This window comes from Acidovorax sp. LjRoot118 (assembly GCF_964253575.1).
Lineage (GTDB): Bacteria > Pseudomonadota > Gammaproteobacteria > Burkholderiales > Burkholderiaceae_C > Acidovorax.
Genome location: NZ_CAXURB020000001.1, coordinates 498290 through 946379, shown reverse-complemented (window position 1 = coordinate 946379; position 448090 = coordinate 498290). Strand labels below are relative to the sequence as shown.

421 protein-coding genes, 2 tRNA genes and 2 pseudogenes (2 of these 425 cut by a window edge) are annotated in these 448090 nt (G+C 66.7%); 192 read left to right on the top strand and 233 right to left on the bottom strand.

The window, feature by feature from the left end; translation table 11 throughout:
• From parC to ACSQ9E_RS04490, 6 genes are all read right to left on the bottom strand, one after another.
• Nucleotides 1-1595 carry the 5' portion of a DNA topoisomerase IV subunit A gene (gene parC, locus ACSQ9E_RS04515; protein WP_436179315.1) on the bottom strand. It extends 760 nt beyond the left edge of the window, so the window shows 1595 of its 2355 coding nt (coding positions 1-1595); it begins with the start codon at nucleotides 1593-1595; the stop codon falls past the left edge of the window.
• A complete protein-coding gene (locus tag ACSQ9E_RS04510) occupies nucleotides 1592-2386 on the bottom strand; it encodes a lytic transglycosylase domain-containing protein (RefSeq protein WP_436217006.1) in 795 nt (264 codons plus the stop codon). The genes parC and ACSQ9E_RS04510 overlap by 4 nt, the downstream gene beginning before the upstream one ends.
• A 77-nt stretch (nucleotides 2387-2463) precedes the next feature.
• Nucleotides 2464-3240 carry a hypothetical protein gene (locus ACSQ9E_RS04505; protein ID WP_157412469.1) on the bottom strand — a complete coding sequence of 259 codons (777 nt, stop codon included), beginning with the start codon at nucleotides 3238-3240 and terminating at the stop codon, nucleotides 2464-2466.
• Nucleotides 3237-4190: a hypothetical protein gene (locus tag ACSQ9E_RS04500; RefSeq protein WP_057202282.1), complete on the bottom strand. Its 954-nt coding sequence runs from the start codon at nucleotides 4188-4190 to the stop codon at nucleotides 3237-3239. The genes ACSQ9E_RS04505 and ACSQ9E_RS04500 overlap by 4 nt, the downstream gene beginning before the upstream one ends.
• A gap of 49 nt (nucleotides 4191-4239) precedes the next feature.
• On the bottom strand, nucleotides 4240-5223 hold the full coding sequence (locus ACSQ9E_RS04495) for a hypothetical protein (RefSeq protein ID WP_436217005.1): 984 nt from the start codon (nucleotides 5221-5223) through the stop codon (nucleotides 4240-4242).
• The gene (locus tag ACSQ9E_RS04490) at nucleotides 5223-7205 is read right to left on the bottom strand and encodes a DNA topoisomerase IV subunit B (RefSeq protein ID WP_436217004.1); all 1983 of its coding nucleotides are present in this window, start codon (nucleotides 7203-7205) and stop codon (nucleotides 5223-5225) included. The genes ACSQ9E_RS04495 and ACSQ9E_RS04490 overlap by 1 nt, the downstream gene beginning before the upstream one ends.
• A gap of 117 nt (nucleotides 7206-7322) precedes the next feature.
• On the opposite strand from ACSQ9E_RS04490, the gene ACSQ9E_RS04485 reads away from it, so the two are divergent.
• The 6 genes from ACSQ9E_RS04485 (at nucleotide 7323) to ACSQ9E_RS04460 (ending at nucleotide 12281) form a co-directional block, all read left to right on the top strand.
• Complete coding sequence (locus ACSQ9E_RS04485; protein ID WP_436217003.1) at nucleotides 7323-8540, top strand: MFS transporter; 1218 nt, start codon at nucleotides 7323-7325, stop codon at nucleotides 8538-8540.
• Between the two features lie 30 nt (nucleotides 8541-8570).
• On the top strand, nucleotides 8571-8738 hold the full coding sequence (locus tag ACSQ9E_RS04480; RefSeq protein ID WP_157412468.1) for a hypothetical protein: 168 nt from the start codon (nucleotides 8571-8573) through the stop codon (nucleotides 8736-8738).
• 6 nt (nucleotides 8739-8744) lie between these two features.
• Nucleotides 8745-9299: a class I SAM-dependent methyltransferase gene (locus tag ACSQ9E_RS04475; RefSeq protein WP_057202273.1), complete on the top strand. Its 555-nt coding sequence runs from the start codon at nucleotides 8745-8747 to the stop codon at nucleotides 9297-9299.
• A 32-nt stretch (nucleotides 9300-9331) separates the two neighbouring features.
• Entirely contained in the window at nucleotides 9332-10228 is an 897-nt protein-coding gene (dapA, locus tag ACSQ9E_RS04470) for a 4-hydroxy-tetrahydrodipicolinate synthase (protein ID WP_057202271.1), read from the top strand.
• Between the two features lie 42 nt (nucleotides 10229-10270).
• Nucleotides 10271-11368, top strand: coding sequence for an outer membrane protein assembly factor BamC (bamC, locus tag ACSQ9E_RS04465; protein ID WP_057202269.1), 1098 nt, complete (start codon nucleotides 10271-10273; stop codon nucleotides 11366-11368).
• A 76-nt stretch (nucleotides 11369-11444) separates the two neighbouring features.
• The gene (locus ACSQ9E_RS04460) at nucleotides 11445-12281 is read left to right on the top strand and encodes an MBL fold metallo-hydrolase (RefSeq protein WP_057268163.1); all 837 of its coding nucleotides are present in this window, start codon (nucleotides 11445-11447) and stop codon (nucleotides 12279-12281) included.
• 93 nt (nucleotides 12282-12374) lie between these two features.
• Here the strand turns inward: ACSQ9E_RS04460 and ACSQ9E_RS04455 are convergent, their stop codons facing one another.
• From ACSQ9E_RS04455 to ACSQ9E_RS04445, 3 genes are all read right to left on the bottom strand, one after another.
• The gene (locus tag ACSQ9E_RS04455) at nucleotides 12375-12614 is read right to left on the bottom strand and encodes a hypothetical protein (protein WP_082604143.1); all 240 of its coding nucleotides are present in this window, start codon (nucleotides 12612-12614) and stop codon (nucleotides 12375-12377) included.
• A gap of 217 nt (nucleotides 12615-12831) precedes the next feature.
• Nucleotides 12832-13359: a hypothetical protein gene (locus tag ACSQ9E_RS04450; protein WP_436217002.1), complete on the bottom strand. Its 528-nt coding sequence runs from the start codon at nucleotides 13357-13359 to the stop codon at nucleotides 12832-12834.
• A gap of 2 nt (nucleotides 13360-13361) precedes the next feature.
• Complete coding sequence (locus tag ACSQ9E_RS04445; RefSeq protein ID WP_436217001.1) at nucleotides 13362-14501, bottom strand: JmjC domain-containing protein; 1140 nt, start codon at nucleotides 14499-14501, stop codon at nucleotides 13362-13364.
• 53 nt (nucleotides 14502-14554) lie between these two features.
• Between ACSQ9E_RS04445 and ACSQ9E_RS04440 the strand changes: the two genes are divergently transcribed.
• Nucleotides 14555-15079 carry an FKBP-type peptidyl-prolyl cis-trans isomerase gene (locus ACSQ9E_RS04440; protein WP_436179320.1) on the top strand — a complete coding sequence of 175 codons (525 nt, stop codon included), beginning with the start codon at nucleotides 14555-14557 and terminating at the stop codon, nucleotides 15077-15079.
• Between the two features lie 62 nt (nucleotides 15080-15141).
• Here the strand turns inward: ACSQ9E_RS04440 and ACSQ9E_RS04435 are convergent, their stop codons facing one another.
• The 4 genes from ACSQ9E_RS04435 to coaBC all read right to left on the bottom strand — a co-directional run bounded on the left by ACSQ9E_RS04435 (nucleotide 15142) and on the right by coaBC (nucleotide 18063).
• Entirely contained in the window at nucleotides 15142-15639 is a 498-nt protein-coding gene (locus tag ACSQ9E_RS04435) for a glycine zipper 2TM domain-containing protein (RefSeq protein ID WP_057202259.1), read from the bottom strand.
• 210 nt (nucleotides 15640-15849) lie between these two features.
• Entirely contained in the window at nucleotides 15850-16296 is a 447-nt protein-coding gene (dut, locus tag ACSQ9E_RS04430; RefSeq protein ID WP_436217000.1) for a dUTP diphosphatase, read from the bottom strand.
• On the bottom strand, nucleotides 16293-16799 hold the full coding sequence (locus ACSQ9E_RS04425) for a hypothetical protein (protein WP_436216999.1): 507 nt from the start codon (nucleotides 16797-16799) through the stop codon (nucleotides 16293-16295). Before ACSQ9E_RS04425 ends, dut begins: the two co-directional genes overlap by 4 nt.
• Before the next feature lie 40 nt (nucleotides 16800-16839).
• The gene (gene coaBC, locus ACSQ9E_RS04420; RefSeq protein ID WP_436216998.1) at nucleotides 16840-18063 is read right to left on the bottom strand and encodes a bifunctional phosphopantothenoylcysteine decarboxylase/phosphopantothenate--cysteine ligase CoaBC; all 1224 of its coding nucleotides are present in this window, start codon (nucleotides 18061-18063) and stop codon (nucleotides 16840-16842) included.
• A 112-nt stretch (nucleotides 18064-18175) separates the two neighbouring features.
• Here coaBC and ACSQ9E_RS04415 point away from each other — a divergent pair, with 112 nt between their 5' ends.
• The 6 genes from ACSQ9E_RS04415 (at nucleotide 18176) to ACSQ9E_RS04390 (ending at nucleotide 23527) form a co-directional block, all read left to right on the top strand.
• Nucleotides 18176-19846, top strand: coding sequence for a CTP synthase (locus ACSQ9E_RS04415; protein WP_057202251.1), 1671 nt, complete (start codon nucleotides 18176-18178; stop codon nucleotides 19844-19846).
• A gap of 36 nt (nucleotides 19847-19882) precedes the next feature.
• Nucleotides 19883-20740, top strand: coding sequence for a 3-deoxy-8-phosphooctulonate synthase (kdsA, locus tag ACSQ9E_RS04410; protein ID WP_305745762.1), 858 nt, complete (start codon nucleotides 19883-19885; stop codon nucleotides 20738-20740).
• A 3-nt stretch (nucleotides 20741-20743) separates the two neighbouring features.
• On the top strand, nucleotides 20744-21034 hold the full coding sequence (locus ACSQ9E_RS04405) for a DUF1330 domain-containing protein (RefSeq protein ID WP_007859228.1): 291 nt from the start codon (nucleotides 20744-20746) through the stop codon (nucleotides 21032-21034).
• Between the two features lie 313 nt (nucleotides 21035-21347).
• Nucleotides 21348-22634, top strand: coding sequence for a phosphopyruvate hydratase (gene eno, locus ACSQ9E_RS04400; RefSeq protein ID WP_057268171.1), 1287 nt, complete (start codon nucleotides 21348-21350; stop codon nucleotides 22632-22634).
• Between the two features lie 103 nt (nucleotides 22635-22737).
• Nucleotides 22738-23016 (top strand): septum formation initiator family protein, encoded by a 279-nt coding sequence (locus ACSQ9E_RS04395; protein WP_057202245.1) that lies wholly within the window; start codon nucleotides 22738-22740, stop codon nucleotides 23014-23016.
• 34 nt (nucleotides 23017-23050) lie between these two features.
• The gene (locus tag ACSQ9E_RS04390) at nucleotides 23051-23527 is read left to right on the top strand and encodes a hypothetical protein (RefSeq protein WP_436216997.1); all 477 of its coding nucleotides are present in this window, start codon (nucleotides 23051-23053) and stop codon (nucleotides 23525-23527) included.
• On the opposite strand, the gene ACSQ9E_RS04385 is transcribed toward ACSQ9E_RS04390, so the two are convergent.
• The 3 genes from ACSQ9E_RS04385 to ACSQ9E_RS04375 form a co-directional block, all read right to left on the bottom strand.
• Nucleotides 23487-23978 (bottom strand): CZB domain-containing protein, encoded by a 492-nt coding sequence (locus tag ACSQ9E_RS04385; protein ID WP_427999755.1) that lies wholly within the window; start codon nucleotides 23976-23978, stop codon nucleotides 23487-23489. The two genes, ACSQ9E_RS04390 and ACSQ9E_RS04385, sit on opposite strands and share 41 nt — an antisense overlap.
• 107 nt (nucleotides 23979-24085) lie before the next feature.
• Nucleotides 24086-25078: an Hsp33 family molecular chaperone HslO gene (locus ACSQ9E_RS04380; RefSeq protein ID WP_436216996.1), complete on the bottom strand. Its 993-nt coding sequence runs from the start codon at nucleotides 25076-25078 to the stop codon at nucleotides 24086-24088.
• 43 nt (nucleotides 25079-25121) lie between these two features.
• Nucleotides 25122-25646, bottom strand: coding sequence for a gamma carbonic anhydrase family protein (locus ACSQ9E_RS04375; protein WP_057202237.1), 525 nt, complete (start codon nucleotides 25644-25646; stop codon nucleotides 25122-25124).
• 103 nt (nucleotides 25647-25749) lie between these two features.
• Between ACSQ9E_RS04375 and ACSQ9E_RS04370 the strand changes: the two genes are divergently transcribed.
• From ACSQ9E_RS04370 to ACSQ9E_RS04360, 3 genes are all read left to right on the top strand, one after another.
• Nucleotides 25750-26553: a ferritin-like domain-containing protein gene (locus ACSQ9E_RS04370; protein ID WP_057268176.1), complete on the top strand. Its 804-nt coding sequence runs from the start codon at nucleotides 25750-25752 to the stop codon at nucleotides 26551-26553.
• 82 nt (nucleotides 26554-26635) lie between these two features.
• The gene (locus tag ACSQ9E_RS04365; protein ID WP_057268177.1) at nucleotides 26636-27907 is read left to right on the top strand and encodes an EAL and HDOD domain-containing protein; all 1272 of its coding nucleotides are present in this window, start codon (nucleotides 26636-26638) and stop codon (nucleotides 27905-27907) included.
• Between the two features lie 113 nt (nucleotides 27908-28020).
• The gene (locus ACSQ9E_RS04360) at nucleotides 28021-29301 is read left to right on the top strand and encodes an EAL and HDOD domain-containing protein (protein ID WP_427999753.1); all 1281 of its coding nucleotides are present in this window, start codon (nucleotides 28021-28023) and stop codon (nucleotides 29299-29301) included.
• Nucleotides 29302-29367: 66 nt separating this feature from the next.
• On the opposite strand, the gene ACSQ9E_RS04355 is transcribed toward ACSQ9E_RS04360, so the two are convergent.
• From ACSQ9E_RS04355 to ACSQ9E_RS04345, 3 genes are all read right to left on the bottom strand, one after another.
• Nucleotides 29368-30375 (bottom strand): Bug family tripartite tricarboxylate transporter substrate binding protein, encoded by a 1008-nt coding sequence (locus ACSQ9E_RS04355; protein WP_436216995.1) that lies wholly within the window; start codon nucleotides 30373-30375, stop codon nucleotides 29368-29370.
• A 47-nt stretch (nucleotides 30376-30422) separates the two neighbouring features.
• Complete coding sequence (gene xerD, locus ACSQ9E_RS04350) at nucleotides 30423-31322, bottom strand: site-specific tyrosine recombinase XerD (protein WP_057202230.1); 900 nt, start codon at nucleotides 31320-31322, stop codon at nucleotides 30423-30425.
• A 66-nt stretch (nucleotides 31323-31388) separates the two neighbouring features.
• The gene (locus ACSQ9E_RS04345; RefSeq protein ID WP_057202228.1) at nucleotides 31389-32351 is read right to left on the bottom strand and encodes a tripartite tricarboxylate transporter substrate binding protein BugE; all 963 of its coding nucleotides are present in this window, start codon (nucleotides 32349-32351) and stop codon (nucleotides 31389-31391) included.
• Nucleotides 32352-32478: 127 nt separating this feature from the next.
• On the opposite strand from ACSQ9E_RS04345, the gene ACSQ9E_RS04340 reads away from it, so the two are divergent.
• Together ACSQ9E_RS04340 and ACSQ9E_RS04335 are read left to right on the top strand one after the other, a co-directional pair.
• Nucleotides 32479-33384 carry an AEC family transporter gene (locus ACSQ9E_RS04340; RefSeq protein ID WP_436216994.1) on the top strand — a complete coding sequence of 302 codons (906 nt, stop codon included), beginning with the start codon at nucleotides 32479-32481 and terminating at the stop codon, nucleotides 33382-33384.
• The gene (locus ACSQ9E_RS04335; RefSeq protein ID WP_436216993.1) at nucleotides 33381-34040 is read left to right on the top strand and encodes a GDSL-type esterase/lipase family protein; all 660 of its coding nucleotides are present in this window, start codon (nucleotides 33381-33383) and stop codon (nucleotides 34038-34040) included. The genes ACSQ9E_RS04340 and ACSQ9E_RS04335 overlap by 4 nt, the downstream gene beginning before the upstream one ends.
• A gap of 9 nt (nucleotides 34041-34049) precedes the next feature.
• Here ACSQ9E_RS04335 and ACSQ9E_RS04330 read toward each other — a convergent pair whose 3' ends face one another.
• From ACSQ9E_RS04330 to ACSQ9E_RS04295, 8 genes are all read right to left on the bottom strand, one after another.
• Entirely contained in the window at nucleotides 34050-34787 is a 738-nt protein-coding gene (locus tag ACSQ9E_RS04330; protein ID WP_057202223.1) for a class II aldolase/adducin family protein, read from the bottom strand.
• Between the two features lie 26 nt (nucleotides 34788-34813).
• Nucleotides 34814-35449 (bottom strand): FMN-binding negative transcriptional regulator, encoded by a 636-nt coding sequence (locus ACSQ9E_RS04325; protein WP_057202221.1) that lies wholly within the window; start codon nucleotides 35447-35449, stop codon nucleotides 34814-34816.
• Between the two features lie 11 nt (nucleotides 35450-35460).
• Nucleotides 35461-36447, bottom strand: a complete 987-nt coding sequence (locus ACSQ9E_RS04320; protein WP_436216992.1) for an alpha/beta hydrolase — start codon at nucleotides 36445-36447, stop codon at nucleotides 35461-35463.
• 52 nt (nucleotides 36448-36499) lie between these two features.
• Nucleotides 36500-37426, bottom strand: a complete 927-nt coding sequence (locus ACSQ9E_RS04315; RefSeq protein WP_436216991.1) for a 2-hydroxyacid dehydrogenase — start codon at nucleotides 37424-37426, stop codon at nucleotides 36500-36502.
• A 73-nt stretch (nucleotides 37427-37499) separates the two neighbouring features.
• A complete protein-coding gene (locus ACSQ9E_RS04310) occupies nucleotides 37500-39152 on the bottom strand; it encodes an ABC transporter ATP-binding protein (protein WP_436216990.1) in 1653 nt (550 codons plus the stop codon).
• Entirely contained in the window at nucleotides 39149-39979 is an 831-nt protein-coding gene (locus ACSQ9E_RS04305) for an ABC transporter permease (RefSeq protein ID WP_057202217.1), read from the bottom strand. The genes ACSQ9E_RS04310 and ACSQ9E_RS04305 overlap by 4 nt, the downstream gene beginning before the upstream one ends.
• Nucleotides 39980-39997: 18 nt before the next feature.
• Entirely contained in the window at nucleotides 39998-40987 is a 990-nt protein-coding gene (locus tag ACSQ9E_RS04300; protein WP_057202216.1) for an ABC transporter permease, read from the bottom strand.
• A gap of 49 nt (nucleotides 40988-41036) precedes the next feature.
• A complete protein-coding gene (locus ACSQ9E_RS04295; RefSeq protein ID WP_436179327.1) occupies nucleotides 41037-42626 on the bottom strand; it encodes an ABC transporter substrate-binding protein in 1590 nt (529 codons plus the stop codon).
• Nucleotides 42627-42842: 216 nt separating this feature from the next.
• On the opposite strand from ACSQ9E_RS04295, the gene ACSQ9E_RS04290 reads away from it, so the two are divergent.
• Nucleotides 42843-43658 carry an AraC family transcriptional regulator gene (locus ACSQ9E_RS04290; RefSeq protein ID WP_427999744.1) on the top strand — a complete coding sequence of 272 codons (816 nt, stop codon included), beginning with the start codon at nucleotides 42843-42845 and terminating at the stop codon, nucleotides 43656-43658.
• Between the two features lie 104 nt (nucleotides 43659-43762).
• On the opposite strand, the gene ACSQ9E_RS04285 is transcribed toward ACSQ9E_RS04290, so the two are convergent.
• Nucleotides 43763-45076, bottom strand: coding sequence for an ArgE/DapE family deacylase (locus ACSQ9E_RS04285; RefSeq protein ID WP_057202213.1), 1314 nt, complete (start codon nucleotides 45074-45076; stop codon nucleotides 43763-43765).
• 83 nt (nucleotides 45077-45159) lie between these two features.
• A complete protein-coding gene (gene queG / locus ACSQ9E_RS04280) occupies nucleotides 45160-46206 on the bottom strand; it encodes a tRNA epoxyqueuosine(34) reductase QueG (RefSeq protein WP_200961109.1) in 1047 nt (348 codons plus the stop codon).
• Nucleotides 46207-46218: 12 nt separating this feature from the next.
• On the opposite strand from queG, the gene tsaE reads away from it, so the two are divergent.
• The 3 genes from tsaE to ACSQ9E_RS04265 all read left to right on the top strand — a co-directional run bounded on the left by tsaE (nucleotide 46219) and on the right by ACSQ9E_RS04265 (nucleotide 48659).
• Nucleotides 46219-46773, top strand: a complete 555-nt coding sequence (gene tsaE / locus ACSQ9E_RS04275) for a tRNA (adenosine(37)-N6)-threonylcarbamoyltransferase complex ATPase subunit type 1 TsaE (protein WP_436216989.1) — start codon at nucleotides 46219-46221, stop codon at nucleotides 46771-46773.
• 4 nt (nucleotides 46774-46777) lie between these two features.
• Complete coding sequence (locus ACSQ9E_RS04270; protein ID WP_436216988.1) at nucleotides 46778-48229, top strand: N-acetylmuramoyl-L-alanine amidase; 1452 nt, start codon at nucleotides 46778-46780, stop codon at nucleotides 48227-48229.
• 97 nt (nucleotides 48230-48326) lie between these two features.
• Nucleotides 48327-48659 carry a cupin domain-containing protein gene (locus ACSQ9E_RS04265; protein WP_057268183.1) on the top strand — a complete coding sequence of 111 codons (333 nt, stop codon included), beginning with the start codon at nucleotides 48327-48329 and terminating at the stop codon, nucleotides 48657-48659.
• Nucleotides 48660-48661: 2 nt separating this feature from the next.
• Here the strand turns inward: ACSQ9E_RS04265 and ACSQ9E_RS04260 are convergent, their stop codons facing one another.
• A complete protein-coding gene (locus tag ACSQ9E_RS04260; protein ID WP_436216987.1) occupies nucleotides 48662-50245 on the bottom strand; it encodes a methyl-accepting chemotaxis protein in 1584 nt (527 codons plus the stop codon).
• A gap of 283 nt (nucleotides 50246-50528) precedes the next feature.
• Between ACSQ9E_RS04260 and ACSQ9E_RS04255 the strand changes: the two genes are divergently transcribed.
• The gene (locus ACSQ9E_RS04255; RefSeq protein ID WP_057202209.1) at nucleotides 50529-50774 is read left to right on the top strand and encodes a glycine zipper 2TM domain-containing protein; all 246 of its coding nucleotides are present in this window, start codon (nucleotides 50529-50531) and stop codon (nucleotides 50772-50774) included.
• Nucleotides 50775-50860: 86 nt separating this feature from the next.
• Here the strand turns inward: ACSQ9E_RS04255 and ACSQ9E_RS04250 are convergent, their stop codons facing one another.
• Complete coding sequence (locus ACSQ9E_RS04250; protein WP_436216986.1) at nucleotides 50861-51511, bottom strand: DedA family protein; 651 nt, start codon at nucleotides 51509-51511, stop codon at nucleotides 50861-50863.
• A gap of 96 nt (nucleotides 51512-51607) precedes the next feature.
• On the opposite strand from ACSQ9E_RS04250, the gene mutL reads away from it, so the two are divergent.
• A complete protein-coding gene (mutL, locus tag ACSQ9E_RS04245) occupies nucleotides 51608-53611 on the top strand; it encodes a DNA mismatch repair endonuclease MutL (protein ID WP_436216985.1) in 2004 nt (667 codons plus the stop codon).
• 64 nt (nucleotides 53612-53675) lie between these two features.
• Entirely contained in the window at nucleotides 53676-54356 is a 681-nt protein-coding gene (locus ACSQ9E_RS04240) for a hypothetical protein (RefSeq protein ID WP_436216984.1), read from the top strand.
• Between the two features lie 60 nt (nucleotides 54357-54416).
• Here ACSQ9E_RS04240 and ACSQ9E_RS04235 read toward each other — a convergent pair whose 3' ends face one another.
• Nucleotides 54417-55586, bottom strand: a complete 1170-nt coding sequence (locus ACSQ9E_RS04235; protein ID WP_057202205.1) for a glycerophosphodiester phosphodiesterase — start codon at nucleotides 55584-55586, stop codon at nucleotides 54417-54419.
• Nucleotides 55587-55839: 253 nt separating this feature from the next.
• On the opposite strand from ACSQ9E_RS04235, the gene gdhA reads away from it, so the two are divergent.
• From gdhA to ACSQ9E_RS04220, 3 genes are all read left to right on the top strand, one after another.
• Complete coding sequence (gdhA, locus tag ACSQ9E_RS04230; protein WP_436216983.1) at nucleotides 55840-57183, top strand: NADP-specific glutamate dehydrogenase; 1344 nt, start codon at nucleotides 55840-55842, stop codon at nucleotides 57181-57183.
• 167 nt (nucleotides 57184-57350) lie between these two features.
• On the top strand, nucleotides 57351-58679 hold the full coding sequence (locus ACSQ9E_RS04225; protein ID WP_436216982.1) for an IS4 family transposase: 1329 nt from the start codon (nucleotides 57351-57353) through the stop codon (nucleotides 58677-58679).
• A 98-nt stretch (nucleotides 58680-58777) separates the two neighbouring features.
• Entirely contained in the window at nucleotides 58778-59689 is a 912-nt protein-coding gene (locus ACSQ9E_RS04220; protein WP_057267910.1) for an alpha/beta hydrolase, read from the top strand.
• On the opposite strand, the pseudogene ACSQ9E_RS04215 reads toward ACSQ9E_RS04220, so the two are convergent.
• Together ACSQ9E_RS04215 and ACSQ9E_RS04210 are read right to left on the bottom strand one after the other, a co-directional pair.
• Nucleotides 59649-60308: pseudogene (locus ACSQ9E_RS04215) on the bottom strand (serine hydrolase domain-containing protein); the annotation flags it as partial. The gene ACSQ9E_RS04220 and the pseudogene ACSQ9E_RS04215 overlap by 41 nt on opposite strands.
• A 270-nt stretch (nucleotides 60309-60578) precedes the next feature.
• Nucleotides 60579-61307, bottom strand: a pseudogene (locus ACSQ9E_RS04210) (serine hydrolase domain-containing protein); the annotation flags it as partial.
• Nucleotides 61308-61455: 148 nt separating this feature from the next.
• On the opposite strand from ACSQ9E_RS04210, the gene ACSQ9E_RS04205 reads away from it, so the two are divergent.
• From ACSQ9E_RS04205 to ACSQ9E_RS04180, 6 genes are read left to right on the top strand one after another with little or no spacing between them, the layout of a single operon-like run.
• Entirely contained in the window at nucleotides 61456-62697 is a 1242-nt protein-coding gene (locus ACSQ9E_RS04205; protein ID WP_436216981.1) for a multidrug effflux MFS transporter, read from the top strand.
• On the top strand, nucleotides 62684-63655 hold the full coding sequence (miaA, locus tag ACSQ9E_RS04200) for a tRNA (adenosine(37)-N6)-dimethylallyltransferase MiaA (RefSeq protein ID WP_436216980.1): 972 nt from the start codon (nucleotides 62684-62686) through the stop codon (nucleotides 63653-63655). The genes ACSQ9E_RS04205 and miaA overlap by 14 nt, the downstream gene beginning before the upstream one ends.
• Nucleotides 63652-64308: an ABC transporter ATP-binding protein gene (locus tag ACSQ9E_RS04195; RefSeq protein WP_436216979.1), complete on the top strand. Its 657-nt coding sequence runs from the start codon at nucleotides 63652-63654 to the stop codon at nucleotides 64306-64308. Before miaA ends, ACSQ9E_RS04195 begins: the two co-directional genes overlap by 4 nt.
• A 20-nt stretch (nucleotides 64309-64328) precedes the next feature.
• Nucleotides 64329-66920, top strand: a complete 2592-nt coding sequence (locus ACSQ9E_RS04190; RefSeq protein ID WP_436216978.1) for an FtsX-like permease family protein — start codon at nucleotides 64329-64331, stop codon at nucleotides 66918-66920.
• A gap of 40 nt (nucleotides 66921-66960) precedes the next feature.
• Nucleotides 66961-68040, top strand: a complete 1080-nt coding sequence (locus tag ACSQ9E_RS04185) for a PLP-dependent cysteine synthase family protein (RefSeq protein WP_436216977.1) — start codon at nucleotides 66961-66963, stop codon at nucleotides 68038-68040.
• A gap of 10 nt (nucleotides 68041-68050) precedes the next feature.
• Nucleotides 68051-69175, top strand: coding sequence for a lipocalin-like domain-containing protein (locus tag ACSQ9E_RS04180; protein ID WP_436216976.1), 1125 nt, complete (start codon nucleotides 68051-68053; stop codon nucleotides 69173-69175).
• 775 nt (nucleotides 69176-69950) lie between these two features.
• On the opposite strand, the gene ACSQ9E_RS04175 is transcribed toward ACSQ9E_RS04180, so the two are convergent.
• The 5 genes from ACSQ9E_RS04175 to ACSQ9E_RS04155 form a co-directional block, all read right to left on the bottom strand.
• A complete protein-coding gene (locus ACSQ9E_RS04175; protein WP_436216975.1) occupies nucleotides 69951-70949 on the bottom strand; it encodes a branched-chain amino acid ABC transporter permease in 999 nt (332 codons plus the stop codon).
• Between the two features lie 15 nt (nucleotides 70950-70964).
• Entirely contained in the window at nucleotides 70965-71849 is an 885-nt protein-coding gene (locus ACSQ9E_RS04170; protein WP_057202195.1) for a branched-chain amino acid ABC transporter permease, read from the bottom strand.
• 50 nt (nucleotides 71850-71899) lie between these two features.
• Nucleotides 71900-73096 carry an ABC transporter substrate-binding protein gene (locus tag ACSQ9E_RS04165; RefSeq protein WP_057202194.1) on the bottom strand — a complete coding sequence of 399 codons (1197 nt, stop codon included), beginning with the start codon at nucleotides 73094-73096 and terminating at the stop codon, nucleotides 71900-71902.
• A gap of 63 nt (nucleotides 73097-73159) precedes the next feature.
• Entirely contained in the window at nucleotides 73160-73873 is a 714-nt protein-coding gene (locus ACSQ9E_RS04160; protein ID WP_179681525.1) for an ABC transporter ATP-binding protein, read from the bottom strand.
• Entirely contained in the window at nucleotides 73873-74643 is a 771-nt protein-coding gene (locus tag ACSQ9E_RS04155) for an ABC transporter ATP-binding protein (RefSeq protein ID WP_057202192.1), read from the bottom strand. Before ACSQ9E_RS04155 ends, ACSQ9E_RS04160 begins: the two co-directional genes overlap by 1 nt.
• A gap of 384 nt (nucleotides 74644-75027) precedes the next feature.
• Between ACSQ9E_RS04155 and ACSQ9E_RS04150 the strand changes: the two genes are divergently transcribed.
• Entirely contained in the window at nucleotides 75028-76842 is a 1815-nt protein-coding gene (locus ACSQ9E_RS04150; protein WP_436216974.1) for an ABC transporter transmembrane domain-containing protein, read from the top strand.
• 28 nt (nucleotides 76843-76870) lie between these two features.
• Here the strand turns inward: ACSQ9E_RS04150 and ACSQ9E_RS04145 are convergent, their stop codons facing one another.
• The 22 genes from ACSQ9E_RS04145 to rpsO all read right to left on the bottom strand — a co-directional run bounded on the left by ACSQ9E_RS04145 (nucleotide 76871) and on the right by rpsO (nucleotide 97486).
• The gene (locus ACSQ9E_RS04145) at nucleotides 76871-77335 is read right to left on the bottom strand and encodes a DUF1178 family protein (protein WP_179681527.1); all 465 of its coding nucleotides are present in this window, start codon (nucleotides 77333-77335) and stop codon (nucleotides 76871-76873) included.
• Between the two features lie 43 nt (nucleotides 77336-77378).
• Nucleotides 77379-77684, bottom strand: coding sequence for a DUF2818 family protein (locus tag ACSQ9E_RS04140; RefSeq protein ID WP_436216973.1), 306 nt, complete (start codon nucleotides 77682-77684; stop codon nucleotides 77379-77381).
• 21 nt (nucleotides 77685-77705) lie between these two features.
• Entirely contained in the window at nucleotides 77706-79199 is a 1494-nt protein-coding gene (gene nuoN, locus ACSQ9E_RS04135; protein ID WP_057202188.1) for an NADH-quinone oxidoreductase subunit NuoN, read from the bottom strand.
• Nucleotides 79200-79223: 24 nt separating this feature from the next.
• Complete coding sequence (locus tag ACSQ9E_RS04130) at nucleotides 79224-80699, bottom strand: NADH-quinone oxidoreductase subunit M (RefSeq protein ID WP_436216972.1); 1476 nt, start codon at nucleotides 80697-80699, stop codon at nucleotides 79224-79226.
• 13 nt (nucleotides 80700-80712) lie between these two features.
• Nucleotides 80713-82764 (bottom strand): NADH-quinone oxidoreductase subunit L, encoded by a 2052-nt coding sequence (nuoL, locus tag ACSQ9E_RS04125; RefSeq protein WP_436179345.1) that lies wholly within the window; start codon nucleotides 82762-82764, stop codon nucleotides 80713-80715.
• A 31-nt stretch (nucleotides 82765-82795) separates the two neighbouring features.
• Nucleotides 82796-83104: an NADH-quinone oxidoreductase subunit NuoK gene (gene nuoK, locus ACSQ9E_RS04120; RefSeq protein WP_005793248.1), complete on the bottom strand. Its 309-nt coding sequence runs from the start codon at nucleotides 83102-83104 to the stop codon at nucleotides 82796-82798.
• Complete coding sequence (locus ACSQ9E_RS04115; RefSeq protein WP_057267900.1) at nucleotides 83101-83769, bottom strand: NADH-quinone oxidoreductase subunit J; 669 nt, start codon at nucleotides 83767-83769, stop codon at nucleotides 83101-83103. Before ACSQ9E_RS04115 ends, nuoK begins: the two co-directional genes overlap by 4 nt.
• A gap of 53 nt (nucleotides 83770-83822) precedes the next feature.
• Complete coding sequence (gene nuoI / locus ACSQ9E_RS04110) at nucleotides 83823-84335, bottom strand: NADH-quinone oxidoreductase subunit NuoI (protein ID WP_057202184.1); 513 nt, start codon at nucleotides 84333-84335, stop codon at nucleotides 83823-83825.
• A gap of 12 nt (nucleotides 84336-84347) precedes the next feature.
• Nucleotides 84348-85430 carry an NADH-quinone oxidoreductase subunit NuoH gene (gene nuoH, locus ACSQ9E_RS04105; RefSeq protein WP_436216971.1) on the bottom strand — a complete coding sequence of 361 codons (1083 nt, stop codon included), beginning with the start codon at nucleotides 85428-85430 and terminating at the stop codon, nucleotides 84348-84350.
• On the bottom strand, nucleotides 85427-87559 hold the full coding sequence (gene nuoG / locus ACSQ9E_RS04100; protein WP_436216970.1) for an NADH-quinone oxidoreductase subunit NuoG: 2133 nt from the start codon (nucleotides 87557-87559) through the stop codon (nucleotides 85427-85429). Before nuoG ends, nuoH begins: the two co-directional genes overlap by 4 nt.
• A gap of 15 nt (nucleotides 87560-87574) precedes the next feature.
• Nucleotides 87575-88933 carry an NADH-quinone oxidoreductase subunit NuoF gene (nuoF, locus tag ACSQ9E_RS04095; RefSeq protein WP_427999722.1) on the bottom strand — a complete coding sequence of 453 codons (1359 nt, stop codon included), beginning with the start codon at nucleotides 88931-88933 and terminating at the stop codon, nucleotides 87575-87577.
• A complete protein-coding gene (gene nuoE / locus ACSQ9E_RS04090; protein ID WP_057202180.1) occupies nucleotides 88930-89463 on the bottom strand; it encodes an NADH-quinone oxidoreductase subunit NuoE in 534 nt (177 codons plus the stop codon). Before nuoE ends, nuoF begins: the two co-directional genes overlap by 4 nt.
• Entirely contained in the window at nucleotides 89460-90713 is a 1254-nt protein-coding gene (locus tag ACSQ9E_RS04085) for an NADH-quinone oxidoreductase subunit D (RefSeq protein ID WP_057202179.1), read from the bottom strand. Before ACSQ9E_RS04085 ends, nuoE begins: the two co-directional genes overlap by 4 nt.
• Nucleotides 90714-90739: 26 nt before the next feature.
• Entirely contained in the window at nucleotides 90740-91348 is a 609-nt protein-coding gene (locus ACSQ9E_RS04080) for an NADH-quinone oxidoreductase subunit C (protein ID WP_057202178.1), read from the bottom strand.
• Between the two features lie 9 nt (nucleotides 91349-91357).
• A complete protein-coding gene (locus tag ACSQ9E_RS04075; RefSeq protein WP_007849129.1) occupies nucleotides 91358-91837 on the bottom strand; it encodes a NuoB/complex I 20 kDa subunit family protein in 480 nt (159 codons plus the stop codon).
• Nucleotides 91838-91864: 27 nt separating this feature from the next.
• Nucleotides 91865-92224 carry an NADH-quinone oxidoreductase subunit A gene (locus tag ACSQ9E_RS04070; protein ID WP_179681534.1) on the bottom strand — a complete coding sequence of 120 codons (360 nt, stop codon included), beginning with the start codon at nucleotides 92222-92224 and terminating at the stop codon, nucleotides 91865-91867.
• 74 nt (nucleotides 92225-92298) lie between these two features.
• A tRNA-Leu gene (locus ACSQ9E_RS04065) sits at nucleotides 92299-92383 on the bottom strand.
• 115 nt (nucleotides 92384-92498) lie between these two features.
• Entirely contained in the window at nucleotides 92499-92879 is a 381-nt protein-coding gene (gene secG, locus ACSQ9E_RS04060; protein ID WP_057202176.1) for a preprotein translocase subunit SecG, read from the bottom strand.
• Between the two features lie 28 nt (nucleotides 92880-92907).
• On the bottom strand, nucleotides 92908-93669 hold the full coding sequence (gene tpiA, locus ACSQ9E_RS04055; protein ID WP_436216969.1) for a triose-phosphate isomerase: 762 nt from the start codon (nucleotides 93667-93669) through the stop codon (nucleotides 92908-92910).
• A gap of 2 nt (nucleotides 93670-93671) precedes the next feature.
• Nucleotides 93672-94658, bottom strand: a complete 987-nt coding sequence (locus tag ACSQ9E_RS04050; RefSeq protein ID WP_436220182.1) for an NAD(P)H-quinone oxidoreductase — start codon at nucleotides 94656-94658, stop codon at nucleotides 93672-93674.
• A gap of 103 nt (nucleotides 94659-94761) precedes the next feature.
• Complete coding sequence (gene pnp, locus ACSQ9E_RS04045; RefSeq protein ID WP_436216968.1) at nucleotides 94762-97011, bottom strand: polyribonucleotide nucleotidyltransferase; 2250 nt, start codon at nucleotides 97009-97011, stop codon at nucleotides 94762-94764.
• 208 nt (nucleotides 97012-97219) lie between these two features.
• Entirely contained in the window at nucleotides 97220-97486 is a 267-nt protein-coding gene (rpsO, locus tag ACSQ9E_RS04040) for a 30S ribosomal protein S15 (protein ID WP_005793232.1), read from the bottom strand.
• A gap of 413 nt (nucleotides 97487-97899) precedes the next feature.
• On the opposite strand from rpsO, the gene ACSQ9E_RS04035 reads away from it, so the two are divergent.
• The 9 genes from ACSQ9E_RS04035 to ACSQ9E_RS03995 all read left to right on the top strand — a co-directional run bounded on the left by ACSQ9E_RS04035 (nucleotide 97900) and on the right by ACSQ9E_RS03995 (nucleotide 109620).
• Complete coding sequence (locus ACSQ9E_RS04035) at nucleotides 97900-98508, top strand: GspH/FimT family pseudopilin (RefSeq protein ID WP_436216967.1); 609 nt, start codon at nucleotides 97900-97902, stop codon at nucleotides 98506-98508.
• Nucleotides 98509-98558: 50 nt separating this feature from the next.
• Nucleotides 98559-99227 carry a type IV pilus modification protein PilV gene (pilV, locus tag ACSQ9E_RS04030; RefSeq protein ID WP_436216966.1) on the top strand — a complete coding sequence of 223 codons (669 nt, stop codon included), beginning with the start codon at nucleotides 98559-98561 and terminating at the stop codon, nucleotides 99225-99227.
• Nucleotides 99228-99345: 118 nt separating this feature from the next.
• On the top strand, nucleotides 99346-100155 hold the full coding sequence (locus ACSQ9E_RS04025) for a PilW family protein (RefSeq protein WP_436220181.1): 810 nt from the start codon (nucleotides 99346-99348) through the stop codon (nucleotides 100153-100155).
• Between the two features lie 21 nt (nucleotides 100156-100176).
• Nucleotides 100177-100974 carry a pilus assembly PilX family protein gene (locus ACSQ9E_RS04020; protein WP_436216965.1) on the top strand — a complete coding sequence of 266 codons (798 nt, stop codon included), beginning with the start codon at nucleotides 100177-100179 and terminating at the stop codon, nucleotides 100972-100974.
• Nucleotides 100975-101064: 90 nt separating this feature from the next.
• Nucleotides 101065-104634 (top strand): pilus assembly protein, encoded by a 3570-nt coding sequence (locus tag ACSQ9E_RS04015; protein WP_436216964.1) that lies wholly within the window; start codon nucleotides 101065-101067, stop codon nucleotides 104632-104634.
• Nucleotides 104635-104656: 22 nt separating this feature from the next.
• On the top strand, nucleotides 104657-105130 hold the full coding sequence (locus ACSQ9E_RS04010) for a type IV pilin protein (RefSeq protein ID WP_436216963.1): 474 nt from the start codon (nucleotides 104657-104659) through the stop codon (nucleotides 105128-105130).
• A 39-nt stretch (nucleotides 105131-105169) separates the two neighbouring features.
• On the top strand, nucleotides 105170-106297 hold the full coding sequence (gene ribD, locus ACSQ9E_RS04005; RefSeq protein WP_436216962.1) for a bifunctional diaminohydroxyphosphoribosylaminopyrimidine deaminase/5-amino-6-(5-phosphoribosylamino)uracil reductase RibD: 1128 nt from the start codon (nucleotides 105170-105172) through the stop codon (nucleotides 106295-106297).
• Between the two features lie 164 nt (nucleotides 106298-106461).
• Nucleotides 106462-107664: an ammonium transporter gene (locus tag ACSQ9E_RS04000; RefSeq protein ID WP_436216961.1), complete on the top strand. Its 1203-nt coding sequence runs from the start codon at nucleotides 106462-106464 to the stop codon at nucleotides 107662-107664.
• 114 nt (nucleotides 107665-107778) lie between these two features.
• Nucleotides 107779-109620 carry a phospholipase D family protein gene (locus ACSQ9E_RS03995; protein ID WP_427999710.1) on the top strand — a complete coding sequence of 614 codons (1842 nt, stop codon included), beginning with the start codon at nucleotides 107779-107781 and terminating at the stop codon, nucleotides 109618-109620.
• A 1-nt stretch (nucleotide 109621) separates the two neighbouring features.
• On the opposite strand, the gene ACSQ9E_RS03990 is transcribed toward ACSQ9E_RS03995, so the two are convergent.
• The gene (locus ACSQ9E_RS03990) at nucleotides 109622-110587 is read right to left on the bottom strand and encodes a tRNA dihydrouridine synthase (RefSeq protein ID WP_436216960.1); all 966 of its coding nucleotides are present in this window, start codon (nucleotides 110585-110587) and stop codon (nucleotides 109622-109624) included.
• A 130-nt stretch (nucleotides 110588-110717) separates the two neighbouring features.
• Between ACSQ9E_RS03990 and ACSQ9E_RS03985 the strand changes: the two genes are divergently transcribed.
• The gene (locus ACSQ9E_RS03985) at nucleotides 110718-111263 is read left to right on the top strand and encodes a hypothetical protein (RefSeq protein ID WP_436216959.1); all 546 of its coding nucleotides are present in this window, start codon (nucleotides 110718-110720) and stop codon (nucleotides 111261-111263) included.
• A gap of 25 nt (nucleotides 111264-111288) precedes the next feature.
• On the opposite strand, the gene ACSQ9E_RS03980 is transcribed toward ACSQ9E_RS03985, so the two are convergent.
• The 3 genes from ACSQ9E_RS03980 to ACSQ9E_RS03970 all read right to left on the bottom strand — a co-directional run bounded on the left by ACSQ9E_RS03980 (nucleotide 111289) and on the right by ACSQ9E_RS03970 (nucleotide 113657).
• Complete coding sequence (locus ACSQ9E_RS03980) at nucleotides 111289-112440, bottom strand: methyltransferase (RefSeq protein ID WP_436216958.1); 1152 nt, start codon at nucleotides 112438-112440, stop codon at nucleotides 111289-111291.
• Nucleotides 112441-112447: 7 nt separating this feature from the next.
• Nucleotides 112448-112969 carry a GNAT family N-acetyltransferase gene (locus ACSQ9E_RS03975; protein WP_057267911.1) on the bottom strand — a complete coding sequence of 174 codons (522 nt, stop codon included), beginning with the start codon at nucleotides 112967-112969 and terminating at the stop codon, nucleotides 112448-112450.
• A 133-nt stretch (nucleotides 112970-113102) separates the two neighbouring features.
• Nucleotides 113103-113657 (bottom strand): hypothetical protein, encoded by a 555-nt coding sequence (locus ACSQ9E_RS03970; RefSeq protein WP_057202165.1) that lies wholly within the window; start codon nucleotides 113655-113657, stop codon nucleotides 113103-113105.
• A gap of 184 nt (nucleotides 113658-113841) precedes the next feature.
• Here ACSQ9E_RS03970 and ACSQ9E_RS03965 point away from each other — a divergent pair, with 184 nt between their 5' ends.
• On the top strand, nucleotides 113842-114477 hold the full coding sequence (locus ACSQ9E_RS03965; RefSeq protein ID WP_057202164.1) for a response regulator: 636 nt from the start codon (nucleotides 113842-113844) through the stop codon (nucleotides 114475-114477).
• The gene (locus tag ACSQ9E_RS03960; RefSeq protein ID WP_057202163.1) at nucleotides 114464-116308 is read left to right on the top strand and encodes an ATP-binding response regulator; all 1845 of its coding nucleotides are present in this window, start codon (nucleotides 114464-114466) and stop codon (nucleotides 116306-116308) included. Before ACSQ9E_RS03965 ends, ACSQ9E_RS03960 begins: the two co-directional genes overlap by 14 nt.
• Here the strand turns inward: ACSQ9E_RS03960 and ACSQ9E_RS03955 are convergent.
• The 5 genes from ACSQ9E_RS03955 to ACSQ9E_RS03935 form a co-directional block, all read right to left on the bottom strand.
• Nucleotides 116280-117719, bottom strand: a complete 1440-nt coding sequence (locus ACSQ9E_RS03955) for a coniferyl aldehyde dehydrogenase (protein WP_436216957.1) — start codon at nucleotides 117717-117719, stop codon at nucleotides 116280-116282. The genes ACSQ9E_RS03960 and ACSQ9E_RS03955 overlap by 29 nt on opposite strands.
• A 107-nt stretch (nucleotides 117720-117826) precedes the next feature.
• Nucleotides 117827-118168: a hypothetical protein gene (locus ACSQ9E_RS03950; RefSeq protein ID WP_436216956.1), complete on the bottom strand. Its 342-nt coding sequence runs from the start codon at nucleotides 118166-118168 to the stop codon at nucleotides 117827-117829.
• Between the two features lie 52 nt (nucleotides 118169-118220).
• On the bottom strand, nucleotides 118221-120830 hold the full coding sequence (gene clpB / locus ACSQ9E_RS03945; RefSeq protein WP_436216955.1) for an ATP-dependent chaperone ClpB: 2610 nt from the start codon (nucleotides 120828-120830) through the stop codon (nucleotides 118221-118223).
• A gap of 146 nt (nucleotides 120831-120976) precedes the next feature.
• Nucleotides 120977-121468, bottom strand: coding sequence for a molybdenum cofactor biosynthesis protein MoaE (locus ACSQ9E_RS03940; protein ID WP_057202159.1), 492 nt, complete (start codon nucleotides 121466-121468; stop codon nucleotides 120977-120979).
• Nucleotides 121465-121695 carry a hypothetical protein gene (locus ACSQ9E_RS03935; RefSeq protein ID WP_007849068.1) on the bottom strand — a complete coding sequence of 77 codons (231 nt, stop codon included), beginning with the start codon at nucleotides 121693-121695 and terminating at the stop codon, nucleotides 121465-121467. Before ACSQ9E_RS03935 ends, ACSQ9E_RS03940 begins: the two co-directional genes overlap by 4 nt.
• Before the next feature lie 65 nt (nucleotides 121696-121760).
• Here ACSQ9E_RS03935 and ACSQ9E_RS03930 point away from each other — a divergent pair, with 65 nt between their 5' ends.
• The 4 genes from ACSQ9E_RS03930 (at nucleotide 121761) to dapA (ACSQ9E_RS03915) (ending at nucleotide 124771) form a co-directional block, all read left to right on the top strand.
• Nucleotides 121761-122015 carry a hypothetical protein gene (locus ACSQ9E_RS03930; RefSeq protein ID WP_057202158.1) on the top strand — a complete coding sequence of 85 codons (255 nt, stop codon included), beginning with the start codon at nucleotides 121761-121763 and terminating at the stop codon, nucleotides 122013-122015.
• A gap of 87 nt (nucleotides 122016-122102) precedes the next feature.
• A complete protein-coding gene (locus tag ACSQ9E_RS03925) occupies nucleotides 122103-123230 on the top strand; it encodes an acyltransferase family protein (RefSeq protein WP_427999704.1) in 1128 nt (375 codons plus the stop codon).
• A gap of 32 nt (nucleotides 123231-123262) precedes the next feature.
• The gene (locus ACSQ9E_RS03920; protein ID WP_057202156.1) at nucleotides 123263-123604 is read left to right on the top strand and encodes a hypothetical protein; all 342 of its coding nucleotides are present in this window, start codon (nucleotides 123263-123265) and stop codon (nucleotides 123602-123604) included.
• 261 nt (nucleotides 123605-123865) lie between these two features.
• A complete protein-coding gene (dapA, locus tag ACSQ9E_RS03915) occupies nucleotides 123866-124771 on the top strand; it encodes a 4-hydroxy-tetrahydrodipicolinate synthase (protein ID WP_427999703.1) in 906 nt (301 codons plus the stop codon).
• A gap of 21 nt (nucleotides 124772-124792) precedes the next feature.
• Here dapA (ACSQ9E_RS03915) and ACSQ9E_RS03910 read toward each other — a convergent pair whose 3' ends face one another.
• The 7 genes from ACSQ9E_RS03910 to ACSQ9E_RS03880 all read right to left on the bottom strand — a co-directional run bounded on the left by ACSQ9E_RS03910 (nucleotide 124793) and on the right by ACSQ9E_RS03880 (nucleotide 132086).
• Complete coding sequence (locus ACSQ9E_RS03910) at nucleotides 124793-125044, bottom strand: MoaD/ThiS family protein (protein WP_057202154.1); 252 nt, start codon at nucleotides 125042-125044, stop codon at nucleotides 124793-124795.
• Nucleotides 125041-126276, bottom strand: coding sequence for a molybdopterin molybdotransferase MoeA (locus ACSQ9E_RS03905; RefSeq protein ID WP_436216954.1), 1236 nt, complete (start codon nucleotides 126274-126276; stop codon nucleotides 125041-125043). Before ACSQ9E_RS03905 ends, ACSQ9E_RS03910 begins: the two co-directional genes overlap by 4 nt.
• Nucleotides 126273-126818 (bottom strand): molybdopterin-guanine dinucleotide biosynthesis protein B, encoded by a 546-nt coding sequence (gene mobB / locus ACSQ9E_RS03900; protein ID WP_057268476.1) that lies wholly within the window; start codon nucleotides 126816-126818, stop codon nucleotides 126273-126275. The genes ACSQ9E_RS03905 and mobB overlap by 4 nt, the downstream gene beginning before the upstream one ends.
• 139 nt (nucleotides 126819-126957) lie before the next feature.
• Entirely contained in the window at nucleotides 126958-128388 is a 1431-nt protein-coding gene (thrC, locus tag ACSQ9E_RS03895) for a threonine synthase (protein ID WP_436216953.1), read from the bottom strand.
• A gap of 42 nt (nucleotides 128389-128430) precedes the next feature.
• Nucleotides 128431-129765, bottom strand: a complete 1335-nt coding sequence (locus tag ACSQ9E_RS03890) for a homoserine dehydrogenase (RefSeq protein ID WP_057202562.1) — start codon at nucleotides 129763-129765, stop codon at nucleotides 128431-128433.
• A gap of 11 nt (nucleotides 129766-129776) precedes the next feature.
• Nucleotides 129777-130820, bottom strand: coding sequence for a DUF1176 domain-containing protein (locus tag ACSQ9E_RS03885; protein ID WP_436216952.1), 1044 nt, complete (start codon nucleotides 130818-130820; stop codon nucleotides 129777-129779).
• Nucleotides 130821-130853: 33 nt separating this feature from the next.
• On the bottom strand, nucleotides 130854-132086 hold the full coding sequence (locus ACSQ9E_RS03880) for a pyridoxal phosphate-dependent aminotransferase (RefSeq protein ID WP_436216951.1): 1233 nt from the start codon (nucleotides 132084-132086) through the stop codon (nucleotides 130854-130856).
• 143 nt (nucleotides 132087-132229) lie between these two features.
• On the opposite strand from ACSQ9E_RS03880, the gene ACSQ9E_RS03875 reads away from it, so the two are divergent.
• From ACSQ9E_RS03875 to ACSQ9E_RS03865, 3 genes are all read left to right on the top strand, one after another.
• Nucleotides 132230-132607 carry an Mth938-like domain-containing protein gene (locus tag ACSQ9E_RS03875; RefSeq protein WP_427999701.1) on the top strand — a complete coding sequence of 126 codons (378 nt, stop codon included), beginning with the start codon at nucleotides 132230-132232 and terminating at the stop codon, nucleotides 132605-132607.
• Nucleotides 132608-132805: 198 nt separating this feature from the next.
• Nucleotides 132806-133291: a peroxiredoxin gene (locus ACSQ9E_RS03870; RefSeq protein WP_057202147.1), complete on the top strand. Its 486-nt coding sequence runs from the start codon at nucleotides 132806-132808 to the stop codon at nucleotides 133289-133291.
• Between the two features lie 171 nt (nucleotides 133292-133462).
• A complete protein-coding gene (locus ACSQ9E_RS03865) occupies nucleotides 133463-135238 on the top strand; it encodes a PhoH family protein (RefSeq protein WP_057268473.1) in 1776 nt (591 codons plus the stop codon).
• A 245-nt stretch (nucleotides 135239-135483) separates the two neighbouring features.
• Here ACSQ9E_RS03865 and dnaB read toward each other — a convergent pair whose 3' ends face one another.
• The 5 genes from dnaB to rpsF all read right to left on the bottom strand — a co-directional run bounded on the left by dnaB (nucleotide 135484) and on the right by rpsF (nucleotide 138561).
• Nucleotides 135484-136914 (bottom strand): replicative DNA helicase, encoded by a 1431-nt coding sequence (dnaB, locus tag ACSQ9E_RS03860; RefSeq protein WP_057202145.1) that lies wholly within the window; start codon nucleotides 136912-136914, stop codon nucleotides 135484-135486.
• Nucleotides 136915-137106: 192 nt separating this feature from the next.
• Nucleotides 137107-137559, bottom strand: a complete 453-nt coding sequence (gene rplI / locus ACSQ9E_RS03855; protein WP_057202144.1) for a 50S ribosomal protein L9 — start codon at nucleotides 137557-137559, stop codon at nucleotides 137107-137109.
• Nucleotides 137560-137571: 12 nt separating this feature from the next.
• Nucleotides 137572-137853 carry a 30S ribosomal protein S18 gene (gene rpsR, locus ACSQ9E_RS03850; protein WP_005795932.1) on the bottom strand — a complete coding sequence of 94 codons (282 nt, stop codon included), beginning with the start codon at nucleotides 137851-137853 and terminating at the stop codon, nucleotides 137572-137574.
• A gap of 18 nt (nucleotides 137854-137871) precedes the next feature.
• Nucleotides 137872-138162 (bottom strand): primosomal replication protein N, encoded by a 291-nt coding sequence (priB, locus tag ACSQ9E_RS03845; protein ID WP_057202143.1) that lies wholly within the window; start codon nucleotides 138160-138162, stop codon nucleotides 137872-137874.
• Nucleotides 138163-138183: 21 nt separating this feature from the next.
• Nucleotides 138184-138561: a 30S ribosomal protein S6 gene (rpsF, locus tag ACSQ9E_RS03840; protein WP_057202142.1), complete on the bottom strand. Its 378-nt coding sequence runs from the start codon at nucleotides 138559-138561 to the stop codon at nucleotides 138184-138186.
• Between the two features lie 238 nt (nucleotides 138562-138799).
• On the opposite strand from rpsF, the gene grpE reads away from it, so the two are divergent.
• The 15 genes from grpE (at nucleotide 138800) to accD (ending at nucleotide 156294) form a co-directional block, all read left to right on the top strand.
• Nucleotides 138800-139348 (top strand): nucleotide exchange factor GrpE, encoded by a 549-nt coding sequence (grpE, locus tag ACSQ9E_RS03835; protein WP_057268499.1) that lies wholly within the window; start codon nucleotides 138800-138802, stop codon nucleotides 139346-139348.
• An 85-nt stretch (nucleotides 139349-139433) separates the two neighbouring features.
• Nucleotides 139434-141386 (top strand): molecular chaperone DnaK, encoded by a 1953-nt coding sequence (gene dnaK / locus ACSQ9E_RS03830; protein ID WP_057202140.1) that lies wholly within the window; start codon nucleotides 139434-139436, stop codon nucleotides 141384-141386.
• 89 nt (nucleotides 141387-141475) lie between these two features.
• Nucleotides 141476-142624: a molecular chaperone DnaJ gene (gene dnaJ / locus ACSQ9E_RS03825; protein WP_427999698.1), complete on the top strand. Its 1149-nt coding sequence runs from the start codon at nucleotides 141476-141478 to the stop codon at nucleotides 142622-142624.
• A 191-nt stretch (nucleotides 142625-142815) separates the two neighbouring features.
• Nucleotides 142816-143808, top strand: a complete 993-nt coding sequence (locus ACSQ9E_RS03820; protein ID WP_057268471.1) for a LysR family transcriptional regulator — start codon at nucleotides 142816-142818, stop codon at nucleotides 143806-143808.
• A gap of 31 nt (nucleotides 143809-143839) precedes the next feature.
• Nucleotides 143840-145261 carry a 3-isopropylmalate dehydratase large subunit gene (leuC, locus tag ACSQ9E_RS03815; RefSeq protein WP_305742279.1) on the top strand — a complete coding sequence of 474 codons (1422 nt, stop codon included), beginning with the start codon at nucleotides 143840-143842 and terminating at the stop codon, nucleotides 145259-145261.
• A 63-nt stretch (nucleotides 145262-145324) separates the two neighbouring features.
• Nucleotides 145325-145453: an entericidin A/B family lipoprotein gene (locus ACSQ9E_RS03810; protein WP_057202136.1), complete on the top strand. Its 129-nt coding sequence runs from the start codon at nucleotides 145325-145327 to the stop codon at nucleotides 145451-145453.
• Nucleotides 145454-145467: 14 nt separating this feature from the next.
• On the top strand, nucleotides 145468-146118 hold the full coding sequence (leuD, locus tag ACSQ9E_RS03805) for a 3-isopropylmalate dehydratase small subunit (RefSeq protein ID WP_057202135.1): 651 nt from the start codon (nucleotides 145468-145470) through the stop codon (nucleotides 146116-146118).
• Nucleotides 146119-146202: 84 nt separating this feature from the next.
• Entirely contained in the window at nucleotides 146203-147273 is a 1071-nt protein-coding gene (gene leuB, locus ACSQ9E_RS03800) for a 3-isopropylmalate dehydrogenase (protein ID WP_057202134.1), read from the top strand.
• A 307-nt stretch (nucleotides 147274-147580) separates the two neighbouring features.
• Entirely contained in the window at nucleotides 147581-148711 is a 1131-nt protein-coding gene (gene asd, locus ACSQ9E_RS03795) for an aspartate-semialdehyde dehydrogenase (protein WP_436216950.1), read from the top strand.
• A 294-nt stretch (nucleotides 148712-149005) separates the two neighbouring features.
• Nucleotides 149006-151600: a FimV/HubP family polar landmark protein gene (locus ACSQ9E_RS03790; protein WP_436216949.1), complete on the top strand. Its 2595-nt coding sequence runs from the start codon at nucleotides 149006-149008 to the stop codon at nucleotides 151598-151600.
• Between the two features lie 52 nt (nucleotides 151601-151652).
• Nucleotides 151653-152471 carry a tRNA pseudouridine(38-40) synthase TruA gene (truA, locus tag ACSQ9E_RS03785; protein ID WP_436216948.1) on the top strand — a complete coding sequence of 273 codons (819 nt, stop codon included), beginning with the start codon at nucleotides 151653-151655 and terminating at the stop codon, nucleotides 152469-152471.
• Nucleotides 152468-153229 carry a phosphoribosylanthranilate isomerase gene (locus ACSQ9E_RS03780; RefSeq protein ID WP_436216947.1) on the top strand — a complete coding sequence of 254 codons (762 nt, stop codon included), beginning with the start codon at nucleotides 152468-152470 and terminating at the stop codon, nucleotides 153227-153229. The genes truA and ACSQ9E_RS03780 overlap by 4 nt, the downstream gene beginning before the upstream one ends.
• The gene (trpB, locus tag ACSQ9E_RS03775) at nucleotides 153207-154478 is read left to right on the top strand and encodes a tryptophan synthase subunit beta (RefSeq protein ID WP_436216946.1); all 1272 of its coding nucleotides are present in this window, start codon (nucleotides 153207-153209) and stop codon (nucleotides 154476-154478) included. The genes ACSQ9E_RS03780 and trpB overlap by 23 nt, the downstream gene beginning before the upstream one ends.
• Entirely contained in the window at nucleotides 154475-155284 is an 810-nt protein-coding gene (gene trpA / locus ACSQ9E_RS03770; RefSeq protein ID WP_057202128.1) for a tryptophan synthase subunit alpha, read from the top strand. Before trpB ends, trpA begins: the two co-directional genes overlap by 4 nt.
• Nucleotides 155285-155421: 137 nt before the next feature.
• A complete protein-coding gene (gene accD / locus ACSQ9E_RS03765; RefSeq protein ID WP_057268463.1) occupies nucleotides 155422-156294 on the top strand; it encodes an acetyl-CoA carboxylase, carboxyltransferase subunit beta in 873 nt (290 codons plus the stop codon).
• 92 nt (nucleotides 156295-156386) lie between these two features.
• Here accD and ACSQ9E_RS03760 read toward each other — a convergent pair whose 3' ends face one another.
• Nucleotides 156387-156935, bottom strand: coding sequence for a YggT family protein (locus tag ACSQ9E_RS03760; RefSeq protein ID WP_057202561.1), 549 nt, complete (start codon nucleotides 156933-156935; stop codon nucleotides 156387-156389).
• 77 nt (nucleotides 156936-157012) lie between these two features.
• Between ACSQ9E_RS03760 and ACSQ9E_RS03755 the strand changes: the two genes are divergently transcribed.
• The 13 genes from ACSQ9E_RS03755 (at nucleotide 157013) to ACSQ9E_RS03695 (ending at nucleotide 171059) form a co-directional block, all read left to right on the top strand.
• The gene (locus ACSQ9E_RS03755; protein WP_436216945.1) at nucleotides 157013-157648 is read left to right on the top strand and encodes an LON peptidase substrate-binding domain-containing protein; all 636 of its coding nucleotides are present in this window, start codon (nucleotides 157013-157015) and stop codon (nucleotides 157646-157648) included.
• Between the two features lie 28 nt (nucleotides 157649-157676).
• Nucleotides 157677-159566: an SDR family NAD(P)-dependent oxidoreductase gene (locus ACSQ9E_RS03750; protein ID WP_427999693.1), complete on the top strand. Its 1890-nt coding sequence runs from the start codon at nucleotides 157677-157679 to the stop codon at nucleotides 159564-159566.
• A gap of 195 nt (nucleotides 159567-159761) precedes the next feature.
• Nucleotides 159762-160994: a lipopolysaccharide biosynthesis protein gene (locus ACSQ9E_RS03745; RefSeq protein ID WP_436179380.1), complete on the top strand. Its 1233-nt coding sequence runs from the start codon at nucleotides 159762-159764 to the stop codon at nucleotides 160992-160994.
• Nucleotides 160978-161589 (top strand): acyltransferase, encoded by a 612-nt coding sequence (locus tag ACSQ9E_RS03740; protein WP_436179381.1) that lies wholly within the window; start codon nucleotides 160978-160980, stop codon nucleotides 161587-161589. The genes ACSQ9E_RS03745 and ACSQ9E_RS03740 overlap by 17 nt, the downstream gene beginning before the upstream one ends.
• Nucleotides 161582-162646: a glycosyltransferase gene (locus ACSQ9E_RS03735; protein WP_436216944.1), complete on the top strand. Its 1065-nt coding sequence runs from the start codon at nucleotides 161582-161584 to the stop codon at nucleotides 162644-162646. Before ACSQ9E_RS03740 ends, ACSQ9E_RS03735 begins: the two co-directional genes overlap by 8 nt.
• Entirely contained in the window at nucleotides 162643-163674 is a 1032-nt protein-coding gene (locus tag ACSQ9E_RS03730; protein WP_436216943.1) for a glycosyltransferase family 2 protein, read from the top strand. Before ACSQ9E_RS03735 ends, ACSQ9E_RS03730 begins: the two co-directional genes overlap by 4 nt.
• Nucleotides 163671-164372 carry a methyltransferase domain-containing protein gene (locus tag ACSQ9E_RS03725; protein ID WP_057202120.1) on the top strand — a complete coding sequence of 234 codons (702 nt, stop codon included), beginning with the start codon at nucleotides 163671-163673 and terminating at the stop codon, nucleotides 164370-164372. The genes ACSQ9E_RS03730 and ACSQ9E_RS03725 overlap by 4 nt, the downstream gene beginning before the upstream one ends.
• Before the next feature lie 36 nt (nucleotides 164373-164408).
• Nucleotides 164409-165773 carry a UDP-glucose dehydrogenase family protein gene (locus tag ACSQ9E_RS03720; protein ID WP_057202119.1) on the top strand — a complete coding sequence of 455 codons (1365 nt, stop codon included), beginning with the start codon at nucleotides 164409-164411 and terminating at the stop codon, nucleotides 165771-165773.
• On the top strand, nucleotides 165760-166932 hold the full coding sequence (locus tag ACSQ9E_RS03715) for a DegT/DnrJ/EryC1/StrS family aminotransferase (protein WP_436216942.1): 1173 nt from the start codon (nucleotides 165760-165762) through the stop codon (nucleotides 166930-166932). The genes ACSQ9E_RS03720 and ACSQ9E_RS03715 overlap by 14 nt, the downstream gene beginning before the upstream one ends.
• Nucleotides 166933-166934: 2 nt before the next feature.
• The gene (locus ACSQ9E_RS03710) at nucleotides 166935-167561 is read left to right on the top strand and encodes a sugar transferase (RefSeq protein ID WP_057202117.1); all 627 of its coding nucleotides are present in this window, start codon (nucleotides 166935-166937) and stop codon (nucleotides 167559-167561) included.
• Between the two features lie 171 nt (nucleotides 167562-167732).
• On the top strand, nucleotides 167733-169277 hold the full coding sequence (gene lysS / locus ACSQ9E_RS03705) for a lysine--tRNA ligase (RefSeq protein ID WP_057202116.1): 1545 nt from the start codon (nucleotides 167733-167735) through the stop codon (nucleotides 169275-169277).
• Nucleotides 169278-169318: 41 nt separating this feature from the next.
• Nucleotides 169319-170356 carry a GGDEF domain-containing response regulator gene (locus ACSQ9E_RS03700; RefSeq protein ID WP_057202115.1) on the top strand — a complete coding sequence of 346 codons (1038 nt, stop codon included), beginning with the start codon at nucleotides 169319-169321 and terminating at the stop codon, nucleotides 170354-170356.
• 46 nt (nucleotides 170357-170402) lie between these two features.
• Nucleotides 170403-171059: a mechanosensitive ion channel family protein gene (locus ACSQ9E_RS03695; protein WP_057202114.1), complete on the top strand. Its 657-nt coding sequence runs from the start codon at nucleotides 170403-170405 to the stop codon at nucleotides 171057-171059.
• Between the two features lie 26 nt (nucleotides 171060-171085).
• Here the strand turns inward: ACSQ9E_RS03695 and nagZ are convergent, their stop codons facing one another.
• The 9 genes from nagZ to lepA form a co-directional block, all read right to left on the bottom strand.
• Nucleotides 171086-172195, bottom strand: coding sequence for a beta-N-acetylhexosaminidase (gene nagZ, locus ACSQ9E_RS03690; RefSeq protein WP_057202113.1), 1110 nt, complete (start codon nucleotides 172193-172195; stop codon nucleotides 171086-171088).
• Nucleotides 172196-172258: 63 nt separating this feature from the next.
• Nucleotides 172259-172654, bottom strand: a complete 396-nt coding sequence (gene acpS, locus ACSQ9E_RS03685) for a holo-ACP synthase (protein WP_057202112.1) — start codon at nucleotides 172652-172654, stop codon at nucleotides 172259-172261.
• A 10-nt stretch (nucleotides 172655-172664) separates the two neighbouring features.
• On the bottom strand, nucleotides 172665-173423 hold the full coding sequence (locus tag ACSQ9E_RS03680; RefSeq protein WP_057202111.1) for a pyridoxine 5'-phosphate synthase: 759 nt from the start codon (nucleotides 173421-173423) through the stop codon (nucleotides 172665-172667).
• Nucleotides 173424-173437: 14 nt separating this feature from the next.
• Nucleotides 173438-174205: a DNA repair protein RecO gene (gene recO / locus ACSQ9E_RS03675; protein WP_057202110.1), complete on the bottom strand. Its 768-nt coding sequence runs from the start codon at nucleotides 174203-174205 to the stop codon at nucleotides 173438-173440.
• A gap of 65 nt (nucleotides 174206-174270) precedes the next feature.
• On the bottom strand, nucleotides 174271-175287 hold the full coding sequence (era, locus tag ACSQ9E_RS03670; protein ID WP_057202109.1) for a GTPase Era: 1017 nt from the start codon (nucleotides 175285-175287) through the stop codon (nucleotides 174271-174273).
• Nucleotides 175284-175967 carry a ribonuclease III gene (gene rnc / locus ACSQ9E_RS03665; RefSeq protein ID WP_057202108.1) on the bottom strand — a complete coding sequence of 228 codons (684 nt, stop codon included), beginning with the start codon at nucleotides 175965-175967 and terminating at the stop codon, nucleotides 175284-175286. The genes era and rnc overlap by 4 nt, the downstream gene beginning before the upstream one ends.
• On the bottom strand, nucleotides 175967-176332 hold the full coding sequence (locus ACSQ9E_RS03660) for a DUF4845 domain-containing protein (protein WP_057202107.1): 366 nt from the start codon (nucleotides 176330-176332) through the stop codon (nucleotides 175967-175969). The genes rnc and ACSQ9E_RS03660 overlap by 1 nt, the downstream gene beginning before the upstream one ends.
• Before the next feature lie 42 nt (nucleotides 176333-176374).
• Entirely contained in the window at nucleotides 176375-177343 is a 969-nt protein-coding gene (lepB, locus tag ACSQ9E_RS03655; protein WP_057268443.1) for a signal peptidase I, read from the bottom strand.
• Entirely contained in the window at nucleotides 177343-179151 is a 1809-nt protein-coding gene (gene lepA, locus ACSQ9E_RS03650) for a translation elongation factor 4 (RefSeq protein WP_057202105.1), read from the bottom strand. The genes lepB and lepA overlap by 1 nt, the downstream gene beginning before the upstream one ends.
• Here lepA and ACSQ9E_RS03645 point away from each other — a divergent pair.
• On the top strand, nucleotides 179141-179530 hold the full coding sequence (locus ACSQ9E_RS03645; RefSeq protein WP_436216941.1) for a hypothetical protein: 390 nt from the start codon (nucleotides 179141-179143) through the stop codon (nucleotides 179528-179530). The genes lepA and ACSQ9E_RS03645 overlap by 11 nt on opposite strands.
• Nucleotides 179531-179671: 141 nt before the next feature.
• Here the strand turns inward: ACSQ9E_RS03645 and ACSQ9E_RS03640 are convergent, their stop codons facing one another.
• The 13 genes from ACSQ9E_RS03640 to ACSQ9E_RS03580 form a co-directional block, all read right to left on the bottom strand.
• Complete coding sequence (locus ACSQ9E_RS03640; RefSeq protein ID WP_436216940.1) at nucleotides 179672-181141, bottom strand: Do family serine endopeptidase; 1470 nt, start codon at nucleotides 181139-181141, stop codon at nucleotides 179672-179674.
• Nucleotides 181142-181256: 115 nt separating this feature from the next.
• The gene (locus ACSQ9E_RS03635; RefSeq protein WP_235514442.1) at nucleotides 181257-182180 is read right to left on the bottom strand and encodes a MucB/RseB C-terminal domain-containing protein; all 924 of its coding nucleotides are present in this window, start codon (nucleotides 182178-182180) and stop codon (nucleotides 181257-181259) included.
• Nucleotides 182181-182372: 192 nt separating this feature from the next.
• The gene (locus tag ACSQ9E_RS03630) at nucleotides 182373-183029 is read right to left on the bottom strand and encodes a sigma-E factor negative regulatory protein (RefSeq protein ID WP_436216939.1); all 657 of its coding nucleotides are present in this window, start codon (nucleotides 183027-183029) and stop codon (nucleotides 182373-182375) included.
• Nucleotides 183030-183087: 58 nt separating this feature from the next.
• Nucleotides 183088-183717, bottom strand: a complete 630-nt coding sequence (rpoE, locus tag ACSQ9E_RS03625; protein WP_057202102.1) for an RNA polymerase sigma factor RpoE — start codon at nucleotides 183715-183717, stop codon at nucleotides 183088-183090.
• A 13-nt stretch (nucleotides 183718-183730) separates the two neighbouring features.
• Entirely contained in the window at nucleotides 183731-184234 is a 504-nt protein-coding gene (locus ACSQ9E_RS03620) for a hypothetical protein (protein ID WP_436216938.1), read from the bottom strand.
• An 89-nt stretch (nucleotides 184235-184323) separates the two neighbouring features.
• Entirely contained in the window at nucleotides 184324-185568 is a 1245-nt protein-coding gene (fabF, locus tag ACSQ9E_RS03615; protein WP_436216937.1) for a beta-ketoacyl-ACP synthase II, read from the bottom strand.
• A gap of 48 nt (nucleotides 185569-185616) precedes the next feature.
• The gene (acpP, locus tag ACSQ9E_RS03610; protein ID WP_003058049.1) at nucleotides 185617-185856 is read right to left on the bottom strand and encodes an acyl carrier protein; all 240 of its coding nucleotides are present in this window, start codon (nucleotides 185854-185856) and stop codon (nucleotides 185617-185619) included.
• A gap of 103 nt (nucleotides 185857-185959) precedes the next feature.
• Nucleotides 185960-186706, bottom strand: coding sequence for a 3-oxoacyl-ACP reductase FabG (fabG, locus tag ACSQ9E_RS03605; RefSeq protein ID WP_057202099.1), 747 nt, complete (start codon nucleotides 186704-186706; stop codon nucleotides 185960-185962).
• Nucleotides 186703-187653: an ACP S-malonyltransferase gene (fabD, locus tag ACSQ9E_RS03600; RefSeq protein WP_436216936.1), complete on the bottom strand. Its 951-nt coding sequence runs from the start codon at nucleotides 187651-187653 to the stop codon at nucleotides 186703-186705. The genes fabG and fabD overlap by 4 nt, the downstream gene beginning before the upstream one ends.
• Nucleotides 187654-187710: 57 nt before the next feature.
• Nucleotides 187711-188688: a beta-ketoacyl-ACP synthase III gene (locus tag ACSQ9E_RS03595; protein ID WP_057202097.1), complete on the bottom strand. Its 978-nt coding sequence runs from the start codon at nucleotides 188686-188688 to the stop codon at nucleotides 187711-187713.
• The gene (plsX, locus tag ACSQ9E_RS03590; protein ID WP_057202096.1) at nucleotides 188688-189743 is read right to left on the bottom strand and encodes a phosphate acyltransferase PlsX; all 1056 of its coding nucleotides are present in this window, start codon (nucleotides 189741-189743) and stop codon (nucleotides 188688-188690) included. The genes ACSQ9E_RS03595 and plsX overlap by 1 nt, the downstream gene beginning before the upstream one ends.
• Before the next feature lie 108 nt (nucleotides 189744-189851).
• On the bottom strand, nucleotides 189852-190034 hold the full coding sequence (gene rpmF / locus ACSQ9E_RS03585; protein WP_005794249.1) for a 50S ribosomal protein L32: 183 nt from the start codon (nucleotides 190032-190034) through the stop codon (nucleotides 189852-189854).
• A 97-nt stretch (nucleotides 190035-190131) separates the two neighbouring features.
• Nucleotides 190132-190683, bottom strand: a complete 552-nt coding sequence (locus ACSQ9E_RS03580; protein WP_057268438.1) for a YceD family protein — start codon at nucleotides 190681-190683, stop codon at nucleotides 190132-190134.
• Nucleotides 190684-190708: 25 nt separating this feature from the next.
• Here ACSQ9E_RS03580 and ACSQ9E_RS03575 point away from each other — a divergent pair, with 25 nt between their 5' ends.
• Genes ACSQ9E_RS03575 through ACSQ9E_RS03565 form a run of 3 tightly spaced genes read left to right on the top strand, consistent with a single transcriptional unit; the run spans nucleotide 190709 to nucleotide 193319 of the window.
• Entirely contained in the window at nucleotides 190709-191308 is a 600-nt protein-coding gene (locus ACSQ9E_RS03575) for a Maf family nucleotide pyrophosphatase (protein WP_057202094.1), read from the top strand.
• The gene (locus tag ACSQ9E_RS03570) at nucleotides 191305-192120 is read left to right on the top strand and encodes an SAM-dependent methyltransferase (protein WP_436216935.1); all 816 of its coding nucleotides are present in this window, start codon (nucleotides 191305-191307) and stop codon (nucleotides 192118-192120) included. The genes ACSQ9E_RS03575 and ACSQ9E_RS03570 overlap by 4 nt, the downstream gene beginning before the upstream one ends.
• Before the next feature lie 14 nt (nucleotides 192121-192134).
• A complete protein-coding gene (locus ACSQ9E_RS03565) occupies nucleotides 192135-193319 on the top strand; it encodes a toxin-antitoxin system YwqK family antitoxin (protein ID WP_436216934.1) in 1185 nt (394 codons plus the stop codon).
• Here ACSQ9E_RS03565 and ACSQ9E_RS03560 read toward each other — a convergent pair whose 3' ends face one another.
• From ACSQ9E_RS03560 to ACSQ9E_RS03545, 4 genes are all read right to left on the bottom strand, one after another.
• A complete protein-coding gene (locus ACSQ9E_RS03560) occupies nucleotides 193320-194360 on the bottom strand; it encodes a S49 family peptidase (RefSeq protein WP_057202092.1) in 1041 nt (346 codons plus the stop codon).
• An 88-nt stretch (nucleotides 194361-194448) separates the two neighbouring features.
• On the bottom strand, nucleotides 194449-194826 hold the full coding sequence (locus ACSQ9E_RS03555) for a Rieske (2Fe-2S) protein (RefSeq protein ID WP_057202091.1): 378 nt from the start codon (nucleotides 194824-194826) through the stop codon (nucleotides 194449-194451).
• A gap of 47 nt (nucleotides 194827-194873) precedes the next feature.
• Nucleotides 194874-195545, bottom strand: a complete 672-nt coding sequence (locus tag ACSQ9E_RS03550) for an HAD family hydrolase (RefSeq protein ID WP_057202090.1) — start codon at nucleotides 195543-195545, stop codon at nucleotides 194874-194876.
• 12 nt (nucleotides 195546-195557) lie between these two features.
• The gene (locus ACSQ9E_RS03545; protein ID WP_057202089.1) at nucleotides 195558-196568 is read right to left on the bottom strand and encodes an RluA family pseudouridine synthase; all 1011 of its coding nucleotides are present in this window, start codon (nucleotides 196566-196568) and stop codon (nucleotides 195558-195560) included.
• 585 nt (nucleotides 196569-197153) lie between these two features.
• Between ACSQ9E_RS03545 and ACSQ9E_RS03540 the strand changes: the two genes are divergently transcribed.
• From ACSQ9E_RS03540 to queF, 4 genes are all read left to right on the top strand, one after another.
• Nucleotides 197154-200357 (top strand): Rne/Rng family ribonuclease, encoded by a 3204-nt coding sequence (locus ACSQ9E_RS03540; RefSeq protein ID WP_057202088.1) that lies wholly within the window; start codon nucleotides 197154-197156, stop codon nucleotides 200355-200357.
• 153 nt (nucleotides 200358-200510) lie between these two features.
• Nucleotides 200511-201290, top strand: a complete 780-nt coding sequence (yaaA, locus tag ACSQ9E_RS03535) for a peroxide stress protein YaaA (protein WP_057202087.1) — start codon at nucleotides 200511-200513, stop codon at nucleotides 201288-201290.
• An 8-nt stretch (nucleotides 201291-201298) separates the two neighbouring features.
• A complete protein-coding gene (locus tag ACSQ9E_RS03530) occupies nucleotides 201299-202198 on the top strand; it encodes a 2OG-Fe(II) oxygenase (protein WP_057202086.1) in 900 nt (299 codons plus the stop codon).
• A 60-nt stretch (nucleotides 202199-202258) separates the two neighbouring features.
• A complete protein-coding gene (gene queF, locus ACSQ9E_RS03525) occupies nucleotides 202259-203110 on the top strand; it encodes an NADPH-dependent 7-cyano-7-deazaguanine reductase QueF (RefSeq protein WP_436216933.1) in 852 nt (283 codons plus the stop codon).
• 208 nt (nucleotides 203111-203318) lie between these two features.
• Here queF and ACSQ9E_RS03520 read toward each other — a convergent pair whose 3' ends face one another.
• The 7 genes from ACSQ9E_RS03520 to amaB all read right to left on the bottom strand — a co-directional run bounded on the left by ACSQ9E_RS03520 (nucleotide 203319) and on the right by amaB (nucleotide 211685).
• Nucleotides 203319-203582, bottom strand: a complete 264-nt coding sequence (locus ACSQ9E_RS03520; RefSeq protein ID WP_436216932.1) for a hypothetical protein — start codon at nucleotides 203580-203582, stop codon at nucleotides 203319-203321.
• A gap of 74 nt (nucleotides 203583-203656) precedes the next feature.
• Nucleotides 203657-204925: a Y-family DNA polymerase gene (locus tag ACSQ9E_RS03515; RefSeq protein WP_436216931.1), complete on the bottom strand. Its 1269-nt coding sequence runs from the start codon at nucleotides 204923-204925 to the stop codon at nucleotides 203657-203659.
• Between the two features lie 66 nt (nucleotides 204926-204991).
• Nucleotides 204992-206689, bottom strand: coding sequence for a thiamine pyrophosphate-binding protein (locus tag ACSQ9E_RS03510; protein WP_436216930.1), 1698 nt, complete (start codon nucleotides 206687-206689; stop codon nucleotides 204992-204994).
• Nucleotides 206690-206739: 50 nt separating this feature from the next.
• The gene (locus ACSQ9E_RS03505) at nucleotides 206740-207966 is read right to left on the bottom strand and encodes a pyridoxal phosphate-dependent aminotransferase (RefSeq protein WP_057202082.1); all 1227 of its coding nucleotides are present in this window, start codon (nucleotides 207964-207966) and stop codon (nucleotides 206740-206742) included.
• Nucleotides 207963-208862, bottom strand: coding sequence for an amino acid ABC transporter substrate-binding protein (locus ACSQ9E_RS03500; RefSeq protein ID WP_436216929.1), 900 nt, complete (start codon nucleotides 208860-208862; stop codon nucleotides 207963-207965). The genes ACSQ9E_RS03505 and ACSQ9E_RS03500 overlap by 4 nt, the downstream gene beginning before the upstream one ends.
• A gap of 79 nt (nucleotides 208863-208941) precedes the next feature.
• Entirely contained in the window at nucleotides 208942-210117 is a 1176-nt protein-coding gene (locus ACSQ9E_RS03495; RefSeq protein ID WP_436216928.1) for an NAD(P)/FAD-dependent oxidoreductase, read from the bottom strand.
• A gap of 32 nt (nucleotides 210118-210149) precedes the next feature.
• Nucleotides 210150-211685, bottom strand: a complete 1536-nt coding sequence (gene amaB, locus ACSQ9E_RS03490) for an L-piperidine-6-carboxylate dehydrogenase (protein WP_436216927.1) — start codon at nucleotides 211683-211685, stop codon at nucleotides 210150-210152.
• 197 nt (nucleotides 211686-211882) lie between these two features.
• Here amaB and ACSQ9E_RS03485 point away from each other — a divergent pair, with 197 nt between their 5' ends.
• Complete coding sequence (locus tag ACSQ9E_RS03485) at nucleotides 211883-212803, top strand: LysR family transcriptional regulator (protein WP_436216926.1); 921 nt, start codon at nucleotides 211883-211885, stop codon at nucleotides 212801-212803.
• On the opposite strand, the gene ACSQ9E_RS03480 is transcribed toward ACSQ9E_RS03485, so the two are convergent.
• From ACSQ9E_RS03480 to ACSQ9E_RS03470, 3 genes are all read right to left on the bottom strand, one after another.
• On the bottom strand, nucleotides 212798-213184 hold the full coding sequence (locus tag ACSQ9E_RS03480; protein ID WP_436216925.1) for a TipAS antibiotic-recognition domain-containing protein: 387 nt from the start codon (nucleotides 213182-213184) through the stop codon (nucleotides 212798-212800). The two genes, ACSQ9E_RS03485 and ACSQ9E_RS03480, sit on opposite strands and share 6 nt — an antisense overlap.
• Nucleotides 213185-213319: 135 nt before the next feature.
• Nucleotides 213320-213715, bottom strand: a complete 396-nt coding sequence (locus tag ACSQ9E_RS03475) for an MAPEG family protein (RefSeq protein ID WP_436216924.1) — start codon at nucleotides 213713-213715, stop codon at nucleotides 213320-213322.
• Nucleotides 213716-213806: 91 nt separating this feature from the next.
• Nucleotides 213807-214667, bottom strand: coding sequence for an IclR family transcriptional regulator (locus ACSQ9E_RS03470; protein ID WP_057202076.1), 861 nt, complete (start codon nucleotides 214665-214667; stop codon nucleotides 213807-213809).
• Between the two features lie 249 nt (nucleotides 214668-214916).
• Between ACSQ9E_RS03470 and ACSQ9E_RS03465 the strand changes: the two genes are divergently transcribed.
• The 8 genes from ACSQ9E_RS03465 to ACSQ9E_RS03430 all read left to right on the top strand — a co-directional run bounded on the left by ACSQ9E_RS03465 (nucleotide 214917) and on the right by ACSQ9E_RS03430 (nucleotide 222800).
• Nucleotides 214917-216011, top strand: coding sequence for an ABC transporter ATP-binding protein (locus ACSQ9E_RS03465; protein WP_436216923.1), 1095 nt, complete (start codon nucleotides 214917-214919; stop codon nucleotides 216009-216011).
• Entirely contained in the window at nucleotides 216008-216868 is an 861-nt protein-coding gene (locus ACSQ9E_RS03460) for an ABC transporter permease (RefSeq protein WP_057202074.1), read from the top strand. The genes ACSQ9E_RS03465 and ACSQ9E_RS03460 overlap by 4 nt, the downstream gene beginning before the upstream one ends.
• A 28-nt stretch (nucleotides 216869-216896) precedes the next feature.
• Nucleotides 216897-217691: an ABC transporter permease gene (locus ACSQ9E_RS03455; RefSeq protein ID WP_057202073.1), complete on the top strand. Its 795-nt coding sequence runs from the start codon at nucleotides 216897-216899 to the stop codon at nucleotides 217689-217691.
• Between the two features lie 4 nt (nucleotides 217692-217695).
• Nucleotides 217696-218007 (top strand): (2Fe-2S)-binding protein, encoded by a 312-nt coding sequence (locus tag ACSQ9E_RS03450; RefSeq protein WP_057202072.1) that lies wholly within the window; start codon nucleotides 217696-217698, stop codon nucleotides 218005-218007.
• Nucleotides 218004-219401: an FAD-dependent oxidoreductase gene (locus tag ACSQ9E_RS03445; protein WP_436216922.1), complete on the top strand. Its 1398-nt coding sequence runs from the start codon at nucleotides 218004-218006 to the stop codon at nucleotides 219399-219401. The genes ACSQ9E_RS03450 and ACSQ9E_RS03445 overlap by 4 nt, the downstream gene beginning before the upstream one ends.
• Nucleotides 219398-220570 (top strand): NAD(P)/FAD-dependent oxidoreductase, encoded by a 1173-nt coding sequence (locus ACSQ9E_RS03440; protein ID WP_436216921.1) that lies wholly within the window; start codon nucleotides 219398-219400, stop codon nucleotides 220568-220570. The genes ACSQ9E_RS03445 and ACSQ9E_RS03440 overlap by 4 nt, the downstream gene beginning before the upstream one ends.
• A 51-nt stretch (nucleotides 220571-220621) precedes the next feature.
• Nucleotides 220622-221689: an ABC transporter substrate-binding protein gene (locus ACSQ9E_RS03435; RefSeq protein ID WP_427999661.1), complete on the top strand. Its 1068-nt coding sequence runs from the start codon at nucleotides 220622-220624 to the stop codon at nucleotides 221687-221689.
• 184 nt (nucleotides 221690-221873) lie between these two features.
• A complete protein-coding gene (locus ACSQ9E_RS03430) occupies nucleotides 221874-222800 on the top strand; it encodes a c-type cytochrome (RefSeq protein WP_436179405.1) in 927 nt (308 codons plus the stop codon).
• A 10-nt stretch (nucleotides 222801-222810) separates the two neighbouring features.
• Here ACSQ9E_RS03430 and ACSQ9E_RS03425 read toward each other — a convergent pair whose 3' ends face one another.
• The 5 genes from ACSQ9E_RS03425 to ACSQ9E_RS03405 form a co-directional block, all read right to left on the bottom strand.
• Nucleotides 222811-223545: a cupredoxin domain-containing protein gene (locus tag ACSQ9E_RS03425; RefSeq protein WP_235514439.1), complete on the bottom strand. Its 735-nt coding sequence runs from the start codon at nucleotides 223543-223545 to the stop codon at nucleotides 222811-222813.
• Between the two features lie 11 nt (nucleotides 223546-223556).
• Complete coding sequence (locus ACSQ9E_RS03420; protein ID WP_057202067.1) at nucleotides 223557-223994, bottom strand: group I truncated hemoglobin; 438 nt, start codon at nucleotides 223992-223994, stop codon at nucleotides 223557-223559.
• Between the two features lie 193 nt (nucleotides 223995-224187).
• Complete coding sequence (locus tag ACSQ9E_RS03415; RefSeq protein ID WP_436220180.1) at nucleotides 224188-225120, bottom strand: DUF3034 family protein; 933 nt, start codon at nucleotides 225118-225120, stop codon at nucleotides 224188-224190.
• Between the two features lie 192 nt (nucleotides 225121-225312).
• Complete coding sequence (locus ACSQ9E_RS03410) at nucleotides 225313-226122, bottom strand: anti-sigma factor (protein ID WP_436179406.1); 810 nt, start codon at nucleotides 226120-226122, stop codon at nucleotides 225313-225315.
• Nucleotides 226123-226131: 9 nt separating this feature from the next.
• A complete protein-coding gene (locus ACSQ9E_RS03405; RefSeq protein WP_057202064.1) occupies nucleotides 226132-226707 on the bottom strand; it encodes an RNA polymerase sigma factor in 576 nt (191 codons plus the stop codon).
• Nucleotides 226708-227042: 335 nt separating this feature from the next.
• On the opposite strand from ACSQ9E_RS03405, the gene ACSQ9E_RS03400 reads away from it, so the two are divergent.
• Complete coding sequence (locus ACSQ9E_RS03400) at nucleotides 227043-227420, top strand: c-type cytochrome (RefSeq protein ID WP_436179407.1); 378 nt, start codon at nucleotides 227043-227045, stop codon at nucleotides 227418-227420.
• Between the two features lie 12 nt (nucleotides 227421-227432).
• Here the strand turns inward: ACSQ9E_RS03400 and ACSQ9E_RS03395 are convergent, their stop codons facing one another.
• From ACSQ9E_RS03395 to ACSQ9E_RS03365, 7 genes are all read right to left on the bottom strand, one after another.
• Nucleotides 227433-228362, bottom strand: a complete 930-nt coding sequence (locus ACSQ9E_RS03395; RefSeq protein ID WP_436216920.1) for an EamA/RhaT family transporter — start codon at nucleotides 228360-228362, stop codon at nucleotides 227433-227435.
• A 94-nt stretch (nucleotides 228363-228456) separates the two neighbouring features.
• Nucleotides 228457-229620, bottom strand: coding sequence for an alpha-hydroxy acid oxidase (locus ACSQ9E_RS03390; RefSeq protein ID WP_436216919.1), 1164 nt, complete (start codon nucleotides 229618-229620; stop codon nucleotides 228457-228459).
• Nucleotides 229621-229717: 97 nt separating this feature from the next.
• Nucleotides 229718-230578, bottom strand: coding sequence for a DMT family transporter (locus tag ACSQ9E_RS03385; protein WP_057202060.1), 861 nt, complete (start codon nucleotides 230576-230578; stop codon nucleotides 229718-229720).
• A gap of 88 nt (nucleotides 230579-230666) precedes the next feature.
• The gene (locus ACSQ9E_RS03380; RefSeq protein WP_436216918.1) at nucleotides 230667-232946 is read right to left on the bottom strand and encodes a diguanylate cyclase domain-containing protein; all 2280 of its coding nucleotides are present in this window, start codon (nucleotides 232944-232946) and stop codon (nucleotides 230667-230669) included.
• A gap of 113 nt (nucleotides 232947-233059) precedes the next feature.
• Complete coding sequence (pbpC, locus tag ACSQ9E_RS03375; RefSeq protein WP_436216917.1) at nucleotides 233060-235357, bottom strand: penicillin-binding protein 1C; 2298 nt, start codon at nucleotides 235355-235357, stop codon at nucleotides 233060-233062.
• A complete protein-coding gene (locus ACSQ9E_RS03370; RefSeq protein ID WP_057268415.1) occupies nucleotides 235350-235718 on the bottom strand; it encodes a hypothetical protein in 369 nt (122 codons plus the stop codon). Before ACSQ9E_RS03370 ends, pbpC begins: the two co-directional genes overlap by 8 nt.
• A gap of 37 nt (nucleotides 235719-235755) precedes the next feature.
• Nucleotides 235756-241725 carry an MG2 domain-containing protein gene (locus tag ACSQ9E_RS03365; protein WP_436220179.1) on the bottom strand — a complete coding sequence of 1990 codons (5970 nt, stop codon included), beginning with the start codon at nucleotides 241723-241725 and terminating at the stop codon, nucleotides 235756-235758.
• Nucleotides 241726-241958: 233 nt separating this feature from the next.
• Between ACSQ9E_RS03365 and ACSQ9E_RS03360 the strand changes: the two genes are divergently transcribed.
• Both ACSQ9E_RS03360 and opgC read left to right on the top strand, forming a co-directional pair.
• Entirely contained in the window at nucleotides 241959-244082 is a 2124-nt protein-coding gene (locus ACSQ9E_RS03360; protein WP_057202056.1) for a catalase, read from the top strand.
• A gap of 9 nt (nucleotides 244083-244091) precedes the next feature.
• A complete protein-coding gene (opgC, locus tag ACSQ9E_RS03355; RefSeq protein ID WP_057202055.1) occupies nucleotides 244092-245351 on the top strand; it encodes an OpgC domain-containing protein in 1260 nt (419 codons plus the stop codon).
• 16 nt (nucleotides 245352-245367) lie between these two features.
• Here the strand turns inward: opgC and ACSQ9E_RS03350 are convergent, their stop codons facing one another.
• From ACSQ9E_RS03350 to argH, 4 genes are all read right to left on the bottom strand, one after another.
• Nucleotides 245368-246222: an SGNH/GDSL hydrolase family protein gene (locus ACSQ9E_RS03350; protein ID WP_057202054.1), complete on the bottom strand. Its 855-nt coding sequence runs from the start codon at nucleotides 246220-246222 to the stop codon at nucleotides 245368-245370.
• Nucleotides 246223-246368: 146 nt separating this feature from the next.
• Complete coding sequence (locus ACSQ9E_RS03345) at nucleotides 246369-247832, bottom strand: diguanylate cyclase domain-containing protein (protein WP_057202053.1); 1464 nt, start codon at nucleotides 247830-247832, stop codon at nucleotides 246369-246371.
• A 33-nt stretch (nucleotides 247833-247865) separates the two neighbouring features.
• The gene (locus ACSQ9E_RS03340) at nucleotides 247866-248852 is read right to left on the bottom strand and encodes a Bug family tripartite tricarboxylate transporter substrate binding protein (protein WP_057202052.1); all 987 of its coding nucleotides are present in this window, start codon (nucleotides 248850-248852) and stop codon (nucleotides 247866-247868) included.
• Between the two features lie 125 nt (nucleotides 248853-248977).
• Entirely contained in the window at nucleotides 248978-250447 is a 1470-nt protein-coding gene (gene argH, locus ACSQ9E_RS03335; protein ID WP_057202051.1) for an argininosuccinate lyase, read from the bottom strand.
• Between the two features lie 51 nt (nucleotides 250448-250498).
• Between argH and ACSQ9E_RS03330 the strand changes: the two genes are divergently transcribed.
• Both ACSQ9E_RS03330 and ACSQ9E_RS03325 read left to right on the top strand, forming a co-directional pair.
• Complete coding sequence (locus ACSQ9E_RS03330) at nucleotides 250499-251683, top strand: sensor histidine kinase (protein WP_057268411.1); 1185 nt, start codon at nucleotides 250499-250501, stop codon at nucleotides 251681-251683.
• The gene (locus ACSQ9E_RS03325; RefSeq protein WP_427999651.1) at nucleotides 251680-252429 is read left to right on the top strand and encodes a LytR/AlgR family response regulator transcription factor; all 750 of its coding nucleotides are present in this window, start codon (nucleotides 251680-251682) and stop codon (nucleotides 252427-252429) included. The genes ACSQ9E_RS03330 and ACSQ9E_RS03325 overlap by 4 nt, the downstream gene beginning before the upstream one ends.
• A gap of 7 nt (nucleotides 252430-252436) precedes the next feature.
• Here ACSQ9E_RS03325 and arsC read toward each other — a convergent pair whose 3' ends face one another.
• The 6 genes from arsC to ACSQ9E_RS03295 form a co-directional block, all read right to left on the bottom strand.
• Nucleotides 252437-252808, bottom strand: a complete 372-nt coding sequence (arsC, locus tag ACSQ9E_RS03320) for an arsenate reductase (glutaredoxin) (RefSeq protein WP_057268410.1) — start codon at nucleotides 252806-252808, stop codon at nucleotides 252437-252439.
• Nucleotides 252798-253628 carry a ZIP family metal transporter gene (locus ACSQ9E_RS03315; RefSeq protein ID WP_057202047.1) on the bottom strand — a complete coding sequence of 277 codons (831 nt, stop codon included), beginning with the start codon at nucleotides 253626-253628 and terminating at the stop codon, nucleotides 252798-252800. The genes arsC and ACSQ9E_RS03315 overlap by 11 nt, the downstream gene beginning before the upstream one ends.
• Before the next feature lie 169 nt (nucleotides 253629-253797).
• The gene (locus tag ACSQ9E_RS03310) at nucleotides 253798-254694 is read right to left on the bottom strand and encodes a dienelactone hydrolase family protein (RefSeq protein WP_057268409.1); all 897 of its coding nucleotides are present in this window, start codon (nucleotides 254692-254694) and stop codon (nucleotides 253798-253800) included.
• A 105-nt stretch (nucleotides 254695-254799) separates the two neighbouring features.
• A complete protein-coding gene (locus tag ACSQ9E_RS03305; protein ID WP_436216916.1) occupies nucleotides 254800-255753 on the bottom strand; it encodes an amino acid ABC transporter substrate-binding protein in 954 nt (317 codons plus the stop codon).
• Nucleotides 255754-255846: 93 nt separating this feature from the next.
• On the bottom strand, nucleotides 255847-256620 hold the full coding sequence (locus tag ACSQ9E_RS03300) for an aspartate/glutamate racemase family protein (protein WP_436216915.1): 774 nt from the start codon (nucleotides 256618-256620) through the stop codon (nucleotides 255847-255849).
• A gap of 14 nt (nucleotides 256621-256634) precedes the next feature.
• A complete protein-coding gene (locus ACSQ9E_RS03295) occupies nucleotides 256635-257525 on the bottom strand; it encodes an amino acid ABC transporter substrate-binding protein (RefSeq protein WP_436216914.1) in 891 nt (296 codons plus the stop codon).
• Between the two features lie 239 nt (nucleotides 257526-257764).
• On the opposite strand from ACSQ9E_RS03295, the gene ACSQ9E_RS03290 reads away from it, so the two are divergent.
• Nucleotides 257765-258976, top strand: a complete 1212-nt coding sequence (locus ACSQ9E_RS03290; protein WP_436216913.1) for a D-amino acid dehydrogenase — start codon at nucleotides 257765-257767, stop codon at nucleotides 258974-258976.
• Nucleotides 258977-258982: 6 nt separating this feature from the next.
• Here the strand turns inward: ACSQ9E_RS03290 and ACSQ9E_RS03285 are convergent, their stop codons facing one another.
• On the bottom strand, nucleotides 258983-259909 hold the full coding sequence (locus ACSQ9E_RS03285) for a LysR substrate-binding domain-containing protein (protein ID WP_179681659.1): 927 nt from the start codon (nucleotides 259907-259909) through the stop codon (nucleotides 258983-258985).
• A 41-nt stretch (nucleotides 259910-259950) separates the two neighbouring features.
• Nucleotides 259951-262773, bottom strand: a complete 2823-nt coding sequence (polA, locus tag ACSQ9E_RS03280; RefSeq protein WP_436216912.1) for a DNA polymerase I — start codon at nucleotides 262771-262773, stop codon at nucleotides 259951-259953.
• A gap of 65 nt (nucleotides 262774-262838) precedes the next feature.
• Between polA and ACSQ9E_RS03275 the strand changes: the two genes are divergently transcribed.
• The 4 genes from ACSQ9E_RS03275 to ACSQ9E_RS03260 all read left to right on the top strand — a co-directional run bounded on the left by ACSQ9E_RS03275 (nucleotide 262839) and on the right by ACSQ9E_RS03260 (nucleotide 266034).
• Complete coding sequence (locus ACSQ9E_RS03275; protein ID WP_057202039.1) at nucleotides 262839-263198, top strand: hypothetical protein; 360 nt, start codon at nucleotides 262839-262841, stop codon at nucleotides 263196-263198.
• A 75-nt stretch (nucleotides 263199-263273) separates the two neighbouring features.
• Nucleotides 263274-264227, top strand: coding sequence for a homoserine kinase (locus ACSQ9E_RS03270; RefSeq protein WP_436216911.1), 954 nt, complete (start codon nucleotides 263274-263276; stop codon nucleotides 264225-264227).
• 183 nt (nucleotides 264228-264410) lie between these two features.
• Entirely contained in the window at nucleotides 264411-265250 is an 840-nt protein-coding gene (locus ACSQ9E_RS03265) for a BPSS1780 family membrane protein (protein ID WP_057202037.1), read from the top strand.
• The gene (locus ACSQ9E_RS03260) at nucleotides 265207-266034 is read left to right on the top strand and encodes an iron dicitrate transport regulator FecR (RefSeq protein WP_436216910.1); all 828 of its coding nucleotides are present in this window, start codon (nucleotides 265207-265209) and stop codon (nucleotides 266032-266034) included. Before ACSQ9E_RS03265 ends, ACSQ9E_RS03260 begins: the two co-directional genes overlap by 44 nt.
• A gap of 118 nt (nucleotides 266035-266152) precedes the next feature.
• Here the strand turns inward: ACSQ9E_RS03260 and ACSQ9E_RS03255 are convergent, their stop codons facing one another.
• A complete protein-coding gene (locus ACSQ9E_RS03255) occupies nucleotides 266153-268183 on the bottom strand; it encodes a PhoX family protein (RefSeq protein WP_057202035.1) in 2031 nt (676 codons plus the stop codon).
• Between the two features lie 269 nt (nucleotides 268184-268452).
• Here ACSQ9E_RS03255 and ACSQ9E_RS03250 point away from each other — a divergent pair, with 269 nt between their 5' ends.
• The 5 genes from ACSQ9E_RS03250 (at nucleotide 268453) to ACSQ9E_RS03230 (ending at nucleotide 275635) form a co-directional block, all read left to right on the top strand.
• The gene (locus ACSQ9E_RS03250) at nucleotides 268453-270399 is read left to right on the top strand and encodes a PhoX family protein (protein ID WP_057202034.1); all 1947 of its coding nucleotides are present in this window, start codon (nucleotides 268453-268455) and stop codon (nucleotides 270397-270399) included.
• A 319-nt stretch (nucleotides 270400-270718) separates the two neighbouring features.
• Nucleotides 270719-271921 carry an imelysin family protein gene (locus tag ACSQ9E_RS03245; protein WP_057202033.1) on the top strand — a complete coding sequence of 401 codons (1203 nt, stop codon included), beginning with the start codon at nucleotides 270719-270721 and terminating at the stop codon, nucleotides 271919-271921.
• A 30-nt stretch (nucleotides 271922-271951) separates the two neighbouring features.
• Nucleotides 271952-273418, top strand: coding sequence for a di-heme oxidoredictase family protein (locus ACSQ9E_RS03240; protein WP_436216909.1), 1467 nt, complete (start codon nucleotides 271952-271954; stop codon nucleotides 273416-273418).
• A complete protein-coding gene (locus ACSQ9E_RS03235; protein WP_436216908.1) occupies nucleotides 273415-274512 on the top strand; it encodes an imelysin family protein in 1098 nt (365 codons plus the stop codon). Before ACSQ9E_RS03240 ends, ACSQ9E_RS03235 begins: the two co-directional genes overlap by 4 nt.
• A gap of 1 nt (nucleotide 274513) precedes the next feature.
• A complete protein-coding gene (locus ACSQ9E_RS03230) occupies nucleotides 274514-275635 on the top strand; it encodes a DUF1513 domain-containing protein (protein WP_436216907.1) in 1122 nt (373 codons plus the stop codon).
• A 21-nt stretch (nucleotides 275636-275656) separates the two neighbouring features.
• Here the strand turns inward: ACSQ9E_RS03230 and ACSQ9E_RS03225 are convergent, their stop codons facing one another.
• Nucleotides 275657-276577 (bottom strand): LysR substrate-binding domain-containing protein, encoded by a 921-nt coding sequence (locus ACSQ9E_RS03225; protein WP_436216906.1) that lies wholly within the window; start codon nucleotides 276575-276577, stop codon nucleotides 275657-275659.
• Nucleotides 276578-276727: 150 nt separating this feature from the next.
• On the opposite strand from ACSQ9E_RS03225, the gene ACSQ9E_RS03220 reads away from it, so the two are divergent.
• The 5 genes from ACSQ9E_RS03220 to ACSQ9E_RS03200 all read left to right on the top strand — a co-directional run bounded on the left by ACSQ9E_RS03220 (nucleotide 276728) and on the right by ACSQ9E_RS03200 (nucleotide 281772).
• A complete protein-coding gene (locus ACSQ9E_RS03220; RefSeq protein WP_436216905.1) occupies nucleotides 276728-277879 on the top strand; it encodes a CaiB/BaiF CoA transferase family protein in 1152 nt (383 codons plus the stop codon).
• A 42-nt stretch (nucleotides 277880-277921) separates the two neighbouring features.
• Nucleotides 277922-278815, top strand: coding sequence for a dioxygenase (locus tag ACSQ9E_RS03215; RefSeq protein WP_436216904.1), 894 nt, complete (start codon nucleotides 277922-277924; stop codon nucleotides 278813-278815).
• A gap of 10 nt (nucleotides 278816-278825) precedes the next feature.
• The gene (locus ACSQ9E_RS03210; RefSeq protein WP_436216903.1) at nucleotides 278826-279632 is read left to right on the top strand and encodes a citryl-CoA lyase; all 807 of its coding nucleotides are present in this window, start codon (nucleotides 278826-278828) and stop codon (nucleotides 279630-279632) included.
• Nucleotides 279629-280585, top strand: coding sequence for a Bug family tripartite tricarboxylate transporter substrate binding protein (locus tag ACSQ9E_RS03205; protein ID WP_436216902.1), 957 nt, complete (start codon nucleotides 279629-279631; stop codon nucleotides 280583-280585). The genes ACSQ9E_RS03210 and ACSQ9E_RS03205 overlap by 4 nt, the downstream gene beginning before the upstream one ends.
• A 230-nt stretch (nucleotides 280586-280815) precedes the next feature.
• The gene (locus ACSQ9E_RS03200; RefSeq protein WP_436216901.1) at nucleotides 280816-281772 is read left to right on the top strand and encodes a Bug family tripartite tricarboxylate transporter substrate binding protein; all 957 of its coding nucleotides are present in this window, start codon (nucleotides 280816-280818) and stop codon (nucleotides 281770-281772) included.
• Nucleotides 281773-281805: 33 nt separating this feature from the next.
• Here the strand turns inward: ACSQ9E_RS03200 and ACSQ9E_RS03195 are convergent, their stop codons facing one another.
• Nucleotides 281806-281952: a hypothetical protein gene (locus ACSQ9E_RS03195; RefSeq protein ID WP_436216900.1), complete on the bottom strand. Its 147-nt coding sequence runs from the start codon at nucleotides 281950-281952 to the stop codon at nucleotides 281806-281808.
• A 145-nt stretch (nucleotides 281953-282097) separates the two neighbouring features.
• Complete coding sequence (locus tag ACSQ9E_RS03190; protein WP_057202548.1) at nucleotides 282098-284551, bottom strand: UvrD-helicase domain-containing protein; 2454 nt, start codon at nucleotides 284549-284551, stop codon at nucleotides 282098-282100.
• A 31-nt stretch (nucleotides 284552-284582) separates the two neighbouring features.
• On the opposite strand from ACSQ9E_RS03190, the gene ACSQ9E_RS03185 reads away from it, so the two are divergent.
• Nucleotides 284583-285299 (top strand): hypothetical protein, encoded by a 717-nt coding sequence (locus tag ACSQ9E_RS03185; protein ID WP_436216899.1) that lies wholly within the window; start codon nucleotides 284583-284585, stop codon nucleotides 285297-285299.
• 228 nt (nucleotides 285300-285527) lie between these two features.
• Nucleotides 285528-286505, top strand: coding sequence for a GMP reductase (locus tag ACSQ9E_RS03180; protein WP_057202022.1), 978 nt, complete (start codon nucleotides 285528-285530; stop codon nucleotides 286503-286505).
• An 18-nt stretch (nucleotides 286506-286523) separates the two neighbouring features.
• Here the strand turns inward: ACSQ9E_RS03180 and ACSQ9E_RS03175 are convergent, their stop codons facing one another.
• The gene (locus tag ACSQ9E_RS03175; protein WP_057202546.1) at nucleotides 286524-287420 is read right to left on the bottom strand and encodes an alpha/beta hydrolase; all 897 of its coding nucleotides are present in this window, start codon (nucleotides 287418-287420) and stop codon (nucleotides 286524-286526) included.
• Between the two features lie 130 nt (nucleotides 287421-287550).
• Between ACSQ9E_RS03175 and ACSQ9E_RS03170 the strand changes: the two genes are divergently transcribed.
• The 4 genes from ACSQ9E_RS03170 (at nucleotide 287551) to ACSQ9E_RS03155 (ending at nucleotide 289301) form a co-directional block, all read left to right on the top strand.
• Nucleotides 287551-288441 (top strand): NAD(P)-dependent oxidoreductase, encoded by an 891-nt coding sequence (locus ACSQ9E_RS03170; RefSeq protein ID WP_057202021.1) that lies wholly within the window; start codon nucleotides 287551-287553, stop codon nucleotides 288439-288441.
• Nucleotides 288442-288526: 85 nt separating this feature from the next.
• Nucleotides 288527-288602, top strand: a tRNA-Lys gene (locus ACSQ9E_RS03165).
• Between the two features lie 133 nt (nucleotides 288603-288735).
• On the top strand, nucleotides 288736-289017 hold the full coding sequence (locus tag ACSQ9E_RS03160; protein ID WP_436216898.1) for a hypothetical protein: 282 nt from the start codon (nucleotides 288736-288738) through the stop codon (nucleotides 289015-289017).
• Nucleotides 289014-289301: a phage protein NinX family protein gene (locus tag ACSQ9E_RS03155; RefSeq protein ID WP_436216897.1), complete on the top strand. Its 288-nt coding sequence runs from the start codon at nucleotides 289014-289016 to the stop codon at nucleotides 289299-289301. Before ACSQ9E_RS03160 ends, ACSQ9E_RS03155 begins: the two co-directional genes overlap by 4 nt.
• Nucleotides 289302-289315: 14 nt before the next feature.
• Here ACSQ9E_RS03155 and ACSQ9E_RS03150 read toward each other — a convergent pair whose 3' ends face one another.
• The 4 genes from ACSQ9E_RS03150 to ACSQ9E_RS03135 form a co-directional block, all read right to left on the bottom strand.
• A complete protein-coding gene (locus ACSQ9E_RS03150) occupies nucleotides 289316-289585 on the bottom strand; it encodes a hypothetical protein (RefSeq protein ID WP_436216896.1) in 270 nt (89 codons plus the stop codon).
• A 4-nt stretch (nucleotides 289586-289589) separates the two neighbouring features.
• On the bottom strand, nucleotides 289590-289835 hold the full coding sequence (locus ACSQ9E_RS03145) for a hypothetical protein (RefSeq protein WP_436216895.1): 246 nt from the start codon (nucleotides 289833-289835) through the stop codon (nucleotides 289590-289592).
• 5 nt (nucleotides 289836-289840) lie between these two features.
• Entirely contained in the window at nucleotides 289841-290050 is a 210-nt protein-coding gene (locus ACSQ9E_RS03140) for a hypothetical protein (RefSeq protein WP_436216894.1), read from the bottom strand.
• A 225-nt stretch (nucleotides 290051-290275) separates the two neighbouring features.
• Complete coding sequence (locus tag ACSQ9E_RS03135; RefSeq protein ID WP_057264446.1) at nucleotides 290276-290632, bottom strand: hypothetical protein; 357 nt, start codon at nucleotides 290630-290632, stop codon at nucleotides 290276-290278.
• An 831-nt stretch (nucleotides 290633-291463) separates the two neighbouring features.
• Here ACSQ9E_RS03135 and ACSQ9E_RS03130 point away from each other — a divergent pair.
• Complete coding sequence (locus ACSQ9E_RS03130; protein ID WP_436216893.1) at nucleotides 291464-292468, top strand: ComEC/Rec2 family competence protein; 1005 nt, start codon at nucleotides 291464-291466, stop codon at nucleotides 292466-292468.
• 30 nt (nucleotides 292469-292498) lie between these two features.
• On the opposite strand, the gene ACSQ9E_RS03125 is transcribed toward ACSQ9E_RS03130, so the two are convergent.
• The 26 genes from ACSQ9E_RS03125 to ACSQ9E_RS03000 all read right to left on the bottom strand — a co-directional run bounded on the left by ACSQ9E_RS03125 (nucleotide 292499) and on the right by ACSQ9E_RS03000 (nucleotide 313585).
• The gene (locus ACSQ9E_RS03125) at nucleotides 292499-293047 is read right to left on the bottom strand and encodes a hypothetical protein (protein WP_436216892.1); all 549 of its coding nucleotides are present in this window, start codon (nucleotides 293045-293047) and stop codon (nucleotides 292499-292501) included.
• On the bottom strand, nucleotides 293044-293502 hold the full coding sequence (locus tag ACSQ9E_RS03120) for a D-Ala-D-Ala carboxypeptidase family metallohydrolase (RefSeq protein WP_436216891.1): 459 nt from the start codon (nucleotides 293500-293502) through the stop codon (nucleotides 293044-293046). Before ACSQ9E_RS03120 ends, ACSQ9E_RS03125 begins: the two co-directional genes overlap by 4 nt.
• On the bottom strand, nucleotides 293503-293832 hold the full coding sequence (locus tag ACSQ9E_RS03115) for a hypothetical protein (RefSeq protein WP_436216890.1): 330 nt from the start codon (nucleotides 293830-293832) through the stop codon (nucleotides 293503-293505).
• Nucleotides 293829-294260, bottom strand: a complete 432-nt coding sequence (locus tag ACSQ9E_RS03110) for a hypothetical protein (RefSeq protein WP_436216889.1) — start codon at nucleotides 294258-294260, stop codon at nucleotides 293829-293831. The genes ACSQ9E_RS03115 and ACSQ9E_RS03110 overlap by 4 nt, the downstream gene beginning before the upstream one ends.
• Nucleotides 294253-294753, bottom strand: coding sequence for a hypothetical protein (locus ACSQ9E_RS03105; RefSeq protein ID WP_436216888.1), 501 nt, complete (start codon nucleotides 294751-294753; stop codon nucleotides 294253-294255). The genes ACSQ9E_RS03110 and ACSQ9E_RS03105 overlap by 8 nt, the downstream gene beginning before the upstream one ends.
• Nucleotides 294753-295280 (bottom strand): hypothetical protein, encoded by a 528-nt coding sequence (locus ACSQ9E_RS03100; protein ID WP_436216887.1) that lies wholly within the window; start codon nucleotides 295278-295280, stop codon nucleotides 294753-294755. The genes ACSQ9E_RS03105 and ACSQ9E_RS03100 overlap by 1 nt, the downstream gene beginning before the upstream one ends.
• 14 nt (nucleotides 295281-295294) lie before the next feature.
• A complete protein-coding gene (locus tag ACSQ9E_RS03095; protein WP_436216886.1) occupies nucleotides 295295-296875 on the bottom strand; it encodes a hypothetical protein in 1581 nt (526 codons plus the stop codon).
• Nucleotides 296876-296884: 9 nt separating this feature from the next.
• Entirely contained in the window at nucleotides 296885-297193 is a 309-nt protein-coding gene (locus tag ACSQ9E_RS03090; protein WP_436216885.1) for a hypothetical protein, read from the bottom strand.
• A 3-nt stretch (nucleotides 297194-297196) separates the two neighbouring features.
• Complete coding sequence (locus ACSQ9E_RS03085; protein ID WP_436216884.1) at nucleotides 297197-297766, bottom strand: hypothetical protein; 570 nt, start codon at nucleotides 297764-297766, stop codon at nucleotides 297197-297199.
• Nucleotides 297767-297800: 34 nt separating this feature from the next.
• On the bottom strand, nucleotides 297801-298763 hold the full coding sequence (locus tag ACSQ9E_RS03080; RefSeq protein WP_436216883.1) for a hypothetical protein: 963 nt from the start codon (nucleotides 298761-298763) through the stop codon (nucleotides 297801-297803).
• A gap of 7 nt (nucleotides 298764-298770) precedes the next feature.
• A complete protein-coding gene (locus ACSQ9E_RS03075; protein ID WP_436216882.1) occupies nucleotides 298771-303714 on the bottom strand; it encodes a hypothetical protein in 4944 nt (1647 codons plus the stop codon).
• 2 nt (nucleotides 303715-303716) lie between these two features.
• On the bottom strand, nucleotides 303717-304049 hold the full coding sequence (locus ACSQ9E_RS03070) for a DUF1799 domain-containing protein (RefSeq protein WP_436216881.1): 333 nt from the start codon (nucleotides 304047-304049) through the stop codon (nucleotides 303717-303719).
• Nucleotides 304050-304129: 80 nt separating this feature from the next.
• On the bottom strand, nucleotides 304130-304450 hold the full coding sequence (locus ACSQ9E_RS03065; protein WP_436216880.1) for a hypothetical protein: 321 nt from the start codon (nucleotides 304448-304450) through the stop codon (nucleotides 304130-304132).
• 94 nt (nucleotides 304451-304544) lie between these two features.
• Nucleotides 304545-305477 (bottom strand): phage tail tube protein, encoded by a 933-nt coding sequence (locus ACSQ9E_RS03060; protein ID WP_436216879.1) that lies wholly within the window; start codon nucleotides 305475-305477, stop codon nucleotides 304545-304547.
• Between the two features lie 41 nt (nucleotides 305478-305518).
• The gene (locus tag ACSQ9E_RS03055; protein ID WP_436216878.1) at nucleotides 305519-305773 is read right to left on the bottom strand and encodes a hypothetical protein; all 255 of its coding nucleotides are present in this window, start codon (nucleotides 305771-305773) and stop codon (nucleotides 305519-305521) included.
• A 22-nt stretch (nucleotides 305774-305795) separates the two neighbouring features.
• Complete coding sequence (locus ACSQ9E_RS03050) at nucleotides 305796-306158, bottom strand: hypothetical protein (protein ID WP_436216877.1); 363 nt, start codon at nucleotides 306156-306158, stop codon at nucleotides 305796-305798.
• Nucleotides 306155-306637 (bottom strand): HK97-gp10 family putative phage morphogenesis protein, encoded by a 483-nt coding sequence (locus ACSQ9E_RS03045; RefSeq protein WP_436216876.1) that lies wholly within the window; start codon nucleotides 306635-306637, stop codon nucleotides 306155-306157. The genes ACSQ9E_RS03050 and ACSQ9E_RS03045 overlap by 4 nt, the downstream gene beginning before the upstream one ends.
• Complete coding sequence (locus ACSQ9E_RS03040; RefSeq protein WP_436216875.1) at nucleotides 306630-306962, bottom strand: phage head closure protein; 333 nt, start codon at nucleotides 306960-306962, stop codon at nucleotides 306630-306632. The genes ACSQ9E_RS03045 and ACSQ9E_RS03040 overlap by 8 nt, the downstream gene beginning before the upstream one ends.
• 1 nt (nucleotide 306963) lies before the next feature.
• Nucleotides 306964-307278 (bottom strand): hypothetical protein, encoded by a 315-nt coding sequence (locus ACSQ9E_RS03035; protein WP_436216874.1) that lies wholly within the window; start codon nucleotides 307276-307278, stop codon nucleotides 306964-306966.
• A gap of 63 nt (nucleotides 307279-307341) precedes the next feature.
• Nucleotides 307342-307641: a hypothetical protein gene (locus ACSQ9E_RS03030; protein WP_436216873.1), complete on the bottom strand. Its 300-nt coding sequence runs from the start codon at nucleotides 307639-307641 to the stop codon at nucleotides 307342-307344.
• 61 nt (nucleotides 307642-307702) lie between these two features.
• On the bottom strand, nucleotides 307703-309106 hold the full coding sequence (locus ACSQ9E_RS03025; protein WP_436216872.1) for a phage major capsid protein: 1404 nt from the start codon (nucleotides 309104-309106) through the stop codon (nucleotides 307703-307705).
• A gap of 3 nt (nucleotides 309107-309109) precedes the next feature.
• Nucleotides 309110-309745, bottom strand: a complete 636-nt coding sequence (locus ACSQ9E_RS03020) for an HK97 family phage prohead protease (RefSeq protein ID WP_436216871.1) — start codon at nucleotides 309743-309745, stop codon at nucleotides 309110-309112.
• Nucleotides 309745-310992, bottom strand: coding sequence for a phage portal protein (locus tag ACSQ9E_RS03015; protein WP_436216870.1), 1248 nt, complete (start codon nucleotides 310990-310992; stop codon nucleotides 309745-309747). Before ACSQ9E_RS03015 ends, ACSQ9E_RS03020 begins: the two co-directional genes overlap by 1 nt.
• Nucleotides 310989-312686 carry a terminase large subunit gene (locus tag ACSQ9E_RS03010; RefSeq protein ID WP_436216869.1) on the bottom strand — a complete coding sequence of 566 codons (1698 nt, stop codon included), beginning with the start codon at nucleotides 312684-312686 and terminating at the stop codon, nucleotides 310989-310991. The genes ACSQ9E_RS03015 and ACSQ9E_RS03010 overlap by 4 nt, the downstream gene beginning before the upstream one ends.
• Before the next feature lie 2 nt (nucleotides 312687-312688).
• Complete coding sequence (locus tag ACSQ9E_RS03005) at nucleotides 312689-313210, bottom strand: phage terminase small subunit P27 family (protein ID WP_436216868.1); 522 nt, start codon at nucleotides 313208-313210, stop codon at nucleotides 312689-312691.
• Nucleotides 313211-313303: 93 nt separating this feature from the next.
• Entirely contained in the window at nucleotides 313304-313585 is a 282-nt protein-coding gene (locus ACSQ9E_RS03000) for an HNH endonuclease (protein ID WP_436216867.1), read from the bottom strand.
• 142 nt (nucleotides 313586-313727) lie between these two features.
• On the opposite strand from ACSQ9E_RS03000, the gene ACSQ9E_RS02995 reads away from it, so the two are divergent.
• The gene (locus ACSQ9E_RS02995) at nucleotides 313728-314423 is read left to right on the top strand and encodes a hypothetical protein (RefSeq protein WP_436216866.1); all 696 of its coding nucleotides are present in this window, start codon (nucleotides 313728-313730) and stop codon (nucleotides 314421-314423) included.
• Between the two features lie 73 nt (nucleotides 314424-314496).
• Here the strand turns inward: ACSQ9E_RS02995 and ACSQ9E_RS02990 are convergent, their stop codons facing one another.
• From ACSQ9E_RS02990 to ACSQ9E_RS02970, 5 genes are all read right to left on the bottom strand, one after another.
• Nucleotides 314497-314922 (bottom strand): hypothetical protein, encoded by a 426-nt coding sequence (locus ACSQ9E_RS02990; protein ID WP_436216865.1) that lies wholly within the window; start codon nucleotides 314920-314922, stop codon nucleotides 314497-314499.
• Entirely contained in the window at nucleotides 314909-315271 is a 363-nt protein-coding gene (locus ACSQ9E_RS02985) for a hypothetical protein (RefSeq protein ID WP_436216864.1), read from the bottom strand. Before ACSQ9E_RS02985 ends, ACSQ9E_RS02990 begins: the two co-directional genes overlap by 14 nt.
• 363 nt (nucleotides 315272-315634) lie before the next feature.
• A complete protein-coding gene (locus ACSQ9E_RS02980; protein WP_436216863.1) occupies nucleotides 315635-318355 on the bottom strand; it encodes a VapE domain-containing protein in 2721 nt (906 codons plus the stop codon).
• Nucleotides 318352-318663 carry a hypothetical protein gene (locus ACSQ9E_RS02975; protein WP_436216862.1) on the bottom strand — a complete coding sequence of 104 codons (312 nt, stop codon included), beginning with the start codon at nucleotides 318661-318663 and terminating at the stop codon, nucleotides 318352-318354. Before ACSQ9E_RS02975 ends, ACSQ9E_RS02980 begins: the two co-directional genes overlap by 4 nt.
• The gene (locus tag ACSQ9E_RS02970; RefSeq protein WP_436216861.1) at nucleotides 318660-319145 is read right to left on the bottom strand and encodes a hypothetical protein; all 486 of its coding nucleotides are present in this window, start codon (nucleotides 319143-319145) and stop codon (nucleotides 318660-318662) included. Before ACSQ9E_RS02970 ends, ACSQ9E_RS02975 begins: the two co-directional genes overlap by 4 nt.
• Before the next feature lie 368 nt (nucleotides 319146-319513).
• On the opposite strand from ACSQ9E_RS02970, the gene ACSQ9E_RS02965 reads away from it, so the two are divergent.
• The gene (locus ACSQ9E_RS02965; RefSeq protein ID WP_436216860.1) at nucleotides 319514-319765 is read left to right on the top strand and encodes a hypothetical protein; all 252 of its coding nucleotides are present in this window, start codon (nucleotides 319514-319516) and stop codon (nucleotides 319763-319765) included.
• Here the strand turns inward: ACSQ9E_RS02965 and ACSQ9E_RS02960 are convergent.
• Both ACSQ9E_RS02960 and ACSQ9E_RS02955 read right to left on the bottom strand, forming a co-directional pair.
• On the bottom strand, nucleotides 319746-320012 hold the full coding sequence (locus ACSQ9E_RS02960) for a hypothetical protein (protein ID WP_436216859.1): 267 nt from the start codon (nucleotides 320010-320012) through the stop codon (nucleotides 319746-319748). The two genes, ACSQ9E_RS02965 and ACSQ9E_RS02960, sit on opposite strands and share 20 nt — an antisense overlap.
• Entirely contained in the window at nucleotides 320005-320250 is a 246-nt protein-coding gene (locus ACSQ9E_RS02955) for a transcriptional regulator (RefSeq protein ID WP_436216858.1), read from the bottom strand. Before ACSQ9E_RS02955 ends, ACSQ9E_RS02960 begins: the two co-directional genes overlap by 8 nt.
• Here ACSQ9E_RS02955 and ACSQ9E_RS02950 point away from each other — a divergent pair.
• A complete protein-coding gene (locus ACSQ9E_RS02950) occupies nucleotides 320249-320980 on the top strand; it encodes a S24 family peptidase (protein ID WP_436216857.1) in 732 nt (243 codons plus the stop codon). The two genes, ACSQ9E_RS02955 and ACSQ9E_RS02950, sit on opposite strands and share 2 nt — an antisense overlap.
• A gap of 3 nt (nucleotides 320981-320983) precedes the next feature.
• Here ACSQ9E_RS02950 and ACSQ9E_RS02945 read toward each other — a convergent pair whose 3' ends face one another.
• Nucleotides 320984-321577, bottom strand: a complete 594-nt coding sequence (locus ACSQ9E_RS02945) for a hypothetical protein (protein WP_436216856.1) — start codon at nucleotides 321575-321577, stop codon at nucleotides 320984-320986.
• Nucleotides 321577-321870: a hypothetical protein gene (locus ACSQ9E_RS02940; RefSeq protein WP_436216855.1), complete on the bottom strand. Its 294-nt coding sequence runs from the start codon at nucleotides 321868-321870 to the stop codon at nucleotides 321577-321579. The genes ACSQ9E_RS02945 and ACSQ9E_RS02940 overlap by 1 nt, the downstream gene beginning before the upstream one ends.
• Nucleotides 321871-322200: 330 nt before the next feature.
• On the opposite strand from ACSQ9E_RS02940, the gene ACSQ9E_RS02935 reads away from it, so the two are divergent.
• The 24 genes from ACSQ9E_RS02935 (at nucleotide 322201) to ACSQ9E_RS02820 (ending at nucleotide 354498) form a co-directional block, all read left to right on the top strand.
• Entirely contained in the window at nucleotides 322201-322401 is a 201-nt protein-coding gene (locus ACSQ9E_RS02935) for a hypothetical protein (protein WP_436216854.1), read from the top strand.
• Entirely contained in the window at nucleotides 322398-322844 is a 447-nt protein-coding gene (locus ACSQ9E_RS02930; protein WP_436216853.1) for a hypothetical protein, read from the top strand. Before ACSQ9E_RS02935 ends, ACSQ9E_RS02930 begins: the two co-directional genes overlap by 4 nt.
• A complete protein-coding gene (locus ACSQ9E_RS02925) occupies nucleotides 322841-323458 on the top strand; it encodes a hypothetical protein (RefSeq protein ID WP_436216852.1) in 618 nt (205 codons plus the stop codon). Before ACSQ9E_RS02930 ends, ACSQ9E_RS02925 begins: the two co-directional genes overlap by 4 nt.
• On the top strand, nucleotides 323455-323589 hold the full coding sequence (locus ACSQ9E_RS02920) for a hypothetical protein (RefSeq protein WP_436216851.1): 135 nt from the start codon (nucleotides 323455-323457) through the stop codon (nucleotides 323587-323589). Before ACSQ9E_RS02925 ends, ACSQ9E_RS02920 begins: the two co-directional genes overlap by 4 nt.
• On the top strand, nucleotides 323583-323744 hold the full coding sequence (locus tag ACSQ9E_RS02915; RefSeq protein ID WP_436216850.1) for a hypothetical protein: 162 nt from the start codon (nucleotides 323583-323585) through the stop codon (nucleotides 323742-323744). The genes ACSQ9E_RS02920 and ACSQ9E_RS02915 overlap by 7 nt, the downstream gene beginning before the upstream one ends.
• 12 nt (nucleotides 323745-323756) lie before the next feature.
• The gene (locus ACSQ9E_RS02910) at nucleotides 323757-324113 is read left to right on the top strand and encodes a hypothetical protein (protein WP_436216849.1); all 357 of its coding nucleotides are present in this window, start codon (nucleotides 323757-323759) and stop codon (nucleotides 324111-324113) included.
• Nucleotides 324114-324117: 4 nt separating this feature from the next.
• Nucleotides 324118-324450 carry a hypothetical protein gene (locus ACSQ9E_RS02905; protein ID WP_436216848.1) on the top strand — a complete coding sequence of 111 codons (333 nt, stop codon included), beginning with the start codon at nucleotides 324118-324120 and terminating at the stop codon, nucleotides 324448-324450.
• Nucleotides 324447-324632, top strand: coding sequence for a glyoxalase superfamily protein (locus tag ACSQ9E_RS02900; protein ID WP_436216847.1), 186 nt, complete (start codon nucleotides 324447-324449; stop codon nucleotides 324630-324632). Before ACSQ9E_RS02905 ends, ACSQ9E_RS02900 begins: the two co-directional genes overlap by 4 nt.
• Entirely contained in the window at nucleotides 324629-324847 is a 219-nt protein-coding gene (locus ACSQ9E_RS02895; RefSeq protein WP_436216846.1) for a hypothetical protein, read from the top strand. Before ACSQ9E_RS02900 ends, ACSQ9E_RS02895 begins: the two co-directional genes overlap by 4 nt.
• Nucleotides 324844-327171: a ParB/RepB/Spo0J family partition protein gene (locus ACSQ9E_RS02890; protein ID WP_436216845.1), complete on the top strand. Its 2328-nt coding sequence runs from the start codon at nucleotides 324844-324846 to the stop codon at nucleotides 327169-327171. Before ACSQ9E_RS02895 ends, ACSQ9E_RS02890 begins: the two co-directional genes overlap by 4 nt.
• Nucleotides 327168-327707, top strand: coding sequence for a hypothetical protein (locus tag ACSQ9E_RS02885; RefSeq protein WP_436216844.1), 540 nt, complete (start codon nucleotides 327168-327170; stop codon nucleotides 327705-327707). The genes ACSQ9E_RS02890 and ACSQ9E_RS02885 overlap by 4 nt, the downstream gene beginning before the upstream one ends.
• Nucleotides 327694-327978 carry a DUF4224 domain-containing protein gene (locus ACSQ9E_RS02880; protein WP_436216843.1) on the top strand — a complete coding sequence of 95 codons (285 nt, stop codon included), beginning with the start codon at nucleotides 327694-327696 and terminating at the stop codon, nucleotides 327976-327978. Before ACSQ9E_RS02885 ends, ACSQ9E_RS02880 begins: the two co-directional genes overlap by 14 nt.
• The gene (locus tag ACSQ9E_RS02875) at nucleotides 327962-329044 is read left to right on the top strand and encodes a tyrosine-type recombinase/integrase (protein ID WP_436216842.1); all 1083 of its coding nucleotides are present in this window, start codon (nucleotides 327962-327964) and stop codon (nucleotides 329042-329044) included. The genes ACSQ9E_RS02880 and ACSQ9E_RS02875 overlap by 17 nt, the downstream gene beginning before the upstream one ends.
• A gap of 537 nt (nucleotides 329045-329581) precedes the next feature.
• On the top strand, nucleotides 329582-329716 hold the full coding sequence (locus tag ACSQ9E_RS02870; protein WP_255357675.1) for a hypothetical protein: 135 nt from the start codon (nucleotides 329582-329584) through the stop codon (nucleotides 329714-329716).
• Nucleotides 329717-330036: 320 nt separating this feature from the next.
• Nucleotides 330037-338490: a GH36-type glycosyl hydrolase domain-containing protein gene (locus ACSQ9E_RS02865; RefSeq protein WP_436220178.1), complete on the top strand. Its 8454-nt coding sequence runs from the start codon at nucleotides 330037-330039 to the stop codon at nucleotides 338488-338490.
• Nucleotides 338491-338760: 270 nt separating this feature from the next.
• On the top strand, nucleotides 338761-341136 hold the full coding sequence (gene bcsB, locus ACSQ9E_RS02860) for a cellulose biosynthesis cyclic di-GMP-binding regulatory protein BcsB (protein WP_436216841.1): 2376 nt from the start codon (nucleotides 338761-338763) through the stop codon (nucleotides 341134-341136).
• On the top strand, nucleotides 341129-342280 hold the full coding sequence (bcsZ, locus tag ACSQ9E_RS02855) for a cellulose synthase complex periplasmic endoglucanase BcsZ (protein WP_057202018.1): 1152 nt from the start codon (nucleotides 341129-341131) through the stop codon (nucleotides 342278-342280). Before bcsB ends, bcsZ begins: the two co-directional genes overlap by 8 nt.
• On the top strand, nucleotides 342277-346185 hold the full coding sequence (locus ACSQ9E_RS02850) for a cellulose synthase subunit BcsC-related outer membrane protein (RefSeq protein WP_436216840.1): 3909 nt from the start codon (nucleotides 342277-342279) through the stop codon (nucleotides 346183-346185). Before bcsZ ends, ACSQ9E_RS02850 begins: the two co-directional genes overlap by 4 nt.
• A 1-nt stretch (nucleotide 346186) precedes the next feature.
• Nucleotides 346187-348013 (top strand): cellulose biosynthesis protein BcsE, encoded by a 1827-nt coding sequence (gene bcsE / locus ACSQ9E_RS02845; RefSeq protein WP_436216839.1) that lies wholly within the window; start codon nucleotides 346187-346189, stop codon nucleotides 348011-348013.
• The gene (locus tag ACSQ9E_RS02840; protein ID WP_157412458.1) at nucleotides 348010-348183 is read left to right on the top strand and encodes a hypothetical protein; all 174 of its coding nucleotides are present in this window, start codon (nucleotides 348010-348012) and stop codon (nucleotides 348181-348183) included. The genes bcsE and ACSQ9E_RS02840 overlap by 4 nt, the downstream gene beginning before the upstream one ends.
• A gap of 25 nt (nucleotides 348184-348208) precedes the next feature.
• Entirely contained in the window at nucleotides 348209-348997 is a 789-nt protein-coding gene (gene bcsQ / locus ACSQ9E_RS02835) for a cellulose biosynthesis protein BcsQ (RefSeq protein WP_436216838.1), read from the top strand.
• Complete coding sequence (gene bcsA / locus ACSQ9E_RS02830; protein WP_436216837.1) at nucleotides 348994-351504, top strand: UDP-forming cellulose synthase catalytic subunit; 2511 nt, start codon at nucleotides 348994-348996, stop codon at nucleotides 351502-351504. The genes bcsQ and bcsA overlap by 4 nt, the downstream gene beginning before the upstream one ends.
• Complete coding sequence (bcsG, locus tag ACSQ9E_RS02825) at nucleotides 351501-353075, top strand: cellulose biosynthesis protein BcsG (protein ID WP_436216836.1); 1575 nt, start codon at nucleotides 351501-351503, stop codon at nucleotides 353073-353075. Before bcsA ends, bcsG begins: the two co-directional genes overlap by 4 nt.
• 190 nt (nucleotides 353076-353265) lie before the next feature.
• A complete protein-coding gene (locus ACSQ9E_RS02820; protein ID WP_436179452.1) occupies nucleotides 353266-354498 on the top strand; it encodes a multidrug effflux MFS transporter in 1233 nt (410 codons plus the stop codon).
• Between the two features lie 24 nt (nucleotides 354499-354522).
• Here the strand turns inward: ACSQ9E_RS02820 and ACSQ9E_RS02815 are convergent, their stop codons facing one another.
• The 3 genes from ACSQ9E_RS02815 to orn form a co-directional block, all read right to left on the bottom strand.
• Complete coding sequence (locus ACSQ9E_RS02815; RefSeq protein ID WP_436216835.1) at nucleotides 354523-355992, bottom strand: sensor domain-containing diguanylate cyclase; 1470 nt, start codon at nucleotides 355990-355992, stop codon at nucleotides 354523-354525.
• A 135-nt stretch (nucleotides 355993-356127) separates the two neighbouring features.
• Nucleotides 356128-358053 carry a DEAD/DEAH box helicase gene (locus tag ACSQ9E_RS02810; protein ID WP_436216834.1) on the bottom strand — a complete coding sequence of 642 codons (1926 nt, stop codon included), beginning with the start codon at nucleotides 358051-358053 and terminating at the stop codon, nucleotides 356128-356130.
• Between the two features lie 324 nt (nucleotides 358054-358377).
• On the bottom strand, nucleotides 358378-358965 hold the full coding sequence (gene orn / locus ACSQ9E_RS02805; protein ID WP_427999627.1) for an oligoribonuclease: 588 nt from the start codon (nucleotides 358963-358965) through the stop codon (nucleotides 358378-358380).
• A gap of 38 nt (nucleotides 358966-359003) precedes the next feature.
• Between orn and ACSQ9E_RS02800 the strand changes: the two genes are divergently transcribed.
• The 3 genes from ACSQ9E_RS02800 to rsgA are packed head-to-tail and all read left to right on the top strand — an operon-like array spanning nucleotide 359004 to nucleotide 361618.
• The gene (locus ACSQ9E_RS02800; RefSeq protein WP_057268379.1) at nucleotides 359004-360314 is read left to right on the top strand and encodes a M48 family metallopeptidase; all 1311 of its coding nucleotides are present in this window, start codon (nucleotides 359004-359006) and stop codon (nucleotides 360312-360314) included.
• Entirely contained in the window at nucleotides 360311-360661 is a 351-nt protein-coding gene (locus ACSQ9E_RS02795; RefSeq protein WP_057202008.1) for a 4a-hydroxytetrahydrobiopterin dehydratase, read from the top strand. Before ACSQ9E_RS02800 ends, ACSQ9E_RS02795 begins: the two co-directional genes overlap by 4 nt.
• Nucleotides 360662-360673: 12 nt before the next feature.
• Nucleotides 360674-361618, top strand: coding sequence for a ribosome small subunit-dependent GTPase A (gene rsgA / locus ACSQ9E_RS02790; protein WP_436216833.1), 945 nt, complete (start codon nucleotides 360674-360676; stop codon nucleotides 361616-361618).
• A gap of 823 nt (nucleotides 361619-362441) precedes the next feature.
• On the opposite strand, the gene ACSQ9E_RS02785 is transcribed toward rsgA, so the two are convergent.
• The 6 genes from ACSQ9E_RS02785 to rpsP form a co-directional block, all read right to left on the bottom strand.
• On the bottom strand, nucleotides 362442-363428 hold the full coding sequence (locus ACSQ9E_RS02785) for a CobD/CbiB family protein (protein ID WP_436179454.1): 987 nt from the start codon (nucleotides 363426-363428) through the stop codon (nucleotides 362442-362444).
• A gap of 46 nt (nucleotides 363429-363474) precedes the next feature.
• On the bottom strand, nucleotides 363475-364170 hold the full coding sequence (locus tag ACSQ9E_RS02780; RefSeq protein ID WP_427999624.1) for a CoA pyrophosphatase: 696 nt from the start codon (nucleotides 364168-364170) through the stop codon (nucleotides 363475-363477).
• A 122-nt stretch (nucleotides 364171-364292) separates the two neighbouring features.
• On the bottom strand, nucleotides 364293-364700 hold the full coding sequence (rplS, locus tag ACSQ9E_RS02775; RefSeq protein WP_057202005.1) for a 50S ribosomal protein L19: 408 nt from the start codon (nucleotides 364698-364700) through the stop codon (nucleotides 364293-364295).
• A 152-nt stretch (nucleotides 364701-364852) separates the two neighbouring features.
• A complete protein-coding gene (gene trmD, locus ACSQ9E_RS02770; RefSeq protein WP_436179455.1) occupies nucleotides 364853-365611 on the bottom strand; it encodes a tRNA (guanosine(37)-N1)-methyltransferase TrmD in 759 nt (252 codons plus the stop codon).
• Between the two features lie 27 nt (nucleotides 365612-365638).
• The gene (gene rimM / locus ACSQ9E_RS02765) at nucleotides 365639-366208 is read right to left on the bottom strand and encodes a ribosome maturation factor RimM (RefSeq protein ID WP_057202003.1); all 570 of its coding nucleotides are present in this window, start codon (nucleotides 366206-366208) and stop codon (nucleotides 365639-365641) included.
• Nucleotides 366209-366283: 75 nt separating this feature from the next.
• A complete protein-coding gene (gene rpsP, locus ACSQ9E_RS02760; protein WP_007859791.1) occupies nucleotides 366284-366535 on the bottom strand; it encodes a 30S ribosomal protein S16 in 252 nt (83 codons plus the stop codon).
• A gap of 149 nt (nucleotides 366536-366684) precedes the next feature.
• Between rpsP and ACSQ9E_RS02755 the strand changes: the two genes are divergently transcribed.
• Nucleotides 366685-367206, top strand: coding sequence for a GNAT family N-acetyltransferase (locus ACSQ9E_RS02755; protein WP_057202002.1), 522 nt, complete (start codon nucleotides 366685-366687; stop codon nucleotides 367204-367206).
• 7 nt (nucleotides 367207-367213) lie between these two features.
• Entirely contained in the window at nucleotides 367214-367660 is a 447-nt protein-coding gene (locus ACSQ9E_RS02750) for a TM2 domain-containing protein (protein ID WP_057202001.1), read from the top strand.
• 73 nt (nucleotides 367661-367733) lie between these two features.
• Here the strand turns inward: ACSQ9E_RS02750 and ACSQ9E_RS02745 are convergent, their stop codons facing one another.
• Both ACSQ9E_RS02745 and ACSQ9E_RS02740 read right to left on the bottom strand, forming a co-directional pair.
• Complete coding sequence (locus ACSQ9E_RS02745) at nucleotides 367734-368744, bottom strand: inorganic phosphate transporter (protein ID WP_057202000.1); 1011 nt, start codon at nucleotides 368742-368744, stop codon at nucleotides 367734-367736.
• An 18-nt stretch (nucleotides 368745-368762) separates the two neighbouring features.
• Nucleotides 368763-369410, bottom strand: coding sequence for a DUF47 domain-containing protein (locus ACSQ9E_RS02740; protein ID WP_057201999.1), 648 nt, complete (start codon nucleotides 369408-369410; stop codon nucleotides 368763-368765).
• A gap of 282 nt (nucleotides 369411-369692) precedes the next feature.
• Between ACSQ9E_RS02740 and ACSQ9E_RS02735 the strand changes: the two genes are divergently transcribed.
• Nucleotides 369693-370301: an outer membrane beta-barrel protein gene (locus tag ACSQ9E_RS02735; RefSeq protein ID WP_057201998.1), complete on the top strand. Its 609-nt coding sequence runs from the start codon at nucleotides 369693-369695 to the stop codon at nucleotides 370299-370301.
• A 79-nt stretch (nucleotides 370302-370380) separates the two neighbouring features.
• On the opposite strand, the gene ACSQ9E_RS02730 is transcribed toward ACSQ9E_RS02735, so the two are convergent.
• The 5 genes from ACSQ9E_RS02730 to ACSQ9E_RS02710 form a co-directional block, all read right to left on the bottom strand.
• Nucleotides 370381-371109 (bottom strand): ABC transporter ATP-binding protein, encoded by a 729-nt coding sequence (locus tag ACSQ9E_RS02730; protein ID WP_057201997.1) that lies wholly within the window; start codon nucleotides 371107-371109, stop codon nucleotides 370381-370383.
• 2 nt (nucleotides 371110-371111) lie between these two features.
• Nucleotides 371112-371894, bottom strand: coding sequence for an ABC transporter ATP-binding protein (locus ACSQ9E_RS02725; RefSeq protein ID WP_057201996.1), 783 nt, complete (start codon nucleotides 371892-371894; stop codon nucleotides 371112-371114).
• 20 nt (nucleotides 371895-371914) lie between these two features.
• A complete protein-coding gene (locus tag ACSQ9E_RS02720; RefSeq protein ID WP_436216832.1) occupies nucleotides 371915-372994 on the bottom strand; it encodes an ABC transporter permease subunit in 1080 nt (359 codons plus the stop codon).
• Between the two features lie 9 nt (nucleotides 372995-373003).
• A complete protein-coding gene (locus ACSQ9E_RS02715; RefSeq protein WP_057201994.1) occupies nucleotides 373004-373933 on the bottom strand; it encodes a branched-chain amino acid ABC transporter permease in 930 nt (309 codons plus the stop codon).
• 316 nt (nucleotides 373934-374249) lie between these two features.
• Entirely contained in the window at nucleotides 374250-375587 is a 1338-nt protein-coding gene (locus ACSQ9E_RS02710) for a replication-associated recombination protein A (protein WP_057201993.1), read from the bottom strand.
• A 204-nt stretch (nucleotides 375588-375791) separates the two neighbouring features.
• On the opposite strand from ACSQ9E_RS02710, the gene ACSQ9E_RS02705 reads away from it, so the two are divergent.
• Entirely contained in the window at nucleotides 375792-376148 is a 357-nt protein-coding gene (locus ACSQ9E_RS02705; RefSeq protein ID WP_436216831.1) for a hypothetical protein, read from the top strand.
• Nucleotides 376149-376169: 21 nt separating this feature from the next.
• Here the strand turns inward: ACSQ9E_RS02705 and lolA are convergent, their stop codons facing one another.
• The 3 genes from lolA to ACSQ9E_RS02690 all read right to left on the bottom strand — a co-directional run bounded on the left by lolA (nucleotide 376170) and on the right by ACSQ9E_RS02690 (nucleotide 379931).
• On the bottom strand, nucleotides 376170-376802 hold the full coding sequence (lolA, locus tag ACSQ9E_RS02700; protein ID WP_436216830.1) for an outer membrane lipoprotein chaperone LolA: 633 nt from the start codon (nucleotides 376800-376802) through the stop codon (nucleotides 376170-376172).
• Nucleotides 376803-376865: 63 nt separating this feature from the next.
• Nucleotides 376866-379202: a DNA translocase FtsK gene (locus tag ACSQ9E_RS02695; RefSeq protein WP_057201990.1), complete on the bottom strand. Its 2337-nt coding sequence runs from the start codon at nucleotides 379200-379202 to the stop codon at nucleotides 376866-376868.
• A 51-nt stretch (nucleotides 379203-379253) separates the two neighbouring features.
• On the bottom strand, nucleotides 379254-379931 hold the full coding sequence (locus ACSQ9E_RS02690) for a Crp/Fnr family transcriptional regulator (RefSeq protein ID WP_057201989.1): 678 nt from the start codon (nucleotides 379929-379931) through the stop codon (nucleotides 379254-379256).
• A gap of 214 nt (nucleotides 379932-380145) precedes the next feature.
• Here ACSQ9E_RS02690 and trxB point away from each other — a divergent pair, with 214 nt between their 5' ends.
• The 3 genes from trxB to rpmG all read left to right on the top strand — a co-directional run bounded on the left by trxB (nucleotide 380146) and on the right by rpmG (nucleotide 381763).
• Nucleotides 380146-381099, top strand: coding sequence for a thioredoxin-disulfide reductase (gene trxB, locus ACSQ9E_RS02685; RefSeq protein ID WP_057201988.1), 954 nt, complete (start codon nucleotides 380146-380148; stop codon nucleotides 381097-381099).
• Between the two features lie 248 nt (nucleotides 381100-381347).
• Nucleotides 381348-381581 (top strand): 50S ribosomal protein L28, encoded by a 234-nt coding sequence (gene rpmB, locus ACSQ9E_RS02680; RefSeq protein ID WP_007859763.1) that lies wholly within the window; start codon nucleotides 381348-381350, stop codon nucleotides 381579-381581.
• A gap of 11 nt (nucleotides 381582-381592) precedes the next feature.
• Nucleotides 381593-381763 carry a 50S ribosomal protein L33 gene (rpmG, locus tag ACSQ9E_RS02675; protein ID WP_007859760.1) on the top strand — a complete coding sequence of 57 codons (171 nt, stop codon included), beginning with the start codon at nucleotides 381593-381595 and terminating at the stop codon, nucleotides 381761-381763.
• Nucleotides 381764-381832: 69 nt separating this feature from the next.
• Here the strand turns inward: rpmG and ACSQ9E_RS02670 are convergent, their stop codons facing one another.
• On the bottom strand, nucleotides 381833-383317 hold the full coding sequence (locus tag ACSQ9E_RS02670) for a PLP-dependent aminotransferase family protein (protein ID WP_436216829.1): 1485 nt from the start codon (nucleotides 383315-383317) through the stop codon (nucleotides 381833-381835).
• A 153-nt stretch (nucleotides 383318-383470) separates the two neighbouring features.
• On the opposite strand from ACSQ9E_RS02670, the gene ACSQ9E_RS02665 reads away from it, so the two are divergent.
• Nucleotides 383471-383896, top strand: a complete 426-nt coding sequence (locus ACSQ9E_RS02665; RefSeq protein ID WP_057201986.1) for a hypothetical protein — start codon at nucleotides 383471-383473, stop codon at nucleotides 383894-383896.
• Here the strand turns inward: ACSQ9E_RS02665 and ACSQ9E_RS02660 are convergent.
• The 3 genes from ACSQ9E_RS02660 to ACSQ9E_RS02650 all read right to left on the bottom strand — a co-directional run bounded on the left by ACSQ9E_RS02660 (nucleotide 383871) and on the right by ACSQ9E_RS02650 (nucleotide 388581).
• Nucleotides 383871-385085, bottom strand: coding sequence for a DesA family fatty acid desaturase (locus ACSQ9E_RS02660; RefSeq protein WP_057201985.1), 1215 nt, complete (start codon nucleotides 385083-385085; stop codon nucleotides 383871-383873). The genes ACSQ9E_RS02665 and ACSQ9E_RS02660 overlap by 26 nt on opposite strands.
• Before the next feature lie 310 nt (nucleotides 385086-385395).
• Nucleotides 385396-386667, bottom strand: a complete 1272-nt coding sequence (locus ACSQ9E_RS02655) for an RsmB/NOP family class I SAM-dependent RNA methyltransferase (protein ID WP_057268368.1) — start codon at nucleotides 386665-386667, stop codon at nucleotides 385396-385398.
• 57 nt (nucleotides 386668-386724) lie between these two features.
• Nucleotides 386725-388581, bottom strand: coding sequence for a M48 family metallopeptidase (locus ACSQ9E_RS02650; RefSeq protein ID WP_436216828.1), 1857 nt, complete (start codon nucleotides 388579-388581; stop codon nucleotides 386725-386727).
• A 50-nt stretch (nucleotides 388582-388631) separates the two neighbouring features.
• On the opposite strand from ACSQ9E_RS02650, the gene ACSQ9E_RS02645 reads away from it, so the two are divergent.
• The 3 genes from ACSQ9E_RS02645 (at nucleotide 388632) to ACSQ9E_RS02635 (ending at nucleotide 390865) form a co-directional block, all read left to right on the top strand.
• Nucleotides 388632-388901 (top strand): DUF1653 domain-containing protein, encoded by a 270-nt coding sequence (locus tag ACSQ9E_RS02645; RefSeq protein ID WP_436216827.1) that lies wholly within the window; start codon nucleotides 388632-388634, stop codon nucleotides 388899-388901.
• 217 nt (nucleotides 388902-389118) lie between these two features.
• Nucleotides 389119-390099: a XopAW family type III secretion system calcium-binding effector gene (gene xopAW, locus ACSQ9E_RS02640; RefSeq protein ID WP_436216826.1), complete on the top strand. Its 981-nt coding sequence runs from the start codon at nucleotides 389119-389121 to the stop codon at nucleotides 390097-390099.
• 211 nt (nucleotides 390100-390310) lie between these two features.
• A complete protein-coding gene (locus ACSQ9E_RS02635) occupies nucleotides 390311-390865 on the top strand; it encodes a hypothetical protein (protein WP_436216825.1) in 555 nt (184 codons plus the stop codon).
• Between the two features lie 7 nt (nucleotides 390866-390872).
• On the opposite strand, the gene purN is transcribed toward ACSQ9E_RS02635, so the two are convergent.
• The gene (gene purN, locus ACSQ9E_RS02630; RefSeq protein WP_436220177.1) at nucleotides 390873-391457 is read right to left on the bottom strand and encodes a phosphoribosylglycinamide formyltransferase; all 585 of its coding nucleotides are present in this window, start codon (nucleotides 391455-391457) and stop codon (nucleotides 390873-390875) included.
• A gap of 39 nt (nucleotides 391458-391496) precedes the next feature.
• Here purN and ACSQ9E_RS02625 point away from each other — a divergent pair, with 39 nt between their 5' ends.
• From ACSQ9E_RS02625 to ACSQ9E_RS02610, 4 genes are all read left to right on the top strand, one after another.
• Nucleotides 391497-392192, top strand: a complete 696-nt coding sequence (locus ACSQ9E_RS02625; protein WP_436179467.1) for a YceH family protein — start codon at nucleotides 391497-391499, stop codon at nucleotides 392190-392192.
• Between the two features lie 46 nt (nucleotides 392193-392238).
• Nucleotides 392239-393420, top strand: a complete 1182-nt coding sequence (locus ACSQ9E_RS02620; protein ID WP_436216824.1) for an acyl-CoA dehydrogenase family protein — start codon at nucleotides 392239-392241, stop codon at nucleotides 393418-393420.
• 12 nt (nucleotides 393421-393432) lie between these two features.
• Nucleotides 393433-394548, top strand: a complete 1116-nt coding sequence (locus tag ACSQ9E_RS02615) for an acyl-CoA dehydrogenase family protein (protein ID WP_436216823.1) — start codon at nucleotides 393433-393435, stop codon at nucleotides 394546-394548.
• Between the two features lie 96 nt (nucleotides 394549-394644).
• Nucleotides 394645-396030 carry an alpha/beta fold hydrolase gene (locus ACSQ9E_RS02610; RefSeq protein ID WP_436220176.1) on the top strand — a complete coding sequence of 462 codons (1386 nt, stop codon included), beginning with the start codon at nucleotides 394645-394647 and terminating at the stop codon, nucleotides 396028-396030.
• Nucleotides 396031-396185: 155 nt separating this feature from the next.
• On the opposite strand, the gene ACSQ9E_RS02605 is transcribed toward ACSQ9E_RS02610, so the two are convergent.
• Nucleotides 396186-396743: an HNH endonuclease gene (locus ACSQ9E_RS02605; protein WP_057201975.1), complete on the bottom strand. Its 558-nt coding sequence runs from the start codon at nucleotides 396741-396743 to the stop codon at nucleotides 396186-396188.
• Nucleotides 396744-396912: 169 nt separating this feature from the next.
• Here ACSQ9E_RS02605 and ACSQ9E_RS02600 point away from each other — a divergent pair, with 169 nt between their 5' ends.
• From ACSQ9E_RS02600 to ACSQ9E_RS02555, 10 genes are all read left to right on the top strand, one after another.
• Entirely contained in the window at nucleotides 396913-397965 is a 1053-nt protein-coding gene (locus tag ACSQ9E_RS02600) for a bifunctional riboflavin kinase/FAD synthetase (protein WP_436216822.1), read from the top strand.
• Nucleotides 397966-398075: 110 nt separating this feature from the next.
• Nucleotides 398076-400928: an isoleucine--tRNA ligase gene (gene ileS / locus ACSQ9E_RS02595; RefSeq protein ID WP_436216821.1), complete on the top strand. Its 2853-nt coding sequence runs from the start codon at nucleotides 398076-398078 to the stop codon at nucleotides 400926-400928.
• A complete protein-coding gene (gene lspA / locus ACSQ9E_RS02590; protein ID WP_057201972.1) occupies nucleotides 400928-401437 on the top strand; it encodes a signal peptidase II in 510 nt (169 codons plus the stop codon). The genes ileS and lspA overlap by 1 nt, the downstream gene beginning before the upstream one ends.
• A 118-nt stretch (nucleotides 401438-401555) precedes the next feature.
• Nucleotides 401556-402548: a LacI family DNA-binding transcriptional regulator gene (locus ACSQ9E_RS02585; RefSeq protein ID WP_436216820.1), complete on the top strand. Its 993-nt coding sequence runs from the start codon at nucleotides 401556-401558 to the stop codon at nucleotides 402546-402548.
• 47 nt (nucleotides 402549-402595) lie between these two features.
• Nucleotides 402596-403612 carry an ABC transporter substrate-binding protein gene (locus ACSQ9E_RS02580; RefSeq protein WP_427999605.1) on the top strand — a complete coding sequence of 339 codons (1017 nt, stop codon included), beginning with the start codon at nucleotides 402596-402598 and terminating at the stop codon, nucleotides 403610-403612.
• 5 nt (nucleotides 403613-403617) lie between these two features.
• The gene (locus tag ACSQ9E_RS02575; protein WP_436216819.1) at nucleotides 403618-404433 is read left to right on the top strand and encodes an ABC transporter permease; all 816 of its coding nucleotides are present in this window, start codon (nucleotides 403618-403620) and stop codon (nucleotides 404431-404433) included.
• 10 nt (nucleotides 404434-404443) lie between these two features.
• Nucleotides 404444-405241 (top strand): ABC transporter permease, encoded by a 798-nt coding sequence (locus ACSQ9E_RS02570; RefSeq protein WP_436179475.1) that lies wholly within the window; start codon nucleotides 404444-404446, stop codon nucleotides 405239-405241.
• A complete protein-coding gene (locus ACSQ9E_RS02565) occupies nucleotides 405231-406298 on the top strand; it encodes an ABC transporter ATP-binding protein (protein WP_057268353.1) in 1068 nt (355 codons plus the stop codon). Before ACSQ9E_RS02570 ends, ACSQ9E_RS02565 begins: the two co-directional genes overlap by 11 nt.
• An 18-nt stretch (nucleotides 406299-406316) precedes the next feature.
• Nucleotides 406317-407144 (top strand): phosphodiesterase, encoded by an 828-nt coding sequence (locus ACSQ9E_RS02560; protein WP_057268352.1) that lies wholly within the window; start codon nucleotides 406317-406319, stop codon nucleotides 407142-407144.
• Nucleotides 407145-407462: 318 nt separating this feature from the next.
• Nucleotides 407463-409121, top strand: a complete 1659-nt coding sequence (locus ACSQ9E_RS02555; RefSeq protein ID WP_057201966.1) for a Na/Pi cotransporter family protein — start codon at nucleotides 407463-407465, stop codon at nucleotides 409119-409121.
• A gap of 19 nt (nucleotides 409122-409140) precedes the next feature.
• Here ACSQ9E_RS02555 and ACSQ9E_RS02550 read toward each other — a convergent pair whose 3' ends face one another.
• On the bottom strand, nucleotides 409141-409956 hold the full coding sequence (locus ACSQ9E_RS02550; RefSeq protein WP_436216818.1) for an NUDIX hydrolase: 816 nt from the start codon (nucleotides 409954-409956) through the stop codon (nucleotides 409141-409143).
• Nucleotides 409953-410936, bottom strand: coding sequence for a quinone oxidoreductase family protein (locus tag ACSQ9E_RS02545; protein ID WP_436216817.1), 984 nt, complete (start codon nucleotides 410934-410936; stop codon nucleotides 409953-409955). Before ACSQ9E_RS02545 ends, ACSQ9E_RS02550 begins: the two co-directional genes overlap by 4 nt.
• 92 nt (nucleotides 410937-411028) lie before the next feature.
• Here ACSQ9E_RS02545 and ACSQ9E_RS02540 point away from each other — a divergent pair, with 92 nt between their 5' ends.
• Nucleotides 411029-411928, top strand: coding sequence for a DMT family transporter (locus tag ACSQ9E_RS02540; RefSeq protein ID WP_436179479.1), 900 nt, complete (start codon nucleotides 411029-411031; stop codon nucleotides 411926-411928).
• A 22-nt stretch (nucleotides 411929-411950) separates the two neighbouring features.
• On the opposite strand, the gene ACSQ9E_RS02535 is transcribed toward ACSQ9E_RS02540, so the two are convergent.
• The 11 genes from ACSQ9E_RS02535 to ACSQ9E_RS02485 form a co-directional block, all read right to left on the bottom strand.
• Nucleotides 411951-414614: a bifunctional diguanylate cyclase/phosphodiesterase gene (locus tag ACSQ9E_RS02535; protein ID WP_436216816.1), complete on the bottom strand. Its 2664-nt coding sequence runs from the start codon at nucleotides 414612-414614 to the stop codon at nucleotides 411951-411953.
• Nucleotides 414611-415720, bottom strand: coding sequence for a TRAP transporter substrate-binding protein (locus tag ACSQ9E_RS02530; RefSeq protein ID WP_436216815.1), 1110 nt, complete (start codon nucleotides 415718-415720; stop codon nucleotides 414611-414613). Before ACSQ9E_RS02530 ends, ACSQ9E_RS02535 begins: the two co-directional genes overlap by 4 nt.
• A 271-nt stretch (nucleotides 415721-415991) precedes the next feature.
• Complete coding sequence (locus ACSQ9E_RS02525) at nucleotides 415992-416795, bottom strand: SDR family oxidoreductase (RefSeq protein ID WP_427999600.1); 804 nt, start codon at nucleotides 416793-416795, stop codon at nucleotides 415992-415994.
• A 103-nt stretch (nucleotides 416796-416898) separates the two neighbouring features.
• Nucleotides 416899-417849, bottom strand: a complete 951-nt coding sequence (locus ACSQ9E_RS02520) for a DMT family transporter (protein ID WP_436216814.1) — start codon at nucleotides 417847-417849, stop codon at nucleotides 416899-416901.
• Between the two features lie 153 nt (nucleotides 417850-418002).
• Nucleotides 418003-419304 carry a DUF3422 family protein gene (locus ACSQ9E_RS02515; protein WP_057201958.1) on the bottom strand — a complete coding sequence of 434 codons (1302 nt, stop codon included), beginning with the start codon at nucleotides 419302-419304 and terminating at the stop codon, nucleotides 418003-418005.
• 125 nt (nucleotides 419305-419429) lie between these two features.
• On the bottom strand, nucleotides 419430-420941 hold the full coding sequence (locus ACSQ9E_RS02510; protein ID WP_057201957.1) for a tripartite tricarboxylate transporter permease: 1512 nt from the start codon (nucleotides 420939-420941) through the stop codon (nucleotides 419430-419432).
• Nucleotides 420942-420959: 18 nt separating this feature from the next.
• Nucleotides 420960-421448, bottom strand: a complete 489-nt coding sequence (locus ACSQ9E_RS02505; protein ID WP_057201956.1) for a tripartite tricarboxylate transporter TctB family protein — start codon at nucleotides 421446-421448, stop codon at nucleotides 420960-420962.
• A gap of 130 nt (nucleotides 421449-421578) precedes the next feature.
• On the bottom strand, nucleotides 421579-423387 hold the full coding sequence (locus ACSQ9E_RS02500; protein WP_057201955.1) for a GspE/PulE family protein: 1809 nt from the start codon (nucleotides 423385-423387) through the stop codon (nucleotides 421579-421581).
• Between the two features lie 60 nt (nucleotides 423388-423447).
• Nucleotides 423448-424209 carry a hypothetical protein gene (locus ACSQ9E_RS02495; protein ID WP_057201954.1) on the bottom strand — a complete coding sequence of 254 codons (762 nt, stop codon included), beginning with the start codon at nucleotides 424207-424209 and terminating at the stop codon, nucleotides 423448-423450.
• Nucleotides 424210-424767 (bottom strand): DNA-deoxyinosine glycosylase, encoded by a 558-nt coding sequence (locus tag ACSQ9E_RS02490; RefSeq protein WP_436216813.1) that lies wholly within the window; start codon nucleotides 424765-424767, stop codon nucleotides 424210-424212.
• 71 nt (nucleotides 424768-424838) lie between these two features.
• Complete coding sequence (locus tag ACSQ9E_RS02485; RefSeq protein WP_057268487.1) at nucleotides 424839-425699, bottom strand: TatD family hydrolase; 861 nt, start codon at nucleotides 425697-425699, stop codon at nucleotides 424839-424841.
• Between the two features lie 104 nt (nucleotides 425700-425803).
• Here ACSQ9E_RS02485 and ACSQ9E_RS02480 point away from each other — a divergent pair, with 104 nt between their 5' ends.
• Genes ACSQ9E_RS02480 through ACSQ9E_RS02465 form a run of 4 tightly spaced genes read left to right on the top strand, consistent with a single transcriptional unit; the run spans nucleotide 425804 to nucleotide 429843 of the window.
• Nucleotides 425804-426739 (top strand): S1C family serine protease, encoded by a 936-nt coding sequence (locus ACSQ9E_RS02480; protein WP_057268344.1) that lies wholly within the window; start codon nucleotides 425804-425806, stop codon nucleotides 426737-426739.
• A gap of 39 nt (nucleotides 426740-426778) precedes the next feature.
• Nucleotides 426779-427795 carry an AAA family ATPase gene (locus ACSQ9E_RS02475; protein WP_057201951.1) on the top strand — a complete coding sequence of 339 codons (1017 nt, stop codon included), beginning with the start codon at nucleotides 426779-426781 and terminating at the stop codon, nucleotides 427793-427795.
• A complete protein-coding gene (locus tag ACSQ9E_RS02470; RefSeq protein WP_436216812.1) occupies nucleotides 427776-428780 on the top strand; it encodes a DUF58 domain-containing protein in 1005 nt (334 codons plus the stop codon). The genes ACSQ9E_RS02475 and ACSQ9E_RS02470 overlap by 20 nt, the downstream gene beginning before the upstream one ends.
• Before the next feature lie 19 nt (nucleotides 428781-428799).
• The gene (locus ACSQ9E_RS02465; protein WP_057268485.1) at nucleotides 428800-429843 is read left to right on the top strand and encodes a VWA domain-containing protein; all 1044 of its coding nucleotides are present in this window, start codon (nucleotides 428800-428802) and stop codon (nucleotides 429841-429843) included.
• A gap of 15 nt (nucleotides 429844-429858) precedes the next feature.
• On the opposite strand, the gene ACSQ9E_RS02460 is transcribed toward ACSQ9E_RS02465, so the two are convergent.
• The 4 genes from ACSQ9E_RS02460 to ACSQ9E_RS02445 all read right to left on the bottom strand — a co-directional run bounded on the left by ACSQ9E_RS02460 (nucleotide 429859) and on the right by ACSQ9E_RS02445 (nucleotide 436146).
• Nucleotides 429859-432762: a PAS domain S-box protein gene (locus ACSQ9E_RS02460; protein ID WP_436216811.1), complete on the bottom strand. Its 2904-nt coding sequence runs from the start codon at nucleotides 432760-432762 to the stop codon at nucleotides 429859-429861.
• A 127-nt stretch (nucleotides 432763-432889) separates the two neighbouring features.
• Nucleotides 432890-433618 carry a lipoprotein-releasing ABC transporter ATP-binding protein LolD gene (gene lolD / locus ACSQ9E_RS02455; RefSeq protein WP_436216810.1) on the bottom strand — a complete coding sequence of 243 codons (729 nt, stop codon included), beginning with the start codon at nucleotides 433616-433618 and terminating at the stop codon, nucleotides 432890-432892.
• Nucleotides 433611-434864 carry a lipoprotein-releasing ABC transporter permease subunit gene (locus tag ACSQ9E_RS02450; RefSeq protein WP_436216809.1) on the bottom strand — a complete coding sequence of 418 codons (1254 nt, stop codon included), beginning with the start codon at nucleotides 434862-434864 and terminating at the stop codon, nucleotides 433611-433613. Before ACSQ9E_RS02450 ends, lolD begins: the two co-directional genes overlap by 8 nt.
• Before the next feature lie 25 nt (nucleotides 434865-434889).
• A complete protein-coding gene (locus tag ACSQ9E_RS02445) occupies nucleotides 434890-436146 on the bottom strand; it encodes a lipoprotein-releasing ABC transporter permease subunit (protein ID WP_436216808.1) in 1257 nt (418 codons plus the stop codon).
• Nucleotides 436147-436226: 80 nt separating this feature from the next.
• On the opposite strand from ACSQ9E_RS02445, the gene ACSQ9E_RS02440 reads away from it, so the two are divergent.
• Together ACSQ9E_RS02440 and recJ are read left to right on the top strand one after the other, a co-directional pair.
• Nucleotides 436227-437177 (top strand): phosphoglycerate mutase, encoded by a 951-nt coding sequence (locus ACSQ9E_RS02440; RefSeq protein ID WP_436216807.1) that lies wholly within the window; start codon nucleotides 436227-436229, stop codon nucleotides 437175-437177.
• The gene (recJ, locus tag ACSQ9E_RS02435; RefSeq protein ID WP_436216806.1) at nucleotides 437174-438889 is read left to right on the top strand and encodes a single-stranded-DNA-specific exonuclease RecJ; all 1716 of its coding nucleotides are present in this window, start codon (nucleotides 437174-437176) and stop codon (nucleotides 438887-438889) included. Before ACSQ9E_RS02440 ends, recJ begins: the two co-directional genes overlap by 4 nt.
• Before the next feature lie 13 nt (nucleotides 438890-438902).
• Here the strand turns inward: recJ and ACSQ9E_RS02430 are convergent, their stop codons facing one another.
• The 3 genes from ACSQ9E_RS02430 to ACSQ9E_RS02420 all read right to left on the bottom strand — a co-directional run bounded on the left by ACSQ9E_RS02430 (nucleotide 438903) and on the right by ACSQ9E_RS02420 (nucleotide 443087).
• Nucleotides 438903-439127 (bottom strand): tautomerase family protein, encoded by a 225-nt coding sequence (locus ACSQ9E_RS02430; RefSeq protein ID WP_057268337.1) that lies wholly within the window; start codon nucleotides 439125-439127, stop codon nucleotides 438903-438905.
• Nucleotides 439128-439237: 110 nt separating this feature from the next.
• Entirely contained in the window at nucleotides 439238-441052 is a 1815-nt protein-coding gene (locus ACSQ9E_RS02425; protein ID WP_436216805.1) for a methyl-accepting chemotaxis protein, read from the bottom strand.
• Between the two features lie 241 nt (nucleotides 441053-441293).
• Nucleotides 441294-443087: a methyl-accepting chemotaxis protein gene (locus ACSQ9E_RS02420; protein ID WP_436216804.1), complete on the bottom strand. Its 1794-nt coding sequence runs from the start codon at nucleotides 443085-443087 to the stop codon at nucleotides 441294-441296.
• Nucleotides 443088-443276: 189 nt separating this feature from the next.
• On the opposite strand from ACSQ9E_RS02420, the gene ACSQ9E_RS02415 reads away from it, so the two are divergent.
• Nucleotides 443277-444149, top strand: coding sequence for a 3',5'-nucleoside bisphosphate phosphatase (locus ACSQ9E_RS02415; RefSeq protein WP_436216803.1), 873 nt, complete (start codon nucleotides 443277-443279; stop codon nucleotides 444147-444149).
• A gap of 18 nt (nucleotides 444150-444167) precedes the next feature.
• A complete protein-coding gene (locus ACSQ9E_RS02410; RefSeq protein WP_436216802.1) occupies nucleotides 444168-444803 on the top strand; it encodes an L-threonylcarbamoyladenylate synthase in 636 nt (211 codons plus the stop codon).
• Between the two features lie 3 nt (nucleotides 444804-444806).
• Here ACSQ9E_RS02410 and ACSQ9E_RS02405 read toward each other — a convergent pair whose 3' ends face one another.
• Nucleotides 444807-446006 carry a methyl-accepting chemotaxis protein gene (locus tag ACSQ9E_RS02405; RefSeq protein ID WP_436216801.1) on the bottom strand — a complete coding sequence of 400 codons (1200 nt, stop codon included), beginning with the start codon at nucleotides 446004-446006 and terminating at the stop codon, nucleotides 444807-444809.
• 187 nt (nucleotides 446007-446193) lie between these two features.
• On the opposite strand from ACSQ9E_RS02405, the gene ACSQ9E_RS02400 reads away from it, so the two are divergent.
• Nucleotides 446194-446862 carry a site-2 protease family protein gene (locus ACSQ9E_RS02400; RefSeq protein WP_436216800.1) on the top strand — a complete coding sequence of 223 codons (669 nt, stop codon included), beginning with the start codon at nucleotides 446194-446196 and terminating at the stop codon, nucleotides 446860-446862.
• A gap of 43 nt (nucleotides 446863-446905) precedes the next feature.
• On the top strand, nucleotides 446906-448090 hold the 5' portion of the coding sequence (locus ACSQ9E_RS02395) for a tryptophan--tRNA ligase (protein ID WP_436179497.1). Its footprint extends 120 nt past the window's final position; 1185 of the gene's 1305 nt are visible here — the first part of the coding sequence; its start codon is at nucleotides 446906-446908; the stop codon falls past the right edge of the window.

Genomic DNA, 448090 nt, shown 5'->3' with positions numbered 1-448090 from the left:
ACCTTGACCTCGGCCACGGCCTTTTTCTCGGCCTGGATCAGCGTGCGGCGGTCATCGGCAAAGGTCTTGGCATCGGCCTCGATTTCCTTGACCATCAGGCGGCGCAGCGAGCCGGGGTTGTTCAGGATGTCTTCGAGCTTGCCCTGGCTTTCGCGCAGCTCCTTGAGCTCCTGCTCGATCTTGATGGCTTCGAGCCGCGCCAGTTGGCGCAGGCGGATTTCCAGGATGTCCTCGGCCTGCCGGTCCGACAGCGAAAAACGCTCGATCAGCGCGGCCTTGGGGTCCTCCGCCTGGCGGATGATGGCGATCACCTCGTCGATGTTGAGCAGCACGATCTGCCGCCCTTCGAGGATGTGGATGCGGTCCAGCACCTTGCCCAGGCGGTGCTGCGTGCGGCGGGTGATGGTGCTCTGGCGAAAGGAGATCCACTCCTCCAGCATCAGGCGCAGCGACTTCTGTACCGGCCGGCCATCCAGGCCGATCATGGTCAGGTTGATCGGCGACGAAGTCTCCAGGCTGGTGTGGGCCAGGAGCGCAGTGATCAGCTCCTGCTGCGGGGTCTTGCCGGTCTTGGGCTCGAACACCAGGCGCACCGGCGCGTCCTTGCTCGACTCGTCGCGCACCACGTCCAGCACGGCCAGCATGCTGGCCTTGAGCTGCGTCTGCTCCAGGCTCAGCGCCTTTTTGCCGGCCTTGACCTTGGGATTGGTGATCTCCTCGATCTCTTCGAGCACTTTCTGCGAGCTCACGCCCGGCGGCAGCTCGTTGACCACCAGTTGCCACTGGCCGCGCGCCATGTCCTCGATCTTCCAGCGCGCGCGCACCTTCAGGCTGCCGCGGCCCGTGCGGTAGGCGTCGGCGATGTCGGAGGCAGCGCTGATGATCTGCCCGCCACCGGGGTAGTCGGGGCCGGGCACCAGGGCCAGCAGGTCCTCTGCCGAGAGCGAAGGCGTCTTGATCAGCGCCACGCAGGCGTCGGCGATCTCGCGCAGGTTGTGGCTCGGGATCTCGGTGGCCAGGCCCACGGCAATGCCGCTGGCACCGTTGAGCAGCGCGAACGGCAGGCGCGCGGGCAACTGGCGCGGCTCCTCGGTGCTGCCGTCGTAGTTGGGCATGAAATCGACCGTGCCCTCGTCGATCTCGTCGAGCAGCAGGCTGGTGATGCGCGACAGGCGCGCCTCGGTGTAGCGCATGGCCGCAGCGCCGTCGCCATCGCGGCTGCCGAAGTTGCCCTGGCCATCGATCAGCGGGTAGCGCTGGGCAAAATCCTGCGCCATGCGCACCAGCGCATCGTAGGCCGACTGGTCGCCATGCGGATGGAAGCGGCCCAGCACGTCGCCCACCACGCGGGCGCTCTTGACCGGCTTGGCCGCCGTGTTGCGCGTCGGGCCGCTGTACCCCAGGCCCATGCGGTCCATGGAGTACAGGATGCGCCGCTGCACGGGTTTGAGGCCATCGCACACGTCCGGCAGGGCACGGCCCTTGACGACCGAGAGCGCGTATTCGAGGTAGGCCCGCTGGGCGTAGCTGGCCAGGCCCAGGGAATCGCCGCCGTCGTCGGAGGCCGGAAAATCGAGAGTGGGTTGGTCGCTCATTCGTTCTTGCTGGATTCAGGTTCAGTCATTGCGGGCGTCTGTGCCACGCGGGCGGGCGGCAGGTTGCCCCGGTTCAGGGCGCCGCCCGAGAGTTCCATGCGCACGCGCCCGGGCACGGCACGCTGGGCCAGCACGGGTGCCGGCGGCTTGAGCTGGGTGTACAGGCCCATCACGGTGCGCACGTAGTTCTGCGTTTCCTTGTAGGCCGGGATCTGGTTGCCCGCGCGCTGCACCGCCCCTTCGCCCGCGTTGTAAGCGGCCAGCGCCAGGTCCAGGCGGTTGGGAAACAGGTCCAGCAGGTGGCGCAGGTAGCGGGTGCCGGTGGGCACGTTCACCGCCGGGTCGGCGAGTTTCTTCTCGACCGAGCGCTTGGCATCGGCGCTCACGCCAAAGCGGGTCGCCGTGGCCGGCATCACCTGCATGAGGCCCACCGCCCCCTTGGGCGACACGGCATCGGCATCGAAGCCCGATTCGGTCGCGATCAGCGCCTGCAGCAACTCGTAGTCCACGGCGTGCTTGGCCGCAGCGGCACGCAGGTGGTGCTTCACACGCTTGTAGTCCGGCGCAATGTCGAAAAAGGCCAGCAGCCGCGCCCCCGCAGGCGGCAGGGCATAGGGCATGGCCGGCGCATCGCCGGGCGCGTCGCGCGTGGAGTCGAATTCGTTGCCCTTGAAGAACAGCTGGTAGTTGGCATCCACCTGCTCAGGCGCGAAATGCGTCACGCCGCGCGCATCGACGAAGGCCCAGAGGTCGGCATGGGCGGGGCCTGAAAAAAGGCCAAGGCCCGTCACCAGGCACAAGGCTGCGCCCGTTCCAGCACGGCGCCAAGCCACGCCACAGCCTTGCAGAAGTGAAAAATACCAAGCCATCATGGACCCATTGCTCTTTCGGGCGCACTCGTTTTCTCCAGGGAATCCAGGCCCGCTTGAAGAATTTCTTCCTGCTTTGCAGCAGGCATTTTCCTGATGCGTTCCAGATGGATCGAATCGAGAACCTTCAAATCGTGCTGGATCGCTTCCAGACTGCGCTCCAGGCGGGCGAAACCATTGCGATCCCAAAATTCCCCCGTGGCGTAGCGTTTGCAAAGAGCGTACACGGCCTCTTCCAGAAAATTCGGACTCACATCGAGCAGACGCAGCGGCACCTGGATGAGCCGGCCATGTGCCGCAACCACAGGACGCCCCCATTGCCAAGGCCACTCGCCCTCCCTGCCCTTCAGAGAAACTGCCGCCGAAGGATCAACCACCAATTGCAGTTGCAGAAAGTTGCTGTGCCTCACTGCCGCATCATGAAACTTCGACCAAGGAACAAAACACTCACCGACCACATGGAATCCACGCTGATCTACACGCAGCAGATAACCGCACCGGACAGCGCGTGTGGCCTGCAATACATGCGTCCAGAGCGGGATTGCGAGCAGCAGTACAGTGGTCACCAGCGCAATGCCGAACACAGGGTCTCTGCGCGCATGCGCTGTTCCGAACAGCACCACCAGTACGCCCATACCTGCGAGGAAAGCCACCGTCAGCAGCCATCGAGGCCACCGCATTCCAACCAGCAATGGCGCTTGCGAGAATTCCTTGCCAGCCACTTCACTCTCGCCCACGCCCTGCGTTGAAAGCGGTACTACGTGCTCAGGACTCATGACGAAACCCGCTCGTTTTGGGATAGGCGCCGTGCGTCCAAGCCGTTAAAGCTCTCCTGCAAAACTCGTCCCTCCTCCGCAACCGGCGGTTTCGCAGCATCCCGCGCGAGAATTTCACAGGTCATCTGGTCAAAGCGGTGCATCCTGTCTTCCAGTTGCGCCATTTCAGCCGTTTGAGCAGGTGACAGGAACTGCTTCCAGAAATCCATGTAGCCCGCGCCGTATTGCCGGCCAAACCGGCGCACAGCGCCATCCAGGAATTGCGGATCCACTGCCAGCATGAAAAGCGGCACGGACACGACAGAGCCACCGGCAGAGAGCCTGCTACGCCCCCACTGCCATGGCCAGGCACCACCTTTGACCACAATGGCGGGCACAGGCTCCACCGCCAGGCACAGGATATAGCGCTTGTTACCCTTGGCTTCGTGCACCCTCAAATCCGAGCCACGCAATTGCGGCCCGGGGATGAAACAGTCCCCTGCGATTTCAAGGCCTCGCTCGTCCATGCGCAGCAGATGACCACGCCGTACTGCATGCCAGGCAACCGAAAAATAAGACCACAACATGCCCGCCAGCAGGAATACGCCCGCTGCGGCCATGGCAGCCCACAACAAGGAGCCGTGGCGCCAGAGTTCAAGGCAGACGACGACCAGAACTGCCTCTACCACTGCAACCATGGCCACCCAAAGGGACCACCGAAACCAGCGCACGCCAATCTCAAGATGCGCTTGTGCAAGATGCTCCCCTTGCTCGCGCGCCCGATCCTGCTCGCGCTTGTCCGCGGCAGCGAGCGACTGGGTGCAGAAAACACTCAACAGCAGACCCGCCACCATGCAGCCAAAGGCCAGCAGCATGTGCGCAGGCTTTTCCGCGATGGGCTTCACCAGCGAAACCAAGCCCACTGCGCTGACAGTAACACCGAGCACACGCCCAAGATGCATCAAGGACATTAGATGCCCCCGCGTGAAAGCCGAAAGAAAAGTCCAGGCATTTTGGGCTTCACTTTGTCTTGAGAAAACCGAGCTCTTTCAAGCCATCCATGGCGGCCTGGATCTTCTGCCTGCGCTCTGCCGCAGGCAGCTTCGCGATGTCTTCGTAGCGTACCGAATTGGCGACGACGAACACCTGCTCCTGCCGCTTATTCTCCCCATCTGCGCGTTCCAGATCCGCGATCTGATCGGGGCGCGCATGGGCACTTCTCCACTGGTCGAGAAAGCGCTCGCCATACCGCTTGCACAGCACTCGCACAGCACCTTCGATGACATACGGGCTGGCTGCGTACAAATACAGCGGCAGGTCCAAAATGCGTCCTTCTGCGATGAGACGAGGCCGATTCCACCGCCATGGCCAGTATCCTGCCCCGACACCGGCGGCCTGTGCGGATGGTGCATCGACCGCCAGTTGCAGATGGTAAGGGCGGTTGATGGATTCTCCGGCATGGCGAAATCCTGCAGATCCATACTGCATGTCCAGTCCCCGTACCACCGGCCAAGCGACAGTGCTTTCACCAGCCACCGAAAAACCTGCGGCACCGACGCAAAGCAGATGGCCGGAGCGCATCACCTGCAACGCCAGCACAAGCAATGCCACCAAGGCAACCAGGAACACAACAGCGACCCCGGCCCCCAACGCTCCAATCAACAGGGAGTCCGCTTTCCACGCCTCCCACGCAAAGAGCGAGAACAGCAATGCAAAGCCTCCGAAGACAGCGACCTGAAGAAGCCATCGAAACCAGCGTAACCCCACCAGCAACTGCGCTCCGTTGAAGTCCTGTCCCTGCTTCTGCTCGCGCCGCAGCTTGAGGTCGAGGGCTGCATCCAGGGCGCGGTCACACACCACGGCGACCGTCAGGCCCAGCAGCATCAAGGCGCCAGCCACCAGCATCCGGGCGGGACGGCCATCGGCGAAAGAAGTCACCACAGGAAGCAAAGCCCCCATCAGCGCCACCATGCCGAGCACACGCCCCAGATGCAGCCAGGCCATCAGATGTCGATTTCTACTGCATCACCATGCAGTTCCATCAGCTCGCGACGCGAGGCCGCTTCGCCCTTGCCCATGAGCTTGGTGATCAGGCCCTCGGTCGCGGCAAAGTCCGTGCTGCCCAGCTGCACGGGCAGCAGGCGCCGGGTGTCGGGGTTGAGGGTGGTCTCCCACAGCTGCGAGGCGTTCATCTCACCGAGGCCCTTGAAGCGGCTGATCTGGCACTTCTCGCGGGCCACGCCGTCCTTGGCGCACTTGTCGAGAATGGCGGTGAGCTCGCCGTCGTCCAGCGCATACATCTTGGCTGCGGGCTTCTTGCCACGGGCCGGTACGTCCACCCGGAACAGCGGGGGGCGTGCCACGTAGATGTGGCCGGTCTCGATGAGCTTGGGGAAATGGCGAAAGAACAGCGTGAGCAGCAGCACCTGGATGTGCGAGCCGTCCACGTCGGCATCCGCCAGGATGCAGATCTTGCCGTAGCGCAGGCCCGTAAGGTCGGGCGTGTCGTTGGGGCCGTGCGGGTCCACGCCGATGGCCACCGAGATGTCGTGGATTTCGTTGTTGGCAAACAGGCGGTCGCGCTCCACCTCCCAGGTGTTGAGCACCTTGCCGCGCAGCGGCAGCACGGCCTGGCTTTCCTTGTCGCGGCCCATCTTGGCGCTGCCGCCGGCCGAGTCGCCCTCGACCAGGAAGACCTCGTTGTGGGCCAGGTCGCGGCTTTCGCAGTCGGTGAGCTTGCCGGGCAGCACGGCCACGCCCGAGCCCTTGCGCTTTTCGACCTTCTGGCCAGCCTTCTGGCGCGTTTGCGCGGCCTTGATGGCCAGCTCGGCCAGCTTCTTGCCGTAGTCCACATGCTGGTTGAGCCACAGCTCGAGCGCCGGGCGCACGAAACCCGAGACCAGGCGCACGGCATCGCGCGAGTTCAGGCGCTCCTTGATCTGGCCCTGGAACTGCGGGTCCAGCACCTTGGCACTGAGCACGTAGCTGGCGCGGGCAAACACGTCTTCGGGCAGCAGTTTCACACCCTTGGGCAGCAGGCTGTGCAGCTCGATGAAGCTCTTGACGGCATTGAACAGGCCATCGCGCAGACCGCTTTCGTGCGTGCCGCCGGCGCTGGTGGGGATCAGGTTGACGTAGCTTTCGCGCACCGGCTGGCCATCTTCGGTGAAGGCCACGCACCAGGATGCGCCCTCGCCTTCGGCAAAGCTCTCGTTGTTGCGGTCGGCAAAGCCTTCGCCCTCGAACAGCGGGATCACCGGTTCGCCGTTGAGCGTCTGCATCAGGTAGTCGCGCAGGCCGCCCTTGTACTGCCAGGTCTGGGTATCGCGCGTCTTCTCGTTGACCAGGGTCACGGACACGCCGGGCATCAGCACCGCCTTGCTGCGCAAGAGGTGCGTGAGCTCGCCCATGGGCAGCGCGCTCGATTCGAAATACTTGGCATCGGGCCAGGCGCGCACGGTGGTGCCCTGCTTGCGCTCTCCGGCTTCCAGCGCGCGGGTCACCAGGGGCTCGACCACGTCGCCGGCCGAAAACACCAGCCGCGCGACCTTGCCTTCGCGGTGGCTGCTCACTTCCAGGCGGGTGGCCAGCGCGTTGGTCACGCTCACGCCCACACCGTGCAGGCCGCCCGAGAAGCTGTAGGCGCCGCCCTTGCCCTTGTCGAACTTGCCGCCCGCATGCAGGCGGGTGAACACCAGTTCGATCACCGGGGCGTTCTCTTCGGGGTGCATGCCGAAGGGGATGCCGCGCCCATCGTCCTCAATGCTGACCGAACCGTCGGTGTGCAGCGTGACCTTGATCTTCTTGCCATGCCCGGCCAGCGCTTCGTCGGCGGCGTTGTCCAGCACCTCCTGGATGATGTGCAGGGGGTTGTCGGTGCGGGTGTACATGCCCGGGCGCTGCTTGACGGGCTCCAGGCCCTTGAGCACACGGATCGACCCTTCGGAATATTCGCTGGCGGAGACGGAAGACGGTTTGGCAGACATGCGGCGGATTGTAGTGCGGCGCAGCAAAGACTGGATAAAAATACAGCCTCACCACCCCCAACTGTACTGTTCGGCAGTGTGCGGGCAGATTGTGGCCAATCTGGCTACATTCTGCGCATGTCTATGCATCCTCCGAAACTGTCCATGTTCCAGGTGCTCGCGTGCGGCGCGGCCATCGTGACCCTGTCCATGGGCATCCGCCACGGCTTTGGCCTGTGGCTGCTGCCCATCACCCAGGACATGGGCTGGACGCGCCAGTCCTTTGCCCTGGCCATCGCCATCCAGAACCTCTCGTGGGGCCTGATCGGCATCTTCGCCGGCATGGCAGCCGACCGCTTCGGCGCCTTCCGCGTGCTGCTGGCCGGCGCTGCCCTGTATGCGGCCGGCCTGGCGGGCATGGCCCTGTCGCCCACGCCCACGCTGTTCGCGCTGACGGCCGGGGTACTGATCGGTGCAGCCCAGGCAGGCACCACCTATGCCGTGATCTATGGCGTGCTGGGCCGCCAGATCGCGCCCGAAAAACGCTCCTGGGCGATGGGGGTGGCGGCAGCGGCCGGCTCCTTCGGCCAGTTCCTCATGGTGCCCATGGAGGGCTGGCTCATCGCCAGCTTTGGCTGGCAGCAGGCGCTGCTGGCGCTGTCGCTGGCGGTGCTGCTCATCATGCCCCTGGCCTTCGGCCTGCGCGAACCGGGTTTCAAGGGCGCGGCCCCGCCCAAGCGCGACCAGACCATCACCCAGGCGCTGTTAGAGGCCTTCCGCTACCCGAGCTTTTCACTCCTGATGGCAGGCTATTTCGTCTGCGGCTTCCAGGTGGTGTTCATCGGCGTGCACATGCCCAGCTACCTCAAGGACCATGGCCTCTCGCCCCAGGTGGCCAGCTATGCGCTGGCGCTGATCGGCCTGTTCAACGTGTTCGGCACCTACATCGCCGGCACCCTGGGCCAGCGCCTGCAAAAACGTTACATCCTGGCCTTCATCTACTTTGCGCGGGCGATTGCCATCGCGGTGTTCCTGGCGGTGCCGCTGTCGCCGGCCTCGGTGTACATCTTCTCGGCCGTCATGGGGACGCTGTGGCTGTCCACCATTCCGCCCACTAATGCCACCATTGCCCAGATCTTCGGCGTGCAGCACCTGTCCATGCTCGGCGGCTTCGTGTTCTTCAGCCACCAGATCGGCAGCTTCCTGGGCGTCTGGCTGGGCGGCTACCTGTACGACGCCACGGGCAGCTACGACATCGTCTGGTACATCGCCATCGCCCTGGGGGTGTTCGCCGCCCTGGTGAACCTGCCGGTCAAGGAAAGCCCTATCCAGCGCGCAGCCCCCGTGCCGGCATGATGGCGGACTGAACCTTTGCACCCCATCACCATGCCAGCCGCCCCCGAGCACGCCCCCCACCGCACCCCGGCCCTGCCGCTGGCGTGGCGGGTGCTGGCCTGGGCCGTGGCCATCCTGGCGTGCCTGGCCGTGTTTGCCATGTACACCGTGCCCGAGTTCATGGTGATGCTGGCCGACCAGGTGTGGAACTGCTTCTGATTGCCCATGCATGGATCTGACAAGCCCTCGGACTGGGTGCGCCGCTGGTCGACCCTGATAGCACCCCGCAGCACCGTGCTGGACGTGGCCTGCGGCGCGGGGCGCCACCTGCGCTGGCTGCACGGCCTGGGCCATGCGGTGGTGGGCGTGGACCGATCGCCCGAAGCCGTTGCCGCAGGAGCCCTGCTCGGAGAGATGGTCTGCGCCGACATCGAAAACGGCCCCTGGCCCTTTGCCGGGCGCCAGTTCGGTGCCGTGGTGGTCACCAATTACCTGTGGCGCCCGCTGTTTCCCACGCTGGTGGCCAGTTTGGCGCCGGGCGGCGTACTGGTCTACGAGACCTTTGCACACGGTAACGAAACGGTGGGCCGCCCGGCGCGGCCCGAATTTCTGCTGCAGCCGGGCGAATTGCTGGCCGCCTGCAGCGGATTGCGCACCGTGGCCTACGAGGACGGCTTCCTCGAAGAACCCGCGCGTTTCGTGCAGCGCATCACGGCCATCAGGGAACTTGCGGACGCCGGGGCACCCTCAAGACATCTGCTGGCCAGTGCGGCTAGTTAGAATGCTCTTTTATCCCGTTCACCACTGCGGACATGACATCTTCCTTAGTGCCACTCACTGGCAGCATCGTCGCCCTCGTCACCCCCTTGCATGAGGACGGTAGCGTCGACTACCCCGCGCTGCGCAAACTGATCGACTGGCACATCGCCGAAGGCACCGATTGCATCGGCGTCGTGGGCACCACGGGCGAATCGCCCACGGTGAACGTTGAAGAGCACTGCGAGATCATCCGCGTGTCGGTGGAGCAGGCCGCCAAGCGCGTGCCCATCATGGCCGGCTGCGGCGCCAACTCCACGGCCGAGGCCATCGAGCTGGCCCGCTTTGCCAAGAAGGTGGGCGCCGACACGCAGCTGCAGGTCGTTCCCTACTACAACAAGCCCACGCAAGAGGGCCAGTACCAGCATTTCAAGGCCATCGCCGAAGCCGTGGGCGACCTGCCCACCATTCTGTACAACGTGCCTGGCCGCTCCGTGGCCGACATGCAGCACGACACCGTGCTGCGCCTGGCCCAGGTGCCCGGCATCATCGGCATCAAGGAGGCCACGGGCAACATCGAGCGCGCGCAGTGGCTGATCCGCGAAGCCCCCAAGGGTTTCGGCATCTACTCGGGCGATGACCCGACCGCCGTGGCGCTGATGCTGTGCGGCGGCCATGGCAATGTGAGCGTGACGGCCAACGTGGCCCCGCGCCTGATGCACGAGCTGTGCGTGGCGGCGATTGCCGGCAACGTGCAGCGCGCCATGGAAATCCAGTTCCAGCTGATGCCCGTGCACAAGCAGCTCTTCGTCGAAGCCAACCCCATTCCCGTGAAGTGGGCCGTGGCCCGCATGGGCCTGTGCGGTGGCACACTGCGCCTGCCCATGACACCGCTGAGCCAGGGCAATGAAGCCGTGGTCGAGGCGGCACTGCGCTCCGCCAGCCTGATTTAACCCTGGCTGCGCCTGTACCAAGAACACTCCGAGGATATTCGCGTGAACGCTGTTACTACCCGAGTGGGCCTGCTGGCCCTCGCCCTGGCCCTGTCTGCCTGCTCCGCCCTCGAAGGCGACAAGATCGACTACAAGAGCGCCGCCAAGGGCTCCACGCTGGAGGTGCCCCCGGACCTGACCCAGCTCTCGCGCGACTCCCGCTACAACGTGCCGGGCGGCGCCGTCTCGGCTGCTGCCATGCAGGCCAGCCAGGCCGCCCAACCCTCGGGCACGGCCAATGCGGCCGCCACGCAGCTGGGCGACGTGCGCATCCAGCGCGACGGCAACAAGCGCTGGCTGGTGATCGACCGCCCCGCCGACAAGCTGTGGGAGCCCGTGCGCGACTTCTGGCTGGAGAACGGCTTCACGCTGGACCTGGACCAGGCCAACCTGGGCATCATGGAAACCGACTGGGCCGAAAACCGCGCCAAGCTGCCCCAGGACCTGATCCGCTCCACGCTAGGCAAGGTCATCGATTCGCTGTACTCCACGGGTGAGCGCGACCGCTTCCGCACCCGCCTGGAGCGCAATGCCTCTGGCGGCACCGAGGTCTACATCACGCACCGCGGCATGATCGAGGTCTACAGCAACACCACCAAGGACCAGACCGTCTGGCAGCCCCGCGCGGCCGACCCCGAGCTGGAAACCGAGTTCCTGCGCCGCCTGATGGTCAGGCTGGGTGTGAGCCAGGAGCAATCCAAGGCCGTCGTGGCCGCCGCAGCCGCGCCCGTGGCGCAATCGGCCACCGTGGCCACGGTGAACAACGTGCCCGTGGTGCAGATGAAGGAAGGCTTCGACCGCGCCTGGCGCCGTGTCGGCGTGGCGCTGGACCGCACCGGTTTCACCGTGGAAGACCGCAACCGCAACGATGGCGTGTACTTCGTGCGCTATGTGGCGCCCAATGCGGACAAGAAGGAGTCCGGCTTCTTCGGCAAGCTGTTCACCCGCTCGCCGGACGCCGTGCCGCCGCTCAAGTACCGCATCGTCGTGCGCAGCCAGGGTGAAGCGACCACGGTGTCCGTGCTCAACGAAGGCGGCACGCCCGAAGCCTCGGCCAACGCCGAGCGCATCGTGCGCGTGATCGCAGACGAGCTGAAGTAAGCCACACCGACACCCCTGACTGCATGCGCCTGGACGCCACCCTGCGGGGTGGGGCCCAGGCGCAATTCATTTCCACATGCTGCGTTTGAAGAACCTGGCCAGCGGCAGTGCCGGCAATGCGACCATCGTGGAGGCCAGCGATGGCCTGCACACGCGCCGCCTGCTGGTCGATTGCGGGCTGGGCATACGCCAGCTGCAGACCCGCCTGGCTGCGGCTGGCCTGCAGCTGGGGCAGATCGACGGCGTGTTCATCACCCACGAGCATTCGGACCATATCGGCTGCGCGCACCTGCTGGCCCTGCGCCACCGCATCCCGGTGTGGATGAGCCAGGGCACGCACATGGCCATCGGCGCGCCGGATTTCGACGGGCTGCTGCAGCTGGCCTGCGACATGCAGGCCATCGAACTGGGCCCGCTGTCCATCCAACCCTTCACCGTGCCGCACGATGCACGCGAGCCCCTGCAGCTGCGCTGCAGCGATGGCGCCATGCACTTGGCCCTGCTGACCGACCTGGGCCACGCCACACCCCATGTGCTGCAGCAGGTGCAGGGCTGCCACGCCCTGTTCATCGAAGCCAACCACGACCCCGACCTGCTGGCGGCCTCGGCCTACCCGGCCTTCCTCAAGCGCCGCGTGGGCGGCGCCTATGGCCACCTGGCCAACCACGCCAGCGCCGCCATCGTGCAGGCCGTGCGGCACGATGGCCTGCAGTGGGTGGTGGCCGCCCACCTGAGCGCGCGCAACAACACGCCCGACCTGGCCCGGCTGGCGCTTGCGGGCGCGCTGCAATGGGCACCGGAGCTCATCGTGGTGGCCGACCAGGCCCAGGGGACGGGCTGGCTGACCGTGGGAGAGCAGCCCGTGCCCTGCGGCCACCTGTCGCCGCCACCCCCGGCCACCTCGCTGTTCTGAGCAACGCAGGCGAAAAAAAACCCTGCTCTCTTACGAGGGCAGGGCTTCCGAACCAAGGGCCGGCGCCGTGGCGCGGCCAGGGTTCAGGCGTGCTTAGTTCGAAGCAGCGCTGGCAGCAGCGGTAGCGGCCGTGGCAGCTGCGTTGGCAGCGGCAGCGGCGTCCGAAGCGGCAGAAGCTGCTTCGGAAGCGGCAGCTGCAGGTGCTGGATCAGCAGCAGGAGCTGGAACCACCACGGGTGCGGGTGCTGGTGCTGGAGCGGGTTCTTCCTTCTTGCCACAAGCGGCGAGGGCAGCAGCAGCGATCAGGGCGGCCAGAACGAGAGAGTTCTTCATTGCGATTTTTCCTAGTTGGGACAGACAGAATCTTGAAAAGCCACAGCGCCCGGCTCCAAAAAAGCCTTTGCGCATTGGCACAGTGCACTTGAGTAGCACCATTTCGGCGCAGCCGCCGATTATATTGGCATTTAGTCAATACTGACTAACACGGATGCAAGGTTTACCGTGCCTTCACATGGTGCAAGGCCTGGAAACACCAAGTCGGGCGTTTGTCCTACAGGCCCAGCGTCGATGCAGGAAAGCCCGGTGCACTTTTTCCGTGCAGCCATTCATTGAGTGTTTCACGCACCAGCACGCGGCGCTCGGGCTCGCGGCCCGTCACGCCCACGCAGCGCTCCGGGTCCAGCCGGTGCATGACCCATTGCGGCGACCATAGCACACTGGGAATGTCCAGCGGGTCGGCCGAGGCGCTGCGCCGGCAGGTGATGATGTGGTCCCAGGTGCCGCGCCAGCGCACGAAGCGCGCATGGCGGCGGATCACCTCGTCGTACGAGCGCGCCAGCATGGTGAAGCGCCGGCCCGTACGCGCCCAGGCCTGCAGCGACTCCACCACCGCACGCTCGCCCAGGGGCCAGTCATGGAAATGGGCATCGCTGACCACGATCTCCTCCCAGCCGTCACGCGCCGCCGTGGCCAGCGCATCGCGCACCAGTTGGATAAAGGTCTCGCGGCTGGCGAAGCGGCCCGAAGGCAGCTCGCCCGGCACGGCGGCAGACGGTGGGTTGCTGGGATCGTGCGTCACGGTCAGTCCTCCTCGGTGTCCTCGGTATCGGAATGGGCCCATCCTGCATCGCACCAGGACGAAATCAGCTCCAGCGCGTCGTCGCTGGCGCGCGCCAGCTCGCGCTCGGACAGGCGCCGGTGGTCGGCCAGGCGCCGCATCAGCGTGGCGTCGCGGCCGGCGGCGCGGTAGCTCTCGCCGTTGATGAACACATGCTGCGCGTCGTACATCATGCGGGTGCGGCGGTCCAGCACCACCCCCTCGATCATGGCGCCCGATGCATCAGGGTCGAACCAGACGTTGGGCTTGGGCTCGGTCAGGTACTCGCCCAGGGCGCGCTCCAGTGCCAGCGGCTCGGCCAGGGCACGGGCCAGCGCCTCGCGCGCGAAGTCCTGCAGGCTGGCAGGGATAGCCGCGGGCTGCTCCACAGCCTCCTGGCGCGGGTCGCGGTAGAGCACGCGGGCATCACCCTCCTCGGCCTCTTCGGTCAGGCGCACCAGCAGCTCGTTGGCGAGCTCGGCCCGTGCCGGCGCGCGAAAGCCGATGGAATAGGTCATGCACTCGCCCTCGGCTATGCCGTCGTGGGCATAGCGCGGCGGCAGATAGAGCATGTCGCCGGGCTCGAGCACGAACTCATCCTCGGGCTCGAACTGCGCCAACACCTTGAGCGGTATGCCCTCCTTGAGCGTAAGGTCCTTCTGGCGACCGATGCGCCAGCGCCGCCGGCCATGGGCCTGCAGCAGGAACACGTCGTAGCTGTCGAAGTGCGGGCCCACGCCGCCGCCATCGCTGGCGTAGCTGATCATGAGGTCGTCCAGCCGCGCCTCGGGCACGAAGCGGAACTGCTGCATCAGCGCATGCACGCCCTGGTCGTGCAAGTCCACGCCCTGCACCAGCAGCGTCCAGTCGGGCTGCTTGAGCGAGGGCAGCGCGCGGCGTGTGAACGGCCCCTGGCGAAGCTTCCAGACGCCCTTGACCTGCTGCACCAGGCGCGACTCCACCCCCTCCTGGCCTGCCAGGTCGAACAGTGCACGGGGCTGCACCGGTGCCGCGAAGCCCGGGATCGCCTGGCGCACCAGGAGCGGCTTTTTCTGCCAATGGCGGCGCATGAACTGGGCAGGGGTGAGTCCGCCCAGAAGGGTCAGGGGTTGGTGGGCGTCCATGGGTACTGTGTGGCCCTTTGCAGGGCGGTTGGTCAAACTGCGACAATTCTCCTATGGAAATTACCGAACAATGTGTGGTCGCCCTGACCTGGATCCTCAAGGACACCCTTGGCGAGGAACTCGACGTGCTCGACGAGCCGGTGGAGTTCCTGGTGGGGGGCGATGATCTGCTGCCCCGTATCGAAGAGGCCCTGCAGGGCCACAGCGCAGGCGCCTCGGTGGCGCTGCACCTGGAGCCCGAGGACGCTTTTGGCGACTTCAACGACCAATTGCTGTTCCTGGAGCCGCGCTCGCTGTTCCCGCAGGAAATCGAGGAAGGCATGACCTTCGATGGCACCGCCCTGCCCGAGGGCTGCAATCCCGACGCACCGCGCGACGTGCTGTACACGGTGGCCGAGATCTACCCCGAGCATGTGGTGCTGGACGGCAACCACCCGCTGGCGGGCATCGCGCTGCGCCTGCAGCTCACGGTGCAGTCGGTGCGCGAAGCCACCGAAGACGAAATCGGCCAGGGCAGTGCCGGCACGGGTTTCTTCCGCGTCCAGCCCCAGGCGCCCGGGAACGACCTGCTGCACTGAACGACCACGGGCCCTCATGAGGGCCCGTTCGTTGCTCGCAGCGCGAGCGGTCGCCGGATGGATCAGATGCGCGAGATCTGGCCGTCGAACAGGCGCACGCGATCGCCTACGCGCAGGTCGCCGGGCGATGGCACGTCATAGGCGCGGTAGCCACCGTGGTCCAGCTGGATGGAGACCCGGTACGCCTGGGTGTACCCGCTGTTGTTGCGCCCCTCGACGGCATTGCCCGCCACTGCACCGCCCAGCACGCCCACGGCCGTGGCTGCGGCGCGGCCCGAACCGCCGCCGATCGAGTTGCCGATCACCCCGCCGACCACGGCGCCGATGATGGCACCGGCGCCCGAGGTGCGCCCCTGGCCCTGGGACTGCATCACCTCGATATTCGCCACCCGGCCAAACTCGGTGGGCACAGGGTTGGAAGACGAGTACACCGGCGCCTGGGTCTGGTAGCCGCCGCCGGCGTAGTATTCCTGCGAGCGCGGGGGAGCACCGCAGGCAGCCAAGCTCCCGATGAGGATGAGGGAGCCAGTCAGCGTGGCGATACGGGTCGTCTTGTTCATTGCAATCTCCTGGAAATGGATCTCGACGGGCGACCGACTGCACCAACGCAGCGGTCCTTGCCCGACCGTGTTGAGATTGAAGCACCGGCCAAGGGTTCCCAGCGCCATCCGGTAGCGGGAGGCCGCGTCAGCCGTCACCTACAGCATAGGAAAGCCTGACGGGCCGCCTGTAAGCGTTTGTTCAGAAGATGACAAATGGCAGGCGTGGACTCAGGCCTTGCCGGTGGAGCCGTAGCCGCCTTCGCCGCGCTCCGTCGCGGTGAACTCGGTGACCACATTGAACTGCGCCTGCACCACGGGCACGATGACCAATTGCGCCAGGCGCTCCATGGGTGCGAGCGTGAAGGCCGTGCTGCTGCGGTTCCAGGCGCTCACCATGAGCTGGCCCTGGTAGTCGCTGTCGATCAGGCCCACCAGGTTGCCCAGCACGATGCCGTGCTTGTGACCGAGGCCCGAGCGCGGCAGGATCAGCGCGGCATACCCAGGGTCCTTGAGGTAGATGGATATGCCCGTGGGCACCAGTTGCCAGGCATTGGGCTCCAGGGTCAGCGGCGCATCCAGGCAGGCCCGCAGGTCGAGCCCCGCGCTGCCGGGTGTGGCGTAGGTGGGCAACTGGTCCGCCATGCGCGGATCGAGAATCTTGACGTCAATCTTCACTTCTTGTTTCCTGTCTTGCGCTGCTGGGCCCCTTGCCGCTGGCGCTCCTTCACGGCCGCTGGCGGCACCACTGCGGTGCCTGCCGATGCGGCAGCATTGATCACGATGCCCATGAACCACCACAGGCCGGCCATCACCGCCAACCCAAACCACGAGCCCTGGCCCACCATCACGAGCGTGAGCGCATGCACCGCCGCGACCACGGCCAGCAGCGTGCGGGCGATGCGCACCATGCCGAGGAAGGGCGACACCACTTTCAGCAGATCGGGGGGCAAGGCCACCGCCAGCGGTACCGGGCTGGCGCCGCCCTGGCGTGCCGCCGCCTGCGCGGAGCCGGGGGCCACGCCGCCGGGCAACTGGTGCTGCTGCGTGACCTGCGCGGAATGGGCCGCCTGCGCCCGCCCCGACTGCAGCGCCTGGGAGGCGCTCAGCCGCTCCACATAGCTGGCGAAGTCGCCATTGGGCGGAGTGTCCCATTCGGGCTTGATCGAGTGCATCGTCATAGGGCCTCCCCGCAGGGCTCAAGAAATGGGCGAAAAACCATCAGCCGCGCCGCGCGGGCAGTCGTGCAGCCACCTCGCCCACCAGGCGCTGCGCCAGGGAGCGCTTGGACGCCAGGGGCAGTTCGCGGTGGCCATGCTCATCCACCAGCAGCAGGGCATTGTCGTCCTGGCCGAAGGTGGCAGGGCCGATATTGCCCACCAGCAGCGGAATTTTCTTGCGCAGGCGCTTGGCTGTGGCATGGGCCAGCAGGTCGTGGCTCTCTGCTGCAAAACCCACGCAGTAGAGTTCGCCGGACAGCGCCTCTGGCAACCGGGCCACGGTGGCCAGGATGTCGGGGTTCTCGACGAAGGCCAGCGTCGGGGCCTGGCCCGAGCCGTCCTTCTTGATCTTTTCATCGGCCTGCGTGGCCGGGCGCCAGTCGGCCACGGCCGCCGTGGCGATGAACACCGAGGACGTGGGCGCCAGCGCCATCACCGCAGCCAGCATCTGCTGGGCCGACTGCACGTTGACCCGCTGCACGCCACGCGGCGTGGGCAGGTGCACGGGCCCAGCCACCAGGGTCACCTCTGCACCCGCTTCGCGCGCGGCACGGGCGATGGAAAAGCCCATCTTGCCGCTCGACAGGTTGGTGATGCCGCGCACCGGGTCGATGGCCTCGAAGGTCGGGCCCGCCGTGATCAGCACCTTGCGCCCGGCCAGGGGCTTGGGCGTGAAGAAGGCGATCAATTCGTCGAGCAGCTCCAGCGGCTCCAGCATGCGGCCGTCGCCGGTTTCGCCACAGGCCTGGTCGCCATTGCCCACGCCGAGCACCCGGGCGCCGTCTTTCGCGACCTGGGCCAGGTTGCGCTGGGTCGCGGGGTGGGCCCACATCTCGCGGTTCATGGCGGGCGCCAGCAGCAGGGGCACACGGTCCATGGGGCGCGCCAGGCACAGCAGGCTGAGCAGCTCGTCGGAGCGGCCCTCGACGAGCCGGGCGATGAAATCGGCGCTGCAGGGCGCGATCAGGATGGCGTCGGCCTCGCGGCTCAGGTTGATGTGGGGCATGTTGTTGGGCTCGCGCGCGTCCCACTGCGAGCCGTACACGGGGCGCCCCGACAGGGCCTGCATGGTCACCGGCGTGATGAACTGCCCGGCCGCCTCGGTCATCACCACCTGCACGGTGGCGCCCTCCTTGATCAGTTGGCGGCATAGATCGGCCGACTTGTAGCAAGCCACGCCTCCGCTCAGTCCCAGAACAATGTGTTTGCCAGCAAGCTCATTCATGGGCGCGAATTTAGCAGACGGCCAGCCTGCCGGTGCATGGTTGCGAAAGACCTTGGCAGGCCCGGTGCCGGGCGGCCATCTATAATCCCAATTTCCCACCACCAAAAAAGACATGACCAAATTTGTCTTCGTCACCGGCGGTGTGGTGTCTTCCCTGGGCAAGGGAATCGCCTCAGCCTCCCTTGCCGCGATCCTCGAATCGCGGGGCCTCAAAGTCACCCTCATCAAGCTCGACCCGTACATCAACGTGGATCCGGGCACCATGTCACCGTTCCAGCATGGCGAAGTGTTCGTCACGGACGATGGCGCCGAAACCGATCTCGACCTGGGTCACTATGAGCGTTTCATCGAAACGCGCATGAAAAAGACCAACAACTTCACGACCGGCCGCATCTACCAGAGCGTGCTGGAAAAGGAGCGCAGGGGCGACTACCTGGGCAAGACCGTGCAGGTGATTCCGCACGTCACCAATGAAATCCAGGAGTACATCAAGCGCGGCGCCGGCGTCGGCACCGATGACGCCGTGGACGTGGCCATCGTGGAAGTCGGCGGCACCGTGGGCGACATCGAGTCGCTGCCGTTCCTCGAAGCCGTGCGCCAGCTGAGCCTGAAGCTCGGCCCCAACAACGCCGCCTTCGTGCACCTGACCTATGTGCCGTGGATCGCCGCGGCCGGCGAGCTCAAGACCAAGCCGACCCAGCACACCGTGCAGGAGCTGCGCAAGATCGGTATCCAGCCCGACGCGCTGCTGTGCCGCGCCGACCGCCGCATGCCCGAGGACGAGCGTGCCAAGATCTCGCTGTTCACCAACGTGCCCGAGTGGGGCGTGATCAGCATGTGGGACGTGGACACCATCTACAAGGTGCCGCGCATGCTGCACGAGCAGGGACTTGATGGCCTGATCTGCGACAAGCTGCGCCTGAACACGCCGCCCACCAGCCTCAAGCGCTGGGACCAGCTGGTGTACGAAACCGAGCACCCGCAGGGCGAGGTCACCATCGCCATGGTCGGCAAGTACGTGGACCTGTCGGACAGCTACAAGTCGGTGAACGAGGCGCTGCGCCACGCCGGCATGAAGAACCACGTGCGCGTGAAGATCGAGCACGTGGACTCCGAGACCATCAACGCCGCCGACGCGGCCGAGAAGCTCGCCAAGTACGACGCCATCCTGGTGCCCGGCGGCTTTGGCGCACGCGGGGTGGAAGGCAAGATCAGCACCGCCCGCTTTGCCCGCGAGCAGCAGGTGCCCTACCTGGGCATTTGCCTCGGCATGCAGGTGGCCACCATCGAGTATGCGCGCCATGTGGCCGGCCTCAAGGACGCCAACAGCACCGAATTCGAGCCTGCCACGCCGCACCCCGTGATCGCCCTGATCACCGAGTGGAAGGACGCCGACGGCACCATCAAGCAGCGCGACGAGAACTCCGACCTGGGCGGCACCATGCGCCTGGGCGCGCAGAGCTCGGACGTTTCGGCCGGCACGCTGGCGCACGAGATCTACGGCAACATCGTGACCGAGCGCCACCGCCACCGCTACGAAGCCAACGTGAACTACCTGGACCAGTTGCGCAAGGCGGGCCTGGTGATCTCGGCACTGACGCAGCGCGAGCAGCTCACCGAGATCGTCGAGTTGCCCAAGAGCGTGCACCCCTGGTTCATCGGCGTGCAGTTCCACCCCGAGTTCAAGTCCACCCCCTGGAATGGCCACCCGCTGTTCAACGCTTTCATCAAGGCGGCGGTGGAGCACCAAAAGAGCCTGCAGCAGCCCGCCGTGGCGGCCTGATCGGCACAACCCATCCAGAAAAGAAGAGACCCTGCCATGAAACTCTGCGGCTTTGACGTCGGCCTGGAACACCGCTTCTTCCTCATCGCGGGCCCCTGCGTGATCGAGTCCGAGCAACTGCAGATGGACGTGGCCGGGCAGCTCAAGGAGATCACGGGCGCGCTGGGCATTCCGTTCATCTTCAAGAGCAGCTTCGACAAGGCCAACCGGTCTTCGGGCACCAGCTTTCGCGGCCCGGGCCGCGACAAGGGCCTGGAAATCCTGGCCAAGATCCGCAAGGACCTGGGCGTGCCGGTGCTCACCGACGTGCACACCGAGGACGACATCACCGAGGCCGCCAAGGTGGTCGACGTGCTGCAGACGCCGGCCTTCCTGTGCCGCCAGACCGACTTCATCCGCGCCGTGGCGCAGTCGGGCAAGCCGGTGAACATCAAGAAGGGCCAGTTCCTCGCGCCGCACGACATGAAGAACGTGATCGACAAGGCCCGCGCTGCCGCGAAGGACGCCGGCCTGCCCGAGGACAGCTTCATGGCCTGCGAGCGTGGCGCGAGCTTTGGCTACAACAACCTGGTGTCGGACATGCGCAGCCTGTCCATCATGCGCGAGACCAACGCCCCGGTGGTGTTCGACGCCACGCATTCGGTGCAGCTGCCCGGCGGCAACGGCACCAGCAGTGGCGGCCAGCGCGAGATGGTGCCGGTGCTGGCACGCGCGGCCGTGGCCGTGGGCGTGGCCGGCCTGTTCATGGAAACCCACCCGGACCCGGCCAACGCCCTGTCCGACGGCCCCAATGCCGTGCCCCTCAAGCACATGAAGGCGCTGCTGGAGACGCTGGTGGCGCTGGACGGCATCACCAAGAAGAACGGTTTTCTCGAAAACAACTTTGGAGCCTGAGACATGAGCAGTGGTTACGTCATCGCATCCGTCACCGTCACCAACCCCACGCAGTACGAGGAGTACCGCAAGTGGAGCACCATCGCCATGCAGGCGCATGGCGCCGAAGTCTGCGTGCGCGGCGGCAAGGTCGAGGTGCTGGAAGGCGACTGGAACCCCGGCCGCACCGTGATCCTCAAGTTCCCGAGCTTCGAAGCGGCCCGCGCGTTCTACGACACGCCCGAGTACCAGAAGGCCAAGGCCGCGCGCGAAGGCGCTGCCATCATGCGCATGGTCTGCGTAGAAGGCGTCTAAGAAGGTGCGAACGAACCCGCCATGCCCGCTCATCCCGCCAAAACACGCGCGCTCGTCGTTGCAAATGCTCGCCATAGCCCGAGCTATGGCTGTGCTTTGCGCCTAGATCGCACGGGTTTTGGCGGCCTGCTCTGGCACGCCGGATTCATTCACACCTTCTGATTCCGTACCCCGTTCGTACCTGGGCCCCTCAAACACTATCAAATCGGTAGCATAGAATCGCGACCGACGCGCGGCGGCGCCAGGCACCGCAGGTGGTTTGCCCCTCCTCCCTGCCCGTCCGGATGAATTTCAAAAACCCTCAAGGAAGATCATGAGTGCCATTGTTGACATCGTAGGCCGCGAAGTGCTGGACAGCCGCGGCAACCCCACCGTCGAATGCGACGTGCTGCTGGAGTCGGGCGTGATGGGCCGTGCGGCCGTGCCTTCGGGCGCCTCCACCGGCAGCCGCGAAGCCATCGAGCTGCGCGACGGCGACAAGAGTCGCTACCTGGGCAAGGGCGTGCTCAAGGCGGTGGAGCACATCAACACCGAGATCTCCGAAGCCGTGCTGGGCCTGGATGCCTCCGAGCAGGCCTTCCTGGACAAGACGCTGATCGACCTGGATGGCACCGACAACAAGGGCCGCCTGGGCGCCAACGCCATGCTGGCGGTTTCGATGGCCGTGGCACGCGCTGCCGCCGAAGAGTCTGGCCTGCCGCTGTACCGCTACCTGGGCGGCATGGGCAGCATGCAGCTGCCCGTGCCCATGATGAACGTGATCAATGGCGGCGCACACGCCAACAACAGCCTGGACCTGCAGGAGTTCATGATCATCCCCGTGGGCGCCCCCACCTTCCGCGAAGCCCTGCGCTGGGGCGCCGAAGTGTTCCATGCCTTGAAGAAGATCCTGCACGACAAGGGCATCAGCACCGCCGTGGGCGACGAAGGCGGCTTTGCCCCCAGCGTCGAGAACCATGAAGCGGCCATCGTGCTGATCCTGCAGGCCATCGAAGCCGCTGGCTACACGGCCGGCGAGCAGATCGCCCTGGGCCTCGATTGCGCGGCCAGCGAGTTCTACAAGGACGGCCACTACGTGCTCGAAGGCGAAGGCGGCCTGAAGCTCACCGCCACACAATGGACCGACATGCTGGCATCGTGGTGCGACAAGTACCCGATCATCAGCATCGAAGACGGCATGCACGAAGGCGACTGGGACGGCTGGAAGATCCTGACCGATCGCCTGGGCAAGAACGTGCAGCTGGTGGGCGACGACCTGTTCGTCACCAACACCAAGATCCTCAAGGAAGGCATCGACAAGAAGATCGCCAACTCGATCCTGATCAAGATCAACCAGATCGGCACGCTGACCGAGACCTTCGCCGCCATCGAGATGGCCAAGCGCGCTGGCTACACCGCCGTGATCTCGCACCGCTCGGGCGAAACCGAAGACAGCACCATCGCCGACATCGCCGTGGGTACCAATGCCGGCCAGATCAAGACCGGCTCGCTGTCGCGCTCGGACCGCATCGCCAAGTACAACCAGCTGCTGCGCATCGAGGAAGACCTGGGCGACATCGCCCACTACCCCGGCCGCGCTGCGTTCTACAACCTGCGCTGACCCCTGCCCGCATGCCGGCCCGGCCGCCTGCCCTGTTGCGCGCCGCCCGCCCCCCACGGGGCGGCGCGGTGGCCATGGTGCGTGGCTGGTAAGCTAAAGCGCCATGGTCAACCGCCTTGTTCCCGTTGTGCTGCTGGCCCTGCTGGCAGCCGTGCACGCCCAGCTGTGGCTGGGGCGCGGCAGCCTGCCGCGCGTGAACGAGATGCAGCGCCAGATCGACGTGCAAAAGGCCGCCAACGCACAGGCGCAGCAGGCCAACGAGCGCCTGACCTCCGAGGTGCATGACCTCAAGGAGGGCCTGGACATGGTCGAGGAAAAGGCGCGCAGCGAGCTGGGCATGGTGCGGCCCAACGAAATCTACGTGCAGTTCACGCCGCGCTGAGCGGCGTAGGCTCTCCCTTTCACAGACCGATTCCGTGCCTTTGAAGATCGTGCTGCTGGGCGCGCCCGGCACCGGCGCACAGGATCTGGCCGACGCCCTGGCGGCGCACCTGGCCGCCACGCCCTCCTCCACACCCGTGACGCTGGTCGTGCTGGCGGACTTCTCCGCCCTGGACCAGACCGCCTCCATGGCACTGCTGATGGGCCTGGACCTGCCCTGCCCGCCAGACCAGCAGCCCGCCCAGCAGGCGGCCGACGCGCAGCTGCGCGCGGCGCTCAATGCGGCGGGCGTTGCCTACCGGGTGGTGTATGGAACAGGGCCGGCCCGTCTGGCCAGCGCCTTGCGCGCACTAGGCGCCGTGCTGGGCATGCCTGAAAGCGATGCCGTGCAGGCCAACGAATCCCGCGCGGCCCGTCTGCGCGCCTATGGGTGCGAAAAATGCAGCGATCCGGTGTGTGAGCACCGGCTGTTCACTGCGCTGACCCGGCCTCCTGCGCCAGGCTGCGCTTGAGCTCCTTGAGCAGCAACACCACCTGGCTGGAGCCGTGGCGGTAGCCGCCATTGAGCACCTGCACCACGCGCGGCCATTCGCCCTGCTGCGCCAGCTCGACAATGGTGGCGGCCTGTTCGTGGAAATACTCGTGGCGCGCCACCAGCAGGGTGAAGGCCGGGCGGTCGCCCAGCAGTTCGGCACCCACACCGTGCAGCCAGCGGCCCAGGGCGTCCTGGTCGGTGCGGCGCACCATGGCCGGGTCCAGCCCCTTGGAGGAGCGGCCTTCGAGGTAGTCCATCAGCCGCTCTTTCCAGCGCTCGTGGGCGTTGATGGCGGCGTCCAGGTCGAGCACGGCCAGCACCGTGTCGGCACGCCGGGAGTCCTGCGCGAGCGAGCTTTCGTAAAGCGCCAGTGGCGGCACTCCCCTGTGGCGGGCACCCATGCCCATGACGCGACTCAGAAACCCCATGACAGCCCTTTGTAACAGGCCTTGATGGTAGACCCGCCGCGCTGCACGTGCCGGCCGCGATTGTCAACGATGGTCAGATGGCCAGCCCGGTGCGGCGGCCACCGCCCCTATTGCATGCCCGTGGGCGCTGGCGGCTGGATGATGGCCGGCTCCACGAAGATCTGCGCCGCATCCACCGCATCGAAGCGGTACTGCTGGCCGCAGAACTCGCAGCCCACCTCGATCTCGCCGCGCTCGGCCAGGATGCTCTCGGCCTCCTCTGCGCCCAGGTTGCGCAGCATGGTGCTCACGCGTTCGCGGCTGCAGGTGCACGCAAAGCGCGGGCCCGTCTCGCCCTGCTGGGGCGTAAAGCGCACCAGCTTCTCCTCCCAGAACAGGCGGCGCAGAATGGTGTCCACGTCCAGGCTCAGCAGTTCCTCGCGGGTCAGGCTGGCGGCCAGGTGGGCGATGCGGTTGTAGTCTTCGTTGTGGCCGATCTGGTCTTCGTTCTCGCGGTGCGACAGACCGGAGGCCAGATTGCCCTCGCCCTTGATGGGCATGCGCTGGATCAAGAGACCCGCCGCCACCTTGTCGTTGGCGCCCAGCACCAGCACGGTGTCGAGCTGCTCGGACTGCAGCATGTAGTGCTGCAGCACGTCCGACAGGCGGTCGAGCTTTTCGTGGTGGTCGCCGTGCAGCGGCACCACGCCCTGGTAGGGCTGCTGGCCGGGGTGGCGGTTCTTGGGGTCGAGCGTGATGGCGCAGCGCCCGCCGCCGCCCACGTTCACCATCTGGCTCAGGCGGGCGTCGGCCGGCACCTCGCCGGTGACGGTGGCGGTGGCGCGCAGCGAGAGGTCGGACTGCACCTCGGCCACGGCCAGCTTCACCGGCCCGTCGCCAAACACCTGCAGGACCAGCGCGCCATTGAACTTGATGTTCGACTGCATCAGCACGCCTGCCGCCGCCATCTCGCCGAGCAGCTCGGTAACGGGGGCGGCGTAGGCGCCCGTGGCCGAGTTGCCGGCACGCCGGGCCAGGATGTCGGTCCAGGCGTCAGTCAGGCGCACGAGCATGCCGCGCACAGGCAGGCCATCGAAGAGGAATTTGTGAAGTTCAGACACTAAGCAGGGTTCCGTTGAAAAGTCGGGATTGGCTGGCCGTTGCTCAGCCGATCCGGTGCAGGCCGCTCTGGAAGCGGCGCGCATTGTCGATGTAATGCTGCGCGCTCTGGCGCAGGCCCTCGATCTGCTCGGGGCTCAGTTCGCGGACCGCCTTCGCGGGGCTGCCGATGATCATGGAGCCATCGGGAAACTCCTTGCCTTCGGTCACCAGCGCGCCGGCGCCCACCAGGCAGTGCTTGCCGATCTTGGCGCCGTTGAGCACGATGGCCCCGATGCCGATCAGCGATTCATCGCCGATGGTGCAGCCGTGCAGCATGACCTGGTGGCCCACCGTCACGCGCTCGCCCACCACCAGCGGCTTGCCGATGTCGGCGTGCAGCACGCTGGCATCCTGGATGTTGGAGCCGGCGCCGATGGTGATGCTTTCCGTGTCGCCACGCACCACGGTGCCGAACCAGACGCTCGCGTCCTCGCCCAGCACCACGTTGCCCATGACCTGGGCGCTGTCGGCCACCCAGGCCGAAGCGGCCACCTGGGGAATCGCACCATCGAGTTCGTAAATCGCCATACCGCAGACTCCAGACAGAAAGAAAATATTGCCCGCATCGGGGCCTGCCAATGGTTACAAAGCGTTTGCGGCGTTGCAGATGGCAGGGCCTAGAATTGTAAGGATGGAGCTACGCCAACGTGCACTGCAGGTCTTGTGCCTTACAGACCCCGAACAAAAAGCGGCGCAGTCGCTGAGCCTGCACGCGCAGGCCGCTCAGCTTTCAATAGCAGACAAAGCCCCTGAAGGCCCTGCGGACCCTGGCGCACTGCCCGGTCGCCCGGAGCGCCCGGTGTTGCTGCGGCACACCGAGTTGGCCCGCCGCTCCCCCGCCACGCCCGAAGGCCGGGCCATTTTGCTGCACGCCATCGCCCACATCGAGTTCAACGCCATCAACCTGGCGCTCGACGCCGTCTGGCGCTTCGATGGCATGCCAGGCGCCTACTACCTGGACTGGCTGCGCGTGGCGGCCGAGGAGGCCACCCACTTCAACCTGCTGCGCGAACACCTGCGCACGCACGGCCATGACTATGGCGACTTCCCGGCCCACCAGGGCCAGTGGACCATGTGCGAGAAGACGCAGGACGATGTCCTGGCGCGCATGGCTCTGGTACCGCGCACGATGGAGGCGCGCGGCCTGGATGCCACCCCGCAGATCCAGCGCAAGCTGCGCCAGGTTGGCTCGCCCGATGCGCTGGCCGCCGTGGACATCCTCGAGATCATCCTGCGCGACGAGGTGGGCCATGTCGCCATCGGCAACCACTGGTACCGCTGGCTGTGCACGCGCCAGGGGCTGGAGCCCGAGGCGCACTACGGCGTGCTGGCGCGCCAATATGAAGCGCCGCGCCTGAAGCCGCCGTTCAACGATGCCGCCCGCCGTGCCGCCGGGTTCACCGACACCGAGCTCCTGTGGCTCCAGCAGGGCTGAGCAGGCTGCTCGGACACCCGAACTTCCCTACAATGCCTCGCGTCCCCCCTCCCTTCATGCACAGCCAACGCATCCACGATCCATGTCCACCCACCCTGCCCATGGAACCACCTACCCTGCCCGGCCTGCCCCGGGCCAGTCTTCCGTGGCAATGATCGCGCGCCAGGCCATCGTCAATGGCCAGCAGATCGTGGTCGGCTACGAGCTGTTCAACCGCTCGCGCACCGAAGCGGCCCACACGGCGGCCAGCGATGTGATCCTGATCTTCAATGCCCTCTCGCATGCGGGCACCGAAGAGCTCGTGGGCAAGAAGCTGATCTTCGTGAACTGCACGCACGAAAGCCTCTCGGGCGGCCACCTGGAGCTGCTGGACCCGGACAAGGTGGTGCTGGAGATACCTCCCCTGGGCCACGCCGCAACCGATGAGGTGGCTGCGCGCCTGCCCATCCTCAGCGGCCTGCGCGAACGCGGCTTTCACCTGGCGTTCAACCATACGGTGCTGCAATCGACCTATGCCCCCTGGCTGCCGCTGGCCGACTACATCAAGCTCGACCTGTCGGTGCTGGCGGTCGACCAGCTGGCGGTGCTGATCAGCTATGCCGGGCGCCACTCCCAGGCCGAACTGATCGCCGAGAAGGTGGAAACCGCCCAGCAGTACGACACGGTCTCCACCCAGGGCGTGCAGCTGTTCCAGGGCTACTGGTTCGCCCGCCCAGCACTGGTCGAGGCGAAACTGCTCACGCCGGCCCAAAGCAGCATCATCCAGCTGATCAACCTGGTGCGCCAACAGGCCAGCACCGACGAGATCGAAGAGGTGCTCAAGAAGGATGCGGGCCTGGCCTTCAACCTCATGCGCCTGATCAATTCGGCCGGGTTCGGCATGAACCGCGAGATCACCTCCTTCCGCCAGGCGGTGATGCTGATGGGCCTGAAAAAGCTCTTCCGCTGGGCAGCCCTGCTGCTCACGGCCTCGCGCACCAGCGGCGCGCCCTCGTCCGTGGGCCAGACCGCCGTGGTGCGCGGGCGCCTGATGGAACTGCTGGCGCTGGAGACCCTGCCCCCCGACGAGGCCGACCAGGCCTTCGTCGTGGGCATCTTCTCCCTGCTGGACGTGATGCTCTCCATCCCCATGGAATCGGCCATCGGCCTGCTCAACGTGCCCGAGGCATCCGCTGCGGCCCTGCTGCGCCGCGAGGGCTTCCTCGGTGACCTGCTGAACCTGGCCGAGGCCTGCGAATCCAGCGACGACGCCGTTTTCGACCGCGCCGCCGGCACCTTGCACCTGTCCAGCCAGCAGATCAACCTGGCCCACCTGCAGGCCCTGGCCTGGGCCGACCAATTGACCGAGGACTGACCGAGGATTGACCCTGCGGTCGAGAGACGTGCAAGATGCATACAGAAGGATTACTGCAGCGGGTCTAGAATCCGATCCAGTAGCCCTCTCTGTCTATCCCTATCCAAGCGCCCATGTCGACCACCCCTGAACAAGCCGCCTCCGAAGTCGATCCGACCCAGGAGAACGTCGAAGACAGCAATCTGGCCATCATTGCGCGCCAGCCCATCGTGGACCAGCACCGCGCCGTGTATGGCTACGAGCTGTTCGACCGCTCCACCGCCACCGCCTCGCACACCGCCGCCAGCGATGCCGCCCTGCTGTTCAACGCCCTGTCGTACGCAGGCACCGAGGCCCTGGTGGGCAAGAAGACCGTCTTCATCAACTGCACGCACGACAGCCTGGCGGGCGGCCACCTGGAGCTGATCCACCCCGAAAAGGTGGTGCTCGAAGTGCCCCCGCTGCCCGACAGTGCCACCCAGGAAGAGATCGACGGCCGCGTTCCCGTGCTCGAGTCGCTGCGCGCCCGTGGCTTTCGCCTGGCGTTCAACCAGCATGCCCTGCGCCGGGCCTATGCCAGCTGGATGCCGCTGGCGGCTTACATCAAGCTGGACATGCAGGCCTTCAAGCCCGAGCTGGCAGGCCCGCTGGTCAAGTTTGCCGGCAACTACGCCAAGGCCACGCTGGTGGCTGAAAAGGTGGAGACGCCCGAGCAGTTCAAGATGATGCTCGACCTGGGCGTGAAGCTGTTCCAGGGTTTCTGGTTCGCCAAGCCCTCGCTGGTCAAGGCCACCACCATCCGGCCTTCGCAGGCCACCATCATCCAGCTGATCAACCTGGTGCGCAAACAGGCCAGCACCTCCGAGATCGAGGACCTGCTCAAGAAGGACCCCACGCTGTCCTTCAACCTGCTGCGCTTCATCAACTCCTCGGGCTTCGGCCTGTCGTGCGAGATCACCTCGTTCCGGCACGCGGTGATGATCCTCGGCCTGAAAAAGCTGTTCCGCTGGGCGGCGCTGCTCATGACTACCTCGCGCGCCGACGGCTCGCCGCCGGCCGTGGGCCAGACCGCCGTGGTGCGCGGCCGCCTGATGGAGCTGCTGGCCACCGAACTGCTGCCGCCCGAAGAGTGCGACAACGCCTTCGTGGTGGGCGTGTTCTCGCTGCTGGACACCATGCTCAACGTGCCGATTGAGAAGGCCCTGGAATCCGTGGCACTGCCCCAGACCGTGACCGACGCACTGCTGCACAACACCGGTGTGTTCGCCCCATTCCTGGAGCTGACCAAGGCCTGCGAAAGCGGCGACGAAGTGGTGTTTGCCCGCACGGCCGAAGCCCTGCACCTGTCGAACCGCCAGGTCAACTGGGCCCACCTGCAGGCGCTGACCTGGGCCGAAAGCCTCAACGCAGACTGACCGCGCACCGGCCGCGCCATGCGACAAAGGGGAGCCAGTGGCTCCCCTTTTGCATTCTTCGGGCGCTTACTGCCCCTTGATGCCCGCCGCGCGGATGATGCGCAGGTTGGCCTCGGACTCCGCGGCAATGCGCTTGCCGAAGTCGGCCGCCGTGCCGCCCAGGGGCACGTTGTCGGAAGCGTCGAGCTTGCTGCGCACATCGGGCAGGGCCAGCACCTTGTTGATCTCGGCATTGAGCCGGGCCACCACGGCGGCAGGCATGCCCGCCGGTGCGAACACCCCGAACAGCGAGGACAGGTTGGCCGCGCCCTGACCCAGCTCGGCCAGGGTGGGCACGTCGGGCAGGGTGTCGAGCCGGTCGGGAGCACCCACTGCCAGGGCCTTGAGCTTGCCGGCCTTGATGTGCTGCAGCACGGCCGGCCCGGCGTTGGTGGACAGGATCTCGAACTGCCCGCTGAGCGCGTCGTTCATCTGCTGGCCGCCGCCCTTGTAGGGGATGTGCGTCATCTGCACGCCGCTGGTGTGCATGACCTGCTCCAGCATGATGTGGCCCAGCGACGCCTGGCCCGAGGTGGCCCAGCGGATGGCGCCCGGTTTGGCCTTGGCCTGCGCCAGCAGGTCGCGAAAATCGCGCGCGCTGCTGGCCGGCGTGCCCAGCAGCAGCACGGGCGAGTACATCACGGTGGCCACCGGCACGATGTCCTTGGCCGGATCGAAGGGCGATGCGCCCAGGTGTGGATTCAGCGCCAGAGGGCTGATGGCCGCAAAGCCCAGGGTGTGCCCGTCCGTCGCCTTGGCCACGGCATCCAGGCCGATGCTGCCGCTGGCCCCGGCCTTGTTCTCGATCACCACCGGCTGGCCCAGCGGGCCCGCGAGCTTGTCGGCCAGCAGCCGCGCCACCACATCGCTCACGCCCCCGGCCGGGTAGGCCACCACGATGCGCACCGGCCGCGTGGGCCAGGTCGGCGCCTGGGCGTGCGCCAAGGCAGGCGCCAGCAGCAGCGCGGCACTGCTGGCCAACCCTCCCAGCGCAGCGCGCCGGCTGGAGTTCACGCTATGGTTGTCGGATTCCATGTTCAGTCCTTTTTTTGGATTCAATATCTCGGGGGATTGTGGCCCGATCAGCCACGCGGATGGTGCTGCGCATGCAGCGCCTTGAGCCGCTCGCGCGCCACATGGGTGTAGATGGTGGTGGTGGAAATATCGGCATGCCCGAGCAGCAACTGCACCACGCGCAGGTCGGCACCGTGGTTGAGCAGGTGGGTGGCAAAGGCATGGCGCAGCGTGTGCGGCGACAGCGGCGTGGTGATGCCGGCCACGGCCGCCCATTTCTTCACGATGATCCAGAACATCACGCGCGTCATGCCGGCACCGCGATGGGTCACGAACAGGTCGTCCGTCTGCTGGCCCGCGAGGATGGCGCCGCGCGCCTCGGCCAGGTAGCGGTCGAGCCACTGGCGCGCCTCTTCGCCAAAAGGCACCAGGCGCTCCTTGCTGCCCTTGCCCATGACGCGCAGCACGCCTTCATTGAGCCCGAGCTGGAAGGTCTTGAGCGTGACCAGCTCGGTCACGCGCAGGCCGCTGGCGTACATCAGCTCCAGCATGGTGCGGTCGCGCAGGCCCAGGGGGTTGCCCAGATCGGGCGCGGTGAGCAGGGCCTCCACCTGCGCCTGCGACAGGGTCTTGGGCACGCGCAGAGGCTGGCGCGCCGCCTGCAAGCGCACGGTGGGGTCGGCGCTGATGCGCCGCTCGCGCAGCGCCCAGTGGAAGTAGCGCCTGAGCACTGTCAGGCGCCGGTTGGCCGAGGTGGCGCGGGTCTCTTCATGCCGTGCCGCGAAGTAGCCCTGCAGGTGCTGCTCGGCCGTGCCGTCCAGGGCCAGCCCGGGATGGTGCTCGGCCAGCCACTGCGCATACAGCGTGAGGTCGCGCCGGTAGGCGGCCAGGGTGTTGCGCGAGAGGCCGTCCTCCAGCCACAGGGCGTCCACAAAGGTATCGATCGCGTTCAGGCTGGCGGTGAGCATGCCAAAACCATAGCACGTAAAAAAGCCGCCCGTGGGCGGCTTGGGTACAGCGTGGGCGCGCCTGGTTTATTCCAGCGTCAGCTTCTGCTTGACCACCACGTCCTTGTAGACCGCGAATTCGGCCTTGATCTGCTCGGCAAACTGCTCGGGCGTGTTGCCGATCACGATGGAGCCGGTCTCCTCGATGCGCTTCTTCACGGCCGGATCTTCCAGCGCCTTGCGCACGGCGGCGTTGACCTTGTCGACCACTTCCTTGGGCAGGCCCTTGGGACCGACGATGCCGTAGTAGGCCATGCGGTTCACGGGCTCCAGCCCCAGTTCCTTGAACGTGGGCACGTTTGGCAGGGCGGCGACACGCTGGGGCGCCGCGACGACGATGGGCACCAGGCGGTTGTCCTTGATGAAGGGCAAGGCCGAGGGCAGGTTGTCGAAGATCATCGGGACCTGGCCGGCCACCGTGTCATTCAGCGCCGGGCCCGCACCCCGGTAGGGGATGTGCGTCACGAAGGTGTTCGACAGGCTCTTGTACAGCTCCATCTGCAGGTGGCCGATGCCGCCCGTGCCCGACGACGAGTACGAGTACTTGCCCGGCGACTTCTTGAGCTCGGCCACGAAGGCCTTGTAGTCCTTGGCCGGAAAGCTCGGGTTCACCGCAATGATGTTGGGCGTGGCCGCGATATTGGTGATGGGCGTGAAGTCCGTGATCGGGTTGTACGGCGTCTTGGGGTTGATGGCCGGGTTGGCCGCCGTGGTGGACACAGTGGCGATGCCCAGGGTGTAGCCATCAGGCGCCGAGCGGGCGGTTTCGCTGGCACCCACGATGCCGCCGCCACCGGCCTTGTTCTCCACGATCACGCTCTGGCCCAGGGCACGGCCCAGCGGGTCGGCGATCACGCGCGCAATGATGTCGGTGGTGCCACCGGGGGCAAAGGGCACCTGCAGCTTGATGACCTTGTTGGGGTATCCCTGGGCGGCGGCAGATCCTGCGGCAGCCACCAGCGTCAGCGCGAGCCATTGACGACGATGCATTGATTTCTCCTTCATGAGGGGGTAACAGACAGCGATGATGGTATGCGCAATGGCAACCACCGCGCCTTATGGATTTCACATAGGTGCTTACCCGTGGACGGTGCGGCGTCTCGGGTATTCTCGGAGTGTGAATTACGCCCAGCTCCTGCTCCCCGATTTCTCCTTGATCCTGTGCGGTTATCTGGTGTGCCGCTTCACCGCATTGAACCGCGCCGTTTGGCAGCCGGTTGAGAGCCTGGTGTACTACCTGCTGTTCCCGGTGCTGCTCTTCCAGTCCATCGTCAAGAGCCCGGTGGACATCGGCGCCGCATCCGGACTGATCGCCGCCGGCATGCTCACCGGCATCGCCGGCATTGCGCTGGCCTACAGCATGCCGCACTGGCCCTGGCTGGGCAAGCGCCTGGACCTGCGCGACCACGCGGCCAGTGCGCAGATCGCGTTCCGCTTCAACTCCTTCATCGGCCTGGCGATTGCCGAGCGGCTGGCCGGCGCACAGGGCCTGCTCATGATCGCCGTGCTGATCGGCGTGTGCGTGCCGCTGTTCAACGTGGCCGCCGTGTGGCCCATGGCACGGCAGGGCAAGCACGGCTTCGTGCGCGAGCTGGCGCGCAACCCGCTGATCGTGGCCACGCTCTCGGGCCTGGTGGCCAACCTGCTCGGGTTCCAGATCCCCGCCTGGATCGAGCCCACCGTCACGCGCATCAGCGCCGCCTCGCTGGCCCTGGGCCTGATGGCGGCGGGTGCGGGCATGCAGTTCGGGCTGCTCACGCGCGGCAAGGCGCTGAGCATCTCGGTGCTGGCCATCCGCCACCTGGTGCTGCCCGTGATCGCCTTCGGCCTGGCGCACCTGTTCGCGCTCAACCCGGTACAGACCACCGTGCTGCTGGCCTTCTCGGCCCTGCCCACGGCCAGCACCTGCTACGTGCTGGCCGCGCGCATGGGCTACAACGGCCCTTACGTGGCCGGGCTGGTGACGCTGTCCACGCTGCTGGGCGTGGTGAGCCTGCCGTTTGCGCTGGGTGTCCTGCGGTGAATGCCCTCCACGCCCTGGCACGCAGACGCGTGCTGGCCGCCGGCCTGCTGGCGGCCAGCATCGCACCGCTGGCCGCTTGTGGACGCAAACCAAGCCGTGGGCAGGCCGTCCCGTCCGGGGCCACCGTGCTCGCGCTGGGTGACTCGCTGACCTCTGGTGTGGGCGCTTCTGCCGACACGGCCTACCCCGCCGTGCTGCAGCGCCTGACGGGGTGGAAGGTCATCAACGGCGGCATCTCGGGCGACACCTCGGCCCAGGCCTTGAAGAGGTTGCCGGAGCTGCTGCAAAAGCACCAGCCCGCGCTGGTGATTGTCAGCATCGGGGGCAACGACTTCCTGCGCCGCCAGAGCGCCAGCGCCACGCGCGCCAACGTGTACAAGATCTGCGAGCAGGCCCGCGCCGCCGGTGCGCAGGTATTGCTGGTGGCGATACCCGAGCTGACGATCCTGGCCACCCTGGGCCAGTTGAGTGACCATGCGATGTACGAAGACATCGCCAAGGAGCTGGGGATTCCCCTGCACCGCAAGGGCTGGTCGGGCGTGCTGGCCGACGCCAGGCTGCGTTCGGACAACATACACGCCAACGCCGCCGGGTACGAACTGTTCACCCAGGGGCTTGTGGACACCCTGAAGGACACCGGGCTGCTCGCCCGGTAGGGTGCGAGATCAGGCGATCAGGCGCAGCGCCGACTCCCAGGCCATCTGCGCGTGGGAAAGCCCCTCTTCCCGGTTGAACTGCGCCGCCGTGCGCTCGCACACCGCCACCGGCGGGTAGGTGATGGTGCGGCCGCCCGCGAGGGCCTTGGTCTGCGCCTGGCAGGCACGCTCCAGGAAGTAGATGTTCAGGAAGGCCTCGGCAATGGTGCGGCCCGCGGCCAGCAGGCCGTGGTTGCGCAGGATCATCACACGGTGCGCGCCCAGGCTGGCCACCAGGCGCTCGCGCTCCTCCAGGTCCAGGGCGATGCCCTCGTAGGCGTGGTAGCCGATATGGCCATAGAACTTGAGCGCATGCTGGGTGATGGGCAAGAGCCCCTCCTCCTGGCACGACACGGCAATGCCGTCGGCCGTGTGCGTGTGGATCACACAGGCCAGGTCATGGCGTGCCATGTGCACGGCAGAGTGGATGGTGAAGCCCGCCGCGTTCACGCGCTCGGCCGCATCGCCGACCTCCACCGCCGCGCCGCTGGGGTCGATCTTCACCAGGTCCTCGGGCCGCATCTCGTGGAACAGCACGCCGTAGCGGTTGATGAGGAAGTGGTCCGGCGTGCCCGGAATGCGCGCGCTGATGTGCGTGTCGATCAGGTCGGTCATGCGAAAGTGCGCAATGAGCCGGTACAGTGCCGCGAGGTCGCGCCGGGTCTGGGTTTCGGCATCCACGGATGCCGCAGTGTGGTGGGTGGTCATGGTGGTGTGCTGGTTTGCAGTTGTCGTCAGGCCAGTGCCAGGTCCGGCTGCTGGCGGATCATGGCCGCCACGGCAAGGCTCTGCGCGTCGCCCTGGGCCTCCAGCGCGGCGATCACGCCCAGTCGGTCGGCTACGGACTTGTCCTGGTTGAGCTTCATCTTGCCCTCGATGCGGGCGATGGGAATGCGCACGGCTGCAATGGCGCGCAGGCGCGATGCGGTATGGTCAGTGGGCACGCCTTCAAAGGTCCATTCGCCGCCCAGCGGCGTGTCGTAGGTGGCCACGGTGCGCGTGAGTACCGCGTGGATCGCTGCCACGTCTTCCACCACTTCGGGCGTGCCCCGCACGTGGATGGCGGTGTAGTTCCAAGTCGGGAAGGTCAGCCGATTGGCATACCAGCTCGGCGAGATGAAGGCGTGAGGGCCCTGGAAAATGACCAGTGCCGGAGCACCGGCCTTGAGGTCATGGTATTGCGCATTGCCACGCGCCAGGTGCGTGGTCAGCAGGCCGTGCGGCCCGCCCTCCTCGTCCACCAGGAAGGGCAGGTGCGTGGCGTTGAGCCCCTGCGCGCCTTGGGTCACCAGGGTGGCGAAACTCCACGCGCGCATGCGCTCGCGCAGCAGCGGCTCGTCCTTTTCCGCATAGGCGGGGGGCGTGTACATGGCGCGGCTCCTTACGCGTGCTGGTGGAACCAGCGCACCGTGTCATCGAAGGCCACGCCCGCCACGTCGGCCACCGAGACGGCTTCGAGAAAACTGTGCACCGTTCCCTTGTAGACCTTGGACTGCACGTCCACGCCCTCTGCCTTCATCTTGGCCACCATGTCGATGTTGCCGTCGTACAGCGGATCGCACTCGGTGATGACCAGGAAGGCGGGTGGGATGCCGCGCAGGTCGGCATCGAGCAGGTTCATGCGCGGGTCGGTGTAGTCCTCCTTGCGGCCCAGGTAGTTGCGGTAGAACCAGACCATCATGTGCAGCGACAGCCCGTAGTCGCCCGCGCCGTAGCGCACCACCGAGTCCTGGTACAGGTCGGTGCTGAAGCCCGTGTAGTTGAGCACCATGCCGCGGATGGGGCTTGGACCCAGGTCGCGGAAATGCAGCGCCGTGCACAGCGAGAGGTTGCCGCCGGCCGAGTCGCCGCCGATGAAGAACTGGTCCTTGTCGAAGCCGATCTCGCCGGCATGGGCGATGAGCCAGTCCACGGTGTCGATGCACTCCTCGATCGGCTGGGGGAACTTCGCATCGGGTGCACGCGTGTAGTTGATGCCGATGACCACGATGCCGGCCCGCTCGGCGTACTCGCGCATCAGGCGGTCGTGCGTGTCCACGCTGAACAGCACGAAGCCACCGCCGTGGATGTAGAGGAAGGCGCCGGGCATGCGCTGCTCCTTGGGGTAGTAGGTGCGAATCATCACCTCGCCGTGGCGCGTGGGCACCTGGCGCTCGGTGGTGCGTGCCATCACCGGCCCGCCCGCAGTCCAGGGTGCGCGCACCTTCTCGGCGATGTCTCGGCCTTCGGCTATGGACACCGTGTCGCGGCGCGGGAACTTCGACGCATCCGCCGCCATGCGCTGCACGAACAGCTGGACTTGCGGATCGAGGGGCGCAGGCTTTGCGCCCTGGGTGGGTGCAGCGAAGGCGGGGTCGGGCTGGTTCATGTTGGGGTGTGTTTGCAGTGGATGGATCGAAAGGCCCGTGCGGGCGGCGGTGCTAGTACCCGCGCGCGGTGTCTACCTGGTTGAAGAGCGCGCCACCGGAGCGCATCTGGGCGATGTTGCGGGCCACCTGGCCGGCGACCACGTCGTAGGTGGCCATGGTGGCCATGTGGGGCGTGACGACCACGCCCGGCGTGGTCCACAGCGGGTGGTCCTGCGGCAGGGGCTCCTGCTCGAAGACGTCGACCACGGCGCCGCGCAGCTGGCCGCTGCCCAGCGCGGCGATCAGGTCGCCCTCGACCAAGTGCTCGCCCCGGCCGCAATGGATCAGCGCCGCACCTTTGGGCAGTGCATCGAAGGTGCGGCGGCCCAGGATGCCGCGCGTCTGCTCGGTCAGCGGCAGCAGGCACACCAGCACATCGGTCTGCGCCAGGAAGGCGTCGTACTGCTCTTCCCCGGCAAAGACCTGGATGCCGGGTACCTCGCGCGCCGTACGCGCCCAGCCGCTCACGGTGTAGCCCAGCGCGGGCAGGCGCGCGGCGATCAGGCCGCCCAGCTCGCCCAGGCCCATGAGGCCGATGCGGCAGGTGGCGGCCGGTGTCTGCAGCGGGCGCTTCCATTCGCGCACACGCTGGCTGGCCAGCGCGGCATCGAGCTTGCGGTGAAAGTACAGCACGCCCCACAGCACGAACTGCAGCATGCCCTCGGCCAGCATGGGATCGACCACGCGGCACACCGGCAGGCCGCGCAGGTCCTGCCCGGCCACGACATTGTCCACACCAGCTGCGATGCTGTGCACGAGCTTGAGGTGGGGCATCTGCGCATACAGGTCGGGCGGCGTCTGCCAGCAGACGGCCACCTCGGCCTGCAGCGCACGCGGGTCGGGCCAGGTGCACACGTCCAGGGTGGGGTCGGCCGCCTGCAGCAGGGGGCGAAGGAAATCGAGGTTGGCTGTACGGCTCAGAAGGGCAACGGTGGTCATGACGAGGATGCGATGAGGTGCTGTGCCAGCGCGAGGTAGGCCGACATCGGGGTGGAAGGGACTTGCATGGTAGTCAAGCCGCCAGCCTGTGCTCGAAGAAATCCAGCCCCGGCATGGCCGCCAGCAGCGTGCGCGTATAGGCGTGCTGCGGGTTGCTGAAGAGCTGGCCCGGCGCGCCGCGCTCGACGATCTGGCCGCGCTGCATGACCACCACCGAGTTCGATATCTCGGCCGCCACGCGCAGGTCGTGGGTGATGAACATCATGGTCAGGTTGAGCTCGGCCTTGAGCTCGGCCAGCAGGGCCAGCACCTGCGCCTGGATGGACACGTCGAGCGCCGACACGGCCTCGTCCGCGATCAACAGGCGCGGCTTGAGCGCCAGCGCCCGGGCAATCGAGATGCGCTGGCGCTGCCCGCCCGAGAATTCGTGCGGAAAGCGGTCGATGGCCGAGGCCCCCAGGCCCACCCGGTCGAGCAGCGCGGCAGCGGCCTTGAGCGCTTCGGCGCGTGGTGTGCCGTAGATCATGGGGCCGCGCGCAATCGCATCGCCCACCTTCTGGCGCGGGTTGAGCGAGGCGAACGGGTCCTGGAAGATGATCTGCACCTGGCGCCGGTACGCGCGCAGCGCCGCGGCATCCTGCCCCAGCACCGGCTTGCCCGCAAAGGTGATGCCGCCGCTGTCGGGCTCGATCAGGCGCATCACCATGCGGCCCAGCGTGGACTTGCCCGAACCGGACTCGCCCACCACCGACACCGTCTCGCCCTCCTCGATGGCCAGGTCGATGCCGTCGGCCGCCACCACCGTGCGCGGGGGCGCGAACAGGCCCGCCTTGGAGACGAAGGTCTTCTTCAGCTGCTCGATCTTGAGCAGCGGTTCGGCCTGCACCGCAGGCCGCGCCGTGCTACGCGCCTGGCGGCCGGGCACGGCGGCGATCAGCGCGCGGGTGTATTCGTGCTGCGGGTTGCGCAGGATGGCGTCGCGCGTGCCCTCCTCCACCACGCGGCCGTGGCGCATCACCACCACGCGGTCGGCAATGTCGGCCACCACGCCGAAGTCGTGGGTGATGAACAGCACACCCATCCTGCGCTCGGCCTGCACCTTCTGGATCAGGTCCAGGATCTGGCGCTGCGTGGTCACGTCCAGCGCCGTGGTCGGCTCGTCGGCCAGCAGCAGGCGCGGATTGTTCAAGAGCGCCATGGCGATCATCACGCGCTGGCGCTGCCCACCCGAAAGCTGAAAGGGGTAGCTGCGCACGATCTGCCGGGGCGATGGCAGGCCCACTGCGTCGATGATGGCGATGCAGCGCTCCTCGATGGCGGTGGCGCCGAGGTGCTCGGCGTTGTGCAGTTGCAGCGCCTCGGCCACCTGCGCGCCGATGCGCTGCAGCGGGTTCAGGGCGCTCATGGGCTCCTGGAAGACCATGGAGATGCGCTCGCCGCGCAGCTTGCGCATCTGCGGCGGGGTCAGCCCGGTGAGGTCGGTGCCGTCGAGCAGGATGCGGCTGTTCTTGTCGATGCCCACGCGCGGCGGCAAGAGGCCCAGGATGGCGTGCGCCGTCATGGACTTGCCCGAGCCCGATTCGCCCACCAGGCAGACGATCTCGTTCTCGGCGATGTCCAGCGACAGGCGGTCCACCGCATAGTTGCGGTCGCCCGAGCTGGGCAGCACGATGGACAGGCCCTGGATCGACAGCAGGGGCACGGCGGGGTTGGTGGCGGTCGTCATTGGCGGGAGATCCTCGGGTTCAGCACGTCGTTCAGGCCTTCGCCCACGAGGTTGATGGCCAGCACGGTGAGCAGGATGGCGATGCCGGGGAAGAAGCTCATCCACCACGCCTGGCGCAGCATGGTGCGCGCTGCGCCGATCATGAAACCCCAGCTCATGAGGTTGGGGTCGCCCAGGCCCATGAAGCTCAGCGCGCTCTCGATCAGGATGGCGCTGGCGATGCTCAGCGAGCCCGCCACGATGATGGGCGACAGCGCATTGGGCAGGATGTAGCGCACGATGAGCGACAGCGGCGACTCGCCCTGGCAGCGCGCTGCCAGCACGAACTCGCGCTCCTTGAGCGCCAGGAACTCGCCGCGCGTCAGGCGCGCCACCTGCGGCCAGCTGACCAGCGCGATGGCCACCACCACGGTGCGGATCGAGGGCTCCAGGATGGCCACCAGCAAGATGCACAGCATGAATGCCGGAATGGTCTGGAACAGCTCGGTGAAGCGCATCAGCCACTCGCCCACGCGCCCGCCCACGTAGCCCGAGAGGGAGCCCACCACCACGCCAATGATGAGCGCGACCAGGGTGGAAGTGACGCCGATCATCAGCGACACCCGCGTGCCGTGCGCAATGCCGGCAGCGATGTCGCGGCCCAGGCTGTCGCTGCCCAGCAGCATGCCCTCGGTCTGCGGTGGCGTGAACGGCGCGGCCACCGTGTCCCAGGGGTCGCCCGGAAAGAAAAAGGGGGCGCTGGCCGCGAGCACGATCACCGCCAGCAGGATCACCAGGCCGAGCATGCCGCTCGGATGGCGCAGGAAGGATTTCAGGGTCTGTTTCATCGGGGTTTTCCGCGCCGCTCAGGCAGCCTGGATGCGGGGGTCGATCACGCGGTACAGCAGGTCGGTCACCCAGTTGAAGAAGATCACGAGCACCGACAGCACGAGGAACACGCCCAGCATCACCTGGTAGTCGCGCTGCAGCACGGCGTCGTAGGTCAGGCGGCCCAGGCCCGGCCAGGCGAACACGGTCTCGATCACCACCGAGCCGCCGATCAGCGTGCCGGCCTGCACGCCGGCCATGGTCACCACCGGCAGCAGCGCGTTGCGCAGCATGTGGCGCCACAGGATGCGGCCTTCGGACGCGCCCTTGGCGCGCGCGGTCTTCACGTAGTCCTGGTGGCTCACCTCGATGATCGACGAACGCATCAGCCGCGCATAGATCGCCAGATACAGCATGCCCAGCGTGAAAGCCGGCAGCGCCAGGTGCCTGAGCTTGTCCACCACGGCGGCCCAGCCGCTGATGCTGGTGCCAATGGTCTGGTAGCCGAAAGCCGGCAGCCAGCCCAGTTGCACGGAGAACAGCAGCACCAGCATCAGGCCCAGCCAGAACACCGGCGTGGCGTAGATCACCAGAGCGAGCAGGCTGATCAGCGTGTCCGACAGCTTGCCGGCGCGCACGCCGGCCAGCGCACCGAGCACCACCCCGCCCACCAGCGAGATGGCAAAGGCCGAGAGCGTGAGCAGCAGCGTGGCCGGCAGGCGCTCGGCAATGGCGCTGGCCACGGTGCGCTGCTGGCGGTGCGAGTAGCCCAGGTCCAGGGTGACGATCTTGCCCAGGTAGGTGACCAGCTGCGTCGCCATGGGTTTGTCCAGGCCGTAGTCGGCGCGCACGCGTTCGAGGAAGGCCGCGTCGGTGGCGCCGGACTGCCCGGCCATCACCAGGGCCGGGTCACCGGGCGCGGCGCGCACCAGCATGAAATTGAAGATGGCGATCAGCAGGATCACCGCCACCATCTTTGCAAGCCGCACGCCGAGCGCGCCGAGGCCCTTGAGCCATTGAAGATTCATAAGTCATGCCCGGGCGCCGGGCGCGGCACACTGCCACGCCCGTGTCCCATCAGCCCTTGAAATAGACCGTGTCGAAGCTCTCGTGGATGCCGATGGCACTCGTCACCAGGTTCTGCAGGCGCTTGTCGTGGATGGTGGGGAAGTCCATCTCCACCAGCCAGGCGATGGGCACCTCGTCGACGATGATCTTCTGCATCTCGCTGTAGAGCGCGCCGCGCTTGGCCTCGTCCACCTCCACTGCGGCCTGGTCGGCCAGCTTGTCGACCTGGGCGTTGGAGTAGCCCACCGTGTTGGTGAACAGGATCTTGCGGATGTTGGAGGTCACGTAGTTGCGCGTGACGCCCAAGGCCGGGTCCCCGAACTGGTACAGCCACGAGAGGTTGAGCTCGTAGTCCCAGTTGCTGATGCGCTGCGTGTAGCTGCCCGGATCGGTGGATTCCAGCGTGACGGCGATGCCCACCTTGGCCAGCGACTGGCGGATGTACTCGCAGGTGCGCTGCACCATCTCGCCGTAGGGCGAGACCGGCAGGCGCACGGTGGTGCGCACGCCCTTGGCGTCGGGCTTGAGGCCCATCTCGTCGAGCAGGGCCTTGGCCTTGTCGATGGAGAAATCGTACTTCTTGACGTTGGGTTCGTAGTACTTGGTCTTGGAGTTCACCGGGCCGGTGGCGACCTTGCCGAAGCCGTAGAGGATCTTGTCCTTGATGAAATTGCGGTCGATGGCGTGCATCACCGCCTGGCGAAAGCGCTTGTCGTTCAGCGGTGCCGTGCGGTTGTTGATCTCCAGCCACATGATGGGCGCGAAGTACTCATAGCCCTTGGTGGTGACGGCCAGGTTGTCCTTCTTGGCCAGGCGGTTGGCGTCGAACAGCTCCAGGTCGGTCCACTGCGTGAGCTGCACGGTGCCGTTTTCGAGCGCCAGGGCGCGCGATGCACCATCGGGCACCACGCGGTAGATGATGGCGTCCAGGTAGGGCAGGCCGGGCTTGAAGTAATTTTCGTTGCGCACCAGGTGGATGTGCGAGCCGCGCACCCATTCCTTGAGCTTGAACGGGCCCGAGCCGATGGGGTTGAGGTTGGCCGGGTTCTTGACGATGTCGGTGCCGGCATAGATGTGCTTGGGCATGACCGGCAGGTTGGAGATGTCGAAGGCGCCGATGAAGGGGCCGAAGGGCTCCGTCAGCTTGAAGACCACGGTCTGCGCATCGGGCGCGGTGATGGACTCGCAGCGGCCGAAGATGGCCTTGGCGCGCGGGTGCGTGATGGGCAGGAACTCCTTGACGGTGTAGAGCACGTCCTCGGACGTGAGGGGCTTGCCGTCGTGCCACTTGGCATTGGGTTCGAGCTTGAAGGTGTAGGTCTTGCCGTCGCTCGAGATGGTCCAGCTCCTGGCCAGGCTGGGCATGGGCTTGAGGTTGACGTCGTAGGTCAGCAGGCTCAGGAAGATCTTGCCCGAGACCATCTGCGTGGGCGTGAGCTGGCTCACCGCGAGGTTCAGGATCGGCGGCTCGGGCTGCACGATGGAGTTGAGCGTGCCGCCGCGCGTCTGGCCGTGCGCTGCGGTGATACCCAGCGGAAACTCTGCCAGGCCCAGGGCGCCGGTCGCAAGCAGGTACTTGTGGAACTCACGTTTGTTCATGCTGATCCTCAGGGGGTTGGACGTGGACTGCCGCACGGGTTGCGCGGTGTGTTGATCGCGAATTCAGTGTAGGCAGCCGGCCCCGCCAAGGCGGCGCGTTTCGAGCCGAGTTCTGTTTCGCTTGGGCCATCCTTGCGATGGCTTGACGGCGGGACTTGCGCGCGTCACAGTCCGCTGCATTGCTTTGGCGCGCTTCTTGCGTGCCGAGAGGGAGTGATGAACAACAGCTTGACCACCGCCCGCAGCGTCGTTTTCCAGGACTACCAGGACATCCCGAGGCCGGTCTCCATGATCATCGTGGAGCACGACCCCGAGCCGTCGATGATCGTTCCCCGGCATTCGCACCCGCGCGCGCAACTGGCCTATTCGGTCAAGGGCACGTTCACCCTGCACACCGAAGAAGGCGCCTGGCTCGTGCCGCCCAACCGCGCCGTGTGGGTGCCCGGCGGGGTGGAGCACGAGATGCATGCGCGCGGCCAGGCGGTATCCAACCGCTCGCTTTACATCCAGCCCGACGCCTCTCCCGACCTGCCCACCGAGTGCTGCGTGATCGAAGTGTCGCCGCTGATGCGCCACCTCATCATCGAGGCCATCGACATCCCCCTGCTTTACGACGAGGCGGGCCGCGACGGCCGCGTGATGCGCCTGATCCTCGACGAGATCTGCGGCGCCCCCAAGATCCCGCTGCACGTGCCCATGCCGCGCGATGCGCGCCTGCTGCGCATCTGCCGGGCGTTGCTGGCCGACCCCAGCCACGACGGCGACATCGAGTACTGGGCGCACCATGGCGCCCTGGGCCGGCGCACGCTCACGCGGCTGTTCCGCGACCAGACCGGCATCACCTTCACGCTGTGGCGTCAGCAGGTGCGCCTGATGGAGGCGCTGCGCCGCCTGTCATCGGGCACGCCCGTCACCACGGTGGCCTTCGACCTGGGCTACGAGAGCCCCAGTGCCTTCTCGGCCATGTTCCGCCGCGTGATGGGAAAGACGCCGCGCCACTACCTGGGGCGCAGCGACATGGACCTGGATTGACACCCTGAAGTGGTGCAGTCCGTTCAGTGGATGCACCATGAAAGTCAAAAATCCCCGCATGGCCAGCACCATTCGGGGATTTTTTTCTGCCCAGCCAGCCAACTTCAGCCCAGGCGGTTGACCCCGCACCAGCGCGCCATGAAGACCGCGAGCACCGCGACCGTCTGCACCATGCTGTCGATGGAAACCCACTCGTCGATGCCGTGGATGTTGGCACCGCCCGAGGGGCCGTAGCAGATGGCCGGGGTGTCGCCGTAGAGGTTGAAGAACTTGGCGTCGGTGGTGCCGGTGAAAGCCGTGGGCACCAGTTCCGTGCCCACGATGTCCTTGTGGCATTGCGAGATGGCCACGACGATGGGCGCATCGGGCGGCACGTCGCAGCCGTCGGCCTGGAAGCCGCCATAGACCACCTGGTAGCTCAGCGCAGCGTGCGCCGGGTGGGCAGCATAGGCGGCGGCCAGCACGGCCTCGATCTCTGCCTTGGCCTTGCCGACCTTCATGTCGGGATAGAAGCCGATGCGCACGTCGGCCCGGCAGGCCGAGGGCACGGACGACGCCCATTCGCCGCCGCTGATCTTGCCCAGGTTGAAGTTCACCGGGTGCTGGTGGTGCGCATAGCTGCGGTAGCGCGCGCTGGGCGCGTTCCAGCGCGCTTCGAGCTTCTTGAGTTCACCGAACAGGTACATGGTGAAGTCGATGGCGCCCACGCCGGTCTGTGCCACAGAGGCGTGCACGGGCTTGCCCAGCACCTCGATGGCCAGCCACAGCACACCCATCTGGCAGGTCATGACGCCGTTGTCCGCCACCGGCTCGGTGATCACCGCGGCGTCCGCTCGGTAGCCCTCCACCAGGCAGGCCAGCGCACCGTTGCCGGTGCATTCCTCTTCGATCACCGACTGGAAGTACACCGGCGAGGCAGGTTCCAGGCCCATGGACCTGAGCGCCTTGTAGGCCATGGTGTAGGCCACGATGCCGGCCTTCATGTCCGACGCGCCGCGCCCGTAGAGGCGGTCCCCCTCGACCCGGCCGGAGAACGGTGAGCCGGTCCACAGCACTTCGGCGCCCGTGGGCACCACGTCGATGTGGCCGTTGAAGATCAGCGAGTTGCCCTTGAACGGGCCGCTGGGGCGGTGGATGCCCACCACGTTGGTGCGCCCCTCGTACGAGACCAGGGAGGGCGAGTAGCCGGGGTGGGCCTTGAGTTTCTCCTCGTCGATCTGGAACTCGTCCACCTGCAGACCCAGGCCGGCGAAAGCCCTGGCCATGAAGCTCTGCGCACTCTGCTCCTGGCCCAGCAGCGAGGGGTGGGTGACCAGTTCGCTGAGCATGGCGACGGCTTCGCCGCGCAGCGCGTGGGCGGCGGCAACGATGGCGGTTTCGCTCGCCACGAATTCAGGGGTGGTGGTGGTTTCTTGCATGGAAACCATTCTTTCACCGGGCCAGCGGGCGCGTTGTTCAGAACGGGCCGCGCACTGTCGCAATCGCGCCGATCTGAAAAGCGTCAATGCGCTTGCGCCAGCGCCCACGCCACATGCTCACGCACCAGCGCGCTCTCATGCCCGGCGCGCGACTGCAGCGCGCTGCGCAGGCCCTCGTCGTCGGGCTGCGCACGCAGGGCATTGCCCAGCGACACGGCCACGTTGCGCAGCCAGCGCTCATGGCCGATGCGGCGGATGGGCCCGCCCTCGGTCATGCGCAGAAAAGTGGCCTCGTCCCAGCCGAACAGATGCACCAGCTGCTGGCCCGACAGGCCGCTGCGCTCGTCGAAATCGGGCAGGCGGCTCACCTGCGCGAACTTGTTCCAGGGGCAGGCTAGCTGGCAATCGTCGCAGCCGTAGATGCGGTTGCCCATGGCCGCGCGGAACTCCACGGGGATGGGGCCGCCGTGCTCGATGGTCAGGTAGGAGATGCAGCGGCGCGCGTCGATGCGGTGCGGGGCGATGATGGCCTGCGTGGGGCAGATGGCTATGCAGGCGCTGCAGCTGCCGCAGTGCGCGGTGACGGGTGCGCTCTCGGGCAACTGCATGTCCACGTAGATTTCGCCCAGGAAGAACATCGAGCCCGCCTCGCGGTTGAGCACCAGCGTGTGCTTGCCGCGCCAGCCCTGGCCGCTGCGCGCAGCGAGCTCGGCCTCGAGCACGGGTGCCGAGTCGGTGAACACACGGTGGCCGAACGGGCCCACGGCCTCGGCGATACGGTCGCTGAGCTTTTGCAGCCGCGCGCGCAGCACCTTGTGGTAGTCGCGGCCCCGGGCATAGACCGAGACAATGCCCTCACCCGGGCGCGCCAGGCGCGACAGCTCCATCGCCTGCCAGTCGTCCATGGACTTGCCGCGCGGCAGATAATCCATGCGTGCCGTGATCACGCTCACGGTGCCGGGCACCAGCTCCGCCGGGCGGGCGCGGCGGGTGCCGTGGGAGGCCATGTAATGCATCTCGCCATGGAACCCTTGGGCCAGCCACTGCACCAACCCTGCTTCGGCGGCAGACAAATCCACCCCCGCCACGCCGATTTGGGAAAATCCCAGCTCGCGGGCCCACTCCTGCATTTGAGGAACGAGTTGACTGTTGCACCACATACCGGCCCGATTGTAGAAAGCCCCGCGCTCCCGGCCGCGCAGGAAAGCCCTCGCACGCAAAGCCCTCGCATCTGGCACTGGCACGGCGAGGACGACACCGCCGCCTTCGCGCAGGCGCTGGCCGCCCAGCAACCCTTGCTGGCCAACGCCTTCCTCACCCTGCACGGCGACCTGGGCGCGGGCAAGACCACGTTGGTGCGCCACCTGCTGCGTGCTTTGGGGGTGCAAGGCCGCATCAAGAGCCCCACCTACGCCGTGGTGGAGCCGCACGAGGCCCCGGGCCTGGCCCCGCACGCCACCACGGTCTGGCACTTCGACTTCTACCGCTTCGACGACCCGCGCGAGTGGGAGGACGCCGGATTCAGGGACATTTTTGCCAACCCGGGCCTCAAGGTGGCAGAATGGCCGGAAAAGGCTGTAGCGCTGACCCCGCCTGCCGACCTTGCTATACACATTGAAGCAATTGACGACACCGAAAGGCAAGTCACCGTGCATGCACACACCGCCGCCGGCCACCGGCTGCTGCAAGGACTCTGAACGAATGAAGCTGCCCGCCCGCCCGGCGCCCCGCCAGCCGTCTCGCCGCACCCTGCTGCAGACGGGCAGCCTGGTACTTTTGCTGGGCACACAGCAGATCGCGCGCGGCGCCACCATCCTGGCAGTGCGCGTCTGGCCCGCCCCCGAGTACACGCGCGTGACCATCGAATCCGATGGCAAGCTGGTGGCCAAACAGTTCTTCGTGACCACGCCGCCGCGCCTGGCTGTGGACATCGAGGGGATCGACCTGAGCCCCGAACTGCGCGAGCTGGTGGCCAAGGTCAAGCCCGACGACCCGAACATCGCCGGCATCCGCGTGGGGCAGAACGCGCCCAACGTGGTGCGCCTGGTGGTGGACCTGAAACAGCCTGCCATGCCCCAGGTGTTCACCCTGCCCCCGGTGGCCGCCTACCAGCACCGCCTGGTGTTCGACCTGTACCCTGCCGAGCCCGTGGACCCGCTGGAGGCCCTGATCGCCGAGCGCCTGCGCGATACCACGGGTGGCCGTGCAGCGCCCCCCGTGGCCGCCGCTGCCGTGCGCCCCCCTGCCGCCGCACCTACGACGGCCCCGGCCCCGCAGGCCGACCCCCTGGGAGACCTGATCGCCCAGCACGCCAACCGCCCCGGCCCGGCCCCTGCCCCGCCGCCAGCTGCGGCGGAGCCGCCTGCGCCTGTGGTGGCAGCCGCCCCGCCGGCCAAAGGAGGCGGCAACCGCGCCACGTCCACGCAGACCGACCGCATCATCATCGTGGCACTGGACCCTGGGCACGGCGGCGAGGACCCTGGCGCCATCGGGCCCGGTGGCACGCGCGAGAAGGACGTGGTGCTGCGCGTGGCCCACCTGCTGCGCGACCGCATCAACGCCACCACCGTGGGTGGCAACCCCATGCGCGCCTTCCTCACGCGCGACGGCGACTTCTTCGTGCCCTTGGGCACACGCGTGGAAAAGGCCCGCCGCGTGCAGGCCGACCTGTTCGTGAGCATCCACGCCGACGCCTTCACCACGCCGGCGGCCCGCGGTGCCAGCGTGTTCGCGCTGAGCCAGAGCGGCGCATCGAGCACGGCCGCACGCTGGCTGGCCAACAAGGAGAACCAGGCCGACCTGGTGGGCGGCCTGAACGTGCAGAGCCAGGACCGCCATGTGCAGCGCATGCTGCTGGACATGAGCACCACGGCGCAGATCAACGACAGCCTGAAACTCGGCAGCGTGCTGCTGGGCGAGATCGGCAGCATGGCCAAGCTGCACAAGCCGCGCGTGGAGCAGGCCGGCTTTGCCGTGCTCAAGGCGCCCGACATCCCCAGCGTGCTGGTGGAGACCGCCTTTATCAGCAACCCCGAGGAAGAGGCCAAGCTGCGCAGCAGCGCCTACCAAGTGCAGCTGGCCGACGCGCTGATGCGCGGCATCACGCGCTACTTCGCCAAGAACCCGCCGCTGGCGCGCAGCCGGTCGGTGTAGTCGATTGCCCTCTTCAGCAGTGCGTGGCTTGCCTCATGCAGCCTTCGCAGGCACAGTGGGAGCCACGGCCCCACGACAACGGTGAAGGAGAAGAACCATGGCACTGCCCCACGCACAATCCGGAGAAGTGGCCAGCGTGCGCCCCCTGGGCGCACAACTGGCCAGCGCCACCACCTCGGCCATCCTCAAGGCCGGCCAGCTGGAGGTGATGCGCGTGGTGCTGCCCGCAGGCAAGGCCATGCGCGAGCACCAGACCCAGGGCGAGGCCACCGTGCAGTGCCTGGAAGGCGCCGTGGAGTTCCACGCCGGCGATTCGGTGCAGCTGCTGCAGCCTGGCGACTTCGTGCACCTGGCACCGCGCTCGCCACATGCACTCAAGGCGGTCAAGGACTCGTCGGTGCTGCTGACGATCTGCCTGCTGCCGGGCTGAGTTCAGGAAAGCCGGAAGACACTCACGATCTCGGCCAGGCGCGCCGCCTGGTGCTTGAGGCTGTCGGCTGCGGCAGCGCTCTGCTCGACCAGCGCGGCGTTCTGCTGCGTGACCTGGTCGAGCTGGGTCACGGCCTCGCCGACCTGGCCGATGCCGATGGTCTGCTCGCCCGTGGCGCTGGAGATCTCGGCGATCAGGTCGCTCACGCGCTGCACTTGGGCCACGATGTCTTGCATGCTGGCTCCGGCATCGGCCACCAGGCGGGTGCCGTTGTCCACGCGTTCGGCGCTGGCACCGATCAGGCCCTTGATCTCCTTGGCGGCCTCGGCGCTGCGGCCGGCCAGGCTGCGCACTTCGCTGGCCACCACGGCAAAGCCCCGGCCCTGCTCACCGGCACGGGCCGCTTCCACCGCTGCATTGAGCGCCAGGATGTTGGTCTGGAAGGCGATGCCGTCGATGACGCTGATGATATCGGTGATCTTCTTCGATGCCACCGAAATGTCCTGCATGGTGGCCACCACCTGGCCCACCACTTCGCCGCCCTTGACCGCCGCCTGCGATGCCGTGCCCGCCAGCGTGGCGGCCTTGCGCGCCGTATCGGCATTGTTCTTCACGGTGCTGGTGATCTCCTCCATCGAGGCCGCCGTTTCTTCCAGGTTGCTGGCCTGTTCCTCGGTGCGCTGGCTCAGGTCGGCGTTGCCCATGGCGATCTCGCTGGAGCCGGTGGCAATGGAGTCGCTGCTCTGGCGCACGGCACCCACGATGCGCACCAGCGACGTCTGCATGTGCTGCATGGCCTGCATCATCTCGGCCACCTCGCCACGGCCCTGCACGGCGATGTGCTGCGACAGATCGCCCTCGCCGATGTTGCGCGCCACTGCGGCCACCCCGTTCAACGAAGCGCGGATGCGCCGCACCACCACCCAGGACAGCAGCATCAGCAGCGCGAGACCCACCACGCCAGCCACCAGCACCGTGGTGCGGTAGGAGCGGATCAGGCCGGAAGCCTCGGCGGCCTGGTCGGCCGAACGCTGGACCTGGTAGGCAACCATCTTGTCGGCCACCGCGTTGTACTGGTTGACCACCGGGACAAAGGTGGACAGGGCAAACGACTTGGCAGCCGCCATGTCGCCCCCCTTCTTGATCGCCAGGGCCTTGTCACGCGTTTCCAGGTAAGGCTTGCGCACCGTGGCCAGTTCTTCCTGAATGCGCAGGCCCTCGGGGCTGGACTCCAGTTCGGTGTAGCGCTTTTGCACCTGCGAGGTGTCGGCCGTGGTGGCTGCGATCAGGTCCTTGAAGAAGTTCTGCAGATCGTCGCCATCGGATTGCACGACCGAGAACACCCGCGTGGAATTGACTGCAATGTTGCTGCGCCAGCGCAGCGCCAGTTGCAGGCGCTCCACCTGCTCACTGGCCAAGTGGTCCACCGTGGCACCCAGGTGCTGCACACGCACCAGGCTGAGCGCCAGCACAACGATGAGCACGGCCGCCGCCAGGGCCACGACCAGGCTGATCTGCTGGGCCACCGTGAGTTGCCCTCCCCAGGTGCTGTTGCTGCGGGGTGATGGAAGTGCGGGGTTGCCCATGGTGTGTCTCCTTGCTTGTTATGGCCGCGTTGGCGGCAGCAGTCTTCTGCTGGAATGAGCGCAGCATAACCCTCCCCCGGCACCACCTGGCCATCGACAAGTGCCTCGCGTGCACAATTTTTGGGGACACGGCGCCCGGACAGGGTCCTACAGCCGCTGCCCCCGGGTACCTACACCGCAAAAACGCCTGGCGCGTGACAGTAGAGGCACAGGTCGAACACCGAAAGCCCACGGGTTTTTGAACTTCAAGGCCTGACTCCACCCACCGCAAAGGAATCCCGCCATGACCAATACCCTTCGAACCCTTCTCGTCGCCGCTTCCGCCACCGCCGCCCTGGCCATGGGCGGTTGCGCCTCCAACCCCACCAACGCACAGGTCGGCACCGGGGTTGGTGCCGTGGTCGGCGGTGCAGCCGGCAACGCCATCTTCGGTGGCCCCGTGGGCACCATCGGCGGTGCCGCCGCCGGCGCCTTGGTGGGCCACGAAATCGGTGAAGACCGCGACCAACGCCACTACTATCGCCGTTGATCTGGAGGGCTGAACCACAGCCCCCGACCATGCAAAAAGCGCCGCCATCTCGCGATGGGCGGCGCTTTGTGCATGGGGGCAATGGATCAGGCCATGGCCTTGGCCTTGCGCCCGGCCCGCCAGGCACCAAAGATCGCGATCAGCCCGGGAATGAAGATCATGGCCCAGATGATCTTGTCCAGGTTCTCCTTGACCCAGGCGAAATTGCCAAAGAAGTAGCCCGCCGTGGCGATGCCCAGCACCCACAGCAGGGCGCCGCCCACATTGAACGCCGTGAACTTGCTGCGCGACATTTCGGCCACGCCGGCCACGAAGGGCGCGAAGGTGCGGATGAAGGGCATGAAGCGCGCGATCACGATGGTGATGCCGCCGTAGCGCTCATAGAACTCATGGGCCTGGTTGAACGCCCGGCGGTTGAACCAGCGCGAATCCTCCCACTGGAAGACCTTGGGCCCGAAATAGCGGCCTATGGAGTAGTTGCACTGGTCCCCGAGGATGGCGGCCACGATCAGCACCGCACAGGCCAGCGGAAAGTTCATGAGCCCCGCACCGCACAGCGCGCCCACGATGAACAGCAGCGAGTCGCCGGGCAGGAAGGGCATGACCACGACTCCCGTCTCGACGAAGACGATGATGAACAGCAGCGCATAGACCCAGGGCCCGTAGTTCTGCACGAACATCTCGAGGTACTTGTCCACGTGCAGGATGAAGTCGATCAGGAAGGTGATGAGTTCCATGGGGTCCGGGGCTGTTGAGGGCAGCGCGCATTATCCCCACCGGCATCCAGCCCCTGCCGGCAAGTCCCCACGGCAACCGGACCTAAAATCCGCAGGGTGACCTCCAACGCCCTTCCCTCCCCCGCAGCAGAACCCTCCGCCCGCCGTCCCATCCGCGACCTGCCCGACGAGCTGATCAGCCAGATCGCGGCCGGCGAGGTGGTCGAGCGCCCCGCTTCCGTCGTGCGCGAGCTGGTGGACAACGCGCTGGACGCGGGTGCCACGCAGGTCACCGTACGGCTGTCGGCCGGTGGCGTGCGCCTGATCACGGTGGAGGACGATGGCGGCGGCATTCCACAGGACGAGCTGCCGGTGGCCCTGCGCCGCCACGCCACGAGCAAGATCACCAACCTCACGGACCTGGAGACCGTGGCCACCATGGGCTTTCGCGGCGAGGCCCTGGCTGCCGTGGCCTCGGTGTCCGAGATGTCGCTGCTGTCGCGCCCGGCCAGCCAGGCCACGGCCTTTCTGCTCGATGCGCGCAGCGGCGAGCTGCGCCCTGCGGCACGCGCCACCGGCACCACGGTGGAGGTCAAGGAATTGTTCTTTTCCACCCCCGCGCGGCGCAAGTTCCTCAAGACCGATTCCACGGAGCTTGCGCACTGCATTGAATCCGTGCGCCGCCATGCACTGGCCCGGCCCGACGTGGGCTTTGCCATCTGGCACGAGGGCAAGCTGGTCGAGCAGTGGCGCGCCACCTTCGTGCCGGGCCAGGGCAGCGATGCGCAGAATGCGCTGGCAAGGCGCCTGTCCGACGTGCTGGGCGAGGACTTCGTGACCCAATCGGTGGCTGTGCAGCACCGCTCGGGCGCGGTTACCGTGACCGGCCGCGCCGGCCTGCCCGACGCGGCACGCTCGCGCGCAGACCACCAGTATTGCTATGTGAACGGCCGCTTCGTGCGCGACAAGGTGCTTACGCACGCGGCGCGCAGTGCGTATGAAGACGTGCTGCACGGCCACAAGCAGCCGGTGTATGCGCTGTATGTGGAGATCGACCCGGCGCGTGTGGACGTGAACGTGCACCCCACCAAGATCGAGGTGCGCTTTCGCGACAGCCGCGAGGTGCACCAGGCCGTTCGCCACGCGGTGGAGAATGCACTGGCCGCGCCCCGTGCCGCAGCCCTGGCCGCTGCCGCCCTGGCCGCAGAAGCGGCCCCTGCGGCCACAGAACCAGCCCCCTTCACCCTGGCCAAGTCGCCGCTGCCCGACTGGCGCGCCCAGTCGGCCATGCGCTTCGAGGAGCCCGTGGGCCACCGCGTGACAGACCTGCAGGCGTTGTGGGGCACGCCGGCAACCGCCACCCCGGTCCCGTCCACCGGCTTCGCCAGTGCAGCACTGCAGGCCGATGCGCCGGTCGCCGAGCGCACGGCATTCCCTGCCAGCAGCCTTGCAGCGGCAGCACCTGCGACACCGCTGCCCCAGCGCTCGGCGGGCGATGCCCCCCTGCCCGTGGGCCGCGATGGCCAGGAATCCGCCTGGCCCCTGGGCCGGGCCGTGGCGCAGTTGCATGGTGTCTACATCCTGGCAGAGAACGCGCAGGGCATGGTCATCGTGGACATGCATGCCGCGCACGAGCGCATCGTCTATGAGCGCCTGAAATCCCAGGTGGACAGCGGCGCGCGCATTGCCAGCCAGCCCCTCTTGATCCCCGCCACCTTCGCGGCCACGCCCGAAGAGGTGGCCACGGCCGAGGCCAGCGTGGACGTGCTGGCCATGCTGGGGCTGGAGGTCGTGCCCTTCTCGCCCAAGACGCTGGCCGTGCGAGCCGTGCCCACCACGCTGGCCCAGGGCGACGCCGTGGAGCTGGCGCGCAGCGTGCTGGCCGAGCTGGCCGCGCACGACGCGACCACGGTGGTGCAGCGCGCGCGCAATGAGATCCTGGGCACCATGGCCTGCCATGGCGCGGTGCGCGCCAACCGCCGGCTCACCATCGACGAGATGAACGCCCTGCTGCGCCAGATGGAAACCACCGACCGTTCGGACCAGTGCAACCATGGCCGCCCCACCTGGCGCCAGCTGTCCATGCGTGAGCTGGACGCGCTGTTCCTGCGCGGGCGCTAGCCGCCGACTGCATAGCCAAGGAGCATGCCGCAAGAGCGCGCTCCTCAGCCAACCTACGACCACCATGCGTAACCACCTGACACCCGGGGGCCTTGCCCGCCTTCCCAGCCGAGCCCGCCAATGGGGCACTGCGGCTGCCCTGGCCATCGTGCTGCCGGCAGAGGCCGGACGCCCTCTGAGCGTGGACGATGCGGGCGTTGCAGAACAGGCAGGAGGCCAGTTGGAAGCGTGGTGGGAAGGAGGCCGCGGCACAAAGGGCAGCGCCTACCTCGCCCCAGCCTATTCGCCCTGGCAGGGCGTGGAGCTGGGCGCCGTGCTGGCGCGCGACTTCGAGGGCCACGCCACAGTGCAGGGACTGCAGGTCAAATGGTTGTGGAATGCGTCGCAGGAGCAGGGATGCAACGCCGCCAGCACGGGCGGCCTGCTGCACACCCGCCACGCACCCGGCAACACCCTGGCCCTGGGCCTGGTAGGCACCTGCAATACGGCCTGGGGCGCCCTGCATGCCAACCTGGGTGCCCTGCGGCTACCAGCGCGGCACTGGATTCCCGCCTGGGGCTTTGCGGTGGAGCGCGCCTTGGGCCCCATCACCGTGCACACCGAAGCCTTTGGCCAGCGCGGCAGCGCCCCCACCTTCCAGACAGGGGCCCGGTGGGAGTGGGCACCGCAGTGGCAAATCGACGGCAGCCTAGGCCGACAGCAGGGCCGCACGCTGCTGAGCATGGGTATCCAGCGCGGTTTCTGAGGGTTCGCCCGCGCAGAAAAAAGCCCGCACGCGGCGGGCTCAGGGCAAAAGCAACACAGCTCAATTGTCGCGAGCGGCCTTGGCCTGGTCGGGGAAGTCGCTGAACAGGCCATCCACACCCAGGTTGAAGAACAGCTTGTACTCGGCCTTGGGGTCGCCCTTGAAGTCCGAGGCGAGCTGCTTGGGTTCGCTGCGGAAGGTGTAGGGGTGCACGAACAGGCCTTCGGCGTGGGCGTTCTTCACCACGTCGGTCGGGGGCAGCATCACGCGGTCGCGGTTGTCGATGATGCCGTCGCCGTTCAGGTCGTCGGCCTTGCCGTCGTTGTTGGCATCCACCTGCTTCGAAGGAATCAGGTACGGCTTCCAGGGGCCGATGCCGTCGGCGTAGGTCTTCACTTCCTTCAGACCGGCCGGGGTCAGCAGGCTGGCGAAGGTGCGGGCATCGCCGGCCACGGCGAAGTCGTAAGGCTTGTCGTAGGGGGCCACCAGCGACATGCTTCCGTCGGCCTTCACGTCGTCCGCGTCGACCAGTTGCACAAGGCGCACCTGGGTCTTGCTGCGCAGGTACTTGAGGTTCGCGACCTCGAACGACTGGATGATCACCGGCGAGTTCTTGGCCGTGTAGCCGTTCTTGGCCAGGATGGACAGCAGGCGGTCTTCGAGCGCCAGGTTCAGGCCCACGTGGTAGGTAGGGTGCTTGGTCTCGGTGTACACGCCCACCGTGCGGTTGGCCTTGGCGCCTTCGGTCTTGGCCAGTTCCAGGATTTCCTCGTAGGTGGGGATCAGGAACTTGCCGTTGTTGGACTGGTCGCGGTCGGCCATGGGCTGCACGGCACGCAGGGTCTTGATCTCGGCCAGGGTGAAGTCGCTGGCGAACCAGCCTTCTTCCTTCACACCGTCCACGGTCTTCTGGGTCTTGCGGCTGGCGAACTCGGGGCGCTGCGAGACGTCGGTGGTGGCCGTGATGTTGGGCTCATGGCGCGCGATCAGCACACCGTCCTTGGTGGCCACGAGGTCGGGCTCGATGAAGTCGGCGCCCAGTTCGATGCCGCGGCGGTAGCTTTCCAGCGTGTGCTCGGGCAGGTAGCCGCTGGCACCGCGGTGGCCAATGACCAGGGGCGTGGCGCCATTGAGCGTGGGGTATTTGGAATCGTTGTCGCCACCGCAGGCCGTGAGTGCCACGGCGGCCAAAAGGGCCAGTGAACCGGCTTTCGCACCAGTAATGTGCATCGTCTTCTCCTCGTGTTGTGGATTGGAATCGCCGAACTGTGGGGCCGGCTTGTGACAAGACCGTGACGCCCCATTACAGGGCATTTCAGCCATCAAAGCCAGGGCTTGCGCACCACATTGAAGCAATACAGCCGTCATAATCCCCACAATTGTGCATTTGCACACATGAGTTCATGACTTTTTGACATAACCCGCGGGTCTGGCTATTTCCGCCGGGCCTTTTCCTCCTCCCTGAAGAAAGCCTTTCTCTGATATGAAGTACGAGTCCGCTGGCAGTTTCCTTGCGCAAGTGGCGCAGCGCAACCCCCATCAACCCGAGTTTTTGCAGGCTGTCACAGAAGTCATGGAGAGCCTGTGGCCCTTCATCGCCCAGCACCCGCGCTATGCCGAGCATGGCCTGCTGGAGCGCCTGGTGGAGCCCGAGCGCGTGGTGATGTTCCGCGTCTCCTGGGTGGACGACCATGGCACGGTGCAGGTCAACCGCGGTTACCGTATCCAGCACAGCATGGCGATCGGCCCCTACAAGGGCGGTTTGCGCTTCCACCCCTCGGTGAACCTGTCGGTGCTCAAATTCCTGGCGTTCGAGCAAACCTTCAAGAACGCGCTGACCACCCTGCCCATGGGCGGCGGCAAGGGGGGCTCGGATTTCGACCCCAAGGGCAAGAGCCCCGGGGAGGTGATGCGTTTTTGCCAGGCCTTCGTCTCGGAGCTGTTCCGCCATGTGGGTGCGGACACCGACGTTCCGGCCGGCGACATCGGCGTGGGCGGGCGCGAGGTGGGCTTCATGGCCGGCATGATGAAGAAGCTCAGCAACCGGGCCGACTGCGTGTTCACGGGCAAGGGCCTGTCGTTCGGTGGCTCGCTGGTGCGCCCCGAGGCCACGGGCTACGGCACGGTGTACTTCGCGGCAGAGATGCTCAAGCAGAAGGGCCGCAGCTTCGACGGCCTGCGCGTGTCGGTCTCCGGCTCGGGCAATGTGGCGCAGTACGCGGTGGAAAAAGCCCTGGAGCTGGGCGCCAAGGTGGTCACGGTGTCCGACTCCAGCGGCACCATCGTCGATGAGGAAGGCTTCACCACCGAGAAGCTGGCCATTCTGATGGACGTGAAAAACCACCACTACGGGCGCGTGGCCGACTATGCGGCCCGCACCGGCGCGAAGTTCGAGGCCGGCGTGCGCCCCTGGCATGTGCCGGTGGACGTGGCCCTGCCCTGCGCCACGCAGAACGAACTCGATGCCGACGACGCGGCCGTGCTGATCAGGAACGGCGTCATCTGCGTGGCCGAAGGCGCCAACATGCCATCGACCATCGAGGCAGCCAAGGCCTTCGAGGCGGCGGGCGTGCTCTACGCACCCGGCAAGGCCAGTAACGCGGGTGGCGTGGCCACTTCGGGACTGGAGATGAGCCAGAACGCGGCCCGCCTGTCCTGGCCACGCGAAGAGGTGGACGCGCGCCTGCTGCAGATCATGCAGGGCATCCATGCCGCCTGCCTGCGCTACGGCAAGCGCGCCGACGGCAGCGTGAGCTATGTGGACGGGGCCAACGTGGCAGGCTTCGTGAAGGTGGCCGACGCGATGCTGGCGCAAGGCGTGGTGTAGCCATCAACGGCATCCAAAATCCCGCCAAAAGCGGGAAATAGGTAACAAAAGGGAGGCAAGGCCTCCAATGCCAGTAAGTTAAGCAAAGCCCCTTCGGGGTCTTTGTTGTTTGTACAGTGCAGACTTCAATCAATCGAGCTTTGGCCATAGCGGTCAAGCGATAGCCAATGCTGCTGCAAGAGTACCTGAGCGATACCCACGACTTCGCAACCCCCGAGCAATGGGGCGTAGTTCAAAGCAGCGTACCCCAACAGTGGATTGAACAGGCCCTGCAGATGAGTGGCGTGGCAACACTGCGCAAGCGGCGATTGCCCATGGAGCAGGCACTTTGGCTGGTATTGGGTGTGGCCTTGCTCAGAGACCGTTCCATAGTGAACGTGGCCGAGGTACTGGAGTTGGCACTGCCTGGGCAGCACGATGAGCCCATCAGCTCCAGCGCGCTGAGCCAAGCGCGCCAACGGCTGGGCAGTGAGCCCCTGCAATGGCTGTTTCGACACACCGCTGCACATTGGGCGCACCAGGAGGCCGGTCGCCACCGCTGGCAAGGCTTGGCGCTGTACGCGCTTGATGGCGTGGTCTGGCGTACCCCCGACACGCAAGACAACCGCCAGCACTTTGGCTGCCAGCGCAACCACCCAGACCACCAAAGTCCCTTCCCCCTGGTGCGCATGGCCTGCCTGCTCGATGCCAGAGCACGTTTGTTGGTAGATGCCAGCCTGGATGCCTACGACACAAGTGAGTACACCTTGGCTGAACGCCTGTGGCCGCAGTTGCCGCCGAACTCGCTGGTGATGGTGGACAAAGGCTTTTACTCGGCTGGCCTGCTGTGGCCGCTGCAGCACCGCCAGGGGCGCCACTGGCTGATCCCTGCACGTGCGGGACTCAGGGGTGAGGTGGTGCAAACGCATGGCCCTGGCGATGTGAGCTTGCGCATGAAGGTCTCGCCCCAAGCTCGCAAGAAAGACCCCGGCTTGCCGCTCACGTGGGAGGTACGGGCCATCACACGCGAGCTTGATGGCAAATCCAGGACCGTGTTCACCTCCCTGGCAGACGCTGCGCGTTACAAGGCCGATGAAGTATTCGCGCTGTACCACGAGCGCTGGGAGATCGAGCTGGCTTACGGGGAGATGAAGACGGACATGCTGGGCCAGGCGATGACGTTGCGCAGCCAGCAGCCCGATGGGGTCAAGCAAGAGTTGTGGGCGACTTTGCTGATGTACAACCTGATCCGCTTGGAGATCACACGCATCGCAGACGAGGCCAAAGTCGAGCCCTGCCGAGTCAGCTTCGTCACGGCGCTGCGCTACATCGTGGATGAGTGGCTGTGGAGTTCAGGCTCGCGCACTCCTGGGGCCATCCCGGCCAAGCTCGCAGCCATGAGAAAGAACATCCGCCGCTTCGTGCTGCCGCCTCGCAGGTCCCACAGGCGGTATCCGCGTGAGGTTCGAATGTCCAAGACCCAGTATCCCGTCAAGAAAAATACCGCTCAGGGTTAACTGAGCGGCATTGGGCAAGGCCTCCCTTTTTCGTAACAGGCACGATGCATGCAATGGAAATCAGAACTTTCCTACATGCACGCGAGTCAGTTCCTGCAATGAAACGCACCGCCCTCCTGCTCTCACTGGTCCTGGCCCTGGCGGTCAGTGCTGGTTGCTCGACCCTCGATGCCAAGCAGCGCGAGTGGATCTTCCAGCCCAGCAACCGCAGCTGGGGCGGCACGGGGGTGACCGAAGGCATGCAGGACGTGTGGATCGACTTCGCATCGCGAGCGACGGACAAGGCGGAGCGCCTGCACGGGCTGTGGATGCCCTCGGACCGTGCAGACGCACCGGTGCTGCTGTACCTGCATGGTGCACGCTGGAACGTGGCAGGCTCATCGCCGCGCATCCGGCGCATGCACGCACTGGGCTTTTCGGTGCTGGCCATCGACTACCGGGGGTTTGGCCAGAGCAGCGCCGGCCTGCCTTCGGAGGCCATGGCCGCCGAGGACGCGCACGCTGCCTGGGACTGGCTGGGCCAGCGCCACCCCCAGGCGGCGCGTTACATCTTCGGTCACTCGCTGGGCGGGGCCATCGCCATCGACCTGGCCCGCGAGGTCAAGGACGAAAAAGGCGTCATGGTCGAGGGGACCTTCACCAGCATCCCCGAGGTGCTCAGCACCTTCAAATGGGGCTGGTTGCCGGTGTCGGCCCTGATCACGCAGCGCTTCGAATCGGTGCGCAAGGTCTCGGAGATCGGCTCCCCACTGCTGGTGGTGCACGGCAGCCAGGACAGCCTGATCGCCCCGGCGCTCGGGCGCAAGCTGTACGACGCCGCCCAGGAGCCCAAGCGCTTCGTGCTGGTGGAGGGGGGATCGCACCACAACACCAACGACGTGGGCATGGAGATGTACCGCGAGGCCTTGGTCTCGCTGTTCCATCTCACGCCGCCCGGCTACGAGGGCGATCCCGCGCCCATCGTGGGCCTCAACGCCGAACGGCCTGCGCCAGCGCCGACCACGCCTTGAGCGTGAGCGCCTGCGTGGCCGCAGCGCTGGCCACCGGGTGCGAGGAGAGCTTGACGACCACCATCTCGGCCGCCGGGTTCACGTGGACCATCTGGCCGTGGATGCCTGAGGCCTCGTAGGCGCCGTCGGCGTTGTGCAGCACCCACCACTGGTTGCGGTAGCTGTAGCCGGGCCGCGCGGTCTGGATGCCCCGGAACTGGAACTTGGTGCGGTCGCCGCCCTTGGCCGTGTCGTCGATCACGGCCTTGTCGAAGATCTTCTGGCCGTTGAAGCTGCCGCCCAGGCGCAGCATTTCGCCAAAGCGCGCCAGATCGCGCGCCGTGGCGTTCAGGCCCGCGCCCTGCAGCGGCGTGCCCACGCTGTCCACCATCACATGGGCGTCCTCCTCCATGCCCAGCTTTTGCCAGATGTTCTCGCCCATCAGTTCCGCCCAGTGCCGGCCCGTGGCGCGCGAGACGATCCAGCCCAGCACCTCGGAATGCACGGTGCGGTAGACGAAACCTTCGCCATGCTCGCCCTCCTTCCTCAAGGTCTTGAGGAAGTCGTAGATGTTGGTTGCACCCTGGTAGCCCGGTGGGCGCGGCAGCATGCCGGCGGACCAGCTGTAGCCGAAGATTTCAGAACCTGTTCACGATCTCGCAGGGGATCGCGTTGGAGCGCAATCGGGATGAGTGGATGCTTCGGGTGCGCCGCATGGGCTCGTGCCCATGCAAGCAGCCGGGGCGTCCAATCGCCCGATTTCGCTCTAACCCGAAGGGCAGTGGCCTTGGCGGGCGGTCTGCGGCGTTGCGGCGCTTGTTGATAGCCGGGCTATCAACTGCGCACCGCGCCTTGCACACCACCCGCCAAGGCCGCTGCGCGACCCCTGGGAGATCGTGAACAGGTTCTAAGTCGTCGGGTCGGTGTACACCTCGCGAAAGCGCACGGCCCCGGTCATGTCCATGACCTCGCGCACTTTCATGTCGCCCCAGGCCGAATCGGCCAGCTCAGGCACGTATTTCGTGACCAGCGCTTCGGGGTCGATCTTGCCCTCGTGCGCCAGTTGGGCCGCCATCAGCCCCGTGAAAGACTTGGTGACCGAGAACAGCAGGTGCGGCGTCCAGGGCTTCATCTGGTTGTCGTAACGCTCGAACACCACCTTGCCCTTGTGCAGCACGACGATGGCGTCGGTGTAGGTGCGGGTGAGCCACTGGTCCACGGTGATGGGCTGGCCCTTGTCGTCGTCGAACGAGAACGCGCCCAGCGGGCGCGGGTCGGCCGGCAGGGCCGATGCAGGGGCCGCGCCCCGGCGGATATTGCGCGTGGGCTGCAGCTCGCGCAGGTGCTGCAGGGCCCAGCGCATCTGCGGGTACTTGTAGGAGTTGCTCAGGTCCACGCGCTGCGCGCCCTCGGGCGGGAAAGTGCCCATGTAGCCCAGCTTGTCGAGCGAGACCGATTCGGGTGCCGGCAGGGCCGGTGCAGCGGGAGCGGCCGCAGGCGAAGCCGGCGCCGCAGCGGGCGCCTGTGCGTGGGCGGCTGCCAAGGCCGCACCCAGCACCGCAACCAGCGCTGCACGGGCCAGGGTGCTCAGGGGGTTGCGAAATGGGGAGGGGGTCAAGGGGTGATTGCTGCGGTGCATGTGCTTGTCTTTTGTTGTTGTGGTGAGGGCCTGGCGTCCAGTGCCGCGATGCACTGTAGGGCGCGCATGGGCCCGGCAATGTCGTGCAAGCGACGCGAAAGCCCCGTGCGCGGGTTTGTCCCGACCCATCTGGTACGCTCAGACAGATATGTCTGCCCCCTTCGCCACCGCCGGCCATCCGGCCGCGCCCGCTGCCATTTCCCCGGCCCTGGCCATCCTGATCCTGGCACTGCTGCTGAGCATCCAGCCCGTCACCACCGACCTGTACCTGCCGGCGCTGCCAGCCCTCACGCGCAGCCTGGGTGCGCCCGTGTCCGCCGCCCAGCTCACCCTCAGCGGCCTGCTGCTGGCCTTCGGCTCTTCGCAACTGGTCTGGGGCCCGCTGTCGGACCGCTTCGGCCGCCGGCCCATCCTGCTGGTGGGGCTGTCCATCTACACCGTGGCCTCCATCGGCAGCGCGCTGGCGCCCAGCATGTCGCTGCTGATCCTGTGGCGCATCGCCCAGGGGGCGGCCATGGGCTCGGTGGTGATGTGCGCGCGTGCCATCGTTCGCGACCTGTACACCCCGCTGGAGGGTGCACGCGCCATGTCCAAGGCGCTCACCGGCCTGGGCTTCGTGGCCTGCATCTGCGCGCCGCTGGGCGGCCTGCTGGCCGAGTGGCTGGGCTGGCGTGCCTCGCTCTCGGCCCTCACGGTGTATGCCGTGGCCACGCTGGCCCTGGTGGCCCTGCGCCTGCCCGAGACCCTGGTGCACCGCAACCCGCGCGCCCTGCAGCCCCGCACCCTGCTGGCCACCTGGCTGCAGGTGCTGCGCCACCCGACCTTCTGGGCCTTTTCGCTGCAGACCACGGCCACCTATGGCGGGCTGTTCACCTTTCTCGCGTCATCGTCCTTCGTGTTCATCGATGTGCTGGGCCTGTCGCGCACGCAGTACGGCGGGGCCATGGCATCGGCCTGCGTGGCCTACTTTGCCGGCACCTTCCTGTGCCGCAGGCTGCTGGTGCGCTTCGGCCTCAAGCGCTCCGTGGCCATTGCGGGCGGCCTGAGCCTGGCGGGGGGCTCGCTGATGGGGCTGGTTGCCTTCATGGGCTGGCACCAGCCCTGGGCCCTGCTGCTGCCGTTCTACCTCTTCATGCTGGCCCATGGCATCCACCAGCCCTGCGGGCAGAGCGGCGCCGTGGGGCCGTTCCCCCAGGCGGCCGGCGTGGCTTCGGCGCTCAATGGTTTCATGATGATGCTGGCAGCCTTCGCCATCGGCGGCTGGCTGGGCCTGCGCCTGGATGGCACGGTGTGGCCGCTGGTCAACGGCATCTGGTTCTGGTCGGTGGTGCTGGCCGTGATCTCGTGGACGCTGGTGCAGAAATTCGGAGATCCCGGTGAGCGCGCCTGAACACCTTGCGGCCATCGCGCTGGCCGGCCCCACGGCCTCGGGCAAGACCGCTGGTGCCCTGGCGCTGGCAGCCGTGCTGGCGCCGCGCATGCCGGTGGAGATCATCAGCGTGGACTCGGCCCTGGTCTACCGCGGCATGGACATCGGCACCGCCAAGCCCACGGCGGACGAGCTGGCCGCCGTACCGCACCACCTGATCGACATCCGCGACCCGCTGCAGGCTTACAGCGCGGCCGAGTTCGTGCAGGACGCCACTCGGCTCATCGCCGAGATCCGCTCACGTGGCGCGCTACCACTGCTGGTGGGCGGCACCATGCTGTACTTCAAGGCGCTGTTCGACGGCATCGACGACATGCCCGCTGCCGACCCCGCCGTGCGAGAGCGCATCGAAGCCCAGGCCGCAGCGCAGGGCTGGCCCGCGCTGCATGCCGAGCTTGCGCGCGTGGACCCGGTCACCGCCGCGCGCCTGGCCCCGGCCGACAGCCAGCGTATCCAGCGCGCGCTGGAGGTATGGCATGTCTCGGGCCGGCCGCTGTCGAGCTTTCACTCGGCCAAGGACCGCGCCCCCAGCCAGGTGGCGGCCGACACCGCCCTGTTCAGCCTGGAACCCGATGACCGCGCCTGGCTGCATGCGCGCATCGCCCTGCGCTTCGATGCCATGCTGGTGGCCGGCTTTCTGGACGAGGTGAAGGCCCTGCACGCACGCGGCGACCTGCACCCGGACCTGCCCTCCATGCGCTGCGTAGGCTACCGCCAGGCCTGGGAAAGCCTGTACGGCCCCTTCCCCATGGACAGCCTGCGCGAGCGCGGCATTGCCGCCACGCGCCAGTTGGCCAAGCGCCAGATCACCTGGCTGCGCAGCATGCCCGCGCGCCAAGCCATCGCCTGTGATCAGCCCGATGCTACCGCTGCCCTGGTGCGGGCCGTGCTGGCACGGCTGGATGCCGCCGCGCCATGACGGCCACACTGACCGTCAACGGATTGGGCAAGCACTATGGCGAGGCCACGGTATTCGCCGGTGTCGACTTTGCCGTGCAGCCCGGCGAGTTCGTGGCCATCGTGGGCGACTCGGGCGTGGGCAAGTCCACCCTGCTCAACTGCCTGGCGGGCCTGGATACCTGGGACACCGGGCGCATCACGCACGGCAGCACCGACCTGGGCACGCTCGACGACACGGCGCGCGCCCTGTGGCGGCGCGCACACGTGGGCTTCGTGTTCCAGGCCTTCCACGTGCTGCCGCACCTGGACGTGGCGCAGAACGTGGCCTTGCCTTTGATGCTGCTGGGCCAGAACGATGCCGCGCGCGTGCAGCACATGCTGGCGGCCGTGGGCCTGGCCGAGCTGGGCGCGCGCCTGCCGCAGCAGCTCAGCGGCGGACAGCTGCAGCGCGTGGCCATTGCCCGTGCCCTGGTGCACCGCCCGGCCCTGCTGCTGGCCGACGAGCCCACCGGCAACCTCGACCCGACCACCGCCGCGCGGGTGATGGACCTGCTGCTCGCGCAGACGCGCGAACACGGCGCATCGCTGGTGCTGGTCACACATTCGGATGCGGCCGCCGCGAGGGCCGACCGGGTGCTGCGGCTGCGCAGCGACGGCATCGGCGCAGGCTGACTGCGCCAGGCCCGCCCGCCATGCTCGCCCTGCTGCGCACCTTCTCCTGGCAGGACCTGCGCCACCACCCCTGGCGCAGCCTGGCGGCCGTGATCGCGGTGATGCTGGGCGTGGCGCTGGCCTTTGCGGTGCATGTGATCAATGCCTCGGCACTCGATGAGTTCTCGCAGGCGGTGCGCGCCGTCAACGGCCAGCCCGATCTGGAGTTGCGCGCCATGCAGGGCAGCCTGGACGAGGCCCTGTACGGGCGCCTGGCCACGCACCCGCAGGTGGCCCGGGCAAGCCCGGTTCTGGAGCTGTCGGCCGTGGCAGCACCCAACGGGGCTTCGGGTGCGCAAGCCGCGCGCGTGCCGCTGCGCGTGCTGGGCGCCGATGCCCTGCTGCTGCCCGCCGTGGCACCGGCGCTGATGCCGCGTCCCTGGGCCCAGGCAGACCGCTTCGCACTGTTCTCGCCCGCCACGGTGTTCCTCAATGCCTCGGCGCTGCAGGCACTGGGGCTGTCCACCGCACCGACCGACGCGGGAGCGCCGCTGCCGCAGATCACCCTGCACACGGGCCTGCAGCGCCTGGCGGTGCGTGTGGCAGGCACGGTGGGTGCAGGTGGCGCACCGATGGCAGTGATGGACATAGGTGCCGCACAAGACCTGTTTGGCCGTGCCGGGCAATTGACGCGCATCGACCTGCAACTGCAGGCGGGCACCGACCGCCAGGCCTTCATGCAGAGCCTGCGCGCCCTGCCCGGCTGGCCCGCGCAGGCCGTACTGGCCGAGCCGGGCGATGCGGCGCAGCGCATCAGCAACCTCTCGCGTGCCTACCGCGTCAATCTCACGGTGCTGGCGCTGGTGGCGTTGTTCACCGGGGCCTTCCTGGTGTTCTCGGTGCTGGCGCTCAGCGTGGCACAGCGCGGGCCGCAGTTCGCGCTGCTGGCCGTGCTGGGTGCCACGCCGCGCCAGCGCCTGGCCCTGGTGCTGGCCGAATCGGCGGTGCTGGGCGTGGTGGGCAGCGTGGCCGGCATCGCGCTGGGCACGGGCCTGGCCGCAGCGGCGCTGCGCCTGCTGGGCGGGGACCTGGGCGGCGGCTATTTCGCGGGCGTGCAGCCGGCGCTGCAGTGGAGCGCACCGGCTGCGGCCATCTATGGCGCGCTGGGCCTTGCCGCCGCACTGGCCGGTGGCTGGTGGCCCGCGCGCGCGGCGCAGACCCTGCCCCCCGCGCAGACCCTCAAGGGCCTGGGCAGTGCCACCACCAGGGCCGACCGGGGCACCGTGGGCCTGGCCCTGGTGGCTGGGGGCGTGGCGCTGTCGTTCGCGCCGCCCCTGGGCGGCATTCCGCTGGCAGCCTATGGCGCCATTGCGCTGCTGCTGGTGGGCGGCATCGCCTTGCTGCCGCGCGGCATGGCGGCGCTGCTGGCACGCCTGCAGCCGCTGGCCGCGCAACACGCCCTGCCCTTGCTGGCACTGGAGCGCGCGCGCCGCATGCGTGGCAGCGCCGCCATTGCCGTGGGCGGCGTGGTGGCCAGCCTGAGCCTGGCCGTGGCGCTCACGGTGATGGTGTCGAGCTTTCGCGGCTCGGTCGCGCAGTGGCTCGATGGGGTGCTGCCCTCGCCGCTGTACGTGCGCTCGGCCCTGGGCGGTGCGGGCAGCGAGGCCGCCCTGCTGCCCGCCGGCCTTGCCGAGGCCGTGGCGCAGCTACGGGATATCGAGCGCGTGCAGCCGCTGCGTGCCAGCCCGCTGCAGCTCGACCCCTCGCGCCCTGCGCTCATGCTCATCAGCCGGCCGCTGGGCGCCGACCCGGCGCGCCAGCTGCCGCTGGTGGGCACGGCCCTGCCGGTGCCCGCCGGCAGCATCGGCATCTACATCAGCGAAGCCGTGGTGGACCTTTATGGACTGGCGCCCGGCATGCAGTGGGATGGCCTGTCGCGCGCCTTCAGCACCCGGGTGGATGCACCGCGCTTCTTCATCGCCGGGGTCTGGCGCGACTATGCACGCCAGTCGGGCGCGGTGGCGCTGGACCGGGCCGACTACCTGCTTCTCACGGGAGACGCACGCACCAGCGACCTGGCCCTGTGGCCGCGCGAGGGCGCCGACCTGGCGGCGCTGCAGCAGGCCATCCGCGACCTGGCGGCGGCCCGTGGCGCGGGCGATCTGCCCCTGGAGTTCATGTCCGCCAGCGCGATCCGCGAGCGCTCGCTGCACATCTTCGACCGCAGCTTTGCCGTCACCTACTGGCTGCAGGCGGTGGCCATCGGCATCGGCCTGTTCGGCGTGGCCGCGAGCTTCAGCGCCCAGGTGCTGGCGCGGCGCAAGGAGTTCGGGCTGCTGGCGCACCTGGGCCTCACGCGCCGCCAGATCCTGGCCGTAGTGGCCGCCGAGGGCGCAGCCTGGACGGGCGTGGGCGCCGTGGCCGGGGTGCTGCTGGGCCTGGCCGTGTCGGTGGTGCTGGTACACGTGGTCAACCCGCAGAGCTTTCACTGGACCATGGACCTGCGCATCCCGGGTTGGCGCCTGGCGGGGCTGTGCGCGGCCGTGGTGGTCTCGGGCACAGTGACGGCCTGGCTGGCCGGGCGCGCTGCCGCAGGGCGCGATTCGGTGATGGCCGTCAAGGAAGACTGGTAGGTCCATGGGCCGGTGGTGGGCACTGCGAGACAATCCCCCCATGACCGCTGCCAAGACCCTCCTGCCCGCGCATGCCAGCACCTGGCTGCACAACGCCATTGCCCGCATCGAAGCCGACTACCAGCGCAGTGCCGACACGCACCTGATCCCGCTGCGCCTGCCCTCGTATGGCGCGCATGGCATCGACCTGTACCTCAAGGACGAATCCACCCACCCCACGGGCAGCTTGAAACACCGGTTGGCGCGCTCGCTGTTCCTGTATGCGCTGTGCAATGGGTGGATCAGCGAGGGCTCGACCGTGGTCGAGTCGTCGAGCGGCTCCACCGCAGTGAGCGAGGCCTATTTCGCGCGCCTGCTGGGCCTGCCCTTCGTGGCCGTGATGCCGCGCACCACTTCGCCCGAGAAGATCGCGCAGATCGAGTTCCACGGTGGCCGCTGCCACCTGGTGGAGAGCCCCGGCCAGGTCTACGAAGAAGCCCGCGCCATCGCCGAGCAGGCGGGCGGCCACTACATGGACCAGTTCACGTACGCCGAGCGCGCCACCGACTGGCGCGGCAACAACAACATCGCCGAGAGCATGTTCACGCAGATGGCGCGCGAGACCCACCCGGTGCCGCGCTGGATCGTGGTGGGTGCGGGCACGGGCGGCACCAGCGCCACCATCGGCCGCTACCTGCGCTACCAGCAGCACGCCACCGAGGTCTGCGTGGCCGACCCTGCGGGCTCGGTGTTCAGCGCCTACCACCGCACGGGCGACGCCACGCTGACCGCGCCCGGTTCGCGCATCGAGGGCATCGGCCGCCCGCGTGTGGAGCCAAGCTTCATCCGCACCCTGGTGGACCGCATGCAGGAGGTGCCTGACGTGGAATCGGTGGCCGCCATGCAGGCCCTCTCGCAATTGCTCGGGCGGCGCGTGGGGCCTTCCACCGGCACCAACTTCGTGGCCATGCTCACCCTGGCGCGCGAGATGCGCGAGCGCGGCGAGCAGGGTTCCATTCTTTCGCTGCTGTGTGATGCGGGCGAGCGCTACCTGCCCACGTACTTCAACCCCGAGTGGGTGGCCCGGAGTTTCGGCGACTGCACCGAGGCACAGCGCAAAGTACAGGCGCTGATGGACTGAGGCAGGCCGCATGCCGCCGTACCCAATGCTCTTTGGCATACCTCCCGTACCCTCACGCCGCAAGGCACTCGTGTTGGGCCTGGCCGGTGCCCTGGGTAGCGCGTGGAGCGGCCACGCCCAGGCATTGCCTGCCCGCACCCTGGCCTTCCCCCGCGACCACGGCAGCCACCCCGAGCAGCGTACCGAATGGTGGTACATCACCGGCCATGCGCAGGCGGGCGGCCGCGAATGGGGCTTCCAGGTCACGTTCTTCCGCTCGCGCGTGGACGTGGCGCAGGGCATCCGGTCGGCCTTTGCCGCAAAGCACCTGTTGTTCGCACATGCCGCCCTTACCGATCTGAAGGGCCAGCGCCTGCACCACGACCAGCGCATCGCCCGCGCAGGCTTCGACGTGGCCCAGGCGAATGAATCCGACACTGCCATCCGACTGCAGGACTGGAGCCTGGTGCGCAGCGACCTGCCGGGGGGCGGGGGCGGCCGCTATGCCGCGCGCATAGAGGGCGAGCACTTCGGCCTGCAGTTGCAATTCGACGCCACCCAGCCCGTGCTGCTGCAGGGCCGCGAGGGCCTCTCGCGCAAGGGCCCCGAGAGCACCCAGGCCAGCTACTACTACAGCCAGCCGCAGCTGGCGGTGGGCGGCGCCATCGTGCTCGATGGCAAGCGCATGGCCATAGCCCCAGGCAGTGGCCGCGCCTGGATGGACCATGAGTGGAGCGAGGCGCTGCTGCACCCCGAGGCGCAGGGGTGGGACTGGATCGGGATGAACCTGCTCGACGGCAGTGCGCTCACGGCGTTCCGGTTGCGGCGTGCGGATGGGTCTGCGCTGTGGGCCGGTGGGTCGTTCCGCGCCCCTGGGCAGGCGGCCCGCGTGTTCGATGCGGCCGAGGTGGTGTTCACGCCCGAGCGGTGGTGGACGAGTCCTGTGAGCGGGGCGCGCTATCCGGTGCAGTGGCGGGTGCAGACGCCTGTGGGGGTGTTTCTGGTGAGGAGTCTGCTGGACGACCAGGAGCTCGATAGCAGTGCGTCTACGGGGGCTATCTACTGGGAGGGGTTGTCGGAGTTGGTGCGGGAGGGGGCTGTGGTGGGGAAGGGGTATCTGGAGATGACGGGGTATGCGAGGGCTTTGAAGTTGTAGTTGGTGGTTGGTGGTTGCAGCATGCCTGTGCTGAGGACGGGAGCCGGGATGTGCGCCCGGCGGCGCACCCACCTTCTTTTGCGTCGCCAAAAGAAGGTGGGCCAAGAAAAGGCGACCCCCAGTCTGCGTCCCTGCGCTTCGCTACGGGCAACCTGCGATGCTCGGTCCTGGGGTGGTGCCGCAGAACTCGCTGCGTTCTTCGAACTCCGCTCAAACAGCTGCGGCAAGCCAGATCACGAAGTGCGTGTGTCCTACGGCACACGCACCCACCCCAGCCCCTGCGCTTCTCGGCGCAGCCAGCAGGGGTGGGGAGCGGGTACCACACGGCTGCTGCTGCGCAGCTGCGCCTGGGGTCGGTTACGCGCTGCGCGCTGCCGACGGGCGGCGCAGCCGCCCTGGCGAGCCGAGCGCAGCGAAGGACCACAGGCCGAGCGAAGCAATGGCCCGTATGGAGCCCGCTCCCACCCCCTTCTGACCGTGCCGAGAAGCGCAGGGCCTGGGGTGAGCGCGTGCCGAAGGACACGCGCATCGTTGTCTGACTCACCGCGGTTGTTTGAGCGGAGTTCACCCGCAGGGGGAACGCAGCGAGTTCCGCGGTGCACCCCAGGCCCGAGCATCGCAGGCTGCCCCCTCGCCCCCGGGCGAGGGGGACGCGGGCAGCGGGGTCGCCTTTCTTTTGGGTACTTTTCTTTGGCGAAGCAAAGAACAAGTACCTCGGCCGCCGGGCCGAGACCCGGCCTCCGCCCTCAACAAAGGCATGGGGACAATAAGAACCTCAGTGCCGCGAACCTGATGCCCGACGGCTGGCCAGCCACGCAATGATCTCCCCCATAATCCCGCGCCGGAACAACAACACACAGATCACGAAGATTAACCCCGTGACCATGGTGACCGACTCCCCCAACGTCTTGAACCATTCAACGCTGGTCAGCGCAGCCAGCAGGTTCCCGAACTCGCCAATCTTGTTCTCCAGCATCACGACAACAGCCGACCCGATCAGTGGCCCGGAGAGGGTTCCGAGCCCGCCAACAAGGGTCATCAGAATCACCTGCCCCGAAGCCGTCCAGTGCACATCCGACAGCGTGGCAAAGCCCAGCACCAAGGTCTTGAGCGAGCCCGCCAGCCCGGCCAGGGCGGCCGAGAGAACAAAGGCCAGCAGCTTGAAGCGGTGCGTGTCGTAGCCCAGGGAGATGGCGCGCGGCTCGTTCTCCTTGATGCCCTTGAGCACCTGCCCGAACGGCGAGTGGATGGTGCGCACAATGACCAGGAAGGCCAGCGTCACGATGACCAGCGCCACGTAGTACATCACCAGGTCGCTCTGCAGGCTGATGACGCCGAACAGCTTGCCGCGCGGCACGCCCTGCAGGCCGTCCTCGCCACCGGTGAACGGGGCCTGCAGGCAGGCGAAGAACAGCATCTGCGCCAGGGCCAGGGTGATCATCGAGAAGTAGATGCCCTGGCGGCGGATGGCCAGCCAGCCGAACAGCAGGCCCAGCAGCGCGCCGCCGGCGGTGCCCAGCAGCAGGCCCACTTCGGGCGTGAGGCCCCAAACCTTGATGGCGTGGCCGGCCACGTAGGCGGCGCCACCCAGGAAGGCGGCGTGGCCGAAGGACAGCAGGCCCGTGAAGCCCAGCAGCAGGTTGAAGGCCGAAGCGAACAGTGCAAAGCACATGAGCTTCATCACGAAAACGGGGTAGGCCCCCAGGAAGGGCGCGGCGATCAAGGCGAGCAGCAGCAGGCCGTAGCCGATGGGGGCAAGGTTCTTGAGATTCATGCGAGCGGCCCCTGCTTATTTTTCTTTGCCGAACAGGCCGGCGGGGCGGATGAGGAGAACGATGACCATGATGACGAACACCACGGTGGAAGAAGCCTCGGGGTAGAACACCTTGGTGAAGCCTTCGATGACGCCCAAGCCCAGGCCGGTGAGGATGGAGCCCATGATGGAGCCCATGCCACCGATCACCACCACGGCGAAGACCACGATGATGAGGTTCTGCCCCATCAGCGGAGTGACCTGGTAGACCGGCGCGGCGAGCACGCCGGCGAAAGCGGCGAGGGCTGCGCCGAAGGCATAGGTCAGGGTCACCATCACCGGCACGTTGATGCCGAAGGCCTCCACCAGGCGCGGGTTCTCGGTGCCGGCGCGCAGGTAGGCGCCCAGTTTGGTCTTCTCGATCACGTACCAAGTGGCCAGGCACACCACCACCGAGGCCACCACCACCCAGGCCCGGTAGTTGGGCAGGATCATGAAGCCGAGGTTGGTCGCGCCTTCGAGCAGCTCGGGCGTGTCATAGCCCAGGCCCGACACGCCGTAGATGGAGCGGAACACGCCCTCGATCAGCAGCGTGAGGCCCAGTGTGAGCAGCAGCCCGTACAGGTGGTCGAGCTTGTAGATCCAGCGCAGCAAGAGCCGCTCGATCACCACCCCGAACACCCCCACCACCAGTGGCGCCAGCAACAGCATCCACCAGTAGCCGAGGCCCAGGTAGTTCATGGCCATCCAGGTGATCAGTGCCCCGGTCATGAACAGCGCTCCATGCGCAAAGTTGATGACGTTGAGCAGGCCGAAGATCACGGCCAGCCCCAGGCTGAGGATTGCATAAAAGGATCCGTTGACCAGCCCCAGAAGGAGCTGGCTCAACAGGCCTGGCAATGAGACACCAAAGATTTCCATGGGCAAAGGCGGCAGGAGGTGCGAAGTGGATCAGGTCAGTGGGCGGTGGCTTATTTCCAGAGCGGGCACTTGCTCTCGGCCTTGGTGGTGAACACCGTGTCGCCAGGCAGCTTCTTCACGAGCTTGTAGTAGTCCCATGGCTTGGTGGATTCCGAAGGCTTCTTGACTTCCATCAGGTACATGTCGTGGACGTAGCGGCCATCGGCACGCAGCTGTCCCGAGCCGAAGAAGTCGTTCATCTTCATGCCGCGCCAGGTGGTCATGACCTTGTCGGCATCGATGCTCTTGGCGGCTTCCACGGCCTTGAGGTAGTTCATCGTGGCCGAGTAGTCGGCGGCCTGGATTTCGGTCGGCATGCGCTTGGTCTTCTCGAAGAAGCGGGCCGAGAACTTGCGCGTCTCGTCGTTCAGGTCCCAGTACCAGCTGGTGGTGAACTGCAGGCCTTCGGTGTTGCGCAGGCCCAGGCTGTGCACGTCGCTGATGAAGATCAGCAGGCCGGCCAGCTTCATGGTCTTGCCGATGCCGAACTCCTTGGCGGCCTTGATGGCGTTGATGGTGTCGCCACCTGCGTTGGCCAGGCCCAGGATCTGGGCCTTGGAGTTCTGCGCCTGAAGCAGGAAGGATGAGAAATCCGACGCGTTGAGCGGGTGGCGCACGGCGCCCACCACGTTGCCGCCCTTGGCCTTGACCACGGTGGTGGTGTCGGCTTCGAGCGCGTGGCCGAAGGCATAGTCGGCGGTCAGAAAGTACCAGCTCTTGCCGCCGGTATCGACGATGGCCGAGCCCGTGCCCTTGGCCAGCGCCACGGTGTCATAGGCATAGTGCACGGTGTAGGGCGAGCACTGCTCGTTGGTCAGTGCCGAACTGGCCGCGCCGTTGTTGATATACACGCGCTTCTTCTCGGACGCCACCTTGGCCGTGGCCAGGGCGGTGCCGGAGTTGGTGCCGCCGAAGATCATCGTCAGGCCCTGGGTGTCGATCCACTCGCGCGCCTTGGAGGCGGCGATGTCGGCCTTGTTCTGGTGGTCAGCGCTCATCAGCTCGATGGGCATGCCCAGCACCTTGCCGCCGAAGTCGTCGATGGCCATCTGGATGGCCAGCGCGCCGTTCTTGCCTTCCACGTCCGCGTACAGGCTGGACATGTCGGTGATGAAACCGATCTTGACCTTGTCCTGCGCGTGTGCGGCCGACGTTGCAAGACCTGCTGCGCCGAGCATCAAGGCCAGCACTTTGAGTTGGTTCTTCATGGTTTTGTCTCCTGTGGGTGGGTGGTGGTGAAGAGGATCGGAGCGGGTGCTGCTGCTGTCGGGTCAAACGCCCAGCAGCTCGGTGAGCACCGGCATCTTGGCTTCGAGTTCGGCAGCACCGAATTTCTCGACGATGCGGCCATGCTCCATGACGTAGAAACGGTCGGCCAGCGGCGCGGCAAAGCGGAAGTTCTGCTCCACCATGACCACCGTGTAGCCCTTCTCGCGCAGCATGGTGATCATGCGGGCCAGGGCCTGCACGATCACAGGCGCCAGGCCTTCGGAAATCTCGTCGAGCAGCAGCAGCTTGGCGCCGGTGCGCAGGATGCGGGCCACGGCCAGCATCTGCTGCTCACCGCCGGACAGGCGCGTGCCCTGGCTGTTCTTGCGTTCTGCCAGGTTGGGGAACATGGCGTAGATCTCCTGCACCGACATGCCGGGCGTGCCGGTCTTGAGCTGCGGGGGCAAGAGCAGGTTCTCCTCGCACGAGAGGCTGGAGAAGATGCCTCGCTCTTCGGGGCAGTAGCCCACGCCCAGGTGGGCAATGCGGTGCGTGGCCATGTTCACGGTTTCCACCCCGTGGATCTTGACGGAGCCCTTGCGCGCGCCGGTCAGGCCCATGATGGCCCGCATGGTGGTGGTACGGCCCGCGCCGTTGCGGCCCAGCAGGGTGACGACTTCGCCGGGCTGCACGACGATGTCCACGCCATGCAGCACATGCGATTCGCCGTACCAGGCTTCGAGGCCCTTGATTTCGAGTGCGGGGGTGCCGGCCATCAGTGGGCTCCCTGCAGTTGGCCGTCGGTGGTGCCCATGTAGGCTTCCATCACCTGGGGGTTGCTGGAGACTTCGGCGTACGGCCCTTCGGCCAGCACGGCGCCGCGCTGCAGCACCGTGATGCGGTCGGCGATGGTGGAGACGACTTTCATGTTGTGCTCCACCATGAGGATGGTGCGGCCGGCCGAGACCTTCTTGATGAGCTGGGTGACGCGGTCCACGTCTTCGTGGCCCATGCCCTGGGTGGGCTCGTCCAGCAGCATCAGTTCGGGCTCCATGGCCAGCGTGGTGGCGATCTCCAGCGCGCGCTTTCGGCCATAGGGCAGGTTCACGGTGACTTCGTCGGCGATGTCGGCCAGGCCGACCTCGGTCAGCAGTTGCATGGCCCGGTCGTCGAGCTGGTGCAGGCTGCGCTCGCTGCGCCAGAAGTGGAACGAGGTGCCAAGCTTGCGCTGCAGGCCCAGGCGCACGTTCTCCATCAGCGTGAGGTGCGGGAACACGGCCGAGATCTGGAACGAGCGGATGACGCCGCGCCGCGCGATCTGCGCGGGCTGCTCGCGCGTGATGTCATGGCCGTTGAAGCGGATGACGCCCGACGTGGGTTCCAGGAACTTGGTCAGCAGGTTGAAGCACGTGGTCTTGCCTGCGCCATTGGGGCCGATCAGCGCATGGATGGAACCCCGGCGCACGGCCAGGTTCACATCGCTGACTGCGGTGAAGCCCTTGAACTCTTTGGTCAGGCTGGTGGTTTCGAGGATGACGTCGCTCATTGCGCCTTGGCTGCTCCGTTGTGTGCAGGGTGGAAGAGCCTTGCAACAAGGTCTCCATGCATGCTTATTTGTTGCAACGCATCGTATGCGGGTGAGCCCCTGCGCAGATACTGGGACTAATGCCTATGTATAAACGCCTAGGTGACAGTGCGAGGCGGCGCGCGGTGCGCCCAGGGCATGCGCGTATACCCGAATGCCGCCTCTGGAACATGGCTCGCCAATACGGTTTCCGCGCCGCTGGCCGCCACTGCGGCATGGCCGCTGGAGTGCTGACTTTTTACTGACTGGTGGGGGTCGTGGGCCCGTCGGGACCTGTATCCACCCGTACAGGTTGGCAACGGCCCCATCAGCGCACGCAATCGCCCGGCCCCCTACACTGCGCGCATGGCATCTTCCCCCACCTCCCCTGCCCGCGGTGCACCGCGCTCCCTGAGCGGCCTGCTGCCGTTCCTGCGTCCGTACAGCGGGCGCATCGCCCTCTCGGGCGTCTTTCTGGTGCTGGCGGCACTGGCCACGCTGGCGTTTCCTATCGCGCTGCGCACGCTGGTCGATGGCGGCCTGGTCAACGCCGACAAGGGCGAACAGACCATGGCGCTGCGCAACCACTTCGAAGCCCTGTTCGCCGTGGCGATTGCGCTCGGCGTCTTCTCGGCCGGGCGCTTCTACATGGTCAGTTGGCTGGGCGAGCGTGTGACAGCCGACCTGCGCAATGCGGTGTACGGGCATGTGCTGCAGCAAAGCCCGCAGTTCTTCGAGACCACGCAGACCGGCGAGGTGCTGTCGCGACTGACGGCGGACACCACGCTGGTGCAGACGGTGGTGGGCTCTTCCCTGTCGATGGGGCTGCGCAACGCGGTGATGGGCATCGGCGCGCTGGCCATGCTGGTGTGGACCAACCCGTACGTGATGTCGTGGGTGCTGCTGGCCATCGTGCTGGTGGTGGTGCCCACCATGTGGATCGGGCGGCGCGTGCGGCGCCTCTCGCGCGACAGCCAGGACCGCGTGGCCGATTCGAGCGCCATCGCAGCCGAAGTACTCAACGCCATCCCCGTGGTGCAGAGCTACACGGCCGAGCCACGCGAGGCGCAGCGCTTCACGCAGGCCAACGAAAACGCCTTCCATGTGGCCGTGCGGCGCACGCTGGCGCGCGCGGTGCTGGTGGCCTTCATCATCATCGCCAACGCCGCCCTGCTGCTGTGGGGTCTGTACCAGGGCACACAGGCGGTGCTGGCCGGCCAGATGACGGCCGGGCACCTGGGGCAAACCGTCGTTTACGTGGTCCTGCTGGCGGGCTCCGTGGCCGTGCTGGGCGAAGTCTATGGCGACCTGCTGCGCGCAGCGGGCGCCACCGAGCGGCTGATGGAGCTGCTGGGCAGCCGCTCCCCCGTGGCCGAGCCTGCCGCGCCCGTGGCCCTGCCCGGTACCGGCAGAGGCCTGGCGGTGGACTTCGACCAGGTGGACTTTCATTACCCCTCGCGCCCGGACCAGCCGGCGCTGCACGACTTCAATCTGCAGTTGGCTGCGGGCGAGACGGTGGCCCTGGTGGGCGCCAGCGGTGCGGGCAAGACCACGGTGTTCCAGTTGCTGCAGCGCTTTTATGACGTGGATGCGGCGGATGGCCGCGAGCCACGGGGCGCCATACGGCTGAACGGTACAGACATCCGCTCCATGTCGCTGACCGAGCTGCGATCGCATGTGGGCGTGGTGCCGCAGGATGCGGTGATCTTCTCGTCATCGGCGATGGAGAACATCCGCTACGGGCGCCCGGATGCCACCGACGAGGAAGTGATGGCCGCAGCGCGCTCGGCCTTTGCACACGACTTCCTGATGGCGCTGCCCGAGGGCTACGGCACCTTCCTGGGGGAACGCGGTGTGCGCCTGTCGGGCGGGCAGCGCCAGCGCATCGCCATCGCCCGCGCCATGCTCAAGAACCCGCCGCTGCTGCTGCTCGACGAGGCCACCAGCGCGCTGGACGCAGAAAGCGAGCGCATGGTGCAGGCCGCCCTGGACACCGCCATGCAGCGCCACACCGGCCAGCGCACCACGCTCGTGATCGCCCACCGCCTGGCCACCGTGCAGAACGCAGACCGCATCGTGGTGCTGGAGCATGGCCGCATCGTGGAGCAAGGCACGCATGCCGGCCTGCTGGCCGTCAATGGCATCTACGCGCGGCTGGCGGCGCTGCAGTTCACGGCCTGAGCGCGGGGCAGGCCCTAGCCCATCCTTATCAGTGCAGGGTTTCCTTGGCTGCCGCTGGCAAGGGCAGCGGCAGCACGGCAATGCCTTCATCGATCAATTGCGCGGCCTCGTCGGGCGTGGCCTGGCCGCGGATGGCGCGCTCTTCTGTCTCGCCGTGGTGCATGCGGCGGGCCTCGTCGGCGAAGCGGTTGCCCACATCCTCGGTGTTGGCGGCGATCTTGCGCGCCAGCTCCAGCCAGGCGGCCTGCAGGGCTGGGGGCAAGGCCACGGACTCCTGGCCGCCAGGGGCCGCAGCCGGCTTGGCCGGTGCCACGGCCGGCGGCTTGGCGCCCAGGTTCAGGCGCGGCGCACTCAGGCGCTTGGAAATGCTCGAATCACCGCACCAGGGGCATTGCACGAGGCCGCGCTGGTTCTGGCTCTGGAAATCGTCCTCCGACGCAAACCAGCCTTCGAAGACATGGCCCTCGTGGCAGTGCAGGTCGAGCACTTTCATGGTCGAGGAGGCGCGTGAGGGAAAAAAGGACTACGACCCCTGCCTAGCCGTGGCGGCGCAGCAGGTAGCGGTAGACGAAGCCGGGGAAGGCCAGCGTGAGGAACATGGTGCCGGTGATGGCATAGAACTCCCAGCCCTGCGGGGCGATCTGCCCGGCCCGGCGCTCCAGCAGCAGCGCCAGGCCACCCACCAGAAAATACGCCAGTACGAGTTCTGCGAGGCGCACGGGCAGGCCCTTCTTGGGCTGCGCCACCGGCCCCACCACCAGCCAGCGCTGGTTGGCAAAGGGCAGGTTGGCGGCGATGAGGGCCGCCACGATCACCAGCCAGACGGAACCGGTCAGGGACACAGGTTCGCTCCGGCCGGCCGGTCAGGTGGCCAGGGCACGCACGACGGCCTCGGCGCACAGCGCCATCAGGCCACCGGGCAGCAGGCCGAGCCCCAGCACCAGGGCACCGTTGATGGTGAGCACCACGCGCACGTCCAGGGGAGCGGAAACGCTGGTGGCGGTCAGCGGGGCATCGAAGTACATGACCTTGACGACGCGCAGGTAGTAGAAGGCGCCGATCAGCGACATGACGACCGCGAACACTGCCATGGCGATGTAGGCGGCCTGGCCCGAGGCGACCAGCGCCTGCAGCACCGAGAGCTTGGCGTAGAAGCCGACCATGGGCGGAATGCCGGCCATGGAGAACAGGCACACGGCCATCACGGCGGCGTACAAGGGGCTGCGCTGGTTCAGGCCGGCGAAGTCGGCAATCTCTTCGCTCTCGAAGCCTTCGCGGGCCAGCAGCAGGATCACGCCGAAGGCGGCCAGCGTGGTCAGCACGTAGCTAACCACATAGAACATCGAGGCGCTGTAGGCGTTCTCGACGGCGGCAGCTTCCACGTTGCCGTTGACCACACCCGACATCAGGCCCAGCAGCACGAAGCCCATCTGCGAGATGGTCGAGTAGGCCAGCATGCGCTTGAGGTTGGTCTGCGCGATGGCCGCGAGGTTGCCCACCAGCAGCGAGCCGATGGCCAGCACCGCGAGCATCTGCTGCCAGTCGATGGCCAGCGGCAGCAGCCCGTCCACCAGCAGGCGGATGGTGATGGCAAAGGCAGCCAGCTTGGGGGCGCCGCCGATCATCAGCGTGACGGCCGTGGGCGCACCCTGGTACACGTCAGGGATCCACATGTGGAAGGGCACCACGCCGAGCTTGAAGGCCAGGCCGGCGACCACGAACACCAGGCCGAACACCAGCACCTGGTGGCGGATCTGGCCGGAGTTGACGGCCTTGAACACCTGGCCGATGTCGAGCGAACCGGTCGCACCGTAGACCATGGACAGGCCGTAGAGCAGGAAGCCGCTGGCCATCGCGCCAAGCACGAAATACTTCATCGCCGCTTCGGTCGCAGTGGCGTTGTCGCGGCGCAGGGCCACCAGGGCGTAGCTCGACAGGGTCAAGAGCTCCAGGCCCAGGTAGATCATCAGGAAGTTGTTGCCCGAGATCATGATGAACATGCCCAGCAGGGCGAACATCGACAGCGTGAACAGCTCGCCGCCGCGCATCATGTCGCGGTCTGCCGCGTAGGGGCGGCCATAGACCAGGGTGACCATCACCGCCACGGTGGCGAAGCACTTGAGCCAGTTGCCCATGGAGTCGCTGACCACCATGTTGCCAAAGCCGTAGAAGGTGCTGCCGGTGCTGGCGTACATGGCCTGCAGGCCGGCCACCAGGGCCAGCGTGAGCATGGTCAGCACGTAGGTGGCCGTGCGGCGGGGGCTGTGCACACCCAGGTCGACCAGCGCAATGACGCAGCCCATGACCAGGAGAACAATCTCAGGGTAAATCGCAAGCCAGCTGATGTTGTCAATCATCTCGAATCTCTCAGTTCAGTCTGGTCAGTTCAGCTTCGACAGTGCGACATGCTTGAGCAGTTCCGCGACCGAAGTGTCCATCACGTCCGTGAAGGGACGCGGGTACAGGCCCATGGCCAGCACGGCAATCGCCAGCAGCGCCATCACGAGGAATTCGCGGCTGTTGATGTCGGTGAGTTCCTTGACGTGGTCATTGGCCACCGGGCCCAGGTACACGCGCTTGAACATCCACAGGGTGTAGGCCGCACCGAAGATCAGCGCCGTGGCCGAGGCCAGGCCGATCCAGAAGTTGGCCTTGACCGCACCCAGGATCACCATCCATTCGCCCACGAAACCGGCAGTGCCCGGCAGGCCGCAATTGGCCATGGCGAAAAGCAGCGCGAAGGCCGTGAAGTTGGGCATGGTGTTGACCACGCCGCCGTAGGCCGCGATCTCGCGGGAGTGCACGCGGTCGTACAGCACGCCGATGGACAGGAACATGGCGCCCGAGACGAAGCCGTGGGCAATCATCTGCACCAGGCCGCCGGAAACACCCAGGTCGTTGAAGATGAAGAAGCCCAAGGTCACGAAGCCCATGTGCGCCACGGACGAGTAGGCCACCAGCTTCTTCATGTCCTTCTGGACCATGGCCACCAAGCCGACGTAGATCACGGCGATCAGCGACAAGGTGATCATCAGCCAGGCCCACTCGCGTGCGGCATCGGGGGCGATGGGCATCGAGAAGCGCAGGAAGCCGTAGGCACCGAGCTTGAGCATGATGGCGGCCAGCACGGCGGAGCCGCCGGTAGGCGCTTCCACGTGCACGTCGGGCAGCCAGGTGTGGAACGGGAACATCGGCACCTTCACCGCGAAGGCGGCGAAGAAGGCGAAGAACAGCAGGGTCTGGGCCGTGGAGCTCAGGGGCAGCTGGTGCCAGGTGGCGATGTCGAAGCTGCCGCCGGACTGGTTGTACAGGAAGATCAGCGCGATCAGCATCAAGAGCGAACCGAGCAGCGTGTACAGGAAGAACTTGAACGCCGCGTAGATCTTGTTCGGGCCACCCCAGATACCGATGATCAAGTACATCGGGATCAGCGTGGCTTCGAAGAACACGTAGAACAGGATGCCGTCGAGCGCACTGAACACGCCGATCATCAGGCCCGAGAGGATCAGGAACGCGCCCATGTACTGGTTCACGCGCTCGGTGATGGCCTCCCACGAGGCGATCACCACGATCACCGTGATGAAGGCCGTGAGCGGCACGAACCAGAAGGAGATGCCGTCCACGCCCAGGTGGTAGTGCACGTTGAAGCGCTCGATCCACTCGGCTTTTTCGACGAACTGCATGGCCGCCGTACCGAGCTTGAAGCCCTGGTACAGAGGAATGGTGACCACGAAACCGATCACCGACCCGAGCAGGGCCAACCAGCGCACGGCGGGGGCATGCTCATCGCGGCCAACCGCGAGCAGCAGCGCGCCGAAGGCAATCGGCACCCAGATTGCAAGACTCAACAGACCCATTTTGTTCTTTTCCTTATTTCTTGATGAGCTGCATGAAGAAATCGCCCCAGACGAACCACGTCATCAGGGCAAACACGCCCAGGATCATCACCAGGGCATAGTGGAAGATGAAGCCCGTCTGCACCCAGCGCACCATGCCGGAGACGCCGCGCACCAGCTTCCACGAGCCATTGACCAGCGCACCGTCGATGATGGCCTGGTCGCCGCCCTTCCACAGGCCGGTACCCAGGGCACGCGCACCGCGCGCCAGGACGTTCTCGTTGAACCAGTCGAGGTAGTACTTGTTCTCGAACAGCGTGTAGATCGGCATGCACATGCGCTTGATGGCCGCCGGCAGCGCCGGGTTCACCATGTACATGTAATACGACAGGGCCACACCGGCAACGGCCAGCCAGAACGGCGCCGTCTGCAGGCCGTGCAGGGCCATGGCCACGGGGCCGTGGAAGATCTCGGCCAGCTCGGCCATGGCGGGGTGCTTGGCCGCATCGACAAAGATCACGTCCTTGAAGAAATCGCCGAACAGCATGGGCTGGATGAACAGGAAGCCCACCACCACCGAAGGAATTGCCAGCAGCACCAGCGGCACCGTCACCACCCAGGGGGACTCGTGCGGATCGTGGTGCTCGCCATGGCCGTGACCATGGTCGTCGTGGTGCGCATCGTGGTGTGCGTCGGGGTTCTGATCGAAACGCTCCTTGCCATGGAAGACCAGGAAGTACATGCGGAACGAATAGAACGCCGTGACGAACACGCCGGCCAGCACCGCGAAGTGGGCGAAGTGAGCCGCCGGCAGGTTGCTGGCGTGCACGGCCTCGATGATGCTGTCCTTGGAGTAGAAACCCGAGAACAGGGGGGTTCCGATCAGCGCCAGCGAACCCAGCAGCGAGGTGATCCAGGTGATGGGCATGTACTTGCGCACGCCGCCCATCCAGCGGATGTCCTGGTTGTGGTGCATGCCCATGATGACCGAACCGGCACCGAGGAACAGCAGCGCCTTGAAGAAGGCGTGCGTCATCAGGTGGAACACGGCGACCGAGTAGGCCGATGCGCCCAGGGCCACGGTCATGTAACCGAGCTGCGACAGCGTGGAGTAGGCCACCACGCGCTTGATGTCGTTCTGGATGATGCCCAGGAAACCCATGAACAGCGCCGTGATGGAGCCGATGACCAGGATGAAGTTGAGTGCGGTGTCCGACAGCTCGAACAGCGGCGACATGCGCGACACCATGAAGATGCCGGCGGTCACCATGGTGGCCGCGTGGATCAGTGCCGAGATGGGCGTCGGGCCTTCCATCGAGTCGGGCAGCCAGACGTGCAGCGGGAACTGGGCCGACTTGCCCATGGCGCCGATGAACAGGCAGATGCAGATCACGGTGATCAGCAGCCAGTCGGTGCCGGGGAAGGCCAGGCCGCCGAGCTCACCCGACTTGGCGAAGATCTCGCTGTAGTTGAGCGTGCCGGTGTAGGCGGCGATCAGGCCGATGCCCAGGATGAAGCCGAAGTCGCCCACGCGGTTGACCAGGAAGGCCTTCATGTTGGCGAAGATGGCCGTGGGCTTGTTGAACCAGAAGCCGATCAGCAGGTAGGACACCAGGCCCACCGCTTCCCAGCCGAAGAACAGCTGCAGCAGGTTGTTGCTCATGACCAGCATGAGCATGGAGAACGTGAACAGCGAGATGTACGAGAAGAAGCGGTTGTAGCCCTCGTCCTCTTCCATGTAGCCGATGGTGTAGATGTGCACCATCAGCGACACGAAGGTCACCACCACCATCATCATGGCCGTGAGGCTGTCGATCAGGAAGCCCACTTCCATCTTCAGGCCGCCCACCACCATCCAGGTGTAGAGCGTCTCGTTGAAGCGCGCGCCATCGACCGCCACGCTCTTGAGCGTCATGGCCGACAGCACGAAGGCCACGAGCACGCCCAGGATGGTCAGGGTGTGGCTCAGCCGGCGGCCGATCCAGTTGCCGCCAAAGGTCGTGCCGAAGATGCCGGCCAGCAGTGCGCCCGCCAGCGGTGCCAGGGGCACGGCCAGGAGCGTCGAAGCAGAGAGGGTTTGACTCATTCTTGAGAACCTTGGGAATACGGGTGGCTCATCAGCCCTTGAGGGTGTTGAGGTCTTCCGCGTTGATGCTGGACTTGTTGCGGAACAGCAGCACCAGAATGGCCAGGCCGATGGCCGACTCGGCCGCGGCCACCGTCAGGATGAAGAACACGAACACCTGTCCGTGCATGTCACCCAGGTAGTGCGAGAACGCCACGAAGTTCATGTTGACCGCCAGCAGCATCAGCTCGATGGCCATCAGCAGCACGATCAGGTTCTTGCGGTTCAGGAAGATGCCGATCACCGCCAGGGCGAACAGCATGGCGCCCAGCGAAAGAAAATGTCCCAGCGTCAATGTCATGGCTTCTTCTCCTCGGCGGCGGGCTCGGCCGGCACTTCGGGTGCGGGTTTTTGCGTGGCGGTGACCTTCACCACTTCCAGGCGGTCCTTGGCGCGCACGCGGATCTGCTGGGACGGGTTGATGGCCTTGCTGTCCTTGCGCTGGCGCAGGGTCAGGGCGATGGCGGCAATCATGGCCACCAACAGGATCACGGCCGCGATTTCCACGGGGTACAGGTACTGGGTGTACAGCAGCTTGCCCAGTTCCTTGGTGTTGGAGTACTGCACCACCTTGCCGGCGGCATCGAGCACCACCGCAGCGGCCTTGGGCTCTTCCATGCCGCGGAAGCCCCCCATCAGCACAGCGGCCATTTCCAGCGCGATCAAGGCGCCCACAAAGGCAGCGAGCGGGAAATGCTTCCAGAAGCCCTTGCGCACGGTGTCGATGTGGATGTCCAGCATCATCACCACGAACAGGAACAGCACCATCACCGCGCCCAGGTACACCAGCACCAGGGCGATGGCCAGGAACTCGGCCTTGAGCAGCAGCCACACGGCCGCCGCCTGCGAGAAAGCCAGGATGAGGTACAGCACCGCGTGCACGGGGTTGCGCGCGGTGATCACCCGGAAGGCTGCAAACAGCAGCACGACCGAGAAAAGGTAGAAGAAACCAGTCTTGGCGTCCATGAATCAGGTCTTTATAGAAAGTCTGGCGACGGGATGGATGGGATCGCGACCGCTCAGCGGTACTTGGCGTCCGCAGCCTTGGCTGCAGCAATCTCACCCTCGTACCGGTCACCAACGGCCAGGAGCATGTCCTTGGTGAAGTACAGGTCGCCACGCTTTTCGCCGTGGTATTCGAAGATGTGCGTCTCGACGATCGAGTCCACCGGGCAGCTTTCTTCGCAGAAGCCGCAGAAGATGCACTTGGTCAAGTCGATGTCGTAGCGCGTGGTGCGGCGCGAACCGTCATCCCGCACTTCGGACTCGATAGTGATGGCCATGGCGGGGCACACGGCCTCGCACAGCTTGCAGGCGATGCAGCGCTCTTCGCCGTTGTCGTAACGGCGCAGGGCATGCAGGCCGCGAAAGCGCGGCGACAAGGGTGTCTTCTCTTCGGGGAACTGCACGGTCACCTTGCGGCGAAACGCATAGCGGCCCGTCAGGGCCATGCCCTTGAGCAGCTCCACGAGCATGAAGCTCTTGAAGAAATCCTTGAACGAGAAAGGTGCAGCAGCAGCAACAGCAGTCATGTGTGTCCCCGCTTATTTCCAGATGTTCCACGGCGAGAGCAACCACCCGCCGACGATGAGCAGCCACACCAGGGTGACCGGAATGAAGATCTTCCAGCCCAGGCGCATGATCTGGTCATAGCGAAAGCGCGGGAAGGTGGCGCGGATCCAGATGAACATGGACACCACGACGAAGGTCTTGATGCCAAGCCAGATCCAGCCCGGAATCCAGTTGAACAGCACGCTGTCGATGGGCGACAGCCAGCCGCCCAGGAACATCAGCGCCGCCAGGATGGACACCAGCCACATGCTGGCGTATTCGGCCAGGAAGAAGACCGCGAAGCCCATGCCCGAGTACTCGACCATGTGACCGGCCACGATTTCGGCTTCGCCTTCGACCACGTCGAAGGGGTGGCGGTTGGTTTCGGCCACACCGGAGATCAAGTACACCAGGAAGATCGGCAGCAGCGGCAGCCAGTTCCAGGACAGGAAACTCAGCCCCATGTTGGCGGCCATGCCGCGGGACTGGGACATCACGATCTCGGTCAGGTTCATGCTGCCCGACACCATGATCACCACCAGGAAGCAAAAGCCCATGGCGATTTCATAGCTCACCATCTGTGCCGAGGCGCGCAGCGCGCCCAGGAAGGCGTACTTGGAGTTCGATGCCCAGCCGGCGATGATCACGCCATAGACTTCGATGGAGGTAATCGCCATCACCAGCAGCAGGCCGGCATTGACGTTGGCCAGCGCCACATCGGGACCGAAGGGGATGGCCACCCATGCAGCCAGGGCCGGCATGATGGCCATGAGCGGGCCCAGCACGAACAGGCCCTTGCTGGCGGCCGCAGGCTGGATGATTTCCTTGGTCATCAGCTTCAGGCCATCGGCCAGCGGCTGCAGCAGGCCCATGGGGCCTACGCGGTTGGGGCCATGGCGCACCTGCATGAAGCCCAGCAGCTTGCGCTCCCACAGCGTGAGGTAGGCCACCGCGCCCATCAGGGGCGCGACGATCACGACGATCTTGAGCAGGATCCAGAGCACGGGCCAGGCCGCGCCCATCCACCAGGCGAAGGGCAGGAGGTTCAGCCCGCCGTTGTACAGCGCGTCGATCATGCCGCCACTCCTTCACCGGCCGCCATGCGGGCATCGGCTGTCAATTGCAGCGACGTGGCGCGGCGCACCAGGCCATCGAGTTGGTAGATGGAGGCCACTACCGGTTCACCCACGGACGCAACCGCTTGCACCTGGGCCACGGCATTGGACAGTTGCTCGGCCGGCAGCATGGCCAGCTTGCCTGCAGGGGCGTTGGTGGCACGGGCCAGCACGTCCTGCGAGGTCTCGAAGTCGAAGCCCGGCACGCCGAGCACGTTGGCCAGCACGCGCAGCACCTTCCAGGCGGGGCGCGTGTCGCCCAACGGGCGCACCACGGCGTGGAAGCTCTGCAGGCGCCCTTCGGCGTTGACGAAGCTGCCCGAGGTTTCGGTGAACGGCGCGATGGGCAGCAGCACATCGCTGATGTCCATGTTGGCCTTGAAAGGACTCAGCGTCACGACCATCTGCGCCTGGCCGATGGCTGCGGCGGCTTGTGCGCCGTTGGCCGCGTCGAAAGCCGGTTCGGTGTTGAGCAGCAGCACGGCCTTGAGGCCGCCCGCCAGCATCTGGCCGGCGTTGAGGCCGCTGCCCACGGGATGGGCGCCAGCGAACTGGGCACCCACGGTGTTGGCGGCTTCGGTGAGGTAGCCGACGGTGGCGCCGGTCTGCTCGCCGATCCAGTTGGCCAGGGCCAGCAGCGCTGCGGCCTGGCCATGGTGCGCGGCGGCATTGCCCAGCAGCACGGCCTTGCGCTCACCACCCAGCAGCGAGCGGGCGATGGCCAGGCTGGCCTCGGTGGCCTGGGCTGCGCCAGCCGGCGCCGCCACGTTCTTTTCCTGGGCGACGGCCGAGGCGATGGAGCCGAGGGCCTGCACCCACTGGCTGGCGTTCTGCAGAAGTTGGTGCTTGATGGGCATGGCCCAGTCGCCGACGGAGGAGTCGACCACGCTCAGTTGGGCGCCGTGGCGCACGGCATGGCGCACGCGCAGGGCGAACAGCGGATGGTCCTTGCGCAGGTTGGAGCCCACCACCAGTACGCGTTGCAGCGTGGACAGCGAGGCGATGGAGGTGCCGAGCCAGCGGATGCCTTCGGGCGCCGCGAATTCGGCGTTGCGCAGGCGGTAGTCGATGCTGTCGCTGCCCAGGCCGCGCACCAGGGCGGAGGCCAGGTACAGCTCTTCGAGCGTGCTGTGCGGGCTGACCAGGGCGCCGATGCTGTTGGCACCGTGGTCGGCCTTGATGTTCTTCAGGCCATTGGCCACGTACTCGAGCGCGGTCTGCCAGTCGACCGTCTTCCAGACACCGCCCTGCTTGAGCATGGGCTCTGTCAGGCGTTCGTCGCTGTTGAGCGATTCGTACGAGAAGCGGTCGCGGTCGGCGATCCAGCATTCGTTGACGGCTTCGTTCTCGAACGGCACCACGCGCATGACCTTGTGGTTCTTGACCTGAACGATGAGGTTGGCACCGGTGGAGTCGTGCGGACTGACGGAGCGGCGGCGCGACAGTTCCCAGGTGCGGGCGCTGTAGCGGAACGGCTTGCTGGTCAGCGCGCCCACGGGGCAGATGTCGATCATGTTGCCCGACAGCTCGGAGTCGATCGTATCGCCCACCACGGTGGTGATCTCGGAGTGCTCACCGCGGTGGATCATCCCGAGCTCCATCACGCCGGCCACTTCCTGGCCGAAGCGCACGCAGCGGGTGCAGTGGATGCAGCGGCTCATCTCCTGCATGGAGATCAGCGGGCCCACGTCCTTCTGGAAGACCACGCGCTTTTCTTCCTCGTAGCGCGAGGAGGAACCGCCATAGCCCACGGCCAGATCCTGCAGCTGGCACTCACCGCCCTGGTCGCAGATGGGGCAGTCCAGCGGGTGGTTGATGAGCAGGAATTCCATGACCGACTGCTGGGCCTTGATGGCCTTGTCGCTCTTGGTGCGCACGATCATGCCCTGCGTCACCGGCGTGGCGCAGGCGGGCATGGGCTTGGGCGCCTTTTCCACGTCCACCAGGCACATGCGGCAGTTGGCGGCAATGGACAGCTTCTTGTGGTAACAGAAATGGGGAATGTAGGTGCCGGCCTTTTCGGCTGCATGCATCACCATGCAGCCTTCGGCGACTTCTACCTTCTGCCCGTCGAGTTCGATTTCAACCATATGCGTTTCTCGGGATCAGGCGGAGGCGGAAGCCTGGGGGGTCTTCTCTTGGCGGATCAGCGCTTCGAATTCCGGACGGAAGTGCTTGATCATGGCGCGCACCGGCATGGCCGCTGCGTCACCCAGTGCGCAGATGGTGCGCCCCTGGATGTTGTCTGCCACCGAATTGAGCAGGTTCAGGTCGCCATCGCGCCCCTGGCCATGCTGGATACGGTCGATCACGCGCCACATCCAGCCCGTGCCTTCGCGGCACGGCGTGCACTGGCCACAGGATTCGTGCGAGTAGAAATAGGACAGGCGCAGCAGGCTCTCGACCATGCTGCGGGAGTCGTCCATCACGATGACGGCGCCCGAACCCAGCATGGAGCCGGCCTTGGCGATGGAGTCGTAGTCCATCGTGCATTCCATGATGACGGACGCCGGCAGCACCGGCGAGGAAGAGCCACCGGGAATCACCGCCTTGAGCTGGCGGCCCTTGCGCACGCCACCAGCGAGTTCGAGCAGCTTGGCGAACGGCGTGCCCATGGGCACTTCGTAGTTGCCGGGCTTTTCCACGTCGCCCGAGACCGAGAAGATCTTGGTGCCGCCGTTGTTGGGCTTGCCGCACTCAAGGTAGGCCTGGCCACCATTGCGGATGATCCACGGCACGGCCGCGAAGGTCTCGGTGTTGTTGATGGTGGTGGGCTTGCCGTACAGGCCGAAGCTGGCAGGAAACGGCGGCTTGAAGCGCGGCTGGCCCTTCTTGCCTTCGAGCGATTCGAGCAGCGCGGTTTCTTCGCCGCAGATGTAGGCACCGAAGCCGTGCGCCGCATGCAGCTGGAAGCTGAAATTGCTGCCCAGGATCCTGTCGCCCAGGTAGCCTGCGGCGCGCGCCTCTTCGAGCGCTTCTTCGAAGCGGTCGTAGGTCTGGAAGATTTCGCCGTGGATGTAGTTGTAACCCACGGAGATGCCCATCGCGTAGGCAGCGATGATCATGCCTTCGATGACGATGTGGGGGTTGAACTGCAGGATGTCGCGGTCCTTGCAGGTGCCTGGCTCGCCTTCGTCGGAGTTGCACACCAGATACTTCTGGCCGGGGAACGAGCGGGGCATGAAGCTCCACTTGAGGCCGGTGGGGAAGCCCGCACCGCCGCGGCCGCGCAGGCCCGATTCCTTGACGGTGGCGATCACCTGGTCCTGGGTGAGGCCTGCGCCTTCGCCCTGTGCCAGGATCTTGCGCAACGCTTCGTAGCCGCCGCGCGCTTCGTAGTCCTTGATGCCCCAGTTCGTGCCGTCGAGCCCCGCAACGATCTGTGGGTTGATGTGGCGGTCGTGGAAGCAGGTCTGCACGCCCGTGGCCTGGAACTGCGAGAGGATCTGTGCGGCGGTGGTCATGCTTGTCCTTCCGCAGCCTTGAGGCCGTCGACCAGCTGGTCGAGCTTGTCGCTGTCCATGAAGCTGCACATGGTGCGGTCGTTGACCAGCATCACGGGCGCATCGGCGCAGGCGCCCAGGCACTCGCACTGCTGCAGCGTGAACAGGCCGTCCGGCGTGGTCTCGCCCATGGTCACGCCGAGCTTCTTCTCGAGGTGGTGCAGCGCCTTCTGGCCGTCGCGCAGCTGGCAAGGCAGGTTGGTGCAGACGTTGAGCTTGTACTTGCCCGTCGGCTGCTGGTTGTACATGTTGTAGAACGTGGTCACTTCGTGCACCGCGATCTGGGCCATGCCCAGGTAGTCGGCGATCACGGCCTCACTCTGCACGCTGACCCAGCCCTGCTCCTGCTGCACGATGGCCAGGCAGGCCATCACGGCAGACTGCTTCTGCTCGGGCGGGTACTTGGCGACTTCGCGCGCAAAACGGGCAAGGGTTGCCTCGGTGATGGCGGCGGTGCCAGCGGTCAGGTTCTTCGATTCGGTCGTACTCATCGGTCAATCTCCCCGAACACGATATCCATGGTGCCGATGATGGCCACGGCGTCGGCGATCATGTGGCCGCGGGCCATCTCGTCGAGCGTGGCCAGGTGCGCGAAGCCGGGCGCACGGATCTTCAGGCGGTAGGGCTTGTTGGCGCCATCGCTGACCAGATAGATGCCGAACTCACCCTTGGGATGCTCCACGGCGGCATAGGCTTCGCCTTCGGGCACGTGAAAGCCTTCGGTGAACAACTTGAAATGGTGGATCAGCTCTTCCATGTTGGACTTCATGGATTCGCGGTCGGGCGCAGCCACCTTGTGGTTGTCGGTGATGACCGGGCCGGGGTTGGCGCGCAGCCAGTCCACGCACTGCTTGATGATGCGGTTGGACTCGCGCATTTCGTGCACGCGCACGAGGTAGCGGTCATAGCAGTCGCCCGTCTTGCCCACGGGCACGTCGAAGTCCATGCGGTCGTAGACGTCGTAGGGCTGGGTCTTGCGCAGGTCCCATGCAATGCCGGAGCCGCGGATCATCGGGCCGGTCATGCCCAGGTTCAGCGCGCGCTCGGGCGGCACCACGCCGATGCCCACGGTGCGCTGCTTCCAGATGCGGTTGTCGGTGAGCAGGGTCTCGTACTCGTCCACGCAGCCCGGGAAGCGCTGGGTGAAGTCGTCGATGAAGTCGAGCAGCGAACCCTTGCGGTTCTGGTTCATGGCCTCCAGGGCCTTGGCGTTCTTGATCTTGCTGACCTTGTACTGCGGCATGGAGTCCGGCAGGTCGCGGTACACGCCGCCCGGACGGAAGTACGCCGCGTGCATGCGCGCGCCGGAGACGGCTTCGTACATGTCGAACAGGTCTTCGCGCTCGCGGAAGGTGTAGATCAGGATGGTGGAGCTGCCGCAATCGTTGCCGTGCGAGCCGAGCCACATCAGGTGGTTCAGCAAGCGCGTGATTTCGGAGAACATCACGCGGATGTACTGGGCGCGCTCGGGCACTTCCAGGCCCATCAGCTTTTCGATGGCCAGGCAGTAGGCGTGCTCGTTGCACATCATCGACACGTAGTCCAGGCGGTCCATGTAGGGCAGCGACTGGATGTAGGTCTTGTGCTCGGCCAGCTTTTCGGTGGCGCGGTGCAAGAGGCCGATGTGCGGGTCGGCGCGCTGGACGACTTCGCCGTCGAGCTCGAGCACCAAGCGCAGCACGCCGTGCGCTGCAGGATGCTGCGGTCCGAAGTTCAGGGAATAGTTCTTGATTTCAGCCATGGTGGGTCACGTGGGGCGCGGGCGCCTTAGTGCAGGCCTCCGTACTTGTCTTCGCGGATGATGCGCGGCGTGATTTCGCGCGGCTCGATCGACACGGGCTCGTAGACCACCCGGCGCTGCTCTGCGTCATAGCGCATCTCGACATGGCCGGACAGCGGGAAGTCCTTGCGGAAGGGGTGGCCGATGAAGCCGTAGTCGGTCAGGATGCGGCGCAGGTCGTTGTGGCCGTCGAACACGATGCCGAACAGGTCGAACGCTTCGCGCTCGTACCAGTTGGCCGAGTTCCACAGGTCGGCCACCGAGGCCACCACCGGGAAATCGTCGTCGGCGCAGAACACCTTGACGCGCAGGCGCTGGTTCAGACTGACCGACAGCAGGTGCGACACCACGCAGTAGCGCGCGCCTTCGTTGACTTCGTCGGCGTAGGCCGAGTAGTCGACGCCGCACAGGTCGATCAGCTGCTCGAACTGGCAGCCGGGCGCATCGCGCAGCTGCTGCATGGCAGCAAGGTAATCGGCGGCGGAGACTTCGACGGTGACCTCACCGAGGGCCACGTGGATCTTGCGGACCTTGTCGCCCAGCACGGCGGCAACGGTGTCCTTGATTTTTTCAGGGCGAATGGCAACAGATGTCATCGTCAACCCTCAGACGCGCGCAATGGTGTTGGTGCGGCGGATCTTCTGCTGCAGCTGGATGATGCCGTAGATCAGCGCCTCGGCCGTGGGGGGACAGCCGGGCACGTAGACATCCACGGGCACGATGCGGTCGCAACCGCGCACCACAGAGTAGCTGTAATGGTAGTACCCACCGCCATTGGCGCACGAACCCATCGACAGCACCCAGCGGGGCTCCGACATCTGGTCGTACACCTTGCGCAGGGCAGGCGCCATCTTGTTGCACAGCGTGCCGGCCACGATCATCAGATCGGACTGGCGGGGACTGGCACGGAACACTTCGGCACCGAAGCGGCCGATGTCGTAGCGGGCAGCCGCTGCGTGCATCATTTCAACCGCGCAGCAGGCCAGACCAAAGGTCATGGGCCACAGCGAACCGGTTTTGGCCCAATTCACCACGGAGTCATAGCTCGTGGTGATGAAGCCTTCCTTCATCACGCCTTCAATCATTGCATCAGTCCTTGTTGAAGCCCGCTGTCATTCCCAATCGAGGGCGCCTTTTTTCCACTCGTAGACAAAGCCCACGACGAGGATCGTCAGGAAAATCACCACAGCCACGAAACCGGCGGCACCCACCTCGTGCAGCGTGACCGCCCACGGGAAGAGGAACGCGATTTCGAGGTCGAACAGAATGAAGAGAATGGCGACGAGGTAATAGCGCACGTCAAACTTCATGCGCGCATCCTCGAAGGCTTCAAAGCCACACTCGTAGGGGGAATTCTTGGCGTCGTCCGGGCGATTGGGGCCCAGGACATATCCGATGACAAGGGGAACAACGCCTACGGCGATGCCGACCAAGATGAACAAAAGGACGGGGAGGTACTGATCGAGGTTCATCTTGAGGATGTGCTCACCGCTGTAGCCTGGCCCGACATGGCCCTTGCTGGGTCATGTCGGGGAGGCCTTTGTTTTGGTGCCGTCGGCGAGACTCGAACTCGCACAGCTTTCGCCACTACCCCCTCAAGATAGCGTGTCTACCAATTTCACCACGACGGCTGGATGTATGTGCCTGGATGGCATGAGGAACCTTGCGGTTTTGGCTTTCCAGACAATCCAGAATTCTACCCCGTAAAAACCCTGCTCTGCGGTTCAGGGCCCAAATTAGTGCAGATTATTTAGTCGGGATCTGCGCCGCGCCAGAGGCCGGCACCACAGGCACAGGAATCGCCACAGGAGCGGCACCCGACGCAGCCGAGGCTGGCGCCGAAGAGGCTGCTGCAGGCGCTTCGAGCACGCTGCCGGAGCTGGCGGGCCGCGCGTTGCCGAAGTATGCCAGAGCCAGCGTGGCAGCGAAGAACACCGCTGCCAACACCGCCGTGGTGCGCGACAGGAAGTTGGCGCTGCCGCTGGCGCCGAACAGGCTGCCCGAGCTGCCGCTGCCGAAGGCAGCACCCATGTCGGCACCCTTGCCGTGCTGGATCAGGATCAACCCGATCATTACCAGGGCGGTGATCATCTGCACCGCCAGAACCACATTCACGATCACGTTCATTCTCTGTTTACTCCTGATTTGAATAGCTTCAGGCACGGCCCGGACGGGCAGCACCAATGATCTGCAAGAAATCGCCCGCCTTGAGCGAAGCACCGCCCACCAGGCCACCATCGATGTCCGGCTGCGCCAGCAGTTCGGCCGCATTCGCAGCATTCATGCTGCCGCCATACAGCAGGTGGATGCGGTCGGCATGCTCGCTGGCCAGGGCCAACTGCGCACGCAGCACGGCATGCATTGCCTGCGCCTGCTCGGGCGATGCCGTGCGGCCCGTGCCGATGGCCCAGACCGGCTCATACGCCACCACGATTTCGCTGATGCAGTGGCCATTGAGGTGGATCACCGCAGCCAGTTGGCGCTTGACGACGGCTTCGGTCTCACCCGCGTCGCGCTCTGCCAGGGTCTCGCCCACGCAGACGATGGGCGTGATGCCCAGCGCCAGCGCGCGCTGCGCCTTGATGGCCACGACGGCATCGGTTTCGCCGTGGTACTGGCGGCGCTCCGAATGCCCCACCAGCACATAGCGCGCACCGAACTCCTTGAGCATGGCGGCCGACGCTTCACCCGTGTAGGCACCTTGTTCGTGTGCCGACACATCCTGCGCCGCCAAGGCCACACCCGAGCCAGCGACCAGAGCCTGCACCTGGGCCAGGTAAGGCGCAGGCACCGCCACGGCCACATCGCACTGCGGCGCGGCCGAGGCCATGCCATCCCGCAATGCCTTGAGCAGCGTTTCGTTGGCGGCCAGGCCGCCGTTCATCTTCCAGTTGCCTGCGATGAGCTTCTTTTTCATGTTCACCACGTCAAAACAATCTTGCCAATGTGCTGGTTGGATTCCATCAGGGCATGCGCCTGGGCCGCATCGGCCGCCGCAAAGGTGCTATGGATGACCGGGCGCACCGTACCGGCGGCCAGCAAGGGCCACACCTGCTCGCGCAGTGCGCGTGCGATGGCGCCCTTGAAGGCCACCGAGCGCGGGCGGAGGGTGGAACCGGTGATGGTGAGCCTGCGGCGCAGCACCAGGCCGGCATTGATCTCGCCCTTGACCCCGCCCTGCACGGCGATGATGACGATGCGGCCATCCTCGGCCAGGCACTCGACCTCGCGCGCGACATAGCTGCCCGCGACCATGTCCAGCACCACGTCGACACCCTTGCCGTCGGTGATGCGCTTGGCCTCCACCACAAAGTCCTGCGACTTGTAGTTGATGGCATGGTGCGCGCCCAGGTCCAGGCAGGCCTGGCACTTGTCGTCGCTGCCCGCCGTGGCGATCACCGTGGCACCGAAGGCGCGCGCCAACTGAATGGCGGTGACGCCGATGCCGCTGGTACCGCCCTGCACCAGCAGGGTTTCACCGGCCTGCAGGCGGCCACGGTCGAAGACGTTGCTCCACACCGTGAAGAAGGTCTCGGGCAGCGAGGCAGCCTCGATATCGCCGAACCCGGCAGGCACCGGCAGGCACTGCTCGGCCGGCGCCACGCACCATTGCGCGTAGCCACCACCGGCCACGAGCGCGCAGACACGGTCGCCAATGGCCAGGCCCGAACGGGCCAGCGCATCGGCGTCACCCGCCTCCACCACACCCGCCACCTCGAGACCGGGAAGGTCGGAGGTGCCAGGCGGGGGCGCGTAGTGGCCCATGCGCTGCAGCACATCAGGGCGGTTGATGCCGCTGGCACCCACGCGGATCAGCAGCTCGCCCGCACCCGGCACGGGTACGGGGCGCTCACCGAGGCGCAAGACCTCAGGCGCGCCGAACGAGGAAATCTCCACCGCTTGCATAGGAAGGTCCGAGGTTGAAGGCATGGAAATCACCAGTCCCGACCACCGCCCGCAGGAGGCCGCTGCAAGCGGCACACCCGATGGCGGCAGCCAAGGCGATGGATCAGCCGTTCACCTGGCCGGAAGCGCCATCCGATGGCAGCGACTGCTGTTGTTGCTGCTGCTGGTCGGCTGGCTGGCGATCACGGACCTGGTCGCGGCGGGGTTCGCGGTCGCCACGCTCCTGGGGAGCTGGGCGATCGCTGAAACCACCACCCGCAGGGCGGTCGGCCAAAGCCTTCATGGACAGCTTGACGCGGCCCTTTTCGTCGGTTTCCATGACCTTGACCTTGACGATCTGGCCTTCGGTCAGGTAGTCGCCAACGCGCTCGACGCGCTCGTGCGCGATCTGGCTGATGTGCAGCAGGCCGTCCTTGCCGGGCAGCAGGTTGATCAGGGCGCCGAAGTCCAGGATCTTGGTCACAGGGCCTTCGTAGATCTTGCCGATTTCGACTTCGGCCGTGATCTGCTCGATGCGGCGCTTGGCTTCGTCGGCCTTGGCGTTGTCAGTGGCGGCGATGGTGATGGTGCCGTCTTCCTCGATGTTGATCTGGCAGCCGGTCTCTTCGGTCAGCGCACGGATCACGGAGCCGCCCTTGCCGATCACGTCGCGGATCTTCTCGGGGTTGATCTTCATCGTGTAGAGCTTGGGCGCGAAGTTGGACACTTCGGTCTTGGCTTCGCCCATGGCTTCCTGCATCTTGCCCAGGATGTGGATGCGCGCTTCCTTGGCCTGGGCCAGGGCGACCTGCATGATTTCCTTGGTGATGCCCTGGATCTTGATGTCCATCTGCAGCGCGGTGATGCCGGCGGTGGTACCGGCGACCTTGAAGTCCATGTCGCCCAGGTGATCTTCATCGCCCAGGATGTCGGTCAGCACGGCAAAGCGGTTGGCGTCCTTGATCAGGCCCATGGCGATACCGGCCACGTGCGCCTTCATGGGCACGCCGGCGTCCATCATCGACAGGCAGCCGCCGCAGACCGAAGCCATGGACGAGGAGCCGTTGGATTCGGTGATTTCCGACACCACGCGCATGGTGTAGGGGAATTCTTCCTTGGTGGGCAGCACGGCCATCAGGGCACGCTTGGCCAGGCGGCCGTGGCCAATTTCGCGGCGCTTGGTCGAGCCCATGCGGCCCACTTCGCCGGTGGCGAAGGGAGGCATGTTGTAGTGCATCATGAAGCGGTCTTCGTACTCGCCAGCCAGGGCGTCGATGCGCTGGGCATCGCGCTCGGTACCCAGCGTGGTCACGACCAGCGCCTGGGTTTCGCCACGCGTGAACAGGGCCGAGCCATGAGCACGGGGCAGCACGCTGTTGCGGATCTCGATGGGGCGCACGGTGCGCGTGTCGCGGCCGTCGATGCGGGGCTCGCCGGCCAGGATCTGGCTGCGCACCAGGCGCGCTTCGATGTCGAACAGCATGCCTTCGACCTTGACGGCGTCGAATTCCACGCCTTCGGCCTTGAGGCCAGCCATCACGGCAGCGTAGGCTTCGCGGCAGGCTTGCGTGCGGCTTTGCTTGTTGCGGATCTGGTAGGCGGCCGCAAGCTTCTCGTCGGCCAGGGCACCGACCTTGGCGATCAGGGCTTCGTCCTTGGCGGGGGCTTGCCACGTCCATGCGGGCTTGCCAGCATCACGCACCAGGTCATGGATGGCGTTGATGGCGACATTGCCCTGCTGGTGGCCGAACACCACGGCGCCGAGCATTATTTCTTCAGACAGTTGCTGGGCTTCGGATTCCACCATGAGCACAGCGGCTTCGGTGCCGGCGACCACGAGGTCCATCTGCGAGCCCTTGCGCGCGGTCTGGCCGGGGTTCAGCACGTATTCGCCATTGATGTAGCCCACGCGCGCGGCGCCGATGGGGCCGGTGAACGGGATGCCGGAGATGGCCAGTGCGGCGCTGGTGGCGATCAAGGCGGCGATGTCGGCGTCGACTTCGGGGTTGAGCGACACGGTGTGGATCACTACGTGCACTTCGTTGAAGAAGCCTTCGGGGAACAGCGGGCGGATCGGGCGGTCGATCAGGCGGCTGGTCAGCGTTTCGTGCTCGCTGGGCTTGGCTTCGCGCTTGAAGAAGCTGCCAGGGATCTTGCCGGCGGCGTAGGTCTTCTCGATGTAGTCCACCGTCAGGGGAAAGAAGTCCTGGCCGGGCTTGGCCGACTTGGAGGCCACCACGGTGGCCAGCACCACGGTGTCGTCGATGTTCACCAGCACGGCGCCGGAGGCCTGGCGGGCGATTTCGCCCGTTTCCATGATGACGGTCTTGTCACCCCATTGGAAGGTCTTGGTGACTTTGTTGAAAATGCTCATGTTCAGCTCCTTTTGTTGTAGCTGGCAGCACAGTGCCAGCCTGGCGTGGAGGGCAATTCAGAACACGATGCCATTCCAGCGGACCTGCCCCTGCGCACGGCGGCGGCAGGCCCGTTGGAATGACACAGCTTCGCTCTGTTTTGCGGCTCCGAAGTAAAAAACGCCTGAGCTAGCGGACTAACCCAGGCGTTTTGGCATGCAATCGGGATTACTTGCGCAGACCCAACTTGGCGATCAGGGCGGTGTAGCGGTCAGCGTCCTTGGCCTTGAGGTAGTCCAGCAGCTTGCGACGACGGCTCACCATGCGCAGCAGGCCGCGGCGACCGTGGTGGTCCTTGGCATGCGTCTTGAAGTGAGGGGTCAGTTCGTTGATGCGGGCCGTCAGCAGGGCCACTTGCACTTCTGGGCTACCAGTATCGTTGGCAGCACGGGCGTTGGCCTTGACGACTTCGGCCTTGATGGAGGATGCGATCATTACTTTTTCCTTGGATTGAGGCCCAGGCAGACAGCCGAAGACCCCGGTTTTTACTTGCGCCACCCGCTGGAAAGGCCGGTAGCGTGCGTCTTGCACCATGCAAAACCCTCGGATTATAGCCTGCGCCTCGGCAAATCGGTCTTTTTGGGCTTGCCGAACCCCCATGGGTGCATCCAGAATGGACTCCATCACAGGTAGTACCACCCATACCACCCCCACGGATCGCACAAAAGCAAGCGACAAAACACCCGCAAGTGCAACAGAAAGCGGGGAACACTAGGTGCAGCCGCTGGGCCGATCGACAATCACGAACACAGCGCCTGTGCCTTTCAGGACACAGCCTCCGCCCGCTCGTCCCGGCTTCCATGCCACTGGTCAGTGCGCAATGGTCACGTCACATCCGGTCACCTAATATGAAAATCATGAAAGCACCGCCCTCCTTCCATTCGCCTGGACTTCGCGCCCTTCGGGGGGCTGCGCGCATTAGCGCGGGGTTCACAGCCATTGAACTCATGGTGGTGGTGGCCATCTTGGCCGTCTTGACTGCGCTGGCGGGGCCCAGCTTCAGGCCGCTTATTGAGCGCTGGCGCGTACGCGACGCAGCCGAGAGCGTCACATCAACATTTTATTTTGCGCGCTCCGAGGCAATCAAACGGGGAGGGCAGGTCATCATCAAACCGAATGTCGGTCTGGATTGGGGGACAGGCTGGCATGTCTTCTTTGACGTAAATGGCAATGGATCCCAGATCTGCGACGCCGCCAAGACTCCGAACGAATGTGATCTGCAGCGCGTGCCAGCGCCCACCAAAGTGAGCATCGGTCTGGCGGGCACGACCACCGGCGCGATAACGATTGATCGCTGGGGGATGGCCTCGCACACAGGCGGCGCATCTACCGCACCAACTAATATGTTTTTCGAATTCATGCCTGCAGGCAAAGACATGACCGATAGCAGCGCAACCCGCGTGTGCGCAGGCATGGGAGGCCGTATCGTGCGCAAGAAAGGCTCCGAAACATGCTGAAAATTTACCCCCGTCGTGAGTCCACAAGCCCCGGTCACAAAGGATTTCCCATGCGCTCTGCAACCGTCCAACGCAGCGATTCCCAGCGCGGTATCAGCCTGATCGAGTCACTGGTCGCCATTGTCGTCATGTCTTTGGGAATTCTCGGAATCGTGGGCATACAGATGCGCACCCTCACCGACACCTCCACCACGCTGCGCAGGGCGCAGGCCATCCGCCTGATAGAAGACCTGGGCGAGCGCATGAAGATCAACCCGAATGCCTTCGCAAACATGGGTGCGTATGCAACAACATTTGCGGCAGCCCCCACCGTCGGCAGTTGCGCCACCGGCTGCACCGGTGCGCAATTGGCAACCTATGACTTGGCAGTCTGGAAAAAGGCGGTGCGGGACAATCTCCCCCTAGGCCAGGCCAGCATCTTTGTACCGCCGGCGGAAAGTGGAGTCGCGGCAGGACAGAGACGACAGCTGGGCGTGATGATCGCCTGGCGCGAGAACGAACGCGAGATAGCCGACGCCACTGACAAGAAGAAGTACAAGGAAAACATTGATGCCAGCCAGTTGAAGCTTGCCGACGGCACTTTTGAAGCAGGGGCAGGGGCAGCAGCAGCTTGCCCTGCCAACTTCACCTGCCACCTGCAATACCTTCCCGTCGCCGCCCGTTGCGCACCTTATGCCCCCGGTGGCGCCGTGGCTCAATACTACTGCCCAGGGGCGTGACATGTTTACAACCAATACATTGACCGCTGCCGGCCAGACCAAGCGCCCACGCTCTAAGCACCAAAAATTTCTACCCACGCCCTGGCAAAACCAAAAGGGATTCACGCTGATCGAGTTGATGGTCGGCATCACCATCGGCTTGCTTACCATTGCGGTGGCCATGGGGGCGCTGATGGTTTCGCGCAGCGTGTCGGGCACCGTGAGCGACACCAGCGGCATCCAGCAGCAGGCGGCCTACGCCATGCGTGTCATTGGTCTGCAGTTGCGCCAAGCAGGTTCCCTGCGCTTGAATCTGAACCCCGGCTCAGTCGTCGCACAGGATCTCTACATTGCACCCGTAGGGTTTGAGGCCACCGCCCCAGCCTCGGGCAGCGGCAAGGGCTTCGACCCAACCACCGATACCATCAGCGGCACCAACACCCCTGCCACCCTCACACTGGGCTACCGACGCTACACAGAGCCCGTGTTTACCAACGCGGCCGAGCAGACCTTGGCTCGCAATTGCGTGGGAGGCCCTGATGGCGCCAATATAGACCAGCGCCTGGAAAGCGTTTTTCAGCTCAATGGCAGCGACTTGCAGTGCGTTGGCAACAGCGCAACAGCGCAGTCCATTGTGCAAAACGTGGCCAGCTTCCAGGTGCGCTACCAGCTGCAGGACACCATGAGCACGCCAGGCAGTCCCACCATGACAACGGTCGACGCAACCGGAGTGGGCACCAACTGGGGCCGGGTGCAGGCGGTGGAGGTTTGCATGGTGCTTTATGGCGTTGAGGCCATCGACCTGCCCACCGGCAGCAACTACACCGATTGCAGCGGCACCGTTGTGGACATGAGCACCCTGACCGGGGCGCGCGCGCGCCGTATGCACTCTGTGTTTCGCAACGTGTTCCAGATGCGCAGCCAGGGGCTGACCGCCTCCATGATGTAACCCCTGACGAGAACAGTCACCATGCCAAGGTCCCCCCTCCCCAACCATCCGCCACTGCGCCCACAGCAGCGAGGCGTGGCGTTGTTTGTCGTCATCGTGTTCGTCATGCTGTCCATGCTGCTGGCACTGTGGGCATCACGCACCTCACTGTTCAACGAAATGGTGGTGGGCAATGATGCTGATTACCAGCGTGCCTTTGAAGCTGCCCAGGCTTTGCTGCAGGATGCCGAGCTCGACATCCGCGGCGAGTACGCAGATGGCACTCCGTGCGTTGCCAACTGCCGCAATCAGCTCCCAATAACTGTCCCCGAGAAAATACCTCTCGACACCCAGGAAGTCACCCCACTTTTGGCCTACCTCGACCAGAAGACCACGAAATGCTCCAAAGGCCTGTGCACCAAACGCACTGGGAGGCAGGATTTCTGGAACTACACGAGTGCTACCGACCCCGCACCCACCGATTTGAAGCCCGGTGAAGTGAAGCTCGAGGACATGACGAAGACCGATGTCGGTGTGCGCTATGGCGAGTACACCGCCGCGACCAAAGGCGATGAAACTGCAGCGAAACGCGCAAACCCCCTACTTCAATGGACTGCCGCCACACCCAATAACCAAGGTGGATGGTATTGGATTGAATTACTGCCCTACGACGAAAGCAGCAAAAACTCCGGCTTGATTGTGGGCGGAAGCAACAACCTGCTGCGCCTTAATTTGAAACCCAATATTGCTTACCGCATTACGGCGGTTGCCTATGGCCTGAAACCCAACACGATGGCAGTGCTGCAACAGACCTATGTACGACAAATCCGCAAGGATTGACGCAGCCCCTACAAACCCCATCGGCTGAAACGCTTCATAGACAAGCATCCAGCCATCGCACATCAACCCAACCTGTTTCAGGAGCGCGCCATGCCCCGCACCGCTGCCCCCCGTTTTCGCAAACACCTCATTGCCTTGGCTGCCAGCGCTGCATTAGCGCCGCACGGCGCATGGGCGCTGGACCTGGCACAGTCGCCACCTGGCACGGTAGAGCCTTACGTCACCCCCAACGTCATCATCTCGATCGACGATTCGGGGAGTATGGAGTACCGCCTCGACAAAGAGGCCAGCACCAGCAACGACCAGAAGAAGCCCAATCCAGACGGCACCTGGCCTAGCGACGCCAAACGCATCAACGTACTCAAGTACACGATGGTTGGCAGTGACGGAACGGGTGGCATCTTCCGCGACACCACCCTGTTGCCCGACAAGAAGATCCGGCTGTCGTGGCAGGCCATGTGGAACAACGGTGGCTCGGCCGACGCGCTCAGCGTCAACAGCACCACCATGAAGACCAACTCCATGCGCCGGCTGAACACCACCCACCGCAACAACTTCATCAGCTTCATCAGCGCCCTGAAGGCGACCAACGGTACGCCCTCGCACACGATGTTCAAGCAGGCGGACGAGTACCTGCGCCAGCCCCTGGGCAACAGCAGCGCATGGGCGTCTGACCCCGGCACGACAGGGGCCCCCTATCTGGCATGCCGCCGCTCTTACCACATCATGATGACGGACGGCCGGTGGAATGGCACGGCCTATGACGTTCCGGACACCAACAAACGCGACAACGCAACCAACCTGACGCTGCCCGACAGCAATGTGTATGGTGGCAGCAATGCCACGGAACGCGCCAAGACGGCGCTCTACCGCGATACGGTCAACAACACCCTGGCCGACTGGGCCTTCTACAGCTGGGCCACACCCATGCAGACCACAGGTATGACCGGTACCTTGCAGCCTGCTGCAGACTACCGCAAGGCACCCGCCACCGAGAACTTCGGCAAGGACACGGCAAACAAGGATGCCATCCTGGAGCGCTATTGGAACCCGCGTTACAACCCGGCCACCTGGGCGCACATGGTGACTTACACCATTGGCTTCAGCACTGTATCCACCACTTGGCCGGGTGCGCCCACCATTGCAGCACCCACAGAAATGACCCCGTTTGGGTATGACGGTAGCTTTCGCGATCTGGTGACGGGCACCAAGACCTGGCCCACCATGGACAACGAAAACAAGCGCTCGCTGGACCTGTGGCATGCCGCACTGAACGGCCGCGGCCGCTTCTACGCCGTGACCAAGGGCGAAGACCTGGAGAAGGCATTCCGCGAAATCTTCGGCCAGATCAATACCGCGACCGACCCCGACGTGAACTCCAGCGCCACCAGTGGCTCCAACGTCTCGCGCAGCGACGTTGGCAAATACACGGCAAACTACTTTCCCAACGATGCGTGGAGAGGCAACCTGACCGCGGACAAAGTTAAAACAGACGGCACAACTGTCAGCGATCCTGGATGGGGCGGCGAGGACACCGGCAAAAAGCTGGATGCCCTGGCCACTGTCAGCAACCGCCTGATCCTGAGCTGGAGCGACAAGTGGGACGCCAGCAAGTACCGTGGCGGCGTTCCCTTCAAATGGGCGTCGGACGAAACCAATCTCAGCACGGCGCAGAAGCTCTGGCTGCAAAAGAATGTCAGCGGTACCGACGAGGGGGCGACCAAAGGCCAGGAACGGCTTGAATACATTCGCGGCGAGCGTAGCAAGGAAGGCTCGGAAACCACGGGATACACCGGGACCAAACCCTATCGCGAGCGCAAGAGCCGCCAGGGCGACATCATCAACTCCGATGTCTGGTACACGGGGGCGCCCGCTGCGAGCTCGCTGCTCAAGGGCTACGCAAGCTATGTACGCAGCGAAAAAACGCGCGCGGCCATGCTCTACGTGGGCGGCAACGATGGCATGCTGCACGGATTTTCTGCTGCAGACGGACAAGAGAAAATTGCCTATGTGCCTCGGGGTGTGATTCCCAACCTGACCCTGCTGACCGACCCGCAATACAACAACAAGCACCGTTATTTTGTCGATGGGTCGCCCATGACCGGGGATATCGATGCCAACGGAGGCATACAGGACCCCACAGACCCCAACTATGCAGCCTTTGTTCCTGATTGGCGCACTTACCTGGTAGGCACGTTGGGCCAGGGCGGCAAAGGTTACTTTGTGCTGGATGTGACCAACCCCGCAGCCACCGCTTCGCCGGCCGGAGTACCGGGCTTTGCCGAAAGTAATGCCCAGAAGCTAGTCAAACTTGATCGCACGCGCGGCTCCACTGAAGCCGCCCCCATTTGCGGCGCCATGACAGGGGCTGAAAAAACGATGTGTGACCAAGTGGTGGAAGAAGACAAGGACATCGGCCACATCACCTTCAAACCTGTTCGTGACGACAACGACTCCATGCGCAGCGCGCAAATCACGCGCATGAACAACAACCGCTGGGCGGTGATCCTGGGCAATGGCTATAACAGTACCAACCAGCGCCCGGTGCTGCTGGTTCAGTACCTGGATGGCGCGCGTGAACTGGTGCGCCTGCCGACCACCACCCAGGCAGCGGGTACCGGCAACGCCAAGGACAATGGCTTGGGCGCTCCGCGTGTGGTGGACCTCAACGGCGACGGTCGCATTGACGTGGTCTATGCCGGGGACAACCTCGGCAATATGTGGAAGTTCGACGTGACCAGCGCCACTCCTGGCAATTGGAAGGTCGCCTTTGGCGGCAGCCCGCTGTTCACAGCCCAAGGTCCTGCGGCGCTGGGAAATGCGTCGCGCACCAAGATCCAACCGATTTCCACGGTACCCACTGTGCGTGCCAACGACCGCACCAAGAAAACGGGCAGCGGCCCCACGGAGAAGACTGTGCGTGTGGGGGGCATGATGGTGGCCTTCGGTACAGGCCGTAACGTGGACGTCACAGACCCATCGAATGTGGACGTGCAGACCCTGTACTCGGTGCTGGACAATACCCGTTACCGTGAAGTGGGCACAGGGACGAACAAGCGCCTGGAAGTCCACCCTGGCGGCGGAAGCTGCCCCAATGGTGCCGATTGCGTGCCAGCGCCCGCAGCGCTGGGCACTGGCGTCGCTACAGCCAAGCTGGCCCAGCAAAAGTTCACAGATGTCAATGCCGACTTTGCCACCGTTGATGCCGTGGACGAGTTGAAGCTGGAGACCTGGGGCAACTGGAACGGCTGGTACCTGGACCTGCCCGCCATTGGCGAACGACTGCTTAAGCCCATGGAGTTCTACGACGCCAGCAACTTGTTGACCGTGTGGTCGCAAGTTCCGGCCAAAGGCTCGAACGTGGACCCGAACGTGGAAAGCTGCGACTCCACTTCGGTGGATGGAGAGCGCCAGTACCGCTCGTTCGTCAACATCATGGACGGCAAGCGCCCTTCGGTGCAGATCGTGGACATGAACACTCCGCCAAATGGTTATGCGGATGATCAGGGGGTATCACGGAAGAAGGTTGCCAAGGGTCCGCACAGCATCATCAAGAAGGACAAGTTCGAGAACGTCGATATCGATGCAAAAAACAACAAGGAGAATCTCGCCGCCTTGCCTGAGGAATCCTTGCGTCCAAGCTGGCGCCAGATCCGGTGAACGGGGGATTAAGATGCATAGAATGAACCGCAACACATCCATGCGACAACAGGGCTTCACCCTCATCGAACTCATGACGGTGGTGGCGATCGTCGGGATTCTCACGGCGATTGCCCTGCCCAGCTACAACGAGTACATCCGGCGGGGGCACCGTGCCGATGCGCGCGCAGGGCTGCTGCAGGCAGCACAGTACCTGGAACGTGCCGCTACGGCGACAGGGGTCTACCCCACGACACTGCCCGCAAACCTGATGTGGACCGGGGACGCCAAAAAACGCTACACCATTTCCGTCGGCGATGGAGTGCTGGCCGCAGGCAATCCCCCTACGCAAGGCCCCTCGACGCCTGCGACCTTCACCGTGATCGCGGCGCGCAAAGCGGGAACGGCGCAGGCGGCAGACAAATGCGGCGATTTGACACTGACCAACACGGGCACGCGGGGGATACTGTCACAGTCCCCGGCCAGCGTTACCGTCGAGGAATGCTGGAACAAATGAACCGGGCCGCAACTGTTGAAAGGCAGTAGTTGCGCTAGCATGCACGCCACCATGGCGCCCTCTTCAGAACAACAACACACCACCCAAGCGCTTGAGCTAGCCACTCAGGCGCTTTGTCTTTCCAACCCCAATCCCCGCGTGGGCTGTGTGATCACGGCCCCCGACGGCCAGGTCCTCGGCCAGGGCTTCACCCAGCAGGCGGGCGGCCCGCATGCCGAAGTCATGGCGCTGCGCGATGCGGCGGCACGGGGCAACGACGTGCGGGGAGCCACCGCGTACGTCACGCTGGAGCCCTGCTCCCACCAGGGCCGCACGGGGCCCTGCTGCGATGCGCTGATCGGTGCCGGCATCGGCAAGGTGGTGGCCTCTCTGGCAGACCCGAACCCGCTGGTCTCGGGTCAGGGCTTCGCGCGCCTGCGCGCTGCCGGCGTGGACGTGGTTGTGGGCCCTGGCGCCAAGGAGTCGCGCGAACTCAACATCGGTTTCTTCAGCCGCATGGTGCGCGGCACGCCCTGGGTGCGTGTGAAGACCGCCGCCTCGCTCGACGGCACCACCGCGCTGGCCAATGGCCAGAGCCAGTGGATCACCTCGCCCGCCGCCCGCACCGATGGCCATGCCTGGCGCGCCCGCGCCTGCGCCGTGCTCACGGGCATAGGCACGGTGCTCGACGACGACCCGCGCCTGGACGTGCGCGAGGTCACCACGCCGCGCCAGCCGCACCTGGTGATCGTGGACAGCCAGTTGCAGACCCCGCTGGAGGCGCGCCTTTTCTCCGTGCCGGGCCGCACCTGCCTCATCTACACCGCAAGCGACGATGCCACGAAAAAAGCGGCCCTGGAGGGCCGAGGGGCCACGGTGATCCGCCTGCCCAACCCACAGGGCAAGGTGGACCTGGGCGCCATGCTCAAGGACCTGGGCCAGCGCAGCGTGAATGAACTGCATGTGGAGGCGGGCCACAAGCTCAACGGCTCCTTTCTGCGCGAAGGGCTGGCGGATGAAATGCTGCTCTACCTGGCCCCCAGGCTACTGGGACCTGGCCTCGGCATGGCCCAGACAGCCCCCTTGCACACCCTGGAGGAGGGGACCGCTCTCGACTATGCTTCGGTAGAGCGCATCGGACCCGACCTGCGCATCGTGGCCCGGGTTCAGGGGCGCGATAGCTTCTGACCAACGGCCCCATGGTCCATGTCTGGCCAACGCACCAAAACAACCCAGCACCACCCCGGTGACTCACGCCACATCCTGGCGCATTTTTTGCTTAATTTTGGTGCACTCATTGCATGCCGCAGTGAAACGCACCAAAACAGATCAAACAAACGCGTGGAGATGGTATGGAAGCACTCAAACAGGGCACGGACGCCTTGTTCATTCTGCTCGGGGCAATCATGGTGCTGGCCATGCATGCCGGGTTTGCCTTTCTGGAGCTGGGCACGGTCCGCAAGAAGAACCAGGTGAATGCGCTGGTCAAGATCCTGGTGGACTTCTCCGTGTCCACCGTGGTGTACTTTGCGGTGGGCTACAGCGTGGCCTATGGCACGCATTTCTTCGTGGGGGCAGACACCCTGGTCCAGCAAAGCGGCTATTCGCTGGTCAAGTTCTTCTTTCTGCTCACCTTCGCAGCGGCCATTCCGGCCATTGTGTCGGGCGGTATTGCCGAACGCGCCAAGTTCTGGCCGCAACTCATGGCCACGGCCATCATCGTCGGCTTCGTCTACCCCTTCTTCGAGGGCATCGCCTGGAACCAGCACTTCGGCGTGCAGGCCTGGATCAAGTCGTTGACCGGCGAAGAGTTCCATGACTTCGCGGGCTCGGTCGTGGTGCATGCCGTGGGCGGCTGGATCGCCCTGCCCGCCGTGGTGCTGCTCGGCTCGCGCGCCAACCGCTATCGCAAGGATGGCGCCATCTCGGCCCACCCGCCATCAAACATCCCCTTCCTGGCCCTCGGGGCCTGGATCCTGGTGGTCGGCTGGTTCGGCTTCAACGTGATGAGTGCGCAGACCGTGGACAAGCTCTCGGGCCTGGTGGCGGTCAACTCGCTGATGGCCATGGTGGGCGGCACGCTGGCCGCCCTGGTGCTGGGCAAGAACGACCCGGGCTTCGTGCACAACGGCCCACTGGCCGGCCTGGTGGCGGTGTGCGCGGGCTCCGACCTGATGCACCCACTGGGCGCGCTGGTCACAGGCGCCATTGCCGGCACCATCTTTGTGCTGCTGTTCACGCTGACGCAGAACAAATGGAAGATCGACGACGTGCTCGGCGTCTGGCCCCTGCATGGGCTGTGCGGCACCTGGGGCGGCCTGGCGGCGGGCATCTTCGGCAGCAAGGCCCTGGGTGGCCTGGGCGGGGTGGCCTTCACCGCACAGCTGATCGGCACCAGCATGGGCGTGGTCTGGGCCCTCCTGGGCGGGCTGGTGGTGTACGGGGCCCTCAAGGCCACCGTGGGCCTCAGGCTGTCGCAGGAAGAGGAGTTCGATGGCGCAGACCTTTCCATCCACAAAATCAGCGCAACGCCGGACCGCGAAGTGAGCTGGTAAGCAGCGACCGGGCGGCGGCACCGTTCACACAGCGTTACGTTTCGGCGCACCGTCCGACAGCGGCGACTGGGGCGGCGGGATATACCTTCTGTAGTATCCAGAAAGTCCCCTCCAATGCCAGCCCCCATCGCTCTCAAAGACCTTGCCGCCACCGCCCGCTATGGCTGGATGGGGCTGGTCGCCACACTCGCGGTGGCCGTGATCACCGGTTGCGCTGGGTTGCCCCAGGACGTGGATCGCCCCGAATCCAACGCCCTCGCCTCCCCTGCCGGCACCCCGCTGGGGCAAATGGTGGAGGCCAACCGCCAGGCGGCGGCAGGTCGTTCCCCTTCGGGCTTTCTGCTGCTGGGCGGGCCCCAGGCGGCCTACAGCAGCCGCCTGGCACTGGTGGAAGCGGCAAAGAAGACACTGGACCTGCAGTACTACGCCATCCACGCCGATGCCAGCACCGAGCGCCTGCTCAAGGGCGTGGTGTCGGCCGCCCAACGCGGGGTCAGGGTCAGGGTGCTGCTCGATGACTTCCACAGCGCCGGGCGCGATGCGCAGGTCATGCGCCTGGCCTTCGTGCCCAACATCGAGATGCGCATGTTCAACCCGCTCACCGGCGCGCGCGGCTCCTCGCTGGGGCGCATGTTCAGCGCCGTGGCCGATTTTTCGCGCGCCCAGCAGCGCATGCACAACAAGCTCTTCATCGCCGACAACGCCATGGGCGTCACCGGCGGGCGCAACCTGGGCGACGCCTACTTCGGCAACGCCGATGCGGGCAACTTCGTCGACCTGGACGTGCTGGCCGCCGGGCCCATCGTGCAGGACCTCTCGCGCAGCTTCGACCACTACTGGAACAACCAGCGCGCCTACCCCGTGCAGTCCCTGGTCACGCGCGAGGAACTGGACACCATGCGCAGCCAGTACGAGGCGGCCGACGTTGCCGAACGGGAACGCCAGGTGGCCCTTGACACCACGCCACCGCCCCCTGCCGCCAGCGCGCCAGCCCCGGGCCAGGACGACCCTGGCGGTGTTGGCGCCCAGCGCAGCCGCATCTGGGACTACCAGCCCATGGACCTGGGCGCCGTGTCCTTTGTCTGGGCACCGGCTGTGGTGCTGGTTGACCAACCCGCCAAGATCCCGGCCGAAGGCGTCGCCGCCCCTCCATCTCCCGACGCAGCACCTGCCAGCGGATCCAATGCCCGGCAGGCCGCGCGCATCGCCCCTCCTGCAGGGGGCGTGGCCGCCAACGGCACTGCAGCCCTCCCGTCCACCGACGCAGCCGATGCCGGTGAGGGCGACACGGTGGTGGACGGCCTGCTGCATTTGATGGGCCAGGCCCGGCGCGAATTGCTCATCGTCTCGCCCTACTTCGTGCCCGGCCCCGACATGAAGCAGGCCTTTGCCCAGGCCCGCCAACGTGGCGTTCGTGTGCGGGTGCTCACCAACTCGCTGGCGTCCAACGACGCCCCCATAGCCCATGCCGGCTATGCCCGGCACCGGCCGGAGTTGCTGGCCATGGGGGTGGAGCTGTACGAAATGCGCAGCGAGCTCACCGGCCTGGGCAGTGCCTTCGGCAGCCCGGGCGGCTCATCGGGCCGCAGCGGCTCTTCGCCCACCGGCTCGGTGGGCAGCTCGCGCGCCATGCTGCACTCCAAACTGCTGGTGATGGATGGCCGCCTGGTCGCCATCGGCTCCATGAACCTCGATATGCGCTCGCAAAAGCAGAACACCGAGATCGCGTTGCTGATCCGCAGCACCGAGCTGTCCCGGCGCATCACCACGCGGCTGGAACCGGCCCTGGGCGAACTGGCGTGGCGCGTGGAACTGCAGCAGCCGGGCGGCCAGTTGCTGTGGCATGCGCCACAGGGCAGCGGCCTGCAGGACAGCACTACCGAGCCCGATGCCAGCGCGCCGCTGCGCCTGCTGCTGCAACTGCTCGGCCCGCTCGCCCCGGACCACCTGTTGTGATTCAGACCGTGACGCGGTCCTGCAACGCGTCCACCCAGACCGTGATGGCGCGCTGGTCCGTCATGGTCCTCACATGCTGGTACGCCGCCTCGCCCTCGGGGAAGCGCCGGCGCATCAGGTTCAGCCACTGCTTGAGGCGGCCCGCGCGCTGGCGCGGCTCCAGGTCCTCGCAGACCAGTTGCCAGAATGCGGCGATGTGCGGCAGCAGGTCGGCCCATTGCACGGTGTCCGAGCCCGGCTCCCCCGCATCCGTGGCACGGATGGCGCGCGCCAGCCCCGGGTCGGCCACCATGCCACGCCCCAGCATCAGCGCATCGCAGCCCGATACCTCGCGGCAGCGCAGCGCGTCGGCCACCGTCCAGATCTCGCCATTGGCGACCACGGGCAAGGCCACGGCCGCACGGATGGCCGGTATCTGCTCCCAGTAGGCCGGGGGCCGGTAGCCGTCGGCCTTGGTACGGGCATGCACCACCAACTCGCAGGCGCCGCCCGCCTCCACGGCCTGTGCGCACTCGCGCATCAGGCCGCTGTCATTGAAGCCCAAACGCATCTTGGCGGAGACCGGCAGATGCGCCGGCACGGCGCGCCGCACCGCCGCCACCAGCGCGGCGATGCGCTCGGGCTCCTGCAACAGGGCCGCCCCGCCGCCGTGGCGGTTGACCACCTTGGCCGGGCAGCCGAAGTTCAGGTCGATCCCCTCCGGACCCAGCGCGGCCAGGCGCGCCGCATTCTCGGCCATGCTCACCGGGTCGGAGCCCAGCAACTGGGCGCGCACCGGCACCCCGGCCAGCGTGCGGCTGCCGTTGCGCAGCTCGGGCAGGTAGCGCAGGAACACCTTGTCTGGCAGCAACGTGCCCGTGATGCGGATGAACTCCGACACGCAGCGGTCCACCCCGCCCACCCGGGTAAGCACGTCACGCAGCACAAAATCGAGAAGCCCCTCCATCGGGGCGAGCAGCAGGGTCATCGCGCAGCAAACATCACAGAAAGAAAGCCCGCCGTGTGGGCGCAGCCAACCTGCGATTGTGCGGCAGGCGGGTCATCACAGCGTCATGCCCCGGTGCTGCAATGGTGGGTCATTGCCTTGCGCCTTCACCATGCTGCTCCAAAAAACCGACAAAGCCCGCCTGGAACTCTCGCCCGGTGTCCGCACCCTGAGCCTGCGCGAGCGGTCGCTGCTGCTGCTGGCCGACGGTAAATCCCTGTCGGACCTGCAGGCCATGTACAACGGCATCGGCGCGCAGATCGTGGACAACCTCATGCGCCAGGGCTACCTCACCGGCCCGGCCACCCTGCCCGAAGCGCCGCTGCCCACGGCTACAGTGGCTGCAGTGGCAACACCCGAGCCCCCCACCACAACATCGGCAGGTAAGCCCAACGACGCCCTGCGCTCGCTGGCCGGCACGCGCATGTACCTGTTCGACATCTGCGAGCGCATGTTCGCGCGCCGGGACCCCGCCCTAGCCCGGCAGTTCCACGAGGCCCTGCGCGGTGCGCGCGACCGCTCCAGCATGCTCGACGTGGGCGAAGCCCTGCTGGATGAAGTGGCGCAAATGGCAGGGCCCGAGCGCGCCCAGACCATTCGCGACCGCATGGACCAGCTGCTGCCCCAGGAACCTGCGGGCACACCGTCCCCGGTGTAATCGGAGGCTGCCGCAGGGCCTGGGTTCAGCCGATGGCCGCCAGCCGCCAGAGCGAAGTCACCTCGGCGGAGCGGGCGGCGTGCAAGGCATCACCGGCGTCGACGGCTTTGGCATGCCGGGGCTGCACGTCGTGCCGACCCAGGATGCGCAGGCCACCCTCGGCGATCCAGGCCAGCAATTGCTCGCGCGGCCGCAGTTCCAGGTGCTCGGCCAGGTCCGACAGGATCAGCCAGCCTTCTCCGCCTGGCTCCAGGTGGGCCGCCAGGCCCGCCAGAAAGCCACGCAGCATGCGGCTGCCCTCGTCGTACACGGCATGCTCGATGGGTGAGCTCGGGCGCGCAGGCACCCAAGGGGGGTTGCACACCACCAGCGGCGCCCGCCCCGGAGGGAACAGGTCGGCCTGCAGCAGCTCCACCCGGTCGAGCACACCCAGGCGCTTCAGGTTGTCAAGCGCACAAGCCATGGCGCGCGGGTCCTGGTCGGTGGCCACCACACGCTGCACGCCGCGGCGCACCAGCACGGCCGACAGCACACCCGTGCCCGCACCGATGTCGAACGCCAAGGCGGTGGACGGCAAGGAGGTGTTTGCTACCAGGTCCACGTACTCCCCCCGCACGGGCGAGAACACGCCGTAGTGGGGGTGGATGCGGTTGTGCGGCCCCTCGCCCAGGGCAGGGATTTCCACGCCTTTCTTGCGCCATTCGTAGGCACCCACCAGACCCAGCAGCTCGCGCAGCGTGGCCACCGAGCCGTCGCCGCTGGCCGGGCCCCAGGCCTCGGTGCAGGCCTGGCGCCAGTCCGGCGCACGGCGCAGATCGATGCCGTAGTCCGCCCCCAGGGGGATCAGGACCGACGACAGCACCCGCGCGCGCTGGGCTTGCGCCTGGCGGTGCAGGTGAAACGCCTGCGCCGGGGTGGCCGTGGCCGCCTTTTCGGCGGCCTTGGCCGCCGCCTTGGCCGGCTTGCGGTCCACCCGGCGCATCAGCGCCTGCAGCAGCATGCGGGCATTCTGGAAATCGCCCTGCCAAAGCAGGCCCGTGCCCTCGCAAGCCAGGCGGTAGGCCGTATCGGCAGACAGGGTGTCATCGGCGGTCACCATCCGGCGGGGGGGCGGGGCGCTGCTTTCGGAGCGCCACTGGGCACTGTGGGCCTGGCCCAGGTGGTTCCACTCGATCATCGGGGCCTTAGTTGATGGGGCGCTTCAGGCGCACTTCTTCGATCTTGACGCCACCGATCACGGCGGTCTTGGCGGTGGAGAGTTCCTGCTTGAAGCCGGCCATTTCGTGGAAACGGATGGCGCGCTCGTTGCGCAGGGGCACCCAGGCGGTGACATTGGTGCAGCCTTCTTCCTGAAGGCCATCGCGCGCGGCATCCCACAGGGCCAGGCCTACGCCCTGGTTCCAGTGGGTGGGGGCGGCGTAGATGGCCCAGATTTCGCCCGTGGTGGGGCGGGATTTCTCATCGCGCGAGCGGTCATAGCCGACAAAGCCGACGATCTTCTCGCCATCGATGGCCACCTGCACCTGGGGCTCGCAATATTCGATGGCTTCGCGCCAGTAGGCCTGGCGCTTGTCGACGGAAGACATGGACTTCAATTGCTCGTCTGGCACCAGCCCTTTGTAAGCCTCTTGGGCGGAGACGGTGTGGATCTGGGCGATGGCTTTGGCATCGCGAAGCGTAGCGGGACGAACCTGGATACTGGACATGAAAAAACCGAACGAAAACGGGGGGTGAAAAAACAAAAGGACCGGCATTGTCGCCGCAAACGGTTTTTCACCCCTCGCCAGTAGGGTACCCGGCCCTGCGCGCCCCACGCAGGCGGGGGAGCAAAGCGGGCCGTCAGGCCATGGCCAGAGAGCCTCCGAGCCCGTCCCCAGCGCGCTCGCGGGCCGATTGGGCCAGCGCGCGCTTGTTGCGCGGGCGGGGCACTTTCACTTCCGGCGGCATGCCGTTGATGGCGTTCAGGCCCACCACCAGCGTCACGCTGCGCGAGCCGCCATCGCGTTCATCCGGGGCATAGGCGCGGTAGCTGCCGCTGCCCTGGCCGTGGCTGCGTTGCACGGTATGGAACACAATGCGCACCCCGCTCACCCGGTGGCCGCTGAAGGGCAGCACGCGCAGGCGGGCATCGCGGTCCAGCGCCAGCCCCATGCAGCCAGGGCGGTTGATGAGGTCGGTGCGCACGCTGCGCCAGGTCAGGCCGTTGTCGGTGGAAAACTGCCAGTTGCCCGCCTGTGCATCCAGGTGCTCGACGATGACGCCTGCCGAGGCCAACAGGTCCGGGCAGTTGTCGTGCACGATCTGGGCCATGCAGTTGCCGCCCACCCCCACTCCGGCGGAAGGCTTGTGCTCTGGCGACGAAATCGGTGGGTTCTGAAGAGCGCTGGCAGTCATGTTGTATTCCCCTGGTGGTTGATGGATGGTTGGTCCGACCCAACCGCCGCAGTGCGCAGCCGCCATGCGACATTCTGTTCACTGCATGGAGGAAAGTCTAGAAACCGCAGGGGCCGGCGTCCATCGCACAAATGGACTAGTTCGCACAGTTCCCTGGCGCGTTGTTGTGCGCAATACTCACGGGATGCCTGCCAGCCTGTTGCTTATTGACGACCACACCCTGTTTCGCACCGGTTTGCGCCTGATCGTGCAGGACCACCCCCTGGTGGGATCCATTGCCGAAGCGGGCTCCATTGCCGAAGCCTGTGCCCTGCCCCCTGCCCCGATGGACCTGGTGCTGCTGGACATCCAGCTGCCGGGCATGAGCGGGCTCGACGGGCTGCGCCTGCTGCGCCAGTCCTACCCCAGCGCCCGTATCGTGCTCGTCTCGGCCAGCATTGCGCCGGATGCGGTGTACGAGGCGCGCTCGCGCGGCGCCGACGGTTTCCTGCCCAAGTCGGCCAGCGGCGAGGACATCCTGGAGGCGATCAGCGTGTCCCTGTCTGGCGCGCCCTGTTTCCCCCCCAACAGCGGCAATGCCTCCACTACCCGCACGTCCGCTGCGCCCAGCCTCACCGCGCGCCAGCTTGAGGTGCTGTCGCTGCTGTGCACCGGCAAGCCCAACAAGGTCATCGCGCGCCACCTGGGCCTGAGCGAGAACACCGTGCGCGTGCATGTGGCGGCCATCTTTGCACAACTGGGCGTCAACAGCCGCAGCGCGGCGCTGCTGGCCGCGCAGCGCCTGGGCCTGTCCATGCCGCCGCTCCATGACATTGTCTGAAGCCCTGCCGCTGATCCCGCGCTGGCCCTGGACGCGCCGGCGCTGGGAGCGCGATGAAGTCCTGCGCGAGCAGGTCACGCTGCTGCGCCAGAACTTCCCCATGACCTTGCTGGCATCCCTGGCCACGGCCCTGGGCACCCTGTGGGTGATGGCACGCGTGGCCGACACCCAGGTGGTCAGCATCTGGCTGGTCTCGCACGCGCTGGTGGTCATAGGGGTGTACGTCACGCTGCGCGGCATGGCACCGCAGCGCGATCCGGTGCTGCACTCGGCGCGCAAGCTCATGGCCTGCATGGCCGCCATGGGCCTGAGCTGGGGCAGCCTGGGCTACGTGGTGCTGTACTGGGGCACGCCGGAGAGCGTGATCTACGCCATCGGCATCGTCAGCACCGTCTCCTCCGGTGCGCTGGGCCTGGGGGCGCCGCTGTACCGCGCCTACATCACCTACCTCACCTGCGCGGTCGGGGGCATCTTCGTGGCCGTGGCCATGAGCGGCGGCCCGGCCATGTGGCCCGCCCTGTTCCTGGTGCTGGTGTACTACGCCCTGACCGGCCTGCAGGCCAGTACCGGGGACACCGCCACGCGCCGCAGCATCGCCCTCAAGCTCGAAAACGAGCGGCTGGTGGCCGAATTGCGCGCCGAGTCGCACCGAGCGCTGGCTGCACAGGCAGAGGCCGAGCGTGCAGACCGCGACAAATCGCGCTTTCTCGCCGCCGCCAGCCACGACCTGCGCCAGCCGCTGCACGCGATGGGCCTGTTCCTCGAAACCCTGCAGCGCAGCCCCATGAGCCCGCACCAGCTCACCGTGCTGGGCCACGCGCAGGCGGCTTCGGGCGCGGCGGTCGAGATGCTCACCACCTTGCTCGACTATTCGCGCCTGGAGGCCGGTGTCGTCAAGATGCGGCCCGCCGCCTTCGCCGTGCAACCCCTGCTGACCGCGCTGGAGCAGGAGTTCGGCGTGCAGGCCGACAATTGCGGGCTGGTGTACCGCACGCACGAGACCTCCACCGCAGCCCATGCCGACCGCTCGCTGGTCATGCTGGTGATGCACAACTTCATCTCCAATGCGCTGCGCTACACGGCGCGCGGCGGCGTGCTCATTGCCTGCCGCCGCCGCGGCCGGCGCATCGCGCTGGAGGTCTGGGACACCGGGGCGGGCATACCGCAAAGCCAGTGGGAAAACATCTTCCAGGAGTTCCACCAGTTGGGCAACCCCGAGCGCGACCGCCGCAAGGGCCTGGGTCTGGGCCTGGCCATCGTGAAACGCCTGGCGCGCGAGATGGGTACCTCGGTGGAGCTGAGCTCCCGCCCCGGCCGGGGCTCGGTGTTCCGGCTCTGGCTCGACGCCTGGCAGGGCGCCCTGGAGGACGAGGCCCCGCCCTCCTTCAACCACTTCGATCTCACGGGGCTGCACGTGCTGGCCATCGACGATGACGAATCGGTGCGCCTGGGCATGCAGGCCCTGCTGCAAAGCTGGGGTTGCCACTGCACCACGGCCGAATCCAGTGCCGATGCGCTCGAACACATCGAGGACAGCACGCCCGACCTGATCATCACCGACTTCCGCCTGCGCCACGAAGAGACCGGCAAACAGGTGCTGCAGGCCCTGCGTGCCTACCTGGGGGTGTCGGTGCCCGCCATCATCATGACCGGGGACACCTCGCCCCAGCGCCTGCGCGACGCGCAGACCACCTCGGCCCTGCTGCTGCACAAGCCGGTGTCCACCGGGCAGTTGCGCGATGCCATCGTGCAACTGGTCAGCGGCACGCCGTCACCCACCGAGGCCCCGCCGACCGAAGCAGCTACAGCCAGCGGCGAAGAAGCCCCATGACCTGGTCGAAGCGCGCGCCGTAAGGCGGGTAGAACATCGAGCCCATCGCCCAGCGCGACTGCACCAGGACCGACTTCTGGTGGCAAAAGCGCAGGAAGCCCTGCTCGCCGTGGTAGGCGCCCCAGCCGCTGTCACCCACTCCGCCAAAGGGCAGGTTGTCGTGGGCGATGTGCATCAGCGTGTCGTTCACCGTCACACCACCGCTCACGGTCCGGCGCAGCACGTCGTCGCGCGCCGCCTCGCTCTGGCCGAACCAGTACAGCGCCAGCGGCCGCGGGCCGGCATTGATGTGCGCCACGGCGTCGTCCAGGCGCTCGTAGGAGATCACGGGCAGCACGGGCCCGAAGATCTCCTCCTGCATGATCTGCATGTCGGAGGTGACGCCAAACACCAGCGTGGGCAGCATCTGGCGGCTCGCCCCATCGCCCAGCGTGCCCACGGTGTTCACCACCGGCTTGCCCGCTGCGGGATCGATGGGCTGCACTTCGGCCCCCTGCGTCTGCGCCTGCTGCAGCATGGTGCGTAGCCGTGCATGGTGGCGCGGCGTGATGATGGAGGCGTAGTCCGGGTTGCCCTCGATGGTGGGGAACAGGCGCGCCACGGCGGCCCGGTAGGCATTGGCAAACTCGGTCTCGCGCCCGCGCGGCACCAGCAGGTAGTCGGGCGCAATGCAGGTCTGGCCGGCATTGAGCAGCTTGCCGTGGGCGATCTTGAGCGCCGCGTCCTGCATGTCGCAGTGGCCGTCGATGATGCAGGGCGACTTGCCACCGAGCTCCAGCGTGGTGGGTGTGAGGTTCTGCGCGGCCGCGATGGCCACCTTGCGCCCTACGGGCGTGGAACCGGTGAACACCAGGTGGTCGAACGGCAGCGAGGCAAACAGTGCCGCCAGGTTGGCATCGCCCTGCACCACGCAGAATTCGTCGGGGGCAAAGAACTGCGCCACCAGCAGCGCCAACTGGGCCGAGGTGTGCGGCGTAAGCTCGCTGGGCTTGAGCATCACGCGGTTGCCCGCAGCCAATGCCGTGATGGCGGGCGCAAGCGCCAATTGCACAGGGTAGTTCCAGGGAGCGATCACGCCCACCACACCGAGCGGCTGGCGCTGTATGTGCGCGGAGGCAGGCTGAAGGTAGATGGGTGTGCGCACCTTCTGCGGCTTCATCCAGCGCGCCAGGTGCTTCAAGGTATGCGACAGCAGGGTGCGCAGCACGAAGAAATCCGCCACCTCGGTGAGCCGGGGCGAACGCATGCCGAAATCGGCCTGCACCGCCGCCGCCAGCACGGGCCCATTTTCATTGAGCAGCTTGCGCATGCGCAGCAGGCGCTCGCGGCGCACGAGCAAAGGCACCTCGACCTGGGTGCGGCTGGCCTGCCGCTGGGTTTCAAAAAGGGCGTGGATGTCGGCTGGTGTCATGGAGCGCATGATAGAGCGCCCGGCCCCTGCCGCCGGACCATGCCGGCGCGTCTAGAGGGGCATGCCGAGCACCGCTTTCAGCGCTTGTTGCGGCTTTGCACCAGCGCTCAGCGCAGCTCGCGCGGCTCCACATCGGTCACCTCCACGGCGCTGGGCAGCACCCCGCCGCGCCGCGATGGCGCTGCCGACTCCGCCGCCCCATCGGGCGGGCGCGCAGCCCCCCATTGCGCCCTGGAGCGCATGGCAGCGCTGAATCCCGTGCGCGGGTCGACCCGCATGACCCAAGGGGTCATGGGCCGGCCCGTGAGCCGTGCCCAGGTCGCGCGCGTTGCCCACGCCAAACCCAGCACCAGCGCTGCAGCCAGCAGGCTTAGGAACACCACCAGCCCCATGGCCAGCACCAGGGCACGCAGCGCAAAGCGCACCAGACCCGAAACAAGATTGTTCAAACGACACCTTTCCTTTCAACAGGGCGGGCTCCCATGGCCGCCCCTTCCCCGATCAAGCAGGCTCGGACGCACCGCCAAACTGGAACACCCCCGGGTCCAGCACCGGGTCCACCGTCACCGGAATCACGCTCTTGGGCGGGAACCGGCCTTCCAGCAGCAGCTTCGACAGGGGATTCTCGATGCGCTGCTGGATGGCCCTCTTGAGCGGACGGGCACCGAACACCGGATCGAACCCCACCTTGGCCAGTTCTTCGAGCGCCGGGGCCGAGATCTGCAAGTGCAGGTCCATCTTGGCCAGGCGCGCTTCGAGCAGTTGCAGCTGGATGCGTGCAATCGCCTCGATGTTCTTCGCATCCAGCGCATGGAACACCACCGTCTCATCGATCCGGTTCAGGAATTCGGGTCGGAAATGGTTCTTGAGTTCCCCCCACACCGCTTCCTTGATGTCCTCGGCGTCCTGCCCCACCATGGCCTGGATCAGGTGCGAGCCGATGTTGCTGGTCATCACGATCACGGTGTTCTTGAAGTCCACGGTGCGGCCCTGGCCATCGGTCAGGCGGCCATCGTCGAGCACCTGCAGCAGCACGTTGAACACGTCGGGGTGGGCCTTCTCCACCTCGTCGAGCAGCAGCACGCTGTAGGGCTTGCGGCGCACGGCTTCGGTCAGGTAGCCGCCCTCCTCGTAGCCCACGTAGCCCGGGGGCGCACCGATCAGGCGGGCCACCGAGTGCTTTTCCATGAACTCGCTCATGTCGATGCGGATCAGGTGGTCCTCGCTATCGAACAGAAAGCCTGCCAGCGCCTTGCACAGCTCGGTCTTGCCCACGCCCGTGGGGCCCAGGAACAGGAAGGAGCCCGTGGGGCGGTTGGGGTCGGACAGACCCGAGCGCGAGCGGCGGATGGCGTTGGCCACGGCGGTGATGGCCTCTTCCTGGCCCACCACGCGCTCGTGCAGTTTGCCCTCCATCTGCAACAGCTTGTCCTTCTCGCCCTGCATCATCTTGGCCACCGGGATGCCCGTGGCGCGGCTCACGACCTCGGCAATCTCCTCGGCACCCACCTGCGTGCGCAACAGGCGCGGCGCGCTCGCCACGCCGTCCTTGCCATCTTCCTTGGCCTGGGCTTCCTTGAGCTGGCGCTCCAGGTCGGGCAGCTTGCCGTACTGCAGCTCGGCCACCTTGTTGAAGTCGCCCTTGCGGGTGAACTCCTCGATCTGGAACTTGAGCTTGTCGATGGCTTCACGCACGTGCGCACTGCCCTGGGCCTGGGCCTTTTCGGCCTGCCAGATTTCGTCGTAGTCGGCAATCTCCTTTTGCAGGCGCACGATCTCTTCTTCGATCAGGCCGAAACGCTTGACCGAGGACTCGTCCTTCTCGCGGCGCACGGCCTCGCGCTCGATCTGCAACTGGATCAATCTGCGGTCGAGCTTGTCCATGACTTCGGGCTTGGAGTCCATCTCGATCTTGATCTTCGATGCCGCCTCGTCGATCAGGTCGATCGCCTTGTCGGGCAGGAAGCGGTCGGTGATGTAGCGGTGCGACAGCTCCGCCGCGGCCACGATGGCCGGGTCGGTAATGTCCACGCCATGGTGCACCTCGTACTTTTCCTGCAGGCCGCGCAGGATGGCGATGGTCGCCTCAACCGTGGGCTCACCCACGAGGATCTTCTGGAAGCGGCGCTCCAGCGCGGCGTCCTTCTCGATGTACTTGCGGTATTCGTCGAGCGTGGTGGCACCCACGCAGTGCAGCTCGCCACGCGCCAGGGCCGGCTTGAGCATGTTGCCCGCGTCCATGGCCCCCTCGCCCTTGCCGGCGCCCACCATGGTGTGCAACTCGTCGATGAAGACAATGGTCTGGCCCTCGTCCTTGGCCAACTCGTTGAGCACGGCCTTCAGGCGTTCCTCGAACTCACCACGGTACTTGGCACCGGCCAGGAGGGCCGCCATGTCCAGGCTGAGCACACGCTTGCCCTTGAGCGACTCGGGCACCTCGCCAGCCACGATGCGCTGGGCCAGGCCTTCCACGATGGCGGTCTTGCCCACACCGGGCTCGCCGATGAGCACCGGGTTGTTCTTGGTGCGCCGCTGCAGCACCTGGATAGCACGGCGGATCTCGTCGTCGCGGCCGATCACGGGGTCGAGCTTGCCCATGCGGGCGCGCTCGGTGAGGTCCATGCAGTATTTGGCCAGCGCGCCGCGCTGGCCTTCGGCATCGGCGTTGTCCATCTTCTGGCCGCCGCGCACGGCCTCGATGGCCGCCTCCAGGCTCTTGCGCGTGAGGCCGTTGTCCTTGGCGATGGTGGCGGCCTCGCCCTTGCTGTCGATCAGCGCGAGCAGGAACAGCTCGCTGGCGATGAACTGGTCACCACGCTTGATGGCCTCTTTCTCGGTGGCCTGCAGCACGCGGCCCAGCTCGGGGCCGCCCTGCACCTGCTCCTGGCCGTGCACGGCCGGCAGGCGCTTGACGGCGCTTTCCGCAGCGGCCAGCAGGCCCTGCACATTGGCACCGGCGCGCTGCAGCAGCGCGCGCGGCCCGTCTTCCTGGCGCAGCATGGCCACGAGCATGTGCACGGGCTCGATGTAGGCGTTGTCATTGCCCAGCGCAAGGGTCTGGGCGTCGCTCAGGGCTTCCTGGAACTTGGTGGTGAACTTGTCGAGACGCATGGGTGAATGTCCTTCCGAATTGCGTCACACATGGGGACTTTCGGCACCCTTTTCAAGCATCCCGAGCCTGGGTCAGGGCCATCAGGCGGCGTCAGTCCCACCTTGTGCGCCTGCTTTGGCGGCGCGGCGCACAAAATTACCAAGATTTACATGTCACCGTGGGCCGGTGCAATGCCCCAGCGGGCCAGCGCCGCGTCGTCGCTCACGCGCGCATCGACCCAGCGCGCACCCGCAGGGGTGACTTCCTTCTTCCAGAACGGCGCCTGGGTCTTGAGGTAGTCCATCAGGAACTCGCAGGCCTCGAAACTCTGGCCCCGGTGGGCACTGGTGACCGCCACCAGCACGATCTGGTCGAGCGGCTGCAGCAGCCCCACGCGGTGGATCACGCGCACGCCAAAGAGCTCGAAGCGCCCGAAGGCGGCCTCGACCATCGCGGCAATGGACTTTTCGGTCATGCCCGGGTAGTGCTCCAGCTCCAGGGAGGCCACGTCGTCGCCATCGTTGCGGTCGCGCACCGTGCCCACGAAGGCGCACACCGCGCCCACGCGGCGGTCTTCGCGGCGCAGCGCTGCGACTTCGGCGGACAGGTCGAAGTCCGCCGTCTGGATGGAGACACTGCCTGCCGGGCGGGTAGTCATGGAGAGCGGTGCAGGCGGGGGGCGGCCAGCAGGGCACGCTCCTCTTCCAGCACTTTTTCCAGTTGCACGAGCGCGGGGGTGCGTGGCAGCTTGGCCACCAGGGCCTGCAAACGCGTGACATCGGTCACCGTCGGGGCCACTTTCACCTGCGCGATGGCCGCAGGGTGGTTGCCGGATTGGATCAACGCCAGTACCTTCGTGGGCCATTCACTCTTGGGTTTTGCCATGGATCTGTTTTTTTCTGAAGGAAATGATTGTCTGTAGGATCCAGAGAACTGTACCCCTACCTGACATGGCCACACAAACCATCACCACCGAAAAATACAAGCTCTACCCGTCGCCGCGCAACCGCAGCAAGGATATCTTCGCGCATGAGGTGTTCGTGCCCTACCCCTATGCCCTGGTGGACCTGGACAGCATGGACCTGGCAGGCCAGTCGACGCTGTTCGCCGCCTGCCGGCTGTCGGACATGAAGATGGGCCAGGTGGTGACCTTCGAGCTGGATGCGGACCGAACGAAGTTCGAGCGGCTGTTCACGCCCGACTGACGGCCCGGCCAAGTCGCCAATAATGCGTGCGGTGCCGCCGGACCGGCCGCCCCATACACCGGCCTCGCAAGGGCATTTCACTCCAGCATGAAATTTTCAGACATCACGCAGCGCCTGCAATCGGTAGAACACGACAACAACATCGACGTCCTGCGCGCCTGCGCCATCCTCTCGGTGGCGCTGCACCACTTCTCGGTCTACGCCGGCATCCCGGTGCCGCTGTTCGGCCCCGATGGCGGCGGCATCGGCGTGCAGCTGTTCTTCCTGATCTCGGGCTACCTCATCATCCAGAGCGCCGAGCGCAACAGCCTGGGCGACTATGCCAAGGCACGGTTCTTTCGCATCTTCCCGGTGTACTGGGTCGCCCTGGTGGGCATCGTGCTGGTCGAGATGGCGTTGGTCCCCGGGTTCCGGCAACTGGTGGCCAACGACTACCCGCACTTCCTGCTCAACCTGCTCAACCTGCAGCAGCTGTCCGTGCGCAGCAGCCTCTTCTTCGACCGCGTGCACGTGGGCTGGACGCTCACGGTAGAGCTCTTCTGGTATGCCATCGTGGTGGTGCTGGCCCTGGTGGCGCACCGCGTGCGCTGGCGGCATTTCTGGCTGGGCGTGCTGGTCCTGTCCACCCTGCTGTCCATCGCCTGGATCAAGACGGCCAACACCGGCGCGCTCGACTTCCTGTACCTGGCCCAGGCGCGCAACGCCGGGGTGGAATTCACGCCCCTGCTGCAGCATGTGCTGATCAAGTCCAACATCGTGGGCTACCTGTACTTCTTCGTGATGGGCACGGTGATCTACCGGTACGAGAAGGTGCTCAGGCGCATCCCCAGCAGCATCCTGTGGCCGGTGGCGCTGCTGCTGATCTTGCTGTGGTCGCAGTGGCAGGTCGTGGTGGGGTTGGCGCCGCAGCCGCTGGCCGCCGTGGGCCTGGCCTGCGTGTTCATCCTGTTCCTCAAGCTGCCGCCCATCAAGGACGTGCTGGTGCGCTACATCGGCAAGATTTCTTATTCGCTGTACCTCGTCCATGCCAAGGTGATGGTCGTGGTCTATGCCAACCTGCAATGGTCGGGCGCAGGCGCCCACCTCACCGTCGTCATTGCCACCTTGCTGCTGGCCACTGCGCTGTACTACACCGTGGAGCAGCCCATGATCGACTACGGCAAGCGCTTTCGCAGCAAGAACCGCAGCAGCGTGCCGGACAGCGCCGCGGCCTGACCCTTCCATTGCCATTTCGACCTGCCTGCGCCATGCACGACGACGACAACCAGATCCATGTTCCCCCGTCCTTCATGGCCGTGTACAGCGATGCCCGCCAGCGCCTGCGCGAGCCGGCCAGCGTGGTGCGAACGCGCTACGAGCTGTGCGAAGACCTGGCCGGGCACCTGGTGGAGCATGCGCAGACGCTCTACCACGTGCAGGCGCCTTCCGAAACCGAGATCCTGCGGCGCATCCATGCCGGGCTGTGCACCGCCGAGTCCGGCGTCTCCGTGTCCGAGGCCACCTGGATCGTGACGCGCCTGGCCGAGTTGCTGGTATGGCAGTGCCCCGAACTGATCGCCCCTGTGGAGCCGGCGCCCGAGCAGGGCTGACGCGCTCCCCGCTATACTGCTCGCCATGACCACCCACTGCACCCTGGCCCTTCCTACCGCACCCGCGGTGGCAGGGCATTGCGTGGTCAAAGCCAAAAAACCAGAGCTCATCTGACCGGAGCTGTGGTTCCGTCCGGATGAGCGACGGAACCCCTGGCAGAAAGACAGCTCCCTTTTCCCTTTCCCCCTTTCTCTCCCGGTATTCCGCGCGCGCAGCCTGGCGGTTCTTCCCTTGGTCGAACCCTGAAAGGATGTTTTCGCATGTCCCCCCTGCCGATTGCCACTGCGGCTGTAGCTTCTGCAGCCAACCACCCCACCAGCCCCGTCTTCAGCGGTCTATGGATCGCCCTGGTCACGCCGTTCAAGGACGGCGCGGTGGACCACCCTGCCCTCGCCGCCCTGACAGCCCGGCTGCGTGCCGACGGCGTCTCGGGCTTCGTCGCCTGCGGCTCCACCGGGGAGGCCGCCGCCATGGACAAGGCCGAGCAGTTGCAGGTGCTGGAAACCACGCTCGAAGCCGCCCGCGATCTGCCCGTAGTGATGGGAGTCTCGGGCTACCACCAGGGCCAGGTACTGGACCAGGTGCAGGCCCTGGCGTGCTACCCGCTGGCGGGCCTGCTGGTGTCCGCGCCGCATTACATCCGCCCGTCACAGGACGGTCTGCTGCACTGGTTCCGCGCCATCGCCGACGCCAGCACGGTGCCCGTGGTCATCTACGACATTCCGTACCGCACGGGCGCCACACTCACCCCCGAGACGCTGCTGGCACTGGCGGCACACCCACGCATCCAGGCCATCAAGGACTGCGGCGGCAGCACGGCCAAGACGCAAGCCCTGATCGCGGATGGCCGCCTCCAGGTGCTGACGGGTGAAGACGCGCAAATCTTCAATACGCTGGCGCTGGGCGGCGCGGGCGCCATCTCTGCCTGCGCGCACTGGCAGACACCGCAGTTTGTGGAACTCGTGGGCTTGCTGCGCGGGGGCGATCTACCCCAGGCCCGCCGCACATGGCAGGCCCTGCAACCCTGGATCGAGGCTTGCTTTGCCGAACCCAACCCTGCCCCGCTCAAGGCCATGCTCGCGCATGCAGGAGAGATGCGCAATGAACTGCGCGCACCCATGATGGTGGCCTCGCAAGACCTGGTGCAACGCCTGCGCGCCCTCTAGGAGCGTGCGCGGCAGACCGGTTCAGCCTCCCGTGACCGGGGGGAAGAACGCCACCTCGGCGCCCTCGTGCAGGGCGGCGGTCTCGCCGCTCATCACCTGCTCCAGCGCCATGCGCACGGCCCGGCCCCGGGCCAGGCTCGCGGCGTGGGCGCCGCCGCGCGCGATCAGCTCGTCGCGCAGTTCGCCCAGGGTCGCCGCAGCGGTGTCCACCGCTTCGCTGCCCTGGCCGATGGCCTCGCGGATGGAGGCGAAGTAGCGCACCGTGATCTTCATCCCAGCAGCTCCGCAAAGGCAATGAACTGCACCGTATCGCCCGGCGCAATGGTCTGGCCGGCAGGGTTGTCCACCACGCCATCACCCCAGGCGGCGGAGGTGAGCACGCCCGAGCTCTGGTTGGCAAACAGATCGAGGCCCCCCGCCGCGTTGTGCCGCACGCGCAGGAACTCGCGGCGCTTGTCGGCCCGGGGCCAGGCGAAATGCGCCGTGGCCGGCAGCGCGCGTGGGGCGACGGCCTGCACGCCCTGCAGGCGCAGCACGAAGGGCCGCACCAGCAGCGCGAAGGTCAGGAAGCTCGATACCGGGTTGCCGGGCAGCCCCATGAAGTGGGCGTTGCCGATACGCCCATAGGCAAAGGGCTTGCCCGGCTTCATGGCGATCTGCCAGAGATCGAGCGTTCCCAGCGACTCCACGGCGGGCTTGATGTGGTCCTCTTCACCCACGGACACGCCGCCGCTGGTGAGGATCAGGTCATGGGCTTCGCTCGCACGCTGCAGGGCCTCGATGGTCGCATCGCGCCGGTCGGGCACGATGCCCAGGTCCGTTACCTCGCAACCCAGGCGCAGCAGCATGGCGCGCAGGAAGAAGCGGTTGCTGTTGTAGATGGCACCCGGGCGCATCTGCTCGGGCGGCACGTCCCCCGGCATGACCAGTTCGTCGCCGGTGGAGAACAGCGCCACGCGGGGGCGGCGCCCCACCTGCAGCTGGTGCAGGCCGATGCTCGCCGCCAGGCCCAGTTCCGCCGGGGTCAGGCGCATGCCGGCAGACAGCACCACCGCGCCGCGGGTGATGTCCTCGCCAGCACGGCGTATCCACTGGCCGGCAGTCGGCACGGCATTGATCCGCACCTTACCGTCGTCCAGGGCTTCGCAGTCCTCCTGCATCAGCACCGCATCGGCGCCGTCGGGAATCGGAGCCCCCGTGAAGATGCGCGCGGCCGTGCCCGGCTGCAAAGGCGCCCCCGCACTGCCGGCGGCGATGCGTTGCGACACGGGCAACACCTTGCCTGCAGTCGCCACGTCGGCGCGGCGCACGGCGTAGCCGTCCATGGAACTGTTGTCGGTGGGAGGCACCTGCAAGGACGAGACGGCGTCCTGGGCCAGCACCCGGCCGTCCGCCTCGAAGGTGGTGACCGTATCGGTGCCTGCCAGCGGGGTGGCACGCGCCAGCAGCTCGGCCAGTGCATCGGCCAGGGACTTGAGGGTTTTGAAAGCGGTGAGAGGTCTCATTGGTGCAGGTCCCAGTCGTATTCGAAGCGCTCGGCATACTGCAGCAGCCAGTCCACCACCTGCGCAGGGTCGTTCAGGTCGAGCAGGGGCAGGCCGGTGGGCACAGGCAACTGCCCCGGCGCATCGGTGGCCACCGCCGCCACGAAGTCGTCTTCGGCGTAACGCACGGGCTTGGGGGCCTGGCCGGCCTCGGGGGCGCGCCAGACCTCGACCTTGAGCAGGTCGCTGTCCTTGAAGCCCTCCACCAGCACCCAGTCCACGCCCTGGTACAGCTCGGCGAGCAGGTGGTGCACGGTGAGTTCGGCAGGCCGCTCGAACTCGCGCACCAGCGCCAGGCGCCGGTCGGAGGCGGCCACCACCTCGAAGGCACCGGCCTCGCGGTGGCGCCAGGTGTCCTTGCCCACGTGATCGATGTCGAAACTGTGATGTGCGTGCTTGACCACCGAGACCCGCAGGCCGCGCAGCCGCATTTCGGGAATGAGCTGCTCGACCAGCGTGGTCTTGCCGCTGCCGGAGAACCCTGCAAAACCTACAACCTTCATCCCATGCTCCTGCACAAGGCCATGGCACCCATGGACCACCCAAGCTCCGTCAAAAGAGCGAAAGGGGCGCCACCCTGGGCGCCCCGAATGGCAACCCCTGTCCGGCGCGCCGTGGCGCGGCTGGGCAGGCGGCACCTCCTCACTGGCAGTGGCGCTCGATGTAGGCCTGCACCAGGCGCACGTCGGCAGGCATCACCTGCACGCGCTTGGGCAGGTCCTCGATGCCGGCGAACTTCGCAGGTCGCTCGGGCGAATGACCCAAGGCCTCGACGATGGTCTCGGCGAACTTGATGGGCAGGGCCGTCTCCAGCACGATCATGGGCACGGCCGGGTCGCTGTGGTGTTCCAGCGCCACCTTCACGCCGTCGGCGGTGTGGGTGTCGATGGTCACGCCATGGCGCTGGAAGTTGCCCCTGATGGTGGCCAGGCGGTCGGCATGGGTGCTCTTGCCGCTCTCGAAGCCGTAGCGGGTAGCCGCCTCGGCAAAGAGCGGGTCGGCGCTCAGGTCGAATTTCCCCTCCTTGGCCAGCGCACCGCCGAACAGGGCCTTGGTGCGTGCGCCGTCGCGGCCCAGCAGGTCGAACACGAAGCGCTCGAAATTGCTGGCCTTGCTGATGTCCATCGAAGGGCTGGACGTTTCATGCGTGTCGGCGCTGCTGCGCACGCGGTACACACCGGTGCGGAAGAACTCGTCGAGCACGTCGTTCTCGTTGGTGGCCAGCACCAGCTTGGCGATCGGCAGGCCCATGGAGCGCGCCACATGGCCCGCGCAGATGTTGCCGAAGTTGCCGCTGGGCACCGTGAAGCTGACCTGCTGGTCGTTGCGCTCGGTGGCCTGCACGTAACCGGCAAAGTAGTAGACCACCTGCGCCAGCAGGCGCGCCCAGTTGATGGAGTTGACGGTGCCGATCTTGTACTTGCGTTTGAAGGGCAGGTCGTTGCTCACGGCCTTGACGATGTCCTGGCAGTCGTCGAACACGCCTTCGATGGCGATGTTGTGGATGTTCTCGTCCTGCAGGCTGAACATCTGCGCCTGCTGGAAGGCACTCATGCGGCCGTGCGGGCTGGTCATGAAGACGCGCACGCCCTTCTTGCCGCGCATGGCGTACTCGGCCGCGCTGCCGGTGTCGCCGCTGGTGGCGCCCAGGATGTTGAGCTCCTCGCCGCGGCGGTTCAGTTCGTACTCGAACAGGTTGCCCAAGAGCTGCATGGCCATGTCCTTGAAGGCCAGCGTGGGGCCGTTGGACAGGGCTTCGAGCCACAGGCTGTTTTCCAGGTGGCGCAGGGGCACGATCTCGCCGGTGCCGAAGACCTCGGCCGTGTACGTCTTCTCGCACAGCGCCTTCAGGTCGGCGGCCGGGATGTCGTCGATGTACAGCGACAGGATCTGGAAGGCCAGCTCGGCGTAGCCCTGCTCGTGGTAGGCCTTGCGCAGGCGCGTGAGCATGGCGTCGTCGACCTGCGGGTAGTGCTCGGGCAGGTACAGGCCGCCATCGGGGGCCAGGCCTTCGAGCAGGATGTCGCAGAACTGCTTGCGGTCTGCATGGCCGCGGGTGCTGAGGTATTTCATGGTGGTGTCCCGTCTGCGTTCACAACGCAGGTGCCGGCTGCGTCAGTTGAGTTCTTCCTTGCGGATGCGCGTGATCGGGGCCAGCACGGTGGGCAGGGCCTGCATCTGGGCCAGCACGGTGTCCATGGTGCCTTCGCGCGTGTCGTGCGTGAGGATGATGAGGTCGGTCTGGGTGGAGCCTTCTCCACCCACTTCGTCGGCTTCGCGCTGCAGCATGGCATCGATGCTGATGCCGGCCTCGGCCAGCAGGCCGGTGACCTTGGCCAGCACGCCGGCCTGGTCGGCCACGCGCAGGCGCAGGTAGTAGCTGGTGACCACTTCGCTCATGGGCAGCAGCGGCAGCGTGCCCATGGCATCGGTCAGCGTGTTGGCCTGGAAGGCCAGGTGCGGCACGCGGTGCTCGGGGTCGGCCGTGTGCAGGCGGGCGATGTCCACCAGGTCGGCAATCACGGCGCTGGCGGTGGGCTCGCTGCCCGCGCCCTTGCCGTAGTACAGCGTGGTGCCCACGGCATCGCCCTGCACCACCACGGCGTTCATGGCGCCTTCGACGTTGGCGATCAGGCGCTTGGAGGGCACCAGGCTCGGGTGCACGCGCAGCTCGATCCCCTTGTCCGCGCGCTTGGTGATACCCAGCAGCTTGATGCGGTAGCCCAGTTGCTCGGCGTACTTGATGTCGGCCGCGCCGAGCTTGGTGATGCCTTCGACGTAGGCCTTGTCGAACTGCACCGGGATGCCGAAGGCGATGGCGCTCATCAGCGTGACCTTGTGCGCGGCGTCCACGCCTTCGATGTCGAACGTGGGGTCGGCCTCGGCATAGCCCAGGCGCTGCGCTTCCTTGAGCACCACGTCGAAATCCAGGCCCTTGCTGCGCATCTCGGAGAGGATGAAGTTGGTGGTGCCGTTGATGATGCCGGCGATCCACTGGATGCGGTTGGCCGTGAGGCCTTCGCGCAGCGCCTTGATGATGGGGATGCCACCAGCCACGGCGGCCTCGAAAGCCACCATCACGCCCTTGGCCGAGGCAGCCGCGAAGATCTCGGTGCCGTGCACGGCCAGGAGCGCCTTGTTGGCGGTGACCACATGCTTGCCTGCGGCGATGGCTTCGAGCACCAGCGCGCGGGCGATGCCGTAGCCACCGATGAGCTCGATGACGATGTCGATGTCGGGGTTGGCGATGATGGCGCGGGCGTCGTTGACGACCTGGATGTCAGCACCCACTGCGGCCCGGGCACGCTCCACGTCCAGATCGGCCACCATGGTGATCTCGATGCCGCGGCCCGCGCGGCGGCGGATTTCTTCCTGGTTGCGCTGCAGCACGTTGAACACGCCGCTGCCGACGGTGCCGATGCCCAGCAGGCCTACTTGGATGGGTTTCATGGTCATAAAAATCAGGGTTTCCTGGAAACGGGGTTGGTGGGCAGAACCACCTTGGAGGTTCGGGCGGGCAATTGCCAGGCGCCGCCGGCAAAGCCGCGGCACAGGCTGTCGCCCGATTCGCCGGTGAGCACGAAGCTGCGGCCGTCGAAATGCCATTCCTGCATGGACCAGCAGTCGCCGATGCCGCGTCCCTTCATGGAGGAGCGGATCGACCCGTCTGCCGCATCGAATTCGCCTTCGGCGTCGAGAAGTTGCGGCTGGTAGGGCGGGCGGTCGTTGGCCAGCCAGTGCAGTCCACCGAAATTGTAGGCGCCCATGGCACAGGGGATGGACAGCAGTACCTTGCGCTCCGTGAGGCGATGCACCTGCAGGTCGGCGGGTTGGGGGGCATCGCCGTTGCAGCGCTCGCTCACGTCCTTGCGGTCGATGGCGGCGAGCAGTGGCTTGGCCAGCGCGGCATCGGCCTTGCGCTCGGGCAGCGGCCGCATGGCGTTGAGCACCGGCGCAGGCACCGGGCCCAGCACCGATGCCTCGGCCTTGTTGCCGCGCCGCACCAGGGCGCCCGGCGTGCCGACGCGGCCCTGGGCCTCGTCCATCTTCAGCAGCACGGCGCTGGCACCGGCGAGCGACAGCACCCACCGGTCCTTGCCGGCGGTGACGGTGGCTTCCTCGTTCTTCAGCAGTTCCTGCAGCAACGCCGCCACCTGGCTTGCAGGAACGCGGGGAATCTCTCCCGCAAGGCCGGACAGCGAGAGCTTGCCCACCTTGAGGTTCAGCGACGGCGGCGTGGCCTTCTCGGTCGAGACCTGCAGGTCCACCAGCACCGGGGCGTCAGGCCCGGCCTCGCGGGTCAGGCGGATGGACACCGGCTCCGAGTCACCGGCCTCGGCCTGGTAGCCCACGGCCCGGCAGGCTCGGGTGTTGTCGCACTGCAGGCCCCAGTCCTTGTGCGTGAAGCCCACCGGCTCCTTGTCGGCCGCCTGTGCTGCCGGCAACACCAGTGCCAGCGCGCACGCAAGGGGTGCCAGGGCACGGTGGGCAGGGCAGACACGCATGGGGAAGGATCTCCGGTCAACAGCCCGCACGCCTCAGGCGGCGGTCTGCTGGCGTTTGCGGTACTGCTCCAGGAAGCGGGCCACGCGGCCGATGGCATCGCGCAGGTCGTCCTCGTGGGGCAGGAACACGATGCGGAAGTGGTCGGGCGCGGCCCAGTTGAAGCCCGTGCCCTGCACCAGCATGACCTTGGTCTCCTGCAGCAGTTCCAGGAAGAATTGCTGGTCGTCCTGGATGGGGTAGATGGCCGGGTCCAGGCGCGGGAACATGTACAGCGCAGCGCGCGGCTTGACGCAGGTCACGCCCGGGATGGCGGTGATCAGCTCGTACGCCAGGTCGCGCTGCTTGCGCAGGCGGCCGCCCTCGCCGACCAGCTCGTTGATGCTCTGGTGGCCGCCCAGCGCGGTCTGGATGGCCCACTGCCCTGGCACGTTGGCGCACAGGCGCATGTTGGAGAGCATGTTCAGGCCCTCGATGTAGTCGCGCGCAGGCTTCTTGTCGCCCGAGACCACCAGCCAGCCCGCACGGTAGCCACAGGAGCGGTAGCTCTTGGACAGCGAGTTGAAGGTGAGCGTGAGCACGTCCTCGCTGAGCGAGCCGATGGCGGTGTGCGTGGCGCCGTCGTAGAGCACCTTGTCGTAGACCTCGTCGGCAAAGATCACCAGGCCGTGCTCGCGAGCGATGGCCACGATGCCGCGCAGCAGCTCGTCCGAGTACAGCGCGCCCGTGGGGTTGTTCGGGTTGATGACCACGATGCCCTTGGTGCGCGGCGTGATCTTGGCGCGGATGTCGGCCAGGTCGGGCATCCAGCCATTGGCCTCTTCGCACAGGTAGTGCACGGGCGTGCCGCCCGAGAGGCTGGCCGCCGCCGTCCACAGCGGGTAGTCGGGCGAGGGAAGCAGCAGCTCGTCGCCGTTGTCCAGCAGGGCGTTGGTGGCCATGACGATCAGCTCGCTGGCGCCGTTGCCCAGGTAGATGTCGTCGAGGGCCACGCCCTTGATGCCCTGCTTTTGCGTCTCGTGCATCACGGCCTTGCGGGCCGCGAAGATGCCCTTGCTGTCCGAATAACCGGCCGAGTTGGGCAGGTTGCGGATCATGTCCTGCTGGATCTCTTCGGGCGCATCGAAGCCGAACACCGCGAGGTTGCCGATGTTGAGCTTGATGATCTTGTGGCCGTCTTCCTCCATCTGCTTGGCCGCGTCCATGATCGGGCCCCGGATGTCGTAGCAGACGTTGGCAAGCTTGGCGGATTTCTGGACGGTTTTCATGCGCAGGAAGGTGCAGTGGACAAAGTGCGGTTCGCACCAGGGTCGGCCAAAGCGGCCAGTGGTTGGGCGAAACCTATAATTTGACCACAGATCACCTGCGAGTCGGGCCCCGAGGCCCGCGCCGCGCGCACCCACCGAACACCATGAAATTCCAGCCGGACAAAGCCAATGCACAAACCGTCACGGGGTATGGCCCGGGGTGGATCGGGGTGGATGGCGAAAAGATCACCCACAGCGTGATCGTCGGCTCGGACGGCCTGCGCCAGGCGTGGCCCTGCGCGCGCTTCGAGGACCTTACGGCCGAGCATTTCGCACAATTGGCGAAGCTCGAGACCGAGCTCATCATCTTCGGCAGTGGCCAGCGCAACCGCTTTGTGCCGCCTGCATGGCTGCAGCCACTGATGGCGCGTCGCCTGGGCCTGGAGACCATGGACACGGCCGCCGCCTGCCGCACCTACAACATCCTGGCGGGCGAGGGGCGCAACGTGGTCGCCGCGCTGCTGCTTGAATCGGCGCCTTGAAATGCCCTCCATCGCGCGCCCGAAGACACCCAAGGTACTGAACAGGTTCCGGCCTGTGTACTTTGGTTACAGAATGCGATTCGCGAAAGAGTCCGTTTCAGGGTAAAATCTCCGGTTGCGGTCAGGGGCCTTCCAAAAGCAATAACACTCCCACTCCCCTGGCTTATCAACGACTACATCCTGAGAGATTGAAGTGATATGGCGATCGTTGTCAACAAACCCCTCCCTGAATTTGAAGCCAACGCAACGGGTGGACTGAAGGTCTCCAACACCTCGCACCTTGGCCAAGTTCTGGTTCTGTACTTCTATCCCAAGGACAACACCCCGGGCTGTACGACGGAGGCCATGCAGTTCCGCGACAAGTACAAGGACTTCGTGAAGGCCGGCGCCGCCGTGTTCGGCGTGTCGCGCGACAACATGAAGTCGCACGACGACTTCAAGGAAAAGCTGGAACTGCCGTTCGAGCTGATCGCCGACACCGAAGAGAAGATGTGCCACATGTTCGGCGTGGTCAAGAACAAGATCATGTACGGCAAGAAGGTCAAGGGCATCGAGCGCAGCACCTTCCTGGTCGGGCCCGATGGCCTGCTGGTCCAGGAATGGCGCGGCCTGAAGGTGCCCGGCCACGTGGACGAAGTCCTCAAGGCCGTCAAGGGCATCAAGACCCTGAAGAAGGCCGCCTGATCGCCGGCCACCCATGGCCCTCCCTGCACTGCGGGGAACCGCCTCGGGGAATAGGCATAATGGTTCAATGCCCCTGGAAACTGGAACGCTTCCCTCCCCCATAAAAGCCGCCTCGGCCTCCAGGCGGCTTTTTGTTTTCTGAATACCCTACTGCCCGAGGCCCTGCACACCATGCCCCTTCCTCCCGCTCCCGCACGACGCGCGGCCCTGCTCTCGCCCGAAGCCTATGACGTGACGGCCCAGCCCGGCCGCACCCCACAACCTGCCGCCTCCGAAGCCGTCGAATCCGCCGCCGCCCCGCGCGCGCCCGCCCGCAAGACCGCCGCCCGCGCAGCGCTGCAGGCTGTGCCCACCACGGCACAGGCGACCGAACCACAACGGACCGCAGGCCGCAACCGCAGCGAGCCGGTTGCAGCCCCCGCACCGGCGCCCACCCCTGCCACCGCGCGCAGCACCCCGCCTGGTCGCAAGACCGCACGCACTGCCGCCACTCCCACGGCCGCCGCAGCGCCAGCCAGCCGCACCAGCGGCAGCACCAAGCGCGCGCGCCCCAGTGGCCCGTCCAAGCTGTTCGTGCTGGACACCAACGTGCTGCTGCACGACCCGACCAGCCTGTTCCGCTTCGAAGAGCACGACATCTTCCTGCCGATGATCGTGCTGGAAGAGCTCGACGGCCACAAGAAGGGCATGACCGAAGTGGCCCGCAACGGCCGCCAGACCAGCCGCACCCTGGACGCCCTGGCCGGCGTGCACGGCGCCGACATCGCCCACGGCCTGAAGCTCGACTCCACGGGCCAGCGCGCCGCCGGCGGCCACCTGTTCTTCCAGACTGCACCGCTGGACTACAGCCTGCCCACCAGCCTGCCCCAGGGCAAGGCGGACAACCAGATCCTGGGGGTGGTGGAGGCCCTGCGCAAGCTGCACGCGCCGCGCGAGGTGGTGCTGGTGTCCAAGGACATCAACATGCGCGTCAAGGCGCGCGCCCTGGGCCTGAACGCCGAGGACTACCAGAACGACAAGACCCTGGAAGACGGCGACCTGCTGTACTCCGGCGTACTGGCCCTGCCGCCGGACTTCTGGGTCAAGAGCGGCAAGAACGTGGAAAGCTGGCAGAGCGGGGTGCACACCTACTACCGCATCGGCGGCCCCATCGTGCCGCAGCTGATGATCAACCAGTTCGCGTACTTCGAGGCCCCCGGCGAGCCCAGCCTGTTCGCGCGCGTGAGCGAGATCCGCGAAAAGACCGCGGTGCTGCAGACGCTCAAGGACTATGGCTCGGCCAAGCATGCGGTGTGGGGCGTGACCACGCGCAACCGCGAGCAGAACTACGCCATGAACCTGCTCATGGACCCCGAGATCGACTTCGTGACCCTGACCGGCACGGCCGGCACCGGCAAGACCCTGCTGGCCCTGGCCGCAGGCCTGACCCAGGTGCTGGACGACCGCCGCTACACCGAGATCATCATGACCCGGGCCACGGTGAGCGTGGGCGAGGACATCGGCTTTCTGCCCGGCACCGAAGAAGAGAAGATGGGCCCCTGGATGGGCGCGCTCGACGACAACCTGGAGTTCCTGGCCAAGGGCGATGGCGGCAATGCCGGCGAATGGGGGCGCGCCGCCACGAATGAGCTGATCAGGAGCCGCATCAAGATCAAGAGCATGAACTTCATGCGCGGGCGCACCTTCCTGAACAAGTACGTGATCATCGACGAAGCGCAGAACCTGACGCCCAAGCAGATGAAGACGCTGATCACCCGTGCCGGCCCCGGCACCAAGATCATCTGCATGGGCAACCTGGCGCAGATCGATACGCCCTACCTGACCGAAGGCTCCTCGGGCCTGACCTATGCGGTGGACCGCTTCAAGGGCTGGCCGCACAGCGGTCACATCACCCTGGCGCGGGGTGAGCGCTCACGCCTGGCGGACTTTGCCAGCGAAGTGCTCTAGAAATAGAGCACCCCCTGAGTCGCTTCGCGCCTTCACCCCTCTCTCGACTCGCTGCGCGAGTCGGGAGGGGGACGCCCCCGGTGCGGCGGGGCGGCCCTTGCACGGGGGCACTGGTCTGGGCCGCGCCGGTTTCATGCGTCACGGGCTATACCGCACACACTGAAAAACTGATTCCGCGCTAAAAATGCAAAAGGCCCCCGCCATTGGCGGGGGCCTTTTGCATAGGGGCGCCTCAACCTTGCGCGTCAATAGTCATCACCACCGCTGCCCATGGCGAGGTTTTCAAAGCGGGTCTGGTTCTTCTGGAAGAACAGCTTCACGGTGCCGGTGGGGCCGTTACGCTGCTTGCCGATGATGACCTCGGCCACGTTGGGCTCCTTGCTGTCCTTGTTGTAGTAGTCGTCGCGGTAGATGAACATGATGATGTCGGCATCCTGCTCGATGGCGCCCGATTCGCGCAGGTCGGACATCATGGGGCGCTTGTCGGTGCGCTGCTCGACCGAGCGGTTGAGCTGCGACAGCGCGATCACCGGGCACTGCAGCTCCTTGGCCAGCATCTTCAGGCCCCGGGAGATTTCGCCCAGCTCGGTGGCGCGGTTGTCGGCACTGCCGGCGCCCGAGCCGCTCATGAGCTGCAGGTAGTCGACCACGATCAGGCCCAGCTTGCCGCACTGGCGCGCCAGCCGGCGCGCATTGGCACGCAGCTCGCCGGGGGTCAGCCCTGGCGTTTCGTCGATGTGCAGCGACACGGTGCGCAGCCGCTCGATGGCCTCGGTCAGGCGCGGCCATTCTTCGTCGGTGAGCTTGCCGGTGCGCAGGTTGCCCTGGTTCACGCGGCCGATGGAGCCGACGATACGCACGGCCAGCTGGGCGGCACCCATTTCCATCGAGAAGATGGCGACGGGCAGGCCCTCGTTGAGCGCCACGTGCTCGGCGATGTTCACGGCAAACGAGGTCTTGCCCATGGAGGGGCGCGCTGCCAACACCACCATGTCACCCGCCTGCAGGCCCGAGGTCATGCGGTCCAGGTCGGCAAAGCCGGTGGGCACGCCGGTCACGTCCACCGGGTTGTCGGCCATCTCCTGCACCTTGTCGAGCAGGTCGATCACCAGCTTGTCGAGCGACTGGAAGCCTTGCTTGGTGCGCGAGCCCTCTTCGCCGATGGCGAAGATCTTGGCCTCGGCTTCATCCAGGATGCGCTCCACCGTCTTGCCCTGGGGGTTGAAGGCATTGGTGGAGATTTCATCGCTGGCCGTGACCAGCTTGCGCAGAATGGCGCGCTCGCGCACGATTTCCGCGTAGCGGCGGATGTTGCTCGCGCTCGGAACGTACTGCGCCAGGTTGTTCAGGTAGGTCAGGCCGCCTGCTTCCTGGGCATTGCCCAGGTTCTTCAGGTGCTCGAACACGGTGATCACGTCGGCAGGCTTGCTGCCGTTGATCAGCGCACCGATGGCCGAGTAGATCATCTGGTGCTCGTGCCGGTAGAAGTGGCTCTCCACCAGCAGGTCGCCCACCCGGTCCCAGGCGTTGTTGTCCAGCAGCAGGCCGCCGAGCACGCTGGACTCGGCCTCGATGGAGTGCGGTGGCGTGCGCAGCTTGGCAATCTCCTGGTCCTGTCCGGAACCGGAAGGCGGCACGAAACCCTGTTCATCGAGCGGGGGGAAGACAGCGGACATGGGGTTTTCTCCGGGCAGGGGCCTGAATGGATGCATTCCGGCCACCCGCCAAGTGCGGCAACCGGGGATAAACCTTGGGGCAATCTGTGGATTACCGGTGGGCAATCCTGTACAAATGGCGGGGTCGAAAAGACAAAAGCCGCCCGAGGGCGGCTTTCGCGGCAAGTCACGCAGGTTACTACGTGCTGGCGATCAGGCGGTTTCGCCGTAGACCGACACGGTGACTTCCACCACCACGTCGGTGTGCAGAGCCACGCTGACCGTGGTTTCGCTGACGACCTTGATCGGGCCGTTGGGCAGGCGAACCTGGGCCTTGGCAACCTTGTAGCCTTGCTTGCTCAGCTCTTCGGCGATGTCCTGGTTGGTCACGGAACCAAACAGACGGCCGTCCACGCCAGCCTTTTGCGTCAGCTTGACGGTGGTGCCGGCCAGCTTTTCGCCTTCGGCCTGGGCTTGCGCCAGCTTGGCGGCAGCAGCCTTTTCCAGTTCGACGCGCTTGGCTTCGAAATCAGCCTTGGCCGATTCGGTGGCGCGGCGTGCGCGGCCCGAAGGGATCAGGAAGTTGCGAGCGTAGCCGTCCTTGACCTTGACGATTTCGCCCAGGTTGCCGAGGTTCACAACCTTGTCGAGCAGAATGATTTGCATGGGTTGTGCTCCTTAGATCTTGTGCTGGTCGCTGTAAGGCACCAGGGCCAGGAAGCGGGCGCGCTTGATGGCGGTGTTCAGCTGGCGCTGGAAGATGGCGCGCGTGCCGGTCAGGCGCGCGGGGATGATCTTGCCGTTTTCGGCGATGAAATCGCGCAGCGTGTCGACATCCTTGTAGTCGATTTCTTCAACACCGGTCACCGTGAAGCGGCAAAAGCGCTTGCGCTTGAACAGCAGGGACTGGGTGTTGCGCTTTGGGCGCTTGTCTTTGTTGAACTTCTTGAACGTGGCCATTGCGGACCCCTTGGAAAATTAATTTTGTTGAATATCCTGGATGTGGAGCACAGCGTTCCTGCCATTGCGCGGCGTGGCGAGAAAGCCGCTGAAAGTCCATCGACTTCCAATCTGCTGCCTCGCAAGCCGCTCGGCCATCGCACCGAATGCGACGGCCTTCATGGCTGCCTTGACGTCCCGCGGCTCGCCTGCCTCGTTTTGCCTGGACTCGTGTTCGAGCCGCAGGGCAACAGCAGGCAAACCGGCGGGGGTGTAGCGCAGGGCCTCAGCCTCGGCGATACAGGCCGTCAAGACGACGCGGTTCTCCACTCCCGAGAGGGCTGTGGACGATCAGCGCTCGCCGGCAGCGGCGTATTCCGCCTGGCTGGCCTTGCGGGCTTCTTCGCGCTCGACGGTCTTCATCATCGAAGATGGGCCGGTGTCGGCCTTCTTCTTCTGAACCGTCAGGTGGCGCAGCACAGCGTCGTTGAACTTGAAGGCATGCTCCAGTTCAGCCATCACAGCCTGGTCGGCTTCGATGTTCACGCACAGGTAGTGGGCCTTGGCCAGCTTGTTGATCAGGTACGCCAGTTGACGGCGGCCCCAGTCTTCCACGCGGTGCACCTTGCCACCGCCAGCGGTGATCATGCCCTTGTAGCGCTCCAGCATGGCTGGAACTTGTTCGCTTTGATCCGGATGGATCAACAAAATGATTTCGTAATGACGCATGCATACTCCTTCTGGGTAAGACCACCCGCTGCGTCTAGAAGCGGTGTGGCAAGGCAAAGCCGTAGATTATAGCCCGCATCTTCGACCTTGTACACTCACCCCTGCTCCAAGAGGCTTGCCGCCCGGCCAATCCCCTCGCCCAGGTCGCCGCAGATGCCCCAGCATTGCGCGCGAACTTGAAATACCACACACACGCCCAACCTTGTGCGCGTACTGTTTTATTTACGAAGACCAAGACATGTCCGACAACAGCCAGCCAACCACCTCCCAAGACGCCTCCCCCGAAGAAATTGAAGCCGCCATGGCCGCCAATGCCTCTGACGAGCTGGCGCGCCTGCAAGGCGAGCTGGCCGAGCTCAAGGCCAAGAGCGCCGAGCTGGCCGACCAGTTCCTGCGCGCCAAGGCCGAGGCCGAAAACGCCCGCCGCCGCGCCGAAGACGAAGTCACCAAGGCCCGCAAGTTCGGTATCGAGAGCTTTGCCGAGAGCCTGCTGCCCGTGGCCGACAGCCTGGACGCCGCCCTGGGCATCAAGGAAGCCACGCCCCAGCAGCTGCGCGAAGGCGCCGACGCCACCCTGCGCCAGCTGACCTCGGCGCTGGAGCGCAACAAGGTGCTGGCCATCAACCCGCCTGCCGGCGAGAAGTTCGACCCCCACCAGCACCAGGCCATCAGCGTGGCGCCTGTCGAGCAGGAGCCCAATACCGTGGTGGCCGTGCTGCAAAAGGGCTACAAGATCGCCGACCGCGTGCTGCGCCCGGCGCTGGTGACCGTCACCGCCCCCAAATAAATGGTGGATAACGGCTTGAAGCCAGCCAAGTTATCCACACGTTACTAGTTATCCAAATCACTCAAACATCGCGGAGAAGAACATCATGGGAAGAATCATCGGTATTGACCTGGGCACCACCAACAGCTGCGTTTCCATCATGGAGGGCAACACGACCCGCGTGATCGAAAACAGCGAAGGCGCCCGCACCACGCCTTCCATCGTGGCCTACCAGGAAGACGGCGAGATCCTCGTCGGCGCCTCGGCCAAGCGCCAGGCCGTGACCAACCCGCGCAACACGCTGTACGCCGTGAAGCGCCTGATCGGCCGCAAGTTCACCGAGAAGGAAGTGCAAAAGGACATCGACCTGATGCCCTACAAGATCGTGCCCGCCGACAACGGCGACGCCTGGATCGAAGTGCGCGGCAACAAGCTGTCGGCCCAGCAGGTGTCTGCCGACATCCTGCGCAAGATGAAGAAGACGGCCGAAGACTACCTGGGCGAGCCCGTGACGGAAGCCGTCATCACCGTGCCCGCGTACTTCAACGACGCCCAGCGCCAGGCCACCAAGGATGCCGGCCGCATCGCCGGCCTGGACGTCAAGCGCATCATCAACGAACCCACCGCTGCCGCCCTGGCCTTCGGCCTGGACAAGCAGGAAAAGGGCGACCGCAAGATCGCCGTGTATGACCTGGGTGGCGGCACGTTCGACGTGTCCATCATCGAAATCGCCGATGTGGACGGCGAAAAGCAGTTCGAAGTGCTGTCGACCAACGGCGACACCTTCCTGGGCGGCGAAGACTTCGACCAGCGCATCATCGACTACATCATCAGCGAGTTCAAGAAGGAACAGGGCGTGGACCTGTCCAAGGACGTGCTGGCCCTGCAGCGCCTGAAGGAAGCCGCCGAAAAATCGAAGATCGAGCTGTCCAACTCGGCCGCGACCGACATCAACCTGCCCTACATCACGGCAGACGCCTCCGGTCCCAAGCACCTGAACATCAAGCTGACCCGCGCCAAGCTGGAAGCCCTGGTGGAAGAGCTGATCGAGCGCACCATTGCGCCTTGCCGCACGGCCATCAAGGACGCTGGCGTGTCGGTCTCCGACATCCACGACGTGATCCTGGTCGGCGGCATGACCCGCATGCCCAAGGTGCAGGAGAAGGTCAAGGAATTCTTCGGCAAGGAACCGCGCAAGGACGTGAACCCCGACGAAGCCGTGGCCGTGGGCGCCGCCATCCAGGGCCAGGTGCTCTCGGGTGACCGCAAGGACGTGCTGCTGCTGGACGTGACCCCCCTGTCCCTGGGTATTGAAACCCTGGGCGGCGTCATGACCAAGATGATCACCAAGAACACCACGATCCCGACGAAGTTCGCACAGACCTTCTCGACCGCCGACGACAACCAGCCGGCCGTGACGATCAAGGTGTTCCAGGGCGAGCGCGAAATGGCCTCGGGCAACAAGGCCCTGGGTGAGTTCAACCTCGAAGGCATTCCACCCGCTGCACGCGGCACGCCGCAGATCGAGGTGTCGTTCGACATCGACGCCAACGGCATCCTGCATGTGGGCGCAAAGGACAAAGGCACGGGCAAGGAAAACAAGATCACCATCAAGGCCAGCTCCGGCCTGTCGGAAGAAGAAATCCAGAAGATGGTGAAGGACGCCGAGCTCAACGCGGCCGACGACAAGAAGAAGCTGGAGCTGATCCAGGCGCGCAACCAGGGCGAAGCCGCCGTGCACAGCGTGAACAAGAGCCTGGCCGAGCATGGCGACAAGCTCGACGCCGCGGAGAAGGAAGCGATCACCTCGGCCGCGAAGGCCCTGGAAGACGTGCTCAAGGGCGAAGACAAGGCCGCCATCGAGGAAAAGACGACCGCGCTGATGGCTGCCAGCCAGAAGCTGGGCGAGAAGATGTACGCCGACGCGCAAGCCGCGCAGGCGGCGGCCGGTGCCGGTGCGGGCGACGCATCGGGCGGCCAGCAGGCATCCTCCTCCAACAGCAAGCCCGACGACGACAACGTGGTCGATGCCGAGGTGAAGGAAGTCAAGAAGGGCTGAACACGCCCCGTTTGACCCGATCCGCCGCGCGAGTTTCCTGACCAGGGGGCTTGCGCGGCGTTCCTGTTCCAACCGGGCCCAGAAAGACCATGTCCAAACGAGACTTTTACGAAATCCTGGGCGTTCCCAAGAACGCCTCGGACGAAGAAATCAAGAAGGCCTATCGCAAGCTGGCGATGAAGCACCACCCTGACCGCAACCAGGGTGATGCCTCCAAGCCTGCGGAAGAGAAGTTCAAGGAGGCCAAGGAGGCCTACGAGATGCTCTCCGACCCGCAAAAGCGGGCCGCCTACGACCAGTATGGCCACGCCGGGGTGGACCCCAACATGCGCGGGCCCGGTGGCGCGGGCGCCGAGGGCTTCGGCGGCTTTGCCGAGGCGTTCGGCGACATCTTCGGCGACATGTTCGGCCAGCAGGGCGGGCGCGGACGCGGCGCCGGTGGAGGCCGCCAGGTCTACCGCGGCAGCGACCTGAGCTACGCCATGGAGATCACCCTGGAAGAGGCCGCGCGCGGCAAGGATGCCCAGATCCGCATCCCCTCGTGGGAGGCCTGCGACACCTGCCACGGCAGCGGCGCCAAGCCCGGCACCAGCGCCAAGACCTGCGCCACCTGCACGGGCAGCGGCACGGTGCAGATGCGCCAGGGCTTCTTCAGCGTGCAGCAGACCTGCCCGCACTGCCGCGGCACGGGCAAGATCATTCCCGAGCCCTGCACCACCTGCCACGGCCAGGGCAAGCTCAAGAAGCAAAAGACGCTGGAAGTGAAGATCCCTTCGGGCATCGACGACGGCATGCGCATCCGCAGCACCGGCAATGGCGAGCCCGGCACCAATGGTGGTCCGCCAGGCGACCTGTACATCGAGATCCGCCTGAAGAAGCACGACATCTTCGAGCGCGACGGCGACGACCTGCACTGCCAGGTGCCCGTGAGCTTCATCACGGCGGCGCTGGGCGGCGAGATCGAAGTGCCCACGCTGGCGGGCAAGGCGGCCATCGACATCCCCGAAGGCACCCAGGCCGGCAAGCAGTTTCGCCTGCGCGGCAAGGGCATCAAGGGCGTGCGCGCCAGCTACCCGGGCGACCTGTACTGCCACATCGCGGTCGAGACCCCGGTCAAGCTGACCGAGCACCAGCGCAAGCTGCTGCGCGAGCTGGAAGACTCCCTGAAAAAGGGTGGCGCCCGCCACTCGCCCAGCGGCGAAAGCTGGACGGACCGGCTGAAGAACTTCTTCAGCTGACCGCCCCAGGCAAGAGCCCCCTGCAACCGCACAGCGCCACCGGCCTGTGCGGTTTTTTCTTGCCCCACGCGCTCCGCGAAGACCCCACCCGCGATGGACGACATCGCGGTTCACGATGACCCACTGGCGCCATTTATAGGAAAATACAAAAACACCTTCTCGAAACGAGAAGCAAAAGACACCCAACCCCGATGAAAAGCTCCGAGCGCAGTTTTGCGCGCCGCATTGACCTCACTTCGCTGCAGCTGTTTGTGGCGGTGTGCGAACTCGGCAGCATCGGCCGCGCGGCGGAGCGCGAATTCATCGCGGCCTCGGCCGTCAGCAAGCGCCTGTCGGACCTGGAAACCGCCGTGGACACGGCCCTGCTCTACCGCCACAGCAGGGGCGTGACGCTGACCCCTGCCGGCGAGAGCCTGCTGCACCACGCACGCACGGTGCTCTTCGGCCTGGAGCGCATGCAGGGCGAACTCAGCGAATACGCCGACGGGGTGCGCGGCCATGTGCGCATGCACGCCAACATCTCGGCCATCTTCCAGTTCCTGCCCGAGGACCTGGGGGCGTTCGCGCGTGCGCACAGCCAGATCAAGATCGACCTGCAGGAGCACCTGAGCAGCGACGTGCTGAACGCCGTGCACGAGGGTGCGGCCGACCTGGGCATCTGCAACGTCGGCATGGCCACGGGCACCGGCGGCACCGGGCTGCAAAGCCGCCCCTACCGCGCCGACCACCTGGTATTGGTGGTGCCCGAGGCACATGCATTGGCACAGCACGCCGCCATCGGCTTCGAAGAGGTGCTGGACTGGGACATCGTGGGCCTGCACGCCAACAGCAGCATCAGCCTGGCGATGCGCGCAGCGGCCGCAGCCACCGGGCGCCCTTTGCGCCAGCGCATCCAGGTCACCGGCCTCGATGCCATGTGCCGCATGATCGACAACGGCCTGGGCGTGGGCCTGCTGCCCGACCGCGCCTTCGAGCTGATGCGCGGCGTGGGCCACCTGCGCGCCATTCCGCTGGCCGAGGCATGGGCCCATCGCGAGCTGCGCGTGGTGGCCCGCGATTTCGACGCCCTGCCGGTGACCGCGCGGCTGCTGGTGGAGCACCTGGCACCGCTGCAGCCCGACGTGGTGAGCGCCCACGCACATCCCGCCCCTGGCACGCTTTTGCCTGCGGGCACGCCCCATTAAAATCACATTACCCACCTGAAAGAGACACACCATGGGACGCACCCTGTACGACAAGATCTGGGACGAGCACGTTGTCCACACCGAAGAGGACGGCACCTCCATCCTCTACATCGACCGCCACCTGGTGCACGAAGTCACCAGCCCCCAGGCCTTCGAAGGTCTGCGCGAGGCGGGCCGCAAGGTGTGGCGCATGAGCTCCATCGTCGCCACCGCCGACCACAACACCCCCACCACGGGCTGGGAGAGTGGCTACGACGGCATCACCGACCCGATCAGCAAGGAACAGATCACCACGCTGAACGACAACATGGCGCAGATCCAGCCGGCGGCGTTCTTCCCGTTCATGCACAAGCGCCAGGGCATCGTGCACGTGATCGGGCCTGAGAACGGCGCCACCCTGCCGGGCATGACCGTGGTCTGCGGCGACAGCCACACCAGCACGCACGGCGCCTTCGGTGCACTGGCCCACGGCATCGGCACCTCCGAGGTCGAGCACGTCATGGCCACCCAGACCCTCTTGGCCAAGAAGGCCAAGAACATGCTGGTGCAGGTGGACGGCCAGCTCGCCAAGGGCATCACCGCCAAGGACATCGTGCTGGCCATCATCGGCAAGATCGGCACGGCCGGCGGCACGGGCTACACCATCGAGTTCGCAGGCTCGGCCATCCGCGGCCTGTCCATCGAAGGCCGCATGACCGTGTGCAACATGGCCATCGAAGGCGGCGCACGCGCCGGCCTGGTGGCCGTGGACGACAAGACCATCGAATACGTGCGCGGCCGCCCCCTGTCGCCCACGGGCGTGGAGTGGGACCAGGCCGTGGCCTACTGGAAGACCCTGCAATCGGACCCCGACGCGCACTTCGATGCCGTGGTCAAGCTCGACGCAGCCGACATCCTGCCGCAGGTCACCTGGGGCACCTCGCCCGAGATGGTTCTGGGCATCGACGCCCGCGTGCCCGATCCCGACAAGGAAAAGGACGCCAACAAGCGCGGCGCCATCGAGCGCGCGCTGACCTACATGGGCCTCACCCCCGGCAAGCCGATCAACGACATCACCATCGACAAGGTGTTCATCGGCTCGTGCACCAACAGCCGCATCGAGGACATGCGCGAAGCCGCTGCCGTGGTCAAGAAGCTCGGCCGCAAGGTGGCCAGCAACGTGAAGCTGGCCATGGTGGTACCCGGTTCGGGCCTGGTCAAGGAGCAGGCCGAGCGCGAAGGCCTGCACGAGATCTTCAAGGCTGCGGGCTTCGAATGGCGCGAGCCCGGCTGCTCCATGTGCCTGGCCATGAACGCCGACCGCCTGGAGCCCGGCGAGCGCTGCGCCAGCACCAGCAACCGCAACTTCGAAGGCCGCCAGGGTGCTGGCGGCCGCACCCACCTGGTGAGCCCCGCCATGGCCGCAGCCGCTGCCGTGCACGGCCACTTCGTGGACATCCGCCAGTTCGCCTGAACCCTTCATCCCCCCATTGATCCAACCCCCGTTGGCCTTTCCACCGCCCCTAGGAGCCCCTTCATGAAGAAGACTGCCGCATTCATCGCCTTTTCGCTGGCTTTCCTCCTGGCCGGCTGCAACACCGTCAAGGGCGTGGGCCAGGACGTCCAGCGGGCAGGCGGCGCCCTCGAGCGCGCTGCCAACAAGTAATCAGGCACACCACCATGCAGAAATTCACCTTGCTCAAGGGCCTCGTGGCCCCCATGGACCGCGAGAACGTCGACACCGACGCCATCATCCCCAAGCAGTTCCTCAAGTCGATCAAGAAGACCGGCTTTGGCGTGAACCTGTTCGACGAATGGCGCTATCTGGACCACGGCGAGCCCGGCCAGGACCCCGCCAGCCGCAAGCCCAACCCCGACTTCGTGCTCAACCAGCCGCGCTACCAGGGCGCCTCGGTGCTGCTGGCACGCAAGAACTTCGGCTGCGGATCGAGCCGCGAGCACGCGCCCTGGGCGCTGGACCAGTTCGGCTTTCGCGCCGTGATCGCGCCGAGCTTTGCCGACATCTTCTTCAACAACTGCTTCAAGAACGGCCTCTTGCCCATCGTGCTGCCCGAAGCCACGGTGGCCCAGCTGTTCGACGAGGTGCTGGCCTTCCCCGGCTACCAGCTCACCGTGGATCTGGAACGCCAGGTGGTCGTGCGCCCGCAGGGCGAAGAGATTCCGTTCGAGGTGCAGGCGTTTCGCAAGTACTGCCTGCTCAACGGCTTCGACGACATCGGCCTGACGCTGCGCCAGTCCGACAAGATTCGCGCCTTCGAGGCGCAGCGCCTGGCCACCAAGCCCTGGCTTGCGCACAGCATGGTCTCCTGACCACACCACCAGTTCATCGACCAGTGGCCGTCCACCCGGCAATGGCGCCGGGGCGCGGCCATTCACTTTAAGAAGAAGTTCTTCATGAAAATCGCAGTTCTGCCGGGTGACGGCATCGGCACCGAAATCGTCGCGGAGGCCGTCAAGGTCCTCGAAGTGCTGGACCTCCAGTTCGAGATGGAATCGGCCCTGGTGGGCGGCGCCGCCTACGAGGCGCACGGCCACCCCCTGCCCGACGCCACGCTGAAGCTGGCCAAGGACGCTGACGCCATCCTGTTCGGCGCCGTGGGCGACTGGAAGTACGACAAGCTCGACCGCCCCCTGCGCCCCGAGCAGGCCATCCTGGGCCTGCGCAAGAACCTGGGCCTGTTCGCCAACTTCCGCCCTGCCATCTGCTACGAGCAACTGGTGGGCGCATCGAGCCTCAAGCCCGAACTGATTTCGGGCCTGGATATCCTCATCATCCGCGAGCTGACGGGCGACATCTACTTCGGCCAGCCGCGTGGCCGCCGCATCGCCACCGATGGCCACTTCCCCGGTGCCGAAGAGGCCTTCGACACCATGCGCTACAGCCGCCCCGAGGTGGAACGCATCGCGCACGTGGCCTTCCAGGCCGCACGCAAGCGCAGCAAGCGCGTGACCAGCGTGGACAAGGCCAACGTGCTCGAGACCTTCCAGTTCTGGAAGGACATCGTGACCGAAGTCGGCAAGGAATACCCCGACGTGGAACTGGACCACATGTACGTGGACAACGCCGCCATGCAGCTGGTGCGCGCACCGAAGAAGTTCGACGTGGTGGTGACGGGCAACATGTTCGGCGACATCCTCTCGGACGAAGCCTCCATGCTCACCGGCTCCATCGGCATGCTGCCCTCGGCCTCGCTCAACAGCAGCAACCAGGGCCTGTACGAGCCCAGCCATGGCAGCGCACCCGACATCGCCGGCAAGGGCGTGGCCAACCCACTGGCCACCATCCTCTCGGCCGCGATGATGCTGCGCTTCTCGCTGAACCAGGAAGCCGCCGCCCAACGCATCGAAGCTGCCGTGCAGGCGGTGCTGGCCCAGGGCCTGCGCACGCCCGACATCTGGAGCGAAGGCACGACCAAGGTCGGCACCGCGCAGATGGGCGACGCCGTCGTGCAGGCGCTCAAGTAACAGGCATCTGCACGGTGCAAGGGGCGGCCTCGGGGCCGCCCTTTTTCGTTGTGCAATGCCGTCGCGCTGGTCCCTTGAGCGCTGTACCGGGCTTGCGATATACTCCTGACCCTATGTTTGCCGCCCACACGTTCGCCCTGAACATTGCACCCGCCGCCACGGCCGGTGTGGCTGCGCGCGCAACCATCACCAAAACCACGACCATTAAGGGCTGACTCAGCCTGGTTCGTCGTGCGCCCCTCCTGGCCTGACGAGCCAGGCGAGCAGTCCGGTCTGGCACTGTTTCTCAATCTGAAAGGGCGTTGAAATGAGCAAGTTGGTAGGTTTGGTCGGCTGGCGCGGCATGGTCGGCTCGGTGTTGATGGATCGCATGGCCGAAGAAAATGACTTCGACCTGATCGAGCCATTGTTCTTCTCCACCTCCAACGCGGGCGGCAAGGCCCCTGCGATGGCAAAGAACGAGACCACGCTGCAGGACGCGTTCAACATCGACGCCTTGAAGCGCTGCGACATCATCATCACCGCCCAGGGCGGCGAGTACACCTCCGAAGTCTTCCCCAAGCTGCGCGCTGCCGGCTGGAACGGCCACTGGATCGACGCCGCCTCCACGCTGCGCATGGAAAAGGACGCCGTCATCATCCTCGACCCGGTGAACCTGCCCGTCATCCAGGATGCACTGGCCAAGGGCGGCAAGAACTGGGTCGGCGGCAACTGCACCGTGAGCTGCATGCTGATGGGCGTGGGCGCACTGTACAAGGCCGGCCTCGTCGAGTGGATGAGCACCCAGACCTACCAGGCCGCCAGCGGCGGCGGCGCCCAGCACATGCGCGAACTGCTCACGCAGTACGGCACGCTGAACGCCGAGGTGAAGTCCCTGCTGGACGACCCCAAGAGCGCCATCCTGGAGATCGACCGCAAGGTCATCGCCAAGCAGCGCGCCCTCTCCGGTGCCGAGACGGCCAACTTCGGCGTGCCGCTGGGCGGCTCGCTGATCCCCTGGATAGACAAGGACCTGGGCAACGGCATGTCCAAGGAAGAGTGGAAGGGCATGGCCGAGACCAACAAGATCCTGGGCCAGGGCGAAGGCTTCAATGCCCCCGCCATCCCGGTGGACGGTTTCTGCGTGCGCGTGGGCGCCATGCGCTGCCACAGCCAGGCCCTGACCTTCAAGCTCAAGAAGGACGTGCCCGTGGCCGACATCGAGGCCATGATCGCCGCCGACAACGAGTGGGTGAAGGTGGTTCCCAACACGCGCGAGGCCACCATCAAGGACCTGACGCCCGTGGCCGTCACCGGCACCATGACCATCCCCGTGGGCCGAGTGCGCAAGCTGGCCATGGGCCCCGAGTACGTTGGCGCCTTCACCATCGGCGACCAGTTGCTCTGGGGTGCTGCCGAACCGCTGCGCCGCATGCTGCGCATCCTGCTGGCAGCGTAAACTACGCCCCGGCAAGCCCCGTAAAAGCGCGCGCAATGCAGATTGCGCGCGCTTTTTTGTGCCCAGCAGCCTGACACACCCAGTTACGTGACGTTGGCAATTGGCAACATCTGAATGCCCCAATCTGGTGCATGGACACCGGGGGCAAAGCTTCCGCGCCACCTCAGCTTGTCAGTGCAAAACATTGATGCTATGGTGCTTTTTACATATTTTCACGCGCCGGGGCGGGACCAGACCATGAGAAAAACAGCACCGCTCGACCGAGCCGCACAACCCAATCAGTTGATGGCAAACATGCATCGTTGGAAATTTTCTGTGCTGGCGGCTGCGGCCGTGGCCACTGCCGGGCTCTACGCCACCGATGCGTCCGCGCTCGCGCTGGGCCGCATCACCGTGCAATCCGCGCTGGGCGAGCCCCTGCGCGCCGAGATCGACCTGCCGCAGATCACCCCTGCGGAGGCAGAAACCCTGAAGGCCAGCACCGCCACGCCGGAGGTGTTCCGCGCCCAGGGCATGGAGTATTCGCCCACCATGAACAACCTGCAGGTGCAACTGCAACGCCGTGCCGATGGCTCGGCCGTGCTGCGCCTGTCCAGCGACCGCCCGGTGAACGACCCCTTCGTCGACCTGGTGCTCGATGCTTCCTGGGGCTCGGGCCGCCTGGTGCGCAGCTACACCATGCTGTTCGACCCGCCCGCCATGCGCCGCCCGGCGCCAGCGGTCACGGCATCCCCGCAGATCAGCTCTCCCGCTTCACGCCCCGAGGTTCCGCCCGCCGTGGCTGGACGCTCGTCGGGTGCGGCATCGGCACCCGCAGCCACGCCCCGTGCACCGGCCGCCCCCCGCGCCACGCCCGCCGAAGGCAGCGTGACCGTGCAGGCCGGCGACACGGCGGGCCGCATTGCCAATGCCAACCGCCAAGGCGGTGTCTCGCTCGACCAGATGCTGGTGGCCATGCAGCGCGCCAATCCGGACGCCTTCATCGGTGGCAACATCAACCGCATCAGGGCCGGCGCCGTGCTGCAGATCCCTGACCAGGCCACGGCCCAGGCCACGCCTGCGCCCGAAGCCCGCCAGATCCTGGCAGCGCAGAGCCGTGACTTCGGCGCCTTCCGCCGCAAGCTGGCCGAATCCGCCCCCTCCGCCACCGTCGCATCGGCCGAGCGTTCGGCCAAGGGCTCGGTGCAGACCCGGGTGGAAGACAGCAAGCCCGCCACCACGGCGCCCGACAAGCTCACGCTTTCCAAGGGCTCGGTCAAGGGCCAGAAGGCCGCCGAAGACCAGTTGGCCAAGGACAAGCAGGCCAGCGACGCATCGGCCCGCATGGCCGAGCTGTCCAAGAACATCAGCGACCTGAACAAGCTCGGCGCCGCATCGGCCGCAGCTCCTTCGACGCCAGCCACGCCTGCAGCACCGGCAGCCGCTCCTGCAGCGGCAGTCCCCGCAGCCAGCACGGCCCAGGTGGCCGTGCCCGGCGTTCCCGCCACGCCTGCCGCCCCAGAAGCCCCACCGGCAATGGCGGCCTCCGAACCCACCAGCAGTGCATCGGCCGAGGCCAACGCAGCCCCTGCGTCGGACGCGGCTCCTGCCGCCCCCGCAGCCCCCGCCTCCAAGCCCATCGTGCTGCCGCCACCCACACCGGTGGCAGAACCCGGCTTCTTCGACGGCCTGCTGGACGACCCGCTGATTCCCCTGGCCGGTGGCGGCCTGCTGGCCTTGCTGCTGGGCTATGGCGCCTACCGCGTGATCCAGCGCCGCCGCAACAATGCGGGCGTGGACAGCTCGTTCCTCGAAAGCCGCATCCAGCCCGATTCGTTCTTCGGCGCCAGTGGCGGCCAGCGCGTGGACACGGCCAACAGCGAGATGACCACCGGTTCGTCCATGGCCTACTCGCCCAGCCAGCTCGATGCTGGCGGTGACGTGGACCCCGTGGCCGAAGCCGACGTGTACCTGGCCTATGGCCGCGACCTGCAGGCCGAGGAAATCCTCAAGGAAGCCATCCGCCACAACCCGGCCCGCGTCTCCGTGCACGTGAAGCTGGCCGAGATCTATGCCAAGCGCCAGGACCGCAAGGCCCTGGAGTCGGTGGCCGGCGAAGTGTTCAAGCTGACGCAGGGCGAAGGCCCCGACTGGGCGCGCATCGTCGACCTGGGCCGCGGCATCGAGCCAGAGAACCCGCTGTACCAGCCCGGCGGCCGCCCCGGCATGGTGGAGGACGAGAACCCATCGGTTCCCGGCGCGTTCGTGAGCACCTTCTCGGGCGCTCCCGTGGCCTCCGCCGCCCTGCCGCCCGATCTGGACCTGGACCTCGACCTCGATCTGCCCGACGACGCACTCACCGATGCACCACCCGCGCCTCCCGGTGGGTTTGCCGCAGCGGCTGCAGCCGCCACCGCGGCAGCGCCTGCTCCGCGCGCACCGCAACGCACGGAGCCTGTGCTGTCCAGTGAAGATTTCGACCTGCCCGACCTGACGGCCGATGCCGCGTGGAATGCGCCCGCACCCGCACCGGCAGCCCGTGCGGCAGCGCCCAACGACGAACTCACCATGGCGCCCACCGGCCCCATGCCGCTGGCCGAAGCCCAGGACTCCGGTCCGATGGACTTCGATCTGGGCGAGCTGTCGCTGGACCTGACGGCGCCCTCCAAGCCCATGGCCGCTCCCGCATCGCGCGAAGCGGAAATCCCCACGGCCGCCGTGCCCATCTCGGAAGACGATGGCTCGGCCGCCGCCCAGGACGACCCACTGGCCACCAAGCTGGCACTGGCCGAGGAGTTCAACGCCATCGGCGACACCGACGGTGCCCGCACGCTGATCGAAGAGGTCGTGGCCGAATCGAGCGGCGCCCTGCGCACCCGCGCCCAGCGCATGCTGGTCGAACTGGGCTGATGCGCTCGGCTGCCACGGCCCTGAGCTACCCCACCCCAGCCCAGGCCCGCCCATGAGGGTGGCCCTGGGTGTCAGTTACAACGGCCAGCCCTACAGCGGCTGGCAAAGCCAGCTGTCCGGGAACACCATCCAGGACAAGCTGGAGGCGGCCCTGGCGCGCTTTGCCACGCACCGCGTGGGCACCCTGTGCGCCGGCCGCACGGATGCGGGGGTGCACGGCCTGATGCAGGTGGTGCATTTCGATACCCCCCTGAACCGGCCACCTTCCTCCTGGGTGCGCGGCACCAACACCTTTCTGCCCCCCGACATTGCGGTGCAATGGGCCAGCCATGTGCCCGACAGCTTTCACTCGCGTGGCAGCGCCGTGGCGCGCCGCTATGCCTATGTGCTGCTGCAGTCGCCCGTGCGCCCGAGCGTGGACGCCGGGCGCGTCGGCTGGGTCTACCACCCCCTGGACCATGCGGCCATGCGCCAGGCCGCAGACCACCTGCTGGGCGAGCACGACTTCACCTCGTTCCGCGCCTCGGCTTGCCAGGCCAAGTCGCCGGTGAAGACACTGTCGCGCATCGACATCACGCAGCGTGGCCTGGGCGAACCCCACCCCGAGCTGGGCTGGAGCCCCTGCTACTGGCGCTTCGAGTTCGAGGCGAATGCATTCTTGCACCACATGATCCGCAACCTCATGGGCTGCCTGGTAGCGATCGGCCGGGGCGACCAGCCGCCCGGGTGGATGGAGCAGGTGCTGCAGGCACGCTCGCGCGACGCTGCGGCGCCCACCTTCTCGCCCGACGGGCTGTACTTCCAGGGACCGGTCTACGACGCCGCGTGGGGCCTGCCCCAGCGCACGGCTGCGTATGATTGGCTCCCATGAGCACTTCATCGCCTTCCCACACCACGCCCCTGCCCGCCGCCCGCACGCGCATCAAGATCTGCGGACTGACGCGTGAACAGGACGTGGACGCCGCCGTGGCGGCAGGTGCCGATGCCATCGGCTTCGTGCTGTTCGCCCAGAGTGCGCGCGCCGTCACGGCAGCGCGCGCTGCCGAGCTGGCGCGGCGCCTGCCACCCTTCGTCACGCCGGTGCTGCTGTTCGTGAACGCCAGCACCGAGGAGGTGCTGGCCGCCACCGCGCAGATTGCCGGCGCCACCGTGCAATTCCATGGCGACGAAACGCCTGAGCAATGCCAGGCAGCCACCGGAGCCGGTGCCCGCCCCTACCTGCGCGCTGCCCGAATACCCCTGGGCCCGGATGCGGCACAATTCGACCTCGTAAAATACGCACACGATTTTTCAAACGCCCAGGCCATCCTGCTCGACGCCCATGTCGAGGGGTACGGCGGCGGCGGCAAGGCATTCAATTGGTCACTCCTTCCACCAAGCGTCGGCTCTCACCTCGTTTTGTCTGGTGGACTCACGCCTGCAAACGTGACCGATGGCATTTTGCAAGTACGCCCGCGTTGCACCACGCTGGCGGTTGATGTCAGTTCCGGCGTCGAGGCCCATGGGCCCGATGGAAACCCCCTGAGGGGCATTAAGGACGCCGAAAAAATCCATCGCTTCGTTGCCGCCGTGCGTGCGGCCGATGCACAACTTGCAAAGAATCCCCATGAGTTCCTATCAGCAACCTGATACATCGGGCCATTTCGGCTCCTACGGCGGCAGCTTCGTCAGCGAAACGCTGACCCATGCCATTGCCGAACTGCGCGAGGCCTACGCCCGCTACCAGCACGACCCCGAGTTCCTGGCCGAGTTCCAGTACGAGCTCAAGCACTTCGTGGGCCGCCCCTCGCCCGTCTACCATGCCGCGCGCACCAGCCGCGAACTGGGCGGCGCGCAGATCTACCTCAAGCGCGAAGACCTCAACCACACCGGTGCCCACAAGATCAACAATGTGATCGGCCAGGCCATGCTGGCCCGGCGCATGGGCAAGCCGCGCATCATTGCCGAGACCGGCGCGGGCCAGCACGGCGTGGCCACGGCCACCATCTGCGCGCGCTACGGCCTCGAATGCGTGGTCTACATGGGCTCGGAGGACGTCAAGCGCCAGAGCCCCAATGTCTACCGCATGAAGCTCCTGGGCGCCACCGTGGTGCCCGTGGAATCGGGCAGCAAGACGCTCAAGGACGCCCTGAACGAAGCCATGCGCGACTGGGTGGCCAATGTGGACAACACCTTCTACATCATTGGCACGGTGGCGGGCCCGCACCCCTACCCGATGATGGTGCGCGACTTCCAGAGCGTGATCGGCACCGAGTGCCTCACGCAGATGCCCCCGATGCTTGCCGAACAGAAGGTGCAGGGCGAGCAGCCCGATGCCGTGATCGCCTGCGTGGGCGGCGGCAGCAATGCCATGGGCATCTTCCACCCCTACATTCCGTTCGAGAAGACGCGCCTGATCGGCGTGGAAGCCGCCGGCGAGGGCCTGGACAGCGGCAAGCACTCGGCATCGCTGCAGCGCGGCAGCTCGGGCGTACTGCACGGCAACCGCACCTTCATCCTGCAGGACGCCAACGGCCAGATCACCGAGACGCACAGCATCAGCGCAGGCCTGGACTACCCCGGCGTGGGCCCCGAGCACGCCTGGCTGCAGGAGATCGGCCGTGCCGAGTACGTCGGCATCACCGACAAGGAAGCGCTGCAAGCCTTTCACCACCTGTGCCGGGTGGAGGGCATCATCCCCGCGCTCGAATCGAGCCACGCCCTGGCCTATGCCATGAAGCTGGCCCCGACCATGCGCGCCGACCAGTCCATCCTGGTCAACCTGTCCGGGCGCGGCGACAAGGACATCGGCACGGTGGCCGACCTGTCGGGCGAAGATTTCTACGACCGCCCCTCCATGCGCGGACTGTCCGTGAAGGGTGCAGAGGCCAAGCCATGAACCGCATCAGCACCACTTTCGACCAATTGAAGGCGCAGGGCCGCAAGGCCCTGGTGCCCTATGTCACCGCCGGTTTTCCGTTCGCCGACATCACCCCGGCCCTCATGCACGGCATGGTGGAGGCGGGCGCCGACGTGATCGAGCTGGGTGTGCCCTTTTCCGACCCCATGGCCGACGGCCCGGTGATCCAGAAGGCGGGCGAAAAGGCGCTGGCCCTCGGGATCGGCATGGCCCAGGTGCTCGACCACGTGCGCGACTTCCGCAAGCGCAACACCACCACCCCGGTGGTGCTCATGGGCTATGCCAACCCTGTGGAGCGCTATGACCAGGTGCATGGCGCGGGCGCCTTCGTGCGCGATGCGGCTGCGGCCGGCGTGGACGGCGTGCTCGTGGTGGACTACCCGCCCGAGGAATGCGAGGCCTTTGCCGCCAGCCTGCGCGCGCACGGCATGGACCTGATCTTCCTCTTGGCCCCCACCAGCACCGACGAGCGCATGGCCCAGGTGGCGCGCGTGGCCAGCGGCTACGTGTACTACGTGTCGCTCAAGGGCGTGACCGGATCGGGCGCGCTCGACACGGCCGCCGTGGAGCAGATGCTGCCACGCATCCGCCAGCATGTGCAGATCCCCGTGGGCGTGGGCTTCGGCATCCGCGATGCCGCCACGGCCCAGGCCATCGGCAAGGTGGCCGACGCCGTGGTGATCGGTACACGCATCATCCAGCTGATCGAAGACCAGCCGCATGAGAAGGTCGTCCCCATCACGGTCGACTTCCTGCGCGGGATCCGCAAGGCACTCGACGCATAATGTGGGCCTTGGCGCCCACCCACCCCGGTGGGCGCCCATTGTGGTTACACACACGGTTTTGTCTTTCGCCTTTTGCCTGGGTGCTCCCAGGAACAGGCTAAATGCACTGAAACCCTGTCATTGACGAGGAAAACACCATGTCCTGGCTTGAAAAACTCCTGCCTGCCAAAATCCAGCAAACCGACCCGACCGAGCGCCGCCAGGTGCCCGAGGGCCTGTGGATCAAGTGCCCGAGCTGCGAAACGGTGCTCTACAAGTCCGACCTGGAGCACAACCAGAACGTCTGCCCGCACTGCAGCCACCACCACCGCATCGGTGCACGGGCGCGCCTGGACGCCTTCCTGGACCCCGAAGGCCGCTACGAGATCGGCCAGGAAGTGCTGCCCGTCGATGCGCTGAAGTTCAAGGACAGCCGCAAGTACCCCGAGCGCCTCAAGGAGGCGCTGGAGAACACGGGCGAGACCGATGCCCTCATCGTCATGGGTGGCGCGGTCAAGAGCATCAACGTGGTGGTCGCCTGCTTTGAATTCGACTTCATGGGCGGCTCCATGGGCTCTGTGGTGGGCGAGCGCTTCGTGCGCGGCGTGGAAACCGCCATCGAGCAGAAGGTGCCCTTCCTGTGCTTTACCGCCACCGGCGGTGCGCGCATGCAAGAAGGCCTGCTATCGCTGATGCAGATGGCCAAGACCAATGCCTCGCTGACCCGCCTGGCCAAGAAGGGCCTGCCCTACATCAGCGTGCTGACCGACCCGACCATGGGCGGCGTGAGCGCCGGTTTCGCCTTCGTGGGCGACATCGTGATTGCCGAGCCCAAGGCCCTGATCGGCTTTGCCGGCCCGCGCGTGATCGAATCCACCGTGCGCGTGACCCTGCCCGAGGGCTTCCAGCGTGCCGAGTTCCTGCAGACCAAGGGCGCCGTAGATTTCATCTGCGACCGCCGCGAGCTGCGCAATACCGTGGCCAGCAGCCTGGCCATGCTGCAGCGCCTGCCCGCAGACGCCGTGGTGTAAGCACGCAACAATCCGACAGGCATGCCTTGGCATGGCCCCATGAAAAAAGCGCCTGTCGAAAGACCAGGCGCTTTTTTGCTCTGCGGACCCCGTCAGCGCATCACGTTGGCTTGCAGGTTGGCCAGCACGATCATCAGCACCTGCAGCAGCACCAGCACCACCAGCGGCGACAGATCCACCCCGCCCAGCAGGGGAATCACCTTCTGGAACGGCCGCAGCACAGGGGCGCACAGGCGCCACACCACATCGGACAGCGGCGAGCGGGCGGAGATCCAGGACATCACCGCATGCACGATGAGCAGGCCCATGAGCCCCGACACCGCCACCTTGGCCAGGCCAAACAGCACCAGCCAGGGCAGCCACGCCCAGGCGGCGGCCGCGCCGACGAGCAGCAGGAACAGCACGTACTGCAGCACCTGGAACAGGACAGCTGCCACCAGGCTGGACAGGTCCCACTTGCCCACCGGTGGAATCAGCTTGCGCAGGGGCAGGATGATCCAGTCGGTGAGCGCAAAGACCAGCCCGCCGATGGGGTTGCCAAACGGCACGCGCTGCAACTGCATGTACAGGCGCAGCAGACAGGCGCCCGTGAGCAGGCCACCGACGACATCGAGCAGGAAGGAAGCGATCTGGAAGAACATGGGAGCGGCAAAAAGGAAAGCGGGCGGTGCGAAAGCAGCCCGCGCCATGGGATGATAGCGGGCGAAGAACCTGCCTTATGACACAACCCCTTTCACTGTCATCTTTGCCCCTTTTCCCTCTGGGTTCCGTCCTCTTTCCCGAGGGCCTGCTGGCCCTGCGCGTGTTCGAGGTGCGCTACCTGGACATGGTGCGCAAATGCCACCAGATGGGCGCCCCCTTCGGTGTGGTGTCCCTCACCCAGGGCCACGAGGTGCGCCAGGCAGGCGCCCCGGAGGAGCAGTTCAGCGAGATCGGCACCCTGGCCGTCATCGACCAACTCGACACGCCCCAGCCCGGGCTCATCACCCTGCAGTGCCGGGGCAGCCAGCGCTTTCGCATCGTGCAGCGCAGCCACCTGGTGCACGGCCTGTGGATTGCCGACGTGACGCACCTCGATCCCGACATGGCCGTGCCTGTGCCCGACTACCTGAAAAAGGCGTCGCAGGCCCTGGCGCAGGTGCTGCACACGCTGCAGCAGCGCGACCCGGACAGCCCCGGCGCGCTGGTGCCTACTGCCGCCCAGCTCGACGACTGCGGCTGGGTGGCCAACCGCTGGTGCGAGCTGCTGCCCGTGCCGCTGGAGCTCAAGCAGCGCCTGATGGAACTGGACAACCCCCTGGTGCGGTTGGAGCTCGTGGGCGACGTGCTGGAACGCACGGGCATCGCGCAGTGACCCGCGGATCCGGCAAAGCGGCCAGCCCGTGCTGAGCAACGTTCTGGAGTGGCCCCGCCCGGTCAAGCGGCTGGTGGTGGTGGCGCTGGACATCGCCATGGGCCTGTTCGCCATGTGGCTGGCCTTCACCCTGCGGCTGGACGTGCTGCACTGGCCCGAAGGCATGCAGTGGCTGGCCTATGCCCTGGCACCCGTGCTGGCCTTCCCCATCTTCGTGAACCTGGGGCTGTACCGCGCCATCTTCCGCTACACCGGCATCACGGCCCTGGTCACCACCGGCAAGGCCGTGGCGATCTACGGGGCGCTGCTGTTCGCCATCCTGATGGCGGGCCAGTGGGTCGGCATCCCGCGCAGCGTGGGCATTCTTCAGCCGGTGATCTTTCTGCTGCTGGTGGGCGCCAGCCGCTCGCTGGGCTGGATGTGGCTGGCCGGGCAGACCACCAAGGCCCCGCACCGGCTGCTGATCTACGGCGCCGGTACGGCCGGCGCCCAGACGGCGGCAGGGCTGGTGAGCGCGCGCAACTACGTGCTCGAGGCCTTTGCCGACGACGACCGCGCCAAAGTGGGCCGCAGCATCAACGGCGTGCGGGTGTATGCACCCATCGCGCTGGCCGAGGTGGTGAAACGCTTTGGCATCACCGACGTGCTGCTGGCCCTGCCCAGCGTGCCGCGCCAGCGCCGCCACCAGATCATCGAGAACCTGCGCTCGCTGCCCGTGCGCATACGCACCATCCCCGGTCTCACGGACCTGGCCAGTGGCCGTGTGACGGTGACCGACTTCCAGGACCTGGACCTGGAAGACCTGCTGGGCCGCGAGCCGGTGGAGCCCGACCCCGAGCTGCTGGGCCGCCACATCCGCGGCCAGGCGGTGATGGTCACGGGCGCGGGCGGCAGCATCGGCAGCGAGCTGTGCCGCCAGATCGCGCGCGAAGGCGCGGCGCGCCTGCTGCTGGTGGACCACAGCGAGTTCGCGCTCTACAGCATCCACCAGGAGCTGCAGGCCATCGTGCAGCAGGAAGCCATGGCCTGCGAGCTGGTGCCGCTGCTGGCCAGCGTGAGCCACGCACAGCACATGCTCGACCTGTGCCAGGCGCACCGCCCGCGCACCATCTACCACGCGGCCGCCTACAAGCACGTGCCCATGGTGGAGGCCAACGCGGGCGAAGGCATCCGCAACAACGCCTTCGGCACGCTGAACATGGTGCGCGCGGCCATGGACAGTGGCGTGGAAAACTTCGTGCTCGTCTCCACCGACAAGGCAGTGCGCCCCACCAACGTGATGGGGGCCAGCAAGCGCGTGGCGGAACTGGTGCTGCAGGCGGTGGCGTCCTGCACCCGCCAGCCCGATTCGCAGGGCGGCACACCGCGCACTCGTTTTTCCATGGTGCGCTTCGGCAACGTGCTGGGCTCCAGCGGCAGCGTGATCCCGCTGTTCCGCAGCCAGATCGCGGCGGGTGGCCCCGTCACGGTGACGCACCCGGACGTGACACGCTATTTCATGACCATCCCCGAGGCCGCGCAACTGGTGCTGCAGGCCGGCGCCATGGCGCAGGGCGGCGAGGTCTTCGTGCTGGACATGGGCGCGCCCATCCCCATCCTGGAGCTGGCGCAGCGCATGATCGCGCTGTCGGGCCTGAGCGTGCGCGCACCGGGCCATCCCGAGGGTGACATCGAGATCGTCTTCACCGGCCTGCGCCCAGGCGAAAAGCTCTACGAGGAACTGCTGATCGGCGATGGCGCAGAGCCCACGCCGCACCCGCGCATCCTGCGCGCCCATGAGGAACACCTCGCTTGGGAGGTGCTGGAGAGCCGCCTGCAGGCATTGGAGCGTGCCATCCACCAGGCGGACGGCGCCGCCATGATGGTCCTGCTGCACGAACTGGTACCGGGCTTCCACCAGGATCCCCAGCAGGCCTGACATGAAGCCCCCCCTGAGTCGCTTCGCGCCTTCAACCCTATCTCGACTCACTGCGCGAGTCGGGAGGGGGACGCCCCCGGTGCACGCAAGCGAAGCGCCGCATTCGCGGCTTGGCGGCCCTTGCACGGGGGCGCTGGCTTGGGCCGTGCCGGTTTCGTGGGCCGCAGGTGGCGCGCAGCGCCATGGATCACTGACGTGAGCTCCACCCTGCTGCGCGCCACGGCCACCTTGCTGACCGGCAGTGTGGTGGCCCATGCGCTGCCCTTGCTGCTGGGCCCGGCGCTGACGCGCCTGTACACGCCGGCCGAATTCGGCCAGTTCGCGTTGCTGTGGGCCCTGGCCACCAACGTGGCGGTGGTCGGCTGTGCGCGCTACGAATTCGCGCTGCCACTGGAAAAAGCCGAGCCGGGCGCGGCCGAGCTCATGGCGTTGTGCGCGCGCCTGCTGCTGCTGGTCACGGCAGGGACGCTGGTGGCCGGCGGGGTGATAGCCGTGCTGCAGGGCATGCCGCTGGCCTGGGCCCTGCCGCTGGCCGTGCTGTCCATCGCGGCCACGCAGTGGCTCACGCTGTGGGCCACGCGCTCACAGCGCTTTGGCCTGCTGTCCGTCGCGCGCCTGGTGCAGCATGGCGGCGGTGCCGTGCTGCAGCTGGCGCTGGGCCTGCTCAAGCTGGGCGCGGCCGGACTGCTGGCCGGTGCGGTGGCCGCAGGGCTGGTGGCTGCGGCGGCCCTGGCCAGGCCGGCACCTGCCGGTGGCTGGGCGGTGCTGTGGCGCACGCCCTGGGCATCGCTGCGGGCCATGGCCGCAAAGCACCGCGATTTCCCGCTGCTCAATACGCCGCATGCCTTCATCGGTGCGCTGCAGGACACGCTGACGCTCATCGCCGTCGCGGCCTGGGCGGGCGATGCGGCAGCAGGCCTGTGGGCGCTGTCGCTGCGCTACCTCAAGGCGCCGGCCACCTTGCTGGGCGGCGCCCTGTCGCAGGCGCTGTACCCGCAGCTGTTGCAGGCCCCCAGCGCGGCACAGGCCCGCACCCTGGTGCGCAAGAGCATGCTGGCGCTGGCGGCCATCGCGCTGCCGATGGCCGCGGTGCTGATGCTCTGGGGTCCCTGGCTTTTCACCACCGCGTTCGGTGCGCAGTGGAGCGAGGCCGGCCCCCTGGTGCGCGCGATCGCGCCCTACATCGCCCTGCACTTCATCGCCTCGCCGCTGTCGGTGACCACGCTGGCCTGGCGCGCACAGGGCTGGGCCCTCAAGCTGGCGCTGGTGGGACAATTGGCCTTCTTTGCCGGGCTGCTGGCCGGGCTGGCTCTGGGCGGCCTGGAAGGCGCGGCCTGGGGCATCTCGGCATCCATGCTGCCCTACTTCGCCTACTACGTTCTCACCCTTGCCCACTGGAAACACATCCCCGATGAAAGCCTGGCTTAACCGCGCACGGCGCCGGATCTGGCAGGCGCTGATGTACCGCATGGTCTTCGGCGAGCGAACGCCGGGCGGCGTGCTGCTGGCGCACACGCGGATTGCACCCAGCACCTGCATCGAGGGCGAGCACGGCCTCACGCTGGCAGACCATGTGTTCATCGGCCAGTTCAACTTTCTCGACGCCACGGCGGGCCTCACCATCGACGAGGGCGTGCAGATCACCAATTTCGTGAGCATCGTCACGCACAGCTCGCACCGTTCCATCCGGCTGCTCGGGCGCGGCTACGCCACCCATGCGGGCGGCGAGATGCCCGGCTATGTGAAAGCGGCCGTGCACATCGGCGCCTACACCTTCGTGGGGCCACACAGCCTGATCGAGGCGGGCACGCGCATCGGCCGGGGCGCGCTGATCTGCGCCTACTCGCAGGTACGCGGAGAGGTGCCGGCGTTTGCCGTGATGGCGGGCGCGCCTGCGCGCCAGGTCGGTGACGTGCGCACGGCGGATGCGGCGCTGCTGGCGCAGTTCCCCGAATGGGCCGAACACTACCGTGCCTGGGCGGGGGAGTTGCCCCAGGCCTTGGAGGCAAGAACCCATGGCTGAAGCAAACAGGCATCTGTGCCTGCTGGGCGATGCCACCAGCCCGCACATCCAGCGCTGGGCGGTGGAAATGCGCGCGCGTGGCTACCGGGTATCGCTGGTCACAGCCCGCCCGGCCCCCATCGAGGGGGTGGAGCAGAAGGTGCTGGCGCCCGTGCGCCGCTCGACCGACTGGCTGCTGCGCGTGGGGCAGGCGCGCCGCTTTGTACAGGCCCTGGCGCCCGACATCGTGCACGCGCACTACATCACCTCCTACGGCTACCTGGCCGCGCGCTGCGGCCGCCATCCGCTGGTGATGACGGCCTGGGGCAGCGACCTGCTGGTGACGCCGCAAAAAAACACGCTGATGCGCTGGCTGACGGGCTGGAGCCTGCGCCGGGCCGACCTGATCACCGGTGACTCGCAAAGCCTGATCGATGCGGCCAAGGCCTATGGCCCTGCCTGCCCCGTGCAGGAGATCCACTGGGGTGTGGACCTGGCGCGCTTTGCGCCCGCGCCCTGGGCCGCCAAGACCGGCCTGCAGATCGTGAGCCTGCGCTCCTGGGAGCCCAACTACAACATCGACACCCTCATCGAGGCTGTGGCCACCCTGGTGGCACGCCATCCCGAGGCAGGGGTGCAACTGCACCTGCTGGGCGGAGGATCGATGGAAGCAGCGCTGCGCGCACTGGTAACCGCCAGGGGGATGGAAAGGCACGTGGTTTTTCACGGACGGCTGGACGATGCGGGCATGGCGCGGGTGCTGGCGCAGTGCAAGCTGTCGGCCTCGGTACCGACGAGCGACGCCACCTCGGTCTCGGTGCTCGAGAGCATGGCCTGCGGGCTGGCCGTGGTGGCCAGCGACCTGGATGCCAACCGCGCCTGGCTGGACGCCAGCCTGCTGGTGCCACCGCGCGATGCGGCGGCGCTGGCGCGCTGCCTGGAAACCCTGGCCGCCGACGATGCCCGAATGCAGGGCCACGGCCAGAAGAATGTGCAGCGCATTGCGCGCGACGGCGACCGCGCCGTACAGATGGACACGATGGATCGACTTTACCGAGAACGGATGGGCACCCCATGAGCCGGCCCCAGAACACCCTGGCATGGGTCAGCGTGATCGCCCCCTGCCGCAACGAGGCGGGGCACATCGCCGCATTCTGCGACAGTGCGCTGGCGCAGGTGCTACCGCCCGGCTGGCAGATGGAAGTGCTGGTGGCCGATGGCTGCAGCGACGACGGCACGCGCGAATTGCTGGTCGCGCGCAGCACACAGGACGCGCGGCTGCAGTGGGTGGACAACCCCGGGCGCATCGTCTCCACCGGCCTCAACGCCTGCATTGCACGCGCCCGTGGCGAAGTCATCGTGCGCCTGGACATCCATACCCGGTTCGCGCCCGACTATGTGGCGCGCTGCATCGAAACCTTGCAACGCAGCGGTGCCGACAATGTGGGTGGCCCCTGGGTGGCCGAAGGCACGGGGCCCATGGGCCGGGCCGTGGCCGCCGCCTTCCAGTGCCGCTGGGTGGTGGGTGGCGCGCGCTCGCGCGACACGCAGCACGATGGCGAGGTGGACACGGTCTACCTGGGCTGCTGGCCGCGTGCCGTGTTCGAGCGCATCGGCGGTTTCGATGAAGCCCTGGTGCGCAACCAGGACGACGAGCACAACCTGCGCCTGCGCCTGGCGGGCGGGCGCATCTGGCAAAGCCCGCTGATCCATTCGCTCTACCACCCACGCAACTCGCTCTACCACCTGTTCGCCCAGCAGCGGCAATACGGCTACTGGCGCCCTTTCGTGATGCGCAAGCACGGGCAGGCGGGTTCGGTGCGCCAGTTGGTGCCGGCGGCCTTCGTGGCCGTGCTCGGCCTGTTCGCGCTGTGTCTGCCCTGGACCGTGCTGCCGCTGGCGGCACTGATCGCGCTGTATGCGGCTTACGTGACTTTGGCATCGGTGTCGGCCGCGCGCAGCGCAGGCCGCTGGCAATTGCTGGCGCGGCTGCCGGTGGTGATCGCGGCTTACCATGTGGCCTATGGCCTGGGCACCTGGCGCGGCCTGTGGGACGTGCTGCGCGCGCGTGCACCGTCGGCCCGGTTCGCCCGGATCACGCGATGAGCGACCCCACCGAGCCCCAGGCCGTGCAGGCGCGCTATGCGCGCCGCGATGCCGCGCAGGACGCGCGGCACTACCGGCTGCTGACCAGCGCCTCTGCCCTGCAGGCGCAGCAGGAGCGCCTGCGCGCCATGGTGCGTTTGTGGAGTGCGCATGGCTGGACGGACCTCGCGGACAAATCCATCACCGAGGTGGGCTGTGGCAGCGGAGGCAACCTGCAGGACCTGTTGCGCCTGGGTGCCAGCCCCGCACGCCTGCAGGGGCTGGAGCTGATCGGCGAACGTGCCGCGCAGGCACGCGGCATCTTGCCCAGCGCCGTGCGCATCACCGAAGGCGATGCCACGCTGGCGCCCGTGGCCGAGGGCAGCCAGCACACGGTGCTGGCCTTCACACTGTTCAGCTCGTTGCTGGACCCGGCGTTCCGCCAGCACATGGCCGACGTGCTGTGGCGCTGGGTGGCACCGGGCGGCGGTGTGCTGGTCTACGATTTCATCGTGGACAATCCCCGCAACCCGGATGTGCGCGGTGTGCCCCTGGCCGAGCTGCACCGGCTGTTTTCCAGGGCGCAGGTGCAGTCGCGGCGGATCACGCTGGCCCCGCCGATTGCGCGCAGGCTGCCTGCGGCCTGCATCGGGCCTGCATCCGCCCTGCTCTACCCGCTGCGCACCCACCGACTGACCTGGCTGGCCAGGCCGGCTTGACCGTTGGCATCCCCGTTCCGCACTGAGTCACGTTCCATGAAAATCACCGTCATCGGCACCGGCTATGTAGGCCTTGTCACCGGGGCCTGTCTCTCGGAGATGGGCAACCACGTGGTGTGCCTGGACCTCGATGCGCGCAGGATCGCATCGCTGAACCAGGGCCAGTTGCCCATCCATGAGCCGGGCCTGCTGGACGTGGTGCTGCGCAACGCGCGCAGCGGCCGCCTGGAGTTCACCACCGACATCGACCACGCCGTGGCGCATGGCCTGCTGCAGTTCATCGCCGTGGGCACGCCCCCGAGCGAAGACGGCTCGGCCGACCTGCAGCATGTGCTGGCGGCAGCGCGATCGATCGCCGAGCGCATGGCGGGCTACAAGCTCATCGTCAACAAGAGCACGGTGCCCGTGGGCACGGCCGACCAGGTGCGCGACGCTGTGGCCGCCGTACTGTCCTCCCGCGGTGCGCAGCCGGAATTTGCGGTGGTATCGAACCCCGAGTTCCTCAAGGAAGGCAGTGCGGTGCAGGACTTCATGCGGCCTGACCGCGTGATCCTGGGCACCCAGGATGAGCGCGCCACCGAACTCATGCGTGCGGTGTATGCGCCCTTCATGCGCAACCGCGACCGCCTGGTGGTGATGGACGTTCGCAGTGCCGAGTTCACCAAGTACGCGGCCAATGCCATGCTGGCCACGCGCATCAGCTTCATGAACGAGCTGGCGCTGCTGGCCGAGAAGCTGGGCGCCGACATCGAGAACGTGCGCACCGGCATCGGCATGGACCCGCGCATCGGCACGCATTTCCTCTACGCCGGCACGGGCTACGGCGGATCGTGCTTTCCCAAGGACGTCACGGCCCTGATCCGGACGGCACAGGATGCCGGGCAGGACCTGCAGATCCTGCAGGCCGTGAAGGCCGTGAACGAGCGCCAGAAGCAGGTGCTGGCCGACAAGATCGTCGCCCGCTTCGGCGCCGACCTCGCGGGCCGGCGCTTCGCGCTCTGGGGCCTGGCCTTCAAGCCCGGCACCGACGACATGCGCGAGGCGCCGAGCCTGGCCATCATCGAACGGCTGCTGGCCCTGGGTGCCGAGGTCGTTGCCTACGACCCGCAGGCCATGGACCAGGCGCGCCAGGCCCTGGGCGAACGCACAGGCCTTTCTTTCGTGCAATTGGCCGATGCAGCGCTGCAAGGCGCAGACGCGCTCGTCATCGCCACCGAGTGGAAGGAGTTCCGCAGCCCGGACTTCGCCCACCTGGCCGCCACGCTGCGCGAACGCGTGGTGTTCGACGGCCGCAATCTCTTCGAGCCCGCCGAGCTGCGCGCCGCAGGGCTGGAATACCACGCCATCGGCCGTGGCGCTGTCCCGACCACCCCCTTGCCAGACCACCATGCCGAACGCTGAAACCACCGCCCTGCCCTTCCTCCCCTTTGCCCGCCCGGATATCGGCGATGCCGAGGTGAACGCCGTTGCCGAGGCCATGCGCTCGGGCTGGGTCACCACCGGCCCGCAAACCCGGGCCTTCGAGCAAGCCTTCACCGACTACCTGGGCGGCGGCGTGGACAGCCTGGCCGTGAACTCGGCCACCGCGGGCCTGCATCTGGCCCTGGAAGCCCTGGGCATCGGCCCTGGCGACGAAGTGATCGCCCCCACGCTGACCTTCACGGCGACCACCGAGGTAGTGCGCTACCTTGGGGCCGACCCGGTGCTGGTGGACGTCGACCCGGTGACGCTGAACATGGACCCGGCACTGGTGCGTGCCGCGATCACCCCGCGCACCAAGGCCATCATGCCGGTGCACTATGGCGGCCTGGCCTGCGACATGGACACGATCCTGGCCGTAGCCCAGGAGCATGGCCTCAAGGTGGTGGAAGATGCCGCCCATGCCCTGCCCACGACCTGGAGGGGGACGCTGGTGGGCCAACTGGCCTCCGACGTGACGGTGTTCAGCTTCTACGCCAACAAGACCATCACCACCGGCGAAGGCGGCATGGCTGTGACACGCGACCCCGAGCTCGCCAAGCGCATGCGCGTGATGCGCCTGCACGGCATGAACCGCGATGCCTTCGACCGCTTCACCTCCAAGACGCCCGCCTGGTACTACGAGGTGGTGGCGCCGGGCTTCAAGTACAACATGACCGACGTGGCTGCGGCCATGGGTGTGCAGCAACTGGCGCGCCTGCCGGCCTTCGTGCAGCGGCGCCAGTACCTGGCACAGCGCTACCACGCGGCGCTGGCAGGCTTGCCGCTGGTGCTGCCGGCCGAGGCGCCGATGGGCGACGTGCATGCCTGGCACCTGTATGTGATCCGCCTGGCTCCGGGTGCACGCCTGTCGCGCGATGCGCTGGTGCAGGGCCTGTCGGACATGGGGATCGGCACCAGCGTGCACTACGTGCCGCTGCACCGCCACCCCTACTGGCGCGACCGCTACCAGCTCGCGCCTGAGATGTTTCCCCAAGCCGATGCGGCCTACCAGGCCATGGTGAGCATTCCGCTGTTCACGGCCATGACCGACGCCGACCAGGACCGCGTGATCGCGGCCCTGCAGACCCTGCTGGGATGAGGATGCTCAAGCGCCTGATGGACATCGTGGTCTCGGGCGGCGCCCTGCTGGCGCTCAGCCCGGTGCTGCTCGCCATCGCGCTGTGGGTGCGCTGGGATTCGGCGGGCGGGGCGTTGTTTCGCCAGGAGCGGGTGGGTCGGCACGGGCGCAGCTTTCACATCTACAAGTTCCGCTCCATGCACACCTGGGCCGACCGGGCGGGCCCGGCCATTACCGTGGGGGAGGACGCGCGCATCACCCGCGCCGGGCGTTGGTTGCGCCACAGCAAGCTCGACGAACTGCCCCAGCTGTTCAACGTGCTCAAGGGCGACATGAGCTTGGTGGGCCCACGGCCCGAGGTGCCGCGCTATGTGGCGATGTACCCGGCCGAGCTCAGAGCCATCGTGCTGAGCGTGCGCCCGGGCATCACCGACCTGGCGTCCATCGCCTTTCGCAACGAAAGCGCGCTGCTGGCGCAGAGCGCCGACCCCGAGCGCACCTACGTGCAAGAGATCCTGCCCGTGAAGCTCGACTATGCCGCGCGCTATGCGCGCAACCACAGCGTGTGGCAGGACCTGCGGATCCTGGCCCGGACGGTGCACGCCGTGCTGCGCCCGGATGCATCGCCGGGCCAGGATACGCCGCGCTGAGCCACCGCAGCGACCGCGCAGGGCCGCCCACAGTGCCCAAAAACCGGCACTGCACGGGTAAAAAACCGGGTTGTGCCCGCCAAGCCGATAAAATCAAGGGTTGGCTGCCGCAGACTCCCTGACAGCCCCTTATTTTCGACGCACCACGCTCGCACCGCATTGACAGCACCTATGTCTGAACAGAACACCCCTCCAGTGCCCCCGGACGACAACAAGCTCATGGCCGAGCGCCGCGAAAAGCTCCGCGCGCTGCGCGAAACCCAGGCCCAGGGCGGCGCCGTGGCCTTCCCCAACAATTTCAAGCCAGCGAACAAGGCGGCCGAGTTGCACCTGACCTATGGCCCACTCGATGCCGAGGCCCTGGAGGCCAATCCGGCCACGGTGAGCGTGGCCGGCCGCATGATGCTCAAGCGCGTGATGGGCAAGGCCAGCTTTGCCACGGTGCAGGACGGATCCCTGGGCGACACCGGCGGCCAGATCCAGCTGTACGTGACCCGCGATGCGCTGGGCGAAGAGGCCTATGCGGCCTTCAAGCACTGGGATCTGGGCGACATCGTGGGCGCCGAGGGCACCACGTTCAAGACCAAGACCGGCGAGCTGTCGATCAAGGTCACGCGCCTGCGCTTGTTGACCAAGAGCCTGCGCCCGCTGCCCGATAAGTTCCACGGCATGGCCGACCAAGAGCAGAAGTACCGCCAGCGCTATGTGGACCTGATCACCGACGAACAGGCGCGCAGGCGCTTCATCGCGCGCAGCAAGGCCGTGAGCGGCCTGCGCGAGTTCATGGTGGACCACGGCTTCCTTGAGGTCGAGACGCCCATGCTGCACCCGATCCCGGGCGGTGCCAATGCCAAGCCCTTCGTGACGCACCACAACGCGCTCGAGCAGGAGATGTACCTGCGCATCGCGCCGGAGCTGTACTTGAAGCGCCTGATCGTGGGCGGTTTCGAGCGCGTGTTCGAGATCAACCGCAGCTACCGCAACGAAGGTATCTCTGTGCGCCACAACCCCGAGTTCACCATGATGGAGTTCTACGCGGCGTACTGGAACTACCTGGACCTGATGGACTTCACCGAGACGCTGATCCGCGAAGTGGCGCTCAAGGCCACGGGCTCGCTGCAGCTGACCTACCAGGGCCGCGCGGTGGACCTGTCGCAGCCGTTTGCGCGCCTGACGATCCGCGAAGCCATCTTCCAGTACACCGAGGCAGGCGCCCATGTGGACGACGCCGCGTGGCTGATCAGTGCACTGAAGAAGCTGGGCCTGAACGAAGAAAAGAACAAGCTGTCCACGCGTTCGCTGGCCAGCCTGCAGGTGCTGTATTTCGAAGAGACGGTGGAAGACAAGCTGTGGCTGCCCACCTTCATCATGGAGCACCCCACCGAAATCTCGCCGCTGGCGCGTGCCAACGACACCCGGCCCGAGGTGACCGAGCGCTTTGAGCTGTACATCACCGGGCGCGAGTTCGGCAATGGTTTCAGCGAGCTCAACGACGCCGAGGACCAGGCCGCGCGTTTCCACGCCCAGGTGGCCGCCAAGGACAGCGGTGACGACGAGGCCATGTTCTACGACCACGATTTCGTGCGCGCGCTGGAGTACGGCATGCCTCCCACGGGCGGCTGCGGCATCGGCATCGACCGCCTGATGATGCTGTTGACCGATAGCCCGAGCATCCGCGACGTGATACTGTTCCCAGCATTGCGGCGGGAGTCCTGAGCGGCTGCTGCGCAACGCCCTTCGCTTCAAGGAGAGCTACCGTGCCCTTCACCCCCAGCAGCGCGCCCTACCCTGCAGCGCACGCCACTGCGTCCTCCCGCAACAGTTTTTCGGTACTGGTGGTGGAGGACCAGAATTCGGTGAGGGCTGCGCTGGTGGCCGAGCTGCGGCACGCAGGGGTGTCGGAGATCTTCGAGGCCCCCGAAGGCGCAGCGGCACTGCACCTGTTCAAGACACATCGGCCGGACCTGGTGCTGCTGGACATCCGGCTGCCCGGCAAGGACGGCTACTGGGTGGCCCAGCAGATGCGCGAGAGCGAGGCGGGTGACTGGACGCCCATCATCTTCCTCTCGGGCCTGGACAATGAACTCGACGTATGGCGCGGCATTGAGGTGGGGGGCGACGACTACCTGGTCAAGCCCGTCAAGCCCATCGTGCTGATGGCCAAGCTGCGCGCCATGCAGCGCCTTCTGGACATGCGCCGGCGGCTGGTGTCGGTATCGGCCGAATTGCACCTGGCCAACCAGCGCCTCAACGAGATGGTGGAAGTGGACTCGCTGACCGGCCTGGTGAACCGCCGGGGCTTTGACCGCATGCTGCACAACGAGATCCTATCGGCCCGGCGTGACGGCACGCCGCTCACGCTGATGCTCTGCGACCTGGACCATTTCAAGCTGTTCAACGATGCCAGCGGCCACGTGCAGGGAGACGCCTGCCTGAAAGAGGTGGGGCGGTTGCTGCGCGAGGTGTGCGTGCGGCCGCGCGACGTGGCTTCGCGCTATGGCGGCGAAGAGTTCGCACTGATCCTGCCCAACACCCCGCGCTCTGGCGCCATGACCTTTGCGCGGGCCCTGGGCCAGTTGCTCAAGGTGCGCGGCATTGCCCACCCCGACTCGCCGCTGGGGGACACGCTGACGCTGTCGGGTGGCATCACCACCTGCGTACCCGACGACAGCACCAATGCCGAGAGCATGATCATGCGCGCCGACCAGGCCCTGTATGCGGCCAAGGCCCAGGGCCGCAACCGCTTTTTCAGTTTCGAGATGCAGATGGACACCGTGGAGCAATTGCGCAGCTGATGGCGATCTTTTCCGTTTTCTGCGCGCCCGAGCGCGCCCTTTTTCCATGGCCACCAACGGTCTGCATGTTTTGAAGACACGGCTCCCGGACTGGGTGCAGGACTGGCTCGATGTGATCGTGCCCGGCCTGCAGATCCTGCTGGTCGTTTTTGTGGCCTGGATGCTGCAGCGCCTGCTGCGGCGCCTGGTGGCGCGTGCCGCCGCCCACTACCAGTTGCCCGACGAGCTGCTGGTACCCATCAAGGGATTGATACGCTGGACCATCGTGGCCAGCGCCTCCCTGCTGGTGCTCGAACGCATGGGGGTTTCGGCCACGGTGCTGTGGACGGCCCTGACGGGCTTTGCCACCGTGGGCGCCGTGGCTTTTTTCGCGGCGTGGAGCGTGTTGTCCAACCTGTTCTGCGCGCTGCTGATCTTCACGGTGCGGCCGTTCCGCGTGGGCGACTACATCGAGGTGCTGGACACGGCAGAAAAGCCCGGCGCCAAAGGCCGGGTGGTGGACATCAACCTGCTGTACACCACGCTCGAAGACCACCTCCATGCGGGCCCGGATGGCACCTGGCTGCAGATACCCAATGCCCTGATCTTCCAGCGCGTGATACGGCGTTGGAGAGGGCCGCCCCCGCCCCTGGCGGCACCTGTGGCGGAACCCGCTCCAGCACTGCCCGCGCAGAGCGCTCCATCAGCGTATCCAGCACCCTGAGCCTGCGGCAGCAGGCCTCGATCGCTTCAGGGCAGCAGGTCCAGCGCCTGCAGGTAGGCCGGCTGGTACATGAGGTCGTCCCAGGCCTGGGGAAGGGTCTCGGGCAGCAGGGCGATGCGGCGCGACTCGCTGTCCACGCTGGGCTGCCAGCGGCCCTGGGCCTGCGCATCCGCCAGGCCGCCCAGCAGTTCGTCCACGGCCTTGCCATCGCCCACGCTCTGGTTGCACAGCAGCACCAGGTCGCAGCCGGCCTCCAGCGCGGCCAAGGCGCCATCGGTGTAACTGACCAGTTGGCCGTCGAGGCGGCGGGCTCCTTCCATGCTCAGGTCGTCGCTGAAGATGGCGCCGTCAAAGCGCATCTCGCGGCGCAGGATGTCCTGCAGCCAGCGTTGGGAGAACCCGGCGGGGCGGCTGTCCACCTTGGGGTAGATCACGTGGGCCGGCATCACGCTGGTGAGCGTGCTGCTGAGCCAGGGGTAGGGCGCCGCGTCATCGGCCAGGATGGCCTTGAGGCTGCGCGTGTCCACCGGCACCTCGGTGTGCGAGTCAGCCTTGACGAAACCATGGCCAGGGAAATGCTTGCCGCAATTGGCCATGCCGGCCTGCAGCAGCCCATGCATGAGGCTCTTGGCGAGCAGCGCCACGACGCGCGGATCGCGGTGGAAGGAGCGGTCGCCGATCACGCCGCTGCGCGAGCCGGCGTCTTCGTCCTGCCAGTCGAGGTCGAGCACCGGGGTGAACGAGAAATCCACGCCGCAGGCGCGCAGTTCGGTGCCCAGCACATAGCCTGCGGCGGTGGCGGCATTGGTGGCGCGCAGGGCGCCGCTGCCGGCAACCGCCTTGGCGCCCTTGCCATCGTCCATCCACATCGCGCCCAGGGCGCGCATGGGCGGCAGGTGGGTGAAGCCGTCGGTGCGAAAGCGCTGCACGCGCCCGCCTTCATGGTCCACGCAGACCAGCAGATCATCGCGCACGGCCTTGATGGCGCTGGTCAGGCCCAGCAACTGGGCCCGGTTTTCCCAGTTGCGGGCGAACAGGATCACGCCGCCGGTGAGCGGGTGGGCCAGGCGGCGGCGGTCGTCGGCGCTGAGCGCGGTGCCGGCCACATCGAGGATGACGGGTGCGTGTTCGGTCATGGGTTTTTCGAAATCAGGGGAAATGAAATTGCGGATACGCGAGCGAATGCGTGCTCGTGGGGATCAAGGCGCTTTTTCGACCACGCAGAAGCTGGCGGCGTAGTCCGTCTCGTCCGTGACGCTCAGGTGGGCCTGCAGGCCACGCTCTTCGAACCATTCCTTGAGCGCGCCGTGCAGCACGATCACGGGTTGGCCCGAAGGCAGCTTGGCCACTTCGCAATGGCGCCAGGTCATGGGCATGCGCATCCCGAGGCCGATGGCCTTGCTGAAGGCTTCCTTGGCGGAAAAGCGCGTGGCCAGATAGCGCAGACCCCGGTCCGGCCAGCGGGCCGTGCGCGCACGCCAGGTGGCGAGCTCGCCCTGCGACAGCACCTTTTCGGCGAAGCGGTCGCCATGGCGCTCCAGGCTGGCCTGGATACGGCGCACGTCGCAGATGTCGGTTCCGATACCGTAGATCATGGCAAGGCGCTCAGCCTGCTGCGGCGATGCAGGCGTTGTAGGCCTGCACGGTGGCGGCGTAGCCCAGCTCCAATGCATCGGCGATCAGCGCGTGGCCAATGGACACCTCCAGCACGCCGGGCACCTCGCGCACGAAAGCGGTGAGGTTGTCGCGGTTCAGGTCATGGCCGGCATTGACGCCCAGCCCGGCGTCGAGCGCGGCCTGGGCGGCGGTGCGGTAACGCTCCAGCTGTTCTGCCTGCCCAGGCGTACCCCAGGCGTCGGCATAGGGCTCGGTGTAAAGCTCGACGCGGTCGGCGCCCACGGCCTTGGCCGCGGCCATGGCCTCGGGAATGGGGTCCATAAACAGGCTTACGCGCACGCCCAGGGCCTTGCACTCGGCGATCAGGGGCGCCAGGCGAGCGGCGTCCTGCGGAAAACTCCAGCCATGGTCGCTGGTGAACTGGTCTTCGCTGTCGGGCACGAAGGTGGCCTGGTGCGGGCGCACCTGGCGGATGAAGTCCATGAGGTTCTGCGAGGGGTTGCCCTCGATGTTGTACTCCCGGTCGGGCCAGGCCTTCATGAGCTCGGCCAGCTCGAACACGTCATGGCTGCGGATGTGGCGTTCGTCCGGACGGGGATGCACGGTGATGCCCCGCGCGCCGGCTTCAAGGCACACCTGGGCCGCACGCGTGACACTGGGAATGCCCAGGTGGCGCGTGTTGCGCACCAGGGCGACCTTGTTGACGTTGACCGACAGGGCGGTACGGTGCGGCGTGGGGTGTGGCATGCGGTATGTAGAGGTCAGAGAGACTGCAGATCCATCATGAGCTGGCGGGTGCGCAGCGTGGGACTGCCGCAATGGTATTGCAAGAGCGCCCGCAACTGGGGCTTGAGCTCGGCAGCCACCGGAGCGCAGGCGCGCAGGGTGGCGGTGTAGCTGGATGCATTGCTGTCAAGTGCCGCCTGCAGGGCCTGCCACTGGCTTCCGGGCAGCGCGACGCGATCGCCCGGCGAGGCAGCACGCAGCCCCCCTTCGGCGACCAGCGTGTAGCGCGTGCTGGCATGCAAGGGCTCCAGGGTCATGGTCTGCGCGTCCAGGCTGGGCAGCAGGCCGATTTCGCGCAGCAGCAGCAGCTCGAAACTGCGCAGCACGGGCTCGAGTGCATCGCCATGCTCGCTGGCGAGCACGCGCACCACGCCGGCATAGTCATCGAACAGCGCAGTGTGTGCATCAGCCCGCGCCAGCAGGCGCAGCAGCAGCTCATTGAGGTACATGCCCGACAGCAGGGCATCACCCGTCGGCATGACATGCCCGCCAACCCACTCGGCCCCCTTGAGCGTGTGGATGTCGGCCGAGCCATCGCCCGACAGGGTGTAGGTGAGCAAGAGCGGCTGCAGCGGCAGCAGCACGGGGCGAAAATTGGAGGTGGGCTTCTTGGCGCCTTTGGCGACCAGGGCGACACGGCCCTGGCGGCGACAGAACACCTCCAGGATCAGGCTCGACTCGCTCCAATCGTAGCTGTGCAGTACGAAGGCCGGTTCATCGGAAATGCGCTTGGCAACGGCCATGGGCGGCTTTCAGCCAGGCCGCAGGCGTTGAAGCGCCTCTGCACGGAGCAGCGCGGCGGCCATCCTCACTCGTAACCGAAGGAGCGCACACGCGCCTCGTCATCGGCCCAGCCCGAGCGCACCTTGACCCATAGCTCCAGGAACACCTTGGCATCCATGAGCTTTTCGAGTTCCTGGCGGGCTTCGGTGCCGATGCGCTTCAAGCGCTCGCCCTTGTCGCCGATGACCATCATCTTGTGGTTGTCGCGCTCGACCACAATGGTGGCGGCGATCTTCACGAGGCGCTTGTGCTGCTTGCTCGCCTCTTCCTCAAACTTGTCGATGACCACAGTGGAGGTGTAAGGCAACTCGTCACCCGTGAAGCGGAACAGCTTTTCGCGCACGGTTTCGCCGGCCAGGAATTTCTCGCTGCGGTCGGTGAGCTCGTCCTCGCCATACCACCAGGCCTGCTCGGGCAGGTATTTGGCGCAGATACCGAAGAGACGCTCGATATCGCCCTTGTTCTTGGCCGACATGGGCACGAATTCGGCGAACGGGTGGCGCTCCTGCATGCTCTTGAGCCAGGGGGCCAGCTCGGCACGGCGGTTGACCATGTCGAGCTTGTTGGCAATCAGCAAGGTGGGAATGCCGGGTTTGAACAGCGACAGCACCTTGGCGTCGGCCAGCGTGAAGTTGCCCGCCTCCACGACGAAGAGGATCAGGTCCACGTCGCCGATGGCGCCCATCACGGTCTTGTTGAGCGACTTGTTCAGGGCCGTGGCATGCCGGGTCTGAAAACCTGGGGTGTCGACAAAGACGAACTGGGTCTGCTCGCGCGTGCGGATGCCGGTGATGCGGTGGCGCGTGGTCTGTGCCTTGCGCGAGGTGATGCTGATCTTCTGGCCCACCAGTGCATTGAGCAGGGTGGACTTGCCCACGTTGGGCTTGCCGACGATGGCAATCACGCCGCAGCGCTGGCCTGGCATGGCCGCAGGTGCACCTGCAGCCGCCAGCATGGCATCCAGATCCCCCGGGGTTTGGGGATGGTCTGCAGGGGTACCGGCATCGCCCGCTGTGTCGTTGGTGGCGTTGTCGTCGTTCATAGATTCTTTGCTTTCAGTGTGGCCAGCATGGCCGCTGCCGCAGCCTGCTCACCGGCACGGCGGGAGCCGCCGATGCCACGCTCTATCAGGCCCAGTTCGGGAATATCGCACTCGACATCGAAGGTCTGGCGGTGCGCCGCCCCCACGGTGGCCACGACGGCATACTGCGGAAGCTTCATTTTGCGGCCCTGGAGCCACTCCTGCAACGCGGTCTTCGGGTCTTTGGAGGCCGCCTGCATCTGCGGGTTGATCTCCATGGCCTGGAACAGGCGGTGCACCAGGGCTTCGGCCTGGATGTAACCGGCGTCGAGGTAGACCGCGCCGATCAGCGCCTCCAGCGCATCGGCAAGGATCGAAGGACGCTGGTGGCCACCGGATTTGGATTCACCCTCACCGAGGCGCAACACCTCGGACACACGCAGGCGCAGGGACAACTGGTGCAGGGTGTCCTGCTTGACCAGGTTGGCCCGCACGCGCGAGAGGTCGCCTTCAGGCAAGGACCCCAGGCGCTGGTACAGAAGACTCGCTACCGCGAGGTTCAGGACGGAGTCCCCCAGGAACTCCAGCCGCTCATTGTGGTCGGCCGAAAAGCTGCGGTGCGTAATGGCACGTTGCAGCAGCAAGGGGTCGGAAAAGGGGTGCTGCAGGCGGTCCTGCAGCGCAAGAAGACTGGGGGACACTACTTGGTCTGTCCCTCGAAGCGGTAGACGAGATAAGCTGGACCAGCGAGGGGGATCTCGCGTGAATACTTGAAGCTCACCACAGTCTTGTCACCGCGCTTGGTGACCTCCAGATCCTTGCCCTGTACTGAGCTGATGTTGTCAATCGCTCCAGCCCGGTCAAAGTTGCCGCGTACACCAGCAACCGTGGTCTCTTCCCTGGCTGCCTTGGTTGCCGCCTTGTTGATCGCCTGGTACTCCAGAAAGATCGGCACAGACTGCCCGCCGATGGCAAACGCGGCCACGCAGATCAACCCAATGAAAATCACGCCAATGAACGACAGACCACGCTGGCGCGAACGGCTGGCAAAACGGTTGGAATACATACTCTCCCCTCTCCGTGCTTACTGATTAAAACAGGCCATGGATCATTGGAAAGACCCGATGCGCCTGGGGTTGCTGAAATTCATCCAGACGAAAAAGGCCTTGCCCACAATGTTGGCGTCGGGCACAAAGCCCCAATAGCGAGAATCCAGCGAATTGTCGCGGTTGTCCCCCATCATGAAATAGTGGCCTTCCGGCACTTTGCACACCACGCCTTCAACACTGTAGCGGCAGTTGTCACGATACGCAAAACTGGTCGCACCCTGGATGAAGGCGGGAGCATCCGGATAGTTCAGCAACCGGTGTGCCTTGCCATCGATCTGCTCTTCGAGTTGCGGGTAGTACTTCACTTCGTCCAGAAAATCCGGGACGGCCGTGGTGGGCACCACCTGCCCGTTGATCGTGAGGCGCTTGTTCAGGTACGCCACTTCGTCGCCCGGCACGCCGATCACGCGCTTGATGTAGTCCAGACTGGGCTGCGGCGGGTAGCGGAACACCATGACATCGCCGCGCGCAGGCTTGTTGCCCTCGATGATCTTGGTGTTGATCACCGGCAGGCGCACGCCATAGGTGAACTTGTTCACCAGGATCAGGTCGCCTACCAGCAAGGTCGGGATCATCGAGCCGGAGGGAATCTTGAACGGTTCGAATAGAAAAGAGCGCAGCACGAACACCGCTGCGATCACCGGGAACAGCCCGGCCGTCCAGTCCAGCCACCAAGGCTGCATGAGCAGGCGCCCCTGGGCTTCCTGCACATCCAGATCCACCTTCTGGATGCCCATGCGGTCCAGTTCAGCCCGGCGCTGCACGGCAGCGTCTTCGATCGCCTGGGCTGCACGGCGGCGCTGCGGCAGGAAGTACAGCCGCTCGGCCAGCCAGAAGGCCCCCGTAACCACTGTGGCCAGGAACAACAGCAGCGCAAAATTGCCCTCGATGAGGCCAAAGTACCAGGACCCCACGTAGCCAAGAAAGGCGGCCAGGATGGCGGCCGTGAGAATTTGCATGAACTGCATCAATCTTCCACCTGCAAAATGGCGAGAAAGGCCTCCTGGGGCACCTCGACCGAACCGATCTGCTTCATCCGCTTCTTGCCCGCCTTCTGCTTTTCGAGCAGCTTGCGCTTGCGGGAGATGTCCCCGCCATAGCACTTGGCCAGCACGTTCTTGCGCAGGGCCTTGATGGTCTCGCGCGCGATGATGTTGGCGCCGATGGCAGCCTGGATGGCCACGTCGTACATCTGGCGGCTGATGATCTCGCGCATCTTGCCCACCACGGCCCGGCCGCGGTACTGCGACTGCGAACGGTGCACGATGATGGACAGCGCATCGACCTTCTCGCCGTTGAGCAGGATGTCCACCTTGACCACGTCGGATGCGCGGTATTCCTTGAACTCGTAGTCCATCGACGCATAGCCGCGCGAGACGGACTTGAGCTTGTCGAAGAAGTCCAGCACGATCTCGCCCAGTGGCATCTCATAGGTCAGCATGACCTGGCGGCCATGGTAGGCCATGTTGATCTGCACACCGCGCTTCTGGTTGGCCAGCGTCATCACCGGACCCACGTAGTCCTGGGGCATGTACAGGTGCACCGTGACGATGGGCTCGCGCACCTCTTCCAGGCGGCCCTGGTCGGGCATCTTGGAGGGGTTCTCGACCATGACGGTCTCGCCATCGGCGCGGACCACCTGGTAGACCACGCTGGGCGCCGTGGTGATCAGGTCCTGGTCGAATTCGCGCTCCAGGCGTTCCTGCACGATCTCCATGTGCAGAAGGCCCAGGAAGCCGCAGCGAAAGCCGAAACCCAGCGCCTGGCTGACCTCGGGTTCGTAGTGCAGCGAAGCGTCGTTGAGCTTGAGTTTCTCGAGCGCGTCGCGCAGCGAGTCGTACTCGCTGGCTTCCGTCGGGTACAGGCCCGCAAACACCTGGGGCTGGATTTCCTTGAAGCCCGGCAGCGCTTCGGTGGCTGGCCCCGCATTGTTGGGCAGCTTCTTTTCGAGCGTGATGGTGTCACCCACCTTGGCGGCCTGCAGTTCCTTGATGCCGGCGATGATGTAACCCACCTGGCCCGCGTCGAGCGAGTTGCGCGGCTCGTTGGCGGGGGTGAACACGCCCAGGTTGTCCGCGTTGTACACCGCTTCGCTGGCCATCATCTTGATGCGCTCGCCCTTGAGCAGGCGGCCATCGACCACGCGCACCAGCATCACCACGCCCACGTAACTGTCGAACCAGCTGTCGACGATCATCGCGCGCAGCGGACCGTCGGCATTGCCACGCGGTGCGGGCACCTTGGCCACGATGGCTTCGAGGATCTCGTCGATGCCCATGCCGGTCTTGGCCGAGCAGGGAATTGCATGCTCTGCATCGATGCCGATCACGTCCTCGATCTCGGCCTTCGCATTCTCTGGATCGGCATTGGGCAGGTCCATCTTGTTGAGCACCGGCACCACTTCCACACCGAGGTCCAGTGCGGTGTAGCAGTTGGCCACGGTCTGTGCTTCCACGCCCTGCGAGGCATCGACAACGAGCAGCGCGCCTTCGCATGCGGACAGCGAACGGCTCACCTCGTAAGAGAAGTCGACATGACCTGGCGTGTCGATCAGATTGAGGTTGTAGACCTGCCCATCCTGGGCCTTGTACTGCAGCGCAGCGGTCTGCGCCTTGATGGTTATCCCACGCTCTTTCTCGATGTCCATCGAGTCCAGAACCTGGGCCTCCATATCGCGGTCTGCAAGGCCGCCACATCGCTGGATCAAGCGGTCAGCCAACGTCGACTTGCCATGGTCGATGTGCGCAATGATGGAAAAATTTCTGATGTGGTTCATCAACGGGAAGCGTCAAGTAATTGAATTAAAACGGCGCGCACAAGAAAAAAGGGCGCGTCGAGTGGCGACGCGCCCTGAACCAACAATCATTGGCAACTGCGATAGTTGGATCTTCATTGTAGGCAAAAAGCGGGTCGGAAGCAGCCCGGCACTGGCACGAAAAGGGTCGTTGCCTGACTGCAACAGGGATTTTATACACAGTTTATTCACAGATTCAGTCCGCGCGATGATGAACAACTTGTGGGTGAGCTGTGGATCAGCTGTGCATGAACACGGTGCATCCCGCATGGTGGAGCAGGAGCCGTTCAATATGCACATAACGGTTGAACAGACCCCTGCATTCTATCGAAACTGGTTGATGCCCCGTTCCGGAAGTTAGCGAAAGCTAACCTCTAAGTTTTTTTCAGGGCCGCAGCAGGGGCCCGCTTCCAGGGATTTTTTTGGGAAAACCCATCAAACACCGAGGGATTAGCCCATGGGACTATCCCTTTGCCCATCTGGAATTCGGCCACCTCCTCCTTCAGCGCAGAGGGCGGATCACCGCATATTGGGCCCACTCGCCGCGGCGATAGAGCAGACTCAAGGGCTTGCTCTTGTCCGCCTTGGACACGACCGACTCGAAGTCCTTGAGGCCCGCAATCTCCGTATTGGCCACAGACAGAATCACATCGCCTTCACGCAGGCCCGCCCGCGCAGCGGCATCGGTGGCCGATGCCACGGCCACGCCGCCCTTGAGCTTGAGTTCCTTCTTCTGTGCATCGGTGAGTTCAAGCACGGAAAGACCCAGTTGCTGGGCTGCCGCCGACGCCTTGGGCTTCTCCTCGCGCTCCACGGCCTTGGCGACCGGCTTGTCGGGTTCGATTTCGGCGATAGTGATGGTCAGGTCGCGCGCGCTGCCGCGGCGGAACACCGTGATGGCACTCTTGGTACCGGGCTTGGTGTTGCCCACCAGGCGCGGCAGGTCGGCCACCTTCTCGATGGGCTTGCCGTCGAAGCGGGTGATGATGTCCCCTGCCTCGACCCCGGCCTTGTCGGCCGGCGAGCCCGACTCCACCCCCGTCACCATCGCACCCTGCGACTTGCCCAGACCAATCGCGTCGGCCACGTCCTTGCTCACCGCGCCGATCTGCACGCCAATGCGGCCCCGGGTCACGCGGCCCGACGAGCGCAACTGCTCGCTGACGCGGATCGCTTCGTCCATCGGGATCGCAAACGAGATGCCCATGAAGCCACCCGAGCGCGAGTAGATCTGGCTGTTGATCCCCACCACCTCGCCGCGCATGTTGATCAGCGGGCCACCGGAATTGCCGGGGTTGATGGCCACGTCGGTCTGGATGAAGGGCAGGTAATCGCCCGTGTCGCGCTGCTTGGCGCTCACGATGCCGGCGGTCACGCTGTTTTCCAGGCCGAAGGGCGAGCCGATGGCCATGACCCACTCACCCACCTTGAGGCGGCTCACGTCGCCCACCTTCACGGCCGGCAACCCGGTGGCCTCGATCTTGACCACGGCCACGTCGGTGCGCTTGTCGGCACCCACGATGCGCGCCTTGAACTCGCGCTTGTCGGTGAGCGTAACGATGACCTCATCGGCCCCCTCGACCACGTGCGCATTGGTCATCACGAAGCCATCGGCCGTGAGGATGAAGCCCGAGCCCACGCCGCGCGGTTGCGCCTCCTCATCCTGCTGCGGACGCTGAGGGCGCTGCTGGCGCGGCACATTGGGAATCGGCACGCCGAAGCGGCGGAAGAACTCCGCCATCTCCTCGTCCATGCCGTTGGCGCCCGAACGCTCGGACGCCTTCTCGCGCGTTCGGATGTTCACCACCGACGGACCAACCTGGTCCACCAGGTCAGTGAAGTCCGGCAAGCCCCGGACCACGGCGGACTGCGCCATGGCCACGCCCTGGGGCAGCACCGCCACGCTGGCCACCGTCGCCACCACGCCCGAAACGGCGAGGGCGCGCAGCATACTCCAATCAAACTTGGGCATCATCGACCTTTCAAATTGTGGGGAACGCGAAAAAGAGTGTCACAGCCTGTGAAGAGGCGGGCCTGCATTTGGTTCCCGAAAACCACGCAGTACCAGGGCTGTTCGCCGCGCCAGGTCAGCGCGCGCGCTCCAATGCACCGACGAAAAGGCGCAGCGTCTGCATGGGCACCTCACCGACGGCCGTCACCCAGGCATCGGAGGCCATGCGCTGGCCCAGCATCTGCGTGGCGCCCACACTGCCCAACTGGCCTTGTGCGCCATGCCGTTTCACATCGAAGGGCTCGATGAACAGCGACACAGTCGCCAGGCCATCGGAGTACAGGCACTGCAGCACCGGCAACGCCTCTGCGGGCCCCGCAGCCGCCAGCCTCTTGTGGCAGCTTTGCGGCACAAAGCCGGCCACCGGCTGGCGCATGCGCCAACCCTCTTCCAGCGCCGTGGTCTTCACCGCCGCAGGGGCAATCACCTTGTAGCCCGATACGTCGTCCATCATGCGCGAAAGCTTGTCCAGAGGCACGGTGGCATTGAGGTCGAGTTCGGAAAAGGCCGCCTGCTCCAGCACCCGGCCATCGGTCGCCAGGGTCTGCAACTTGACCACCAGGCCCGACTCCTTTTCGCTCCAGATGCGGTAGCCGAAACGCAGGGGATCCAGCGGCTTGAACCAGACCACGTCCGCATCCAGGCCGGCCACGCGCTCCTGGCCCAGCACCTGGGCCTCATAGTGCCTGGCCAGGGACGTGCCCTGCACCGACGGCAACTGCGGGAACAGCCCGCGCGCGTCACCGCGCTCGGTGCGCACCGTGCGCTCCTCTGGCAAGAAGGTGCGCACTTCACCGTCGCGCCGGAACACCTTGCGCGGCGTGCCGCTCAGGCCATCCACCCGCTCCAGTTGCTGCTTGCCGTCACAGGCATTCCAGATGCGCGAGCTGAACATCGCGCCCGAGGAGGACAGCACCACGAAGGTACCGACATAGGGGCGATTGCGGGGCGCCTGGTGCATGCGCTCTATCCACTGGCCGATGTCGCGCACGGGACTCACCGGAGACAGGGGCGGCAACGCGGACGCTACCGAACTCTGCGCAGACTGCGCATGCGCTGGAGCAGGCAACAAGCCAGCGCACAGCCACAAGGCCAGGCCAGCGATCGCAGCACGCCGCCACACCCGTGCGGCGGCATGCGCCAGGGCAAAGTCAGAGATCCATCCCATTGTGGCGCGTCAGGTCAGGCAAATTCAGCGGCTGGGCGTGGCAAAGGTGGCATTGCGCAGGAAGCCCGCAGGCATCTGCAGCGCGGACGTGCTGCCAAACTGCTTGTGGGCCGCCAGGAGCTCGTCCAGGCGCGGATCGCGGATCATCACCTGCTGGCCTTCGTTCTCGGCCACGGCGATCATGGAGCCCGGCTGCATGACACCCTGCGGTGCCGGAGCAGTCTGGATCACAGGCGCTCCCACAGAAGCCATCTGGGCCCCCGAAACCCCGCTGCCGCCCTGCAGCATGCCGACGGAAGACCACCCGATGGCCGCCACGGCAGCCAGCGAGGCCACCCCCGCCACCATCTTCCAGCGGAACACCGAGGCATTGGCCGCTGGCAACCGGGCCTGCGCCACCACACCCAGGGCCGGTTCGGGTACCAACGCGGCCGGGCGCCGCACCGGCGCCTCCTGGGCCATCTGTTCGCGCAGGCGCGAGAGCAGAACATTGCCACTGTCGGCACGCGCCAGTTCGTTCGAGCGCAGCACATCACCCACCAGGTGGTAGAGCTGCCATGTGGCCAGCCCTTCGTCATCGCCTGTGCAGGCGATGGCATCCGCAAACGCATCGCCATGCAACTGGCCATCGGCCAACGCCGAAATCTGTTCGCGCTTCGTCGTCATCACATCATTGTTCATGGTCTCACCTGCATATCCGTCACCAGACACTGCTTTACCCTTGCCGTACACCGCACCATCACCACCTTTTGCCCGTCTGGTTTTCCAGCATCGGGCGCACGCGGGCCGAAATCGCCTCCCGCGCGCGGAAAATACGCGACCGCACCGTGCCGATGGGGCAGCCCATGGCAGCAGCGATCTCTTCGTAACTGAGCCCCTCGATCTCGCGCAGCGTCACTGCCTGGCGCAAATCCTCGGGCAGCGCCTCCATGGCAGCATTCACCGCCTGGGCGATTTCCTGGGCAGCCAGCACCGTTTCAGGGGTCTCGTCGCTGGTTAGTTCATGCCCGACACGAGAAGTTTCATCTTCATCGTCAGAGCCCCTCAAGGCGTTTTCTGAAATCACCGGGTTGCGCTTCATGTCCATCAGCGCCTTCTTGGCGGTATTGACGGCAATCCGGTACAGCCAGGTATAGAACTGGGCGTCGCCCCGGAACTGGTGCAAGGCCCGGTAGGCGCGGATGAAGGTTTCCTGCGCGATGTCCGGGATGATGTCGGTGTCGCGCACCATGCGGCCGATCAGGCGCTCGATACGGCGCTGGTACTTGATGACCAGCAGCTCGAACGCCCGCTGATCGCCCGCCACCGCGCGCTCCACCAGGAGAAGATCGCTGTTGTCGGGTGTGGGAGGCGGCGTTTGGGCTGTCATCGAATCTCTGGGTTCACGCCTCTCGGCTGTGGATCGGCGCGAACTCTCCGGCACTCACAGTGCCCGTTCCGGCGCGCGAATATACCGCACGGCGCAGATCGGTCCACCGCTCGGGCTGCTGGCGGCTCTCCAGCCATAGCCAGAAGCGCTGGCGGCCTTGCGCCTCCTGGACGCATACCCACAAGTGGCCTTGCAGGTCCCACTGCACCTCTGGAGCACCTTGCAGCATCACCGGCGAGGTTCCTGGAAGCAACGCATCCAGCCACCACTGCTGGCCATCCCAATGCAACTCTCCGCAAAACTGGCCCAGCCACCAGTGCCAGGCACTTGCCACGGCGGCCAGCCAAGCGCTCGAACCGGCCAGTGCAGGGATCAGCCCCTGCCCGGCCCCCAGCAGCCACCAGGCCCACAGCACCGCAGCACCGGCCAGCGCCACGGCGGCCAGCACAGCGCCCACGGCGCGGCTGCGCCGCACGGGCAAGCGCACTGCAGGGGCCTGGCGCGCCATGGAATTCATGGAAAGGAGGGGGAATGCAGGTGCATCATCGTCCTGCAGTTTGCCGCAAACAGCATGCCAGTACCCGCAAGGGCACTGGCATCAAGCCGTCAAACCCGCTTGAATACCAGGGAACCGTTGGTCCCACCGAAGCCGAAGTTGTTCTTGAGCGCATAGTCCATCTTCACATCACGGGCCGTGTTGGCGCAGTAATCGAGATCGCACTCGGGATCCTGGTTGAACAGGTTGATGGTCGGCGGCACCTTCTGGTGGTGCAGTGCCAGCACGGTGAACACGCTTTCGATCCCGCCCGCCCCGCCGAGCAGGTGGCCCGTCATCGACTTGGTGGAACTGATCACCGTCTTGTATGCGGCTTCGCCGAGGGCCGCCTTGATGGCATTGGTCTCGTTGAGGTCGCCCAGGGGTGTGGAGGTTCCGTGCGCGTTCAGGTAACCCACATCGCCGGGATTGATGCCGGCATTGCGCATGGCGCTGATCATGGCGCGACGCGGGCCGTCCATGTTCGGCGCGGTCATGTGCCCGGCATCGGCACTCATGCCAAAGCCGCTGAGCTCGGCATAGATCTTGGCGCCACGGGCCTTGGCGTGCTCGTACTCTTCGAGCACCAGCACCCCCGCACCCTCACCCAGCACGAAGCCGTCACGGTCCTTGTCCCAGGGGCGCGACGCCGTCTTGGGGTCATCGTTGCGGGTGGACAGCGCGCGCATCGCGGCAAAGCCACCAATGCCCAGCGGCGACACCGTGGATTCCGTACCGCCGGCAATCACAACATCGGCATCGCCGTACTCGATCATGCGGCCGCCTTCGCCAATGCAGTGCAACCCCGTCGTGCAGGCGGTCACCACCGCCAGGTTCGGGCCCTTGAAGCCAAAACGCATGGACACATGACCCGCCACCATGTTGATGATGGATGCCGGCACGAAGAACGGCGTGATGCGCCGTGGTCCGCGGTTGGTCAGCTCGGCATGGGTGTCCTCGATCAGCGGCAGGCCGCCGATTCCGGATCCGATCACGCAGGCGATGCGCGTGGCGAACTCGTCGTCCAGCGCATCTCCCGTGGGCAGCCCCGCATCCTGTATGGCCTGCGCTGCCGCGACAATGCCGAAATGGATGAAGGCGTCCATCGCGCGCGCGTCCTTGGCGCTGATGTACGACTCCAGGTCAAGCCCCTTGACCTCCCCTGCGATCTTGCAGGAAAAGTTCGACGCATCGAACTTGGTGATGAGGTCAATGCCGGAATTTCCAGCGAGGACATTGGCCCAGGCATCGGCCACCGTGTTTCCCACGGGGCTGACGCAACCCAGGCCGGTCACGACAACGCGACGACGGCTCATGCGTAAAAACCTTCTGCTGATCGCTCAAGTCAGGCGCAGTGCGCCGGCTCAGGCCTTCTGATGGGTGTTGGCGTAATCGATGGCGTTTTGCACCGTCGTGATCTTCTCGGCGTCTTCGTCAGGGATCTCGATGCCGAACTCGTCTTCCAAGGCCATCACCAGTTCCACGGTGTCGAGCGAGTCGGCACCGAGGTCTGCCACGAAGGCCTTTTCATTGGTGACTTGGGACTCTTCCACACCGAGTTGTTCGGCAATGATTTTTTTGACGCGTGCTTCGATATCGCTCATGGTTTCCCTCTGGGGGTTGTGAATGAATCCGCGATTCTAGCCGCTTAAGGAGAAGCCCCTCAGCAGCCCGCCGTCCGGATGAACCGGCGTTATCTTTCAACAATTACATGTACATGCCGCCATTGACATGCAACTCCTGCCCGGTCACATAGCCGGCCTCGCGTGAAGCGAGGTAGGCGACCGCGTGTGCGATGTCCGAAGGCTTGCCCAGGTGGCCCAAAGCGATCTGCGTTTGCAGGGCTTTTTGCTGCTCTTCGGGCAGGCCGGCGGTCATGTCGGTCTCGATGAATCCAGGGGCCACGCAGTTCACCGTGATGCTGCGGCTGCCCAGTTCACGCGCCAGTGCGCGCGTCATGCCGGCCACGCCGGCCTTGGCGGCCGCGTAGTTGGCCTGGCCTGGGTTGCCCGATGCACCGACCACGCTGGTGATGCTGATGATGCGCCCGAAGCGCTGCTTCATCATGGGACGGATGGCGGCGCGGCTCACGCGAAAGACCGCCTTGAGGTTGGTGTCCAACACCGCATCCCAATCGTCGTCCTTCATGCGCATGGCCAGGGTGTCGCGCGTGATGCCGGCGTTGTTCACCAGCACGTGCAGGCCACCCTGCTGCTTGACGATGGCGTCGATGGTGGCCTCGATGGCTGCACCGTCGTTCACGTTCAGATTGACCCCCTTGGAGCCCGGGTAGGCCGCCAGGGCCGCCGAAATGCGGGCAGCGCCGTCATCGGTAGTGGCCGTGCCGACCACCTGGTAGCCGCGCACGGCCAGCTCCAGCGCGATCGCCGCGCCAATGCCGCGCGATGCGCCAGTGACCAGGGCCACCTGGGTGGGTTGAACAGAATCCGTCATGCCAGCAACTCCCGTGCTTCGGCCAGCGAGGCCGTGTCAAATACTGCAGCACCGACCAACTCGGGGTCGATGCGCTTGGTCAGACCCGCCAGCACCTTGCCGGGGCCACACTCCACAATGTGCGTCACGCCGCGCGCCTTGAGCGCCTGCACGCACTCCACCCAGCGCACGGCGCCAAAGGCCTGGCGCACCAAGGCGTCGCGGATCGCGTCGGCATCGCTGTGCACTGCCACATCCACGTTGTTGACCACGGGAATGGCGGGCGCCGCCAGCACCACCGCAGCCAGGGCCTCGCGCAGCTTGTCGGCTGCGGGCTTCATCAGGCTCGAATGGAAAGGCGCCGACACCGGCAGCAGCAGCGCACGCTTGGCGCCGCCGGCCTTGAGCACCTCGCAGGCCTTGTCCACCGCCGCCTTGGTACCGGCGATCACGGTCTGGATGGGGTCGTTGAAATTCACGGCCTCCACCACCTCGGCGCTGCCAGGGCCGAAGGTGGCCACCGCTTCGGCGCAACCGGCGATGACCTTGCCCGCATCCATGCCAAGAATGGCCGCCATGGCACCGGTACCCACAGGCACAGCCTCCTGCATGGCGGCAGCGCGCAGACGCACCAGGGGCGCAGCCTGCGACAGCGTCAGCACACCTGCCGCAACCAGCGCCGAATACTCACCCAGCGAGTGCCCAGCCAGCGCGACGGGCGCCGCACCACCCTCGGCACGCCACACGCGCCATGCCGCCACACCGGCGGCCAACATCACAGGCTGCGTGTTGGTGGTCAGGGCCAGCGCCTCCTTGGGGCCTGCCTTGATCAAAAGGGCAATGTCCTCGCCCAGGGCATCCGAGGCCTCACGCAGGGTCTCGGCAACCGCAGGGTGGCCACCCCAGCCATCGAGCATGCCGACCGACTGCGAGCCCTGCCCGGGAAAAACAAATGCAAATGACTTCATGCCAGCACAGATAGATAAGAGGAATCGGGTTCTGCAGGCCGCCCAAAAGGCGGCGGGCTACAGCTTCAGGAGCACGGCACCCCAGGTGAATCCACCGCCCACGCCTTCCAGCAGCAGCGTTTCACCCTTCTTGACCTGCCCGCTGCGCACCGCATGGTCGAGCGCCAGGGGAATCGACGCTGCCGAGGTGTTGCCATGCTGGTCCACCGTGACCACCACCTTGTCCATCGACAGCTTGAGCTTGCGGGCCGTGCCCTGCATGATGCGGATGTTGGCCTGGTGGGGGATCAGCCAGTCCACATCGGCTTCGGTCATGCCCGCCTTGGCCAGCGCGGCATGGGCGGCCTTTTCCAGCACGCCCACGGCCAGCTTGAACACGGCCTGGCCGTCCATCTTGAGCACCGGGTCGCCCAGCACCTGGCCACCCGAGACATTGCCCGGCACGCACAGGATGCCGACATGCTTGCCATCGGCATGCAGGTCGCTCGACAGGATGCCGGGCGTCTCGGACGCCTCCAGCACCACGGCACCGGCACCATCACCGAACAGCACGCAGGTGGTCCGGTCCTTGAAGTCGAGGATGCGGCTGAAGACTTCGGCGCCAATCACCAGGGCACGGTTCGCCGCGCCGGTCTGGATCATCGAATCGGCTACGGCCAATGCATAGACGAAACCGCTGCACACGGCCTGCACATCGAACGCCGGGCAGCCATTGGCACCCAGCTTGTGCTGCAAGATGCAAGCGACCGAGGGAAACACCATGTCCGGCGTGGACGTGGCGACGATGATCAGGTCGATGTCCTGCGCTTGCAGGCCCGCAGCCTGCAAGGCATTGCGAGCTGCTTCGAGACCCAGGTCGCTGGCCGTCACATCAGAGGCGGCGAAATGCCGCGCCCGGATCCCCGTGCGCTCAACGATCCACTCGTCCGAGGTTTCGATGCCAGCGCGGGCCAACTCGGCCACGAGGTCGGCATTCGTGAGCCGGCGCGGTGGCAGATAGCTGCCAGTGCCGGTGATGCGGGAATAGCGTCTCATTAATGTGTCGTCGTCGCCGCAGCAGGCCTGGGCTGGGCATCGGCTGGGGCCAGGAGTGGCGCCGCGTGCGCAATCCGGGTCCGGACACGGTCGAGCAGGTTGTTGCGGGCTGCATCATACGCCCGGTTCAAGGCCTGCTCGAAGGCCATGGCATCGGCCGAGCCATGGCTCTTGAACACCAGTCCGCGCAGCCCCAAAAGTGCCGCGCCGTTGTAGCGCCGATAGTCCATGCGAATCATGAGCGCTTTTAGCACCGGATAGGCAACGATAGCGGCGGCTTTTGTGAAGATGTTGCGAGAAAACTCATTTTTGAGCCCTCCTATCACCATCGCAGCCACCCCTTCGCTGGCCTTGAGCGCCACGTTGCCGACAAAGCCGTCACAGACCACGATGTCCACCGTGCCCTTGAAGATGTCATTGCCCTCGACGTTGCCGTAGAAGTTGAGATCACCCGCCTCGGCAGCAGATCGCAACAGTTCACCCGCTTTTTTGATGACTTCGCTGCCTTTGATGATCTCTTCACCAATATTGAGCAGCCCGACCGTGGGCTCACCGCCATCATCGCGCAAGGCCGACACCAGGGCCGAACCCATCACCGCGAACTGCAGCAGATGCTCTGCCGAGCAGTCCACATTGGCACCCAGGTCGAGCACCGTGGTGGCGCGCCCCTGGTTATTGGGCAATTGGGTGGCAATGGCAGGCCGATCAATGCCGTCCAGGGTCTTGAGCAGATAGCGCGCAATGGCCATCAGGGCGCCGGTATTGCCAGCAGAAACCGCCGCCCCCGCAGTTCCATCCTTGACCTGCTGGATGGCCACGCGCATGGAAGAGTCTTTTTTGCGGCGCAGGGCCACCTCGACCGGATCGTCCATGGCCACCACCTCGGTGGCAGGGACGATGGTGGCGCGGTCATGGGAAAAATCCTTCAGGCTGTCCGCCAGGCCGACCAGCAGCAAGCGGGCATCCGGGTGATTGCCAAGGAACTGACGGCACGCCGCGAGCGTGACGCGGGGGCCGTGATCGCCCCCCATGCAGTCAACAGCCAGTGTGATCATGGGCGACTTGTCCGGCCAACTGCGCTGGCCGGAAGATGGATACAACGGTCAAAACAAAGGCCCGCGCTACAGAATCCGTAGCTACGGGCCTTTGAAGGGTACTGAAGATCAGGCTTCAGACTTGTTTTTGAGCACCTGGCGGCCGCGGTAGAAACCGTTGGGGCTGATGTGGTGGCGCAGGTGGGTTTCGCCGGTGGTGGGCTCCACTGCAATGCCTGGCACATTCAGGGCATTGTGCGAGCGGTGCATACCGCGCTTGGAAGGGGACTTTTTGTTTTGCTGAACGGCCATGATGGCTCCTGGTCTTAAATAGGTTGGTAAATACGCGATGAGCCCATAGAAGACACGAGGGATTCGCGCGAAGCCCTCGATTATATCCCAAATGGATTCAGTGTCCCTTGCGGTCTTTCTTGAGGCCTGCCAACGCTGCAAAAGGATTGGGCTTGTCGGCGCTTGCCGCCTCGAAGTCATCGTCCGTCGATGCCAGCGGCACAGCCGTCGGGCACTCGTCATGCTTGGGCACCACGGGCAGCGCCATGAGCAACTCGTCCTCGATCAACTCGTGCAGGTCGAACTCACGGGTCATTGCCAGCAAGTCCTCTTCACTCTCGTCGTCGAGGGCTTCGGCGGTAGCCTCGTCGGCCACGAAGCGAAACGCGCGGTCCACCTCCAGCGGCACATCCACCGGCGTGAGGCAGCGCTGGCACTCCATGGGAAAGGACGCACGCACCTTGAGCACCAGCCACACCTGGCCTGCGCCGCCAAGCGCCGTGCGCACCTCTCCCTGCGCCTGCCAGTCCACCAGCAGGTCGGGGTGCAGCCCCCGGGCCTCCTGGGCCAGGCGCTCATACTTCAAAAGGGAATCATGGCCGGCCAGGCGCGCGCCGGCCAAAGCAAACGCTTTGACGTCGAGCCGGTCCACTGAGAATTCCTTGGTCATGGCGGCAGTGTAAGAGAATCAGCGAATGCATCAATCCCCTGCCCTGCAACGCCCTGTGGTATTGGGCTCCACCTCGCGCTACCGCCGCGAACTGCTCTCGCGCCTGAACCTGCCTTTCGAGGTCGCCTCTCCCGATGTGGACGAAACCCCCAGCGCGGGCGAGGCCCCGCGCGATCTGGCTTTGCGCCTGGCTTTGGCCAAGGCCCGGGCCGTGGCACATCTTTATCCCGAGGCCGTGGTCATCGGCTCCGACCAGGTGGCCGACCTGGCCGGCCAGCCGCTGGGCAAGCCCGGCACCCACGAGCGCGCCGTTCAGCAGCTGCGCCAGATGCGCGGACAGACAGTCATCTTCCAGACCGCCGTGGCCACCGTGTGCCAGGCCAGCGGCTTCGAGCAGGTGGACATCGCCCCCGTGGAAGTGCGCTTTCGCGACCTGTCGGACGACGAAATCGAGCGCTACCTGCGCGCCGAGCAGCCCTACGACTGCGCCGGCAGCGCCAAGAGCGAAGGCCTGGGCATCGCCCTGCTCGACGCCATCCACAGCGACGACCCCACAGCCCTCATCGGCCTGCCGCTGATCCGCACCTGCCGCATGCTGCGCGCTGCCGGAGTGGTTCTGCCATGAGCACCCGCCCCGCCACCCCCACGGATGCGCCATCCGGCGCCGCCGCCAGCGGCACGCTGTACCTGGTACCCGCCCCCCTCGATTTCGGCTGCGACGTGGAAGCGCCGCTACAGGACGCCCTGCCCGCCGGCACCCTGCAGAAGGCCGCGCAGCTCACCCACTGGATCTGCGAGAACGCCAAGAGCACCCGCGCATACTTAAAGCGCATCGATGCCCTGCACCCACTGGCAACACCTCTGCAGCAGCAACAAATCACCGAGCTGCCACGCGAGGTGCACAAGAAAGGCGACCATGGCGACAAGGGCTCCGCCACGTTCGACGCCAAGCCCCTGCTGGCCCCGGCACTGGCTGGCCACGCCATGGGCCTGGTCAGCGAGGCCGGCATGCCGGCCGTGGCCGACCCGGGATCGTCCGTGGTGCGCGCCGCGCACGACCTGGGCATTCCCGTCGTGCCACTGGTCGGCCCCGTTTCGCTGCTACTGGCCCTGGCCGCAAGCGGCCTGAACGGCCAGAGCTTTGCCTTTGCCGGCTACCTGCCACAGGACGGGCAGGAACGCACGCAGCGCATCCGCGAGCTCGAATCCCTGGCCCTCAAGACCGGCCAGACCCAGCTGTTCATCGAGACGCCCTACCGCAACCCCGCGCTCTGGCAGGCCCTGGTGCAGACCCTTCAGCCCCACACCCGCCTGGCACTGGCCAGTGGCCTGACGCTGCCCAGCGCCCAGATCCGCAGCCAGCTCGTGCGCCAGTGGCGCGCCCAGCCCCTGGTACCCAGCAACCGCACACCCATCGTGTTTGCCCTGGGCCGCTGAGCCCGCTCCATGCCATGCAAAGCCTCTCAGCAGCCCTTCTGCTCCTTGCCCTGGGCACCTGTGCCACGGGCGCACACGCCATCGTCCGCTGCGAATTCAACGGCAAGAGCGTCAACCCGTCCAACGGCGCCGAGACCGCGGGACTGACCGGCTTGCTGCGCTGCCGCGACGAAAACACCGGCCAGTTGCAGCGCGAGCAGGAGCTCAAGGACGGCAAGTACCTGGGCCGGGAGCGCTTTTTCGACCGCGAGGGCAAGCTCACGCGCGAGCGCAGCGTAAACGAGCGCGGCAACAGCCAGGGCCGCGTGGCCGAGTTCTGGCCCAACGGACAGCTCAAGCGCGAGGAATTCGCCGAGAACGGCAGCACGGTCGGGGCCGTGCGCCGCTTCGATGCCAATGGCCGGCCCGAACGCCTTTCTTTCCATACGGGAGGGCAGGAGCAGTTCGTCATCGAATACAACGCCGCCGGCCAGCCCACGCGGCTGCAGTGCCCGCGCGCCAGCGTCCTGCCCGAAGACCGCAAGCCCTGCGGCTTCGAAGGCGCTGCGGACACCCCGCTGTATACCAGTGCTGGCACCAAGGCCGGCCAGGTGCGCTACGACCAGGGCCGGCTGCTGCTGTCCACAGAATGGACGAGCGATGGCGTGGTGGCGCAGCAGATGCTCTACGAGGAAGGGCGGCGCGTGCACCGCAGCTTTTTCACCGAAGGCGGCAAGAGCGTGCTGCGCGAAGAGCGCATCTTCACGCCAGATGAGCAGCGCTTCCTGCGCGACACGCGCGGCCCGCTGCACAGCCTGCGCCGTTTTGGCAGCACGGGCCAGCTGATCGAACAGCATGGCTATGCCGATGGGCGCGAAGTGCTGCTTGAGCGCTGGTACCTCAACGGGGCGGCACGCGAACGCTCGACGATGACCGGCATCGGGGAGTCCACCCGCATCCAGCGCGAACTGCGCGATGACGAGGGCCGGCTCACGCGCCGGGAACTGCTCACCGAACAGCAGCAGCGCACCGGCATTCAGCAGCAGTTCCACGCCAATGGCCGCGTGGCCCAGGAAGACCGATACACGGCACCGGACAACCGGGGCCGCACGCGGCTGGAAGCGCGCAAGCAATGGGACGAATCCGGCAAGCTGCTGGCCGACGACACCATCCTGGAAGACGGATCGCGCCAGCGCAAGGCTGGCGGACTGGATTCCTGATCAGCGCAGCTGCGGCCCGGCAGACATCATCGCCTTGGCGGCGCCGATGCCCATGGCCGCGCCGAAGCGCTTGGCCAGGCGCTCGGCTACGTTGTCACGGCGCGTGTAGTCGATGATCTCCTCGGCCTTGACCACCTCGCGCGCCACGTAGTCGAGGTTGCCGAGCTTGTCGGCCAGGCCCATCTCCACGGCCTGCTGGCCGGTCCAGAACAGGCCGCTGAAGGTTTCGGGCGTGACCTTGAGCCGGTCGCCCCGGCCAGCCTTCACCACGCCGATGAACTGCTGGTGGATCTGGTTGAGCATGGCCTGCGCGTATTCGCGCTGCTTCTCGGTCTGGGGGCTGAAGGGATCGAGGAACCCCTTGTTCTCGCCTGCCGTGAGCAGGCGGCGCTCGACACCGAGCTTTTCCATGATGCCGGTGAAGCCAAAGCCATCCATCAGCACGCCGATGCTGCCCACGATGCTGGCCTTGTCCACGAAGATTTCATCCGCCGCCGCAGCGATGTAATAGGCGGCCGAGGCACAGGTCTCCTCGACCACGGCATACACGGGCTTGTTGTACTTGGCCTTCAGGCGCACGATCTCGTCGTTGATGATGCCGGCCTGCACCGGGCTGCCGCCCGGCGAGTTGATCAGTAGCACCACGGCCTGAGAGCCTTCGTCCTCGAAGGCGCTGCGCATGGCGGCCACCACGAACTCGGCACTGGCCTCGGCACCCGAGGCGATCTCGCCCTTGATGTCCACCACCGCCGTGTGCGGCGTGCTCTTGCTCGCGCCGGTCGATGCCTGGCGCATGGCGCCCCAGGCCAGCGCAACGATCAGCAGCAACCAGGCAAAGCGGAAAAAGATCTTCCAGCGGCGGGCCGAGCGCTGCTCGCTGAGGGCCGCAAAGGCCAGCTTCTCCAGCGTGGCGCGCTCCCACCCAGGCTCCTGCACAGCCGCGCGGGCGCCGGACGGGGCGGCCGATTGCGACCACAGGTCCTGCGACGGGGGGAAATTCTTGTCGGAACCCGGGATTCCAGGCTGTTGGGGATCGGTCATTTCAGGCCTTTTGAGACACCATGCGGCCCTTGGCGGGCAGGCCGCCACAGGCAAATATGCAAAAAACAGGACGAGCCAGGGAACACCCCTAAAACTCGACGGGCTGGAGGTTGTATGCAGTATGCCAGTGCACTGCACCATCGGACTCCGACAGGGCTATCTTCACCAGCCCGCCCCGGCACGGCCCGCCCGCGCACTGGCCGGTGTCGGGCAGGTAGGCCGCTCCATGCGTGGCGCACAGCAGCCAGTTGCCGGAATCGTCGAAAAACCGGTCGGGCTGGTAGTCCATCTCCATCGCCACATGCGTGCAGCGGTTGAGGTAGGCATGCGGCGCCCCGCTGTAGCGAATGGCAAAGGCCCTGCAGGTCTGGCCCGCGTATTTCACATCAAAGGGCACCGCCAGCCCGCCATCCACCAGATCGGCGCTGTTGCACAAGGGAATGGAGGCAGGCTCGGCAGTGCTCATGGGAGGACAACGGCAGTGGCAGATGAAGAAAGTGACCGATGAAGAGGCTATCCGTTGGCCCGCAGCCAGTCGTGCAGCTCGCGCACCGAATGCGCCACGGCCAGCGGCTGCAGCACGTGGAAGGCGTCGGGCTCGTGCGCCCCATAGCTCACGCCCACGCTGGCACAGCCGGCGTTGAGCGCCATCTGCAGGTCGTGCGTGGTGTCGCCGATCATGAGCACGCGCTCGGGCAGCACGTCGAACTCAGCCATCAGCTCCTGCAGCATCAGCGGGTGGGGCTTGCCGGCCGTCTGGTCGGCCGTGCGCGAACCGTCGAACACGCCCTTGAGGTCCTTGGAATGCAGCACATCGTCCAGGCCGCGCCGGCTCTTGCCCGTGGCCACCGTGATCAGGTGCCCGGCATCGCGCAGGTCGGCCAGCATCGGCAGCACGCCCTCGAACAGGCTCAGGTCGTCCTGGTGTTGCACATAGTGAAAACGGTAGCGATTGGCCAGCTCCGGGTACTTTTCGGGCGGCACGTCGGGCGCGGCATGGGCCAGCGCCTGCATCAGGGCCATGCCGATCACGTACGAGGCCGCCTGGTCCGTGGGCACGGTGCCGCCCACGTCCTTCACGGCCGCCTGGATGCAGCGCACGATGATCTGCGTGGAGTCGAACAGGGTGCCATCCCAGTCAAAGGCAATCAGGTCGAAACGGCGGGGGCGGGACGTGGGACGCATGGGGCAAGGCACTCAGGCAGAGGGTACGAAATCGGCCAGCTCGGGCGGCAGTGGGGCGTTGAGCGCAACGCGCTCGCCACTGGCCGGGTGGTTGAACTGTAACCGCCACGCGTGCAGGAACATGCGCCGCATGCCCAGCTTCTGCAAGCGTTTGTTCAACTCGAAATCGCCGTACTTGTCGTCACCGACGATGGCGTGGCCCTGGCTCGCCAAGTGCACCCGGATCTGGTGCGTGCGCCCGGTCTTGATCGTCACCTCCAGCAGCGTCATGGCCGGCAGGCCCTGTTCCTGGCGCGCCGGCACGGCCTGGCGCACCTTGACCAGGGTGATCGAGCGCATGCCGTCAGGGTCGTCGGCCGTGGTCACGCGCACGCGGCGCTCGCCATCGGCCTGCAAATACTTGTGCAGTGGCAGGTCGATGACCTTGTTGCTGGCGGTCCACACCCCGGTGACCAGCGCCAGGTAGGTCTTGCCGGTTTCGCGCTCGCGGAACTGGTCCTGCAGGTGGGTGAGCGCCGAGCGCTTCTTGGCCACCAGCAAAATGCCCGAGGTGTCCCGGTCCAGCCGGTGCACCAGCTCCAGGAACTTCGCGGTGGGTCGCGCCTGGCGCAGCTGCTCGATCACGCCAAAGCTCACCCCGCTGCCGCCATGCACGGCCACACCCGCAGGCTTGTCGATTGCGATCACGTGCTCATCTTCGAGCAGGATGGGGAATTCGCGCGCGGGCGCAGGCCGCTCGGCCTTCTCGGCCACCTTCTCGGAGATGCGCACGGGCGGCAGGCGCACCAGATCGCCCGCTTCCACGCGGGTATCGGCGCTGGCGCGGCCCTTGTTGATGCGCACCTCGCCGCTGCGGATGATGCGGTAGACATGCGTCTTGGGCACGCCCTTGAGGTGGCGTATCAAAAAGTTATCGAGGCGCTGGCCTGCAGAGTCCTCATCGACCTCGACGAGCCGGGCGGCGGGCGGGTTGGAAGCCGGGGCGGGGCCGGACGGCGGTTTGCCCCCTATAATGTGTTTCACCTGCGCGTTGCTGTGTAAGTGGTTGATTTGTCTGGAGTTTAGTCCACGCGATCACAACACGGGCGCAGGCAGGTCGATGCCAGCGGGTGTCGCCCACGCAGATTGCAGGCCAGATGCCTGCAATGGCCTGGGTGCCAGCCGGCGGGCTGACAGATTGAAACACTGATACGGAATCCCCCAAGCTGGCAGATGCGCCCCACCAGGGCAGGGTCTGTCAGCGGATCGAAGCGAGCATGTGGTTGTTGATGGCTTGGATTGTGACCTTGTGGCGGTGGCGCATGCCCCTGGCCATGCGCGCGCAATTGCCTGCAACGACCGTCCGGCCAGCGCAACCAGCCACCTTGTTCGTGGCAAAACTGCGCCTCTCCCACTCGCCCCCTTCCATGCGCCCCTGCCTTTCGCTGCCGCGCTAACGCGCGGCAGGCTTTCGGCATCCCCGGCAATTCCCTTCGTTTCGATGCGTCAGTCCAGGCATTCACAGCTCCTGTAGAGCTTGTTCATTGTTTTGGAACTGCGGGTGGCAGCCCGCTGCAGCTGTGTTGGCTGCGCCGCTGCCCTCCGCGAAACACAAGAAGGAAACGCATCATGAAGCGGATGCTCATCAACGCCACGCAGCCCGAAGAGCGGCGCCTGGCCATCGTCGACGGACAAAAGCTCCTCGACTACGAGATCGAGATCGAAGGGCGCGAACAGCGCAAGGGCAACATCTACAAGGCCGTCGTCACACGCGTCGAGCCCTCGCTGGAAGCCTGCTTCGTCGACTACGGCGAAGACCGCCACGGCTTCCTGCCGTTCAAGGAAATCTCGCGCAGCTACTTCGCCCCGGGCGTCTCGCCCAGCCAGGCGCGCATCAATGAAGTGATCCGCGAAGGCCAGGAACTGCTGGTCCAGGTCGAAAAGGAAGAGCGCGGCAACAAGGGCGCGGCCCTGACCACCTTCGTCTCGCTGGCCGGCCGCTACGTGGTGCTGATGCCCAACAACCCCCGTGGCGGTGGCGTTTCGCGCCGCATCGAGGGCGAGGACCGCGCCGAGCTCAAGGAGGCGATGGACCAGCTGGAGTACCCCAATGGCATGTCCATCATCGCGCGCACCGCCGGCATCGGCCGCACCGCGCCCGAGCTGCAGTGGGACCTGAACTACCTGCTCAAGCTGTGGAACGCCATCGACGGCGCTGCCAAGGGTGGCAAGGGCGCCTTCCTGATCTACCAGGAATCGAGCCTCGTCATCCGCGCGATCCGCGATTACTTCAACAACGACATCGGTGACATCCTCATCGATACCGACGACATCTACGAACAGGCGCAGCAGTTCATGGCGCACGTCATGCCCGAGCATGCCGCCCGCGTGAAGCGCTACCGCGACGACGCCGCCCTGTTCAGCCGCTTCCAGATCGAGCACCAGATCGAATCGGCCTACGCCCGCACCGTGCAACTGCCCTCGGGCGGCGCCATCGTGATCGACCACACCGAAGCGCTGGTCAGCGTGGACGTGAACTCGGCCCGCGCCATCAAGGGCGGCGACATCGAGGAAACCGCCACGCGCACCAACCTGGAAGCCGCCGACGAAGTGGCCCGCCAGATGCGCCTGCGCGACCTGGGCGGCCTGATCGTGATCGACTTCATCGACATGGAGGAGAGCAAGAACCGCCGCGAAGTGGAAAACCGCCTGCGCGACGCGCTGCGCCAGGACCGCGCCCGCGTGCAGTTCGGCACCATCAGCAAGTTCGGCCTCATGGAAATGAGCCGCCAGCGCCTGAAGCCCGCGCTGTCCGAAGGCTCGTCCATCCCCTGCCCACGCTGCGGCGGCTCGGGCCACATCCGCGACACCGAATCCTCGGCGCTGCAGATCCTGCGCATCATCCAGGAAGAGTCGATGAAGGACAACACGGCCGCCGTGCACTGCCAGGTGCCGGTGGAAGTGGCTTCGTTCCTGCTGAACGAAAAGCGCACCGAAATCGCCAAGATCGAGCTCAAGCAACGCGTGGCCGTGCTGATGGTTCCCAACAAGACGCTGGAAACCCCCAACTACCGCCTGGAACGCCTGAAGCACGACGACCCGCGCCTGGACCACATCGAAGCCAGCTACAAGCTCGCCGAAGAAGTGGAAGACCCCACGGCCGTGACGCGCCGCTCGCAGGAGCCCACCAACAAGCAGACCCCGGTGATCAAGGGCGTGCTGCCCGACGCACCGGCACCGCAGGTCGAGCCCCGCCCCGAAGGCGCGGCCCGCCCACCGCGCGCCGGCCAGGGCCAGCGCCCTGCGGCCACGCCAGTTGCTGCGCCCACGCCCGCACCGGCACCCGCTGCGGCAGCGCCTGCTGCACCTCAGGAGCAAGGGATTCTTGCCTTCATCAAGGGCTTGTTCGGCTTTGGTGGCGCACCGGCGGCAGCGCCTGCACCGGTGGCGGCCCCTGCACCAGCAGCCGCACCCGCCGCGGAAACCACCGCCCGCGAACCCCGCCGTGATGGCCGCGGCGAAGGCCGTGGCGGACGCCGCAGCAACCGCGATGCGCCCGGCCGCAGCGATGGCCAGCGCGAAGGTGGCGGCCGTGAAGGCGGCAACCGCGATGGCGCCACAGAAGGACGTGGCCGCCGTGGCGAACGCCCGGCCGAAGGCCGTGCACCCCGCGACGCCGAAGTCCAGGGCAGCCGCCCACCGCGCGAAGGCGGCGAGCGCCGCCCCGAGGGTGAAGGCCGCGAGGGACGTGAAGGACGCGGCGGCCGCAACGGCCGTGGTGGCCGCAACGACAGCGAAGGCCGCAACCAGGCCAATGGCGCCGCCCTGAATGGCGAGCAGGCAGCGGCAGTCGCCGGTGCCCAGGTGGAAGGCCCGATCGGCAGTGGCGCCGACGCCGCCGCCGGCCAGGCACCGCGCAGTGAACGTGGCGAGCGCGGCCCCCGCCGCGAGCGCGGCGACGGCACCGGCCGCCGCGAACGTGGCGAGCGTGCGCCCCGCAACGCCGAGGGCACGGAAGCCGCTGCACCGGCAGGCGACTTTGCCGACACCTCGCCGCTGGCGCTGCTGCCTGATCTGGACCTGACGGGCAACGAGTCCGCAGCCGCAGGCACTGAAGAGCAGCGCCGTGAGCGCCGCTCGCGCGACCGCTATGGCCGTGACCGCCGTGAACGCGGTGAGCGCGGTCCACGCGATGGCGCCGAAGCTGCCGCAGCACCGGCAGCCCCCCTGCTGGACTTCGATACCTCGAATGTACCGGCCACAGCAACGGCCGAGCCCCAGGACGAGCCACCACGCCGCAGCTACTTCAGCGCAGCAGCCCCTGCTGCCGCCACCGAAGCCGCAGCGCCCGTGGCGGCACCTGTCGCGGCTCCAGTGCAAGAGAGCGCCCCGGCCCCTGTGGCCGTCGCTCCCGTCGCACCGGCCCCGGCTCCTGCTGCTGCACCGGTCGTGGCAGCCCCCGCACCGGTGGTACAGGCCCCCGCCCCCATAGCAGCACCTGTGGCAGCACCGGTAGCGGCCCCTGCACCTGCAGCCGCCGCCCCCGTGGCAGCGCCGGCCCCCGCAGCGGGTCTGCCCCGTGTGCAGGCGTTCACGCTGCCACTGGATGCGCTGCAGCAGGTCGCCGAATCGTCGGGCCTGCAGTGGGTGAACTCCGATGCCGCAAAGATCGCTGCCGTGCAGGCCGCCATCGCGGCAGAACCCAAGCCCATCCATGTGCCGCGCGAGCGTCCACCCGTGGTGGTGGCCGATGAGGGCCCGCTGGTGCTGGTGGAAACCCGCCGCGACCTCTCGGCGATGAAACTCCCCTTCGAGCAGCCTCCAGCGGCTTGATGCGGTGAGCGCGCAAGAAGGCGGCCTCGGCCGCCTTCTTGCTTTTTGGGCCCCGCCTTTGCGCTGGCGCACGGCCGATGCCGGTATCCTTGCGGCCACGACCTCGGTGTCTCACTTTCCTTCTGTTCGACCTCGACGAACCACCACGCCTCCATGCTGTTCCTGCTGTCTCCCGCCAAATCGCTGGACTATGAAACCCCGCTGCCGCCGGACATGCCGCACACGCTGCCGCAGTTCGTGGCCCAATCCACGGCCCTGATCAAGGTGCTGCGCGAGAAGTCGCACCAGGACATCGCCACACTGATGTCGCTGAGCGACCCGCTCGCGGCCCTGAATGTGGCGCGCTACCAGGCCTTCAGGCCGCGCTTCACCGCCGCCAACTCGCGCCAGGCCCTGCTGGCATTCAACGGCGACGTCTATGAAGGCCTGAATGCGCGCACGCTGGACAGCGAAGACCTGCAATGGGCGCAGGACCATGTGTGCATTCTGAGCGGCCTGTACGGCATGCTGCGCCCGCTGGACCGGATGCAGCCCTACCGCCTGGAAATGGGCACACGCCTGGCCACCGATGCCGGCAGCAACCTCTACCAGTTCTGGGGCAGCCGCATCGCGGAGCACCTGAACAAGCGCTTGCGGGCCGACACCACGCCGGTGGTGGTGAACCTCGCCTCGCAGGAGTATTTCAAGGTGGTGGACACCAAGGCCCTCAAGGCGCGCGTGGTCGAATGCGTGTTCGAGGACTGGAAGGGTGGCACCTACAAGATCATCAGCTTCCACGCCAAGCGCGCACGCGGGCTGATGGCGCGCTACGCCGTGACCCACCGCCTTGCGACCCCGCATGCCCTCCAGGGCTTTGACCTGGAGGGCTACACTTTTGCTCCCGCCGCCTCAGAACCGGAGCGCCTGGTGTTCCGGCGCAAGACCAACGAGTGAGATCTGCCATGGCATCGTCTTCCGAACAGTCGCCATCCACCGCAACCACCGCCGCAGCGGCACGCCAGGCCATCACGCCCGAATTGCGCCGCTGGATCATCGAGCAGGCCGAGGCCGGCTTTGCCGCACCCGTGGTGCTGCAGTCCATGCGCGATGCCGGCTGGAACGAGGACACAGCCGCCGAGGCGCTGGAAATCACGCTGCAGGACCACCTCAATGCCCTGGCCGAGCAGCAGGGCCAGCCGTCCGCCGTGAAGGTGCCCGAGCCCCTGATGGGTGAATCGCCCGCCCAGATCGATGCCGGCGACCGCATGGTGAGCATTCTGCTGGCCATGGCCAAGCCGCGCATCGTGGTCTTCGGCAACCTGCTCTCGCCGGAAGAGTGCGATGCCCTGATCGCCGCAGCCGAGCCGCGCATGGCGCGTTCGCTCACGGTGGCCACCAAGACCGGCGGCGAGGAAGTCAACGACGACCGCACCAGCGACGGCATGTTCTTCCAGCGCGGCGAAAATCCCGTGGTGCAGCGCATTGAGGAGCGCATCGCCCGCCTGCTGGACTGGCCGATCGAGAATGGCGAGGGCCTGCAGGTGCTGCACTACCGCCCCGGCGCCGAATACAAGCCGCACTACGACTACTTCGACCCGGGCGAGCCCGGTACCGCGACCATCCTCAAGCGCGGCGGCCAGCGCGTGGGCACCCTGGTGATGTACCTCAACACGCCCGAGAAAGGCGGCGGCACCACCTTCCCCGACGTGCATGTCGAAGTCGGCCCGCAGCGCGGCAATGCCGTGTTCTTCAGCTACGAGCGCGCAGCGCCCTCCACCCGCACCCTGCACGGCGGCGCGCCCGTGATCGCCGGCGAGAAGTGGATTGCCACCAAGTGGCTGCGCGAACGAGAATTCAAGTAACCAAAGGCCTGCCGCCAGTCCTGCGGGCACGCCGCAGGCTCGCCACCAAGGGATCCCTCCATGAACGACAACACCCCCGAACAATCCAAGTTGGGCAAGGCCTCGGCCTATGTGGACCAGTACGATGCCTCGCTGCTGTTCCCCATCCCGCGCGCGGGCAAGCGCGCCGAGATCGGCGTCACCACCGCACCGCCCTTTTTCGGCGCCGACCTGTGGACAGCGTTCGAGCTGTCGTGGCTCAACCAGCGCGGCAAGCCGCAGGTGGCCCTGGCGCACATCACCATCCCCTGCGAAACGCCGAACATCGTCGAGAGCAAGTCGTTCAAGCTCTACCTCAACAGCTTCAACAACACGCGCTTTGCTGATGCCTCCGAGGTGCAGGCACGCATCCGTGCCGACGTGAGCGAGGCCGTGTGGCGCGGAGCTGAACACCCGGCCACCGTGGGCGTGCGGCTGCTGCTGCCAGAACTGTTTGACCAGGAACCCGTGCACGAGCTCGACGGCCTGAGCCTGGACCGCCTGGACGTGGAGTGCACGCACTACCAGCCCGCACCCGAACTGCTGCACGCCGTGCACGACGAACCCGCCGTCACCGAGGTGCTCACCAGCAACCTGCTCAAGAGCAACTGCCTGGTGACCGGCCAGCCCGACTGGGGCAGCGTGCAGATCCGCTACACCGGCGCACCCATCGACCAGGAAGGCCTGCTGCAGTACCTGGTGAGCTTTCGCAACCACAACGAGTTCCACGAGCAGTGCGTGGAGCGCATCTTCATGGACCTGTGGACGCGCTGCAAGCCGCTCAAGCTCACGGTCTACGCGCGCTACACACGCCGCGGCGGCCTGGACATCAACCCGCTGCGCACCAGCCACCCGCAGGCCCTGCCGGGCAACGTACGCACGGCACGGCAGTGACTCCCCCTGAGTCGCTTCGCGCCTTCCCCCTCTCTCACATCGCTTCGCAATCTGGGAGGGGGACGCCCCCAGTGCGGCGGGGCGGCCCTTGCACGGGGGCACTGGCCTGAGTCGTGCCAGTTGCATACGCCGTGTGCGATAGCGCGATGGAACGCCGATACCAGCCTTGGCAGAGCGCCAGCGTCATTGCGTCGCCTTACAGTAGCCCCTATCCATTGCCGAGCCAATCGCATCGCAATCGGTGCAGGCGGTGCGCCCGTGCACGCCAGGCCACATAGAGGCTGGGCAACAGGGTTCCGGCAAAACACAGGGGCATGGCCCAGGCCTCGCCAAAGGCACAGGCGGGCAGCCAGCCCACCCAGCCCATGAGCCAGAGCGTGAGCACCAGATCCCACAGGTGGTATTCCAGCGGATGCTCCACCCGGTGTTCCACATGCCACTGCTTGATGCGCTGGAGCTCGTTGAGCGTCATGACCATCTCCCGCCAGAGGAATGATCAATGTAAGTTTGATGTAAGACTTCGTCAAGCCCCCCGCCCGTCGGCCCTCAGAACAGCGGTCGGGTGTGCGGGTCGGCCTCGCGCACCCGGGGGGCGCGTGGTTCGAGCGGGCCGTCGGGCACCTCGCCTACCCGCTCCAGCGTGCCCACGCGCACGCCCAGCAAACGCAGCTTCTGGTCCAGCGGCACCCGCTTGAGGCACAGGCCGGCCGTGCGGCGGATGGTGGCCGCATCCTGGGTGTAGCGGTCCAGCGTCTGGTCGCGCGTGGCGATCCGGAAGTCGTCGTAGCGCAGCTTGATGCCGATGGTCTTGCCCACATAGCCCTTGCGCTGCAGGTCTCCGGCCACGCGTTCGCACAGGTCGGTGAAGATGCGGCCGAGCTCGGCCTTGTCGCGCACGGCGTGCAGGTCGCGGTCGAAGGTGGTCTCGCGGCTCATGCTCACGGGCTCGCTCTCGGTCACCACGGGGCTGTCGTCGCGGCCCCAGGCCACGCGGTGCATCCAGGCGCCGCTCGACTTGCCGAAGCGCTCGATGAGCCACTGCGGCTCCTGCGCGGCCAGTTGGCCGATGGTCGTTATGCCCAGCGCCGCGAGCTTCTCGCCGGCCTTGGGACCGATGCCGTTGATCTTGCGCACGTTGAGCGGCCAGATCTTCGTTTCAAGCTCGTTCTCGTAGACGATGGAGATGCCATTGGGCTTGTTGAACTCGCTGGCCATCTTGGCCAGCAGCCGGTTGGGTGCCACCCCGATGGAGCAGGTCAGGCCCGTCACGTCGAAGATGCTCTTCTGGATCAGCCGCGCAAGCACCCTGCCGCCCTCGCGCTGGCCGCCCGGCACGTCGGTGAAGTCGATGTACACCTCGTCCACGCCCCGGTCCTGCATCACGGGCGCGATGTCCGTGATGGTGCTCTTGAACAGGCGCGAGAAGCGGCGCACCTCGTCGAAATCGACGGGCAGCACGATGGCCTGGGGGCAGAGTTTGGCCGCCTTCATCATGCCCATGGCCGAGCCCACGCCGAACTGCCGCGCCGCGTAGGTCGCCGTGGTGATGACGCCGCGGCCCACATAGTCCTTGAGCAGGGGAAAGTCGTCCACCGGGATGAAATGCGGCTCGCGCAGGCCTTCGCCGTCGGGCGTCTGGTGCAGCAGTTCGTCCACCTTGCGACGCCCGCCGCCGATCACCACGGCTAGGCCCTTGAGCTGCGGGTAGCGCAGCAGCTCCACGGAGGCGAAGAAGGCATCCATGTCCAGGTGCGCGATGCGGCGCAGGCGCGGCGCGGAAGGTTCGTCGGGCGGTAGGGAGGTCACGGCCTCCATTGTGCGCAAAAGGGCCGCCACCCTGCTGTCAGCCGCCCAGCCGACAACAGGGTTGGGGCAGCGGAATTACTTCTTGGCGAGTGCCGCGTTGCGCATCCCCTGCAGCGTGCCCGTGGGCGTGATGGCCTCGGGATCGATCAGGCAGTGCAGCACGCTGGGCAGGCCGCTGGCGCGCGCACGGGCCAGGGCCGGGGCGAATTCCTCGGTGGTCGTGACACGCTCGCCATGGCCACCGAAGGCGACGGCGTAGGCCTTGAAGTCAGGGTTCTTGAGCGCGGTGGCGCTCACGCGGCCCGGGTACTCGCGCTCCTGGTGCATGCGGATGGTGCCGTACATGGCATTGTCCAGCAGCACCACGATGATCGGCAGACCATACTGCACGGCGGTGGCGAACTCCTGGCCGTGCATCAGGAAGTCGCCGTCGCCAGCGAAGATCACCACCTCGCGCTGCGGCCACAGGCGCTTGCCGCCCACCCCGGCCGGCAGGCCATAGCCCATGGACCCGCTGGTGGGCGCCAGCTGGCTGGCAAAGGTGGTGAAGGGCCAGAAGCGGTGGATCCAGGTCGCGAAGTTGCCTGCGCCGTTGCAGAAGATGGTGTCGGCTGGCAGCACCTCCTTGAGGTGCTGCATCACCTGGCCCATCTGCAGGTCGCCGGGGATGCGGATGGGGGTGGTATCGCTCCAGGCAAGGTACTCGGCATGGGCGGCCTCGGCATGGACCTGCCAGGGCACGGCGGCCGTGGGGCGTACCGTGGCCAGCGCCGCAGTGAAGGCCTGGGGCGTGGCATGGATCGGTTGCGCGGGACGGTAGAGCCGGCCCAGTTCATCGGCGTCGGCATGCACGTGCACGATGGGCTGCACGGGGTTGGGAATGGCGAACAACTCATAGCCCTGGGAGGGCACTTCGGACAGGCGCCCGCCGACCACCAGCACCAAGTCCGACGCGCGGATGCGCGCCAGCAGCTTGGGGTTCACCCCCAGGCCCAGGTCGCCGCCGTAGCAGGCGTGGTTGGCCGGAAACAGCATCTGCCGGCGGAACGAGCAGTACACGGGCAGCGACCAGGCCTCGGCAAAGGCTGTGAACTCGCGCACGGCCTGCTCGGACCAGCGGCTGCCGCCCAGAATGGCCACGGGCTGCTTGGCCTTGCCCAGGCGCTCGGCCAGCTCGGCCATCTGCGTGGCGCCGGGGTGGGTTTCGGCCACCTGGTAGGGCAGCGCATCGGCCACCACCGCTGCCTCGGTCAACATGTCTTCGGGCAGAGCCACCACCACGGGACCGGGCCGGCCCGAGGTGGCAACGTGGAAGGCGCGCGAAATGAGTTCGGGCACGCGCGCCGGGTCGTCGATCTGCACCACCCACTTGGCCATGGTGCCAAAGACGGCGCTGTAGTCCAGCTCCTGGAAGGCCTCGCGCCCCAGCGCCCCCCGCGCCACCTGGCCCACGAACAGAATCAACGGCGTGGAGTCCTGGTGCGCGATGTGCACGCCAGCCGAGGCATTGGTGGCCCCCGGCCCCCGCGTGACGAAGCAGATGCCGGGCTGGCCCGTGAGCTTGCCCTGGGCCTCGGCCATCATGGCCGCGCCCCCCTCCTGGCGGCAGACGGTGACGGCGATGTCGGCGTCGTGCAGCGCATCCAGCACGGCCAGGTAGCTTTCACCGGGCACGCAGAAGAGTTGCTTCACGCCATGGGTGATGAGCTGCTGGACCAGGATCTGGCCGCCCGTGCGGCTGGCGGCGGTGCTGGAGGTGGAGGGCGTGGTCATGTCAGGGTTCCGGAACGAGAGAAACAAACAAAAAAGAAATCGGCAAACCGTCAGCGCAGCGCATCGCACGCACGGCGGATGCGCGCGCAGGCTTCCTGCAGGTCGGCCATGGACGCAGCGTACGAGATCCGGAAGTACGGCGCCAGTCCCAGCACGCTGCCAGGGACCACCGCCACGTGGAACTCGCGCAGCAGGTAGTCGCAAAAATCCGCATCGGTGCGCAGCGTGGCGCCGCCCGGCGTGGTGCGGCCCAGCACGCCTTCGCAGCTGGCGAAGGTGTAGAACGCGCCTTCGGGCACGCGGCAGCGCAGCCCGGGCGAAGCGTTGAGCGCGGCCACCACCAAGTCGCGCCGCGCCTGGAACTCGCGGCAGCGCTCGGCCACGATGTCCTGCGGCCCGGTCAGGGCCGCCACGGCCGCTGCCTGGCTGATGGACGAGGCGCACGAGGTGGCCTGGCTCTGCACCACGGCCATGGCCGCAATCAGTGCACGCGGGCCCGCGCCGTAGCCGATGCGCCAGCCCGTCATGGCATACGACTTGGAAACGCCGTTCACGGTGAGCGTGCGCTCGCGCAGCGCGGGCATCACCACCGCCGGCGTGGCAAACGCATGGCCATCGTAAAGGATGTGCTCATAGATGTCGTCCGCCAGCACCCAGACCTGCGGGTGGCGCAGCACCACCTCCAGGATGGGCCGCAGTTGCTCGGCGCTGTAGGCCGTGCCGCTGGGGTTGGAGGGAGAGTTGATGAACACCCATCGGGTGCGCGGCGTGATCGCTGCTTCGAGCTGTTCGGCCGTGATGCGAAAGCCATTGGCCTCGCTGCACGGCACCACCACGGGCACGCCACCCGCGATCAGCACCATGTCGGCGTACGACGTCCAGTAGGGTGCGGCCAGGATCACCTCATCGCCGGGGTTCAGGCTAGCCATCAGCGCGTTGTAGATGACCTGCTTGGCACCCGCGCCCACGGTGATCTCGTTGGCGGCGAACTCCAGGGCGTTGTCGCGGCGGAACTTGAGCGCTATGGCCGCCTTGAGTGCGGGCGTGCCGTCCAGCACCGTGTAGTGCGTGTCGCCCCGCGCCATGGCCTGCTGCGCGGCCTCCTGGATGTGGATCGGCGTATCGAAGTCCGGCTCGCCCAGGCCCAGCACGATCACGGGCTGGCCCTGGCGCTTGAGCTCGTTGGCGGCCTGGGTGATGCGCACGATGTCCGACACGCCGATGGCGCTGATGCGGTCGGCCGCGCGAAAGGCCGTGGCGGGGATGGCGGCGTTCATTGCTGGTAGGACTCCAGGGGCTTGTCGTTGGGGGCGGCGAACAGCTGGCGCAGCGTGGTGCCCAGCGGCAGGTTCAGGGCCACGTTCTTGGGCGGGATGGGGTTCATGAACCACCTGGTGTAGATCTTTTCCATCTCACCGCTCTGCATGAGCCGGGTGAGCACACCGTCCACGGCGGCCTTGAAGCTGGGGTCATCCTTGCGGAACAGCAGCGCAATCGGCTCGGCGCCCAGCGGTTCGCCCACGATGCGGTAGGCCGATGGGTCCTTGGCGTTGGCGATCATCCCGGCCAGCAGGTTGTCGTCGAGCACAAAGGCATCGGCGCGGCCGGATTCGAGCAACAGGAAACTTTCGTGGTGGTCCTTGCCCAGCACGGTCTTGACCGGCGCGCCGCCCAAGGCGCGTTCCTGCTTGCGCAGCAACTGCACGGCCGTGGTACCGGTGGACGCGGCAATGGTGCGGCCCGCGAGCTGGCTGACGGACTTGAGGTCCGAGTCCTTGCGCACCGCCATGCGCACTTCGCTCACATAGGTGGTCACCGCAAAGGCCACCTGCTGCTGGCGCGCGGTGTTGTTGGTGGTCGGGCCGCAGCCGATGTCGAGCGTGCCGTTCTGCACCAGCGGCAGCGTGTTCTGAGCCGTCACGGCCATGTACTCGAGCTTGGCGTCGGGCACGATCTCCTTGAGCACGCGCTCGCACAGCTCGACGTGGTAGCCCACGTATTTCTCGTTGGCGCCCAGCGCATAGGCCATGGGGGGCGAGGTCTCGCGCACCCCGAGCACGACCTTGCCGCTGGCCTTGATTTTCTCGAGCGTGGTCTGGGCGCTGGCACCTGCGGCGCACAGCAGTGCGGCCAGGGCCACGGCCATCATTTTGCGGTTGGGGGAAAAAGCCATGTCGTTGTCTCCGGTGGTTGTTGTGGATGGCGTTGGGAAAGCGATGGGGCGCGCCACGCGAACGCGGCGTTCCCCAGGTTCAGATGACGTTCTTCTCCAGCAGCGGCCGCTTCTCGGCAATGCGCGTGATGGACAGGGGCGACAGGTCCAGGCTCTGGTAGCGCCCCGTGAGCAACAGCTCGGCCACGCCCCGCCCCACGGCAGGGCACTGCTGCAGGCCGTGGCCCGAAAAGCCGTTGGCGAACACCATGTTGTCGCAGGCAGGGGAGAGGCCTACGATGGCGTTGTGGTCGAAGGTGTTCATCTCGTAGTAGCCGGCCCAGGCGCCCTGCATGCGCAGTGCCCCGAAGCCCGGGATGCGTTCTGCCAGCGTGGGCCAGACATGCTCTTCGAAGGCGTGGTATTCGGGCTCCAGCGGGGCGAAGTCTTCATCCTGGTCGGCGGGCGGCGCAAACCCGGCGATGAAGCCCTGGCCCTCGGGCCGCAGCCAGATGCCGCTGGTGTCGATGAGCAGCGGGCAGCGTGGCAGTGGGGCCGGACTGGAGAGATGGAACACGGTGCGGCGCTTGCCCACCACCGGCAAGGCAATGCCTGCCCAGCCTGCGATGGCGGCAGCCCAGGGCCCACCGGCGTTCACGGCATGGCTGCAGGGCAGCGCGGCGCCGCCTTTCAGCTGCACGGCGGCCACATGCTGCACGCCATCACTGGCAGACATGTCAAAGCCCACGGCATCGTCGGCCACATAGCGCACGCCCTGGCTCTGCGCCTTCTTGCGCAGGGCGGTGAGCAGCAGGTAGCCATCGAACCAGCCCTCGCCCGACAGGCCGAGCGAGCCCAGAGCCACGTCCTGCAGTGCCAGCCAGGGAAAGCGCTCGGACAACTGTGCCGTGTCGAGCAGCGCCACGTCGGCGCCATGGCGCAATTGCAGCCCATGGTTGTCGCGCAGCGTGGCCTCGCCAGCCGCTGTGGCCAGATAGAGGTAGCCGCCCTCGTGCAGGCCGATGCCGGGCACGTCGCCATTGCATGCCAGCAGCGTGCCGACGTCGCGCAGAAAACCGATGCCGTAGGCCGAGATCTGTACGTTGGTGTCGGTGGAGAACTGCTGGCGGATGGAACTGGCCGACAGGGCCGAGGAAGCCCGCGCGTAGGTCGGGTCGCGTTCCACCACCACGACCTCACAGCCCGGCTGCTGGCGCGTCAGTTCGTAGGCGATGGCGCTGCCGATGACGCCGCCGCCGATGATCACGATGGGCATGCCCGTGGTGCTCCCGAACGTTAGCGCTGTGCTCAGACGTCGAACTTCACGCCCTGCGCCAGCGGCAGTGCGGTGGAGTAATTGACGGTGTTGGTGGCGCGGCGCATGTAGGCCTTCCAGCTGTCGGAGCCGGCTTCGCGGCCACCACCGGTTTCCTTCTCGCCGCCGAAGGCGCCACCGATCTCGGCACCGCTCGGGCCGATGTTGACGTTGGCGATGCCGCAGTCTGACCCGGCTGCCGACATGAACTGCTCGGCCTCGCGCACGTTGAGGGTGAAGATCGAGGACGACAGTCCGGCGCCCACGGCGTTGTTCCAGGCGATGGCCTCGTCGAACGTGCTGTAGCGCACTACGTAGAGGATGGGTGCGAAGGTTTCGTGCAACGCCGGGCCTTCGTGCTTTTGCAGTTCCACCAGCGCGGGGCGCACATAGTAGGCATCGCTGCCGCCCACGCCCTGCACGCGCTCGCCGCCGTGCACCGTGGCGCCCAGGGCACGTGCTTCGTCCAGCGCCTTCTGCATGCCGTCGTACGCGGCGCGGTCGATCAACGGGCCGACCAGGGTGCCGGCAGCGCGCGGGTCGCCCACCTGCACGTTGCCGTAGACCTTGGTGAGCTGCGGCACCAGCGTGTCGTAGATGCTGTCGTGCACGAACAGGCGGCGCAGGGTGGTGCAGCGCTGGCCGGCCGTGCCCATGGCCGCGAAGGCGATGCCGCGCAGGGCCAAGTCCAGGTCGGCCGTGGGCGCGACGATGGCGGCGTTGTTGCCACCGAGCTCCAGGATGGCGCGGGCAAAGCGCGCGGCCAGGCGCGGGCCGACGGCACGCCCCATGGCGGTGGAGCCGGTGGCCGAGAGCACGGCCACGCGCGCATCGTCCACCAGCACCTCGCCGATGGCGCGCTGGCCGATCAGCAGCTCCAGCAGGCCCTCGGGCGCATCGCCGAAGCGGGCCAGTGCGCGCTGGGCGATGGCATGCGTGGCCAGGGCGGTGAGGGGCGTCTTCTCGGACGGCTTCCACACCACGGAGTCGCCGCAGACCAGGGCCAGGGCCGCGTTCCACGACCACACGGCCACGGGGAAGTTGAAGGCCGAGATCACGCCGCACACGCCCAGCGGGTGCCAGGTTTCCATCATGCGGTGTCCCGGGCGCTCGGTGGCGATGGTCAGGCCGTAGAGCTGGCGCGACAGGCCGACGGCGAAGTCGCAGATGTCGATCATCTCCTGCACCTCGCCCAGGCCTTCGGAGGGGATCTTGCCGGCCTCCAGCGTGACGAGCAGGCCCAGGTCGTCCTTGGCGGCGCGCAGTTCTTCGCCCAGCAGGCGCACGAGTTCGCCGCGGCGCGGGGCCGGCACGTTGCGCCAGGCCAGGAAGGCCGTCTGCGCGCGGGCGATGGCGGCGGTGGCGTCGGCAGCCGACACCTCGTGCACGGCACCGATGGCCTCGCCGGTGATGGGCGAGCGCACCGGCAGGTCGCCGCCGGTGTAGGCGGCACGCGGCACGCCCAGGCGCTGCAGCAGTGCATCGACATCGGTCACGAGGGAGTGGGAGACAGCAGAGGGTGCGGACATGGCAGCATTCCAAAAATCAATGCGCCCAATATCGCCCAATCGCCGGGTGGCAGATAGCAAAAAATTGGAACAACTTGATTCGCAAATAGAATCAAGTCACGTCAACACCTGTGCCCACTTCGGGGATGAGGCAGGCACCACAGCGGTGCGCCAGCGGTGTAAACCCTGAGAATTATTCCCGATGAGCATGAATAGCCATGTTTCGCAAGACCTTCCTGCCACCCGTGGGCGACCTGCTCGCCTTCGAGGCGGCGGCACGCCACACCAGCGTCTCGCGCGCAGCGGAGGAACTGCACCTCACGCAGAGCGCGGTATCGCGCCAGATACGCCAGCTGGAGGAACAATTGGGCATGGCCCTGTTCCACCGCGTGCGCCAGCGCGTGGTGCTGACCGATGCCGGCCGCGTCTACGCCGCCGACGTGCGCGCCCTGCTGCAGCAGCTGTCGGCCGCCACGCAGAAGGCCATGGCGTTTTCGAGCGCGGGCGGCCTGCTCAACCTGGCGGTGCTGCCCACGCTGGGCACACGCTGGCTGATTCCGCGGCTGTCGGGCTTCATGGCGCTGTACCCCGATGCCACGGTGAACTTCTCGGCCCGCTCCGAGCCCTTCGACTTCGCGCAGGAGCCGATGGACGCGGCCATCCACTTCGGCGCACCGCACTGGGCCGGCGCCGTGTGCGAGTACCTGATGCACGAAGAGGTGCTGCCCGTGTGCAGCCCCCACTACCGCGCCCAGCAGGGCTTGCGCACGCCGGCCGACCTGGCAGGCGCCGTGCTGCTGCAGCAGAACACCCGGCCCACGCAATGGACGGAATGGTTCGAGCGCCTGGGCGCCCCCACCCCGCAGGCGCTGCGTGGCCCGCGCTATGAGCAGTTCTCGATGATCGCGCAGGCGGCCGTGTCGGGCCTGGGGGCGGCGCTGCTGCCGCGCTTTCTGATCGAGGGCGAGCTCGCTTCGGGGGCCCTGGTGGCCCTGTCCACCGACGTGCTCACCAGCAGCGAGGCCTACTACCTCGTCTACCCCGAGGCGCGCGCACAGACCCCGCTGGTCAAGGCCTTCAGGGACTGGCTGCTGGCGCAGTGTGCGGGCATCGCCACTGCCGCCCACTCCACCCTATAGATGGCTCTGTGCGTAGGCGTGGATGGCCTCTCCGAGAAACGCCACCATGCGCGGGTGGTAGGCATTGTGAAAGGCCTTCATGTCGGGGTTGTCGGCATAGAACAGTGCCGTGCCGATATAGGCCTCGCGTGACGGCGCATAGAAGCGTGACGCAATGGCATGGTGCCGCGCCATGAGGGCCTGGATGGCCGGCGCAAAAGGCTCGGCGCTGTCGATCAGCGGCGCCAGTTCCTCATAGAAACGCTGGAAATCCTGGTGCGCCCGGGCCTTGTCGACATGGGCCCACTGGTTGGTGGCGGCCAGCGAGGCGGCTTGTTCAGCGGCTTGCGCGTTGCGGCATTGCTGGAGGTATTCGGGGCTGGCGTCGTGCAGTGTGGTCATGGGTGCGGCACTTGGCCGTAGAGGAATGAGCACCGAATGTAGGCCGTGCACCGTGCTGCGGTGGCAGATCCATGCCACCCGCTGTGCCGGGCGTCACCGCCGCCCACCATTCGCACCGCGCACGTTGCGGGCGAACTACAGCAGAGCCGCCGCCATCATCGCCAGCCCGGCAATGCTCACGGCCCAGGTCGCCGTGCGAACATACGGAATACCGATGTAGTACACCGGGACGTAGACCATGCGCGCCCAGAAGAACACCTGGGCGCCCAGCACCACCTGGCTGCCGGTGCGGTTGCTGGCAGTGGCCGCCAGGCCCAGGATGGCAAAGAACACGAGGTTGTCGAAGCTGTTGCGCGCCGTGCGCTCGGCGCGGCCGGCAAAGACCCCCGGATCGGCCAGATGGTCGCGGTTGCCGAAGGCCAGCAGCAGGCCCGAGGGCGTCCAGGCGCGGGCGCGGATCAGGCTGGCCAAGACCACCAGCAGCCAGGTGATGATGGCAAAGTACACGACGAGGGTGAGGATGGGGTTCATGGCAGCCTGGGACAAGGGTGGTGGAAAGCGCCGCATCCATCGCACCTGGACAGGGCAGGAGCCCGCAGCATACGCCCCCGCGCCGCCGGGCTCAGTTCGGCGAGGCTGGCACGCCGCCGGGCACCAGGCGCTGCTCGGGCTGCTGCCCCGCCAGGCTTTGCGCGGGGCGGCGCAAGGTGGCATCGAAGGGATGGATGCGCGGCCCTATGGCCGCCGCCTCGCGCTTGAGCAGCTCCACCACGGTGGGCAGGCGGTCCTCATTGAGGCGCGCCGAGATGGTGCCCACGCTGAGCGCGGCCACGGCGCGGCCCTCGCGGTCAAGCACGGGCACACCCACGCCGGCCATGCCTTCGAGCAGGCCGGTGTTGCGGGCGGCATAGCCCGTCTGGCGCACGCGCTCGATCTCGGTGCGCAGGTAGACCTCGTCGTACACGCCGTACTCGCGCACCCGCGAGAGATTGAAGCGGATCACCTCCTCGCGCTCGGCCTCGGGCAGGAAGGCCAGGATGGACAAGGCACCCTGCCCCACCCCCAGTGCCACGCGCCCGCCGATGTCACCCGTGAATGACCGGATGGGAAATGGCCCCTCGCTGCGGTCCAGGCAGATCGCATCGAACCCGCTGCGCACCAAGAGGAAGATGCTGTCGCCCAGGCTCGCGCTCAGGCGCAGCAGCGCAGGGCGGCACAGGCTGCGCAGGTCGCCCGGGTTGCCGGCCTTGGCGGCCAGCGCGAAGAACTCGGTGGACAGCCGGTAGAGCTTGCTGCGCTCGTCCTGCTCGGCCATGCCCTCGGCCACCAGCGATTGCAGCAAACGGTGCGTCGTGCCCTGGGTCAGGCCCACGGCACGCGCCAATTGGGTGACCCGCCCGCCCTCGGCCTGCACCTCGGCCAGGGCGCGGATGACGGCAAACATGCGGGGCACGCCGCCCGTGGAGGTCGAAGCTGGTTCCATGCACTGCTCCTGTGGAATAGATGGCATTTTCGAAGTGCATCATATTCCATTAAACGGAATAAATTCAATAAAAATTCTGTTTAATGGAATACCCGATGCAAGCTGGCCTGATTACTGCAATACATTGAATCGAAAGCGCAAGACAGTCCACAGAACGCTGAAACCCGCACCGCACCGGTGCATACACGGGGCAGGCACGGGTGGACCGCCGCCGCGCAGCGATGAAACAGCGACCAGAAAGGCCCGTGCATGTCCTTCCTTCAACTCACTGACGTGACCAAGTTCTATGGCAGCACCTGCGCGGTGCAGGCCATGAACCTTTCGGTGGAAAAAGGCGAGTTCGTCTCGCTGCTGGGCCCCTCGGGGTGCGGCAAGACCACCACCTTGCAGATGGTGGCGGGCTTCGAGGCGGTGACCAACGGCCGCATCGAACTCGACGGCCGCGACATCACGCACGCCAAGGCCAACACGCGCGGCCTCGGTATCGTGTTCCAGAGCTATGCCCTGTTTCCGCACATGACGGTGGCCGACAACGTGAGCTTCGGCCTGGAGATGCGCAAGATGCCCAAGGCCGAGCGCAAGGAGCGCGTGGCCCAGGCGCTGGGCCTGGTGCACCTGGAAGCCCATGCCACCCGCTTCCCGCGCGAGCTCTCGGGCGGCCAGCGCCAGCGCGTGGCGCTGGCGCGCGCGCTGGTGATCGAGCCGCCCGTGCTGCTGCTCGACGAACCCCTGTCCAACCTTGATGCCAAGCTGCGCGAGGAAATGCAGTTCGAGCTGCGCCAGATCCAGCGCAAGGTGGGCGCGACCACCGTGATGGTCACGCACGACCAGAGCGAGGCCATGTCCATCAGCGACCGCGTGGTGGTGATGGAGGCCGGCCGCGCCACGCAGATCGACCACCCGCACCGCGTGTACGAGCACCCGCGCACGCGCTTCATTTCCACCTTCGTGGGCAAGGCCAACCTGCTGCCAGGCAAGGTCACGGCCAGCGGCGCGGCACGCACCCATGTGGCGGTGGGTTCGCTGGCGGTGCAGGTCGAGGGCCCGGAGTTTCGACCCGGCGCCGCCGTGCTGCTCAGCGTGCGGCCCGAGAAGCTGCAGTTGGTGCCCGCCGTGCAGGGCCGGCTCGACGGCGAGGTGGGCGAACGCTTCTTCCTGGGCAGCCAGTGGCTGTACCGCGTAGCCACGCCCGTGGGCGACCTGATGGTGCTGGTGCCCAATGACGGCCGCAACGCGCTCAACGAGGGCGATCGCACCGGTGTGGACTGGCCTGACCACTGCATGCGCCTGCTGCCCGCCGACGAGGCCGCCGTGGCCGAACCCGAGGCCGAGGTGGCCCCATGAGCAGCGCCACCCGCAAGGCCGTGCCCTGGTGGCTGTCGGCCCCGGCGCTGGTGCTGTTCACCTGCCTGCTGCTGGTGCCGCTGGCGCTCACGGCCGTGCTGTCGTTCAATGCCTTCGACCCGATGACGGGCGTGAAGGCCGGCGAGTTCACGCTGGAGCACTACGCCCACGTGTTCACCGACTCGTACTACCACGCCATCTTCTGGCGCACCTTCTGGATCTCGGCGCTGGTCACCGTGATCTGCGTCGCCATCGGCGCGCCCGAGGCCTACATCCTGAGCCGCATGGGCAACCCCTGGCGCTCGGTGCTGCTGCTGGTGGTGCTGGCCCCGCTGCTGGTCTCGGTGGTGGTGCGGGCCTTCGGCTGGAGCATGCTGCTCGGGCCCGAGGGCCTGGTCAACGGGACGCTCAAGCTCGTCGGCATCGGCCCGGTGAAGATGCTCTACACCGAGATCGCCGTCATCGTGGCGCTGGTCCACGTGATGCTGCCCTTCATGGTGATCCCCGTGTGGACCTCGCTGCAAAAGCTCGACCCGGGGGTGCAGAACGCGGCCCTGTCGCTCAAGGCATCGCCCTTCACCACACTGCGCCGCATCGTGCTGCCGCAGGTGCTGCCGGGCATCCTCTCGGGTAGCCTGATCGTGTTCGGGCTGGCGGCCAGCTCGTTCGCCATCCCCGGCCTGCTGGGTGGGCGGCGCCTGAAGATGGTGGCCACCGTGGTCTACGACGAGTACCTGCACGAACTCAACTGGCCGCTGGGCGCGGCCGTGGCCCTGACCCTGCTGGTGGCCAACCTGGTGGTGATGCTGAGCTACAACCGCCTCGTCGAAGGCCGCTACAAGAAGGCGTTGGGATGACCATGACGATCCCGCAGGAAATCTGACCATGCACAAGAACGGCCCCCTCGCCCTGGCGTTCAACGCCCTCGTCATCGCCTTCATGCTCGCGCCCCTGGTGGTCGTGTGCGTGGTGGCCTTCACGCCCGAGAACACACTGACCCTGCCGACCACCGAGTTCTCGCTGCGCTGGTTCAGGGCGGTGTTCGAGCACCCCGACTTCGTGCAGTCGTTCTGGAACAGCCTGTGGCTGGCGCTCGCGTCGGCCACGCTGGCCACAGTGCTGGCCGTGCCCGCGGGCATTGCCATCACGCGCTACGACTTCCCTGGGCGCGGCTTTCTCAACGGGCTGTTCCTGTCGCCGCTGATCATTCCGCACCTGGTACTGGGCGTGGCCCTGCTGCGCCTGTTCGCGCTGGTGGGCGGCACGGGCAGCTTCGGCTGGCTGGTGCTGGCGCACGCGCTCATCGTCACGCCCTACACGCTGCGCCTGGTGGTGGCGGCGCTGGTCGGGTTCGACCGCAGCGCCGAGCACGCGGCACTCTCGCTCGGTGCCAGCCAGGCCACGGTGTTCACGCGCATCACGCTGCCGATGATCCTGCCGGGAGTCACCGGCGGGTGGCTGCTGGCCTTCATCAACAGCTTCGACGAGGTGACCATGTCGATCTTCGTCACCTCGCCGAGCACGGTGACGCTGCCGGTGCGCATGTACATGTACGCCACCGAATCCATCGACCCGCTGATGGCTGCCGTGTCGGCCCTGATGGTGGCCGTGACGGCCTTCGCCATGGTGCTGCTGGACCGCGTCTACGGCCTGGACCGCGTGCTGGTGGGGCGCAAGTAAGCCCATGGCCACGACGACCTCCCCTGCATTGCCACTGCTGCGCCGCGTGGCCGAAACCGCGCGCAAGGCCGTGCCTTTCATGCTCGATGGCCAGCCGGCCAGCGCCCTCGAAGGCGACACCGTGCTCACCGCCATCCTCACCTTGCAGGCGCGTCTGCGCCACAACGAGTTCAGCCACGAGCCGCGCGCCGGCTTTTGCATGATGGGCGCCTGCCAGGACTGCTGGGTGCAGACCGACAGCGGCGAGCGCCTGCGCGCCTGCGCCACCTTCATCGCGCCGGGCATGGCCCTGCGCACCGGGGAAGGCGCGGCATGAGCAACCCCACCCTGCAGGCCGTGATCGTGGGCGCAGGCCCCGCCGGCATACGCGCCGCGCAGACCCTGGCCGCGCATGGCGTGCGCCCCGTGCTGCTCGACGAAGCGGCGCGTGGGGGCGGCCAGATCTACCGGCGCCCACCCGCGCACTTCCAGCGTCCGGCGTCGGCCCTGTACGGCACCGAAGCCGCGCGCGCCACCGCCGTGCATGCCGCGCTCGACGGCATTGCGGACCAGATCGACTACCACCCCGACAGCCTGGTCTGGAACGCCCAGGGCGGTTTCCTCGACGTGCTGCACTGCACCACGCAGACCACGCGCAGCGTGCCCTACCGCCAGCTCATCGTGGCCAGCGGCGCGGCCGACCGGGTGCTGCCCGTGCCGGGCTGGACGCTGCCAGGTGTCTACAGCCTGGGCGGCGCGCAGGTGGCGCTCAAGTTCCAGGGCTGCACCATCGGCAGCCGGGTGGTGCTGATGGGCACCGGGCCGCTGCTGTACCTGGTGGCCTACCAGTACGCACGCGCCGGCACCACCGTGGCAGCCGTGCTCGACACTGCGCGCCTGGCCGACCAGGTGGCCGCCGTGCCGGCCATGCTGACCCAGCCCGCCGTGTTCGCCAAGGGCGTGTACTACGTGGGCTGGCTGCGCGCGCATGGCGTGCCCATCCATACTGGCGTGCGCCCCGTGCGCGTGCTGGGTGACGAACGCGTGGATGGCGTGGTGTGGAGCGACGGTACGCGCGAACACACACTGGCCTGCGACGCCGTGGGCCTGGGCTACGCCCTGCGTTCCGAGACCCAACTGGCCGACCTGCTGGGCTGCCGCTTTGCCTGGGCGCCCCTGCAGCGAGCCCATTTGCCCGAGCGCGATGGCGCCGGCCGCACCAGCGTGGCGGGGGTCTACCTGGCAGGCGACGGCGCGGGCATCATGGGTGCCGATGCGGCCGAGTGGGCCGGCGAGCGTGCCGCCCTGGCCTTGCTAGCCGACCAGGGGGGGTCCGTGGACACCGCCCGCGCCCAGGAACTCGAGGACAAGCTCACCCGGTTGGCGCGCTTTCGCGAGGGGCTGGAGCGGGCCTTTCCCTTCCCCACCGACTGGGCCGCTCAGGCACCCGACGAGCTGGTGGTGTGCCGCTGCGAGAACGTCACGGCCGGCCAGTTGCGCGCCACCGTGCGCGAGACTGGCGCCGACGAGATGAACCGCCTGAAGGCGCTGACCCGCGTGGGCATGGGGCGCTGCCAGGGCCGCAGCTGCGGCGTGGCGGCGGCGGAGATCCTGGCCCACGCCACCGGCAAGCCGGTGGAACTGGTGGGCCGGCTGCGTGGCCAGGCACCGATCAAGCCGATTCCCATCCACCTGCAGGCCGCCAGCCAGCACACCGGAGCCGCTGCATGAGCGCCGCCGCACCCCACCTGACCAGCAACCCGCGCTTGATGGACACCGACGTGGCCATCGTCGGCGGCGGCATCGTGGGCGCCTCGGCGGCACTCGCACTGCGCCGCCGGGGCGTGGACGTGGTGCTGCTCGAACGCGACCTGTGCGGCTCGCGCTCGAGCGGCGTGAACTACGGCGGCGTGCGCCGCCAGGGCCGCCCCCTGAGCCAACTGCCGCTGGCACAGCGTGCCCACGAAATCTGGGGCCGGCTGCCCGAGCTGCTGGGCACCGATGGCGAGTACCAGCGCACCGGCCATTTCAAGATTGCGCGCAGCGAAGACGACCTGGCTGCGCTGGAGCGCTACGAGGCCATGAGCCGCGACTACGGCCTCGGGATCGAGCTGCTCTCGGGCCAGGGGCTGCGCGAGCGCTGCCCCTGGCTGGGCGGCAAGGCCGTGGGTGGATCGCTCTGCCGTGAGGACGGGCAGGCCAACCCGCGCCTGGTGTCCCCCGCGTTCGCACTGGCCGCCCGGCGCGCGGGCGCCCATATCTTCGAGCGCACGCCCTTGACCGAGGTGGAGCACGACGGCCGGCAGTTCACGCTGCGCTCGGGCTCCGCGCTCACGGTGCGTGCGCCCATGCTCATCAACTGCGCAGGTGCGTGGTCGGGCCCGCTGGCCACCCAGTTCGGCGAGGCCGTGCCACTGCAGTCGGGCCACCCGGCCATGGCCGTGACCGAGCCCCTGCCCTTCTTCATGCACTGGAGCCTGGGTGTGGAGGGCGGCAGCATCTACTGCCGCCAGGTGGCACGCGGCAACCTGGTGCTGGGCGGCGGTTCGGGCGTTGGCCTGGATGCGGACCGTGCACGCTCGGAGCGCAGCGCCATCGCGGCGCTGGCGGTGCAGGCCATCGAGCTGCTGCCGGTGCTCAAGCACGCACATTTCATCCGCACCTGGAGCGGCACCGAGGGCTACCTGCCCGACCGCCAGCCCGTGCTCGGCAAGAGCCACACCACGCCCGGCCTGCTGCACGGCTTCGGCTTTGCGGGGGCGGGCTTTCAGATCGGCCCGGCTGCCGGTGAAGTGCTGGCCGACCTGGCCCGCGACGGCCGCAGCAGCACACCCACCGACGCCTTTTCCATCGGGCGCTTTTTCCCTGCCAGCGCCCCGGCAGCCGCTGCTGCCCATTGAGTTTCGATCCCCTGACCGCTACCCTTCCAACACCCTGAAAGGAAAGACCCCATGACCTCTTCTCGCCAGACCTCTTTTGTGCGCCGTGCGCTGCTGACAACAGCCGCGGCGGCTGCGCTGGCCGCCAGCGGCATGGCCGGTGCCCAGACGAAAACGATCTACATCGGCATGAACGGCGGCACAATGGAGAAGGCGTACACGCAGTACGTCTTTCCCGCGTTCGAGAAGCTGCATGGCGCCAAGGTGGTGGTGGTGCCGGGCACCTCGTCGGACATCCTGGCCAAGGCGCAGGCCAACAAGGACAGGCCGCAGATGCACGTGATGTTTCTTGACGACGGCATCATGGTGCGCGCCATGGGCATGGGCCTGTGCCAGAAGCAGCGGCCCAACCCCCACCTCAATGAGATCTACCCCGCCGCCCGCTTCAAGGACGACCTGGCCAGCGGTGTGAGCCTGGGTATGACGGGCATCGCCTACAACACCAAGATGTTCACCGAGAAGGGCTGGGCGCCACCGACCTCGTGGATGGACTTCGCCGATCCCAAGTACAAGGGCAAGGTGGTGTTCCAGTCCATGCCCTCCTCTTCCTTCGGGCTGCATGGCTTTCTGATGTTCAACCGCATTCAGGGCGGCAACGACAAGAACGTGGAGCCCGGCTTCAACAACTGGGCCAAGACCATCGGCCCGAACGTGCTCGAGTACATCCCGAGCTCGGCCAAGATCTCCGAGATGGTGCAGACCGGCGAGGCAGCGATGTTCCCGCTGACCCCCACGGCCGTGGCCGCGCTCAAGTCCAAGGGCATCCCGGTGGAGTACGCGCAGCCCAAGGAAGGCTCGGTGGTGCTGATGGTGGGCCAGTGCGTGATCGCCAACAACAGCGAACCCGAGCTGGCGCAAAAGCTTGCCGAGTTCCTGCTGAGCCCGCTGGCCCAGGCCAACGTGCTGCAGTTCGGCGCGCAGATCCCCACCAACCCCAAGGCCCCGGCCGTGGGCGAAGGGGCAGCGCAGGTGGCCCAGATCAGCCAGTGGATGAAGAATGCCGTGACGCTGGACTGGGACAGCGTGAACGCCAACCGGCCCGCCTGGAACGCGCGCTGGAACAAGAACATCGAGCGCTGATCGGCGACTGCGGCAGGGGATCCTGGTCGCGCGGCAACCTGGTGGGGCCACGCGATCCGGGCATCCGTGACAAAAGTCACCCAGCCTGCCGACACCTCTGGCGCGCGATGCGCCAAACAGCCTGCAGGAATTCAGAATCCGCTCCATCGAGTTTCTGAGCTCATTCCTACAAGGCTTCCCCACCATGAAACGCTGGATGAAATGGACGGCTGGCAGCGCCCTGGCACTGGGCGTGCTGGTTGCCGCCACGGCCGCCACCGGCCTGTACCTGGCCGAGCAAAAGCGCAACCGCTACATCGACATCAAGCCGCGCCCCGTGGCCTACACCACCGAGGCGCAGACCATCGAGCGCGGGCGCTACCTGTTCACCTCGCGCGGCTGCACCGACTGCCATGGCGCGCAGGGCACGGGCCGCGAGTTCGTCAACGATGGCAGGGGCACCCGGCTGGCCGGCCCCAACATCACGCCGGCCGGCGTGGTGGCGCGCTACCAGCCCGAGGACTGGAACAACGCCATCCGCCACGGCGTCAAGCCCAACGGCCGCCCGCTGCTGGTGATGCCCAGCGAAGACTACAACCGCCTGACCAACGACGACCTGAACGCCCTGGTGTCCTATGTGCGCCAGTTGCCCGCCAAGGAGGGCACGCCCGCTGCCATCGAGCTGCCGCGCCCCGCCTGGGTGCTGTACGGCCTGGGCGTGATTCCCGACGCGGCCTCGCGCATCGACCACCACCAGGCGCCCTCGCGCCCCGTGCCCGCAGGCGTGACGGTGGCCAACGGACAGTACGTGGCGAACATGTGCATCGGCTGCCATGGCGCCAGCCTGGCGGGCGGCAAGATCCCCGGCGGCCCGCCGGACTGGCCGGCCGCCGCCGACATCCGCCCCGGCAAGGACAGCGCGATGGCCCGCTACCCCACGGTGGAAAGCTTCGTGGCCATGCTGCGCAACGGCAAGCGGCCCGATGGCACGCCGATCCAGGTCATGCCCTTCGAATCGCTGGGCCAGCTCAGCGATGTGGATGCGCGCGCCCTGTATGCCTACCTGCAGGCCCTGCCCGCCGATGGCAGCATGCCCCCACCCCCCGCAGCCGAGGTGGCATTGAACCGGTGAATGGATCCAGTCAGTGCGTGTGCTGCCCCGGCGGCTGCGCCTGGCTGTACGAGCCCATCGGGCCACCCGGTGCGCTGGACGGAGGCGGCGCACGGCGCACGCGAGGTACCACGCTCAGTTGCACCGTGTCGAGCACCGGCGTGGCCAGCACCTGCACGGCCTTGCGCGGCAGGTCCACCAGTTGCTCGGCATGCCACACACGCACCTGGGCCGCGCCCTCCGGCACGCTGGCAAAGCGGGCGATGCCGTTGTCGTCGGTCTTGAGCGTCCAGGCCGAATCGGTCACGAAGATGTGCCCGCGCATGGAACCATGCAGGTGGCAACCCAACAGCACCACGCCGGCAGCGTCGAGCTTTGCGTCGGCAAAGTTGGCGGGCTTGCCATCGGCCTTGCCCGCCAGCCGCAATTCGAAGCCGCTGGCGCCTGGCGCCGCGCTGGCCACGGGCGTGGCGGAGTTGCCGCGCACATGGTGGTCCCAGCGGTCCTGGTTGGTAAAACGCACCGTGGTGCCAGGCACCACCACCGTCACGGCGGGCACGAAGCGCATCTTTTCCTGCTCGATCACCGGGCTGGGCGCCATGAGGGTCGGTGCGGTACCTGCACCGACCGGGGGGTAGACCACCACCACGGCATCGGGCACAGGTTTGCCGTCCCTGTCCAGGACCTGGATCTGCACATTGCCGGCAAGGGCGCCAGTGGCCGCAGCAAATGCGGCAAAGGCGAGAAGCGCACTTTTCGTCATCATGGGCATCCTCCTCAGCGAACGGTGATCACGTCGCGGTGCATGGGTGCCAGCAAGGCCAGCAAGCGGTTCTGCTGCGCGAAGGGAATACCCTGCGCGTCCATGGAGCCTTGCAGCACCTCGACCAGTGCGTGGAAATGGCCCTTGTTGATGTCCATGTCCGCATGCGCCGATTTCATATCGGCGCCTTCATATTTGCAAGGCCCCCCGCTGAGCTGGCAGAACTGGTCGGTCAGGCTCTCCTTGAGGGCTGCGGGCTTGACGTCCTTGAAATGGGCACCGATGCGCGGGTCTTTCACTACGCGGTCCACGAAGTCATCCACCAGCCGGGTGATGCCGGGCTTTTCGCCCAGCGCCTGGTACAGGCCAGCGGGGGCTGCGGACTGGGCCAGGGCGGGGGCTGCCAGCAGGCTGGCGAAGGCAAGGCCAAAGGCCATCAGGGTCTTTTTCATGGCTGTCTCCAAAACTACCAGGTATCCGTTGTTAAATGTGCTGCACGCCACCCGCGACGCACGAAACTGGCGCGGCCAAGGCCAGTGCCCCCGCGCAAGGGCCGCCCCGCCGCGCTGGGGGCGTCCCCCTCCCGACTCGCGCAGCGAGTCGAGAGAGGGGGAAGGCGCGAAGCGACTCAGGGGGTGTTTCATTTCAAAACGCGGCCTGGGCCGACAGGTAATAGCCCGTCTGGCGCCGGCCCTGGGTAACGCCGGGCACGATGCGGCCCAGGTCCACGTAGGCCAGTGTGAACGACAGGTGCTTGCTCGGGGCCCAGGCCACGAAGAGGTCTTTCCAGTCGTCCTCGCGCAGCCCGGCGCCCAGACCCGCTGAAGCGCCCAGCGCCTGCAGGTTGTTGGGCTTGAAGCGGTATTCAGCCCCTACGGCAACGTTCTTGCTCACCAGGTACGCCACCGAAAACTCGGGCTGCAGGCTGCGGCCGTTCTTGCCGGGCGCGGCAGAGCCGAAGCCCAAAAGCCCGTTCTGGTTGGCATTGGTGGAGCGCAGCGTGGCATTGACCAGCAGGCTCTGGGCCAGGAACAGCTTGGTGGCACTCACGTACAGATCGGTGCCGCTGTCTTTCACGCCCAGGAAGTTGTAGACCGACTGGATGGAGCCGGGGCTGGCCCGCTTGTGCTCGATGCCCACCGCGATCTGCGGCATCCAGGTGTCGGCGTCGAGCACGGCGTCGCCAGCGACCTTGACCTTCAGGCCCACCACGTCCATCTTGATGTGCTGGCCCGGCGTGACGCCGAAGGCGGCGACCCCATTGAGCGCGAGTGCTGGCGAGGCATCGAAATCCTGCCGTGCCAGTGACAGTTCGACCCGGTCGTACAAGCCTACCGCCACGCCGTAGCCGGTCAGGCTGTAGTCCTGGGTGCCGACACGCGTGGCGTAGCCGCTGAAGCCGACTTCGCCCTGGGTGGCATTGCTGCCGATCACGGCCCAGGGTGTGAGGCCGCCACCGGCCGAGCCGGCAATGGTGCTGACGCCGCCGGTCAAAAGCAGCTTGCCGGTGTCGGCGCGGGCGGCGCCGGCCACCGCGACAAGGCCGATGCCCAGGCCCAGGGCAAGCGCCCGGGCCATGGGCGAAAGGGAGGAAGGAGGCAGTGTTTTCATCGGGGCGTCTCCGGGGATGTCGGTGCTGTCAGCAGATGTTGCACCTTCCATTACGCACCGTGTTCACGGCTGGATGCAACAAAAAGCATCCGCCCTCAATTTTTGCGGAAAAACCACGCCGCCGCGCCAGCCGCCCAGTCTGCTGGGCCGTTGCGCCGCCTACAGCATGCGCTGGATCAGCTCGCCCTTGAACAGCACAGGCCCCGTGGGGCCGCCCGCGCTGGGCACGCCTCCGCGCGGCTCCAGGCTGATGGCCAGGGCCGGCACCTGGCGCACGTCGGCTTCGCCGGCCGTCAGGTTGAGCAGCTTTTCCTGGCCCAGCACGCCCAGCGAGCGCGGGCCGCCCGCTGGCGGCAACGCCCACAGCTGCAGCGACTTGTCCGCCCCCTCCTGGAAGCCGCCCACGCGTTGCAGCACCAGCTGGTTGTTCTTGGGGTCGAAGGTCACCAGCATGGAGGCGGCGGCCTTGTCATCGGCCAGCACGGCCACGTACTGGATCTGCGGCGCGGCCTGCAGTTGCTGGCGCAGCTCGGCAATCTGGGCACCGCTGCTGGCACGCAGCCCGCCATTGACCTGCACGCCGACCACCACGGCCACCAGCGTGGCAAGGGCCCCCGCTGCCGCGGCGCCACGCCACAGCAGCAGGCTGCGCAGCCAGCCGCCGGGCCCGACAGCTCCTGGCAAGGCCGGCTCCTGGCTCGCCAGGCGCGCGGCCTGCATGGCCTGGGCCTGCCGGTCGGCCTGCACCAGGTTGTCGATGCGTTTCCAGACGGCCGCATCGGGCTGGGCCAGCTCCTGCAATTCAGCCAGGCCCGACCAATGGGTCTGCCACACCAGGGCGGCAGCACGCACCGCCGCGTGCTCGCGGGCCAGGGTTTCGAAGCGGCGGCGTGCGCCGCCGCGCAGGGTGCCCAGCGCGTAGCTCGCCGCCAGGCGGTCGAGCAGTTCGGGGTGTTGGGTAATGTTCATGGTGCCCCCTCAGATGTAACGGGCCATGCACTGGCGCAACTGCTCCAGGCCACGTCGGATCCAGCTCTTCACAGTGCCCAGGGGCAGTTGCAGCTGCTCGGCCAGTTCGCTGTGGCTCTGGTCGCGCAGGTAGGCCAGGCTCACCACCTCGCGCTGCTTGTGTTCGAGCTTGCCCAGGCACTGGTGCAGTGCAAAGGCTTGCTCGCTGGCCTGGGTCACGTCCATGGGGTTGGGCGAATCGCCCTCCAGGGTCTGCGCCATCTCGTCGTCGAACTCATTGGTGAGGTCGCTGCGCTCGGAGCTGCGCTTGCGCAGCGCGTCCAGGGCGCGGCTGCGCACGATCAGCCCCATCCAGGCCATGGGCGGGCTCAGCGAGGCACGGTAGTTGCCCGCACCGCGCCAGATGCTCAAAAATGCTTCCTGCAGCACATCTTCCGCCACGTCGCGGTGGCGCACGATGCGCAGCGCCAGGCCGAACAGCTTGGACGAGGTGCTCTCGTACAAGGCTTTCAGCGCGGAGTCGTCCTGCGCGGCGATGCGGTCAAGGAGGTACATCAGTTCACTGTCTGGGGTGAGGGTGCTCATGCGCCGATTGTGTGGGAAAGGCCGGAAGTCACGTAGGAAGTTCCAGGTGGTCTGCTGTGGATACGCCACAAACCGGCGTCTGGATGCACTGGCGGGCCTTTGTGCCCCCGGAAAAGCGCCACCATGCAGACAGCGCGCACTGGCTGCATCCAATGGGAGGCCTGTTGCGTATAGAGCGGGCAAGGCAAAGGGCGAGGCCTTGCAGCCGCCGCCCCTTCTCCCCATCGACCCGCTTGGCCTCATGAACAACAGCATCCCACCGAACTTCCACGCCCCCTTCACGCCACACCCTGGCATCTTGCAGGGACGCTGCGATGCGGGCTGAGGCGAAAGGGGTGATCGCGGCTTTGGCCGCAAGCGTGCTGTGGATGGCCAGCGCCAGCGCATCCGCCCAATCGGTGGAACGCGGGCGCGCCGTGTACAAAGAACACTGCGCGGGCTGCCACAGCGTGGACGTGCACCGTGAGGGCCCGGCCCACCGGGGCGTGGTGGGCCGCCGTGCTGGTGCCCTCAAGGACTACGAGTATTCACCCGCGCTGCAGAGCAGCAAGCTGCTGTGGACGCGGGCTACACTCAAGGCTTGGCTGACCGACCCCGAGGCCCTGATCCCGGGCCAGGCCATGGACTACAGCCTGGACAACGCGCAGGAGCGCGAAGATGTGGTGGCCTACCTGGCCACGCTGAGGCGGCTGACGGCCGTGCCTGCCCCCTGACATGGAACCCCGCTACCACTGGGCGCAGATGCCCACCAGCCCCGCCAGCACCAGGGCCAAGCCGATGCCTTCGGTGCGCGACAGGCTTTCGCGGAACATGCGGCGCGACACCAGGTAGCTGAACAGCACCTCGACCAGGCCCAGCGTGCGCACGTCCGACGCCGGGCGCATGGCGTAGGCCGTGAACCAGGCAATGGACGCCAGCGCCCCCATGGAGCCCGCCACCACCGACAGCCGCCAGGCACGCTCAATCGCTCCGGCCACGCCGGGCTGGCGCGCCAGCAGCCAGCCGCCCAGCACAATGCTTTGCAGCAACTGCGCCCAGAACACGCCCCAGGCGCCGGCCACCCAGGGCGCCACGCCATCGCCCAACGTCAGCGACGCCCCGCGGAACCCCACGCTGGCAAGGGCAAAGCACGCACCCGAGGCCAGGCCATAGGCGACCAGCTTGCTGCCGCCGCCCTCACCGGACCGCAGCGTGCGCCAGCCGCCCGCAGGCAGCGACAGCAGCACCACTCCCAGCGTGGCGACGGCCATGGCGCCAAAGGCCAGCGGGCCCGGCAGTTCCTGCAGCAGCACGGCCGAGAACAGCGCGACCTGCAGCACCTCGGTCTTGGAATAGGCCACCGCAAGCACGAAGTTGCGCTCCTTCATCGCCAGCAGCAGGAAGGCCGTAGCACCCACCTGCGTTAGCGCGCCCATGACCAGCCAACCCGCATAGGGCAGTGAAAAGTGGGGAACCGGGTAGCCCGCGCCCACCCAGGTGAGCCCCGCCACCCAGGCCGTGGCCAGCGGCAGCCCGTAGAGAAAGCGCACCAGCGTGGCGGCCAGCGTGCCCAGCTCGGCAGTGACCGAGCGCTGGGCCGCGTTGCGTGCCGTCTGCGCGAGTGCGGCCCAAAGGGTGAGGGGAATCCAGGCCCAGGCCATCCATGAAAGCGTCATGTGTCGGTTATAGCGCGCTGCCGAGGCGCCCAGCCCACTCCAAAGGACACGGCGGCCATGCAGGCTGGAGAAGGCCCGCGAGCTTGCCGGGCGCCTACACCGGGTACGTGCCCGGCAGCAGGATCGAGCGGTCCACCGTGTTGATGTTGGTATGGCCGCAGAAGGCCATGGTGACGTCCAGTTCCTTCTGGATGATCTGCAGCGCGCGGGTCACGCCCGCCTCGCCGAAGGCGCCCAGGCCGTAGAGGAAGCTGCGGCCGATCAGCGTGCCTTGCGCGCCCAGGGCGCGGGCCTTGAGCACGTCCTGCCCGCTGCGGATGCCGCCGTCCATCCAGACCTCGATGTCCTTGCCCACCGCCTGGGCGATGGCCGGCAGCGCGGCGATGGATGAAGGCGCACCGTCGAGCTGGCGCCCGCCGTGGTTGCTGACGATGAGCGCATCGGCCCCGCTGTCCACGGCCAGGCGCGCGTCCTCGGCATCCATGATGCCCTTGAGCACCAGCTTGCCGCCCCAGCGCTTCTTGATCCATTCCACGTCGCCCCAGTTGAGCTGGGGATCGAACTGTTCTGCCGTCCAGGACGACAGCGACGACAAATCGCCCACGCCCTTGGCGTGGCCAACGATATTGCCGAAGCTGCGGCGCTTGGTGCCCAGCATGCCCATGCACCACTGCGGCTTGGTGGCCAGGTTGATGAGGTTGCGCAGGGTGGGCTTGGGCGGGGTGGACAGGCCGTTCTTGATGTCCTTGTGGCGCTGGCCCAGGATCTGCAGGTCGAGCGTGAGCTGCAGCGCCGAGCAGTTGGCGGCCTTGGCGCGGTCGATCAGGCGTTCGATGAAGTCGCGGTCGCGCATCACGTAGACCTGGAACCAGAAGGGGTGGCGGCCGGTGTTCTCGGCAATGTCTTCGAGCGAGCAGATGCTCATGGTGGACAGCGTGAACGGGATGCCGAAGGCCTTGGCCGCACGCGCACCCAGGATCTCGCCATCGGCATGCTGCATGCCCGTGAGGCCGGTGGGCGCAATCGCCACGGGCATGGCCACGTCCTGGCCGAGCATGGTGGTGCGGGTGCTGCGCCCTTCCATGTTGACGGCCACGCGCTGGCGCAACTTGATGCCCTGGAAGTCGGCCGTGTTGGCGCGGTAGGTGCCTTCGGTGTACGAGCCTGAATCGGCATAGTCATAGAACATGCGCGGCACGCGGCGCTGGGCGACCACGCGCAGGTCTTCGATGCAGGTGATTTTGGACAGGTCAGGCACGGGGTCCCCTTGTTATGGATGCAGCGCATCGTAGCCCCGCCGCAGCCGGGGCAGCATGAAGGCTTTTGCGCGTGCATTGAAATTTTTGCATGGCGGCTCACCGCCGGGCGAGTGCCACGCCAGCGATGGCCACCACAAAGCCCGCGAGTTGGATGGCCGAGAGCGTCTCGCCAAAGATGAACCAGGCCTGCAGCGCCGACAGCGGCGGCACGGCCAGCAGCAGGGCCGTGGTGCGCGTGGCCTCGCCCCGGCGCATGAGCCAGATCAGCAGCGTGGCCCCGCCAATGGACAGCACCAGCACCGAGAACGCCAAGTAGCCCCAAAGCGCGGCCGAATTGTCCCAGTGCGGCTGGCCGACCGCGCCCGCCATGGCCAGCAGCACCGCCACGGCACCGATGTTCTGCACGGCACTGGCACTGCGCAGGTCGTCGCCCGCGGCCAGCGGCGACTTCTGCACCATGGAGCCCAAGGTGAGCGAGAAGATGCTGCCCGCCGCGACCAGCACCACGGGCAGCGACAGCGCGCTGGCATCGGCCGCCTGCAGCCGCGGCAGCAGCACCATGCCCACGCCGCCAAAGCCCAGCGCCAGCCCGCCCCAGGTGGTGGGCGACAGGCGCTTGCCGAGCACCGCCACGGCCAGCAACGCAGTGAACAATGGCTGCAACGCCCCGATGAGCGACATGATGCCCGCCGCCAGTCCCCGCGACATGGCCCACCAGCTGGGCCCCAGGTACAGCCCGCTCATGAGCGCGCCGGCCAGCAGGTGCATGGCGATACGCCGCCATCCCTTGGGCCAGGCGGCCCGCACCCAGAGTGCCGCACCGATGAAGGCAACAGCCACACAGGCAAAGCGCAATGCCAGGAACCAGAAGGGGTCTGCATGGCTGGCCACGCCGCGCCCCGCAAGAAAGCCCGTGGACCAGATCAGGACGAACAACACCGGGGCGAGCGCATGCATGGGAGGCAATGAAAAAGCGGACAGAGCCGCCAAGCATAGACGCATGCCGCCCCCTGCGCTGCGCAGGCCCCGGCAACGCGCGGGCGCGTCAACCCAGTTCGGGCAGTAGTTGCTTGATCACCCGTGGCTCGGCCCCGGGGCCCGCGTACAGCATGAACTGCAGGCGGCCGCTGCGCTTGGCGGTGTACATGGCGGCGTCGGCGTGCTGCGTGAGCTCTTCGAAGGTGTTGCCATGCGCGGGAAACACGGCGATGCCGCCACTCAAGCCGATGGACAGGGGCTCGCCTGCGAGGTCGAACGGGGTGGCCGCCGTCGCCAGGATCTTGCGCGCCACGCTGCAGGCGCCCTCCACATCCTCCAGGCCCGGCAGCAGCACCACGAACTCATCGCCGCCCTGGCGGCACACCGTGTCCGACTCACGCACGGCGCCTTTGAGGCGCTGGGCGAACTGCACCAGCAGCCGGTCACCCATGTCATGCCCCAGGCGGTCGTTAACGCCCTTGAAGCCATCGAGGTCGATGTACATCACGGCCAGGCTGCGGCCGTCGCGCCGCGCGTGCGCAATCGCCAACTGGGCCCGGTCCTGCAACAGCAGGCGGTTGGGCAGGTCGGTCAGCGCATCGTACTGCGCCAGGTGGGCCATGCGCGCCTGCATGGCCACCGCCTCGGTCACGTCGCGCAGCACGGCCACCGCACCGGTCACCGCGCCGTGGCGGTCGGTGATGGGGCTGGCGGTTTCCTGCACGTCGAAACGCTGGCCCGACGTGCGGTGGTGCACTACGCCGCGCACCGACACCTCCTGGGCTACGCCCTGGATGGCCTGGCGCAGCGGACTGGGCATGGGCATGCCGGTGGCGGGATCGTGCAGGCAGACCACGGCGTCGACCTGGCTGCCGGCGGCGTCAAAGGCCTGCCAGCCGGTGAGGCGCTCGGCCACGGGGTTCAGGTAGGTGATGGAGCCCTGCGCGTCGGTGCAGATCACTGCGTCACCGATGGACTGCAGCGTCAGGCGGATGCGCTCCTTCTCCTCGAACAGTTGCTCCTCCATGCGCTTGCGGTCGGTGATGTCAGTGGTCTGCGAGAAGACGCCGCGCACCGCGCCGCCATCCATGTCGGGCACGTAGGAGACGATGGCATGGCGCAGCACGCCGGTCTTGTCGGCCACCGTGCACTCGAAGAGCTGGCGCTCACCGCGCAGCGCGCTGCGCAGGAAGGGCTCGCACATGGCGTACAGAGAAGGGCCCAGCAGCTCGCGGCAGTGCCTGCCGCGCAACTGTTCGGCGGGTATGCCGAACCAGGTGTCATATGCACTGTTGGCAAAGCGGTTGGCCAGGTCCGCATCCCAATAGCTCACCAGCGAAGGCAGGTTGTCCAGGATGGTCTGGCGGTCGCGTTCGGCCAGGCGCAGCTCGGCGCTCACGGCCTGGCGCCGCAGAAGTTCACGCACGAAGAGCATGGCCAGCCCTACGCAGCCGGCCATCAGCAGTACCGAGAACACCCCGAGCACCCAGGCGCTGCGGTGCCATTTGGCCAGGACGGTGTCGCTCGACTGCGCCACGTTCACGATCAGCGGGTACGCCCCCACATGCTCCCAGGCCTGCAGCTGGCGCGTGCCGTCGGTGCCAGCCGCATCGACCGCGTCAATACCCACCGCGTCAGCCTGCAGCCGTGCCAGGGCGGCCGTGCCGGCAATGGAGGTGTTCACATCAGCCTGGTGCTGCGGAAAACGCGAGATCAGCAGCCCATCGGTTCGGTACAGGTCCACCCGGCTGCCGGCCCCCAGATCGAGCGAACCGAACAGCCCGTCGAAGTAGCTCAGGCGAATGGCTCCGACCACCACCCCCGCGAAGGAACCGTCTGCGCGGTGGTAGGCCCTCGTCACCGGAAGAATGTACAAGCCGGTGAGGCGCGAGGGCACGGGGCGGCCCACGTGCAACCCCTGGTGGCTGCCTTTGGCAAACACAAGGAAATAGTCCCGGTCGGCAAAATTGGCCTGGCGTGGCTTCAGGGTGGAAGAGTCCAGTACCACGTCGCCCCGGTCATCGACCACCAATACCGATCCCGAGCCCGGCACCTGCAGGGAGTTGTCGAACAGCACACCGTTGCGGATATCGGCGGGCAGCGCCATGACCTCGGGGCGCTCGAGCCCTGCCACTACACCTTTGAGCGACTCGTCGAGCGAGCGGAGAGTGCCGCCAATACTGCGCTCCAGTGTGCTTGCCAGATTGGCGTTGGTGCGGCTGGCGTAGTCCCAACTGTCTTCCCGCATTGTCCAGATCGTTCGGGCAAACAGCAGGCCGATGCCCAGGGACACCAGCAGCGCCAGCCAGATCAGCCTATGGGAGAAAAACTGGCGGGAAAAATGCATGGACAAACTGGCATGGCAAGGGAGGCATTACGCACACCTCCCGGTTAGTTGCAACACAGTGTAACGTTGGCGATAGCCCGCCCATGGCCAGAAAGGCGGGGCTTTCCAGGCACTTATTTGCGAGACAGCACGCCCGCCCCCCGCACTTCGAACTGCAGCGTGTCATGCACCTTGCCATGTGCATCCACCAATTCCAGCTGGTGCCGCCCAGGCCAGGGCGGCCAGGCCCAGCGTGCACCACGCCCCTGCTCGCGCCCGTCGATGCGCCAGCGCAGGTCGCGCCCACCACTGGCCACGAACTGCAGGCGCTGGCGGTCGGGGGGGATGTCGGGATCGAGCGCAATGATCGTGCCCGGCACCGGCGCCAGGATCCGCGCCGAGGGATCGTCGGCGGCCTCCACCGCTGCTGCAGGCAAGGCCCGGGAAGGTTTGGCGCCGCGTCTGGCGACCACTGGTTCGTCGGTGGGCCCCAGGTCGATGGCGAAGCGCGCCTGCTGGGTACCGGGGACGAACCATTCCTGGCGCGCGGCCTCCAGCGGCAGCGATGCCGCAGCCCCCGCCGCACTCCCCTGCGCAGCCTGCAAGGCGCCGAACTGCACGGCCTGGCGCACCAGGCCCTTGGGAGCGGCTGGCGCGCGGCTGGGTTCGCGCGCATGCAGGAAGGCCATCACTGCGGCCCAGATGGGTGCCGCGCCGCTGGTGCCACTCACGTCGTGCATGGCGGCGCCGCTGGCGTTGCCGACCCACACGCCCACGGTGTAGCGCTCGGACCAGCCCACGGCCCAGTTGTCGCGCATGTCCTTGCTGGTGCCGGTCTTCACGGCCGACCAGAAGCGCGTGGCAAGCACGCTGTCGGTGCCGAAGGTGCGCGAGCGCGCATTGCCATCGGACAGGATGTCGCCCACGATGAAGGCTGCGCCGGCATCGATGGCCCGCACTGGCGCAGCGCCGGGCTGGGCGGGCCACACGCGCACGGAGCCCCGGCTGCCGCCATTGGCCAGGGTGCGAAAGGCGTTGGTCAGGTGCAGCAGCGGCACCTCGGGGCTGCCCAGGGCAAGGCTGTAGCCGAAGTAGTCACCGCTCTCGCGCAACGGCAGGCCCAGGGCGCCGAGCTGGCGGTGGAAGGCATCGGGCGTGACCATGACCAGCGTGCGCACGGCCGGCACGTTGAGCGAGGCGGCCAGCGCCGTGCGCGCCGAGACCCAGCCCTTGAACTGGCGGTCGTAGTTCTGCGGGATGTACAGGCCGCTGGCGGTGGCGATGTGCGCGGGCGAGTCGTCCACCAGCGAGGCCGCGGTGAGCCGCCGCTCTGCAATGGCCTGGGCGTACAGGAAAGGCTTGAGCGTGGAGCCCGGCTGGCGCAGGGCCTGCACGCCATCGACCTCGCCGGCCTGGCTCAGTTGCCCCGACGAGCCCACCCAGGCGAGCACGGCGCCCGTGGCGTTGTCGAGCACCAGCACCGCACCGTCCTCGACGTTGCGGCCCTGTAGCTCGCGCAGGTGCTGGGCCAGCGTCTGCACGGCAAAACGCTGCAGGGGCGCCCGCAGGGTGCTGGCCACCCGTTCAGGCACGGGGGCCGCGCCCGGCACGGCCTGCTGCTGGCGCAGCAGGTAGCGGGCGAAATGGGGCGCAATGCCCTCGCTGGCGTCGAAGGCCCGGCGCTGCAGGGCCGCGGTGACGAACAGGTCCAGCGCATCGCAGTCCACGCGCACCGCGGGCTGACCGGGGCGCTGCTGCAGGTCGCGCAGCACGCCGCAGGCCCGCTGCGACACGAGTGCAGGCCGGGCATTGGGGGCGCGCACCAGCGCAGCGGCCACGGCCGCCTCGCGGTCATCGAGCCCGTGGGCGGCCTTGTCGAACAGGGTGCGGCTCAGCGCATCGATGCCCACCAGCTCGCTGCGAAACGGCACCAGGTTGAGGTAGGCCTCCAGCACCTGGTCCTTGCGCCAGCGGCGGTCCAGCACCTGGGCGGCCACCGTCTGGCCGAGCTTTTGCACCACGCTGCGCCCGCCCGGCCCCTGGCGCCAGTCGCCGTCGAGCAGGCCGGCCAGCTGCATGGTGATGGTGCTGGCACCGCGTGTGCGCTGGTTCCACAGGTTGCCCCAGGCCGCCGCCGATGCCGCGCGCCAGTCCACCCCGCTGTGCTCGTAAAAGCGCTTGTCCTCGCTGAGCACCAGGGCCGCGCGCAACGCGGGCGATACATCGGCCAGCGGCACCCACTGGCCCCGGCGCACGGTGGCATCGGTGCGCAGGCGCTGGACGACCTCACCCTCCTGCGAGAGGACCAGGGTGTCCGAGGGTTTGAAGTCCTGGCGCACCTCGGCGAAGGTGGAGATGGCGTGGGCAGGCAGCGCCACTGCGGCCGCCAAGGCCAGCGCCAGACGGCGCCACCACAGGCATGCTTCACGCACCGGGATGCTCCCGTTCAAAACGCTTTTCCGCTTCGGTCAGGTGGTGCAGCAGCACGTGCGAGATCAGGTTCACGCCGATCCCCCCGAACACCACGGGGAGCACATACAGGGCAATCGACAGTTCGGAGAGAAACACCGCATCGTCGGCCATCGAGGGGGTATGCCGGGCCAACGCCGCAAGGCTTTGCAGCAGGTAGACGTCGACCCCGGCAATCAGCACCAGTGCAATGCCAAAGCCCAGCACCGCCAGGCGCGAGATGGCGCGGGTACGCAGCAGCGCCGCATAGATGCCCGCAGGCAGCACCAGCGAGAAGACCACCAGCACCCAGAACCGCAGCTCCACGAAGACGCTGGCGTTCATGGCCCGGGCCTGCGTGGTGGCGCTGCAGTACGAAGTGTCACTTGGCGGCCTCCACCTTCACGCGGGCGTTGGGGAACTCGCCGAACATTTCGGGCGCGTACATGGCCTCCACGCGGCTCGGGGGCAGCGCGAAGTCGCCCACGTTGTTCAGGCGCACCGTGTACTCCATCTTGACCGTGCCCTTGGGCAGGTACTGGTAGTAGCTGCGGAAGGACTCGAAGCTGCGCTCCTCGAACGCCGGCCAGCCGCTGCCGCTGCGCTTTTCACCCTGCGTAGCGATCTCGGAATCGCGGCCCAGGCCGCTGCCCAGGATGGTGGCGCCACCGGGCACCGGGTCGGTGATGGCGACCCAGGTCATGTCGGCGCTGGCGTTGACCTCCAGGGTCACGCGCAGCACGTCGCCGCGCGTGTACTGGCCGGCAGGCAGCGACTTGTTGGCCTGCTCCACCGGGGTGATGGTCTTCTTGATGGCGTAGCCGGCAGCAAATGGGGCCTTGAGCTGGATGGCCGCCACCGATTGCAGCGTGAGCCAGGGCTTGCCCGAGCCCTGGTGGGCCACGGAGAGGCTCTCCTTGCCACCCGCTGCCGCCCAGGGCAGGAACATGCTGTTGTTGCGCAGGTTGCCGGGCGCCGCCGGCGCGCCGAACCAGGTGGTCTGGTGCGCGGCGCCGCTGGCGTCGCTGGTCTTGATGCGCTCGACCTTGCTCCAGTCCACACTGGCGCTGTTGGCCCCCAGGCTGGCCTTGGTGTTGCCCGCGACCGGCGTGGCCTCGAACTTGGCCGAGAACTTCTCGAGGGCCAGGCCGCCCCAGAGGTTGGCCGTGGTGGTGTGCCAGGCACCGCCCTGCTGGCGGCTGATGAAGCCGTTGGCCAGGCGGCCCATGTCGTCCTTCCAGGTCGGATCGTCCATCACGGCCAGCATCAGGCGGGCAGTATTCACGTCGCCGTTCTGCATCAGCCACCACCAGTAGTCGTCCTGCTCGGTGCTGAAGATCAGCTTGGTTCCCTGGAAGGACAGGCGGCTGCGCAGGACCTGCATGGCTTCGGCCAGGCGCTTGTCGCGCTCGGGCACGTCGGCCACGCGGCGCAGCACGTTGACCCAGTCGATCACCGAGTGCGTGGGCCACTGGTTGGGCGCCACGGTGATGCTGCTGACCATGCGGCCCTGGGCCTTGCCGTAGCGCGACAAGGCCTCGATGGCGGCCAGCTTGCGCATGTCCAGGTCCTTGCGCGGGCTCCAGAACTCGCGCTGGATGCGGCCCTCGACGAAGGCGATCAGGCCGCGCTCCATGGGTGCACGCGCTTCATCGGGCAGCGCGAAGGCCGGGTCGATGCTGCTGGCCTCGTGCGTGGCCGCCAGCAGATAGGCCGTCAGGGTGTCGCTGCCGCGGTTGGCATCGCCGTCGCGCGGCGGGAAGTAGTTGGCCAGGCCGTCGCTGTCCAGGTAGGTGGGCAACTGGGCCACCACGGTCTGCCACAGCTTGCCGTCGCGCATGCCCACGGCCTTGCTGGTCTTTTGCTCCAGGCAGATGAAGGGGTAGTTGGCCCACCAGTCGCGCACGCCGGGCAGGCCTTCGGCCAGCTTGGGCTGCAGCGACATCTTCAGGCCGCCACGGCCGGGCAGTGCGTCGGCCGGCGGGTTCACGTCCAGGTTGAAGCTGCCGTCCACCTGCACCAGCGTGGCCTGCTGCACCGTGAGCGGAATGGCCGGGATGATGCGCTGGCGCGCCTTGAGCGCATCGCGCGCGCCACTCACCGTATCCTTGGCATCGATCTCCCAGAGGATGGCTTCGGAGCGGGTCTGCGCCAGCTGCGCCGGGGCGGTCACGTTCCAGGCCACCTCGCGCGACTCGCCCGCGGGGATGTCGATGGTCTGGGGCTTCAGGTCCAGCAGCGTGGCGCGCGGCGACACCTCGACCTTCATGGCCGCCTTGGTGGTGTTGCGCAGCGTGAGCTGGGCGCGGAACTGGTCGTCCTCACGCACCAGCGGCGGCAGGCCGCTGATGATCTGCAGGTCCTGCGTGGCGCGGATGCTGGTGCTGCCGGTGCCGAACAGGCCCACCGAGGCATCGGCCACGGCCACGATCTTGAAGGTGGTGAGCGCGTCGTTCAGGGGCACCGTCACCTTGGCCTGGCCATTGGCGTCGAGCTTGAGCGCGGGCTCCCACAGCAGCAGGGTCTCCAGCAGCTCGCGCGTCTGCGCACGGCCGCCGCCGCCGCCGGCGGGCACGGCCTTCTTGCCGTAGTGGCGCCGGCCGATGATCTCCATCTGCGCCGTGGAGGTCTGCACGCCCCAGCTGCGCCGCTGCAGCATGGATTCGAGCAGGTTCCAACTGGTGTTGGGCATCAGCTCCAGCAGCGCCTGGTCCACGGCGGCCAGGGCCACCTCGGCGTTGGCGGCGGGCTTGCCATTGGGCAAGGTGGCGGTGATGGTGACCTGCGCCTTGCCGCGCACCGGGTAGCTCTCCTTGTCGGCCACGACCTTCACGTCGATCTGGTGGGCCTTGGTGCCCACACGGATCTCGGCCAGGCCCAGGCGGAAGGCGGGCTTGGACAGGTCCACCATGGCCGTGGGGGCCTGGTATTCCTTGCCCTCGTACCAGAACGAGTTCCACCACTCGCGCGGCGACTTGAAGCCCCAGGTGAAGAAGCTGTACCAGGGCACCTCGCGCAGGCGCCCGCGCAGCGCCAGCACGCTCACGTAGACATTCGGGCCCCAGCCCTCCTCGATCTTGAGCTCGATGGTCGGGTCCTGCCCGTTGAGCTGCACCACGCGGGTGTCGATGATGCCCTCGCGCTCCACGGCCACCAGGGCCGTGGCAAAGCGGAACGGCATGCGCACCTGGAACTTGGCGGTGTCGCCCGGCTGGTAGCTCTTCTTCTCGGGCAGCAGGTCGATGCGGTCGTGGTCCTCACCGCCGAACCACAGCTCTCCCTGGCGCGTGACCCAGACCGAGGAAGCGGCTTCGCTGGTGTTGCCATCGCGGTCGCTGGCAATCGCCACCAGCTCCACCTCGCCGGCCTCGTCGAGCTTGGACTCGCACAGCAGCAGGCCGCGGCTGTCGCTCTTGCCGCTGCACACCGTGCCCAGGTCCTTGGTCTCGGTCTGGTTGTCGTAGCTATAGAAGCCGCCCACCATGCGCTTGCGCGTGGTGGTGGTGATGCGCGCCGTGGCCTTGACCTGCAGGGGCACGTCGGCCGCGGCCGACCCGTTGTGCTGCAGTGCCAGCGCCTGGAAGCGGATCTTCTGCTGGGCAGAGACCCAGCCTTCGGTCTTGATGCCGGCCACCACGCCCGCAGGCCACACGGTCTGCGTGCTGCGCAGGGTCTGCACTTCGCCATTGGGGTCGGCGTAGGTGGCCTCCATCACCAGGTCCTGGGGCTGGCGCCCCTGGGGCACGCTGTCGATGGTGACCTTGCCGGCGCCATTACGGTCCAGCGTCACGGGCAGCTTGTCGGCGATCACGCGGCTGTCCTGGCTGGCTGCAGCCTCTTCATCGTCGCTGTTGCCGTTGCTCGACTGGCCGCGCTTGCGCGGCGGGTTGAAGCTGAAGGCGTCGTAGTCGTTGTACTGCAGGGACTTGCCGCGCACCATGGCCGATACGCGCACCGGCAGGTTGGCCGCGCCGCCGCCGGCCACGTAGTTGATCTGCACGTCGGTGGGCACGGAGCGCACGCGCACCAGGGCCTTCTTGTCGGCGGGGGCAATGCGGCCTTCGAGCACCGGCAGGCGGAATTCCTCCACCCGGAACTGGCCGGTGGAAAGGCTGCGTTCATTGCCGGCGTCGGAGCGCAACTCCACCGAGTACACGCCGAGCTTGGCGGCCGGTGGCACGGCAAAGGTGTTCTGCGCGCTCAGGCCGCCCGTGGCCGTGGTGCGCCAGACCAGGGGTTGCGTGTACTGCTGGCCACTGCCGATGTGGGTGATCACCAGCGTCTCGGGCCGGGTGTCGGACACCGCGAAGCCCTTGCGCGTTTCACTGCGCAGCAGGTGCTTCATCGACACCGTCTCGCCGGCGCGCAACAGCGTGCGGTCGAAGATGGTGTGGGCGCGCTCGTTGGGGTTGGCTTCGCTGCTGGTGGGCACGTTGAAGCGCCAGGGCTCGATGCCGCGCTGCCAGTCGGTCCAGGTGAAGGCCATGTCCTCCACGTTGTCGGTGCCCTTGCTGCGCGCGCTGACGAAGTAGGAGCGCTCACCGTCCTCGCCGCACTGCTCGGGTTCGGGCGACAGGCCTTCGATGCTGGCCACGCCCTGGGCGTTGGTGGTGCCGGTGGCCAGTTCCTTGCCGGTGCAGTCGGACACGCGCACTGTGGCGCCGGCCACGGGCTGGCCCTTGTCCAGGCTGGTCACCCAGGCCAGCGCGTTCTCGCGGCCGAGCTTGAAGTGCACGCCCAGGTTGGTCACCAGTGCCGAGGTGCGCACGTACATGGTGCGGGCGTCGCCATGGCGCTCGTCCAGCAGCGAAGTGCCGAGCTTTTGCGAGGCGATCTCCACCACGTGGAAGCCGGGCGTGAGCGGAATGCCCACCACCTCGAAGGGGCGCGGGTCGTTGCTCGCGGGCTTGGGCAGGTCCAGCGTCTTCACACCGCCCTGGCCGCTCAGCAGCGAGACCATGCGCGACTGCACGTAGTCGCGCTCGTTGTCGATCACCTTGGGCAGCGGGCCCTTGGTGTCGCGGCGCGCTTCCTTGCGGTCGATGTTGTAGTTGTCGTAGCGCTTGACCTTGCGGAACCAGGCAATGATGTCCGAATCGCTCGTGGGGCGCAGGGTGCTGACCTTGCCGGCAGGAGCAGCCGGTGTGCCGGTGCCCGCCTGCAGGCCCTGCACCTTGAGGGCGGCCTCCACGTTGCGCAGGGTCACGGGCAGCAGTGCCGGGCCCTCGGGGCCTTCGGCGAAGCGCTCGACGATGCCGAAGGGTGCGGCCGCAAACTTGGCCAGTGGCGGCATGCCGCCCGTGGCCACCTTGAGCGGGAAGCTGTCGGCATTGCGCAGCGTGCGGCCCGAGGCGTCCTTGAGGTCCTTGGGCAACTCGATGGTGAAGCCGGTGTTCTCGGCCAGCGGGGCGGCGAACTGCACGCTGTTGACCAGGGCATCGGGGTTCTTGTCCTCGTCGGCGCCGCCTTCCAGCTGGGGCTTGATGGTCTCCTTGGCCGATTTCAGACGGATCGCGGCCGCCAGCTTGCGTGGCAACGGGGCGTTGAACGTCAGGGACAACGGGCGGATCGGCAGGCAGGCGGCCTGCGCGTTCTCGCGCTCGCAGTTGAATTCGGCCGAGAAGGGCTCGCGCACCTTGTAGTCGAAGCGCTTTTCCACCGCGTTGGCCACGCCGCTCGGCGTGGCCACGCCCTTGCCAAAGACGAACTGCACGCGCGAACCGGAGCTCAGGCGCCGGTTGCAGGCCAGGCTCACGTACTGCAGCGGCTGCTGCGCGGCACGCTTGTCCAGGCCCAGGGACTTGAGGATCTCGTCGCGCTGGCTGCCTTCGATGAGGCGCACGGGCACCTTCTCGCCCACGCCTTCGAGCGAGCACCAGGTGTTGGCCCTGATGCTTTCGAGGGTGGCCGGGCCATTGAGCTGCAACACGAAGGCCTGCTCTTCGTCGATCTCCTGGTAGGTACCGGGGCGCATGTTCTGCACGAACGGCCCACCGGTGTTGAACTGGAAGCTGGTGGGCCCGGTCAGCGCCGCGCCTGAGGCCGACTTGAAGCCCGCCTTGACCGCAGCGGTGCAGCGCACGCCGGGGGGCAGGTCGTTCTCGAAGTCGAAAACCCACTCCTTCTCGCCTGTCCAGCGGCCGTTGCCCTTGGTGGCGGCAGCGTCGCTGCAGCTGAGGGTCAGCGGGGCCGGGGCCTTGGGGTCGCCGAAATTGACGGCGGCCGCGTCGAACTTGGCCACCATCTGGCGCACACGGGCGACTTCACCCTGGGGGGACAGGCTCGTGATCTGCAGGGCATGGGCCGACCCCATTGCGGCCACGGTGGCCAGCAGCAGGCCGGCGGCAAACATCCAGTTCTTGGCTTTCACGCGATCCCCTCCAAAGGAACTGGCAAGCGTAACAAAACCGCATGGCATGCAGGCCTGCGTTGCAAGCACTTACGTATCCAGAGCGTGCACCACTTCACGCAGAGGCCATTTTTACGCGGCCGACAGGAGGACGGCCCATGGTCCTACCCCGTCGTGACCTTCCCTGGCGAAAGATGCTTGTTGATCCGTCCCACGACACCTTCTCTGGAGCATCCATGGCCAAGTCCCCAGCCATCCGCAAAACTGCGGATAAGCCACGTTCGACCCCTTCCACCACCCCGTCCCCAGACACCCAGCGTGGCAATGGTGACGAATTGCAACAGCAAGCCGGCGGCGATCACCCCGTCATGACCACGCAGCTGGGCATTCCGATCGCCGACAACCAGAATTCGCTGCGCGACACCCCCCGCGGGCCGACGCTGCTCGAAGACTTCATCCTGCGCGAGAAGATCACGCATTTCGACCACGAGCGCATTCCCGAGCGCATCGTGCACGCCCGCGGCACAGCCGCGCACGGCTACTTCGAGCTGACCGAGTCGTTGGCCGAATTCACCACCGCCCGCGTGCTGACCGAAGTCGGCGTGCAGACGCCCGTTTTCACCCGCTTTTCCACCGTGGCCGGCGGCGCCGGATCGGTGGACACACCGCGCGACGTGCGCGGCTTTGCTGTCAAGCTCTACACCCAGGAGGGCAACTGGGACATCGTGGGCAACAACATCCCGGTGTTCTTCATCCAGGACGCGATGAAGTTCCCCGACCTTGTGCACGCCGTGAAGATGGAGCCCGACCGCGGCTACCCGCAGGCGGGCAGTGCGCACGACACCTTCTGGGACTTCGTCTCGCTGATGCCCGAAACCCTGCACATGGTGATGTGGGCCATGAGCGACCGGACCATCCCGCGCAGCCTGCGCATGATCGAGGGCTTTGGCGTGCACTCCTTCCGGCTGGTCAACGCCGAGGGCAAAAGCACCTTCGTGAAGTTCCACTGGCGACCCAAGCTCGGCATCCAGTCCACCGTGTGGGACGAGGCCGTGAAGCTGCAGGCGGCAGACAACGATTACCACCGCCGCGACCTGTTCGAAGCCATCGAGGCCGGCAACTACCCCGAGTGGGACTTTGCCGTGCAGCTGTTCACCGAGGAAGACGCGGCGAAGTTCCCGTTCGACCACCTGGACGCGACCAAGCTGATCCCCGAGGAGCTGGTGCCCCTGCGCACCATCGGCCGCATGGTGCTCAACCGCTGGCCCGACAACTTCTTTGCCGAGACCGAGCAGGTGGCCTACTGCCCCGCCAACGTGCCGCCGGGCGTGGATTTCTCCAACGACCCGCTGCTGCAGGGCCGGCTGTTCTCGTACCTGGACACGCAGCTGTCGCGCCTGGGCGGCCCGAACTTCGCGCAGATCCCGGTCAACGCTCCCAAGTGCCCATTCCACAACATGCAGCGCGATGGCCACATGCAGATGCAGGTGCCCAAGGGCCGCGTGAACTACGAGCCCAGCAGCCTGCAGGGCGATACGCCGCGCGCCTCGCTGGCGCAGGGCTTCAAACACTTTGCTGAACGTCCCGCCGACGACGGCGCCAAGGGCCGGGTGCGCGCCGAGAGCTTCGCCGACCACTACAGCCAGGCGCGCATGTTCTTTCGCAGCCAGAGCGAGGTGGAGCAGGCGCACATGGCCTCGGCCATCGTGTTCGAGCTCTCCAAGGTGGCCACGGTGCATGTGCGCGAAGCGGTGGTGGGCCACCTGCAGCATGTGGACGCAGCCCTCGCCCAGCGCGTGGCCGATGGCCTGGGCATGGACGCCCTGCCACCCGCTCCCGCCGCCGCGGTGCAGCCACAGGACATGCCGCTTTCGCCTGCCCTGCGCATCATCGACCGCATGAAGCCCACGCTGGAGGGCCGCTGCGTGGGCCTGCTGGTGGACGATGGCTCCAACGCGAAGTCGGTTGCGACTTTCAAGAAGGCCGTGGAAAAGGCCGGTGCCACCGTGAAGATCGTGGCCCCCAAGGTGGGCGGTGCCAAGATGGACGACGGCAGCCGGCTGCCCGCCGATGGCCAACTGGCCGGCACGCCTTCCACGGTGTTCGATGCCGTGGCCTCCATCCTCTCGACGGAGATGGGCAACAAGCTCTCGCGCGAAGCCGCCGCGGTGGACTGGTTCCGCGATGCCTTCGGCCACCTCAAGGCGATCGGCGCCTGCCCAGGGTCGCAGGCCATCGTGCAGGCCGCCGGCATAGAGCCCGATGCCGGCGTGATGGACCCCAAGGACAGCAAGGCCTTCATCGCGGCCGCGCAGACACGGCAGTGGGACCGCGAGCCGAAGGTGCGCACCCTCGCCTGAAGAGCCTCCATGGCCCCCGCAACCGCTCCGTCCCCACGCAATTGGGAAATCGATGCAGCCCGGGGGCTGATGCTGCTGCTGATGACGGTGACGCATCTGCCCACGCGGTTCACCTCGCCGTTGGGCCAGCCCTTCGGCTATGTCTCGGCGGCGGAGGGCTTCGTGCTGCTGTCGGCCTACATGGCCGGCATGGTCTACGGCCGTGTGGCCTGGCGCAAGAGCGTGGCCGAGATGCACCACGCCTTCTGGCGCCGGGCCCTCAAGATCTACGCCTGCCACGCAGCGCTGCTGCTGTTCCTGTTCACCGTGATTGCCTTCATCGGCATCCGCATCGAGCAGCCTGCCGTGGTGGACCTGCTGAACTTCTACGTCAAGCAGCCGTTCACCGCGCTGGTGGGTGGGCTGCTGCTGCTTTATGAGCCGCCGCTCCTGGACATCCTGCCGCTGTACGTGCTGTTCATGCTGGCCAGCCCCTGGGTGATGGTGCTGGCCTTTGTCTGGGGCTGGCGGCCGGTGATGGTGGTGAGCGGGCTGGTCTGGTTGGCCGCGCAGTTCGGTCTGTCGCACGGGGTGTACGACGGCATCAACGCCCTCGTGCCGCTACCCGTGCCCTTCAACGAAACGGGGGCTTTCGTGATGTGGAGCTGGCAGTTCCTGTGGATGCTGGGGCTGTGGATGGGCGCCACGCGCAATGACCCGAATGCCCCGGCGTTCACGTTTCCACGCTGGTCGGTGCTGCTGGCCCTGGCCCTGGCTATCTCCCTGATGGGGTGGCGCCACCTGGTCGGGCAAATACCGTTCCATCCCGAGGGTCCGTACGCCGGGTTCAACCCCTGGTTCGACAAATGGGCGCTGGGGCCGATGCGCATGATCAACCTGTTTGCGCTGGTGGTGCTCGCCATCCACTACGGCCCTCGGCTGGCCGCCCGCATGCCGCGCCAGCGTTGGCTGGAAACGCTGGGATCGGCGTCCCTGCCGGTGTTCTGCGCGCACCTGGTACTGGTGCTCGTGGTGCTGGCGGGGCTGGGGGCGAAATACGACCGTTCCTGGGGAATGGACCTGGCCCTGCTGGCCGCAGCCTTCGCAGTGCTCTATGCGGTGGCACGCGCCACCTTGTGGCTGGAAAAGAAACCCGGGGAGGACACCACCCCGCCGGCGGTCCTGGCACCCGGACAGAAACGCCCACCCATGTACCCCCCTGCGTCCGCCCGCCAGGGGGTGCAGCCCAAGCCGCGCGACCCGCCGAAGGCCAAGGTCGCGCCGGGTTGAGGCAACTGCGGGAAGCTCAGCGGCCGGTGCTGACCTGGGCGGCCGCCAGGGCAGGTACCGCGACCACCGCAGCCGCAGCGGTTTCGTTGCCCGCCTTGCCCGGTGCAGTTTGCAGCGCGGGCTGGCCACGGCCCACATAGTCGGCAATGACCGAGCGCCACAGCCGGTAGCCGGCATCGCTCATGTGCAGGCGGTCCGGCCCGAAGAGCTCGGCCCGGGGCGCGCCCTGCAGGTCGAGCATGGGCGTGAAGATGTCGATGTAATCGCTGTTGGGCAAGCTGCGCACATAGCCTGCGAGCAGGGCATTGGCCTCGCGGGCCTTGGGCATCAGCTCGGCGCGCAAGGGGCTCGGTTTGATGGAGATATAGGCAATGCGCGTGTCGGGCAGTTCGGCACGCACGGCGGCCACAAAGCCCTCAAAACTCTCGAGCACCTGCTGGGGCGAGCGGCCTTCGGCCAGGTCGTTGTCCCCGGCATAAACGAACACCTGGCGCGGGCGGTACTGCAGTACCAACTGCTTCACGAAGTACTGGCAGTCGGCCATGGTGGAACCGCCAAAGCCGCGGTTGATGACCACCGGCACGTCGCGAAAATCCTGCGGCAACTGCGTCCAGAAGCGGATGGTGGAGCTGCCCACGAAGAGCACGCCATCCTCGGCAGGCGCCTGGGCCTTGTCGGCGGAGGCAAACGCGTCCATGCTGGCTTGCCAACGCGCATAGTGGGAGGCGGACGATGACTGTGTCGTCTTGGACCCGGGCGCCGAACCCGCAGCGCCCACGGGGGCCGGATGCACCGCAGCCGTGCTCGACACCAGCACACCCGACAGCGCAAGGCGCCGGGCGAGTTTGGAAAGGCGGGGAAATCGCTTCATGGCATGGGTTCCAGGAAGTGGCACATCGTTATCAGATGGGGCCATTTTCGGCAATTTCACCGCATCCACCCCATGTTTTACAACTTCGGCTGGCCCGTCAGGCCAATCCAGCCATGGGCACTGCCACAGCCATCCGAGTGGATGGTTCACGGCATGGTGGAGCTGTTCAGCGGCTGCGTCGCATAGGTGTGCAACTCGGCCGAGTCGGCCAGCGTGGCCTTGCCCTTGCCGGTGCGCTTGCTGGCATACAGCGCCTGGTCGGCCCGGTCGATCAGCGCCGGCAGGGCCTCGGCCGCGTCGCCCTGGAACACGGCCACACCGATGCTGACACCGATGCGCACATGCTCGCCGTTGTCCAGGCCGATGGGTGCCAGCATGTCCTGGATGACACGCTGGGCGATTTCCATCGCGGCCTGCGGCGAAGTCACCGCATTCAACACCAGGGCGAACTCGTCGCCCCCCAGCCGTGCAGCCGTGTCATTGGCACGGGCGAGCCCCGCCAGGCGCTGGCCTACCCGCACCAGCACCTGGTCGCCGCAGCCGTGTCCCATGCTGTCGTTGATGGCCTTGAAGCCATCGAGGTCAACCAGCAGCAGCGCGCCGGCACGGTGGTCGCGGTAGGCGGCCAGCACGGCCTGGGACAGGCGGTCTTCGAACAGGCGGCGGTTGGGCAGCCCGGTGAGGCGGTCGTGGCTGGCCAGCGCCAGCACCTGCTGGTGGGCACGCACCAGCCAGGCACTGAGCAGGCCCAGCAACACGGCAAACACGTACGACATGGTCACGACCAGCGCGGGCGCGCTGCCGGCGGCCTTCCAGCCACCCACGGGCACGGCGCCCAGGGTCCAGTTGCCACCCCCGGGCAAAGGCACGTCGAGCGTGGCCGGCTTGTCGTCAAACAGGGCTGCGCGACCAATGAACACGGCCCCTTGGGCTCCGGTCGCATCAAGCCCGCGGGCTGCCACCTGGAAGCCCATCTGGTCCGTGTTGAGCCCCACATCGGCAAACAGCGTATCGGCATTCACCGCAAGCGAGACGATGCCCCAATAGCGTGGCTCCGCCCCGGGGCGGGCCCCCGGCAGGCTGGTGAGGAATACCGGCGTACGGCTGACGATCCCCAGCCCGCCCTGCACCAGCGGGATCGGGCCGGCAACCACGGTACGCCGGGTCTGGATGGCGCGCTCTACCGCGCCGCGCTGCTGGGGGTTGTCCAGGTAGCGCAGGCCCAGGGCCTTTTCGTTCCCCAAGCGCGGGTAGATGTCGCTGATGACGTTGTCCGGCGCCAGCGCCAGGTTGCGGATGTTGCGCTGGCTCTCCAGCAGCCGCCCCACCACCGAGGCGAAGATCTCGGGCTCCATCTGGCCCTGCGCTGCCACGAAGGCGGCCACGGTCTCTGGCACCGACAATGTGCTCTGCAACTGCCGGTCCAGCCGGTCGCGAATTTCGAGAAGATGGGTTTGTGCACGCGCCGCGATCTCGGTGCGCGCCTTGGTGTTCGAGATGTCGATCACCAGCCAGGCCAGCAGCATGGCCAGCGCGCAACTGGCCAGTCCCACCAGCAAGGGCAGGAAGCGGGAACGCAGCCAGTGCGCTGGCAGGCGGGCGGTGGGCATAAAGGGGATGGGAGCCGGCCTGCGCAGACGGGATTACTGGGCCACGAAGCCGGTGTCCTTGATGATCTTGGTCCAGGCGGCGGTGTAGGCCTTTTCGCGCGTTGCGAACTGCGTGGGCGACATATGGCCCACGGTCAGGCCCATGGCCGTGAGGTGGTCGCGCACCTCGGGCATGGCGATCACCTTGGCCACGGCGTTCGAGAAATCCGTGACGAACTTCTGCGGCGTGCCGGTGGGGGCATAGATGCCGTAGTAGGGCAGGTCCTCGAAGCCCTTGAGGCCCAGTTCGTCGAAGGTGGGCACATCGGGCATGGCGGCCTGGCGGGCCTTGCCCAGCACGGCCACCACGCGCACCTTGCCAGCCTTGTGGTTCTCGATGAAATCGGGGATGGAGGCCACGCCGGCACCGATCTGGTTGCCCAGCATGTCGGCCATCATGGGCGCACTGCCCCGGTAGGGTGCCGACACCAGGTCGATACCGAACTTGCCGCCCACCAGCTTCACCAGGAATTCCGGGGTGGATGCCGGGGCGGGGATACCCACGGCGCCCTTGCCGCCGCCGGCGCTCTTGACCCAGCTGACGTACTCGGCAAACGACTTGGCGGGCGTACCGCCCGAGACGGCGAAGGCATTCACGAAGGTGGCGATGCCGACCACGGGCACGAAATCACGCGCGGGGTCGAAGCCGGCGTTCTTCACGACCTGGGGCAGGATGGAGATGGTGTGGTCGTGGGTGAGAAACAACACCGTGCCGTCCGCCGGGCCGGCCTTGAGGGTCTGGGCGGCGATCTGCCCGCCTGCGCCGGGCTTGTTCTCGACCACCACCGAGGTGCCGAGCTCGTCCTTGAGCTTTTCGGCCAGGGTGCGCGCGATGGCATCGGTACCACCGCCAGCGGGGAAACCCACCAGCAGCCGGATCGGCTTGGGCTGGGCCGATGCCAGGCCTGCGGCCGCAAGGCCCAGCAGCAGCGCACCGGTGCGCAGGGTGTTGACGAGAAGACGGCGGCGAGGCGAGGTCATGCGGGGGCTCCAGCGGATAGGTAATCAGATGCAACAGGCGAGGATCGTAGCCGCACGCTGCTGCGCTGTCATGCACCGCCGGTGGGCGGCTACCTCACCATGCAAGAAATACACCCAGCCAGGAGTTACGCCAGCCGTGCGCGGTGGCGCGCCAACTGGGCGCGCACCTGGGCAGGCGCGGTGCCGCCCAGGGTGTTGCGCGCATTGAGCGAGCCGCGCAGGCTCAGCGCGTCGAACACGTCCTTCTCGATCTGCGGGTGAAAGCCCTGCAGCACGGCCAGGGGCAGCTCGGACAGGTCCACCTGGTGCGAGACAGCGGCCTTCACGGCATGGGCCACGGTTTCGTGCGCGTCGCGAAACGGCAGGCCCTTCTTGACCAGGTAGTCGGCCAGGTCGGTGGCGGTGGCATAGCCCTTGAGCGCGGCCTGCTCCATCGCGGGCGCGTTGACGGTGATGCCGCCCTCCTTCTTGCCCGAGGCGGGGTTCAACTGGCCGCCGACCATCTCGGCGAAGATGCGCAGCGTGTCCTTGAGCGTGTCCACGGTGTCGAACAGCGGCTCCTTGTCTTCCTGGTTGTCCTTGTTGTAGGCCAGGGGCTGGCCCTTCATCAGGGTGATCAGGCCCATCAGGTGGCCGACCACGCGGCCGGTCTTGCCGCGCGCCAGTTCGGGCACGTCGGGGTTCTTCTTCTGCGGCATGATGGAACTGCCGGTGGTGAAGCGGTCGGCGATCTTGATGAAGCCGAAGTTCTGGCTCATCCAGATGATGAGCTCTTCGCTCAAGCGGCTCACGTGCACCATGCACAGGCTGGCGGCGGCGGTGAACTCGATGGCGAAGTCGCGGTCGCTCACGGCGTCCAGGCTGTTCTGGCACACGCCCTGCATGCCCAGGGTGCGCGCCACGCGCTCGCGGTCCAGCGGGTAGGTGGTGCCGGCCAGGGCGGCGGCGCCCAGGGGCAGCACGTTGACGCGGCGGCGCACGTCGGCCATCCGCTCGGCATCGCGCGCGAACATCTCCACATAGGCCAGCATGTGGTGGCCAAAGCTCACGGGCTGGGCCACCTGCAGGTGGGTGAAGCCCGGCAGGATGACTTCCACGTTCTGCTCGGCCACGTCCACCAGGGACACCTGCAGCTCCTTGAGCAGATCGGCGATCAGGTCGATCTCGCCGCGCAGCCACAGGCGCACGTCGGTGGCCACCTGGTCGTTGCGGCTGCGGCCGGTGTGCAGGCGCTTGCCGGCGTCACCCACGAGCTGGGTCAGGCGTGCCTCGATGTTCAGGTGCACGTCTTCGAGGTCAAGCTTCCATTCGAAGCCGCCGGATTCGATTTCCGCGCTGATCTGCGCCATGCCGCGCTGGATCGAGGCATGGTCCTCGGCGCTGATGATGCCCTGCGCGGCCAGCATGTCGGCATGCGCCAGGCTGCCGGCAATGTCGGCCTGCCACAGGCGCTTGTCGAAGAAGACGCTGGAGGTGTAGCGCTTGACCAGGTCGCTCATGGGCTCGGAAAACAGCGCCGACCAGGCCTGTGCCTTGGTGTCGAGCTGGTTGTGGGAGGGCGCGGACGGCGCGCTATTGGCTTGGCTGTTGGACATGGGAGGGCAATAATCCGGTAGTTCTGACACCCGGAACACCCGGATGCCGCAATGCAAAACACGCAAATTTTATCGACCCCGCCTCCCGACGCCGAATCGGACCCGCCCAGAGGCCCTTCGCGCAGTGGCCAGCCCCCTGCCGGAAGGGCGCTGGTGTTCGACGCCTGCCAGGTTGGCGTGGTGCTGCGGGCCGTGCTGTTCGTCGAGGTCGTGGTGGGCGTGGGCACTCTGTTCGGCGCCCAGACCCCGGCCCAGTGGCTGGCCAGCATGGCCCTGGTCACGGGCGGCGCCCTGCCGGCCACGCTGGCCTGGCTGATCACGGCCTGCAGCTTGAAGACGGTGCTGCAGAACCTGCGCACCGGCCCGCAATATGCGGCCGGCGTGGCCCTGGGGGCACTGGCGGGCCTGTACGCCTGCGCCATGCTCACGCTGGCCGGTGTGGCCGAGCGCTCGCCCTGGGTGGCCAGTGCCGCCACGGGGGCGCTGCTCGCGGCCCTGCTGGTCGCGGCCCTGGTCCTGCGTGCGCGCGGGCGCACCCCGGCGGCTACCACGGCGCGCCTGACCGAGCTGCAGTCGCGCATTCGCCCGCACTTTCTGTTCAACACGCTCAACAGCGCGATCGCGCTGGTGCGCAAGGAGCCCGCCAAGGCCGAATCGCTGTTGGAAGACCTGAGCGACCTGTTCCGCGTGGCGCTCGTCGAGCAGGGCGAATCGACCACGCTGGCCGAGGAGATCACCCTGGCGCGCCGCTACCTGGGCATCGAGGAGGTGCGCTTTGGCAAGCGCCTGCAGGTGCAGTGGAGCCTGGACCCGCGCACCGACAGCGCCCGCCTGCCGCCCCTGCTGCTGCAGCCGCTGGTGGAAAATGCCGTCAAGCACGGCGTGGAACCCAGCCCGCGCGGTGGCAAGCTCAAGGTGATGACCGAGCTGCGCGGCAACCGCGTGGTGGTGCGCATCACCAACACGCTGCCCGCCAGCGACATCCGCTACCACGACGTACCGCGCGGCCATGGCATCGCCCTGGCCAATGTGCGTGCGCGCCTGGCCCTGCTGCATGATGTGCAGGGCGAATTCACCGCCGGGGTGCTCGATGGCCTCTACCAGGTGCGCATCTCTCTGCCCGTGCAGGGCGCACCGGCCCGCGTATCCCGGCGCCCGAGGCGGCATGGCCGGCCCGCGACGCCGCCCTCCTCCACCCCGCCTCCTTCCGCTCCTACCCGCAATGCCGCGCCATGAACATCCTCATCGTTGACGACGAAGCCCTGGCCCGCAGCCGCCTGCGCACCCTGCTGGGCGACTGCGCCGAGACACTGCACACCACCGTGTCCGAAGCCGGCAACGCCGGCGAGGCCATGGCGTTGCTGGGGCCCACCGGGGGCAGCGCCTTCGACCTGGTGCTGCTGGACATCCACATGCCGGGCCAGGACGGCCTGGGCCTGGCGCACGCCCTGCAGGCGCTGGCGCGCCCACCGGCCGTGGTTTTCGTGACCGCGCATGCCGACCATGCGGTGAATGCCTTCGAGCTCGATGCGGTGGACTACCTGACCAAGCCGGTGCGGCGCGAGCGCCTGCAGCAGGCCCTGGCCAAGGTGCAGCGCACCACCCGGCCGGCACACATCCCGGCAGCCGCTTCGGCGGCCGATGGCGAGGCGCTGGTGATCCAGGACCGGGGCCGCACCGAACGCCTGCCGCTGGCCGAGGTGCTGTATTTCAAGGCCGAGCAGAAGTACGTGACGGTGCGCACCGCCACGCGCAGCTACATCATGGACGGCGCGCTGAGCGAGCTGGAGGCGCGCTACCCCACGCGCTTCCTGCGCATCCACCGCAATGCGCTGGTGGCGCGGCGCGCCGTGCGCGCGCTCGAAAAGCACTACGACCCAGAGGAAGGCGACGGCTGGGCCGTGCGCCTGCAGGGCATGACGGAGGTGCTCACCGTCTCGCGCCGGCAGGTGGCGGCCGTGCGCGAGGAACTGGCGCGCTGACCTGCGGTTAGAGGATCTCCAGCAACGTCTCTGCCGGCCGGCACAAGCGTGTGCCCAGCGGCGTGGCGACGATGGGCCGGTTCATGAGGATGGGGTGGGCCACCATGGCATCAATGAGCTGCGCGTCCGTCACACCCGGCTCGCCCAGCTTCAATTCGGCAAAAGCCGCTTCCTTGGCCCGCACCACGTCGATAACGGGCACATCCAAGGCCGCGACCAGTGACTGCAGCGCGGCGCGGTTCAGCGGGGTCTTGAGGTACTCGATGACTTCGGGCTCCACCCCGCGCTCCCGCAGCAGGGCCAGGGTGTTGCGCGAGGTGCCGCAACGGGGGTTGTGGTAGATCGTGACCATGTTCTTTTCCGCGCCTTCAATGGGCATGGGCCGCTCCACTCACAAGGGTGACGATCACCATGCCCGCGATCAGCCAGGCAATCTGGGCCACGGTCTCGCGCGCGGACAGGCGCTTTTGCAGCTGGGGAATCAGGTCGGCCAGGGCCACGTAGATGAAACTGCTCGATGCCACGGCCAGGAAGTAGGGCAGCAGGTCCTGCAACTGCCCCACGAGGTAGTAGCCCACAAGGCCGCCCAGTGCCGTGACGGCGCCCGCCAGCGACACCTTGACCAGCGCCATGCGGCGGTTGGGGCTGGTCTGGCGCAGCACCACCAGGTCGCCCATGTGGTGCGGCACCTCGTGCGCGAGCACCGAGACGGCGGCGATCATGCCCAGACGGATGTCGGCCATGAAGGCCGATGCGATCAGGATACCGTCACCAAAACAGTGCACGCTGTCGCCCGTGAGCACGGCCCAGCCGCCCGTGCGCGGGGCACCGTGGTGATGATGGTGGTGCTCATGCCCATGGGCATGGTCGTGTTCCGCGTGCGGGGTCGGTTCCGGCGCCGCGTGGCTGTGCTCATGCCCGTGGTGCCAGAGCTCCGCCTTGTCCAGCAGGAAGAAGAAGACCACGCCGATCAGCAGCGTGGCGAACAGGTCGTGTGCTCCGGCCTGGCTCTCGAAGGCCTCGGGCAAGAGGTGCATGAAAGCCGTGGCCAGCAGCGCGCCGGCCGCCAGGCTCAAGAGGTGCTGGGGGCCCACGCTGTCCGTGCGACCGCCGAGGCCCATGCGCATGAGCAGCGCGGCCAGCCACACGCTGCCGATGCCGGCAGCCAGGGTGGCGAGGATGATTGCTATCAGAGTCATAGCTGTATGTGACCGTCCATTGAGCGATAGGTAGATGTTCTTATGTCAATCGGGGGGCACCGCGGGCTTCCGGCCGGCGCTGGGCAGCCCCTTGCGGGGATGGGCCTGCATCGGCGTGAAAAAAGCCGCCCCTGAAGACAGGGGCGGCTGATTGTAGGAGAGCGGTCGGTCAGACGACGCCGTTCGCCTTGAACCAGGCCAGTGCACGCTTCCAGCCATCGTCGGCCGCTTCCTTGCGGTAGCTGGGGCGGTAGTCGGCATGGAAGGCATGCGGCGCGTCAGGGTACACCACGAATTCCGAAGCCTTGGCGGCGGCAGTGCCACCGGCCAGGGCAGCTTTCATCTTATCAATCGTGTCAAGGGGGATGCCGGTGTCTTTTTCACCGTACAGGCCGAGCACCGGCGCCTTGAGGATGGGCGCGATGTCCACGGGGTGCTTGGGCGTGAGGTCGCTGGCCTGGCCCACGAGGCGGCCATACCAGGCCACGCCGGCCTTGACCGGGCCGTGCGCTGCATACAGCCAGGTGATGCGGCCACCCCAGCAAAAGCCGGTGATGCCGATGCGCGCAGCGTCGCCACCGTTGGCGGTGGCCCAGGCCACGGCGCCGTCGAGGTCGGCCATCACCTGCGCATCGGGCACCTTGGAGACGATCTCGGCCATGAGCTTGGCGGCCTCGGTGTACTTGGAGGCATCGCCTTGGCGCGCATACAGATCCGGGGCGATGGCCAGGTAGCCGGCCTTGGCGAAGCGGCGGCAGGTGTCGGCGATGTACTCGTGCACGCCGAAGATCTCCTGGATCACCAGCACCACGGGCAGGCCGGTCTTGCCTGCGGGGGCCGCGCGGTAGGCGGGCACCTTGAAGCCGCCCACGGTGAAGCTGATCTCGCCCGCCGTCAGGCCATCGGCAGGGGTGGCAATGGCTGTCTGCGCCATCAGCGGCGCGGCGGCGGCGGCATAGCCCAGGCCGATGGCCGTCTGCAGGGCCAGGCGGCGCGTGGCACCGGCTTCGGTGGTACGGCCGGGCAGCAGGGCCTCGGTATCCTGTCGGTGGTCGTCGCTCAGCATCGTTGATCTCCAATGGGTAAATGGGACAGGGCGAGCGCGCAGTCTAGGCGGTTTGCGCGGCAGCTGCCAACGCCGCACCTTCTGGACGGCCTTTTGCCCCCTTGCCTACTGGGGGACGTAGTCGGTCGGGTACTTGAGCGAATCCACGAGCAGGTGCGGCATGCGCATGCCCAGGTTGATGCCGCGCGGCGGGATGGGCGCGGTGAACCATTTGCCGTAGAGGCGGTGCAGCTCCCGCGTCTGGATGAGGCGGCGCAGCTCCGCATCCACCACCGCCTTGAGCTCGGGGTTGTTCTTCTCGAAGGCAATGGCATAGGGCTCGATGGTCATGGGCTTGCCGATCACCTTGAGGTCCTCGGGCCGGCCGTGGCTGGCGCGCAGGCCGAACAGCAGCACATCGTCCATGGCAAAGGCTTGCACCTTGCCTTGCACCACCCAGGCAAAGCCCTGCGCGTGGTCCGCTGCCGGCTCGACGCGGATGCGCACGGACTTGGCCAACGCCTCCTTGGCAAGCGAGTCGATGTTGGTGGTGCCGGTGGTCGAGGCCACGACCTTGCCATCCAGGTCCTCGATGCGCTCGTAGGGCTGGCTGCTGAGCACCACCATGCGCGAGGACGCGACAAAGTGCGGGATGGTGAAGGCCACGCGCTGGCGGCGTGCCGCAGTGTTGGTGGTGGAGCCGCATTCGAGATCGACCTCGCCCTTTTCGATGGCGTCGAACCGGGTGCTGGACGTGACCTGGCGGTAGTCCACCCGGGTCTCGCGCAACTGGAGATGCCGGCCCAGTGCCTGCGCAATGCTCCGGCAGACATCGACGCTGCAGCCCATGGGCACGCCATCGGCCACATAGGACAGGGGCATTGACGATTCGCGGTGCCCGATGACTACGCTGCCGCGTGCCTGGATGCGGTGCAGCGCACCGCCGGGCGGCTTGGCGGTGGCAGGGGGCGGTATCTGCGCTGGCGCGCTGCCTGCCGCTGCGGCCAGCAGGCACAGGGCCCATTGCGCAGGCATGCGGGCACACCGGCGGCTCCACAACGCATGGGATGCCAAAGTCATGTCGAGATCACCTTGAAAAGGGGCAGCCGGCCTGTGCAGCGCGGGCTTGCGGGAGCAACGGCAGCCGCACTGCCGAGGGGGGAAGGCCCGGAATCAGGCGGCTGCCGGCACCGTGTCCACCAGGTAGGCCTGGCGCGCCAGCGCAGCCGCCAGCACGGCCGAGGGATTGACCAGCGACAAACCTGGCAGCGCCGGGCTTTCCTCCAGCGCCAGCGGTATCTCCGTGCAACCCATGACCAGGGTGCCGATGCCATGGCGCTGCTGTAGCGCGAGGGCCACCGACCCGAAGCGCTCACGCGCCAGGGCATAGTCGCCCGCCTTCACCCCGTCGTAGATGCCCTGCATGAGCTCTTCGCGTTCGGCCAGGGTGGGCAGGCAGCAGGCGATGCCCGCCCGCTCCAGCTCGCCCTGGTACAGCCCGGCGTCATAGGCGCCGCGTGTGGCCAGCAGGCCCACGCCGCGCACCTGGCGCGCCGCCAGGCCGGCCACCACCTCCTGCACGCCATGCAGCACCACCAGCTGCGGAAAGCGCTGCTGCAGCAGGCCGTGCCAGGCATGGGCCGTGTTGCAGGCGATGGCCACCGCGCGGGCGCCCAGCGCTGCCAGGCGGCCGGTGGCCTGCAGCATGGGCTCGGCCGGCTGGTGCGCGCCCTGGCGGGTGTCGCCAAGGGCATTCGTGCGGTCGGGGATGGGCACCTGCGCCAGCCAGTGCTCCGGGTAGGCCTGGTCGTGCACGGGAATGCCCAGCTGCGCCATGCGCTCGCCGCAGGCCTGCACGAACAGGCGCGCGAAATCCGCGCCCGCCGCCGGCCCCATGCCGCCCAGGATGCCCACCGTCTGCGTGGCGGGGCGATGGCTTGACAACATGCTCGGGGGCTCCTTCAGATGGCCGGCTTGTCGCTCTGGGCGGTGAGGTTGTCTCGCAGCTCCTTGCCCATGGGCAGCTTGAGGTTCTGGCCGCGCGGCGCGATCGGCGACATGAACCACTTGGTGTAGAGCTTCTCGAACTCGCCGGACTTCATCAAGCCGCCGATGACGCCGTTGACCAGGGCCTGGAACTGCGGGTCGTCCTTGCGCAGCATGCAGGCATAGGGCTCGACCTGCAGCGCGTCGCCCACCACGTCCCACTCGGCCGGGTTGCGCGCATTGGCCATCAGGCCGTAGAGCAGGATGTCGTCCATGGCAAAGGCTTCGGCGCGGCCGGTGTCCACCAGCAGCAGCGAATCCTCGTGGTCCTTGCCCATCAGCACTTCCATGTCGAGCTTGTTGTCGCGGTCGTACTTGCGCACCACCTGGGCATTGGTGGTGCCCGAGGTGGTGGAGATCTTGCGCTTGGCCAGGTCGCCGAAGCCCTTGATGCCCGAGCTCTTCTTGGTCAGCAGGCGCGTGCCGGTATAGAAATAGTTGGTGGCGAACTGCAAGTCCTTGCCGCGCACGCTGTTGTTGGTGGTGGAGCCGCATTCCAGGTCCACCGTGCCGTTCTGCACCAGGGGGATGCGGTTGAGCGAGGTGACGGGCTGCAGCTCGACCTTGATGGCCGGGTTGTTCAGGCGCTTCTTCACGGCGTCGGCTACGGCGTTGGAGATATCCACCGCAAAGCCCACAGGTTGGCCCGGGCCTGCCAGGTAGCTAAAGGGCACGGACGACTCGCGGTAGGCCAGCGTGATCTTGCCGGTGTCGGCGATCTTCTTGAGCGTGTCGGCACTGGCGATGGAACAGGCCAGGAGGCCGGTGGCCAGCAGGGCGGCACGGGTGACGGCGGACAGTCGCATGGAATTCCCTTCGTGAGGTGGTGGATGATGAGAAAGAAAAAGGCAAGGCGTGAACGCACTGTAGGAACTTGCCCGCGCTTTGAACAATTCATTTCACCGGGGAGGCCATGCCGGAAAGTTATGCCTGGGGCATACCCGCCCCATAACCTCCCGTCATGGCCCCCATGCGCAACGGCATTGTTCAAACCCGGCGCCGGCTTCTACAGTGGCCGCCAGAGCAACCAACCAAAGCAAAGAGCATGCAGGTATGTGTATTGGGCGCGGGCATCGTGGGGCTGGCCACCGCATACGCGCTGCGCCAGCGCGGCATGGAGGTCACCGTGATCGACCGGGGCGCACCCGGCGAAGGGGCCAGTGGCGGCAATGGCGCACAGCTGAGCTACAGCTATGTGCAACCCCTGGCCGACGCCGGCATCTGGCGGCAACTGCCCAGCCTGCTGTTCTCGGCCGACTCCCCCCTGTCCTTGCGCCCGCAGTGGGACCTGCACCAGTGGCGCTGGGGCCTGCAGTTCCTCGCGGCCTGCAACCGCACCACCTCGGCGCGCAGCACGGTCGAGCTGCTGGGCCTGGCTGCGCTGAGCCGCGAGCGCTTCGACGCCATGCTGCAGGCCGAGCAACTGGCATGCGATTTCTCCGCCACCGGCAAGCTGGTGCTCTACGGCACCGCCGATGCGTTGGGCGCAGCGCGGCGGCAGATGGAACTGCAGCGCGCCTTCGGCAGCCTGCAGGAAGCCGTGGATGCCGCGCGCTGCGTGGCACTGGAGCCGGCGCTGGCCCACTACCAGGGCCGCATCGCGGGCGCCATCTACACCCAGAGCGAGTGCGCGGCCGACTGCCTGCAGGTATGCCAGGGCCTGCACTCCCTGCTGGCCGCGCGCGGTGTGCGCTTTTTGCTGGGTACCGATATCCAGGGCTTTGCCACCGGGCAGGGCCGCATCCAGGCGGTGCGCACCCGCCTGGGGAATGTGGAGGCCGACCACTTCGTGCTGGCCCTGGGCAGCGCCAGCCATGGCATGGCGCGCACGCTGGGCATGCACCTGCCGGTGTACCCGCTCAAGGGCTACAGCATCACGCTCGATGCCAGCGATGCACCGGGGGCGGCACCGCACGTGAGCGTGACCGACGCGGCGCGCAAGGTGGTGTTTGCGCGCATCGGCCAGCGCCTGCGCGTGGCGGGCATGGCCGAGCTGGTGGGGCACGACACACGCATACCGCCCGAGCGCATAGAAAGCCTGTGCGCCGCCGCACGCGCCGTGTTCCCGCACTGCAGCGATTTTGAAGCGACGCGGCCCTGGACTGGCATGCGCCCCGCCACGCCCACCGGCCTGCCGGTGGTGGGGCGCCACGCGGGCGCACCGGCCAACCTGGTGCTCAACACCGGGCATGGGGCGCTGGGCTTCACCCTGGCCTTCGGCACGGCGGCACGGGTGGCCGAACTGCTCGCGCGCTGACCCCCTTCAGGGCGCTGGGCTCTGCGGGGCAGACGCCATGGTCTCGGCCACGGCCTGGCGCATGCAGGCGGTCATGGCGCTGGCCAGCAGCGAGGCCGGGCGGTTGACGGTGCGCAGCGACTGGATGGGCACAGGGATGTGCGGCGCCAGCGCCAGCACGTCCACCTGGCTGCGGTCGGCCGAGGCGGCCGTGCAGGCATCCACCAGCGCTACCGCATGGCCATGGCGCGCCAGGGCCAGCGCGGCATGGTAGGTCTGCACCGTGATGGCCGTGCGCAGCCCTACGCCCGCTTCACGGCAAGCATGGCTGACCACGGTGCCGATGGGGTCGCGCACGTCCAGGCGCACCACCGGCGTGTCCGCCAGGTCGGTGAGGTGCACGGTGCCCGAGTGCACCAGCGCGGGGGCCAGCATGCCCTTGGGCGCCACGCAGACCATGTAGCCGTCAGCAATGTGCTCCTGGCTCAGCGAGGGGTGGGCGATGGAGCTGAAGACGAAGCCCACGTCGGCCTCCTGCAGCACCAGGGCCGAGACGATCTGCGGCGAGTGCAGCGCCTCGATGGTGATGCCCACATCCGGGTGCAGCGCACGAAAGCTGCGCAGCGCGCGTGGCAGCACCTCGTAGCTCAGTGCCAGCACGCTCAGGATGTGCAGCTCGCCCTCGCGCCCGTCACCCTTGAGGCTGGCGGCCAGGCGCTGCACGTCGTCAAGCTGGGTGAACAGGCGCTCGATGTGCGGGTACAGGGTCTGCGCCTCGGTGGTGGGCACCAGCCGCCCCTTGAGGCGGTGGAACAGCGCGAACCCGAGCTGCAGCTCTGCATGCGCGAGGATGCGGCTCACCGCCGGCTGGGTGACGTTGATGAGCCGTGCGGCAGCGCTCACGCTGCCGGTGAGCATCACGGCGTTGAAGACTTCAATGTGGCGAAGGCGCATGCCTTTTTACCTTGCAATGAACGCGCCAGCGCCGCGGCTTTTCAATGCGCCTTGTCCCAGTTCGGGCCGACACCCACTTCGGCCAGCAGCGGCACCTTGAGCGCCGCCACCTCGGCCATCAGGCGCGGAATGTGCCTGCGCACCCAGTCCACCTCGCCCTCGGGCAGCTCGAACACCAGTTCATCGTGCACCTGCATGATCATCTTGATGCCGGGTTTGTGCGCGTCGAGTTCCTTCTGCACGGCCACCATGGCCAGCTTGATCAGGTCGGCCGCCGTGCCCTGCATGGGGGCGTTGATGGCGGCGCGCTCGGCACCGCTGCGGCGCGGGCCGTTGGGGGAATTGATCTCGGGCAGGTACAGGCGCCGGCCGAACACCGTCTCCACATAGCCCATGGACTTGGCAGCAGCCTTGGTTTCGTCCATGTACTGCTTGACGCCAGGGTAGCGCTGGAAGTACTTATCGATGTAGGCCGCTGCGGCCTTGGTCTCGATACCCAGGTTCTTGGCCAGGCCGAAGCTGCTCATGCCGTAGATGAGCCCGAAGTTGATGACCTTGGCGTAGCGGCGCTGCTCGCTGGTGACCTGGTCCACCTCCACGCCGAACACCTCGGCGGCGGTGGCGCGGTGCACGTCCAGCCCGGCATGGAAGGCATGCAGCAGCGAGTGGTCGCCGCTGATGTGGGCCATGATGCGCAGCTCGATCTGCGAGTAGTCGGCGCTGGCGATCACGCTGCCCGCAGGCGCCACGAAGGCCTCGCGCACACGCCGGCCTTCCGGCGTGCGGATGGGGATGTTCTGCAGATTCGGGTCGTTGCTCGAAAGCCGCCCGGTGACGGCCACGGCCTGCGCATAGTGCGTGTGCACCCGCCCGGTGCGCGGCAGCGCCAGCTGGGCCAGCTTGTCGGTGTAGGTGCCCTTGAGCTTGACCAGGCCCCGGTGCTCCAGCAGCTTGGCGGGCAGGGGGTAGTCCTCGGCCAGCTTTTCGAGCACCTCTTCGTCGGTGCTGCGCGCGCCGGTGGCGGTCTTCTTGACCACGGGCATGCCGAGCTTGTCGAAGAAGATCTCGCCGAGTTGCTTGGGGCTGCTCAGGTTGAAGGGCTGGCCCGCGATCTCGTAGGCCTCGGTTTCGAGCTGCACGATGCGCTGGCCCAGCTCATGGCTCTGGTTGGCCAGCGTGGGCGCGTCGATCAGCACGCCGTTGCGCTCGATGCGGTACAGGGCCTCGCTGCTGGCCATCTCCAGTTCGTAGATGAAGCGCAGCTTGTCATTGGCTTCGAGCAGCGGCCACAGGGCCTTGTGCACGTCCAGGGTCTGGTCGGAGTCCTCGCACGAGTATTCGGCGGCCTTGGCCACATCGACCTGCGCGAAGGGGATCTGGTGCGCGCCCTTGCCGCACAGGTCTTCGTAGCTGATGCCGCTGCGCCCCAGGTGCCGGTCGGCCAGGCTGGCCAGGCCATGGGGCTTGTGCACTTCGAGCACGTAGCTTTGCAGCATGGTGTCGTGCGCGTAGCCCTGCACCTCGATGCCGTGGTTGGCAAACACATGGCGGTCGTACTTGATGTGCTGGCCCAGCTTCAGGTGGCGCGGGTCCTGCAGCCAGGGCTTGAGACGTGCCAGCACCTCGTCGAAGGGCAGTTGCACCGGCGCATCGGGGCCCTCGTGGCGCAGCGGAATGTAGGCCGCAGCCCCAGGCTCCACGCTGAAGCTGATGCCCACGATCTCGGCGCGCATCTCGTCGAGCGAGGTGGTTTCGGTGTCCAGCGCCGTCAGGGGTGCCACGTGCAGGGTGGCCAGCCAGCGGTCGAACTGGTCCCAGGTCAGAATGGTCTCGTAGCGCTCATTGCGGGGCGGCTTTTCGGCAGCGACCTGTGCACCATCTACCCCACCCTCTGCAGGCTCGGCGAACAGGTCGGCGGTGTCGGTATCGCCGGCCTTCTTGCGCGCGGCGGGAGCGGCTTGTGCAGCAGGCGGCTCGGCCGGTGAGCCCAGCGCGCGCGCCAGGCCCTTGAATCCGTACTTTTCATAGAAGTCGCGCAGCCCATCCACCTGCTGCTCGCCGATCACGATGGCGTCGAGCGCGGGCAGGCCCACGATGTGCTCGACCAGGTCGCAGTCGGTGCGGATGGTCACCAGCTTGCGGCCGGTGGGCAGCCAGTCGAGCGTGTTGCGCAGGTTCTCGCCGGCCACGCCCTTGATCTCGTGGGCACGGGCCACCAGTTCGGCCAGCGAACCGTATTCCATCAGCCACTTGGCGGCGGTCTTGGGGCCCACCTTGGGCACGCCGGGCACGTTGTCCACGGTATCGCCCACCAGGGTCTGGAAATCCACCATCAGGTGCGGGGGCACGCCGAACTCGGCGGTCACGCCGGCCACGTCGCGGCGCTTGCCGTTCATGGTGTCGATGATGGTGATGTGCTCGTCCACCAGTTGCGACAGGTCCTTGTCGCCGCTGGAGACCACCACGTCGATGCCCTGGCTGGCAGCGGTCACGGCCAGGGTGCCGATCACATCGTCGGCCTCCACGCCCGGAATGGCCAGCACCGTCCAGCCCAGCATGCGCACTACGTCGTGGATGGGATCGATCTGCGAGCGCAGGTCGTCGGGCATGGGCGCGCGCTGCGCCTTGTACTCGGGGTAGATCTCGTCGCGAAAGGTGGGGCCGCTGGCGTCGAAGATACAGGCGGCGTAGTCGGCATGCACCTCCTTGCGCAGGGCCTGCATCATGTTGATCATGCCGCGGATGGCGCCCGTGGCCGCGCTCGTGGAGTCGCCCGGTACGGCACGCAGGTCGGGCATGGCATGGTAGGCACGGTACAGGTAGCTGGAGCCGTCCACCAGCACCAGGGTCTTTTTATTGCTCATGGGGGCAATTGTGCACGGCCAAAGGCCGCGCACCACCGCCGCCCGGCGCGCTCTACAATGGATGCATGCGCGCTGTTCATCTCTCCCTGCTGCTGGCTCTGGCCTGCGGCCCCGTACTGGCCCAGACCGGCGGCCAGAATGCCCCTGCGGGCGCCCCCCGGCAAGGCGAGGCACTTACCACGCCCGAGTCCCTGTCAGGGCGCAACAACCAGCGCACCGAACGCATCCAGATCGAGGACGCGGGCAGCCGCGTCGACGAGGTGCGTGTGGGCGGCCAGACGCAGAGCATCAACGTGCAACCCAAGACCGGCAACATGCCCAGCTACGAAGTACAGTCCCCCGACGGCGCGCGCGGCCGCACCGGGGCCCTCAACGGCGCCGAGACCAACACCGGCCCCCGGGTCTGGAACGTCCTGAAGTTCTGATGCCTGGCCGGGGGTGCTGCGCCCCCTGCTCCCGCTTTTTCCTCCGGATTTTTTCCGCATTTCCCCTGCTGAGCGATGGCCGTTTTTACCGAAGTCTCCAATGATGAGGCGCGCGAGTTGCTGCGCCGTTTGCACCTGGGTGAGCTGGTCGCGCTGCGCGGCATCGAAGGCGGCATCGAGAACACCAACTACTTCCTCACCAGCGACCAGGGCGAGTTCGTACTGACGCTGTTCGAGCGCCTGACGGCCGAGCAGTTGCCGTTCTACCTGCACCTGATGAAGCACCTGGCACACGGCGGCGTGCCCGTGCCCGACCCGCGCGCTGACGCCAACGGCGACATCCTGCACAGCATGTGCGGCAAGCCGGCCGCCGTGGTCAGCAAGCTGCGCGGCAAGAGCCAGTTGGCCCCCGGCCCGGTGCACTGCGCCGCCGTGGGCACCATGCTGGCGCGCATGCACCTGGCGGGGCGCGGCTACGACCGCCACCAGCCCAACCTGCGCGGCCTGCCGTGGTGGAACGAGACCGTGCCCGTGGTGCTTCCGCACCTCGATGCCAGCCAGGCAGCCCTGCTGCGCTCGGAGCTTGCCTACCAGAACCATGTGGCGGCCTCTTCGGCCTACACGGCGCTGCCCACCGGGCCGGTGCATGCCGACCTGTTCCGCGACAACGTGATGTTCGACGGCGAGGAGCTCACGGGGTTTTTCGACTTCTACTTTGCCGGCGTCGATACCTGGCTGTTCGACCTGGCCGTGTGCCTGAACGACTGGTGCATCGACCTGCCCACCGGTACGCACGACGCCGAGCGCGCTCGGCGCATGCTGGACGCCTACCAGGCCGTGCGCCCCCTCACGGCTGCCGAGCGCGAACTGCTGCCGGCCCTGCTGCGTGCCGGCGCCTTGCGCTTCTGGATCTCGCGGCTGTGGGATTTTTACCTGCCGCGCGAGGCCTCCATGCTGACCCCGCACGACCCGACCCACTTCGAGCGCGTGCTGCGCGGGCGCATCGCGCTGCCGGTGCACGCGGACTGAACGGTTCTGCGCAGAAACAGGGCATCTGCACGCGCATTTCGCGAGGAATATCACGCCCCGGGGCCTTTCGCATGCCCCCACATGGCCCCCGCCATGGTCCGCTGGGGTAAATTAGGCGCCATCTCCCCCACCCAGAAGCCAGGCCCGATGGCGCGGGTCCCCTCCTGATCCGCCCCTGCATCCATGAAACTCCACATCGTTCCCGCCCGCACCGGCATCGCCTGGGTCAAGCTCGGCATCCGGTCGTTCTGGCGCCAACCCATGGCACTGGCGGCGTTGTTCTTCATGACCATGGCCGCCATGTCGCTGGCCAGCCTGGTCCCGCTGGTGGGCCCGGCGATTGCGCTGGCCCTGCTGCCCTCGGCTACGCTGGCCATGATGGTGGCAGCGGCCGAAACCACCATGGGGCGCTTTCCGACGCCCGCCGTGCTGCTGGTGGCCTTTCGCACCGGCCAGCAGCGCCTGCGCGACATGCTGGTGCTGGGCGCGCTGTATGCCGTGGGCTTCCTGTCCATCATGGGGTTGTCGGCACTGATCGACGGCGGCCAGTTCGCCAGCGTCTACCTGGGGGGCGCGCCACTCACGCGCGAGGTGGCCGAAAGCGCATCGTTCCAGGGCGCCATGTGGCTGTCGATGCTGCTGTACCTGCCTTTGTCGCTGACCTTCTGGCATGCACCCGGGCTGGTGCATTGGCATGGGGTGCCGCCCGTGAAGGCCCTGTTCTTCAGCCTGGTGGCCTGTGTGCGCAACTTCGGCGCCTTCTTCGTGTTCGGTCTGGGCTGGATGGGCATCTTCCTCGTGGCTGGCGTGGTAGTGGCCCTTGCGTCGGGCCTCATTGCCCTGGCCGGGCTGGGCACAGCCGCCAGTGGCATCATGGTCGGCACGGCCATGATGCTGGCGGCGATGTTCTTCACCTCCATCGTGTTCACGTTCCGCGACTGCTTCGAACCGCCCGCCAAACCCTCGCCGGAGGAATCCCATGACGAACAGCCAGCACCCACACCAACTCCAGGGCCGCACTGAGGACGAAGTCGTCTGGTACCAGAGGCGCAGCCTGCTGCAGGCGGCTGCCGCCTGGACGGCGGCTGGAGGGTTCACTGCGGCGCATGCGCAGCAAGGCCGCAACGTGGTGGAGATGCGCGGCGATGTGCGCCGCAACGGCCAGGCCCTGGCGGCGGGCGAAGCCATCGCTCCTGGTGACCGGATCGAGACGGGGCCGGGCTCCACCGTGGTCTTCACCGTCGGCAAGGACGCCTTCATGGTGCGCCAGAACACCCGCATCTCGCTGGAAGGCGACACCCCCATGGCCGTGAAAGTGCTGCGCCTGCTGACCGGTGCGGTGGCCAGCGTGTGGGGCCGGGGCAGCGAGCGCCAGGTGGTCATGCCCACGGCCACGGCGGGCATCCGCGGCACGGGGGTGTATGCCGAGGTGTTCCCTGAACAGGACTTTCGCAGCTATTTCTGCAACTGCTACGGTACGGTGGACATTGCGGCCGGGGGCGAATCCGTCGTCAGCCAGGCCTCCTACCACCAAGCCTTCTGGGCCGAGGTCGCGCCGCGCAACGGCCGCATGCTGACGCCGGCCGGCGCCATCAACCACACGGACGAGGAACTGGAGTTCCTGGCCCGCCTGGTGGACCAGCGCACTGCTTGGCAGATCGCCGGGCGCAAGGGCAGCAAGGATGGCAGCGGGCAGATCACCTACCCTGCAGCACCTGGCGGCAGCGGCGGCACCACGCCACCAGCACCGGCCCCCGGACCCTCTTCGCGCGCACGGCCGCCGTCGCCGTATGGCTCCGACTACTGAAGCACCCCCGACCCATTGGCAAGCCTGCCGCCAGGCAGGCGCGCATGAAAAAAGGCTGCCACGCCTGCGCGTGACAGCCTGCAAAGGCTTGCTGCGAAAAAGCGCCTAAAACGCCCTGTCAGACGCCGATGGGCCCGCCGTCTGCTTTCTGTATGACCACGGTGGAAGAGCGAGGACGCACGGTGCCCGAGGCGGCCACCGTGGCGTCGCTCGTGCCGTAGGCCGGCCAGTTCACCGGGTGCTGGATGTTCAGGAAGATGGTCTTGTAGTCCGGCGTGAACGCGAAGCCGGTGATCTCGGCTTCGTTCGGGCCCACAAAGAAGCGGCGCAGGTCGCCCTGGTTCTGGGCATTGATGACCGGGCCCGTGCCCTTGCTGTCGGTGGTCATGGCGCCGGGGATCACGGCCAGCATCTGGTCGTTGGTGGAGCGCGCCACGGCATTGTTGCGGCCGCCGTCGATGCCGTTGTCGGTCTGGATCCACAGGATGCCGCGGTCGTCGAAGGCCAGGCCGTCCGGGCTGGCCAGCTGGTTCAGCGCCGTGAGGCCCGAGCGGTTGGTGTCGGCGGCAGCGCCGGCCTCGGAGCCGAACACGAAGATCTCCCACTTGAAGGTATTCGCACCCGGGGTGTCGTGCCAGCGCACGATGTGGCCGTTGGCATTGTTCAGGCGTGGATTGGGCGCATTCGTGCCCGTGGTGGCGTTGCGGCTGGTGTTATTGGTCAGCGTCACGTACACATCGCCGTTGGAGGGGTGCACGGCCGTCCACTCGGGGCGGTCCATGGGCGTGGCGCCCACGAAGTCGGCTGCGGCGCGGGTGTTGATCAGGATCTCGTCGATCGTCTTGTACTTGTCGCCCAGGCGGGTGCCGTCCTTGCCCACGCTGGCCAGCGTCAGCGGCAGCCAGGTGCCGCTGCCGTCGTCGCCAAAGCGCGCGACGTAGAGCGTGCCCTTGTCCAGGTACTTGGCACCCACGGCCAGGCGGTCGCTGCGGCGGGCATCGGCCGCATCCCAATTGGCGTCCGACACGAAGCGGTAGATGTACTCGAAGCGCGAGTCGTCACCGCTGTAGAAGGCCAGCGGCTTGCCCGCTTCGGGCTTGCCGTAGGCTGCGCCTTCATGGGCGAAGCGGCCCATGGCCGTGCGCTTGGTGGCCACGCTGGCGGGGTCGTAGGGGTCGATCTCGACCAGGTAGCCAAAGCCGTTGACCTCGTTGCGCCAGTCGTTCAGGGCACTGGTACCGCTGGGCGTGACGTTGAAGCGGGCAAATTCACCTTGCACTTCGGTGGCGTCGCCGGCGGCGGTTTCCCACTTGTAGCGGCCGGCGGCCGTGGGCACGCCCACGCGCACCTGGTGCGCAGGCTGGTTCGATGCATTGGTGTTGACGAAGCAGGCCGCCCAGTTTTCCTCGGCGGTGATGTAGGTGCCCCAGGGGGTCGTGCCGTTGCCGCAGTTGTTGTTGGTGCCGCGCACCGTGGTGCCCGTGGGCGAATACGGCGTCTTGACCCAGTCGGTGCCGCCGACCGGCCCGTTGATGGCCATCGGCGTGGCCGAGGTGAAGCGGCGGTTGTAGCGCGAGTTCTTGACGATGGCCCAGGCGCTGCCGGTCTTGCGGATGTGCATCACGGCCACGCCATGGGCGTTGACTTCCTTGCGCACTTCTTCGGCGGGGCGCTTGCTGTTCACCGTGGTGGGGCCTGCGGGGTGCAGCGCCTTCTCGTCGATGTACTCATGGTTGACCACCAGCAGGCCTTCGCTGGAGCTGCCGTCCAGCGGGAAGTAATGCATGCCGTCATGGTGCATGCCGGTGGAGTTGAGCAGGTCCTTGGAGCTGTTCTTGCCGTCCTTGTCCCACTCGGCGGCGCTGTCGTTGAGCGGCGTGCCCCAGGCACCCAGCACCTGGGCCACATAGCCCGCAGGCACCACGCAGGCGTCGGTCATGGAATTGGCCAGCGAGCTGAAGCCCAGCTTCAGCGGCTCGTCGTCGCTGCCGCCGCAGGCGGACAGGCTGGTGCCGGTCAGCAGGGCCAGCGCTGCGCTCAGACCACCGCGCGTGACCGTGCGGCGCGACAGGTGGACGTCCAGGATGGCACTGAAAGGGGTGTTGCCAGCGTCGTTGCGAACGACCTTGTCAGAAATAGTCTTGCTCATGAAAACCGCACTCCTCTAGGTATTGATAAGTCATGGGAGTCGGCAGTCTAGAAATCGCATATGACCGATCCGTGACGCAAGAGCACTCGGCGCGCAGGGCGATTCGAGGGTGTGGCCGGCAGCCCGCCACGGCACCGTCAAATGCCTGTCACACAGTGTTCTTAGCATCCAGCACCAAGAGAGCGGCCCGTTGCCCTGCCATGCCTGCATGGCGAGCAGCGGCCTCTCTTCATAAAACCCATATAACAAACCACGGAAGCTGCAATCCAATGACCTCTGCGTCCACCCCTTCGCGCCGCCAGGCCCTCCAATTCCTGGCCGGCATCCCCCTGCTTCCGCTGGGCACAGGCGGCATCGCTGCCTCGCTGCTGACCGCCTGCGGCGGTGGCGATGACGGCGCGTCCTATGTGTCCACCGCGTTCACCTCGATGGCCGCGCCCACGCTGGCCAACCCGGCGGCCATGGCCACGAACACCGTGGGCTCGACCATGCAGGTCACGCTGAGCGACGGCTCGGTGCAGAGCTACGCGCTGGCCTACCAGCCCTTCTTCATCACCGGCGACTCGGTGCCCAACGTCAAGGGCGGCCAGATCCTGGCGGGCAGCTACTTCGACATCAACAACCAGCCCATCATCGACACCACGGTGGCCGGCAAGGACCGCCAGTTCTTCTCCGATGCCCCGGACGGCACCTCGCTGCTGACCGTGCCCAACGCCAAGGTCGACGGCGTCAAGGGCAACCACGTGTTCGCCGTGGTGCAGTTCGAATACACCACCTGGGCCCAGGACGGCAAGACCGACATGTACGGCAAGCTGCCCTCGCCCATCGCCGTGCTCACGCTGGACCAGGATCCCAACACCGGCAAATTGAGCCTGGTGAAGTACCACAACGTCGACACCTCCAAGGTGCACGGCCTGTGGATCACCTGCGGCGCCAGCCTGTCGCCCTGGGGCACCCACCTGTCGAGCGAAGAGTACGAACCCGATGCGTTCACCGTCGCCAGCAACACCCAGTTCCAGGCCTACGCCAAGAACCTGTACGGCGACGCGAGCCGCGCCAACCCCTACCACTACGGCCACATGCCCGAAGTGACGGTCAACCCCGACGGCACCGCCAGCATCAAGAAGCATTTCTGCATGGGCCGCATCTCGCACGAGCTGGTGCAGGTCATGCCCGACCAGCGCACCGCGCTGATGGGTGACGACGCTACCAACAGCGCCTACTTCGTGTTCGTGGCCGACAAGGAAAAGGACCTGTCCTCGGGTACGCTGTATGCCGCCAAGGTCGGCGCCGGCTTCACCGTCGATGCCAAGGCCACTGCCGGCGCACCGCTGACCTGGATCAAGCTCGGCTCGGCCAACAGCGCCGAGATCGAAGCCTTGGCGAACACGCTCAAGCCCACCGACATCATGACCGTGGCCACCGCCAACCCGAGCGATGCCAGCTACACCCGCATCGTGTCCAACGGCAAGGAAGAGTGGATCAAGCTCAAGCCCGGCATGGAAAAGGCCGCCGCCTTCCTGGAAACCCACCGCTACGCCGCCTTCGTGGGCGCCAGCATGGGCTTTACCAAGATGGAAGGCACCACGGTCAACGCCAAGGACAAGATCGCCTACTCGGCCCTGCAGAACGTGCAGACCTCGATGGTGGCCGGCAATGCCCTGAACGTGGCGGGCAACGGCGTGTCCGTGCCCAAGGCCATCAACGCCGGTGCCGTGATGGCCCTGAACCTGCGCGGCGGCCAGAAGGACACTGCGGGCGCCAACATCAACAGCGAGTGGATGCCTGTGGACACCAAGGCGCTGCTGGTTGGCGAAGACATCGCCTCCGACGCCCTGGGCAACACCGCCAACCCGAACACCATCGGCAACCCCGACAACCTCAAGTTCTCGGAAAAGATGCGCACCCTGTTCATCGGCGAAGACAGCAGCCAGCACGTGAACAACTTCCTGTGGGCCTACAACATCGACACCAAGCAGCTGTCGCGCCTGATGTCCATTCCCGCCGGCGGCGAATCCACCGGCCTGCATGCCGTGGACGAAATCAACGGCTGGACCTACATCATGAGCAACTTCCAGCACGCCGGTGACTGGGGCGCCATCCACAGCGTGGTCAAGCCCACGCTGGACCCGCTGATCATCGCCAACTACAAGAACAAGGCCGGCGCCGCCGTGGGTTACCTCACGGCAACGCCCAAGCAGCCACGCCTGGGCTGATCTTCCGGTTCTGCAACGGCTGCGCCGGGCGCAGCCACCAAGGGGGTCCCGCAGCCATGCGGGACCCCGTTTTTCGTGGACGGCACCCCCACAGGGGAGCCGCATGGCACACGCAGGCCCAATGCCCTTTTGCACCAATGCAAATACATCCCATTCTTATAATCACTGCGATCCAGGGGTGCGGCACCGCGATGCATCCTTGAACTTCGGGCCTTTTCGCCCCATCACGCCCACCGGATTCCCGGCCTGGCCCCGGCCAGCCCGGGCGGCTCCAGGCAGGTCTGCCTTGTCACCCGTCTTCGTTCTTGAGGAGAAACGCATGAAAACCACGCTACTGCACACCACCACCCTGGCTGCGGCCCTGATCGCCGCCAGCCCCCTGGGCTTCCTGGGTGTGGCGCAGGCACAGGGCACGTCCGCTCAGGCACAACAGGCGGTGACGGCCGCCGCAGTGGCGGCGCAGTACGCCACGCTGGTGCATGCCAACTACGAAGACACCCTGACCAGCGCCAAAGCCATGCAGGCGGCGATCAAGGCCTTCACCGCCCAGCCGTCGGCCGAAACCCTGGCCGAGGCCCGCAAGACCTGGCTGGCCGCACGCGAGTTCTACGGCCAGACGGAGGCCTTTCGCTTCTACGGCGGCCCCATCGACGACGACAAGGGCCCCGAAGGCCAGATGAACGCCTGGCCCATGGACGAATCGTATGTGGACAGCGTCGAAGGCAAGCCCAAGGCCGGCCTGATCAACAACCGCAAGATCGCCATCACCAAGAAGGCGCTGGCGGCGCAGAACGAGCGCGGCGGAGAGGAGAACATCGCCACCGGCTGGCACGCCATCGAGTTCCTGCTGTGGGGCCAGGACTTGTCCGAAACCGGCCCGGGCAACCGCAATTTCGAGGACTTCGTGGACGGCAAGAAGCCCAATGCCGACCGCCGCCGCCAGTACCTCACGGTGGTGACCGAACTGCTGGTCGATGACCTGGGCTTCCTCGTGAAGTCGTGGGCACCTGATGCCAAGGCCAACTACCGCGCAAAGTTCGCCAAGGGCAACATGGAGTCGGTGCGCAAGATGCTGGTGGGCCTGGGCTCGCTCTCGCGCGGCGAACTCGCGGGCGAGCGCCTGGAAGTGGCGCTTAACAGCCAGGACCAGGAAGACGAGCACTCGTGCTTCTCGGACAACACGCACCGCGACGCCGTGACCAATGCCAAGGGCATCCAGAACGTGTGGCTGGGCGAATACCAGCGCGCCGACGGAAGCAAGGTCAAGGGCGCATCGCTGCGCGACCTGGTCGCCGCCAAGAACCCGGCCCTGGCCGACAAGACCACCCAGCAGATCGCCACCTCGGTGGCGGCGGCCGAGGCCATCCAGGCACCATTCGACCGTGAGATCATCGGCGGCAAGGATGCACCGGGCCGCCAGCGCATCCAGAAGACCATCGACAGCCTGACCCAGCAAAGCAAGGATCTTGTGGAAGCCGCCAACGCCATCGGCATCACCAAGCTCACGCTGGTCCAACCCTGAGGCTCCCCGCCTGCGCTTTCCTTTCGTTCCATGTCGCTTTTGCAAGCCCCTGACCGCCGGCGCGCCACGCGCCTGGCGATTGCCAGCATCGGCCTTGCGGCCCTGGGCGGCCTCATGGCCGACACCCCCGCCGACCCACTCGGCGAGAAGGTAGGCGGCAACACCACGGTGTTCGCCACGGGCCGCAATGCCTTTTCCTTCCCGGCCGCCAACCTCGATGACGCGGAGCGCACGCGCTTCGTGATCGGCAATTCGTTCTTCCGCCGCAACTGGGTCGAGGCACCGGCCTCCACCAAGGCGCGCGACGGCCTGGGCCCGCACTTCATCGCGCGCTCGTGCGGCGGCTGCCACGTTCAGGACGGCCGGGGTGAACCGCCAGCCATCTTCAACCGCCTGGGCGAAACCAAGGACCCGGCGGTGGCCCTGCTGATCCGCCTGTCCATTCCCGGCGCGGACGCGCATGGCGGCCCGAAGCACGACCCGGTGTACGGCGACCAGTTCAACAACGCGGCTGTCCAGGGCGTCAAGCCCGAGGGCCGCGTGACCCTGCGCTACAAGACCGTCAAAGGAAAGTTCGCCGACGGCACACCCTACGAACTGCTCGACCCCCACTACGGCTTTGCCGACCTGGGCTACGGTCCCATGGCCGCAGGGATCATGGCGAGCCCGCGCATTGCGCCGCAGATCATCGGCGTGGGCCTGCTCGAAGCCATTGCCGAGGCCGACATCCTGGCCAACGCGGCCGACCAGGGTGCTGCCGCAGGCCCGATCAAGGGCGTGCCCAACCGGGTGTGGGACGCCCCCTCGGGCCAGATGATGCTCGGCCGCTTCGGCTGGAAGGGCAACGTCGCGACCATCGCGCACCAGACCGGCGGCGCCTTCCAGGGCGACATGGGCATCACCTCGAAGCACTTCGCCAACGAGACCTGCACCCCCACTCAGAAGGACTGCCTGGCCGCACCGAGCGGCAAGAGCGCCGCGGCGCAGGGCCAGCCGGGCGTGGAGATCGACGACAAGACCTTCGACGACGTGGTCTTCTACCAGGCCACGCTGGCACCGCCCGCACGCCGCAACCCCAAGGACGCTCAGGTCGTGCGTGGCCAGGCGCTGTTCGCCAATGCCCAGTGCGCCACCTGCCACCGCCCAAGCTATGTCACCAAGGAAGGCCCCTTCCCGCACCTGACGAGCAAGGCCCTGTCGGGCCAGCGCATCTGGCCGTACACCGACATGCTGCTGCACGACATGGGCGAACGCCTGGCCGACAACCGGCCCGACTTCGCCGCCAATGGCCGGCAGTGGAAGACGCCGCCGCTGTGGGGCACGGGCCTGATCAAGGACGTGAACGGCCACACCCGGCTGCTGCACGACGGCCGCGCCCGCGGCGTGCTCGAGGCCGTGCTGTGGCACGGCGGCGAGGCCGAGGCCGCCAAGGACAAGGTTCTCAAGATGAACAAGGCCGAGCGCGATGCGCTGGTCAAGTTCGTGGAGTCGCTATGAAACACCCCTCCTTTCGCGCACTGGTGACCGCCCTGGCCCTGGGCGCCCTGCTGCTCCCGGCGCAGGCCCAGACCGGCTGGAAGCGCAACGCCGTGCCCTTCTACGACACCACGCACGCGCTGCAAAGCCTGTACAGCCACTGGGGCAAGCCGCGCGCGCAGGAGCTGGCCATTGCCGCACAGGCGCTGGCACCGGCCGTGCGGGCGCTGTGCGAGGCGCCTGCCGGTCAGTCGGCCGCCGCCCTCACCGGCGCCCGCAGCGCCTGGCAGCGCAGCATGATGGCCTGGGAGACGCTGGGCGCCGTGGCCGTGGGCCCGGTGATCGCGCGCCGCACCCAGCGGCAGATGGATTTCGCGCCCACGCGCCCGGCACTGATCGAGCGCGCCATCAAGACCCAGCCCCAAGGTGCCCAGGCCTTCGAGCGCATCGGCACGCCCGCCAAGGGCCTGCCAGCGCTGGAATGGCTGCTGTGGACGCAACCCGTGGCGCCCGGCACACCGGCCTGCGGCTATGCGGTGGAAGTGGCCCTGGACATCGAGCGCGAAGCCATGGCCGTGGCCAGCGCCTTCGACACCGCAGCCGGCACCGACTGGGCGGCCGAGGACGAGCAGGAGCGCTCCACCACGGCCATGGGCGAGTTCATCAACCAGTGGGTGGGCGGCATCGAGCGCCTGCGCTGGGCGCACATGGAAAAGCCGCTGCGCGCCGCGCAGGGCACGCGCCCGCCCGAGTACCCCCGCGCCGCCAGCGGCCAGGCTTCTGCCGCCTGGAAGGCCGAGTGGAACGCCCTGCGCACCCTGGCCGTGCTGCCCGAAAGCGCCCCGCCCCCCACGCCCGGCGAGGCCCTGGTGCCGCTGGAGACCTATTTGCGTGGCCGCGGCCTGAACCCGCTGGCCGACCAGTTGCTGGCCACCACGCAGCGCGTGGACAAGGCGCTTCAGGCCGTCGACCAGTCCGGCGCCACCGGCAAGGCCGGGGGCGAACGGGTGCTGCAGGCGTCCAGGGAACTGGCTGCGCTCAAGCGCCTGGCCGAGGCCGAAATCGCGCCCGCGCTGCAGGTGAGCATCGGCTTCTCGGACGCCGATGGAGATTGAGGTGAACGCCACGCTGAGCCGCCGCCAGGCCCTGTGGCTGATGGGCGGTCTGGCGGCGATGCCGCTGGCAACCCACGCAACCCCCGCCGCTGCGGCAGCCATGCAACTGCTGGCTGCCTGGCAGCAGGCCGACGGCAGCTACCGCATCGGCCTGCTGGCCGCGCAGGCCGGCGGGCCTTCGCCCCTGCGGGTGCGCCAGGCACTGGAAGTGCCCACGCGCGCCCACGGCCTGGCCCAGTTGCCCGATGGCAGCATGGTCGCCACCGCGCGCCGCCCCGGTGACTGGCTGGTGCGCTGGCACCCAGGCCAGCCCGCCGGAAAGGCCCAATGGCACTGGGTGGATGCCACGCGCTCCTTCAACGGCCATGCGATAGCCAGCGCCGACGGCCGTTATCTCTACACCACCGAGACCGACATGGACACAGGCGCCAGCCTGGTTGCCCGGCGCGATGCGCGCAGCCTGGAGACGGTGGACGAGTGGGCCACCCAGGGCATTGACGCGCACGAGCTGATCTGGGCGCCGGCCGACAAAGGCGCCAGGCCGTCACTGATCGTGGCCAATGGCGGCGTGCCCACCGCGCCCGAAACCGGCCGCACCAAGCGCGACCTGCACACCATGGATTCGAGCATCGTGCGGCTGCACGGCGACAGCGGCGAACTGCAGGGCCAGTGGCGCCTGCCCGATGCGCGCCTGAGCCTGCGCCACCTGGCCTGGAACGCCGAGCGCACGGTGCTGGGCATTGCCCTGCAGGCCGAGCATGGCGAGGCGGCCGACAAGTCGGCCGCGCCCATCCTTGCGCTGTTCGATGGCAAAGCGCTGCGCCTGTGCCCCGCCGGCCAGTCGATGGCCGGCTATGGCGGCAGCATCGCCAGCACCGCCGAGGGCTGGGCCGTGAGCTGCCCGCGCAGCCAGGGCGTGGCCACCTTCACGCCCGATGGGCAGTGGCGCGGCCTGGTGGGGCTGGAAGAGGTCTGCGCACTGGCGGTGGGCAGCGGCCGCCTGTGGGCAGCCGGGGTTTCACACTCGCTCGAAGACGCGCGCTCCACCCATCCACTCACGCATGCGCACGCCAAGGAGCTCACGGGCGCGCGCATGGACAACCACTGGGTAAGGTTCGCCTGACACCCCCCAGGGGCTGGCATTTCACGCCGCCCGGCCTGCGCGCTGGGCCACGTCCTTGAGACTGCTGCGCAGCGCCAGCTTGCGCACGATGGCCGAGAACGCGCGCGTGGGTGCCGACTCGCGCGCCACGGGCGACCACAGCATGCCCGGGGTGCGCACGGGCGTGGGGCTTTCCAGCCGCACCACCACCAACCCCGAATGCGGAGACACCACATTGGCCGCCACGATGGACGCCAGTTGCGTCTTGCCCACCAGGTCCATCATCGGCGCAAGCGTGTTGATCTCGGCCACCACCTGCGGCTCGGCGCCGCAGGAGCGAAAGCACTCGTCCAGCATCTGCCGCGTGGCAAAGCTGGCCGGCAACAGGGCCATGGGCATGCGGTGCAACTCGACCATGCGCACACGCTTGCGCCGCGCCAGCGGGTGGCCCTTGGCCACCACCAGCACCATCTCTTCGTTGTAGAGCGGCTCGAACTGCAGCGGCCCGGGTGCAGCAGGCCGGTAGGCGATGCCCAGGTCCAGCGTGCCCTGCTGCAGGCGCGCGGCGATATGGTCAGCCGATAGTTCTTCGACCACCACCTTCACGCGCGAATGGCGCTCGTGGAAGGCGGCGATGCAGCCCGGGATGAAGCCCAGGTTGAAGGTGTGCGTGGAGCCGATGTGCAGCTCGCCCGCCACCTCCGAGCCGTTCTGGCGCAGCGCACCCAGGCCCAGGTCGATCTCGTGCAGGGCCTTGGTGCAGTAGTGCAGAAACTCGTCGCCCGCACCGGTCAGCGCCACGCGCTTGCCTGCGCGGTCGAACAGCGCCGCACCGATCTCCTCTTCGAGCTGCTTGATCTGGTGCGATAGCGTCGATTGCGTGACATGCAGCCGCTCGGCCGCACGCGTGAAGTTGAGCGAGCCGGCCAGGGCGATGAAGTAGCGCAGGTGCCTCAGTTCCATGGCGGTGCCACCGGTGGTTGATCGATGCCATCGATGGTAACCATGAAAAACAATCATTTCCAGGAAGTCGGTACGCCCCCTACAGTCGCCTGCAACCCACAAGACCGCCCTGAAGTCCAGGCGGCCAGAGACCCACAAGGAGACAACGAGGTGCACAAAGTCCTCAGCGGTATCAAGGTGCTGGAGCAAGGCACGTTCATCACGGGCCCGGCGGCAGGCATGTTCCTGGCCGACCTGGGGGCCGAGGTCATCAAGGTCGAGCAGCCCGGCGCGGGCGACCCGTTCCGCGCGTTCCGCGGCGGCCTCTACAGCCCGCACTTCCAGACCTACAACCGCAACAAGCGCAGCATCACGCTCAACCCCAAGCTGCCCGAGGACGCAGCCGTGTTCGACGAGCTGGTCAAGGATGCGGACGTCTACATCCAGAACTTTCGCCCCGGCGCTGCCGACCGGCTGGGCGCGGGCGAGGCCCGGCTGCGCGGACTGAACCCGCGCCTGGTGTACTGCGCGATCAGCGGCTTCGGCCAGACCGGCCCGGCCGCAGGCCGCCCGGCCTACGACACCGTGGCCCAGGCCGCCAGCGCATTCCTCAAGTTGCTGGTGAACCCCGCCAACCCGCGCGTGGTGGGCCCGGCGCTGGCCGATGCGATGACCGGCTTCTACGCTGCCTACGGCGTGCTGGGCGCGATCGTCGAGCGCGGCCGCACGGGCGTTGGCCGCAAGGTCGAGGTGTCCATGCTCGAGGCCATGTGCCACTTCAATCTCGATGCGTTCACGCACTACTTCTCGGAAGACGAGGTCATGGGCCCCTACAGCCGGCCCAGCGTCTCGCAGTCCTACGTGCTCGAATGCGCCGACGGCCTGTGGATCGCGCTGCACATGTCCTCGCCCGAAAAATTCTGGCAGGGCCTGGCCAACGCCATCGAGCGCCCGCGCCTGTTCGACGACCCGCGCTTCGCATCGCGCGAGGCGCGCATCACCCACCAGGAGGACCTGATCACGCTGCTCGGCGGCCTGTTCCGCGAACAGACGCGCGCCACCTGGTGCGAGCGCCTCGAAGCCGAGGACGTGCCCCACGCGCCCATGTACGACACCCGCGAAGCCATGGAAGACCCCCAGGCCCGCCACCTGCAGCTGGAAGTGAGCGCCCCCCATCCCGAGGGCGGCCAGTGGCGCACCATCCGCTCGCCGGTGAGCTTCGACGGCGAGCGCGCATTGGAAGTCACCGCGCCGCCCATGCTGGGGGCCGACAACGCGGCCATCGTCGGACCCATACGCCAGCGGCTCGGGCAAGCGCTTTGACCCGCCAGCCGACCCCAAGAAAAGACAAGGAGACAAGAACCCATGACCCCATCGAATGAAAACGAGCTGACCCAGGCCGTGCTGCAGCGCCTGGACGACGCCAGCGACCCGCGCTTCGCGCAGATCATGGAATCGCTGGTCACGCACCTGCATGCCTTCATCCGCGAAGTGGACCTGAAGCCCGAGGAATGGATGCAGGGCATCGAGTTCCTCACCGCCGTGGGCAAGGCCTGCACCGGCCAACGCCAGGAGTTCATCCTGCTGTCGGACACGCTGGGCGCCTCGATGATGGTGGTGATGCTCGACCAACTGCGTGCCACCGCCCACGCCAAGGGCAGCCAGCGCATGACAGAAGCCACCGAGGCCACGGTGCAAGGCCCCTACTACTGGGAGGGCGCACCCGAGCTGCCGCTGGGCGCCAACCTGTCCGCAGGCGTCAAGGGCGAACCCACCTTCTACAGTGGCCGCGTGACCGACACGCACGGCCAGCCGCTGGCGGGCGCGCTGCTCGACATCTGGTCGGGCGATGGCGAAGGCGTGTACGACATGCAGGTGGAAGGCTCGGGCATGGCCGCGCGCGCCCGCGTCCGCACCGATGACCAGGGCCGCTACTGGTTCTGGTCCATCCGCCCGAGCTTCTACCCCGTGCCGGTGGACGGCCCCGTGGGCCGCATGCTCGACGGCATGGGCCGCCACCCGAACCGGCCCGGCCACATCCACATGATGGTCTCCGCAACTGGGCATGCCCCGGTCACCACCCACCTCTTCGTGGCAGGCAGCCCCTACATCGAGTCGGACGCAGTGTTCGGCGTGCGCCCCAGCCTGATCGTGGACTTCGAGCAGCACCCCGCCGGCCAGGCGCCGGACGGTACGGCACAGGCCGCGCCCTGGTGGTCGGCGCACTACGACTTCCGCCTCGAACCGCAACACGCCTGAAAGCCGCTCCATGAAAATCGGAAAATCCACCGTCCCGCGCACCGCCATCTGCACCTCCAACGAGCACACCATCGTCGTGCGCGGCGAGGACCTGTGCCAGGACCTGATCGGCCACATCTCGTTCGCCGACTACTTCTTTCTGCTGCTCACCGGCCGCCGGCCCGACGCGGCCTGCAGCGCGGTGCTCAACGCCACCCTGGTGGCGATCGCCGAGCACGGCCTGGTGCCCAGCGTGCAGGCCAGCCGCATGACCTTTGCCGCCGCGCCCGATGCCTTGCAGGGTGCGGTGGCCGCCGGCATCCTGGGCTGCGGCTCGGTGATCCTGGGCGCATCGGAAACGGCGGGCCGCATGTTCGCCGACGTGGCGGCGCGGGTCGATGCCGGCGCCACGCTCGACGATGCGGCCACGGCCGTGGTCAGCGAGCTCAAGGCCGCGCGCCGCTCCATTCCGGGCTATGGCCACCCCTTGCACAAGGAGGTGGACCCGCGCGTGGGCCGGCTCATCGCCGTGGCGACCGAGGCCGGCGCCGACCTGCGCTATGTGCAGATCGCCTTGGCGCTGGAGAAGGTGATCCCCGGCATCGTCGGCAAGGAGCTGCGGCTGAACGTCTCGGCCGCGATCCCTGCGGTGCTGATGGGCGTGGGCTTTCCGGTAGCGTCGCTGCGGGGCGTGCCCATCCTGGCGCGCACGGCGGGGCTGATCGCCCACCTGGCCGAAGAGGCGGAGACGCCGAGCGGCTTTGCGCTGTCCTACCAGGCCACGCGCGAACTGCAGTACGAGGGCAGCCTGCCCGATGGCTTTGGGGAAGCAGCATGACGCAGCGCAGGCAGATCCTTGCCGCCACCACCCTGGCGCTGCTGGCCGCCAGTGCCAGCGCCCAGGGCAGCGGCCGCCCCCTCAAGCTCGTCGTGCCCTTTGCCGCCGGCACCTCGACCGACATCGTGGGCAGGGTGCTGGCCGAGGCCCTGGGCCGCCAGCTCGGGCAGACGGTGATCGTGGAGAACAAACCCGGTGCGGGCGGCACCATCGGCAGCGAGATGGTGGCGCGTGCAGGCGCCGATGCCAACACCCTGCTCATGGGCACCGTGGGCACGCATGCCATCAACCCCACGCTGTACAAGAAGCTGCCCTACCAGCCGCTGCGCGACTTCGTGCCGCTGGGCTTTGCCGGCGCCACACCCACCCTGCTCGTGGTGCCGGCCAGCGCGCCGTGGAAGGGCGTGGCCGACCTGCGCCAGGCCAGTGGCAAATCGGTGAGCTTCGCCTCGGCGGGCAACGGCACCTCGGGCCACCTGGCGGGCGAGACGCTGAACATCCGCCTGGGGAAGGACTTCGTGCACGTGCCCTACCGCGATGGCGCACAGGCGCTCACCGAGCTGATGGGCGGCAACGTGCAGTTCATGTTCTACCACCCGGCCGCCTTGCTGCCGCACATCCGCGCGGGCAAGCTGCGCGCCCTGGGTGCGTCGAGCGCCAAGCGCAGCGCGGCCGCGCCCGACGTGCCCACGCTGACCGAGCAGGGCGTGGCGGATTTCGACCTGGTCGCCTGGTTCATGCTGTATGCGCCCACGTCCATGCCCGCCGCGCAGCGCGGGCCTCTGCTGGATGCCACGCAGGCCGTGCTGGCCCAGCCCGAGGTGCGCGAGAAGCTCGCCGCACAGGGCATTGAATCGGCCGCCATGAACGCGGCGGAGATGACCACCTTCGGCACGGCCGAGATCGCCAAATGGGGCGAAGCGGTGCGGCGCTCTGGTGCCCAGGTGGACTAGCCCGGAACAGGTCATGCACGCCCGCCCCAACAACACGCCCCTTGGGATTGGCGGCGGTCATGGTGCAGCCATGACCGGCCCGAAAGGAGTAATGCCAACGATGTGACGGACAGACCCACACGGTGCGGTGCACGCCATGGCGGCGTTGCGCGGCAAACGAGCGAAGCGAACAGACCACACAAGCGGGCATGAACCCGCAACAGGAGACAAGAATGCGCAGAACAATGGTGATGAAAACGATGCTGGTGCTGGCCGCCGGTACGCTGCTGGCCGGCAAGGCCCTGGCCCAGGGGGCCGAGTGGCCGAACAAGCCCATCAAGATCGTGGTGGGCTTTGCGCCCGGCACGCCGCCCGACATCTTCGCCCGCATGTACGGCGACTATGCGGGCAAGAAGCTCGGTGTGCCCGTGGTGATCGACAACCGTCCTGGCACGGCCGGCAACCTGGCGTCGGACGCAGTGGCCAAGGCAGCACCCGATGGCTATACCTTCGTGTACAACCTGTCCACGGCGTTCACGATCAACCCTTACATCTACAGCAAGCTGCCCTTCGACCCCGACAAGGACCTGGTGCCCGTGGCCACCACCATGCGCCAAGGCCTGGTGCTGATCGCCACCAACAAGTTCCCGGCCAAGACCGTCAAGGACCTGGTGGCGGCAGCCAAGGCCAAGCCGGGTACCTACTCGCACGCCTCGTACGGCGCGGGCAGCCCCTCGCAGCTGATCGTGGAGTCGCTCAAGGACGAGGTCGGCATTGACATGCTGCACGTGCCCTACCGCGCCAGCCCCATCGCCGACCTCATGGGCGGCCAGGTGGACACGCTGATGGAGCCCATCGCCACCGGCTACCAGCTGATCAGCAGCGGCAAGGTACAGGCGCTCGCCTACTCGGGCCCCACACGCCATCCCGCCCTGCCCGATGTGCCCACGCTGTCGGAGGTGATGCCCGGCTTCTCGATGATGTCCTGGCACGGCATCTGGGCGCCTGCGGCCACGCCGCAGCCCATCCTGACCCGCTTCAACGCACTGCTGGTCGAAGCGAGCAAGGACCCCGATCTCTCGCGCCGCATCAAGGAGCTGCACAGCGAGCCCCTGGGCGTCACGCGCACCGAGATGGCTGCCATGGTGCGGCGCGATGCGGAGATCTACAGCCGCGTGGTCAAGGCGCGCAACATCAAGGTGGACTGAACGAGCCGCCGCTGCCTGGAAAAAGGCAGCGCGCTACTGGGTCGGTGCAGGTGCCGGAGCGGCAGCAGGGGCCGGAGCCTCCTGGGCCTTGGGCTTGGGCACCCGGTCACAGCCGGCCAGGGCCAGAACACAGACGCCGGCCAAGGCGGCGCGGGACATAGGGGATGGATGGAACAGCATGGGCAGGGTCCTCCCTGGCCGTCGGGACGGAGGGCGTGCGCCGGACGGCGCGGGCGCAGCCCCTTGGAACCTCCATTCTTCAAGCCCATGCCCGCGCTGTCTGTCAGAAAAGAGCGCCAAAAGCGGGCCCGCAAAGCCCGTCTCTTCAATCGACGATGGTCAGCTTGGCCACCGACAGCGCCAGCCATTTGGTGCCGTGGCGCGGAAAGCTCACCTGGGCCCGCGCGTCGTCGCCCGTGCCCTCCAGCGCCAATACCTTGCCCTCGCCGAACTTGGTGTGGAACACGGCCAGCCCCACGCGCAGGCCATGCGATGGCGCGGCCTTCTGCACGGGCACCGGCGGGCTGGCGAACTGCTCCGTGCGGCCGGAGCCGAAGGGGCTGCGGTCGCGCTGGCCGAACGGGTTGCTGCCTGCATTGGGCGCATAGGTGCCAAAGCCCTGCTGCTTGGGCGTGATCCATTTGAGCGCCGCCTCGGGCAGCTCGTCGAAGAAGCGGCTCTTGATGTTGTAGCGTGTCTGGCCGTGCAGCATGCGTGTCTGCGAATGGCTCAGGTACAGGCGCTTGCGCGCGCGGGTGATGGCCACATACATCAGGCGGCGCTCTTCTTCCAGGCCCTCGCGTTCGTTGGCCGAGTTCTCGTGCGGGAACAGGCCCTCTTCCATGCCACCGATGAACACGCCATCGAACTCCAGGCCCTTGCTGGCATGCACGGTCATCAGCTGCACGGCGTCCTGCCCGGCCTGGGCCTGGTTGTCACCGGCTTCCAGCGCCGCATGGGTCAGGAACGCGGCCAGGGGCGACAGCGTTTCGCCGGTGTCGAAGTCCACGATGCCCGCCACGGCGGGCAGGGGCTCGTCCACAACCGGCGCATCGGGATCCAGGCCCTGGCTGGCCGGGCTCTGGCCCAGGCGGTCGTTGCGCAGTTCATCCACCGGCAGGGCCACGGCGTCGCGGCCAAAGCCCTCCTGCGTGACGAAGCTCTCGGCCGCGTTGACCAGTTCCTCCAGGTTCTCGATGCGGTCGGCGCCTTCCTTCTCGGTACGGAAGTGCTCCACCAGGCCCGAGGACTGCAGCATCTGCTCGATGATCTTGCGCAGGTTCATGCCCTCGGTCTGCTCACGCAGCACATCGACCATCGCCACGAAGGCCGAGAGGTTGGCGCCCGCCTTGCCGGGCACGGCACTCACGCCGTCGTGCAACGAGCAGCCAGCCGCGCGTGCCGCATCCTGCAACACCTCGATGCTGCGCGCGCCGATGCCGCGCGGCGGGAAGTTGACCACGCGCAGAAAGCTGGTGTCGTCGTGCGGGTTCTCCAAGAGGCGCAGGTAGGCCAGCGCGTGCTTGATTTCCGCGCGCTCGAAGAAGCGCAGGCCACCGTACACGCGGTAGGGCACACTGGCATTGAACAGGGCCGATTCGATCACCCGGCTCTGCGCATTGCTGCGGTAGAGCACGGCGATCTCCTTGCGCTCGAAGCTGTCGCTCTTCACCAGCTGCCGGATCTCGTCCACCATCCACTGCGCTTCGGCCAGGTCGGTGGTGGCCTCGTACACGCGCACCGGCTCGCCGGGGCCCTGCGTGGTGCGCAGGTTCTTGCCCAGGCGGCGGCTGTTGTGGCTGATCAGGGCGTTGGCCGAGTCGAGGATGTTGCTGTAGCTGCGGTAGTTCTGCTCGAGCTTGATCTGTTGCTGCACATCGAACTCGCGCACGAAGTCGGCCATGTTGCCCACGCGCGCCCCGCGAAAGGCGTAGATGCTCTGGTCGTCGTCGCCCACGGCGATCACGCTGCCACGCGCCTCGAAGCGCCCGCCGCTGTCGTTGCCGGCCAGTTGCTTGAGCCAGGCGTACTGCAGCTTGTTGGTGTCCTGGAACTCATCGACAAGGATGTGCGCGAAGCGGCGCTGGTAGTGCTCGCGGATCGGGTCGTTGTCGCGCAGCAGCTCGTAGCTGCGCAGCATCAGTTCGCCAAAATCCACCACGCCCTCGCGCTGGCACTGCTCCTCGTAGAGCTGGTAGACCTCGATCTTCTTGCGCGTGTCGCTGTCGTTGGCCTGCACGTCGCCCGGGCGCAAGCCCTCCTCCTTGCAGCCGGAGATGAAGTAGGCCAACTGCTTGGGCGGAAAGCGCTCGTCGTCCACGTTGTGCTGCTTGCACAGGCGCTTGACGGCCGAGAGCTGGTCCTGCGTGTCCAGGATCTGGAACGACTGCGGCAGGCCAGCCGGCTTGTGGTGCGCGCGCAGCAGCCGGTTGCACAGGCCGTGGAAGGTGCCTATCCACATGCCGCGCACATTCACGGGCAGCATGGCCGACAGGCGGGCCACCATTTCCTTGGCGGCCTTGTTGGTGAAGGTCACGGCCAGGATGCCACCGGGCGTAGCATAGCCGTTCTGCAGCAGCCAGGCGATGCGGGTGGTGAGCACCCGGGTCTTGCCCGAGCCGGCGCCCGCCAGGATGAGCGCATGCCCCGCCGGCAGGGTGACGGCTGCAAGCTGCTCGGGGTTGAGATTGGCCAGCAGGGGCGGTACAGCCGATGGTGCAGCGGGCGTGGGGGGCACCAGGGGATCCGGTGCACCCGGGAACAGGTCTTGTGGGAACATGGGGGCATTGTAGAAAGCGCCAACGCCCGCCATGAAAAACATTGCCCTTGCCGCCGCCATGCTGCTCGCCTTGCATGCCCCCCACCTCGCAGCCCAGTCCAGCTGCAGCAGCGACGGCGTGCCCCGCCCGGTCGCGCTGTTCGAACGCTTCGTGAGCGCCGACTGCGAAAGCTGCTGGGCCGACAAGGCAACCCCGGCCCCCAAGGCGCCCGGCACCGTGGTGCTCGACTGGATCGTGCCCGGCACGCAGGGCGACGATGCCCCGCTGTCGGCAGCCGCCACGCGCGATGCCCTGGCGCGGCTGGCCGCCCTGGGCCGCACGGCGCCCACGGCCACGGATGTGAACACCGCCCCGGTGCAGGGTGTGCAGGGCAGCCGGCTGCGGGTGTCGCACGGGCCGGCCATCAACGACTACCTGGGGGCGTCGATCGCCTTCTCCCCCGTGCCCACCCGGGGCGCTGCGCCCGCTGCAGGGCCTGATGCAGGGGGCTTCTACCTGCTGCTGGTGGAATCCATCCCGGCGGGCACCGAGGGCTCGCCCGTGGCCCGGCATCTGGTGCGCAACGTGTACCAGCGTTCGCTGGACAACCCGCACACCCTGTCCAAAGGCGAGCGCTCGGGCTGGCGCGATTCGCGCCCCATCTACATCCCCGAAGGCGCCAAGACCGACCGCCTGCGCCTGGTGGGCTGGGTGCAGGACAAGGACGGGCGGATCATCGATGCAGCACAGTCGCGCTGCGCCCCCTAGAACCCGTTCCCTATTGGAGAGATAACAGTAGGGATATACCCGCACCGGTTGGCGCGGGTAGAATCAATCACCGGGCCCAAGTTTCTTGCTGCCCGGTTTTTTTGTGCCTGCGCACAGCAGGGTTCGTTGCAGCCATCACGGCTCCAATCGCATGACCGGTCTTCAAGCCAAGCGCCCACTGCAGCAGAAATCGTTTTGCTGCAGCCTCTTATGGAGCTTGGAAATCTCATGGAAATCTTCGATTACGACAACGTTCTCTTGCTGCCGCGCAAGTGCCAGGTGGAAAGCCGCTCGGAATGCGATGCCGGCGTGGAGCTGGGCGGGCGCACATTCCGCCTGCCGGTCGTACCGGCCAACATGAAGACGGTGGTGGACGAAACCATCTGCACCTGGATGGCGCAGAACGGTTATTTCTACGTCATGCACCGCTTCGACCTGGACAACCTGCAGTTCGTCAAGGATATGCATGCCAAGGGCTGCTATGCCTCGATCTCGCTGGGCGTGAAGCAGCCTGACTACGACACCGTGGACCAGTTGGCGGCTGCGGGCATCACGCCCGAGTACGTGACCATCGACATCGCGCACGGCCATGCCGACAGCGTGAAGAACATGATCGGCTACCTCAAGTCCAAACTGCCTGCGGCCTTCGTGATCGCCGGCAACGTGGCCACGCCCGAAGCGGTGATCGACCTGGAGAACTGGGGCGCCGACGCCACCAAGGTGGGCGTAGGGCCGGGCAAGGTCTGCATCACCAAGCTCAAGACCGGCTTCGGCACGGGCGGCTGGCAGCTGTCGGCGCTCAAGTGGTGCGCCCGCGTGGCCACCAAGCCCATCATTGCCGACGGCGGCATTCGCAGCCACGGCGACATCGCCAAGAGCATCCGCTTTGGCGCCAGCATGGTCATGATCGGCTCGCTGTTCGCGGGGCACGAAGAATCGCCCGGCAACACCGTGGAGGTCGATGGTGCCCTGTTCAAGGAGTACTACGGCTCGGCCAGCGACTTCAACAAGGGCGAGTACAAGCACGTGGAGGGCAAGCGCATCCTTGAGCCCATCAAGGGCAAGCTGGCGGGCACCCTGATCGAGATGGAGCAGGACGTGCAAAGCTCCATCAGCTACGCCGGCGGCAAGAAGCTCATGGACATCCGCAAGGTGAACTACGTGATCCTGGGCGGCGACAACGCGGGCGAGCACCTGCTGATGTGAGCCCCCGCCCGGCGCGGGTCAGGCCCTGAGCAGGATCAGCGCCATGTGGTGCAGGTCATGCCCGGGCTTGGCCAGCGCATCGACGATGCTGAAGTGGTTCAGCCCTTCCAGCACCTGGCAGCGCGGCACGGCATGCGAGCCCCATGCGTCCTGCACCAGCCGCGCCTGGCGGATGAACTCCGGGCTCTCATCGCCGCCGACGGCGCAGTACAGCATGCCCTGGCCGGGCGCCTGCAGGCGTGCCGGGCTGTACTGCAGCACCTGCTGCTCGGTGAGCTTGAGCGCCTCCTGCAGAAAGGGTGTGTGCATCAGCGGATCGAGGTCGTGCACCCCCGAAATCGACAAGGCGCTGCGCACCGCGCCGTCGGGCAGGTTGCCGATCAGGGGCCAGACGCTGGTGAGCAGCATGGCCGCCAGTTGCCCACCCGCCGAATGCCCCGCCACCGTGATGCGGTGCGGGTCGCCGCCATAGCGCCCAATGTTCTGCCAGATCCAGGCGATGGCCTTTTCCATCTGCCGCATGATCTGGGGAATGCCGACCGGTGCCTCCGGGGTGCCGGGGCACAGCGAATAATTGACCACCACCACGCAGACACCTTCACGGTTGAACGCCGGCGCGATGAAGGAGTGGTCCGACTTGTCGAGCGCGCGCCAGTAGCCGCCGTGGATGAACACCAGCACCGGCGCCCCCTTGCCGGAGCCGGGCGGCAGCTGGGTAGTGGGAAAGACATCCAGGGTCTCGCGCGCGCCCTTGCCATAGGCCAGGTCGGCCACGCAGGGGTGGTCGGCCCGTACCTGGGCCGACTCCTTCGCCCAGCGGGCGAAATAGTTCACGTGCTCGGGCACCAGCGCCCGGTTGTTGTACATCAACTCCAGCCAGGCGGGGTCGTGTGGTGTCTTGGTGTCCAGGGCCATGGGTGTGTTCTCCTCGTCCTGGCGCCACATCATCCTGGCAAGTGGCGCCGACTGCAAGCCCGATGACAGGCTGCACCGCGAAAACCGCCGATGATGGCGGCAGAGACATCCGCACCAGGAGACAGAGACCATGAACAACAACACCCCTCCCCTGCGCACCACCGTCCTGGGCATCGGCATGATGGGCGCGCCCATGGCGCGCCGGCTGCGCGCTGCCGGCCATGAGGTCCATGCCTGGAACCGCACGCGCGAGGCGGCCGATCCGCTCGCTGCCTTCGGCATCACCGTCCACTCCGATGTGCGCGCTGCCGTGGCCGGCGCCGACGTGGTGATCAGCCTGCTCGCCAACGGGCCCGTGGTGGGCCAGGTGCTCTTCGAGCGCGGCGCAGCGCAGGCCCTGCGCCGCGACGCGCTGTTCATCGACATGGCCTCCATCCAGCCGCGCGAGGCGCGCGACCATGCGGCCCGCCTGGGCGAGATGGGTATCGCCCACCTGGACGCGCCGGTCTCCGGCGGCACGGTGGGCGCCGAAAGCGGCACCCTGGCCATCATGGCCGGTGGGCGCCCCGAGGACTACGCCCGTGCCCTGCCGATCTTTGCCGCCTTCGGGCGCGCCACGCACGTGGGGCCGCACGGCGCGGGCCAGCTTGCCAAGCTGGCCAACCAGATGATCGTGGGCATCACCATCGGCGCCGTGGCCGAGGCGCTGCTGTTCGCTGCCAAGGGCGGGGCCGACATGGCCAAGGTGCGCGAGGCCATCAGCGGCGGGTTTGCCGACAGCCGCATCCTGCAACTGCATGGCCAGCGCATGGTGGAACGCAACTTTGCCCCCCAGGGCCGCATGACGGTGCAGCTCAAGGACATGCGCAACGCCCTGGCCACGGCCGGCGAGATCGGGTTCGACGCGCCCGTGACCGCGCTTTTCGAAGCGCTCTACGCCGAAGGCGTGGAGCACGGCCTGGGCGAACTGGACCACAGTGCGCTGTTCGTGGAACTCGCCAGCCGCAACGCGATGCAATAATTTTTGGGCCCCACTTGCAAGCCGGCCAAAAACTAGTGCATAATTCGAGGCTCTGCAGCAATGCAGGCAGATCACTAAAAGATTTGGGTTCTTAGCTCAGTTGGTAGAGCAGCGGACTCTTAATCCGTAGGTCGAGTGTTCGAGTCACTCAGGACCCACCAAATCTAAGCCGCAAGGCACATGAAGCCGACGCTATAAACAACATAGCGCCGGCTTTCTTGTTTCCGCTCGAAATGAGACGGTTTATGAGACGCGTCTCATATCCAGTGTTTTGAGGCTGCGACAATTCCGGCCATGGCCTCTCACATTTACCAAGCAATTCAGACGGCGCTGTCCGCACACTGGGCAGCTCACGACAAGAAGTACCCGCAGAAGGTCGTCATCACGCCTGCCCAACACCAGGAACTGAACGACATGCGCGCCACGGTCAGCACCGGCCAGCCAACCAAGGGCCCCAAGCCGGTAGCAGGGGAAAAGTTCATGGGCGTACTGATCGAGCACGACAACAACACGCCCGGAGTGATGATCGACCTGAATGGGGTAGAGCAACCCCTGCAACCGCCGGCTGCACCGTGAAGACCTCCGAGCTGGGCGGCAAGCTGCTGGACACCTGGGTGGCCAAGGCCATCAGCCAGTCACCAGGCCTCGCCTACTCCAGCGATTGGGCGGCCGCTGGGCCGGTGCTGGAAAAAGAAAAGGTCATGATCTCGCCGATGCCCGGCAAGGGCTGGATCTGGTGCGCCTGCGTGGTCAGCCAAACGGGCAACCCACGATATCAGGAAGGCCTGACACCACTCCAGGCGGCCATGCGGGCTGTGGTCGTGTACCGAATTGGGGTGGAAGTACCCGACGAGGGATAGTCCCTACCTCACCACTAGCTCTTGAACTGACCATGCAGCGCCATCAAGCGCTGGGCCAGGCCCTCGGGATCGATCCGCATGTTGCTGGGTGTGCAGGTGCCGGCGCAAACGTGCTCATACCAGACGTGGTAGCCGGACAGGTCGGGCAGTGCATGGCCGCCGGCCTCGCGGATTGCGGCGCCGATACTGACCGTGTCGATGGTTCCCAATTCCTCACGCCCATCCATCACATGGGCCCGATAGTGCCCCGGCTCGATCTTGATGATGTGAAGGGATAACAGCATGCCGTCAAAGCCTTTCTGGTGCGAGGCGGTCCACCTCCCATGCGCGAACGGCAACCCAGTAGGGAAAGCGGTTGCGTCCGCTGCGCTGCACGCGGCGGTGGTACACGATCTGGATGGGGCCCCGGTGAAGGCCGTTCACCTCGGCAATGGCGCTGCCGACAGTGGCGTGCACAGGGTCAGGCAGTTGCTTGCTGCCAGCAGAGATGTCCTCTCCACGCACTCGGGCCAGGATTCCGTTGGGGATCTCCATATCCGTCAAAACGGAACATCGGAGGGGGAGATTTCCACCGGGCCGATGCCGTCGTATATCAGGGCGCCGGAGACGATGATGCGTACGATCGAGCGCCCGGCACGGTGCTCCACCCTGTAGTCTTCTGCAGGGAACAAAAGCGGCGATTCGTCGGGCGGGCCACCGTACCAGGTGGGCGTGCGCAGGACAGCAGGCGGTTCAAACAGATTGGACATGAGGCATCTCAAAACGGGGCGGTTGACTGGACGAGATGCACCGGGCCCGGCCCCAAATACACAGTGCATCTCGTGGAGATTTCTCGAACACGCCAGATGAATTCCCCGGCCTCGATTTCGTAGCTGTCCACTGGCAGCGGCAGCGCTTGCTCAAGCGGCCACCAGATCCGCCCGCGCGGCTTGGCGCGGGGCAAGGGCGGCATGCGCAGCAGAGCCGGCAAGGGCTCACAGATAGAGCGGGGCATAGGGGTCGTCGTCGAGGTGGTCTGCTTCGGGGCTGAAACCTGTAGCGCTAGAGAGGCTCACCTTGTCGAGGAAGGGCAGCGCATCCGCCGGATCTTGCGCAGCCAGCCATGACTGCTTCCAGAGGCTGGGCCTTGCCTTCGTATTGGTGCGGCCGCCCTCCTCTGTACCCACGATATGAAGAACTCCATCCACCCGCGCAAATCGCGCTCGGAACAATGGCAGCATCAGCGCTTTGCCGTTTGGCCTGTCGAGCAGATGCGCCTCCCAGCGCGGGCCGTAGTCATCGGCAGGCGTGCGCTTGTAAAGCAGCCAGCCGTGCACGGCTTGGCGTAGCACCGGGTCGGAGCCTGCAATGCGGTGACCGCCGGATCTCATCCTGAAAACATACAAAAGCACTGTACGAATTTACAGTGTTTTGCCAGGTTAGGAGTAGTATTCGCACCTTAGGTTGTCTCCTACTGGCGCGCCGCGAGCAGGGGCCTACGATGGGCGCTCCCCTTTCAGGAGTGCGGAATTCCCCGCAGTTCCTGTCAACCATCTGGAGCCGAGATGTGCAAGAGGTACCTGTCTGTAAAGGGGCGCGACATCGAGCGCTTGCGGAACATCGGCGCGCGGAAACAGCCCAAAAAAACGTGGCAAAAAAAAAGTAGCCCAGAATGTAACAAGTCACTAAGATCGTCGCGACTTGTGAGGGCCATTGATGATCTATCTTATCTGTTTGTATTTATTGACATTGTGCGCAGCCAGCATTTACCTTCTCGCGGGGCTTGCACTAGGAAATTACTCCCCCACGTTAGATCCTTTAAAGATAATATTTCAATGCAGTCTAACCGGATTGATTGGAGGGACCCTTTACTGCCTTAGAGCGGTCTATATTAATCGATGCGTAAATCGCACATGGGGGCCAGACTGGTATATCTGGTACTTCATAAGACCAATTACAAGCCTTATTAGTGGTGGAGTTAGCTATCTATTTCTCAAAGCAGGGCTTTTGGTTTTAGATTCCAATAGAAATAGTGACGCATCTGAAATCGGATTTTTTGCATTAGCATTCGTCGCCGGTCTAAACGTAGATAAATTTGTTGCAAAAATCGAAAGCGTAGCACAGGCAATTTGGGGCATTGAAAAATCCAGATCTGCCGACCAATCGGACAGGGGCAATCCATAATGGCGAAAATCCATTTCTTGAATGTAAAGCCAGGTGACTGCACCATCATTCAGCACAACTCCAAACGATTAACATGTATCGACGTATGTGGTGGCAACCTGGAAGTTCGCCAGCAAGCAGCGGCAGAAGAAATGGCCAAAGGTGTAGTTCAGCTTGCAGTTGAATCCGCTGGACAACTTGGCAATTTTAATATGTGCGCCAGGCCATCTAACCCAATAAATTATATTAAAACCTTCGCCTTGGGAACCATTTATCGCTTCATATTGAGTCATCCTGACATGGACCACATGGATGGCTTAAAGGCGCTTAGCGACGACATTGGCTTTTGGAATTTTTGGGATTCTGGCGCGCGTCGAAACCCGAAGATGGAAAAATTCTACCGCTACAACCAAGACGATTGGGATTTTTATCAGAAACTAATAAAGGGAGAAGCCCCCGGCATTCGAGTCGCACAGCGCTTAGCCGGGGCGGAATTTGCCTTCGCAAACAAAGTTGGCGAAGGGAGAACGCATGACGGATTATATATATTAGCGCCCAACAAAGATCTCCTTTGCGATCCAGATGAAAATGATGATGTAAACGAAGCATCGTACATAATTGAATATCGCACTTCCGCGGGTCCAATGATCTTCGCCGGCGATGCCCATGATGCATCCTGGGAATTTGCGCTCAATAAAAAGACATGGCTGAATGGAAAGTGCTCACTCTTACTGGCACCGCATCATGGCCGCGACTCTGGCCGATCCTATGATTTTTTGGACTTTCTCAAACCCAAGCTCACAATAATCGGCTGCTCGCCTAGCAAACACATTCACTACAAAGAATGGTCAAAAAGAGGGCTAGACATTTTGACGTCTAATCAAGCAGGCAATATAGTCGCGGAAACCCATGAGGGCTACTACCATGTATTCGTCGAGAATGAAGAATTCGCACAAAAGTATGGCAGCAATGCCGATATAAAAAATTCGCAAAACTACTCACTTTACAAGACAGTAGTCATATAAATTTGCTCGACTCATTGCGTAACACGCTCCCTACTCAGGCAACCCTCTCGATTCCTCAATATCCAATATTTTGTTAAGTTGATGCGCTACGGTCGCATAGCTTGCCCTACAGATGGCGATGTGGGCAGCAGTGTCGCGCTCGGTGGCGTAGCCCCCGGCGCCGGCGTCAGCACCAGGTCCGGCAGGGGCTGCGGCCGGGCCCGCAAGGTGGCTGGCAGAGGTTCGTAGCCCGACACCACCCGGCAGTCGGCCGGTAGCGTTGAGCAGGCGGACAGTGCCAGCATCGAGGCACTGGCGATCAGACAAAGTAGCGACGTGTGCACGGGCGTCTCCCAGTTGTGCGTTGAGGGTGGCCACCGTGCGCGCGTGTGCGCCGGCGGACTGGTCGGAAAACTTGCGCTGCTGCAGCGCATCGGACTGGCGGGCCGCCTCGGCCAGGCGCGCGGCCTCCTCGCGCTGCAGCTGCTCGGCGGTGGTCTTGCTGGTCCACCGCCATTCCTGTACGCGCCAGGTGCCGGCGCTGGCCATGGCGGCCACCACCAGGGCGGCGCCCACGTAGACGTAAAGACGCGGGGTCATGGCAGCTCCTGAATGCCGAGCTGGGTGCCCCGGTCGGTGATGGTGATGACGCGATTGGCTGGCACGGTGGGCACGCGCGTGGACAGATGCACCCATTGCTTACCCTTGACCCCTTCGAGGATCAGCTGGCCGATGCCCAGCACCGACACCAGCGGCGCCAGGGTGCGCGCGATCTGTGTGGGCGTGCCGTAGCCAGGCGCCACGATGTCGGCCGCGTGTCCCTGCGTGTGGTCGCTGCTGGTGACACCGCCCACGGCCTGGTTGAGCTGCCGACAGCGGTAGCCGCTGGTGACGGTGATGGCCACGCCCAGCTTGTCGCGCACGGCCTGCAGCATCTGGGCGGTGAGCACCAGGCGCGGCACCAGCTCGGGCGGCGGCGTGTTGTCGATGCCGAGCTGCGCGGCCTTGCTGCTGGCCACCAGCTCGGCCAGGGTGAAGTTCTTTGTGAGCTGCATTCAGCCCTCCTTTACGCGGGTACGAAAAATAAGGACGGCAAAGCCAAGGGCTAAGCACGTGTCCTGCAGGGATGGCACCCGGTGAGGCATCAGCAGCGGCCAGATGGCCCCTGTGATCTCTGCGGGTAGGTGGCGCAGCGCCGGGGCCGCCAGGGCCCCAGCGCCGCCAAGGGCGAGGAAGAACCAGGCCAAGGCCTTGAGCACGGCTGTAGCCCGCTCACGCGGCCGCAGGCCTGGCCTGCATGGCGCGGTGCGCTCCAGCTTGTTCAAGGCCTCGGCCAGGATGAACAGGCCAGAGATCCAGTGCACGATCTGCAGCAGCTCGGTCATGGCATTGCCCCCGTGGTCGGTCCACCAGGCGGCGCTGGCGGCGGCTGCGCCGCTCCACTCAGCCGCTTGATGGCAAACATCAGCACTTGCTGCGCGCCACCGCCCACGGCGAACGCGCAGCCCAGCAGCAGCGACTCCGGCAACGCGGCCACCAGCAGCGCCAAGGGGGTGAGATACCCCGCCGTGAGGCTGGACGCGAACACCACCGCCATGCGCCGAAACGTGGTGCGCAGCAGCTCGCGCCAGGTGTCGCTGCTGCCAGGCACAGCGTTGAGCAGAATGATGGCCACCAGGCCGCCGGAGAAGCCCGCAATGAGCACATCGATGCGCAGGCCCAGCGACACCCCCAAGAGGGAGATAACGCTGGTCCCAGCGGCCGCCACGGCCACGGTGGCACCGGCCGCGACGGTGGCGGTGGGTTCAGGCATTGGCATGGGCTCCGGCCTCTACAGGCGTAAAAAAACCCGCCGTAGCGGGTTGTTGAAGTTCGAGCGGCAATCGCGCCCGCAGGGCCAGGGCGACGATGTACAGCGCGCACGGATCGAGGCGCCACGGCTCCAGGATGCCCAGCATCGCGGCCACGGCCTCGCAGCAGGTCCAGCGGGTCTGGTCTTGCTTGATCCGCCGCGCCACGTGGCCGGTGAGGCCCCACAGGTCATAGCCGTCGCCGTCGTGCTCGCGCACCCAGGACCATGCGGCCTCGATGTCGCCGCCCACCTCCACCAGGTCCCAATGATCGGGATCGAGCCACATGTGCTTGACCCGCACGCCGCCATCCATGAAGGACGAACTGGCACAGATGGCCTGGCCTATGTGATTGGTGCCCAGCACCAGCTCACAATGGCTGTAGTCCCCGCGCAGCCACCAGGCGGTTGCCTGGTTGAACACGCGGTCCTTGCCTTTGTAGAAAGCAATCTGCATCACACTCCTCCTACGCCCAGCTGGGCGCGCACTGCTGCCACGAATCCATCCCAGCCGGCGCGCACGGCGGCCAGGCCGGCCGGCGACTCGGCCGCCCTCGCCTGTTCCTTGCTCGCCAGGCGCTGCGCGCGAATGGCCTGCTGCGCACCGCGCCAGATACCGGCCTGCTGCAGGATCTCGTCTGCGGCCTGCTGGGCTGTCCAGCCCTTGGGGTCGGCCCAGCACTGCACCATCGGCGGCACAGGGCCGGTGTAGCCCGCATCCTCATAGGCCTTGGCCTGGCGCTCGGCCTCCTCATACTCGGCCTGGCGACTGCCGATGGCGAGGCGGTAGATTTCGTCCACATCGCTATCGATTCCGGCCAGGGTGCTGGCAATGTCTGCGGGCAGGTCGACCAGCACCAGGGCATGGTCTGGGTCTGCGTAGCAGGTGGAAGGGGTCTCCCACCCGCCGCGCGCTGCGCTCCAGGCCACATGCCCAGAGCCAGATACAACGGCCTGGCCGTCACGGTCTTGAAGGTGCCACATGATGGCCACCCCGCTCATGCGACGATGCCGAGCAGCACTGCCGACGTGCCCCCGGTGATGACGGCTTTGCAGCCCACTGGCGCCGAGCTGCGCCGGTCGAAACTCACGGCCGGCATGGTCTGATTGGCACGCCACCGGCCGGCGGTTGCCACGCTCACTGCCTGGCCGTCGCTGCCGGCCGTGATGGCCAGGCCCAGCACCGATGCAGCCTGTGGCGCCAGGCGCCCGTGCGCGGCCTGGCCGGTCACAGCGTTATTGCAGAAGGTGAACGCCAGCAGACCGCAAGGCATCAACTCGGCCCACAGACCATAGGCGGATGCCCCGATGCTCAAGAGCGTCAGCGCCGTGGCCTCGGCCGTCAGAGTGCCGTCGTACGCGATGGCAGCGATGCTGCCGGTGCCTGAGTTGTCTTGCGCGTAGAAGATCACCGGGCCCGTCCCAATTCGGTCCACCAGAATGCCTTCGTTCCTGGTCGCAAGGGGCGAGGGAGCGAGCGCCGACAGCATGCGGTTGCCCGTGTTGTCGTACTGCGCCACCAGACCGCCGAATACGGCGATGTAGAACCCCCCGCCAGCCTTGGCCCGCAACATGGTGTTGTTGGCGCCCACGGTCAGGCCGGTGTTGTTGGTGACCGTGGAAAGGAATGTGCCGGCGCTGTCATAGAGCCGCACAGCGGACACGGTGGCGGTGGTCGGGTCCACCAGGGCCACGTTGCCGTTCGACAGCTCAATGGCGTAGTTCTCGCTCAGCCCGGCGTTGAGATTGTTCGTCCCCGTGAAGACGGTGGTGAGCGCGCCCTGCAGCACGCCCGCAGCGTTGTACCGGGCGAACTTGTAGGCAGTGGTCGCTGTGTTGCGGAAGTAGTAGACCCAAAAACCACCGGCCGCCAGCGGCAGCACGCAGAAGAATTGCCCGGCCACTGCAGCTTCAATAGTGGTCTCCGCGCCCTGCAGCACGCCCGAGGCGTTGTACCGCTGGAAGAACACGCCGCCCGCTGCTGCCTTATCGTAGGCCAGGACCATGTCGCCATTGGCCAGCACGGCGGCATTCCAACCGTTCATGACCGCGCTGCCAATGGTGGCAACCGCCGTGGTTGCCTGCACCACGGCGCCCGCGTTGGTGTAGACGGCCATCTTGAGGCCAGCGCTCTCAGTCCAGCACACAGCGAAGTTGCTCGCGTTGAGCTTGATGACCCGGAACGAGCCAATGCTGGCAATCGCCGACACGACGACGGTGGCCACCAGAGCCTTGATCGGCGTGTAGATACGGCACGTCAGCGCGGTGGTGACCGTGGTGCCATCGCCCGTATAAAGGCAAGCCACATTGCCATTTCCCAGCGTGGCCAGGATGCGCGCTGCTGGCGGTGTGCCCCCGTAGTTCGCGGCAGCTACGTGCGCCGTGTGGCCCAGGCCCGCCAGCGCAGTAACACCCGCGCCGGTGTTCTGAACCGCCAAAGACAGGCCGTCCACCGCGCGCCGGCCGGCGCCCGAGGCCTCGACACGCACGTAGTCGCCCGAGCTGACGGCATCGCCCGTGATGGTGACGGCCAGGGGTTCATGCACCGCCGCTGCGGTCATTGTGATGTTGCGTCCCATGGATGCTCCTTATTCCTCGAAACCGAAAGCCACGGCCGACACGCTGGCGGCCGAGGAGTGAACTACCAGGAACTGGCCCGGGCCGACCACGATGGCCGTCCGCTCCAGCACGCCAGCAGTGGGCAGGTAGGCGTCAAACTCCAGCCACTCGCTGCCCGTAGGCGTTGCCGTGGTGGCCAGCGCCAGGCGCACCAGCGCCCCGCCCGCGTTGCGGTTGACCACTGAGACGGTGACGGCCCCGGTTGCGCCCACGGGGTTGTAAAGGGTGGTGTTTGTGTTGGCGACGAGATCCGCCGCGCCCAATCGTCCATTGGCCATGTGTCAGGCTCCTGCGTAGTAGTAAAGCTTGTTGCGGGGGAAGCGCGATGGCGGGCCGCTCACGGCTACCGTCCACTGCGCATAGGTGCCTGCGCCCTCGGTGTAGTTCACAAACACCTCGATCGCGCCGGTGGCGTTGTTGTAGGACTTGATACGCCCGTACATCACCCCGCCGCCCGGCGCGGCAATGGTCACGAACATCCCTGCGCGCAGGTTCTTGCCCGCCTCTACCAGGAATGCCGGATCTCCCAGCGCGATGGTCATGCTGGTGGTGCTGTTGGCCAGCGTGCCTGGCGCGGTCACAGCGGTCAGTGCAGCAGATTCCGCAGCTGCAGCCGCAGCCGTCGCATCCACCGCCTTTGTAGTGGCGGTGCCAGCCGCAACCTTGGCCTGGCCGGCGTTGATGAACGTACCAGACGCGAGGGCGTTCATGCCCGGCCGCAGCGTGTCGCGCTCCCACCCGTTGAACGCCTCATAGGCCGGATCAAACTCCAGCTCTGGCGTGGCAGAGCTTGGCACCGGCGGTCCTTCCGGTACGGCCACCGGGTTGACCAATTCGACTGGATCGCTCATGGCGTCTATTCCCTTTTGTTGATGGTTGCGCGGCCTACACGGGCAGGCCCTGGATATCGAACTTCGCTTTGGATTGGCCGAAGTTTTCGCGGGTGGTAGGCGCGGACGTGAGCAGGCCGAACATCAGGCTTTGCTCATACCCGGGCGCCAGGGTCGGCGTGTAGGCCACACCCTTGCCCAGCAGGCTGCGGAACTGGCTCAGCGCGCTGTCTTCCTGCAGCGCAGCCAGGTCGATCACGCCGCTCATGTCATAGCTGCTGCCGTAGATCAGCACCGAGGTCGCGCCGTTGGTTTCCTGCTTGCTCGCGGTGTAGACCTTGGGGGCGCGGGTCAGGCCGTACTCCACGCCACCAGGCAGGATGCCCGGCAGGTAGCGCAGCTTGCCGATCTCGCACTGGCTCATGGACCGCAGCTGACCGGGAGTGCCCTCGATGCTCACGCGGATCTCGGCGCCGGGGAAGATCGGCAGATCTGTCACCAGCACCCGGTCACGCATGTAGCGCTGGCCATAGGCATAGTCCCAGTAGCCGCGCGCGGGCCGCTTGATCGTGCCTGTTCGCTCTCGCTTGAGCACCTGGCCCGCGCCTACCTTGTCGTACACCTGCACCCGCCACCGCGCGCCCCGCATGCCGAAGATGGCCACGGTGTTGGCATAGCGCTGCAGGGTGCGGTACTCGATGTCAGCCGCGGTGCTCTGCAGGGCGTTGCCCTCATACACCAGCTTCTTGTCTGCCCTCACTACGGGCCCGAAGGGCAGGTAGCGGTCCGTGGACCGCATGTCCTGCCACTTCGTTGGATCATCCTCAGGCGGCGTGTTAACGCCGGCTGCGATGTCTGCAGCAGCCCTGAACACACGGTGCAGAGTGGATCGGATGCGCTCCTGGCCCTTGGTCACGGCCGCGCCGCTGACCCACTCTGTTTCCGTTGCCGATGGCTCTGCCACACTGCCCGCCAGAAAGGTCGCGGCAGTGATGGTGTTGCGCTCTACGTAGTACATGCTTTCCTCAGAACGTTGGTACAGCCGCGAACATCAAGCCGTTGCCGTTTCTCACTGATGCGAGCAGCTCGGCCGTTGCGGTGGACGCCGCACTGCCCTGCCCCACTGCAGCCTGCAGGCTGTCCATCTGCCCTGTGAGGCGCTGCAGCAGCGCCTCCAGTACCGTGGTGTCGCCACCCAGCCCGCCGCGCCCTGGCGCGAACGGGTTGGATGCCGTGGGTATGACGGCCTCGCCCTTCTCCAGCAGCGCGAACCCAGTGCGCGGCACGTAGTTGGTGCCCTTGTGGAAGATGGGCCGGCCCAGTGCCTTTGCCTCTGCCTCCAAGGTCCCCGCCGGCATGCCAAACATCTCGTTGAGCTGGGGCATGGAGTAGCCCTTTCCGTTCAGCGCGTCATAGATGGCATTGGAGGTCGCAGCGCCCGGGTTGGCCGCAATCGCAGCAGCCGCCTCGGCCGCCATGGCCGCCGCGTTGAAGTAGGTGCCATTGCTAGTGAGGCCCGTGCCCTCCTTCTTGTCGAAGATGGCCTGGCCCCCGCCCCGGATCACCTGCGTGTTGATCTGCTGCCGTGTTTTCGCCTCTTGGTTGAACGCCTCCAACACTGCAGCCAGGGCCTCGGCCATGGTCTTGACGCCGCCATTGATGCCGCGCAGTTCATTGATCTGCTCGTGGCCGATCTGGATGTTTTCGTCCAGCTTTTTGAGCTGGGCTTCTGCCTCGGTCAACTGGTCGCCACTGATGTCGGACAGGTCCTTGAGTTCGTTGGCCATCACCAGGCGCGCATAGTCGGCCTCTGCCTGGCTGGCAAAGACTTCCCTGCTCAGCCCGGCATTGGCCCCCGAGATCGCTTCAGCCAGCTCTTTGCCATCGGGCAGCTGCCCGGTGGCCTTCGCTTGCGTCAGCGCCTGCGTGATGAAGTCCTGGCCCTGGCGGCCCTGGAACTTCACGACTGCATCGACCTCGCCGAACAGGGCCTTTGCACCGTTGCTTGCTGCGTCAAAAACGCTGCGCACTGCGGTGATGGTCTCGTTCAGCTTCGTCTTCTCGACGGCCGCCAGGCGCTCATAGTCAGCCATCGCCCGGTCCAAGGCGCCGCTGGCGTTTGCCAGCTCGGTGTCCGTCGCATCGCGCAGGGCCGCCAAGCGGTCGCGCTGCGCTGTGGACGCCGCCTTGAGCCCATCGATGTAGGCCCGGGTGGCAATGTTGGCGTCATACAGCGTCTCGATCTCTTTGCGGCGCACCTCATCCAAGCCGGTGAACTGGGCCATGTACTGGGCCTTTTCCAAGGCCTTGGCACCGGCTTCGTTCCCCTGCACCCGCAGCAGCTCGACCGCCATGCTGTCCTTGGCGGACGTGAGCGAGGCAATCGCACTTTCATACTTCTTGGTCAACTCTTCGGCCGCGTTGCCCAGGTTGTCAGAGGCCTCGGTCGTCTCGGCTGCTGCGTTCAGCGCAAACTGCGGCCGGTACGTGATCGCAGACCCGGCAGACCCCAGCGCGTTGCCGAAGCCCGTGCGGATCTGGTTCAGCAGCGCCGCAAACTGCGGGTCATTGAAGACAGCATTCAACGCCGTAGCCGTGGCCGTGGCGCGTTGAATTACCGCGTCCATGGTGGCCTGGCTCATGATGTCGGTGAGCGCTGCCCCGGTCAACAGCGCATCGACCATGGGCGTAACAATGCCCATGTTGATGATGTCGAAGACCTTGCCGGCCGCCTGCGTGTAGAACGTGTCTTCCAGGGCGGCAACCAAGGTATCTGCCACGGCCATCCCGGCCGCCTTCGCATCCCCGCTCTTGAGGCCATCGGCATACTGCTTAACCAGGTCGTCCCGCGACGTGCCCGCCGCCTGCAGCAGCTGATTGGGGAAGGCGGCAACGTCAGTCAACACCTTCTGCAGCACTTCGTCCACCTTGTCGCCCGAGGTGTCGGCGGCGGCAATGATGCGGTTGGCCCAGGCCGGCAGCTCCGATGCCGCACCCTTGAGCGCATCGACGGTGCCCCGGCTTATCTCGTTCAGGTACTGCTTGTAGCCTTCCTCGCCGTTGGCAAATTCACGCGGTGCCCATTTGCTCTTGCGCGTGGTTTCCCAGTCCACCAGGGACTTGCCGGCCGCGCTCTCGATGCGCAGCGAACCCCATGCACCGTCTTTGCTGATGTCGTCGGCAAACGCGGTGCCTACCTTCACGCCAGCCGCCATGCCGAAGCTCTCGAAGAACACATCCAGCGTGTCGGCAATGTTGTGGGCAATGCCCGTCACGATGCCCTGGACATCCTTGTTGTACTCGCGTGAGTCCCCCATGCCGAAGTTGGCAAGCGTGTAAAGCTCGCGCCCCTCTCGCGCCTGGCCGTTCTGCACGATGGCCCCGGCGCCGGAGTGCATGGTGGATTGAATCCCGAGCTTGCTGGCAATCTTTGCAATCAGCGCCCCGCCTGTAATCACGTTGGCAGTGCGCTCGCTGAAACCCATCTTCACGAACGCATCCGTCAGCTTGTTCAGGTGCGGGAAGATCAGCCCATAGGTCTTCTTGATCGTGCTGTCTTGCAGCCGGTAGCCCTGATCGTAGGCGCTGCCCGAGGCCATCATGCCCATGACGATTGCGCCAATGATGGGCACCATCTTCAAGGCCCCGGCGATCATGCTAGGCGCTGCAGCCCCGGCAGCACCAGACTCTGCAGCCGCAGCAGCCAACGTGCCCGCAGGCAGCGCAGGCGCAGTGCCCGGCGCCATGGCTGCGGCGGCGTTCACCGCTGATGTAGCGCTGGTGCCAAATGCGCCGTTGGTCGCCAGCAACCCATTAAGGCCCGTGCCCGTGGCATTGGCGTACACCGTGCCTGCCACGTTCGCCGTGGACATGCTGCCGCTCAGCCACTGAGAGCCGAGGGTGAAGATGCTCTTGCCGGTGCTGTAAAGGCCGGCCAGGTTGGACGCCATGCCGAGCAAGCCCGACCCACCGCCGGCGGCGCTGCCGCTTGCAGAACCACCCAGCCCGAACAGGCTGTTTATCGCGCTATCGAGCCACACGCGGAATGGCTTTTTCAATGCGTCTTGCAGCACGTCGCGCAGCTTCTTACCGCCAGCTTTGCCGCCTTGGGTGATCGCCGTTTCGATAGCATCGCCCAGGCCCCTGCGCAGGTCCTCGTTGTCGCGCGCCATCTGGTCGTTGAACTTCTTGGAGGCGTCCGCCGACACGGTGCGGTCGTACTTCTCGCCCATCAGCCCATTGCGCTCTTCGAGCAGATCGATCTCTTGCTTGAGTGCGATCTCCTCCCGGGTCTGCGTGCCCGTCACGGCAGAGCGCCGCTCCATTTCGGCCAGGGTTGCCTTCTTGGTGGCAATGGTGATTTCGTTGCGGCGCTGCAGAATGCGCAGCTGCTGCGCTTCAGTCTGGCCGATCATCTCGATCTCGTCGCGCATGGACTGGTTGCTATCCGCCAGCTGGTCCACGGATTGCTCCATGGCCTGCACTTGCTTGGCGCGCTCTTTGCGGATGTCTTCGAGGGTCTGCAGCTCCAGGCGGTGCGCAGCTACCGATTTCTCAGTGGCCAGCATCTCCTGTAGCCTCGTCTCGATCACCGCCTTGCCCGCGATGATCTGGGCGTCCTTGCTGTTTTTGACCTTCAGGTTGACCTCGGCCGCGAGCTTCTCGCCCTCGGTGAGCTTCTCGCCCATGGACAGCTCTTCACGGCCAACCGCAATCCGCTTGTCTATGGTTTCCAGCAGCGCGTCCAGCGGGTTCTTGGCTTCCTTGGCGGCTTTGCCGTTCTTCTCCATCACGTTGGTGAAGTCCAGCTTGGGCTTTGCCGCCTCTGCCTTGGCGCCCATGCCCTCGATGTCGGCCATGCGGCCGCGGATCTTCGCGCCGAATGTGTCTTCTGAGAATGTCTCGACAGCGGACGAACCAAAGTCCATCACGATGTTCTTGGCGCCGAGAATCCCGGACTTGATGGTGTCAAAGGCGCCGCTGTAGTCGCCCATGATGGCCTTCTTGATGCCCTCTGCGACACCGGAAAACAGGGTGCCCGTGGACGCCACATAGGCCGCCAGGCCCTGGCCCAGCGTCTTGAGCACGCGCCAGAGGTACTGGCCCGCATCTGCCACGTAGGTCAGGCCAGTGACGGCGCCCTTTGTCCACTGCGCCACGCTGCCATCGGCCACCAGGCGGCGCACCTCTTCGCGCAGCCCGCCGCTGCCGTTCAGCACTTCCAGGAAGGCCTGCGCTCCCAGGTCCAGCGCGGGGATCATTCCTTGCGCCAGTTCCTTTTTCCAGGCCTCGCCGCTCTTGGTGATGCGGTCCAGGTTGTCATCGAGGTTGGCAGCGGCAGCGGCCTGCTCGGTGGTGGTCTTGGCGGCCAGCTCCTCGACCTCGGCAAGGTCCTTGAAGAAGGGCAGCATCTGCGCGCCTTGCTTGCCAAAGAGCGCCATGGCCACGGCACCCTTTTCGGCGCTGTCCTTGAAACCGCCCATGGCCTTGGCCACGGTCTGCATCTGCTCTTCGGGGCGCTGTTGCTTGAACGTGTCGATGTTGATCTTCAGCGCTTCGAGCGCCTTGCCGGTGCCCTTGCTCTCTTCGGTCGCGCCAGCCAGGTTGGCGGCCAGCTTGTTCATGGCGCCGCCGATGGCTTCGGGGCCCATGTTGTTGTACTTGCCCACCGCCACTAGGCCGGACAGGGCCTCGACGGTGGCGCCGGTCTGCATGGCCAGGTCATCGAGGGCGGCGCCCGTTTCGATGGCGCCCGACAGCAGGCCCTTGAATGCGTTGATGGTGAAGCCCGCAGCCAGGCCGCCAGCGATGGCGCCGGCCGTGGTTGCCAGGCGGGACTTCATGTTGTCGAAGGTGTCCTGGATGCGCTTGGACGCAGCCAGGGCGGCCTGCTCGGACTTGTCCAAACCACCCGTGTACTGGGCGAAGTTCAGGCCCAAATTGACCACCAGCGAGCCAAGTGCAGCCATGGTTATTTCCCTCTTTCTTGCTCGCGCAGTTCGTAGTCAGCCGTCAGCACTGCGCCCTCCATGAGCTGCAGATCCGACAGCAGCGCTCGGCGATGCCGGCGGCGCACATTGGTGTTGATCCAGGCAATGACGCCCGCGTACAGAAAGCCCACCCGGGTGCCGCCCATGCCCGCGTACTGCCACTGCGTGCGCAGGGCCGTGAAGGCATGGACGGTGGGCAGGTTCTCGTCGTAGACGCCGAAGGTGTCGGCATCGCCCGCCGAGGACTCGGCGGCCGCCTCCACCTGGGCGCGCACCCGCTCGATGTCTTCGGGCGGTGCCCCCCAGGCGGCCATGGCATCAAGGATCGATTCGTCAGGATCGAACAGGCCCGGGTCGGGCTCACGGATGCCCGCCCACCAGCGCGCCGCCTCTGTCAGTTTTTTTCTTTGGCGCCGGCGTTGTGGTTGAAATAGACCGTGGCCGTCTCGCGCACGGCGCCAGTCAGCTGCAGGAACGCTTCCAGGTTCTGGTCGTTGAACTCGACGGCCTGGCGGTTCAAGTCCTGCATTTCCCAGCCCACCAGGACTTCGCGGACAACCTCGCCGTACTTGGTGTTCAGCAGGCGCTCGCGCTCGCTGTCGGGCGTGCGCTTGAAGATGCCGGTGAAGGCTTCTTCTTTCCAGCCGCCGGTGGCCATGGCGACATTGACTTTGACTTTGGCCTTGAAGGTTTCGGAGAGGGCAAGGGTGAACATGGTGTGATCAGGATTCAGTGAGGTGAAACGAAAAGAGCCACCGCAGCGGGTGGCTCTAGGGATCGGGCGTAGCCCGGGGTTAGGGGTAGAAGGGTCAGCGGACGATGATCCGCAGCTCGTCGTCTCCGTCCAGGGGCATCAGATCGAACGGCATGGACATCATGGCCACGCTCTGGTCATCCTGCAGCGTGAAGATGCCGCATTGGATCTGGGGAAGGTCCAGCTCCACGATGTTGCCGGCCAAGGTGCCATGTACCAGGCTGGCAGCACCCACGGTGTTCAGCCGCACCACCTCGGCCCAGTTCTTGGTAGTGACCGTTGGCAGCTCCATCGTGATGTTGCCAGTGGGCTTGCGGTCGGCACTGTGCGTGCTGGCGCAGTTGATCAGCTCGCGCCACTCCAGGGTGTTGCCCCAAGTGATGGTGAATGCCGAGGTGCACGCTGCCAGGCCGTGGAAGGTGAAGGTAGGCGTGTTGGTCTTGCCCACCGTCTTGGGCTGCACGAACATGGAGTAATCCACACCCGTAGGCATGGCGCCTTCCGTCGCCACCGTGTAGGTGCCGATGAATTCAAACTTCATGATCGGGATGCCCTTGGCATTGAGCTCGAAGGACACAGTGCCCTTGCAATCCACCATCACGAACTTGGTTCCGTCCAAGTAGCTGTACAGGGTGAGCAGCGGCTCACCGCCACTGACAGGCTCATACACCACATCAGTGCCCACGGTGATGGTCTCGGCAAAGCCGCAGGCCCGCAGCAGCGGCCCCCAGGCCGGGACATCGCCAGGGGTGCCGCTGCCGGCCAGCTCGACCTCGCACGTGAGCTTGCGGTGCTCGCCCACGAACAGCTTTCCGCTGTTGCCCTTGTACGGGCGGATCAGGTTGCGCTCTACCTGCTCGCCGCTGATGGGCTCGGGCATGAGGGCGCGGCACAGGATGGCGTTGGTGGCCGCCACGGGTGCGGCGTCTACCCCGGCGCTCAGCTGGATCGCGGCCAGCAGCAGCATCTTTTTCATGGACTTGGCCATGGTGGTCCTTTCAGTTCAAGGTTTCAGGTGGCCGCTGCTGCTTATGCTGCGGCGGTGCTGTCTTCGCCCGGTGCCTGGTCGGCCTCGGGCTTGACGGGGGTGCGCTCGCCCGTCGCGGGGTCGCGCGTGTAGGTGCCGCCCTTGCCCGTGAACTGGTCGCGCGGGCGCGGCGGCGTGGGCAGGTGGTGGGCAGGCTTCGCAGGCTTCTGTGCATACGTGTGCACAGGGGTTGGGGTGGTGGACGCGGGCGCAGCTGCGCCAGCCTCCGCCTTGTCAGCGGTGGTCTGTTTGGCCATATGGCTCTCCAAGGGGTTGAGGTCAGTAACGCGGTGTGCGCAGGCGCACGGTGAGGTAGCGGCCATAAATGGCCGGGTCGGGCTCATAGTCAGAGTCGCCCGAGTCGTCTTCAAACTGGAAGTGCTCCAGGCCTTCCAGCACGGCACGCAGGGGGCCGCCACCATCGACGGGCAGCAGCACGTCCAGCTCTTCGAGGGTGCGGGCCAGCACCACCAGGTTGACGTCGTGCGCGGTGTAGCCACCGCCCATGCACCACGCATCCTCTGGCTTGCTGTCCACGTCGAAGATCAGGGCCGGCCAGGTCGGATCAGGCGGCAGCTCCACTGCCCAGGTGTTGCCGAGCACCGGCACCAGGGCAGCGGTAAGGATTTCGTGAATGGTCATTTGGTGCCGGCCTTGTCCAGTTCCTTCTGCAGGCGGGTGCCCATGGCGTCTATTGCCTCCTCCCGCCCGTCTTCCAGCGCCGGGCCGATGGCCGGCGTACCCTGCCGCCTGGCCGTATCGAACTCCAGGAAGCGCCAGTAAAAGGGATCGTCTTCGTAGCGCTTCACGATGCGGCCCTTTTCCACGCCCAGCTTGCCCTTGGTCTTTTGCTTCTTGGTGAGGTTGCGGCCGTGGCGCACACCCAGCGCGTAGGCCACCGTGCCCGGCAGACTTTGCGGCTCGCGCTTGATCACGATGTTTTTCAGGTACGCCCCGGTGCGCACCAGGCCGGCCTGCTGCACGTTGGCCTTGGCCTTGCGCTTGATCACCCCACCGCCAGCCACCACCATGGCGCGGCCGGTGCGTTGCTCCATGCCCTCTTTCAGGGCCTTGAAGTTCTTGGACAGCTCGCCGAGGCCGAGGATCTCTTCTTTAGCCATCGTTTACCCCCGTGTCGCAGGTCAGTACCATCCAGCCGCGATAGTCGGCCAGGGGCTTGACGTGCTCGATGTTGAAGACCTGGCCCTTGTGGCGTACCCGCATCTTGGGGGTGATGTCGCCCCGCTCGCGCAGCACGAACTCCACCCGGGCCACGGCCACCTGACCTCCGGCGCTGGATGCGGCGCGCTCATTGCCACTGAGGTCCCGGCGTTGTGCCCAGGGCTGGGAATGCGGGGTCCAGTCCTTTTGCACGCCGCCCGAGGCGCCGCGCGTGATGTTGACCGCCTCCACCTGGATGCGGGTATCGAGCTGCTGGGACTGCATGTCAGGCCCCCTGGTTTCGGTGTGGTCTCAGCATGTCTTTAGCCGCCTTCGTTTTGCTCTCGCGATCCGCCAGGCTGTTGTTGCCCATCAGGGCATCTGCCCAGAGGAGTTGCGCGGCAATCATGTCCGCCGTTACCTCGATGCCCTTGGGATCATTTGCGGCCGCGAGGCTTACGGCATCGGGGTACAGCTTGCCGTCCAGGTACTTGAGCGTAGCGGCGTGGGCCTGGTCCAGTGCGTTCTGCAGATCGGCGGACAGGCCGTCATCGATGCGCAGCCGCAGCAGCGCCATCGCCAGGGAGGGTTTGATTTCCATGTGGGTCTTTCAGGTCGCTGTGCAATGCGCACTGCCAGGCAGTGCACATCACGCGGCGGGCTGTCAATCTGCCGGGGGTTGCTGCTCTGACTGTCCGGCGCCGCCGGCACCAGGGCCTGCAGGGTTGTCGGGGCCGCTGGCCGGCTTCGTCTCGGCAGGGCCGGCCGGCTTCGTTTCGTTCGGCCCAGGGGGAGGCTTGGGCGCGGTCTTCCCGGCCTGTCGCCTGGGCTTCGTATCGGTCGGCTCGGCGACCATGCCGTGGCGCTTGTAGTGGTCCAGCGTGGCCTTGTCCAGGCCATCAGGCACAGGATCACCGGGCTGCAGCACCACGCCATCGCGCAGAAAAGGTTTCGCTACTTGCATTGCAATCTCCAGATGTGGCAACGCCAGCCGGGCAAGGGCTGGCGTTGGGAGGGGTCAACGATCAGGGTGCGGGGAATGCACCGGCCACGATGGCCTGCGGGCGCTCGACGGTGAGGGCAATGCGCTCTTCACAGAGCATGGCCACCATGTTCTTGATGAAGAAATCAGCATGCTGCTCAGCGATGCGCACCGACACTTCTTCGCGGTCGTACACCGTCGCGGCGAAGGCGGAACCGGCCACGAAGTTGTTGCTTGCCACGTTGAAGCTTTCCACCACCGTCTTGCCCCAGATCCGCGGTGCAGCGCCATCGGTGGGCGTTCCGAAGATGTAGGCGCCGTCCGTGGTCTTCATCATCTGGATGGTGGCCCAGTCTTCCAGGCTCAGCACCGCGAAAGTGGCGGGGTATTGGGCCTTGGCAACTTGCAGGAATGCCCAGCGCAGGTAGTCGATCTTCGTGTACGCCGGCGCGCCCGAGACAATGGCCGGCATGCCCGTGGTGGCGAACGCCGTAGCCTGAGGGATCAGGCCGAGCAGGTTGCCGTTGGTGCCGTCGCCGAGCAGCAGCTGCAGGTCTTCCTTGAGCTTGAGGCCATAGCGCAGGCGACCGTCCACCAGCCCCTGCAGCTGGGGCACATCGGACAGCACTTGGCGAGAGATAGGAATCCAGTGCGCGATGGTTTCGACCGGCGTGGACTTCTTCTCGAAGGTGATGGCCGATTCAGCCTTGGCAGCGCCTTCACCGTTTTGCGATGCGGCGTTGTTGGTGAAGAGCTTTTCACGCACCCACTCGATGGAGCTGCTCGACACCGACACAGCCGCGAACAGGTCGCGCACAGTCAGAGGGATCTCGGGGCCCATGATCACGCCGGGCAGGCGCTCCGGCACGATCAGCGTGCCCGCGCTGGCGGCGCCGCCGGTCAGGTTGGCCTTGGCGTACAGGGGGCCGTCCATCGTGCACAGCTCCACGGTGCCGCCGCGATAGTTCTTTGCGGCGTCCGATGCGGCGACCAACTGGCCCAGGCTCTTGCGCTGGTCCGTACGGCCCAGCATGTTGGTGGCCGTCTTGGCCAGCTCGGCCACTTCGGCGTTGACCTTCTCCAGGGCCTTCTCGACGTTGTCCACCTTGGTGACCGCGTCTTGGTAGGCGGCCTTGGTGGTGGCGTCAACGCCGGTGGCCTTCATTTCTTCGTGGATCTTGCTGACCCGGCCATCCAGCTCGGTGTGCGCCTTGCGTACCTGCTCGATTGTTTCCTTGGCGGCCTTGGCCGTGTCGGTCAGCTGTTCGATCATCTTCTTCATGTCGCCCCCCACTTCGCCCGTGAGGGCCATGGGGATGCCACCGCCTGCAGCCAGGCCGGCCAGCATCTCGGGTGGAATCAGGGGCGCGCCGAAGGCGCTGGAGACGGCCGCAACGGCCAGCATGGCCATGAGGCCGTAGGTGAGGTACTTTCGAGTGTGTTGCATGTTTCAGTTCCAGTTGAATGCGTGCGTGAGGTTCTTGAGCTCGTCTGCCAGCGTCTCGCTGTTTGGGGCATCGTCTCGATGTCCCAACGACTTGAAGCCACCAGACGCCAAGGCTTTGGCCTCGCGCTGGCTGTATCCGAGGCCACGCAGCTGCGCCTCGAAATCTCGGGTTGTTGCGGCCTTGACGGAATCCACCAAGGCCTCGGGGTTCATGCCGAACGGCACGAGGGAGAATTCCCACAGCTCGGCGGCGCTGATGATTCGGATGTACTCGCCATCGCGCTCTTCCCAGGTGGAGCCGCCCTCCAGGATGTTGAAGCCGACCGACAGGCCATCGAGCACGCCGGTCTTCATCAGCTCATAGGCATCCTTGACGTAGCTGACGCCAAGCGTGAGCTGGCCTTCCACAAGCAGCCCGTGCGCGTCCTGCGAGAAGCTGGACTTGCCGGCCAGCTTGCGTAGGTCGTGATTCATGGCGATTCGCACCTGGCCATCGCGTGTGGTCTTCACCGCCTGGAAAGCACCAGGCAGGATGACGTCCCCGCCGAGGTCCACGTTGTTGAACACGGCGGCGTAGCCGGTAAAGCTGCCGTCCGCCTTCGCTTCCTTGATCGTGATGGGTGCAATGACGCGGTCCATTAGGTGCCTCCAGTCTTGTTTCGGGTGAGGATCTCGCCCAGCAGGTCGCTGGGCGCCATGTTGAGCGGCACATGCAGGTCATCGGCACCGGCGCGCGTGTCCATGTTCTCGCGCTGCCGGATCTCGTTCTGGCTCATGGCGCCGGCCTGGCGCAGCTTCAGGTAGAAATCGCCGCGCTGCGAGCTGTCGCCGCGCAGCAGGCCGTTTACGTCGAACTCGAAGTACATGCCTGCAGCGCGCTCGGCCGCAGTAAGCAGACAGCTGTTCAGGGCCGACTCGATGCGCACCAGGTAGGACAGCAGCGTGTAGTCCAGAAAGTGCTTGTTGGCCTGCTCGGTGTTGGCGTAGCTGGCCTTGTCCATCTCCATCAGCATGTGCAGGGGCACGCGGTAGATGCGGGCCGTCTCGGCTATCTGGAACTTGCGGGCCTCAATGAACTGGGCTTCGTTGTTCGGCGTGCTGATGGCCTGGTATTCCGTCTCGCCATCGAGCACCGGCAGCTCGCCGCTGTCGCGTGAGTCCTGCAGGTATTTGGCAAAGCCGGCCCGGATCTGGTCGCGGGTCTTCTCGCCGAACTCTGCCTTGGTCTTCAGGATGCCCTGCGGCCTGCCGCCACTGCCGAAGAACTCGGCTGCGTACTTCTCCAGGGCCACGGTCAACGCCATGCTGTTGCCGTGCAGCTGGTGGGGCGCGTAGCCTTCCAGCGTGCCCACGCCACCGAAGCCACGGATCGGCAGGACGTCCTCGCGCCGCTTGGCGATGCGCTGGCCGTTGCGGTCGGTGAGCCAGTAGATCACCCGGCCATCGGTCCCGATCTCGGGCTGTACGCGGGACTTGTGCACGGGCTGGATGCTGATGATCCGACCCGTGGACTCGAAGCGCGTTACCGGGTTGTAGGCCTGGCCCATGGTGGCGATGGACACCACCATGGACTCTTTCCACTCTGGCGCCGTGAGGTAGTCGCACGGTTGGTCGTGCACCAGCGCGTAGCGGTGGTCGTTCACCGCGCGCTCGCGCCCGTTGGCGGTGGTGCGGTAAAGGCGCAGCGGCAGGGTGCCCACCGTCTCGGCGATCAGCCTGATGGCCGAGAAGGCGGTGGAGATCTGCAGCTGGGTGCCGTCGCCCACGTTGACCTTGGCCCAGGTTGGCCCAACACCGCCCATTACCTGCCAGCCTTTGGGATCTGCCAGCGACAGATCCGCCCCTTTCAAGGCCATGCGCAAGAGTGCGCGTTGAAAGATATTCATTGCTTTGCGAAGCTTTCCCAGTAGTTTTTGGCGCTGTCCTCTTCCTCTTCTCCCTCGGGCGCAATGGCGCGGCCCAGGGCCATGGCAATGGCCACCATGCCGTCGATCTTTTGCGTGGACTTCGCGCGGTCGAACTTGATGTTTTCGGCTGCGTCTTTCGTCGCCACCGTGTTGCTGGCCATCCAGCGCAGGACCTTGTGGCCGCCATGCGCGAGCTGGTGCGACATGTACAGGCGCTCCAGCTCCTTGCACGGGGCGGACATGCTGCCGTAGCCCTGGCCGAAACCAACCATCAAGGCGCCATCGTTCTGCAGGTTGGTCACCAGCTGCGAGGCGTTGAAGCGGTCAAAGGCTATCTGCTGCACGTCGTACAGCTCACGGTCAGCGTTGATGTCGCGCTGGATGAACTCATAGTCCGTGACGTTGCCAGGCGTGACGGTGATCAGGCCCAGCTCTATCCAGTGGTCCACGGGCAGGCGCTGCTTGTCGCGCATGCGCTTCACAGCAGCCTCGGGCAGGTAGAGCTTCAACAGCACCTGCCACAGTTCGCCAGCCTGCTCGGGCGGGAACACCCAGGCCAGCGCGCAGAAGTCGCTGACCGAGGCCAGGTCCAGCCCCCCGAAACACTTGCGCTTGACCAGTGCAGACGTGTGCACAGGGGTTGCGCACTGGTCCCAATGATCCAGATCGCACCAGCCCTCAGAGGCTTCCGTCCACTTGCAGAAGTTCAGGCGCAGCACCATGTTGCGCTTGCTCGGCAGATCCTTGCCCTCACGGACTTGCTCGCGCAGGTACTGCAGGGTGAGCGAGACGCCCAGGTTTGGATTCGCTTTGATGAAAACCGACTCGTCTTCGTACGGGTCTTCGCCCTTGTCCAGGGCGGCAACGTAGGCAAACCATGAGTCGTTATCGATCACTCCCAGTAGCACCTTCGTGCTGTAGTCGTGGTGCTCAAAGCAGACCGTGGTCTGGTCGTATCCGCTGTTGGTGATCTCGAAGATCAGGGCCCGCGTGCGCCCCTTGGTGCCGGCGCGCATCTTCTCCACCACGGTGGCGGTGGGGTGTTCGTGCAGCTCATCCACGATGACAACGTGCGGCCGCTTGCCATCGAGGCCCCGGCCCTCTGCCGACACCACGCGGAAGAAGCTGCTGGTGGCCAGGTAGGCGATGTTGTTGATGCCGACCTGCAGACGATTCGCCAGGGGCGCGCACTTCAGGACGAACTCTTTAGCGTCGTTGAAGCAAATGCCCGCCTGGTCGCGCGAAGTCGCGGCCGAGTAGACCTCGGCGCCGGCCTCCCCATCGGCCACCAGGGCGTACAGCGCGACGGCCGCAGCCAGCGGCGTCTTGCCGTTGCCCTTGCCGATCTCGACATAGGCGATGCGAAATCGCCGCTGGCCATCGGTGGTGTACCAGCCGAACAGTGAGCCCACCACGAACTTCTGCCAGGCCGACAGCCTGAAGCGCTGGCCGGCGGTCGCGCCTTGGTAGTGGCGCAGGCATTCGATGAACTGGATAACGTGGTCTGCACGTTCCTGGCGCCAGACCAGGCCGCGCTCGTGCCCAGACGCAAGGTCCGACAGGTGCCGCTTTGCGGCCAGGCGCACCCACGGGCCGGCGACGATGTCGCCCGCCTGCACGCGCAGCGCGTAGTCTGTAACTGGATCGTGCACCACCGTGTCGGTGGTGCCCACGGCTATCGTCCGCCTGGCAGGCCGTTGCCCGCAGCCAGGAAGCCTTCCATGGGATCGTCGGGCACGCCCGGCAGCGCCATCTGCTGGCCGGTGGTGGACTGAATCCGCGAAGCGGGGGTAAGTCCGAATTCCTTGGCAAAGCGCAGCATGCGGTCCAGTGAGCGATCACGTGCCTGCGCCAGCGCGGCTACTTGCTTGTAGCCACTGGGCGTCACGTCCACCAGGGCGTCGGCCCCGTCCTTGACCATGAGCTGCTTTACCTTTGCCTCCAGCACGGCCCACTCGCCCCAGGCCTGGCAGTAGGCAGCGAGCGCAGCGCGGTCCAGTTCGGTCACCAGGCCGGCGGTGACCAGGTGCGGGGTGATCCGGTTCCACTCAGTCCGGGCGGCAGCACCAAGGTGCATCGGGCAGGTCGGCACCTGGATGGGGATGCGGATGGTTTCTTGATCGAGCGCGGCTGCGCCCTTCTTGCTCGGGTCACCGCGCAGGCGGTGCACGTTCGCGGGCAATGCATTTCGTCCCATGTTTCTCTCCTGTTGCTTGGGGGGGATACCCCCCCTCCCTGATTTCCCGGCCGCACGGAAAAGACTGGGCAGTCGTTTTCCGGTGAGTGCGGGTCAGGACTTTCTGACCCCCCCTCCCCCTCTGGCGCGTTGCTGCCCGCGCTCACGCTCAGCCTTGCTCTTGGCGTCGTGGCATTCACGGCAAAGGCCCTGCGTGTTGGACTCGATGTCCTTGCCGCCCTCTTCGAGCGACACGATGTGATCGCGCTGGGTTGCTAGGGTCACCACCCCAGCCCGGCGGCACTCAGCGCACAGCGGATCGCGGCCGAACAGCTCAGAGCGAAGCCGCTGCAGCTTGCGGCCGGTGATCCGCTTTGCAGCGGTGACGGGCTTCACCCATGCCTTCTTTGGATGCTTCGCGCAACGGCCAGAGCCATCGCGTACCAACGCCCCACATCCTGGTTGAGTACATGGGCTGGGTGCTGCAAACGGCATAGAAGTTTCAAGAATATGATGCTGCGCACCAACAGGAGAATAGATGGACAGCACTCAGATCACCAAATTGATCGCAGACATCATTGACCAGAAGATTCTCTACAACGGGTATGCCTACGCCTTGTTAGGTGGCATAACTCTGCTCAACGTTGCAGCCGTGGCTTTCTTCACGAACTACTTCAAGAGACGTGGGGAGACATTGGCACTTAAGGCCGATTTGAATGAGCTGACACGGCAAGTCGCAATCACTACGAAGGCGACCGAAGAAGTCAAGTCTGCGATTGCTCAATCCGACTGGGCGGCGCGAGAGTGGAATTCAATCCAGCGAATCAAGTTAGAGGAATATCTGACAGCTGCATATTCAATGGGAGATTCGCTCGACAGATATCGCGGCAAATATCTTTTTGACAAGGATGCCGAGCCCGACGCAACACACGCAGGAAAACTGAAGATGCTCTCAGCTCTCTATTTCCCACATCTGCAGCATGTCACCATTCAAGCCTTCATTGCCCACACCACAAGCGTCCAGTCGATCATGGCCACCTCGGTTGCGATAGGAAGCATTTCGCCGCCAGACCGTTCCAAGAAGCAAAGTGTGATGAATGACTATCAACAGACTTGGAAACTTGAGGCGCTACAGAACGACCTCGCACTGCACAACCTCGAAGCCGCAGCTGCTCAAGAAATGCAGAGGCTGTCAGCAGGGCCAGCTAAAAACTCTGCCAAGCGCACCGCTTGACGGGGTTCGCTGCACCGTGTGCAGCGGTTGGAAGCGCAACAACCACACGGTGCCCGAAATTTACCCCAACTCTCTAGCCCGTAAAACTCATCTTTCGCTCCTCGGCCGCCTTCGCAACCCGGCGCCGCTCCTGCTCAGCCACCCACTCCTCCAGCCAGGCCGCAATGGCCTGGTCCGCCTGGTCCAGATGCGAGTGCACCGTGGCCACGGACTTCCCAATACGCCGCGCCGTCTCGTTCACCCCAAGGTCCCGCAGATAAATCCAGTCCAGCGTTACGAACAGGTGCCCCTTGCCCACCTTCAGCGACTCCACCGCCTGGTCAGTCAGTGCCGCCTCTTCCTCAAAGTGCGGTATCACCGCCCCGTTGTAGCTGCCCCTGCTCCACACATCCACCGCAAGCACGCTGCGGGTGTGGAACCCCAAGCCCGCATCGTTCTGCCGCGCCTTCCACAGGGCCCAGTTGTCCAGCCGCTTCTTGATCCGCTCAAGCCTGGCCATATCGCTTCACCTCATCGGCTGTCATGGGCCAGATGCACACGTGTGCACAGCCAAAGAACACAAGGAACTCGGCCAGCTGGTGCATGCGCGGGTCACCCCTGCCGAACACCGTGCCCACCACGTGCCCGCCCTCCAGCGCATAGAAGCATCCCGCCTGCCCAGCCAGGCCACGCCGCACCAGGCTGTACGCCTCATCGCCCATGTCCACCGCCTTGGCCTGGATCGCCTTGTACACGTTGGGCATGCGGGTCTTGATGGTGTCCAGCCCCTTCACGACCGATGGCAGCTCATTCAAAGCCTGTTGCCCTGCCGCCCCTGCTGCGGACTGGTTGACTGTCCTACTGTCCATACTGTCCATCCTTTTCTATAGAGATCATGGGTAGTGGTGGATGCCTGCGCGTAGGCGCACGTGCCTGTGCCCCTGCCTGCGCCCGCTCGCACCGTAAGAACGCGGGGCCCCTGCTCACAGCACCAGGGCAATGCAGCGGCCTCAACCCCCAAAACCGGGGGATGTAGGTAGCTGGTGGTGTCCATGCATTTGCGTGGACACCATGGACACATGGACACCTACGACATGGGCGCATGGCAGGCCATCCCCGTCACTGCACCGCAGGCCGGGCGCGGTGCGCTCCTGGCCATCACCGTGGCGCGAATCACGCCTCCAACACGGTGAGCGGTGCAGCGCGTTTCAGGCGCTGCGTATGTGGTTTGGTTAGAAGGGCGCACTGTCCCCTCCCTGCTGATCGAGGAAGGCCGCTGCGGGCGTTGCTGGTGGTGCGGCAGGGCCAGGCCCCGGTTGCACCCCTGCGCCCTGCTGCTCGCCCTCTTCCTCATCCGTGATCTGGTCCAGGCCAAGCACGACATCCGTGCGCGGCCAGTTGTCCGGGCGGTGGTAGCGGTAGATCCGCACCCCGCCAATCATCTTCTTGGCGTGTATCCAGCCCTCATGCTTCAGCCAGGCCGATATCTGCCCCTGCAGCCCGGGCGGCGCCTTCGCCACGTCCACGCCCAGGGCCTGCACCAGCTGCGCAATGGTGACGTGTGGCGCCTCGCCATGCACAAACGACAGCGGCCCGGTAGCAGTCGGGTGCGGCTTGCGCGTCAGCACTACCTGCAGCTCGCTCTCCACTGCCGTCTCCACCAGGCGGCTCTCCTGCATCGGGTGGAACAAACGCTTCTCCTGCTCATCGGTGGGCGTGAACGCCACACCCTGCAGGTACAGGTCATACGCCTCGGCCAGCAGCTGATCGCGCCACTTGATCACCCATTCGGTACGGATGCGGTGGTGCACAGGCACAGGCCAGAACCGCCGGTTCCCCGTGCGGTCGCGCAGATAGTGGTCTTCGTTCGTCGTGCCCACCATCACGCACTGGCGCGGGAAGGCCTCCACCGTGGTGCCATAGGCCACCCGGTAGCGGTCCACCTTGCTGGAGATAAAGGCCTTGATGGCCCCCACCTCGGCCTTGCTGAAGTTGGTCAGCTCGGCAATCTCATACACCCAGCAGCCTTGCACCTGTTCGGCGCCTTCCTTGCCACGGCCCACTTCAAACGGCGTGTCGCTGTAGTAGTCCGAGAAGGCCAGCACCTCCACCAGCGTGCTTTTGCGCAGGCCGCCCGCACCTTCCAGCACCGGGCAGTAATCGAACTTGCAACCCGGCTCCATCACGCGATTGACCATGCCCAACAGCCAGTACCGGCCCACCAGCTGCAGGTACTCCAGCAGTGCCGGCTTCACCGTCTCAGGCGTCTCGCCCAACACGTACACCAGCCAGTTGTTGATGCGCGACTTTCCATCCCATTCCAGCGTGCCCAGCCACTCACGAACTGGGTGGAACCGCGCGGCATGCGCCACCGTCTGTATGCCCTCCTCCAGCGATGCCTTGCTGATCGCAGGCAACCCCCAGGTGTCAGACATCCACTTGCCCAACAGCAGCGCATCCGCACCGCGGATCTCGCCCGGCTTGCTGTACTTCCAGGGCCCAGCACGCCGGCACACCACCGTGTTGCGCAGTTCGTCATAAGCCACCACGCCCTTCAATTCCTGCGCCCGCTCCAAGGCGGTAATCACCGTCTTGCGCGACACGTTCCAGCGGCTTTTCTCGTGGTCGTAGTAGTAGCTCAGCCACTCGGGCACCAGGCGCCCGCCGCACTTCACCATCGGGCCGTCATCGTCCGCATCCACATCGCCCAGGGCCTCGCCCCCGTGGCCAACGGGGCCATGGGGTGCATCGGGCTTCGGCGCCGGTGCGGCAGCCGCTGGCGGGTCCGCGTCCGGCGTGTCCTTGAACACCACCGCACGCGCAAAAAAGGCCTGCACCTGGTTAAAGGTCCACCCGTCCACCTCAATGGCGTCCTTGCAGTCCCAGCCATCAGGCAACACGCCCGGCTGCTCGATGGGCAGCATGCTCACCGTGCAGCCGTGTGCATCCCTCAGTAGGGCCGCAATGCCCCGCTGCGCTTTCATGCCTGGTTGATCGTGGTAGCCCAGCAGCGGCTTGGCGTCTTTCAGCGCCTGCAGCGCAGCCTCATCGCTCTCCACCGCCTTCCGCTCTTTTGCCGTGGGATGCACCCGCTTGCTGTCGCAATCAGGCCAGTGCAGCACCGTGGCCCCGGCCAGCCAAGACCAGTCGGCTTTCTGCCAAGCCTTGCAGCCACCGGGCCAGCCCACCACGCAATACACGCCAGGCGCGCCGGCATCCAGCAGCGCCTGCAGTACATCGCCCTTGCGCTCTCCCTCCACCAACACCACCGTGCGGCCGTTGGGCAGCGTGCGACCAGGCAGGTACAACGGGCGCGGCACCTCCCACTGCTTCCAGTGCCAGCGCGCCCCGCCTTTCGATTGGCTTTCGCACCAGGTGCGGGCAATGTCATCCTTGCCCCCATCGCTGGTCTTGAAGCGCACCACATACCCATACAGCGCCCCATCGCGCCAGTATTCGCTGACGTGAACAATGTCCTCATCAACCCGGTGGTGGTGCTTGAAGTTCACCCTGCTCGCATAGCCAGGCACAGGCGCAATCGCCATCCAGGTATCTTTCTCAGGCGCCGGCCTCGGTGGCGGCACCGGGCGTGGCGCGCGGGCAGGCGGCGCCTTTCCGTCGCTGCCCATCACCACCCCGGCCACCTGTTCCAGGCCCTCGGCCCGGGCCAGCTCCACGCAGGCCTTCGCCATGGTCAATCCATGGATGGCCGCGTACAGGCTGAGCAAGTCCTTGCCCCTCACATCGTCGGCAAAGTCCGCCCAGGCACCGTTCACCAGGTTCACGCTGCAGCTGCTACCGGTGCCACCGGCCAGGCTTCCACACTGCCACTCATGGCCCACGCGCTTGCCACCAGGCAGCCACACGGCGACCAGCTCTTCGGCACGCGGCAGCAGCTCAGCAGCAAGCTCCCCGTACTTCAGCGGGGGCAAGTCCTTCTTCGGTGCGCTCATGCCGCCCAGGCCTGCAGAGCAGTGGTCAGCACCATGCACCCCGATGGCTCGGGCGCGGCCGGTACGGCCTTGGGCAGCAGATCAGCAGGCACATACTCGGCCACAGGCTTGCTGCAGTAGTCCACGCGCCGGTCACGCAGCTTGCACAGCTGCCCGGCCCGCACCATGTTCTCCAGAGTGCGGCCGGCAGCGTCCAAGCCCACCCGGGCCAGAGCCGCCAGCTCGCGGCGGGTAGGGCCGCGTTCAGCGGTTGCGTTCTCGCGGCAGGCCACCAGCAGCGCCCGCCGCACCTCGCCCGCCGGCCTCAAGCTGCACCGCCCTGGCCAGCGGCCACGCGCGCGTCCACCACCAACTGCACCAGCTCGCGGATCTCGCCCATGGCTTGGGCCTCCAGGGCGTCGGCTTCTTTCCCGTCCACCTGGTTGTCCGCAGTGGCGCTCAGGCCCACCTCGGTGAGCTTCCCGCCCTGCACGCTGATCTGCAGCAGCCGGTCACGCAGCGCGCGCACCGCGTCACCCTGCGATTTCGTCTCAGCCACGCCCACCACGGCCGCAGCCAGACCGAAGCGCGCATTGAAGGCGTGCAGCCAGTCCAAGGCATCAGGGCGGTGCAGGTCCTGCATCCACTCCGTGAGCAACTCGGCCATTTCCATGCTGATCGAGTCGCCATCCACTCCCCGCAGGCGCTGCCGCAGCTGCTCTTTGTGGATCGAGCGGCCGCGCCGCTTCGTCAAGAAGGCGGCGGCATCCTCCACGCCTCCCGGCGACTTGCGCACACTGTTGTAGAGCACGTCCCGCCAATTCGTCTCCGAGTAATGACACGTCACCCCTGTACCCCTTGAAATATGAAACCAATCAGGCTGGCGCGGGGGCCTCTGTACCGAGACACTCCCGCCCATGCCAACAAATAAAAACACCCAGCCCGACAGCACGGCAAAACAAGCGCGTAGGAAGTTTCAATTTCAACTGCGCGCCCCAGGCTTGACTCAAGGAGAGGGCTCTGTGTGGGCCCCCGGCCGCCGCGCGGCTTTTTGGTGGGCTGGGTGTGAAAACGTTGAAGGTGGCCTATCCGTGGGCCACTCCCTTGTGGTGTGGCGGGCGCCTCATTGCGCGGCAGAATGGCGCTCTCACACAACCAACCGCCACACAAGGGGAGCCCATGAAAACCGACGAACTTTTGCTAGCAGCCCATGTGCTCACGCTGTGCAGGGAACTGCGCAGCTGGCATGGGCAGAAGGAGCTACGCGCGCTGCAGGCGGACCCAGCGGGGGCAATGGGTGTACCGCTCAACTTCTTGGACGAGTACAACGCCGAGCACGCACTTGTCGAATTTGTGCCCGAGGCCATGGCGCGCCTCGAAGAAGTCCGGGTGGAAATGGCGCAGCACGTCATCAAAACAGCCCCGCAGTAAGCGCGCGCGTACGTTGCTGCTCTTCCAGCAGTTCGCGCATCGCTTTCACTTCGGCGAGAAGTGCGGCGGCATCTGCCGCACGGGCACTGCGCGCACGTGCCCATTCCTGGCGGATGAAGAAGGCAGCAGAGATACCCAGCCCGACGCCAAGGATCGACCACAGCGAGAGTGCGCCATGGGCTTGCCAATGCGCCACCACTGCAAGTAGCGCGCCTCCAGTAGCGCTTGCGACATCCAGCTTACGCATGAGCCACCTCCTGCCCCTGCAGGTCGGGTCCGGGCTTGCCTCGCAGAACAGCCCAGTCCACATCAGGGCGCAGGTCCTCACACGGCACACCGGTGAGTCGTTCGATGGCGGGGCACTTCTCCGCAGGTACGCGTCCCCGCTTCTTCCACATCGACGGCGCACTACTGGCGGCGTCGATCCCCTTTGCAAGGGCAACCACACTTCCAGCTTTCTGAATCGCACGCTCCAAGGCATCCATGTCGGACCTCACTTTTACACACGTTTGTGAGTATAGAGCACACACCAACGTGAATCAAGCATCTGACAAACTCACGGATGTGAATGAACTATCCGATCGACTGAAATCCGCCAGAGAGGCACTCAATCTTTCTCAAACCGAGCTGGCGACGCGTGCGAAGGTGTCAGCAGGAACGATTGGGAACATTGAGGCAGGCACCCGAAAAAACCCAAGGGATTTGCTCTCTATAGCATCTGCTCTGTGCGTGCGCCCTGAGTGGCTGCTGCATGGGCTAGAGCCACGGAGCTACAAGGATGACCAAACCGAGAACGCCGGCCGCCCACGCGTGACACGACCTACCCCGGTAGTGGGCACCGCAAAGATGGGAGACGATGGGTACTACATGGAGCTGCAGCACCCCGTCGGTCATGGGGATGGATTCATTGACGGCTACAGCTCAGATCCAGAGGCCTATGCCCTGAGAGTCAAAGGTGACTCGATGCACCCAGCCATCCGCCATGGTTCATTTGTGGTGGTGGAGCCCAACGGCAACTGCATGCCGGGCGAGTACGTGGCCATCGGCCTGGTCGGCGGTCAGCGCATGGTCAAGGAATTGATCATGGAGCGACAGGACGAAGTGGTTATTGAATCCGTCAACGGCAACCACCGTCGCACGCTTGAGCGCGCTGAGATCGAATGGATTCACCCAGTGGCCGCTGTGGTCGCCGCCAGCAAGTGGCGCGCTGAGTGACCGTCAGACTTGAATGATCGGCTTGAAGTAGCCTTTGATGCAGGCCCTGTGCCGCACACAGATTTGAATGTGGTTGTACGAACGAAAACCGGCACCTTCGTAAAGGGGATCGCCCTCAAGAAAGGGTGCACGCACTGAGTCATAAGCGGTTTCTTTGTTCCGCTCCCGCAGCTTGTGCAAACTGTTCAAGACCGCACAATCCAGGCGGCGCCCCGCCTTATCCGGCGATTTACCCACATTCTTGGGCATATCAAACCCGAAGAGATCAAATGCAGTGCGGAGCTCATCGTGGGTTGTCTTTACGCTGGCCAGACCATGATGATCGAACAGGTCCAGGCAGTGCTTGAGATCAATGATTGCGCCAAGAACAGCCGGCTCCGCAATGACCCCATCGCGTTGGCGCGCCAGCGCCCATTCCCATGCGCGGCCGGGATTGCCCTCCCAGAAATAGATGCCGTGGCCAAGCCAGTCGTACTCTTTTTCCGAGGGCTTCAGATGCTCAATCGCACCTGTTAGAACTTGATCAGCCACATCCTTGCTGCAACCGTGGAAACCAAGAATGAAGCTGGGCTGGTACTCGTAGGCAGTGGTGTGCATCAGCTGCGGTAAGGTGCAGCAAGTTGCCCATCGGCATCCAAAATTCCGGCTGCCTGGAAGAAGGCCAGCGCGGTGGCTCTGCTACTACGAACTTCTTTGCCCGCCTTCTTAAGGCTTGCAACGTCGCTGCTTTCACTAGCGCCAGACCCAACCACCAGCATCCGGCCATCAGCATTGCGCTTAGAGGATCTCTTGGCATGCATCAAGCCAGCCTTCAGCCTGCTCGCTGCCCGGGCGCCCTTCGCGACAGATCCGGAAGTTTTCACGCTCACGCGTTCTGTTTGGATAGTCATGCTCTCACTTTCTGCGCGAAAGAGCGTTCACATTCGGAAAACCGAACAGCTCGCTCCAACTCCACCGCGCGTCTAGTCTGTATATGGATCAACTTTATTTACGCGTCAATTGTGACTCGGTTTCCGAATTTTGGTTGCCGGAATAGACGCCGAATTGATGTCCTCACAACGATTCGTACACATGCCGAACCACTTTACACCTGTGCATACGTATGCACAGGACTCCCTCACTCACGAAAGTTAGACACTTCACTCACGTTCGTGTTGACATGAACACTCACTAACGTGAGAATTCGTTCCGCAGCGCCATTTCGGCGCGAAGGAGCGAAGATGCTGCAAAAGCCACCCACCCGCCCTTACCGGGCAACCATGGTGCCCGAGGGCACCAACTCCGATGAGGTCGAAGCCCTCGCCGCCCAGGGCAAGCTGCCCGTTGCCACGGTAGAGGCCACCAGCGCCTACGCAGCCAAGAAGGCCGCCCGCACCCAGACCGGCCACCAGCACATCCACGACATCGAGGTGGCAGCGTGAGTGCCGCCGCAGCACCCAGTGCACACGTGTGCACACCCGGCCAGCTCATGAAGCCGCGCCGCGCCATCAATCTTGGCCGCATCGTTGCTGGCGAGGCGGTGATACCCGCCAAGCCCCAGCGCGTCACCGTGGACTTGAGCGCATTTGCAGATGCGCTGCCTGCAGACCCGGCCAGCGATGCTGACGACGCCACCTTTTGGGCATTGACCGCCCGCGCCTACATGGCCGAGCTGCAGGCTGCGTGCACCCTGGCCGCCCAGCTCCGCGCCGCGCGCACGATCCCCAACAGCCTCGGGCGCACCCTGCTATCGCTGGAGCGCATGCTGCGCGAGAAGATCCGCGCCAACATCAAGGATCACGCCAGTTGCGGCGGCAAGGAAGCCGCCCAGTTGCTGGTGGATCTGAACGCCATCACGGTGCCGGCCTCGCGGGGTGCAGCATGACCGCCGTTGCCGCACCCACAGAAGGCGTGGACACCCTCGCCGCCTGGCTCACCGCCTACCTGGCAGCGCCCGCGAGCGCGGCAAAGGGCTCGTTCACGGTCCCCGAGTTGCTGGCAGTCGCCGGCCTGCCGCGCAATGGCCCGAACGCCTCGGCCATGGGCCGCGCCCTGCGCCACTCCGGCTTGGTCGTGAGCAAGCGCAAACAGGGCGACATACGCCAGTGGGCATGGTTCCGCCCTCACCTGGTGGCCAAGCACCCGGCGCCGTCCACGGCAAAGCGGCGCATGGTCATGCACCAGACCACGGGCAATGCCGCGTTTCTGCCCGGCCACACCGAGGGCGACCGCCGCTTTACCACCTTCGATATCGGGCGGGTTTTCAGCGTGCCAGACACCCATCTGGCCCCGCTCCCGCCCGTGCCCGCGCCCAACCTCGATGACCTGGTGGACCGCGCCCGCGAAGCCGTCCAGCAGACCGCCGAGCGCGCAGCCGCTCGTCACTGGGCTTTCTACCGCGAGGGCAGCCTAGACATCCTTGGCCGCCTGAGCTGCGCCATCGCCATCCACCAGATCCATGCGGGCCACGCGCTTGACATCCCGGAGGCCCGCCCATGATCGCCTGCACCATCACCGTAGGCGCCCTCACCTACTCGGGCCTCTACCGCAGCACCTGTGCCGCCGTCCTGGCCGCCATGGAGCTGTACCCCGAAGCCCGGGGCATCAGCGCGAAGGCCCGGCCATGCTGAAGCCCATCCCGATCCAGATGGACGGCCCCCACGTCAGCCGCAAACAGCGCCGCAAGGCCCTGCTGCGCGCGGCCGTGGCCCTGCTGTTCGCCCTGGTGTGCATCGTGGGCCTGCCCATGCTCTCCGGCCTGCTCCACGGCCGGGCAATCCACTGACCGGGCCGCACCGTGCACACGTATGCACTGCCCGCCCTGCTGGGCATCGACCTGGCCAGCGGCCCCGACATCGCCGGGCTGTCCATCACCGGCACCCTGGCCAGCGATGCACAGGTACGGGTCAAGCCCAACGGCGCCCAGGGCGACCCCGTGCACGTGGTCTGCATGGACCTGCAGGACGTGGTCCCCAACGTCAGCACCGTGCACGTGGAGCAACCCCACACCGACCGCGCCAAGGCCGACGCCTGCGCGGCGCGACTCAAGAAAGGCCTGCGCGTCACCGTGCACTGCACCCTGAAGGACGCGCGGCTATCGCTGCCCAACGTCCAGCAGATCGACATCCAACCCCATCTCTTTACCAAGCCTTGACCTGATGCATTCCGCCACCATCACCATTCACCTGATCGACCAGCCCGCCGGCGGCGTCATGGTGCTCACCACCGCCGGTAGCCCCCAGCCCGGGCGCGGCCTCACCCCCGCCCAGGCCCTGGCCACCGACCTGCTCACCCAGTGCACCCACCGCGCCAGCGATGTGCGCTACTGGCAGGGCGAAGACAAGGCCCTGGCATTCGTAGAGAGCTGCCTGCAGCCCGAAGGCCTCGGCTTCTCGGTCAACAGCCACGCCCGCGACATGGCCCGCATGGTGCTGGGCATGCCGTGCGTTGAAGCGCTCAAGCCCACCCCGCCCAGTGAGGTGCCAGCGTGAGCGACACCATCAACATCGAGCGGCTCAAGCGCCAGGCGCATGACCTCAAAAAGTCCACCGGCGCCAAGCACGGCCACTGCCTCGAAGCCCTGGCCAAGCAGCACGGCTACCCCAACTGGTCGGCCCTGATCGCCGCACACCCCGAACAGCGCGCGGTGCGCCCAGGAGCGGCACAACGATGACCACCTACATCAACACCAGGGCCACCGCCCGCGCTATCGGCATCCCCCACGGCGAGCCCTACAAGTGCCCCGAGCTGCGCCCCATCGCCGGCCGCATCACCACCCGCACCACCGCCCTGCCCAGCCGTCGCGGCAACCGCCTGCACCACCCCTGCGGCCTGGTCACCGACCTGGCCGGGCTGCCCATCACACCCGCACCGGAGATCACGCCATGAGCGCCGTTATCGACACCCCAGCAGCGGCTGAAGCCGCGCCCGCACCCGAGCCAGAAATGCGCGTGATGGAGCGGGTCTACATCGTCCCCAGCCTGACCAACCCGCGCAAGACTTTCAACCCCGCAAAGATGAAGGAGCTGGAAGACAGCGCCCGGGCCAACGGCATCATGCAGCCCATCGTCATCCGGCCGCTGCCCGCATCCCGCCTCGGCGAAACCTTCGAGAGTCGCGCCAGAAACGCCCCACTGCCCACGCACGAAATCGTGTTTGGTGAACGCCGCTGGCGCGCCAGCGGCCCGGCTGGCCTCAAGAGCATCCCCACGATCATCCGCCACCTCACCGACGAGCAGGTGCTGGAGTTCCAGATCGTGGAGAACCTGCAGCGTGAAGACGTGAGCGAACTGGAAGAGGCCGAGGGCTATCAATTCCTGATGGAGAAGGCCGGCATGTCGGCCGACCAGGTAGCCGAGAAAATCGGCAAGAGCCGCGCCTACGTCTACAGCCGCACCAAGGTGCTCGACCTCTGCCAGGTGGGCCGCATCGCGCTGCGCGATGGCAAGCTGGACTTCAGCAAGGGGTTGCTGATCGCGCGCATTCCCAGCGAAAGCCAGCAGCTCAAGGCCATCAAGGCACTGACCGAGACATACCACGACGGCGAATTGCGGATTGGCGCGCGCAAGGCCGCAGAGCACATCCGCGAGCACTACATGCTGCCGCTGGACAAGGCCCCTTTCTCGCGGCTGGATGCGGATCTGCTGCCTGGCGCCGGCGCCTGCACCAGCTGCTCAAAGCGCACAGGCGCGAACCCCGAGCTGTACAGCGACGTGAAGAGTGCAGACGTGTGCACAGACTCGCCCTGCTACCACAAGAAAGAAGAAGCCCACGCGCTGCGCTTGGCCGAGGAGGCAAAGGCCAAGGGGCAGAACGTCATCACCGGCGAGGAGGCAAAGGAGCTGGTGGTGGACAACACGCGCTACCACCAGGTGCCCAAGCTCAAAGGCTACCGCCGCCTGGACCACGCCGACGACAGCCCCACGGACCAGCCGCTGCGCAAGATCATCGGCAAGCAGATGAAGGCCGAGGGCATCGAGCCCACCAAGATCGAACACCCGCGCAAAGCCGGCGAGTTCCTGGACTGCCTGCCCAACGAGGTGGCGCTGCGCCTGATCAAGACGGTGGAAGCCGCCGCCAAAGCAGAGGGGGCGAAGGCAGTCTCGAAGGAAGTGCAGAAGCTGGTGGACGAGAAGAAGGCCAAGGCCGAAGTCCGCGCCAAGGCCCAGTATGAACAGGCCTGGCGCAACCAGCTGCTGGCCAGTGCATGGGCCGAAATCAAGACAGGCGACTACGAATGCTTCACGCTGGAGGTGCATCGCTACGTGCTTCTCCGCGAGGCCGCAAGCCTGTCCGTAGAAGACGCCGAAGCCATTGCCGACATCCTCGGGCTTGGCAGGGTGGGCGCGCACAGCGCTGTCATCGACCAGTGCAAGACCACCGAGCACCCCGACATCCTGCACTTGCTGCTGATCATGCAGCGCGCCAGCGCCGCCAACGACTACGGCTACCAGCGCCCCGCCAATGAAGGCCTGATGCTGGTGGCCGGCGCCGCGCACACCGACCGCCTGCCCGTGGTGATTCGCGACGTGCAGGCCGCAGCCAAGGCCAAATACCTATCCGCACCCGTCGAATCTGCAGCCCCCAAAGGTGCCTCTACCCCTAAGCCCGCTGCGCAAGCCAGTTCAACGCGCGCGCAAGGCAAAGGCAAAAAAGGCCCCGCTGCGCAGGCCCCAGTTACCGCGAAGACCACGGCCGAGGAAGCCAGCGCCCAGATCGCGGCCGAGCTGGCGCGCATCGAGGAGACAAACCAGGCGCCTGCGGCGCAAAGCAACGAAGGCCCGGCTGTCGCTGACGCGCAGCCAGGCACAGCGCCCAGCAGCGGCGACGGCGGTGCATCCGAGGCCCTCAACCAGGCGCCTGCGGCGCATGGCGACGAAGCGCCTCCGGCCGCTCCCGCGCCGGCGGCACCCTCGCCCTCCACCAAGGCCAGCGCGCGCGCGAAGAAAGGGGCTGCAAGTACGGAGGACTCGACACCGGCACCTACAGCTGCGCCGGCGGTCGCCATCGAGATCGCCCCGGGTCTGCGCGTGCGTGTGAGTGCGGACGTGTACGCGGCCGAGAAGCAAGCCTATGCCGGCAAGGAAGGCACCGTGGCCGGCCCGCTGAAAGGCTTCAAAGGCACGTGGCGCGTGGACTTCGACCAGGCCGATATCGGCGAAGCCAAGCCCACCAACACCTTCAAGGCCAAAGAGCTGGAGGTGATCCCATGACTCACGGCCGCAAGCCCCGCCGGCCGCGCGATGTCCGGCCACCCTTCCGCACTGCCATGCTGCGCGCAAGCCGACTCACCGAGGAGGAGCGCGGCAGCATCATGAACCCCGTTCGTGCATGCCTGAAGGCATTACGTGAGGGCGTGGCCACGGAGCTGCAGCACGATGTACTGCACACCACCATGCAAATCTCTCTGGCCATCGAGCGCGCCGGCGTGGTGCGCGGCCTCGGGAACCATTTCAACGAAGCGGTTGACGCCCTGGACGCCATCGCCACGCGGTGCCGGCGTGGCTCCACCTGGCTGGCCACAGCCCTGCACTTCTACGAACTTGACGCCATGGCCACGGCGGTGGACCTGCACGACTACCAATTGCAGCAGCTCAGTTTCGGCGAGCTGCGGGCCGTGATCAACCGCGTTCTGGCCACCACGCGCAGCAGTGGCGGCAAGGTGATTACGGCCACCGCCGAGCAGTTGACTGCCCTTGGCGTGAGCAGCCCGGGCAGCATGAAGGAGACCGCGAATGCGCGCGCCTGATCACGCCCCGGCCTACCTCACGGATTCTGAGATTGATGGCATCTGCGAGCCGCTCCGGTCGGTAGCGGCCATGTGCCGCCACCTCAAACGCATGGGCCTGATGGTGGTAGCCAAGCCCAACGGCCGCCCCCTGGTGGCCCGTAGCGAGTTCGAGCGCGTGCTAGGCGCCGCCCGCATGGAAACCACCGCCAAGACCCCATCCACCCACGGGCCGAATGTCAGCGCCCTGGTCGACCACCTGACCCGAAAGAAGCATGGGACGCGCACGTAAAGACGGAGATCCGCTCGGCCTGGCCGGCACACGCCTCGCCTACAAGCACAGCGCCTTTTACTACCGCCACCGCGATGGCCGATGGGAGCGATTCGGCACGGACGTGAAGGCGGCCAAGGAGCGCGCAGCGCTGTACAACGACCCCACCGAGGTGTACGGCACTACCGGCTACTGGCTGGACCAGTTCCTACTCGACTGCGAGGCCCGAGTGATCGCCAAGACACTAGCGAAGCGCACCAGGGACGACTACACAAGGGACGTCGAGCCGCTCAAGCTGTTCTTCGGCGCCATGCTGCCCCACCACATCGAGGCCACGCACGTGCAGACGTATCTGGAGATCGGCGCCCAGCAGGAGCGCCCCGTGCGCGCCAACCGCGAGAAAGCATGTCTCAGCTCTTGCCTGAGCTGGCTGATGCGCACCGGCAAGACCCCATTGCTCAAGACCAACCCCTGCATGCAGTTGAGCGGCGTCCAGAGCAACCCTGAGAAGGTGCGCGAGCGCTACGTGACTAACGAAGAGTACATGGCCACTTTCCAGGCCGCTGGCACCCAGGTGCGCCTGCTGATGGAGCTGACCTACCAGACCCTGCAGCGCCCCGAAAGCGACATCATCTTCTGGACGCCGGCCATCCTCGGCCGCGACCCCCACACCAAACACCGAGTGCTGGAGTTCGTCCAGGGCAAGACCAAGCGCCGCGTCAAGATCGCAATGACCGAGCGCCTGGAGTTGCTCATACTGCGCGCGGTGGGCGCCAAGCCGCAGCCAGACCAGCACCTGGTGCACAACCTCAAGGGCGAAGGCTACACATACAGCGGCATCAGCTCCATGCTGACCACCGCCATCACCAGGGCCAACAAGCTGCGCAAGGAAAAGGGCTTGGCCCCATTCCCCCGCTTCGGGTTCCGGGACCTCAAGGGCAAGGGCGCAACAGATATGTGGCTGGCCGGCACCCCCATCGAGCAGATCCAGCTGCTATGCGGTCACGCCGACAAGGCCACCACCGAAAAATACATCAAAGCCCGCTGGAACGCTGCCGCCATGCCCAACGGTGTGGACGTGAAATAGCGTCTCATATCCAGTACCACTGTATAAATCCACAGAGGGGAGGGTTTCGGCGCGGATAGAATTTTTATGAGACGCCAAAGACCCAACAATCCAGCATCCATGCGGCCCCGTGGCCCGTTTCATGCGCGGTCTCTTAATCCGTAGGTCGAGTGTTCGAGTCACTCAGGACCCACCAAATCTAAGCCGCAAGGCACATGAAGCCGACGCCATGAACAACATGGCGCCGGCTTTTTTGTTTCTGCCCGAGGCGATACCGGCCCTGCATCGTGCCCCGCCACGGCCGGCCCACGCCGGCACCTTGCAATCGCCGCATTCGCCACCATCTGATGCTGTCGAAGAACTGCCGCTCAAATCACGTCCCGCCGCTGGACGCCTGCGTTCTGCAGACCTTTTCCCTTCCTCCGGGTACCTGCTTGCGCCCTCCTTTGCAGAGGGTTGCTGGGGGGGCCCGAACGCCCCACCCCGGCACCGCTGCGGGTGGCTGAGACCATTGCGCCCGCCAACCCACGGGGCGTGTTCCAAGCGAAGGAGCCTTTCATGGCAGGAAAAGAACAGAAACGCGGCAACAAGGAATCGAAGAAGCCCAAGCAGAAGCCCGTCGCGATGGTGGAACCCGCCGCCCCCGCAAAGGCCGGCGGCGCAGCGCCGCAGCGCGCAGCCAAGAAGGGCTGATCCCCCAACAGGGCCTTTTCTGCCCTGGCTGTTCGCCCCCTTCAAGCACCGGGCTTGAAGGGAGCGCGCAGCATTCACGGCCTCGCGCAAGCGCAGGCCCGCCCGCGTGCCGCACGCAGGCCCCCTTCGACGCGGACGGCGTGGCCCGTTCGCCCCTTCTCCTGCAGCGGGCACACCACAGGGCACAGCGCGGCCCCGGGGTGCCCCGAAAGGCGCCCGTGCTTGTTGTCGATGCCCTGTCTTCCCTCTCCCATGTTCTGAGGGGCGCTGACGCGCCGCCGTGGAACGGCACCGCGCCCGTGCGCGAAGAACTCTTCGGTATGGAGCGGCTGGAGCAGCATGCGCGCAGCCTGGCCGCCGCCCAGCAGGTGAGCCTGCGTCCGCCCCAGGTCCCTTCGCTGCACCGGCGCCTGCGGTCCAACGCCAGCCAGTTGCTGGCCGCGTACCGGGCCAGCGCCGCCGAGCTGGAGTCGGGATCCAGCGTGGTGCCCGCCGCCGACTGGCTGCTGGACAACTACCACGTGGTGGAAGAGCAGATCCGCGAGATCCGGGTCGACCTGCCCCCGGGCTACTACCGGCAGTTGCCCAAGCTGGCACAGGGGCCGTTTGCCGGCTACCCGCGCGTCTTCGGCATTGCCTGGGCCTTTGTCGCCCATACCGACAGCCACTTCGATCCGCTGGCGCTGCGCCGCTTCATTGCGGCCTACCAGGAGGTGCAGCCGCTGATGATCAGCGAGCTGTGGGCGGTGGCCATCACCTTGCGCATCGTGCTGGTGGAAAACCTGCGCCGGCTGGCCGACCAGATCAGCGCCGGCCGGGCGGACCGCGCCGATGCGCAGGCACTGGCCAACCGCCTGCTGGCCTCGGGCAGCGCGCATTCGGCCCTGGTGGGCGACATCGGCACACGCGCCAGCGGCCCGCTGTCGGAGCTGTTTGCCGCGCAATTGGCCAAGCGCCTGCGCGACCAGGACCCGCGAACCACCCCGGCGCTGCAGTGGCTGGAAGAGCGGCTGGCCCAGCAGGGCACCAGCGTGGGCCTGGTGATCGAGCACGCCCAGCAGCGCCAGGGCGCATCGAACGTCAGCGTGCGCAACGTGATCACCAGCATGCGGCTGATGTCCGACATCGACTGGGCCGACCTGGTCGAGGGCATGGGCCTGGTGGACGCACGCCTGCGCGAGAGCAGCGGCTTCGCAGCGATGGACTTTGCCACCCGCAACCTTTACCGCAATGCCATCGAGCAACTGGCACGTGGCTCGGCCCTGACCGAGTTGGCCATTGCCGAGCAGGCCCTGGCCAGTGCGCAGGCAGCCGTAGCCGCCCAAGGCACCGGGGCCACCCCCGCGCGCGCCACCGACCCCGGGTACCACCTGGTGGCCGAAGGCCGGCCCGCGCTGGAGCAGGCCATCGGCTTCAAGCCGCCCTGGGGCTTTCGCTTCAACCGCTGGCAGGTGGGCCTGGGCGTGCGCGGCTACATTGCCGCCATCATGGGCCTGGCGCTGTTGCTGCTGGGCGCGGCCCTGTGGTGGGCGGGCATGCACGGCACGCACCCGGGCTGGCTGGTGGCGCTGGCGCTGGCCGGCTTTCTGCCTGCCACCGAGGTGGCCAGCGTGCTCGTCAACCGGCGCGTCACCCGGCGCTTTGGCCCGGTGGGGCTGCCAGGCCTGGCGCTGGATGATGGCGTGCCCACCCATCTGCGCACCCTGGTGGTAGTGCCCACGCTGCTGACCAGCGAGGCCGACCTGCGCGCCCACATCGAAAGCCTGGAGGTGCACCACCTGGCGGGCGCAGGGGGCGACCTGTCGTTTGCACTGCTGTCCGACGGACTGGACGCCGCCACCGAGGTCACAGGCAGCGACGCCCACCTGATTGCCGTGGCGCAGGAGGCGATTGCCGCGCTGAACCTGCGGCACGGCCCGGCGCCTGGCGGCCAGCGCTTTTACCTGCTGCACCGGCACCGCCGCTTCAATGCCGGCGAGAACTGCTTCATGGGCTGGGAACGCAAGCGCGGCAAGCTGCACGAGCTCAACCGCCTGCTGCGCGGCGCCACGGACACCAGCTTCATGGCGCTGGACGGTGGGACACAGCCCGACATCCTGCCCGATGTGCGCTACGTCATCACGCTCGACGCCGACACGCGCCTGCCGCGCGACGCCGCGCTGCGCCTGATCGGCAAGATGGCCCACCCGCTGAACCAGCCCACTTTCAGCCCGGCCGAGCAGCGCGTGGTGGGAGGCCATGCCATCCTGCAGCCACGCGTGACGCCGGCGCTGCCCATGGGGCTGGAGGGCTCGCTGTACCAGCGGCTGACCTCTGGCCCCGGCGGCATGGACCCGTATGCGGCCGCGGTGTCGGACGTGTACCAGGACCTGTTTGGCGAGGGCTCGTACACCGGCAAGGGCATCTACGACGTGGACGCCTTCGAAGCCGCGCTGGCCGGGCGCGTGCCCGAGAACACGCTGCTCAGCCACGACCTGTTCGAGGGCGTGCTGGCACGCGCCGGCCTGGCTTCAGACGTGGAGGTGGTGGAGGACTTTCCGGCCCGCTACGACGTGGCCGTGCAGCGCCAGCACCGCTGGACGCGCGGCGACTGGCAGCTGCTGCCCTGGGTGCTGGGCCGGCGCCACCAGGGTGCCGCCTTGCCCGCGCTGGGCCGCTGGAAGATGCTGGACAACCTGCGCCGCTCGCTGCTGGCCCCGGCCGGCCTGTTGACCCTGCTGCTGTGCTGCGCTCTGCCCTGGCCGCAGGCACCCTGGGGCGTGCTGCTGGTGCTGGCGGCGCTGGGCGTACCGGCGTTTCTGCCGGGGATGGCCGAGCTGTGGGCCAGCCGCCCCGGCATCCGCGTGGCCAGCCACCTGCGCCTGCTGGTGGCCGACTTCCGCGTAGCGGTGCTGCAGACCGTGGCTGCCATTGCACTGCTGCCCGACCATGCCTGGCGCGCGGTGGATGCCATCGTGCGCGCGCTGGTCCGGCTGTATGCCACGCATCGGCAGATGTTGGAGTGGAAAACCGCCGCGCAGTCGGCCACCAAACCGCGCCCGGGGCCTGCGGGCTTTTACCGGCTGATGGCCGGCGGCCTGCTGCTGGCCACGGTGCTGGCCGCTTGTACTGCCGCTTTCGCACCGGCATCGCGGCCGCTGGTGCTGCCGCTGCTGGCCCTGTGGCTCGCGGCGCCGGCACTGGCCTGGCGCTCAAGCCGCCGCTCGGTGCCCGCGCCGCAAAGCGCGCCCGCGCTGGACAACGCGCTGGCGCTCCGGCGCATCGCGCGCCGCACCTGGCGCTTCTTCGAGACCTTCGTCACGGCGGCCGAGCACTACCTGCCGCCCGACAACTTCCAGGAAGACCCCAAGCCCGTGGTGGCACGCCGCACCTCGCCCACCAACATGGGGCTGTACCTGCTGTCGGCCGTGGCCGCGCGCGACTTCGGCTGGGCCGGCGCCGTGCAGACTGCGGACCGGCTGGAGGCCACGCTGGCCAGCATGGGGGCGCTGGCGCGCCACCGGGGCCATTTCTACAACTGGTACGACACGGGCACGGCGCAGGTGCTGGCACCGGCCTACGTGTCGTCGGTGGACAGCGGCAACCTGGCCGGCCACCTGATCGCGCTGGCCAATGCCTGCGAGGGCTGGGTGCGCGCGCCGCTGCCCGGCACCTGGGTGCAGGGGCTTGGCGATGCCGTGGCACTGGCGCGTGAATCAGTGACCAGCGTTCCCGCAGCCCAGGGCGCGCAGGGCCGGCGGCTGCTGGCCATGCTGGCCGAGATCGACACCGCAGTGGCTGCAGGCGCCGTGGAGATGGGCCTGCCCGCCCTGCAGCGCCTGGCCGACAAGGCGCTGAAGGAGGCGCAGGACATCGTGGTGCCGGCAGGCAGCGGCGATGGCGATGCATTGCTGTTCTGGAGCGGCGCCGTGCGCGCGCGGGTCGCCGAGCAGGGGCGCGATCTGCAGGCCACCGGGACAGATGCGCCCACGCTCGACATGCGCTGGCAGGGGCTGGCCGACACGGCGCGCGCGCTGGCGCTGGGCATGGACTTCGCCTTTTTGCTCGACCCCGAGCGCAAGCTCCTGTCCATCGGCTACGCAGCGGTGGAAAACCGGCTCGATGCCAATTGCTACGACCTGCTGGCGTCCGAAGCGCGGCTGGCCAGCCTGTTCGCCATCGCCAAGGGCGACGTGGAGACGCGCCACTGGTTCCGCCTGGGGCGCACGGCGATCCCGGTGGGCAAGGGCTCGGCCCTGGTGTCGTGGTCGGGCTCGATGTTCGAGTACCTGATGCCCTCGCTGGTGATGCGCGCGCCTGCCGGCAGCCTTCTGGAGCACACCAATACCCTGGTGGTGCAGCGGCAGATAGCCTATGGCGCGCTGCAGGGCATACCTTGGGGCATTTCCGAGTCGGCCTACAACGCGCGCGACCTGGAGTTCACCTACCAGTATTCCAACTTCGGCGTGCCGGGCCTGGGGCTCAAGCGCGGGCTGGCCGAGAACCTGGTGATCGCCCCCTACGCCACGGGCCTGGCCTGCATGGTGGATGCCACGGCGGCGGGGCACAACTTCGCGCGCCTGGCGCAGCTCGGTGCCCTGGGGCAGCATGGCTTTTACGAGGCGCTCGACTTCACGCGCAGCCGCCTGCCCGAGGGGCAGGCCGTGGCCATTGTGCGCAACTACATGGCGCATCACCAGGGCATGACCATCGTGGCCATTGCCAACACGCTGCACGGCGGGCAGATGCGCGAGCGCTTTCACCGCGAGCCCATGGTGCAGGCCTGCGAGCTGCTGCTGCAGGAGCGCATGCCGCGCCTGGTGGCCGTGGCCCACCCGCGCGCCGAAGAGACGCAGACCGGCCCCGCCGACGTGCGCGACGACCTGCATGCCGTGCGGCGCATGGGCGCGCCAGGCGCGGGGGCACCGGCCACACACCTGCTGTCCAACGGGCGCTATGCCGTCATGCTGACGGCGGCCGGCACCGGCTACAGCCGCTGGCGCGACATGGCGGTGACCCGCTGGCGCGAGGACGCGACCAGCGAAGACTGGGGCTCGCATGTCTACCTGCGCGACGCGCACAGCGGCCGCACCTGGTCCGCTGCGGCAGAGCCCTCAGGCCGCGCTGCCGACCGCTACGAGGTGGCGTTTGCCGAGGACCACGCGGCCTTCACCCGCCACGACGGCAGCATGACCACCACCACCGAGGTGATCGTATCGGCCGAGGCCGATGGCGAGGTGCGCCAGGTCACCCTGGTCAACACAGGCCCACGGGCGCGCGAGATCGACCTGACCTCGTACGCCGAGTTGGTACTGGCCCCGCCTGCGGCCGACAATGCCCACCCGGCGTTCTCCAAGATGTTCGTGCAGACCGAGTACCTGCCCGAGTTTGGCGCGCTGCTGGCCACGCGCCGCGCGCGCAGCCCGGGCGAGCCGGGGGTGTGGGCCGCGCATTTTGCGGTGGTGGAGGGCACGGTGATCGCCCCGGCGCAGTACGAGACCGACCGGGGCCTGTTCCTCGGCCGGGGCCGCACGGCGCGCAATGCGCTGGCGGTGCATGGCGGCGGTGCGCTCTCCAACACCGTGGGCACGGTGCTGGACCCGGTGTTCGCGCTGCGCCAGCGCGTGCGCATCGCCCCCGGTCAGATGGCCCGTGTGGCCTTATGGACCCTGCTGGCGCCCACGCGCGAAGCGCTGCTCGACCTGGTGGACCAGCACCACGACCGCAGCGCCTTCGAGCGCGCGCGCACCCTGGCCTGGACCCAGGCCCAGGTGCAGCTGCGCCACATCGGCATCGGCGCCGAGGCGGCGGCGGACTTTCAGCGCCTGGCCGCGCCCATTTTGTATGCGGACGCGCGCTTTCGCGCACCAGCCGATGCCATTGCGCGCGGCGCGGGCCCGCAGTCGGGCCTGTGGCAGCACGGCATTTCGGGCGATCTGCCCATCGTGCTGCTGCGCATCGACGACATCGAGGACATCGCTCAGCTGCACCAGTTGCTGCAGGCGCATGAATACTGGCGCATGAAGCGCCTGGGCGTGGACCTGGTGGTCATCAACGAGCGTGCGTCGTCCTACGTGCAGGACCTGCAGATCGCCATCGAGACCGCCGTGCGCAGCAGCCAGTCGCGCCCGCGCCTGGGTGAGTCGCTGGCGCAGGGGGTGGTGCACACGCTGCGTGCCGACCTCATGGATGCGGCTTCGCGCGCACTGCTGCAGTCCATTGCCCGGGTGGCGCTGGTAGCGCGGCGCGGCCCTATCGCCCAGCAATTGGCACGGATGCCCGCGGAGGCCCCCGAGGCGGTGGGCAGGCCAGCGCCTCTGCCGGCGCCGCAGCCACAGCACGAACCGGCCCCTGCGCCTGACACCGCCGGGCTCGAGTTCTTCAACGGCCTGGGCGGCTTCGACAAGGATGGCACGGAGTACGTGACCATCCTGCGCGACGGGGCGACCACGCCCGCGCCGTGGATCAACGTCATCGCCAACCCGGCCTTCGGCTTTCACGTGTCGGCCGATGGCAGCGGCTACACCTGGGCCGGCAACAGCCGCGAGAACCAGCTCACGCCCTGGTCCAACGACCCGGTGAGCGACCCGGCGGGCGAGGCCTTCTTCGTGCGCGACGATGCCAGCGGCCACGTGTGGAGCCCCACCGCGCAGCCCATTCGCGGCAACGGCACCTACACGGCGCGCCATGGGCACGGCTACAGCCGCTTTCTGCACGAGGCCCACGGCATTGCGCTGGAGCTGCTGCAGTTCGTGCCGATTGCTGATCCGATCAAGGTGTCGCGCCTGACCTTGCACAACCGCACGGCGCAGGTGCGGCAGATCACCGTGACGCTGTATGCCGAATGGGTGCTGGGCACTTCGCGCGGGGCATCGGCCCCGTTCGTGCTGGCCGAGCGCGATGCGGACAGCGGCGTGCTGCTGGCACGCAACCCCTGGAGCACGGCGTTTGCCGGCCGCGTGGCGTTTGCCGACCTGGGCGGCCAGCAGACGGCGTGGACGAGCGACCGCACGGAGTTCCTGGGGCGGCATGGCAGCCTGGCGGCCCCGGCGGCGCTGCGCGGCCAGGCCGTGCTGTCCGGCGGCGGCGTTGCGGGGTGCGACCCGTGCGCAGCGCTGCAGTGCACGCTCACCCTGCAGCCGGGGGAAAGCAGGGAGGTGACCGGCTTCATCGGGCAGTGCGCATCGGCTGCCGAAAGCCTGGCCCTGGTGGCGCGCTACCGCCTGCTCGACGTGGATGCGCTGCTGCACGAGGTGGCGCTGCATTGGCGCAGCCTGCTGGGCGCCGTGCAGGTGCGCACGCCCGACCGCGCCATGGACATCATGCTCAACGGCTGGCTGCTGTACCAGACGCAGGCCTGCCGCATCTGGGCGCGCTCGGCCTTCTACCAGGCCAGCGGGGCCTACGGCTTTCGCGACCAGTTGCAGGACGGCATGGCGCTGGCCTTTGCACGCCCCGATGAGACGCGCGCCCACCTGCTGCGTGCTGCGGGCCGGCAGTTTGCCGAAGGCGACGTGCAGCACTGGTGGCTGCCGCACTCGGGCCAGGGCGTGCGTACGCGCATCTCGGACGACCGGGTGTGGCTGGCATTTGCCACCGCCAGCTACGTGCAGGTGTCAGGCGACGCAGCGGTGCTGGACGAATCCATTGCCTTCCTGGAAGGGCCTGCACTGCAGCCGGGCGAGCACGACGCGTTCTTCCAGCCCATGCTGGCGGATGCATCGGCCACCCTGTTCGAGCACTGCGCACTGGCGCTGGACCAGACCATGGCGCTGACCGGTGACCTGGGCCTGCCGCTGATGGGCACGGGCGACTGGAACGACGGCATGAACCGCGTGGGCCAGGAGGGCCGGGGCCAGAGCGTGTGGCTGGGCTGGCTGCTGGTGCGCACGGTGGCGCTGATGGCGCCACTGGCGGATGCCCGCGACCCCGCAAGGGCAGCGCGCTGGCGCGCGCACGCCGAGGCGGTGCGCGCGGCGCTGGAGCGCGAGGCCTGGGACGGCGCCTGGTACCGGCGCGCCACCTTCGACGACGGCACCTGGCTGGGCAGGCACGATGCGAAGGAATGCCGCATCGACTCCATCGCCCAATCGTGGGCGGTGCTCTCGGGAGCCGCCGACCCTGCGCGCGCGCTGATCGCCATGGCCTCGCTGGGCGACAAGCTGGTGCTGCCGCAGGAAGGCCTGGCCCTGCTGTTCACCCCGCCGTTCAACGCCACGCCGCACGACCCGGGCTATATCAAGGGCTACCCGCCCGGACTGCGCGAGAACGGCGGGCAGTACAGCCATGCCGCCATGTGGGCCATCATGGCCCGGGCCCAGTTGCGCAACGACCCGCAGGCCGGCGCCCGGGCGCACGCGCTGTTCGCGCTGGTCAACCCGATCCACCACGCGCGCACGCCCGATGAGGTGGCGCGCTACCGGGTGGAGCCGTATGTGGTGGCGGCCGACGTCTATTCCGTGGCACCGCACACCGGGCGCGGCGGCTGGACCTGGTACACCGGCGCCGCGGGCTGGATGTACCGGGCCGGGGTGGAAAGCATCCTGGGCATACGGCGCGAGGGGCAGATGCTGGTGATCGACCCGTGCATTCCTGCCGAGTGGCCGGGGTTCCAGGTGCAGATCGTGCTGGGTGACGCCCGCTACACGGTTGAAATCACTGCGGCCACTGGACAGGGAAGCAGTGTTGCATCTGCCGAGCTGGACGGGACGGCTCTGCCCTGCGATGCAGGCCCTTTGCGCCTGCCTGTGCGCATGGGTGAGCACCACGTGCGCATCACCCTACCGCAGCGCTGAGGGCCGGGGGCAATTGCCCCCATACCCGACCAGACTGGTAGTGAATTTTGCGCGACAGGGTTCATTTTTTACAAATCTGAATCCAGTTGGCATCTCCCCACGTACAGGCTGCGTACGCCCGCAAAAGCATGTGCGCTTAATTGCAAACTAGTGTCTTCCACCACCCCATAGTCAAAATGTATCGATACACTTTGTCATACAAATGACATCGTCGGCAGATGGGCCACGGGCGTCTTTTGCACCACCACGCCAAAACACCCATAAAGCACCGTGAATTCTCGACACACCACCCGAACAGCTCCCCTGCTGGCTGCGCTGATGGCCCTGGGGCTGGTCTCTGCCCCCCTTCCCACGGCCCATGCCCAGACCGCGCCCGCCAAGGAGCGGGCCAAGGCACGCGCGGCGCGCGCGGCAGCGACCGCCACGGCAGCATCCGAAAGCGCCGCCCCGGCGCCTGCGGCTTCTGCAGCCACGGCGGCAGCGCCCGCCCTGCCGCTGCGCCAGTGGAAAACCAGCCTCAAGGACCTGGGCCTGGCGCGCCCGGTCACGCTGCGCGGCGTGGAGAGCGAAGCCAGCGTGGGTGTGGGTGTGCGGCGCGACGAAATCGTGGAGGCCGCCCGGCTCCGCCTGACCTTCACGCTTTCGCCGGCGCTGATCCCGAACCTGTCGCACCTCAAGGTGATCCTCAATGATGAGACGCTGCAGACCATCGTGCTCGACAAGGAGCGCCTGGGGACCCAGCAGACGGTCGAGCTGAACATCGACCCGCGCTACTTCACCGACTACAACCGCTTTCGCTTCCAGTTCATCGGCCACTACACGATGGAATGCGAGGCGCCCAACCATTCGAGCCTGTGGGCCACCATCAGCAATGAAAGCCAGCTGGACCTGTCGCTGCGCCAGATCCCGCTGCGCGACGACCTGGCCCTGCTGCCCGCGCCGTTCTTCGATCCGCGCGACAACCGGCCGGTGAACCTGCCCTTCGTGTACGGCGCCAAGCCCAGCACCGGCACGCTCAAGGCATCGGGCTCGATTGCCAGCTGGATCGGCATGCTCGCCGGCTACCGGGGCAACCAGTTCCCGGTGTTCGAGAACCAGCTGCCACGCCAGCATGCCGTGGTGCTGGCCACCAACGACAACCGCCCCGCCTTCCTGCAGGCGATGGCGCCGGTCACCGAACCCACCCTCTCCGTGGTGCCCCACCCCGACGTCCCGGGCGCCAAGCTGCTGCTGGTGCTGGGAAAGGACGATGCGCAGGTGCAGATGGCCGCCGATGCCCTGGCCCTAGGCAAGGCGGTTCTGTCGGGGCAGAGCATCGCCGTCAAGTCGCTCGACTACCCCGACCTGGCCAAGCCCTACGATGCGCCCCGCTGGATCACCACCAAACGCCCCGTGCGCCTGGCCGAGCTGGTGCAGAGCGCGGCCGACCTGCAGCTGCGCGGCTCGGTGCTCAACGACACGGTGAACGTCTACACGCGCATGGCCCCCGACCTGTTCACCTGGAACGCCAAGGGCGTGCCGCTGGACCTGACTTACCGCTACACACCCAACAGCGTGTCGGACCACGGCGCGCTGAACATCTCGATCAACAACCAGTTCATCCAGTCCTACCCGCTGCAGTCGCGCGAGGACCGCACCAGCAGCAAGAGCACGGTGATGCTGCCGCTGTTCGACGATGGCAATGCGCAGACGCGTTCGGATCTGAAGATCCCGGCCTTCATGATCGGCGGCGACAACCAGCTGCAGTTCGCCTTCCAGATCCCGCCCAACGACCTGGGCCGCTGCCGCTCGGCTCCGCCCACCGAGCTGTTCGCCGCCATCGACCCGCAGTCGACCATCGACCTCACGGCGTTTCGCCATTACCTGGCCATGCCCAACCTGGCGGCCTATGCCAACAGCGGCTTCCCCTTCACGCGGGTGCCGGACCTGGCGCAGACCTCCATCATCCTGCCCAAACAGCCCACGACATCGGATGTGGAAGTGTTTCTCACCGCCGTGGGCCGCATGAGCGCCTCCACCGGCTACCCCGGCACGCGTTTCAAGCTGCTGCGCGCGGACGAGGCCGACAAGGCTGCCGACACCGACATCCTCGTGATCTCCCAGGCCGACAGCGACGGCCTGCTGCAGAAGTGGAAGAGCCACCTGCCGGCCCTGCTGGCCGCAGGCGCGCGCTCCGTGCAGCCGCTGGAGCGCGCCATGGGCTCCTTCATCGATCTGTTCAACTTCGAATCCAACCAGCGCCTGTCGGCCTCGGGCGGCCAGGCCATCCTGCAGGGCAATGGGCCGCTGGCGGCCGTGACTGGCTTCGAGTCGCCTCTATCGGCCGGGCGCAGCGTGGTGGCCCTCACGGCCACCGACAAGGAGGCCATGGCACTCCTGAGCCTGGGCCTGAACGACGCAGGCAAGATCAAGAGCCTGCGCGGTGACCTGGGCCTGATGCGCGGCGATGCCATCGAGAGCTTCCGCATCAAGCCCGTGTACTACGTGGGCGACCTGCCGTGGTGGCAGCGCCTGTGGTTCCACATGCACAGCCACCCGCTGCTGCTGGCCCTGGTGGGCATCGGCTCCGGCCTGCTCCTGACCTTCATCGTCTACGCCGCGCTGCGCAGCATGGCCCGGCGCCGACTGGCGGCACGCAATGACTGATTTCCTTCGACGCCGCACAGCGCTGCAGGCCGGTGCCGGTGCCGCGCTTCTGTCCTGCCTACCGGCCGCCCGGGCCCAGCAGGCGGGCGCCGGCCGCCCGACCTGGCCCGCCTGGGATGCCTTCAAGGCCCAGTTCATCAACGAAGGCGGCCGCGTGGTCTCCGACGATGACGGTGGCGGCCAGACCTACTCCGAAGGCCAGGGCTATGCGCTGTTCTTCGCGCTGGTGGCCAACGACCGGCCCATGTTCGACAAGCTGCTGCGCTGGACCGAGAACAACCTGTGCGCCGGCGACATGACGGCGCGCCTGCCTGCATGGCTCTGGGGCAAGCGGCCCGACGGCACCTGGGGCGTGATCGACGCCAACGCCGCCTCCGACGCCGACCTGTGGATCGCCTACGCCCTGGGCGAAGCCGGGCGCCTGTGGAACGAGCGCAGCTACCGGGCCCTGTCGGCCCTGCTGGCGGCGCGCGTGCTGCGCGAAGAAACCGCTGACATCCCGGGCCTGGGCCCCACCCTGCTGCCCGCACCCAAAGGCTTCGTGCAGCCCAACGGCCGCTGGCGCCTGAACCCGAGCTACATGCCCATGCACCTGATGCACTGGCTGGCGGCGGGTGACGCCGACCCGCAGTGGAAGCTGCTGGTGGACAGCTCGCTCAAGGTCATCCGCGGTTCGTCGCCCAAGGGCTTCACGCCCGACTGGACGGTGTACGACGCCAAGCAGGGCTTCCTCGTTGACACCGAGGGCAAGGAGAAGGGCCAGGGCACCTACAACGCCATCCGCGTCTACCTGTGGGCCGGCATGATGCATGCCGACGCACCGGGCCGCCGGGCGCTGCTCGACACCCTGGCGCCCATGGCCCGCTACGTGCGCGACCAGGGTTATCCGCCCGAATCCATCGACATCCTGAGCGCGCAGGCCTCGGGCCCCGCGCCCTCGGGCTTCTCGGCCGCGATGCTGCCCTTTCTGCGCGCCGCGGGGGACGACAAGGCCCTGCAATCGCAGCGCATGCGCCTGGAGGCCCGGCCCCTGCGGCCTACGGCCTACTACGAGCAGGTGCTGGCCCTCTTCGGCCAGGGCGCATTCGATGGCCAGTACCGCTTCACGGCGGCGGGCCAGCTCATCGCGCGGTGGAAGCCGTGACCAGAACGCCGCGCCGACCCCGCCACTGGCTGCCCTCGCTCACCCTGCTGGCCGCCGCCTGCCTTCCGGCCAGCCACGGTGTGCTGGCCAGCGCGCCGCCGGCCATCGAGGCCGAGCTGCTCAGCGGTGCGCGTCTGTGGGCCTCCAAGAACCGCCCCGACATGGCGCGCCAGCTGATCGACAAGCTGCTGGCCATGGACCCCTACTCCCCCCAGGGCCTGGGCGCCCTCGGTGACCTGGCGCTGCGCGAGAAGAAGACCGACGAGGCCAAGCGCATTCTGGAGACGCTGCGCACCCGCCACCCAGAGCACAAGGTGACGCAGGAGCTCGAAACCCTGGTGCGCGTGTACGGCCCCGACCGCGAAAAGCTCTCGCAGATGCGCCTGATGGCGCGTGCCGGCCGCAAGGCCGAGGCCGCCGACGTGGCGCGCGAACTGTTTCCCAGCGGCCCGCCCGAACTCGGCGGCCTGGCGCTGGAGTACCTGCAGATCGTGGGCGGCTCGGGCACCAAGGGCAGCGGCGAATCCGTGCGCCAGTTGGGCAAGCTCTACCAGGAAACCGGTGAGTCGCGCTACCGCCTGGCGCAGCTCGAAATGCGCATGTACGGTGGCGAGAACCCCAGCACCGTGGTGCAGGAGATCGAAGCGCTTGCCAAACAACCCGACGTGAATGCCCAGCAGCTGCAGGACCTGTGGCGCCGTGCCGTGGACCGGCTGCCCAACACCGCCGCGAACATGCCGCGCGTGCGCGCCTTCCTGCAGCGCTACCCGGCCGACCAGGCCATGGTCGACCGCCTGGCCGCCATGCAGCAGGCCGTGGAACGCGCGGAGCGCGCCGCCCGCGACCCCGCCAACATCGCGCGCAATGCTGCGCGCGTGGCACTGGACCAGGGCAACACCGAACGCGCCGAAGAGCAGTTGCAAATCGTGCTCGCGCTGCGCCCCGGCGATGGCGAGAGCCTGGGCAACCTGGGCATGATCCGCCTGCGCCAGGGCCAGCATGGTGAGGCCCAGGACCTGTTCGGCCAGGCCTTCGCACTCACGCGCCAGGGCAAGTGGAAGGACCTGCAGGCCACCTCCCGGTTCTGGGGCTTTCTGCGCCAGGCCGATGTGGCGCTGGAGAAGAGCGAACTGGCCACGGCAGCCGACCTCGCGGGCCGGGCCCTGGCCATGCAGCCGAACAATGCCGAGGCACTGACCACACTGGCCAGCATCCGCGACCTGCAGGGCGACCGCACCCAGGCCGAAGCCCTGTACCAGAGCGCGCTCAAGGCCGAAGCCAACAGCAGCTCGGCCTTGAAGGGCCTGGCCGGTCTCTACGCCCGCACGGGCCGCTCGGGCGAAGCCCTGGTGCTGCTGGAAAAGGCCTCGGCCAGCGACGCGGCCCTGGGCGAGAAGCTCGTGGGCACGCAGGCCGACATCCTGGTGGCACAGGCCGACGGGCACATGCAGGCCCAGCGCCTGAGCGCCGCCATGCGCACGCTGGAGTCGGCCATCGTGCTGACGCCGGGCGATGCCTGGCTGCGCCACCGCCTGGCCCGCCTGTACCTGCGGCTGAACCTGCCGCGCGAGGCGCTGAGCGTGATGGACGAAGGCATCGCGCGGACCACCACCACCGCCGAGGACCGCAGCGCCATGCACTATGCACGCGCCCTGATCCGCTCGGCCGTGGACAACGACCTGGGTGCCCTTGCCGACCTGGCACAAATCCCCGCTGCAGAACAGACCGATGCCATGCGGGCGCTGGTGCAGCGCTCCACGGTCAAATCGCTGGTCGCCCGCGCCGGCGCCAGCCGTGACGCGGCTGACGCACAGGCCTTGCTGTCCCAGGCCGAGCAGGCGGCGGGCAACGATGCCGAACTGCTGTATGCCGTGGCCAACACCTGGTTCCGCCGCACGCAACCGGCCCGCGGCGTGGCGGTGTTCGACCGCCTGGCCGCGCGCAGTCCTGGCCTGCCGATGGACGTGCGACTCGACCATGCCCAGTTGCTCAACCGCGCGCTGGACGACGCGGGCCTGGCCGCCCGCCTGCCCGCCCTGCTGCAGTCGCCGGGCTGGAGCGAGGAGCAGGAGGCACGGCTCATTGCCCTGTACACCGCGCACCGGGAGCGGCTCATCGAGCAGCAGCGCCAGGCCGGCAACCTGGGCGAGGCCTTGCGCCTGGCGCGCCAGCCCCTGCAACTGCCCGACACGCCGACCACGGCGCAGCAGCGCACGCAGACGCAGGCGCGCCTGCTCATGGCCGCAGGCGAGTACGCCGATGCGGCCCGGTTGCTGGCACCGCTGGCCAAGGCCCAGCCCGACAGCCTGGAAATCCGCATGAACCTGGCGGACGCCTTGTCGCGCCTGGGCGATGCACGGGGTGCCACCGAGCAGGCGCTGTGGCTGCAGGACCACCTGCCGCCCACCGACGCCGGCCAGCAACTGGCGCTGCTGCGCATCTGGCAGCGCGCAGGCCGCATGGACGAAGCGCGTACCCTGTCCGCCAGGCTGCTGCAGGCCTTCCCGCAGGACAGCGACGTGCTGCTGCATGCCGCGCGGCTGGAGCGCGCCAACCGCAACTATGCGCAGGCACTGGTGTTTTTCCGCAGCGCGCTCACGCTGGAGACGCGCGGCGCTGCCAGCCCGCCCACGGAGCGCGCTCCAGGCGAATCCGCAGTGGTCGAGCCCCCGCTGGTGCTGCAGCAAAGCTACGCCCTCTCACTGCCGGTCGACCAGGCCGTGGTGGCCAAGATCCAGGGCGAGATCGACTCCATCGAGGCGCGCCGCCAGGTGTGGATCGAGGCCGCCCACACAGGGCTGCGCAAGAACTCCACCGACGGCATCTCCAGCCTGCGCGGCTGGGAGCGGCCCCTGGTGGCCTTCATGCCGCGCGGCTACGACGGGCACTACTTCCTGCACGTGGACCGGGTCAAGCTCGATGCGGGCGAACTGCCTGCCGATGGCTCGGACTTTACGGACTTCGGCCAGATCGCGGCGCTGCCGCCCAATTCGCCATTGGCCTACCGGCGCCAGCGCGGCTCGGGCACCAACCTGGGCTTCGGCTTTGTGGGCGACGATTTCCAGTGGGACATCGGCACCACGGGCGTGGGCTTTCCGGTGACCAACTTGGTGGGCGGCATCGCCCGGACCGGCGACCTGGGCCGCTACGGCTACAAGCTCGAAGGGTTCCGCCGCCCCATCACGGGCAGCCTGCTGTCGTATGCCGGCGCGCGCGACCCCATCACCGGCCAGGTGTGGGGCGGCGTGGTGGCCACGGGCGCTTCCGGGCGCCTGTCGACCGACTTCGGCCCCTACAGCAGTTCGGTGAGCCTGAGCCTGGCGGCCCTCACGGGCAAGAACGTGGAGAGCAACATCCGCGCCCAGTTGCGCATGGCGGTGGACCGCGATGTCTGGAAGAACAGCCACAGCGTGGTGAACATGGGCGTGACCTTCTCGGCCTGGCACTACGGCAAAGACCTGTCGGAGTACAGCTTCGGCCATGGCGGCTACTACAGCCCGCGCAGCTATGCCTCGGTGGCCCTGCCCATCGAGTGGAGCGGCCGCAAGGGGGCGTTCACCTGGCTTGCGCGGGGCGCGATCTCGGTCTCGCGCAGCAGCAGCGCCGACACCGACTACTTTCCGCAGAACGCGCTGCTGCAGTCGCTGGCGCGGGCGCGCCTGGCCGAAAGCGGCAGCGTGCCGGTGTACGCGGGCAGCTCCGGCTCGGGCTTCGGCCGATCGTTCCGCGGCGTGCTGGAGTACCAGGTCAGCAAAAACCTCGCGCTGGGTGCCCAGCTGGAGCTGGACCGCTCGGCCTACTACGCGCCCACCAACCTCATGGTCTACGGCCGCTACCGCTTCGATCCGGTGCTCGCGCCGCTGGAGAACCGGCCGCGCCCCGTTCAGCCCTACTCAAGTTTCTGAGATGTCCTCCGCCTCTTCCTCCCAGCGAAAAGCTGCCCCGCCTGCAGGTTGGCTGCGCTCCCTTGCCCGGCTTGTGCGGCCCCCATCGCGCCAGGACATGGTCGGCGGCGCCGCACCCACGCGCATCGGCATTGAAGGCCTGCCCGACGGCGTGGGGCAGTTGCCGCCACATGTGCCGGTGTCGCTGGTGGCGGCCGACGACAGCAGCGCCGCGCTGTGGTTCCCGGCCCTCATCGAGGATGCCGTCGCTGCAGGCCCGGTGGCCCTGGTGGCATCGGGCACCGCATGGGCGGATGAACTGCTGCTGCGCCCGCCTGTGCGCGAAGCCTACCGCACGGGCCGGCTCATGCTGTGGGTGCTCTCGCCCGGCCTGCAGGCCGAGGTGCGGCGCCACGGCCTGCCACCCTTGCTGGAAGAGCTCGGGCGCACGGGACTCAAGGACGAACACGCCCTGTACATCTGCGATGCGCAGGGCCTGCTGACGGGCCTGAGCGTGACCGAGCTGGCGCGCGTGAGCCGCCAGCTCAGTGCGCTGTGCCGCGAGCGGCTGCGCCCCGTGGTGCTGGGCTTCTTTCCCCCGCTGGAACCCGAGGTGCTGCTGCCTGCGCTGCGCAACCTTTGCCAGATGTCCATGCACATCGCCACGCTGCACACCGAGGCCGACCGCTGGAGCCTGGGCCTGGAGCGCTGGAATACCGATGCCGGCGCCCTCTTCCAGACCGCCTTCGGCCTGCTGCACGACGGCGCATCGGGCCGCCTGGCCGCCGATGGCACGCGCACCCGCGGCGCCGTGCGCGAGCTGGTCGAGGCCGTGGACCAGTCGGAGGTGATCGCCACACGCGCCTCGGTCGATGGCCAGCGCGGCGTGCCCGGCCACTGGCGCATCGTCGACAGCCTGGCCGACATGGAAGTGGCCGCCGCCGCAAGCGTGGCCGCCACGGTGCTGATCGACGCCGGCCAGGCGTCGGACTTCGAGGCGCGCGCGCGCCTGGTGCACCAGCTGCGCCTGTCACGCCCGCTCACGCTCAAGATCGTGGTGCGTGAAAACCTGGGCAAGCTGCGCACGCACAGCGAGCAGGCCCTGCTGCAACTGGGTGCGAGCGCCGTGGTCTACAAGGAAGTGGGCTTCTCCCGGCTGCTGCAGCTGCTGCAGGACATCAACGCCCAGAGCCACACGCGCAAGGTGCACCCCGACTACGAAGAGGCGCTGGACAGCTTCATGCCCGCGCGCGAGCGCGGCTACCAGCCGCCCGCGCAGTTCTGCACCCTGGTGCGCGGCATGCTGGACCGCACGCACGGCATCGGCCTGTCGCACAGTCTGGTGCGGCTGAACGTGCTGGCGCAGATCCCCCACCTCGACGCCCTGCGCGCCTGCCACACCTCGCGCGACGGTGACCTGTTCACGGCCGACCACGAAAGCGTCTACGTCTTTCTGTTCGCCTGCCGCGAACCCGACGTCGAGCTGGCCCTCAACCGCCTGTTCACGCTGCCATTGACCCAGCTGTTCTCCAGCGAGGCCACGGACAGCTCGGACACCGGCATCCGGGCCATGGTGACGCCCCTGCAGGAATCGCTGCGCAAGGGCCTGCCCGACTACAGCGCCGCCCTGGCGGACAGCCCCCGGCCCAGCGCTTCACCGGCCCCAGCGCTGGTGGCGCAGGCGGTGGCACCGGTCTCTGCAGCGCTGCCGACCGCGCCCATCCCGGCGCCCGATGCGCCCGGCACCGAATCCCGCCCGCTGCTGCCCATGGCCGCCGGGCCTGGCGTGCAGCACCGGCCCATTGGGCGGCGTGCCGTGCCGCGCCCCTCACCGAGGTCCATGGCATGAAGATCCTGATGGAGCTGCTGCTCTACACCGTGCTGGGCGCGCTGCTGGCCTGGCCCTGCTGGCTGGTGCTGCGCCGCCTGCGGCACGCGCGCCGGCCGCTGCGCTGCGTGCAGCCCTACCGCCCTGAGCTGCCGCCCCCCGGCGCAGTGACCCCGCCCCGCGCGGAATGACCGAACGAATGAAGAGAGACCCTGCATGCGCGTGATTGCCATCGTATCGCCGCTCGGTGGATCGGGGCGCACCACCCTGGCCGCCCACCTGGCCACGCTCCTGGCGCGCCAGGGCCCGCCCTGCCTGGCGGTGGAACTGTGTGCCCAGAACCTGCTCGCCAGGCACCTGGGCATGCAAGAGCCCAGCGCCCTGGGCTGGGCGCCCCTGGCAGCGGCGGGCCAGTGGTGGGCCGATGGCGGCTTCGACAACACGGACGGCGTCAGCGTGCTGCCTTTCGGCAAGGCGCCGCCCGATGCCATCGAAGCCCTGCACAGGCAACTGCAGGCGCAACCGCGCTGGCTGCTGGACCAGCTGGAACTGCTCGACGTGCCCGACGATTGCACGGTGGTGCTGGACACGCCGGCGTGGCCATCGCCCCTGGCGCGTGCAGCGCTGCGCTGTGCCGATGTGGTGCTGGTGACGCTGGAGGCCTCTGCCCGCGCCTGCGCCGACCCCGCCGGGGTGCAGGCCATGCTGCACGAGGCAGCAGCGGCACCGGCCGACCAGGGCGTGCTGGTGACGCGCTTCGACCCGCGCCGCATTTCGCACCGCGAAGCCCTGCAGACGCTGCGCCAGCAATGGGGCGAACAGCTGATTCCCTACACGCTGCACGAAGACGAGAACATCCCGCGCGCGCTGGCACGCGCGATGTGCGTCCACAGTTTCGCGCCCCAGGCCCAGTCTGCCCATGACCTGCAGGGCGTGTGCAACTGGCTCACCGGCCAGCGCCAGGCGCCCCCGTCGATGCTGGTGGCGGGAGCCAGCCGGCCATGATGGCGCAACCCGATACCAGCGCGGCCCTGCCCGCTGAAACCCCGCGAGTGCAGCACGCCCGCGCACGGCTGCGCCTGGCGTGGGCCTGGTTGGCGCGCCAGCTCGAAGTGGCGCCCGGCGCCCCCTGGTGGATGTGGCTGTGGCGCTGCGTGGTGCTGCCCGCCACCCCGGAGCGCGCCCTGCTGCCCTGGCTGCTGCAGCCGCTGCACTGGCTGTTTGCCGGCCTCGGCTTCGTGCTGCGCTGGGGCTGGAAAGGCCTGGCGCTGCTGCTGACCGCCGTGTTCTGGCCGATCCGGCTGTTCCTGCGCGCCATGGACCGCCTGGCCGCCCACGTCAATGTGGGAAAAGGCATGCGCCTGGCTGACCAGGTGCTGTCCCCCGCCCTGGAGGTCCCCGGACTGCGCTGGGCCGTGCTGGCCGTGGGCATGGTGGCCGGCCTGGTCGTGATGACCACGCCCTTCAACTGGTTCGGGCAGACCCTGTTCATGCTGCTGTGCTGGAGCCTGTCGCTGGTGCTGCGCCGCCTGCCGGGGCGCTACCCTTCGCTGGCCCTTGCCGCCATCAGCCTGCTGGCCATGGGCCGCTATGCCTGGTGGCGCATCACCTCGTCCATCGAGTTCGACTCGGTCATCGAGTCCTTCCTCGGCTATGGCCTGCTGGCCGCCGAGGCCTACACCTGGCTGGTGGTGGTGCTGGGCTTCATCCAGACCGCCTGGCCGCTGCACCGCCGCCCGGCCGAACTGCAGGGCGTGCCGGCATCGTGGCCCACGGTGGATGTGTACATCCCCACCTACAACGAGCCGCTGAGCGTGGTGCGCACCACGGTGCTGGCCTCGATGGCGCTGGACTGGCCCAAGGACAAGGTCAAGGTCTTCATCCTGGACGACGGTCGGCGCGAGGAATTCCGCGAGTTCGCCGAGTCCATGGGCGTGGGCTACATCGTGCGCCCCGACAACAACCATGCCAAGGCCGGCAACCTGAACCACGCGCTGGCCAAAACGGACGGCGAGCTGGTCGCCATCTTTGATTGCGACCACATCCCCACGCGCTCCTTCCTGACCACCGCCGTGGGCTGGTTCCAGCGCGACCCCAAGTGCGCCATGCTGCAGACGCCGCACCATTTCTTCTCGCCGGACCCGTTCGAGCGCAACCTGGGCACCTTCCGCCGCGTGCCCAACGAGGGCGCGCTGTTCTACGGCCTGATCCAGGACGGCAACGATTTCTGGAACGCCACGTTCTTCTGCGGCTCCTGCGCGGTGATACGCCGCGGCCCGCTGATGGAAGTGGGCGGCATCGCCGTGGAGACGGTGACCGAGGACGCGCATACGGCCTTGAAGCTGCACCGGCGCGGCTACACCACGGCCTACATCAACGAGACACAGGCCGCCGGCCTGGCCACCGAGAGCCTGTCGGCCCACGTGGGCCAGCGCATCCGCTGGGCACGCGGCATGGCGCAGATCTTCCGCGTGGACAACCCCTTCACGGGCAAGGGGCTCACGCTGTGGCAGCGCATCTGCTATGCCAATGCCATGGTGCACTTCTTCTTCGGGCTGCCGCGGCTGGTGTTCCTCACCGCGCCCATGGCTTTCCTGTTCTTCGAGTGGCACATCATCAACGCTGGCGCCATCATGATCGCGCTGTACGTGCTGCCCTACATCCTGCAGTCCAACATCGCCAACGCCCACGTGCAGGGCGAGCACCGGCACACCTTCTGGGCCGAGGTCTACGAGACGGTGCTGGCCTGGTACGTGGCCCTGCCCACCACGGTGGCGCTGATCAACCCGCGCCTGGGCAAGTTCAACGTCACGGCCAAGGGCGGGCTGGTGGACCAGCCTTATTTCGACTGGGTGATCTCGCGCCCCTACACGGTGCTGGTGCTGCTGAACTTCGCCGCCTTCGGCATGGGGCTCATGCGCCTGTTCTTCTGGAACACCGAGGAGACGGCCACGGTGCTGCTGAACCTGCTGTGGACCACCTACAGCATCCTGATGCTGGGCGCCGCGCTGGGCGTGGCCTCCGAGGCACGCCAGGTGCGCCGCATGCACCGCGTGTCCACGCAGCTGCAGGCCACCCTGTACCAGGACGACGGCAGCGTGCTGACGGCCGTGTGCACCGATTTCTCGATGACCGGCGTGGGCCTGCAGCTGCCGCAAGGCACGCAGCTCACCGTGGGCGAGCAGGTCCAGGTGGGCCTGTGGCGCGGCGATACCGAATGCACTTTCCCTGCCACCATCATGCTGCACCGGGGCCAGAGCGCCACGGGCCTGCAATTCGACCCCATGACCCGCGAACAACAGATCGACCTGGTGCAGTGCACCTTCGCGCGCCCCGACACCTGGCGCGAGTGGAACGACAGCCATGACACCGACCGCCCCCTGCACGGCCTGCAGGAGATCGCGCAGCTGGGGGTGCTGGGCTACCGCAAATTCTGGGGATCGCTGGTGGATGCCGCCAAGGCCCGCTGGCCGCTGGGTGGCCAGCGCGGGCAACAGAGGCTGCGTGCATGAGCTACTGGAACCTGTATTTCCTGGCCAAGGTCGGCCTGACCTTCACCGGCTACATCGGCTTCAACTGGTGGCTGAACCTGCTGCTGTGGCTGGCGCTGCTGCCACCCATTGGCCACCGGCTGCTGCGGCGCACCCGCGCGGTGCTGGCCTGGCCGGCGGCGCTGGCGCTGCTCTACCACGACTCCTACCTGCCCACGCCGGCACGCGTGCTCTCCCAGCTCAAGGCGCTGGCCGGCTTCAGCGCAGACTACTGGCTGGAGCTGGCCACACGGCTGGTGAATCCTGCGGCGCTGGTGCTGGCCATTGCCGGACTGTTCCTGTACGCAGCGCTGGCGCGCCGCGTGCGCTTTGCCACCTTCGCCCTGGCCGGCATCCTCAGCGTACCGCTGGTGGCGGCCATCCAGGAGCACAAGGCCCAGGAAAATGAAGCCGGCGGCACCCTGGCCAGCCAGGGCGATGGCACGCAGCCGGCCGATGCCTCGGACCCCGATGCCCTGTTGCAGAAGTTCTACGCCAGCGAGGGCCAGAAACGCCTGCAGTTCACCTCGGCCGCGGGCAGCACGCCCCCCTTCGACATCATCCTGCTGCACGTGTGCTCGCTGTCCTGGGACGACATGGAGTTCGTGGGCCAGCGCAACCACCCGCTGCTGCAGCGCTTCGATGTGCTGTTCACCAACTTCAACAGCGCGGCCAGCTACAGCGGCCCGGCCTCGCTGCGGGTGCTGCACGGCTCGTGCGGGCAGACGCCGCACAAGAAGCTCTACGAGGGCATCGATCCGCAGTGCTACGTGTTCCCCAACCTGGAAAAACTGGGCTACCAGACGGCGGGCCTGCTGAACCATGATGGCCTCTACGAAGAGTTCGCCCACACGCTGGAGCAGCGCGGGGGCCTGGCCGGCAAGCTGCAGCGCAACCAGGATGCGCCGGTGCACATGCAGAATTTCGATGGCTCGCCGATCTACAACGACTACGCACTGTTGTCGCAGTGGTGGAAGAAGCGCAGCGCCCAGAGCGGCGGCGCGCCGGTGGCGATGTACTACAACACCATCTCGCTGCACGATGGCAACCGCGTGCCGGGCATGAGCTCGCGCAGCAGCCTCGATACCTACAAGCCGCGCCTGGTGCAGCTGATGGCCGACTTCGACAAGTTCATCACGGAGCTGGAGACCGCTGGCCGCCCGGTGGTGGTGGTGCTGGTGCCCGAGCACGGCGCCTCGCTGCGCGGCGACAAGATCCAGATCTCGGGCATGCGCGAGATCCCGGGCCCGCGCATCACCCTCGTGCCGGCCGCCGTGAAGCTGGTCGGCATGAAGAAGGCTGCGGACGCGCCGCCCGCCGCGCCGGTGGTGGTGAACCAGCCCATGAGCTACCTGGGCCTGTTCACGCTGTTGGGTGATCTGCTCAGCGACAGCCCCTATGCCGCATCGGCCCGCCCCCTGGCCGAGCGCGTGAAGGCGCACGAGACGACGCCTTTCGTCTCGGAGAACGCGGACGTGATCGTGATGCGCAACGCCGCCGGCAAGTACATGATGAAGTCGGGCAACGGAGAGTGGATTCCGTATACCTACTGATACATCGGTGCCCTGGGGCGCTTTGCGCCTGGGTACCGGCCGGGCAGCCCCAATCTGGTGCAGGGATTGCGCTGGCACAGTGCCGCAGGCCGCCGCTTCCCGCATAATCGGTCGGAGAGCCCGCCAAGCGTCGGGGCCTCTTTCCTGCCCGCCTGCGGCGCACCCCTCACGAACTCCCGGCTCCTCCCGCATGAACCCACAAGCCCATCTGCTCTGGAAAGCACCCCGTTGGGCCCTGGCGGTGCTGCTGGCGGTGCTGGGCATGCTGGGGCCGTTCTCCATCGACACCTACATCCCGGCGTTTTCGGGTATCGCGGCGGCGCTGGGCGCCACGCCGGTGGAGATGCAGCAGACGCTGTCGGCCTACCTGTTCGGCTTTGCCTTCATGAGCCTGTTCCACGGCGCGCTGGCCGACAGCTTCGGCCGCCGGCCGGTGATCCTCTGGGGCATCGCGGTGTTCACGCTGGCATCGGCGGGCTGCGCGCTGTCGCAGACCATCGGGCAATTGGTGGTGTTCCGTGCGCTGCAAGGCCTGTCCACAGGCGCGGGCATCGTGGTCTCGCGGGCGGTGATCCGCGACATGTTCCCGCCCGCCCAGGCCCAGAAGGTGATGAGCCAGGTCACGATCTATTTCGGCGTGGCCCCGGCCATCGCGCCCATCGTGGGTGGCTGGCTGTTCGTGCACACCGGCTGGCACAGCATCTTCTGGTTCCTGACCCTGGTGGGCGTGGTGCTGTGGACGGCCAACTACCGGCTGCTGCCCGAGACGCTGCACATCGAGCAGCGCCAGCCCTTCAACGTGCGCCACCTGATGCAGGGCTACGTGCAGCTGGGTTCGAGCGCGCGTTTTGTGCTGCTGGCGCTGGCCAGCGGTGTGCCCTTCAATGGCATGTTCCTGTACGTGCTGTCGGCGCCCGCCTTCCTGGGCGATCACCTGTCGCTGGCACCCACGCAGTTCTTCTGGTTCTTCATCCTCACCATCTCGGGCATCATGGGCGGGGCCTGGCTCAGCGGGCGCCTGGCCGGGCGCATTCCGCCCAAGCGGCAGATCCGCCACGGCTTTCTGATCATGTTCACGGTGGCGGTGCTGAACCTGGCGGCCAACCTGCTGTTCCCACCGCATGCCTGGTGGGCACTGCTGCCGATTGCGGTGTTTGCCTTTGGCTGGGCCCTCATGGTGCCGGTGGTGACCCTGCTGGTGCTGGACCTGTACCCCGAGCGGCGGGGCATGGCCTCATCGATGCAGGCCTTCGTGGGTTCCACGGCCAACGGGCTGGTGGCGGGCGTGATCGCCCCGCTGGTGATGCATTCGACCATTTTGCTGGCCCTGTCATCCTTGCTGATGATGGGCATCGGCATGCTCGCCTGGATCTACCTGCACCACCGCTGGCCCGACATCGGCCGCATGCCCATCAATCTCTGACCCGCCCCAGCACCGGCTCCGGCATCACGACCCCGGTTGCCGGCGGTCGATGTTCTTTTGCTGGTAGTAGCGGTTCTTTTCCGCGTACATGGCCTGGTCGGCACGGTTGATGGTCGCCTCCACTGCATCGCCCGACTGGCAGCTGGCAATACCCATGGCCAGGCTCAGGTGCTGGCCGGGGTAAAACTGGTTGTTCAGGTCCAGCATGGAGATGATGCGCTCCTGCAATGCCAGGGCGCCGCGCTCGTCGGTGCCCGGCAGCAGCACGGTGAACTCGTCGCCACCGATGCGTGCCGCACAGGCCGGGGCATCCACGGCCTTGGCCAGCACCTCGCCCACGCGGCGCAGCATGGAGTCACCGGCCGCATGGCCCTGCTCATCGTTGACGACCTTGAGGCCGTTGAGGTCGATGGCGATGACGGACAGCGGCCAGGGCCCCTTGCGCGTGAGCCGGTTGAGCTCTTCGGCATAGAAGGCGCGGTTGCGCAACTGGGTCAGCACGTCGTGCTTGCCCAGGTACTCGAGGTAGGCTTCGGCCTTCTTGCGCGCGGTGATGTCCACCAGCGACAGCAGCACCAGGCCCCAGTCATGCCGGTGGCTGTCGGGCACCGAGAACTGCATGTGGATGTTCACCGCATCGCCCGATAGCGAATAGTTCACCACCTCGCGCTGCTGGAAGGTCTTGCCCTCCCACAGGTCCTGCAGTTGTTCGCCGAAGGATTCGTGCATCTCGCCACGGAACACGCGGCCGATGCTGTTGAGCAGCATCTCCTTGCTGGAGGCACCGAACATGCGCAAGGTCTGCTGGTTCACGTCGATGACGCGGATCTCCTGCATGCAGCGGGCCACGAAGTCCGGGTGCACCTTGAGGAAGGTCTTGAAATCGCCGATGCCCTGGGCACGCACGCCATCGAGCAGGTTCTTGACGGCGCTGAAATCCTCGACCCACAGGGACACCGGCGAATGCTCGAACAGGTCTCGCGCGTACTGCTCGCTGCGCTGGATGCGGCGCGCATCGTTGAACTGCACGGTGTTGTCTTCGAGCGAAACGAGCACGCGGCTCCAGTCGTGCTCGTGGCCGGGCAGGATGCGCGCACGCACCTGAACGTCCAGGCGCCGGCCATCGAGCGCGTAGTTCACGGTCTGGTTGGAGAACTCCAGCTGCCCGTCCCACAGCTGCGCCAGCTCGTGCGCTGCGGTGTCGTGCCGGTCGTCGCGAAAGACCTTGTCCAGGTTGGCGACCAGGTGCTCCAGGCTGTCGGCAGAGAACAGCTCGAGTGTGCGGCGGTTGACCTGCAGGACGCGCAGCGATGCGCTGCACTGGCGCAGGCGGGCCCGGTCCTCGGACAGGTGCGCGCGGATATCGGTCACCCCTTGCGCGCGCCAGCCGTCGAACAGCTGCTTGAGTTCGCTGAAGTCCTCAAGCCACAACGACACGGGCGTCAACTCGAACATGTGCTCGTAGTCGGCCCCCGAGGATAGAGATGACACCACGACAATTTCCTCCGTGGGCAATTATTGACGACATGGCCAGGGAAAACCGGGCCTGTGCAATCTGCCGACGCAAAAAAGGGCTGGCACCTTGCGGTGCCAGCCCTTCATGACCTTCAGACCAGGGTGTCTGTGTGATCAGCGTGCAGGACGGGCAGGACGCTTGCGTGCGTCGTGGGCCACGAACGGCTTGGCGCCGCCAGCGCCGGCTGGCTTGGAGAATGCGGGCTTGCGGGGAGCAAAGTCACCACGCGGTGCACCGGCGTCGGCACGGGGGGCAAAGCGGCCCTGGCCCGCGTCACCAAAGCCTGGCTTGCGGCCATAGCCATCGGCATCGCGGCGGGGAGCGCCACCACCAAAGCCACGGTCTTCACGGGGAGCGCCGTAGCCGCCGCCACCGTTGCCACCCTGGTAGCCACCTTCACGGCCGCCACCCTGGGGGGCGCCGCGGTTGTCGCTGCCACGGCCGGCAAAGCCGCCGCCAAAGCCACCACCGAAACCGCCACGGTCGTTGCCACCGCGGTCATTACCACGTGCGGGGCCATTGAAGCGGCCGCGCGATGGGTTTTCACGGTTGTCGTACGAACGGCCTGGGGCACCACGGCCACCGCCGAAGTCGCCACCGCGCGGTGCCTGGGGCGAGCGCTGCGTGGGTTCCATGCCGGCGATCACTTCCGATTTGAACTGCTGGCGGCTGTAGCTTTCGATGTCGAAAATCTTGCGGCGATCGCGGAACTCGGCGAAGGTCACAGCCAGGCCGTCGCGGCCGGCACGGCCGGTACGGCCGATGCGGTGGGTGTAGTCCTCTGCCTTCATGGGCAGGCCGAAGTTGAACACGTGGGTGATCGTGGGCACGTCGATGCCGCGGGCAGCCACATCGGTCGCCACCAGGATCTGCACCTGGCCGGCGCGCAGCGCCATCAGGCGGCGGTTGCGCAGGCCCTGGCTCAGGGCACCGTGCAGTGCCACGGCCGAGAAGCCTTCCTGTTGCAGGTCGTTGGCCAGGCCGTCGCACTCCACCTGGGTGCTGGCGAAAACGATGGCCTGGTTGATCGTGGTGTCACGCAGCCAGTGGTCCAGCAGCTTGCGCTTGTGCTGGGCGTTGTCGGCCCAGTACAGCATCTGCTTGATGTTGGCGTGCTTCTCTTGCGGAGAATCGATGGTCACCTTCTGCACCGACGAACCGCCGTCGTGCATCACGCGCATGGCCAGTTGCTGGATGCGCGGCGCGAACGTGGCGCTGAACATCATGGTCTGCTTGCGCTGGCTGGTCAGCTGGTTCAGTTCGGCCAGGTCGTCCGAGAAGCCCAGGTCGAGCATGCGATCGGCTTCGTCGACGACCAGGAATTGCACCTTGTCGAGCTTGATCTGCATCGAGCGCTGCAAGTCCAGCAGGCGGCCGGGGGTGGCGACCACGAGGTCGGCGTTCTGCAGCTTGGCGATCTGCAGTTGGTAAGGCATGCCGCCCACCACGTTGGCAACGCGCAGGCCACGGCAATGCTTGACCAGGTCGATGGCGTCGTGCGCCACCTGTTGCGCCAGTTCACGCGTGGGGCACAGGATCAGGGCGCCAGGAGTGGCGGCCTTGAAGTTGCGCGAGCTGGTGGGGTCCTTGCGCTTGGCGCGCTTGGGAGCAGGTTCGCCACGCTCGGCGGCTTCGGCCACGGAACGATCAAAGGCAGCGCGTTCTTCGGCTTCGGCAGCGGCTTGCTGGTTGATCAGCGTGTGCAGCACGGGCAGCAGGAAGGCGGCGGTCTTGCCCGAGCCGGTCTGGCTGGAGACCATCAGGTCGATGAACTTCGAGGCATCGCTGCCCATGGCCAGGGGAATGGCCTTGAGCTGCACGCTGGTGGGCTGGGTGTAGCCCAGGTCGGCCACGGCCTGCACGAGTTCAGGGGCCAGGCCCAGTTCCACGAAACCATTGGGTTCGGCGGTCACGGCGGCATCGGCTTCAGCGGCGGATTCCACCACGGCGTCGAGGGGGAGGGACTGCACGGAAATGTCGGCAGCAAAGGAAGTGTCGGCAGGCGCGAATTCGCCCTGCACCAAGGAGGTGTCGGTCATGATTTTTCTCTCACGAAGACGGCCGCAGGCGGAGCCCACGGTTGGCTTCGTTAAATGGTTAAAAAACATCAACCATCAAACGAAACCTGCGCTGACTCAGAAGGTCAAGGCGGGTGGGCGTTATTCGCCAGTCCTGCACTGTCTTGGACAGTCGGCTGGCAAGCCCGGTGTGTGAGGGGAGATGCACAATCTGCGAGGGATTCCTGCGCAGCCAGCGATTATGGCACGATTAAGGGTTTCCCCGCAATACCCCTCAACTTCGAAAACTTGCAAGCCGCACGGCCCCTCCCATGACCGGGAAGGGAACCCGAGCGCCTAGGAGATCTACTTCACCTCCACCGACAGCAGGTGCTGGCGGTAGTGCGCGAGCTCGTCGATGGATTCATGCACGTCGGCCAGGGCCGTGTGCTTTTGCGCCTTCTTGAAGCTGGTGTAGGCCTCGGGCTTCCAGCGCTTGGCCAGTTCCTTGAGGGTGCTCACATCGACGTTGCGGTAGTGGAAAAATTGTTCCAGCTTGGGCATGTAGCGCACCAGAAAGCGCCGGTCCTGCCCGATGCTGTTGCCGCACATGGGCGCCTTGCCCTTGGGCACGTACTGGGCGAGGAAGGCGATGATCTGCTGCTCGGCCTCGGCCTCGGTCACGGTGGACGCCTTGACCTTGTCGATCAGGCCGCTGCGGCCGTGGGTACCCTTGTTCCAGGCATCCATGCCATTGAGTAATTCGTCCGACTGGTGGATCGCAAACACCGGGCCTTCGACGCGGGGCTCCAGGGTGGGACCGGTCACGACCACGGCGATCTCCAGCAGGCGGTCGGTGTCGGGCTCCAGGCCGGTCATTTCGCAATCGAGCCAGACCAGGTTCTGGTCCGATTTGGCGAGCTTTGCGGGGGTGGGGTTGTTGGCTTCTGACATGGCGCGCATTGTCTCCTATCCCCTAAACTCCCCGGTACATGCCGAACACAGAAGACTTCTCCCCCTCGATGCTGCTCACGCTGGCCTTTGCCGCGGCCCTGGTCATCGGCCTGGCGCTCAAGTTCTGGCTGGCCAGCCGGCAGATCCGCCACGTGGCAGGCCACCGTGCCAGCGTGCCAGCGGCGTTTGCCGAACGCATTCCCCTGGCCGCGCACCAGAAGGCGGCCGACTACACCATCACCAAGGCACGCTTGGGGCTGCTGGAAATGGCACTCGGTGCCGCCGTGTTGCTGGGCTGGACGCTGCTTGGCGGCCTGGATGCCCTGAACCAGGCCCTGCTCGCCGTGCTGGGCGGCGGCATGTGGCAGCAGCTCGCCCTGCTGGCGGCGTTTGCGGCCATCAGCGGGCTCATCGACCTGCCGCTCTCGCTGTACCAGACCTTCGTGGTGGAGGAGCGCTTTGGCTTCAACAAGATGACGCTGCGCCTGTGGCTGGCCGACGCGCTCAAGGGTTTGCTGGTGGGCGCCCTCATCGGGCTGCCCATCGCGGCGCTGATCCTGTGGCTCATGGGGGCTGCCGGCCCGATGTGGTGGCTGTGGGCCTGGGGCTTCTGGATGGGCTTCAACCTGCTGCTGATGGTGGTCTACCCGACCTTCATCGCCCCGCTGTTCAATAAATTCCAGCCACTCGAAGACGAGTCGCTCAAGGCACGCGTCACCGCCCTCATGCAGCGCTGCGGCTTCTCGGCCAAGGGCCTGTTCGTGATGGACGGCAGCCGCCGCAGCGCGCACGCCAACGCCTACTTCACGGGCTTTGGCGCGGCCAAGCGGGTGGTGTTCTACGACACGCTGCTGCGCCAGCTCGCGCCCGGCGAGGTGGAAGCCGTGCTGGCCCATGAACTGGGGCACTTCAAGCACCGCCACATCATCCAGCGCATTGTGGGCCTGTTCGCCATGAGCCTGGCGGGCTTCGCGCTGCTGGGCTGGCTCTCCAACCAGGTGTGGTTCTACACGGGCCTGGGCGTGCGGCCCAGCATCTCGCTCGACGCGGGTGTGGCGTCCGCCCCGAACGATGCCCTGGCACTGCTGCTGTTCATGCTGGCCGTGCCGGTGTTCACCTTCTTCATCTCCCCGCTCTTCGCACGGCAATCGCGCCGCCATGAATTCCAGGCCGACGCCTATGCCGTCGCCCAGGCCAGTGGTGCGGATCTGTCCTCGGCCCTGCTCAAGCTGTACGAGGACAACGCCTCCACGCTGACGCCAGACCCGCTCTACGTGAGTTTCTACTATTCACACCCGCCTGCCACCGAACGGCTGGCACGCATGCACACACCGACTCTGACCCCATGACAGCCCCCTCCTCGATGCTCAAGAAAAAAGACTGGTCGGCCATCACGCGCCGCGCGCTGACGGCGACCGAAGTGGTCACCCAGCTCGCCAAGCTGGAGGGCTGGAGCCTGACCGGCGATGGCGCCAACGTGGCCATCGAGAAGACCTACCACTTCGCCAACTACCACGAGACCATCTCGTTCGTGAATGCCGTGGCCTTCATCGCCAACGCACAGGACCACCACCCCGACCTGTCCGTGCACTACAACCGCTGTGTGGTGCGCCTGAACACGCACGACGTGAAGGGCATCTCCAGTACCGACTTCGAATGCGCCACGCGCTTCGACGCACTGGTCACTTCCTCATGAGGCCGCAACACCATGGCTGAGCGCAGCGCCCTCATGGAAGGCACGGTGGTCGCCAGCCACGGGCGCCACTGCATGGTCGAAACCCCCGATGGCGAGCGCCGCATCTGCCATCCTCGCGGCAAGAAGAGCCAGGCCGTGGTGGGCGACCATGTGCTCTGGCAGGCGCCCCCACCCGGCCAGGGCGAGGAAGGCACCATCGAGAAGGTCAAGGAGCGGCGCAACCTGTTCTACCGCCAGGACGAGATCCGCACCAAGTCGTTTGCCGCCAATCTGGACCAGGTGCTGATCCTGATTGCAGCGGAACCGGTGTTCTCCGAAAGCCAGCTCTCGCGCGCACTGATCGCGGCTGAGGCGGCGCGCATCCAACCCATCATCGCGCTCAACAAGAGCGATCTGGTCGAACCCTTCGCACGGGCCTGGGAGCGGCTGCTGCCCTACCGCCACATGGGTTCAGGCAAGCACTACGGCGTGCTGCCGCTGTCGCTGCGCCTGTCGAGCGATGTGGACCGGGCGCTGCTGATGGAGCACCTCCAAGGCAAGATCACGCTGGTGCTGGGCCCGTCAGGCTCGGGCAAGAGCACCCTGATCAACCTGCTGGTGCCCGGTGCCACGGTGCTCACGAATGAGATCTCGCAGGCCCTGAACTCCGGCAAGCACACCACCACCAGCACGCACTGGTACTGGATGGACAAGGAGCGCACCACGGCGCTGATCGACTCGCCGGGCTTCCAGGAATTCGGCCTGCACCACATCGCACCCATGCAGCTGGCGGCCTGCATGCCCGACATCGCGGCGCATGCCACGGACTGCAAGTTCTACAACTGCACGCATCTGCATGAGCCGGGCTGCGGAGTGATCGATGCGGTCAAGCGCGGGCCTGCGGATGATGGGATCAGTGAGAACCGGTACCGGATCTATGGCGATCTGTTCGCAGAATTGAGCCATACGCGGTATTGAAGTTTCGGCTTCTTTGACGGTGGTTGCTTCTGCTTTTGCTTTGAAGGCGGAGGCCGGGTCTCGGCCCGGCGGCCGAGGTACTTGTTCATTGCTTCGCCAAAGAAAAGTACCCAAAAGAAAGGCGACCCCGCTGCCCGTGTCCCCCTCGCACTGCGTACGAGGGGGCAACCTGCGATGCTCAGTCCTGGGGTGCACCGCGGAACTCGCTGCGTTCCCCCTGCGGTTGAACTCCGCTCAAACAACCGCGGTGAGTCAGACAACGATGCGCGTGTCCTTCGGCACGCGCTCACCCCAGGCCTTGCGCTTCTCGGCACGGTCAGAAGGGGGTGGGAGCGGGCTCCACACGGGCCATTGCTTCGCTCGGCCTGTGGTCCTTCGCTGCGCTCGGCTTGCCAAGGCGGTCGCCCAACATGTCGGCAGCGCACAGCGCGTAACCGACACCCGGCGCCGCTGCGAAGCAGCAGCCGTCCTTGTCCCCGCTCCCCACCCCTTCTGGCTGCGCCGAGAAGTGCAGGAGCTGGGGTGGGCGTGTGTGCCGAAGGACACACACGCTTCGTGAACTGACTTGCCGCAGCTGTTTGAGCGGAGTTCGAAGAACGCAGCGAGTTCTGCGGCACCACCCCAGCTCCGAGCATCGCAGGTTGCCCGCAGCGAAGCGAAGGGACGCAGACTGGGGGTCGCCTTTTCTTGGCCTACTTTCTTTTGGCGAAGCAAAAGACAAGTAGGTGCGCCGCCGGGCGCAGATCCCGGCCTCCGCACCCGGCACGGGCATGCCGCACAAACAAGCCTGCCAGCCAGCGAAAACCCGAGGAGAGACCCGGGATCAGCCCAACAACCGAGCCAACGTCAGCAAAGCCAGCAGCAGCATCCACACCACCACCGACCTCCAAACCAACCCCACGACACTGCGCAAATGCCCGACTTCAGGCTCCCGCCCAGGGGTGGAGTCACTATCCCCCATGTCCGCATCGATCTCCAGCCCCTGCGGCGTATGAAGCACCGACCGGGCCTTGAGCGCCTCGCCCCCCAGCCGGACGTTGATGGCCCCGGCCGTCGCCGCCAGCACCACCCCATCGTTGTCATTGGGAAAGCGCTGCGCATGGAAACGCCAGCCCTCGATCGCCTCCTCGAAGCTGCCCACCACCGCAAAGCTCAGCGCGGTCAGCCGCGCAGGCACCCAGTCGATCACCGTCCAGGCCTGGGCCGAAGCGCGCTGCAGCGATTCGCTCGCGGGCTGCGCCCCCATGCGCTGGCGGTAGTGCCAGTAGCGCGAGGCGAATTCAGCCAGCCGGTACAACACCGCCCCCGTAGGCCCCAGGCCCAGGGCGGCCAGCACCGAGAACCAGGCCAGCACGCCGAACACGTGGCGATGGGCGGCCAGCACCGAATACTCGATCACATGGCGCACGATCTCGCTGCGCGGCAGCAGGCCCACGTCCACCTGCTGCCAATGGGCCAGGCGCTCGCGGGCGGCGTCTTCATCGCCTTCTTCCAGCGCATCGCGGATACCGGTGAAATGGTGGCTGAACTGGCGGAAACCGAGGGTGACGTAAAGCACCGCCACGCTCCAGAGCACGGCGAACGGCCAGCCCAGCCCCCACAGCAGCAGCCAGTGGATGGCCAGCACGACCAGGGAAGGGACGAGCACCGCCAGGCCCCACGCCACCCAGCCGTGGTGCGACTTGCCGGCGTCGAAATTGCGGCTCACCGACAGGGCCCAGGCACGCAGGCCTGCGTGGATGGGGTTGCTGCGGGCCAGCGGGCGGGCCTGCTCGATCAGCAGAGCGAACAGGATGGCGAAGAAACTCATGGTCGCCAATGATACTGGCGCTGCATGCCGCCGTGCACCAATAAGGTCAGGCTTGCATGAAGCGGTAGAAATTGCGCAGCATGCCGGCGGTGGCGCCCCAGATATGGTGGTTCTTCTCACCATCTTGGTAGGGCATGGAGAACCACTCGCGGGCCACGCCCTCCCACTCCAGCCGGTGGCGCTGGTGGTTGGCCGGGTCGAGCAGAAAGGCCAGCGGCACCTCGAACAGATCCGCCACCTCGTAGGGGTTGGGCGTGAGCACGCAGTCGGGCTGCACCAGCGCCACCACCGGCGTGATGATGAAGGAGGTGCCCGTCACGTAGATGGGCAAGGAACCCAGCACTTCCACGTACTGGCGTTCCAAACCCACTTCCTCGAAGGCCTCGCGCAGCGCGGTGTCCGCCGGGGTCGCGTCCTCAGGATCCGCCCGGCCACCGGGAAAGGCGATCTGCCCTGAGTGCGTGGACAGATGCGCCGTGCGCTCGGTCAGCAGCACCATGGGCTGCTCGCGCAGCACGATGGCCAGCAGCACCGAGGCATGGGCCGGCTCGCGCTGGGCGAACTTGCGCTCCAGCACCACCTCGGGCTCCCACTGCGGCGGGTGCGCAAAGCGCAGGCGCAGCGCCTCGGGGGTCTGGGCCGCCAGCGGCACCGCAGGCAGGTGCGCATCCACCCCTACCACGGGCACCTTGCGCGGATCGAAATCGGGCAGCGTGGACAGGGGCGGGATGATGGAGGACACGGGGCTGATCGGTGGTTTCACTGCAGTCGAGATGAGGGGGCTGAAAGAGCGTTGGTGGGGCGGCACAATGCAAAAAGCCGCTACAGGCTGGCTGTAGCGGCTTGCCTGGACGGGTCCAGTCCTCAGGCGGCAGTAGCTGCTGCTGCTGCGGCGGCGACAGCCGCCTTGTTGACGCGCTGTGGCAGCTTTTCCTTGATACGTGCCGACTTGCCGCTGCGGTCACGCAGGTAGTACAGCTTGGCACGGCGCACGTCACCGCGGCGCTTGACTTCGATACCGGCGATCAGCGGGCTGTAGGTCTGGAACGTACGCTCCACGCCTTCGCCGCTGGAGATCTTGCGCACGGTGAAGCCGCTGTTCAGGCCGCGATTGCGCTTGGCAATCACCACGCCCTCGTAAGCCTGCACGCGCTTGCGGGTACCTTCCACCACGTTCACGCTCACGATGACGGTGTCACCAGGCGCAAATGCGGGAATGGTTTTGTTGAGGCGGGCGATTTCTTCCGCTTCCAGGGTTTGAATCAGGTTCATTTTTACATCCAACGATCATGTCCGCGCCAAAAATGGCAGCGTCGGGATTGACGTCTCAGTGTTTCGCACAAACGGCAGGAGCCTGCATGCTCCACATGTTTGCTCAGCAAAACGGCCGGCCAGAGGATCGAAAAGCCTTTGATTATAACAAGTCAGCGCAACTTGGCCAATACGGCCTCGTCGGCAGGCGTGATGCGACCCGCTTGGCGCGCTGCGGCGATCAGGTCGGGGCGGTGGCGCACGGTGATGGCCAGGCGCTGGTCGCGCCGCCAGCGCTCGATCTGCGCGTGGTGGCCGGACATCAGCGCGGCCGGCACGGCCTGGCCCGCCCACTCTTCGGGGCGGGTGTAGTGGGGGCAGTCGAGCAGGCCGTCGAGCGCGGGGTTGAAGCTGTCGAGCTGGTGGCTGCCCTCGTCGTTGAGCACGCCGGGCTGCAGGCGCGCCACGGCATCGAGCAGGGCCATGGCGGCAATCTCGCCACCCGAGAGCACAAAATCGCCCAGGCTGATCTGCAGGTCCACATGGGCATCGATGAAACGCTGGTCGATGCCTTCATAGCGCCCGCACAACAGCACGGCGCCCGTGCTGGCAGACCACCGCTCCACCGCCGCGTGGTTGAGCGCCGCTCCGATGGGCGAAAACAGCACCAGCGGAGCCTGGCCCTCGGCAGGCTCGGCGCGCTCGGCGCGGATGGCTGCCAGGCAGCGCGCCAGCGGCTCGGCCAGCATCACCATGCCCGGGCCACCGCCAAAGGGCCGGTCGTCCACGCGGCGGTAGTTGCCCTCGGCTTGGTCGCGGGGGTTCCACAGCCGTACGTCGACCTGGCCACCGGCATAGGCACGCCGCGTCACGCCGCTGGCCAGAAAGGGCGCAAACAGCTCGGGGAACAGGGTGATGATGTCAAAGCGCATGGTGCGCAGCGGACCGCAACCGGTCGCTCAGTAGTCGGGCTGCCAGTCGACGGTGATGCGCTTTTCGGGCAGTTCCACCTTGTCGACGAAATGGGCCACGAAGGGAATCATGCGCTCCTGCACCTTGCCTGCCTCCTCGTACTCGAGCACCAGCACGGTCTGCGGGCCAGTGGACAGCAGTTCGCGCACGGTACCCAGGACCAGGCCCTCGCGGTTGACGACGGCCAGGCCGATCAGGTCCACCCAGTAGTATTCGTCGGTGGCGGTGGTCGGAAAGCCCGAGCGCGGCACGAAGATGCGCGCGCCGCGCAGCGCCTCGGCGCCGTTGCGGTCGTCGATGCCCTGCGCCCAGGCCACCACGGTGTCCGAGTGGTCCTTGGCCTGCCGAATCGGCAACAGCACCGTGCCGGAGAAGGTCTTGGCACCCCGCTCGGAGGGCTGCAGGTACCAGCTTTTGGCAGAGAACAGGGCTTCGGGGTTGCTGCTGTGGGGCACCACCTTGAACCAGCCTTTGATACCCCAGGCGTCGGCAATGCGGCCCACTTCGACGGCGTCGGCAGGCAGTTCTGCGGGTGCGAGGGTCAGGTTCGTGGCCATGGAATGGGTCTCGGAAATAGGAAAAGGGCGGGTTCCGCCAGGCAAGCCGACGGAACCCGCCCTTTTCAGGGAGCTTTAAGCAGCCTTCTTGGCAGCTTGCTTGATCAGGCGGTCCACGGTAGGCGAGGACTGGGCGCCCACGCTCTGCCAGTACGTCAGGCGGTCCTGTGCAATGCGCAGGCCTTCTTCGGTTTCCTTGGCGGTGGGGTTGTAGAAGCCCAGGCGCTCGATGAAGCGGCCATCGCGGCGCACGCGCTTGTCAGCAACGACGATGTTGAAGAAAGGACGGCCCTTGGAGCCGCCGCGGGAAAGTCGAATGACGACCATGATTTATCCTTCGGGTGTTGGGTTCCGGCAATACCTGCCGAAAGCCGCAGTGTTCGCAACCATATTCTCGCAACGCTTGAGACACGCGACATGGCCACCCGGCCAGCGACACGCTGCAAAGCCCGCGATTATATCCAATTCCCCATTCCATGCCCATTATTCGTCCAAGCACCGACGCTGACCTGCCCGCGATCACCGCCATCTACGCCCACCATGTGCTCCACGGCACGGGTACTTTCGAGATCGATCCCCCCACCGAAACCGACATGGCCGGCCGCCGCGCCGACGTGCTGGGCCGGGGCCTGCCCTGGCTGGTCGCCGAGCAGGACGGCCAGGTGCTGGGCTTTGCCTACGCCAACTGGTTCAAGCCGCGCCCGGCCTACCGCTTCTCGGCCGAAGACTCGATCTACGTGGCCGACAGCGCCCGCGGCATGGGCCTGGGCCGGCAACTGCTGGCCGAACTGATGGTGCAGGCCGAGGCGGCCGGCGTGCGCAAGCTGCTGGCGGTGATCGGCGATTCGGCCAACGCCGGCTCCATCGGCGTGCACCGCGCCGTGGGCTTCACCGACGTGGGCGTGATGCGCTCCATGGGCTGGAAATTCGGCGCCTGGCGCGACATCGTGCTCATGGAAAAGACCCTGGGCGCGGGCGACACCACTTCGCCTGAATAATCCCCCCATGAAAAACAAAACACTGGCTGCCTGGCTGGCCTTCCTGGGCGGCCCGCTGGGCCTGCACCGCTTTTACCTGCACGGCATGGGGGACATGCTGGGCTGGCTGCTGCCCATCCCCACGGCACTGGGGATCTACGGCATCCAGCGCGTGCAGCAACTGGGGCAGGACGACCATTACAGCTGGATCCTGATCCCCCTGCTGGGGTTCACGATCGCGGGTTGCGCCCTGCGCGCCATCCTGTACGGCCTGATGACGCCCGAACGCTGGAATGCCCGCTACAACCCCAGCGCCCCGGTGGAAGCGCCCGCCGGCCAGACGCAGTGGATCACCATCGGCGCCATCGTCCTGGCCCTGCTGATGGGCACCACGGTGCTGATGGCCAGCCTGGCGTTCAGCTTCCAGCGCTATTTCGAGTACCAGATCGAGGAAGCGCGCAAGATTTCGCAATAGGCATCCGCCACAACGCAAAAAGCCCTCCGGGAAACAGTTCCCGGAGGGCTTTCTTCATGGAGCTGCAGAGCACTCAGAACAACTGCAGGCTCACCCAGTAGGCAATGGCCGCCACAAAGGCGCTGGCCGGGATGGTGAGCACCCAGGCCCAGACGATGTTGCCGGCCACGCCCCAGCGCACGGCGCTGGCGCGCTGGGTGGAGCCCACGCCCACGATGGCACCGGTGATGGTGTGCGTGGTGGAGACCGGGATGCCCAGCGTGGTGGCCAGGAACAGCGTGATCGCCCCGCCCGTTTCGGCACAGAAGCCGCCCACGGGCTTGAGCTTGGTGATCTTCTGGCCCATGGTCTTGACGATGCGCCAGCCACCGAACATGGTCCCGAGGCCAATGGCCACATAGCAGCTCACGATGGTCCAGGTGGGCGGCGATGCGTCGCTGGCCGAAGCGTAGCCCGTGGCGATCAGCAGCAGCCAGATGATGCCGATGGTCTTCTGCGCATCATTGCCGCCGTGGCCCAGGCTGTAGGCGCCTGCGGAAACGAGCTGCAGCCGCCGGAACCACTTGTCCACCTTGCTCGGCCTGGCGCGCCGGAAGATCCAGGCCACGGCCACCATCATCAGCGAGCCGAGCAGAAAGCCCAGCAGCGGCGAGACGAAGATGAAGGCCACGGTTTTCAGGATGCCGGCCGAGATCAACGCGCCCGCGCCAGCCTTGGCGATCACCGCGCCCACGATGCCGCCGATCAGCGCATGCGAGGAGCTGCTGGGGATGCCGTAGTACCAGGTGATCACGTTCCAGGTGATGGCGCCCACCAGGGCGCCGAACACCACGTGCGTGTCCACGATGCCGGGCTGCACGATGCCCTTGCCCACCGTGGCGGCCACGCTCAGGTGGAACACGAAGATGGCCACAAAATTGAAGAATGCCGCGAACAGCACCGCCTGCGCGGGCTTGAGCACGCCGGTGGAGACCACCGTGGCAATCGAGTTGGCGGCGTCGTGGAACCCGTTCATGAAGTCGAACAGGATCGCAAGCGCCACGAGCAGAACGACAACCCACAGGGCTGCTTGTACGGTTTCCATGCTGCTGGGCCCTGCCGATCAGGAGTTCTCGAGGACGATGCCCTCGATGCAGTTGGCCACGTCCTCGCACTTGTCGGTGATGGTTTCCAGGAGCTCGTAGATGGCCTTGAGCTTGATCACTTCGCGCACATCGGGCTCCTCGCGGAACAGCTTGCTCATGGCGCTGCGCATCACGCGGTCGGCGTCGGATTCGAGCTTGTCGATCTCCTCGCAGGTCTTGAGGGCGGCCTCGGCCACGGCAGGGTCGGCGATCTTGTCGAGCAGCTTGACGGCGTCGCGCAAGCGCTCGCAGCACTTGAGGCTCAGGTCGGTGAGGCGCGTGATCTCGTCCGTCATGTGGCGCACGTCGTACAGCGCCATGGTTTCCGCCGAGTCCTGGATCAGATCGGCCACATCGTCCATGGTGTTGATGAGCGTGTGGATCTGCTCACGGTCGATGGGGGTGATGAAGGTCTTGTGGATGGCCTTGTTGACCTCGTGCGTCACGCGGTCGGCAGCGCGCTCGGCGTTGTCCACGTCCTGGTTGTACTTGTCACGCAGGTGGGGATCGTTGTAGTTGGCCACCAGTTGCGAAAAAGCGCGGGCCGCTTCCACGATGCGGTCCGCATGCTGGTTGAACATTTCGAAAAAATTGCCTTCGCGTGGCAACAGCTTGGCAAACAGCATGGGGGAGGCTCCTGGAACGGGGGGTCGGATTTCTTGAAAATGACGGTGCCATGACAAAACCATGACGCCAACGTGACTGCCGGGAGTTTAACCGCCGGGCCGTTGCAACCAGGCCCAGGGTCGATGGCAGCGGCTTCGCCCGGGCCGGGATCCCCGGGCCGGGCCTACCCGCCGGGGACCCTCCGTCCTACAGCAAGCGTCGGTGCAGCACCTTAGATTGGGCGTTCGCCCCGCGGGCATCCGTTGCCCGCCGAATTTCCCCACGTTCCAAGGACACCTTCCATGCCATCCTCGTTCCGCCTGATCCCCTGGCTGGTTGCAGCCGCCTGCGCCGCCACGGGCGTGCAGGCACAGACCAGCAGCGCTTCGCCCAAGCAGCGCGATTCCTTCATTCCTTATACGCAGCAAGGCTACTTCGGCCTGAGCGGCGGCCGGTCCAACTACGACCTCAATGCCGGTCCACCCGGCACCGGCCTGGGCTTCGATGACTCCGACTCGGCCTGGAAACTCTCCACCGGCGGCTATTTCCACCCCAATGCCGGCGTGGAGCTGAGCTACCTGAATGCCGGCAAGGCCCACCGCCTGGGCGGCACCACCAAGGCCGAGGGCGTCAACCTGAGCCTGATCGGGCGCGCCCCGCTGAACGAGCAGTTCGACCTGTTCGGCAAGGTAGGTACCACCTATGGCCGCACGCGCACTTCGGGCTTTTCGGGCCTGGGCGTGGCCACGGGCAAGGACAGCGGCTTCGGGCTGTCCTACGGCGTGGGCGCACGCTGGAACTTCAACCAGCAATGGGCCGCCGTGGTGGAGTGGGAGCGCCACAAGTTCCACTTCTCGGATGAGAACTCGGGCGTGAAGATGACGACGCTGGGCGTGCAGTACAAGTACTGACCTGCAACGGGAGGACTTGCGTCCTCTCCATGAAAAATGCCGTCCCGAGGGACGGCATTTTGCTGGCGCAGGCAAGCCCTTACTCGCCCAGGTAGGCGGCACGCACCTTGGGGTCGCTCAGCAGCTCCTGGCCCGGCCCGGTCATGGTGATCAGGCCCGACTCCATCACATAACCGCGGTCGGCAATGGCCAGCGCGCGGCTGGCGTTCTGCTCCACCAGCAGGATGGTCACCCCCAGGGCGTACACATCGCGCACGACCTCGAAGATCTTGTCCACCATGATGGGTGACAGGCCCATCGAGGGCTCGTCCAGCAGCAGCACCTTGGGCTGGCTCATCAGCGCGCGGCCCATGGCCAGCATCTGCTGCTCACCGCCTGACATGGTGCCGGCCAGCTGGTCCTTGCGCTCGCGCAGGCGCGGGAAGATGGTGAACATCTTCTCGATGTCGGCCAGGATGCCCGCCTTGTCCTTGCGGATGTAGGCACCCATCTGCAGGTTCTCGGTGATGGTCATGCGCGCGAACACGCCGCGCCCTTCCGGCACCATGACCAGGCCGTCCTTGACCAGGTCCCAGGCGCCCTTGCCCTTGATGCTCTTGCCCAGGTACTCGATGTCGCCATCGCCCATGGGCAGCGTGCCTGTGATGGCCTTCATGGTGGTGGTCTTGCCGGCACCGTTGGAGCCGATGAGCGAGACCAGCTCGCCTTCGCGCACTTCGAAGTCCACGCCCTTGACGGCCTGGATACCGCCATAGCCCACCTTCAGGCCCTTGATCTGCAGCAGTACCTTGTTGGATTTTTCGGCCATTCTCAATGTCCTCCGGTGCCCAGATAGGCCTCAATCACTTTTTCGTTCTTCTGCACGGTGGCAGGCGTGCCTTCGGCGATCTGCTTGCCGTAGTCGAGCACCGTCACGCGGTCGCACAGGCCCATCACCAGCTTCACGTCATGCTCGATGAGCAGGATGGTGCGGTTGTCGTTGCGGATGCGGTCGATCAATTCGCGCAACTGCACCTTCTCGGTCGCGTTCATGCCGGCAGCGGGCTCGTCCAGCGCGATCAGCTGGGGATCGGTGGCCAGGGCGCGGGCGATCTCCAGGCGGCGCTGGTCGCCGTAGCTCAGGGTGCGCGCCTTGTAGTCGGCGAACTTGCCGATGCCCACGTAGTCGAGCAGTTCCTGCGCGCGCTTGGCGATGGCCAGCTCCTCTGCCTTGAAGCTCTTGGTGCGCAGTATCGCGCCCAGCAGGCCGGACTTGGTACGGATGTGGCGGCCCACCATCACGTTCTCTAGCGCCGTCATCTCCGCAAACAGGCGGATGTTCTGGAAGGTACGGGCAATGCCGGCCTTCGCCACCTCATGCACGGCTGTCGGCTCGTAGGGCTTGCCTGCGAGTTCGAACGTGCCGGCGTCGGGGGTGTACAGGCCGGTGATCACGTTGAAAAACGTGGTCTTGCCAGCGCCGTTGGGACCGATCAGGCCGTAAACCTGGCCGCGTTCAATCGTGATGCCGACGTCGGAGAGGGCCTGCAAGCCGCCAAAGCGCTTGGATATGCCGGCAACCTTCAGCACCACTTCGTTGGATTTCTCTGCCATGTTCTAACTTTCGGTGGTGTTCAGGACTTCTGCGTGAGGCTCTTGCCATGGTCGGGCGCAGGCCACAGACCACGGGGGCGCATCAGCATGATGACGATCATGGCCACGGCAATCAGGAACTGGCGCAGGATGGCGGAATCGAGGCGGCCATCGGTCATGGCCTGCAGCGGGCCGGCCACGTAGCGCAGCACTTCGGGCAGGGCCGACAGCAGCACGGCGCCCAGGATCACGCCCGGGATGTGGCCGATGCCGCCGAGCACCACCATGGCGACGATCATGACCGACTCCATCAGGCTGAAGGACTCGGGCGAGACGAAGCCCTGGAAGGCACCGAACATGGCACCCGAGACGCCGCCGAACGAAGCGCCCATGCCGAAGGCCAGCAGCTTGAGGTTGCGGGTGTTGATGCCCATGGCCTTGGCAGCGATTTCATCTTCGCGGATGGCCATCCAGGCGCGGCCGATGCGCGAGTCCTGCAGGCGGTAGCAGATGATGACGCTGATGATCACCAGCACCAGGAACAGGTAGTAGTACAGCGTGACGGAGTTGATGTCGAAGCCAAACAGCTCCAGCCGCTTGCCCAGATCCAGGCCGAAGATCTTGACCGAGTCGATCTGCCCCAGGCCCTTGGGGCCGTTGGTCAGGTTGACAGGGTGGTCCAGGTTGTTCAGGAAGATGCGGATGATCTCACCGAAGCCCAGTGTCACGATGGCCAGGTAGTCGCCGCGCAGCTTGAGCGTCGGCGCCCCGAGCACCGCCCCGAAGAGCGCTGCAATCAGTGCCGCCAACGGTATCACCACCCACAGCGAGGTGTGCAGCCCATTGGGGAACATGGCGGCAAACGCGGTGAAGGTATCGGCCAGATGGGGCGATGCCATCAGCGCGAACAGGTAGGCACCCACGGCATAGAACGCCACATAGCCGAGGTCGAGCAGGCCGGCGTAGCCGACCACGATGTTCAGGCCCAGGGCCAGCATCACGTACAGCAGGGCCAGGTCGGCGATGCGCACCCAGGCGTTGCCGAAGTACTGGAGGATGAGCGGGAGAATCAGCAGCGCGATGCCGCCCATGACCCATTTGGCAAGGTTGTTGTTTTTCATGACAGGTCCTCAGGCTCGGTCGGCCACACGCTCGCCCAGCAGGCCCGAGGGGCGCAGCGTGAGGATGATGATCAGCACGATGAAAGCAAAGATGTCGGTGTAGTGGCTGCCCAGCAGGCCACCCGTGAGGGTGCCGATGTAGCCCGAGCCGATGGCCTCGATCAGGCCCAGCAGGATGCCGCCGACCACCGCGCCGGCCAGGTTGCCGATGCCGCCGAACACGGCGGCCGTGAAGGCCTTGAGTCCGGGCAGGAAGCCCATGGTGTGCTGCGCCGTGCCGTAGTTGGAGGCGTACATGATGCCGGCGATGGCCGCCAGGATGGCACCGATGATGAAGGTGGCCGAGATCACCATGTCGGGCTTGACGCCCATCAGCGAAGCCACGCGGGGGTTCTCTGCCGTGGCACGCATCGCGCGGCCCAGGTTGGTGTGGTTCACCAGGTACATCAGCGAGGCCAGCGCCACTGCGGTCACGCCCAGGATCAGGATCTGGGTGGGGGTGATGTAAGCGCCACCGACCTCAAACGGCGTGCTGGGCAGCATCGTCGGGTACGGCTTGTAGTTGGGCTTCCAGATGATCATGGCCAGCGTCTGCAGCAGGATGGACATGCCGATGGCGGTGATCAGGGGCGCCAGGCGCGGGCTGCTGCGCAGTGGCCGGTAGGCGACCTTCTCGATCACGAAATTCAGGGTGGCAGCGACCACGCACGCGATGATGGTGGCCAGCAGCAGGATGAGCCAGCCGGGCGCGCCAGGCATGGCCCCTTGCATTAACCCGATACAGCTCCAACTGGTGAGTGCACCGATCATGAGCACCTCGCCGTGGGCGAAGTTGATCAGTTGAATAATGCCGTACACCATCGTGTAGCCCAAGGCTATCAAGGCGTACATGCTGCCGAGAACCAGACCGTTGATGATCTGTTGCAGCAAAATGTCCATAAGAGAAGTCCTTCGTTTGTAACGCACCCCAAGCGCAGGCACCGGAATCGGTACAGCCTTGTGGGCCCGACTGCCATCTAGCAAAAAACCCGCCAGAAATGCAGCTGTGCGGGTTTGTGGACGGGATTGTAGCCAGTAGTGTCAGCAGCCCCTCTTCAGGATTGGCGGGGTTTTCCCTCGGGTTGCGGATCCATCAGTGACGGGCCGGGCACATAAGTATTTTTGATACACGCAAGAATATTGCTGAGCAAACTTATTACCAGAATCATGCAAAATCGGCATAACACCGGTTTTCCGCCGTTTCTCCTGTAGCCAATCAGTCCTCGGGGAGGTCGGTGCCATCGGCGGCGGTATTGCGATTGCGCAGCTCACGCAATTTCTGTGCGATCTTGATTTCGAGCCCGCGTTCCACCGGCTGGTAGAAACCAGGCGCTGGCATGCCCTCGGGCAGGTAGTTTTCGCCCGCGGCAAACCCGCCTTCCTCGTCGTGTGCGTAGCGGTAGCCTTTGCCGTAGTCGAGCTGCTTCATGAGCTTTGTCGGTGCATTGCGCAGGTGCATGGGCACCGGGCGCGTCCCGTCCTGCTTGACCCAGGCGCGCGCGGCGTTGTAGGCCTTGTAGACGGCATTCGACTTGGGCGCCACGGCCAGGTAGACCACGCACTCGGCCAGGGCCAGCTCGCCCTCGGGCGTGCCCAGGCGTTCGTAGACCTCGGCCGCGTCGAGCGCCAGGCGCAGAGCGCGCGGATCGGCCAGGCCGATGTCCTCGCTGGCCATGCGCACCAGGCGCCGGGCCATGTAGCGCGGGTCGGCACCACCATCGAGCATGCGCACCAGCCAGTACAGCGCCGCATCGGGGTCCGAGCCGCGCACGGATTTGTGCAGCGCGCTGATGGTGTCGTAGAACTGCTCGCCACCCTTGTCGTAGCGGCGCATGCGCTCGCCCAGCACCTTGAGCAGCCAGGCGTCCGTGATCTCGGCCAGTTGCTCCTGCGTCGCCGCCATGGCCAGCGTTTCCAGCGTGTTGAGCAGGCGCCGGGCATCGCCGTCGGCATAGGCCACAAGGCGGTCGATGGCGTCCTGCTCGATGGCTGGCAGCGCCTTGTGCGCCTGGGCCAGCGCCACGAGCTGCTGCAGGTCCTCGGTCGACAGGGGCTGCAGCACGTACACGGCGGCGCGCGAAAGCAGCGCAGAGTTGACCTCGAACGAGGGGTTCTCTGTGGTCGCGCCGATGAAGGTGAACAGGCCGCTTTCCACATGCGGCAAAAACGCGTCCTGCTGGCTCTTGTTAAAGCGGTGCACCTCATCGACGAAGACGATGGTGCGCTGCTGCATGAGGCCGTCACGCGCCAGCTCGGCCCGCTCCACCGCCTCGCGGATGTCCTTGACCCCGCCCAGCACGGCACTGATGCTGATGAACTGCGCGTCGAAGGCATCGGCCATGAGCCGCGCAATGGTGGTCTTGCCCACGCCCGGCGGGCCCCACAGGATGCAGCTGTGCGGACGGCCCGATTCGAACGCCAGGCGCAGCGGCATGCCCGGCCCCAGCACCTGCTGCTGCCCGATCACTTCGCCCAGCGTGCGCGGGCGCAGGCGCTCGGCCAGGGGTTGGTGGGCGGCGGTGGATGGCGAAGGGGAACTGCGGGACGTACTCATGGTGGCGAAGAAACGGGGACCGTGTGGATGGCAACCTGCGGCATGCACCGATTCCAACACAGGCAGCGGCCGCTGCATTTTGTAACGATGACGCTGGGGCACATGGAACGCTCACCCCATGCCCATCGCTTATAAACAAGCGCTTTTCGGGGCGGAGCACAACCCCATTCCCATTCTTGCTCCTGCACCTGGATCCCCTGACCCATGAAACCAGTCTCTTTTTGCACCCTGCCCCTGCTCCTGAGCGCCGCCCTGCTGTGCAGCACCGCCCATGCCGACGTAACCGAAGCCGAGGCCATTGAGGCACAACTGGGCTCGGCCCTCGCGTCGGCCGATTTCGCGGCCAAGAACTGCCCGAACCTCGCCATCAACGACGACAAGGTGCAAGAGTTGCTCAAGCGCATCAAGAAGACGGCAGCAGACCTGCGCGCGGGCGAGGACTACGACGACCAGCACAAGGTGGTGCAGCAGCTCGACAAGCAGCAGGGCCGCGCCATGATCTGCATGGTGCTGCCCTCCGCCCATGGGGGCTACGCGCGCGGCGTCATCCAGAAGAAATAGGCGCCCCCGCCACCCGCGGATTTACTGCTTGACCACGTCAGCCCCGGCGGGCGGCTTGAACTGGAAGGTGCCGGCTGGCAGCGCCGCATTGGCCTGCATGCCCGTGAAGCGGATGGCCGAGCGCTGGCCGAAGCTGTCCAGGATATCCAAGGCCGCGAGCTGCTCGCCCGCAAAGCCCACGCGCACGCTCTGCAGCTGGCCGTCCTTGGCCTTGGGGCGTGCCAGCACCCACTGCAGGCCATCGGCCTCGGGCGCCGACTCCAGGGTGAAATCCGCCTTGAGCGCCGACAGGTCGGGCGCCGACGCCAGCAGCGCAGCCGGCGTGGTGCCCAGGGCCTGTGCCTGTGCGCGCTGTGTGACCTGATTCAGGTCCACGTCGTGCAGCCACAGGGTCTGCCCATCGGCCACGATGGTCTGCTCGAACGGCTTCTTGTAGACGAACTTGAAGCGCCCGGGGCGCTGGAACTCGAACGAGCCGCTGGAGTTCTTGGTGCGCGCCGTTTGCCCCTCCTTGGGCGGCGAGGTCACCACCTGGGTGAAATCGGCACGGCCCGTCTGGGTGCTCTTCATGAACGCTTCCAGGCTCTTGAGTCCGTCCGCGCTGGCCCACTGGGCACTGGCGGCGATCACGATGGCTGTCACAATTTTTTTCAACAAAAGCTCCTGTCTGTGGGGGTTGCCGGCTACCCAACGCCTGTTGCGCAACCGGTGCGCCGCTTACTCGGGGCGCGCGGGCACCAGCACTTCGCGCTGGCCGCTGGTGGTCAGGCCGCTGACCAGGCCCGCCTTCTCCATGTCCTCCAGCAGGCGCGCCGACCGGTTGTAGCCGATGCGCAGCTTGCGTTGCACGTAGGAGATGCTGGCCTTGCGGTCCTTGAGGACCACTTCCACGGCCTGGTCGTACATGGGGTCTTTTTCACCCCCTTCACCGCCACCGCCCTCCCCTGACAGATCCCCGTCGCCGTCCACAGTTCCGCCTTCCAGCACCCCCTCTATGTAGTCCGGCTCCCCTTGTTCCTTGAGGTAATGGACGACACGGTGGACTTCCTCGTCCGAGACGAAGGCGCCATGCACGCGGATCGGCAGCCCGGTGCCGCTGGCCATGTAGAGCATGTCGCCCATGCCCAGCAGGGCCTCGGCGCCCATCTGATCGAGGATGGTGCGGCTGTCGATCTTGCTGCTGACCTGGAAGGCGATGCGGGTCGGGATGTTGGCCTTGATCAGGCCGGTGATCACGTCCACGCTGGGGCGCTGCGTGGCCAGGATCAGGTGGATACCGGCGGCACGCGCCTTCTGCGCCAGGCGCGCGATCAATTCTTCGATCTTCTTGCCCACCACCATCATCAGGTCGGCCAGTTCGTCGATGACCACCACGATGTGCGGCAGGCGCTGCAGCGGCTCGGGCTCCTCGGGCGTGAGGCTGAAGGGGTTGTAGATGAACTCCTCGCGCGCCTTGGCCTCGTCGATCTTGACGTTGTAGCCGGCCAGGTTGCGCACCCCGAGCTTGCTCATGAGCTTGTAGCGGCGCTCCATCTCGGCCACGCACCAGTTCAGGCCGTTGGCGGCCTGCTTCATGTCGGTGACCACGGGGGCCAGCAGATGCGGAATGCCCTCGTAGACCGACATTTCCAGCATCTTCGGGTCGATCATCAGGAGGCGCACGTCGCGCGCCTCGGCCTTGTACAGCAGCGAGAGGATCATGGCGTTGATCCCCACCGACTTGCCCGAGCCCGTGGTACCGGCCACCAGCACGTGCGGCATCTTCGCCAGGTCGGCCACCACCGGGTTGCCCACGATGTCCTTGCCCAGGCCCATGGTGAGCATGCTCTTGGCCTCGTGGTAGACCTGCGAGCCCAGAATCTCGGACAAGCGGATCGACTGGCGCTTGGCATTGGGCAGTTCCAGCGCCATGAAGTTCTTGCCGGGGATGGTCTCCACCACGCGGATGGACACCAGGCTCAGCGAGCGCGCCAGGTCCTTGGCCAGGCCCACGATCTGCGAGCCCTTCACGCCCGTGGCGGGCTCGATCTCGTAGCGCGTGATCACTGGGCCGGGCATGGCCGCCACCACGCGCACCTCCACGCCGAAATCCTTGAGCTTCTTCTCGATCAGGCGGCTGGTCATCTCCAGCGTCTCGGGCGCTACCGTCTCCTGGCGCTGCAGCGGACCATCGAGCAGGTCCACCATCGGCAGTTTGCTGTCGGGCATCTCGGTGAACAGGGGCTTTTGCCGCTCCTTGACCACGCGGGCGCTAAGCGGCGGGTCGACCAGGATAGGCTCGATGATCTGCACCGGTTGGGGGTGGTGCTCCTCGCTCTCGGTCTTCTCTTCCAGCACCACCACGGCGCGCTCACGCGCGGCCTTGCGGCCCACGGCCACGTCCTTGGCCACCTCGCGCTGCGTGCGGCGCGACTGCACCAGCGCATCGATGCGCCCGCCCAGCACCTCGGCCACATGGCCCCAGGAGAAACGGAACACCAGCGCCGCGCCCAGCACGGCGAGCACGATGCACAGCAGGGCCGACCCCGTGAAGCCCAGCCACTTGACGCTGGCCGGCCCCGTGAGGAAGCCGAGCACCCCGCCAGCATGGCCAGGCAGCAGCGATTCGAAGCGGTACAGGCGCGACCATTCGAGCGCGGTGCTGGCACACATCAGCACCACCAACCCACCCCAGAACAGGCCGCGGCGCGCCATGGGGCTCACGGCGCCAGGCAGCACCTCGCCGCCGCGCATCCAGCGTGCCAGGGACGACAGCCACGAGCGCACGCCCGCCGCCACGCACCACCAGACGGAGAAACCCAGGGCGAAGTAGCTGCCGTCGGCCAGCCAGGCACCGATGCGCCCGGCCCAGTTGAGCACGGCACGCGAGTCCGAGGGCCCCGAGGACGACCAGGCGGCATCCTGCGCCGAGTAGCTGACCAGCGCCAGCAGCCAGAAAACCAGGGCCAGCAGGCCCAGCACCAGGCCGATTTCATGCCCGAAGCGGGCCGCTCCCGTGCGGGGCGGCGACTTCGCGGCGGACGATGCGTTCAGGGTATTGAGTGAATAGGTCATAAGGAGCCGGGCAAGCTTACCCCAAGCACCGCCCGGAACCGGCGCGCAGGATCAGCCCAGCGCGTCCAGGCGGTCCTTGAGCACGGTAGCGCCGGTGGGCAGCACCTCGATGAAGCCGCGCTCCTCCAGGTCCTTCATGACCCGGCTGACCATCTCGCGCGAGGCGCCGACCATCTTGGCCAGGTCCTGGCGCGATATCTTGTCTCGGATGATGCGCTGGCCCTGGGCATCGGTGACCGCGAAATCCAGCAGCGCATGGGCCACGCGGCCGTATACGTCCAGCAGGGCCAGGGATTCGATCTTGCGGTCGGCATGGCGCAGGCGCTTGACCAGGCCGCGCATGACCACCAGCGACATGGAGGCGTTCTCGGTCAGGCAGCGCGCGAACTCCGTGCGCCCGAGCATCAGCACGTCGGTCTGCACCTCGGCGCGTACCGTGGCGGAGTGCGGCTCGTTGTCGATGATGCTCATCTCGCCCAGGTAGTCGCCCTGCGCCAGGTTGGCCAGGATCACCTCGCGGCCCCGGCTGTCGGTCGTCAGCACGCGCGCCCGCCCGGTGAGCAGGATGAACAGTGCGTTGGATTTTTGCCCCTGCTCGACCAGCGCCTCCCCGCGCTTGAAGCGCTTCTTGACCACGGCGCCACTGATCACCTCGGCCTGTGCCACGGTGAGCAGCGAGAACAGCGGTACCCGGCGCAGCAGGTCCAGGTTGGACAACATCGTTGACATGGAAACTTCTCCTCTCAAAAAGGCGCGGCTCCACCGGTGCCGCAGCGGGGTTATCACAGGGGCGCGCCATCGCACTCCCTGATGGGTTCTTACAATCGCCGTGATTGAAAATGGGCCCGCGTGTGAAGACCGTGCGCAGTTGATACTTGGCGCCCTGCCCCCCAGCTTTCCCAACAGCGCCCCGTGCAGCGGGCGCAAAACACAGGCTTTTACCATGTCTACCACCCAACACGCGAAAGTTCTGATCCTCGGCTCCGGCCCGGCCGGCTACAGCGCAGCGGTCTACGCCGCCCGTGCCAACCTCAATCCGGTGCTGATCACCGGCATGTCCCAGGGTGGCCAGCTGATGACCACGACGGAGGTCGACAACTGGCCCGCCGACGTGCATGGCGTGCAGGGTCCGGAGTTGATGCAGCGCTTTCTGGAGCATGCCGAGCGCTTCAAGACGCAGATCATCTTCGACCACATCAACAAGGTCGACTTCAGCAAGCGCCCGTTCACCCTCACCGGTGACAGCGGCACCTACACCTGCGACGCGCTGATCCTGGCGACCGGCGCTTCGGCCAAGTACCTGGGCCTGCCCTCCGAAGAAGCCTTCATGGGCCGGGGTGTGTCGGGCTGCGCCACCTGCGATGGTTTCTTCTACCGCGACAAGCCCGTGGCCGTGGTCGGCGGCGGCAACACGGCCGTCGAAGAAGCGTTGTATCTTTCCAACATCGCCAGCAAGGTCACCGTGGTGCACCGCCGCGACAAGTTCAAGGCCGAGCCCATCCTGGTGGACAAGCTCAACGAGAAGGTCGCCGCCGGCAAGATCGAGCTCAAGCTGTTCAACACGCTGGACGAGGTGCTGGGCGACGCCACCGGCGTGACCGGAATCCGCATCAAGAGCACCAAGGACGGCAGCACCGAGGACATCACGCTGCACGGCTGCTTCATCGCCATCGGCCACTCGCCCAACACCGACATCTTCCAGGGCCAGCTGGAGATGGAAGGCGGCTACATCATCACGCAGGGCGGGCTCAAGGGCTTTGCCACGCAGACCAGCGTGCCGGGCGTCTTCGCGGCCGGCGATGTGGCAGACCATGTGTACCGCCAGGCCATCACCAGCGCCGGCACGGGCTGCATGGCCGCGCTCGACGCCCAGCGCTTTCTCGAACAGCAGGACTGAAAACCGCCACCCGGGACGCAATTTGACGCCCCGGCGCGCGGGCCGCTATAATCCGAGGCTTTCCTGAATTCAGGCGGGTATTTGCGTACCCGCTTTTTCTGCAGGCAAAAATCAAATCGGGCCGGCCACATCGGTCTGCCCGGGGTTACCGCCACCCTTTCTGGCGAGGTGAGGCCGCAAGCTGTGCTTTTGGGAAACATCCTGGCAGCACGCAGCGAACGGCCGTTAAAAAGTATCGGAGTGTCCTCATGGCACGCGTCTGCGACGTAACGGGCAAGAAGCCCATGGTCGGGAACAATGTTTCCCACGCCAACAACAAAACCAAGCGCCGGTTCCTGCCGAACCTGCAATACCGCCGTTTCTGGGTCGAGACCGAAAACCGCTGGGTTCGCCTGCGCGTTTCGAGCGCTGCCCTGCGTTTGATCGACAAGAACGGTATTGACTCGGTGCTCGCAGACCTGCGCGCACGTGGCCAGGCTTAAGGAGAAACACCATGGCAAGCAAAGGCGGACGCGACAAGATCAAGCTGGAATCCACTGCGGGTACCGGTCACTTCTACACCACGACCAAGAACAAGAAGACGATGCCTGAAAAGATGCTGATCATGAAATTTGATCCCAAGGCACGCAAGCACGTCGAATACAAGGAAATCAAGCTGAAGTAATTCAGCGCTGGTTCTCCCCGAAAAAGCCGCCCGGCAGTCTGCCTGGCGGCTTTTTCTTTGGCTGCATCGTCAGGCGGCCTGCCGCAGCGCCCGGACCTGCCCATGCAGCAGGCGCCCGAGTTCGCTGTAGGCCCACTCCACCTCGGGCGAGAACGGCAGGCCGCAGCTCAGGCGCAGAAAACCCTCGTACCGCCCCGAATTGGAGAAGATGGGCCCCGGCGCCACGCGGATGCCCAGGGCAAGCGCCTGCTCGAACAGCCGCGACGAGGACACGCCTGCGGGCAGCTCGATCCACAGGCTGAGCCCACCGGGCGGCACGGACAGGCGCGTGCCCTGCGGAAAATGCCGCGCCACCATCTGCACGCTGCGCTCGCGCTGCACCCGCAGCGCACTGCGAAAGCGGAGCAGGTGGCGTTCGTGCGCGGCAGTGCCCACGGTGCGTGCCGCCAGCAACTGGGACCAGACCTGCATGTTGCGGGTGCGGGCGAATTTGAGGATCTGGATGCGGTCATGCCACCGCCCCCCATTCATCCACCCCTGGCGCAGGCCCGGCGCCAGGGTCTTGTTGAAGGACACGCAGTAGATCACCTGGCCCGTCTCGTCCCAGGCCTTGAGCGGGCGCTGCAGCTCGGGCACATCGACCAGCTCGCGGTAGATATCGTCCTCGATCAGCGCCAGCCCGTGGCGCCGGCAGAACGCCACCAGCCGCTCCTTGTGGCTGTCGGGCATGAGCGCGCCATTGGGCATCTGCAGGTGCGGCACGACGACCACGGCCTTCAGGCGGGGCTCGTGCTGCACGGCCAGCTCCAGCGCATCGAGCGAGATGCCGGTGCGCGAGCTGCTGGGAATCTCCAGCGCGCGCAGGTTCTGCGTTTCCACGGCCTGCAGCACGCCATAGAAGGTGGGGGATTCCACCGCCACCACATCGCCGCGCTCGGTTACCGCCGCGAGCGCCAGATTCACCGCATCCGAGTTGCCCAGCGTGGCCATCACGTCCTGTGGCGCCACGTGGACGCCTACTTCCAGCGCCTGCCGGGCCATCACGGCCTGAAACAGCGGGTGCGTGCCGGGCCGCGAATGGCCTTGCACCAGCACGTCGGGAAACTCGCGCAGCAGCGCGGCGCCCACCCGGTTGAGGGTGAGGTGGTCGAACAGTTCGGGGGCGGGCATGGCGGCCCCCAGGTCCACGCGCACCTGCGCGCGCCGCCCCTGCTCCAGCCACAGCGAAATGCGTTCGTTGATGCCCGCGAACTGGGTGCCATCGATCTGCTGCACCGGGCAACGGGGGTCGGGTTCGCTGCTGTGGTCCAGCAGGTGCACCTGCGGGTCCTGCACGAAGTAGCCGACCCGGGGGCGCGCCTGCACGCTGCCCTGCTCCTCCAGGGTGCGCAGCGCCTGCAGCGCGGTCGAAAGGCTCACCCCGTGGCGCTGCATCAGCTCGCGCACCGACGGCATGCGCGCACCGGGCAGCAGCACACCCTGGGCCACCGCCTGCTGGTAGTGGTCGGCCAGTTGGCGGTACAGGGGAAGGTTCGCTGTGGATGTGACAGGCATGGCCTGCCCATGATGCGCCCGAACCGCCAACCGGAACAGATACAGGACTACCGAAAACCGACCAGAACAGAGCAAAAATCAATCCGCTGCTCTGCATCCCCCAGCCGGTTTCTGTGCCTGTTGCGATGCAGGCTGCCACCCTACGCTGGAGGCATGAAACAGCACCACCACTCCACCCCCTCCTTCGCGGCCAGCGGCGGCCCGCCGCAGGTCCTGCACCTGCCACTGGCCGCTGGCCAGGGCCGCCTCGTCTGGCTGGACGCGGGCTGCGAACTGCGCAGCCTCTCGGGCACGGCCCTGCTGCAAAGCACGGCGCCGGGCCACCTGGGTGCCGCGCCTCCGGCCTGCCTGCCACCCCATGCGGCCTGGCGCAGCCCGCAGGGCATGTGGGTGGGCGTTCAGGCCCAGGGGTCGTCACCCGCCGCGCTCACACTGACCATGCCAGCGGGTGCCGACCTCACGCAGCCTGCCGAATCACCGGGGGCCCATGAAAAAAGCCGCCCAGGGCACGGGGCCCTGCAGCGGCTTTGGCGCAGCCTGAGGAAACTGCTCGTCAGGCGCGCGCAGCCCGCAGGCTGATCGAGAAATCACGCAGCGCGGCAATGCCGCTCTCTTCGGCCCGGCGGCACCAGGCCTGCAGGTCGGCGGTGAGCTGCTCGCGCGACTGCGTGGTGTTGAGCCACAGCTGGCGCAACTCTTCACGCATGGTCACCATCTTGTCCAGGGCCGGATGGGCGGCACGCACCTGGGCCAGTTGGGGCAAGGCACCGGCGGGCACCTTCTCGGCGTCGCGGTGCAGCCAGCGCTTGGCGGCCTTGAGCACCGAGGCGTCGGCCTGGCGGGCCTGCAGCGCGGCGATCTCTTCCCTGCACGCCTGGCGCACGCCGCGGGCATAGCCGGCCATGACCTCGTAGCGGTTGGCGATCAGCGCCTCCAGCGTCTTTTCGTCGGCCACGGGCTTCACGTCGCCGCGTTGCAGCTTGGGCGGCACCTTCTTCACGGTGGCCCAGCCGATGGACTTCATCAGGCTGATGTAGGCCCAGCCGATGTCGAACTCGTAGGGCTTGACCGAGAACTTGGCCGAGGTGGGGTAGGTGTGGTGGTTGTTGTGCAGCTCTTCGCCACCGATGACCAGACCCCAGGGCGAGAGGTTGGTGCTGGCGTCCTGCGCCTCGAAATTGCGGTAGCCCCAATAATGGCCCACACCATTGACCACACCGGCGGCCCAGAACGGGATCCAGAGCATCTGCACGGCCCAGACGGCGGCGCCCACGGCACCGAACAGCGCCAGGTTGAGCACCAGCATCAGGCCCACGCCCTGCCAGCTGAAGCGGGTGTAGACATTGCGCTCGATCCAGTCATCGGGCGTGCCGTGGCCGAACTTCTTCATGGTCTCCAGGTTCTTCGACTCCGCGCGGTACAGCTCGGCGCCGCGCCACATCACGGTATCGAGGCCGCGCGTCTGCGGGCTGTGCGGATCGTCCACGGTCTCACACTTGGCGTGGTGCTTGCGGTGGATGGCCACCCACTCCTTGGTCACCATGCCGGTGCCGAGCCACAGCCAGAAGCGGAAGAAATGCGAAGGGATCGCGTGCAGGTCCACCGAGCGGTGGGCCTGCGCACGGTGCAGAAAGATGGTGACCGCCGCAATCGTGATGTGCGTGGTGGCCAGCGTGTACAGAACGATCTCCCACCAGGCGAGATTCCACAGGCCATGGCCGAGCCAGTCGATGGCCGCGTTCAGTACAACCCAGTCGGGTAACAGCATATTCAACAGAACCTTGTACAAAGTACCCGGCCACCAGCGATGGCGGGTACTGCGATTTTAAAGCGCGGCCCCTCTTTTTGATTAGAGGTTATCCACAGTATCCAGAGTGAATTGGCCCCTGCGTCGCCTGGACGACAAGGCCAGGCAACCCCTCTGCCAGAACGAGCACTCGCCCAAGACCGTCGAAACTGGCGCGGCCCAAGCCAGTGCCCCCGCGCAAGGGCCGCCCCGCCGCGCCGGTGGCGTCCCCCTCCCGACTCGCGCAGCGAGTCGAGAGAGGGGTGAAGGCGCGAAGCGCCTCAGGGGGTGCTTACTTCCTTATCCAGACCGCGGCAAAAAACCCGTCTGTCTGGTGGATATGGGGCCACAGGCGCAGATAACCAGTGCCCGAGGCACCGCCACTGCACAATTTTTCAGCACCCTCCACCTTGAGCTGCGCGAGGGTTTCGCCTGCATCCAGCGGCACGAAATCAGGGTGGGCAGCACTGAAGGCCTCGGCAATCGCCTCGTTCTCCTGCGGCAGGATGCTGCAGGTGGCATACACCAGCCGGCCACCGGATTTGAGCAGGCGTGCGGCGCTGGCAAGGATGGCGGTTTGCTTGGCCACGAGCTCTTCGACCGATTGGGGCGACTGGCGCCACTTGAGGTCGGGGTTGCGGCGCAGGGTCCCGAGGCCCGAGCACGGCGCATCGACCAGCACCCGGTCGATCTTGCCGGCCAGGCGCTTGATGCGGTCGTCGCGCTCGTGCGCGATGGCGGCCGGGTGCACGTTGGACAGGCCGCTGCGCGCCAGGCGCGGCTTCAGGGCGTCGAGCCGGTGGCCCGACACGTCAAAGGCGTACAGGCGACCGGTGTTGCGCATGGTGGCACCGATGGCCAGCGTCTTGCCGCCCGCTCCGGCACAGAAATCGACGACCATCTCGCCGCGCTTGGCATCGAGCAGCAAGGCCAGCAGCTGCGAGCCTTCGTCCTGCACTTCCACGGCACCGCGGGTGAAGACGTCGAGCTTGGCCAGCGCCGGCTTGCCGTCAATGCGCAGGCCCCAGGGCGAGTACGGCGTGGCAACGGCCTTGATGCCGGCCTTGGCCAGCTCTTTTTGCACATCGGCGCGCTTGTCCTGCAGGGCATTGACGCGCAGGTCCAGCGGCGCGGCATTCGACAGGCTTTCCACCAGCGGCCAGAAACCGGTGCCCAACTGGTCCTTGAGGGGCTGCACCAGCCACTCGGGCAAATTGTGGCGGTGGCGCTCCATCAGATCGTCGACCGTGACGCCATCGCACTGGTCCAGCCACTTGCGCTCCTGGTCGGTCAGGGCGCCCTCCAGAAAATCGCGCGGGCCGTAGAAGCCCAAAATGGCCAGGCGGCGCTCCTTGGGGCCGGAGCCCGAGGGGGCCATGTGGTCGAACAGCAGCTTCTTGCGCAGCACGGTGTAGACCGTTTCGGCCAGCGTGGCCCGCTCGCGGGGCCCCAGGCCCCGGTTGTCACGGAAAAAGCGCGACACCACCGCGTCGGCGGGGTGTTCAAAGGTGAGGGTGAGCCTGACGAGTTCGGCACAGGCGTCGAGAAGAACTTTGGGATGCATCCCCCGATTGTCCCACTGTGGCCCCAAACCCCTCTTTCAGGGCCTTCGCCGGCCCGATCAGCGCGTGAAGACCGGGTCGAACGCCGAGCGCTGGATTTCCTTGAGCGTGGGCGATTCACCGGCCCAGAGCACCAGCGCCGGGCCGGGCAGGCCGAGCTGGCGCTCCATGGCGCGGCACAGCTGGTAGCGGCTGCCGTCGTCCAGGTCAGGCAGGTCCACGAAGACCAGGTAGGCGCGCCGCTGGGGGTGTTCGCGCAGGTTCTTGCGCACCAGCCAGCAGCGCTCCACGTCGGCATAGCGCACCAGCTCGGCCTGCAGTTCTTCGAGCTCGAACGGGCTCAGGTCGTGGCGCGTGGTCTGGCTGAAGAACGAGGTGCCCGAAAGCTCCTCCCAGGCGCGCTCCTCGGACTCCTGCGCGCGCTCCAGGCGCTTGCGCCACTGCTTGAAGGCCGTGGCGTCGTGGTCATAGCCAATGCGCGGGGTTTCGAGTTCGGCCAGGGCGGTGCGTGCGGTCCAGTAGCGGTCGCTGCTGCCGGCCTCCCACAGGCGGTGCAGCAGGGCCATGCGGCCCTCGCGGTCGTCGGCGGGCAGGCTCTGCACCAGGCCGCGCAGGGCACCGGGGTGGTCGGTGCTGCGCTGCAGTGCCGTGGCATAGAGGCCGCTCACGTCGGCCCGTGGGTCCAGGTGGCGCTGCAGGCGAGCCAGCTCCACCAGTTCTGCGGCGCTGGCCTGGGGCATGCCCGCCTGCAGGGTCTGGGCCCGGTCGCGCACCCGGCCCAGCCAGCCGTGGTGGCGCTTCCATTCACTGGCGTTGTCGCGGCACCACTGCTTGTCGAAATGCGCCACCCAGCGCTTGCCCTCGGGGCCCAGCAGGGCCAGCGCACTGCCGCGCGACCACTCGGCAGGCACGGTGGGCACCGCATCCAGCGACTCGATGCGGTCGCGCAGGCCCGGGTGGGTGTCGTCCACGTTGCTGATGCGCTTGAGGGCCTGGCGCAGGGCATCGTTGGCAAAGGCCGCATCCGGCACTTCGGCCAGGCGCTTGCGCATGGAGCGGTAGGGGCCCACCGGCAAGGGATTGCCGGCTGCCGCGCACCAGTGGTCACCCCAGAAGGTGCTGTGCAGCCATTCGCCGCGCACCTCGATCTCGATCAGCGCGGCCGCCGTGATATCGCGCCCCAGCAGGCGGCCTGCGATGCGATCGGCCTCGTACTCGTCCTGGCGCGCCAGCGCAAAGGTCTTGGCGACGAAGCGGGGGAAATACCAGCGCATGAAGGCCTGGGTGGCGGCGGCCACGGCGCCCTCGTCGTCTTCGAGGCTGCTGTTCAAACGCATCCAGGTCAGCCGGGTGCGGTAGATCCAGGCCGCAAAACGGCCATGGTCGCCCCGCAGGTGCCCGTATTCGTGCGCGAGCACGGCCAGAAAGCGCGGCCGGTCCAGCGCCAGCAGCAGCGGCAGGCCGATGGTCAGGTAGTTCACCGCCCCGCCCAGCAGCCCGTAGCGGGGCAGTTGCTGGATGCTGGCGTTGAATTCGTCGTTCAGGTACACATGGTGGATGGGCGGGCCCTTGATCTTGCGGCGCATGCGCTCCAGCGCCTCGAACAGCTCGGGGGCCTCCAGCGCGGTGATCTCCATGCCCTTGGGCTCGTCCACGCGCACCCACAGCGCGCGGATACTCACCCACAGCAGGCTGGCCGCACCCAGCAGAACCAACACCAGCACCAGCCGGAACCGGCCATTGAACAGCTGCGGTATGACCCAGGCGATCAGGCCGGCCCCCACGGCCAGGCAACCGAGCACCCAGGCATAGCCCAGCGCGGCGAACGCGGCCACGCCGAGCCGATAACGGCGGCTGTTGTCGGCGCTGGCATGCTCGCTCATGCGCACCAGGTGCACAAAATCTGCCTGATCCACTGGATTTCCCCCTCAACCTTGTTTTTTGACCACCTGCCATCCTAACCAACATGACCGACGACGACCTGCCCCAAATCACCCCGACCCCGCCCGGCCTGTACCGGCACTACAAGGGCATGCTGTACGAGGTGATCGACACCGTGCGCCACAGCGAGACCCTGGAGCCCATGACGCTGTACCGCGCGCTGTACGGCCAGCGCGGCCTGTGGGTGCGCCCGGCGGCCATGTTCGCCGAGGACGTGCTGATCGACGGCCGCATGCGCCCGCGCTTCGAAAAATGCGGCGACGAGGCCCCGCCGCCGCCCCCCGCGCAGGCCTGATCCACCACCTGCACAAACGGCTGGGGCCAAAACCCCGAACTGGCAGCCAATGGTCTGCCAGTTCGACCGACCGATACCGCCATTGTGTCCCCATGGACACAAACAGTACAAACCGCCTTGACCTGGCCTTTGAAGAATGGGATCCGGGCCGTTGCCGGCGTTGTTCGCCACTTCGGGGAGCACGGGCCGCAGCCCGCAACCCTTGGAAGGAACGACGATGACGAGCATCAGTAGCGTCAGCAGTGCCTGGTCCAGTGCAAGTGTGCAGCGGGCGCCACGCCCGGGGCCCTCGCCGGAGCGGCTGCTGTCCAAAATAGACGCCGACGGCAGCGGCGGCGTGAGCGGTACCGAACTGCAGGGCCTGCTGGACGATGTGGCCAAGAAGACCGGCGTGAGCAGCCAGGCCAGCGCTGCCGACCTGCTCCAGCAGTACGACGGCGACGGGGACGGCAGCCTCAATGCCGACGAACTGGGCAAGACGATGCAGAGCGTCATGCCCCCACCGCCCTCGACCATGGCCTTTGCCCAGTCGCGCAGCGACAGCAGCAGCAGCAGCACGGGTGCCACGGGCCAGGCTGGCGACGACCTGTTCGGCAAGGTGGACACCGATGGCGATGGTGCCGTGGGCCAGGCCGAGCTGCAGGCATTGCTGGAGAAGATGTCCGGCGGCACGGCCAGCAAGACGGGTGTCAGCAGCGACGAACTGTTCAGCCAGCTCGACGCGGACGGCGACGGCAGCCTTTCGGAGGCCGAATTCGACGCCGGCCGGCCGTCGGGCGAGGCCGGTGGCAGTGCCGTAGGCGGCATGCCCCCGCCCCCGCCCGGTGGGCCAGGCGGTCCCGGCGGCGCCTCGGCCAGCAGCGGCACCACCTACGACCCGCTCGATACCAACGAGGACGGGGTGGTGTCCGCCGCAGAGCAGGCGGCGGGTGCCGCCCAGACGGACGCCATCACGGCACTGTTCAAGACCATCGACACCGACGGCGACAGCAGTATCAGCAGCGAGGAGGCCCGCTCCTTTATCGACCAGTTGAGCAGCCCGCTCGCCAGTGCCAGCAGCACCGATACCGGTGGCCAGACGGCGGACATCGGGCAGAAGACGGACCTGATGAAACTGGCCCAATTCGCACGCAGCCAGTACGAGGCGGCTGCGGGATCCTGGTCGAGCACCGGCAGCACGCTGAGCGCCCTGGCCTGACAACAGAAAGGCATGGGGAACGGCGGGCAGGGAACGGGCTTGCGCCCCCATGCCGCACTGTCCTACAGCCCGGGCGCTATGCCCGGGTTATCTTGGGAGCCATCACCCACAACGTCCCATGCTGCCACGGGTTGAACGCGGAAATGACCCGCCAGTCCAGGCTGGGAGCACTGCACGCCTCGCACCTTGTGCGCATGGCACGGAGCACACCATGGACTATCTATTGCAAGGAATGTTCAGCGAAAAGTCGCTGAGCAAGGTCGTCGGATTCTTCCTCCGGGAGGCCGATGCGGACATTGCCGTGCGCCGGTTGCTGCGACTGCCTGGCATGGAGCCCGGCCAGGTCAGGCTGCTAGGGCCACAGCACGCCGATCTGCGCAACCGCGATCTGCTCAGCCGGGCACTGGAGCCAGAAGCCCACGGCGTGTTCACCACCCTGGTGCGTACCCATGCCATCGCCGGCCTGGTGGGCGCCGTGCTGGGCCTCATGGCGTTTGGCTACCTGATCGCCACTTATGAACCCGCAGTATTGAACAACCCCCTGCTGGCGTTCATCGCCATCGTGGGGTTCGGTACCACCTTCGGCCTCATGCTGGGGGCGCTGAACGCGCTGCGGCCCGACCGCGTCTGGGTCGTCAACCGGGTGCGCTCTGCCCTGCGCAAGCGCCAATGGGTGGTAGTAGCCCACCCGTCCGATTCGCACCAGGCGGCACTGGCCCAGGACCTGCTGGACAGCAGCGAAGCCCAGGTGGTGCGCACCCTGTAGCTCGCGATTACGCCAGGGCCGCCATGAAGGCCCGCACGGCACGCGGGTAGATCACATGCTCCTGCGCCTGCACCCGGGTCGCCAGGGCCTCGGCCGTGTCCCCAGGCAGCACGGGAACCACGGCCTGGTCCAGGATGGGACCCACGTCCAATTCGTCCGTCACCTGGTGCACCGTCACGCCCGCAACCTTGCAGCCCGCGTCGATCGCGCGCTGGTGGGTGTTCAGGCCTGTGAAGGCGGGCAGCAGCGAGGGATGGATGTTGATCAGCCGGCCCGCATAGCGCGCCACGAATCCGGGTGTGAGAATGCGCATGAAACCGGCCAGCACCACCAGGGCGGGTTCGTACCGGTCGACGGCCTGCGCGAGCGCGGTGTCGAAGGCCTCGCGGCTGTCAAAGGCCTTGTGGTCGAGTGCCTCGGTGGCAATGCCCTCGCCGCGTGCGAAGGCCAGGCCCGCCGCGTCGGCCTTGTTGCTCAGCACGGCGGCCACGCGGGCGCCATACCGGCGAGCCCAGTCCTCCTGTTGCGCAGTCCGGACGATAGCGGCCATGTTGGAACCGCTGCCGGAGATCAAAATCACGATGTTCTTCATAAATTGCACGACGACGCTCAACCCCGGATTATCCCTGCCATGCCCTTCGACCCCGCAAACCGCCCCCTGACCGCGAACGAGGCCCGCGTGCTGGCCACGCTGATGGAGAAAGCCCGCACCGTGCCCGACAGCTACCCGATGTCGCTCAATGGCCTGCTCACCGGCTGCAACCAGAAGACCAGCCGCGAGCCGGTGATGACGCTGAGCGATGCCGAGGCGCAGGAGGCCCTCGACTCCCTGCGCCAGCTGACCCTGGCATTCGAAACCAGCGGCAACCGCACCACGCGCTGGGAGCACAATTTCCAGCGCGGCGTGGGCGTACCCGAGCAATCGGCGGTGCTGCTGGGCCTGCTGATGCTGCGCGGCCCGCAGACGGCGGGCGAGCTGCGCATCAACGCCGAGCGCTGGTACCGCTTTGCCGACATTTCCTCGGTCGAGGCCTTCCTGGACGAGCTGCAGGAGCGCAGTGCCGAGAAAGGCGGCCCGCTGGTGGTGTTGCTGCCGCGCGCACCGGGCGCACGCGAGCCACGCTGGACGCACCTGCTGTGCGGGCCGGTGGACACCAGCAGCAGTGCTGCCGCGCCCGCCACGGGCGGGGCAACCGGGGCACTGCAATCGCGTGTGGCGGCGCTGGAGACCGAGGTGGCCGGTCTGCGCGCCACGGTGGAACGGCTGTGCGCCGAGCTGGGCATCGAGCCGGTGGCGCCGGCGATGTCGCCACCCGGACAGGAATAAAACGAACGACCGTGCTACAAACACGACTTCTCAGGAGACAAGCCGCATGGATCTCGCATTCACCCCCGAAGAACAGGCCTTCCGCGACGAAGTTCGCGCATGGGTCCACAGCAATCTGCCGCCCGCCATTTCCCACAAGGTGCACAACGCCTTGCGCCTGACCCGTGACGACCTGCAGGGCTGGGCCAAGATACTGGGCAAGAAGGGCTGGCTCGGCTTTGGCTGGCCCAAGGAGTTCGGCGGCCCCGGCTGGACCGCCGTGCAAAAGCACCTGTTCGAAGAAGAGTGCGCCCTCGCCGGCGCACCGCGCATCATCCCCTTCGGCCCCGTGATGGTGGCCCCGGTGATCATGGCCTTCGGCAATGCCGAGCAGCAAAAGCGCTTTCTGCCTGGCATCGCCAGCGGCGAAGTGTGGTGGAGCCAGGGCTACAGCGAACCGGGCTCGGGCTCGGACCTGGCCTCGGTCAAGACCCGTGCCGAGCGCGTGGGCGACAAGTACATTGTCAACGGCCAGAAGACCTGGACCACGCTGGGCCAGTACGGCGACTGGATGTTCAACCTGGTGCGCACCAGCACCGAGGGCAAACCGCAGACGGGCATCTCCTTCCTGCTCTTGGACATGAGGTCGCCCGGCGTCACCGTGCGCCCGATCAAGCTGCTCGATGGCGAGTGCGAGGTCAACGAGGTGTTCTTCGACAACGTCGAAGTGCCGGCCGAGAACCTGATCGGCGAAGAGAACAAGGGCTGGACCTATGCCAAGCACCTGCTCAGCCACGAGCGCACCAACATCGCCGACGTGAACCGCAGCAAGCGCGAACTCGAGCGCCTGAAGCGCATCGCCAAGACCGAAGGCCTGTGGGACGACGCGCGCTTTCGCGACCAGGTCGCCCTGCTGGAAGTGGACATCGTAGCCCTGGAAATGCTGGTACTGCGCGTGCTCTCGGCCGAGAAATCGGGCAAGAACTCGCTCGACATTGCCGGCCTGCTCAAGATCCGCGGCAGCGAGATCCAGCAGCGCTATGCCGAGCTGATGATGCTGGCCGCAGGCCCCTTCGCCCTGCCCTTCATTGAAGAAGCCATGGAAGCCGGCTGGCAAGGCGACTTTCCTGGCGGCGAGGTGGCCAACGCGCCTCTGGCATCGACCTACTTCAACCTGCGCAAGACCACCATCTACGGCGGCTCGAACGAAGTGCAGCGCAACATCGTGGCGCAGACGGTTCTGGGCTAAGGAGACAAAAACATGGATTTCGACTTCTCTGACGACCAGGAACAGCTGCGCGACGCCGTGCGCAAATGGGTGGACAAGGGCTACACCTTCGAACGCCGCCGCGCGGCCGTGGAGGCCGGCGGCTTCTCGCGCGAGGCCTGGACCGAACTGGCCGAGCTGGGCCTCACGGCCCTGACCGTGCCTGAGGACAACGGCGGCCTGGGCCAGAGCGCCATCGACGCGATGGTGGTGGCCGAGGAACTGGGGCGCGGCATGGTGCTCGAGCCCCTGGCCCAGGCCTTCATCGCCAGTGCCGTGCTCTCGCAGTACGGCACTGCCGAGGTGCAGGGCGCCTGGCTGCCCCGCGTTGCCAGCGGCGAAGCCCTGGTGGTGCTGGCCCAGCAGGAGCGCAAGGCGCGCTACCGCCTGGACGTGTGCGATGCCAAGGCCACGGCAGCCGGCAGCGGCCACACCGTGACCGGCACCAAGAGCATCGTCGCCGCGGGTGACCAGGCCGACGCCTTCCTCGTGCCCGCCCAGCTGGACGGCAAGATCGCGCTGTTCCTGGTGGAGCGCTCGGCCAGCGGGGTGGCCACCAAGGGCTACGTGACGCAGGACGGCAGCCGCGCCGCCGAGGTGCAACTGGCCAACGCCCCCGCCACCCTGGTGACCACCGACGGCCTGGCCGCGCTGGAACTGGCCGTGGACACCGGCATTGCAGCCACCTGCGCCGAGGCCGTGGGCGTGATGGACAAGACCGTGGCCGCCACGGTGGAGTACATGAACCAGCGCAAGCAGTTCGGCGTGCTGATCTCGAGCTTCCAGGCCCTGCGCCACCGCGTGGCCGACATGAAGATGCAGCTCGAACTGGCCCGCTCGATGAGCTACTACGCCAGCCTCAAGCTGGGCGCCCCTGCTGCCGAGCGCCGCGCCGCCATGGCCCGCGCCAAGGTGCAACTGGGCCAGTCCATGCGCTTCGTAGGCCAGCAGTCGGTGCAGCTGCACGGCGGTATCGGCGTGACCGACGAGTACATCGGCAGCCACTACTTCAAGAAGCTCACGCAGCTCGAAATGACCTTCGGCGACACGCTACACCACCTCGGTGAAGTGTCGGCCCGCATGCAGGACACGGCCGGCGTGTTTGCCTGAGAACAACTGACGCAAGGGCGTAACACCCATCGATCATGCTCGTGGATTTGACCGATCCACGGGCATTTTTCATTTCCTGAGAAGAACACCATGATGATGATTCCCCTGCAACGCCGGTTCGCACTGATCGCCGCAGCCACTGCCGTGATGGCCCTCGCCGGCTGCGCCACGCAAGGCCCTTCACAGCAGGCGTTGCCCCCCATCGTCTTCGTGCACGGCAATGGCGACACGGCTGCGCTGTGGCAGACCACGGCCTGGCGATTCGAGTCCAACGGCTGGCCGCGCGAGCGCCTGCACGCCATCGACGTGCCCTACCCGATCAACCGCGACGACGACACCAAGGCCCAACCCGGCCGCACCTCGGCGGCCGAGCACATGGCCTACCTCAAGGCCGAGGTGGACAAGGTGCTCAAGGCCACGGGCGCGCGCAAGGTCGTGCTCATGGGCAACTCGCGCGGCGGCAATGCCATCCGCAACTACATCCAGAACGGCGGCGGCGTGCAGACCGTGAGCCACGCCATCCTGGGCGGCACGCCCAACCACGGCGTCTGGGCGATTCCCGGCTTTCGCGAAGGCAGCGAGTTCGCAGGCACGGGCCCCTTCCTCAAGGGCCTGAACGCGCCCAAGAACGCCGCAGGCGACGAAGTCACCGGACCCGTGCAGTGGATGACCGTGCGCTCGGACAACAACGACAAGTTCGCCCAGCCCGATGGTCTGTGGATCGGCCAGAAGGGTACACCCACCAACGTCACAGCGGCCGGCCCTGAGCTCAAAGGCGCCACCAACGTCGTGATCCCGCGCATCGACCACCGAGAGACATCGTTCTCGCCTGCCGCCTTTGCGGCGGCCTACCAGTTCATCACCGGCAAGGCCCCTGCGGCCACCGCCATCGCCAGCGAAGCGCGCGTGGCGATCTCGGGCAAGGTCACCGGCCTGGGCGTGGACCCGCTGGACGCCAAGACCGGCAATTTCAGCAACAACCTGCCCCTGCCCGGCGCGCAGCTGGAGGTGTACGCCACCGACCCGGCCACGGGTGCCCGCACCGGCAACGCCCTGCTGCGCACCACCGTGGCGGCCGACGGCCAATGGGGCCCGCTGGTGGTACCCACCGGCGCACCGCTGGAATTCGCCATCGCCGCGCCCGGCTACGCCACCACCCACATCTACCGCAGCGGCTTTCCGCGCAGCAGCTCCATCGTGCACCTGCGCGCCGAACGCATCGCCGACGCCGACAAGACCGCCGCCAGCGTGGTCACCATGACCCGCCCCCGCGGCTACCTGGACCCGGCGCGCGACCAGATGCTGTTCGACGGCGTGCCGCCCGTGGGCGTGCCCGCCGGCGCCGGCGCCGCCTCGGCCAAGATCAAGCCCGAAGGGGCGGCCCAGCGCAGCGTGGCCGCGCAGTTCAATGGAGAGCGGGTGGTGGGACAGACCTGGCCCGCAGCCAGCGGTCACCTGGTGCTCCTGGAACTGACGTACTAAAGGAATGGGCGCTGCGCGGTACCCGAATTCCGCGCAGCACACCCCGAAGAGTGGTCAAGACGGCCCTTATGGCTAGGCGTTACGTCGCAGACAGTACGCCAGTACGGCAAGGCGGAACAACGACGCCAGAAGGGCTGTATTGGCCGCTCCGCCCGCTACGCAAGAAGACGCGAAGACTTTGGAACGTGGGCCATCAAGAATTCCATCTGGTCTGCAAGAATTCTTCTGTTGCGCAGGATGAAATCCTCCCACAGGCTGGGCACATAGGGCGCGTAAAGCAGCGGCATGTGCGCCTGCTCCGGTGTGCGCGGGCCCTTCCTGTGGTTGCAGGGCCGGCAGGCCGTGACCACGTTCATCCAGTGGTCCTGCCCATTGCGCGCAAAGGGCACGATGTGCTCGCGCGTGAGGTTGTCTTCGTGGAAGTGCCCGCCGCAGTAGGCGCACACATTGCGGTCGCGAACGAAGAGCTTGCTGTTGGTCAGGCCCGGCTTGAGATCGAAGGGGTTGATGCTGGGCACACCCTTGGTACCGATGATGCTGTTGATGGCAATCACCGATTGTTCGCCCGTGACGGCGTTGTAGCCACCCCGAAAGCGCGCGATGTGGCCGCCGGACTCCCAGCGCACCTCCCCCGCGGCGTAGTGGATGACCGCCTGCTCCAGCGATATCCACGACTGGGGCAGCCCCTGGGCTGACAGCTTCAAGACCTTCAAAACACGCCTCCTGGAACAAGAATGAACACAAGGAATCGGAACGCGGATGTCTCGCGGACCCCACTGCGCTGTGAAGTCCGTAGTACACAATATACTCTGTTTTCATGACAGATTGGCGTCTGGTGCTTTACCCATCGGCCCAAGCTGCTATCAAAAAGATAACAAAGCAATGAAGATCTTCCGCGGATTCCACCACCCCGGCATCGCCCGTGCCTGCGCGCTGACCATCGGCAACTTCGATGGTGTGCACCGGGGCCACCAGGCCATGCTGGCCCTGCTCAACAGCGAGGCCGCCCACCGCGGGGTGGAGAGCTGCGTGCTGACCTTCGAGCCCCACCCGCGCGACTACTTTGCCGGGGCCCTGCACAAGCCGGAGCTGGCGCCCGCGCGCATCGGCACACTGCGCGACAAGCTCACCGAGCTGGCGCGCTGTGGCGTGCAGCAGACGGTGGTGCTGCCCTTCGATGCACGGCTGGCGGCCCAGTCGCCCCAGGCCTTCATCGACGAGGTGCTGCTCCAGGGCCTGGGTGCGCGCTACGTGCTGGTGGGCGACGATTTCCGCTTCGGCGCCCAGCGCGCGGGCGACTACGCGCTGCTCGATGCCACGGGCCAAGCCCGGGGCTTCGACGTGGCGCGCATGAACAGCTACGAGGTGCACGGGCTGCGCGTGTCGAGCTCGGCCGTGCGCCAGGCGCTGGGCCGGGGCGACATGGAGGCCGCCGCCCGCCTGCTGGGCCGGCCCTACACGATATCGGGCCACGTGGTGCATGGCCGCAAGCTCGGGCGCGAACTGGGGGCCACGGCCGAGGGTGCGGGCGACGGTTTTCGCACGCTGAACCTGCGCTTTGCCCACTGGAAACCCGCTGCCAGCGGCATCTTTGCCGTGTTGGTGCATGGCCTGGGCGAGTTCCCATTGCAAGGCGTGGCCAACCTGGGCGTGCGCCCTTCGCTGGACCCCGACGACGTGAACGGCGGGCGCGTATTGCTGGAGACGCACTGCCTGCAATGGCCCGCCGATCTGGGGGCCGAAGGGGCGTACGGTAAAATCGTGCGGGTGGAACTGCTGCACAAACTGCACGACGAGCTCAAATACGACGGTCTGGATGCCCTGACGACGGGCATTGCCAAGGACTGTGCGGACGCGCGCGCCTATTTCGCGTCGGCCCACGCACCCACCAACCACACCGAGACCCGGCGCCAGACCACGCGCGACCGAATTTGAGGGGGCTGCCTGCGCAGCGCCTGCCCCGCAGGCCCGACACCTCTCCACGCCTCCTCTTTTCCCGCTTTGCTCCGGGCCTGCCCCGGATTGCCCCGTTTTAAGGCTCCCCCATGTCCGACAACGCCAGTACCACCGAATCCACCGCCCCGGATTACCGCAGCACCCTGAACCTGCCCGACACCCCCTTTCCCATGCGCGGCGACCTGCCCAAGCGCGAGCCGGGCTGGGTCAAGGAGTGGGAGGACAAGGGCCTGTACAAGCGCCTGCGCGACGCACGCTGCGGCGCGCCCAAGTTCATCCTGCACGATGGCCCGCCCTATGCCAACGGCCAGATCCACATGGGCCATGCGGTCAACAAGATCTTGAAGGACATGATCACCAAGGCGCGCCAGCTCGAAGGCTTCGACGCGCTGTACGTGCCCGGCTGGGACTGCCATGGCCTGCCGATCGAGAACGCCATCGAGAAGAAGCACGGCCGCAACCTGAGCCGCGACGACATGCAGGCCAAGAGCCGCGCCTTTGCCACCGAGCAGATCGCGCAGCAGATGGGCGACTTCCAGCGCCTGGGCGTACTCGGCGAATGGGACAACCCCTACAAGACCATGAACTTCGCCAACGAGGCGGGCGAGATCCGGGCCTTCAAGCGCGTGATGGAGCGCGGCTTCGTCTACCGCGGCCTCAAGCCCGTGTACTGGTGCTTCGACTGCGGCAGCTCGCTGGCCGAGTTCGAGATCGAATACGCCGACAAGAAGAGCACCACGCTGGACGTGGCCTTCAAGGCGCACGAGCCCGCGAAGCTGGCGGCCGCCTTCGGCCTGCCGGCGCTGGCCAAGGACGCCTTCGTGGTGATCTGGACCACCACCGCCTGGACCATCCCCGCCAACCAGGCGCTGAACCTGAACCCCGCGCTGACCTATGCGCTGGTGGACACCGAGCGCGGCCTGCTGGTGCTGGCCGAGTCGCTGGTGGAGGACTGCATGGTGCGCTACTGCCTGACCGGCCAGGTGCTGGCCACGGCCCTGGGCGAAAAGCTCGGCGGCCTGGAGTTCGAGCACCCGCTGTATGACGTCGATGCCGGCTACCGCCGCCTGTCGCCCGTGTACCTGGCCGACTACGCCACGGCCGATGACGGCACCGGTATCGTGCACTCCTCGCCCGCTTACGGGCTGGAGGATTTCAACTCCTGCGTGTCCCATGGCCTGGCGCTCGACGACATCCTGAACCCCGTGCAAGGCAACGGCACCTACGCGCCGGACTTCCCGCTGTTCGGCGGCCAGCACATCTGGAAGGCCGTGCCGGTCGTCATCGAGGCGCTGCGCGACGCCGGCCGCCTGATGGCCACCAAGGACATCACGCACAGCTACCCGCACTGCTGGCGCCACAAGACGCCGGTGATCTACCGCGCGGCCGCGCAGTGGTTCATCCGCATGGACGAAGGCGAAGGCGTGTTCACCAAGGACAAGGCCGAGAAGACCCTGCGCCAGACGGCGCTGGACGCCATCGAGCACACCAGCTTCTACCCCGAGAACGGCAAGACCCGCCTGCACGACATGATCGCCGGACGGCCCGACTGGTGCATCTCGCGCCAGCGCAGCTGGGGCGTGCCCATCCCGTTCTTCCTGCACAAGGACTCCGGCGAGCTGCATCCGCGCACCATGGAAATCATGGACCAGGCGGCCGACATCGTCGAGAAGGGCGGCATCGAGGCCTGGAGCCGTGTGACGCCCGAAGAGATCCTGGGCGCCGAAGACGCAGCCTGCTACACCAAGAGCACCGACATCCTGGAAGTGTGGTTCGACTCGGGCTCCACCTTCTTCCACGTGCTGCGCGGCACGCACCCCAACGTGCACCACGACACCGGCCCCGAGGCCGACCTGTACCTGGAAGGCCATGACCAACACCGCGGCTGGTTCCACAGCTCGCTGCTGCTGGCCAGCGCGCTCGAAGGCCGCGCGCCCTACCGCGGCCTGCTGACCCACGGCTTCACCGTGGACAGCCAAGGCCGCAAGATGAGCAAGTCGCTGGGCAACGGCATCGATCCGCAGGAGATCAACAAAAAGCTGGGCGCCGAGATCATCCGCCTGTGGGTGGCCGCGAGTGACTACTCGGGCGACATCGCGGGCGACGAGAAGATCCTGGCGCGCGTGGTCGACGCCTACCGACGCATCCGCAACACGCTGCGCTTCCTCTTGGCCAACGTGAGCGATTTCGACCCCGCCACCGACACCGTGCCGTTCGACCAGATGCTGGAGATCGACCGCTACGCCCTGACGCGCGCGGCCGAGTTCCAGGCCACCGTGCTCGCGCACTACAAGGTCTACGAGTTCCACCCCGTCGTGGCCAAGCTGCAGCTGTACTGTTCGGAAGACCTGGGCGGCTTCTACCTCGACGTGCTCAAGGACCGCCTGTACACCACGGCGCCCAAGAGCCTGGCGCGCCGCAGTGCGCAGACCGCGCTGTACCAGATCACGCATGCCATGCTGCGCTGGATGGCGCCGTTCCTGTCGTTCACCGCCGAAGAGGCATGGAAGGTGTTCGGCAAGTCCGACTCCATCTTCGTGGAGACCTACGGCTCCATCGCCGGTGGCGACGAAGGCCTGCTGGCCAAGTGGGCGCGCCTGCGCGAGATCCGCGACGTGGTGAACAAGCAGATCGAGGTGCTGCGCGCCGACGGCCAGGTGGGCTCGTCCCTGCAGGCCAGCGTGGTGCTCACGGCAGCGCCCGAGGACCATGCCCTGCTCGCCAGCCTGGGCGATGACCTCAAGTTCGTGTTCATCACCTCGGCCATCGAGCTGGTGGCGGGCGATGCCCTGCAGATCAGCGTCAAGCCCAGCGCCGACGCCAAGTGCGACCGTTGCTGGCACTACCGCGCCGACGTGGGCCAGGATAAGGCCCACCCGACGATCTGCGGCCGCTGCACGAGCAACCTGTATGGCGCCGGCGAGAGCCGGGCGCACGCGTGATGTCGGGCAGCACAACGGCGCCCGCCGGATCTGCCTTGGGCAAAATGTGGCCGTGGCTGGCCTGGGCGGTGGTGATCTTCATCGCCGACCAGGTCACCAAGATGCTGATCCTGGACGCCTACCGGCTGGGAGATGCGACCCCCATCACCAGCTTCTTCAACATCGTGCGCGCGCACAACACGGGCGCGGCCTTCTCGTTCCTGGCGGACGCGGGCGGCTGGCAGCGCTGGGCGTTCACCGGCATCGGTGTGGCGGCCACGGTGTTCATCGTCTGGCAGCTGCGCGCGCACCCCGGACAGAAGCTGTTTTGCTTTGCACTGTCCAGCATTCTGGGTGGCGCGGTGGGCAACGTGGTGGACCGGCTGATGCACGGCTACGTGGTCGACTTTCTGGACTTTTACGCACGCGGCTACCATTTCCCGGCCTTCAACCTGGCCGATTCGGCCATCACCGTGGGTGCGGTCTGCCTGGTGCTGGACGAGTTGCTGCGGATGAAGAAGCCGAAGTAAACCTCTCGCGACTTCATTTCTGAACGGCCCCATCGAGGGCCGTTTTTCATGGGCCTTGGTCACAAGGGCGTCACACAGCATCGCTCCAATGTAAACGTTTACATTGCAACGAGGTTCCATGAGCATCCAGGACGTGGCCCGCCAGGCGGGCGTGTCGGTCGCCACCGTGTCGCGGGTCTTCAACCTGCCGGACAAGGTGACGCCGGCCACGCGCGGGCATGTGCAGCAGGTCGCCCAGGCCTTGGGCTACCTGCCCAACGCCAGCGCGCGCACCTTGCGCACCCAGCGCAGCCGCGTCATCGGCGTGGTGCTGCCCACCCTGCTCAACCCGGTGTTTGCCGAATGCCTGCAGGGCCTCGCCCAGGCGGCCGTCGCGGCCGGCTACGCCATCCTGCCGTTTGCCACCGACTACCAGATCGCCCAGGAAGACCTTGCCGTGCACTTGCTCTTGGCCGGCAACGTGGACGGCATGGTCCTGGTGGTCTCCAACCCCGCCACTTCGAGTGCGCTGCAGCGCCTGGCCGAAGCCGGGCTGCCCTACGTGCTGGCCTATAACCGGCACCCGGACCATCCCTGCGTCTCTGTGGATGGCGAGCAGGCCGTGGCCGAACTGGTGGCCCATCTGGTCTCGCTCGGGCACCGGCGCATCACCATGGTCAGCGGCCAGCTCGCCGCATCGGACCGGGCGCAGCAGCGCAGCCGGGGCTTTCACAGCGGCATGGCCGCCGCCGGCCTGCCCGAGGGGCCGGTGCTCGAAGTGCCCTTTGTCGAGACCGCCGTGCAGGACGTCACGGCCCTGCTGCAGGCGCCGGGCCGCCCCACGGCCCTGGTGTGCTCCAACGACCTGCTGGCCATCCGCAGCATCCGCGCTGCCCACCTGGCCGGGCTGGCCGTGCCGCGCGACCTGAGCGTGGCGGGCTTCGACGGCATCGCCCTGGGCGAAGACCTCACGCCCATGCTGAGCACCGTCGCCCAGCCCAACGCCGACATCGGCCGCTGCAGCGTGCAGCTGCTGGTGCAGGCCATGGCCAGCGGCACGCCGCTGGCACCGGACGCCGGGCTCACGCTGGCCCACCACTTTCGCACCGGCGAATCCTGCGCGCACGCCTGACCCCTTTCACCCACGTTTCCCGCCACCTCTGATCACAGGAGTTCTCGATGACATTCCCGCTCACCCCCTTCATGCGCGCCGCGGCGCTCGCCCTCGGCCTGGCGGCCAGCGGCGCGGCCATGGCGCAAACGGCCATCTGCTACAACTGCCCGCCCGAATGGGCCGACTGGGGCAGCCAGATCAAGGCCATCAAGGCCAAGACCGGCATCACCGTGCCGCCGGACAACAAGAACTCCGGCCAGTCGCTGGCGCAGATGACGGCCGAGAAGGCCAGCCCCGTGGCCGACGTGACCTACCTGGGCGTGACCTTCGCGATCCAGGCGCACAAGGACGGCCTGGTCAGCGCCTACCAGCCGCCGGCGGCGTGGAAGGACATTCCCGATGGCCTCAAGGACCCGGCCGGCCACTGGTTCACCATCCACTCGGGCACGCTTGGCTTCATGGTCAACGTGGATGCGCTCAAGGGCAAGCCCGTGCCGCAATCGTGGGCCGATCTGCTCAAGCCCGACTACAAGGGCCTGATCGGCTACCTGGACCCGGCCTCGGCCTTCGTGGGCTACGTGGGTGCGGTGGCGGCCAACCAGGCGCGCGGCGGCACGCTGGAAAATTTCGGCCCCGGCATCGACTACTTCAAGGCGCTGCAGAAGAACGAGCCCATCGTGCCCAAGCAGACCTCGTACGCGCGCGTGCTCTCGGGTGAAATCGCGATCCTGCTGGACTACGACTTCAACGCCTACCGCGCCAAGTACAAGGACCAGGCCAACGTGCAGTTCGTGATCCCTGCCGAAGGCACGCTGGTGGTGCCCTACGTGATGAGCCTGGTGGCCGGCGCGCCCCACGCCGCCGAAGGCAAGAAGGTGTTGGACTTCGTGCTCTCCGACGAAGGCCAGGCCCTGTGGGCCAATGCCTACCTGCGGCCGGTGCGCGCCAGCGCCATGCCCAAGGAGGTGCAGGCGCGCTTCCTGCCCGCCAGCGAATACGCCCGCGCCAAGACGGTGGACTATGGCCGCATGGCCGCAGTGCAGAAGGCGTTCTCGGACCGCTACCTCGCAGAAGTGAAGTGATCCTGATGCGCCACGGCTTCGCTCCCTCGCGCATGCTGCTGCTGGCCTGCGCCGCGCCGGCCGTGGCCTTCTTCGCGGCCTTCTGGCTGCTGCCCGTGGCCCTGCTGCTGGCGCTGCCGGCAGGCAAGGGCTGGGCCAGCTATTTCGCCGTGCTGACGAATGCCCGCTACCTGCAGAGCCTGCTGCAGACCCTGGGCCTGTCGCTTGCCGTCACGCTGGCCACGCTGGTGCTGGGTGCCCTGGTGGGCATCACGCTGGCACGCCAGCGCTTTCGCGGGCGGCAGCTGCTGCTGTCGCTGCTCACACTGCCGCTGTCCTTCCCCGGGGTCATCGTGGGCTTCTTCATGATCCTGCTGGGCGGACGCCAGGGGCTGGTGGCCGACATCTCGGACCACCTGGGCATGGGCCGCACCACCTTCGCCTATGGCCTCACGGGCCTGTTCCTGGCCTACCTGTATTTCTCGCTGCCACGCGCGATCGCCACCTATACCGCGGCGGCAGGCGCCATGGACGCCGCACTGGAAGAGGCCGCCCGGTCGCTGGGTGCCTCGCGCTGGCATGTGGCGCGCGACGTCTGGCTGCCCGAACTGGCCGCCACCACGCTGGCCTGCGGTGCCATCGTCTTCGCCACCGCCATGGGCGCCTTCGGCACGGCCTTCACGCTGGCCAGCAAGTTCGAGGTACTGCCCATCACCATCTACAACGAGTTCACCAACTACGCCAACTTCGCGCTGGCGGCCAGCCTGTCGATCACGCTGGGGCTGATCACCTGGCTGGTGCTCTGGGCCGCCCGCCGTGCGTCCGGCACCCCGGCCTTCTGAAGCATCGACCATGAGAAACGCACGACAAGCTCCCTGGTCCCTGGTGGCGCTCACGGCCTTGGTGGCCCTGTTCATGCTCGCCCCCATCGCCCTGTCGGTCATGGCCGGGCTGGTGAACAACTACAGCGCGGGCCTGAAAAGCGGTCTCACGCTGCGCTGGCTCTCCGAGGTGTGGGAGAACTATGGCGGCACCGTCGGTGCATCATTGCTGCTGGCGCTGCTGTGCGTGCTGGGCAACCTGCTCATCGGTGTGCCCTGCGCCTATGCGCTGGCGCGCAGCCGCTCGCGCTGGGCGCGGCTGTTCGAGGAACTGCTGACCCTGCCCGTAGCCGTGCCCGGGCTGGCCAGCGCGCTGGCACTGATACTGGCCTACGGCACGCTCTCGGGCTTTCGCCAGAGCTTCGCCTTCATCCTGGTCGGGCACATGGTGTTCACGCTGCCCTTCATGGTGCGTACCGTGGGCTCGGCCTTCCAGAAGGACGAACTGCGCTCGCTCGAAGAGGCCGCGCGCTCGCTGGGAGCCAGCTTCGCGCAGCGCTTCCTCGGTGTGCTGGTGCCCGCCGTGCTGCCGGCCATCGTGGCGGGCAGCCTGATGGTGTTCACGCTCTCGGTGGGCGAGTTCAACCTGACCTGGATGCTGCACACCCCTCTCACGCGCACCTTGCCCGTGGGCCTGGCCGACAGCTATGCCTCCATGCGCATCGAGATCGGCTCGGCCTACACCCTGGTCTTCCTGATCGTCATCCTGCCCGTGCTGTGGGGCCTGCAGGCCGTCGGCACCTTCATCGAGAAACACCATGGAACTTGAACGCACGCGCGTGGACGTGGTCCAGTGCGCCAAAACCTATGCCGACGGCACGCGCGGCCTGCAACCCACCGACCTCACGGTGGAGCCCGGCGAGGTGCTGGCGCTGCTGGGCCCCTCGGGCTGCGGCAAGACCACGCTGCTGCGCCTGATCGCGGGGCTGGAGTCGCCCGACGCGGGCAGCCGCATCGCCTTTGGCGGCACGGACGTGACGCAGCTGCCCATCGAGCGGCGCGGCATCGGCATGGTGTTTCAGCACTATGCACTGTTCCCGCAGATGACGGTGGCCGCCAACATTGGCTACGGCCTGCGCATCCGCGGCACCGATGCGGCCGAAGAGCGCCGCGTGGTGGGCGAGCTGGTGGACCTGGTGCGCCTGAATGGGCTGGAGAACAAGCGCCCCGCCGAGCTTTCGGGCGGCCAGCGCCAGCGCGTGGCCCTGGCACGCGCCGTGGCCGTGCGCCCGCGCGTGCTGCTGCTCGACGAACCGCTGACCGCACTGGACGCCAAGCTCAAGGAGTCGCTGCGCGACGAGCTGGCCGAGCTGCTGCGCCGCCTGCACATCACGGCCATCCACGTCACGCACGACCAGCAGGAGGCCCTGGTCATTGCCGACCGCCTGGCGGTGATGCAGGCCGGCCGCATCGTGCAGGTGGGCGACGGCGAAACGCTGTACCGTACGCCGGCCCACCCCTTCGTGGCCGCCTTCCTGGGCCGCGTGAACCGGCTGCAACGCGACGAGGCGGCCCGCCAGCGCCAGGTGCTGCCCCTGGGCGGGATCGAGCTGCCCTGCCCCGCGGCCTGCGCCGCCGACACCGTGCTGCTGGTGCGCCCCGAGGACATCGAAGTCCAGTTGGACTACCCAGGAGACGAAGCTTGGGGCCGCGCCGAGGTCACGCGCCGCAGCTTCCTGGGCGAGCGCGTACAGCTCACCCTGGCGCTGACCGGCCAGCCCCCGATGCAGGCCGAGGTGCCCCGGGACCACCCGGCCCGCCAGGGCCAGCAGGTGGCCATCCGCATCCGCCCCGAGCACCTCATGCCCAGTCACGGGGCTTCCTGACCCCTGCCACGCACTTCCATGAACACCCTGCTGCTGCAACTGTCCGACCTGCATATCCGCGAGCCTGGGCGCTTGGCCTATGGCCGCATCAACACCGCGCCCTACCTCACACAAGCGGTACAGGCCATCCTGCGCCTGCCACAACGGCCCGACGCGCTGGTGATCACCGGCGACCTGACGGACTTCGGCCGCGCGGCCGAGTACGAGCACCTGCGCACGCTGCTGTCACCACTGGGTGCCATGCCGACCTACCTGCTGCCCGGCAACCACGACGAACGCGCCCAGTTGCGCCAGAGCTTTGCGGAGCACGGCTACCTGGGCACCGAAGGCTTCGTGCAGTACTGCGTGCCGGTCGGCGACCTGACCCTGATCGCGCTGGACACCGTGGTGCCCGGCGCCAGCGAGGGCAGCCTGTGCCGCGAACGGCTGGCCTGGCTGGCCGACGCGCTCGATGCACAGCGCCACCGCCCCGTGGTGATCGCCATGCACCACCCGCCTTTCCAGACGCTGATCGGCCACATGGACGCCATCGGGCTGCTGAGCGGTGCGGCAGAACTCGAAGCCCTGGTGGCGCGCCACCCGAACGTGGAGCGCATCGTCTGCGGCCACCTGCACCGCAGCATCCAGGTGCGCTTTGGCGGCTCCATCGCCATGACCGTGCCCTCGCCGGCCCACCAGGTCTGCCTGGACCTGGCGCCCGATGCGGCCTCGGCCTGGACGCTGGAGCCCCCCGGCTTCGGCCTGCATGCGCTGCCCCAGGGGGGGCGCCTGGTGAGCCATACCGTGGCCAGCGGGCTGTACGAAGGGCCCTTCCCCTTCCACGACGGTGGGCAGCTGATTGACTGAGGCCGCCCGGCACCGGGGGCACCACACCCTTTTTCCAGCCTGGCCGGAGCAACACACCTTGCCGTGTCATGGACATGGTTCCTGTGCTATGGATTCAGGAGTATGCTAGAGCGTCCGCAATGTGACAGTTTTGTGACTAAAACGGGCGCTTCCCTGGTTTGCGGTCTGCCGTTTTTGCTGCAGTGCCGGCCTTTCGGCCTCGCAAACCTTTCCCGCGCCCGCTTCCGGGCCACACCAGCCTGCCCCCAAGGCAGCCGCAGCGGGCATGGCACGTGCTTCACAGTGCAGGTCAAAAATAAGAAAAGTTAGCGTTTACTCATGAAGCATCTCCTGAATCTCCTGGCCGCCGTTGCGCTGCTGATCTGGGGCACGCACCTGGTGCGCACCGGCATTCTGCGCGTGTTCGGCGCCAACCTGCGCCAGCTGATCGCCCACAGCGTCAGCACACGCATCACCGCCGTGCTGTCGGGCATCGGGGTCACGGCGCTGGTGCAGTCGAGCACGGCCACCGCGCTCATCGTGTCCTCCTTCGTCGGCCAGGGGCTGGTCACCCTGCCCGCCGCCCTGGCCGTGATGCTCGGGGCCGATGTCGGCACCAGCGTGATGGCCGTGGTCTTCGCGATGGACCTGTCGTGGCTGTCGCCGCTGTTCATCTTCGTCGGGGTGGTGCTGTTCATCACCCGCAAGGACACGGCCGCAGGCCGCGTCGGCCGGGTGCTGATCGGCCTGGGCCTGATGCTGCTGGCGCTGCGCCTGATCACCGAATCCACCACCGTGCTGACCCAGTCGCCCACGGTGCGCACCTTGCTGGGCGCGCTCACCAGCGACCTGCTGCTGGAGATCTTCACGGGCGCCGTGCTGGCCGTGGTGGCCTACTCCAGCCTGGCCACCGTGCTGCTGACCGCCACCCTGGCCGGCTCCGGCGGCATTCCGGTGGACGTGGCGCTGGGCTTGGTGATCGGCGCCAACCTGGGCAGTGGCCTGCTGGCCGTGCTGACCACCATGAAGGCGAATGTGCAGACGCGCCAGGTGCCCCTGGGCAACCTGTTCTTCAAGATCATCGGCGTGGCCATCATGACGCCGCTCACCGGCCTGTGGCTGCAGCATGTTCGGCCGTACGTCCCCGACACGGCCACGCTGGTGGTGCTGTTCCACCTGGCCTTCAACGTGGTGGTGGGCATCATCTGCATCGGCCTGACCGGCACCGTCGCCCGCGCCGTGCAGCGGCTGTTGCCGCAGCCGGACGCACAGGCGTCCGCCGCCGGGGCACGCCCCAAGCACCTGGACCCTTCGGCGCTGGCCACCCCATCGCTGGCTATCTCGTGCGCGGCACGCGAGGCCCTGCACCAGGCCGACGTGGTCGAGTCCATGATGATCGGCCTGCACACCGTGATCCGCACCGACGACCTCAAGCTGGCGCAGGACCTGCGCAAGCTCGACGACGAGGTGGATGGCCTGTACTCGGCCATCAAGTACTACCTGACCAAGATCTCGCGCGAGGCCCTGGACGAACGCGAAGGCCGGCGCTGGGCCGACATCATCAGCTTCACCATCAACATGGAGCAGATCGGCGACATCATCGAGCGCGTGCTGATCGACATCGAGGACAAGAAGATCAAGAAGGGCCGCCACTTCTCCGAGGCCGGCATGGAAGAGATCAACGAGCTGCACGCCCGCCTGCTGGACAACCTGCGCCTGGCGATGAGCGTCTTCCTCAACGGCAATGTGCGCGATGCGCAGAAGCTGCTGGAGGAAAAAGCCCGTTTTCGCGACCTGGAGCGTGCCTACTCGGCCACCCACCTGGTGCGCCTGTCGGACAACACGGTGCAGAGCATCGAGACCAGCTCGCTGCACATCGACCTGATCAGCGAGCTCAAGCGCATCAACTCGCTGCTGTGCTCGGTGGCCTACCCGATCCTGGAATCGGCCGGGGCGCTGGCGCCGAGTCGGCTGCGCGCGGCGACCACGACCGACTGAGGCACGGCGGCGATCGCCGTCAGGCGCTGGAATCCAGGAAACCGCCGATGACCAGCCCGGCCTCCTGGGTGAACTCGCCCCGGGCCACCCGCTGCAGCACTTCATCCGGCGCCAGCAACTCGAAGCGCTCCACCTCGCCATCCTGGTTGGCGGGCTCCATGCCCTCGGGCACCGTGGCCCGGAACCAGTCGATGCGCTCGACCATGTAGCCGATGCCGCCGCCCTCGCGGCTGGGGCGGCCAAAGAGCACATGGCCACCGTGGGCGACCTGTGCCAAGTCCGACACATGCAGCCCCGCCTCTTCCCAGGTCTCTCGGGCCAAGGCTTCGTCCAGCGTATCGGCGGCCGAGACCATGCCCCCCATCAGCGTGTCCCACATGCCCGGGTTGTTGGGCTTGGTGCGCGAGCGCAGCTGCACCCACATGCGCCCGTCGGGCGCCAGGCCCACCAGGTGCACGGCCCGCGTGGCGATGCCCAGCACGCGCACGGCGCCCCGCTCCACGGTGGCGATCACCTCGCCCTGGGCGTTGGGCACGGCCAGTTGCTCATTGCGCCACGGGCCGCACAGGCCCCGGGCGCGCAGCGCGGCGGCGATGGCATTGAGGCCTGCGGTGGCCTGGCCCGCTGGTACGTCGAGGTGCCAGCCGCCCGCCTCCCTGTGCAGGCGATGGCCGCCCTCCAGCGCGGGGGCCACCGTGTCCAGCACGCCTTCGGCCACCGAGCCCACGACCTGCCCTGCCACGAGCAGCGGCAACCGGGCCTGCGCCGGAGGTTGCTGCGCGGCCACCCGGGCCGCCGCCAGCCAACCGGCAAAGGTCTGCGCGGGCGTGCTCACAGCGTGAGGATGGTGCAGCCGGTGGTCTTGCGGCCTTCGAGGTCGCGGTGTGCCTGCTGCACCTCGGCCAGCGGGTAGCGCTGGTCGATGTGGATCTTCACCTGGCCGCTGCCCACCACGGCGAACAGGTCGTCGGCCATGGCCTGCGTGCTTTCGCGCGTGGCGATGTGGGTGAACAGGGTCTGGCGCGTGACGTACAGCGAGCCCTTGGCACCGAGCGAGCCCGGTGCGAACGGCGGCACGGGGCCCGAGGCATTGCCGAAGCTGGCCATCAGGCCGAAGGGGCGCAGGCATTCGAGCGACTTGTCCCAGGTGTCCTTGCCCACCGAGTCGTACACCACCTTCACGCCCTGGCCGCCGGTGATCTCCTTGACGCGCGCCGCAAAGTCTTCGGTGTTGTAGTTGATGGCGTGGGCCGCACCATTGGCCAGCGCCAGCTGGCACTTGGCATCGGTGCCGGCGGTGCCGATGAGCTGCAGGCCCAGGGCCTTGGCCCACTGGCTGGCGATCAGGCCCACACCGCCAGCGGCGGCGTGGAAGAGTACGTGGTCGCCGGCCTGCAGGCCCTGCACCGGCAGCGTCTTCTTGAGCAGGTACTGCGCCGTGAGCCCCTTGAGCATCATGGCTGCGCCGGTCTCGAAGCTGATGGCATCGGGCAGCTTGCAGACGCACTTGGCTGGCATCACGCGCAGTTCGCAGTAGCTGCCTGGCGGCTGGCTGGCATAGGCGGCGCGGTCGCCCACCTTCAGGTGCGTCACGCCCTCACCCACGGCTTCGACCACGCCAGCGGCCTCCATGCCGATGGTGGCGGGCATGCCCAACTGGTACAGGCCCGTGCGGTGGTACACGTCGATGAAGTTCAGGCCGATGGCATGGTGGCGGATGCGGATCTCGCCCGGGCCGGGCTCGCCCACAGTGACATCGACGAGGTGGAGTTCTTCGGGACCGCCATGCTGGCGGATCTGGACGGCGAGGCTCATGGGATCGGTCTCCTGTAACGGGTGGGACAAACGGCGGCCATCCTGCCATGAATCTGCAAGTCTTGCCCGCCGCGGGCAGATACAGTCACGGCATGACGCAAAGACTCTCGCCCGGCACTGCAGCGCTGTTGGTGGTACCGCCACTGCTCTGGGCCGGCAATGCCGTGGTCGGCCGGCTGGTGCACGACCTCATTCCGCCCCTCACCCTGAACTTCATCCGCTGGGTGCTGGCCTTTTTCATCCTGCTGCCCCTGGCGCACGGCGTGCTGCGCCGGGACAGCCCGCTGTGGCCGCACTGGCGCCGCTATGCATTGCTGGGCCTGCTCGGCGTGGGCTTGTACAACGCGCTGCAGTACATGGCACTGCAGACTTCCACCCCCATCAACGCCACCCTGGTAGGGTCGAGCATGCCGGTCTGGATGCTGGCCGTGGGCGCGCTGTTCTTCGGCGCGCCAGTCACGCGCCGCCAGGTGGCAGGGGCCTTTCTGTCCATGTGCGGGGTGCTGCTGGTGCTCAGCCGTGGCGAGTGGGGCCAGTTGCTGGCCCTGCGCCTGGTGCTGGGCGACCTGTTCATGGTGCTGGCCACCATCTCCTGGGCGTTCTACAGCTGGATGCTCTCGGGCACGCGCGAGCCGGCCGCCATCCGCGGCGACTGGGCGGCCTTCCTGATGGCGCAGATGGTCTTCGGCCTGGCCTGGTCGGGCTCGTTCGCGGGGCTCGAGTGGGCCACCGGGCGCACGCACATCGAATGGGGCTGGCCCCTGATCGCCGCGCTGGCCTTCATCGCCGTGGGGCCGGCCGTGCTGGCCTACCGTTTCTGGGGCGTGGGGGTGCAGCGGGCCGGGCCGGCGATGGCCAGCTTCTTCGTGAACCTCACGCCGCTGTTCGCGGCCCTGCTGTCGGCGGCCTTCCTGGGCGACACGCCGCAGCTGTTCCACGGCGTGGCCTTCGCGCTGATCGTCGGCGGGATCGTCGTCTCCTCGCGGCGCTGAAGACCGGGCCGATCCCCAGAGGTCAGGCAGTGAGCGCGGTGCTGCTGGCGCCCAGCAGGCTCTCCAGGTCGGCCACGGGCACGGGGCGGCCCATCAGGTAGCCCTGGAAGAACTGGCAGCCGTGCAGGGCCAGAAAATCCTTTTGCGCCTGGGTCTCGACGCCTTCGGCAATCACGTCAAGCTCCAGGTTGCGCGCCATGCCGATGATGGTCTGCACGATCACGTCGTCGGTGTGCTTGACGCCCAGGTTGCGCACGAAGGACTGGTCGATCTTGAGCTGGTCCAGCGGCAGGCGTGTGAGGTAGGCAAGCGAGGAGTAACCGGTGCCGAAATCGTCCACCGAGAAGCGCACGCCCTTGGTCTTGAGCAGGCCCATCTTGGCGATGGTGTCGTCCACGTTGTCGAGCACCAGGGACTCGGTGAGTTCCAGCTTGAGCAGGTGCGGGCGGGCCCCGGTCTCGCGCAGCACCTCGACCACCCGGGCCACGAAATCGCGCTGGCGAAACTGCCGCGCACTGACGTTGACCGACAGTTGCACGTGGCGGTAGCGCGCGTCGCCCTGCCAGACGGCCAGCTGCTCGCAGGCCGTGCGCAGCACCCAGTGGCCCATGGGCACGATGAGCTCGCTCTCCTCGGCCACGCCGATGAAGTGGCCCGGCCCGATCAGGCCGCGCTCGGGGTGGCGCCAGCGGATCAGCGCCTCGGCCCCGACGATGCGGCCATCCAGGTGGAACTGGGGCTGGTAGTGCAGCACGAACTGGCGGCCAGTCAGCGCCGCCTGCAGGTCGCTCTCGAGCTGCGCACGCTGGCTGATCGCGATCTGCATCTGCGGGTCGAAGAAGCACAGCGCATTGCGGCCCTGGGACTTGACCTGGTACATGGCGATGTCGGCCTGCTTGAGCAGGTCCACCGAAGGCTGCATGGCGCCCCCCATCAGCGTGGCGCCGATGCTGGGGGTGCTGTGGTAGGTGTGGGTGCCCAGCGTGTAGGGCTGGTTGAGCTTGCGCAGGATCTTCTGGCCCACCCGGCGCGCATAGGCGGCGGCCTCGCTGCTGTGCTCCGAGAGGTCGCTGAGCATCACCACGAATTCGTCCCCGCCCAGGCGGGCCACCGTGTCTTCGCGCCGCACACAGGCCTTCAGGCGCTGCGCCACCTGGCGCAGCAGCATGTCCCCCACCTCATGGCCCAGGGTGTCGTTGAGGGTCTTGAAGTGGTCCAGGTCCAGGAACAGCAGGGCGCCATGCTGGCCGCTGCGCACGCTGGCGGCCGTGGCCTGCTGCATGCGGTCCATCAGCAAGCGCCGGTTGGGCAGGTTGGTCAGGGGGTCGAAAAAGGCCAGGCTCTCGATCTCGGCACTGGCCTGGCGCAATTCGGTCACGTCGTGGTAGGTGATGACCAGCCCCGACTCCGGCGTCACCCGCTCGGTGATCTGGATCACGCGGCCATCGGGCAGCGATTGCTCGTGCGGCCCCTGCGGCTGCAATTGCAGCGCCAGGCGGTGCTCTATCCACAGCGCACGCTCCGAATCGGAGGCGTGCGGCAGGTGGTGCCGGGCCTTTTCTTCCAATACCTTGCGGAACGGCACCTGCGGCGCCAGCATGGGCTGGAGCCAGGGAAAGATCTCCTCGAAACGCCGGTTCCATTGCACCACGCGCTGCGCGCCATCGAGCAGCACAAAGCCGCTGACCATGGATTCCAGGGCCTGGTCCAACGTGGCCTTGCTCTGGGCAATGGCCAGGCGTGCCTGCGTCATGCGGTCGATGTAGCGCAGGGCGAACCCGCCTGCCGCCAGGATCATGGCCAGAAACGCGAGCGCCGTGAAGGCCACGGCATTGCGCTCGGTGCGCCAGGAGGCCAGAGCATCGCTCTGCGGGATGCTGGCCGAGATGCGCAGGTCCTGGTACAGGATGGGCCGGTACACCACCAGCGCGACCTCGCCGCTCAGGCGCGCCGGGGCGCGCCATTGCGGGCCGCTCTCGTCCAGGGTATCGAGCGGCGGTGACAGGGTGTGGGTGACGACGTCCTCGCGGCTGGGCACGCTCAGCAGCATCTGCCCGCCCGCACGCTCCATCGTGACCTGCAGGCCGCTGATGTCCACGCCTTGCACCAGCACCGAACTGAGCGAGGCCACGGGCAACTCGGCCAGCGCCACCACGCGCGAGCTGTCGGCCATCTTCAGGTGGCGCGCAAAATACAGCACCCGCTCGGCGCTGGCAAAGCTCACCACCGGCTGGCTGACCATGAGGGTCGAGACCGACTGGCGCAGCACCTCGTCCAGAAAGCCGGACGGCAGGTCCAGCGCGAGCCGGCTGCCGGCCGCGTCGGAAGACGCGATCACCTTGCCCTGGGCATCCACCAGCGCCACGTAGCGCACCATGAGGTTCTGGCGGGCCGAGCTGCGCAGGCGCTGGCTGGCGCTTTCGGAGTCGATCCAGTCCACCATGGCGGCCGACAGCCCCAGCAGTTCGTCCATGCTGGCCAGCAGCACATCCACGGAGAGCAGCGAACGGTTGAGCGCCGCCTCGGCCCCGGCCACGAAGCGCGTGGCCTGCGTGGCGCTGTCGGCCAGCGCCACCTGGCGTGCATTCCAGACCAGCGCGGCCGCCACCAGGGCCACCGACGCGAGGAAGAAGGCCACCGCCCCCGAGACGTAGATCTTGATGCGTGCGGGCGAGGATGGGTTCATTTGCCAGGCGCCGCGGCCAGGCCGCGCACGGGCCCGATGGTTCGGTTCCAGATATCGGCGCAGCGCGGGCCGCAGCGCTGCACCCAGCGCGGCAGCACCGTGGAGGCCAGGATCTCGCGGCGGCTCTTCTCGTCCTGCTCCGACACGGGCACGATGACCATGCTGCCCTTGCGCCCGCCGCTGCAGCTGGCCGCTCCGCGGTTGCAGGCCAGTCCGTCCGCCGTTTCGCGCTCGGCCTCCTCCCAGATCGCGGCCTCCAGCCGGGGCAGCTCGCGGCGCAGCAGTGCCCGCAGATCGGGCGGCAAGGCCTCCCAGGCGGCCTGGTTGGCGGCAAACACCGCCAGGCCCCAGTTCACCGGCAATGCATGCAGGTGCGAGGTCATGGTGTGAAGGCCCAGGGTGTTGCCCGACATGGTGCCGGTGATGGCGCACTCGGTGTTGCCAGCTGACAGGCTGGTCACGATCTGCGCAAAACCCGTGAGCACGGGAATGCCGCCCAGCGCCCCGACGAAATCGGCCTGGCTGGACGAGGACACACGGATGCGCCGGCCCGACAGGTCGGCCAGGTTGCGCAGGGGCTTCTTGCAGAAGACCACCTGGGCCGGGTAGACATAGATGGCCAGGGCCTCGACCCCGTGCTGGTCACGCAGGGCCTTTTCCAGATAGGGACGAAACGCGGTCACGGTGCTCTTGAGCGTGGCAATGTCGGGGTTGAGCCCCGCGAGGTCGGGCGCCGTGTACTCCGGGTACTGGGCCGAGAAGGAACTCATCAGCGTGGTGCCAAAGGGCACCACCCCGAGCTGCAGCAGGCGCAGCATCTCCCCGCCGGGCACGCCAGCGCGGTCGAAAGGCACGATCTCGGCCTCGAACTTGCCGCCGCTCAGGCGCGCCAGCTCCTTGCTCCAGAAAGGCTCTTCCTGCCGTGTGTACTGGTTGATGCTGGCCAGGCCACCCACGATGCGCAGCTTGTAGGGCGCAGGGGTCTTGGCGGCCGGTGCGGCCCCGCCCGCCTGGGCCCAGGCAGCGCCGCTGCCACACGCCCACACGCTGGCCCCCAGCAGGGCCAGTGCGGCGAATCGGCTTGTCAGGACACGGGACAGGTTCATGGCGTTGGTATCTCCGGCCTTATTTTTCGTCCTAATTTCCCAAAGTATGGAAAAAATGTGCGCAAAACACAACGGACCACGGTAGGGCCATCAGTCCATTGTGCCTTTGCAAACCCCACTGGATACCGGGAAAACACGCGGGAATGCGCCCCTTGCAACACACAGGGCGTGCCTCCCTCCACACCCCTTGATGGGTATCAAGGGGCTGCAGGGCCCTGCCCGGGTGCTCCCTGCTGGCATGGCCCAGGCATCCAGGCCGGACAGCAGCCCCTCAGAACGTGCCCTGGTACGCGCCCCCATCCGCCAGCACATTCTGGCCCGTCATGTATCCGGCCTGCACGCTGCACAGGAAGGCACAGATGGCGCCGAATTCTTCGGCCGTGCCATAGCGCCCGGCCGGGATCTGGGCTTGCTGCGATTTGCGAAATTCTTCCACGCTGGTGCCGGACTTGGCAGCGGCGGTGCCGATGGTGGTGGCCAGCCGGTCGGTATCGAACTTGCCCGGCAAGAGGTTGTTGATGGTCACGCCACCCGCAGCCAGCTTGCTGCGCGCCACACCGGCCACGAAGCCCGTGAGCCCGCTGCGCGCGCCATTGGACAGGCCCAGGATGTCGATGGGCGCCTTCACGGCGCTGGAGGTGATGTTGACGATGCGGCCAAAGCCGCGCTGTGCCATGCCATCCACCGTGGCCTTGATGAGTTCGATGGGGGTGAGCATGTTCGCGTCCACGGCCTTGATCCAGGCATCGCGGTCCCAGTTGCGGAAATCGCCCGGGGGCGGCCCGCCCGCGTTCGTGACCACGATGTCGAAGCCCTGCCCCGGGCCACCGGCGGCCGAGAACACGGCGGCCCGACCCTCGGGCGTGGTGATGTCGGCGGCCACCGCCAGGACCTGCACCTTGCCGGCCGCGCCCTGCGCCTGCAGGCGGGACACCGCCTGGGCCAGCACTTCGGCATTGCGGGCATTGATGACGACATGAACCCCCTCGTTCACCAGCGCCTGGGCACAGCCGAAGCCCAGGCCCTTGCTCGCACCACACACCAACGCCCACTTGCCTGCAATACCCAGATCCATGTCCAACTCCGTGATTCATGAGGAGGTGCACACCGCACCCCCGCTCGCCAAATCATAAGTGGACTTGGACGGCCCTGCCCACAACGGGGCACTGCCCCGGCGTTCAGACTACAGGCTTGCGGGCCGGGCGGGTGAAGACGAAGATGCCGGCAACCACCAGCGCCGTGCCGCACGCCACCCACACGGTGAAGGGCTCCCCCAGGATCCAGATGCCCATGAGGATGGTGGACAGGGGCCCCACCATGCCGATCTGCGCGGCCGTGCCGGCACCGATGCGCTCGATGGCCATCATCACCATGAGCACCGGCACCGCCGTGCACAGCGTGGCATTGAGCACCGACAGCCAGATCACCTCGGGCGCCACGATGGCCGCCGAGAACGGCCGCAGCACCACGAACTGCAGCAGGCAGCACAGGCAGGCCACGGTGGTCGCCAGGCCCACGAGCCTGAGCGAGCCGATGCGCCGGACCATCTCGCCGCTGTACACCAGGTAGACGGCATAGCTCACCGCGCTCAGGAACACCAGCAGCGCGCCCAGCGCGGCGTTGCTGCCCTGCAGATTGGCCTCGTGGCCGAAGACCAGCACCACGCCGCAGTAGCTCACCAGCATGCCCAGGGCCTGGCCCCAGCGGATACCCCGGCGGTACAGCACCCAGCCGAGCATCATCACCAGGGTCGGGTTGAGGTACAGGATCAGGCGCTCCAGGCTGGCACTGATGTAGGCCAGCCCGGCAAAGTCCAGGAAGCTGGCCAGGTAGTAGCCCGTGATCCCCAGGCCCGCAATGCCCAGCCAGTCCTTGCGCGACAGCGGCGGCTTGCCCCGGCTGGCCCACCAGCCCATGGCGGCAAAGATGGGCAGCGCGAACAGCATGCGGTACATGATGAGCGTGACCGCATCCACCCCGTGGCGGTAGGCCAGCTTGACGATGATGGCCTTGCCGCTGAAGGCAATCGAACCGAACAGCGCCAGCAGCAGGCCTGATGCGATGGGTTTGCTGGCGGCTTTGGCGTGCGCAGCGGGCTGCGGTGGCTGGGGCGGTGAGGGGTTCGACAAGAAAAGGTTCTCTCAGATCAGGGGCATGGCAGGCGCCGGTGGCCGCTCCTGCATCGTGTGCATGCCTATGAGTTTGGCATGGGAAGCTGGGCTTGTGCCATCGAACCTGCGCGCGGGCGGCCCCGCCATCGGCGATGGCCAGCGAGACCCTGCTCAGTGCCGGTTGCGGAACAAGCGGTGGTGCAGTCGCCGCAGCGACCACCACACCCCGAGCGCCACCAGCGGAATCGCCACGGCCGCCGTGGTCTCGGCCGACAGGGGCCAGCCCAGCTTTTGCGCGCCCTTGGCCAGGTAGCTCACCAAGCCCACGATGTAGTAGGTGATGGCCGCCACCGAGAGGCCCTCCACCGTGGACTGCATCTTGAGCTGCAGGTCCTGGCGGTGGTTCATGGTGGCCAGCAGCGCCTGGCTGCTTTGCTGCTGCTCGATCTCCACGCGCGTGCGCAGCAGGTTGCTCATGCGCGAGACGCGCTGCGACAGCGCATCCTGGCGCCGGGCCGCCCATTCGCAGGTGCTGCGGGCAGGGGTCAGGCGCCGGTCCATGAACTCGCGGATGGTCTGCATGCCCGCCAGGCGCGACTCGGCAATGTCCTGTATGCGCTTGTCCAGCAACTCGAAGTAGGCGCTGCTGGCGGAAAACCGCGAATGCGTGGCCGCGTACTGGCTTTCCACCTGTCCGGCCAGCCGCGTCAGGCGGTCCAGCAGCGCCGGCTCGGCATCGCGGTTGGCGGTGCGTATGGCATCGGCCAGCTCGGCCAGTTCGCGCTCGGCAAAGGCCAGTTCGCTGGCGGCCTCGCGCGCAGCGGGCAGGCCCAGCAGCGCGGCCATGCGGTAGGTCTCGATCTCCAGCAGGCGCTGCACCAGCCGGCCCAGGCGGCGCGGCGTCATGCCGCCGGCCAGCAGCACCATGCGCGAGAAGCCGTCCGCATGGATCGCAAAGTCGGTGTACACCTCGCCATGGCCATCGGCCACGGTGGAAGCCACCAGCGTGTCCTCGTGCAGCACATGCTTGACCAGCGAGCCCGAGCCGAAGGTGTGCGTGGGCAGCACCCAGAGGTTCAGGCTGCACAGGCACTGGCCGGGCAAGGCGGCAAGCCACTCCTGGGGCACGGCATCGGTGGCGCCCGCCGGATCACGCTCGCCGAAGGCGTCCACTTGCGCAGGCACCATGAAGGTCCAGGAGATGAACTCCGTGTGCAGCTCCCAGCGCATGCGAAAGGCCCCCAGGTCCATGCGCAGGTGCGTGGTCTGGGCATCGGGCAGCGCCATGTGGTGGTCGCGCAGGAGCGCGGCCACATGGGCCCGGCTGGCCTCGCGCCCGGCGGCATCCGCCAGCATCACGATGTGGGCAATCGCCAGCGGCGCCGCCATGGCCTCCGGCGGGCGGGCGTGGATCTCGTTGTGCAGCAGGGTCCGGTGCGGGTGCTGCAGGAAACCGGTGGTGGATGTGGGCATGCGAAGTTCTGGGAACGTTGCGCCATTGTGTACCGGGCTCCTGCAGGCCCTGCCCGGCAGGCTCGCCAAAAAACAACGGCGCCCGAAGGCGCCGTTGTGTCAACAGTCAGAGCAGGCCAAGGCTATCAGTCCTCGACGAAGGCCTCTTCGCGCTTGTTCTTCACCGCAGGCAGCAGCACGATCACCAGCAGCAGGGCGGCAGCCGCCAACAAGCCGGCCGACAGCGGACGCGTGACGAACACGCTCCAGTCGCCGCGCGACAGCAGCAGCGCGCGGCGCAGGTTTTCTTCCATCATCGGGCCCAGGATGAAGCCCAGCAGCAAGGGCGCAGGCTCTGTACCCAGCTTGTGGAAGATGTAACCCACCAGGCCAAACGCGCCCACCATCCAGATGTCGAAGGTGTTGTTGTTCGTGGAGTACACGCCGACCGCGCAGAACAGCACGATGGAAGGGTACAGCCAGCGGTAAGGCACGGTGAGCAGCTTGATCCAGATGCCGATCAGCGGCAGGTTCAGGATGATCAGCATGGCGTTGCCGATCCACATCGAAGCGATCAGGCCCCAGAACAGTTCGGGGTTGCTCGTCATCACCTGGGGACCAGGCTGGATGTTGTGGATGGTCATGGCACCGACCATCAGCGCCATCACGGCGTTGGGAGGGATACCCAGCGTCAGCAGCGGGATGAACGAGGTCTGCGCACCGGCGTTGTTGGCCGCTTCGGGCGATGCCACGCCGCGGATGTTGCCTTGGCCGAACGGCACTTCGCCGGGCTTGAGCTTGGTCTTCTTTTCGATGGTGTAGGCAGCGAAAGCAGCCAGCAGGGCACCACCGCCGGGCAGGATACCGAGGGCAGAGCCCAGGGCCGTACCGCGCAGCACCGCAGGGATCATGCGCTTGAAGTCTTCCTTGGTGGGGAACAGGCCCTCGACCTTGGCCGTGAACACTTCGCGTTCGTCATCGGGACGCGAGAGGTTGGCAATGATTTCACCGTAGCCGAACACGCCCATGGCGATGGTCACGAAGCCGATACCGTCGGTCAGTTCAGGGATGTCGAAGCTGAAGCGGGCCACGCCCGAGTTCACGTCGGTACCCACCAGGCCCATCAGCAGGCCCAGCACGATCATGGCCACGGCCTTGAGCAGCGAACCCGAGGCCAGCACCACGGCACCGATCAGGCCCAGCACCATCAGCGAGAAGTATTCGGCAGGGCCGAACTTGAAGGCCACTTCGGTCAGCGGAGGAGCGAAGGCCGCCAGGATCAGCGTACCCACGCAACCGGCGAAGAACGAACCCAGGCCGGCCGCCGCAAGCGCCGGACCTGCCCGGCCCTTGCGCGCCATCTGGTAGCCGTCGATCACGGTCACCACCGAGGACGACTCGCCCGGCAGGTTGACCAAAATGGCGGTGGTGGAACCACCGTACTGTGCGCCGTAGTAGATACCGGCCAGCATGATCAGCGCCGCCACGGGGGGCAGAGCGTAGGTGGCGGGCAGCAGCATGGCGATGGTGGCCACGGGGCCGATGCCCGGCAGCACGCCGATCAGCGTGCCCAAGAGACAGCCGACAAAGCAATAGATCAGGTTCTGAAAGGTGAACGCGACGCTGAAGCCAAGCGACAGGTTGTCAAACAATTCCATGGTGTGGGTGCTCCTGGCTTAACCGGAAATGAAACTGGGCCACACCGGGAACTGAAGCTTCAGCGCCCAGACGAAGGCGACGTAGCTGCCGATGGCGAGCACGGTGGCAAGAACGAAAACATCGCGGGCCTTGAACTCATTGCCAGCCAGGCTGGAGATGAAGGTCAGTGCGTAGATGCCGACGATGAGGCCCATGGCCGGGATGCCCAGGCTGGGCAAGCCGCCCAGCAGAATGCCGAAGGCAAAGTTGGCGGCCAGGATGAAGAACAGGGGCTTCCAGGCCCACTTGCCGATCTTGTCGCCGTCCACTGTTTCGACCACAGTGGCCTTGAACGTGATCACGCTGCCGATGATGGCCAGCAGGATCCCCAGCATGAGCGGGAAGTACCCGGGTCCCATGCGGGCGCCATTGCCAACGTTGTACGTGGTGGCACCCCACGCAAACGCGACTCCGACACCCATGAACATGAGGCCGGAAAAAAAGTCTTTCTGACTCTTGATTTGCAAGATATGTCTCCTATGCGGATTTCACAACCGTGCGATTGTGCTGGCAACAGGAGGCTTATCGGATGTGGATTCCACCTACACCCGGTAACACTCGGGACCGCGCGTTTTCCCTCTGTACGAAGCGCGAAAATCAGTCCATGGGCGGCGTTGCGGACATCACTTCCTCGATCGTCGTGAGCCCCTCCGCCACCCGCAGCGCACCGGCCAGGCGCAGGGGGCGCATGCCGTCGGTGATGGCCTGGCGGCGCAGGGCTTCCATCGAGGGCGCCGTGGTGATCTTGTCCTTGAGCGCCTCGCTCACCGTGAGCAGTTCGTACAGCCCCATGCGGCCCTGGAAACCGGTCATGCGGCAGTCCACGCAACCCACGGCCTTGTAGGGCTGGTAGGCGCCGCTGAGCTTCCAGGGCTTGATGAAGGCGCTGAGCGCCTCGCGGTCGGCCGACTCGTCCTTTTGCTTGCACTGCTTGCAGAAGGTGCGCACCAGGCGCTGCGCGAGCACGCCGAGCAGCGTGGCGTTGATGAGGTACGAGGGCACGCCCAGCTCCATCATGCGGGTGATGGCCGAAGGCGCGTCGTTGGTGTGCAGCGTGGAGAACACCAGATGGCCCGTGAGCGCCGCCTGGATGGCCATCTCGGCCGTTTCCAGGTCGCGGATTTCGCCGACCATGATGATGTCCGGGTCCTGGCGCATCAGCGCGCGCAGGCCTTCGGCGAAATTGAAATCGAGCTGCGGCTGCACCTGGGTCTGGTTGAAGCTCGGCTCGATCATTTCGATCGGGTCCTCCACCGTGCTCACATTGACCTCTTCCGTGGCCACGCGCTTGAGCGTGGAGTACAGCGTGGTGGTCTTTCCCGAGCCCGTGGGCCCGGTCACCAGGATGATGCCGTGCGGCCGCTTGACCAGCGCCTCCCAGCGCGCCGCGTCGTGCTGCGCAAAGCCCAGCGCGTCCAGGTCCTTGACGGTGTTGTCGGGATCGAAGATCCGCATCACCATCTTTTCGCCAAAGGCCGTGGGCAGCGTGGACAAACGCATTTCCACCTCGTCGCCGCGCTGGTTGCGGGTCTTGATGCGGCCGTCCTGCGGGCGGCGCTTTTCCACCACGTCGATGCGGCCCAGCAGCTTGATGCGCGAGATCATCGCGTTGTGCACGCCCATGGGCATCTGGTAGACCGGGTGCAGCACACCGTCGATGCGAAAGCGGATCACCCCCTGCTCGCGTCGTGGCTCCAGGTGGATGTCGCTGGCTCGCTGGTCGAAGGCGTACTGCCAGAGCCAGTCCACCACCTTGACCACGCCCTGGTCGTTGGCATCGAGCTGCTTGTTGCTGCGCCCCAGCTCCACCAGTTGCTCGAAGCTGCTGCCGCCCGATGCGCCACCCGCCTTCTGCGCGGCGCGCACGGATTTGGCCAGCGCAAAGAACTCCGCCGTGAAGCGGTGGATGTCCTGCGGGTTGGCCACCACGCGGCGCACCGTGCGGCGCGCCTGGCGCTCGACCTCGGCCACCCAGTCATCGACGAAGGGCTCGGCCGTGGCCACCACCACCTCCTTAGGGGTCACCTGCACAGGCAGCACCTTGTGGCGCTCGGCATAGGTGGCGCTCATGGTGTCGGCGACCCGGCCCACGTCCACCCGAAGCGGGTCGATGCGCATGTACGGCAGGCCGGCGCGCTGCGCCAGGTACTCGGTGAGCAGTTCGATGTCCAGCGGCTTGCCATCGGAGGCGCGCGTCATGGCCACCGCAGCCAGCCGCACCAGGGCCGGCTGCGAGCTTTCGGCCTGCGAGCAGCGGGCAATGGTGCGCTGCGCCTCCTCCTGGGAGATCACGCCATCGGCGCTCAGCCATTCGACCATGCGGCGCCAGTCCACGGGCCCGATGTGGTTGACCGGCTTGATGGCCGCCTTGGCGGCGGGGATGGGGGGGATGACGGCGGTGCTCATGTCTGCAGACCTCTCAGAGGGGGTGGACGGGGCAGGACGAAGGAGTCGGGTGCACCATGTTCAGGCAACCGGCTTGAAAACGCGCATCCACTTGGTGGTGGGCAGGCCCCAGCGCTCCTGGATGGCCTCGGCCCGGGCGGCCAGCTCGGTGCGCTTGGGCCGCGTGGGCGTGCGCTGGGCCAGCACCACGGTGTTGCCTTCGCGCGTGGGCTTGAAGGCCCACAGCGCATCGTCGCCAAAGGCGCTGGCCATGCTCTTCAAGCTCTTCTCGTAGCTCGAGGAGCGACCGAACAGGTTCACGGTCATGCTGCCGTCCTCGGACAGCAGGGCGCGGCAATCGGCATAGAAGTCGGGGCTGTCGAGCACGGGGGCGGCGGCATCGTGGTCGTACAGGTCCACGGCGAGCGCATCGACCGTGCCTAGCCACATGGGGTTCTGGATCTCCTTGGCCGCATCGGCCAGCACCACGCGCAGCTTGGGGCCGTCGGGCGGCAGCTTGAACCACTGGCGGCACACGGCCACCACCTGCGGGTTGAGCTCGATGGCGGTGGCGCACAGGCGCAGCTTCTTGTGGCAGAACTTGGTGATGGCCCCGGCACCCAGGCCCAGTTGCATGGCGTGGCGCTTGCCCACCGAAGCGGGCTCGACGAAAAGCAGCCAGGCCATCATGCGCTGCACGTATTCGAGCTCCAGCGCGAAGGGTTCGGCCACGCGCATGGAGCCCTGGATCCAGGGCGTTCCCAGGTGCAGGTGGCGCACCTCGCCATCGTCGGAGACGCTGACTTCGGGCAGTTCGATGGGGCTGGTTTTCTTGCGGGTCATTCAGGTCAATTGGTGGCGGGCCATGAGTTCGGCCCACGCGTTCAGTTTGCGCTCGAAGCTCCAGGAGGCATTGGCCGGGCTGGTGGACGGCAGTTTGTACACCGGCACGCCCAGGGCTGCGGTGCGCGCGGAGTGCTTGAAGCTCTCACCCCCATTGTGGGCGATGGCGGCCAGGCGCGGCGCCACGGCGCGCAGCGAGGCGAAATCGTTCACCACGGCATGGCGGATGTCTGCGTCCAGGCTGCCCTCGCGCTCGCAGCTGGCATACACGTCCCACAGGCCCAGGCCGCGCGCCAGCAGCCATTCGCAGCGCAGGGCATAGCTGGCGGGTCCGGCAGGACCGGGCAGGGGGTGCTGCGGCCAGATGGCCTGCAGGATGCGCCAGAAGTGGTTCTGCGGATGGCCGTAGTACTGCTGCGCGCGCAGCGAGGCGGCACCAGGGAAGCTGCCCAGCACCAGGACGACGGTGCCGGCGGACACCACGGCGGGCAGTCCGACCAGCCGGAGAGCGGGAGCGTCGGTATCGTGGGGTGGCAACGGGGTGGTGGGGGCAGGCATGCGGCGTGGAGGGCCGGATGCACGGGCACCCGATCACTATCAAATATATAGCTAAAAACCCAGATTGATCGTCACGAATCGGTAAAAGACCGTGACACCCCTTGCCGGGTCTGGAGCAGCGAGGCCACGCGCGGCAGGGCCGCCAGCGCGTTGGCGGTGGAGGCTTCGGCCAGCGCCTGCACGGTCATGCCGCGCAGTTCGGCCACCACCTCGCCGATGCGTGGCAGCTCGCCCGGGGTGTTGCGCCCCTGGGGCCGGCCCGCCTCGCGCTCGGCGGCGGTGGTGTAGAGCCAGTGCGGGGGAATGTCGGGAGAGTCGGTCTCCATCACCAGGCAGTGGAGCGGCAACTGGGCGGCCAGGCGGCGCAGTTGCAGGGCCCGGTCGTAGGTGACCGCCCCACCGAAGCCGAGCTTGAAGCCCAGGTCCACGAAGGCCTGGGCCTGCTGCTCGCTGCCGTTGAAGGCATGGGCGATGCCCGACAGGCCCCGGACCTCGCGCAGGCCCTTGAGCAGTTTGTCGGCCGAACGGCGCACGTGCAGGATCACCGGCAGCCCGAAGCGCCGTGCCAGCTGGAGCTGCGCACGGTAGAAGTGCTCCTGCCGGGCCGGATCCAGCCCCGGCACGAAATAGTCGAGCCCGATCTCGCCCACGGCGACGAGGCGCGGGTCTTCCCGATGCTGCTCCAGCGCTTGCCCGAGCAGTTCAAGGTCTCCATCTGCGGCATGTCCGGTGTACAAGGGATGGATGCCCAAGGCGTAGCTGTCCCCATACTGGTGCGCAAGGGCGCGCACGGCATCCCAGTTGGACTGCTCCACCGCAGGCAGCACGCAATGCCCAACGCCGGCCTGGCGGGCCTGCTCGCGCACGGTGTCGGTGTCGGAGGCCAGTTCGGGTGCATCCAGGTGGCAATGGGTATCTATCCAGAAGTTCATGGCAAACATGATGCACGATGGAAACCCCCGGGGTATGCACAGGGGCGCGATCCGTGCTACTGTGAAAACATGCGCCATGCCATGGTGTATCGGAAGGTGACAGGATGCCCAGACCCACTGTCTACAGCAGCTCCCGCCCCGCCCGCCGCCCTGCCGGGGCTGCGGCCCCGAGCGATGCTGCGCCCTCGGAACCGGTAGCCCCGACGGCGCCAGCCACCAGCCAGCCCGCCGGCAGGCCCCAGGCGGTCACCCTTTCGCGCCGCAACCTCTACGCCCTGTGGGGCGCCTTGCTGGTGCTGGCGGCCCTGCTCGTCACCAGCGTGTGGCTGAACCAGCGCAGCGTGCCCCGCAAACTCACCCAGGAAGACATCGACCAGGCGGTGCTGCGCACGCTGGAAACCACCACCCTGCCCTCGGCGGCCGCACGCGCCGTGGAGACCATCGCGCCTTCGGTGGTGCGCGTGGTGGGCTTCGGGCGCAGCAAGAACGGCAAGGACGAGGTCGAGCGCGGCGTGGGCACGGGCGTGGTGATCGTCGACAAAGGCATCATCCTCACCAATCTGCACGTGGTGCAGGGGTCCGATCGCATCCAGCTGACCTTCCACGACGGGCTGCAGACCACGGCCACCATCACCGGCGTACAGCCCGAGAACGACCTGGCCGTGCTGCAGGCCCACAAGGTGCCCGACGACCTGGAGGCCGCCTCCCTGCGCTCCACCAACGACCTGCGCCCCGGCGACCAGGTCGCCGTGGTGGGATTTCCCTTCGGCATCGGCCCATCGGCCTCGGCGGGTGTGATCTCGGGCCTGGGGCGCCAGTTCACCTCGCCCGAAGGCAAGCGCGAGCTGGGCAACCTGATCCAGTTCGACGCGGCGGCCAACCCCGGCAACTCGGGCGGCCCGCTGGTCACCATGGATGGGGAGGTGATCGGCATCGTCACCGCCATCCTGAACCCCACACCGGCACGCACCTTCATCGGCATCGGCTTTGCCGTGCCCATCGAGAACGCGGCGTCGGCCGTGGGCATGTCGCCCTTCTGACCCCCCTTCAATACGCACCCCATCCTCGCAAGGAGTCCCATGGAACCGACCCCGCAGCCGTTTGCATCGAACGCCGCCACCGCCACGCTGATGGAGCAGGTGCTCTACGAAGTCAAGCGCGTCGTGGTCGGGCAGGACCGCTTCCTGGAGCGGGTGATGGTGGCCATGCTGGCCCAGGGCCACCTGCTGGTCGAGGGCGTGCCGGGCCTGGCCAAGACGCTCACCGTGAAGACCCTGGCCAGCACCATCCAGGGCAGCTTCAAGCGCATCCAGTTCACGCCCGACCTGGTGCCCGCCGACCTGGTGGGCACACGCATGTACAACCAGAAGACGGGCGAGTTCAGCACCTCGCTGGGCCCGGTGTTCACCCACCTGCTGCTGGCCGACGAAATCAACCGCGCCCCCGCCAAGGTGCAGAGCGCGCTGCTCGAAGTGATGCAGGAGCGCCAGGTGACGATTGCCGGCGAAACGCACAAGGTGCCCTCGCCCTTCCTGGTGATGGCCACGCAGAACCCCATCGAGACCGAAGGCACCTACGCCCTGCCCGAAGCCCAGGTGGACCGCTTCATGATGAAGGTGCTGCTCGACTACCCCACCGAGGAAGAGGAGTTCGTGATCGCCCAGCGCGCGCTCGCCGATCCCGTGCAGGTGCTGCCCGTGGCCACCACGGCCCAGTTGGCCACGCTGCAGGCCGAATGCCGCAGCGTGTATGTCGACCCTTCGCTGCTGCAATACGCCGTGAAGCTGGTGGCCGCCACGCGCGCACCGGCCCGCCACGACCTCAAGGACCTGGCGCCCTTCATCGCCTGCGGCGCCAGCCCGCGCGCCACCATCTGCCTGGCCGAAGGCGCCCAGGCCCTGGCCATGCTGCGCGGGCGCAGCTACGTGCTGCCCGAGGACATGACCGACCTGGCGGCCGACGTGCTGCGCCACCGGCTGTCGCTGTCGTACGAGGCGCTGTCCGAGGGCCTGGACGCCGATGCGCTGATCACGCGCATCATGGCCAAGGTGCCCGCCCCTGCCAAGCCCTTGCACCATGAGCAAAAAGCCGCCTGACACCGCAGCCACCGCCGCGCGCGCGCTGCCCACCCTGCCCGGCGAGGCCGACCGCCTGCTGCGGCAGCTGGAGTGGAGTGTCATCCGCCGGCTCGACGGGCTGCTGCAGGGCGACTACCGCACGCTGATGCGCGGGGCCGGCCTGGACCTCATGGACCTGCGCGAGTACCAGCCCCACGACGACGTGCGCCACATCGACTGGAATGTGACGGCGCGCCTGAACACCCCCCATGTGCGCGTGTTCACCGAAGACCGCGAGATGTCCGCCTGGTTCCTGCTGGACCTGAGCCCCTCGGTCAACTTCGGCCCGCAGGGCAACGCCAAGCGCGACATCCTCACCGGCTTCGTGGCCGTGCTCTCGCGCCTGCTCACGCGCCACGGCAACCGCGTGGGCGCCATGCTCTACGGCGCAGGGGGTGCCGACACGCGCGCCGTGGACACCGTGCTGCCCCCGCGCAGCGGCCGCGCCCATGTGCTGCACCTGGTGCATCAGTTGCTCAAGCCCGCGCCCCCACTGCAATCGGGCAGCACCGAACTGCACCTGCTTTTGCAGGGGGCGCTGGGCACCTTGCGCCGGCGCTCCACGGTGTTCGTGGTGTCCGACTTCATCAGCGCCCCCGGCTGGGAAAAGCCCCTGGCCCAACTGGCCCGCCGGCATGACGTGGTGAGCGTGCGCCTGCTCGATCCGCTGGAGCTGGAGCTGCCCGACGTGGGCCTGGTCACGCTGCGCGACGCCGAGAGCGGCGAGCAACTGCAGGTGGACACGCATGACAGCGGCTTTCGCCACCGCTTTGCCCGCCTGGCGGCCCAGCGCGAGGCCGTGCTGCGCGAGGGCCTGGCCAAGGCCGGTGCCGACACCCTGGAGCTGCGCACCGACGACGACCTGGTGGATGCACTGCTGCGCTTCATGGACCTGCGCCAGCACCGCGTGCGCCCCCCCACGCACCCCTTTTTCCAATGGACGGCCCCACGGGCCGCCGCCTGAAACCACAGGACACGCCACCATGGTCTTTCTCTGGCCCTCCCTGCTCTGGCTGCTGCTGGCCGTGCCGCTGCTGGTACTGCTGTACTGGTGGCTGCTGCACCGGCGCAAGAAAACCGCACTGAGCTACTCCAGCCTGTCGCTGGTGCGCGAAGCCATGGGCCCGGCGCAGCACCTGCGCCGGCACATTCCGCCGTTTCTCTTTTTGCTGGCGCTGGTGGCCCTGCTGCTGGCCGCGGCCCGGCCGCTGGCGGTGATCACCCTGCCCTCGCAGGACCAGACCATCATGCTGGCCATGGACGTCTCGGGCAGCATGCGCGCCACCGATGTGCAGCCCGACCGCATCACTGCCGCGCAGGACGCCGCCAAGGCCTTCATCGCCGAGCTGCCGCGCCATGTGCGCGTGGGCATCGTGGCCTTTGCCGGCAGCGCCCAGCTGGCGCAGTTGCCCACGCAGAGCCGCGACGACCTGGTCAAGGCGATCGACAGCTTTCAGCTGCAGCGCGGCACGGCCACGGGCAACGGCATCATGCTGTCGCTGGCCACCCTCTTCCCCGATGCCGGCATCGACATCTCGGCCCTGGGCGGGCGCCAGGCGATGAAGCCACGGCCCCTGGAAGAACTCAACAAGCAGGACCCCGCCAAGCCCTTTACCCCCGTGGCCCCGGGCTCCTACAACTCGGCCGCCATCATCATGCTGACCGATGGCCAGCGCACCACCGGGGTGGACCCGCTCGAAGCCGCCAAGTGGGCTGCCGACCGGGGCGTGCGCGTGTACACCGTGGGCGTGGGCACGCTGCAGGGCGAAACCATCGGCTTCGAGGGCTGGTCCATGCGCGTGCGGCTGGACGAAGAGACCCTGAAGGCCGTGGCCACCCGCACCGCCGCCGAATACTTCCACGCCGCCACGGCAGCCGACCTCAAGAAGGTCTACGAGACCCTGAGCTCGCGCCTCACGGTAGAGAAAAAGGAAACCGAGATCTCGGCGCTGCTGGCGCTGGCCGGGGCCGTGCTGGCGCTGCTCGCAGCCAGCCTGTCGGTATGGTGGTACGGGCGGGTGATGTAGACACCGCCCCGTGCGTCAGCCGCCCTTGAACTGGCCCCGGCCGGAGCGCTTGGCCAGGTAAAGCTGGTCGTCCGCGCGGGCCATGAGGTCGGCCCAGCCCTTGGCAGCGTCCGTGCCCAGCGCCAGCCCCGCACTGGCGCCCACCGACAGCCGCAGCCCGCCCATCTCGAACGGCATGTGCGCCGCCTCCAGGATCTTGCCGGCCACGGCTTCGGCATGGGCCGGCGCACGCACGCCGGCCAGCACCACGGCGAACTCGTCGCCTCCGAGCCGTGCCACCGCATCGGTGGGCCGCACCAGCGCCAGCAGGCGCTGCCCAAAGGCCTGCAGCAACTGGTCGCCCACGGGATGGCCATGCTGGTCGTTGACGGGCTTGAAATGGTCCAGGTCGATGTACAGCAAGGCCAGCAGGGGGCCTTCCACCGCCAGGTCCTTCTGCCCCACATAGGCCTGCAGCCCGGCCCGGTTGAGCAGGCCCGTCAGCGGATCATGCTGCGCCAGCGCCAGCAGGCGGCCGGCCTCCTGGCGGTAGCTGGTGACGTCCTGGGCCATGGACACAAAGCCATCGACCGCACCCGGCTCGGACCACAGCGGGATGAGGTGGATGGTGACGTGGCCGGCTGGCACGCGCTGCGGAAAATCCTTGTCGAAGGTGAGCGTCTCGCCGCCAAGCACCTTCTGCACCATGGGTTTGCTGCGCGCGTACTCCGCGGCCCCGAGAAATTCTTCCATGCTGCGGCCCACGATCTGCTCGCGCGGCACGCGGTGCCAGCGCTCGAAGGCGCTGTTGACGAACTGGTAGCGCTCGTCCGGCCCCACCACCGCCACCAGCGAGGGCAGCGCCTCGGTGATGGAGCGCAGCGTGGCGGTCTGCTTGAGCAAGGCAGCGCGCGCCTGCGCCGCCTCCGAGATGTCGCGCATGATGGCCGAGAAGTGCTGTATGCGCCCCTCCCCGTCGCGGTGGGCGATGACCATGTGGCTCACCGGCACGACCCGCCGGTGGGCTGCGTACACCGTGGTCTCACCCACCCACATGCTGTGGGCTCTGACAGCCGGCAGGATGGACTGCACGTACAGCGCATTGGTCTCGGGGGTATTGAACTCCGTGAACATGCGGGCACCCACGTCTTCGTCGGGTGCAAACCCGAGTGCCCGCCGCGCTGCAGGGTTCATGTAGCTGACCCGGCCCTTGAGATCGGTCTGCACCACGAAGTCGGAGGTGTGCTCGAGGATGGCCGTCAGCACGCGCAGACCCCGCTCGGCCGCAGCGCGCTGGGTGATGTCGACCCCCGTGGAAAAAAAGCCCCGCACCCGGCCATCGTCGGAGATGTCGGGCACCAACTGGCTCTCGATGCGGTGCACGACACCGCTGCGCACTTCATCGCTCTCGTAGCTCTGCGCGATGCCCGCCAGCACCCGCTGAACACGCTGCGCCGATTCGGGCGACGCGGGTTCCCCGAGCAATTCCTCGCGCGTGCGGCCGATGACCTCCTCGCGGCCCAGACCAAAGCGCTGGCATTCCGCCTGGTTGGCAAAGCGAAAGCGCAGCTCCCGGTCCACATAGCCGATGCGGATCGGCAGGCCATCGGTCACCAGCCGCACGAAGCGCTCGCTGTTGGCCAACTGCTGTGCCATGCGCCGGCGCTCCGTCACGTCCTGGAAGGCCCCGAACAGGCGCACCACGGCGCTGCCTTCGTATTCCGCCTCGCCCACCGAGCGCACCCAGATGCGGTGCCCGGCGGCAGTCACCAGGGGCACCTCCAGGTCCCACGAGGCCCCCGTCGCGGTGGCCTGGCGCACGGCCGCCGACATGGTGCGCTGCGCATCGGGCGTGTAGAAGTCGAGGGCATTGTCCACGGTGGGCGTGAAATCCGCAGGCACCTCGTGGATGCGCCGCGTCTCGGCGGACCAGGAGACGCGGCGGCTGCGCAGATCAAGCTCCCAGCCACCCACGCGCGCCACGTGGCCCGTGCGCTCCAGCAACTGCTGGCTGGCCAGCAATGCGCGCTCGGCCGTCTTCTGGGCCGTGATGTCGCGCCCCACCGAATGCAGGTAGGGCCGCTGCTCGCTGTCGCGCAGGAAGCTGTTGGTCCAGGCCATCCAGCGCTCGGAGCCATCCGCATCGACCATGCGGTTCTCGCCCTGGGTGCTGCCCTCCGTGTGGAACACCTCGGCGATGCGCCCGCGCACCACCTCCCGATCGGACGGGTCCACATAGGCATACAGGTCCTTGCCCACCATGTCCTGGGGCAGCAGCCCAAAGCGGCGGGCATAGGCCGGGTTCACGTAGAACATCTCGCCATGGGGCCAGGCCAGCGACACCATCTCGCTCTGCGCCTCCACCATGGTGCGGTAGCGCAACTCGCTATCGGACAGGGCGACTTCATACTCCTGGCGCACAGAGAAGGCCCGCGCAACCAGATCGCGGCGCATGTCCAGCGCTTGCGAGACCATGGCCGAGAGCGAGCGCAGCAGGGCCCGTTGCTGCGCCGTGAGCTGGTGGGCCTTGCGGTCGATGACACACAGGGTTCCCACCCGGTCGCCGTCCTCGCCCGCCATGAGCGGTGCACCGGCGTAGAAGCGGATGTCCGGCGCCCCCGTGACCAGGGGGTTGCTCGCAAACCGCGCATCGCGGGTGGCATCGGGCACCTCCATCACGTCGTCCATGTGGATGGCATGGGCGCAGAAGGCGATGTCGCGCGGGGTTTCATTCACCCCCGGCAGCCCGACATTGGCCTTGAACCACTGGCGCTCGGCATCGACCAGGCTGATGAGCGCGATGGGTACGCCGCACACCTCCGCCGCCATGCGGGCAATGGAGTCGAGCAGGGGCTCGGCCGGGGTGTCCAGCACCATGAGGGCGCGCAAGGCCTCCAGCCTGCGCGCTTCATTGGAGGGGATGGGTGCCGGAACCGTCATCTGCGGGCTCTCCTGAAGCGGACTCCATGCATCTTAGGGCCTGTTCGCCCCGCCACGGGCGTTTCGGTGGCATGCACAGGTGCGTCCGCGTGCCGCGGACTCCAAGGCCTGCGCCAGGCCCGGATCGCTAACCGAGCTTGCCCAGCACCAGGTGCACAACGCGGTCGCAGCGCGCGGCCAGCGATTCGTCGTGCGTGACCATCACAAAGGCCGTGCCCTGCTCGCGCGCCAGTTGCAGCATGAGCGCGAAGACGCCGTCGGCGGTGGTGCGGTCCAGGTTGCCGGTGGGCTCGTCTGCCAGCACGCAGGCCGGGCGCGTGACCAGGGCGCGCGCGATGGCCACGCGCTGGCGCTCGCCGCCCGACAGCTCAGCCGGGCGGTGGTGCAGGCGCTCCTTGAGGCCCACCGAGGCGAGCACGCGCGCGGCCTCTTCATGGCACTGCGCCTGGGGCATGCGGCGGATGCGCAGCGGCATGGCCACGTTGTCCAGCGCCGTGAATTCGGGCAGCAGGTGGTGGAACTGGTAGATGAAACCCAGGTGCTGATTGCGCAACCGGCCCTGCTGCTCGGGCGACAGCACCGAGAGCTGCTGGCCCTTCAGGCGCACGCTGCCGGCCGTGGGCGCGTCGAGCCCGCCCAGCAGGTGAAGCATGGTGCTTTTGCCGGATCCCGAGGCGCCGACGATGGCCAAGGTTTCGCCGGCATGCACCTGCAGGTCCACACCATGCAGCACGGTCACGTCCAGGCGGCCTTCGGTGAAGCGTTTGGTCAGGCCCTGGGCCTGCAGCACCACCTCGCCCCGGGCGGGCGGGGCGGCGGGCAGGGAGTGGGCGGATGGAGCGTTGTTCTTATTCATAGCGAAGCGCCTCGGCGGGGTTCACACGGCTGGCGCGCCAGCTGGGGTACAGGGTGGCCACGAAGGCCAGCACCAGGGAAATGAGGGCGATGGGCACGATGTCCGCGCTTTGCGGGTCACTGGGCATCTTGCTGATGAGGTAGATGTCCTTGGGCAGGAAGCTCGCGTTCAGCGCCCGCTCGATGGCTGGCACGATGACGTCGATGTTGAAGGCGATGGCCAGGCCCAGCGCCAGGCCGGCCAGGGTGCCGATGACACCCACCATGGCCCCCTGCACCACGAACACGCCCATGATGCTTTTCGGGCTGGCGCCCAGGGTGCGCAGGATGGCGATGTCGGCGCGCTTGTCGGTCACCGTCATCACCAGGGTGGAGACGAGGTTGAAGGCCGCTACCGCCACGATGAGGGTGAGGATGATGAACATCATGCGCTTTTCGAGCTGCACGGCGGCGAACCAGGTGCGGTTCTGCTGCGTCCAGTCGCGGATCACCAGCCCACCGGTCACGGTGCCCGCCAGCTCGGCCGCCACTGCGCGTGCCTGGTGTACGTCCTGGAGCTTCAAGCGGATCCCGGTGGGGGATTCCAGGCGGAAGATGCGCTGGGCATCCTCGTGGTGCAGCAGCACCAGGGCCGAGTCGTATTCGTAGTGGCCCGAATCGAAGGTGCCGGCCACCGTCATCTGCTTGAGGCGCGGCACCACGCCGGCCGGAGTGACCTGGCCAGCGGGTGCGATCAGCGTCACCACGTCCCCGGTGCGCACGCCCAGCGAGCGCGCCAGCTCGCCGCCCAGCACCACACGGAACTCGCCGGGCACCAGGAGCTTGAGCGTCTTCTCGTTGCCTGCGGCCAGGTCCGTCACCGAGCTTTCGAGCGCCGGGTCGATGCCGCGCACCAGCGCACCGCGCATGTCCTGGCCGCGCGAGAGCAGCGCCTGGGCCGAGACGAAGGGCGCGGCCCCCGTCACATTCGGGTTGCGCTTGACCTCGACCAGGGTGGTGGCGACGTCCGGCAACGGCGCGCCGTGGGGCGCCAAAATCTCGATGTGCGAGACCACGCTGAGCATGCGGTCGCGCACCTCGCGCTGAAAGCCGTTCATCACCGACAGCACGATGATCAGCGCCGCCACACCGAGGGCGATGCCCAGCATGGACACACCCGAGATGAACGAGATGAAACCATCGCGCCGCGTGGCACGGCCCGCGCGGGTGTAGCGCCAGCCCAGGGCCAGTTCGTAGGGGATTTGCATAGATTTGCTGTGCGCGCTTTCTTCTTCACTCGTACCGCAGGGCTTCTGCGGGGTTCACGCGGCTGGCGCGCCAGCTCGGGTACAGGGTGGCGACAAAGGCCAGCGCCAGCGAGATGAGGGCGATGGGGACGATATCGGTGCTCTGCGGCTCGCTGGGCATGCGGTCGATCAGGTAGATGTCCTTGGGCAGGAAGGTGGCGCCCAGCGCCTTCTCGATGGCGGGCACGATGATGTCGATGTTGTAGGCGATGGAGAGGCCCAGCGCCAGGCCGGCCAGGGTGCCGATCACGCCCACCATGGCGCCCTGCACCACGAAGACGGTCATGATGCTTTTCGGGCTGGCGCCCAGCGTGCGCAGGATGGCGATGTCGGCGCGCTTGTCGTTGACCGTCATCACCAGGGTCGAGACGAGGTTGAAGGCCGCCACCGCCACGATCAGTGCCAGGATGATGAACATCATGCGTTTTTGCAGCCGCACGGCCTCGAACCAGGTGCGGTTCTGCTGCGTCCAGTCGCGCAGCAGCAGGTCACCGCTAAGCGTGTGTGCGAGCTGTATGGCCACGGCATTGGCCTGCTGCAGGTCCTGCAGCTTCAGGCCGATGCCCGTGGGGCCGCGCAGGCCGAAGATGGCCAGGGCATCGTCCTGGTGCATCCAGACCAGGGTGGAGTCGTACTGGAAATGGCCCGAATCCACCGTGCCCGCCACCGTGAGCGGTTGGTAGCGCGGGCCGCCCTGGCTGCCACTGCCGCCCTGGGCCACGGGTACCACCAGGGTCACGGCGTCACCGGCCTTCACGCCCAGCGACTTGGCCAGCTCACTGCCCAACACCACGCGGAACTGCCCGGGGACCAGCGATGCCAGCACTTCGGCATTGGCCTGCGCCAGCGAAGTCACACTGCGTTCGAGCGCGGGATCGATGCCACGCACCAGCGCCCCCTTCATGTCGTCGCCATGCGCGATCAGCGCCTGGGCCGCCACGAACGGGGCGGCGCCGGTGACCGCCGGGTTCTTGCGCGCTTCGGCCATGGTGCGTGCCGCATCCTGCATGGCGGCGCCCTGGGGCGCAAAAATCTCGATGTGGGCGACCACGCCCAGCATGCGCTCGCGCACTTCCTTCTGAAAGCCGTTCATCACGCTGAGCACCACGATCAGCGCGGCCACCCCCAGGGCGATGCCCAGCATGGAGGCTCCGGAGATGAAGGAAATGAAACCATTGCGCCGCGTGGCCCGGCCCGAGCGGGTGTAGCGCAGGCCCAGGGCCAGTTCGTAGGGAAGTTGCATGGATGGGAAAAAAGTGCCTGAACCCTGATGGGATAGCCGAGCCCGGCGGGAGCGATTGTGGCATCCCGGACAATAGGGGGATGTCGGACATCCCCCATTTGCTCATCCCCTACGCTGCCAGCGCCTCCGAGGGGTGCCAGCAAACGCTGGCCAGCCTGCCCCTGCCGCACCTGGACCGCCTGCTGGCGCGGCTTGCGACCGACCCGGCGCATTCCAGCACGGCGGAGGAAACCAGCTTCTCCTCCCCCCATGAACGCGCCCTGGCCCAGGCCCTGGGCTTGCCCCCGGACGATGGGCGCACGCCCTGGGCTGCCTGGTACCGCCAGCAACAAGGCCAGCCCGCGGACGGCAAGGCCTGGGCCTTCGTCACGCCCTGCCAGTGGCAGGTGACGACCGACCACATCACCTTGCGCGACCCCCAGGCCCTGGGCCTCACCGAAGAATCCTCGCGCGCGCTGCTGGCCATCGTCTCGCCCTGGTTCGCCGAGGACGGCATCCACCTGCACTACGACCAGCCCACCCGCTGGCTGGCCGAAGGCCCCTTGTTCGCCGGCCTGGCCACCGCCTCGCTCGACCGCGTATTGCTGCGCGACGTGCGCGCGTGGATGCCCGATGCCGCCCAAGCCCGCACCCTGCAACGCCTGAACAGCGAGATGCAGATGCTGCTGTACACCCATGCCTTCAACGATGCGCGCGCGGAGCATGGCCTGCCCATGGTCAACTCCTTCTGGGTGCATGGTGCTGGCACCCTGCCCGCCACCACGGCCACGCCCGCGCCCGAGATGCCCCTGGTCCTGCGCGACGCCGCCTTGCGCGAAGACTGGCGCACCTGGGGTGCCGCCTGGGCTGCGCTGGATGCGGGCCCGGTGGCCGGGCTGCTGCGCCAGGCCGAGCAGGGCAGCGCCGTGCGCCTCACGCTGTGCGGCGAACGTGCCGCCCTGGCCTTGCACACCGCCCCACGCGGCCTGGTGCAGCGCATCCAGGCCTATTTCAAGCCCACCCGCTTTGCGCAGATGGCGCCCCAGCTATGAAGATCACGGCAAGAGACATCCCCCCGCGCGCCGCCTGGGCGCTGGAGCAGGCCGGCGTGCACCCGCTGCTGGCACGCCTGTACGCAGCGCGCGGCGTGCGCGACAAGGACGAACTGGACGACGGGCTGGCCCGCCTGCTGCCGCCCGCCGGGCTCATGGGCATCCAGCAGGCAGCCACGCTGCTGGCCGACGCCATGGGGCAGAACCTGCACCTGTGCGTGGTGGCCGACTACGACTGCGATGGTGCCACCGCCTGCGCCGTGGCCGTGCGCGGCCTGCGCCTGCTGGGGGCAAAGCACGTGGACTACCTGGTGCCCGACCGCGTGACCGATGGCTACGGCCTGACGCCACCCATCGCCCGCCGCGTGAAGGAGCGCGGCGCCGACGTGCTGATCACCGTGGACAACGGCATCGCCAGCGTCGAGGGCGTGGCCGAGGCCAAGGCCCTGGGCCTCAAGGTCCTCGTGACCGACCACCACCTGCCCGGCCCCGAACTGCCAGCGGCCGATGCCATGGTCAACCCCAACCAGCCTGGCTGCACCTTCGAAAGCAAGTCCCTGGCCGGCGTGGGCGTGATGTTCTATGTGTTGATGGAACTGCGCTCCGAACTGCGCAAGCGTGGCATGTTCGACACGGCCAGCCAGCCCAAGCTCGACCCACTGCTCACGCTGGTGGCCCTGGGCACCGTGGCCGACGTGGTGCGCCTGGACGCCAACAACCGCCGCCTGGTGGCCCAGGGCCTGCGGCGCATCCGCGCTGGCGCCATGCCGGCCGGCGTGGCCGCGCTGTTCACGGCGGCGGGCCGCAAGGCCCCGGTGGCCACCACCTTCGATTTCGGTTTTGCACTGGGGCCGCGCATCAATGCCGCTGGCCGCCTGGCGGACATGACGCTGGGCATCGAGTGCCTGCTGACCGACGATGCGGGCCGGGCCAGCGACCTGGCGGGACAACTGGACGCCATCAACCGCGAGCGCCGCGAGATCGAAGGCGGCATGCGCGAGCAGGCCATGCTGATGGCCGAGAACCTGTTCGATGAGAGCGAGGATCCGCCGCCGGCCATCAGCGTCTTCGACCCCGACTTCCATGAAGGCGTGGTGGGCATCGTCGCCTCGCGCATCAAGGACAGGCTGCACCGCCCGACCTTCGTGTTCGCTGCCAGCAGTGCGCCGGGCAAGGAGCACGAGCTCAAGGGCTCGGGCCGCTCCATCCCCGGCTTTCACCTGCGCGATGCGCTGGACCTGGTGGCCAAGCGCCACCCCGGCGTGCTGCTCAAGTTCGGCGGCCATGCCATGGCCGCAGGCTGCACCGTGGCCGCAGAGGCCTTCGAGACCTTCGAGCAGGCCCTGGCCCAGGTGGCGCAGGAATGGCTCGACGCATCGACGCTCACGCGCCGCATCGAGACCGATGGCCCGCTGGCGCCCGAATACTGCAGTGCCGACGTGGTCGATACCCTGCACCGCGAGGTCTGGGGCCAGGGCTTTGCGCCCCCAACCTTCAGCGAAGAGGTGGTGGTACTGAGCCAGCGGCTGGTGGGCGAAGCCAAGAACCACCTGTCCATCAAGCTCATGCACCAGGGCAACCCCGTCGACGCCATCTGGTTCGGACACACCGACCAACTGCCGGCCCGCGTGCTGCTGGCCTTTCGCCTCGATGTCAACGAGTGGCGCGGGGAACGCAAGGTGCAGTTCCTCGTGGAAGGCGCAGAAATCTAGCGCGGCGCGCTGCTCACGCCTGCACGGGCCCCTTGCCGCGCTGGCGCACCACCGTCACCTGCTCGCCGCCCACGCCCCAGTTGTCGGGGTCGATCTCATCGATGATGACGGTCACGGTCTCGGGCTTCTTGTCGAGCACCTCCTGCATGAGGCGCGTCACACCGGCAATCAGCGCGGCCTTCTGGGCCGAGGTGGTGGGGATGTCGCGGTTGGCCAGGCGGATGTTGATCAGGGGCATGGGAAGGCTTTCTTTCCGTCGGTAAGTTGCAGTCTCAGGAATGGCAAAGGCAGCCTGCGCTGCCTTGGTGGATTGTCTGCGGGAGCGCTGCCCCGTTGCAGCGCCTGCGGTCAGAAGCTTTCCCAGTCGTCGTCTCCCCCCTTGGCCGTGGCGCGGGGGGCCGGTGCCGGTGCGGGACCTGCGGCAGCGGGCTTGTGGGCAGCCGTCGCCTTCTTGGGCACGGAGGAGGTCAGGCGCGCAGCTGCCGGTGCAGCGGCCCGTGCGGCGGGTTTGCCGGCAAGTGCCGTGCGCGCCGGTGCCGGCACGGCCCGGCTGGCGGCCGGTGCGGGGCGTGGTGCGGCGGCCGCACGCGGCGGCGCGGCAGGCGCTCGCACAGCCACGGCGCCGACGTTGAACATGGATACCACCTCGGCCAGCTTCTGTGCCTGGTCGCGCATCGAAGCCGCTGCCGCCGTGGACTCCTCGACCAGCGCCGCGTTTTGCTGCGTCATCTGATCCAGGTGCGTCACCGCCTGGTTGACCTGGGCGATGCCGTCGCGCTGTTCGGTGGACGAGGCCGTGATCTCCCCGATCAGGTCGCTCACCCGGCGCACGCTCGATACGATCTCTTCCATGCTCTGCCCGGCCTGCGCCACCTGGGCCGAGCCCGACTCGACGTTCTCCACGCTGGCGCTGATCAGGGCCTTGATCTCCTTGGCCGCCTCGGCGCTGCGGCCCGCCAGGCTGCGCACTTCGCTGGCCACCACGGCAAAGCCCCGGCCCTGCTCGCCGGCCCGGGCAGCTTCCACCGCCGCGTTCAGCGCCAGGATGTTGGTCTGGAAGGCGATGCCGTCGATGGTGCCGATGATGTCGGCGATCTTGCGCGAGCTGTCGGTGATCTGCTGCATGCTGCTGACCACCTGGCCCACCACTTCGCCGCCGCGCGCTGCCGCCTGGGCCGCGGTGCCTGCCAGCTGGTTGGCCTGGCGAGCCGTGTCGGCCGATTGCGAGACCGTGGCCGTCAGCTGCTCCATGCTGGCCGCGGTTTCTTCGAGGTTGGACGCCGTCTGCTCGGTGCGTGCCGACAGGTCATGGTTGCCGTTGGCGATCTCCACCGAGGCCGAGGAGACCGAATCCACGCCATGGCGCACCTCACTGACCACGCCGCGCAGGCGTGCCGACATGGCCGACAGCGAGCGCAGCATGTGGCCGAACTCGTCCTTGCGGGTGGACTGCAGCTCACGCGTGAGGTCGCCTGCGGCGATGGCGTCGATGGTGCTCACCGCCTGGTTGAGCGGGTCGCTGATGGAGTGGACCAGCCTCCAGGCCAGAAAGATGCCCACCGCCAGCAGCACCATGGACATGATGATTCCCGAGATGGCGTATTCGATGCGGCGCGCCGTGGCGTCCGCGCGGATGGCATCGCGGCGCTTTTCCAGCGTCGCCACGAAATCGTCCTGGGCCTTGAGGTACTTGGTGACCAAGGGCGCGAACTCGTTGTCCGCAAACTGCTGGGTGGCCACGGCGTCGCCGGCGCCCTTGAGCTCCCAGGTCTTGGCCGTGGCCGCCAGCACGGCCTTGCGGGCGTCCAGCACCTTGTCCAGCGCCGCCTTTTCTTCAGGCGCCGTGGCGGAGGCAATGATCTTTTCCTGCACCTTGTTGATGGCGCCGATGATTTCCTTGACCTTGGCGCCGTACTGCTCGGACAGCACGGCATCGGTGGTCACCGCGCCGCCCATGACCATGTTGACGGCCGTCTCGGTGGCGCCGCGCCAGCGCACGGCGGCGGAAATGCGCGCCTCGATCTCGATCACGGCATCCAATGCCGAGGTCATGGAGTTGTTGCCCCGGTTCTGCGCGAAGCTGGAGAGCAGCAGCATCGCGATCATCAGCCCCAGGAATGCCCCCCACAGCTTGCGGGAGACGCGGATATTGTCGAATTGCATGCTCATTTCCTTGTGAACCTGTGACGTTGCCATGTCTCGCACGCCCATCGGCGGAAACATTCAATTACATTCATCACAAGGCATAGCCTACGCTAGCCACAAGCGCTCGGCACGCTCCGCCCACCGGGACAAACCCGAATGTCAGAGTCGCGCCCGACAGACCAGAAGCCGTTGCGCACCGTCCGGGGCGCTTTGGCGCCCCCGGCGCCGGCCGCGGCATGAACCAGGTCAACCACCAGGCTCAGAAACTTTCCCAGTCGTCATCCCCGCCCTTGGCCGTGGCCCGGGCGGCGGGTGCTGGTGCGGGCCCTGCTGCGGCGGGCTTGTGGGGGGCCGCAGGCTTGGCAGCCGATGAAGTCAGGCGCGCTGTCGCGGGGGCTGCAGCGCGCGCTGCCGGTTTGCCTGCAACGGCGGGACGCGCCGGTGGCGGCACGGCCCGGCTGGCCACGGGCGCGGCGCGCTGGGGGGCCGCCGGTGCCCGCGCAGGCATGGCCCCCACGTTGAACACCGCCACCACCTCGGCCAGCTTCTGCGCCTGGTCGCGCATCGAAGCCGCTGCCGCCGTCGATTCCTCGACCAGCGCGGCGTTCTGCTGTGTCATCTGATCCAGGTGCGTCACCGCCTGGTTGACCTGGGCGATGCCGTCGCGCTGTTCGGTGGACGAGGCCGTGATCTCCCCGATCAGGTCACTCACCCGGCGCACGCTTGAGACGATCTCTTCCATGCTCTGCCCGGCCTGCGCCACCTGGGCCGAGCCCGACTCGACGTTCTCCACGCTGGCGCTGATCAGGGCCTTGATCTCCTTGGCCGCCTCGGCGCTGCGGCCCGCCAGGCTGCGCACTTCGCTGGCCACCACGGCAAAGCCCCGGCCCTGCTCGCCGGCCCGGGCAGCTTCCACCGCCGCGTTCAGCGCCAGGATGTTGGTCTGGAAGGCGATGCCGTCGATGGTGCCGATGATGTCGGCGATCTTGCGCGAGCTGTCGGTGATCTGCTGCATGCTGCTGACCACCTGGCCCACCACTTCGCCGCCGCGCGCTGCCGCCTGGGCCGCGGTGCCTGCCAGCTGGTTGGCCTGGCGAGCCGTGTCGGCCGATTGCGAGACCGTGGCCGTCAGCTGCTCCATGCTGGCGGCGGTTTCTTCGAGGTTGGACGCCGTCTGCTCGGTGCGTGCCGACAGGTCGTGGTTGCCGTTGGCGATCTCCACCGAGGCCGAGGACACCGAATTCACGCCGACCCGCACCTCGCTCACCACGGAGCGCAGGCGGGTGGACATCGCGGACAGGGCCCGGGTCAGCACACCGAGCTCGTCCTTGCGGTCATCCTGGATGTCCTGCGTGAGATCCCCGGCAGAAATGGCCTCGGCCAGGCGCACCGCCCGGTCGAGCGGCCGCGTGATGGAGCGCACCAGCAAGGCTGCCATCAGCATGCCCAGCACCACCACCACGACGGCACTGGCCGCGCCGATCACCACGAGGTTGTCGCGTGTGGCATGCGCCGCCTGCACCGCCTGGTCGCGCTGGCGCTCTTGCGCCGCCACGAACTTGTCGATCGACTCCAGATAGGCCACCGCCTTCGGGCGGTAGACGCTGGCCAGGTACTCCTGCTTGGCCGCCGCATCGCCCGCGTCGGTCAGCGCCTTGAGCTTGTCCGTCTGGCCGCGGATGTCGGCGCGCGTGGCGGCCACGTTGGCCAGGGCCGCCTTGTCTTCGGCCGACACCGAGGATTTGCCGATTTTCTCCTGCACCGGCGTGATGCGGGCCGTGAGGGCCGCCACGCGCGCGTCGAAATCGGCCTTGAGCGCGGCATCGGTGGTCACGAAGCCGGCCATCGACATGGTGACGGCCACCTCGGCCAGGCCCCGCCAGCTCACCGCCGTGGTGATGGCGGACTCGTATTTTTCGACGGCCGCCTCGGTGTCGGCAGTCACCCGCCGCCCATGCCACTGTGTAAAGATGGCGGCCACCAGCATCAGTGCCAGCAAGCCCAGGATCACGCTCCACATCTTGTGGGCCACGCGCAGGTTGTTGAAATTCATGGTTGATCCTTACGCTCTGCCGGGACAGCAGACTGGTCCGGCTCTGTGAGTTCTTGCCTTAGGAAAACCGTCAAACCAGCGATCGCTGCCAGGACAGCAGGCGGGCACCGGGAGGTGCCCTGCTCGCTTGTAACCAGTGTTGCTGGAATCAGCACGCCGCGTTATCGGTACAAGCCCTAAAATGACCCGGTGACCACCACCCTGCTCAACGCCGACCTGCACTGCCACTCCGTGGTATCCGACGGAACCCTGACCCCGGAGGCGCTGGCTGCGCGTGCCAAGGCCAATGGGGTGGAGCTGTGGGCGTTGACCGACCATGACGAAATCGGCGGCCAGCACCGGGCCGAAGCAGCCGCCCGCGCGCAGGGCATGGCCTACCTCACGGGCGTGGAGATCTCGGTCACCTTCGCAGATACCACCGTCCACATCGTAGGCCTGGGCTTCGATCCTGACAACACCCAGCTGGCCGAAGGTCTGGCCGCCACCCGCGGCGGACGCGGCGAGCGTGCCAAGGACATGGCGCAACAGCTCTCCCGGGTGGGCATCGAGGGGGCCTATGAGGGCGCGCTGCAGTTCGTGGGCAATCCGGCGCTGATCTCGCGCACGCACTTCGCGCGCTTTCTGGTCGAAACAGGCGTCTGCAGGGACACCTCCGAGGTGTTTCGCCGCTTTCTCACCGAGGGCAAGCCCGGCTACGTGCCGCACCGCTGGGCCAGCCTGGGCGATGCCGTGCGCTGGATCACGCAGGCCGGGGGCATGGCGGTGATCGCCCATCCGGCGCGCTACAAGTTCAGCGCGAACGAAGAGTACGCGCTGTTCTCCGAGTTCAAGGCCCACGGTGGACGCGGCGTGGAGGTGGTGACCGGCAGCCACAGCCCGCCGGAGTATGTGACCTACGCAGCGATGGCCCAGGAATTCGGACTGGCCGCATCGCGCGGCAGCGATTTCCACAGCCCCGACGAATCGCACACCGACCTGGGCACCCTGCCGCCGCTGCCCGGTACGCTGACCCCCATCTGGGAGCTGCTGGCCGACCGCATACGCCCGGCGGCTGCCGCCTGACCTGACTGCATCTTCCCCATGGCCCAGTATTTCGAAGTCCACCCCGACAACCCCCAGCCGCGGCTGCTCAAGCAGGCCGCCACGCTGCTGCAAAAGGGCGGCATCGTCGCCGTCCCCACCGATTCGAGCTACGCGCTGGTATGCCACCTCGACGACAAGGATGCGGTGGACCGGCTGCGCCGTATCCGCCAGGTAGACGACAAGCACCACCTGACCCTGCTGTGCCGCGACCTCTCGGAGCTGGCCAATTACGCGCGCGTGGACAACCGCCAATACCGCCTGCTCAAGCTGGGGACGCCCGGGCCCTATACCTTCATCCTCGAAGCCACCAAGGAAGTGCCACGCCGCGTGAGCCACCCCTCGCGCAAGACCATCGGCCTGCGGGTGCCCGAGGGCAAGGTGCTGCAGTTGCTGCTGGAGCAGCATGGCGCGCCCCTGCTCGCCACCACGCTGATCCCTGCCGGCGAAACCGACCCCCTGAACGACCCGGAAGAAATCCGCGAGCGCTACGAAAAGCTGGTGGATGCCATCGTGGATGCCGGGGCCTGCCCCCGCGAGCCCACCACGGTGGTGGACCTGACGCCCATGGGCACGGGCGGCGACCCCGAGGTGGTGCGCGAAGGACGCGGCAGCCTGCAGGCACTGGGCCTGTAACCCTCAATCCAGCTTGAACGCACCCACGGCGCGCTGCAGGTCTTGCGCGCGCGACGACAGGGCCGAGGCGGCGCTGGCCGCCTGTTGGACCAGCGCCGCGTTCTGCTGCGTGGCACTGTCCATCTGCGCCACGGCGCCGTTCACGTGCTCGATGCCCGAGCTTTGGGCGTGCAGCGCACCCGAGATCTCGCCCAGCAGCGTGCTGACCTGGCCGACTGCGCCCACGATCTCTTCCATGGTCTTGCCGGCGCGGCCCACGTGGCCAGCGCCGCTCTCGACCTGGTCCACCGACTGGCTGATCAGGGTCTTGATCTCGCGGGCCGCCACGGCACTGCGCTGCGCGAGGCTGCGCACCTCGCTGGCCACCACGGCAAAACCCCGGCCCTGCTCGCCCGCGCGGGCGGCTTCCACCGCCGCATTCAGGGCCAGGATGTTGGTCTGGAAGGCAATGCCTTCGATGACCTGGATGATGTCCACGATCTTGCGCGAGCTGCCGCTGATCGCCTGCATGGTCTGCACCACGTCACCCACCACGGCGCCACCGCGCTCGGCGATTTGCGAGGCGTTCACGGCCAGGCTGCTGGCCGAGCGGGCGCGCTCGGCGTTCTGGCGCACGGTGGTGGTCAACTCGGCCATGCTGCCAGCCGTGTCGGCCAGGGAGCTGACCTGGTCTTCGGTGCGGCGCGCCAGGTCGGAATTGCCCGAATCGATGTCCGCCGCCGCCTCGGTGATCGAGTCCGTGGACTGCTTGATGCCCGAGACCAGTTCGGTCAGCGTGTCTTCCATGGTGCCCAGCGCCGTGAGCAGGCGGCCGAAGTCGCCTTCGAGCTCGGACGAAAATTCCTGGCTCAGATCGCCCGAAGCCACCGTCTCAGCAATCAGGATGGCCTGGTTCAGCGGTGCCACGATGCCATTGCGCAGCAGCACGAAGGCCACCAGCGCCACGATGAATACGCCCGCGCCCAGCACCGAGACCCAGGTGCGCACGCTCTGCAGGTGGCCATGGCCCTGGCGGATGGCCTGCTCCAGCGGACCGCGCTGCGCGTCGGTAAGACCAGTGGCGGCCGCCACCGAGGCCTTGTACGCATCTTCCGCACTGCCCACCCCGCTCAAGGCTACGACCATCAGGATGGCCACCATCAGGCCGATGAGGCCGAACGCCAATATGAGGCGGGTTCCAATCTTCAAACGATCCAGGCCCATGGGATTCATCTCCGATGTCAGTGTTGTATGTATATGTACGGCGACCGTTGCGTTCAATGTAGCGCGGACAGGGCCTGCACCCAGTCTGCCACGCCTGTATCCATTTGAAACAGCCATGGCATGGTAACAATCCCGCCAGGAACCTGCTTGGAGGAGCGGATGTCGCGCGTCTGAGACAATTGGACCGGTGGACATCTCCAATCTCATCCAAACCGTTCTGATCTATGCCTTGCCGGTGCTCTTCGCGATCACCGTGCACGAGGCGGCCCATGGCTATGCGGCGCGCCACTTTGGCGACAACACCGCGTACATGATGGGCCGGATCACCCTCAACCCGCTCAAGCACATCGACCCCATCGGCACCATCCTGATGCCGCTGGTGCTGTACTTTGCGACCTCGGGGGCTTTCCTTTTTGGCTATGCCAAGCCGGTGCCGGTGAATTTTGGCAACCTGCGCAACCCCAAGCGGCACATGGTCTGGGTGGCACTGGCAGGACCGGCATCCAACTTCGTTCAGGCCGTTTTCTGGGCTCTGGTCCTGGTGGGCCTGATCGGTGCCGGAGTACAGGAGCGCTTTTTCATCGAGATGGCGCGCGCCGGCATGCTGGTCAATCTCGTGATGTGGGCGTTCAACCTGTTTCCGTTGCCCCCGCTTGATGGCGGCCGCATCCTCGTTGGCCTGCTCCCCTGGAAGGCGGCCCACATGGTCTCGCGCATCGAGCCTTTCGGCTTCTTCATCGTGATGGGCCTGGTAGTGGCCGGCGTGGTGGGCACGATCTGGCTGCGCCCGCTGATGACCCTGGGCTACGCTGCCATCAACCTGCTGCTCACGCCCTTGATGGCACTGCTGCGCTGAGCGCCTTGTCCTTCCCTCTTTTTCGCTGAATCCGTTCCCCCCCATGAGCACCACGCGCTTTCTCACCGGCATCACCACCACGGGCACGCCCCACCTGGGCAACTTCGTGGGCTCCATCCGCCCCTCGGTGGCGGCCAGCCTCACGCCCGGCGTGCAGAGCTTCTACTTCCTGGCCGACTACCACGCACTGATCAAGTGCGAGGACCCGGCACGCATCCAGCGCTCCACCCTGGAGATCGCGGCCAGTTGGCTGGCGGCGGGGCTGAACCCCGAGCAGGTCACGTTCTACCGCCAGTCCGACATCCCCGAGATTCCCGAACTGACGTGGCTGCTGACCTGCGTGACCGGCAAGGGCGTGCTCAACCGCGCCCACGCCTACAAGGCCAGCGTGGACAAGAACACGGCGGCCGAGCGCGATGCCGACGACGGCGTGACGGCCGGCCTGTTCATGTACCCGGTGCTCATGGGTGCCGACATCCTGATGTTCAAGGCGCACAAGGTGCCGGTGGGCCGCGACCAGATCCAGCACATCGAGATGGCGCGCGACATGGCGGCCAGCTTCAACCACCTGTACGGCGAGCACTTCGTGCTGCCCGAGGCCGCGATCGACGAACATGTGGCCACCCTGCCCGGCCTGGACGGCCGCAAGATGAGCAAGAGCTACGACAACACCATCCCGCTGTTCAGTTCGCGCGAGCAGCTCAAGAAGCTGATCGGCGGCATCCTGACCGACTCGCGCTCGCCTGGCGAGGCCAAGGAAGTCGAGGGCTCGGCCCTGTTCCAGATCTACCAGGCCTTCGCCACCGAGGCCGAGACCGCCGCGCTGCGCCAGCAGTACGCCGACGGCATTGCCTGGGGCGATGCCAAGCAGGTGCTGCTCGAACGCGTGGACCAGGTGATCGCCCCCATGCGTGCGCAGTACGAAGAGCTGATCAACAACCCCGCCCGCATTGAGCAGACTCTGCTTGCCGGCGCCGAGCGTGCCCGCGCGCTGGCAACTCCCTTCATCCGCGAGCTGCGCTCGGCCGTGGGCCTGCGCAGCCTGGTGCAGGCCGGCACAGCCACCAAAGCGGCCAAGACAGCCAAGGTGGCCCTGCCCTCGTTCAAGCAGTACCGCGAGGCCGATGGCAAGTTCTACTTCAAGCTCGTGGCGGCCGACGGCCGCCTGCTGCTGCAGAGCACAGGCTTTGACGCCCCCAAGGAGGCCGGCCAGGCCATCGGCCAACTG

What these genes read in the sequence shown, in the direction of transcription:
- ACSQ9E_RS04505 (WP_157412469.1), bottom strand. Translation starts at nt 3,240, where the DNA reads ATGAGTCCTGAGCACGTAGTACCGCTTTCAACGCAGGGCGTGGGCGAG.
- ACSQ9E_RS04500 (WP_057202282.1), bottom strand. Translation starts at nt 4,190, where the DNA reads ATGTCCTTGATGCATCTTGGGCGTGTGCTCGGTGTTACTGTCAGCGCA.
- ACSQ9E_RS04495 (WP_436217005.1), bottom strand. Translation starts at nt 5,223, where the DNA reads ATGGCCTGGCTGCATCTGGGGCGTGTGCTCGGCATGGTGGCGCTGATG.
- ACSQ9E_RS04490 (WP_436217004.1), bottom strand. Translation starts at nt 7,205, where the DNA reads ATGTCTGCCAAACCGTCTTCCGTCTCCGCCAGCGAATATTCCGAAGGG.
- ACSQ9E_RS04485 (WP_436217003.1), top strand. Translation starts at nt 7,323, where the DNA reads ATGTCTATGCATCCTCCGAAACTGTCCATGTTCCAGGTGCTCGCGTGC.
- ACSQ9E_RS04480 (WP_157412468.1), top strand. Translation starts at nt 8,571, where the DNA reads ATGCCAGCCGCCCCCGAGCACGCCCCCCACCGCACCCCGGCCCTGCCG.
- ACSQ9E_RS04475 (WP_057202273.1), top strand. Translation starts at nt 8,745, where the DNA reads ATGCATGGATCTGACAAGCCCTCGGACTGGGTGCGCCGCTGGTCGACC.
- dapA (WP_057202271.1), top strand. Translation starts at nt 9,332, where the DNA reads ATGACATCTTCCTTAGTGCCACTCACTGGCAGCATCGTCGCCCTCGTC.
- ACSQ9E_RS04460 (WP_057268163.1), top strand. Translation starts at nt 11,445, where the DNA reads ATGCTGCGTTTGAAGAACCTGGCCAGCGGCAGTGCCGGCAATGCGACC.
- ACSQ9E_RS04455 (WP_082604143.1), bottom strand. Translation starts at nt 12,614, where the DNA reads ATGAAGAACTCTCTCGTTCTGGCCGCCCTGATCGCTGCTGCTGCCCTC.
- ACSQ9E_RS04445 (WP_436217001.1), bottom strand. Translation starts at nt 14,501, where the DNA reads ATGGACGCCCACCAACCCCTGACCCTTCTGGGCGGACTCACCCCTGCC.
- ACSQ9E_RS04440 (WP_436179320.1), top strand. Translation starts at nt 14,555, where the DNA reads ATGGAAATTACCGAACAATGTGTGGTCGCCCTGACCTGGATCCTCAAG.
- ACSQ9E_RS04435 (WP_057202259.1), bottom strand. Translation starts at nt 15,639, where the DNA reads ATGAACAAGACGACCCGTATCGCCACGCTGACTGGCTCCCTCATCCTC.
- ACSQ9E_RS04425 (WP_436216999.1), bottom strand. Translation starts at nt 16,799, where the DNA reads ATGACGATGCACTCGATCAAGCCCGAATGGGACACTCCGCCCAATGGC.
- coaBC (WP_436216998.1), bottom strand. Translation starts at nt 18,063, where the DNA reads ATGAATGAGCTTGCTGGCAAACACATTGTTCTGGGACTGAGCGGAGGC.
- ACSQ9E_RS04415 (WP_057202251.1), top strand. Translation starts at nt 18,176, where the DNA reads ATGACCAAATTTGTCTTCGTCACCGGCGGTGTGGTGTCTTCCCTGGGC.
- kdsA (WP_305745762.1), top strand. Translation starts at nt 19,883, where the DNA reads ATGAAACTCTGCGGCTTTGACGTCGGCCTGGAACACCGCTTCTTCCTC.
- ACSQ9E_RS04405 (WP_007859228.1), top strand. Translation starts at nt 20,744, where the DNA reads ATGAGCAGTGGTTACGTCATCGCATCCGTCACCGTCACCAACCCCACG.
- eno (WP_057268171.1), top strand. Translation starts at nt 21,348, where the DNA reads ATGAGTGCCATTGTTGACATCGTAGGCCGCGAAGTGCTGGACAGCCGC.
- ACSQ9E_RS04395 (WP_057202245.1), top strand. Translation starts at nt 22,738, where the DNA reads ATGGTCAACCGCCTTGTTCCCGTTGTGCTGCTGGCCCTGCTGGCAGCC.
- ACSQ9E_RS04385 (WP_427999755.1), bottom strand. Translation starts at nt 23,978, where the DNA reads ATGGGGTTTCTGAGTCGCGTCATGGGCATGGGTGCCCGCCACAGGGGA.
- ACSQ9E_RS04375 (WP_057202237.1), bottom strand. Translation starts at nt 25,646, where the DNA reads ATGGCGATTTACGAACTCGATGGTGCGATTCCCCAGGTGGCCGCTTCG.
- ACSQ9E_RS04370 (WP_057268176.1), top strand. Translation starts at nt 25,750, where the DNA reads ATGGAGCTACGCCAACGTGCACTGCAGGTCTTGTGCCTTACAGACCCC.
- ACSQ9E_RS04365 (WP_057268177.1), top strand. Translation starts at nt 26,636, where the DNA reads ATGTCCACCCACCCTGCCCATGGAACCACCTACCCTGCCCGGCCTGCC.
- ACSQ9E_RS04360 (WP_427999753.1), top strand. Translation starts at nt 28,021, where the DNA reads ATGTCGACCACCCCTGAACAAGCCGCCTCCGAAGTCGATCCGACCCAG.
- ACSQ9E_RS04355 (WP_436216995.1), bottom strand. Translation starts at nt 30,375, where the DNA reads ATGGAATCCGACAACCATAGCGTGAACTCCAGCCGGCGCGCTGCGCTG.
- xerD (WP_057202230.1), bottom strand. Translation starts at nt 31,322, where the DNA reads ATGCTCACCGCCAGCCTGAACGCGATCGATACCTTTGTGGACGCCCTG.
- ACSQ9E_RS04345 (WP_057202228.1), bottom strand. Translation starts at nt 32,351, where the DNA reads ATGCATCGTCGTCAATGGCTCGCGCTGACGCTGGTGGCTGCCGCAGGA.
- ACSQ9E_RS04330 (WP_057202223.1), bottom strand. Translation starts at nt 34,787, where the DNA reads ATGACCACCCACCACACTGCGGCATCCGTGGATGCCGAAACCCAGACC.
- ACSQ9E_RS04325 (WP_057202221.1), bottom strand. Translation starts at nt 35,449, where the DNA reads ATGTACACGCCCCCCGCCTATGCGGAAAAGGACGAGCCGCTGCTGCGC.
- ACSQ9E_RS04320 (WP_436216992.1), bottom strand. Translation starts at nt 36,447, where the DNA reads ATGAACCAGCCCGACCCCGCCTTCGCTGCACCCACCCAGGGCGCAAAG.
- ACSQ9E_RS04315 (WP_436216991.1), bottom strand. Translation starts at nt 37,426, where the DNA reads ATGACCACCGTTGCCCTTCTGAGCCGTACAGCCAACCTCGATTTCCTT.
- ACSQ9E_RS04310 (WP_436216990.1), bottom strand. Translation starts at nt 39,152, where the DNA reads ATGACGACCGCCACCAACCCCGCCGTGCCCCTGCTGTCGATCCAGGGC.
- ACSQ9E_RS04305 (WP_057202217.1), bottom strand. Translation starts at nt 39,979, where the DNA reads ATGAAACAGACCCTGAAATCCTTCCTGCGCCATCCGAGCGGCATGCTC.
- ACSQ9E_RS04300 (WP_057202216.1), bottom strand. Translation starts at nt 40,987, where the DNA reads ATGAATCTTCAATGGCTCAAGGGCCTCGGCGCGCTCGGCGTGCGGCTT.
- ACSQ9E_RS04295 (WP_436179327.1), bottom strand. Translation starts at nt 42,626, where the DNA reads ATGAACAAACGTGAGTTCCACAAGTACCTGCTTGCGACCGGCGCCCTG.
- ACSQ9E_RS04290 (WP_427999744.1), top strand. Translation starts at nt 42,843, where the DNA reads ATGAACAACAGCTTGACCACCGCCCGCAGCGTCGTTTTCCAGGACTAC.
- ACSQ9E_RS04285 (WP_057202213.1), bottom strand. Translation starts at nt 45,076, where the DNA reads ATGCAAGAAACCACCACCACCCCTGAATTCGTGGCGAGCGAAACCGCC.
- queG (WP_200961109.1), bottom strand. Translation starts at nt 46,206, where the DNA reads ATGCAGGAGTGGGCCCGCGAGCTGGGATTTTCCCAAATCGGCGTGGCG.
- ACSQ9E_RS04270 (WP_436216988.1), top strand. Translation starts at nt 46,778, where the DNA reads ATGAAGCTGCCCGCCCGCCCGGCGCCCCGCCAGCCGTCTCGCCGCACC.
- ACSQ9E_RS04265 (WP_057268183.1), top strand. Translation starts at nt 48,327, where the DNA reads ATGGCACTGCCCCACGCACAATCCGGAGAAGTGGCCAGCGTGCGCCCC.
- ACSQ9E_RS04260 (WP_436216987.1), bottom strand. Translation starts at nt 50,245, where the DNA reads ATGGGCAACCCCGCACTTCCATCACCCCGCAGCAACAGCACCTGGGGA.
- ACSQ9E_RS04255 (WP_057202209.1), top strand. Translation starts at nt 50,529, where the DNA reads ATGACCAATACCCTTCGAACCCTTCTCGTCGCCGCTTCCGCCACCGCC.
- ACSQ9E_RS04250 (WP_436216986.1), bottom strand. Translation starts at nt 51,511, where the DNA reads ATGGAACTCATCACCTTCCTGATCGACTTCATCCTGCACGTGGACAAG.
- ACSQ9E_RS04240 (WP_436216984.1), top strand. Translation starts at nt 53,676, where the DNA reads ATGCGTAACCACCTGACACCCGGGGGCCTTGCCCGCCTTCCCAGCCGA.
- ACSQ9E_RS04235 (WP_057202205.1), bottom strand. Translation starts at nt 55,586, where the DNA reads ATGCACATTACTGGTGCGAAAGCCGGTTCACTGGCCCTTTTGGCCGCC.
- gdhA (WP_436216983.1), top strand. Translation starts at nt 55,840, where the DNA reads ATGAAGTACGAGTCCGCTGGCAGTTTCCTTGCGCAAGTGGCGCAGCGC.
- ACSQ9E_RS04225 (WP_436216982.1), top strand. Translation starts at nt 57,351, where the DNA reads ATGCTGCTGCAAGAGTACCTGAGCGATACCCACGACTTCGCAACCCCC.
- ACSQ9E_RS04220 (WP_057267910.1), top strand. Translation starts at nt 58,778, where the DNA reads ATGAAACGCACCGCCCTCCTGCTCTCACTGGTCCTGGCCCTGGCGGTC.
- ACSQ9E_RS04205 (WP_436216981.1), top strand. Translation starts at nt 61,456, where the DNA reads ATGTCTGCCCCCTTCGCCACCGCCGGCCATCCGGCCGCGCCCGCTGCC.
- ACSQ9E_RS04195 (WP_436216979.1), top strand. Translation starts at nt 63,652, where the DNA reads ATGACGGCCACACTGACCGTCAACGGATTGGGCAAGCACTATGGCGAG.
- ACSQ9E_RS04190 (WP_436216978.1), top strand. Translation starts at nt 64,329, where the DNA reads ATGCTCGCCCTGCTGCGCACCTTCTCCTGGCAGGACCTGCGCCACCAC.
- ACSQ9E_RS04185 (WP_436216977.1), top strand. Translation starts at nt 66,961, where the DNA reads ATGACCGCTGCCAAGACCCTCCTGCCCGCGCATGCCAGCACCTGGCTG.
- ACSQ9E_RS04180 (WP_436216976.1), top strand. Translation starts at nt 68,051, where the DNA reads ATGCCGCCGTACCCAATGCTCTTTGGCATACCTCCCGTACCCTCACGC.
- ACSQ9E_RS04175 (WP_436216975.1), bottom strand. Translation starts at nt 70,949, where the DNA reads ATGAATCTCAAGAACCTTGCCCCCATCGGCTACGGCCTGCTGCTGCTC.
- ACSQ9E_RS04170 (WP_057202195.1), bottom strand. Translation starts at nt 71,849, where the DNA reads ATGGAAATCTTTGGTGTCTCATTGCCAGGCCTGTTGAGCCAGCTCCTT.
- ACSQ9E_RS04165 (WP_057202194.1), bottom strand. Translation starts at nt 73,096, where the DNA reads ATGAAGAACCAACTCAAAGTGCTGGCCTTGATGCTCGGCGCAGCAGGT.
- ACSQ9E_RS04160 (WP_179681525.1), bottom strand. Translation starts at nt 73,873, where the DNA reads ATGGCCGGCACCCCCGCACTCGAAATCAAGGGCCTCGAAGCCTGGTAC.
- ACSQ9E_RS04155 (WP_057202192.1), bottom strand. Translation starts at nt 74,643, where the DNA reads ATGAGCGACGTCATCCTCGAAACCACCAGCCTGACCAAAGAGTTCAAG.
- ACSQ9E_RS04150 (WP_436216974.1), top strand. Translation starts at nt 75,028, where the DNA reads ATGGCATCTTCCCCCACCTCCCCTGCCCGCGGTGCACCGCGCTCCCTG.
- ACSQ9E_RS04145 (WP_179681527.1), bottom strand. Translation starts at nt 77,335, where the DNA reads ATGAAAGTGCTCGACCTGCACTGCCACGAGGGCCATGTCTTCGAAGGC.
- nuoN (WP_057202188.1), bottom strand. Translation starts at nt 79,199, where the DNA reads ATGATTGACAACATCAGCTGGCTTGCGATTTACCCTGAGATTGTTCTC.
- ACSQ9E_RS04130 (WP_436216972.1), bottom strand. Translation starts at nt 80,699, where the DNA reads ATGGGTCTGTTGAGTCTTGCAATCTGGGTGCCGATTGCCTTCGGCGCG.
- nuoL (WP_436179345.1), bottom strand. Translation starts at nt 82,764, where the DNA reads ATGAGTCAAACCCTCTCTGCTTCGACGCTCCTGGCCGTGCCCCTGGCA.
- nuoK (WP_005793248.1), bottom strand. Translation starts at nt 83,104, where the DNA reads ATGACATTGACGCTGGGACATTTTCTTTCGCTGGGCGCCATGCTGTTC.
- ACSQ9E_RS04115 (WP_057267900.1), bottom strand. Translation starts at nt 83,769, where the DNA reads ATGGACGCCAAGACTGGTTTCTTCTACCTTTTCTCGGTCGTGCTGCTG.
- nuoI (WP_057202184.1), bottom strand. Translation starts at nt 84,335, where the DNA reads ATGACTGCTGTTGCTGCTGCTGCACCTTTCTCGTTCAAGGATTTCTTC.
- nuoH (WP_436216971.1), bottom strand. Translation starts at nt 85,430, where the DNA reads ATGATCGACGCGCTGTACAACGGCGGGCTGAACCTCCTGCCCTTCGCC.
- nuoG (WP_436216970.1), bottom strand. Translation starts at nt 87,559, where the DNA reads ATGGTTGAAATCGAACTCGACGGGCAGAAGGTAGAAGTCGCCGAAGGC.
- nuoF (WP_427999722.1), bottom strand. Translation starts at nt 88,933, where the DNA reads ATGACCACCGCCGCACAGATCCTCTCGCAGTTCCAGGCCACGGGCGTG.
- nuoE (WP_057202180.1), bottom strand. Translation starts at nt 89,463, where the DNA reads ATGAGTACGACCGAATCGAAGAACCTGACCGCTGGCACCGCCGCCATC.
- ACSQ9E_RS04085 (WP_057202179.1), bottom strand. Translation starts at nt 90,713, where the DNA reads ATGGCTGAAATCAAGAACTATTCCCTGAACTTCGGACCGCAGCATCCT.
- ACSQ9E_RS04080 (WP_057202178.1), bottom strand. Translation starts at nt 91,348, where the DNA reads ATGACATCTGTTGCCATTCGCCCTGAAAAAATCAAGGACACCGTTGCC.
- ACSQ9E_RS04075 (WP_007849129.1), bottom strand. Translation starts at nt 91,837, where the DNA reads ATGATTGAAGGCGTGATGAAGGAAGGCTTCATCACCACGAGCTATGAC.
- ACSQ9E_RS04070 (WP_179681534.1), bottom strand. Translation starts at nt 92,224, where the DNA reads ATGAACCTCGATCAGTACCTCCCCGTCCTTTTGTTCATCTTGGTCGGC.
- secG (WP_057202176.1), bottom strand. Translation starts at nt 92,879, where the DNA reads ATGAACGTGATCGTGAATGTGGTTCTGGCGGTGCAGATGATCACCGCC.
- tpiA (WP_436216969.1), bottom strand. Translation starts at nt 93,669, where the DNA reads ATGAAAAAGAAGCTCATCGCAGGCAACTGGAAGATGAACGGCGGCCTG.
- ACSQ9E_RS04050 (WP_436220182.1), bottom strand. Translation starts at nt 94,658, where the DNA reads ATGCAAGCGGTGGAGATTTCCTCGTTCGGCGCGCCTGAGGTCTTGCGC.
- pnp (WP_436216968.1), bottom strand. Translation starts at nt 97,011, where the DNA reads ATGAGCATTTTCAACAAAGTCACCAAGACCTTCCAATGGGGTGACAAG.
- rpsO (WP_005793232.1), bottom strand. Translation starts at nt 97,486, where the DNA reads ATGATCGCATCCTCCATCAAGGCCGAAGTCGTCAAGGCCAACGCCCGT.
- ACSQ9E_RS04035 (WP_436216967.1), top strand. Translation starts at nt 97,900, where the DNA reads ATGAAAATCATGAAAGCACCGCCCTCCTTCCATTCGCCTGGACTTCGC.
- pilV (WP_436216966.1), top strand. Translation starts at nt 98,559, where the DNA reads ATGCGCTCTGCAACCGTCCAACGCAGCGATTCCCAGCGCGGTATCAGC.
- ACSQ9E_RS04025 (WP_436220181.1), top strand. Translation starts at nt 99,346, where the DNA reads ATGGTCGGCATCACCATCGGCTTGCTTACCATTGCGGTGGCCATGGGG.
- ACSQ9E_RS04020 (WP_436216965.1), top strand. Translation starts at nt 100,177, where the DNA reads ATGCCAAGGTCCCCCCTCCCCAACCATCCGCCACTGCGCCCACAGCAG.
- ACSQ9E_RS04015 (WP_436216964.1), top strand. Translation starts at nt 101,065, where the DNA reads ATGCCCCGCACCGCTGCCCCCCGTTTTCGCAAACACCTCATTGCCTTG.
- ACSQ9E_RS04010 (WP_436216963.1), top strand. Translation starts at nt 104,657, where the DNA reads ATGAACCGCAACACATCCATGCGACAACAGGGCTTCACCCTCATCGAA.
- ribD (WP_436216962.1), top strand. Translation starts at nt 105,170, where the DNA reads ATGCACGCCACCATGGCGCCCTCTTCAGAACAACAACACACCACCCAA.
- ACSQ9E_RS04000 (WP_436216961.1), top strand. Translation starts at nt 106,462, where the DNA reads ATGGAAGCACTCAAACAGGGCACGGACGCCTTGTTCATTCTGCTCGGG.
- ACSQ9E_RS03995 (WP_427999710.1), top strand. Translation starts at nt 107,779, where the DNA reads ATGCCAGCCCCCATCGCTCTCAAAGACCTTGCCGCCACCGCCCGCTAT.
- ACSQ9E_RS03990 (WP_436216960.1), bottom strand. Translation starts at nt 110,587, where the DNA reads ATGACCCTGCTGCTCGCCCCGATGGAGGGGCTTCTCGATTTTGTGCTG.
- ACSQ9E_RS03985 (WP_436216959.1), top strand. Translation starts at nt 110,718, where the DNA reads ATGCTGCTCCAAAAAACCGACAAAGCCCGCCTGGAACTCTCGCCCGGT.
- ACSQ9E_RS03980 (WP_436216958.1), bottom strand. Translation starts at nt 112,440, where the DNA reads ATGATCGAGTGGAACCACCTGGGCCAGGCCCACAGTGCCCAGTGGCGC.
- ACSQ9E_RS03975 (WP_057267911.1), bottom strand. Translation starts at nt 112,969, where the DNA reads ATGTCCAGTATCCAGGTTCGTCCCGCTACGCTTCGCGATGCCAAAGCC.
- ACSQ9E_RS03970 (WP_057202165.1), bottom strand. Translation starts at nt 113,657, where the DNA reads ATGACTGCCAGCGCTCTTCAGAACCCACCGATTTCGTCGCCAGAGCAC.
- ACSQ9E_RS03965 (WP_057202164.1), top strand. Translation starts at nt 113,842, where the DNA reads ATGCCTGCCAGCCTGTTGCTTATTGACGACCACACCCTGTTTCGCACC.
- ACSQ9E_RS03960 (WP_057202163.1), top strand. Translation starts at nt 114,464, where the DNA reads ATGACATTGTCTGAAGCCCTGCCGCTGATCCCGCGCTGGCCCTGGACG.
- ACSQ9E_RS03955 (WP_436216957.1), bottom strand. Translation starts at nt 117,719, where the DNA reads ATGACACCAGCCGACATCCACGCCCTTTTTGAAACCCAGCGGCAGGCC.
- clpB (WP_436216955.1), bottom strand. Translation starts at nt 120,830, where the DNA reads ATGCGTCTCGACAAGTTCACCACCAAGTTCCAGGAAGCCCTGAGCGAC.
- ACSQ9E_RS03940 (WP_057202159.1), bottom strand. Translation starts at nt 121,468, where the DNA reads ATGACTACCCGCCCGGCAGGCAGTGTCTCCATCCAGACGGCGGACTTC.
- ACSQ9E_RS03935 (WP_007849068.1), bottom strand. Translation starts at nt 121,695, where the DNA reads ATGGCAAAACCCAAGAGTGAATGGCCCACGAAGGTACTGGCGTTGATC.
- ACSQ9E_RS03930 (WP_057202158.1), top strand. Translation starts at nt 121,761, where the DNA reads ATGGCCACACAAACCATCACCACCGAAAAATACAAGCTCTACCCGTCG.
- ACSQ9E_RS03925 (WP_427999704.1), top strand. Translation starts at nt 122,103, where the DNA reads ATGAAATTTTCAGACATCACGCAGCGCCTGCAATCGGTAGAACACGAC.
- ACSQ9E_RS03920 (WP_057202156.1), top strand. Translation starts at nt 123,263, where the DNA reads ATGCACGACGACGACAACCAGATCCATGTTCCCCCGTCCTTCATGGCC.
- dapA (WP_427999703.1), top strand. Translation starts at nt 123,866, where the DNA reads ATGTCCCCCCTGCCGATTGCCACTGCGGCTGTAGCTTCTGCAGCCAAC.
- ACSQ9E_RS03910 (WP_057202154.1), bottom strand. Translation starts at nt 125,044, where the DNA reads ATGAAGATCACGGTGCGCTACTTCGCCTCCATCCGCGAGGCCATCGGC.
- ACSQ9E_RS03905 (WP_436216954.1), bottom strand. Translation starts at nt 126,276, where the DNA reads ATGAGACCTCTCACCGCTTTCAAAACCCTCAAGTCCCTGGCCGATGCA.
- mobB (WP_057268476.1), bottom strand. Translation starts at nt 126,818, where the DNA reads ATGAAGGTTGTAGGTTTTGCAGGGTTCTCCGGCAGCGGCAAGACCACG.
- thrC (WP_436216953.1), bottom strand. Translation starts at nt 128,388, where the DNA reads ATGAAATACCTCAGCACCCGCGGCCATGCAGACCGCAAGCAGTTCTGC.
- ACSQ9E_RS03890 (WP_057202562.1), bottom strand. Translation starts at nt 129,765, where the DNA reads ATGAAACCCATCCAAGTAGGCCTGCTGGGCATCGGCACCGTCGGCAGC.
- ACSQ9E_RS03885 (WP_436216952.1), bottom strand. Translation starts at nt 130,820, where the DNA reads ATGCGTGTCTGCCCTGCCCACCGTGCCCTGGCACCCCTTGCGTGCGCG.
- ACSQ9E_RS03880 (WP_436216951.1), bottom strand. Translation starts at nt 132,086, where the DNA reads ATGAAAACCGTCCAGAAATCCGCCAAGCTTGCCAACGTCTGCTACGAC.
- ACSQ9E_RS03875 (WP_427999701.1), top strand. Translation starts at nt 132,230, where the DNA reads ATGAAATTCCAGCCGGACAAAGCCAATGCACAAACCGTCACGGGGTAT.
- ACSQ9E_RS03870 (WP_057202147.1), top strand. Translation starts at nt 132,806, where the DNA reads ATGGCGATCGTTGTCAACAAACCCCTCCCTGAATTTGAAGCCAACGCA.
- ACSQ9E_RS03865 (WP_057268473.1), top strand. Translation starts at nt 133,463, where the DNA reads ATGCCCCTTCCTCCCGCTCCCGCACGACGCGCGGCCCTGCTCTCGCCC.
- dnaB (WP_057202145.1), bottom strand. Translation starts at nt 136,914, where the DNA reads ATGTCCGCTGTCTTCCCCCCGCTCGATGAACAGGGTTTCGTGCCGCCT.
- rplI (WP_057202144.1), bottom strand. Translation starts at nt 137,559, where the DNA reads ATGCAAATCATTCTGCTCGACAAGGTTGTGAACCTCGGCAACCTGGGC.
- rpsR (WP_005795932.1), bottom strand. Translation starts at nt 137,853, where the DNA reads ATGGCCACGTTCAAGAAGTTCAACAAAGACAAGCGCCCAAAGCGCAAC.
- rpsF (WP_057202142.1), bottom strand. Translation starts at nt 138,561, where the DNA reads ATGCGTCATTACGAAATCATTTTGTTGATCCATCCGGATCAAAGCGAA.
- grpE (WP_057268499.1), top strand. Translation starts at nt 138,800, where the DNA reads ATGTCCGACAACAGCCAGCCAACCACCTCCCAAGACGCCTCCCCCGAA.
- dnaK (WP_057202140.1), top strand. Translation starts at nt 139,434, where the DNA reads ATGGGAAGAATCATCGGTATTGACCTGGGCACCACCAACAGCTGCGTT.
- dnaJ (WP_427999698.1), top strand. Translation starts at nt 141,476, where the DNA reads ATGTCCAAACGAGACTTTTACGAAATCCTGGGCGTTCCCAAGAACGCC.
- ACSQ9E_RS03820 (WP_057268471.1), top strand. Translation starts at nt 142,816, where the DNA reads ATGAAAAGCTCCGAGCGCAGTTTTGCGCGCCGCATTGACCTCACTTCG.
- leuC (WP_305742279.1), top strand. Translation starts at nt 143,840, where the DNA reads ATGGGACGCACCCTGTACGACAAGATCTGGGACGAGCACGTTGTCCAC.
- ACSQ9E_RS03810 (WP_057202136.1), top strand. Translation starts at nt 145,325, where the DNA reads ATGAAGAAGACTGCCGCATTCATCGCCTTTTCGCTGGCTTTCCTCCTG.
- leuD (WP_057202135.1), top strand. Translation starts at nt 145,468, where the DNA reads ATGCAGAAATTCACCTTGCTCAAGGGCCTCGTGGCCCCCATGGACCGC.
- leuB (WP_057202134.1), top strand. Translation starts at nt 146,203, where the DNA reads ATGAAAATCGCAGTTCTGCCGGGTGACGGCATCGGCACCGAAATCGTC.
- asd (WP_436216950.1), top strand. Translation starts at nt 147,581, where the DNA reads ATGAGCAAGTTGGTAGGTTTGGTCGGCTGGCGCGGCATGGTCGGCTCG.
- ACSQ9E_RS03790 (WP_436216949.1), top strand. Translation starts at nt 149,006, where the DNA reads ATGCATCGTTGGAAATTTTCTGTGCTGGCGGCTGCGGCCGTGGCCACT.
- truA (WP_436216948.1), top strand. Translation starts at nt 151,653, where the DNA reads ATGAGGGTGGCCCTGGGTGTCAGTTACAACGGCCAGCCCTACAGCGGC.
- ACSQ9E_RS03780 (WP_436216947.1), top strand. Translation starts at nt 152,468, where the DNA reads ATGAGCACTTCATCGCCTTCCCACACCACGCCCCTGCCCGCCGCCCGC.
- trpB (WP_436216946.1), top strand. Translation starts at nt 153,207, where the DNA reads ATGAGTTCCTATCAGCAACCTGATACATCGGGCCATTTCGGCTCCTAC.
- trpA (WP_057202128.1), top strand. Translation starts at nt 154,475, where the DNA reads ATGAACCGCATCAGCACCACTTTCGACCAATTGAAGGCGCAGGGCCGC.
- accD (WP_057268463.1), top strand. Translation starts at nt 155,422, where the DNA reads ATGTCCTGGCTTGAAAAACTCCTGCCTGCCAAAATCCAGCAAACCGAC.
- ACSQ9E_RS03760 (WP_057202561.1), bottom strand. Translation starts at nt 156,935, where the DNA reads ATGTTCTTCCAGATCGCTTCCTTCCTGCTCGATGTCGTCGGTGGCCTG.
- ACSQ9E_RS03755 (WP_436216945.1), top strand. Translation starts at nt 157,013, where the DNA reads ATGACACAACCCCTTTCACTGTCATCTTTGCCCCTTTTCCCTCTGGGT.
- ACSQ9E_RS03740 (WP_436179381.1), top strand. Translation starts at nt 160,978, where the DNA reads ATGAAAGCCTGGCTTAACCGCGCACGGCGCCGGATCTGGCAGGCGCTG.
- ACSQ9E_RS03735 (WP_436216944.1), top strand. Translation starts at nt 161,582, where the DNA reads ATGGCTGAAGCAAACAGGCATCTGTGCCTGCTGGGCGATGCCACCAGC.
- ACSQ9E_RS03730 (WP_436216943.1), top strand. Translation starts at nt 162,643, where the DNA reads ATGAGCCGGCCCCAGAACACCCTGGCATGGGTCAGCGTGATCGCCCCC.
- ACSQ9E_RS03725 (WP_057202120.1), top strand. Translation starts at nt 163,671, where the DNA reads ATGAGCGACCCCACCGAGCCCCAGGCCGTGCAGGCGCGCTATGCGCGC.
- ACSQ9E_RS03720 (WP_057202119.1), top strand. Translation starts at nt 164,409, where the DNA reads ATGAAAATCACCGTCATCGGCACCGGCTATGTAGGCCTTGTCACCGGG.
- ACSQ9E_RS03715 (WP_436216942.1), top strand. Translation starts at nt 165,760, where the DNA reads ATGCCGAACGCTGAAACCACCGCCCTGCCCTTCCTCCCCTTTGCCCGC.
- ACSQ9E_RS03710 (WP_057202117.1), top strand. Translation starts at nt 166,935, where the DNA reads ATGCTCAAGCGCCTGATGGACATCGTGGTCTCGGGCGGCGCCCTGCTG.
- lysS (WP_057202116.1), top strand. Translation starts at nt 167,733, where the DNA reads ATGTCTGAACAGAACACCCCTCCAGTGCCCCCGGACGACAACAAGCTC.
- ACSQ9E_RS03695 (WP_057202114.1), top strand. Translation starts at nt 170,403, where the DNA reads ATGGCCACCAACGGTCTGCATGTTTTGAAGACACGGCTCCCGGACTGG.
- nagZ (WP_057202113.1), bottom strand. Translation starts at nt 172,195, where the DNA reads ATGACCGAACACGCACCCGTCATCCTCGATGTGGCCGGCACCGCGCTC.
- acpS (WP_057202112.1), bottom strand. Translation starts at nt 172,654, where the DNA reads ATGATCTACGGTATCGGAACCGACATCTGCGACGTGCGCCGTATCCAG.
- ACSQ9E_RS03680 (WP_057202111.1), bottom strand. Translation starts at nt 173,423, where the DNA reads ATGCCACACCCCACGCCGCACCGTACCGCCCTGTCGGTCAACGTCAAC.
- recO (WP_057202110.1), bottom strand. Translation starts at nt 174,205, where the DNA reads ATGGCCGTTGCCAAGCGCATTTCCGATGAACCGGCCTTCGTACTGCAC.
- era (WP_057202109.1), bottom strand. Translation starts at nt 175,287, where the DNA reads ATGAACGACGACAACGCCACCAACGACACAGCGGGCGATGCCGGTACC.
- ACSQ9E_RS03660 (WP_057202107.1), bottom strand. Translation starts at nt 176,332, where the DNA reads ATGTATTCCAACCGTTTTGCCAGCCGTTCGCGCCAGCGTGGTCTGTCG.
- lepB (WP_057268443.1), bottom strand. Translation starts at nt 177,343, where the DNA reads ATGCAGTTCATGCAAATTCTCACGGCCGCCATCCTGGCCGCCTTTCTT.
- ACSQ9E_RS03645 (WP_436216941.1), top strand. Translation starts at nt 179,141, where the DNA reads ATGTGGTTCATCAACGGGAAGCGTCAAGTAATTGAATTAAAACGGCGC.
- lepA (WP_057202105.1), bottom strand. Translation starts at nt 179,151, where the DNA reads ATGAACCACATCAGAAATTTTTCCATCATTGCGCACATCGACCATGGC.
- ACSQ9E_RS03640 (WP_436216940.1), bottom strand. Translation starts at nt 181,141, where the DNA reads ATGCCCAAGTTTGATTGGAGTATGCTGCGCGCCCTCGCCGTTTCGGGC.
- ACSQ9E_RS03630 (WP_436216939.1), bottom strand. Translation starts at nt 183,029, where the DNA reads ATGAACAATGATGTGATGACGACGAAGCGCGAACAGATTTCGGCGTTG.
- rpoE (WP_057202102.1), bottom strand. Translation starts at nt 183,717, where the DNA reads ATGACAGCCCAAACGCCGCCTCCCACACCCGACAACAGCGATCTTCTC.
- ACSQ9E_RS03620 (WP_436216938.1), bottom strand. Translation starts at nt 184,234, where the DNA reads ATGAATTCCATGGCGCGCCAGGCCCCTGCAGTGCGCTTGCCCGTGCGG.
- fabF (WP_436216937.1), bottom strand. Translation starts at nt 185,568, where the DNA reads ATGAGCCGTCGTCGCGTTGTCGTGACCGGCCTGGGTTGCGTCAGCCCC.
- acpP (WP_003058049.1), bottom strand. Translation starts at nt 185,856, where the DNA reads ATGAGCGATATCGAAGCACGCGTCAAAAAAATCATTGCCGAACAACTC.
- fabG (WP_057202099.1), bottom strand. Translation starts at nt 186,706, where the DNA reads ATGACGGATTCTGTTCAACCCACCCAGGTGGCCCTGGTCACTGGCGCA.
- fabD (WP_436216936.1), bottom strand. Translation starts at nt 187,653, where the DNA reads ATGAAGTCATTTGCATTTGTTTTTCCCGGGCAGGGCTCGCAGTCGGTC.
- ACSQ9E_RS03595 (WP_057202097.1), bottom strand. Translation starts at nt 188,688, where the DNA reads ATGAGACGCTATTCCCGCATCACCGGCACTGGCAGCTATCTGCCACCG.
- plsX (WP_057202096.1), bottom strand. Translation starts at nt 189,743, where the DNA reads ATGATCACACTGGCTGTTGACTGCATGGGGGGCGATCACGGCCCCCGC.
- rpmF (WP_005794249.1), bottom strand. Translation starts at nt 190,034, where the DNA reads ATGGCCGTTCAGCAAAACAAAAAGTCCCCTTCCAAGCGCGGTATGCAC.
- ACSQ9E_RS03580 (WP_057268438.1), bottom strand. Translation starts at nt 190,683, where the DNA reads ATGACCAAGGAATTCTCAGTGGACCGGCTCGACGTCAAAGCGTTTGCT.
- ACSQ9E_RS03575 (WP_057202094.1), top strand. Translation starts at nt 190,709, where the DNA reads ATGCATCAATCCCCTGCCCTGCAACGCCCTGTGGTATTGGGCTCCACC.
- ACSQ9E_RS03570 (WP_436216935.1), top strand. Translation starts at nt 191,305, where the DNA reads ATGAGCACCCGCCCCGCCACCCCCACGGATGCGCCATCCGGCGCCGCC.
- ACSQ9E_RS03565 (WP_436216934.1), top strand. Translation starts at nt 192,135, where the DNA reads ATGCAAAGCCTCTCAGCAGCCCTTCTGCTCCTTGCCCTGGGCACCTGT.
- ACSQ9E_RS03560 (WP_057202092.1), bottom strand. Translation starts at nt 194,360, where the DNA reads ATGACCGATCCCCAACAGCCTGGAATCCCGGGTTCCGACAAGAATTTC.
- ACSQ9E_RS03555 (WP_057202091.1), bottom strand. Translation starts at nt 194,826, where the DNA reads ATGAGCACTGCCGAGCCTGCCTCCATTCCCTTGTGCAACAGCGCCGAT.
- ACSQ9E_RS03550 (WP_057202090.1), bottom strand. Translation starts at nt 195,545, where the DNA reads ATGCGTCCCACGTCCCGCCCCCGCCGTTTCGACCTGATTGCCTTTGAC.
- ACSQ9E_RS03540 (WP_057202088.1), top strand. Translation starts at nt 197,154, where the DNA reads ATGAAGCGGATGCTCATCAACGCCACGCAGCCCGAAGAGCGGCGCCTG.
- yaaA (WP_057202087.1), top strand. Translation starts at nt 200,511, where the DNA reads ATGCTGTTCCTGCTGTCTCCCGCCAAATCGCTGGACTATGAAACCCCG.
- ACSQ9E_RS03530 (WP_057202086.1), top strand. Translation starts at nt 201,299, where the DNA reads ATGGCATCGTCTTCCGAACAGTCGCCATCCACCGCAACCACCGCCGCA.
- queF (WP_436216933.1), top strand. Translation starts at nt 202,259, where the DNA reads ATGAACGACAACACCCCCGAACAATCCAAGTTGGGCAAGGCCTCGGCC.
- ACSQ9E_RS03520 (WP_436216932.1), bottom strand. Translation starts at nt 203,582, where the DNA reads ATGACGCTCAACGAGCTCCAGCGCATCAAGCAGTGGCATGTGGAACAC.
- ACSQ9E_RS03515 (WP_436216931.1), bottom strand. Translation starts at nt 204,925, where the DNA reads ATGGAGGCCGTGACCTCCCTACCGCCCGACGAACCTTCCGCGCCGCGC.
- ACSQ9E_RS03510 (WP_436216930.1), bottom strand. Translation starts at nt 206,689, where the DNA reads ATGACCACGCCCTCCACCTCCAGCACCGCCGCCAGCCGCACGGGCGGC.
- ACSQ9E_RS03505 (WP_057202082.1), bottom strand. Translation starts at nt 207,966, where the DNA reads ATGAACGCCGCCATCCCCGCCACGGCCTTTCGCGCGGCCGACCGCATC.
- ACSQ9E_RS03500 (WP_436216929.1), bottom strand. Translation starts at nt 208,862, where the DNA reads ATGGCTTTTTCCCCCAACCGCAAAATGATGGCCGTGGCCCTGGCCGCA.
- ACSQ9E_RS03495 (WP_436216928.1), bottom strand. Translation starts at nt 210,117, where the DNA reads ATGCCCATCGTGATCATCGGCGGCGGCGTCATCGGCAGCGCCATCGCC.
- amaB (WP_436216927.1), bottom strand. Translation starts at nt 211,685, where the DNA reads ATGTCCGCACCCTCTGCTGTCTCCCACTCCCTCGTGACCGATGTCGAT.
- ACSQ9E_RS03485 (WP_436216926.1), top strand. Translation starts at nt 211,883, where the DNA reads ATGTTTCGCAAGACCTTCCTGCCACCCGTGGGCGACCTGCTCGCCTTC.
- ACSQ9E_RS03480 (WP_436216925.1), bottom strand. Translation starts at nt 213,184, where the DNA reads ATGACCACACTGCACGACGCCAGCCCCGAATACCTCCAGCAATGCCGC.
- ACSQ9E_RS03475 (WP_436216924.1), bottom strand. Translation starts at nt 213,715, where the DNA reads ATGAACCCCATCCTCACCCTCGTCGTGTACTTTGCCATCATCACCTGG.
- ACSQ9E_RS03470 (WP_057202076.1), bottom strand. Translation starts at nt 214,667, where the DNA reads ATGGAACCAGCTTCGACCTCCACGGGCGGCGTGCCCCGCATGTTTGCC.
- ACSQ9E_RS03465 (WP_436216923.1), top strand. Translation starts at nt 214,917, where the DNA reads ATGTCCTTCCTTCAACTCACTGACGTGACCAAGTTCTATGGCAGCACC.
- ACSQ9E_RS03460 (WP_057202074.1), top strand. Translation starts at nt 216,008, where the DNA reads ATGAGCAGCGCCACCCGCAAGGCCGTGCCCTGGTGGCTGTCGGCCCCG.
- ACSQ9E_RS03455 (WP_057202073.1), top strand. Translation starts at nt 216,897, where the DNA reads ATGCACAAGAACGGCCCCCTCGCCCTGGCGTTCAACGCCCTCGTCATC.
- ACSQ9E_RS03450 (WP_057202072.1), top strand. Translation starts at nt 217,696, where the DNA reads ATGGCCACGACGACCTCCCCTGCATTGCCACTGCTGCGCCGCGTGGCC.
- ACSQ9E_RS03445 (WP_436216922.1), top strand. Translation starts at nt 218,004, where the DNA reads ATGAGCAACCCCACCCTGCAGGCCGTGATCGTGGGCGCAGGCCCCGCC.
- ACSQ9E_RS03440 (WP_436216921.1), top strand. Translation starts at nt 219,398, where the DNA reads ATGAGCGCCGCCGCACCCCACCTGACCAGCAACCCGCGCTTGATGGAC.
- ACSQ9E_RS03435 (WP_427999661.1), top strand. Translation starts at nt 220,622, where the DNA reads ATGACCTCTTCTCGCCAGACCTCTTTTGTGCGCCGTGCGCTGCTGACA.
- ACSQ9E_RS03430 (WP_436179405.1), top strand. Translation starts at nt 221,874, where the DNA reads ATGAAACGCTGGATGAAATGGACGGCTGGCAGCGCCCTGGCACTGGGC.
- ACSQ9E_RS03425 (WP_235514439.1), bottom strand. Translation starts at nt 223,545, where the DNA reads ATGATGACGAAAAGTGCGCTTCTCGCCTTTGCCGCATTTGCTGCGGCC.
- ACSQ9E_RS03420 (WP_057202067.1), bottom strand. Translation starts at nt 223,994, where the DNA reads ATGAAAAAGACCCTGATGGCCTTTGGCCTTGCCTTCGCCAGCCTGCTG.
- ACSQ9E_RS03415 (WP_436220180.1), bottom strand. Translation starts at nt 225,120, where the DNA reads ATGGCCCGGGCGCTTGCCCTGGGCCTGGGCATCGGCCTTGTCGCGGTG.
- ACSQ9E_RS03410 (WP_436179406.1), bottom strand. Translation starts at nt 226,122, where the DNA reads ATGAACATTACCCAACACCCCGAACTGCTCGACCGCCTGGCGGCGAGC.
- ACSQ9E_RS03405 (WP_057202064.1), bottom strand. Translation starts at nt 226,707, where the DNA reads ATGAGCACCCTCACCCCAGACAGTGAACTGATGTACCTCCTTGACCGC.
- ACSQ9E_RS03395 (WP_436216920.1), bottom strand. Translation starts at nt 228,362, where the DNA reads ATGACGCTTTCATGGATGGCCTGGGCCTGGATTCCCCTCACCCTTTGG.
- ACSQ9E_RS03385 (WP_057202060.1), bottom strand. Translation starts at nt 230,578, where the DNA reads ATGCATGCGCTCGCCCCGGTGTTGTTCGTCCTGATCTGGTCCACGGGC.
- ACSQ9E_RS03380 (WP_436216918.1), bottom strand. Translation starts at nt 232,946, where the DNA reads ATGCATTTTTCCCGCCAGTTTTTCTCCCATAGGCTGATCTGGCTGGCG.
- ACSQ9E_RS03370 (WP_057268415.1), bottom strand. Translation starts at nt 235,718, where the DNA reads ATGAACGCCAGCGTCTTCGTGGAGCTGCGGTTCTGGGTGCTGGTGGTC.
- ACSQ9E_RS03365 (WP_436220179.1), bottom strand. Translation starts at nt 241,725, where the DNA reads ATGTTTGCCGCCGGCCTGCTGCTGGCCACCGTGGCCGCAATGGGGTCG.
- ACSQ9E_RS03360 (WP_057202056.1), top strand. Translation starts at nt 241,959, where the DNA reads ATGGCCAAGTCCCCAGCCATCCGCAAAACTGCGGATAAGCCACGTTCG.
- opgC (WP_057202055.1), top strand. Translation starts at nt 244,092, where the DNA reads ATGGCCCCCGCAACCGCTCCGTCCCCACGCAATTGGGAAATCGATGCA.
- ACSQ9E_RS03350 (WP_057202054.1), bottom strand. Translation starts at nt 246,222, where the DNA reads ATGAAGCGATTTCCCCGCCTTTCCAAACTCGCCCGGCGCCTTGCGCTG.
- ACSQ9E_RS03345 (WP_057202053.1), bottom strand. Translation starts at nt 247,832, where the DNA reads ATGCCCACCGCCCGCCTGCCAGCGCACTGGCTGCGTTCCCGCTTCCTG.
- ACSQ9E_RS03340 (WP_057202052.1), bottom strand. Translation starts at nt 248,852, where the DNA reads ATGACCTCGCCTCGCCGCCGTCTTCTCGTCAACACCCTGCGCACCGGT.
- argH (WP_057202051.1), bottom strand. Translation starts at nt 250,447, where the DNA reads ATGTCCAACAGCCAAGCCAATAGCGCGCCGTCCGCGCCCTCCCACAAC.
- ACSQ9E_RS03330 (WP_057268411.1), top strand. Translation starts at nt 250,499, where the DNA reads ATGCAAAACACGCAAATTTTATCGACCCCGCCTCCCGACGCCGAATCG.
- ACSQ9E_RS03325 (WP_427999651.1), top strand. Translation starts at nt 251,680, where the DNA reads ATGAACATCCTCATCGTTGACGACGAAGCCCTGGCCCGCAGCCGCCTG.
- arsC (WP_057268410.1), bottom strand. Translation starts at nt 252,808, where the DNA reads ATGCCCATTGAAGGCGCGGAAAAGAACATGGTCACGATCTACCACAAC.
- ACSQ9E_RS03315 (WP_057202047.1), bottom strand. Translation starts at nt 253,628, where the DNA reads ATGACTCTGATAGCAATCATCCTCGCCACCCTGGCTGCCGGCATCGGC.
- ACSQ9E_RS03310 (WP_057268409.1), bottom strand. Translation starts at nt 254,694, where the DNA reads ATGCTGAGCGACGACCACCGACAGGATACCGAGGCCCTGCTGCCCGGC.
- ACSQ9E_RS03305 (WP_436216916.1), bottom strand. Translation starts at nt 255,753, where the DNA reads ATGACTTTGGCATCCCATGCGTTGTGGAGCCGCCGGTGTGCCCGCATG.
- ACSQ9E_RS03300 (WP_436216915.1), bottom strand. Translation starts at nt 256,620, where the DNA reads ATGTTGTCAAGCCATCGCCCCGCCACGCAGACGGTGGGCATCCTGGGC.
- ACSQ9E_RS03295 (WP_436216914.1), bottom strand. Translation starts at nt 257,525, where the DNA reads ATGCGACTGTCCGCCGTCACCCGTGCCGCCCTGCTGGCCACCGGCCTC.
- ACSQ9E_RS03290 (WP_436216913.1), top strand. Translation starts at nt 257,765, where the DNA reads ATGCAGGTATGTGTATTGGGCGCGGGCATCGTGGGGCTGGCCACCGCA.
- ACSQ9E_RS03285 (WP_179681659.1), bottom strand. Translation starts at nt 259,909, where the DNA reads ATGCGCCTTCGCCACATTGAAGTCTTCAACGCCGTGATGCTCACCGGC.
- polA (WP_436216912.1), bottom strand. Translation starts at nt 262,773, where the DNA reads ATGAGCAATAAAAAGACCCTGGTGCTGGTGGACGGCTCCAGCTACCTG.
- ACSQ9E_RS03275 (WP_057202039.1), top strand. Translation starts at nt 262,839, where the DNA reads ATGCGCGCTGTTCATCTCTCCCTGCTGCTGGCTCTGGCCTGCGGCCCC.
- ACSQ9E_RS03270 (WP_436216911.1), top strand. Translation starts at nt 263,274, where the DNA reads ATGGCCGTTTTTACCGAAGTCTCCAATGATGAGGCGCGCGAGTTGCTG.
- ACSQ9E_RS03265 (WP_057202037.1), top strand. Translation starts at nt 264,411, where the DNA reads ATGAAACTCCACATCGTTCCCGCCCGCACCGGCATCGCCTGGGTCAAG.
- ACSQ9E_RS03260 (WP_436216910.1), top strand. Translation starts at nt 265,207, where the DNA reads ATGACGAACAGCCAGCACCCACACCAACTCCAGGGCCGCACTGAGGAC.
- ACSQ9E_RS03255 (WP_057202035.1), bottom strand. Translation starts at nt 268,183, where the DNA reads ATGAGCAAGACTATTTCTGACAAGGTCGTTCGCAACGACGCTGGCAAC.
- ACSQ9E_RS03250 (WP_057202034.1), top strand. Translation starts at nt 268,453, where the DNA reads ATGACCTCTGCGTCCACCCCTTCGCGCCGCCAGGCCCTCCAATTCCTG.
- ACSQ9E_RS03245 (WP_057202033.1), top strand. Translation starts at nt 270,719, where the DNA reads ATGAAAACCACGCTACTGCACACCACCACCCTGGCTGCGGCCCTGATC.
- ACSQ9E_RS03240 (WP_436216909.1), top strand. Translation starts at nt 271,952, where the DNA reads ATGTCGCTTTTGCAAGCCCCTGACCGCCGGCGCGCCACGCGCCTGGCG.
- ACSQ9E_RS03235 (WP_436216908.1), top strand. Translation starts at nt 273,415, where the DNA reads ATGAAACACCCCTCCTTTCGCGCACTGGTGACCGCCCTGGCCCTGGGC.
- ACSQ9E_RS03225 (WP_436216906.1), bottom strand. Translation starts at nt 276,577, where the DNA reads ATGGAACTGAGGCACCTGCGCTACTTCATCGCCCTGGCCGGCTCGCTC.
- ACSQ9E_RS03215 (WP_436216904.1), top strand. Translation starts at nt 277,922, where the DNA reads ATGACCCCATCGAATGAAAACGAGCTGACCCAGGCCGTGCTGCAGCGC.
- ACSQ9E_RS03210 (WP_436216903.1), top strand. Translation starts at nt 278,826, where the DNA reads ATGAAAATCGGAAAATCCACCGTCCCGCGCACCGCCATCTGCACCTCC.
- ACSQ9E_RS03205 (WP_436216902.1), top strand. Translation starts at nt 279,629, where the DNA reads ATGACGCAGCGCAGGCAGATCCTTGCCGCCACCACCCTGGCGCTGCTG.
- ACSQ9E_RS03200 (WP_436216901.1), top strand. Translation starts at nt 280,816, where the DNA reads ATGAAAACGATGCTGGTGCTGGCCGCCGGTACGCTGCTGGCCGGCAAG.
- ACSQ9E_RS03195 (WP_436216900.1), bottom strand. Translation starts at nt 281,952, where the DNA reads ATGCTGTTCCATCCATCCCCTATGTCCCGCGCCGCCTTGGCCGGCGTC.
- ACSQ9E_RS03190 (WP_057202548.1), bottom strand. Translation starts at nt 284,551, where the DNA reads ATGTTCCCACAAGACCTGTTCCCGGGTGCACCGGATCCCCTGGTGCCC.
- ACSQ9E_RS03185 (WP_436216899.1), top strand. Translation starts at nt 284,583, where the DNA reads ATGAAAAACATTGCCCTTGCCGCCGCCATGCTGCTCGCCTTGCATGCC.
- ACSQ9E_RS03180 (WP_057202022.1), top strand. Translation starts at nt 285,528, where the DNA reads ATGGAAATCTTCGATTACGACAACGTTCTCTTGCTGCCGCGCAAGTGC.
- ACSQ9E_RS03175 (WP_057202546.1), bottom strand. Translation starts at nt 287,420, where the DNA reads ATGGCCCTGGACACCAAGACACCACACGACCCCGCCTGGCTGGAGTTG.
- ACSQ9E_RS03170 (WP_057202021.1), top strand. Translation starts at nt 287,551, where the DNA reads ATGAACAACAACACCCCTCCCCTGCGCACCACCGTCCTGGGCATCGGC.
- ACSQ9E_RS03160 (WP_436216898.1), top strand. Translation starts at nt 288,736, where the DNA reads ATGGCCTCTCACATTTACCAAGCAATTCAGACGGCGCTGTCCGCACAC.
- ACSQ9E_RS03150 (WP_436216896.1), bottom strand. Translation starts at nt 289,585, where the DNA reads ATGCTGTTATCCCTTCACATCATCAAGATCGAGCCGGGGCACTATCGG.
- ACSQ9E_RS03145 (WP_436216895.1), bottom strand. Translation starts at nt 289,835, where the DNA reads ATGGAGATCCCCAACGGAATCCTGGCCCGAGTGCGTGGAGAGGACATC.
- ACSQ9E_RS03140 (WP_436216894.1), bottom strand. Translation starts at nt 290,050, where the DNA reads ATGTCCAATCTGTTTGAACCGCCTGCTGTCCTGCGCACGCCCACCTGG.
- ACSQ9E_RS03130 (WP_436216893.1), top strand. Translation starts at nt 291,464, where the DNA reads ATGGCGAAAATCCATTTCTTGAATGTAAAGCCAGGTGACTGCACCATC.
- ACSQ9E_RS03125 (WP_436216892.1), bottom strand. Translation starts at nt 293,047, where the DNA reads ATGACCCCGCGTCTTTACGTCTACGTGGGCGCCGCCCTGGTGGTGGCC.
- ACSQ9E_RS03120 (WP_436216891.1), bottom strand. Translation starts at nt 293,502, where the DNA reads ATGCAGCTCACAAAGAACTTCACCCTGGCCGAGCTGGTGGCCAGCAGC.
- ACSQ9E_RS03115 (WP_436216890.1), bottom strand. Translation starts at nt 293,832, where the DNA reads ATGACCGAGCTGCTGCAGATCGTGCACTGGATCTCTGGCCTGTTCATC.
- ACSQ9E_RS03110 (WP_436216889.1), bottom strand. Translation starts at nt 294,260, where the DNA reads ATGCCTGAACCCACCGCCACCGTCGCGGCCGGTGCCACCGTGGCCGTG.
- ACSQ9E_RS03105 (WP_436216888.1), bottom strand. Translation starts at nt 294,753, where the DNA reads ATGCAGATTGCTTTCTACAAAGGCAAGGACCGCGTGTTCAACCAGGCA.
- ACSQ9E_RS03100 (WP_436216887.1), bottom strand. Translation starts at nt 295,280, where the DNA reads ATGTGGCACCTTCAAGACCGTGACGGCCAGGCCGTTGTATCTGGCTCT.
- ACSQ9E_RS03095 (WP_436216886.1), bottom strand. Translation starts at nt 296,875, where the DNA reads ATGGGACGCAACATCACAATGACCGCAGCGGCGGTGCATGAACCCCTG.
- ACSQ9E_RS03090 (WP_436216885.1), bottom strand. Translation starts at nt 297,193, where the DNA reads ATGGCCAATGGACGATTGGGCGCGGCGGATCTCGTCGCCAACACAAAC.
- ACSQ9E_RS03085 (WP_436216884.1), bottom strand. Translation starts at nt 297,766, where the DNA reads ATGAGCGATCCAGTCGAATTGGTCAACCCGGTGGCCGTACCGGAAGGA.
- ACSQ9E_RS03080 (WP_436216883.1), bottom strand. Translation starts at nt 298,763, where the DNA reads ATGTACTACGTAGAGCGCAACACCATCACTGCCGCGACCTTTCTGGCG.
- ACSQ9E_RS03075 (WP_436216882.1), bottom strand. Translation starts at nt 303,714, where the DNA reads ATGGCTGCACTTGGCTCGCTGGTGGTCAATTTGGGCCTGAACTTCGCC.
- ACSQ9E_RS03070 (WP_436216881.1), bottom strand. Translation starts at nt 304,049, where the DNA reads ATGGCCGCCTGGGGGGCACCGCCCGAAGACATCGAGCGGGTGCGCGCC.
- ACSQ9E_RS03065 (WP_436216880.1), bottom strand. Translation starts at nt 304,450, where the DNA reads ATGTTCACCCTTGCCCTCTCCGAAACCTTCAAGGCCAAAGTCAAAGTC.
- ACSQ9E_RS03060 (WP_436216879.1), bottom strand. Translation starts at nt 305,477, where the DNA reads ATGGCCAAGTCCATGAAAAAGATGCTGCTGCTGGCCGCGATCCAGCTG.
- ACSQ9E_RS03055 (WP_436216878.1), bottom strand. Translation starts at nt 305,773, where the DNA reads ATGGCCAAACAGACCACCGCTGACAAGGCGGAGGCTGGCGCAGCTGCG.
- ACSQ9E_RS03050 (WP_436216877.1), bottom strand. Translation starts at nt 306,158, where the DNA reads ATGACCATTCACGAAATCCTTACCGCTGCCCTGGTGCCGGTGCTCGGC.
- ACSQ9E_RS03045 (WP_436216876.1), bottom strand. Translation starts at nt 306,637, where the DNA reads ATGGCTAAAGAAGAGATCCTCGGCCTCGGCGAGCTGTCCAAGAACTTC.
- ACSQ9E_RS03040 (WP_436216875.1), bottom strand. Translation starts at nt 306,962, where the DNA reads ATGCAGTCCCAGCAGCTCGATACCCGCATCCAGGTGGAGGCGGTCAAC.
- ACSQ9E_RS03035 (WP_436216874.1), bottom strand. Translation starts at nt 307,278, where the DNA reads ATGGAAATCAAACCCTCCCTGGCGATGGCGCTGCTGCGGCTGCGCATC.
- ACSQ9E_RS03030 (WP_436216873.1), bottom strand. Translation starts at nt 307,641, where the DNA reads ATGCAAGTAGCGAAACCTTTTCTGCGCGATGGCGTGGTGCTGCAGCCC.
- ACSQ9E_RS03025 (WP_436216872.1), bottom strand. Translation starts at nt 309,106, where the DNA reads ATGCAACACACTCGAAAGTACCTCACCTACGGCCTCATGGCCATGCTG.
- ACSQ9E_RS03020 (WP_436216871.1), bottom strand. Translation starts at nt 309,745, where the DNA reads ATGGACCGCGTCATTGCACCCATCACGATCAAGGAAGCGAAGGCGGAC.
- ACSQ9E_RS03015 (WP_436216870.1), bottom strand. Translation starts at nt 310,992, where the DNA reads ATGAATATCTTTCAACGCGCACTCTTGCGCATGGCCTTGAAAGGGGCG.
- ACSQ9E_RS03005 (WP_436216868.1), bottom strand. Translation starts at nt 313,210, where the DNA reads ATGGGACGAAATGCATTGCCCGCGAACGTGCACCGCCTGCGCGGTGAC.
- ACSQ9E_RS02995 (WP_436216866.1), top strand. Translation starts at nt 313,728, where the DNA reads ATGGACAGCACTCAGATCACCAAATTGATCGCAGACATCATTGACCAG.
- ACSQ9E_RS02990 (WP_436216865.1), bottom strand. Translation starts at nt 314,922, where the DNA reads ATGGCCAGGCTTGAGCGGATCAAGAAGCGGCTGGACAACTGGGCCCTG.
- ACSQ9E_RS02985 (WP_436216864.1), bottom strand. Translation starts at nt 315,271, where the DNA reads ATGGACAGTAGGACAGTCAACCAGTCCGCAGCAGGGGCGGCAGGGCAA.
- ACSQ9E_RS02980 (WP_436216863.1), bottom strand. Translation starts at nt 318,355, where the DNA reads ATGAGCGCACCGAAGAAGGACTTGCCCCCGCTGAAGTACGGGGAGCTT.
- ACSQ9E_RS02965 (WP_436216860.1), top strand. Translation starts at nt 319,514, where the DNA reads ATGAAAACCGACGAACTTTTGCTAGCAGCCCATGTGCTCACGCTGTGC.
- ACSQ9E_RS02960 (WP_436216859.1), bottom strand. Translation starts at nt 320,012, where the DNA reads ATGCGTAAGCTGGATGTCGCAAGCGCTACTGGAGGCGCGCTACTTGCA.
- ACSQ9E_RS02950 (WP_436216857.1), top strand. Translation starts at nt 320,249, where the DNA reads ATGTCGGACCTCACTTTTACACACGTTTGTGAGTATAGAGCACACACC.
- ACSQ9E_RS02955 (WP_436216858.1), bottom strand. Translation starts at nt 320,250, where the DNA reads ATGGATGCCTTGGAGCGTGCGATTCAGAAAGCTGGAAGTGTGGTTGCC.
- ACSQ9E_RS02945 (WP_436216856.1), bottom strand. Translation starts at nt 321,577, where the DNA reads ATGCACACCACTGCCTACGAGTACCAGCCCAGCTTCATTCTTGGTTTC.
- ACSQ9E_RS02940 (WP_436216855.1), bottom strand. Translation starts at nt 321,870, where the DNA reads ATGACTATCCAAACAGAACGCGTGAGCGTGAAAACTTCCGGATCTGTC.
- ACSQ9E_RS02935 (WP_436216854.1), top strand. Translation starts at nt 322,201, where the DNA reads ATGCTGCAAAAGCCACCCACCCGCCCTTACCGGGCAACCATGGTGCCC.
- ACSQ9E_RS02925 (WP_436216852.1), top strand. Translation starts at nt 322,841, where the DNA reads ATGACCGCCGTTGCCGCACCCACAGAAGGCGTGGACACCCTCGCCGCC.
- ACSQ9E_RS02920 (WP_436216851.1), top strand. Translation starts at nt 323,455, where the DNA reads ATGATCGCCTGCACCATCACCGTAGGCGCCCTCACCTACTCGGGCCTC.
- ACSQ9E_RS02915 (WP_436216850.1), top strand. Translation starts at nt 323,583, where the DNA reads ATGCTGAAGCCCATCCCGATCCAGATGGACGGCCCCCACGTCAGCCGC.
- ACSQ9E_RS02905 (WP_436216848.1), top strand. Translation starts at nt 324,118, where the DNA reads ATGCATTCCGCCACCATCACCATTCACCTGATCGACCAGCCCGCCGGC.
- ACSQ9E_RS02895 (WP_436216846.1), top strand. Translation starts at nt 324,629, where the DNA reads ATGACCACCTACATCAACACCAGGGCCACCGCCCGCGCTATCGGCATC.
- ACSQ9E_RS02890 (WP_436216845.1), top strand. Translation starts at nt 324,844, where the DNA reads ATGAGCGCCGTTATCGACACCCCAGCAGCGGCTGAAGCCGCGCCCGCA.
- ACSQ9E_RS02885 (WP_436216844.1), top strand. Translation starts at nt 327,168, where the DNA reads ATGACTCACGGCCGCAAGCCCCGCCGGCCGCGCGATGTCCGGCCACCC.
- ACSQ9E_RS02880 (WP_436216843.1), top strand. Translation starts at nt 327,694, where the DNA reads ATGCGCGCGCCTGATCACGCCCCGGCCTACCTCACGGATTCTGAGATT.
- ACSQ9E_RS02875 (WP_436216842.1), top strand. Translation starts at nt 327,962, where the DNA reads ATGGGACGCGCACGTAAAGACGGAGATCCGCTCGGCCTGGCCGGCACA.
- ACSQ9E_RS02870 (WP_255357675.1), top strand. Translation starts at nt 329,582, where the DNA reads ATGGCAGGAAAAGAACAGAAACGCGGCAACAAGGAATCGAAGAAGCCC.
- ACSQ9E_RS02865 (WP_436220178.1), top strand. Translation starts at nt 330,037, where the DNA reads ATGGAGCGGCTGGAGCAGCATGCGCGCAGCCTGGCCGCCGCCCAGCAG.
- bcsZ (WP_057202018.1), top strand. Translation starts at nt 341,129, where the DNA reads ATGACTGATTTCCTTCGACGCCGCACAGCGCTGCAGGCCGGTGCCGGT.
- bcsE (WP_436216839.1), top strand. Translation starts at nt 346,187, where the DNA reads ATGTCCTCCGCCTCTTCCTCCCAGCGAAAAGCTGCCCCGCCTGCAGGT.
- ACSQ9E_RS02840 (WP_157412458.1), top strand. Translation starts at nt 348,010, where the DNA reads ATGAAGATCCTGATGGAGCTGCTGCTCTACACCGTGCTGGGCGCGCTG.
- bcsQ (WP_436216838.1), top strand. Translation starts at nt 348,209, where the DNA reads ATGCGCGTGATTGCCATCGTATCGCCGCTCGGTGGATCGGGGCGCACC.
- bcsA (WP_436216837.1), top strand. Translation starts at nt 348,994, where the DNA reads ATGATGGCGCAACCCGATACCAGCGCGGCCCTGCCCGCTGAAACCCCG.
- bcsG (WP_436216836.1), top strand. Translation starts at nt 351,501, where the DNA reads ATGAGCTACTGGAACCTGTATTTCCTGGCCAAGGTCGGCCTGACCTTC.
- ACSQ9E_RS02820 (WP_436179452.1), top strand. Translation starts at nt 353,266, where the DNA reads ATGAACCCACAAGCCCATCTGCTCTGGAAAGCACCCCGTTGGGCCCTG.
- ACSQ9E_RS02810 (WP_436216834.1), bottom strand. Translation starts at nt 358,053, where the DNA reads ATGACCGACACCTCCTTGGTGCAGGGCGAATTCGCGCCTGCCGACACT.
- orn (WP_427999627.1), bottom strand. Translation starts at nt 358,965, where the DNA reads ATGTCAGAAGCCAACAACCCCACCCCCGCAAAGCTCGCCAAATCGGAC.
- ACSQ9E_RS02800 (WP_057268379.1), top strand. Translation starts at nt 359,004, where the DNA reads ATGCCGAACACAGAAGACTTCTCCCCCTCGATGCTGCTCACGCTGGCC.
- ACSQ9E_RS02795 (WP_057202008.1), top strand. Translation starts at nt 360,311, where the DNA reads ATGACAGCCCCCTCCTCGATGCTCAAGAAAAAAGACTGGTCGGCCATC.
- rsgA (WP_436216833.1), top strand. Translation starts at nt 360,674, where the DNA reads ATGGCTGAGCGCAGCGCCCTCATGGAAGGCACGGTGGTCGCCAGCCAC.
- ACSQ9E_RS02785 (WP_436179454.1), bottom strand. Translation starts at nt 363,428, where the DNA reads ATGAGTTTCTTCGCCATCCTGTTCGCTCTGCTGATCGAGCAGGCCCGC.
- rplS (WP_057202005.1), bottom strand. Translation starts at nt 364,700, where the DNA reads ATGAACCTGATTCAAACCCTGGAAGCGGAAGAAATCGCCCGCCTCAAC.
- trmD (WP_436179455.1), bottom strand. Translation starts at nt 365,611, where the DNA reads ATGCGCTTTGACATCATCACCCTGTTCCCCGAGCTGTTTGCGCCCTTT.
- rimM (WP_057202003.1), bottom strand. Translation starts at nt 366,208, where the DNA reads ATGGCCACGAACCTGACCCTCGCACCCGCAGAACTGCCTGCCGACGCC.
- rpsP (WP_007859791.1), bottom strand. Translation starts at nt 366,535, where the DNA reads ATGGTCGTCATTCGACTTTCCCGCGGCGGCTCCAAGGGCCGTCCTTTC.
- ACSQ9E_RS02755 (WP_057202002.1), top strand. Translation starts at nt 366,685, where the DNA reads ATGCCCATTATTCGTCCAAGCACCGACGCTGACCTGCCCGCGATCACC.
- ACSQ9E_RS02750 (WP_057202001.1), top strand. Translation starts at nt 367,214, where the DNA reads ATGAAAAACAAAACACTGGCTGCCTGGCTGGCCTTCCTGGGCGGCCCG.
- ACSQ9E_RS02745 (WP_057202000.1), bottom strand. Translation starts at nt 368,744, where the DNA reads ATGGAAACCGTACAAGCAGCCCTGTGGGTTGTCGTTCTGCTCGTGGCG.
- ACSQ9E_RS02740 (WP_057201999.1), bottom strand. Translation starts at nt 369,410, where the DNA reads ATGCTGTTTGCCAAGCTGTTGCCACGCGAAGGCAATTTTTTCGAAATG.
- ACSQ9E_RS02735 (WP_057201998.1), top strand. Translation starts at nt 369,693, where the DNA reads ATGCCATCCTCGTTCCGCCTGATCCCCTGGCTGGTTGCAGCCGCCTGC.
- ACSQ9E_RS02730 (WP_057201997.1), bottom strand. Translation starts at nt 371,109, where the DNA reads ATGGCCGAAAAATCCAACAAGGTACTGCTGCAGATCAAGGGCCTGAAG.
- ACSQ9E_RS02725 (WP_057201996.1), bottom strand. Translation starts at nt 371,894, where the DNA reads ATGGCAGAGAAATCCAACGAAGTGGTGCTGAAGGTTGCCGGCATATCC.
- ACSQ9E_RS02720 (WP_436216832.1), bottom strand. Translation starts at nt 372,994, where the DNA reads ATGAAAAACAACAACCTTGCCAAATGGGTCATGGGCGGCATCGCGCTG.
- ACSQ9E_RS02715 (WP_057201994.1), bottom strand. Translation starts at nt 373,933, where the DNA reads ATGGACATTTTGCTGCAACAGATCATCAACGGTCTGGTTCTCGGCAGC.
- ACSQ9E_RS02710 (WP_057201993.1), bottom strand. Translation starts at nt 375,587, where the DNA reads ATGAGTACGTCCCGCAGTTCCCCTTCGCCATCCACCGCCGCCCACCAA.
- ACSQ9E_RS02705 (WP_436216831.1), top strand. Translation starts at nt 375,792, where the DNA reads ATGAAACCAGTCTCTTTTTGCACCCTGCCCCTGCTCCTGAGCGCCGCC.
- ACSQ9E_RS02695 (WP_057201990.1), bottom strand. Translation starts at nt 379,202, where the DNA reads ATGACCTATTCACTCAATACCCTGAACGCATCGTCCGCCGCGAAGTCG.
- ACSQ9E_RS02690 (WP_057201989.1), bottom strand. Translation starts at nt 379,931, where the DNA reads ATGTCAACGATGTTGTCCAACCTGGACCTGCTGCGCCGGGTACCGCTG.
- trxB (WP_057201988.1), top strand. Translation starts at nt 380,146, where the DNA reads ATGTCTACCACCCAACACGCGAAAGTTCTGATCCTCGGCTCCGGCCCG.
- rpmB (WP_007859763.1), top strand. Translation starts at nt 381,348, where the DNA reads ATGGCACGCGTCTGCGACGTAACGGGCAAGAAGCCCATGGTCGGGAAC.
- rpmG (WP_007859760.1), top strand. Translation starts at nt 381,593, where the DNA reads ATGGCAAGCAAAGGCGGACGCGACAAGATCAAGCTGGAATCCACTGCG.
- ACSQ9E_RS02670 (WP_436216829.1), bottom strand. Translation starts at nt 383,317, where the DNA reads ATGCCTGTCACATCCACAGCGAACCTTCCCCTGTACCGCCAACTGGCC.
- ACSQ9E_RS02665 (WP_057201986.1), top strand. Translation starts at nt 383,471, where the DNA reads ATGAAACAGCACCACCACTCCACCCCCTCCTTCGCGGCCAGCGGCGGC.
- ACSQ9E_RS02660 (WP_057201985.1), bottom strand. Translation starts at nt 385,085, where the DNA reads ATGCTGTTACCCGACTGGGTTGTACTGAACGCGGCCATCGACTGGCTC.
- ACSQ9E_RS02655 (WP_057268368.1), bottom strand. Translation starts at nt 386,667, where the DNA reads ATGCATCCCAAAGTTCTTCTCGACGCCTGTGCCGAACTCGTCAGGCTC.
- ACSQ9E_RS02645 (WP_436216827.1), top strand. Translation starts at nt 388,632, where the DNA reads ATGACCGACGACGACCTGCCCCAAATCACCCCGACCCCGCCCGGCCTG.
- xopAW (WP_436216826.1), top strand. Translation starts at nt 389,119, where the DNA reads ATGACGAGCATCAGTAGCGTCAGCAGTGCCTGGTCCAGTGCAAGTGTG.
- ACSQ9E_RS02635 (WP_436216825.1), top strand. Translation starts at nt 390,311, where the DNA reads ATGGACTATCTATTGCAAGGAATGTTCAGCGAAAAGTCGCTGAGCAAG.
- purN (WP_436220177.1), bottom strand. Translation starts at nt 391,457, where the DNA reads ATGAAGAACATCGTGATTTTGATCTCCGGCAGCGGTTCCAACATGGCC.
- ACSQ9E_RS02625 (WP_436179467.1), top strand. Translation starts at nt 391,497, where the DNA reads ATGCCCTTCGACCCCGCAAACCGCCCCCTGACCGCGAACGAGGCCCGC.
- ACSQ9E_RS02620 (WP_436216824.1), top strand. Translation starts at nt 392,239, where the DNA reads ATGGATCTCGCATTCACCCCCGAAGAACAGGCCTTCCGCGACGAAGTT.
- ACSQ9E_RS02615 (WP_436216823.1), top strand. Translation starts at nt 393,433, where the DNA reads ATGGATTTCGACTTCTCTGACGACCAGGAACAGCTGCGCGACGCCGTG.
- ACSQ9E_RS02610 (WP_436220176.1), top strand. Translation starts at nt 394,645, where the DNA reads ATGATTCCCCTGCAACGCCGGTTCGCACTGATCGCCGCAGCCACTGCC.
- ACSQ9E_RS02600 (WP_436216822.1), top strand. Translation starts at nt 396,913, where the DNA reads ATGAAGATCTTCCGCGGATTCCACCACCCCGGCATCGCCCGTGCCTGC.
- ileS (WP_436216821.1), top strand. Translation starts at nt 398,076, where the DNA reads ATGTCCGACAACGCCAGTACCACCGAATCCACCGCCCCGGATTACCGC.
- lspA (WP_057201972.1), top strand. Translation starts at nt 400,928, where the DNA reads ATGTCGGGCAGCACAACGGCGCCCGCCGGATCTGCCTTGGGCAAAATG.
- ACSQ9E_RS02585 (WP_436216820.1), top strand. Translation starts at nt 401,556, where the DNA reads ATGAGCATCCAGGACGTGGCCCGCCAGGCGGGCGTGTCGGTCGCCACC.
- ACSQ9E_RS02580 (WP_427999605.1), top strand. Translation starts at nt 402,596, where the DNA reads ATGACATTCCCGCTCACCCCCTTCATGCGCGCCGCGGCGCTCGCCCTC.
- ACSQ9E_RS02575 (WP_436216819.1), top strand. Translation starts at nt 403,618, where the DNA reads ATGCGCCACGGCTTCGCTCCCTCGCGCATGCTGCTGCTGGCCTGCGCC.
- ACSQ9E_RS02570 (WP_436179475.1), top strand. Translation starts at nt 404,444, where the DNA reads ATGAGAAACGCACGACAAGCTCCCTGGTCCCTGGTGGCGCTCACGGCC.
- ACSQ9E_RS02565 (WP_057268353.1), top strand. Translation starts at nt 405,231, where the DNA reads ATGGAACTTGAACGCACGCGCGTGGACGTGGTCCAGTGCGCCAAAACC.
- ACSQ9E_RS02560 (WP_057268352.1), top strand. Translation starts at nt 406,317, where the DNA reads ATGAACACCCTGCTGCTGCAACTGTCCGACCTGCATATCCGCGAGCCT.
- ACSQ9E_RS02555 (WP_057201966.1), top strand. Translation starts at nt 407,463, where the DNA reads ATGAAGCATCTCCTGAATCTCCTGGCCGCCGTTGCGCTGCTGATCTGG.
- ACSQ9E_RS02545 (WP_436216817.1), bottom strand. Translation starts at nt 410,936, where the DNA reads ATGAGCCTCGCCGTCCAGATCCGCCAGCATGGCGGTCCCGAAGAACTC.
- ACSQ9E_RS02540 (WP_436179479.1), top strand. Translation starts at nt 411,029, where the DNA reads ATGACGCAAAGACTCTCGCCCGGCACTGCAGCGCTGTTGGTGGTACCG.
- ACSQ9E_RS02535 (WP_436216816.1), bottom strand. Translation starts at nt 414,614, where the DNA reads ATGAACCCATCCTCGCCCGCACGCATCAAGATCTACGTCTCGGGGGCG.
- ACSQ9E_RS02530 (WP_436216815.1), bottom strand. Translation starts at nt 415,720, where the DNA reads ATGAACCTGTCCCGTGTCCTGACAAGCCGATTCGCCGCACTGGCCCTG.
- ACSQ9E_RS02525 (WP_427999600.1), bottom strand. Translation starts at nt 416,795, where the DNA reads ATGGATCTGGGTATTGCAGGCAAGTGGGCGTTGGTGTGTGGTGCGAGC.
- ACSQ9E_RS02515 (WP_057201958.1), bottom strand. Translation starts at nt 419,304, where the DNA reads ATGCCCACATCCACCACCGGTTTCCTGCAGCACCCGCACCGGACCCTG.
- ACSQ9E_RS02510 (WP_057201957.1), bottom strand. Translation starts at nt 420,941, where the DNA reads ATGGAATTGTTTGACAACCTGTCGCTTGGCTTCAGCGTCGCGTTCACC.
- ACSQ9E_RS02500 (WP_057201955.1), bottom strand. Translation starts at nt 423,387, where the DNA reads ATGAGCACCGCCGTCATCCCCCCCATCCCCGCCGCCAAGGCGGCCATC.
- ACSQ9E_RS02495 (WP_057201954.1), bottom strand. Translation starts at nt 424,209, where the DNA reads ATGACCCGCAAGAAAACCAGCCCCATCGAACTGCCCGAAGTCAGCGTC.
- ACSQ9E_RS02490 (WP_436216813.1), bottom strand. Translation starts at nt 424,767, where the DNA reads ATGCCTGCCCCCACCACCCCGTTGCCACCCCACGATACCGACGCTCCC.
- ACSQ9E_RS02485 (WP_057268487.1), bottom strand. Translation starts at nt 425,699, where the DNA reads ATGAACTTCTGGATAGATACCCATTGCCACCTGGATGCACCCGAACTG.
- ACSQ9E_RS02480 (WP_057268344.1), top strand. Translation starts at nt 425,804, where the DNA reads ATGCCCAGACCCACTGTCTACAGCAGCTCCCGCCCCGCCCGCCGCCCT.
- ACSQ9E_RS02475 (WP_057201951.1), top strand. Translation starts at nt 426,779, where the DNA reads ATGGAACCGACCCCGCAGCCGTTTGCATCGAACGCCGCCACCGCCACG.
- ACSQ9E_RS02470 (WP_436216812.1), top strand. Translation starts at nt 427,776, where the DNA reads ATGAGCAAAAAGCCGCCTGACACCGCAGCCACCGCCGCGCGCGCGCTG.
- ACSQ9E_RS02465 (WP_057268485.1), top strand. Translation starts at nt 428,800, where the DNA reads ATGGTCTTTCTCTGGCCCTCCCTGCTCTGGCTGCTGCTGGCCGTGCCG.
- ACSQ9E_RS02460 (WP_436216811.1), bottom strand. Translation starts at nt 432,762, where the DNA reads ATGACGGTTCCGGCACCCATCCCCTCCAATGAAGCGCGCAGGCTGGAG.
- lolD (WP_436216810.1), bottom strand. Translation starts at nt 433,618, where the DNA reads ATGAATAAGAACAACGCTCCATCCGCCCACTCCCTGCCCGCCGCCCCG.
- ACSQ9E_RS02450 (WP_436216809.1), bottom strand. Translation starts at nt 434,864, where the DNA reads ATGCAAATCCCCTACGAACTGGCCCTGGGCTGGCGCTACACCCGCGCG.
- ACSQ9E_RS02445 (WP_436216808.1), bottom strand. Translation starts at nt 436,146, where the DNA reads ATGCAACTTCCCTACGAACTGGCCCTGGGCCTGCGCTACACCCGCTCG.
- ACSQ9E_RS02440 (WP_436216807.1), top strand. Translation starts at nt 436,227, where the DNA reads ATGTCGGACATCCCCCATTTGCTCATCCCCTACGCTGCCAGCGCCTCC.
- recJ (WP_436216806.1), top strand. Translation starts at nt 437,174, where the DNA reads ATGAAGATCACGGCAAGAGACATCCCCCCGCGCGCCGCCTGGGCGCTG.
- ACSQ9E_RS02430 (WP_057268337.1), bottom strand. Translation starts at nt 439,127, where the DNA reads ATGCCCCTGATCAACATCCGCCTGGCCAACCGCGACATCCCCACCACC.
- ACSQ9E_RS02425 (WP_436216805.1), bottom strand. Translation starts at nt 441,052, where the DNA reads ATGCAATTCGACAATATCCGCGTCTCCCGCAAGCTGTGGGGGGCATTC.
- ACSQ9E_RS02420 (WP_436216804.1), bottom strand. Translation starts at nt 443,087, where the DNA reads ATGAATTTCAACAACCTGCGCGTGGCCCACAAGATGTGGAGCGTGATC.
- ACSQ9E_RS02410 (WP_436216802.1), top strand. Translation starts at nt 444,168, where the DNA reads ATGGCCCAGTATTTCGAAGTCCACCCCGACAACCCCCAGCCGCGGCTG.
- ACSQ9E_RS02405 (WP_436216801.1), bottom strand. Translation starts at nt 446,006, where the DNA reads ATGGGCCTGGATCGTTTGAAGATTGGAACCCGCCTCATATTGGCGTTC.